Raw genomic sequence first — 421,831 nt, 5'->3', positions numbered from 1 at the left:
GGCCGCCGTATTGTCCTGCGCGTGAACGGCACCTACGCCGCCCAGGGCAAGAGCGATCAGAAAATATAAGCCCTTACGTTTCATCAGGTGTCTCCTTCTTTCTTTAATGAGTAGGGCAATCGTCCCGCCAAGCGAAATTCGCCTTGGTCACGCAATCCAGACTGCGGCCTAATTCCTTCGACGGCCCACACCCGGCGCGCCCGAGTTTAACAAATTCTAAACGACTTGCAAAATCTCCGGTAACAGACTGTCACACCCTAGTCTGCCTGCCTCATAAATACGCGGAACCCGGATCGGTTCTCACCCATCCGGGCTCTGCCCCTTTACGACCTGAGATTCTCTGCCCCGAACGTCATCACAGCGTGAAGAGGCTCAGGAAATCCTGTACCGGCATGGCATCGAGCGTGGCTGGGCTGGCCGTGGCGTCCAGGATAGCTTTTACTTTATGGGACGGCAGGTGGCCACGCATGGCCGCCTCGAACTTCTTGAGCAGCACCGGAATGCCCTCGGCGCGACGCTTGCGGTGACCGATCGGGTAATCGATGGAAACTTTCTCGGTGCTGGAACCATCCTGGAAGAAGACCTGCACCGCGTTGCCGATGTAGCGCTTCTCCGGATCGAAGTAGTCCTTGGTGAATTGCGGGTTTTCGGTGACAACCATCTTTTCGCGCAAGGCGTCGATGCGCGGATCGGCGGCCACATCGTCGTTGTAATCCTCGGCGGTGAGGCGGCCAAAGATCAGCGGCACCGCCACCATGTACTGGATGCAGTGATCGCGGTCGGCGTAGTTGGCCAACGGGCCGGTCTTGTCGATGATGCGGCAGCCGGCTTCCTGGGTTTCGATCACCACCTTGTCGATCTGGTCGAGCTTGCCGGCGACCTGTGCGTGCAGCTTCATGGCGCACTCCACCGCCGTCTGCGCGTGGAATTCCGCGGGGAAACTGATCTTGAACAGCACGTTCTCCATCACATAGCTGCCAAACGGGCGCTCGAATTCGAACGCCTTGCTCTTGAACGCCACGTCGTAATAGCCCCACGTCTTGGCGGTGAGCGCAGATGGATAACCCACCGCGCCACGGTAAACCGCGTTGATGGCATGCGTAACGGCGCGACGGCAGGCATCGCCCGCAGCCCAGCTCTTGCGCGGCCCGGTGTTCGGCGCATGGCGATACGTGCGCAGCGCGCCGTTGTCGATCCAGCTGTGCGAAACGGCGGTGATGATCTGCTCCTTGGTGCCACCTAGCATCGCCGTGGCCACGGCGGTGGAGGCCAGGCGGACCAGGATCACGTGATCCTGCCCCACGCGGTTGAAGCTGTTGAGCAGCGCGTAGCAGCCCTGAATTTCATGGGCCTTGATCGCATGGGTGAGCACATCGCGCACGCTCAGCGCCTTGCCGCCTTCACGCTCGGCCTTGCGGCTGAGGTAATCGGCGACCGCCAGGATCGCGCCCAGGTTATCGGAAGGATGGCCCCACTCTGCCGCCAGCCAGGTGTCGTTGAAATCCAGCCAGCGGATCTGCGTGCCGATCGCGAAGGCCGCCTGTACCGGATCCAGCTCATGGCTGGTACCCGGCACGCGCGCACCGCCCGGCAGCGTGGCACCCGGAACCACAGGCCCCAGGTGCTTCACGCATTCGGGGAATTTCATCGCCATCATCGCCGTGGCCAGCGAATCGAGCAGCATGTAACGCGCGGTGTCGTACGCCTCGGTGGAATCGATCCGGTAATCGGCCACGTAATTGGCAATGTCGACCATCGGCTGGTCGGGATCGGGACGCTTGGCAGAACGGATATCGTGCGCGCTCATGGGGAGTCTCGCGGTAAGGGAAAACGGAAATTGTAGCGGGGAACGGGATATCGGACATGCTGCAGGCGCGCGCGTCCCTTGACCGCCCCCTCTCCCACGCCGAAAATCCGGACAAACACCCCAAAGGGGAGTAGTTCCGGATGCGGTTCATCGCATCCGCGCGGCGATCGTCATCACGAGCGACACATCGCTCCGGGCGCCGCGGTGGCATCCGCCTGGAACGAGACTTTTGCGGTGATGACAGGTCCGCGCGCGCCTGTCGTCGCCGCATGAGTCCAGCGCGCCAAGGAACCCGGCATGACCTTCCCTACCCACTTGCTCTCCGACTTGCTGACCATCGTGCTGATGGATCTGGTGCTGGCCGGCGACAACGCCATCGTGATCGCGTTGGCTGCGCGCAATCTACCGCGCATTGTGCAGAAGAAGGCTGTGCTGTGGGGCACGTTCGGTGCGATCGTCGTGCGCATCGCACTCACCGTCGCGGTGGTGTATCTGCTGGAACTGCCAGGCCTGATGGTGATCGGCGGACTGCTCTTGCTGCCGATCGCGTGGAAACTGCTCAAGCCCGAACACGACGAACACCAAACCCTTGCTCCGGCCGCAAACTTCTGGGCTGCGCTGCGCACCATCGTGGTGGCGGATGTATTGATGGGTTTGGACAACGTACTGGCGATTGCCGGCGCTGCGAAAGGTCACATGGGACTCGTCATTGTGGGCCTTCTGATCAGCATTCCGCTGGTGGTATGGGGTTCGACATTGATCCTGAAAGTGATCGAACGCTTCCCGGCCATTGTTTATGCGGGGGCAGCGGCCATCGCCTGGACGGCCGGTCGCATGGTCAGTCACGAAGCGCTATGGCGCGCATGGTTCGACGCACACGGGTGGATGAAACACGTGCTGGAAGTGGGCTTGATCATCGTCATCTGCGGGGGACGCTACCTCTTCAATCGTCGAAGGATGACTTGAGACTATCCGCACAGCGCGCGACACTGCGCGGCTCATTACGTCCGATGGAGTTTTCATGAAGCTTTATTACCTGCCTGGCGCCTGCTCGATGGCCGATCACATCGTGCTCGAATGGATCGGCAAGCCTTACGAAGCACACCAGGTCCCGCGCGATGCCCTGCGCTCGGCGGAATACCTCAAGCTCAACCCGTCCGGACAAGTACCCGCCTTTGTAGACGATGATGGTTGGACGCTCACCCAGAACGTCGCGATCCTCAATTATTTGATGGATAAATTCCCGGAAGCAAAACTCGATGGCAACGGCACATCGCGCGAACGCGCCGAAGTGAATCGCTGGCTGTGCTACCTCAATGCCGACGTGCATGCGGCATTCAAGCCGCTGTTCGGCCCGCAGCGTTTCATCGCGGATGAATCGCAGCACACAGCCGTGCAGGCATTGGCCCGCCAGCAGCTGCGCGCCCACTACGAGCGCTTGAATGCGCAACTGGCCGATCGCGAGTGGCTTACCGGTCACCGCTCGGCGGCTGACGCGTATTTGTTTGTCACGCTACGTTGGGCGAAGGGCAAGCAGGTCGATCTCAACGGCCTGGATCACCTGGAAACCTTCGCCGCGCGTATGCACGCCGATGCCGGCGTAAAAGCCGCGATGCAGTCCGAAGGGTTTTGACGAACCGCCCGCCCGGGGCCGGCCTTTTCTTTTGCTTGCCGTCGGCTCCGGGGGTTCACTTAGAAACGTAAGCGCAGAAATACCGACGGGCCATTCATTCGCATCGCCAGCGTATCGTTGTAAGCGGGGTGCCCCTGATGCACGTCGATACGCGTGTAATCGTATTCCGCTGCGAAACCAAGATTCTGCCAGGGGAACCATTCCAGGCCGAGCGCGCCGTTATAGATGTGGCCGCCCAAGTGATTGCCGTTCTTCTTCACACCTGACGCATTGATATACATGCGCAGGTTGTTGCTGAACGCGTGCCGCCAACCGAGCTGCAGTTCCGGCGCCCAGGCGCTGGCGGTGGTGTGTGTAGCGGCATAAGCCGTCGATGAAAATCCCACCGTGGGGATACTCACTGAAGCTTGCCCACTGATGCCCGCGTACACGCGGTAGTACGCCGCCCCGATACCGACGCCGAACACGTCGTTGCTGTGACCGAACCACCACCGGTAGGCCGCATCTCCGAATTGGAAATTGACGCGTCCAGTCACGGAGGCGGCCGCATTGAACGTATCACCGTTAAAACCGATGGCCGTGTCCAGCGACTTGGTTCGCGCCTGGTCGATCCGATAATAGTCGAACGAAAAGCCCTGGCTCTCGCCGAGCAGAAAATCGAAACGCGCATGCGGCACGGTCTGGCTGGAAGGAAAGCCGAGATCGTGTTGAAGGTTGAGTTTCCCTTTGACGTCCGGATTGTTGAGCCCCGCGCTTACCGTGGTGCTAGTGTCGGCAGCGTACGCGCCAAGCCACAGACTCACGCGATCGAGCGCAGGAGAAACATTCATATCGGTGTTATCGGCGAACGCCGCGGTGCTCGTCAAGACAAGCGCGGCGAGCAAACATCGGCGGCAACCACGATGCAGGGCGGTATGGCGCATGGAGACAACTCCCTTGGCTTCTGGCACTAACGTGCCTGGAACGATAGGAGTGCCCGATACTAGATATCTGCAGTGTGCAAGGGTCGTGCAAAACGCGGGATTTTTTTGCGCACGCCGCACTAACGTGCGCATCGCATTCAGCGATGTGAGGCCCACTCACTCATGCCGCGCTCAAAACATCATCGGCATGCGCACGATGACCGTCGCATCCGGCGTGTCGCGCGTCACGCCCACGCCCAACGTAAAGTTCAAGGTGCGCTTGTCGTTGAAGCGATACGAGCCACCGATCAGCAACGAACCCAGCCATACCTTGGTCGAGCCCGGTAGCTTTTGTCCGGATTCAGACGTAGGCCCCAGATACGTCTGATCATAGCCGATGCTGAGGGATGCTTTGTCGTTCAACGCCATGCCCATGCCGATACTGATGTCGCCCTCATTGCCCATCTTCACATTGCCCAGATATTGCGTGCCGCCCAGCAAGATGTGCTCGTAAACATTGTGACGCTCGACGTTGTACAGATAACTGAAGTTGCCGAAGAAGACGACGGGATCCGATGGAAGCAACCACGTCATGCCCGGTTGCAAGGTATAGAAACCCGTACCCGTCGGCTGTTGGATGGGCAGGCCCGTACCGGTGAGATTCTCCACGCAGCGTGTTACGCAATCCGTCGTCACCTGGAACGGATCGGTGCCAGTGTGTGATTTGAATCGGAACCAGCCAATGTAATAGGCGTTGTCGGCGCCACCATTGTTAAGTTGGTAGCGGAGGGTTGCTTCGATGTCACCCAGCCCTTTGCCGCTGGAACCGAACACATTGTCCTCGGCCGAACCGGTGAGCACTTCGCGACTTACTGTATCGGTATGCGTATCCACATACGGCACGCGCACTTCCAATTCCATGCGATTGGTAAGGCCGTAGCGTGCAGTGAGAATCGCTGTCTGCGTGGTACTACGCACCTCGCGCACGTCGATCAGGCCGATCAGAATCGCAGGAATGATGGTGTAACCCACCAGCGCGACGCGGTCCGCGGTGGAATAGCCAAACTGATAGGTTGGCTCGACCACTATCTTATGCTTCGGGGTCAGCACACCCGGCTGCTGGAAAATCGGCGCCACTTCGGGAGGGCGTGAATTTTCCGCTGGCGCCTGTCCAACCGGCGTCGCTGGCGAAGACTGACTTTGCTGAGCGGCCTGCATGTCCGCGGACGGCATCGGCAATGCGTTAGCTCCTGCTCCGCCTGCCGCGATGTTACCGCCACGCTGTTGATTCAGCACATCCATACCCACGGCATGCCGCAGCGCTTTGTAATCGGCCTCCTGTTGCGTGAGCTGGCGCTGGAGTGCGTCGATCTGGCTGCGCATGGCCTCGATACGCTGCCCTTGCTCCAGCAAGCGCTGCTTGATCGCAGGTGATGATGCAGCGCTCGTGTCCGTAGCGGCCGCCGATGCATCCTGCGCGACAACGCCCCCGCAGGATGCCATCAGCCCCACGCATCCGGTCACCCACAGCCACGGTCTGCCTATCGCGTTACGCTTCCCGTACCGATCCATCTTCTTCATGGTGTTGTCCCCGTGAAGCATTGAGACCGAGGTCTCCGTATCAATGCGATAAAGCCTGCAACTGCTGAGCGTTCTGCAGGCTCTGCTGTAAAGCCTGGCTACGCATTGCGTTGAGCGCGCTGATCGCGACATTCAACGTGGTCAGGCTGCTGATGACCTGATTGTTGACCGTGTTTTGGATCACCGTCGCCGCACTCGCCTGCGACGCGGAAGCTGGCGTGATGGTGCTGCTGACGATGGGACTGGTCAGTGCGTTCTGCGCCACGCTTGCCGCATTCGCCTGCGTAGAGGGCGACATGACACCAGCGCTGGATGCACCATTGATGGCGCCACTCACTGCGCTTTGCACCGTCGAGTTCACGAAAGACGTCACGGACGATGGTGCGTACGTATTGCCCTTACCCACTTGCACATCCACCGTGCCGAGCGCTTCGGCCAGCGATGTCGCTTGTTGCGCAGTGATGTGCGCAAGATCGGGAATAGTTACATTGACGTATGCAACCAGGTTGCCATCAACGTACACCGCACGCTGGATTCCAAATGACACCTGCAACCCATTGCCAAGATCAAAGCCGCCGCGTACGGCATCCAATTTGTCCTTCGAAACGGGCACACCGAAGCCAGCGACCGGCCGCAACATCGAGAAGCGGTCCTGCGCGTGCGCCATCGAGACACAGCCCAGAGATCCGAACATTCCCATCACACATAGCGAAAGAGCGTAGCGTTTCATGGCTAACCTCATATGTCGCCGGGCCCATACTTGGGCATCGTGATCGTGTCCAGACCGCGCCGATCGATACCCACCCCCAGCGGCGCTATCGGCGCACTACGCCAGTCGCTATCGGCATTGAAGTGCGCCAGCTCGCGTCGGTTGTGAATAACGAACACCAGTCCGTTCTTCCACAACTGATCGAAACGGTCCAATGGAATCGCCCGCGTTCCACGTGCAGGGTCACCGACCAGGACACGCCCATAGCGCACGCCCTTGATCACCACGAAATGGTGATAGCCGCGATCCTGGATAAGCACGATGGCGGGGAGATTCGCCTGCTGCAATTGTGCAAGGCTGGCGTGGAAGCCATCCGCATCGAACCCGATGCTTTGCAGATAGAGCTTGATATCCAGCAGGGAAAAACCTTCTTTGTTGATCTTCTTGCGATCGCCATGGGCATACATCTGCTCAAACACGACTTGCTCGTTGACCGGATAGTCGTATTGATAGGTAAGCAGCGTTGCCACCGCCGCCGAGCCGCAACTGAAATCGTACTTTTGATGGATCGTGTTGCGGTATTTCACTTCCTTCAGCGTGGTGATGTGCAACGTATAGGTCTGCCCGGCGTTGTCGTTCAACGACATGGTCGACGCCTGCGCACCGTGCGCGGCCGTCGCACCGACCAAAAGCGTGAGCAACGCCGGCATGATGTGCTTCATGGTTTCAGCTGCACATTGACGATCACGCCGGTTTGAATAAGCACATTGTTGCCGGTGTTTTGCACCACCGACGGCAAGCCCGCCGCATTGGAAAATGCATCACCCGTGAGCGTATTGTCACCGGTGGTCACGTGGCTTGTGGTGTCGTTGCTTACCGTGCCGGTAATGTTCATGTTGTTCTGCACGAGGCCACCACCGCTGTAATGCTGCAGCGTGTTCGCGCTCACCGGCGAACCCAAGCCGTTCACCGCCACCGATGGCGTAGGCGACTGCTTGTCGCTGTGCCGGACGGCCACTGCGCTGTCGGGAGCGTTTGCTGCGAGCGCCCCTGCAGCCACGCAAAACAACGCCAGCCCTATGAGGGATTTCGAACGAGCCATGGCATCACTCCGATCGTATGGGGCGCATTGCATGCGAATCCGTCCCGGCTGGCGGCGTACGCCGCCAGCCGGTCCACGCAACCTGGCGGAGCGATGTGCACTCCGCCAGATCGATCAATCGCCCATCAATGGCCGCCCACGTTCAGATTGGCCTGGACTGTTACGCCTTGTTGGATCAACGCTGCCGCACCGCTGTTCTGCGCGATGGTGGTAATGCCGGCCGCTGCAGACGCCGCGCCATCCATCGTGTTGGACATATCGAACGAACCGGCGTCGGCCATCGTGGTACCACCGTTGCCGCCGCTGCCGCCAGATGCGCCGCTGCCAGCACCGCCTGAGCCTGAGCCACCATCACCGGCTGATCCACCGTTGCCGCCAGCACTGGCCACCATGCCGCTGGTGCCACCGGTTGACGTACTGTCGCCGCTGGTGGATGTGGCCGAACCTGAGGTTACGGTGCCACCCGTGGAGGTAGCGCTGCCGTTGGTGGCGGTACCACCCGTGCCATGCTTTCCTGCATTGGCTGATGCATCGCCGTTGCTACTCCATGCACCCGCACCCTTCGCACCGCTGCCCGACAACGCATCGCCGCTGCTCGCGCCGGAACCGCCAGCATGGCCGCTGTGTGCATAGGAGTCACCACCGGAACCGCCATCACCGCCGCTACCGCCGCGGCCGTTTCCGCCGTATCCGCCACCGCCCTTGCCGCCTCTTCCGCCATTGGCGTTGCCGTTATCCGTAGCGGTGTTGCCCAGACCTGATACACCAACATTGGAAACCGATCCGTCCAAGGTGGTGTTGGCAATGGCTTCGCTAGTGTTGAAGGCATCACTCACCGACGAATAGGCTGTTCCGCCATTGTTGGCGGCGGACGTCCCCATGCCGTCACTGTAGACATCGCCACTATTGCTGCGGTCGTCACCGCTGTTGGTGCTGGTGTGCGTATTCGTATGCGTACTGGAATTGGTGTGTGTACTGGAGTTGTTACCCTGGTTGGAGTTGTTGTTGTACGAGTTGTGGTTGTTCTGAGCCATAGCCGGGAGGGCAAGTCCCAAGCCGAGCGTCAATGCTGTAAAAAGAAGAGTCTTGCGCATAAGGATTCCTCCCGGAACGGATGCGGTAACCCCCTGTTTTTTTCGCTTCGACAGCTTCTAAATGTGGCAAACCGCGTGCCACCCCGAGACGGTTATAGCGAAGCTCATCACCCCTATAAAAATCAATCGATTACGCGCACCGCTCTTTGCACGCGCCCACGACGAATCGTTAGCAATTGCAACGCGCATGCAACAGTGTGGACTCAAGCATTCGCGCCTTACTACAGCGCAGCTCGTTATATATTGCAGAAACAGCGCGTTACATCCGGCGCTGCCGTGACGCGCACGTGTATCGCCGATGCAACATTTTTATGTCGCGCGAAGCACCATAAAAGCCAAGCACAAGCAATAAAAAAAGGGGCACGAGGCCCCTTTTTTATAGGTCATGACAGTCAAATCATCAGCGCTTTTCGATCGGCGCATAGGCGCGATCTTCCGGCCCCACGTAGTTCGCGCTCGGACGAATGATTTTTCCATCCTGGCGTTGTTCGATCACATGCGCACTCCAACCCGAGGTGCGTGCAATCACGAACAGGGGCGTGAACATCGCCGTCGGCACACCCATCATGTGATAAGCACTAGCCGAATACCAATCGAGATTCGGGAACATCTTCTTCAGTTCCCACATCAGCTTTTCGATACGTTCGGACACTTCGAACAAGGTGGGGTTGCCCCCGTCCGTGCACAGCTTGCGCGAGATCTCCTTGATGATCTCGTTGCGCGGATCGGACACCGTGTACACCGGATGGCCGAAGCCGATGATGATCTCTTTACGTTCCACACGCGCACGGATATCGGCTTCGGCATCGGCTGCACTGCGGTAACGCGCGATAATGTCCATCGCCACTTCATTCGCGCCACCGTGCTTGGGACCACGCAGCGCGCCAATGGCGCCGGTAATGGCCGAATACATGTCCGAACCTGTGCCGGCAATCACTCGCGCCGCGAACGTTGAAGCATTGAATTCATGCTCGGCGTACAGCACCAGCGAGCGATCGAGCGATTGCGCATGCAGATCGCTGGGCTTCTTGCCATGCAGCAGGTGCAGGAAGTGCGCAGCAATCGTTTCGTCTTCAGTTTCCGTTTCGATGCGTTTGCCGTTGTGGCTGAAGTGATACCAGTACAGCAGCATGGAGCCGAAGCTCGCCATCAGGCGATCTGCGATGTCGCATGCGCCGGTAAGGTTGTGATCGTCCTTTTCTGGCAGCACGGTACCAAGCACGGAACAGCCGGTGCGCATCACATCCATCGGATGCGTGGCCGCCGGCAGCAATTCGAGGGCACTTTTCACCGGGGCGGGAAGCCCGCGCAAGCGCTTGAGCTTTGCCTTGTATGCATTGAGTTCGGCCCAGTTCGGCAATACGCCATGCACCAGCAGGTAAGCCACTTCTTCGAAGCAGCCTTTCGCAGCCAGATCGTGGATGTCGTAACCACGGTAGTGCAGGTCATTGCCGCTGCGGCCAACCGTGCACAGCGCAGTGTTGCCCGCCGCCACGCCCGACAGGGCAACGGATTTCTTCGGCTTGGGGGCGGTTGGGGATTGCTCGCTCATTGGTAGTGCTCCAGGGTGCGATTCATCGATCGTGACCGTTGGGGAAACGGTCACGGGAAAAGTGTTATTTCTTGCTGGAAAACAGCGCGTCGAGTTTGTTCTCGAAATCGTGATAGCCAATGCGGTCGTAGAGTTCCTCGCGCGTCTGCATCATGTCCACAACGTTGCGCTGATGCCCATCACGGCGGATAGCCTCATAGACAGCCTCGGCGGCCTTGTTCATCGCGCGGAATGCGGAGAGCGGATACAACACGATACCCACACCAGTGGTACGCAGCTCATCGACGCTGAACAAGGGCGTCTTGCCAAATTCGGTGATGTTGGCGAGCACCGGCACTTTCACCGCGTCAACGAAACGACGATACGTAGGAAGATCGTTGGCCGCTTCGGCAAAGATACCGTCCGCGCCTGCTTCGACGCAGGCCAGTGCACGCTCGATGGCCGCATCGACGCCTTCCACGGCAATGGCATCGGTGCGCGCAATCAAAAAGAAGTTCGAATCGGTCTTGGCATCCGCCGCTGCTTTGACGCGATCGGCCATTTCGCCCGCTGAGACAATTTCCTTGCCGGGACGATGTCCACAGCGTTTGGCGCCCACTTGATCCTCGATGTGGCACGCCGCGGCGCCGAACTTGATCAGGCTTTTCACCGTTCGCGCAATATTGAACGCGCTGGGACCGAAGCCGGTATCGATATCCACCATCAGCGGCAGATCGCACACGTCGGTGATGCGGCGGACGTCGGTGAGTACGTCATCCAGCGTATTGATGCCCAAATCCGGCATGCCCAGCGAACCCGCTGCCACGCCGCCGCCGGAGAGATAGATCGCGCGATAACCGGCACGCTTGGCGAGCAAGGCGTGATTGGCATTGATGGCCCCGATCACCTGCAAGGGCTTTTCGGCGGCAAGCGCGGCGCGGAAACGGCCGCCGGCGGAATCGAGCTGAGTCATTGCGGTTCTCCGAAACGGAAAATTGTAAGCGATGTGTCAGTGCGGCCATGTCGCGGCGCAGTAAGCGCGAGCGCGCAACGCGTTAAAAAATCGCTAGCCATGCGAGCGATCACCACATACGCAATACAGGGACGAACACCCATGGGCACCACTCTGTCACGAAGAAATATATTGATCAATCTTGATTGAAAAGATCAATATATCGGCATGCAGACCGACTACCTTTGCGCCCAGGATGCCGCAACACGGCTAGGTGTGAGCCTCGCCACGCTCTATGCCTATGTCAGCCGCGGGCGTATCGATTCCCGCCCAGGACCGGACGGGCGCACGCGCGAATACAGCGCCAGCGATATCGAACAGCTTATCGAACGCCGTCAAGCTGGACGTGGCGCTGCGCAAGGCGCAGCGCACAGCCTGGCGTGGGGTCTGCCCGTGATGGAGACGCGCATCTCGCTGATTCGTCCGCACGGCCACTACTACCGCGGCGAGTCAGCCATCGCGTTGGCAAAAGCGGGCGCAACGCTGGAAGAAACGGCGCGGCTGTTATGGGATTGCGGCGAACACGATCCGTTTGTCGACGAACCGCAGCATTCATGGCCTCCGACGATCGCGCCATTGCTTCGGCCGGACTTGCCGCCACTAGAGCGAACCATCGCCGCATTGCCTTTATTGGCGCTCGATGCAACCCATGCACACAGCGCCGATCCCATGCACCGCCGCATTGAGGCAGCGCTGCTTTTACGACAAACCGCAGCATTGCTCTGCATCGCACCGCCAAGCACGCAACCCATCCACCATGTGATGGTGACGAGCTGGCGCAACGATGACGCGGGCCTGTCCGAACTCGTTCGTTGTGCGCTGGTGTTGTGCGCAGAGCACGAGCTCAACGCATCCGCGTTCGCCACGCGTGTCGCCGCATCGACCGGCGCCAGTCTGCATGCTGCTGTCTGCGCAGGCCTTGTAACGTTATCTGGCCCCCATCATGGCGGCGCAGCCGCGCGCGCGCATGCGTTCATCCAGGACATGCTGCGCGAACGCAAACCTGCCGATCGGGTGCGCGAGCGCATGCGTCGTGGTGACACCCTGCCCGGCTTCGGACATCCGCTGTATCCGGAAAGCGATCCGCGCGCCACGGTACTGTTGGACGCCTTACACGCCACGCGTCCGCGCCCTGCAAAACTTGCTTCGATCGAGCGGTTGATCGAAAACGTCCAGACGCAATGCGGCCGCCGCCCCAATCTGGATTTCGCCTTGGCCGCGATTGCCTCGGCGTATGAACTGAGCGCTGACGTTGCGCTGGCCATTTTTGCCGCCGGTCGCATGGCAGGCTGGTTGGCGCATGCGCTGGAGCAGCAGGAAAACGGAAGCCTGATTCGCCCGCGTGCCGGTTATGTGGGGCATATGCCGCGGTGATTGGGCTTGTGCGTTCACCCATGGCGCTGGGGAGTACGCGCCAAAAAAAACGCCCGTGTGGGCGCTTTTTATGGGTGGCGGGAGAGAGGCATCCATATCGTGCTGCAAGCTATTGATCTATAAATGTTTACGAGATATATAGAAAATTTATACCAACAAATGTACCAACGCGAGCCCATTCGACCATAAGCGCTCGCAGGCGTGAACCCCGGCGGCAGCCTAGGACGTAGCAAAGGAAGGCATCGCGTCACGGCCTAGAATTGCGGGGCATCGCACCGTCTACATCATCGACGCGATTGGCGTGCGCAGTCTGCCTGGCACGCACATTATCAGCCGACGCCAATGGGGGCTTGCGAATGGCTCTACTTCGATCCGTACGCTCGCTCCTGGGTCACGCTCGCGGGCCGCAAGCGGCGCTGTCGCCTCTCCAGCCCGCTTGCACCGAAGCCCATTAAAGTCTTCGGCAGGCAATCCCTTCCCCACGGTCGGCCTCCGAATGAGACGGCCCAGCACCACGAGCCTCTACCGAACGCGTATCCGCGCCCCTGGTCGGGTCGCCAGGACGCAGCCTTGAGCTGACCTGTGCCGAGCGCCGGTTTCCAGGCCGCGCGGGGTACGCTGCCCCACGCTGCCCTGAGCCTCGATGTCACAGCGCAGCACATATTCCCCCCAGGCTCACTAGGCGCGCATGCCCCCAATTTGAATGCACTCCCCTCGCCGCAATGCGCGGCGAGAAGACAGCGTTGCTTGAAAAGCGGATAACGTTAGTAGCTGTCCGAAAACTGAAGTTTAGATGCACACTGAACGCGAGCACGAACGTGATCTATTATCTTTTTGACTTACATGAACCCACGGAGTCAACGCGCATAATTAAAGGATTTATGTCCATCCCAATTACCACTCCATACAGCCCACCTTTCACGATTACACATTTCCCAATGTAAGGAGATAACGTCGTGTTCGACCTGAGCTGCACCACACTTTGATCTGTTAATGCGTCAAAGATCTCATTTGCGCTAACAGATATAGGCCTCTCTAATGTCAAAAAATATGCATCAAATTGCATGGACGGGTCGTCAAACTTGACGTGTCTAACGCTTAACTTACCTTCCAAAGTCGATATGCAAGGCGAAAAGCAATAGGGCGATTTTTTTGCTGCCTCAGTAAACGCCATGACTGAGGTGCTTAAGATTAGGAAACTAACAAGCCCCAGAATTATTTTCATTTTCATTTGCACCTACGGATTCGAAAATGGACCGCGCCCCATATCATGAATTGCAGAGGTCGGCGCTCTATATCCTTCTTCGGTTGCCACTGCATGAACTAGCCTAACGATTTCATCGCTATTCAACGACTGTATGGTGCGGGTCTCATCTATACCTGCCATGCGCGCAATATCAGATGCATATTTGCGGGATTATTATGGTCAGATGATGGCGCATATTGGGAGATCGCCCGAGAAATATCGAGATCTCCGTAGCCTTTTTGCAAGGTCTTTACGTCAGCTGCAAAGCCTACAGAAGGGCTCGAAAACATCGCAAAAGGTTGCCTTCGAGTGACTGTATCCGTCGCAGATGTCGGAGAATAATCCCAGCCAGATGCCATCGTTGTGCTTGAAGCCCTAGCACTCCCCAGCCTTAAGTTTCCTGGATTATTATCCCTGCCATTTCTTGCCCCCGTCTGAACTATAACTGTCCCATCGGCGTATACATAATAAGCTTGTGTTGAAACGTTTAGCGCCCTGACGACAGTCACCGACGCGATCCCCACGATCTGAGCGTTGTAAACCGAATCTCCATCTCCTGCTGGGTCCCCGGGAAACTTACCGGTTGGGTCGACATTGAGAAGAGGATTGTTATTCGCATAGCCATAGCGATTGAAATTAAATTCGTTGGCTGCAGCCGGCGCAATAGGATCGACGCTAAGAAACTGTCCCGTTACTGGATCGTAATACCGCGCCTGCATGTAGACGAGAATGGTCTCCGGATCATTCACATGTCCAGTATACCCAGGGCCATTCGGATCCGGCCCGGGGTTGGTCGTTCCGGTCGGCGCAAACGTCCCATATGGCGTGTACTCAAAGGTCGCCGTGATGTTTCCATGGGCATCGGTTTCCGCCAGCGGCGTGCCTTGCGGGTCGGTGTACACGTAGGTCACCGTGCCGACGCCCTGCGCCAGCGCATGCACGCTGACGAACAGCATCAGCGATGCCATCCATCGGAGCACGGTCCTCACCCCTTTCACCGGCGGCTGGGTTGCGTTGGCACTCATGGCGTCCTGCCCCTTCCTGTTTACCGTTGATATCTGCATATCAGTCCGCGCTTACCGTCGCATCAACCGCCCGGCACGATGCCGTTGGCCACTGGCACCTTACCGACAAATTCGAAGTTGATTGGATTTTATGACCGATGAAAGCGAATCAAATCTCGTTGAAACAAAGTCATGATACTCAGCTGAAATTTCGAAGCACTTTGCGGTAATGCCATACGATTTCCTAATTTCCGAAATAGAAAATGCGCGACCAAAAACCTCGTAAGGCTTAAGTGTCAGGTAGTCAGATGACGTCGGCAACTCCTCATTTGGTGCAGATTTAAATCCGACACCATGTCCATTCTCCAACACATTAAACCTAATCAGGCCAAAGGCAGGATTCTGCGTAAATTTTGTACTCACCTTGATATCTTGGGCGGAGAGATTTTCGATGGAAACAATCATGAAATTGTCGTGGTCATGCAAATCAAGACGGAAGTCTCCGGCTATGCAATGTACCGCAACGATCATGAGACCCAATCCAATAATTATTTTACGCATAGCTCAGATTCCATTAGGTGCAGGTTTATAGCCAATCCGCTCGAAAGGCAGATCGCCTATCGCACATTATTCAAAAGTGCGATCAGCGATAACCAACTCATCAGCGTGGCTTCGTAGCCACCGCCGAGTGCGATCATGGTGCTGCGTGGCCCAAACGCGCCGAAGCCGTAGGGCGTGAACCCGTTGCCGGCGCTATCCCAAATATCCAAATCCTACGCGCTACTGGTCGAGATCACGGAGACGCGGTTGTAAGGGGGTGTAGTAACTTATGAAGATCGGGTAATAGCCGCAGGTGACGCTGGCGGTGTTCGTTTCGACGTACTCCGTTGCGGATCGGCCAATCGCTGAATTGGCAGGTGCTTGAGTTGAACCAGAGCAGGTCCTGTCGCTTAACTACACCCCGTCTTGCGCGCATCGCGATACTAGGTAAGATTTTTCGGGGCTCTCTCAACAACCTGAGGTGCTTGCGATCAACTTTACTCTAGAAACCTTTTTTGATGACAGCGAGTCCACAAAATTAGCAATAGTCTCATAGTCAATATAACCACCACCACCCTCTTCCACCGTCCAATGCAACCCTTGCTTAGATAATAAATATCCATTTGGAATAATTTTTAAATGCATCTCATCGGAAGCGTCAACCATTAGCAATGCAGATTTTGTTCGGGCCGCCGAAAACAGGACAACATTGTACGTTTTTTCTCGATGAGTAGGGTTTATCAAGGCACCTTGATGAAACGATACGGACGCGACGCCATTCATGCTTAATCCAACGTACTTCAATACATGCGAACGAATGTAACCGTCACTAAGCAAACAATGTATTGAACGATACATCGGCGCTTTATCATCAGCGGCTCTTCCACACAAAGGGATGGCGACCATACACAAGAACAAGACCGCTCGGCACTTAAAATTATTTTCCATAAGTGAATATATATGTGTAAGGAGTGGGAGAAACGTAGGGACCGGACATCGTGTGCACAGCTTGCCCCCAGAATGGATGATTACCCGCGGACTGCTCTTGAGTGCGCATGTTATAGCCAATAGCACCGTCTGTAGGATCTACGTTATTTAAGGCCTCCCCAACAGCCTGTCTGACAGTAACGAGAACCTTGTCAAAGCCAGCGACGTGCCCAGGCCCTGGGCCAGCGCATGCACACTGACGAACAGCATCAGCGATGCCATCCATCGGAGCACGGTCCTCACGCCTTTCACCGGCGGCTGGGTTGCGCTGGCACTCATGGCGTCGTCTGCTTTTCGTCTACGCGAGCCATTCTTGCAATGTCCGCTGCATATATCGCCTATCGCACATTATTCAAAAGTGCGATCAGCGATAACCAACTCATGTGCACACGCCTTCAGCAGCAACCCGCACCCCGCGCATCACATTTTCGCACTGCCATCGAAGCCAAACTACGGCAAGCCAAGGCTCAACATCAACCAAAAGCGACCTGACTCCTGGTCGAATTTCACAGATTGATATCCGACACGAAGTTGCCGACGACGTAAACCCAGTCCGTGCAAGCTCAATGGACCGATGTAGTTAGCGCTTCTTTTTCGTTACATGAGCATTTATGGCTTTGGTTTGCTGGAGGACTTTCCGCCCTCCTTAAAGCATAAAGTCATGGAGTTTGAAGTGATTTTCTTATCGTATGCATTAAATTGCGAAGCGACTCCATCGTCGTACGATGCACTTATCGCATAACACCCAATTGTCATCCCATATAGAGCTTTAATAAACGAGATGTCGTATTCAGCACCCACCATTTGATACGGATATAGGGTGATATAAAGCCCTTCATTTGGCGCTTCGGTGCTTCCTTCCGCGCGCAGATCCAATACACTCCCATTGTGCTCCACCCTGAAGCGTATCGGTCCGATCAGTGAGCTTATCGAAAATAAATGACTTACTTTTACGTTATGGTCGCTAGAATTCTTGATAACCAGCATTAGGTTTGTTTTATCCTTTTGCAGTATCAAACTCACATCCTTCGCCAATGACGTGCGGGGCACCAATGAGCTCACGAGGACAACTATTAAAACACTTTTTAATGCTCTCATAATCCTCACCATGGCTTGTAGATACCGCTATCAACGTTTTTCTTGTTGGTTGGAGTGAGACCGTTATAGTAACGCATTAGATTACTTCTCTCTTGATCAATTTCACCCTGCGTTAATCCGTATGGCAAAAACCTCGCGATGTTGGACGGCTTAAGTTCGTATCTATACGCCTGAACCTCCCTCATCCAGCTTGGTTGATCTCTATAATCGACGGTATAGGCACCCTTAAGCTGCAAATCCCAGTGACCTTCCACTTCATGCGACAGGATTAGCCCGATACCGCCAAATGATCGGTTCGAAAATAAGTTAGGGCCAACGATCAGCTGAGCTTGCTGCAGTGTGTCAGCATTATCTTGAATGGCAGGGTTGTAAAATACGGTTAGTCCACTGTAGTCAATGTTGAAGAAGCTCATAGTTTGCATTGCCGCTATAGCTCTTGAACAATTTCTGCAAAAATATTTTTTCATCGATTTTGGCGTACCGTTAGGAGCATTATTATTTGCCTTGGTTACTGCCAAATTTCCCGTGCCGCTTACAGAGCCGCTTAGTTGTGCGTTGTAGGCTGAATCGCCGGCGTCACCCCCGGGATCTCCGGGGAACTTCCCGTTGGGATCAATGTTCGCGATTGGGTTATTGTCGCCGTAGTCGTATCGATTAAAGGAGAACTCGTTACCAACACCGGGCGTCACCGGGTCCACACTTAAAAAACGCCCCGTTACCGAATCGTAATACCTCGCCTGCATATAAACGAGATTGCTCTCCGGGTCATTCACGTGCCCGGTATAGCTCGGACCCGTCGGATCCGGCCCCGGGTTAGTCGTTCCCGTCGGCGCATAGGTCCCATACGGCGTGTACTCAAACGTCGCCGTGATGTTTCCATGGGCGTCGGTTTCCGCCAAGGGCGTACCCTGCGGGTCGGTGTACACATAGGTCACCGTGCCCAGGCCCTGGGCCAACGCATGCATACTGACGAACAGCATCAGCGATGCCATCCATCGGAGCACGGTCTTGATCCCTTTCATCTGCGGCCCGCTTGCGTTGGCACTCATGGCGTCCTGTCCTTTCCTGGTTACCGTTGATATCCGCCCATCCATCGATCTGCGCTCTGCGCTTTAACCGCCCGGCACGATGCCGTTGGCCATGGCTCCAATCACCTTCCACCCGGATGGAATCGAGAAGCTCGGGCAGGTGTAAGGCAACGGGGCCGGCGTGCTTTCGTAGCCGCTGCCGCCCATCGGCGGGCAGGCCTCGATTTGCGTGGCGCCGTGCTGGTAGATCACGCCGGTCATGTTGGTGCCGCGGCCTTCGATGAGAAAGCCGGCGGAACTCCACGGCAGGCGGTAGTTGTTGTCGAGCCACCACTCGGTGGTTTGCCAGAGCGTTTGTTGGCCGACGGCGTTGAAGCTGCGGTCCAGTTCGAGGCCGTACGCGGTGGCGTTGGAGCCGATGTAGATCAGACTCATCAGCGTGCCTTCGTAGCCACCGCCGAGTGCGACCATGGTGCTGCCTGGCCCAAACGCACCGAAGCCGTAGGGCGTGAACCCGTTGCCGGCGCTGTCCCAGATCTCCAGATCCTGCGCGCTGCTGGTCCAGATCACGGAAATGCGGTTGGAGGGTGTGTAGTAGCCGATGGAGATCGGGTAATAACCACAGGTGACGCTGGTGGTGTCGGTCTCGACGTGCACGCCGTTGCGCATCAGCCAATAGCTGAATTGGCAGGTCGTGGCGTTGAACCAGAGCAGGTCGTCCTGGCCATCACCATCGACATCGCCTGCGCCCACCAACAGCCAACCGGCGTCGTAGGTGCCGAGCGAGGAGGTGGTGAAGCCGCCGCTGCCGTTATTGGTCCACAGGACCAGGTCGTGGGCGCTGCTGGTCAGCACCATGTCCGCCAAGCCATCGCCGTTGAAATCGCCGATGGCGCCGACGAAGTAGCCGGGTGTCACGTTGAAGGTTTGTGAGCTCAGCTTGGTGACGGTGCCGTTCGCATCGTTGGTGTTCATCAGCCAATAGCCGACCTGGCTGGTGGCGGTGTCGAACAGGAAGATGTCCGACACGCCGTTGCCGTCGACGTCGCCGGGGACGTGCAGGCCTGAAGGTACAGGCGTGCTTACGCGAAGTGCAGGCAACGTACCGAAGGAAACATCCTGCGCGTTCAGGGATGTTGCACCAAAGACAAGCGCAAGCATGCTCATCACACTTAACCATCGTCTGCTACGCATACCTTTCTCTCCAAATGATGAGCATTACCAATGCCTGGCCTTATTTGGCGATCCGGCCATCCATAGCCTTCGCATCCTATTACCGCCCCTCATGGGACAAAGATGCCACTCCACTCGCTCCACGCGGAACATCCCGTGCTGTTGCAGGCTTGCACTTGGAAGTCATAGGTCACTTCGTTGTTGCCGATCTCTGAGAATGTCGTCGCACTGCCGGTGTAGACCGGCTCTGGACTTGTAACGGTGCCATTTTCTGCCGTTGACTTCATTTCAAGTTTGTAGCTGGTTGCATTGGCCATGGCTGACCACGACACGTGCATTGTGTATTTGCTGGTTGATCCCGTCAGAGTGATTGATGGCAATGGTGTGCCCGGGATAAGCGTCACGGTCTCGGTGACGACATTGCTCCACGGTCCGCAACCCCCGCCGTTACAGGCCTGCACGCGATACTGATACGTACCGTTGCCACGACCGCTCGTACTCCAGCTCGTCGCACCGCTCGACTGCACGGTGGCATATGCACCGCTATTGACGCTTTCCTGCAAGGTGTAACTGGTCGCCGTGGCCACCGCGCTCCAACTCACACCGTAGCTGCCCGTGTTGCTCGTACCGCCGCCACTCAAGGACGATGCACCGGGCGGCAATAAGACTGTGGTGGTGACGGTGTTGCTCCATCCGCTGCAACCGGCCACATTGCAAGCCTCCACGCGGTAGGCGTACGTCGCATCCGTTTGGCCCGTGGCGTCATAGGCCGTGCCGGTACTGGTCTGCACGGTGGTCCAGGCACCGCCGTTGACTTGCATCTGTACGGTGTAACTGGTGGCTTCGTTATTGCCCGACCAGTCGACGATGTAGATGCCGCTATTGCTGTTGACGGTTTGCACCGAGGCCGTTGGCGCAGGCGACGGCGGCAGCGTCACCACCATTGGTCCGCCCGCGACCCAACTCGTGCACGCATTGCCACCGCCAGCGGTGTTGCAGGCTTGCAGCTGATACACGTAGCTGCCCGCTGCCAAGCCCGTGACGTTCGCGCTGGTGGTCCCTGTGAGGGGCACCGTCGCCCAGGTGCTGCCGCCGTTGGCGCTTTGCTGCAGCGTGTAACTGGTGACCGGTGATGCGGCGGTCCAGCTGATCGTGGCACTGCCGCTATAGCTGGTGCCGGGCACGCTGAGCGTAGGCGTCGGGGTAGGTGTCACGCCATAGCTGGTGTTGACCGTCACCACCGGCGAGACCGCCCAGCCGGCCGTGCCCGTCACCTGCCGGTTATGTGCCTGCACGCGATAGGTGTAACTACCGGTCACGTTCCCCGGCTGCGCGATTGAATTGCTGGTGGTGCCGGTGGCAAGGGCCGTCCAGGTGGTGCCACCATCGGTGGAGACCCCCACGTCATAGGTGTCGGCGCCTGGCGGTGCGCTCCAGCTGACGGTGTAACCGCCGTTGTCCGTTCCGGTCGGCAACGGGCCGAAGGTCGGGATGCCCGGCCATACAGCCACCTGCACGGCTGCCCACCCACTGCAGCCGGCGCTGCTGCACGCATTCAACTGATACCACTGCGCGCCACCGGTGGTGAGCGTCTGCGTGGTCGAGGTGGCGCTGCCGTTGTACACCGTGGTGGTGCCGCTCAAGCCGTTGGTGGTTTGCAGCGTGTAGCTGGTCGCATCGGGCACGGCGTTCCAGCTCACCGTGAAGGGCGTGCCGGCGGTCGGATTGGCGGGGCTGGTCGTGACGCCGGTCGGTATCTCCACCTGTTGCATCACGTCTTTGGCGATCAGTTTGGTGCCCAGATAGACGTAGTTCGTGCCCGTGGCGGTGGCCGGATCGAACTCGTACATCAGCTGGCCGGCCTGGTCATACATGTAATACGCCGACACCGCGCCGCTGGTATTGGTCTTGGTGACACGGCGGCCGGCGGCATCGTAGAAATAGCTTTCCACACCCGACACATTCAGCAGCTGATTCTCGACATCGAAATTATACGTAGTGGTCGCACCACCGCTGCTGAGGCTGTTGCGGTTGCCCTGGTTGTCATAGCCGTAGACGGTGGTGGTCGTGGCGCCTTCGGACACGCTCGCCAATTGATTGCTGGCGTTGTAATTGAGCGTCAGCGTGTTGCCGCCGGTGACGCGGCTGCGCAGGTTGTTGAGTGCATCGTAGGTGTAGCTTTCCACGCCATAGAGGCCGCTGGCCGTCGCACTGGTGAGCCGGTTGAGGGCGTCATAGGTGAAGGTCTTGCCGCGCGTGCCGTTCGGCACGTCGTCGGCGACGTTGGTGATGTTGCCGTTGGCATCGTAGGTGTAGCCCTCGTTGATGGCTGCGCTGCCGCCCATGCCATCGCTGAAATTGCTCAGCAATTGGCGCGTGTTCTGCTGCGCGGTATAGCTGGCGCCACTGCCGTAGGTGAAGCCGGCCACCTGGTTGTTGGGGAAATAGCTGATGCCCGTGGCATAGCTGCTGACTTGGGTCGCACGACCCAGCGCATCCGGGCTGTACACCACCGTCTCGATCGCGTTGTTGTAGGACGGATAGGCAACGGCACTGGCGTGGCCATAGGCGTCATACGCATAGCCCATCGCCCAGGTGTAGCCCGCGCCTGGCAACCCCAGCGCCTCGGTGGTCAGCAGGTTGCGCGTGTCGTAGGTGAACGCCTGTTGCGTGCCGCCGGTACCGTTCGTCTGTGAGCTGACGAACACGATGTTGCCGACGGCGTCGTATTGGTAGTTGGTGACCTGCGTCCCAGCCGGCGGCTGGATGGTCAGCACCCGGTTCATGGGATCGTACGAGCGGGTCGTCGCATTGGCCGGCTGCGTACTGACACAGGCCGAGCCGGGCGGTTGACCTTGAATGCTCCAGGCCAGGTTGTTGGCAGGGTCATAGCCCATCAACGTGGTGCCGCTTTCCGGTTCGCTGATGGCGCACAGGCGATGGACGCTGTCATACGCCAGCGTCTTGGTGACGCTGTCGTTTTCGCTGCCGTAGGCGCCCGATTGCGTGATCGAGGTGGGGTTGCCGTAGATGTCGCGCGCGATCAGCTGAGTGACGCCGCCCGGCGCGCTGACGGAGACGGGGTCTTTGTAGTCCGGTTCGTCGAACACCTGGTAGTAGGTGGTGGTGACGTTGCCCTTCGGGTCGGTCACCTGCTTGCCGGCGCCGGAGAGATACGCGGTGGTGGTGGACAGCGAACCCAGCTCGCTGTCCTCTTGCGTGAGGGTTTCGCGCTCCAGCGCATCGTAGGTGTGATGGGTACCGGTGCTGAGGCCGGTGATGGCCGGCTGGCCGTACACCGGATAGGAGGCGAAGGTGGTGGCGCCGGTCCAGTCGTAGCTGGTGGCGGTGGTTATGTCCTGGCTGCCGTTGGAGGTATCGCTCAGGATCGGGCGCAGTTTGGTATCGAAGTACGTGGTGGTGACGGCGTTGCCGACCGTGGTCACGCGATCCCAATGGCCGGCCGCAATGCCTCGCTCGGCGCTGTTGACGAAGGTGTAGCTGAAGGTCTTCGGATACCACGACACCTTATCGTTGGTGGGATAGGTGATTTGCTGGATGCGCCCGATCGGATCGTAGCTGTATTGGGTGGTGTTGTTGTTCTGGTCGGTGATGGAGGTGATCTGGCGAAGATCATCAACGGTCAGCAATTCCGTGCCACCATCGGGATAATCGATTTCCTGCGGCACACCGAGCTTATAATTGCCTAACGCGGTGACGTTACTGTCACCATCCATGAACGTCAGCAATTGACCTGAATTGTCGTAGCTGTAGGTCATCATCAGCTCGCCGAAGCGGTAACGTTTAATCAGCAGATCGGTGCCCGTGTCGTACTTATTGAATAGCTCGGTTTCGCCGGTGGTGTTGTTCAGCACGCTCACGACCGGATCGAGCACCCACAGGTTCGGGTCGTCCAGGTAGGTGGTGGTTTCTTCGATCGGCTGTTGGCCGCCGATCGAATTGGAGCGCGTGACATCGATGGGATGGGCGTAGTTGTCGTACTTCGCCGCTGACCAGGTGTAGGTGTCGCCTTCTTCCTGGGTTTGACGTATCTGCAGCGGCGCCAATTCCGTGGTTTGCTGGATGTTATTGCGGTCTTGCAGGTCTTCGCCGTATTGCGTAGGCCAGGGGCCACCGGTCGGGTTGGCATAGGTATTGGTTTCGGTGCGCAGCACATTATTCCCAGCGGCGGCACCGCTGTAATAAGTGGTGCTCAGCAATTGTCCTTCGGTGTAACCCCACTTGTTACTGTAGCTGTAGACAACATCGTTGCCATTGGGATCGGTGACATCCGTCCAGACGGTCGATGCACACGTGCCACTCGCGGCACAGGCGTCAGCGGTAGAGCTCGCATTGGCTGCGGAATAGTTGTAGCTCCAGGTCTCGGCGGGAACGCCCGCACCGGAAAAACTTTTGCTGGTGATAGTGGGCTGATAATACTGCTCCGGATACTGGTAATACGGCGAATCCGTGCCGGACCCCGTTGGTCCCCAGCATATATGTTGGACATAGGATCGACCGTGCGGCAGCACTTGTAGCGTGAAGGTTCCGGTTAGCCCAGACGGGTGAGTGATGGTTCCTGTGACGGTGGCTTCGGCGACGGTGCCCAGGTTGTTGGCGCTGCAATCACCACTCGCTATCGTAGTCATGGGCGTCGTTTGAAAAGCGCCCAGGTTGTAGGACCACGCGCTCCCATCCGGCAAGCTCACGCTTGTAAGCGTGGGAAGATCCGGATTGCTCGTGTTGTACGCATACGTCCAGGTGCGCGGGGCAACATTGGTGCCGGAGGTGTTCGCCGTGATGGAAGTGATCAGGAAACCCGTGGAATCGTAATTGATCGTGACCGAGCGACCATCGCTGGCGGTGATGCTGGTGAGATTGCCGTTAGTGTTGTTGTAGCTGTACGTCAGCGAATTACCGAAACGGTCCACCACTTGCGTCACGTACATGAAGGCGTCGTTGCGCTGCAAGGGATTCAGACCGCCCACCCCCGTTCCTCCGGAGTCCAACGTCGTCATCGAGCGGAGCACTAGATGCGTAAAGGTGTATTGCGTGCCGTCGGGCGCCAGCGCGATAAAACCTTGACCGCCATCGTCCGCCGCATTGGACGCCGTACAGGCGATCATCCAGTTCTGCTTGGTAATGATGCTGTAGGTCGATGTACCTGCTGCGGGCGCCAATGCGTTGGCGGGCGCGCGTGTCATCAAGTCCTGACTGCCCTCACCGGGCACAATCAAGTGATAGCCATACCACCATTGATCCGGATACCACTCATCTCCGTTCTTGGTCGGCGACGGCTGCGCCGGTGGGCTGAAGTTGGAGCAACGACTGCCGATTGTCAGGCCACTGGTGATCCAACCTGTATTACCGCCTTGGATTTTGGCGACAACGACCGTCTCAATGCGAGGAATGTCGAGATCCCAGTCAGCAAAAGGCCGGTCTGCATCGAAGGAATAGCTCAGTGGATTGGTCGTGGACAACGAGCGCGCTATCACTATCGCGGGTCCATTACCGGCAAGACTCACATCTGTTTCCTCAAAGGAAAGCTCGCCGTTATACGGGCTGATGTTTTCGCCAAAGGGATTCGCGCCCAATGGCTGAATGTCTTGATTGACCTTGATCAGTTGCTGGTATTCCTGGTCGGGCGTAACGGTCGATTGCGACCTCGCCAGACCCGACGTCCCAAGTGCCCATGCCAAGCACAGGCACACTCCAATCCTGCCCCAATCCCGGGCTTCCCTATGCATCGACTTCCCCTTTTCCCTAAGCCTGCGCTACGTAGGCTCTGGCGGATTTAAATCAACGGTACGTGAAGACATTGTGAAGACGACTTCACGATGTCAAGCCACAGTCCTTCGCAAAATTTGCAGGACACAAGTAATTCGCATTTCGATTAAAAGGGATGACGCTTTCGTAATTTCTATCGGATGACCTACTACGGAAACGCGCGATATAAATGCGAAAGGGTCTCAGACGGCCAATTTCCACCACCGACAGATCGAATTAGCGATCTGCACTTCAGGCACTTCGATGATGCGGGACAGCGACCTCTACATCAGCGTCTTCCACCACGCGCCAATCTCGGTGCGCCTTGTGCCAGCGCTCAAGCGTTCCCGTGGTGATATAGCTTGTGACGCCCTCTCCCTCCACGGTCGGCGTGCCGCTAATTCGAGCAGCAGCCGGCGTGGGAAACGACGACGCGCCCGTGTCGAGCAGCATGTCTAATGGCTGGCCATCGACACGAATCGTGATGCGCACGAATCACGAGGCCTGGGTGCCGTCAGCGTCGCGCGGGAAGCCTAACGGAGTCCGCTGCGCCACCGCGTCAGGCTTCCACACGTCACTTTCGAACGTCAGGCGACGCTTGGGGTAATCAAAGGTCCAAGTGCGGCCCGTCAGATAGCCCGCACTGAGCTGCCCATCGTAGTTGCTGTCCGCCGGCTGGGGGAAAACCAGCAGCGCCGCGCCGCATGGTGCCTCACCCGGTGGTGGCAGGCCAAGCCCGACTTGGTAGTCGGGCAGGCGGACAACTGGTGGATGCCGACCATCTGCTGTGCATGCGATAGACTTCAGGTGCAATCGTTGCGCCGTGAACTTGCCGATCCAATACATGCCGCCACTACCACCGCCACCGGTATCGACCAGCAATTTCAGCCGCTGACCGGCGCGGTGCGGGTCTCTGGCACGGCGAAGAGGTGTCCTGCCTCATAGCCAGTCGGCACAACCTGCGGCTTTACAGCTCGCGTTGAGTCGCTGACAAGCCACAGAGCAGCGGAAATTACTACAACCATAGGTCAATACATCCCTGATATCACTGGTATCGACTTTTCATGCAGGCCGGAGCACATCACTCAACCCTGCCTTTCAGCATTGGCCGGGCCTTTTGACGTAACCCAGCCTGTAATTAAGTTGGCGCCGATAGCTGCGACAACACCAGGAAAAACGAACGCCCACACACCGGCAATGCTCTTGGCCCTGTCGTGCATCGTCTGGTCAATCTTTTTAGACTGCGCCAACAGGTCGAAAAGAGTCCCCATGTCGACAAAAAGACCGAACGCGAACGATGCAAGCAGAACAAGGGCGATACCGACCAATAAGTTGCCGTAGCGCCACGGTTCCTTGCCTTTTATAAACTTCAAAAGCACAACGCCAAGGATACAAAGTCCAAAGCCTATCCAGTTTTCAAAGGCCGTCATATTTCCCCCTGCGTCTTGAGTTTTAGGTCGATGACCAGCTTAAATCAATGACAGTTGTGAGTGCTATGCTTCGCTCATCTAAGCGCAATCGTCTAATTGCCCACCTACGCCAACCGCGTGGTGATCAGACTGCACGTGTAGCCGGAAGCGGCGCTGTTACTCGGGTCGATGTTGCACGGGCGCCGTTGACCGGCACACTTACGGATTAGGAACGCAGAGATGGAGGAGCTGCGACCACTACGCGTTCGTTATCGCTCAGCACGAAGAAGTATCTGCCGTGGCTGGAAAGATGCGCAGAGTGCGTGGGCTAAGCCTCGATTGATCGTCCATGGACACATCAGTGGAGAGCCCGCGCCCCTCGTCGGTGGAGCGAACGATTTTTGGGGGGCAGCGTCGGGCGCAGTATCGTCTGACACGTCCGCACGTATACCGTGACGGCCGGCGGCAAAGCCTCGAATACCTCCGACGGTTAAACTTATTGCAAATAGGATCCTCCTTCCATTTATCTATCTCCCTGTAGCGATTGCGCTGTACTAGCATGCATCCGGGCTCCACGGTGTTACCCAGGTTGGAGAAGGTCGATGCAAACTGCACAAAAGCTTGTAGGGATAATAGCCCTGGTAGCCTGGTTGATTATTTCAGCCTTCTCCATCTATGGCTTGGTGAATACAGAACATATATCTCAGGCTGCTGGGCCATTGGTGACCCGTCTCGGCTATGCGTGGGACGCCGACAGTTGGAAGGACCATTGGATGTTCCACAACTTATACACGCTTACCTGTGGTCTTCTCGGCTTTTTAGGGGCAGCACTGGTATTCCGAACGAAGCCTACCGGCTTTTTGATCGAGGCCGCGGCTGCATTACTGTGGTTTCTTCTCCCCTACAGCATGCAACTACTTGGCCTTCGCAGGTTTGGATACGAATTCGTAAGCTTAAGCAGCAATCTACAGTTACTAGCGTTCTTCTTTGTCTTCGTTGTCGGATACATTTTATTCAAACAGAAGGAACAGTCGCCGGGTACCTGATGATTCCCGTGTGAAGCTGATAAAAGAAGCGCTACACAGCGGTCATGTCCAGTAGATCAGGGCGGCGCTCGTCGTCATCAATGCATGCGGCCCCAATTTGACCATCGAGGAACAACTCTGGGCGTGAGAGTCGATATCGTTCCATGGCCGTCCAGAGTGTCGAAGGGTCGCGCCCAAGGCGCTCGGCAATCTCGGTCAAAGTCGCGATGCCGTTTTGCATCGCCTTCCACGTGATTAATGCCCTGGCCAATACGTGCTCCCGCCGTCGAGAGCGAGAAAGCACCAATCGAAGTGATACTCCCTGTCTTCGCACAACGCACGCGATGATGTCGTCGAGCACCATCTGTGGGCGCATGGGCCCGGTGTACCCCTTAGCCGCGGCGATAAATACATCATCGCCGACGGCGCGTGGTTCCTCCTTGCTTCCGTGTTCGAACAGCCACGCTATTTCTGGATCGTCCTCATCCGCGGTCCAATCGCGATATTTGATCGGCCCCGACCCACGCGCATGGGTAAGCATTTCCACCGTAACGTGCGTGGACAGCCATGGAATCCGTTCCTCGTGCAGGTAGCCGCGTTCTCCGCTCCATGCGTAATCACCCGGCGACGCAACTAAGCCGGCACGGACGGGCGCCCGATGGATATATCGAACCAGATGCAAGAGATAGGGCGAGCGCTGCACAAGCAATGCGTGGTGGTGATGCTCGAACAGGTGGCCGGTTCGCTTCTGCTTGCCATGCAGATACTTGGCGTATTGGCCGGCCAGGTGTTGCACGAAACGACCGATGCGCACATCCGTGATCTCGACCGCCAGGAGCGCTCGGTTTTCCAACCAGCAGAATGCATGCATGTGGCAGCGATTACGTCGTAACGACGTCGCTGCGCAAAGCCCTAACTCGCTGTAGTCTTCCACGTCGTTAACGATTGCGTTACCGCCATTACCCTTCAACGCAACGTAGTAGAGTCCGCGTGGAACGTGCAGTCTCGCCAGACGCGTCATTGCCTCTGACTCCCTAGATTCCTACACCCCTAGATCCCTTACATCCTCTGGCTCGTATACGCTGTCACCTCCGACATTTCTGACGCCTACGTCTCTCTTTTGAGGTTCTGCTTAGGCCGTCGGATCACGCCCCGGGCTGGATCGGTGATGTGATACGAGCCCGCGCTACTTCGGACCTCCCGTAATTGCAACTTTCCATGCTCGGACACGACGGCTCGCGGGCTACGGTCATGTCCTGTTTCCAATAATCCAATGTAAGACACCATACAGTCGCCGAGGCCTGCAAGCCAGCCATGCCGCCGGCTGCGGCCGATTCCGGTGATCGCTGAAAACTCCGATGAGCAGCACGTATTGACATGGCATCGCTAGCCCTCGTAGATGGACTCGCCAGACGATTGCGAAGCTGGCATTCATCCACCGAGCAACACGTCGCAAGACTGGAGGTAACACCATGAATGCGAACCATGAAGAACTACTGGAATTGGGCACCGTGTCCCAGGACACCCATGGCAGTACGACGCCGCCCAACAATGATGGCGGCGTTCTCTTCAAGCCTCAACCCGGAACGGCCGCCTGATCAAACTAGTCTCACGTCAGAACGGGTGTGCGGCGTTGCCGCACACCCCTGCGAAGGAGACCACTCCTGTGGCGCGCTACTCCTTATCCGCACACGCCTATGTCTGCACGATCGAGGATCATGCCATCGTCCTCGACCTTAATCGTGACACCTATTTTGCCGTCACGAACGCACAAGCAAGTGCGCTCGTTGGACTCGTCGAAGGCTGGCCGCGACCGGCTGGATGGCGTGTTCCATTGGGCACAGATGATCAAGAGATCCGTGAATCCGCGATTCGGGCGCTGAGCAAAAGGGGCGTGCTCGCTGTTGAGCCTTCGTCGGGCAAAAACGCGGCGCCGGTTCGGGTCCCGTCTCCCCAAGCCGCGTTGCTCGGCACGTCGTTACTTCACACGCTTCTAGATGACCCCGCCGTTCGCCCCCCTCGTGTGCGCCTTATGGATATCGCTATGTTTATTCTCGCCTATGTGCGCGCTTCCTATCGCCTGAGTCACACAAAGCTTACGGAGGTCGTTGAAAGAGTGCGGCTGCGTCGCGCTCTGATGATTGAGGCGCCCGACAATGATGTCCTGCGGAAGCTTGTGCACCGGTTTCGCCTGATCCGGCCCTTTGTCTACACTGCTTCGAACCGATGCCTCTTTGACTCTTTGGTACTCATCGAGTACCTCGCGTGCTACGGCATTTATCCCTTGTGGATATTCGGCGTCACAGCACGACCATTCTCGGCCCATTCCTGGGTACAGAACGGCCACGTTGTATTGAACGACACTCCGGAACACGTGGGGCGGTTCACGCCCATCATGGTTGCTTAGCCCCATGTTCCGATTCATCGCATTCGCCTGGGACGCGGCCGATCAAGAGCAAGCGACAGGAGCCCATCGGCTGTCTCGACAGGTTCGGGATCAGTACGGCTCAGGTAGCTACATCCTGAACTGCGACGGGCTCGTCGTTCATTGGGTGGATGCCCGAGAAAGGTCCAGCGAGCATTATCTGCTGGCTGATCACCGGGGAGTCGTGCTCGGAAAGCTCTTTAAGCGAGAGTCAGGAGGTGACTTCCAGTCGCCAGAATGCAGACTCAATGCCGCCGCAACTCAAAGCATCCTCGCCAACGGCGGCCGCGGCATCATCACCAACTACTGGGGTCGCTATGTTGCATTTCTAAGAGACTCCAGTGGGAACGTGGTGCAGGTAATTCGTGACCCCACGGGATCGCTCCCATGCTTCATGACCACCATCGCGGGGATCCGTGTGTTCTTTTCATACATCCACGATTGTGTGCGTCTCGGGGCTCAATTTACCGTGAATTGGGACTATGTGCGGGTACAACTGGCAGCGAACGTAAACGAGAGACTCAACGGCACGGGCCTCAATGAAGTGGTCCCCATCCACTGCGGCGAATGCGTGAAACTCGGACCCCACGGCCTCCAACGCCAGTTTTACTGGAACCCGTTTGACGTTGCCGGAACGCAACGGTGCACCGACCCGATGCAAGCGTCGGCTGAGCTACGTCAGGTCGTCCGCACATGCGTTCACGCCTGGGCTTCGTGCTACGACACAATCTTGCACCGCCTCTCAGGCGGCATCGATTCTTCGATCATCGCGATGTGTCTGGCGAGCGCACCCACACGCCCTCAGGTTACGTGCTTCACGCACTTTTCCCCGGGCCCCGATTCCGACGAGCGCGAATATGCGCGTCTCGTCGCCAGACGCGCAGGTTTCGAGCTCGTTGAACATCCTCGTCGGATTGAGACGTGCCTGGATCTACTCGCAGAGCTGGTGCCCCACCCTCATCCGTTTCACGCACGCTATGCCATTGACTATAGTCGTTATGAGTCGCACCTCGCGCGGGAGCGAAGCGCCACGGCGATATTGTCAGGCGAATGGGGGGATCCCCTATTTTATTCGGAGCCGGCCCACATGCTCGCCGCGATCGACTGCGCTCAGCAAAAAGGGATCGGTCGAGCGCTTATCCGTGCCTCGCTGGATACGGCACGGATCGAGGGCCTTTCGATGTGGCGCGTGCTTAGGCATGCCATTGCTGCCCGGTCAGACACACCCGCGGCATTCGATCCTCGGCAGCAGCTTCCTGCCGGGCACGGATGTTTGACCGAAGAGACCGCACTCGCCGCGGCTCGCGATGATCGCTTTGTGCATCCATGGCTCAGAACAGCCGCGCGTACAACACCAGGTAAGATGGCGCAGGTCTATGCGTCCACGATGGTTGACTTTCACCCGTTCTATGATCCTCTGGGGCGAGAGGACGATCCCGAGCAATTTGCGCCACTCAACTCCCAACCGATTGTCGAACTCTGTCTCAGAATACCAACCTTCGTTCTCATTGATGGCGGCTGGGACAGAGCGGTGGCGCGCCGGGCGTTCCTAAACGATCTGCCGCTGCAGGTCGCCACGCGACGCACGAAAGGGGGTGTCGAGGAGTACCAAAAGGCGTCGCTTACACACAACGCGGCCCTGGCGCGCGCATACCTACTTGACGGGGCGCTCGCTTCACGCGGCCTGCTGAACCGTACTGCCCTCGAAGAAATGCTTTCCGGTGAACCGACACGGACTCGCACACCTGTCGGGCTCCTTTACTGGTACTTGTGCACAGAAGCTTGGCTTTCGCAGTGGGACCACGCTTGATTCCCAGAGTGCCCGACAGCACCGCTTGAGTTGACTCCGGCTTCATACTGCCTGCGAAGCTCCTGCCAGCGCTCGTACTGTGCGGCCTTCGCCGGATCAGGATCGACCTCATTCTCTAGCCAAAAGGCGAACCAATCGACGTCACCTTGCTCAGACATATACCGATACAACGGGTGCACCAACTGGTGCGCCCCGAGAGGAAGGTGAATCATTTCCACGGGTCGCTGATGCCGCTTCAGCAATACATACATGTCCCAGAATTCGGGCACATGGGTTCCATTAAGCTCAAGGCGTAACGGCGTGCACACCTTGTCCAAATGAAATGCAGGGGATCGCTTGATCCACTTCTGGATTCCGTCGCCCCAAAGCTCAGCACCGATCATCTGTTGCTCGAAATCCGCCATCCCTGCCGGATACGGGATCCCGAAGTCAAGGACATAAGCGAAAGGCGTCGCTTGTACTGAATCCGCAATTGTAGCGGCAGCGATCGGGTATTTTGAGAAGGTGAGCGCATACTGGACATTCATCCCTGCCCTGCTGAACCCAATGAGACCCACGCGGGTACGGTCAATGAAGCCGCGGTCACTTAGCTCATCAATCGCGCCTTCCATTTTGGCGACGAACTTCGGATTCTCTGCGTCACGATCATAACGCCACGTCAGGTCTTTCGAGTCAGCCTGACTCGGCGAAAGTGTATGTGGCGGCATTTGCAGAACAACCATACCCTTGTTTGCCAGAGCACGCGCGGCATAGGCAGTTGGTATACCTCCCGGACCATCCACCAGGAATTCGTGCGGATAGAAGAATTCGGTTTGCAGCACCAACGGGTAATGGCGGCCCGGGCGGAAACCCGGCGGCAGGATCAAGGCACCGCGATACCGCCTACCCATTCGGTCTTGCCATTCGAAGATCTCGCCGTGGCCCAGTGTCAACCCTCGAAGCTGTGGGTTGAGGTCGGTAATGACGCCCTTTCGGCTAGTCTCCCGGTCCGACGCCATGATTTCAGGAGGCGTATTGAGGTCCTCTTCAATTTGCAGCGCCAACCGAGGCGGCGCCCAACGCACCAACGAAGCGGATATCTCCACCCACCGGTGCCCTCGTTCTCGATAGTACTTGACTTGCGGCGAAGCCGTAGCTTTGTCCAGCCACTCGATTCGTACATCGCCTCCCGCCAACCAACGCACGCTACTTATCGAGGACTCCCGATCGCCAATACGGGCATACGTGCCAGACGGGACGTCCACTTCTACCACCGCCGGCGCGGCCTTGCGCCGCGCGAGCTCGCTTCCTTTGGGTACATCCAGCGGTAGATATGATGTACCCAGGATCACCTCCTTACTGTCCGCAGACCACCGTATCTGGGTTCCCCACCCCAAGTCACCGGGCGCATTGAGGAGTGGTCTGATCGTGGCATGGGCCATATCAAGAAGGAGAAACTCTTTAGCCCAAAACGCACGCGGCGCTAACGCCGTCGTTGGCGCCAATGCGTCGAGTGCCGCGCGGAGCTGCTGGGTAGGTGGCCACGGCTCGGTTGCCATATGACACCAGTGGTCCTCGCTGCAAAGATTGTCCTGCACGAAGGTGTAGTTAGCCCACGACAATGGAATGGACCGCGCAGTTGCAAGCAGGATCGCCCAGCGGCCATCCGGCGAGATCGAGATTTCGTTGGGCAGAGGAAGTGTCCCAAATGCGGTCGCTACCCAATTAAGGCCGGTGTCGAGCCGCACAGGCACGCTGGAGTTGCTTTTCCTCAGGAAGAACGCGAGGTCGCGGATATCGCCGTTTCGCGGATTGGTGATCGTCAGATTCTTAATGGTCGTCGGGCCGACGACGTAGCCCCTGCGGTTTCTCTCCGTCCAGTCGGGAAAGACAGGTGCGGAATACACCAGCGCGCCTTGTCGGTCGAGATCAAAGGTGAACACTCCGGCGGGCGTATCCGTCAGTTTGTTCAATGCATGTGTGCGCAGATTCAACGAATAGAGCTGACCGGCTTCTTGCTTGCCGGTCCTTCCGATGAAGGCGAGTGTGGCATTACCCTGCCATCGGACGCTCTCGATCGGCGCCTTTCCCGAGGACGAGCGAAATACTGCCAGTATTTCGCCCGGGGGCCGCTTTTGGGGCCGCTTTGCATTTAAGAAGGTGAGGATGTCCTTCGTCTTGAAGAGCACGAGATCGTCTTCAACTTCGTCGGTGGCCAGATGGCCTCGGCGCAGGACCACCACAAACTTCTGGCCATCGGGAGACCGGTTGAATTCCTGCTGCCCCCCATCGGTGTAGGAGGGAGCCGGGTCCACGATTTTCGTCATGTCGATGGAATCGATCACGGTAAATGGCCGCTTGTGCGTGGATGCAGCTGCTACCCGACTACTTATCAGGCCCACCACGACAATGAACGCACTGGCGGCCGCCAATACCCGACCGACGCTTCCCCTGCTTGCGGTCTCGGCTCCCGGCTTGAAACACGCTGTGCTTGAAGCATTTAGCACGACCGCCACGATGGTCGTGAAAAGCCTGGGTAGCTCACGCATTACAGAAACTGCTTCCTGATAGTAATGCCCAAAAAGCGACCGACAGAGGAATAGTTCACAGAATCATACGGGGGAAGGTATGGAACCGTATTACGGATACCGTCAGGCGCCTTATTCAAGATATTCAGCGCGGACAGTCCAATGTCGAAGTCCCGAAAAAATCCGTCGCTTGCGGTCGAACGGATCTGTGCGACGGCATCGAACGTCACGAAAGAACCCACCCATTCGAGGGGCGCGTAGCGGTTATCCCACTCCCCGCCAATATAGTTAACAGTACCCGTCAGCGTCAGGTTGGATCGCTCCCATGTCGTGCTCGCCCGTGCGTGCCAGTGCGGCGGGTAGAAGATAAAGCCCGCCTCCTGCGCTATAGGCTGGCCGGCGCTAAGCTGGTGGTCGCTCTCCAAGTAGCTGGCAGAGCCTGCAAAGCTTAAGTGGCTCCTCGCACCGGCATCCATGTCGTAGTTCCCGGTTAGATCCACTCCCTGAGCATGACTGCTAGCGACGTTGCGCAGTGTGGAATCAATAATGGCGGAAACGTTGGATGGATCAAATGCCACCGTCGTCCCAGTTTCGTTGTCAAGACCGGCCGGAACTTTCGCGATGGTGTCGAGCACCTGCTGCGCCGTCGGATTGTAGATGATGAATTGGTTGAAAATCGGGTTGCCAAACCCCGAGTTGGCACTTACGGCGAAAGGAGTGTCAACTTGGTCAACGTACCGGACACCGAAATAGGTTGCTTCCAGACTCAGCCCTTCAACGGCGCGTGGGTGAAAGGCGAGGGAGGTCGTCCACGTCGTCGCGCGCTCCGGCTGAAGCGGGGTTAAGCTGTGGCCGCTAATGGAGAGTACCGGTCCACCGCCAGGCGGCGGAGGGTCGTAGTCTGTTGCTGGACTGAGCAGCGCAAGCAGTGCCTCATCGTCTTGGTAGAGCGTAGCGGCTTTGAATGACTTGCCCCATGTCGCCCGAACGGTGACATCGGTGGTCGGCGCGAAGATCAACCCGAGCTTCGGCGTGGCGACGCTCCATAACCCGCTGTATTTCTCATAACGAGCCGCCGCATTGAAGGTCAGAGAGTGGAGGAGGTGGAGATTCTCGTCGGGACTTACGAACGGGACCGACAGCTCTGTGTACCCGAAATAGACGTTTTGGGAGTCGGCAGCGTCCAACGGCGTGGTAGTGGTGCTAGCGATCGTCTCGACCTCAACTTGAGTAAGCCCGGGTGAACGATAGCCGCCGCCCACGGCAAGCCGTGCATCGCCTCCGGGCGCTGAGAACAGCGGGCCCTCCGCATCGAGTTCGGCAGAGTTCAACGTATTGTCATAGGTGATTAGGGCCCGAAGGTACTGGGCGCCTTGCACAAAAAACTGAGAGTTATACGTCATTTTGTTGCGCGCGTACGTCCCACTCAGCGAAGCCTCCCATCCACCAGGGAGTTGGTAACGCAGACTCGGCGTCACCTCATAGGACTCAACCCGCGGCTGACTGTATAGACCATAAAAAAATACATTGGCGGTGGTGCTAAAGGCACTTTGCTGTACTGAGGTGCGGTCATTGATGAAAGCATCGAGATCCAATTCAAGCCCGTCGGTCAGGTTCTGATGACCCGCCAGGACCACGCTGTGCTGCTCCTGTCCCGGCACGAGGGAATCCGTACCATTCAACATCTGAGTGTAGGACCGATCGCTCGCGTTGATGGCGGTATACCGGCTGTAATTCAACGCCACGATCATTCCCCCGGATGCCCATCTATCGCCGGTTGTCACGCCATATTGCTGTTGCTGATTGCCGCCATCGGTCGACCCGCCGTACTTCGCTGTCGCCTCGATCCCTTGAAAGTCTCGTCGCAGAATGACGTTCGCGACACCAGCAACGGCGTCCGATCCATAGACCGCTGAGGCCCCGTCGGTTACGACTTCGATCCGGTCGACGGCCGCTATCGGGATCGCTGAGATATCCACTCCTGAATCGATCGCATCGTAGGCGACTCGATGGCCGTTGATTAGCGTCAGGGTTGCGTCTGGCCCGAGACCTCTCAAATCCAGGGCCGAGGAATTATCCAAGTTGTTAAATCCGCCTTGGTCACCACCCCCCGAAACGCCGGGATTGTCACCGCCGCTGAAGTTTTGAGGGAGGCTTCTGATTGCATCACCGAGGTCAGCATAGCCGCCGCGTGCCATGTCCTCTTGAGTCAGAGTAGTCACCGGAGACGCCGGCGGTGCGCCGCGAATTCGTGATCCTGTGACCGATATTTCTTCGAGTTGAACAGACTTCTCACTTTGCTCTTTCAATTTCTGCGGCCCCTGCTGCGACTCTTCCGCAGCAGCATTTTGCGTCTGGTTACCACTCGACGTGCCCGCATCGGACGTCGGCGAACCGGGCTGACGAGCCGGATTGTCTTTCGTTCTACTGATGACCACGCGTGATCCAGTTACTGTGAACTCAAGACCAGACCCACGCAGGAGCGTTTTCAGCCCCTCGTCGATCGTGAAGGTTCCCTGGAGCGCAGGACTTGTCTTCCCGGCCACCAAGTCGGGGGAAAACAGCAGATCAACGCCACTGGCAAGCGAGAAATCGCGTAGCGCCTGATCCAACGGCTCCGGGGCGATTCGATACGCGTGCGTCGCCGATTGGGCTGTCGCAACGTCAACAAATAATATGCCGCTACATGCCAGGATCGCGGCAAAACGAATGATCAGCGAAATCGTGCGCTTCATCGGTTCTCCCCCACCGGCTCCATCGAGCCCGTGCTTGTGGTTCTGTCGAGAAGGAAGAACGCGTGTGGCGAAAAACACCCCCAGAGAAAAACCAAAAAATATATTTGCCGTGTCTACCGTTGTCCGTCGTCTGTCCGGCGCACCAGCCCCAGCCTCCCGTCGGCGTGCCTGACCGCCTGTACTGGGAAAGACGACTCCAGCGTCGCAACGAAGCTCGCCACGTTACCGGCGCGAACCACACCGCTCACGCGGATGTCCCGCACAGAGGGATCATCGATCGCGATGGGTGCGGGCAGGTATCGATTCGCCTCCTCGACCGCCACCGCGAGGGGCGTGGCATCGAAGATGAGTTGCCGATGGATCCAGGCGCTGGCGCGTGCGAGGTTCACCGGCTCGACACGATGCTCGCCCCCGACGGTATCCAGGGAAAAGCGTTCGCCTGCGGTGAGCAGCGTCGGCGCAGGCACTTTGCCGAGTAAAGGCGCAGAAGTGATCTGCACCTTTCCTTCAACGAGGGTGACGGCGATGTGCCGCTCGGCGACCCGCACATCGAATACCGTTCCTACGGCGCGTACTTGTGCGGAGTCCGCATCGACAATGAAAGGGCGCGTGGCATCTTTGGCGACCTGAAAGCGGGCTTCTCCGCGGGTCAAGCGGATCAAGCGTAGGTGCCGAGCCAGCTTCACCGTCACTTCGGAGCGCGTATTCAAGGTGATGATTGATCCGTCGGCCAGGCTCAGTGTTCTCAGCTGCCCCGACGATGTTGTGAATGTGCCAGTGCGGATGCCGTCCATATCGCTGACCAAGTAGGCACTCACGGTCAAGAGCACGAGGGCAGCGGCCAGACTCATGCGCCACCGGGTCCACAGACGCTTGTTCTTGCCCCATCGTCGCTCGCCGACCAGGGGGCGCGCTGTGATGTCCGGGCCGGCCGCGCGCCACGCTTTCTCGACGCGCGCGTACGCCTCGGCATGACGCGCATCCTGCTTCAGCCACTGCGCGAAACGATCCTCGTCAGCCAGCGTGCGCTGATCCGAATGGGTACGCACAAACCAGGCAATGGCCTCTTCGTTAGCTGTATAGGTCGGTTCCTGACTCATGGCCCCTATCCTTCGATCTCATCGAGATGTTGCACGAGGAATCGCAGCGCGGTGGACATGTGCTTTTCCACCGTGCCCATCGTGATGCCGAGGGCTTGGGCAATCTCCGTATAGGTCAGTCCATCGATCCGCTGCATGGTGAACACCTGCTTCGCCCGCGGTGTCAGCCGCTCCATCAGTTGCGAGACCCGCTGCACGCGTTCCTGGGCATCGCAGATGCGCTCCGCGGACGGCGCCTCCCTCGCCGCCTCATCCTCCTGGGGCTGATCGCCCCGCATCCGTATGCGGTTCCGGCGCAGTTGATCGAGCAGCACGCTTCGTGCGGTCAGGAAGATATAAGCGGGGCGAGTTTGGGGAATGAGCAGGCGCTGGCGGGCCAATCGCACCAGCACGTCCTGGGCCAGATCCTCTGCATCCGCGCGGCTGCGCAAGCGACGTTCAAAGAAGCGTCTGAGCGGTTCGCGGTAGCGCCCGACGAGCACGTCCGCTTCCGACTGGCCCGCTACCTCGATGACGGCCGAAACGTCTGCCGCCCCGTTCTTATTTCCCACTGCGCCCTCACGAACTGCCCGTGCGCCCGCCGCTCGCCCATCGGCCAGGGGCGGAACAACCGCTCATCGTTATAAACGACCCACGCCGGAATTTCCCCCAGAGAGATTGGGATGAAGGGCGATGATCGGGCGTCGGCCCCTTTGGCATCCTGGCGGGTGCCTCAGCCGCTGTCACTACCTACCGAGCTTACGCTTAGGCTCGGCCTAATGCCGCGCGAGCACCGCGCGCGATAGCACGATTTCGCCGTTTTGGCGCATGGCCCGCAGCGACCAGCCGTGTTCGAGGACCAAGACCAGCCCGTCCTGATCGCCGGTGCGGAAGGTGCCGCTGATCCGGATATTCGCCAGCGTCGGGTCTGCAAGGCGCACCGGCGTGGTCGAATAGCGATTCATTTCGGCAACCAGCCGCCCCAGCGGCCAGTCGCTCACCTGCAGACTGCCCTGAGTCCAGGCGCTCGCCGACGCCAGGTCCACAGGGGTGACCGACCATTCCTGCCCGGTGCGGTCAAAGCGCAATTGCTGCCCCGGCGATAGGGTGATGGGCGGATGCGGCTGCGTGGCGGCAGCGGCCCCCTGGACGATCACAGAGCCTTCCAGCAGCGTGACGGTCGCCATGGCGTCCTCTACCCTCACATCGAACTGTGTCCCCGTGGCGGTCACCGTACCGCCAGCGGCATGCACGATGAATGGCCGCTGCGCATCGTGCGCCACTCGGAATTGCGCCTGGCCCTGCGACAGGTCGATAAGCCGCCGCCGCGCGGCGAAGCGAGCCACCAGCTCGGTGTGGGTGTCGAGCACGACCACCGTCCCATCCGGCAGCGCGATACGCTCCCGCTCACCCACCCGGGTCTGATAGTGCATCGCCGGTGAAACCGGCGCCGATACCATCCGAAACGCCAGGAACACCAGGGCCGCGGCGCCCACCAGAAAGGAAAGGGCCCAGCGCCAGACCGGGCTGCCTCGCGATGCCTTGTCGCGCTCGGCCTCGTACAGCGCGGCGGCAATGTAAAGGTCGTCGCTCAGCTCGGCGCTGCGCTCCCAGATACTCTCTACCTCCCGGAACGCGGCCTCGTGCGCCGGATCGGCCGCGCGCCAGCGGGCGCAGGCTGCCCGTTCTTCGTCCGTGCAGTCCGGCTCCCGCAGCCGCACGAACCAGCGTTCGGCTTGGATGGCCATCTCGGGGACCTCGGGGTGACTCATGCCTCATCTTCCTGATACGTGCCCGGCGAGCCCGCTCCGAACCTGCGGCGAATGTGTACGAGCGCATTGGCCAGGTGCTTCTCGACCATCCGCACCGAGATCCCGCAATGCGTGGCCACTTGCCTGCTGGTCATACCGCGCAGGCGCGTCAGCAGATAGACCTGCCGGCACTTAGGGGGCAGCGCCAGGATTGCCTCGCGCAATAACACGCGCTGCTGTGCGGCCGCGGCCGCCTCTTCGGCGCTTGGCTCGTCGGATTCAATGCTTACATCATCCAGCGAAACGTGCTGCGGCACGCAGCGCGTGCGTGCCCTGCGTGATTGATCGTTCACCACGTTGATGGCGATGCGATACAGCATGGCTTTCCATGCCAACAGGGGATATGTGTCGCGATAGCGCGTCAAGCGCGTAAAGCTTTCCTGCGCTGCATCCTCCGCATCTTCATTCGTGCGGCTGCGTCGACGCAGGAAGCTCACCAGTGCATCGTACTGCGTGCGAAAGAACGCATCGTACGCATCGAGCCGACCGCCCCCCTCGACCGCGGTAACAACCGCCGGTTCAGGGGGCGCATCATGCAAAGCAGTGTCACGCCGGTTATCCATGAACTGTCTGCCCGCCCGCAGAAACTAAGCCGTGTCTGCATTCACGTGTGTCGTTTCAGACAGGTTACATGTTACTGCACGATCGCGCCGTCAGAGCAACCGAAACCTGCTGTCTTTTAGCGTTTCGTGAACAACCACGAAAGGAGGTTCGGTATGGGGCGAGCGCACGCGTATCAGGGGAGTTTGGGGATGGCCGCCAGCACACCCCAGAAGTTCTGGCCGCCCATTTCAAAACACACGTTCGGGTTTCGCCCATCAATAACGTAACAGGGAGATGACAACCGCGCTCATCCGGTGAACGACAGCAATCGCGCGGGTCCATGCCACGGGAGGGGAACCCAATGCACGCTAACGAAAACTATCAGAACCGAAATCAGAAGATCATCTCTTGTACGCGAACAATTCCCAAGACACTTCTGGCGAGCGCCATGTCTGGCGGTCTTCTCCTTCTGGTCCAACCGCTCATCGCCACGGCACAGGCAAGCCCTCAGCCATCTAGTTGGAACTTACCGGCAGGCCCGTTGGATCAGGCCCTGAACCGGCTCGCGGAACAAAGCAAACTGACGATTTCCTATTCGCCGGGTTTAGTAAAAGGCAAAACGACGCGCGGCTTGTCTGGCGCGCATACGCCGATCGAAGCGCTGCGCCTCCTCCTTACCGGCACTGGATTGACCTTCGATGCACTGAACGCCACAACGTTCGTGTTGCGCCCGGCACCTAGGCCGACACCGACTAATACCAAAGAGCAGACCTCTCAGGCTGAATCCGCCTCGCGACAGACCCCTGTTAACTTGGCGCAGGTAGCCGTCACGGGCACGCGGATCAGGGGCGCGCAGCCCTCGTCGCCGCTCGTGATGATCACCCAGGACGACATGCGGTTGGCGGGCGATAACGATCTCGGCGACGTGATCCGATCGCTGCCACAGAATTTCAGCGGCGGACAGAATCCCGGCGTACTTCCGGGCACCGGTGGAGATATAGCGAATCAGAACATCACGGGTGGCTCCAGCCTGAACCTCAGAGGGCTTGGGCCAGATGCGACACTGACTTTGCTCAATGGCGCACGGCTACCTTACGATGGCTTCAGCCAGGCCACGGACGTCGCGGTGATCCCCATCGCCGCGATCGACCGCATGGACGTGCTGCTAGACGGCGCGAGCGCAATTTACGGGTCAGACGCCGTGGGAGGCGTCGCTAACATTGTCCTGAAGCGCGATTATAACGGTGCGGAACTCACCGCCCGGACTGGCGGTGCGACCGATGGAGGCTATGGCCAAACCCAGGTCTCCCTAGTCGCAGGCAACACGTGGTCATCAGGCGGGCTACTCCTTGCGGCGGAAACAACCAGCGATGGTGCGGTGCGCGCGTCGCAGCGCGACTACCTCGGTTACATACCCAATTCTGATCAGCTGACGATCTATCCGAAGATGTCACAGAATGGAGTGCTGTTCAGCGGACACCAGGAGTTTGGTTCCAACGCCGAGTTTACACTCGATGCTTTCTTGACGAAGCGATCAATGACCGAGACCAGTTTGTACGCTGCTTCGGGCTTACAAAACTCCGATACGGACGGAACGATCTACGGCATCTCGCCATCGCTACGGATCACGTTACCGCACGACTGGTCAGTACGGATCAACGCCTTTGACGGCGAAGACAATACTGTATCGCAAGCCACCGGATTCTCGCTCACTACGGACACTCAGGCGTTTGTAACGAGCACAAGGTACAGCAATCAAACGCAATCCGCGGATGTGGACTTCGAGGGAGCACTCTTTGGCCTACCCGGAGGGGATGCGCGGATGTCAGTCGGCGGAGGTTGGCGCAAATCCGAATACAATCAGTTCGACCTTATCGAGCAGACTCCCTCGATCGAAGGATCACAGTCCGTCCGTTATGCTTACGATGAGGTTTATTTTCCGCTCATCACCGAGAGCCAGGAAATCCCTTTCGTCGATAGCCTCTCCTTCAACGCCGCAGCTCGCTATGACGATTACAACAGCTTCGGAGGCACCACCACACCCAAACTCGGCATGCTCTGGAGTCTCACGCCCAGTGTCGATGTCAGGGCAAGTTGGGGAAAGAGCTTCAAGGCCCCCACACTCACTCAGCTATATCAAGCGCAAAGCGCGACACTCTTTACCGCTTCCGCGGTCGGAGCATCCGGCGCTCCCAGCAACGCAACCGTATTGCTCAGGTCTGGCGGAAACCCAAATCTTGGCCCTGAGCGAGCTGATGTTGCGACCGCGGGAGTAGTGATTCGACCTTCATTCTTACCGGATGCCACGATCGATCTAGGGGCGTTCGACATCGACTACCGCCAACGTGTCGTTAATCCCTTTAGCTCATTCGTCCAGCTTGCTCAAGCGTTGAATGATCCTGCCTACACGACTTTCGTTACCCCCAATCCCACCCCAAACCAGCAGGCCGGAATCCTTCAGCCAGCGATCTTCACCAATGACACGGGGGCGGCTTACAACCCGAGAGACGTTATCGCCGTAATTGACGACCGCTATTTGAACGCTCAATCACAACACGTCAGGGGCTTGGATTTCGACGCGGATTATTCGCTCCAAGAACTAGACGCGTCATGGAACTTCAACATAAAAGGAAGTTTCATTACCAAGGGTGACCGTCAACTCATTGGCGTTCCGGCCACCGAAGACACTGTGGGGGTGGTGTCGTTTCCGCCAAAATTCAAAGGTCAACTTGCGGCGCGCTGGTCGCGCTCGGACTTCAGCGTGTCTAGCATCGTCAATTACCTGCGCGGCATACGCAACACGCTGCTGACACCCAGCCCGATGGGCAGCTCCATGACAACGGTTGATCTGGTATTTGACTATGCGGCCAGCCCAAACGTCCTTGACGGCTTCGGCTTCAACCTGTCGCTGACGAATGTGTTCAATCGACGTCCGCCGTTTCTAGCACCGATTGAACCTTATTACGTGAACTACGACTCGACAAACTACTCAGCATTAGGTCGCGTCGTCAGTTTCTCGATCACGAAGCACTTCTGAACGGCGAGCCCCGCACATGAGAACGATATTCCGCAAGAAGCGGGGGGCGCCGCGCTTCGAATACCAGCGCAGCGTGCATCATTTTATGTACACGCTCATCGTCGCTTCTTTTCTCAGCTGTGGCGCCGCGAATGTCGCAATGGCGACGGACAAGCAGCCGTTTACTGTCCGAGACGCTCTTCAGACGACTCGATTCATGGTTGCTGATCAACATGCCAAGAGTATTGCGCTCTCCCCTGACGACGAGCACTACGCTGCAATGCTGATACGAGGAAGCGTGGCTCGCGGCGGCGTTGAAGCCGAAATTATTGCGGGCGGCCTGGGCTCACTGGAGGCAGCCAAGCCGTACACCGTGGCTCGGCTGTTTACGCGCGGGCTAGGCGCAACAATCCTCGGGAATGGAGCGGCGCCCGATCTTCTGCTCCCTACGCTGAACTTTCCGGTGTGGATTGACAACGAACGCGTTGCCTTTCTTTGGGAAGACGACAAAGGCGTCCACCAGGTGGCCTATGCGAACATCAAAACGAAGAGATGGGGCTTTCTTACGGCATCAGACAATGATGTCACCTGGTTTGCCGCAGGTCCGCGATCCACTCTGGTCTACGAGACGAAGCGCAAATACTCGCTGGGCCGATCCAACCAGATGTTTCAACACGGCTTCACCGTTACGAACCAAGAGGCGTACTCGCTACTAATTGGCGCAGTAGACGGAGCAACCGCGCAGGAAATCGCATGGGGCGCTCGTGAATGGTTCGTACAACGCAGTGCTTCGACACCCTTCCACGCTACAGAAGTCAGTGCGGCCGATCGAGGCGTCAACTATTACCCGTATGCTTGGCTTGAACGACCAGTCGTATCACCCGATGGCCGCATGGCGGTCGTCTCGGGGACAGTGCGAGCGATCCCGCAGCCGTGGAATCGATATGAGGGAAGGTTGTTGAGACAGTACGTTCAAAGCTCAGCGCATAAAAGTATCTCTAGCGAGCCATCACCGATCCAGGAGTTTTTTCTCGTTTCGATCGACAAAGCAACAGCGCGCCCTCTGTGGAATGCGCCTTTGCCGTTCGGCACGGCGATCAGTTGGTCGCCGGACAGTCATTCGATCATCGCATGGCCTGTGTATTTGCCTCTTGATTCGCATGACAAGGATGGAATGGCGGGTAACGCTGTCGCGCAGATCGACGTTTCCACAGGCAAGTACCAGAAACTACCGATCCCTGGAGTGGATGCGAAAGAGATCGAGGGCGTGCTGTGGCCGGATGCCAATACTATCGAGATCGAGCTTGACGACGAACATGTCAAGCGGATGATGCTACAGAAGCACGCGGGGCAGTGGGTGCAAATAGATGGGGCCCACCTGGTTCACCCCGAAACGCGTATTCGCGTGGACCTGCACCAGGATGCGAACACCCCTCCCGCACTCTATGCGGTAGATGCTCGTACGGGCCAGGAAGAAATGGTATTCGATCCCAACCCTGATCTAAGAACGAACTTTACTCTAGGGAAGGTAAAGTTCATCCAGTGGAAAGACGATCTGGGATACACCCGAGAGGGGCGGCTTTTTCTACCCGTGCATTATCAACCCAATCATCGGTATCCGCTGGTCATTCAAAGCGCCAGTGGGGATCGGCACGAGGACTTTTCGCTGTACGGACGAGGCGCGCCAGGCGCAACGCTCGGTCCTGGTGGACCTGTATATTTGGCGCAGCCACTGGCAAACCAAGGCATTGTCGTCTTGGAGATCGGAACACCGCCGGCGGGATACCCGTCATCCGAGGCGGACGCACGGATGCGTGGATACACGTCGGCAATCAAGTATCTTTACTCTATTGGTCTGATCGACTGTGCCCGCGTCGGTATTGTGGGCTTTAGCCGTAACGGCTGGCACGTCGAATACGCCTTGGCCTTTTCAGGGTTCCCGTTTGCCGCCGCCATCGCCGATGACAACATTGACTCGGGGTACTTCGAGGCAGCCATGATGGGCTGGGCGGATAGAGAGCGACGTGATGGCTCGGAACCCTTTGGAGCAGGCTTAAAGGACTGGCTTGAGCACGCGCCGACCTTCAACGTCGAGCACATTCGTGCTCCGTTGCTCCTGATGGTGACAGACTCATTTGCAGGAAAGGCGGCACCGCTAGCGATGCAGTGGGAGATGTTCAGCCGCCTGAGACACTTGAATAAACCTGTCGAGCTTTACGTCATCCCGAATATCGAGCGAGGCGATCATCATCCGCAAAATCCTACCCAGCTCTTGGCGCTGCAGGAGCGTACGATGGACTGGTGGCTCTACTGGCTGAAAGATGAGCGCGACCCGGACAAGTTGAAGCGGCAGCAATATGCTGCATGGGACCGGTTACGCATCTTGAGAGACCAAGACGCAAAGCTCCCTGCGCCTCCGTACCTTCAATGGACCGCAGCGCCCAAGCGATGTACAGGTGGCAAGTCCTGCTAATTCACTATCAAGCCGCCGCGCTTGCCGCGCAGTTAGACCATTTGCGAACCCACAGCTCGATAGCCAAGTCGTGCAGGATTACTGGCAACTCCGCGGCGGCCTTTGTCGGCGTATTGGATAGCGCGCGTTCGATCGCAATGCGATCCAGGATACCCTCTCGGACAAGCACGCCGTCCAACAAAACACTGCGTAGGAATACGAGGTTCTTTGCGACGAGTTCTTCGTTAACGTTCGCCCCCCGATCCTTCCATTGACGTTGCAGGATTTCTTTCGGAACTTCCGCGGTGAACGCATTACGCGCCAGCCCGCGATCACGTCCGTTCAAGAAGTGCACATAAAGGGGAATGCGCAGGCAAAGCTCCACCACAGGCTGCGAATACAGGGGGTGCACAAGATTGGCTTGGTGTCCGCCCGACGCCGGAAATGGATCGTAAAACTCGGGCGCCGTCAGCAGCATTCCCAAGCGATATACGAGCCCCCAGGGCACGCCGGCTTCCTCTCGAAACCAAGGATGGGGATAGTGATCATAAGCAAGAGCTGTTCGTCGTGTGTCATAGGATGCCATTTGACCGAGCTTGTCAAACAGTCGCGCATTGTCTCGGAGACGGGTTCCGAAGGCGCGTCTTCGCAGTGCGTCAGCGAGTACGCGCAGAGTAGTCGTATCTCGGATGGCCGCAATTTGTGCGGCCAGTTGGATCGTACGGAAGATGAATCCATGGTTCCGAATCATTTCATCAATGGCCCTGCCAATCGATAAACTCCCGAAGCCGGGATCGCCCCCCTCGCCAGTGAGTATCGCGGTCACAGCACGATCACGCACTACTTCTCGCTCAATCCTGTTCGCCAGATAGTACGAGACAAGCGGTGCTGGCACGGGCGTCGGGGCAGCGTTAAGCAATGGCTCCAGCCCGACATGCCGAGCGTCCACCGGAACCTCAATGAGTTCCGTTCTGACGTGGTGCGCCGCCAACCGCGCCCAGCGGCGAGGATCAGCGCCCACGTTGCTACCGTAGTAGGCCAAGCAGGTCACTCTGCCACTTGCGACGGATCCTTGTCCGCCCAGGCAGCCGAGAACAATGGATGAGTCCAGGCCACCTGACAGTCGCACGAGAAGACTCTCGTAACAGCCAGCCCAGGTGCGCACACAATGCCGCACTGTACGTCGGAGCAATGTAGCCGCGACTCGTGTGTCCTCTAGAAGATGAGGCCCGAGCGCAAATGTAGACGGTTTCCAATAGAACTGCCGACGCGTCAACCGGTTTGATGTCGTATCGATCTCGATGCACTCGCCGCGCGTGACCTGGTCAAGCTCGTTTAACGAGCGGCTCTCGCCATTGGTCCACCCGCCGAGAACGTAGTCGGCAACGTAAGGCCAGTTGACCGTGAAACGTACGAGGTTAAATGCCAGGCAATCCTCAATGCATGAAAATATGACATGCACACCGTGATGTACTACACGCATACATGGCAACGATCCCGTAGGGTCCTTGAGAATCCATATTCGGCCGCGTGCTTCATCGATCAGAAAGGCGACATAATTCCCCCAATAAGCCTCTATCAGTCGTCGGCCTTGCGTTTTCACAATGCATCGAGACTCGACTTCATCAAAGCTCGCGTGGGTCGCGGCTCCATCCTCGCCGCTGTCGATGCACCGCTTAAACAGGGCGCCAAGGACAACGCCGCTTTCGCGTCCAAGTGAGTGCGCGTCCAGCGAACCATGCGATGTGTCTGCGCAGAATACGGACACTCCGTCGGATTGATGTATTTGCCGCCAGCTCTTGGGCGCCGTAGTCATTCGACCCGCCAGTGTTCGGGCTATGCCAACTTGCGCTTGGCTTCGGATATCCCAAACGAGTGCGAGATAGCGAAACATTCCGTTCACACCGCGAGAATCGGGGTAAAGTCGCAGACCTTTTCAGGCGTCGAATCGAGTACACGTTCCTGCATCTGGATCCAGCTATGAGCCCTCCACGGGCGAAGCCTCACGCCGATGATCCACGTCGGAAACACGCCGTACCGAGCCAAAAACCTGAGTAGGGCGAGCGAATGGGTCAGGCATTCCCCATTCGCTGTCATTGCAAGAGGCCGAAGGATTCGGAAAGCTGAGACTAGAGGCACTACGTCACTTTCGCTTGGCATTGACCCGGGACGCTCGGCCGAAGTCCGCGTCATCGTTACGGCGCGGGATATCGTGTCGAGCGAACTGTGGCGCACGTGGTTTCGTGCCCACCGATAGGCCCGGAAAAAAGTGACGACCTGCGCCACGCTCGGGCGGCCTATTCCGACGATCTCTTCGCCTATCGAAGACAGCGGCGTGGCGACCTGGGCTGAGGGCACACGTCGCAAGGGTTCAATCGCACACAGTAGACCGGAATTTAGGAGCGCAGCGATGTATCTGTTGACAGCGTTACCTGCCGTTTGACTATTGTGGGATATTGGGCTGCCAGCCGTAGCTGGCCAATTGGCAACAAAGATAGAAAGCGCTATCGACTCCGCACGACCCAGTCCGTAATAGCGGTTCTTCTGGAGATCCAGCAGAACGGCTCCTTCAAGCCTGGTGCAGACAACCACATGCTCCGGGAGCCAATATCTACGCGGGTGCTCCTCCGGATCGGCCGACGCACTGCTTCTTTGCGCGGCTATAACTTCGGAATGAAAGGATTGCGCCACGAATGCTGGTTTCGCGCTGCCTGGTATGTGGGCAGGAACTTCATAGCCTGATCGCCGCCGAGATGCGCGGCGGAAGCCGCGCATCTCGGACAGCTCTCCGGGACTTCTTAGAGTGCGTCCCTTCCCTGAACGATGGGATTGTCGTCGCCTCCGGTACCGACATCTCTCGTTTCGGTTGCGGCGTCGCCGAGGTCAACGAGTTGCAGGTCTTCTTCGCGTTCCATAATGAACTCCTTCTGCCGTGGATTTAGTGGACACTCTCACCGGTGACGTTGATACCGTGCGACGGCGTATAAACGTCGTCAAGGGCACAGATGCCGAGGAAATAGGAAAAACCTCAGTTTTCGAGCTCGTATCTGTGTCATCTCAGTTCGATTCATGCCAAGCGAAGCAAGCGTATACTTAAGCGGTGCCTGATGGTTGGGAACGATCTGGCGAGCATTATGGTCAGCGCAACGCGCCACTATCGCTTTGGGCTAACGGGGATACCGTTTTGCGGTGACAGACTTGAGACGTTCGCACGATGCGCATCAAAGATGCGAGGTTGCCGTTGGTTCGCGGTCACCACTCGCGTATTGTGTACTTGCACAGGGGTCGCAGTGTGCCGGGCAAGGCAATTCCGGATCATGCCGGGCATATCGGCAACGACCCAAATGAGGGCTGACGCTACAGCGGAGTACCGTGGGAAGGTTTGAGGGAAAGGAGGACTGAGATGTCGCGCATGGGTCGCGTACATATTCCTCAAAGTATTAATTTTGTTGTTCTTCAGGCCGAGACGGGACAGACCATCTACGCGAACGATGCCGAGTTCCGGCATTTGCTCCATCTCATTGGAAGAAGTGCGCAGCGCTCTCGTGCTCATGTCCACGCGTTCTGCTGTTGCCCGCAGCAAATCAGGCTGGCGATCGCCATTACCGATGTGCCCTTGGCACTGTGCATCCAGCGGATCGCAACCGGACAGTCTCGCTATGTGCATCGACAACGTGGCGAGTCGGGTCACCTTTTTCGCGAGCGTTATCGCGCCGTGGTACTGCGTTCGCGCGCATGGCTGCCTGCCCTCGTGCGCAGCATCCATCGCAGCCCCTGCGAGTGGGCACTGACGCAAGACTGGGCGACTTATCCCTGGAGCAGTCATCGCGCTTACGCGACCGGACGCCGGATGAACGGATTGCGGACCGGCGTCATGCTTCGGATGTTGTCGACCGTATGCTCCAAGCAGCGGGAGATGTACCGCCGTTTCACCGAAGTCGATGACGGCGACGCGGTCGTGCCCGAGAGACTGCGCTCGCCATTCGGCAGCAATGCCACCGCGGACCAGTGGCTCGCCGGATGCATCGCGCAGCAGGTTAAGCATCAACGCATGACCTTGGACGATGCGATCAAGGCTGTCGCGCAGGTGCTGGACATCAGTCGCGCGGTACTGCTCTCGCGCGCTCGAGCATCACGCCTGACGCTCGCCCGCGCCGTGGTCACACGCTATGCCATACGTACCGGCGTTGCGCCGCTTGCCGAGGTAGAGCGCGCGCTCGGACGCCGACGCTCTGCGCTATACCACGCGATTACGCGCTATGAACAAACCAACCCGAAGCTGTTCTGCAAAACGTTGGACGAAGTAAATGTCGCAGCCCTTGAGGAGGCGTGTCATCGCGACGTGCCGCCGTCGCAGCATGGCTGTCAGCGACCAACACGCCGCGAACGGCTGCGCCGTCGCGTGGCGTCCATCGGACGGGTTTGTTCTGCCACTAGCGCAAAGGCTTCGCTTCAGGGCGCTCCCCGTGGTCGAGCGACGCGATGATCCCTTTGGCGTGCGGGACGACTCGCACACGGGCGCGCCGAAGGCCACTGCTGGGCAGGTATTGCGCGAAACAGTGCAGTTGCTGCGGGAGATGGACGCGTATGCCAAGCGCCGGCTGTGTCTTGCTCTAGTCCTCGTGGGTGTGGCCGCTGTACTCAATGGCCTAGCGCCAGTCGTACTGAAAAGCGTCGTCGACGACCTAAATCCTTCGGCGCACGATGCCCCGCTGCCACTGTTCGCAGTGGTGGGGATCTACGCCCTTGCCACGTGGTTGACGCGGATTGCCTCCCAACTGCGCGAGTTCGTGTTCGGCGGTGCCCAGCGGCGCATGTACCGCAGCCTGAGCGAGCGGTTGTTCGCCCACGTCATCCGCCTGCCCATGCGGTTTCATCTGCAGATGAAGGTCGGCGCGGTGAGCGAAGCGCTCACGACAGGTCTGCAGGGCGTGGAATACATCCTGCAGTACACGCTGTACACGATCCTGCCGGTGCTGCTGGAGTTGGCTACCGTCATTGGGGTGCTGCTGCACCTGGGGCAGCCGGTGTTCACAGCGCTGTTCGTGCTGGCGCTCCTCGGCTACGCAGCGGTGTTCGCCTGGGGCGTTGTACGCATCGCGGGTCCTGCGCGCGCGGCGGCGGCGGCGCAGACCGAGGCCCACGGCGTGATGCTCGACTACGTGGCCAACTTTGAGTTGGTAAAGTATTTCGGCGCCGAGTCGATCGCCGGGAAACGGTTCGATGCCGTGCTTGCGCGTGGCGAAGCGCACTGGCGCACCTATTATGCACGCCGCCTGTCCAACGGCATGCTGGTCGGGACGATCTTCGCGGGCTTCCTGGGGCTCACCTTGGCGTATGCGTGCCGACAGGTACGGGCCGGGGCCATGACGCTTGGGGTTTTCGTGATGGTCAGCGCGTACCTGCTTCAACTGGTGCGGCCCGTGGAAATGTTGGGCGTGGCCTTGCAGCAGCTCGCGCGCGGCCTGGCCTTCGTCGAGCGCATGCTGGATTTGCAGCGGCAAGCGCCGGAGTCAGTGCAAGGCAGGGCAACACCGGCGGTCGATGGGTACGGCGAACTCGTGTTCGACCGTGTGCATCTCAGCTACGGCACGGGACAACCGGTGCTCCAAGACATAAGTTTTCGCGTGCGCGCCGGCCGGACCCTGGGGGTCGTGGGTGCCAGCGGTGCTGGCAAGTCCACCCTGCTGCGCCTCGCAGTCCGACTGGTCGAGCCTGATAGTGGCAGGATTCTGCTCGATGGCTGTCCGGTCTGCGACCTGGCGCTGGCATCGCTGCGCGCCGCGGTCGCCGTGGTCCCGCAGGATACCCTGTTGCTCAACGACACGATCGCCAACAACATTCGCCTGGGCAATCCCGAATGCACACGCGTGGAGATAGAGCAAGCGGCCCGCCTGGCACAGTTGCACGCCTTCATCATGCGACAGCCAGAAGGGTATGAGACGCGCGTAGGGGAGCATGGTCTTCGTCTATCCGGCGGCGAACGCCAGCGCGTGTCGATTGCCCGGGCGATGTTGCGCCGTCCGCGGTTGTTCTGGTTCGACGAAGCGACGTCCTCGCTGGATGCGTTGACCGAGCAGCATATCGTGCGCAATCTGCGCCAGATCGCCCAGCATCACACGACCGTAGTCGTCTCGCACCGACTCTCGTCCGTGGCCCACGCCGAGGAGATCATCGTGCTGCAGCAGGGACGCATCGCCGAACGCGGCACGCACGCGGCGTTGCTGGCATCCGATAGCCTTTACGCGCGCCTATGGCACCAGCAGCAATGTGCCGATACCGCCCCCTACGAGCGCGTGTATCCCTCGTAAGCCCAGGCCGCCCCCGTGACGCAGAGACGACATCCCCACGCAAAGGGGAGTATCTACGGCGTAACACTGACGACGAACGTGGGGCGTCCGTTGTTTCCGGAGCCGTCCTCCGATCAGCCGCTCTTTGAGGTCATGCTCGCCCAAGCGCTCGAACGCGCTCGGGCCCGGTTACACGCCTACGCCTGGCTGACGCAGCAGGCGCATCTGGTGATTCAGGTGCATGAGGTGCCGATTGGCCGCATCGTGCAGCAAGCGATGGGCCCCTACTCGCGTGCGGTCAGCCGCCGCTACCGCCGGCCGGGACATCACTTCGGCCGGGCGTACCGGGCCATCCTGCTCAAGCGAACCGAGCATCTGCCGGAGCTTGTCCGGTACATCCACCTGGCGCCGCTGATGGCCGGCAAGGTCGAAGACCTGCGCGACTACGTGGCGAATAGCCATCGCGCTTACCTCGGTTTGTGCGAGACGCGCTGGCTCACGACCTTACTCGTCTATACGCAACTGGCCCAGCGAGGCTTCGCCGGAACGGAGGGTTACGGCCGCTTCATGGCGCAGGGCGAGGCCCCGGCTATCGCCGAGGCGCGTTTGGGCGGTCGTGGGATGCCCCTCGCCGCCTTCTGCCGCTGGCTGCACCAAGTCGAATCGGGACGCCCCCCGCTGGAGCAGATCATTGAGGCCGTGTGCCAGCGCCTGGGTCTGGCGCCAGAGGACCTGCAGTCGTCAGGGAGGCCGGTCCTGCCCCTGGCCCGAGCCCTGATTGCCTGGCACGCGACGCAGGGCGGTGGCTTTTCGCTGGCGACTGTGGCCCGGCGTCTGGACCGCAGCCCCTCGACGCTGCATGCGGCGATGCGCCGCCATCGTGCGGTACGACCGCGATTCTTTCAGGTGCCGCTTGTACAGCTGATCGAAGACTCGCCGCACGGGGATACCGAGCGCGAAGAGTAAGGACGGCCGGCCGGGCCGCAACCGGCGCGGTCGTGTGCCCTGCGAGGAGAATGCCCTACTCTCAGCGGGACGCCACCGGTGCGCCATCGGCAAGCCGCGAGCCCTGTCGCTTTGACCGCCGGAACCCGCGATCGGCGGTCATGAACGCTTCCAGCATGAGCGGGATCAGCATCGCCGCATCGACCGCTTCGCCGTAGCTTTGTGCATGCATGGCGGCGTACCGATCAAGATCGGCTTTGAGCTGGGCCGGGCACGGAAACGTCAACTTGACTGTTCGCGTGTCGGGTAGCGGCCCGAGCCGCAGTTTTTTTGGGGACGCACTCATGGCATCGGCCCTCGCTGGATAAAGAGCGGCTGGTACGGCCGTAGCACCAGATCCTTGTTCACCATCACGTCCACCGGAAAGCCCGGCCGCACAGTCAGCGTCGGCTGGACGCTGAGGTTGCGACGGGTGATCTCCTGGCCGACCTGGTTGGCGGTGTCCTGCGCGCTGTCGCGCAACGCAAGCACAGTGTTGCCATTAATGTCACCTTCGTTGGAGACGGCCAGTTCGGAGCTGACGCCCAGCATCGTGGACAGGGCCGCCCCGGACAAGATGCGACCCCAATGCCAATCCACCCCATCTTCGACGCCGGCATAGCCGGCCGGGTCGATGCCGGGCAGCTTGTCCAGCGCGATCGACGAGGTATCCGGCAACACCAGCCGCAACCACACCAGCAGCACGCGCCGCTGCCCGAACGCGACCTGGCTGTCGTAGCGGCCAATCAGGCGCGAGCCCTGCGGGATGAGTAGGTATTGCCCCGTCGCGGTGTCGTACACCGGTTGTGTCACCTCGGCGATGATCTCTCCCGGTAGGTCGGAATTGATGCCCGTCACCAGAGCGGCCGGAATGATGGTGCCCGCCATCACCGTGTACGGCGAAGCCGGCGCCTGCAAGCCACCGGTGTTCCGAGTAGCCGCCTCAGCGCCATTGACCAAGAACGCTTCCTTCTGATCCTGCCGGTTCTGGATGGCGGTCGGATCATTGGGTTGCGCCGCCGAGGATGCCGGGCCGGCACCCATCGGGTTGAAGGATCCAGCGGCAGCGTTGGCCACCGGTGAGGTGTTCGCGCCCGTCGAAGCGGCATCGGGCTTTCCGTTGTTGGTGGTGGTACGGAAGAACACCGCCGACCGCGCGATTTCTTCGGCCCGACGCTGCCGATCGATGCTCTCGGCCGATGGTCCTGTCGTGGGATTGCCCGTCGGCAACGGCGTGACCGATGAAGCGCCCCAATCGCCCGGTAAGGGCGGTCCGAGCTGCGGCACACCGGCCGCCGGCGATGGTGCGGGCTCTGGCTTCGCCGGCAGCTTCGAGTAGTCAGCCGGCAACTGATCTAAGTCGTCAGCCTTGGCGATCCGATCGACGTTGTAGAGATTCGTTTGGCTGCCTGAACCCCGCCGGCCTTTCGATTGCAGTGCCCACATCGACGCGCCGGCAACGGCCACCGCCAGCAGCGTGGCGGAGACGGCCAGCGTACGGCGGTTGAGCCGCGTCACTGGACGCGGCGCGGCGCGCAACGCGACGCGCTCAGGTGGCACCTTCGGTGCGGGCGGCGCTCCGTGGTCAGTCGCGGCCATGACTGGCTCCCGCAGGAACGCCGTCGGTGCGCTCGATGCGTACCACGGCGGCTTTCTCCCCGCCCAAACGCAACTCGGCCGCGCCGAACAGGCGATCCACGATGTCGTAAGGGGCGTGGAACCGATAGTTCACCAGTTCGCCTTTACCGTCCGGGCCCACCACGAACAACGGTGGCAATTCGCCCTGCGCAATGCCGGACGGAAACTGGATGTAGACATGCTGCCCGTCGTCGAACGCCCGTACCGGCTTCCACGGCGGGCTATCCCCTGTGATCGCGTAACGGAAGTGCAATTGATCCAACGACAAGCCTGCGGCGACGGGCGCTGCGGCAGCCGCCGCCTTCGCCTGAGCCTGCAGCGCTAGCATCTGATCCTTCGGATACTCCCACGACACCGCCGCCATCCATGCCTGCGGGGTGGAAGTGAGTTCCAGCAGGTAGGTACGCCTGCTCGTCGTGATGACCAGGTTCGTCTTGATGCCCACGCGCACCGGCTTGACCATCACGTCCACACGCCGGCTCGCACCGCTTCCGCTTGCCGTATCACCCACGATCCATTGCACGGTGTCGCCGGCGGCCACCGTCACCAGTTCCTCACCCGGCTGCAAGGCGATGACCGTTACTCGGCCCGGACTCGTATAGACCTGATACAGCGCGCCGTCTGAGAACGGCCAGACCTGAATCGCATTGATGTAGCCGTCGCGCGCGGGCGCCACGCTCGCCTCGACATTGGCCTGCTCGACCCGCGCCTTCGCGTCCGCGGGTTCCGGCGCCGGCGTGGCATCCGTGCGACCCGGCAGTGGCTTCATCTGGTCCGGCAATGGGAGGGGCTTCGGGACTTCCACCACCGCAACGGGTTTCGGGGGCTCGAACAACGGTTCGGCCATCACGGATTCATCGAGCGAGATGGACGGCGGCGGCTTGCCGGTGGATGCGCAACCACTCGCGGCGGCGGCGAGCGTCAGCAGGCAGATAGTGCGGAGCGTGCGCGCATCCAGCGCAAGGCGTGACGAGAACAACGGCCATATCTGCCACAACTCTTCGCTGAGACGACGTTGATAAGCTTGCCGCGCAACGCGGTCGCGCGCGCCGCGACCGCGGCCGCTTTGTCGTGATGAAACGGGAAACGGCGATGTGCTCATGGTTTCGTTCCTTCCGATGCGTTGAGATCACGGCTCCACGACAGGCCGTTGATGTAGATGCCCAGTGGATTGCGGCGCACTTGCTGTTCGGTGCGCGGTGTCTGCATGACCAGCGTCAGGATCGCGGTCCAATGCTCAGTGCCGGTCGGCGTGCCATCGTTGAAGTGCTGTTCGGTCCAGCGCACCTGGAACGAGGCATCGCTGACGCGCACCACGCTGATCACCTCGACCGATGTGGAATCCTGACCGACATGGGCGAACGGATCGTGCGCGCGGGCGTAATCGTTCAACGTGGCCGCGCCCCGATCAGTGGTGTAGCCGTAGGCTTCGAGCCAGTTCTGCCGCACCACGATCGGGTCGATCGACAGTGAGCGCACGTCGGTAATAAAGCGCGCCAGGTGATAGGCGATCTGTGCGTCGGTCGGCGTATACGGCGTCACTGCCGCCCCTACGGCGCGGACCTGCCCTGCGTGATCGACTTCGACCACATAAGGCGTGACACGCGACTGGCTGGATTGCGATACCAGGCCGACCGCCATCAGCAGCGCGAGTCCCAGGCAGCTGAAAGCCATCAACCGCCAGTTCTTCGCCTGCACGCGGACGCTGCCAATGCGTTCATCCCAGACCTGCACGGCGGCTTGATAAGGCGTGGCCGGTATAGGGGACTCGCTGTAGCGCACACCGGGTCGTTTGAAGCGCATGACTTGCCTCCCCTACTCGTTCGAGGGATCGCGTAGCTCGGGCGCGGCCCCGCCACCGCCGTGATCGGCCGAGCGTGCAACGTGGGCGGCGGTTGAGGCGCCATGCACGACGCGCTGGCGGCGGTGCAGGCGCTGCGCCCAGCCGGGCGCTTTGTCGTCGATGGCGGGTGATGCGGCACCACTGGAGACCGCAGTGCCGGATGCTGCGCCTGCAGGCGCAGTGCCAACAGCCGACGCCGCGCGATCTCGCATGGCACGCGCACCGGCTGCGACCCGTGCCCCGGCCGCCTGCGCGCCGCTGCGCGCGACGTTGGCCATGCCGGCGCCGAAGGCGCGTGCGCCGGTCGTGCCCGATGCAGCGGCCCCGGCGCGATACGCTGTCGCAGCGCCGCTGGCTGCACGCGCAGTACCGATCGCGCCGCGCGCGGCGAGACGTGTGCCGGCGGCGATCGCCGCGCCGCCGCCCGCTGCGGCGGCTCCTCCGGCAAAGGCCAAGCCCGCCGCGCCGAGCGCCGTGCCGGCCGCGGCTCCGGCACCGAGCTGCGGCGCACCGGACACAAGGCCCGTGGCGATGCCCGGCCCAAAGAGGCCGAGTCCGAGCATCGTGAGCGAGGCGAGCATGATCGCGAGTGCGTGGTTGAGCGACGGATCGGCACCGGCCGGCGCCTGGAACTGCCCGAAGATCGTCGAGCCGATGCCGACGATCACGGCCAGCACCAGCACCTTGACGCCCGAGGACACCACATTGCCCAGCACCTTCTCGGCAAGGAACGCGGTCTTGTTCCACAGCGCGAAGGGCACCAGCACGAAACCGGCGAGCGTGGTCAGCTTGAATTCCACCAGCGTCACGAAAAGCTGCACGGCCAGAATGAAGAAGCTGAGGACCACCACGATCCAGGCCAGCAGCAGCACCACGATCATGTCGAGGTTGCTGAAGACCGTCGTGAAACCGTGCGACATCGTGCCGACCTGTTGCAGGATCGGCTGGCCAGCCGTGACACCCACCTGAGCCAGTCGCCCTGGTTGCAGGAAGCTGCCGATGCTCAGTGCCGAGCCCGTCGCGAGTAGGCCGAGGCCCGCAAAGGAGCGGAACACGATGCCCGCGAGGGTGTTGAAGTTGCCGATGATGTAAGCGAACGCGCCGACGTAGAGCGTCTTGCGGATCAGCTTCGCCAGCACTTCCTCGCCGCCCATCGCCCAGAACAAACCCGCGAGCGTCATGTCGATGACGATCAGCGTGGCGGAGAGATACGCGACTTCGCCGTGCAGCAGCCCGAACCCGGAGTCGATGTACTGCGAGAAGACAGCCAGGAATTGATCGATGACGGAAAGATCGTTCATGGCCGATCCTCTTGCGCCGCCTCGAAGCTCGCCGGGATCGGTGGCAACGATCGTAGCGTCTGGTATTCGCCGCCGTCGCCAAGCCCGAGGAAGAAACGCCGGCTGTACGCTTCGTCCGCGATACGGCACGCGGCGCGGCTCACCTGCGCGCGCGGCGTCACGCAACGAATCCGCAGCGCATACAGCCGTTGGGGATCGTGGGCCAAGGCGTCCACCGTCAACGGTGGGACGTGGCGGCTGCACGAAACCCACAACGCCATGATGGACAGGACGAGTGCGCGGCCCATCGCCGTCAATTCCCGTAGAAGCTCACCGGCTGCGGCGTGTATTGCGGGCCGCTACCGATGAAGCGCGAACGCACCTGTTCGGCTTGCGCTTCATCGGCCGCGGCGCGCGCTTCGTCCAGCGCTGTCGCGCGACTCTGCGACACGGTGAGCTGCTGTGCCTGGATGGCTTGGCGAGCGATCAACGCGAGCAGCTGGTTCGTCGCCTGGTTCGCCTGCAGGGCACCGACCGCACCCTGACTCTGCGTGACCAGATGGCTTAGCACACCTTGATCCGACAGCAGGTTTTGCGCCGCCTGCGACTGCATCTGCGTCGCGGTCTGCAAGGTCTGCACCGACATTTGCCAGCGCGTTTGCGCGTCCTGCACCATCTGCGCGTTCGATGTGCCGGCGCCGTAGGCACTGGGGTACAACCGATTAAAGGTCGCCTGCGACTGCGCGACGTTGAAGGTCAGTCCCTGCGCCTGCGTGATCAACTGGTTGGTGCTCGCCAGCGTGGTCAACAACTGCGACAGCGCGCTGTAGTTAAGGCTGGTGAGATTGCGACCCTGATTGGTCAGCATCTGCGCCTCGTTCTGCAACTGCTGAATCTGGTTGTCGATCTGTTGCAGCTCGCGTGCCGCCGTGAGCAGGTTCTGCGAGAAGTTCGCCGCGTCGAATACCGCCCACTGCGCGAAGCTCGCCGACGAATACGCGAACAACACGGCCGCGGTGGCGGCCAGCCCGATCTTCTTCATGGCCGAATCTCCGAGTGCGAGGAAAACGAGGGGATGAGGTCGGCTGCCCAATCAAGGCCGCCATGACGCAACCAGGCGTCGGTGAAGCCCGGCACACCGGCATCGAGCACTACACGGTCGATGTCACGCTGGTCCTGCGGCGTGGATGCACCGGCGAAGGCGAGCGCGATGGGACCCAAGTCCAAATCGAACAGGCGGTTGCCGAGCCGCGACTGGTAGTAGTAGTCGCGCTTGGGCTCGGCGGTGGCGATGATCTCGATCTGACGGCTGTTGAGGCCAAAACCTTCGTAGATCGTGCGAATCTGCGGCTCGGTGGCCTGCGGGTTCGGCAGGAAGATGCGGCTCGCGCAGCTTTCGATGATGGCGGGCGCGATGGTCGAGTCTTTGATGTCGGCGAGCGATTGCGTGGCAAAAATCACGCTGACGTTCTTCTTGCGCAGCACCTTGAGCCACTGACGGATGCGCGCGGCGAACACCGGGTCGTCGAGGAACAGCCAAGACTCATCGAGCATCAGCAAGGTCGGTGCGCCGTCGAACCGTTCGTTAAAGCGTGCGAACAGATACCCGAGCACCGCCTGGACAGCGGCGTGGCTCGCCATCAGCTCCTCCATCTCGAAGCCCTGCACGTCGGCCACACCGAGCCGATCGTGGTCGGCGTCGAGCAGGCGACCGTGGGCGCCGCCGAGCACATAGGGCGCGAGCGCCTGACGCAGTGCATTGGATTGAAGCAGCACGGACAGACCCGTCAGCGTGCGCTGTTCGACGGGTGCCCCGGCGAGACTGCCGAGCGCGGACCAGATGGCTGCCTTCTCGTCAGGACCCACCGCGACACCTTCGCGCGCCAGCCGGCTTTCGACCCATTCAGCTGCCCACGTGCGATAGCCGTGCCGGTCGATGCGCGCGAGCGGCTGGAACGCGATAGCACCATCGGTGCCGAGGTCGTAGTGCTCACCACCGAGGCCGAGGATGGTGGCGCGCATCGAGCGGCCCATGTCGAACGCGAAGATGCGTGAGCGTCGATAGCGCCGGAACTGCATCGCCAGCATTGCAAGCAGCACCGACTTGCCCATGCCCGTTGGGCCGACCACCAGCGTGTGTCCCACATCGCCGATATGCGTCACCAGTCGGAACGGCGTGGCGCCGTCGGTACGTGTGACGATCAGCGGCGGCCCGTCCAGATGCGCATTGCGCTCCTGACCCGCCCACAACGCCGACACCGGCATGATGTGCGCGAGATTGAGCGTGGAGATGATCGGCTGGCGCACGTTCGCGTAGGCATGACCTGGGATCGAGGACAGCCACGCTTCCACCGCGTTGAGGGTTTCGTGGATCGTGACAAAGCCGCGTCCTTGAATGGCGCGTTCGATCTGCCGCCGCTTTTCATCGGCCGCCGTCGCATCGACATCCATGACGGTCACCGCCGTCGTGACGTAGCCGAAGGCCACTTGGTCGCTACCCAGTTCCTGCAAGGCGGCGTCGGCATCGCTTGCCTTGTTGGCCGCATCGCTATCGACCAGGGGCGACTCCTGCTGGAAGATGGTTTCGCGCAGCAGCGCCACGACGTTCTTGCGCTTGGCAAACCATTGCCGACGCAGGCGCGTCAGTTCCTTCTCGGCCTCTGCCTTGTCCAGACAGAGAAAGCGCGTGGACCAGCGATAAGCAAAACCCAGGCGGTTGAGGTCATCGAGCAGTCCCGGCCAGGTCGACGTCGGAAAACCGCGCACCGTCACCACGCACACATGCTGGTCACCCAGCATCGGTGCTAAGCCGCCGACCAGCGGTACATCGGGCAACAGCGCGTCCAGGTGAAACGGCACTTCCGGCACGCCGATGCGATAACGCCGCGTGGAAATGCAACCGTGCAGATAGGTCAGCGTCTCGCTGTCATCCAGCCACGCGATCTCAGGCATAACACCATCGAGGAGATCGAACACCCGATCGGTTTCGGCGACGAACGCGGTGAGCCGTTCGCGCCAGTCCACGCCCGACGTCGGCGTGTTTTCATAGAGCAGCTTTGCTGCCCGCGCGCGCGATTCCTCCGGCGGCAGATACACCAGCGTCAGGTGGTAACCGCTCTCGTAATGGCTACCGGCTTCCTCGAAGGCGGCGCGCCGTTCCTCGTCCACCAGCCAGGACAGCGGGTCGGGGAACTCCGAGTGCGGATACCCTGCTGCGGCTCGCCGTTCCGCCTCGATAAAGAGCGCCCAGCCCGAGCCGAGTCGACGCAGCGCATTGTTGAGCCGGGCGGTCGTAGCGACCAGCTCGCTCTGTGTTGCGCTGTCCAAATCCGGCCCGCGAAACCGCGCCGTGCGCTGGAAGCTACCGTCCTTGTTGAGCACCACGCCACGCGCGACGAGTCCCGCCCACGGCAGCCAGTCGGCAAGTTGTGCGGGCCGCGGGCGGTATTCGGCGAGGTTCAGCATGGCCGCCTCACACGTCCAGCAGCGGTCGGTGCTTCAAGTGCCGCGCGAAAACCTGCATGAATTGCGGATCGACTTTCGCGCCCCACACGGCCAGCGAATGACCGATCAGCCACAACGCGATGCCGGGAATCCACAGTTGCAGACCCAGTCCCACCGCCGCGGCGAGCGTGCCGTTGGCGATTGCCACGGTGCGCGGCGCACCGCCCATCAGGATCGGTTCGGTCAGCGACCGATGCAGCGGCACTTCAAAACCCGCGACAAGGGTGGCGGTCTCGTTCATGTCACCACCGCGCCGCCGGAGAAACTGAAGAACGACAGGAAGAACGAGGACGCGGCGAAGGCGATGGAGAGCCCGAACACGATCTGGATCAGGCGACGGAAGCCGCCGCTGGTGTCACCGAAGGCGAGCGTGAGGCCCGTCACGATGATGATGATGACGGCGATGATCTTGGCGACCGGTCCCTGGATAGAATCGAGAATGGATTGCAGCGGCGCTTCCCACGGCATGTTCGAGCCGGCCGCGTGCGCCGCTGTCGCTGCCAGGCACATCAGCAACAGGAGCAGCCACGGCAACGCGTTACGGAAAAGCGGATCGTCGTAAAGGCGGGTTCGTGTCATGACGGAACTCCTGAAGTGACAGGCGAGAAAGACGACGGAGCAGGCACGGGATCGAGTCGATAGCCGCGTTCGTCGAAGCCGACGACGCGGGCGATGTCCTGGACGTGGCGGGCACGCCCGCGCCCGGCGATGAAGACGACGACGTTGACCGCCTCGGCAATCAGCGCGCGCGGCGGCGTCACGGCGACTTCGAGAATCAGTTGTTCCAAGCGCAGCAGCGCGCCGTGCGCGGAGCCGGCATGGATGGTGGCAATGCCGCCGGGATGACCCGTGCCCCAGACCTTGACCAGATCGAGTGCTTCGACACCGCGTACTTCGCCCACGATCACGCGGTCGGGACGCAACCGCATCGTGGCGCGCACGAGCTCGGTCATCGACACGACACCGGGTAACGTGCGCAACGGCACGTGGTCGCGTGCGACGCATTGCAATTCCACCGTGTCTTCGAGCACCAGCACGCGATCGCCGGTGTCGGCCACTTCGGCGAGCAAGGCGTTGGCGAGTGTGGTCTTGCCGCTGCTGGTGCCCCCGGCGATCAGGATGTTCTGAGGCTCGCGCACAGCCTGGCGCAAGAACGCCGCTTGCTCGGCGCTCAGGATGCCGTCCGCGATGTAGCGATCCAATCCGATGACGCCGACGGCGCGCTTGCGCAGCGCGAAGGCTGGGCCGGATACCGCCGGTGGCAATACGCCCTCGAAACGCTCGCCCGTCTCCGGCAGCTCCGCCGAGAGCAGCGGCTTGCCCGCATGGACTTCGGCGCGCACGTGTGCGGCGACCAGCCGGATGATGCGTTCGCCGTCAGCCGCCGACAGCGAGGCACCCATCGGCGCACGTCCCGAGGAAAGCCGGTCGATCCACAGCGTCCCGTCCGGGTTCAGCAGCACTTCCACTACATCGGGATCGTCCAGTGCCGCGGCGATCAGCGGCCCCATCGCGGTGCGCAACATGCGCACGCGGCGGTCGAGCGAGCGCGCCGCCGGACTCACGTCGTGCGGCTGCGCGCTCACGTCGCTTCTCCATCGGCCTGCCTCACCGACGCAGCGGCATCGGCCTCGCGCCGAACGGTGTCGGGCTGGATCTCTTCCACCAAGTCGCGCAACAAGCTATGGCCGCGTAGGAGATGTCGGCCGAGCTGTTCGACGAACTGTGTGAAACGCGCCTTGCCTTGCGCGCGTACAGCGTCCTGATGTGCTTCCGGTACGGGTGTCGTGACCGTCAGGTAATAGCGCACGTAGAGCGCGACGGTTTCGATCAGGATGGCCTGGTCGCGCTCCAGGCGCTCATACTGGCGCGTGAGCCGATCCAGTCGGCGCGCGATTGCGGCCTCGCGCTGGTCGCCCGCATCGGGCGAGAGCCACGAGGCGAGCGCCGCCGCGACGATGGACGACTTGGACACGCCCTTCTTCACGGCGAGCTCGTCGAGCCGCCGGGCGTGGTCGGGCGGGATGAACAGGTTGAGACGGTATTGGCTCATAGCGCCATCCCGTCACCGGGGTCGAGAGCGGCCAACCGCGCATTGCGTTGCAAGCGCGGATCGAGTTGCGCGGGCATCGGCAACAGCAGGTCGTCGTCATCGAGTAACGCTAGGTCGCTGGCTGGCGGTTCGCGTTCGGCGGCGTGATGGGAGACGTCGGCCAGTTCAGGCTGGCGGCGCGGGGCGCCATCGTCGGCTGTACTGCCATCAACAACGGTCGGCGCCATCACCCCTGCGCTGGGCACGGCGGGCATCGCCAGGCGGCTCCAGTCATCCGGCCGCGAGGGCGGCACATCGGCATAGCACCCGACGGATAACGCGGGCGGTGGCTGCACACGCCGGCGGAAATTGACGTCGGTGTAATAGCGCAGCTTCTTCGCCTTGATGGGCGGCAGGCTGGACACCATCACCACCGCCTCGTCGGACGGAAGCTGCATGACCTCACCGGGGGTGAGCAGCGGGCGCGCCGTTTCCTGGCGCGACACCATCAAGTGCCCAAGCCACGGCGCAAGCCGATGACCGGCGTAGTTACGCTGTGCGCGCAGTTCGGTTGCGGTGCCGAGTGTTTCCGAGATGCGCTTGGCCGTGCGTTCGTCATTGGTAGCGAACGTCACGCGCACATGGCAGTTGTCGAGGATCGAATGGTTCTGCCCGTAGGCTTTGTCAATCTGGTTGAGCGACTGCGCGATGAGGAAGCTGCGGATGCCGTAGCCCGCCATGAAAGCCAGTGCCGACTCGAAGAAGTCCAGGCGACCCAGCGCGGGAAACTCGTCGAGCATCAACAGCAGCGTGTGGCGACGTGCAATGCCATCGCTGCCATCGAGCGATTCGGTGAGGCGGCGGCCGATCTGGTTGAGGATCAGACGGATCAGCGGCTTGGTACGGCTGATGTCCGACGGCGGCACGACGAGGTACAGCGAGACGGGATGCTCAGACGCAATCAGGTCGGCGATGCGCCAATCGCAGCGCGACGTGACGTCGGCCACGGTGGGATCGCGGTACAGGCCGAGGAAGGACATGGCCGTGGACAGCACGCCCGACCGCTCGTTATCACTCTTGTTGAGGACTTCGCGGGCGGCGGAAGCGACGACGGGATGCGGGGCATCGCCCAGATGCTTCGTCGTCATCATCCGATGCAGCGTCAGCTCGAACGGGCACGCCGGATCGGACAGGAAGTTGGCGACGCCGCGCAGCGTCTTGTCCTCGCTCGCGTAGAGCACGTGCAGGATCGCGCCGACCAGGAGCGCGTGCGAGGTCTTCTCCCAATGGTTACGGCGTTCGAGCGCGCCTTCGGGATCGACCAGGATGTCGGCGATGTTCTGCACGTCGCGCACTTCCTGCGCGCCGCGCCGGACTTCGAGCAGCGGGTTGTACGCGGCCGACCTCGGATCGGTGGGATTGAACAGCAGGCAATGCGAGAAGCGCGCGCGCCAGCCGGCCGTGATCTGCCAGTTCTCGCCTTTGATGTCATGGATGACGGCCGAGCCAGACCACGTCAGCAAGGTGGGAATCACCAGGCCCACGCCCTTGCCCGAGCGCGTGGGCGCAAAGGTCAGGACGTGTTCCGGCCCGTCGTGACGCAGGTACTGGTAGTCATGAAGACCAAGGAATACGCCCGCGGGCTTAACGAGCCCCGCCTTTCGGACATCGCGGGCATCGGCCCAGCGCGCCGAACCGTAGGTCGTAATCAGACGCGACTGCCGCGCGCGCCATACCGACATGCTGATGGCAACGGCCGCAGCCATAACCCCACTGGCTGCGGCGATGGCACCGCCCTTGAGGAACAGGCGCGGCGCATAGGCGTCGTACCAGTACCACCATGGGAGCAATTGCCAAGGGTGATAGACCGGAATGCCAAGGCAATCGAACCAGGGCAAACCAAGGCGTAGCTGGTAGCCCAAGTGTGCGGCGGTCCATTGGGTAGCAGCCCAAACTCCCGCGACCACGATGCCGAACACCGTCAGCACCTGGCCGAACAGCACACTGGTCCCGTTCATGCCAGACTCCGATTTCCACGTCCGTTATGCAGCCCTTCCGCGCTGCATAGCCGTGAGAATCAGTGCCGCAATCAGTGCCGGTCAAAGACCGTTATGGCGATGGTGAAGATCGAAAACGCAACATTTCAAGCAGGAACAAAGCGCCGCGCATTGCAGCGCACTCGGGCGCGTGCAGACGTATCACGCAACAAATGACATCGCGCGTTGCTCGACTGACGATTCAGAACGTCGGTGGTTTTTTGGGCGGCGTGTACTGCGGGCCGTTGCCCATAAATAACCGATGGCGTGCTTCAGATGCCGCATTGCATTCCGCGGCACCCATCTTCGCGTAGTCGTCCGCACACCGCTTTTCGACCTCGCGCAAGTGATCGGGATGGGCTACCAACGAATCCACCGTATCGGTAGGCGGAGCCTTGCTGCACGCCACCAACAGCATGCAAGCCATCATGACGGAAGCGGACTTTTTCATGACCTTTCCTCCTGCAACAGCGCGCCCTTCGATGGGCGAAATCTCAAGGCTTGTCGCCTTGTGTCGTTTCCAGTTCGGGCTTGACTCGCTCGATGAAATGCCGCAACGGCTCTGACGGCTCACTGTCGAGCCGCAGCAAGTACGTCGTCAACATCACCGCACGACCCGCCAGCGGCCGCGTGACGACATCGGGGTGCCGAAAATCCTCGATCCGCGTCGCGTTGATCAGACCGATGCCATAGCCCGCCGCCACCAGCGCCAGCAGCATGTCGGGCGAACTCGCGTGGTCGGCCACGATCGGTTCCACGTCCACCTTCCGCAACACGCTTTCGATCTGGCGCGCACACCCCTCACACGCTTGCGGGTGGCATAGCACCAGCGGATAGCGCAGCACTTCTGCCAGCGGAACGCGCTTGTAGGTCAGCAGCGGATGACGCGCAGGTATCGCTGCCACCAGTGGATCGTGCCATACGGGTTCGGTAAGAAGGCCATCCCCCACATCCGCCGACTGGGCAAAGCCGACGTCATACAAATCACTGCGCAGCCCTTTAACCTGTTGCGCGAGGGGTATCTGGAACAAGCGGATTTCCACCTCCGGTTCCTCGGCGCGGCATTGCGCGAGCAACGCCGCGAGACGCGAGGGTACGATCCCGTCAGAAACGGCAATACGCAGCGTCCCGCGATAGCCGTTGGCCGCCGCCTTGACATTGACTTTGGCCTGATCGAGAGCTGCGAATATGCGTCGCGTGTCTTCCAGCAAGACTTGCCCGGCCCAGGTCAGCCGTGTGCTACGGGTGGTGCGTTCGAACAGCCGTACACCGAGACTTTCTTCCAATTCCTTGATCGCTCGCGAGAGGGGCGATTGCTCGATATGCAACCGCTCGGCCGCGCGCGCGAAGTGCAACTCTTCGGCAACGGCGAGGAAGCATCGAAGGTGGCGGATGTCCATCATCGTCCTCTCAGACGGCGCACTTATCCGTGAAATCCAAAAGGGTTAGCCGACTCGATTTGCAGGCGTTCAATCTCGATAGTGCAGGGCTTTCTGACACAGGGCGGTCGGCCGCCCGGCGCGATTACCGAGCGTTTAATCCATTACGTCTGCACATCCCTCGGCGGTGACTCGGTTGAAGAGGTCCATGCAGTCAACGTCCTCGCACCGGAGTTTTTCGCGAAGTGCTCGTCCGCGACGCAGGACATATCCTCTGGAACGGATCACTACCTCGCCAAGCTTAAGCAGCCTCGTCAACGCAGGCCCCTTGCCTTGATCATCGATCCGCGCGATACCTGCATCCCAATGGCGAGGCATTGGCAGCCGTCATCTTCGCGAGCCCAAGGCTGCAGCGAGGATCGCAGTGCGTGCAGCAGTGTGCGTTCGCGGCGTGCGGCAGGCGTACGTTGCTTCGAGGCGACAACCACCCCTGTGCCGACGGCATCGATCCTTCCCTTGAACGAGCCCGGCTTCATTGTTCTCATGCCGCGGGCGCGCGGCCGTGGCGAACCGGCTTCGGCTCTTCGACAAAAATGGCGGGAACACCAAGGCGATGACAGCACCGACCAGCGGGCAGTCCGACCCTCTTTCCATCCGCGATCCCGACTGGGGGGGCAACGTCAGAGGCAGGCATTGGAGTCACTATCCGGGCAACTCTATCACTGCTAGTTTTATCTATCGCCGATAGAAAATCAATTATGACGAAGATACGACGTGACCAAGTGGTCAGCGCCGCCCTCGAACTACTCGACGAGTTGGGGCTGGATGCGCTTTCGACCCGACGCTTGGCACAGAAACTGGGGATCGAATCGGCCTCGCTGTACTGGCATTTCCGAGACAAGGCGGCACTGCTGGCAGAAATGGCCACCACCATGCTGGCAGCGCATCAGGCACTGGTGGTTCCGGCAGATCCATCGCGCTGGTCGACTTGGTTTGCCGACAACGCGCGCAGCTTGCGTTGCGCTTTGCTGGCTCATCGGGACGGTGCACGCCTGCACGCCGGCGCCCCGGAGGGCTCCAAGGACCCCACGCGCAGTCGCCCCAAAATCGACTATCTGGTGCGTGCCGGCATGACGCCCGGCGAGGCTGGCATGGCTTTATTTGCCGCCCATCAATTTACGATCGGATGCGTCCTGGACGAGCAGGCCCATGACCAGAAGGCTGGTTCTGCCCCTAAGCGCGAATCGGCCACACCGAAGCACATCGACCGTCCTGGCGCGAGCGAACGGGTCGATCCCGAGGCCGCTTTCGAGTTCGGACTCGCGCTAATGGTCGATGGTCTGCGCCACTGGGTGGTGCTCCGCAGTCGGCGGTAAATTAAGCTAGCGCGAAGCCCGATGGTCGGTGCACGCTGGTAGTTATCGGCGCCAACACTGAGCCTTAAGACATTCACGCCATTGGTTTCTTTAGGGCTGAGCTCGCGGATCCTGGCTCTGGACTGATTGGCGGGCACTTCGATGCTTCGGCCATTCTTCAGTGACAACACATACAAGATATTGGTTGCATCAGAGCTTCTTTTGGGACTCCTGAGGTTCTCCTAGTTATAGGATTTGGCTACTTTGTAAAGTAACTATCAAATCTGTTCTTTTTCTCCTCTCCCAGTTTCATTGAATAGACAAATTGACACTTGTCAATTGCGATTTTGCAAGTAATTTTCTAAGTTTGGTCGTAATAGATGGCATCGAGCAATGCGGTACGGCAATGCCAAATTTTTCGCTCCAGCGGGTCCCTGGGCTCCTTTTTGAGATACCAAGGCGTAATGCGCACTTTCTCGATGATACGTTCCCAATAGTTTTTAAGCGTCATCGTTGAATACGGCGCACCCAGATAGCCACAGACGCCTTGTTTATTCTTTCGTGTGAGACAGACAAACTCATCGGGCCTCTTCATCGCAAGCAAACGCGTGGCAAGTCCTATCCATCCATCCGATGCTTGGGGAATCAACGAAAAGCAGGTCCAAAAATCGTCGTAGTGACTCCACTTCACGGGCTCATACAAAGGTATTTTGTCGAGTGCCATGGAAATGATATTGGTATGGTCATCGAGCACATCGTAAAATCCACCGTTGGCCGTCATCTGCCCGAACAGACCCCAGTCAATGTTCTTGGGTTTAGATGGAAAGATGATGCCCGTCACGCGTTTTCTTTCACCAAGTGTAAACTCCTGAAAGCTTCGCCCTGAGGCAAACCACTTGTGAATACGCCCCAGCATGTCCAAGCGCATATCAAACGCGCCGACTGTGTCATTCTTGACCTTGGTGACAAATTCCTTCCACCGCAAGTCTTGCGCGTGGGTGGTGGTGAAGGAATTCTTGGCACGCCTAGCGGGCGCGATTCGCGTGAACTTCTTCAATTCATCTTCGGCGTCCTTCACCCGTTTCTTGTTGGCTTTGTAAGCGGTGATGAAGTCGGCATCTAACACCGACGCTTCATCAAATCTCTCGTCGATGTAATTCAGAAATTGTTGGAGCTTTGAATGCGTCGATTCCGCGCGGATGAAAATCCCGCACTCGTGATTTTTCGACAGGCCCGCACCCGTGAGATTGGAGCTCCCAACGTAGACCTCCACTTCGGCTTCCAATTCGAACGCGTAGACCTTGGGATGAAATAGGACATCCTCACCTGGCGGGTAAATCTTGACCTGGTCTAACCCCAAGCACGCGTCCAGGACCTATGGAGATGTGATGTAGCGGTCAGTCCCGATAACCAGTCGCGCCATTTTGTGATGCTGGCTTAGCGCTTCTGTGATGACCTCATTGCTGGTCACCCAGGCCGATACCCAAGAATAGGTCTCACAATCAGCTAGGAGCTCCAGGAGACGCTTCTTGACCTTCCCTGGCTCTGTGACGACTTGAATCCGCATTTCCCCACCCCTGTGGCATAGCCCGCCGCACCATGTCGATCATGGCACTGTCGGCTTGGCCTCGACACTCTCGGGATGCAAACCCCAACGGGCTGGTGCGGCTTTTCCCAGAGATCGCATTCGCTTCGGCGTTGGTGTACTACGTCATCTATCGTGCCGAGTGTTCCAGCTTGCCGCGACTGGTCACCTCCCGCGCTGGGCTACTCAAGGAAGCAATCCCATAACGCAACCGCCGCGTTACATGGATGGCCCGCGTTGCCGCCCAATCTCCCACGATACACCGCTGCCGCGCACCGTCGCGGCGAGCTGCTGCCCCAGCCGCTGTTCGATCACGGGCTTCCACGGCACCAGACTGAACCCCATGCCATGATCGAGCACCGCGTAGCGCCCGCTGGCGAGCAGGACGGAACGCCGATAGATGCCGGCCACGCGCTGCCCGTCGGCCACGGGCCGATGTTCCAGGCCGGTTTCGGTCGCGATGTCTTGTCCGGCCTTCGCCAGCTCTCGCCCGCGCAACGTCGCCAGCAGGTTGCGTGCAAGGATGATGCGCTGCCCGCGATGCTCGGCTAGGCCCTGTTCGGCCAGGAAGTCGGTGCGTTGCCGTAACGCGTCCTTGACCTCGGCCCCAAAGCCCAGCTCGCCCAACCCCTTGCCGCCGCCGATCAACTGCTGGTCGAGCCAGGTGGCACCGATCACGCGGGCCTGCCGCTCGATGGGCAGGTGCGATTTCAGTTCCACCGCCACGCCACCGCCGAGACGCTGCGCATCATACTGACGCCCTCGTTCGGCCAAGTCGCCGGGGACACGCCAAACGCCATCGGCTTCGCGCTCCACGATGCCGGCGCGGCGCAGGGCTTCCAGCCGGCGCACATGGGCGGCTATTACCTCGTGCGGATCGCGGTCGGGCGTGGCTTGCCCCAGTGCGACGGCCAGATGATGATCGGTGCGGTACACGCCATCGACGGCCAGCGCGGCGACAGTCTTGTCGGCAGCGCGCGCGTCGGCCGAATCTTTTACCTCTACGATAGCGCCGGTCGGGAACTGCTCCAGTTCCGCATGCGGCGGCAGCGCAACGTAGTGCGCCTTGCCGTCCGTGCCATCGACGATCAGATAGCCTTTGTCGTACAGCTCGTCGGCCAATCCCTTGCCGGCCACGCGGCCCACGAAAGCGCGGCCGTCGTGGCCGGGCTGGAACACAGTCAGTTCGCGCTGCGTGCCGCTCATGACCCGCTGCATCGTGCGGATGATGTCGCCGCCCTCGCCCATCGCCCGCAGGGTCGCCTCGGTGTCGGCACGGACGGCCCACGCGCCGGGCTGCGGCTCGATCGCCAGACCCATGCGCTGCAAGCGTTGCAGGCGGCCGATCAACATGTGCCGCTGGCGTTGCAACCGGGGTTCGGCGAAGCGTTCGATGCGCACCAGGCCATCGTCGCCGGCCTCACGCTGCAAGGTGCGATCCAGGCCCGTCCACCGTTCTTGATCGACTTCGCGCTGCAAGGCGCGTTGCATTTCCCGTTCAGTGCGCGGCCCCAGCCATTCGGTCGCCAGTTCCGATGCCCGCCGACGCATCCCCTCGGCGATGTAGTCGCGGGCGATGATGAGGTCCTTGCCGGTGTCGTCCTTGCCGCGCAGAACGACGTGCGTGTGCGGGTTGTCGGTGTTCCAGTGATCGACCGCGACCCACTTAAGTCGCGTGCCCAGGTCCGCCTCCATGCGCGCCATCAAGTGCCGCGTATAGGTGCGCAGATCGTCGAGCTGTTCGGCATCTTCCGGCGAAACAATAAAGCGGAATTGGTGGCGGTCGTCGGCTCCGCGTTCCTTGAACGCTTCAAGGTCGGCGTCGTCGGTCGTTGGCCCGTAAGCGTGGCCCGGCCCGCCCTGGCGATCGACACCGTCACGCTCGATGTAGCGCAGGTGCGTCTCGGTCGAGCGTCGGCCGGCCTGTTTTAGGTTGACGAGCCGCGTTTTGATGGCGACACGCCGGGCATTCGGTCCGAGTCCCCGGCCCGCGAAACGTGCCGCGACATGACCGCGTCCCAGTCGGGCACCGGGACGCTGGCCGGTCGTGCGGAAGGTCTTGCTGGCCTTCGAGCCGGCCTTGCTGGTCTGCCGCAGCACCCGGTTGATGAAGGTGTCGCCGCGATGTTTGGGTACCCCGGGCCGGATGCGGAAACGGTCATCGTCGTGGCGGCTCATGCTGCGGCTCCCTCCAAGTCCAGCGCAGCCCGGCGCGCGAAGCACGGGATTTCGCGAGCGCCAATACGGCCTTGCGCACCTTCGCGACACGCGGCTACCCCCTGGTGCGTGCCGCGCCACCCCCACGTGCAGACGGCCTTTTCGCGCCACGCAGTGCCGCGACCTTTTATCTTGCCCTGCGCCTTTGACCTGCGCTGTCGCTCCGGTCTTCGGCGCACCGGCGGCGCAGCGCAACGCGCTGCACGACCGCCGGCGAGCGTCCGCCATGCCCTTGGCATGGCGCGCTCGGGACAAGCCGTCTGCACGGGGGAAGACACCGCCGGATGTCGCGGGCCGTGGGGTGCGAAGGCACCCGCACGATCCGCGCGACGACACGGCGGGAACCACCGCCACGACAGGTCGATGGATACGACGCAGCGCGGCGCGTCGGCGGCCATCATCGGCGTGTCTCCAGCCAGATCGGATGCGCGATGCCGAGCACGGCGGATACGCGTACCGGACCGAAGTAGCGGCTGTCGAACGACGCTGGATTCGTCGTACCGAGCAGGAACAGTTCGCCCGGACGCAGGCGCCGACAGTGCGGCCACGCATGCAACGGGCGTCCCCTACCATCGATGCGCAACACGGCGGCCACCGGCACGCCATCGATGCGCACGATACCGTCGGCCACGCACACGCGTTGCGGCGCGACGGCGGCCACCGGCTTGAGCAGTGGAATGCCCCGCGGCAGGTAGCCGCGCCACGCGGCCAGCTCCGCGGCGTAGGCTGGCAGCGGTACCAGCACAAGGCTACCGACGGGTGGCGCAGCCGCACCAAATTCGCGCGGATCAATGTGGTACCAGCCGACCGCCACGCTCTCGGACGGGTTGTAGATCAAGCGCGGCCTGGGCGACATGAAGGACGCCCAGGCCAGCGCAATGACGCCGCAGGCGGATAAGGCTGCCCACATGAAGCGCCGACGATGGGTCACGCGAGGACGCGGCACGGTGTCGGTGCGCGAAACAGTCCTCATGACAGTGCCCTCCCCGCCAACCACGCCGCGTGTCGTTCGGTCGTGTACAGCGGCAGGGGTCCCTGCACGGCGAGTCGGTTGCCCAGCGTGCGCCAGTACGCAGGCGACGTGTCGGCCGGCGCGATGTTCAGTGCATCGATGGCATCAATGCACGATAGCGTGGCCCGCACTTGCCGTTCGCCTTCGGCGTGCAGCAGCAGGCGCGCGCCCGGATGCACGCCAGGGATGCGCTGCGCGACATCCAGCGAGGTACATGCCTGCATGACCATGACTTGCCAACGCACGGTGCCGTAGTCGTTGGCTTCCCAGCGGATGCGGCAGAACATCGCCGCCGGTCGGAACGCCGCCATGCGTCGCCAGCGATCGTGTTGCACGTAATAGGCAGGCTCACCGAAACGCAGATAGAGGTTGAGACGATGCGCGACGTAAGCCAGCGAGACGCGCGTCAGTCCCTCGTGATCGACGAGCGATGCAAAGGGTGGCGGCGCCATCGCTGCCACGCGAGAAGACGTGTTCACGGCATGTCCTCCGGAAAGGCTTGTTCCAGCAATGCGCGCAGCAGCTCCGCCACCGTCACGCCTTGCGTGAACGCAGCGACCTTGATGCGCGCGCGCAGCGCGGGCGTGATGTCGAGGGTCAGGCGTGCGGTGTAGAGATCGCCTTTCTGGAGCACATCGCCGTCGCCCTGGCGAATCCATGCCTCGGCGTGCGGATTCGCCGGTGGACGCGCGCCGATGGCGATGCGCTTGGCACGTGCGTCGGTCATAGCGGCCACCGCAGCACTTCATCCGTCAGCGCCGCGATCTCACGCGCAGCAGCACTGTCCGGCACCGTTTCGCAGGCGAGCCGACCCGCGGCCACGCTGTCGGCGAAGATGATGCGTTGACGCACCTCCGCTCGCAGTGCCGGCAGTGGCTGTTCGGCGAGCGCACCGCGTGCTTCACGGCCGATGATCGTTGTGCTGACACGCCGGTTGATGACGAAGGCCGCGCGCAGCGCAGGCCGAAATACCTGTGCCTCGCGCACCAGCGCCACCATCTCGGCCGACGCCCACAGGTCGTAGGGGCTGGGTTGCACCGGGATCAGGACACGATCGGCTGCGAGGAGCGCCGAGCGCGCCAGCGCGGCGATGCGTGGTGGGCCATCAATGACGATGTGATCACTGCGCCGCGCGAGTTCGGGCGCCTCCCGATGCAGCGTCTCGCGCGCGAGGCCCACGGCACCGAATAAGCGTGGAAGACCCTGCTGACTTCGGCGCTGCGTCCAGTCCAGCGCGGAGCCTTGGGGATCGGCGTCCAGCAGAATGACCGATTGACCACGCATCGCCAGCTCGCCGGCGATGTGCGTGGCGAGCGTGGTCTTGCCCGCGCCGCCTTTCTGGTTGAGCAAGGCCACGATCATGGCGCGGCCTTCCCGACTGGAAAGCCGGCCTTTCTCTGACGCGCAAAACCACGTTGCCATTGCCTGTCGACAGTGGTTGTCCACCGCGACAGCGTGGCTCTACTAACAGTTACTGTTTTTACGTTAGAGAAGTTAGCGGGTGCGAAAACGCGCGCCGTTATAGGGATTGCGGCGGATGCGTACTCCTGATAGCACGAGTGGCGTACTCCCGATAGCACGATAGCGGATACGCCTGATAGCACGAGGCTATGCACCGCTTGTCCACGCGTTATCCCCGTGCCGCCTACGGCACGGGCCGGAACGTCAGCCACTCCGTGCCATCGTCCGGCACGCGTTCGATGCGCAGCACATAACCCGGCAGCGACTGCCGCGTCACCAGGGCGCGCAGGTCGTAGGCAAAATCCGAGTAGCGCGTCGCGCTGCCGGACTTGCGATACAGGTGCCGGAAGTCGAACCGCCAACCGGCGGACTGACGTCCGCCGTGCTTGCGTACCAGACGATAGAGCCAGCGTTCGAGGCCGCCGGTGAGCCGGAAATACGCCGGGTCGATGGTCAGCACCCACGCTGCATCGAGCACGCCTGCGTAGAACCAATCCGGGAGGATCAGTTCGATGCCCAGCGGTGTGCCGCGCGCATCGGCGCGTTCCTTCCACTCGTTGATCCAGGAGAAGCGATGCAGGCGTCGCCCGGTCATCTCCCGGATCGACGTCGCCACCGTGGTCGATTGCAGGCGATCCAGCGCCGCCTTTAGGCGCTGGTAGTCGTGCAGCGACGTACCGCGCCCGATGAAGCGCAGAATCTCGTACGGCGTGGCCTGCATCAGCCGCGAGGTCGGAATGCCCGCATCGCGGGCTTCGACGATTTGACTCGCGGCCCAAATCAAAATGTCCGCATCCCAAATGGTGGCGATGCCATGCTCGGCTGTCCCTTCCACACGGATCGTCACGCCACCGGTGCGAAAGTCGATCGGCGTCATGCGCCGTGACTTCGCCAGCGAGAAGAACGGGAACGCCATCAAGTCCTGGCTGTCGCGCGGCGCCATGTCGCCGGGCAGCGCGCGGAACAGCGCAAGCTGCTCGTCCGCGGGCGAGGATCGCTGCCCGGATGGCTGCGACGAACGGGACATGGTGAGGGCCGCCCGCGCACCGCCGCTCAGCGTGCACGGCTGTCCGCCGAGTGGTGCTCGGCGTACTCCGGATCGGACGTGGCCTCGAAACTGCGCTGATCGGCCCAGGCGTCCAGGTCGGCGGCCGCGTACATGACGCGGCGGCCGAACTTGCGAAAGCGTGGGCCGCCACCCAGCACGCGCTGCTTCTCCAGCGTGCGCGGCGACAGCCGCAGGTAGTGGGCGGCCTCGTCGTTGGTCAGGTAGCGTGGTGGTTGGGCGGTTACAGCAGGTTGTGGGGTAACGGTGTCGACGGCAGAGGGCCGTGCGGGAGCGGGTCGCATAGGGGGAATCTCCATCGGTTAAGAGCGCCGGCAGTGACAGCGCCGCCGGATGGAAGCAGTCTTGGGGAAGAACGGCGGCTTGCTCAGGGACGTTTTGCAGGGTCGTGGAAACGTCCCTGTGCGGCCCGCGCGTGCTGGAGCAGACGGCGATAGCCGCCACGCATCAGCACGGTGCCGCGTTGCGTTAGCCGGCGCACGCGGGCACGCAATGCGCTGTCGGCATGCCAGTCGGTCGCGACGATGGCCGGCCCCACCAGCGCCTCGGCGAGGTCGCGCAACGTAGCGCCCGCCAGCGTCGCGTCCAGCGCCTGCAGGGTGTGCACTTCCAGCCACGCCGCGCGACCGGGCCGCGTGCTGCTGCACGCCCACGCGGCCCGCGACGCCGCCTCTCGGGCCGGGGGCGGATACCTGGAATCGCCGTCGTGAACGGCGCGGACGTAGGGCATGCCGTGCGCCAGCGCTGGGGCGAGCGCAAAGCGCCGCCAGTGTCCCGGCCACCAAGCGCTGAACGCCAAATGCCGGCCGCCGTGGAATACGTGTTTGTGACCCGCAATGGCCCAAAGGTCGAACAGCGGGGTATCGTCGGTCGGCGCCAGATCGAGATGGAGCTGCACGACGCCCGCCGGCTCAAGGCGCCAGGCCGGATGCGCGTCGCGCGCATCCAGGCCCGGGTTCTCCAACCCGTACAAGCCCCATCGCTGCGCGACGGCGCGGGTACGAGCATGGTGGCGCAGCCAGTCGCGCCGGTAGTCAGGGTTACGGCGCAAGTATTCCCAAGCGAGCGCCGGCGCATCCAGGTGCAGCACGTAGAGATAGGCGGCGCTGGGACGCCAGGGGACATGGTAGGAAACGGTCATGACGCGAACTCCTGCGACAACACAGAGCATCGCTGTGTCCACGAACCGGCGCGGACGATCGCCAAAGCGTCACGGCGATCGGTGAAACGCCGCGAACATCAAGACCGTTTGGCTCCGGCCTCTTGCGTGAGGCGTCCGAGTGCGATTGTCGCGCGCACGGCTCTTCGCGCGGTACACGCTAGCGTGCAGACAGCCGACGAAGCGATCGTGGCGCTTTGGGTCTGGCCGCGCCGTCACCGTGCAGCAATCCTGATTGATGCCCAACCGGTCTCATATCAGACCCAAATAGACACAGTGCGACGGGCTTGCCGGTGGCCGGATGGGCCCATCCCGGGCAACGGTTAATCGAGGATCGAGCCATGGCGCTTCGCCAGTCGGGTGTATGCCGAAAGGGGCTGTATCGCCCGGAAATAGCGGTCACGCAGGACCGGCTGGTTCCGTGGGCCGACGATGGACGCCAGACCAGACAGCCGCACCGTATTCAATTCAGGCATGCCGATGCCCACATCACATAAACCCCAAGCCGTGTCGCCATCGATCGGATCGAGCGCGGCCAGCAGCCAGATGGCGTGCGCGTCCGGGGTGAACAGCTTGACGACCGGCATCGGATCGAAGTCCGGTGCGGTGGCGCGGGCGCGGCCGTTGGCGCGCAGTTGCGCACGCTCATCGTCAGTAATGACGAAAGGCATGGTCACGGCTTCCCCCCAGCAAGGATCGCTTCCCTGAGTATCCGCTTCGTCTGTGTCAATGCAGGTACGCACGCAATCGTCGACGCGTGCACGCGCGTCTGGACAAATACGCGCATCCATCCATCCGGCTTCGTGCGTTCGTGCAGAAATACGAATGCGCATCACCACACATCCAGCAAAACGTAAAAATGCCGATGCGGATGAGCTCATATCAGCCCTCTCACGATTACGCATGCACGCAAATTTTCAAACTGACAAAGGCGCGCCAGTCCGTTTCTACATGTCGCCACCGACCGGCGACGACCGAGGCCGCGCCGTCCAAGGCAACTCATACGGCCCATCCTCTCAATGAGAAAATAGGTCAATCTCGGCGCGAGCTTGTAACGCCAATCTGACTAACGATGGATGTCCGTCCTTATCGACCCGTTGCTGCCGATGACGAGAAGCCCGTATTGGGGCTAATCACCCGCGCCTAAGTTAGCCACCCTCAATAGGCCGTATCATCCTCATTTTCTGCAATGAAGTTCTCCACACTTGCAAGCGCATTGAGGCTGCTTGCAAGAAGATTGAAGTTGTCTCGGTGCGGAAAATTCGAAAAGGCGGAAGGGTTGCTCGTCAGATCAAGCGAATCGACGAAAGACAATAGCTCCGTCGCGCATGATCTATCTATGCAGCAATCGTTGTACTTGAAGATGACCTTCAAATTATTGATCTGTCTTGCCAAAAGTTTCATGCCCTTCAAAGAAGCAACATTTACGTTGAGCTGGCCATGTGACACGGCATCGAGCTGGCTCGAGAGGTGGAGATAGCTCTCGCAGAACTCTACTGTTTCCTCGATCAGACGCGGTCTCGAAGCAATTTTTTCAATCTTTTTCAGCCCTGAAACAATCTCGTTGTGCGGCGGTATGTCCAGGGAGAACGACTCTTGCGCTTCGGTTCTCCACGCAGGTCTCTCTAACTCGAGCACATCCTTAACATAGCGTTGAATCCATAAGAAATACGATTTTGCGCTACTTGAGGAAACATCCACTCGGAATAACATGAATGGAGTGGAGAACCGCTCTGCATAGAGCAGCGCGCCCTTGTCAAGTTGAAAACTGAAATTGCCATCCTTCTTCGGTTCGAGCGCTGACGCCGTCCCCTTTACTTGAGCGTGAAACACAGCGCCTGTTGAATCAAACACGTCATGGCCGTGCTTATTTGTCCCAATCTTTTCGAAGATTTCGACAATTAGGTCAATGCCGTAGTCACGCTCGGTGAGCTCACGGATCACCCAGTAGTCCGGGAGCAGACTTAGAACGTGTTTGATTGAACGGGTATCTATTACGTCCTGATAGGTGCGCATGGGTACCTGCAGGAGAAACCAACGCCGGAATTTGGCGGCGCCGAACGGCGTTCGCCTTGAATGAATTCTTAGGTTTTTCTAGTCCACCGTACTGAAGAGTATTTACGGCAGATCTCTTCTTCGCTTTTTCTTATCCCTAGATCTCTCACAACCATCATTAGTGGCTCAAAAAAACCGGAAGAATTAAAATTAAAGTTCTCAAAATACCACCCAAGGTCGTTATCAGCTACCAATTTTGCATCATCATCGAGCACACTGGTGCTGGCTCGATATATGACCTTAGTCGGTAACTTTGTATCCACATCCATGCCGAGAAAGACAGGGTTTGCAGAAAGTTCCCGGTTTAATGGAATGGATATAGCCGAATCTATCGGCTTGGATTGAACCTCAATCCAAGAATGGTCGAAATATGCTGGACCAATAACCGCCTCGCCTAAGACGAGAACATTGTCGACTCCTAGCTCTTGGAGGGCTATATGCGTAATTGCTGACGACGCATGACAAGCACCACACCAACCTGATTCATGAAGCATGCGGAGAACCACACTAAAAACCTTGTGTGAATTTCGAAACGCACGTTTGTGACCCGCAATATCCTGTGAGTTCTTGATCCATTCTTCCCGCATCGATAGAGGTTCCTTGAATAATCTAATTGCTGCATAGGCGGATCCAAAGGTCCGCCATATATCCCCGCTCTATCCGGACTGAGTCGACGAGCGAGTTCGGCGATCAGCAATTGGCTACCCAAAAAAGCGAGCGTATACGCACTTTAGCAAACACCAAGCGCAGCGAAGATGGACCATCACGGAACGAGGCATCTGCGGCTCTACAACCGAATACAAAGCAGTCGTAGAACGCAAGAGCAGCATCGTGACCGCCTGGCGGCAGCGGCTCCTCACCGGAAAGCGCCCCGCCACGAGGGCGGGGCGCGGTGGGCGATGGTTAGTCCGCCTGCGGCTTGCTGCGCGACCAGATCAGGTCATGCGTGCCATCGTCCTCGTTCTCGATCAAGCGGGCATACACCGTTGCCGGGAACGAAGGATCATCGAGGGTCACGGACACGTAGGGCCGATCGGCCTTGCTGATTTTCTTCCACGCTGCGCCGATGTCATGACCCGCCGCCTGCACGCGGAAGTCGGGGGCGTTCTCGCTGTCGCCTTTATCGTTGGGAACCAGCTTAAGCTTGACGTTGAGCGTCAGGGTGCGCAGCGTGCCGGTGAAGCCGTCTTTCTCTGCGGTGAAGGTGCCGATGTTAGCCATGATGCTTTCTCCTTTCGGTGAACCAAGGTCGCGCCAGTGCGTCCTTGTTGTGATCCGGCCGGCGGGGGATGGGCGGGATGCACCGCTTGCGGTCGTAACGCAGTGGAGAACCGGAAGGCGAAAAGAATTTGTCCCGCGAGGAAGCCGTGCAGCGGCGGGGAAATTGTTTTCGCCGCACGGTTGCAGCCATGAAGCCCAAGGCGCAGCCGCGCCCCCACCAGGATTCACAACAAACAAGGACGCACGGGCCGCCTGTCCCGAAAGGAGACATGACTAACTCGGCATCGCTGCGAGACGGCTGCACCGGCTTGCGTCCTGACGCGGGCAAGGTCAACACCCCAACGACAGGCGAGAACGCCCCTGCCGTAACCTGCGGTCTGCTGCTTGAGGCGTGGCGTGGAAGCTCCATAAGCAAGGCCGGGCGGCGTGTCGGTGAACCGTCCTTCGTGACGTGCGGGCGACGAATTGTCAGCGTCGAGGACGGCACGCTTTCGCACAACCTGTCGCAGCAAGCCGGGGCGTAGCCCCGCACAAGCCCCGCCCGTTGCGGCGAGGCGCCGTCGAAACCTTGCCCGCGCCAGCGGGCACCGATGGCCGTGTCGCAGGGCTGTTGCGCGCGCGCCCCATCGCCGCCTGGTCAAAGGCGGCGATGGGGCGATTTTGCTGCACGTTGAAACCGGGCGCGGCAGACCTGCCGTGCCCGGTTTGAGGAAAGCCCCGGCGCATATCGCGCCGGGGCCATGCTTCATCATCACGCGGCCAGCACGTGGGTTTCCGCCGCGTCGTCGTCGCTCGCCGCATCCTGTACGCCTTCTGGCTCCGTGTGGTGCTCGGTCTGGAACACGGCGGGCATCCAGCTCGTGCCCTCGACCAGCCGTTCGGCTTCGCTGGCAATGTCGGCCTTCTTGAGCTTGGACAGCCGGGCAACGTGCGAGGGCGCGAACTGCTCCACCGCCGCCAGAATCACCGCCTTCGAAACGTGGCGGAAATAACCTTCCGCTGTCGGTTTCCACCATGCGGCCATGTCCAGCCGCACGGCCTGCGCCAGTTCCGCGCCGGGCTGGTACGGCGCAGCGCGTGGCGTCACCACGTCCACCGTGGCCGCAACGCACACGGCCAGCAACCGCACCAGCGCGTCTTGCGATTTCGCCAGCAGCACGGCGAACAGTTCGGCGCTGTTATGCGGCAACGCTTCGCCCGCGACTTCCTGCAACGTGTGCAATGCCACGGCGGCAAGCGATTCCGGCCAGTCCGGTGCCATGACTTCCAGCCGATCTTGCACGTTCACTCGCACGCCGAGCGGCAGGCTGTCACCGCCATAGGTGTGGGGCTGCAAGACGGTCTGCACCATGCCATGCACCAATGCGGCCAGCGCGACGTGCGGATGCTGCGCCACTTCGATTTGCAGCGCCGCCGTGCGGTGGGCGCTCAACCGCTGCGCCAGCCGGTCGGAGACGTTCGCGGCCTTGGGCGTTTCGCCGGGATCGCCTTCGTCCTCGCTCGCGGTCCCGCCCTCTGCAAAACCCTGCCGCAGCCGGTGTAACGTGCGCAGCGCCTTGGCCTCGGCCTCGCGCAGCAGCCCGCGATGGATGACCGCTTCGCCTTCGCGGTCGAGCGTGACGATAGCACCAGCCACCGCGCGCACGTCCAGGGCATAATCTTGCAAGACGCCCTCGATGGCTTGCAGTTCCCTGGCCACCTGCTCGCGCCGTCCTTCCAGCGTGCCCACCTTGTCGGCATCCTCGGTGTCGTAGGCTGCTTCCAGCGTCCTGTCGATCTTGTCGAGACGGCCTTGCAGCGACGCGATGCGGCGCGCTTCGCGTGCGCTCGGCTCACGGCGCTGGCGCGGTGCGTTCTGGAACGTCTGCCGCTCGGCATGGCTCAGATGCGGTACGGCGTCCACCCATGCCCAACCTTCCGCGCGCACCTCCTCGGCCAGCACACCCAACTTGCCGCGCACCAGCGTTTCCAGCAGCGCGGAGTCGGTCAGGTACGTGCCGCTGTCATCCTCTGCGAACAGGTCGCGGCGCGTGCCACCGCCCGCCGCCGTATAGGCATCCAGTCCGACGAAGCGCACCAGCGCATGCGTGGCGTCGATGTCGCGCTCGGTCAGACGTTCGCGCAGCGCGGACGGGGTGCGCTGCCATTCCGGCGCACCGTAGTACACCGCCTCTTGCGCGGCATGGTCGTCGGTAACGGTCAGGGCCATCAACTGCTCCAACGTCACTGCCTCCGGATGGCCGCTGCGGAAGTCGGCCAGCAGGCGCGGCGATACGTTGGCGAGTTTGAGACGGCGCTGCACTACTAGTGGGGACACGCCAAAGTCGGCGGCAATGTCCTCGATGGGGCGGCCTTCCTTGACCAGCGCGGCAAACGCCACGAACTGCTCGCCAGGGTGCATCTGCTCGCGCTGCACGTTCTCGGCGAGGCTGACGGTACGCGCCGACGCATCGGCTACCCGCAGGCACGGCACCTCACAATCGGCGGCGATGCGCTTCCTTTTCGCCAGCAGCTTCAACGCGGTCAGGCGGCGGTCGCCGGCAACGACTTCGTACCGCTCGCCATCGGCGGCGAGGATGACGATAAGGTTTTGCAAAAGGCCGACGCGGGCAATGCTCGCGGCCAGCTCGTGGATGGACTGGCGCGGGCTCGTGCGCACGTTGCGTTTGGAACGGCGCGGCAACAACTGCGACAGCGGCACTAGGATGAGGTTCTTGGTCGGGTCGGCGACGTCCAGCGGCGCGGTGGTTTCGAGGGCATGGGTTTCGGTTTTGGTCACGGCATGCATGGTGATAACTCCAATCGGTTGAGGGATGCAGCAGCGAGAGAAGCGGCAAGGGCTGCTTGCCCGCCCCTGCCGTGTGGGGTTCAGGCTTTCAACTGGCGCAGGCCATCGGCGAGCAGCCACAAGGCACGATTGAGACGGATGCCGTTGTCGATGCCCTGCACGGCGCGCGTGGTCTGGCGGCGACCGTTGCTGGCGCGCGCAGACAGGCCCCCCTTGATGAGGTTTTCCTGCGTGCGGTTGAACACGCTCCACAGATCGCGTCCGCCGTCGTTGTGACGGCGCGGCATCAGAATTTGCGACTCGGTGATCGGTGCGGGTTTGTCCTCGTCGTACTTCAACGCGAGCGCGGCGCGCGCGAACACTTCCGATTCCCCGGCGTCCAGCGTGATCGCCTGCATGGCATCGCGGGATGCCTGCGCCCGCTCAAAGCCGTGCAAGACTTCGTACGCGCCCTCGATGACATGCCCGGCGACGTCGCCCTTGTGGGGTACGCGCACGTCCGTCACGGTGTCGCCACACACAAGGCCGTTCTGGCATACGAACCGGAACATGCCGGCCAACATCTGATAGCTGCTCGTACCGTCGTGCGAGTTCAGCAGAATGATTTCGTTGGCCTCGCGGCCGTTGATCTGGCTGGCATGGCGCAGCCGGATCATGTGCTTGGTGTACGCGCGGCGGTCGTCGTGACGCACGCGGGTCTGGCACACCATGAACGGCTCGAAACCTTCCCCGCGCAGTTCGTGCAGCACGGTGGCGGTGGGGATGTAGCTGTACCGCTCGGAACGGCTTTGATGCGGGGCGTCCGCGAAGATGGACGGGGCCACGGCGCGGATTTGGTCATCCGACAAGGGATGGTCCGAACGCAGCACCGGCGAACGGGAAGCGAAACGGGATGCGAGTTGCATAGTCGTTCTCCTGACAAGGGTTTGCTGGTGAACCCCACCGGATTCCTAGATTCGGAGCCCGCTTTGGACTTCCGGTGGGGTCGGCGCAGAGACCTGGGCTGGCCTCGTTGCCACCGTCTTTCCTGAGTTCATCGCCCGCGACGGTCAGGAGCGCGCGGACGGGTGCCGTCAAGGAGGAAAGCGCCGGGGTGGTGCGGCCCGCAGGCGCAGCCGAGGACACGGCCCGGCGCGCCTTGACGGCGCACGGCCGCGGGCTACAGTCGCGGACAAGGTGATGAAGTCAGGAAAGACGGATCACACGGCAACGGCCGCAGTGAACGCCGATCCCATGCAAGCGGAGCGCGCAGGCCCGGAGCGCAGAGCCGGGCCGAAGGCGTCAGCCGAGCGCAGCGAGGGAACGATGGAAGCCCGCATGGGGCGAGATGCCGCAGGCGGCTCGATGCGCAGCACGACAGCGCGCCCGGTCACGTCATCGTGACCGGGGACGCTCAAAGCGAGGCAGGATTTGTAGAAACGCCCCTGCCCCATGCAGGGACTCCCATGCTGGGCGACCCCTGTCTTCGCCAACACAGCGATACCGTTGTGCGCTAACCGTCGGCCATAGCTTGTGATCGGATGAGACAACGCGGCGGCCGTGCCTGGGTGCATCGCAGGGGTGGCCCATGAGCTGCCGTTTACCTAACAGCATCCAAAACCGCCGACGCACGCGACGTTGTGCTTCGCGTCGGCCCGAGGCAATATGCTACGCGGTAGATTGCGGTCAAACGTCGTAGCGATTTGCTTAGGGCCAACGCCCTGAGGCACGCCACTACCTATTTAGCTCCGCCTCTCGTTCCTGCCTCCGCCAACTCCAGAACAGCGGGCCACCAGGTGAGGAACATCAGGCCCCTCTTCCCGGGGCCTTTTTTTTCGGCTACTCGGGCTCTTCAGCGGCGGGTTTATCAAACTGTGATTTACCGCGAACTACCAGCGCTAACGATCAACCACGATTCGTGGGGACGCATCCAATGGCGCTGCCCTCGGCCGGGTTGCCTTGGCATGATGTATTCGACGGGCGAGGTACTGCTTACGGCGGGCGGCCCGATCGTGCATTGCTGTGACGTGTGCGGGCAAAAACTCGCCATCTGCGGCGCTGAATTCACCGCGGAACCTGACTGTGAATGACGCCATGCGTAGAGGCAGGGACGCCACGCGTGACGCGATGATGACAAGATGGCGGCTGACGCATTTGGCGTATCCATATACAACCCGACCCGCACGTGGGGCAGCGGATACGACGTCCGAATCGTGTGCGCTTGCGAGACCGGTTACACACTGAATTCACATTTCAGATTCAATCATTATGTGTATAAGCCGATATTAGGTGGGCTTGCTTTTTGGGGAACCATAACGCGACACCACGTTCAGCCTTTGGGGGATAGGGAGCATGGAGAAAGGAACACGGTTTCGAGGGCGTGACTGGATCATCCAGATCGCCGTCGCCTTCGGTTACGCACTGGCGTACTGTGCAATCCGACCTTTCTCTGATGCCCACTGGTCGCTGACGTCCGGTCTGCGCTTCGCTTGCCTGTTATTGATTCCCTATCGCTATTGGGCCGCCCTGGCGGTCGGTGAGGCCGCCCCTCTGGCCTATTCGGTATTCAAGTGCGTCGGCCTCTTTGGCGTCACGACCGCGACCATCTGGTCGATTCCGCCCATTGCGATTGCCATGCCCGTGGTGTGGTTCTGCCGCAGCCAGCTAAGGCTATTCCCTGCTAAGCGCGTGGTGGATATGAAGGCGCTCTTGATTGGGGCATTCGGGACGTCCTTAGCCTGGGCGATGGTGACTTATGCGGGCTACGTCACCGCCACGGACCCGACGATGCATGCCAGCCCGGTCATGCTTGCCGGCGTTTTCGTGGGGAGCTACATCGCCATCCTGACTGTGACGACGTGGCCGCTGTTCTTCAAATTGACCCGCAACGGGCGGGGGCTACGCCAACTGGCCATTGAGGCGTCGAGAAGCCCGCTGGCATTCGATACGGCGGTCGTGGCGCTACCGATCCTGGTTGCCATTGCCTTCATCAGCAGCTACATGGACGCCAGCACGGCGGCGGTCCTGCAGATGTCGCTGTTCGTGCCGGTGGCGTGGCTGACCATGAAATACGGATGGCGGGGCACCGCGGCGTCCGGTCCGCTTGCCGTTGCTTGCGTTTGCTTGCTGACCCTTTCCGTCCCTGACCCGGTGGTCATCCAGACGCAGTTCTTCGTCGCGTTCGCCGTGACCTTTCTGTTCGTTATGGGGGCTCGGATTGCTTCCCAGATCCACGCGCAGGAACAGGAGCGTCAGACGGTCGGTAAGGCGCTCAGCACCGCCCGGAAGCTGATGCACCAAAGCGACCTTCGCATGCGTCAGGCGTCAACCCAACTGGAGCTCGTCGGAGGATCGATGTCCTTGGCTAATGGACGCGTGCTTCAGAAGGCACTGCATTTCCTGACGCCAGACGAACGCGCGACGTTCCAGAGACACACGGTCGAGGCTAAACACCGAATCTATACTCTTGCCGAAGCATTTCACCCGACGGCATGGCGCGAGCGCGGCCTACCTGCCGCACTCAGGGAGACAATTGGTCGTGTGCTTGATGAAGCGGGGGTGGCTTATCGCTTCAATCTAGAGGGCCGCGGGGTATCTCAGCTTGCCCCGGCCGTGCATCAAGCGATCTATCGCGCTGCCTGCGAGGCTATCGCTCAGGTGTGTAGCCAGCTCACGTGCACCCAGGTGATCCTGACGCTCCGCGGTGGTGAGCTGTATGGCCGGCGTTTGGCTGTACTGCACGCTATCGGAGTTAATGACGAGAGGGACGTTAGCCACTTGGCCCGCCGCATCGCCATGTCGAGCAATATCCCGGCGAAGCTGGGTGTAACGCTGGATCAGGGACCGTCGCTCACTGCGCAAGCGGAGCTGTTTGATGGCATCGTCCACACGAAGCGGACGGCGCAGCAGGCAATGATTTCCGTGCTGCTGTATGACGCCCAGCCGAGGCGCGTAGACGAGCGAGTCGAAGCTCGCCATTTGCGCCTTTGGGTGCGTTGAGGTTATCGCAGCACCCACGGTCTTTCGGCCGACTTAACTGCCCCGGCCACCGCCACAGTTATAAGTGTTGCAATCAGCCGACACCGCATTGAAAGTCGTCGTCCCGTTGCTTTGCGGCGTTGCCGTGACCGTCGTCGTAGCATCGCTGTAAATGGTCTGCGCGGTGGACGAAGCGCTAGCCGCGGTGGTTTGGACGTTCTGCGAATCAACGCCTACCGGCAGCACGATGGTCGTGCCACCAGCCGTGGCAACAGCGGCATGCACCGTGCCATTCAGATCGTTGATCTGGACATACTCAATCCCGTTGAGCACGAACACATAAACGTGCCAGTTCGGGTTCGCACTGAGATCTGCCGCGTTCGGCCAGGATTGACCCAAACCCGAGGCTGGCGTGGCGGTCTGCGCGAAAGCAGCGGATGTGAGACCGATGGCCACAAGGCCGGCGAGTACAGCTTTGCGAACTCCTTGGAGGCGCTGCATCAGATTTCCCCTTAGCGAAGTCCGGTAGACCGCCTACCGGACGAATACGAAATCTATCAGCTAAATGTATATCTGAGGATGAAGGGAATACCGCTCTACCCACAGCAGGTGAAGGATTCGTCAATTTTGCCGGAGTACACAAGACACGACCGATCTTTCATCGTCAGGCCATCTCCGTAAGAGAATGGCATGCTCATCCTCCGGAGGGATCAAACCGGCTCCGTCAAAATCCACGTTTTCCGAAGCGGCGTTACCTTCGATTGGCACAGACAGTCGCCACCTTTGGTGGCGGACCGCACTAACCGCATGCGGTTGACCAGGGTGGCGAACAGCAAAAGAAGCGAGGCTGCGGCGCAGGGGCACGACAGCCTCGGAGGGGTCAAATTAGCCCGGAAGTTCTCGCACGTTCGACGCCAGCGAGGCGCCGGCGCGCGTGATCAACATATTTAGCATCAAGCTCAATTCCAAGGTAGTGGCGACCTGATAGAGCAGCGGCGACAAGCGTCGATCCGGAGCCTGCAAACGGATCGAGTGTAACGTCGCCAGCACACGAGAAGGACTGAATCACCGGTTTTAGTACGCTGACGGCCTTCTCTGTCGGATGCACGAGGTTGCCGCTGTATTCCCAAGGCTGAACGTCATCGATCGGATGCATGGGCTTTGCCGGCCGTCCCTTGGCAAGCACATAAGCCTGTTCGTGGCGTGCGTTTAGGAAACCGCGTCGCGATGTGTAGCCCTTGTACCAAACGATGTGACCGACGGCGCGGAAACCTGCTTGCTGCCAGGCGGCAAAGAACGCGGCGATGGAATTCCAGCCGTAGAACGAAATGCAGAAGGTGTCTGGTTTGAGGATGCGGTAAAGATCGTGAAATGCACCGAGGACGCTTCCAGGGTCATCGTCGTTCGCAATGGAGCGACCGCTTCGGTCTTTGTAGCGGACGAAATATGGAGGATCGGTTACGACGAGATCGATGCTCTCGCTCGGCAGCGTGGGAAGCACCTGGGTGCAGTCGCCATGTATGAGCTGATCGGTTTGCGTCAACATGATTTGTCTCTCCGAGTGGTTGTTCAAGACGCGGAGAGGCAAAGCCGTGCGATGAAGGCGAATTCGTCACCGTAGGCTACGGGCCACACGGGAGCGCAGCGAAGGAGCGGGCAGACCGTTGACGAATCGCCGCGCGCGGCTATCGAAGCGGAGAGGCTTGATCAATCCAAGAGGAGAGATGCGTCATTGGCGCTATCGAAGCGCATTGCTACGGCGAGCGTAGCGACACAAGTTTCAACACGAGCCCAGCGAAGGAGCGGCCGCGCCCTTATCGGGTCGGCACACGAGCCCATTGAAGCGCGGCGGTTACAACGATCTAACGGGAGAGACGCGGAGCATTGGCCCGGGTGCACACGTATGACGCCGATGCACACTACGGTGCCGCCATAGCGGGGTCGAGCACCGCGCATGTCGTCCGGATGAGGGCGAAGGTCTGTAGAGACGCTGGCAACAATCGCTTCCCCGGCGCACGTTCAGCCCGACGCTTGGAAATCTCTGATCCAAGAGCGCAACTACGCCCATGCTTGCTCCAGCATGTTTTGCACGTTCGCTATCTCAGGCAGTCTTAGGCTGTCTCCGGTTGAAGTCATCCGAGCGGAGGATCTTCGCTCTCCTGCATGACGGGACGGATCGAACCGTTCGACGAAGGTAACTGATATGAGTGACCGCAAGCACGATGGAAAGCCATGGCGCGAGGCCGAACGCGAAAATCATCGTGCGGTTCCGGCGCCTGCGTTCTACCGCATTCGCGATGTGCTGCGTATCACTGCCTTGACGCGCCCTACCCTCTATCGACGGATGGCCGCGGGGAGATTTCCCCTGCCCGTCCACCTAGGGGGGCGCGCTTGCGCTTGGGCAACGGATGCGCTCCAAGCATGGATCAGCGATCCGGAAGGCTATCGGGAATCACCCAAGGCTGACCCTCTGGTGCGGCGCCGGCCAGGTCGTCCCCGCAAATATATGGCCGACTGAGACAGCCTTACGCCGCTAGTTGCTGCGGACGTTGGCGTACGGTGTCCAAATGATCCGCCCACGCCTGCATCATGGTGGACCGTGGTTTGAGGTAGAGGGCATGATTGTAGGCTGCGCTCGTATCGTCCCGCTCCTGATGAGCGAGTTGTAGCTCGATATGCTCATGCGGCCAACCCTGTTCATGCAGCAGGGTCGAGGCCACGCCACGAAAGCCGTGCCCGGTCATGCGTCCCCGATAGCCCATGCGATACAAGGCATAAAGGAGGGTGTTGTTGCTCATCGGCTGGGTCGGTCGCACATCGCCTGGGAACACCAGCTCGTTCCCAAAGGAAATGGCCTTGAGCTTATTCAGGACCGCTTTGGCCTGCTGACTCAATGGCACGATATGCGGCGTCTTCATTTTCATCCGCTCGGCCGGAATGTCCCAGCGCGACGCCTGCAGGTCGAACTCCGACCAACGCGCACCGATCAGCTCGGAGGTACGGACGAAGGTCAACACCATCAATTGGAGCGCCAAGCACGTATGCTCACTGCCCACATAGGCGTCGATGTCCTGCAGAAGACCCGGCAACTCCTTGGCGCCCACGCGCGGATAGTTGCGTCGCTTGTGCGGCTTTAGCACATCGGCAGGTTTAACTTCAGCGACCGGATTGTGAGATGCCAAATCGTTGGCTACTGCATAGCGCATAATTTGGCCACAGGTTTGCAGCACGCGCTTGGCAATGTCCAATGCACCGCGGGCCTCGATCTTCTTGACCGCGCGACGAAACGCAGAGGTCGGGATTTCCGACAACGGCAACGCGCCGATCTCCGGGAAAACATCGGCCTCCAATCGGCTCAGTACGTAGTGCGCGTGTCGCTCATTCCGGTCTATTTTCCAGTGGGCGTGCCATTGACGCGCCACCATCTCGAAGGTCAGCGCGGAAGCCTGCTTCTTGGCCGAGGGATCGATGCCATCGGCCACTTGGCGCCTGGCTTCCTGATGACAAGCCCTCGCTTGTGCTAGCCGCACATCGGGATAAACCCCGAGCGCCAAGGTCTTTTGCTTTCCGGCAACGCGATAGTTGTAGCGCCAATAGCGGCCGCCCGTGGGGGTGACGAGCAAGTGCAAACCGCCACCGTCCGAGAGCTTCTGCGGTCGAGCGGAGGGCTTCACGCTACGCACGAAGGCATCGGTCAGCATTTTGTTGGTATCTCCTGCCAGCGGCAAGTCGATACCAGCAAATATACCAACAAATTATCGAGCCACCAAGAAAATGCCTGAGATAGCTTGAGGCATAAAAAATCCCGGAATCCTGCGGTAAATAAGGAATTCCAGGACCTTATGAGACTTGCTGGGACAGCTTGGAAAAACAAACTTGGCGGAGAGAGAGGGATTCGAACCCTCGATAAGGCTTTTGACCCTATACTCCCTTAGCAGGGGAGCCCCTTCGGCCTCTCGGGCATCTCTCCGAATTTTGTTCCCGCAGCATCAACACGAGGTCACGGGAGCCGGAAAGGATACCGGCCGCTGCCCGGAAGGTAAAGGGGGCATCAATGCCCGCCCGATTCCCCGGTGGCGCCGCCGTCGTTCTCGCTCTCGCCCTTGATGCGCTGGTAGATTTCTTCGCGGTGCACAGCAACGTTCTTGGGCGCATTGATGCCAATGCGAACCTGGTTGCCTTTTACGCCAAGAACGGTAACGGTCACCTCGTCGCCGATCATCAGGGTTTCACCGACCCTGCGGGTCAGAATCAACATAGCTGCTACTCCATTTATGCTTGTGGTCACAGGCCATCTGCATGCTGTTGCCTCACCCCTGAGCACAGCCACATGCAGTTCTGACGTTCGCGTCCGTCAAAGGCCTACCGCCTTCCCCGGCTCCAAACAACCAAGTTGCCCCGAAAGACAACTCGCCACTTACGACGCCGCCGCAACGGGCAACGCCAATATCTGACCGATACTAGCCGAGCCCCCGCGTAGGGTGCAATCTATACAAATTCTTGACACTTGGTCCATATGCAGCGCGTCAACTCGCCAACTGTTTACCGATCCAGGCCACTGTACCCGTCAAGACGTCAGACAATTGTGGTTTGTCCACACCACCGCCTTGCGCCATATCCGGTCGGCCACCGCCTTTTCCGTCGATCTGATTGGCAACGTGCGCAACCACGTCGCCCGCCTTGATACGTCCGCTCGCTTTGCCATTCACGCCAGCAACCAGCGAAACACGCCCATCGATGGCGCCCGCCAGCACCACCACGCAATCGGCGAGTTGTTGCTTGAGTTGATCCACGCCATCGCGAAGCGCTTTCGCATCGAGCCCTTCCAGGCGCGCGGCAACAACTTTGATGCCGCCAACGTCCTGCGCAGTTTGCGCGAGGTCGCCCGTCATGGAACCGGCCGCTTTGGCGCGCAGCGAATCGAGTTCGCGTTCGAGCTTCTTCTGACGATCAAGCAATTGCCGCAGTTTCTCGGCGACGTCGTCGCCGCTGGTGGAAAGCAGTTGTGACAACTCGCCTAGACGACGCTCTTCATTGGCGACATACGCTAGCGCACCCGCACCGGTAACCGCCTCGATACGACGCACGCCGGAAGCCACGCCTGCTTCGCTGACGATCTTGAACAGGCCGATGTCACCGGTACGACCGACGTGTGTGCCGCCGCACAGTTCGGTGGAGAAATCGCCCATTTTCAGCACGCGTACCTCATCGCCGTATTTTTCGCCGAACAAGGCCATGGCTCCGAACGCGATCGCGTCGTCGTATGCCATGTGGCGCACTTCGGCTTCGACGTTATGGCGCACTTCGTCATTCACCAATGTTTCGATCGTCGCCAGTTCCTCGCGCGTGACGGGCTTGAAGTGCGCGAAATCGAAGCGCAGGCGGTCGGGAGCCACCAGCGAGCCTTTCTGCGTAACGTGGGTACCGAGCACCTGGCGCAGTGCGGCGTGCAGCAGATGCGTGGCAGAGTGATTGAGCACAGTGGCCTGGCGGCGCGAGGTGTCCACATCACTATCCACGACGTCGCCCGTGCGCAGCGGCTGTGCGCCGTGCCAGCGGCCGGCATGACCAAAAAATACGCCGCCCATCTTGATGGTGTCGCTGACATCGAAACGACCGGCGCCGTTCAAAAGCACGCCAGTATCGCCTACCTGTCCGCCGGATTCGGCGTAGAACGGTGTGCGATCGAGCATGACCAGACCTTCCTCGCCTTCGGCGAGTTGATCGACTTGTTTGCCGGCGCGCACGATACCGACCACCTTGTTCGCGCGGCTGGACAAGGCTTCATAGCCCAGGAACGTCGTGGGCGCGAGCTGGCTGGCCAGCTCCGCCGGCATCTGGCCTTTGGCCGTAAAACGACTACCCTCGCGACTGCGCTCTTGCTGTTCTTTCATGGCCCGCTCGAAACCGGCCATGTCCACATTCAAACCACGTTCACGCGCGATATCCGCCGTGAGATCGACCGGGAAACCATACGTATCGTACAAACGAAATGCATCGTCGCCGGCGATCGTCTTGCCGGATTTGGCAGCGATCTCGTCGAACAGGCGCATGCCGTGCTCCAACGTTTCACCGAAGCGCTGTTCCTCGTTGCGCAGGGCTTCTTCCACGAAGGATTGCTTGGCAGCAAGTTCGGCGTAAGCCGCGCCCATTTCCTCCACCAGCGGGTGCACCATCTTCCAGAAGAAATCGCCGCGCACACCCAGCATCCAGCCATGACGCAAGGCCCGGCGGATGATCCGGCGCAGGACGTAGCCGCGGCCTTCGTTGGAAGGCAACACGCCGTCCACGATGAGGAAAGAACACGCACGAATGTGATCGGCGATCACCCGCAGCGACTGATTGGAGAGATCGGGCGTTTTCGTAAGCGCCGCAGCCACTTTGATCAAGTGCTGGAACAAATCGATCTCGTAGTTGGAATGCACGTGCTGCAACACGGCCGCGAGGCGTTCCAGGCCCATGCCGGTATCCACGCACGGCGCCGGTAGTGGCGAGAGCGTGCCGTCCGGCGCGCGATCGAACTGCATGAACACCAGGTTCCAGATCTCGATGTAGCGATCACCGTCTTCATCGGGCGAGCCGGGCGGCCCGCCCGCTACGCCAGGGCCGTGGTCGTAGAAGATTTCCGAACACGGACCGCACGGGCCGGTATCGGCCATCTGCCAGAAGTTGTCGGAGGCGTATGGCGCACCTTTGTTGTCGCCGATGCGTACGATACGCTCGGCCGGCACGCCCATTTCCTTGGACCAGATGCCGTAAGCCTCGTCATCCGTGTGATAGACGGTGACCCACAGCTTTTCTGCCGGCAGCTTGAAGACACCGGTGAGCAATTCCCACGCGTAACGAATCGCGTCGCGCTTGAAGTAATCGCCGAACGACCAATTGCCCAGCATCTCGAAGAAGGTGTGATGGCGTGCGGTGTAACCCACCGAATCCAGATCGTTGTGCTTGCCGCCGGCGCGCAGGCAACGCTGCACATCGGCGACGCGCACGTAGGGCAGCTTCTCGCTCCCGAGGAACACATTCTTGAATTGCACCATGCCCGAATTGGTGAACAGCAAGGTCGGGTCGTTGGCCGGCACCAGCGAGCTGGAGGGCACGATGGTGTGATCCTTGGAGCGGAAGTACTCGAGAAAAGCAGAACGGATGTCAGCGGTTTTCATTGAAGTCAGGGCATAGGGAAGGAGGACGCCAAACGGCGACGCGACCGCCCCTTGCACGGCCCGCAAAGGCCTCAGGGGTTATTCGTCGGTAGCGTCATCCACGTCGGCGTGGGTTACATCCCGTACTGTGGCGGCGGGGAAGCCTCGGCGCAAGAGGAATTGCGCCCGGCGCGCGCGTTCGGCTGGGTCTGCGCTGCCCGCAGCACCGTAGCGGCGGCGCAATTGGGTGGCGGCCAACTGCGCCCAATCGATGTCGGCGGCATCGAGCAGGCTGCGGATGCGCGCATCCGACAGTCCGTGGCTTTTCAGCTCCGCACGCAGGCGCATGGGGCCGTAGCCCTGGGAGGAACGATTGCGCATCAGGGTTTCGGCAAAGCGTTCGTCGTCCTGATAATGCTGTTCGCCGAGGCGGTCCAGCGCTTCGCTGGCTTCATCGCGAGCGTAGCCGCCGCGATCCAGTTTCTGGCGCAGCTCCTTGCGGGAATGTTCACGGCGCGCGAGCAGGCCCAGCGCCTTGTTGTAGGCACTGGCTTTGGGCTTGGCGTTGGGATCGTCGGGGCGTTTCTTCATCGCGGTGAGCGATCAGTTTTCACTTCCAAGGCGAGCACGCGAAAGCAACCTCAGAAAACCTTGTAGACCTGCCCGGTCTGCGCCCCTTCCACGCTACGACTGAACGCCAGCGCCGCACGCGCAGCGCTCACTGGCTCGAAACCGCGGAAGAACGGCGCATAGGCCGGCATCGCCTCGGTCAGCACGTTGGGGCTCACTACGTTGATGCGTAACCTACGCGGAAGCTCGATGGCCGCGGCGCGTACGAATGCCTCCACCGCACCGTTGACCAGGCTGGCGGAACTGCCCGCCACAATCGGCTGCTCGGACAGGATGCCGGTGGTGAGCGTGATCGAACCGCCGTCGCGCAGATGATCGCGTGCTGCCAGGGCAAGATTTACCTGCCCAAGCAGCTTGTCGGTGATCCCCAGCGTATGCAGTGATTCACCGAAGGCCGCGGGTTTGAAATCCGCCAGCGGCGCAAAGGTGACGTTGCCGGTGGCACCGACCACCGCATCGAGTTCACCGGCCTGTTTCAGCGCGCGCTGGATGCTCGCGACATCCGTGAGATCGATGCGGATGTTGCCGGAGTTGCGGCCGGCAGCAATGACGTCGTGGCGCTGGCTCAGCTCGGCTTCCACCGCCCGACCCAGCGTGCCCGATGCGCCAACGAGAAGAATCCGCAACCGCCGCTCGCTCATCGTCAGGCTTCTTCCACCGCCTCTTCGGAAGTGGCCCGCGCGCCGCCGGCACTCACCAGCAGGCGAGCACGCAATTCACGATCGATCTCATCGGCAATGGCGGGGTTGTCCCGGAGGAACTGACGCACGTTTTCCTTGCCCTGCCCAATGCGGTCGCCCTTGTAGCTGTACCACGCACCGGATTTCTCCACGAGGCTCTGCGCCACGCCCAGCTCGATGATTTCGCCTTCGCGCGAGGAACCCTCGCCGTAGAGGATCTCGAACTCGGCCTGACGGAACGGCGGCGCCACCTTGTTCTTTACTACCTTCACGCGGGTTTCCGAACCGATCACCTCCTCGCCCTTCTTCACCGCGCCGATGCGGCGGATGTCCAGGCGCACGGAAGCGTAGAACTTCAGGGCGTTACCGCCGGTGGTGGTTTCGGGGTTGCCGAACATCACGCCGATCTTCATGCGGATCTGGTTGATGAAGATCACCAGGCAGTTGGATTTCTTGATATTGGCAGTGAGCTTGCGCAGCGCCTGGCTCATCAGGCGGGCGTGCAGACCCACGTGGGAGTCGCCCATTTCGCCTTCGATTTCAGCCTTGGGCGTGAGCGCGGCGACGGAGTCGACCACCACCACGTCCACCGCGCCGGAACGCACCAGCATGTCGGCAATTTCCAGCGCCTGTTCGCCCGTATCGGGCTGCGAGACCAGCAGGTCTTCGATCTTCACACCCAGCTTCTGCGCATAGATGGGATCGAGCGCGTGCTCGGCATCGACGAAGGCTGCGGTGCCACCATTCTTCTGGCAATTGGCGATCACCTGCAGGGTGAGCGTGGTTTTACCGGACGATTCCGGACCGTAGATCTCGACCACCCGGCCGCGCGGCAGGCCGCCGACGCCCAGCGCGATATCCAGGCCCAGCGAACCGGTGGAAATGGTTTCGATGGTGTCGTCGGTGCGGTCGCCCATGCGCATCACCGCGCCCTTGCCGAATTGCTTTTCGATTTGGCCTAGGGCCGAAGCGAGCGCTTTGCGCTTGTTGTCATCCATCGTCTTAGGTTCCGCTGTTCGTTGTGGTCGTGGCGAGCATGATGCCGCGTGGTTGTCTCACGGGCTGGGATGCAGGGTTTTAAGTATCCCACACCGGTCAAGCTGGGGCTGTTGATTAATTTCTGATCAGTTCGTCAGCATTTCCAGTACGCCGTCGAGGGCCGCCGCCACGGTCTGCCGGCGGACGGCTTCACGGTCGCCGGGAAAATGGAACAACCTGGCGCGCGGCCGGTCGCCTCGCCGCTGCCAACCGATCCACACCGTGCCCACCGGTTTTTCCGGTGTCCCGCCCGTTGGCCCGGCGATGCCGGTGACCGCGACCGCGACGCCGGCCTGGAAGCGCTCCAGCGCGCCGGAGGCCATCTCCAGTGCGGTTTCCTCGCTTACTGCGCCGGTGCGCTCAAGCGTTTGCGGCTTCACGTCCAGCAATGCGATTTTGGCCGTGTTGCTGTAGCTCACGACACCCGCCTCGAACCAGGCGGAGCTGCCGGAAAGATCGGTCAGCGCTTTGGCAATCCAGCCGCCCGTGCAGGATTCAGCACAGACCAGCATCAGCCCGTGCTGCAGCATTGCCGTGGCAACGCGCTGGGCCCACGAGCCTAGCTCGGCATCAGTAGGAACCGGCGACAACTCCATGCGAAACTCCGCGTCTTGCAAATTCTCTGTTGTACTCGCTCCGCCCCATAACGCCAAGACGACCGCATGAATCAGGACGAACTCTCGCTGCACACCCCGCTGATGCGTCAATACCTCGCCGCCAAGGCCGCGCATCCGGACGTGCTGCTGTTCTTCCGCATGGGCGATTTCTATGAGCTGTTCTACGAAGACGCGCGCAAAGCGGCACGCTTGCTGGACATCACGCTCACGCAGCGCGGGCAATCGGCGGGACAGCCGATTCCGATGGCCGGCGTGCCCTATCACGCGGTCGAAAATTACTTGGCCAAGTTGGTGCGGTTGGGCGAGTCGGTGGCGATCTGCGAACAGATCGGTGACCCGGCACTTGCCAAAGGACCGGTGGAGCGCAAGGTGGTACGCATCGTCACGCCGGGAACGGTCACCGATGCCGCGCTGTTGGAAGAACGCCGCGACAATCTGTTGCTGGCGATCGCCGCCGGCCCGCACAACAGCTATGGCCTGGCATGGGCCGATCTGTCCAGTGGCCGCTTTTTGCTGAGCGAAGTACCGAATGCCGAAACGCTCGCCGCGGAACTGGCACGCCTACAACCGGCCGAAACCCTGGTTGGCGAAGACGTTGCGTGGCCGAAGCTGGTCAGCACCCTGCCCGGTGTGCGCAAGCGGCCGCCGTGGCATTTCGATGGCGATGCGGCGCGGCGCGAACTCAATCGCTTTTTCGGTACGCGCGACCTTTCAGGCTTCGGTGTCGACAACCTGCCACTGGCCATTGCCGCGGCGGGTTGTTTGCTCGGCTACGTAGAAGAGACGCAGAAAAGCGCGTTGCCGCACCTTTCGGGCATGGCGGTGGAAAGCGCGAGTGAAACGATTGCGCTCGATGCCGCCACCCGTCGCAATCTGGAATTGGATACCCATCCGAGCGGACGCATCGAGCACACATTGCTTGGCGTGCTCGATGAAACCGTTACGCCGATGGGCGCGCGCCTGATGCGTCGCTGGCTGAATCGTCCGCTGCGTTCACGCGACACATTGCGCCGCAGACACCAGGCAATCGGCGCACTGATCGAAACGCGCCGCTACGATACGTTGCGCGAGCAATTGCGTGGCATCGGCGATCTGGAACGCATTCTTGCGCGCGTCGCCTTGCGTTCGGCACGGCCACGCGATCTTTCCACGTTGAGAGATGGGCTTGCGGCCGCGCCACGTTTGCGCGAATCGATCGCCAGCATGGATAGTCCGCTGCTGCACGACCTGGTCAACGGCATCGGTGATCACGCGGTCACGGCCGCCTTGCTCAAGCAAGCCATCATCGAACAGCCGCCCGTGCTGTTACGCGATGGCGGCATCATGGCCGATGGCTACGACGCAGAACTCGATGAACTGCGCCGCCTGGCCACACACGCCGATCAATACCTCGTCGAGCTGGAAGAACGCGAGAAAGCCGCCAGTGGCATCTCCACGCTAAAAGTGGGTTACAACCGCGTGCACGGCTATTACATCGAGATCAGCAAAGCACAGTCGGAAAAGGCGCCCACGCACTACACCCGCAGGCAGACCACCAAGAATGCCGAACGCTATATCACCGAAGAACTGAAAGCCTTCGAAGATAAAGTGCTTTCCGCCAAGGAGCGCTCGCTGATGCGCGAGCGCGCTTTGTATGAAGCCTTGCTCGATACGCTTATCGAACAGTTGGAACCACTCAAGCATGCCGCCGCGTCCATGGCGGAACTCGATGTGCTGTGCACGCTCGCCGAGCGCGCCGAAGCGCTGGATTGGAACGCAGCGGAACTCACCGACGAGCCCGGCCTTCTGATCGAACGCGGCCGTCATCCTGTCGTAGAAAAAGTACGCGAGGAACCGTTCGAGCCGAACGATCTGATGCTGGACGAAAACCGTCGTATGCTGGTGATCACCGGCCCGAACATGGGCGGTAAATCGACCTACATGCGCCAGAACGCGCTGATCGTGCTCCTGGCGCATATCGGCAGCTACGTGCCGGCGTCGCGCGTCGTGATCGGCCCGATCGATCGCATCTTTACACGCATCGGCGCGGGCGACGATCTTTCGCGTGGCCAATCTACCTTCATGGTGGAAATGAGTGAAACGGCCAATATTTTGCACAACGCCACGCCGCACAGCCTGGTGTTGATGGATGAAGTGGGCCGCGGCACCAGCACCTACGATGGTCTTGCTCTGGCACGCGCAGCTGCGGTGCATCTGGCTGCAAGCAGCAAGGCGTATACGTTGTTTGCTACGCACTATTTCGAGCTGACAGAACTTGCCTCCGAATACACCAGTATCGCCAACGTGCATCTGGATGCCGTCGAATATGGCGACCAGCTCGTCTTCATGCATGCGGTGAAGGAAGGCCCTGCCAATCGCAGTTTCGGCCTGCAGGTGGCCGCGTTGGCCGGCTTGCCGAAATCGGTCATTACCGATGCACGCAAGACGCTGGCCGCGCTGGAAAACGGCATGTACACGCACGCGGCAAAGCCGCAACACGAGCCTTCACCGCAAATGGGCCTGTTCGTCTCGCCACCGTCGGTGGTGGAACGCGCATTGCAGGATATCGATCCGGATGCGCTTGCACCGCGCGAGGCGCTTGAAGCGCTCTATCGACTCAAAGCGTTGCTTTAAAGCGACGCTTTAATTTTCTTTTAATTGCGCATTGCCAATCCATCACCCCGTCGAAAGCTGGCGTCCGGCGACCCTGCTTGGCGCACGTGCGAAAGACACTGAGTTCGGACTTCGCCACTGCGACAGCCTCTTGATCCATAGCTCATACCTATGGAAAGGATCGAGACAATTCAATTCACGGCAGAAACATGCGGGCGTACATTGACCAGACGGCCAGCCGACGCCAGCCATTTGTTCCTCCGTTCCGAGAAGGAGTTCTGCCATGAGCCAAGACCTCAATACAGTGACACCCACTTCCGAGACACCCGGCTCCGACGCGCCAAGCGCGTCCAAGTGCCCCTTCAAGCACGCCACCAGCGGTACGACCAATCGCGATTGGTGGCCCAATCAGCTGAACCTGAAAATCCTGCACCAGCACTCCTCCCTGTCCGACCCCATGGACAAGGATTTCAACTACGCCGAGGCATTCAAGACCCTCGACCTCAACGCGCTCAAGCGGGACCTGCATGACCTGATGACCGACTCACAAGACTGGTGGCCGGCAGACTTCGGCCACTACGGCCCCTTGTTCATACGCATGGCATGGCATAGCGCAGGTACGTATCGCACAGGCGACGGTCGTGGAGGCGCGGGTGCCGGCCAGCAGCGCTTTGCACCCCTGAACAGTTGGCCGGATAACGGCAATCTGGATAAGGCGCGCCGGCTGCTCTGGCCGATCAAACAAAAATATGGGCGTGCGATTTCCTGGGCCGACTTGATGATTCTTGCCGGCAATGTCGCGCTGGAATCGATGGGCTTCAAGACCTTCGGCTTCGGCGGCGGACGCGAAGACGTGTGGGAGCCGGAAGAAGATGTTTCCTGGGGCGCGGAAACAACATGGCTGGCCGGCGACAAGCGCTATACCGGTCAGCGCGATCTCGCCAATCCACTCGCAGCCGTGCAGATGGGACTTATCTACGTGAATCCGGAAGGCCCGGAGGGCAAGCCTGACCCACTCGCTGCGGCCAACGATATCCGCGAGACGTTCGCACGCATGGCCATGAACGACGAGGAGACTGTCGCGCTTATCGCCGGCGGCCACACGTTCGGCAAAACCCATGGCGCCGGTCCCGCATCCCACGTCGGCCCCGAACCGGAAGGCGCGGGCATCGAGGAACAAGGCCTGGGTTGGCGAAGCAGCTTCGGCACCGGCAGAGGCGGCGATGCCATCACCAGCGGCCTGGAAGTGACATGGACCAGCACGCCGACGAAGTGGAGCAACAACTTCTTCTGGAACCTGTTCGGCTACGAGTGGGAGCTGACCAAGAGCCCGGCTGGCGCGCATCAATGGACACCTAAGGGCGGAGCCGGCGCCGGTACCGTGCCGGATGCACACGACCGCTCCAAGCGCCATGCGCCCTCGATGTTGACGACCGATCTTGCGTTGCGCGTCGATCCGGCCTACGAAAAAATTTCGCGTCACTTCTTCGAAAATCCCGACGCGTTCGCCAATGCATTTGCCCGCGCATGGTTCAAGTTGACACATCGCGACATGGGTCCGCGCGCACGCTACCTCGGCCCGGACGTGCCGACCGAAACGCTGATCTGGCAAGACCCTATTCCAGCAGTCGATCACACGCTCATCGATGCGCAGGACATCGCTTCACTAAAGAACACGATCCTGGCATCAGGCTTGCCCATCTCCGCATTGGTCTCGACCGCCTGGGCATCGGCATCCACCTTCCGTGGCTCAGACAAGCGTGGTGGTGCGAATGGTGCGCGCATCCGCCTCGCGCCGCAGAAAGATTGGGCGGTCAATCAGCCTGAGCAGCTGGCCAAGGTGCTCAAGACACTCCAACGCGTGCAAGAGGCATTCAACCATGCGCAGCCCGGCGGCAAGAGCGTTTCGCTTGCTGACCTGATCGTGCTCGGCGGCTGCGCCGGGGTCGACCAAGCCGCGAAGAACGCCGGCATCGACGTAACCGTGCCCTTCACGCCCGGCCGCACGGACGCCTCGCAGGAACAAACCGATGTGGAATCGTTCGACGTGCTCGAACCGGTTGCGGATGGCTTCCGTAATTACCTCAAAGGTGCGTTCAGCGTACCGGCCGAAGTCTTGCTGGTGGACAAGGCACAATTGCTGTCACTAACTGCGCCAGAGATGACCGTACTGATAGGGGGCTTGCGCGTTCTTGGCGCCAACGTCGGGCACAGTACGCAAGGCGTCTTCACCAAACGACCGGGCGTGTTGAGCAACGATTTCTTCGTCAACCTGCTCGACATGGGCACCGTGTGGAAAGCGGTTTCCAAAGCCGAAGATGTATTCGAAGGGCGCGATCGCAAAACGGGTGAAGTGACGTGGACCGGCACCCGTGTCGATCTGGTTTTTGGTTCCAACTCCCAGCTTCGCGCATTAGCGGAAGTCTATGGAAGTGCAGATGCGCAGGAGAAATTCGTCAATGACTTCGTCGCCGCGTGGAACAAGGTGATGAACCTGGACCGCTTCGACCTTGCGTAAACTCTGCGCAGAAGACAACAAAATAAACGCCGCAGTGCCCCCACACTGCGGCGTTTCCGTTTGAAGCCGTAACGCGTTCTGGAAAATGCGGATCAGGCAGCCATGCCGGAGAGCGTGCTGCGGATTTCCTCGTACGGTGTAACCACCACCTCAGGTGCAGCCACGACGGGTGCAGGCACACGCGCGGGCAAGCGTCCGGCCCGAACCAATTGATCGATCGCGCGCTGTACATCGCGTTGACCAAACGGCTTCTTGATGAAATCGTCCGCACCAAAACGTTGCACGTAAAATTGCTCGGTGGCCTGCTGGTTGCCGCTGATCATCACGATCGGAATGTGTTGGGTCAGCGGATCGTGGCGTAGCGTGCGTAGCACATGAAAGCCATTGACGCCCGGTAGCACGATGTCGAGAAAAATCAGCTCAGGCTGTTCGGCCTTGGCAAGCTCCAGCGCGCTTTCGCCATCGGCCGCCTTCTGCACCACATAGCCTTCCTGCCCGAGCATCTTGCCGAGCACAGCGCGAATGGTCGGGGAATCGTCGACCACCAGCGTTCGCATACTGGATGCCGCCTGCAGCAGGCGACCGTGTTGATCAGCGCCCGATGCAGGGCTGCCAAGCAGCCGTTTGAAGAAATCGATCCCGTTCATCCTCACCCCCGTGAATCCTGGTAAGCGGCAACCTCTTTCGGGTTGCCTGCTTTGGGAGAATAGTCACGCAGATATGCACGGATTTCTGAGATGTGCTGCTCAGGGAAAGTCTTTAAGCCGTCGCAATTCCCGACGTTCATGCTTGTTTGGACGGGTGGGCGGACGATTAAGCCCTGAGCCGCTCAACCGGCGCTGCTCACGCGCCTGCTCGCGGGCGAGCCGGCTCGACTCGGTTTCCCGATAAAGCGCCTGCGCCAGGCTCGCCGGCCCGCGCTGCTCGGAAAGTGCCAGGATTTCCAGTTCCAACCGCTCCTCGCCACGGGTCAGGCGCACCCTGTCACCGATGTGCACAGCCTTGGACGGTTTGCAGCCACCACCGTTCACATCCACCTTGCCACCATCGATGGCCTGCTTGGCGAGGCTGCGCGTTTTGTACATGCGCGCGGCCCATAGCCAGACATCGGCGCGTACTTCGGTGGGTGCTTCGTGAGGTGGATGTTTCATCGTGGCATGATCGGGCCAAACCCAAGGGGAAACAGTTTAGGTGGGAACGCTGGCTTGCTGACACAAGCCTGATCAGGATCGTCCAGGAGGAGTATCCATGCTGCTTTATTTATTGGATTTGATCGGGGTCGCCGTATTTGCCATCAGCGGCGTGCTGGTGGCCGCGAGCGCAGGCATGGATCTGCTCGGCGGCTTGGCGCTGGCAGCAGTGACCGCCATCGGCGGCGGAACGCTACGCGACGTGCTGCTCAATCGCCATCCCATCTTCTGGATACGCGATGCGCGTTATTTACTGGTGATCATTGTCGCCGCCGCGTTGACCATGCTCTATCTCGCATTCTTCCCACCGCCCGGCAACAGCTTGCTGATTGCCGACGCCCTGGGCCTCGCACTGTTTGCGATCAGCGGCGCGCAGATTGCCGAAGCCGCGGGCTTGTCTTGGTTGATCGTGGTGCTGATGGGAACGATGACCGGCACCGCCGGCGGCATGCTGCGCGATGTGATGAGTGCGCGCATACCGCTGATCTTGCGCCAGGATCTTTATGCGACAGCCGCGATGGTGGGCATCGTGGTGTATGTGGTGTTACAGAAGCTTGGTCTGCCGCGGAACGCAGCGGTGAGTGCAGGCGTGATGGCGGTACTTTTGATGCGTTTACTGGCAGTGGTGTGGGGCGTGCATCTGCCGCATCTTCGCTTTATTACCACCCAACCATAATGCCCCCCTCTCCCGCTGGAGAGAGGGGGTGGATCGTCATCAACCCAACAACACGCGGTTCAGGCGCTGAACGAATGCAGCCGGGTCCAGCAACGGCGCGCCAGCGGCGATTTCCGCCTGCTCGAGCAGCAAATTGGCGAGATCCCTGGACTTGGCCTCGTCGGTCTGCGCTTCCACGCGCTTGAGCAGCGCGTGCTGCGGGTTGATCTCCAGCGTGGGCTTGCTTGTGGGCATCTCATGGCCGGCTTCACGCATCAGGCGCGCGAGGTGCGGGGCCATCTCGTAATCGGATAGCGCCAGGCATGACGGTGAATCGGTCAGGCGCGCGGATACCTTCACATCGCTCACGCGATCGCCGAGCAAATCCTTGAGCTTTTTCAACAACGGCTCGGCCGCCTTGCTCGCTTCTTCCTGCTGCTTCTTGGCTTCCTCGTCCAGCGGGAACTCGCCTTTGGCGACGTTGCGCAGCTTCTTGCCTGCGTATTCGTTCAAGCTGCCGAGCATCCATTCGTCGATGCGATCGGACATCAGCAGCACTTCAATGCCCTTGGCTTTGAAAGCTTCCAATTGCGGACTGCCTGCGGCCGCCGCGTGGCTATCGGCCGTGATGTACCAGACGGTGTCCTGGCTTACCGGCATGCGGCTAATGTAATCGTCCAGCGACACGGCCTGCGCATTGCCCTCGCCCTTGGTGGAGGCGAAGCGCAGCAGCTTGGCGATGCGCTCACGGTTGGCGTGATCTTCCACGATGCCTTCCTTGAGCGTATTGCCGAAGGCCTTGTAGAAGGTCTGGAATTTCTCGGGCTCATCCTTGGCGAGCTTTTCGATCAGATCCAGCACGCGCTTGACGCACGCCGCGCGGATACGCTCAAGCTGGCGGTTCTGCTGCAGGATTTCACGGCTCACATTGAGCGGCAGATCGTCCGCATCCACCACGCCGCGCACGAAGCGCAGGTAGTTGGGCAACAGTTCCTCGGCCGCATCCATGATGAAGACGCGCTTGATGTAAAGCCTGAGCCCCTTGCGCTCGTCGCGCCCGCCCATCATCAACTCGAACGGCGGTTGCGCAGGAAGGTACAGCAGTGTGATGTAGCTTTGATTGCCTTCGACGCGATTGTGCGTCCAGGCAAGCGCATCGTTGAAATCGTGGCCGAGGGATTTGTAAAAGCTCTGGTATTCCTCGTCGCTGATTTCACTCTTGGGCTTGGTCCACAGCGCGGAGGCCGCGTTGACGGTTTCCCATTCGTCGGAGGGCTTGTCATCCTTCTCCACCGGCATGCGGATAGGAAAGGCGACATGATCGGAATAGCGTGTAATCAGTGAACGCAGCTCCCAACGCTTGAGGAAATCGCCCTCATCGGCTTTCAGGTGCAGCACGATCGCGGTGCCGCGCTCGGGAAGTTCCACCTGCTCAAGCGAGTATTCGCCCTTGCCATCGCTCTCCCACTTCACGCCCTCGCTGGCCGGCAGGCCCGCACGACGGCTGAATACAGTGACTTTGTCGGCAACCACGAAGGCGGAGTAGAAACCCACGCCGAACTGACCAATCAGCCGTGCATCGCTCTTCTGTTCGCTGCTCATCGCCTCCAGGAAACGGCGCGTACCGGAGCTGGCGATGGTGCCGATGTTGGCGACGACTTCATCGCGGCTCATGCCGACGCCGTTGTCGCGCACGGTGATGGTGCGCTGTTCGGTATTCCAGCTCACATCGATGTGCAGCTCGGCATCGCCGGCAAGCAGGTCAGGCTCGGCGATGGATTCGAAACGCAGCTTGTCGCACGCGTCCGATGCGTTGGAGATCAGTTCGCGCAGGAAGATTTCCTTGTGCGAATACAGGGAGTGCGTCACCAGGTGCAGCACCTGGGCGACTTCGGCTTCGAATTTGCGGGTTTCGGCGGTCGTGGTCATGGTGTCGTCGAAAAAAGTCCGTTGGATAGAAAAAACCAACCCCTCCCCGGCAGGAGAGGGGACATGTCAAAGCATCACACCTGCTTCTGCAGCGCGGCAATGCGCTCGTCCAGCGGCGGATGGCTCATGAAGAGGCGTTGCAGACCATTGGCCAGCGGGCCGGAAATGCCGAAGGCAGCCATGGCCTTGGGCAAGGTGCTTTCGCCATGGTTGAGCTGCAGGCGCTGCAGGGCGGAAATCATCGAACCGCGGCCGGCCAATTTTGCGCCCGCAGCGTCGGCGCGGAATTCACGCCAGCGCGAAAACGCCATCACGATCATCGACGCGAACAGGCCGAACACGAGCTGCAGCACCATCACCGATACGAAATACCCGATGCCGTAACCTTGACGATCGCGTCCGCCGGACAGCCAGCTATCCAGCAGACGGCCCACGATGCGCGCGGCGAGAATCACCAGCGTGTTGAGCACACCCTGGATCAACGTGAGCGTCACCATGTCGCCGTTGGCAACGTGGCCGATCTCGTGCCCGAGCACGGCGGCAACCTGCTCGCGATCCATCTGCTGCAGCAAACCCGTGCTCACGGCCACCATCGAGCTGTTTTTGGTCATGCCGGTGGCGAAGGCATTCATTTCCGGAGCGTCGTAGATCGCAACCTCCGGCATGCCGATGCCGGCGTTCTGCGCATGGCGGCGCACGGTATCCATCAGCCAGCGCTCGCCTTCGTTCGTCGGCTGCTCGATCACTCGCGCGCCGGTGGACATCTTGGCCATCCACTTGGACATGGCCAGCGAGATGAAGGCACCACCCATGCCGAAGACCGCCGCATAGACGAGCAGGCCGGTCATGCCGCCATAGCCGCGCATCGCCGCCCACTGGTCGATGCCGAACAGGTGGCACACGATGCTCAGCAGAAACAGGACGGCAATATTGGTGAGAAGAAAAAGGGCAATGCGGCGCATAGTCGTCCTTAGCTTGTGACTCCGAAAGAAAACAATGGTAATCGAGGAGGGAGATTCGGGTGAAATGCCCGTTTTTCAAGGGTTAAGCGCTGCCCTCTCCGCTATCGGCCAGCTTCCGTAAAATGGGCGCGATGAGCTATCGCGGACGCTTCGCCCCCTCCCCCACGGGCCTCCTTCACCCCGGTTCGCTGGTTGCCGCCGTGGGCAGCTGGCTGTGCGCACGGCACGCTGGTGGCCAATGGTTGCTACGGATGGAAGACATCGATCCGCCCCGTGAAGTGCCCGGCTCCGCCGCGGCCATTCTCGGCGCGTTGCCCGCCTTGGGCCTGATCGCAGACGAACCCGTGGTGCAGCAGTCATCACGCATCGCTGCCTACGACGCGGCCTTCGAACAGTTGCGGGACGCGGACCGGGTGTTCCCGTGCTGGTGTAGCCGCAGCGACTTGGTGGCGTCAGGCGGCATGCATCATGGCGGACAGTGCATCGCGCCGCGAGATGCGAGCCGCGAGCCTGCTTGGCGCATCCGGGTTCCCACTGAAACCATCGCCTTCGTGGATGAGCTTCAGGGACCCCAGCAGCAGGATTTGCGTGACGCTGTGGGTGATTTCGTCATCCGCCGCGTGGAAGGCTTCTACTCCTACCAGCTCGCCTGCGTGGTGGATGATGCCTGGCAAGGCATCACCCAGGTCGTGCGAGGCAGCGACCTGCTGGATTCCACCCCTCGGCAGATCTGGCTGCAGCGCTGCCTCGGTTTGCCGACGCCACGTTATCTACATCTGCCATTGGTGCTCGACAGCGAAGGCCGCAAATTATCGAAGTCCGAGGGCTCACGCGAGATAAATCCGCACGACCCGATGCCCAGCCTTCGCCACGCGCTGACGTTCCTCGGCATCACGCCGGATGAAATGGCCATCCATCCATCCGAGTTGCTCGACGCCGCCCTGGCCTCCTTCGATCCCCATCGTTTGACGCATTGCAGCGACACAGTACCGCTTAACCTTGTATAACGAACCGGTGCGCAGTCGTACCGTGATGCTCAGAACTGCTATGCCTTCATGATGTCTGCGTATAACCTCATCAAGCTCGCGTGCACCGCACGGGACTTACCACGTAGACAAGGAGACAGGCATGACACAGCGTACGGCATTGGTTACGGGCGGCACCGGTGGCATTGGTACTGCAATCGTGCGCTACCTGGCCAAGCAGGGACACAAAGTTGTCACAAATTATCGTGACGAGGCGAAGGCTGACGCATGGCGCAAGGCCATGGAACAGGACGGCCTCGCGATCACCCTGGTGCACGGAGATGTTGCCGACCCCACCTCCTGCCAAAACATGATTCACGCGGTCCATCAAAAAGTCGGTCCGGTGGATATCCTCGTCAACAACGCCGGCATCACTCGCGACACCACGTTCCACAAGATGACCTATCAGCAGTGGATGGATGTGGTGAACACCAACCTCAACGCCTGCTTCAATGTGACTCGTCCGGTGATCGAAGACATGCGTACCCGTAAGTGGGGCCGCATCGTGCAGATCAGCTCGATCAATGGCCAGAAGGGTCAGTACGGACAAGCCAACTACGCCGCGGCGAAGGCCGGCATGCATGGCTTCACCATTTCGCTGGCGCAGGAAAACGCGCGCTTCGGCATCACGGTGAACACCGTCTCGCCCGGCTATGTGGCCACCGACATGGTGATGGCCGTACCCGAGGAAGTGCGCGAGAAGATCGTCGCGCAGATCCCGGTGGGACGTCTGGGCAAGCCGGAGGAAATCGCGCACGCCGTTGCGTTCTTTACCACGGAAGATGCCAGCTGGATCACCGGCGCCAACCTGGCGATCAATGGCGGTCACTACATGGGTTGGTAAAGACAGGGGTTGGTTGGTAATGGCATGGGATGGTAACGGCCCGCGGGCGTTCTCTTTCTGCGTGGAGAGAACGCACGAGCGTTAGCGCTCCAGGAGTTTCTCCATCACCTTCCCCACCGCCGCAAACGCAAACGCACCGGTGACGTGCGTGGCGGCGCCCAAGCCGCCGCCGCAAGCAAGATTCAGCGAATCCCCGCCGGGCGGCCGCGTGCCACACACAGTGCCGTCCGGCTGCGGGTACTGCACGTTCTGCAGCGAATACACCGCCGAGACGCCAAAGTAGCGATCAGGGTTGCGCGGAAAACCGAAGTCCTGACGGAGCTTCTTGCGGATCAGACTAAACATCGCGTCGTGCTCGGTGCGCGACAGATCACGGACCCGCACCTGCGTGGGATCGGTGCGCCCACCCGCCGAGCCGACCGTCACCATCGGCAACTTGCGCCTGCGGCACCAGGCGATGGCCTCCAGCTTCACGCGAAAGGCATCGCAGGCATCCAGCACCACGTCGTAACCGCGGTCGAGCAGTTCGTCCAGCGTGGCCGGTGTGAGGAAACGCTCGACCGCCTCCAGGCGAATGGCGGGATTGATCGCATGCGCGCGCGCTGCGATGACACCTACCTTGGGCTTGCCGTATTCGCCATCCAATGCGTGCAGCTGCCGGTTGGTATTGGATACGCACACTTCATCGGCATCGATCAGCGTCAGTCGACCCACACCACTGCGTGCCAGCGCCTCGGCCGCCCAGGAGCCGACGCCGCCGATGCCGATCACGCAAACGTGTTTCTGTGCCAATTGCGCAACGCTACCGGCGCCGTACAGTCGTTCGACGCCCTCGAAGCGCTCGCTGGGATAGGCAATGCCGCTCATCGACGACCACCGGCCGTCTTGTCGGAGAGGTAAAGATTCACGCGAATACCTGACTTTAAGATGCTCCGCGTAATTTTACGCGGAGGCTACCCTGGCTGTCTGTCCAATGACCGCCGACAGGAGGCGGTCGGAACCTTCGTAATCGGCTTGCCAGACGCATTACGGTATGCTCGGCAGCCATCCCCCGAAGGAAAAGGTAGAGCAATGCGCGCGGCACTCCTGATCGTGTTGGGTCTGGCCATCGGCATCATCGGCACCGTGTTTGCCATGCGGGCGCTGAGCGAACGTAACCCGGTTCCGCAGGCCTTGATGGTCACCATGAGCTTTCATCGCCATCAATTACAGCAAGCGGTGAAAGGGCAGCATTGCGACGCCGCGGCCAATCTTGACCAGCTTCAGCATATGCAGATGATCGCGGCGGATATTCCGGCTGTATTTCGGGATGCGCCACAGCCCTTCAACGATTTGGCCACTCGTTTGCGTACGGAGCTTAAGACGGCAGCCCAGTCGGCACCGGTCGATTGCCCTGCGCTGACCGCTGCGCTCAAGCCTGTGGACCAGGTTTGTCAGCAATGCCACCAGCAATACCGCTGAACAGGAAAGCGAGCTGATCAGTTCGCCTCGGTTTCGTCGGCTTCATCCGGCGCAGGGAACATCAGGATGGTGATTTCCTTGCCCTGCGGAATCTCCACCACCGGCGTACCCAGTGCGCCGATGCGGTTTTTGAAGTCGGCCAGGTCTTCGCGCTGACCGAGTGCGGAACGTCCATTCACCGCCCATACCCGGCTACCCTGCCGCCATCGCGCCAGCGCCTCATCGAGCTGTGAGGTGACCATGGCCGAGGCCTCGATCGGCAACCCGTCTTTGGGTTGCAGCACCGACAACATGGTTGGCGCATTGGGGTCAGCAGTGAACACGGTGTCGCCCGGGCGCACCTTGGCGGCCAGCGTCGCCGCCGCCATGTCCCAGCGCGGCTTGGTTTCGATGCGATACACCGGCCCAAGGTTCACCACGCCAAGCACAAGCCACAGCGCAGCCACGGTAGCCAGCATCCGGCGCGGCAGCACATCCACGCCAAGCCCGGCCATGACAAAGAACGGCGCCGCACTCCACAATACGTAGCGCGGCAGCAACATCGACTTGAAAAGCGACATCACCAGCACGAGCAGCGGAAGAACCAGCACGCTCAACAGTAAAACGCGCCCTTCCAGTTTCCCACGCATGCGCAATAAACCCGACAGGGCTGCAAGCGCGATCAGCATGCTCAACAAGGGCACTGCGGTGTGCATCAAGTCGAACTTGACCACCGCCAACATGCGCATCAGGTAAACACTGCCAACCACCACCCACATATGCTGCCAGCTCAGCTCGGGAATCCAATCGAACTTCTGCAGCATGTGCCCGTCACTGGCGGCGATGATGGCGCAGTAGAAGGGAACCGTGCACGCCACTATCAGCGCTGCGCTCCATGTCCAATTACGCGCGAGCGCACCTTGTGTTTGAGGCACCGCGCGCAGGCTGCGCCAGATCAGCAGCAAGGACAGGTTGGATGCGATCAGCCACGGCACCGCGTCGCCCAGGACATCCAGCGCGGCGATGGTACCCAAGACGTAAGCGCCCCATCCCAACCGATCGGACTCGACACTGCGGATATCCATAGATGCGCGTGACGGATTACCCGCAAGCCTCAGCAAGCCCCACAAGGCCACGGCAATAAGCAACGTGACCAACGTGTAAGAACGCGCCTCCTGACCATACTGCACTTGCAAGGGCGAGAGCGCCATCAACAGACCGGCCACAATGCTCGCGGTACGGCTGCCGAGACGGCGCGCAATAATGAATACCATCCCTGCCGACATCGCGCCGAACAGCGCCGAAGGAATGCGCAACCACGCATCACCGGGCCCTAAAAACCGCGAGGCAAGACGCAACAGCAGAAAATACGTCGGCATGTGCCGATTGGTAAAACTATCGGCCATCAAGCCACCCAGGCCCATATGAATGCGCTTGAGCGTCAACGCTTCGTCAAGCCACAGTGGTTGGTGATCGATGCGGATCAACCGCGCCGCCAGGCTCAACGCGACGATCAACCACATCCACACGCTATCGCCCAGCGCGAATCGAACCTGCGCCGCAGCCCGTAGCTTTTCGCGCGCAAACGCAAGCGCACCAAGGGAAGCACCGTTATCCAGCGCATGACGGCGATACGAGGCATGCTTGCGTATCGCAGAGGTGACGAACTCATTCATGCGCTGACAATCCTGCAATCGATCTTGGCAGAGGCCAGGAATGTAACGCGCGCCTCATAGATCGGTTGTCTGATATTTATGACGGGTTAGTGCATATTCAGTCGAAAAAGTTTGCGTCCTGATATGTGACACAACGATTAAACAGGCTTACGCCAAACCTTCGATCAAATTTTCACTTTCCCGCGCCACACATCCCAATACATCACCCAATCGCCCATCAAACTATAGAGCGGATGACGAAACGTGGCCGGTCTATTTTTCTCGAACGCAAAATGGCCGATCCAGGCAAATCCATAGCCGACCACCGGGACCAGCCATAACCAGACCAGCCTGCCTGATGACAACGCCAGCAGCACGATGAGCAGCACCAGTGTGCTGCCAACGAAATGCAGGCGGCGACAACGGCGATCGCGGTGCTCGCTCAAATAGTACGGATAGAAATCGCGAAAGCTGGCAAAGGCGGACATGGCAGAAACTCTCCCGGCGCTACCTCAAGCAGCCTAGCGCTGGTGTTGCCGCGCTGCACGCTGCTGTGAAGCATCACGCCGGCAACGGAATGAACTCTTCTTCATCACCCGTCACTTTGCCGAAACGTTGTTCCGCCCAGTCCGCCTTGGCCCGCTCGATACGTTCGCGCGAACTGGACACGAAGTTCCACCACAAGTGGCGATCACCATCCAGCGGGGCGCCGCCGAATAACATCAGGCGGCAAGCTGTTTTCGCGCGCACGGGCGGCGCCGATGCGCCGGCCTGTACCGCCATCTGCGTTGATGCCAAGGAAAGATCGCCCCACTCAGCCTCGCCTTCAACAACATGCACACCGCGTTCGTCATGTTCTTCCGGAAGCGAAACCTCCGCACCGGCTCGCAGGTGCGCCTCGATAAAAAACATCGGCGCGAACACCTTGACCGGCGATGCGCTGCCATACGCCGTTCCGGCAATCAGAACCAATTCCGCGCCGGGCTTGCGGATACGCGGCAGGCTTTCGGCATCATGATGATGGAACTCCGGTGCCACCTCTTCATCGGCGCGCGGGAGCGCGACCCACACTTGGATGCCATGCATGCGCTGACCGGTGCGACGTGCGTCCGGTGGCGTGCGTTCCGAATGCGCAATACCGCGACCGGCCGTCATCCAGTTCACCGCGCCCGGCGTGATATCGGCCACGCTACCGACGCTGTCGCGATGACGAATACTGCCCTCGAACAACCACGTGACCGTGGCAAGACCGATATGCGGATGCGGCCGAACGTCCATGCCCTTGCCTGGCGCGAAGTCAGCCGGCCCCATGTGGTCGTAGAACACAAACGGGCCAACGTGGCGCGCCATGAGCACCGGCAGCATGCGCCGCACGACAAAACCATCGCCAAGATCGTGCAGACGGCTGTTTTCGATGAGAGTCGGATTCGATTGCATGCTCAACCCCATTACCAGGCTCGCTGATATTGCTCCGGTGCTGTAATCGTTGCACCCAATTCCTGTGCGGCCCTGCGCGGAAAATAAGGATCGCGCAGGCTGGCGCGCGCAATCAGCACCAGGTCCGCCGCACCGCCGGCAATGATGCCCTCCGCCTGCGCAGGTTCGGTGATCAGGCCAACCGCGCCAGTCGCCATCCCGGATTCCTGCCGGATACGGGCCGCAAAAGGTACCTGGTAGCCCGGCCCGACGGGGATTTTCACATGGGGTACCAGGCCGCCACTGGAAACATCCACCAGGTCCACACCCAGCCCGGAAAGCTGGCCTGCCAGACGCACGCTGTCATCGATCGTCCAGCCATGGTCAGCCCAATCGGTGGCCGAAATACGCAGCCATAGCGGCAGCTCTTGCGGCCATACCTCACGCACGGCGGCAAGTACTTCGCGCACCAGGCGCGTACGGTTTTCAAAACTGCCGCCGTAGTTGTCGTCGCGGCGATTGCTCAGCGGGGACATGAACTGATGCAGCAAGTAGCCATGCGCACCATGCACCTCGACCAGCTTGAAGCCGGCGTCCTTCGCGCGCCGCGCCGCCGCGCGGAAATCCGCCACGACCCTGCGTATGCCATCGATGTCCAATGCCTGCGGGACATGCCAGTCGGCATCGAATGCAATCGCCGAGGGCGCTACGGTTTGCCATGCACCCTGCTCTGCGGGTAGCGGGCCACCACCTTCCCACGGACGCCACACGCTGGCCTTGCGTCCCGCGTGGGCCAGTTGTACGCCAGGCACTGCGCCGTGTTCGGCGAGAAAGGCGGCGATGGGTCGCCATGCCTCACGCTGGGCATCGTTCCAGATGCCGGTGTCGTGTGCCGAAATACGGCCTTCGGGCGAAACCGCCGTGGCCTCCGCGATCACCGCGCCCGCCCCACCCACCGCGCGACTTCCAAGGTGCACCAGATGCCATTGGTCAGGTACGCCCGCTTGCGCGGAATACTGGCACATCGGTGATACCACGATGCGATTGCGCAAGGTCAGACTGCGCTGCGTGTAAGGCTCGAACAGTTTCATAGAGGCACCGCCAAGGCAAACGAACTCACACACATGGCGGCAATTGCGACCCGATCAAGTGTTCGCGCCAGCCATCCACGTCCCCAGCAACCTGGCAACGCCACCAGGCACTTTCATCCAACTGAAATGATCTGCACGCCGTCCATCCAGTTGATCGGGAGCGATGACCGCGGTGCGCCGCGGTGCCGCAGGCATTTTGTCCAGCAACCAGTTCAGCGAGGCCGGTGGTGCAAGCCAGTCGTCGCGAAGGGACAACGCCAATACCGGTACGTGTATCTGGGCCAGTCGTTGTTCGAAATCCACCGACAGACCACTCGCGCCATAACGTCCTGTACGTCCACTGCGCGACCAGTCGGCAATCAGGCCGCGGGCTTCATTGCCGCCAAACCCGATACGCCGCCCCGGTAAATAGCCCAGTAGACGCGACAAGGGGTTGACGAGCGCATAAGCGGCATAAATCCCCGCGCCATAGGCAAAGCATCGCCAGTAAGGTGATCCGCTCGCCACCAGCGCAAGTCCGGATACCTCATCGCGATGCATGCTTGCATAGAGGCATGCAAGCTGACCGCCAAGGCTATGTCCACCCAGCCACCATTCCGCGCCCGGCCAACGGGCTCTGGCTTGCGCAATACCGGCAGGTAGATCCCACTGAAGGCATTGGCGATAACCCCAGTCTTCGCGACGGCTCGCACGACGATCACTCGACCCAATACCGCGCCATTCGTGCAAAGCGACAGCGATGCCCTGCGCTGCGAATGCTTCGGCCAAAGGAAGGTAATGCTTTGCCGGTACACCCATGGCTGACAGCCAATACAACGCGCGTAGTGGCGGCACGCGAGGCTCGACGCAGATCAATTCGCTGCGCGCACCGTCTGCGGTCACAACGGACATAGTGACAGCACAGTTGGACGAGGTGCAGGACAATGGGAGCGATGTCGACATCGGCGCGGCTTACACGGTGACTGGAAAACGCGAAGGCCGGCGCATGCGCCGGCCTTCGCATCAGGGAAAACTAACCACTACGCCCTGCTGACTTTATCCGCCTGCAATCCTTTCTGCCCTTGCACTACCTCAAAGATGACTTTGTCGCCTTCCTTGAGGCTCTTGAAGCCGTTGCCCTCGATCGCGCGAAAATGCACGAACACATCCGGACCATTGGCGCGACTGATAAAGCCGAAGCCCTTAGCGTCATTGAACCATTTGACTGTGCCAGTTTCACGTTGTTCCGACATAACTTCACTCCATTTCGAACCGTCCCAAACCTAAAAGACCAGACGGCTCGCCCGAGCCGCCGGCTTACTGGTATGCCAAGATCGGGTGGATGTGCGGAATTGAACCCCACACTGTGAGCGCCTAATCGAGCAGACACAGTCAATACAGAATAATGACTTTCGTGAAATGAAATGTGATGGAAATTTCACGCAATGAAGCCGTATCGGCAGATTTTAAAATCAAAAAAGCCAGGCAGGGAACCTGGCTTTTTCAATCGATCCAGATGCGCAGGCATCAGACCGCATCTACCTCCTCAGCCTGCAAACCTTTCGGTCCTTGTTTCACCAGGAACGTGACCTTCTGGCCTTCCTTGAGCGAACGAAAACCATTGCCCCGGATTGATTTGAAATGCACGAACAGGTCACCGCCCTTGTCGCTGCTGATAAACCCGTATCCCTTGGCGTCATTGAACCATTTGACTGTGCCCGTTGCCCGTTCTTCCGACATGACTTACCCCATCCATTCAAGCGCTGACTTCAAATAAAACCGCAGACCCACCCGAGTCTGCGACTACTCGAGCATGCCGGTTTTTAGTGCGGTGTCGCGCTTGAAACCGCTGGCGAACGTGCACTCGCAGGCAGGCTAAGTGAAATAAAGGATAATGATTTTCGTGAATCGATATGTGATGGAAAATTCACATACTGAATCACATTTGATAATTGCAATTTATTACAAGAAAAAAGGCCGGGCATTTACGCCCGGCCTTTTTAAATCGATCTATCCAGCCGATTAAGCCGGAATAACCTCATCAGCCTGCAGGCCCTTCTGGCCTTGCACGACCTTGAAGCTGACCTTCTGGCCTTCCTGAAGGCTCTTGAAGCCATTGCCCTGGATCGCGCGGAAATGCACGAAGACATCCGGGCCATTGTCGCGGCTGATGAAGCCGAAACCCTTGGCATCGTTGAACCATTTGACGGTACCGATCTGACGATCAGACATGTAACTCACTCCAAACTTGGTGTTTCAAAAAGAGACTGGACCGCCGCCAACGGGCGGGGCCGGCTTACTGGTGTGCAAAGGAAAACCCAAGGGGTGAGCGATGAGGCAGACCGTAAACGGCTGCATCGGGCCACGTGACTCTGGTGACCTAAGGCAAACACAGTGCACATATCATACCCGTAAATGACAACCCAAAGGGAATATGCTTCCGTTCAGGAAGAAGGGTTTCATTAAGGCGATATGCTTGGGGCAGTTTAAGGCGAATGGCGATCCATGAAACAAGCTAACGAAGCAGGCTTTTTCTTTCCGTGGGCTTACGTTGCGAGGGGGGTGGTTCTGGTATCGAGCTTGTTTCTTTTCGGCTGCAACCATGCGACCCGCAAACCGTTACCGGCGGTCGTTGCTCCTACTTCCAGCGTGACCGGCATCGCGGCCTGCGACAGCTACCTGGATACTTACCTGGCGTGCCATCGCGCCGCCGGTACCTATCCGGCCGATGCATTGCAGACGCACTATCAATCCATGCGGGACACCTTGTTGCAGGAGGCAAGTGATCCGGGCGTACGCCCCTATCTCGCCAACCGCTGCCTCGGCCTTGCGCAGCAGTTACGCGATAGCCTGCATGGTCATTCGTGCGCACCGCCCACTAGCACCACGACGCCGCACTGACCTCAGCGCCAGTGCGTGCGCAGCGTTGCCGCGCACGGCGATGGCCTGCACCGACCGAGTCGAACGACCGGCGCACCATGCCAGGCGGCAAAGGCGGCAATCGCCTGAGCCACGTCCTTGAGCATGCGCGCCGTCGGCGTCACGTCCTCTTCGAAGAACAATGCCTTCACCTCGAAAACGCCTTCCGCGCGATGCGCCTTGGCATCCAGCCGGCCAACCAGGCGCCCGCGATGCAGAATGGGCAGCGCGTAGTACCCATATCGCCGTTTGACCGCCGGCAGGTAACACTCGATGGTGTAGTCGAAATCGAACATGCCGCGCGCACGCGCGCGATCCCAGACCAACGGATCAAAGGGCGAAAGCAAAGCGGTGTGCGTTGCGCGCAAATGTCCTGCACGCGCCTTTTCCAGCAGCTCGGCATGCTCGCGATGCACATAGGCCGGGTTTTCCCAATCGGAGACCTGGACCGCCAACAGCTCGCCCGATGCCAGTAGCGGCGCAAGCTCATGTTCGCTTACGGCCGGCTTCAAGCGGAAATAGTCGGCGATCCAGCGGGCCTGCGTAATACCGAGCGCACGCACACTATCGAGAATGAAACGCCGACGAAGTTCCTCGCAAGACCAGGCAGGAATCGGCGCTTCAAACGGCGGATCCAGCTTCGCGAGCACGCGATCGGCCAAGTCGTAGACGCGCTGAAAGCGCTCGCGCCGCGTGACCATCAACTCACCCGAGGCAAACCATGCTTCCAGCCAACGCTTCTCAGGCTTCCACTCCCACCAGCCCGATGCGCCGCGATCGACACGTTCGAAATCCGAAGCACGCACCGGCCCCGACATGCGGATGCGCTCGAGCAACGCATGCATTTGCTCAAGATTGGCATCACGCGCCCGCGCTGCATGTTGGTCCGCCCAATGGCTGCTTTGCGCTTGGGCACGCCACGCCCGATGCGAGGCGATGTCAGCAGCGGTAACAAAACAGGCTTCGTGCGCCCAGCATTCGGCGACACGCCCGGCTTCCAACGCATCGTCCAGCCATGCCTGCGGATAATCGCCAAGCCGTGCATACAACACTGAGTAAGGGCTTCGCGCGACGACATGGATGCTATCGATCTGCAGCAGGCGCATGCGCTGGATTGCCGCCACAAGATCATCACGTCGTGCACGCCGCCGAGGCGGTTGCAGCAATCCTTGTGCAGCCAGATGCAAAGCGCGGGCCTGAGAAGTGCTTAGAGCCTTCGCGCGATGTGAAAGTTCGCTCAACACGGGTACGCCTTCACGCAATGGTTACGCCACTATTCTGCTGCGATTTACGCCGACATTGCTAACGTAGGCACCGAGCTTGACGGGCCGAGGACGTGCAACGTCGGAAAGTAATTGCACGGCGGCGACCTACGAGCGCTGCATGGAGCTACTGCAATGAATAATCGCATTCCCACTCTTGCTTCTCTACTCGGCGCAGGCCTGCTCTTCGCAGGTGTTGCATTGGCTCAAACCCAAAACCAGCCGATGCAGCAGCAGCCGGCACCACAAACACAAAACACGTCACCATCGCAAAACATGGCTAGCCCGCAACAAGGCACCATGCAACAAGGCAGCACGGGTGCGTCACCGTCGCAAGGGTCCGATAGCGCGACGTACAACACATCGCGTGGCCAGGTGACCGTCAATTCCACCATGGGTTCGGCACCTTCCACCGCATCGCCACCATCGTTTGAGCAACTTGCGGGTGGCAAGAAATACATCACCAAGGACGATGCCAATGCATACCCACCGCTAGCCAACGACTTCCTGTACGTTGCCCATAATGGAAATCGTATCTCCAAAACTCAATACGAGCATTGGGTGCAAAACCTTAACTGAGTACCTCGCATCACATACGCCGGCCATCCTCCGATGGCCGGCGCTTTTTATGATTGTCTTGGCCGGCGCGCAAACAGCTCCTGCTGTGGGCTACGCCCATCGTACGAACAAGCCCTAAACTTGGCCGGTCGCGCCCGGGGTGGCGTGCAAGGGAGCTGCCATGAAACCCAGGTTCTTCAAGTTTTTTTCATTAGCCGTGGGCGCGAGCCTGGCGGTACCACCGCTACACGCCCAGAACATGGCTCCTGCCGACATCAAGGCGTGCACCGGCATCGAAAGTGATGCGCAGCGCCTTGCCTGCTATGACCGTGCCGCAGGGCGCACTCGCATGCCCGCTGCCGAAAAACGCAGCTCGGTGACCACGACACCTGCGTCCACAGTTTTTTCGCATGAGCCGGTAGCGACCGCTAGCTCCACACCGCTATCGCTGCTGGACAGTCGATGGGAACTGTCCTCTAACAGCAAGCTGGGCACGTTCAATTTGCGCGGTTACAAACCGATCTACGTATTGCCAGCGTTTGCCACGACCAACCAGAACAACCTTCCCTCCAGTCCCAATTCCGTCAATACCGTCCACACACCGCTGGGCATGCAAGATGTCGAGGCGAAGTTTCAGCTCAGCTTGAAAACCAAACTCTGGCAAGGCGTATTCGGCGACCAGGGGGATTTATGGGTCGCCTATACGCAGGATTCGTATTGGCAGGTATACAACGCCAAACTCTCGCGTCCATTCCGCGAGACGGATTACGAACCCGAATTCATGCTCGTGTTCAACACCGACTATCACATGCTTGGCTGGGATGGACGACTGCTTGGCATCAGCCTGGACCATCAGTCCAACGGACAGTCCGATCCATTATCGCGCAGCTGGAATCGCGTGATGGGGCAAATCGGTTTCGAGCGCGCCGATTGGACGATCGTGTTTCGTCCATGGTGGCGCATTCCGGAACCCGCGAACGACGACAACAACCCGGACATCAGCAACTACATGGGGCGCGCCGATGTGGAAATCATCCACGAATGGCATGGCCAGGAATTCAGCCTGATGCTGCGTGATTCGCTGCACGGCGGCAGCCAGCAACACGGCGCGGGACGCTTCACCTGGAGTTTTCCTGTAGCTGGCAACCTGCGCGGCTACATGGAATTGTTCAAGGGTTATGGCGAGAACATTCTCGATTACAACCACAACGCAACCTATCTGGGCGTAGGTATTTCGTTGCTCGATTGGTATTGAGCACCAGAAGAGCCTGCCGGCCACGCCGGCAGGCTCGTTCGTTCCTCAATGATGATGACCACCCTCACCATGCACATGTCCATGCGCGAGCTCTTCTTCACTGGCATCACGCACGTCGGTGACGTGGATGTCGAAATGCAGGGTCTGGCCGGCGAGCGGGTGATTTCCGTCGATGTGCACGGTCTGACCGTCGACCTTGGTGACGGTGACGTGCATGACGCCTTGCGGGCCGTGCGCCTGAAACTGCATGCCGGGCTGGATATCGTCCACGCCCTGGAACGCCTCGCGCGGCACTGCCTGCATGAGTTCCGGATGATGCACGCCATAGCCTTCGGCCGGCGCCACCTCCACCTTGAATTGATCGCCGATCGCGCGGCCGATCATGGCCTTTTCCAGCCCCGGCACGATCTGGCCGGTGCCATGCAGATAGGTGAGCGGCTCACGGCCCTCTGAACTGTCGATCACCTGACCGCTGTCGTCGGTGAGCGTGTAATGGAACGAAGCAACAGAGTTGTCGGCAATTTGCATGACGGTCTCGCTGTGAATGGATGTGCGCCGACGTACGCCGACGATGGACCTACAAGGGTACCACTTCGCACTGGCGGACCGCTGGAAACCTGCCAAAATGCGGCCTTATCGCTGCCGCCTCCGCCACCATGACGACGCTGCTTGACGCCTGGCGCCACCGCCCGACTCACCAACTCGTGTGGTCGCTGGCCGCGCCCATGATCCTTTCCAACCTCACCGTGCCACTGGTGTCATTGGTGGATAGCATCGTGGCCGGCCACTTGCCTCACACGCAGGATCTAGGCGCCGTTACGGTGGGTAGTGCAGTGTACGCGCTGCCGGTGTGGAGCCTGGGGTTTCTGCGCATGGGCACGACCGGCTTCGCCGCGCAAGCCAAGGGTGCGGGCGACGCGTCGGCGCTGCGCACGGTGCAGATACAGGCGTTGCTGCTTGCGATGGTGCTCGGCGTGCTGACCGGTTTGTTGATGATGCCGTTGCTACCTTGGCTGGTGGCGCAAATGCATTCCACGCCGCTGATGACCGGGCGCACACTGGATTATCTGCATGTGCGTCTGCTTGGCCTGCCGGCTGCCCTGCTCAATTATGCGCTCGCTGGATGGTTCATCGGCACGCAGCGCGCACGCATTACATTGACGCTGCTATTGACGACGAACCTGGTCAATATCGCCTTGAACCTGCTGTTCGTGCCGGCGTTCGGATGGGGCGTTCCCGGCATCGCACTGGCTTCCGTGATTGGCGAGTGGTGCGGAGCCCTGTACGGATTGTGGCGCGCGGCACAGGCGCTGCGTGAGCTCGGTGGTCACATCGATTGGCCGGCCCTGCATGGCTGGCGACACTGGATGCCGCTGCTACGCGTGAATCGCGATATTTTTCTGCGCACACTGGCGCTGGAGGGGGTGTTTTTCAGTCTCTCGCTGTTGGGCGCACGCCTAGGCGACGCTACCGTCGCTGCCAACGCACTGCTCATGAATGGGCTGTTGTTGACGGCGTTTGGCCTGGATGGCCTGGCCAACGCAGTGGAAGCGCTGTGCGGTCATGCCATCGGTGCCCGCGATCCTCACGCGTTGCGCCGCGCCTTGGTGGTTGCGGGCGGATGGTCGCTCATCGGAAGCATCGCTTGTGCATCGTTTTTCGGCAGCGCCGGGCATCTTTTTGTCGACCTGCAAACCAATCTGCCCGAGGTGCGCAATGCCGCCTATCGCTATCTGCCTTGGCTGACGGCGCTGCCGATCGTGGCGGTATGGAGTTATCTGCTCGATGGCCTGTTCATTGGCGCAACACGCGCGCGGGAGATGCGCGATGGCATGCTGGTTTCGGTGCTGCTTTACGCACTGCTGGCATGGATCACGCGCGGGTTGGGCAATCAAGGCCTGTGGCTGGCGTTTCTCGTGTTCATGGCCATGCGCGGATTGAGCTTGGGATGGCTGGGCTGGCGTATCCGCCAGCGTGAGGCGTGGACAGCGTGAACTATCGCGCGCGGCGCCGCATCGGCAATACTTGATGCCATGAGAAAACCTTTTCTATTGCGCTACTGGTTGCGAATCGGAGCAACGTGCGCGCTGCTGAGCGCCATTGCCGGCATGCCGGTCTGCGCCGATGAAACACCAGTCACCCCGACAACCACGCTGGCGCAACTGGCTACCGCCATCGACGCGCAGATCGAGCAGCCGCGTTTTGCCTCGGCCAGTTGGGGTATTGCCGTGGTATCGCTCGATACCGGCCGCACCCTGTACGCGCACGATGCCGATCGCCTGCTGCAGCCGGCCTCCACCGCCAAGCTCTATACCGCTGCAGTCGTGCTCGACACCATCGGCACCGACTATCGCATTCCCACGCAATTGCTTGCCACGCGACCGATCCTGCAGGGCCATCTGGAAGGATCACTCATCCTGCGCGGCATGGGCGATCCGACACTTGGTGCATCCGATACCAATGCGGACTGGGCCGATCAGCTCGCGATGCAATTGGTTGCCAGCGGCGTACATGATGTGCGTGGTGATCTGATCGCGGATGACACCTACTTCGGCGGCCCCTCGGCAGGCTCCGGCTGGGAAGCACGTGATCTGCAAAACTGGTTTGCCGTGCCCGCATCGGCCCTCAGCGTGCAAGAGAATGTGGTCGGACTTACCGTGATGCCATCCAAAATCGTTGGTTATCCGGCCGCGTTGAACTTCGATCCGCCAGACGCCATGACTCACGTGGTCAATAACCTGGTGACCGGCGCACACAGCGACATCAATCTCTATCGCGCACCGGGCGACAGCACGCTTTACGCTTTTGGAAGCATTGCCGCACACAGTGAGCCGCAAACGTTCAAACTCGCCATTGCCGACCCAGCATGGTACGCGGGTACTCGACTGCGCGAGGCGCTGGAGCGGCATGGCATACACATCCACGGCGCGTTGCGCGTGCAACATTGGCCGGAACAGGACACCACGGAAGTGGACAAGGCGGTTGTGCTGGCACAAGTGCTCTCACCGCCGCTGATGAACATTCTCCAGAGCGGACTCAAACGCTCGCAGAATTTGTACCTGCAAAATCTGCTGCAAATTGCCGGCGTAAAGGCACAAGCCAGTGCCGAGCAGGCAGGCGGCCCTTCGCCGGGCTTCCTGAGCAGCGAAGCCTGGGGTATTCGCGCGCTGCATCAGTTGCTCGAGCGCATCGGTATTGCGCCAGACACTGCACAGATCGAAGATGGCGCCGGTCTCTCGCGGCAGGACCTGTCCACCGCCAATGCGATGGTGCAACTGCTGCGTTATCTTTCCAGCCAACCTTACGGCGAGCAGTTACGCGACGCGCTGCCTGACGCAGGCCTGGACGGCACGCTCGAATGGCGCATGCGCAACACCGCTGCAGCAGACAACGTACATGCCAAGACCGGCAGCATGACGAACGTACGCTGCCTCGTCGGGTACGTGACCACGGCATCGGGCGAACGACTGGCGTTCGCCATCATGCTCAACAATTACCTGCGCGATGCGGATGATCCAACCCCGAGCCGCAATCTGGATGCGATTGCGGAATTGCTGGCGGCGTTCGGGGGGCATAGTTGATGGCTGTTCTAGCCTCAGCCCGAGGCAATCGGTGGAGCAAAGCCTGAGGGGACCTAACCTGACAAACGATTGCAGTGAGAATAATTCGCTCGCTCTCAGATTAGTGACGACCATGGTCGTACGTAGAGAGGGCTCAACGCTTGCTCAGCTCCTTCTCGATCTTCTCCGGCGTATCGTTGGGTGCAAATCGCTTGACCACGTTGCCCTCCGCGTCGACCAGGAACTTGGTGAAATTCCATTTAATCGACTCGCTCCCCAGCAAGCCCTTGGCTTGCTTCTTCATCCATTGATAAAGCGGATGCGTTTTCTCACCGTTGACGTCGATCTTGGCGAACATCGGAAAAGTCACGTCGTAGGTGGTAGAGCAAAACTGTTTGATCTGTGCCTCGTCCCCCGGTTCCTGGTGGCCAAATTGGTCGCAGGGAAAGCCGAGCACGGTCACTCCCGCGTCGCCATGCTTGCGCCACAGCGCCTCCAGCCCTTCGTATTGGGGCGTAAAACCGCACTTGGACGCCACGTTGACGATCAGCAGGGTCTTGCCGCGCCATTCGCCGAGCGAGCGCTCGTTGCCGTCAATATCGCGCGCGTTGAAGTCGTAAACGGTAGTCATGTCGTCGCTCCGGTCATATCGATATGGCAGTCTACTTCAAACGGGAAGACCGCCGACTGGCATAGAATGGCCGTTCCGACCACTGATCAGGGTTTGTCGTGATCCGCTTTATTGATGTCCACAAGTCCTATCGCGTCGAAGGAAAGGACGTCCCTGCCCTGGAGCCTTTCAGCCTGGAGATCGCCGATGGCGAGGTGTTCGGCATCATCGGCCATTCGGGCGCCGGCAAATCCACGCTCGTCCGACTGATCAATCTGCTGGAGCGCCCCACCGGGGGGCGCATCCTGGTGGGCGACACCGACATCACCGCGTTGTCCGATGCTCCGCTGCGCGCCGCACGCCAGCGCATCGGCATGATCTTTCAGCATTTCAACCTGCTGGCTTCGCAAACCGTGGTCGAAAACGTTGCCTTTCCGCTGCGTCTGGCCGGCGATAAGGATACGAAAGCCATCCGCGCCCGCGCGGATGAGCTCTTGCAGCACGTCGGCCTGAGCGTTCATGCAAATAAATATCCGTCGCAACTGTCCGGCGGTCAAAAACAGCGCGTAGGGATTGCGCGTGCACTGGCCAATCATCCTTCGATCCTGTTATGCGATGAAGCAACCAGCGCGCTGGATCCGCAAACTACCGCGTCAGTGCTCGATCTGCTTGCCCAGATCAACCGCGAGTTGAAGCTCACCATCGTGTTGATCACGCATGAAATGGATGTCGTGCGGCGCGTGTGCGATCGCGTTGCCGTGCTGGATACGGGCCGCATCGTGGAACACGGGGCTGTGGCCGACGTTTTTCTGCATCCAAAGCATCCAACCACGCGTCGCTTCGTGAATGAAGCGTTGCCCGAGGAAGCCGCGGGCGAGCGGCTGCCGTATGAGCATGTGCCTGGCCGCATCATGCGTCTGTCGTTCCGCGGTGAAGCCACCTGGTCGCCGACGCTTGGGCGCGTGACGCGCGAGACCGGTGTCGATTTCAACATCCTTGCCGGGCGTATCGACCGCATCAAGGACCTGCCCTACGGCCAGCTTACGCTGGCGATGCAGGGCGCGAATGTGGATGCCGCGTTGCGCGCACTGCGCGAGGCGGGCATCGAAGTGGAGGAGCTTGCACGATGATCACCGCCCATCTTCCCTTGCTCCAAACGCTGTTTCCCAATATCGATGACTGGGGCGAACTGGGTCAGGCGTGCGTCGACACCTTGCTGATGCTTGGCGCGTCCTTGCTGCTGACCGTACTTATCGGCCTGCCCCTGGGCGTGCTGTTGTTTCTCACCGGCAAAGGGCAGTTGCATGCGATGCCCAAGCTTTATGGCGCGCTGTCCCTAGTGGTGAATGTACTGCGTTCGATTCCCTTCATTATCCTGATGATCGTACTGATGCCGCTGACCTATGTGCTGGTTGGCACCAAGCTCGGCATACGCGGCGCCATTCCGCCGCTGGTGATTGGCGCGGCACCATTCTTTGCGCGCCTGGTGGAAACAGCGTTGCGCGAAGTGGAACAGGGTGTGATCGAGGCGTCGCAGGCGATGGGCGCCAGCACGTGGCAGATCGTGCGTTATGTATTGCTGCCTGAAGCGCGCGCCAGTCTTTGGGCGGGCGTCACGGTGACGGCCATCGCGCTGGTGAGCTACACCGCCATGGGCGGCGCGATCGGCGCTGGCGGCCTGGGCGACCTGGCCTATCGGTATGGCTACCTCAGCTATAAATCCGACTACATGGTAGTAACCGTACTGCTTCTGATCGCGCTGGTGCAGATCCTGCAGATGGCGGGCGACCGCATCGTGGCGCATTACAGCCGCCGTTGACCACCGCCGAGAGAGTTTTACATCCAGCCGTATGGACGGCTATTCTGACTCGCCTCACCAGGATTAGGACCCATGAAAAAGCTGATGTTTTTCCTCGCTGGCGCCCTGCTCCTGGCCGGCTGTTCGTCAGGCTCCGGCAATGCGGACAAGCAGACGCTGACGATCGCCGCCACGGCGGTTCCGCATGCGGAAATCCTCAAGGAAGTCAAGCCGATCCTGGCCAAGGAAGGGGTGAACCTGGATATCAAGATATTCGCTGATTACGTGCAGCCCAATGCCCAGGTCGCCGAAAAGGACATCGACCTGAACTATTTCCAGACCAAGCCCTTCCTGGATACGTTCAATCGCGAACACAACACACACCTGGTGACCATCGTTGGCGTGCATATCGAGCCATTTGGCGCCTATTCGCGTAAATACAAATCGATCGACCAACTCCCCGGCGGTGCAACGGTCACCCTGCCGAACGACCCTGCCAATGAAGGCCGCGCGCTATTGCTGCTGGCCAGGAACGGGATCATCACCCTGAAGGATCCCAACAACGAATTGGCTACGCCCAAGGACATTACCGTCAATCCCAAGAACCTGGTGTTCAAGCCACTGGAAGCGGCCATGCTGCCACGCACGCTGGATGAGGTGGATCTGGCGTTGATCAACACCAACTATGCATTGGCTGCCGGGCTCAATCCTCAGAAGGACGCGCTGCTCATTGAAAGCAAGGATTCGCCCTATGTGAACTATCTGGTGGGCCGTCCGGACAACCAGAACGATCCGCGCGTGCACAAGCTGGTGCAGGCGCTGACCAGTCCGCAGATCAAGGCCTTCATCGAGCAGAAATACCATGGAGCGGTGTTACCGGCGTTCTAATTCCTAGAACGCCCGACTGTTTGCGAACGTCATACCGGCGACACTTCCCCGGCATGACATGCGGGCGGAGCAGACACTAGGTAGGCGACCCCACTTCCACCAAGACCGGTATGTCGAACACCTGCCTTAAATACGCGATATAAGCATCGTCCTCACACATGTTCTTGCCCGGTGAATCGCTGAGCTTGGCCACCGGCTGCCCGTTACAGCGAACCATTTTGATCACGATGTTCAGCGGCACCGGCCCCACGTCATTGGTGAGATTGGTCCCCACCCCAAACGCCAGTTGGCAGCGGCCGTGAAAGTGGTGGAACAGTTTCATCACTTTAGGCACATCCAGACCGTCACTGAAGACGAGAATCTTGCTGCGTGGGTCTACCCGATTCGCCTGATAGTGGGCCAGTACGCGCTCACCCCAAGCAAACGGGTCGCCCGAGTCATGGCGTGTGCCGTCGAATAGCTTGCAGAAGTACATGTCGAAATCGCGCAAGAACGCCGTCAAGCCATAGACATCCGACAGCGCAATACCGAGGTCGCCGCGGTATTCCTTCGCCCAGGCTTCCAGCGCGGCTACTTGCGAGTCGCGCAAGCGCGGCCCCAGCGCTTGGTGTGCCTGCAAATATTCATGAGCGAGGGTGCCAAGCGGGCGCAATCCCAATTGCCGGGCCAGCCATACATTGCTGGTACCTGCCAGCTGCGTGCCCAGTCCGTCATGCAATGCCGCGACCACTTCGCGATGCCACTCGCGCGAGAAACGCCTGCGCGTGCCGTAATCGGCGATGCGGCACTCCCCGTATCCTGGGGTGTCGCGCAACAAGGCGATTTTTTCACGCAGGCGGCGACGCCCTTCGCTCAGGTCCAGGCCGGGGTGCGTGTTGCGGAAATACACTTCGTTGACGATCGCCAGCAACGGTACTTCAAACAGAATCGTGTGCAACCAGGGTCCGCGAATGCAAATGTCGATTTCGCCGTTATTCAATGGCGAGGGCGTGATCTGGACGTATTTCGTGTTGAGCTGAAACAGGCCAAGGAAATCGATGAAATCGCTCCTGATGAAACGCCAGCTGCGCAGATACTCGAGCTCATGCTCGGTAAAACGCAAACTGCACAAACCATCCAGTTCGTTACGAATTTCATCGATATATGGCACCAGGTTGACGCCCGGATTCCGGCATTTGAAGCGGTATTCCACCTGCGCGGCCGGATATTGATGCAGCACAACCTGCATCATGGAAAATTTGTAAAGATCGGTATCGAGCAACGAGCTGACGATCATGGAGCGCCCATGTCGGGGGAAGGAACGCCGCGTGCACAGCGACGCCGGCAATTATCCCGCCGAAGTCGTTGCCGTGAATAGTCGGTGCAGCATGCAAAAGATAAAACCCCGGCAGCCAGGGGAATAACTGCCGGGGTTTGTTAGGTCGCGTTCCGGGGGGAGGGTAAACTGGGAACCGACCCCTGGATGCCACGGCGAACCGCACCATCCTCTCGTCGCCTCACGGCGATACGACTACTTAGTGTGGCCGGTGCGGACGAAGTTCAAGGCGGTGCTCGAATCGGTTCAGCTTTCCGATAGTTAGTGCAAGCAATGATCAAATTCTCCGCAAAGGTTTGGTGGGACGGTTTCACCTGTATCGATCCCAAGTACTTGTCATTCAAAGGACTGAGCATGCTACGTCATTATCTTGCCCTGCTTGTGCTGTGTTTCACCTTGCCGCTGCACGCAGCCGATCTGACCATCGATACTGGCCACGGCGCGCGCGTGTGGACCTCTGCACAACTACTGGCGCGCGCCGATGCACAGCCAGTTACGATCCCGGACGACGTCGCATTCCATCGCACCATGCGCTACCGGGCCGTTCCGCTCGCTGCGCTGCTGCCAGGGCTTGCCCCCGACGATCGTTTGCAATTTGTTGCCAGCGATGGGTTCGCGGTGGATATTCCTGCCGCCGTCATCCTCGATCAAGGCCACGCACAAGCATGGCTTGCCGTGGAAGACCCGCAGCAGCCATGGCCCCTGCTCCCCGGCAACAAGGGCCATGCCGGCCCCTTCTACGTGGTGTGGACGCACCCGGCGGTAGCGAAGATCAGCAGCGAGCAATGGCCTTACCAATTGGCGCGGATCCAACGTACGCAGGCGATTGCCGAGCGCTTCCCGGCTACGGCACCGCAGGCCAGCGTTCCTGCGAACAGCCCCGTTCGTCACGGCTATATGGTGTTCCAGCGCACGTGCTTCGCCTGCCATACCCTCAACGGTGAAGGCGATGCGCAGATGGGCCCGGACCTCAATATTCCGCATAGTCCTACCGAATACTTGAGTGCGGCCATGCTGCGCGCCTTTATCCGCAATCCGCAGTCCCTGCACCGCTGGCCGCAAGCGAAGATGACCGGCTTTCCCACGCAAGCGTCATTGTCGGATGCGGATTTGGACACGTTGCTTGCCTATCTCACCTATATGTCGCAGCACAAAGTGCAGCACTAGTGTGATGTAACGGCTTCAAGCGCCTCCCTTCTCAGACAAGGCGCACAGGGCGTTTGTCCGTCCGACCTTGGGCTCCCTGGCCAGCGCGCGCACGCGATCGAAGAACTGCGGCCACTGCCCACCGGCTTGTTTGAAGATCGCCGCGAATGCCGGTATCCACTGATCGTAGAGGCCAAATGGCAGCAACGTCGCATTATTGATCGGCTGGGCAACCCAGGTATCGTAACGGTGATCATTAGGCCAGCTTGTATCGCGCCACGCAGCATAGCGCACGCGAAAATCGGCAATCTCACGCTGCTTGCCAAGCTCCATGGCATGTTCGTCGACGCCACTAGCGTAAAGCTTTTCCAGTCGATCACGCAGATCGAGCACCAGTTTGGTAAATCCATCATCCATTGCCTGATCGCGATCGTCGCCCACCGGCTCGCCACGCGCGCGGTGCCATTCACGCAAACCCTCGTTTTCCACGAACATGGCGTAGCTTTCGTTGAAGGCGGTGTCGCCTTTCACGTAGATCTTTTGATGCGCCAGTTCGTGAAAGATCGTGCCGACCAGCTCATCGTCATCCCAGCGCATCATGCTGCTGAGAATGGGATCGGAAAACCAGCCCAGCGTGGAATAGGCAGAAACGCCGCCGATATAGACATCATTACCTCGCGCACGCATCTGCGCGGCGCTCTCCCTCGCCTTTTTTTCATCGAACCAGCCGCGATACGCCACGCAGCCTGCGATGGGAAAGCACTGCGGTACCGCATCCACCGAAAAACGCGGTGTGGCATAGACGTTCCACACCACATACGGTCGATGCAGTTGAACGTAATAGGTATAACTGCGGTTGCGTGGCAGATCGAGGCGATCGGAGGCAAACTGCCGCGCCTGCTGGGAGAGCGTGAGACGTGCGGCAAGCTTGCGGTCGGTCGCGGGATTGGCAACCACCTTGTACACGGAGCGACGCTGCAGCAGCAACGCACCTTCACCATGCGTGACGTGCACGTAGTAGCGAAGATCGGCGCAGGCACCAAGCACGACGGTCAGTACCATGCAGCAAACAATCCGGATTGGCGAAAGCCGAATGCGAGGGCGAATCATCCCCGCATTCTGACGCAAGCCGGCGGTTTAGTGTCCGCTGAAGTGGCCGCCGCCTCCGCCATGGCCACCGCTGACGTGGCCACCGCCGTGGTAGCTACCGTGGTAGCCACCATGCCCGCCGTAGTAGTGGCCGCCGTAGTAGTGGCCACGACCATACCAGCCGCCGTAGCAACAACCGTAGTAGCCGCCGTAGTAGCCGGGCCAATAGCCGCCGTAGTAACCGTAATAACCAGGGTAGTACCCATACGCCGGAGCGGTTCCGTAATAGGCGTCACCCGCGTAACCGCTGCCTCGCACGTAGCTGTAACCTGGCGCGACATAACAACCGGAAAGCAGGCTGAGCAGGCCCGCCAGCGTCAGGCCGGCAAGCACGCGTTTGATTGAGTTATTCATGGCGGGGACTCCATGCGATTACGGTGCTACGTTAGTCCCGCTGCGTTAAATGCGCCCTGAGCGGAAAAGACAAGCGGCCACAGGCCATGCGCAGCCGCCTTGTCGGGCCTACAGCAGTCAGGTTTTGTTGCCCTTGGATTGATCACCACGCGCATGCGCAAAATGGTGCGATGGGCCGTTGGCGTGATGGTCGCCCGTGTGTTGCGTGCTTTCGCCGCCAGCTTGCGGGCCCGAATGGGCGCCCGGCCAGGTCGGTCCTTGCTTGATACGGTCCTGCTTGGCGCGCAATAACGCCTGGATGTGCTCAACGGCTTCCTGCGGGCTGATATGCGCGGGTGCGGGCGTGGCGCCAGGTGCTGTCTTTGGCGCCACCGGCGCACGTTCCTTCACGGCTACGGGTTTAGGTGGCGTCCGCGGTGCCGCAACGGGTGGCGCGGATGCCGCCGGGGAACGGGCGGCCTTGCCTGCTGGCGCTTTCTTCGCAACGGATACCTTATCGGCTACTGCACCCTGCTTTGCCGTCGATGACGCGGGCTTGCGCGCCAAGGGTTTTTTAGCCGCCTTATTCGCAGCATTCGCAGCCGTCTTCGCGACCGTTTTGCCGGGTGTCTTCGACACACTCACCTTCTTCGCCGCCTGCTTGCCCGCAACGGCTTTCTTCGCCGTTTTGGCACTGGCTGGGCGCGATGTGCCGACAGGCTTCTTCTTGCTCGAACCGGCTGCGGGGGCTGCCTTGCGTGCCGCGGGCTTCTTCGCGGCAGACTTGCGAGTCGTTGCCATGCGTACATACTCCGGCGGTGAGAACTACCTCCATCATCACCAAGTACACGTGATCGGCAAGTGCCGGAGGTTTGTATCTACGTCCCCGGCTGCGATAGAGCACCCAGGAAATGTGGCAGCACGCCAGGGTTGGCCAATATCGTAAACAAGACGCCGTAACCGGCGCCCCACAAATGGGCGCTGTGGTTGACGTTGCCCTGCCCGCGCTGGTCCATGTAGATGGAATAACCCACGTATAGCACGGCGTAGATGATCGCCGGTACGGGAATGACAAACACCAGGATGCGCGTCCATGGCGCATACATCACGAAGCCGAACAATACCGCCGATACCGCGCCCGATGAACCCAGGCTGCGGTAATTCATGTTGCGGCGATTCTTCAGATAAGTGGGAAGGATCGAGACAATCAAACCGCCCAGATAGAACAAACCAAAGCCAAACGGGCCGAGTGTCGCGTTATAGAGCGGCTCCATGACACGGCCGAAGAAATACAGCGTAATCATGTTGAACAGCAGATGCATGGGATCGGCATGCAGCAGCCCGTACGTCACCAGCCGGTAGTATTCGTGCTTGCGCTCGATCGCCGGTGGCCACAGGATCAGATCGTCGAACATGCGCCGGTTATTGAAGGCCATGAACGAAACGATGCAGGTGGCAGCGAGAATGATGAGGAGCGTAATCGGCATATGACGAATCTGACAATGATCAGGAATTTGCGCATCTTGACGTTCACGCGCCAAGTTGTCGACAGCTAAAATGCCCGTTCGCTCCCGTTTTGTGCTTACTGCCGTATGAAACCGATTCGCTATATGCACCTGGACGTTTTTGCCGCCCGTCCTGGTGGCGGCAACCACCTGGGTGTGGTCACGGATGCGCGTGACTGGAGTGACGCCGATATGCAGCGCTACGCGCGCTGGACCAATCTGGTGGAAACCACCTTCCTGCTTCCGCCCACGGATCCCAAAGCCAGCTATCGCGTGCGTATCTTTACGCCGCAAAAGGAAATTGCCTTCGCCGGCCACCCTAGCGTCGGCAGCGCGCATGCGGTGCTCGAATGCGGTCTGGCCGAACCGCAAGGCGGCCTGCTGTGGCAGGAGTGCGGCGCCGGTGTGCTGCCCATTCGGGTGGAGGGCAGCGGCAATGAGCGGATATTGATGCTGCAATCGCCCGACGCGCGCGTGGTGAAAACCGGCCTGCACGCTCATCCGCTGCTGGCGGCCACACTCGACGGCATCGAACTGGGCAGGCTGCCGCCAGCGCTGGTGGATGGTGGTCGACGCTGGTGGCTGACCGAATGCGTGGACGAAGCAAGCCTGCGTGCATGGAGCCCCGATCACAGCGCGATCGGCGCGCTCGCCGTGGCAAGCGGCAGCATGGGTCTATGCGCGTTCGCGCGCAGCCATCATCCGGACTACCAACTAGTAGTGCGCGCGTTCCCGTCCGGCGTGGGCATCGTGGAAGATCCCGCTTCCGGTGCCGCGAACGGCCTGATTGCCGCATACCTCACGCATGCCGAACCCACCGGCCCGCTGGCGGGCGGCTACTCGGTGAGCCAGGGGCGTGAGATGGGGCACGATGCCTTGCTCATCGCACATATCGTCGATGGCACCATTTGGATCGGTGGACGCACCAACACTGTGATCGATGGCCATCTGCACTGGAATACGGGCTAAGCGTAGGGTTTATTGATCACCACCACGCCGCTCCAGGTTGGCGCGCCGCGCGGATACCCTCGCCAACGCGGACAAATCCATGTCTTGGGCACCGTCTGCGATGGCCTCCAGCAAGGCGTCACGCAGCACGCCGGCCAGCGGCATGGGCACCTGCTCGCCGTGTGCAGCCTCTTGCGCGAGCATCACATCCTTCAACCCCAGCGGCAGGGCAAAGCCCGGCGGTGTGAAGCGCTTTTCGGCGATCGCGTTGCCGTAGCCCTGGTAGACCGGACACGCGAACAAGGTGCTGGTCATCAGCTCGATGAAATCGGATTCATTCACCCCGTAGGCGCGCGCCAGCACTGAAGCCTCGGACAGGCTTTCTATGGCCGACACAATCATGAAATTGCCGGCCAGCTTCACGACGTTGGCGCGCTCGGGATTCTCTCCCATCGGCCAGAGCCTGGCCGCCATCTGCTCGAGCAGCGGTCGCGCTTTTTCGATCGCTGCGTTCGGCCCCGCCACCAGCATATTGAGCTTGCCCGACGCGGCCACATCAGGGCGACCGAACACGGGGGCTGCCACATAGCTCAGGCCACGCTTGGCGTGCTCTTCGCTCAACTGCCTGGCTAGCGCGACGGAAATCGTCGCATGATTGACGTGCACGGTGCCCGGATCCATGGCATCGAGCAGACCGCCCTCGAGAAACACCTCGCGCACCGCTTGGTCGTTCGCCAGCATGCTGTGCAGCACATCACCTTGTGCGGCACGGTCCGGCGTTCGCACGAACTTGGCGCCCAGTGACACCAGCTTCTCTGCGGCAGCTTCCGAGCGATTCCACACGGTGAGGTGATGGCCGGCGGCAACGAGATTGCTGGCCATGCTGCTACCCATCGCACCCAGGCCGATAAAGCCGACTTTCATGGACTTTCTCCTATTTGCAAACCCGTCTAGTGGATCACGCTGGATGTTCAGCCGAAGCGAAACATCACGCGACCGTACCGGCCGCATGACCCGATGCCCATGCCCACTGAAAGTTGTAACCACCCAGCCAACCGGTCACGTCGACCACCTCGCCGATGAAATAAAGCCCCGGCACATGCTTAGATTGCATGCTGCTGGAGGAAAGCCCGTCGGTATCCACGCCACCCAGGGTCACTTCCGCCGTGCGATAACCTTCGGTACCGCTGGCGACGATCGGCCAATCGTGCAATCGCCCGCCGATGTCGCGCAATTCCGCATCGGGGAATTGACGCATGGGCTTGCTTTGCAGCCAACGCTCACACAAGCGCTGCGCGAGCCGCCGCGGCAGCTTGTCGCCGAGCACATTGCGCAATTCGGCCGCCGGCCGCTCTGTACGTTGGGCGATCAACCATTCGCCCAGGTTCTGCTCGGGGGACAGATCGAGATGCAGCTCATCGCCAGGCTGCCAGTACGAAGAAATCTGCAAGACTGCAGGCCCGCTGATACCGCGATGCGTAAACAACAGGCCCGCACGGAAGTTGCGCTTGCCCACGCGCGTCTGTGCAACCGGCAACGCGACGCCGGCCAGGTCCTGGTAATGCTCCAGATGCTTGCCGCTCAAGGTGAGTGGCACTAAACCCGCGCGCGTAGGCAGCACGTTGTGCCCGAATTGTCGCGCGAGCTCATAACCCAATCCCGTTGCGCCCATGCTGGGTATCGAAAGACCACCCGACGCCACCACCAGTGATTGAGCGTGTACTTCGCCACGCGCCGTGAGCACGGAAAAACCTTCTTCGGTTTTTCGCACCGCCTGCACGGCACAAGGGGTTTCGACGCGAGCGCCGGCTGCCGCACACTCATCCAATAGCATACGCACGATCAGCTTGGACGACTCATCGCAAAAGAGTTGTCCCAGTTCCTTCTCGTGATACGCAATACGGTGTTTTTCTACCAGTGCAATGAAATCGTAGGGTGTATAGCGCGCCAGGGCGGATTTGCAGAAATGCGGGTTGGCCGAAAGGAACTGCGCAGGCGTCACGCCCAGATTGGTGAAATTGCAGCGTCCCCCGCCGGACATGAGGATCTTTTTGCCGGGCCTGTTCGCATGATCGACCACCAGCACGTGCCGCCCGCGCTGGCCGGCGGTCATGGCGCACATCAGCCCCGCGGCCCCTGCACCGATGATCAGGACATCCACTTTCACGCGATCACCGCCATAGCCACTGCCAGCTTGAACATCCAGCCATTATCCAACACCTGCATGCCTTAAACTTGCCATCTGCCCTACTACGGACCCAGCCATGCCTTCCTTTGACGTGATTTCCGAAGTCGACAAGCACGAACTGACTAACGGGGTGGACCAGGCCAATCGGGAGCTTTCCAATCGCTTCGATTTCAAAGGCACCGACGCCAAGTTCGAACTGGACAAGCTCGTGATCACCCAAAGCGCGCCAAGCGAATTCCAACTGCAGCAGATGCTAGACATCCTGCGTGGCCGTCTCGCCGCACGCAAGATCGATCTTCGCGCGCTGGACGTGGCGGATCCGGAGGTGAGTCTGGGCGCTGCACGGCAGAAGATCACCGTGAAACAAGGCATCGAGCAACCCATCGCCAAGAAGCTGATCGCCACGCTGAAGGAAGCCAAGCTCAAGGTGGAAGCGCAAATCAACGGTGACAAACTGCGCGTGACCGGCAAGAAGCGTGATGACTTGCAACTGGCAATGGCGGTGTTGCGTAAGGCGGACGTCGAGCTGCCGTTGCAGTTCGATAATTTCCGGGATTGATGGCGGAAGGTTTGTTTGCGCCGAGGGCTCGGCCTGCCTCATCGTCATTCCGGCGCAGGTGTTCAGGCCGGAATGACGGCAATGCATTTATGGAGCATTCCCGAAGAAAGTGCACTTCGCGGCACCAACCTCCTAGGCAAGCCCTGCGGCAATGTTCACGCTAATGGCGATAATGAAGACGTTGAAGAAAAACGCCACCACGCTGTGTAACAACGCCGTGCGCCGCAGCACATGGCTGGTGATCTGCACGTCGGACACTTGAAAGCACATACCGATGACGAAGGCGAAATACACGAAATCCCAATAATCGGGTTGCTTTGTGCCGGGAAATTGCAAACCTTCATGCTGCGCACCGAAATCGCCGTAGTAGCCGTGCGCGTAATGCAATGCATACATCGTGTTCATGAATAGCCACGACAGCACGATGCTCAGCGCCGCCATGCCCATCGCTGAAGCGCCGCCGCTTTTGGCAGCGTGCATTTCCGTGGACAACGCCACAAGCACCACCACCGATAACATCACCGCGATCGACAATGTGGTGCGGCGCCCGGTGTCTTGCATACACGCATGACGCGCCATGTGCTTCGCGGTGGCACGGCCAAACATGCGCACAAGCATGCACAGATAAAGCAGCACGCCAGTATCGAAACCGAGCAACAGTGCGGAAGCAAGCTTTACCCCGGCAACGGCAAGCAGTACCGCGATCAGGATGAAGACCATGCCCGACACGATCAGCCACGGGCGGGCGCGCACGAAACGTACGGGTGCCCAACGTCGCCGCGACGAATGCACCGCCGACCGGTTGCCATACGATGCATCCATGCCCTTGTCGTCCTCATCGCGAGGCTGCTCTGGCGTACTCATGCGCGAAGATCGGCAAATTCCGGATGGCGTTCCATCCAAGCGCGCGCGTAGCTGCACGCCGGTATCACCTTCCATCCTTCGCGGCGCGCTGTTTCCAGCGCCGTACGCACTAGCTCGCTCGCAATACCGCGACCGCCCACTTCGTCAGGTACGCCCGTATGCGTCATGGTCATCACGCCCGCGTGCAGGCTGTAGTCGAGTTCGCAAAGAAACCCATCGACCGTGGTCTCGAAGCGATGCGCGGCGGCGAGGTGCCGGATGTCCAGAGCCATGAAGTTATTCCGCGTGAAGTGACTCCCTAAGCATAGAACGCCACTGACTCATGGTGGAGAGGCGAGGCCTCATGCCGCCGCCTGCTCCGCTGCACGCTCGCGCCGTACGCGTACGGCTTTGGCTAGGCGTTCCAGCACTTCGACGCTGGTGTCCCAGTCGATGCAGCCGTCGGTGATGCTTTGCCCGTAGACCAGCGCCTGCCCCGGTACGAGGTCCTGACGGCCCGCAACCAGATGGCTTTCCACCATCACGCCATGAATGCGCGTCTGGCCAGCCTCCAACTGTGCGGCAATATCGGCGACTACGCGTGGCTGGTTCTGCGGCTGTTTGGCGCTGTTGGCGTGGCTGGCGTCGATCATCAGACGCTCGGCCAGCTCGGCCTTGGCCAGTGCAGCGCAGGCACCCGCAACGCTGGCGGCGTCGTAGTTGGGCAATTTGCCACCGCGCAGAATCACATGACAGTCCTCATTGCCAAGCGTGGTCGCGATGGCCGTGCGCCCGTGTTTGGTCACGGCCATGAAGTGATGCGTTCGCGCCGCGGCGAGCACGGCATCGACGGCGATTTTCACGTTGCCGTCGGTGCCGTTTTTGAACCCCACCGGGCAGGACAGCCCAGAGGCGAGTTCGCGATGGGATTGGCTTTCGGTAGTGCGCGCTCCAATGGCGCCCCAGGCCACCAGATCGGCAATGTATTGCGGAGTGATCAGATCGAGGAATTCGCATCCGGCCGGCAGTCCCAGCGCATTGATGTCGCACAACAGACGGCGCGCCAGATGCAGGCCTTTGTCGATGTGGTAGCTCTCATCCAGATCGGGATCGTTGATGAGCCCCTTCCAACCCACCGTGGTGCGTGGTTTTTCAAAATACACGCGCATCACTATCTCCAGCGTGTCGGCATGTCGCTCGCGTTCGGCGACAAGCCGCCTGGCATAGTCCATGGCGGCGGAGGGATCGTGGATGGAGCAAGGCCCGATCACCACGGCGAGGCGGTCGTCCTCACCTTGCAGGATGCGATGCAAGGCCTGGCGCGAGGCGGCCACGGTGGCAATGGCCTGTTCAGTGGGTTGGCACGCCTGCATCACCTCGGCGGGCGTGGGTACTTCCTTGATCTGGCGGATGCGAAGATCGTCTGTTCGGCTGGTCATTTCAGGCACTCCTTGGATTCGATATCCCGACGGCCCAAGAAAAAAGCCGCCAGGGTGGCTGGCGGCTTTTTGAGAAAGTGGGTGATCGTTTTGCTAGTTAAGATCGCGCACCATGCTCCGCCGCCGGCATCGGATAGCCATAAAACCAAAAGTAATAGCGGCTGGAGGTGAGGATCATGGGGCAAGTGATACCACATCGCAGCCATGGTGCAAACTGAGAGAATGGACTATGGCCGTCCATCGCGACGCCCTACTGTCCCGCCCTTCATTCATTTTCGGAGCTTTCCCATGCCACGCCCGTTTGCCCTGTTTGCCTCTGTCCTGCTTATTGTAGGCGCCACCATGGCCGCACCGGCCCGGGCTGCCGACGTGCCCAGCATGGTGATCAAGGACGTGGTGGTGGGCACCGGCGACACGGCGCGCGATGACTCGCAGGTGCGCATCCAGTACACCGGCTGGCTCTACGACGCCAAGGCGCCGGATCACCACGGTGCCAAGTTCGACAGTTCCTACGACAGCGGCCAGCCGCTCGTCTTTACCGTAGGCGCCCAAGAAGTCATACCCGGCATGGACAGCGGCGTAAAAGGCATGAAGGTGGGCGGCAAGCGCACGCTCATCATTCCCTCGAACCTGGGCTACGGCCGGCACGGCGCCAGCCCGGACATTCCCCCCAACACGGCCCTGGTGTTCGACATCGAACTGCTCAAGGTGCAGTAAGGCAACAGGGGTCACGTGTCGCCATCGTTGGGCCTTTCACGCAACCATGCGCCTGGCTGCGTTAAGAGGCATAGTCAGGAAGCATTGACGTCGTATGTCCGCCCACCCGCGTTGGAGGATCGACCGATGAAACGAATAATGTGGTCACTGGTGACCCTTCTGCTGATGATCATTCCCGCCGCAGCTTTCGCGGTGGACGGCTACACCGTAGCGACCGTCAACATGTTTGCCGGCCCCGACCCGCAATATCCGCAACTACTCACCCTGGACCCGGGCACGCCCGTGGATGTGCAAGGGTGCACCGCAGGATGGGAATGGTGCGATGTGATTGCCGCGGGCAATCGCGGCTGGGTGGCCGGTCCGTATATCGAGTACATGTATGACAACCAGCCGGTCATCGTGACTGACTACGGCCCCCGCATCGGCATCCCGATCGTCACCTTTGCGATCGGCACCTACTGGGGTCGCTACTACGGCAACCGTCCGTTCTATCGCGATCGTGCGCGGTGGGTTGCACGGCCACTGCCCGTTCGGCCATTCCCCGGTCCACGGCCGCCCGTCCGGCCTTACCCACCGGGTGGTCAACGACCGCAGCCAGGGCCTGGGCCTCGCCCGATGCCTCCGGGTGGCAACCGGCCGCAGCCACCGGGGTACCGGCCACCGCCCAGCGAGGGAAATCGTCCGCCACCCCCTGCTGGAAACCGGCCGCAGCCACCTGCCGGCAATCGCCCGCAGCCACACGGCAATGAACAGCGCCCCGCGCCGAAGAAGCCCGCGCCGCGACCCCATCCTGAGCAAGGCAATAATCCGCCCAATAACGGCGGTGGCTGAACGCTTACCTCATCGCCGAGGTGCACGCCTCGGCGATGTCAGGAACTGCAGGAAAGCATGGAACAACCGGCGCGATATCTCGCCCACTCCGGTCTCTTCTGCATGAAATGTTCGCGTCCCGGCTGCTCGTCGTACGGATGCCGCAACACATCGAGCAAGGTGTGGATGGCTTCGTAGTCACCCTCGGTGGCGCGGTCGATCGCTTCCTGAGCCAGGTAATTGCGCAGCACGTAAAGGGGATTGGCAGCGTTCATCGCCTGCGTGCGCTGTTCAGACGACCACGGGTCTTGCCGCAGACGCGCTGCGTAATCGTCCAGCCAGCGCTGGAAATCCGCGTGCGCGGTTTCACGTTTGGCATCGTCGTAAAACGCGTGCAGCAGCGGCTCCATGGTCGGCGCGTGCGGATCCACGCGGCTCAACGCGCGGAAGAACAAGGTCATGTCCACCTCGGCCTGCTGCAGCAGTTGCTGCAAGGCTTCCATCCGCGGCGGGTCGTCGTCACGGCACTCGGACAGGCCAAGCTTGGCGGCTATATCAAGGCGCGTCTGCGCGGTGTACTGCGCTACATAACGGTCCAGTCCCGCTTGCAACGGTGCAATATCATCGAACAGCGGCGCAATGGCGGCGGCGAGCCGGCTGAGGTTCCACCAAGCAACGTTCGGCTGCTGGCCGAATCGATAGCGTCGGCGCGCGGCGTCGGTGGTGTTCGGTGTCCAGTCGAGATCGAAATTGTCGATCCAGCCGTATGGGCCGTAGTCGATGGTGAGACCGAGGATCGACATGTTGTCGGTATTCATCACGCCGTGCACGAAACCCACCCGCATCCAGTGGGCGATCATCGTTGCGGTACGTGCGCAAATGTCGGCAAACCAATCACCGTACCGGTGTTCGTCGCTGCCACCCCATGAAGAAAAATCGCGACGCAGCGTGAAGTCGACCAACTGGCTCAGCAAGGGCGTCTCACCGCGCGAGGCCGGCAGTTCGAAATGTCCGAAACGCATAAACGACGGTGACACACGGCAGACGATCGCGCCGGGCTCATCGTGTGGATGTCCGTCATAAAACATGTCGCGCTCGACCATCTCGCCCGTCACGACAAGGCTTAGTGCGCGTGTCGTGGGCACGCCCAGGTGATGCATGGCTTCGCTGCAAAGAAATTCGCGAATCGACGAGCGCAATACAGCGCGACCATCCGCTGTGCGCGAATACGGCGTAGCGCCTGCGCCCTTCAGCTGCAATTCCAGGCGCTCACCTTGTTCGGTGAGCGTTTCACCCAACGAAATGGCGCGCCCGTCGCCGAGTTGTCCGGCCCATACACCAAACTGATGTCCGCCGTAATTGGACGCCCACGGCTGCATGCCCTCCACCACGCCGTTTCCACCAAAGACCTGCGCAAAGATCGGGCTGCAAATGTCAGCTTCGCTTAAGCCAAGTTTCTGCGCCATCTCAAGCGACCAGGCAACCGTGCGCGGCGCTGCTACCGGCGTTGGATCCACGCGCGAATACATCGCGCCCTGCACGAGCCGCGCACCACGGCCGTGATCCGGATCGCCCGGTAATTCTCGGATGAACGCGTTATCGAAATGAAGTGAACTCAGAGGCATACCGAACACTATTTGGACACTGTTGAGTTGGCGCAAGGCAGCAAATTTGTGACAAGGTATACATGCTTCACGGCACCTATACATTCACGGTTAAAGCTTGGTACAGTTTGTCCGCGACTACGCAGGGGTAGTCGGTGGAGTAAAAAAACATGCACATGCTTCTCGCTCGTTCCGCCTTGGTGCGCGGAATGCAGTTGGTAGCAGGGATGCTCGCAATCACCCATACGCAGGATGCCGAAGTAGTCAAAGACTCTCTCTCAGAGTTGAAACTGGTTTCCTGGACGTCAAGCGCGCGCTCCCGCCGTGAAGACGAACTGGCACGATCCCACCAGGTACACGCCGAGCCCTGAGCATTTCCGATTCACACAACACCGGCGGCTCATCCCACGGCCGGCGTGAAGATGCGCGCGATCTCATCCGCATCAAGCATGCGCCACTGCCCCATCGGCAGATCATCCAATTGCAAACCTCCCATAGCGGCACGATGCAACGCATCGACACGATTGCTGGTGGCGGCGAACATTCTGCGCACTTGATGGTAGCGGCCTTCCGTGATGGACAGGCGCACGCTGCGTGGTGCAAGCACCTCCAACGTGGCCGGCAGCAGCGGCGTGGTTTCCGATTCCAGCATCAGCGTACCGCTGGCGAAGAGCGCCTGTTCGTCACCGCGCAGATCCTGCGCCAGCGTTGCTTCGTAGATCTTGGCGATGTTCGCGCGTGGCGAGATGATCCGATGCAGCAGCGCGCCATCGTCGGTCAGAAGCAACAGGCCGGATGTATCGCGATCCAACCGGCCGACGGTCGACAGCGCAGGATCACGCGAGCGATAGCGCGGCGGCAGCAAGTCGTAGACAACGCGCCCCTGATCCTTGCGCGAGCACGTCACACCCAGCGGCTTGTTCATCATCAGCACAATGCCAGTAGGCGGATCGAGCGGTTCGCCATCGATGCGTATCTGTGAGTGATCGACCTTGTCATCGGCGTATAGCACTTCGCCATCGGGGTCGGTGACGCGCCCTTCGCGAAACATCCATGCGACCTCTTTGCGGCTGCCGTAGCCAAGATTCGCAATCAACCTGACCAGCCTCATCCGCGTACACCTTTTGCTTCGATCACTTTGAAACCGTCCTGTGCAACCACTGTGCGTACGTGCTCGAAACGTTCGGCAAGCGTCGCTTCATAAGGCAGATGGCGATTGGCCACCAACCACAAGCAGCCTTGCGGCCTGAGCGCACCGGCCGCCTGTGCGATGAAAGCACGGCCAAGGTCGGGGAGATCTGCCCTGCCCTGGTGGAACGGCGGATTGCTGATAACCGCATCGTAGCGTCGCGCCACGCCGGTCGTGATGTCGTGCCAGTAAAACCCAGTCGCCACTTCGCGCGCATGCGTGCGTGCGGCCTGCTGCAGGTTGAGTCGTGCCGGTTCCAACGCGCGCGCTTCCGCTTCATACAGGTCGAGCGCGGTTACCTGCGGGCAGCGGGCGATGATTTGCGCCGCAAGATAACCATAACCCGCGCCGAAATCAGCGACTTCACCGTGCAGGTCGACGGGCAGATGCGCGGCGAGCAACGCGGACGCTGTATCAATGCGATCCCATGCGAACAGACCAGGCCGGCTCATATAGCCGGCGCCATTCATTTGCGGGCGATCGAGCGCCAGCCACGACTCGAACAAGCCCTGGTCGCGTGTCGATGCCTGCGAGACACCCCAGAATACGCGGCATTTGTGCTTGGAACGATGACTGACGGATCCGAGCAGCGCTGTCAGATCGTCCTGGGCGGATTTCGCGCCTTCCGCGTTGGGTACACACGCCATCACGACGCCGCCGTCCTCGGCATGTCGCGCGGCCCTGGCGAACCACGCGCGGGCTTCATCGCGCTGGCGCGGCGGCAGTAGTAGCACCCGTTTGAAGCGCGCGTGGGGATCGACGTCATCGGTCTTAAAACCGCTGCGTGATAACGCGTCGGCGAACGGTTTGAAACTCTGCTCGCATAGCCAGCCCGGTTGCGCGACTTCGCGCAGGCGAAACCCATCACGCGCACGCAAGAACAGCACGCTGCCATCGACAGGCAGGCGCAGCGCGTCGTCCGCTAAAGGCAGGAAGAGCGCATCCAATACCGCTTCGGGCGTAGATGTTTGGAAGCCGGCGGGAGGCAAACGGGGCATCCGTTAAAAAGGGGTGCTCATTTTACGCACGATCGGCCGCCCTACTGAGGGTGCGGAAACACCTGAGCCGTCGCCCCGGCGAAAGCGGGGCCTGGTGCCTTGGAGTCGCCGAGTCCCTTTCGCCGGAACGACGGGCCAAGGCAGCCCGCTGCACATCAAGCGCAGTGATCGGCCTCGCAAGGATCAGCTATTGCGGCCCATCCGCGCGATCCAGCGATACATCGCATAAGTCACCAGCACGAACGCAATGCTGCCGATCCACACCGAAGGCTGTTCGAAACTGTCACCCACCACTGCCAGCGGCGACGCCTTGCCGGAGAACACCACGATGGCCGCCACCACCACACCGATGATGCTCTCGCCCACGATCAAGCCCGAGGCGAGCAGCACGCCCAACTGCTTGATGGCCTCGGCTTTGGGCTGGCGCTCGGCGCGCTTGTCGAAATACCAGCCCACGATGGCGCCGGCCACGATCATCAACGTGGTCGACGTCGGCAGATAGATGCCCAAGCCAACGGCCAGCGGCGGCAGGCGCACGGACTTGGTCGTGGCCGCCAGGATCCCGTCCAGGATGATGATGCCAACGCCAACCGCCGCACCGATACCGATCAGGCTCCAGTCGATGTTGTGCTGGATGACACCTTGCGCCAGCGCGGAAATCAAACCGGCCTGCGGTGCCGGCAGCGCGTGCGCGGGGTTCACGCCCGGCGCGCCGAGAAAACCATAGGCCTTGTTGAGCAGACCGAGCACCGGCGGAATCACGATCGCGCCCGCGATCACACCGATCACTAGCGCAGCCTGCTGGCGCCACGGCGTGGCATCGACCAGCTGACCGGTTTTCAGGTCTTGCAGATTGTTGTTGGCGATGGCCGCCACGGCGAACACTATCGAGGTGATGAACAGCGCAAAGGCCACCAGCGCCTTGCCCGAATCGGCGGGCAGTTCGGACTTGACGCCAGCGACCAACAACAATGCGGCGATGATCACCACAAGGATGCCGATGCCCGATAGCGGACTGTTGGACGAACCGATCAGGCCCGCCATGTAACCGCATACCGTCGACACCAGGAAGCTGAGAATGAGCACAAAAATCACGCCACCCACCACCAGCAGCGTGGTATGCGAAGCCAGGCCGCTGACCACGCTGAAATGTCCCAGCAGGTAGGCGATCGGCAGCATGCAGATCAGCACGATCAGGCCGACGATGCCGATCGGCATGTCCTGCTCGGTGCGCGGCAGCGTGCTGCCCTTCCCGGCCTTGCGCACGCGCGAGGCCGCCATGGCGGAGGACAAGCCGCTCACCACCGGTTTCACCAGTTTGGCCAGCGTCCAGATCGCCGCCACGCCGATCGCACCTGCGCCGACAAAGCGCACGTAATGGCTCCACGCCGCTTGCGCCACGTCCGAGGGATCGCCCGCCGCCGGATGCAGCAGGGTGAAGTGCGGCACCGCCCAGCCCCAGCCGATGATCGCGCCGAACAGCATCGCGAGGCCCACCCACAAGCCGACCAGGTGCCCCACGGCGAACAGTGCAAAAGAGAGCGAGAAATCGTAGCCGCTCGCGGCGCCGCGATCGCCGATGCGGAAATACTGCGCCAGATCGCTGGCGAACAATTTGGTCTGCACGACAATGTAGAACAGCGCCGACACCACCGAGCCCACGAGCACCGCCTTGAGACCGGCGCTACCACCTTCCACGGCCGCCGAGTCGGACGCCTCCACCACTTCGCCCGAGCCCACTTTGAGCACTTCGGCGCAGGCCACGCCCTCCGGATAGGGTAAGTCCGAGTCGGTCACCAGCGCGCGGCGCAGCGGGATGGTGTACATCACGCCGAGAATGCCGCCGGCAGCGCAGATACCGAATGACACCCAGAACGGAAACCCGGTCCACCATCCCACGATGATCAGGCCCGGCAGCACGAAGATGATGGACGAGAGCGTACCGGCCGCCGAGGCGACCGTCTGTACGATGTTGTTCTCCTGGATCGTCGCGTTCTTCATCGCGCGCAGAATGGCCATGGAGATCACCGCCGCCGGAATCGATGTAGCGAAGGTCAGGCCGGCTTTGAGGCCGAAGAACACGTTGGCGGCCGTGAACAACAGCGTGATCACAATGCCTATGATCAGGCCGCGCAGGGTGAGTTCGGCGCGTGGCGCGTCGGGTCCAGGTACTGCATTCACGGGTGTGTCTCCCCAAACTGTCAAGCTAACAAGATAGCGTGGATCGCCGAAGGGGTATTGCCGCGCTGCAGTGTGCTACATCGAAGGTGCCGTGCTACGCCCCGTGTGAGCGAGACGGCAGATCCGCGTTTTGGCTCGATCTAACGGGAGGCGATGGTGCCGATATCGCCTCGCAGCTGACTGGCAATATCGCTGGAGCTGTCGGCCACGAGTTTTGACAGGGCCTGCGCATAGGCCTGGTCTTCCGTACTGCTTGCCACCGCGGTGGAAACCTGTGTCTTGTAATCATGGTTGGCGTCATAGCCGTGCGCCCAGATCGCACAGTGCAGCCCCAGATCCATCGCCACCGTGCTGGGCGATTTGTCCTGATCGACACGCAGGCTGATGGTCGGCGCGCCGCACGTTACCACCAGGTCCGGCACATAACTCGGTTGCAGCAATGAGCCAAGCTGCGACTGCACGGCAGCCGACAAATCCGGCGACGGTTGCAGCGTGAGCTTGTGATCCAGGCCGCGCACTTCGAGCTTGTCCGCACCGGTGGCCACGGTGAGCCACGGTGCCGTACCGGGTTTGACCAGATCGCCGAGCGACGCCGACTCATGCACGTTCTGCCCGCCGCACGCACAAAGCAGCGCCGTGGCGCCGATCACCAGAAAGCGTTTCATGACTTCATTCCCCTTGTTCCGACCGCCGAATTTAATGCAGCGCAGCAACTCCTTTCAACACCCATTGGCCCAAGTTGCGACATCGTTCCACCCAGCGACGCCCCGGCGTCTAGCCATGCGAGGCCGGATCCACGCCGGGATGGCGCTCGCGCCAGGCGGCCAGCGCATCGCGATAGTGCTGCCGCGCTTCCTCGTACAGATCGAAAATGCACGGGTCGCAACCGTTGCCGCAGCAATCGCCCGGATCAGGCTCCACCGGTGGGCGCGGCGGCGGATCGTCAGCTAAAACGTTATTGTGGGCGGATGCTTCGTTCATGCGCAGAAAAGGATCGGATACCCGCTACATGATATCCGGTCATATCGACATCAAGGTCGCCGTCCATCGTGCCGTATAGCACTGCGAGGCGCTTGAATCTTTTGCAAAGATCGCCGGGTCTACCAAGGGAGTGCAGTAATGCTTCGTCGTTTAAAGGTTTGTTCTGGCCGCGTGCTGGCCGCTTCAGTAATGCTGCTTGCGCTAAGCGATGCCAGTGCGGCTGCGGCATCGCCGTATCGCATCGTCGGCTATGCCACCGGATGGGTTCCCTCACAGACCAAGGATGTGGACAAGATCGACACGTTGATCTTCGCGTTCGCCCAGCTCAAGAACGGCAGCGTCGTGCTCGACGACAAAGGTGCGCAGCGCTTACAGACGCTGCTCGCGCTCAAAAAGATCAACCCAAAACTGAAAGTGGATGTTTCGGTGGGCGGCTGGACCGTGGGCGGTTTTTCCGAAGCCGCCAGCACGGCAACCGGGCGCCAGCAATTTGCCGATAGCGCGGCAAAACTCCTTTCCACGCAGCATGCCGATGGCCTGGATGTCGATTGGGAATATCCCGGGCATCATGAATCGGGCATTCACTCCAGCCCGCAGGATAAAACCAACTTCACGCTGCTGCTCAAAGCGATTCGCAGCAGCCTCGACCATGCCGGTGCAAAGGATGGCAAACATTACACGTTGAGCGCGGCGCTTGCCGATGGTCCGTTTGTCAGCGGCGTCGATATTGCGGCCGTCAGCCCGTTGCTGGATTGGTTCAACATGATGACGTACGACTTCGTCAACAGCGCGACGCCCACGACAGGTCACCACACCGGCTTGCATGCGTCCGCGCTGATAACCGGCGATGGCCGCACCACCGACCGCGCCGTGCAGCAATTTCTCGCCGCGGGCGTTCCACCGGATAAGCTGGTCATCGGCGCCGCCCTTTACGGGCGCGAGTTCGCCGATGTCAAACCTGATCACAAGGGTCTTTATCAGACCTACGGCCACTACCAAGGTGGACACAACTGGCCGGAGCTGAAACAGGATTACATCAACAAGCAAGGCTACGTGCGTTATTGGGACGATGCCGCGCAGGCGCCCTGGCTATGGAACGCGCAAACGCATCGCTTCATCACCTATGACGATCCGCAATCGATCGCCGCGAAAGACGCCTACATCAAGGCAAATCATCTGGGCGGCATCATGTATTGGGAGCAGACGTCCGATCCCACCGATGAATTGCTGGACGCCATGTGGCAAGGACTGCGCACCAAGTAAAACGCCGACGCCCTTCTCCCGTGCAGGGTGAAGGGCGTCGCATGTCGATCGAACTCAACCGGGCTTGCGGAACCGGTACATGAACTGATCCGTGTGGCCACGGATGGATTTATCGAACACCTTGTTGGTGTGCGGGTCATTCCGATTGCGCAGCACGTTGCTTTCGCCGTCGAAAACGAAACCCGCTGATTCCACCTGCTGTTTCACGATGGCCGGGTCGATGCGATGCAGCGTATCGGTATCGGCCATGCCCGACCCGGCCGGCGCCACGTGGTCGATCACCACGAACAGACCACCCGGCTTCAACGCCGCAAAGACTTGTTTGTCGAACGCAACCGGATCGACCTTGCCCATGAACTTGTCCGGATAATCGTGATAGTTCTGCGAGGTGAAGACGAGATCCACCGATTCGGGCACGCTCAATTGCGCTGCCGGCTGCTTAAGCACGCTGACATTCGCGTAATGCGGACTGGCGACCATCTTTTCGAAGGGTGCCACTTCATCACCATCCACCTTGACGTACTCGTCGGGCCATAGCGCGTAGACGTGTCCGCTCGAACCGACGATGTCGCTAAATACCTGCGTGAAGTAGCCGCTGCCTGGAATCAATTCCAGTACTTTCTGACCGGGCTTCACTTGGCTGAAAATCATGATGTCGGTGATTTTGCGGCGCGCGTCGTTAGTGGCGTTCTGGCCGCGCGCCGGATCCTTGACTGCGGCACTTACATACGAGGGCACGGTTTTTAAAGCGTGCATGTGATTGGGCTGCGATGTCTGCGCAACCAGGGTCGTCCCTGGAAGTGCCAATGCCGCAAGCAGAACGATGGATGTCGAACGCATGACGAACTCCTGGCTTGGGGAAACGGCTGGATTGTGCGCTTCTTGCCAGGGCACGCCTAGCTGACTTCCGGCCCATGCTTACGATTCGCCAGACAGCTTCCAGTTGCCCAATACCTGATAATTCCCCTTGCCCACTACGTTATGGATGAGCACAAACCGGTCGACCGGCCAGACGATCGGCGGTGCCACCGCAATGGCCTCAGCCAGCTCACACCGAGCATAGGCCAGCGTGACATGCGGCGTGAACTGGCGCTCTCTGCGCAGATGCAGGCCCGACTGCGTGAGCGATTCTTGCAGCGTGCGCCACAGCAATATCAGTGCCTCGGCCACCTGGGCACTACGCAGGACGCACGGCGGTTCGCGGCCGCGAAAGCTGGCGACGTAATCCAGCGTCCACGCAAACGGCGCCGCGCTGACATAGCCCGCGGCTGCCATCGCGTTTTCGACCAGCTCGTCAGGTACGGCCGGGTAATCACCGAGGAAAATCAACGTTGCGTGAAACCGTTCGGGTCTGACCCAGCGCGCACGCAACCCCGATTGTTGCTGTTGTACGTGTGTCGCGGCATGCTCCATCGCGCGGCGCGTATCCGTATCGGGCATCAGCGCGAAAAAAAGACGATGCGTTTCGGCAGGTGCCAAGAGCCGATGGCCGCAACGTTCGGCCTGAGCTGAAGTCGGGCGACTTGAGTTCATGCTGCAAGCGTACTGCAATCATCACGTCGGTATGCACTAGGCTTTGCCTTTCCTCTCGTTACAGCCGGACATGCCTGTCATGCCTAAGACTCCCGCCATCACCGCGTACGATCATCAACCCTTGCGCAAGCGCGTCGTGCTGATCACGGGCGGCGCCCAAGGTGTCGGCCGTGGCATTGCGCAAGCCGTGCTTGGTGCGGGTGGTTCGGTGATGATCGGCGATCTGGATGTGCAAGCGGGACATGCCTGCCTTGAGGAGTGGAAGGTCGGCGAGCGCGCTGCGTTTGGCCAGCTTGATGTCTCGCGCGAACCGAGCGTGCGTCGCTGGATCAAGGCAGCGCTCGATCAGTTCGGCGCCATCCATGGATTGGTCAACAATGCCGGCATCGCCGATCCCAACCGAGGTCCGCTGGAGGAACTCTCGCTGGAAAGCTGGAATCGCTATATCGGCACCAACCTCACGGGCGCCTTTCTGTGCAGCAAACACGCCATGCCGTCGCTGAAGGCATCGGGCGGCGCGGTCATCCATATCGCGTCTACCCGCGCCTTGCAGTCCGAGCCGGATACTGAGGCCTATGCGGCGAGCAAAGGTGGTCTCGTCGCGCTGACACACGCCATGGCCGTAAGCGCGGGTCCAGTCGTGCGCGTGAACGCCATCCTGCCCGGATGGATCAGCACAGATGCGTGGAAGAAACCGCAGGAACGTCACCAGCCCAAACTGAGTCGCAAAGACCATGCGCAACATCCCGCTGGACGCGTGGGCACACCCGACGATATCGGCTCGCTTGCGGTTTATCTGCTGAGCGATGCGTCCGGCTTCGTGACAGGCCAGCGTTTTGTCGTCGACGGCGGCATGACCATCAAGATGCAATACGCATAGGGTTCAACCGATCTCGCGCAGAAATACGGGCAGATCGGTCGTCGGCGGTGGCACCGACAAGCCGTACATCATCATTGCCACGTGCCCGCGATGATAGGTTGCATGATTGACCACGTGCAGCACGATGTCCCCGCGTCGCATCTCTCCAGCGCCGCCACCGATAAAGGTGAAGCGGATCGTTTCTTCGCAGCGCTCCTCGTTCAATGTTTCGGTGTAGTGGATGTACCACTCGTCGATCTCCGTTTGCGCTGTGTGCAACACGTCGAACGCAGGGCAGCCCTCCGGATTGCGCGAAGTGAACCCATGCGGCACACCTTGCAGATGAGCCTTCCATACCAGGTCCATGCAATAGGCATGATTGAGCGTGCGCAATAGATTGCCGAACACGATCGGCTGTGTGACCGCCAATGACGATGCCGGCAGGGGAGCCAATGACCGATAAAGCAACCGATCCGCCCATGCGCGGTAGCGCGTGAGCATTTGCAGATGGCGTAGCTGAGACATAGGGGGTCCTGTTGGGGGCAAGCCTGGAAAAACTTGACGGCAGTCACATGGAGTCGTGCATGAAGCAAATACTACCTTTCTCATTCACCTGCGATTTGGAAAGCCGAAAGACTTTGCCGCACAACGCGTTGCAGGCGGTATGCGGCAAGGCGCGCAGGTTGGCTGCTGAACCGTCGCAAACTTATGACGCGTCGTGAAGGCAACGTTACCCACTTTCCTGCGTTTTCTCTTGTACGGTGCAGGCCCCAGGAGGAAACACCATGAAAGCCATCAGCATGACCCACACACAAGATGTCTCCGGACGCACATGGCTGGTGCGTGCGCTGGCCGGCCTGCTTGGCGCAGCGGCCGTCCTGGCCGCCTTTCCGCAAAAAGCGGACGCAGGCGTATTCATTGGCGTCGGTGTTTCGGTCGGCGTTCCCCCGCCGCCGCTGCCGATCTACGCGCAGCCACCTATTCCCGGCGCGGGTTACATCTGGACGCCCGGCTACTGGGCGTGGGATGGCTATGAGTATTACTGGGTGCCGGGCACATGGGTCATGGCACCGTTCTATGGTGCACTGTGGACGCCCGGCTACTGGGGTTGGGATGGCGCAGTGTTCTTGTTCCATCGCGGTTACTGGGGCTACCACGTAGGCTTTTACGGCGGCGTCAACTATGGCTTCGGTTACACCGGTGTGGGCTATGCCGGCGGATACTGGGGCCACGGTGGCTTTTACTACAACCATGCTGTCAACCGCTTCGGTAATGTGCACATCGCCAACGTCTACAACCGGACGGTGATCAATAACGTCACGCGGGTGAGCTACAACGGTGGCCGGGGCGGCATGACGGCACGTGCAACCGCGCAGGACATGGCCTATGCACACCAGGCGCGCATGGGACCGATTGCAGCGCAACAGCAGCAAGCCGCGCTGGCCAGTCACAACCCCGCCATGCGCATGTCGGTCAATCATGGTGCTCCGACGATTGCCGCAACCGCGCGCCCTGGTGCGTTCACGGGCGCGGGCGTGGTGTCGGCACACGGGGCTGTTGCGGGTCGCTTCACAACGGCCGCTGCAAGCGTGCACAGTGCGAGCGTCGTGCACGCACCTGCCTCGATGCAGCACAGCAACACGGCGCTGCGCTCGGCAGGCTTTGCACCGCATACCGGTGCAGGTACGTATCATCCTGGTAGTGTCAACGGCGCCATGCATCCCACGAACGCCTATAGGCCTCCTTCAAATGCCTATCGTTCAAATGCCTATCGTGCGGCACCGGCGTATCGGGCGGCGCAACCGCAATCCCATGCTTATCACCCTGCCTCGGCGCCACGTTCGGGTGGTGCGCCACACGGTGGTGGCGGCGGCCACGAGCCGTCGCACCACGGATGATCGGCATGGATTGATAATAAAAAGGCCCGCCAGGAACGGCGGGCCTTTTTTTGCGCATCCGAATCGAGGGTCAATGCGCGACCTGACCACCCGCCAGCAATTGGCGAATCATGCGCAGTTTCGCCTTGAACTGCTGCTCATTGGCAGGCCCAAGACGCACCATCAGCTTTTGACCGTTTGACAGCGATTGGAGCTGCGGATCGACGAACACGTAATGCGGGCCGGACTTTGTCACCGCAACCGGGTCGTGGATATCGGGCGCAGCAAGCATGTCGTCGATCGCCACGATCAGGCGGTCATTGAAATAGCCGCGTGGATAGCCAAGTTCGCGATACGCCTGCTGGAACAATGGATAGTTGTGCTTGTACCAGGCAACCAGCGCATGCGGATCGACCACCGTAAGCACGGTCATGTAAGCACGATAACGCTCGGTATTGTCGGCGGCGATCGTCGTGATGCCATTGGCTTGTGCCGTCCGCATCGCGCCACGGGGCGTGCGCAGCGGAAGAATGTTGGTACTACCGAAACCCTGGCGTGGAAGCGCATCGATTGTCGCTACCGCACGCGAGATGATTTGATTCGTCACCAGCACGGAGTTGAGGTCGCTGCCGTCGGTCATGCCGGCCAGTGCGTCCCGTACGCCTGCATCGCTGTCGACCAGCGCGGGTAGCGCAGCGGTGGAAGCCGGCGCGGGCCCGGAGGATGCCTGGGTAATGGGATGCTGGATCGTCGAGGCGGCGCTGGCCGGTGCGCTGGCAGGCGCCGCCGGCGCGACCACAGTGGTCGACTGCGCAGCCGGATGCATGCCCCGCTGCACCAGATAGACACCTGCCGCCACCACGCCGATTACAACAATGATGGCGATGGCCCAGCCCACGACGGAGCTCTGATTGTTGCGGACTCTTCGATTCACGATACTGCCTGTTTCACGATGGATGAGTACCCATTGTGACAGGCACGCGCGTCATTTGTTCGATTCGCGACCGATTCCGTCAAGCCGGGCCAGGAGGCATTGCAACGTCATGCATTGCCGCCGGTACGCGTGCGCCTTCGATGACAGCTCAGGCGACGCGGATATGCCCCTCGACCGAAACCTCCACGAGCGCATCCGCTTCAATGGTCTCCACGCGCCGCTTGGCTGGCGCAGCGGCGGGGTAGCCGAAATTATCGTCGCGATCGAACGACAGACTGCCGGCGGCATAGAGATCCTCATAGGAGCTGAGTTTTTCCCGCAGCCAATCGCGCAACTGTGGACCAAACAGGCCCTCCGCCTTGCTCACTGACTGGTGCGGCAAACCAGTAAGCGCCGCCTGTTTCCAGGGCTCCGCTTCGACATCGGCAATGAACTGATGACAAGCCTGATCGAGCTCGGCTTCGACAGGCAGCTCCAGGAATTGACACAAACGCAGCCATTCTTCCGCCGGTTGGCGTACGAGGTCTTCCAGAAAAACGAAATGATGGTTGCGCATGCCGATGCGCGAACGATGGATTTCCATCGCACGGTTCCAGCGTCGCGACCACAGCAACAATCCGCCATTGAACGAATTATTGTTGTAGCGCAAATGCGCATCCATGATGGAGGCGAGCACATCCATGCCCGGACGGATCACATGGATAAAACGCGCATTGGGCGAATAGCGCTCGATCTCAGGCAGATAAAGCAGATGATGCGGCGTCTTCTCGACCCACATCGAACGCTGCGCGCGCTTGGCGAGGTTGTCGAGCATGCCGATGAAACGCGTAACGCAGGTATCCAGAAACCATGGTGCACGTGTCGATACTTCACCGAGCAGCGAACGCTGCAATTCAAGAAACTGCTTGCGGCCGTAACGGCGAGTCAAACCAAGACGACGAGCCAGATTGCGGCGACGCGGTTGAGCACCTTCGTCGCCAAAACGATGATCGAGCCCGCCAAGCAGACGCGGAAAAAAACCGGTTTCGGGAAGCGTGAAAATCTGAGGATGCCGGGCCAGCATGGCCTGCACGATGGTGGTACCCGAACGCGGGCACCCTACGACAAACGTTCGTTGCATGAGCAGCTAGCGCCCCCTGCTTTTCTTGACTACTTGGAGTTCCAAAACACGCCTGGCGCCGCTCCATAGCACTACGCCAACCTGACGTGTCAGGCTGGCGACAGTTGACACAAATTACACAGACGTGGGCATTGTGTCCATAAAAAGTTTTTGAGTTGCAAAGTGTTAACTCCGCCCAAGCCTGTGGTGCGCGGCCATTGGCTGGCTTTTCCTTGTTCAGCCTCCCAGCGACATGGATGGTAAGGGGCGCCAAGACAGGCGGCTGTGCGCGTGCCGGGTCAGGCCACAACCCAGCCCGCTGTAGAAAAGCCACCGGCACCTTATGCCGGTGGCCGCCTGCCACATCCCGTTGCGGGCCGGGCATGCCTCCCGACCCGCGACGGCCTACTCCCCTGTTCCCGGGTTGCTACTTGCCGATGTCTTTCAAGATTTCATTGGTGTAACCAAGCACACCCACGCTCGGGTACGAATTACACGTGGGCGACGAACTGCCCGCCGCGCAGGGCGTGTCGCGATCCAGCGACCAGAAGTGCACGCCCGCCAGTCCGTTTGCGGTGGCGTAGTTGGTGATGGTGTCGATATCGGCCAGCGTGGTGATTTCACCTTGCGTATCGTTCTGGCCGATCATCGGCGTCAGCTCGATGTGGCTGGCCGGGACGCCGTAGTACTGCTTCAGGTTCGCCACCGCTTGCACGGCGGACTGGCCCATTTCGCACGCACCGTTCACCACCACGCAGTTCGAACTGCCGGCACTGCCGTAGTCCATCACCATCAGGTTGATGGTGTAGTTCTTGATCGCCGGGCTCGACGCCTGGATCGCCTGTACCACCCACTGGCCCAGCTCGTTGATCGTGCCCGTGCCGCTGCTGGTACCACCCAGCGAGGCGACAGTAAAGGAGAAGCGCATATTCGGATATTCGGATTGCGCAGCGGCAACATCCGCTACGAGCTGCTGTACCTCCGCCTGTGTCTGGCCTCCTTCGATGTCGAAGTCCACGCCCACCATCTGTGCCGTGTAGTACTTGGCGATGAAGCTCTCGAACGCCGATGCCGATCCGCATGTGAACACACCATCGGCACCACCTGTAGAGATGATGTAATTCAGGCCCGCACTGGCCAGCGAATTGGCAGCGCCTGGTGTGATGTTGGCGGAAATGAATTCCGACGGCGTCACACCTGCCCAGCTTTCGCTACCGCACTCGCCGGTGGCGAACGCAATGGAAACCGCCGGCAATTGCGGTACCTGGGTTTCATACAAACCACCGCTACCTACGACAGGAATCAACGTACCGGTTACCTCCGTCGACATGGCGTAGGTATTCCAGTTCATGTTGATGCTCATGTCCTTGTAAGGACTGAAGACGAAGCCGCTGGGCGTGGGGGTGGGCGTTGGTGTCGGGGTGGGGGTGGGTGTTGGTGTCGGGGTGGGTGTCGGCGTTGGAGTGGGCGTGGGTGTCGGCGAGCCGCCGCTGCAGGCACCCTCCGAAGTCCACGGCGCACCGCTGCCCGCAGCACCGTTGTCGGTCGCTGGGTTATTGCCTTGAGTCCAGAAATTCGCCTCGTAGTTGACGCCGCTCTCGCTTACCAGCGCACCGCCGTTGTAAGCAGTCGATGCGTTCCAGGCCGGATCGCACCCAGTGGGCGTAGGTGTGGGAGTTGGCGTCGGCGAGCCGCCGCACGAACCTTGTGACGTCCATGGTTCGCCGCTGCCCGCACCGCCATTGCTGCTGGCGGGGTTATTGCCTTGCGTCCAGTAGTTTGCGATGTAGTTGACGCCGCTCTCGCTGACTTCATTGCCAGCGACGTAAACATTCGTCGACACCCATGCTGCCGCACAGGTGGACTGCGCGTGCACGGTCTGCACAGGCGCGACCGTGAGCACAGTGGTGGAAAGCGCCGCGCACACTGCAGTGCTCAGCGAACTCAATGTCAGGGTGGACCACTTCGTCGATCTCTTCACGTGCATGGGACTGTCTCCACAGTTTGGATGAAACCGCAACAGGTGAGGAATACGGCGTGACCATGGCTGCATTCCAGCAAGCCACGTGGGGTTGGACGCCGTCACGCATCCGTGCACCGATACTGCGTGTAGTGGTTTTTGCGAGACCTGCCACGCGACGCATCCGCCAATTGCACGCCGCGCTGTTGCGCCGTGGCGATCCGGCATAGGCCGGACCGCCACGGATTCCCCTGCATTCCTTGCTTGCTCGTGTTATTTGCCGAGGTCTTTCAAGATTTCATTGGTGTAGCCAAGCGCTCCCACGCTTGGATAGGAATTGCACGTGGACGACGCCGAACCCGCCGCGCACGGCGTATCGCGATCGAGCGACCAGAAATGCACGCCCGCCAGTCCGTTTGCGGTGGCGTAGTTGGTGATGGTGTCGATATCGGCCAGTGTGGTGATTTCACCCTGCGTATCGTTCTGGCCGATCATCGGCGTCAGTTCGATGTGGCCGGCAGAAACGCCGTAGGTGTGCTCCAGGTTCGTTACGGCCTGAATCGCCGACTGACCCATTTCGCACGCACCGCTCACTACCACACAGTTGGCGGCCACCGCATTGCCGTAGTCCATCACCATCAGATTGACGGTGTAATTCTTCAGCGCCGGGCTCGATGCCGCAATCGCCTGCATCACCCACTGCCCCAACTGATTGACGCCGCCGTAGCTGCCGTCCGATGCCGCCAGCGTGGCCAGGGTGAAGGAGAAGCGCAGGTTCGGATACTGCGATTGCGCCGCCGCGACATCGGCGACGAGTTGCTGGATTTCCGCCTGCGTCTGACCACCTTCGATGTCGAAGTCCACACCGATCATGTGAGAGGTGTAGTAATTGGCGATGAAGCTTTCGAACGCAGACGCCGATCCGCAGGTAAACACGCCATCCGCGCCGCCGGTGGATACGATGTAATTGAGGCCTGCGCTGTTGAGCGCATCGATGCTGCCGGAAATGAATCCCGATGCCGACACACCGCCCCAGTTTTCGCTACCGCAGGTACCCGTGGCGAAGGCCAGCGAAATGGCGGGCAGATTAGGTTCGGCGGTGGAATAGAAACTGCCGCTGCCCACGAGCGGAAGCACCGTTCCGGTAACCGCCGTCTGCATGCTGTTGGTGTTCCAGTTGAGATTGATCGTGATGTCCTTGTAAGGACTGAACACGAATCCGCTCGGTGCAGGCGTTGGCGTGGGTGTCGGGGTAGGCGTGGGTGTTGGAGTGGGTGTTGGAGTGGGTGTCGGCGTAGGAGTGGGTGTCGGCGTAGGAGTGGGTGTCGGCGTAGGAGTGGGCGTCGGTGTGGGGCTCGACGTGCACCCGCCCTGCGATGTCCATGGCTGTCCACTGCCCGGCCCGCCATTGTTAGTGGCCGGATCGTTGCCCTGAGTCCACCAATTGGCTTCGTAGTTGGTGCCGTTTTCGCTGGCCGTGTCACCCGCGGTATAGATCGCGCTTGCACTCCACGCTGGCGCACATGTGCTTTCTGCGTGCACGACTTGCACCGGTGCAACGGTAAGCAACGCCGTAGATAGCGCTGCACCAACCGCGGTGCTCAACGCGCTTGCCGTAAGGGCGGACCACTTCTTCGACTTCTTCTGCATGACTATCTCCAGGAGGATGAAAACGCAACGGTTAAAAAACAACGTTGGCGATTTCACGGCCGCATTCCGGACAGCCGAGGGGGAGATTCGCCAGCCGCTTCCTAGCGGCGCACCACTTGTCATGAAGCTGCAAAGTGGCGCGAGTATCGACGTGCTATGACAACGTTGTCCAGTCCGTTTGGCCGATTTGCCCACGCTGGAACGTGATTCAGATCGCAAAGGAAAAAATGTCATGTGCGAGCGACTTATGCATTCACATCGCATGCACATGCTTTAGCTCCAAACCACTGAATACGCAGGTTTTTACCGTTGCAACGCAGCATGCATAAAGTGCTGGCAGGCAATCCCTGGACAGTGCCACTCGATCCCCTGATGCGACGCACGCGGCGTATGCAGTGCGATATGCAGCACATCACTTCGCTCGCTTTGCTGGGCATGCAAAACCAGACATGTGTGACAACGATGGCCAGCATTTGGCTTCCCAATTGCCGCCCTTTCCTGCGGCAAGGCATGGCACTGTCGATCCGTCAGCGCCGCATTCGTCGTAAAGGTAAAAAGCGCTTTCAACGTGATTGGAGAACCCACCATGAGCAGCCGGTTCCAACGCATTACGCCTTTCTTGTGGTTTAACGACGAAGCAGAAGAAGCAGCGCATTTCTACGTATCGCTGTTCGAGCATTCGCGCGTACTGTCCATTGCCCGCTATGACAAGAGCACTGCCAAAGCCGCCAACCGTCCCGAAGGCACTGCCATGACCGTTGCGTTTGAATTGGACGGCCAGCATTTCACCGCCCTCAACGGTGGACCGGTGTTCACGTTCAATCCATCCATATCGCTGGTGGTCAATTGCCACACTCAAGAGGAGGTGGACCACTTTTGGAACGCGCTCTCCCAAGACGGTGATCCTTCGGCGCAGCAATGCGGCTGGCTGAAAGATCGCTATGGCCTGTCATGGCAGATCGTGCCGGTGCAGTTGATGGAACTGCTAGGCAGCGGCGACCCGGCCAAGGCGCAACGCGTCATGCAGGCGGTGTTATCGATGAAGAAGCTAGACCTCACCGCGCTGGAGAGTGCAGCGGCTTAGGTATGTGCGGATCGGCAGCGAGGCATTCGTGAACGTCCATCAGGTGCGGCGATGACGCGCCGCACCATAACACCGTATAATGGGAACACCATCCGGCTCTCCCCCGCCAGATCTCCTATTCCATGGCCGATGCCTCCCGCTCCATCGCGACCGAAGAAGGTCGCCAGTCCGGCGTGCTGCTGTCGATACTCAGCACTGTCGCGTTCACCTTCATCACCTACCTGACCATTGGCTTGTCGCTGGCCGTGTTGCCAACGTTTGTGGACGCCAATCTGGGCTTTGGCGCCTTGCTCGCGGGCCTGGCGATCAGCGTGCAGTACGTCGCAACGCTGCTCAGTCGCCCGCAAGCAGGGCGTATGGCTGATCACCAGGGCCCCAAGCACACGGTGATATCCGGCCTTGTGATGTGTGCGGCCAGCGGCGCGTTTCTGTTGATGGCGGCATGGACCGGTCACCGGGCATGGCTGAGCCTGGGCCTGATCTTCCTCGCGCGACTGGCGCTCGGCTGCGCGGAGAGCTGCGTGGGCACCGGCGCCATCACCTGGGGCATGGGCCAGGTCGGACATCGCCATACGGCGCGGGTCATCTCATGGAACGGCGTGGCGACTTACGGCGCACTGGCTGCCGGCGCGCCGCTGGGCGTGGTGATCAATCATCACTTTGGTTTCGCTTCCATCGGCATCGTCACGCTGTTGCTTGCGCTGTGCGCGCTTCCGCTGGCGCGGTTGAAGCGCGCCACCACGGTTGTTTCCGATGAACGCTCCCCGTTCCGCACCGTCGCCTCCCGCGTGGTGCCTTATGGCATAGGGCTCGCGCTCGGTTCGATCGGCTTTGGCTGCATTGCCACCTTCATCACCTTGTTCTATGCCTCACACGGCTGGCCGAACGCCGCACTTGCATTGACCGTATTTGGCACCGTCTTCGTGGGTGTGCGTTTCATCTTCGCGCGCAGCATTCCCGTGCTGGGTGGTTATCGCGTGGCGATGGCGTCGCTTTCCATCGAGGCCATCGGCCTGATCGTGTTGTGCCTGGCCAGCACCGCCACCATGGCGGGCATCGGCGCCGCCATTGCCGGCTTCGGTTTTTCACTGGTGTTCCCCGCACTGGGCGTAGAAGCCGTGCAGCGCGTACCGGCGCACAGCAGCGGTTCGGCGCTTGGCGTGTATTCCGTGTTCATGGATGTGGCCATGGCCCTTACCGGCCCGCTCGGTGGTTGGGTGGCCAGCGGCATGGGTTACAACGCGATCTATGGCTTCGCGGCGTTCGCCGCGGTGGCGGCGATTGTGCTCGCGGTGGTGTTGCATGCGCAGGCCATGCGAGAGAAAACGCAGCCTTGTGCGGCAACGGAAAGTGCGTAGGCGAACGGCAGTTGCCATTGTTCTCAGCAATCCGCAACATCTTTGTCAAATTATTGAAATACAACGATTTTTAGTTTCATCAACGCTCAAGTTGGAGGCCCTCTCGCCGAAAAGCAGGCATCCCCTTCCCCTGGTGCACCATGCTTGGCCTCCCGTTCGGCTTGTTCCGTATCACGCTCCGCCGCCTGCTTTTGCTTCGTCTCGCAGGCATCCTCCTCATACTTATCGCCATGGCGGTCCTATGCGCCCTGAGCCTGACCAAGGCGGACTGGCGGATTCAGTCCGTAGTTGGCGACACGCTGGCGCCGATTTCCGATGTCGGCCGCGTCCAGAGCGATTTCAATAACGATTTCCAGGCACTGTCCCATGCGGTGCTGATGCGCCTGCCCTCCGCCGCCGACGATGCAGCCACGGCGATCAAAAGCAACAAAGTGGACATCGACCGCTACTGGCAGCCGCTGAGCCACAGTGGGTTGGGCGTGCAGCAGAAGACGTTGCTTACGCTAGCGGCGCAACATCGCAAAGATGCCGAACAGGCCATGGACGACACGCTTGCGTTGCTGCAGGCCGGACAATTCGACATTGCACAATTGAAGCTCGCCACCGACGTGCAGCCGGCGCTGGTGCCACTGCAAAGCGATTTCACCAACTTGTTCGAAAATGCCTTGGCTGCCGGCAAGAACGAAGCACAAACCCAGCACACTGCCGACCGACAAGGCTTATTCGTGATGCTGGCCGCCTTCACCGGTGCGTTGCTGCTTGCCGCACTCAGTGATGGCGTTCTGATTCGAGCGCTCGGCGCACGACTTCGACTCGCTTGCGCAGTGGCCCAGCGTATCGCGCGCGGCGAACTAGGCCAAAAAGTCGAGTGGGGTCGTGATGATGAAATCGGCCAACTGTTGCGCGCGTTGGCCGCTATGGATAACCAGCTTGCCGATGTCGTGCGCCAAGTTCGCGCGGACGCCGCTCATGTTCGCGACGATGCGCAACGGCTGGAGCGGAACACACAGGCACTGAGCCAACGCACGCAATCCCAAGCCGCCAACCTGGAAGAGAGCTCCGCATCCATGGAACAGATTGCAGCGAGCATCGCCGAAGCAGCTGCTACGGCCAGTCAGGCAAATTGTGTAGCCGTAGCCTCGCGTCAGCTCGCCGAACAAGGGCACCGCATCGTTGGCGACACCGTGACAGCGATGGATGCCATCGAGCGCTCCGGCCAGCGCATCGCCGAGTTCGTCAGTCTGATCAATGAAGTAGCGTTCCAGACCAACCTGCTTGCGCTGAACGCTGCAGTGGAAGCGGCGCGCGCCGGCGAGCACGGCCGAGGTTTCGCCGTAGTAGCGGCGGAAGTGCGCCAGCTCGCGCAGCGTTGTTCGGCCGCGGCGCGTGAAGTGAAACGATCCATCGAGGAAAGCAGCGACGCCGTGCAAGATGGCCGCCGCTTCGCGCAACGCTCCGGTGAAGCCTTGACGAGCATCGTCGCAAGCGCTGCAGAAGTTTCGGAGAAAGTAGCTGTCATGGCGTCATCCAGTAACGAGCAGAAAACGGGGATCGATCAGGTGAACCTCGCGATCGCAAGCATGGATGCCTCCACTCAGGAGAATGCCTCTCTCGTCGAGCGCAACGCGAGCATGAGCCATGCCATGCACCGCAGCGCCGAGGCGTTGTTGCAGCAAATGGATTTCTTTCGCATCGAGGCATCCAGGCAAGCAGACACCACGCAAACCTTCCATGCCGATGCAATGCTCACCCATACACAAATAGCACCAGCGTGGGATAAGGCCGCCTGATTTCCATGGTTTTCTCACGCGACCACAGCCGCTTCCACTCACTGCTCGACCGTGCGCAGAACGGCCTTGCGGCGGTATTCCAGCCGCTGGTCCGGCTGGACACGATGGATGTGGTCGCACACGAAGGTTTGATCCGCGCCACCAAGCAACTTGGCAACATCAGCACGCCGGAGTTGCTTAACTTGGCACGCGCTGAAGGGCGCCTGGGCGAATTCGAACTCACTGCCGCACGCATCGTATGCAATGCGTTCGCGGCGCAGAACCCACGCGGGCGACTGCTGGTGAATCTCAGCGCACAAGCCTTCATGCAAGGATCGATCAAGCCCGACGAGCTGCTTGCCGCACTCGGCACCGGCGGCGTTGATCTAAGTCGCATCACGGTGGAACTGACAGAACGCGATATCGTCGAGGAACCCGCGCGCCTTGCCCATGCACTGGGTTATCTGCGCGCGCATGGCGTGCGTTTTGCGCTGGACGATTTCGGCAATGGCCATTCCAACTTCGAGATGTGGAACGAAATCCACCCCGAAGTGGTGAAGATCGATCGTTATCTCATTCATGGATTGGCCAAGAGTGCCGAGCGCATGGCCATTGTGCGCGCACTGTGCCAAGTGGCGGAAACGCTGGGTGCAGACCTGGTTGGCGAAGGTGTGGAGGACGCAGACGATCTGCACATGCTGCGTGAATTGGGTATTCCCTATGCGCAGGGTTTTCTGCTTGGTCACCCTTCACCGTGGACGGTCGATAAGATCGACGACACCGTGTGCACCGGACTGGACGCCACTGTCATCGCGGTACCCCCACACCCACGTGGACCGGTGACACAGCGACCGATGCATCTGGGACATCTGGTTATAGAAGCACCCGCACTCACCGCGCGCAACACCAACAGCGATGTCATCTCGATCTTCTTACAGTTAGCTGACTTGCACGCATTAGCCGTGGTGGAAGAAGGCAGACCCATCGGCCTGGTCAACCGACGCGTCTTCAGCGAGCGCATGGCGCAACCCTACACGCGCGAACTTTACGGACGAAAAAGCTGCACGACTTTTATGCACGAGGCACCGTTGCTGTGCGATGTGCGCCAATCGCTGGAAAGCATGGCCGATATTCTGCGCGGACAGGATCAGCGTTATCTCAGCGATGGTTTTGTAATCACCCGCGAAGGCCAATATCTGGGCCTGGGTACCGGCGAATCGCTGGTTAGGCGCGTTACCGAGTTACGTATCGAAGCGGCGCGCTACGCCAATCCACTGACGTTTCTGCCTGGCAACATTCCGGTCACCGAACATGTCGCGCGCCTGCTGCGCGCCGAGCTTCCCTTTAGCGTCGCTTACGTAGATCTGAACCACTTCAAACCATTCAACGATCAATATGGGTATTTCCGGGGCGATGAAATGATCCGGCTGCTGGCCGGCATTCTCACCGCGCAATCGAACCCTCGCAGCGATTTCGTCGGCCATATCGGCGGCGACGATTTTCTGCTGGTGCTGCAAAGTGATGATTGGGAGACGCGCTGTCGCCACATGGTAGAACTGTTCAACCAGCGCGCACGCGAATTGTTCAACGAGGAAGACATTGCACGGCATGGCATTGTCGGTGAGGACCGTCACGGCAACACGCAGTTCTTCCCGCTCACGACCGTGGCCATCGGCGCAGTGCGCGTGCTGCCGCCATTCCCCGGACATCCCGAAACACTGGCCACGTTGGCAGCACGGGCGAAGCGGCATGCCAAGCGGGCGCAAGTCGGTTTTTATCTGCTAGCGGGGGAGCCGGCGTAATCCATGCAAAGGGAGGGCGCTTCGCAGTGCCCCCTTTATCAACCCATGTGCAACCAGTGCACATAGACGCCGTTCTGCCTGTCCTCTTCGCGAAACCCTTCGCGACCTTCCGCCACCGTGGCCCACATCGTACGCATGCCGTCACCGTACAGGCGGTCTACGCGCACGTGCTCGCCCTGCGGGATCAGGAAGCGAGTTTCCAGCACCATCACGCGCTCGGCTTCCCACACCAGCGTAGCCTTGCGCGGCGTGCTGGCACCCCAGCCGATTTGTACGTGCACGTCTTGCGCGGGGAAGGCGCCGCGATTGTCGAGCTTCCACTCCTCGCTCTTGCGCAAGAGCGCCTGCAGACGGGGATCGCTCCAGTCGACCTGGTTGTTCGATACCTTGGACGTGGTCTTGAAGTGGCTCATACGGACCTTTTTGTTTTTTCTATTGAATCGTCCAGCCCCGCTTCGCACCCGCGAAACGGGCGCGCTTACCGGAAATACGGCGCCCTTGAGGGCAATTATCGACTGCCGAAATGATTTCTTTAGCGGGGTCAGGGCTGGTTGTTCGACACCTGCAACCAGTACACATGAATGCCCTTCTGGCGATCCCCCTCGCGGAAGCCCTCACGCCCTTCCACGACCACGCCCCACAGCGTGCGGATGCGATTACCCAGGTGCTTATCGACGCGCACCTGTTCACCTTGGGCAATCGGGAACGTGGTTTCCAGCACGAGGGCGTTATCCCGCTCCCATACCAGCGTCGCCGGCCGGCCGACGGAGCCGCTCCAGCCTAGATAGACGTGCACGTCTTGCGGCGAAAAACCGCTGCGATTGTCGATACTCCATTGCTCGCTTCGGCGCAGCAGAGAAACCAACTGCGGATCGTCCCAATTGACGCTGACGTTGCTGACGCCGCTATGCACATGGCGATTCATAAGAGATTCCCGTCCAAAGTTCTGCGCTTTGGTGTGGCATGCGTGATGTGAAAACACCGTAGAACGCGGATCACGGGCCATAGTGCTCGGCCCACCAGAAATCGGCCATGAACGCAGGCCAGGAGCCGATTATCCGCGAGCCTTCATCGCCCATTGACGCCAAAACATCGCTGCAACGCACAAAACAACCCCCGCAGAAACCGTTTTGCCGCAACAGAATAGCGCTGCGGCCCAATGCCGCGCTGCACGCTGATCTGGCGAAACGTCCGCGCTAAGGTCGATCCACGGTTCGTAAGCAACGTTCACAGCTCGGGGGAGTTGATGGCGAAGCACGGAACACATCGCATCGAACGGTTCGTTTTGGTGCATTGGCCCGCCGGCATATTGCTCGGCGCGAGCACTTACCTGGGCGTCTATTACGGGCGCGGTGCGCATAGCGCTGTTTACATGGTGCTCTACTGGATGGCCCTGATCGCTTGCGCGAGCTGCGCCGCTGCCACCTGCGTGGGACACCGCAAGCGCATGCGTCGCCTGGTCATTGGCGATGAGCTGGCGCAACTGCGTCACATGCATTGGCGCTCGTTCGAGGGACGCGTTGCCCAAGCATTTCGCTTTCGCGGTTATGCCGTAGAACACGTCACCCAGCTCGACGCCGATGAAGGCCTGGATCTGATTCTGCGCAAGCATGGCGTTACGACGCTGGTGCAATGCCGCCACTGGCAGCACCGCAATGTCGAAGTCAAAGACGTGCGCGAGATGCATAGCTTGATGAAACTGCATCACGCCTCTGCGGTAAAAATCGTCGCTTGCGGCGATTACACCGACGATGCCTGGCGGTTCGTGTCCGGCAAACCGTTCGAGCTGATCTATGGCGAAACACTGCTGGCGATGCTGAGCGATGCGCAATTGCCGATCGATGCTGGCGTGGTGCCGTTCCGCGCGCCCTCCTCGCCGCCACCGATGCACCACCGTCCGCGCACGGCGGCCCATCCTTGAAGATGCCCCGAAAACCGCGCGCCATGCGCGGTTTTTCTTTCACTTCGCGTCGTGAAAGATAATGCCCACGCTGTACCTGCGCCCCGCGCGGATACGGCTCACGCCGTGCCGCATCGTCACTCGATGAACGCCGCGCGCCCCCTGCATGGGGCGATCGTGCACGGCAAAGATCACGGCGTCGCCTTGTTGCAGCGGCACTACGTGCGCGCGCGATTGCATGCGTGGACGTTGCTCAGTCAACACGAACTCCCCGCCTTCAAAATCCTTTCCCGGTTGCGACAGCAGGATCGTCATCTGCAGTGGGAATACATGCTCGCCGTAAAGATCCTGATGCAGACAGTTGTAATCACCTTCGTCGTAGTGGAGCAGCAGGGGTGTAGGACGTCGCTGTCCCGCCGCATGGCATCGCTGAAGGTAGTGCGCATGGGTGTGTGGATAGCGCACCGCGATATCCATGGCCTGGTTCCAGCGATTGGCCATATCGGCCAGCGGTGCGTAGAACGCCGTGCGCAACGCTTGTACAACGGCCGGAAGTGGATAGGCAAAGTATTTGTACTCGCCCTGCCCGAATCCATGCCGAGCCATCACGACACGGCTTCTGAACAGGTGATCATCGGCGTACAGCGCAGCCAGCGAACGGCATGCATCAACGTCCAACAATCCGGGCAGCCGTGCCGCGCCGAATTGATCGAGATCATGGGCAAGAGTCGTCCAGTCGATGCTGGGCAATATTCCTTCGCAAGCGTTGTCATGGATGTGCTGCATAAGCCGGGAAACATTTCGACGAGGCCCATCACGCTACGTCGCTTACGCAGGCGACGCACTCCGTTTATTGCGCTGACGCGTCATGCACGCAACGGCTAAGCGCTTTTCACACACCCCCGCCATTACCGTCAGCCGTGCGAAAGCGTGAGGCCGCGGTTTTTCTTCGTCATCGACGATTTAATTTCCAGATTGAACAAGTGTGACAGGCGCTTGCATGTCAATGGAACGTTTATCCGCGCTTGTTCGCTTAATTGAAGGCGAATGACGTCGGCGTCCCTCAGTTTTTCATCGCATGGCATGCGCTAGCTTGCCCGCACGATCCGCTACCTGAGGAACACCATGAAACACCACGTCCTGATGCGAAAGGCCGCAACGCGCTGTTGCGCATGGACGCTGAGCGCGTCCTTGCTGTCAGCCGCAGGGTTTGCGTTTATGACTGCACCGGTGCAAGCGCAGGTTGACGTCGGTGTTTCGATCTCCGTCAATTCAGCACCACCACCGCTACCGATGTATGACCAACCGCCAATTCCAGGCGACGGCTATATGTGGGCGCCAGGTTATTGGGCCTGGGATGGCGCGGAATACTACTGGGTGCCTGGAACCTGGGTGCTCGCTCCCTACACGGGCGCGTTATGGACGCCGCCCTATTGGGGCTGGAGCAACGGCGTGTACATCTTCCATGAAGGCTACTGGGGTCCGCGAGTAGGGTTTTATGGCGGTATCAACTATGGCTATGGCTACACCGGTGATGGCTATGCGGGGGGCCACTGGGGAGCAGGCGGCTTCTATTACAACCGCTCGGTGAACAACATCAGCAACGTGCGCGTCACCAATGTTTATAACCGGACGGTGGTCAACAACGTAACGGTCAATCACGTGAGCTACAACGGCGGTACGGGTGGCGTTCGCGCACAACCCACCGCGCAGGAGTCGGCATACGCTCAGCAGCACCACACACCGCCCGTCGCGGCACAGCAACAACATATGCAGATGGCGCGCCAGAACCCGGCATTGCGCGCGACGGTCAATCACGGCGCCCCACCGATTGCCGCCACCGCAAGGCCCAGCGCGTTTACCGGCGCGGGCATCGTTGCCGCGCATGGCGCTTCGGCGCACCCAGGACTCGCACCCGGTGGCGCGGAGCATCCCGCGCCGACGCAACGGCCAGGCTTGCCTTCGTCGCATTTTGCACCGCATCCGAATGCCACAACGCCTCATGCTGCACCGCCGACGGCGACACATCCGATGAACCGGCCCGAAGGCGCAAGGGTTGCTCCACATGCGCCGCACGCGACCCCGACACCTTTGCATCATGAAGCGGCACCCACGCAGTACCATCCGACGCATGCCGCGCCAGCGCATCCTGTCGAACCACGTGCTGCCGAACCGCGTCCTGAAGCCCCACGTCCTGTCGCCCCGCATCTCACGCCGGGCGCTCACGCGGCGCCTGCGCATCCCGAGGCGAAGCCGCATCCCGCACCCAAACGCGAGGAACAACATCCCGGCGGCGGTTGAGGTTCGCAATAACGAAAAGCCCTGGCAGCGCACGCTCGCCAGGGCCATTTTTTCATGGTGCAGCTTTCGTGGGCGCAGCCAGTCGATTACATCGCTTCGCGCGGCTTGGCCCATAGCGCCAGCATCGTCAGCACAGCTGCCGCCGAGAGGTAATACCCCACATAAGCCAACCCGTAGGTCTTGGCCAGCCAGGTGGCAAGATACGGCGCCAGCGATGCGCCAAAGATCCCGGCCAAGTTGAACGCAAGCGACGCGCCCGTGTACCGCACCGCGGTGGGAAACATTTGGGCCAGCACCGTGCCCAGCGGGCCATAGGTGATACCGACGATGCACATGCCCACCACCATGAACAACATGCCGCTGTGCGCAAACAACGGCGCATAAGCGATGCCGAAAACAAAGATCAACACCGTGGCGACGATCATCGTGAAATGTCCGCCGCGCTTGTCCGCCAACCACGCCGAAGCGGGAATCAGCAACGCGAAGAACAACACGCCAACCATCTGCATGATCAAAAATGTTTCACGCGAGTAGTTCAATTTGGATGTGGCCCAACTCAGCGCGAACACAGTCATCAGATAGAAGATGACGAACGTCGCCAGCGCCGCGAAGGTGCCTGCAATCAGCGCGCGCGTATGCTGAGCGAACACGTTGAACATGGGCACCTTTACCCGTTCGTGCTTGGCCATGGCGCGCGCGAACGCCGGCGTTTCCGTAAGCCGCAGGCGCATCCACAGACCGATCAACACGAGCGCGGAACTCGCCAGGAACGGCACGCGCCATCCCCATGCAAAGAACGCGGCATCGCCCACCTTTTCTGTCAGCCACAGGAACAGGCTTGTTGCAGCGAGAAATCCCAACGGCGCACCGAGCTGCGGAAACATGCCGTACCAGGCGCGCTTGCCTGGCGGTGCGTTTTCGATCGCCAGCAACACCGCGCCTCCCCACTCACCGCCAAGGCCAAGACCTTGTCCCAAGCGGCACAGTGCCAGCAGCACCGGGGCGATCAGGCCGATCTGGTGATAAGTCGGCAGCAGGCCGATCACCACGGTGGAAATACCCATGGTGAGCAAGGCCGCCACCAGGGTCGCCTTGCGCCCGATGCGGTCGCCGAAGTGTCCGAACAATGCCGAGCCGATCGGCCGTGCGACAAAGGCCAATGCGAACGTTGCGAACGATTGCAGCGTTGCCGTAGCCGAATCGCTCGCGGGAAAAAACAACTTGGGAAACACCAGCACCGCCGCCGTGGCGTAAATATAGAAATCGAAAAACTCGATAGTGGTGCCGATCAGGCTGGCGAACAGAACCCGACTTGGCGAATGGGTCGGTGCGGCTACGGCATCACGCATAGACAGGCTACTTGAGGGGACGGGAGCCTCGATTCTGCCAGACAAGGGCGTATGCGTGCAGTCGGATCATTCCGCAAGCATGCTGCGTTGTCGCCGCTGCAAAAAGCGTCTCACCGCCGGGTCGCACGCAAGGCCTATCGCCATGTCATAGGCATGCAATGCTTCACGCCTATTGCCGGCACGCGCAAACAGCGACGCACGCGCCGCCCAATACGGTTGATAGTCCGCCAGTCGCTTGTCATCGGCCAGCGCCTGGAAGACGGCGATGGCCGCTGCGGGCCCTTCAAGCTCGGCCATCGCCAAGGCGCGATTGAGCGCGACCACGGGAGAACCGGTCAATGCATAGAGCGCATCGTAAAGCTGCACTTCCGGCGCGTAATCCGTACGCCCGCTACGGCGACGTTCGACGTGGGCCGATTGCAGCGCCGCTTCCAGTTGATAGCGGCCGATGCGGCCGAATGTGCACGCATGTCGCAACACGACTTCGGCCTGGTCGATCATGGTCGCATCCCACAAGTGCGTATCCTGCTCGGCCAGCGGCACATACTCGCCTTGTTGGTTGCGGCGCGCACGGCAGCGTGCCTGGGCATACAGCATGCCGGCAAGCAGCCCTAGCGTTTCCGGTTCCTGTGGCAGCAGTTCCGCCAACAGGCGCGCAAGGAAAATCGCCTCCTCGACCAGGTCGCGCCGGAGCAGGTCGGCGTCATCCATGTCGCTCCAGCCTAGCGAGTACGCGGCGTAGATGGCATCAAGCACGCCTTGCAATCGCTCGCTCCAGATGTCGCGCTCGGGGATGGTGAATGGAATACCCGCTTCGCGAATTTTCTGTTTCGCCCGGCCCAGCCGTTTGCACATGGCATCGGGTGAGACCAGAAAGGCCGATGCAATGGTTTTCGCATCCACGCCGAGCACGGTCTGCAGCATCAAGGGCGCGCGAATGGCCACCTCGATGGCCGGATGCGTGCATGCGAACAGCAACGCCAGTCGCCGATCGGGAATCGCCTCATCGTCGCCCGCTTCCCAGCATTCGGCCTCTGCGTCGGCCATTACTTTCAACTGATCGGCGACTGCTTCGCCGGTACGACGGCGACGTGTGCCATCAATCGCTTTGCGACGCGCCACCGTCATCAGCCATGCTTCGGGATTGTCCGGGCAGCCGTGCACCGACCAGTCTGCCAGCGCGGCGGCAAACGCTTCCGACAACGCATCCTCGGCTGCCGACACGTCACGCATGTCGGCAGCAAGGTACGCCAGCAGTTTGCCGTAGCTGCGACGCGCTACCGCGCTTATCGCCGCCTGTGTAGAGGCATCGTCACGCACGACGTGCTACTGCTCGGGGTAGGCCCATATCGGTCGCACCTCGATCGTGCCATGGCCCGCACCCGGACAGCGCGCGGCCCAGCCGAGCGCCGCGTCGAGGTCGGGGGCTTCGATCAGGTAATAGCCGCCGAGCTGCTCCTTGGAATCGACATACGGGCCGTCCAGCACCTGCGACTTGCCATCGACCAGCCGCACGGTGGTGGCGGTGCCCGTGTCTTGCAGTCGATTGACACCCACCAGGGCGCCAGCCTCTTTCAAGGCCTGCGTATAGGCGCGATAGGCCGCCACGCCCTGTTCCTGTTCCACACTGGACAAGCGCTGCCAGGCGGTCTCGTCTGAAAAGAGCATCAGCAGGTATTGCATCGGAATTCTCCTCGGTTCATGGCGGGCGATGGTGCCGCCTACCTTGATGACGCACGAACCCTCGCCCATCGGACATTCACCGGCGAGCATACCCAGTCCACTGCATGAAAAAACGCAATCAAATGGTTGCATGAAGGGCAGCACCGACCTAATATGCAACCAGGAGGTTGCCCATGAATAGCACTGATCGCATTGAACGACAGATCCACATCAAAGCCCCACGCTCGAAAGTGTGGCGCACCTTGGCAGATGCCGAAACCTTCGGCGACTGGTTTGGCGTGGCCTTGAAAGGAAAGCGTTTCGTCGCCGGCGAGCCGTGCGAGGGACCCATCACCTACCCCGGCTACGAGCACATTACGTGGAAAGTGGTGGTGGATCGTGTCGAACCCGAACACCTGTTGTCATTCCGCTGGCATCCGTATGCGATCGATCCCAACACAGACTATTCGCACGAGCCCACCACGCTGGTGACATTCGAACTGGAAGAGACGTCCGATGGCACCTTGCTGCGTCTGGTGGAATCGGGTTTCGATAAGATTCCCGCCCACCGCCGCGCGGAAGCGCTCCGCATGAACAGTGGCGGCTGGGATGCACAGATGACGAACATCGACACCTATGTTGCCTCGCACTAGCCCATCCGCACGCAATGCAGGTGCGAAATTCCCTGTGCTGCGAAAAGCCGTACCGGTTTTCGCAGCACTCGGCGATGAGACGCGCCTGCGCCTGATCGCATTGCTTTGCGCGGGCGGCGCCTTGTCCATTACGCAGCTTACGATCGGCACCGATATCACGCGGCAAGCCGTGACCAAGCATCTGCAGGTACTGGCCGATGCCGGATTAGTGCGCGATGTGCGGCAAGGGCGCGAACGCTTGTGGGAATTTGAACCTTCACGCCTGGACGAAGCGCGCCGTTCGCTGGATACGATCACCGAACAATGGGATCAGGCGCTACTGCGGTTGAAGGCATCGCTGGAAGCGTGACACCGCACTCGGCATCGCCGTGCTGCACCAATTCGACACCTCTACGCGGGCGATGCGCAGGCCGCGCCCCGGCATACCGGCCCACCACGGATGTCACCCACGCCTGGAACGCTGGCGACCCGAGCGCGCGCTGCTGCTGGATGTACATGCGGATATCCCGCATCACGCGCGGCTCGATATCCGCAGCGAACAATTGGCGATAGGCCCGCATGCGTTCCTCAGTGGAACGTCCCAGCGCTACATACCGTGCATGCGGCATGACAATCGCATCATCGATGCCAAGCCCATTGCAACCATAGCTTGACCATGGATAGCCGGAAGACTCGCCCGCTTTTCCGGCGCGCACCGGATTCAACTCGATATACCGCTGACAGGTCAGCAGATAATCCGCATCAACCAGGCAGGATTTGTAGCGTCCGTCCCACAACGCACCCATACGCTGGTATTTGGCATTGAAATAAGCGACATAGTTGCGACTGATCGCCTGCATCACGTTTCCCAGCGTACCAACGCGCGATGGCGTCACCAGTAGATGCACGTGATTTTCCATCAATACATAGGCATGCACGGCGCACTCCCAGCGCTGGGTGGCGTGCAATAAATGAGTGAGATAGCAACTGTAGTCGGCCGGCGCAAAAAAACATGCGCCGCCATGATGGCCGCGCTGAATCACATGCTGGGACACACACGCAAGATCGAACCGCGGAAACCGTGCCATGGCGTCTGCCTCCATGCGACGATGGTGATGCGGTCATAAACGATGCCGCTTGCTAATTCGAGACCGAACCACGCCCAACGTCGCGCAGTGTTCCGAATCTGCTGAGTGAAATCGACTTACCGGCGGTTCCGCCCGTACCCCATGGAACCCGCTATCACGAGACTTGCGCAAGGAAGCCTATCGCACATTTGGGCAAAATGTGTAACGAAAAATCAGGCGTCGTTCTCATATTAAAACGGGGATCGGTCAAGAAATAACGGGGACAGGTTGCGGATGCGCCAAAACGCTGAAAACCCGTATGCACCCCGCACATTTCTTTTGAACAATTATTTTCCATCAACGCTGATATCACTCCCAAACGTTATCGAACGTGATAGCGCTTCGACCTCTCTACACGAACGCAAAAGCCTCGCGCGATATGTGACAGCCCACGTGTCGACGTGTTGTGCGCCGCTCGATGGGCATCTTTCGTTGTCTAACAAGGGAGAGTGTTATGGACGATCGTGTCTTACCGCAAAAATCGCACCGCTCGGCCAAACCTAAACTAGCGCCCAGGCCGGGCGAACTGGATACCACTTTTGGCACCGACGGTTATCTCTATTTGGAGGAACCGGGAAACGCTGGCTACTATCCGCCGCTGTACGCATGCGCAACCGATATAAATAGCCAGATTTACGTGGTAATGGAAAACACCCCTTTTGATTGGGTGATCACGCGTTTAAACCGCGACGGGGAAGTCGACACGACGTTCGGCAACATGGACGGACACAAAGGGTACACAAGGTTGCCGAATCTCGATGATCCCCACTTCGCTTGCGCATGGTTTCGCATTGTTATTACCGGTGATGACAGTGTCATAGTGCTGGGAATACACCAGGCTTGGGAATACCCCGTTGCGTGCCGCGTGATGCGTGATGGCACAGTGGACCCTTCGTTCGGGAACTCGTCCGCGAATAAGGGCATTGGCTACTACCCGTTGCCATCGCCACCCTCTGGGCGTAGCGCGAAAGGATTCATGTCACATCCCAGTTCCGGCAAAAACGGGGCGCGTCACACGCAAGCGGCTCTGTCTGCCGACCCCATGCAAACATCAGTGTTGGCCGACGGCAGCTTGCTCTTTCTAGCCAGAATCCACGATTCGTCTTATCTGTTCAAGATCGATCGCCAAGGTCGTCTGGACCCTGCGTTCGCAGGTACCGGCTATGTGCTGGTGGGCGATTTCCTGCAACCGATATACACGTTTCAGGTGGAGAACACGCACAACGGCCATATCGTTGTTGCGGGCCAGCACGGTCCGAGCACAGGCATCGTGCGACGCTACGAGCCACGGGGTTACCTGGATGTCACCTTCGGTATCGGTGGAGGTGTGGAAATAACCGATCCGGCATGGAGTTGCACATGCCGCGACGTACGTACCACGGTCGATGGAAGGTTCATTGTTTTGGTAGCACTGTTTGGCGCAGGATTCCCCCTCCCCCATCAGGCGACCGGCCTCGTGGCACTGGATAGAAACGGAAGACGCGACCCCACCTTCAATGGCGGAAACCTGGCGGTTGTGGATCTGATGCAAGAGAGGTTCATCAGCACGGAATTGGCGGTCGATAGCGGCTCAAGAAGCTTGGTTGGCGGTAACGCACTGCGTCTTGAGGGCATCTCGTTACTGTTCTCCCCAATGATCGCGCGGTTCATGGGTAACGGCAGGCTGGACCCCTCCTTCGGGGACAATGGCATAAGCCGCGCAATAGGCGCCGACGACGGGACGGACCGGCTCAGTCACATTGCCGTTCAATATGATGAAGTCAGCACAATTCCACCCAGAGTGCTTGTCATGGTATCGGCGGAAATCAACTATCTCGCTCGGCTCTGGGCGTAAGCCGGCATGGCGGATGCATTGACCGGAGCTATTCCCAGCTTACTGGTGGCATGCATGTGAACGTCGCCCCGACTTGACCCGTTTCGCTGTTGAAATAGGTCTTGTCGGGGCGATGAAAAACATACGGGGCGAACCGCCAAACGGCCCGTGACGACTCGACTTCTTCGGCGTCGCACGACTCATCCATGGGCTGACCATGCGTCGTGAGCGCCCATGCCATCCTATTTGGCGCCCGTTGAATAAACCCCGTTATGATCTCCCTCCACGCAAGGAATGGACGAGGGTGATCATGCATAAGGCAATGGCCGCGGCACGGTCGTGTATCGGTTGGCTGACCGTGGCGCTATTCCTCCTGTCTGGGCCGCGCTGGCTGGAAGGCCTGCATAATCCGCTGCTGGCAGCGGTGCTGTTCGCCTGGTTGTTCATCGTCATTGTGTGGGTTGCCTTCGGCGTGGTGCACGAAGCGGAAATGCTGGCGGACATGCTGGGGGAACCGCTGGGCACGCTGGTGCTTACGCTATCGATCGTGGTGATCGAGGTCGTGTTGATTTCGGCCGTGATGCTGAGTTCGAACGGTAACGCTACGCTGGCACGCGACACCATGTATGCGGTATTGATGATCGTGCTCAACGGTGTGGTCGGGCTTGGCTTGCTGCTGGGTGGTTTCCGTCATCACGAGCAGGCGTACAACCTCAAAGGTGCGTCAGCGTATCTGTCGGTGATCATTCCGCTCACGATACTTGCGCTGATATTGCCTGACTTTACGACGTCTACCCCAGATGGTTCGCTCGCGCCGCCACAGGCGATCGCCTTTTCGCTGCTCACCATTGCGCTTTACGGGATTTTCCTCTGGTTGCAGACAGGCCGTCACCGCGGCTATTTCATCGCGGACGATGCGACACCGGCGGAGCCGAACGAAGTGCATCATCGCCCGCAACCCATCGACAAACGCAAACTGCTGCTGCATTTTGCGCTGCTGCTGGTGAACATCCTGCCCATCGTGATTCTTTCCAAGAGCATGGCAAAGATTCTCGACTATGGCATCGCAGCCACCGGCGCACCGGTGGCGCTTGGCGGCATCATCATCGCCCTGCTCGTGTTCGCGCCCGAAGGCATTTCCGCACTGATCGCCGCGCGCGCGGACAAGCTCACGCGCGCCATCAACCTGTGCCTGGGTGCGGTGACCTCCACCCTCGGGCTCACCGTGCCAGCCGTGCTTGCGATAAGCCTCTACACCGGGCACGCGGTGCTGCTTGGTTTGCCATCGTCAGGCATCGTGATGCTGGGCGCGACATTGGTATTGAGCTCGATCACGTTCTCCAACTCACGTACTACCATGCTGGAAGGTGCGGTGCATCTTTCGTTGTTCGTGGTGTTTATCGTGCTGGTGTTCAGCCCGTAAGTTCAGCCGCGAAAGAACGAATACACCGCGCTGTATGGCACGCGAATCTCCGCGCCCGCATGCTTTGCATCGCAACCGCTGGATGGCGCAAGGCCGCCTTCGGTGCGCGTACGCACGATGTACTGCACGCTCGTCATCACGCCCCTGCCCGAATGCGATGTAGCGCGCAGCACCAGCCACGCCACCGCGCCTGCGTCGGGTGACGGGGACGCATTCATCGACTCGCCCACCACTACGCTGCCATCGCTGGCCTGCCAGCTCGGCCCGGCGAAGTGTTTGCCGATGCGGTGGCCTTCGGCGTCACTCAGCGTGGCGTCCGGCGCCTTCAGCGACCACGCATAGTTGCCGCTGGATACTTTGCAGGCGTAGATCTGCACACCCTTGCCGAAGGCCTCGATCGCCTGAGGCCGCGAGGGTTGTTGTTGTGCGTGAACGGATCCGGCCAAAGCAGCCAGCGCGAAGAAAGCGTACGAAAGCGGTCGTTGCATGATGTTCTCCTTAGATTGAGAGCCGCTGTCACTGGCCCTGCTGTCACTGGCCTTGGATAAGCGGAAACCGCCGATCGCATCGACGCATTTGCCTTGCCTTCAGCTTCCGCCTCCTGCACATAGCATAAGCGCCTTTTGTTTTAGCTTTGCGTCACAAGATCGGCACGGCCTTGAATAAACCTGCACGGGATTTGTCATACACTCGGGCCTTAAGCAGTCCCTCGTGACGTGCCAGTACGACCGGTCATGGCGGATTTGTCCATCCTGCAGGCATTCGAAGCTGGCCCGATGCATGCGACCCACGCTGCACAGTGAGGAGGGTATGTTGATGACTCGCGCCTCTCGCGTTCCATTGCACCGGCAACTGGCCATGGCGATATTGGCCCTCGGAATGGTGGCTCCATCTCTACCGGCACAGGCCCAATACTATCGCCCCGGTTATCACCGGCCGCCGCCTCCGCACTACCGGCCTGCACCGCGTCGCGGTGGCGATGGTGGTGGCGCGCTCATTGCCGGCGCCCTGCTCGGTGTGGTCGCCGGTGCGGTGATCGCCAATTCCGCCGCCAATGCGGCCGCGCCGCCACCCGGCGCCGTGGTCTACACGCAGGCCCCGCCGCCCCCGCCACCACCCGGGGTGGTCTATTACGACAACGGCGCTCCGCCGCCTCCGCCCCCGCCGCCCGGCTACTGATGCCGGGCCTTCAGGCTGTCGTCGATCCGCACTCATGCATTGGAGTTTCCCGACATGAAAAACGCCTTTCGCAAGACCGCCGTACCGTTCGTGCTCTCCCTCGCCTTGGTGGCAGGCACCGCAGTTGCACAGAGCACTGCGCCTGCTTCGCCATCGTCCTCATCCAGCATGTCGTCCGCAGGAAAAACCCACGCGCAGCGTCGCGCCGATCGCGTGGAGGAGCAAATCAATGATCTGCACGAGAAACTGCAGATTACCGACGCGCAATCCAAACAGTGGAACGCCTACGCCGACGTGATGCGCGACAACGCACGCAAAGCATCCGATGCATTCCGGCAACGCGCACAAAAAATGTCCACGATGAGTGCGGACGAAGTGATGAAGTCCTACGCGCAGCTGGCGCAGATGCATGCCGATGACATGCAGCGGCTCTCCGCCGCCTTCAGCGATCTGTATTCGGCACTCTCGCCCGAGCAACGGCAGAGCGCCGACGCACTGTTCCAGAACAAGGCAGCGACAGCGCATCACGGCGCTGCGCACAAGAAGATGACCAGACCGGCCAGCGCTTCGTCAGCGGCATCGACACCCAGCACCTGATCGCCCGTGCTTGATCCCGGAGGCCAGCGGCATGCCCGCTGGCCTCTTTATTTTTCGGGCCATTGAATGGCCGGCTGTATAATGTCCTGATGCAAAACGAGCTCGATGCTAACCGTTCCATGCTGTTCGACGCCCTACGTCGTGACGGTTTCGCCTTCGTTACGGCAGACGTCATGCAGCCGCTGTTGCAGTCTTGCGGTGACTTGTCGGACTGGAAAGCATTTGCCGATAGCTGGAGCATGCTCGGCCCCGATCCGTATCTGGCCGCCACCGGACGCTTGCGTCGCCGCCGCCATGCCACCTACCGCGCGACGCCGCACGGGGATGTCCAGGCCGCGCCGCATCAGCCGCATTATCAGGCGCTGCGGTACAACACGTTGCAGGGTGATATCGAGCGCTGGTTCGAGCCGATCGATGCGGCCATCGCCAGCGGAACAAGCCTGCGAACCATCCTTGCGTTCTGTAACACGTTCTTCAGCTCGCTCGCGCCGGAGGTGCCGCAGTGGCATGTGGAAGTGCATCAGTTCCGCATCGAAGCCAGCATCGATGCAGCGGGCGAGCCAACGCCCGAAGGCAGCCATCGCGATGGCGTGGACTTCGTGCTGGTGCTGCTGATCGACCGGCACAACATTGCCAGCGGCACCACCACCATTCACACGCCGGGTGGAACACCACTCGGCGATTTCACGCTCACGCATCCGTTCGATGCGGCGTTGCTGCACGACCCGCGTGTTTTTCACGGCGTGACGGCGGTAACGCCACTGGTGCCCGGCGAGCCCGCGCACCGGGACGTCTTAGTGGTGACGTTTCGTGCAAATGCCGCTGGCGCCTAGCCGTCAGCGACGACTCGCCTTCCAGGCAGCCAGTCGTTCTTTGATGTAACGGTCGTAGTCGTAACCGGTTTCCAATTTGGGCGGCGAACGATGCGTGCCTTGCGCCGCATCGGGCACGGGCAGGCGCGAAACGAGGTCCGCATACACCTCCTGCAGGTGCGATGGCTTGTTGGCAGAAGGATTCGCACCGCTCGACGTTGGCACTGTCACACCTGCCAGCGGATCGTCGGTGCGTGGCGTAGCGAGGCTGAGCACTGCGCTCACGTCGGGGGCCGCCGCATCGCGCGCGGTGAGTGCGGGCACGTTCCAGCGCAACTGCACGGTCTTCAAGATCGACGTGTGATCGAAAGGCGTTGCGCCTGCTGTGCGAAATACGGTACCGGGCGGAATCAACGGCGATATCAGCAGCGTGGGAACGCGCGGACCGAAGCGTTTGAAATCGAAACCGTACTCGCCCGCTGAGTTGTCCGGCGGCACGGCATTGGTCGGCGGCGGCACGTGGTCGTAGCAGCCACCGTGTTCGTCGTAAGTGATGATCAACAGTGTCTGGCTCCAGGACGGACTGTTGCGCAGCGCGTAGTACACGTCATGGATGAATTGCTCGCCCAACGCAACATCGTAATTGGGGTGCTGACTGTTTCCCTTCGAACCCCAGCTCGGCTCGAGGAAGGTGTACGAAGGCAGGCTGCCGTTCGCCGCATCTGCCTGGAAATCGGCGAATTCGCCGAAATACGTATCGGCCAGATTGGTGATGTCGGTAAACGTCTGGCGCGTGAGTGGCTCGGCGTCGTAGCCGTAGATTTTCCAGCTAATGTTTTGGTTGCTGAGCGAGCTATAGATGGTTGGCGCGGTGAACGTCTTGGTCTTGTCGTCCATGTGCCCCTGCGACGTGGCGGCATGCAGGAAAGCGCGATTAGGCAAGGTTTCCGTGGGTGCCGAACCATACCAGTGATCGCACACCGCAAAGCCGCGCGCCAACGCGGACAGCACCGGCAATGTCTGCGGTGTGTGCATGCCCATGATGTCGTTGGCAACCGTACCGGCAACGATCGAATCGTTTTCTTTCGTTTCCCAACCCAGCGTATAGGCAAAATTACTCACGAAGCCCTGGTTGGCCGCCACCGGCGGCGTAGGCGCCGTATTGCTGGCGAACAATTGCGAGTTGGTGGCCGTGTAGCCCTCGCCAGGATCGGCGCCCGGCATGAAATACGTGCTGGTGGTCCCGGCCTGGATTTGAAATACGCTGACCGGCGCGCCACTGCTGCCCGGGTTTGATTCTTTGCCGGTCAAGCCTTCATAGGCCTGCCCTGCCGGGGAAACATTGTCCGCGTCGGCATACAGAAACCCGAGCATGTGATCGAACGAGCGATTCTCCAGCATCAGCACAACGATGTGGTTGATCGCGGACAACGCGTTGCCGGAAGTTGCCATGGCGTGCCGCCTCGTGCGTGAAGGAAATGTCGATGCGCGCACCACTGTTGTGCGAGCGCGATCCGCACTTTAGTCAATGGCGATGACAGTTTTCCACACCACCGAACAATGATTCATGCATGATCCAGATACGGCACGAGTACGCTCGTCAGCCATGCCATGAATACCTGCACGCGCGCCGAAATATTGCGTCGTTGCGCATAAAGCAACGAAACCGGCATCGGTTCGGCGTGGTATTGCGGCAGCACTTCCACCAGTTGCCCGGCCTTGATCAAGTGCAACACGCCAGCCCTCGGCGATTGAACGATGCCAAGGCCCGCCAGGCATCCGCTTTCGTACGCTTCGATGCTGTTGACGGTCAGCACGCCTTGCATGGTTACGTAACGGCAGGCCGAACCATCCATGTATTCAAACCCCGGAGGGCGCTGGCCGAGCGTAGAGACGTAATGGATCAAATGATGATGCGCGAGGTCTTCCAGTGTTTGCGGCACGCCATGTTGCTGCAGATAGGCAGGGCTGGCGCAATTGGCGATGCGGTAGTGCCCCAATGACCGCACGATCAGGCTTGAATCGGTGAGCGTGCCCACGCGCACCACGCAATCAAAACCCTCGGCAACCACATCCACGCGTCGATCCGTGCAACTGAGTTCCACCTGGATGTGCGGATGCTCGCGCAAAAAGTGCGGCAACTGCGCCAGGACGCGCCGGGCGACGCCGCTGTTCATGTCCACGCGCAAGCGGCCGCTCAGCGTTTGCGGTGCTTGCTGGAACATGCTGCCCAGCTCGTCCAGGTCCGCCAGCACATCCTTGCAGCGTTCGTAGTAACGCTGGCCGTCTTGCGTCAATTGCACTTTGCGTGTGGTTCGATGCAACAGTTGCGTACCCAGTTGCGCTTCCAGTTGCTGCACGGCGGTGGACGCGCTGGCCTTGGGCAGTCCCAGGCTGTCGGCGGCCTTGGTGAAACTGGTCAATTCCGCCACCCGCACGAAGGTGTGCATGGCTTCGATCCGGTTCATGCATGGCCTCGCAATTGTTCGAAAATTACGAACACAGCACTCATGATCGAACGATTTATGCGTCAAGTACAGATCAATATGCTGAGCGCCGTTGGTTCCCCTTCCTCTTCCAAGGAGACTCCCATGAGCACGACTTCCCCCATCGCCTTGATCACCGGCGGCAGCCGCGGACTGGGCCGCAGCATGGCGCTGAAGCTGGCTGAACACGGCACCGACGTGGTGTTGACCTATCGCTCAAACCAGGCGGAAGCCGAAGCGGCGGTGACGGCGATCACCCAGCTTGGCCGCCGCGCGGTCGCCCTGCCGCTGGACGTGGGCAAGGCCTCGACCTTTTCCACCTTCGCCGAGCAGCTCCGCGCCGCGCTCACGTCGCAATGGCAACGCGAGCAGTTCGATAACCTGGTGAACAACGCGGGCATCGGCGTCCATGCCAGCTTCGCCGAAACCACCGAAGCGCAGTTCGACGAACTGGTGAACGTCCATTTCAAAGGCACCTTTTTTCTCACGCAAACCTTGCTGCCGCTGATTGCCGACGGCGGTCGCATCCTGAACGTTTCCAGCGGACTGGCGCGCTTCGCCCTGCCCGGCTACTCGGCGTACGCATCGATGAAGGGTGCGATTGAAGTATTGACGCGTTATCTGGCCAAGGAACTTGGTGCGCGACGCATTGCCGTCAACACCTTGGCTCCGGGTGCGATCGAAACGGATTTCGGCGGTGGCGTGGTGCGTGACAACGCCGATGTCAATGCCTTCGTCGCCGCGCAGACAGCGTTGGGCCGTGTCGGCCTGCCTGATGACATTGGTGGTGCAGTAGCGATGCTGCTGGCCAAGGACAGTGGCTGGATCAATGCGCAACGTATTGAGGTATCGGGCGGGATGTTTGTGTGAGACATCGGCGGACGTCACTGCGCCCCGACCTTCGTCGGGGCGAGCAGTGATGAAAGATCGTCGCCAGCAAACATACGCTTACCGAACCCTCGCCCCGGCGAACGCGGGGGCTGGTGACGTTCACACGCAGACGCATGTCACCCCAATCGGTGTACCTTTCCCCTTCTGAGCATCCAGAGAGGGAAGCAGCCGTGGTCAGCTACAGTCCTCAGCATTCGGTTCCCAGCCGCGAACAGGCATTGCACGCGCTTTACGAAGCGGCAGAGCTGGAGCACTGCCTGATGTGCACGTATCTCTATGCGGCGTTCTCGCTGAAAACCTCGGTGGACGAAGGCTTGACCGCAGCGCAGGTCGAAATCGTAACGCGCTGGAAGCGCAGCATCCTGCAAGTGGCGATGGAAGAAATGGGCCACTTGATGTCGGTGTGGAACATCACCGTAGCGCTCGGTGGCGCACCGCGTGTAGGACGCGTGAATTTTCCGCTCGATCCGGGCTATTTACCGGCCGGTGTGGTGGTAAAACTCGCGCCATTCAACATGGCGACCTTGCAGCATTTCATCTATCTGGAGCGCCCTGCCGATTCCACCGAACCCGATGGCGAGGGCTTCGAGCCCGAGCGCCATTTCGTGCGCGGTGTGGGCGCACCACGCATCACGCCGATGGGCCTGGATTACGACACCGTCGGCGCGTTCTACCAGACGCTGGCCAATGGTCTGCGTCGCCTGGCGGAAATGCACGGCGAACAAGGCGCCATGTGTGGCAATCCCGCACTGCAATTGTCGAGCGAGGACGTGTCGCTGCCCGGCGCAAAGCGGGTGATCTGCCTGAAGACCGCACTGGCCGCGTTCGAAGCCATCATCACGCAAGGCGAAGGCGCGCAACACAACGCGGAGAATTCGCATTACCAGCGATTCTCGGCGATACGCACCGAATATCAGACGGTGCTCGCGGCGGATCCAACGTTCCGGCCTGCCTTTCCCGCAGCCACCAATCCCGTATTGCGCCGACCGCCACGGCCTGAAGGCCGCGTATGGTTGGAAGATCCCGATGCCATCGCCACGGTCGATCTAGCCAACAGCGCGTATGGGTTGATGCAACGCCTGTTGGCTTACACGTATTCGGTGCCGGCAAACGATCCGGACAAAATGCTCTCGCTCGATCTGGCCATCGGCCTGATGCGTGCCTTGACGCCGCTGGCCGAACGCGCGGCGCGATTGCCGGCCGGGCCGTCCAATCCAGAATGCCACGCGGGAGTGACGTTCATTACCTTGCGCGATCCGTCGCCCTTGCCGCCGGGCGCAAGCGCGCATCGCTTTTTCCGCGAACGCTTTCAGCAACTGGTGGAGGCGGCTGAACGCTTGTGCGTGTCGGGCGACCCGCGCACGGTGGTTGCCGCGTCGATTCTTTCCAAACTCTCGCAGAATGCCGAACAGGGCTTCGATCTTTCCACGCCGTGGCCGGGCACGTCGGCAAAGCCCGTTGCGCTGACGGTTGTGGCAACGCCCACTACGCCCGCGTCCGTGCAGGACGGCATCGAAACAGTGGAAGGCGAGAAGCTGACCCTGCTCTACGAAGCCAGGCGCTGCATCCACGCGCGCTTTTGCGTCACCGGCGCGCCCGATGTTTTTCTCGCCAATGTGCAGGGGCCATGGCTGTATCCGGATGCCATGGACGTGGAGCGATTGGTCGACATCGCACACGCGTGTCCGTCCGGCGCCATCCAATATCGTCGTCGTGATGGGCGTCCAGATGAGCCACCGCCACCGGTGAACCTCGCCGCCATGCGCGAGGCCGGGCCCTACGCATTTCGCGGCGATTTGCGCCTCAATGGCACGTCGATCGGGTTCCGCGCCACGCTGTGTCGTTGCGGCGCTTCGAAGAACAAGCCGTTCTGCGACGGCTCGCATCACGATGCGGGATTCACCGCCAGCGGCGAGCCGCCGACCGGCCCCTCCACCGAGGCACTGGCCGTACGCGACGGCCCGCTGCAGATCGATCCACAACGAGATGGACCGCTGCGCGTGCGCGGCAATCTCGAACTCATCAGCGGTACCGGCCGGATGGTGGCGCGCGTCACCAGCGCTTACTTGTGTCGTTGCGGCCAAAGCCAGAACAAGCCGTTTTGCGATGGCAGCCACGCCAAGGTGGGTTTCACTGCGGACGGTGCCTGATCACCGAGCCCCGGTCACCGCGGCGTTAGTCAATCCTCTTCTTTGCAGCGCTGGTTGTCTTCGCCGGTGTCGTTATATGCGTCCCCACTGGCGTTGGTATCTTCCAGCCGCTGCGGCGGCCCGCGCCTCTTGTGTGGGTCGTAGAGTTCGCCGGCTTCTTTAGGCGGGGCGCCGGTGGGTGGTTTGTGTTCGTCTGGGGTTGGCATGGCCGGACCTCGCGGTCGCTTGCGACGGGGCCACTATGCGTCACATGGCAGGAACGCCGGGTGCTCGGTGCGTTAAGAGAACGTGCCCTCCCTTGGGCTTTTCCCTGCGGGAGCGCATGGACCCCGGTGCCGTTTAGAATGGCGGCCTTATGTCTCACCGAGAGGGTTTTTCGTGGTCATCCATCCCAAGGTTCGCGGCTTCATCTGCATCACGGCGCATCCGGTCGGCTGCGAGAAAAATGTGGCCGAGCAGATCGGCATCACCAAGGCGCGAGTCACGCCGGTTGCCGGCCCCAAGCGGGTGCTGGTGATTGGTGCATCCACCGGCTATGGGCTGGCGTCGCGCGTCACGGCGGCTTTCGGCTACGGCGCGGCGACGCTGGGCGTGTTCTTCGAAAAACCCTCCAGCGAATCCAAGCCAGGCACAGCCGGTTGGTACAACTCGGCGGCGTTCGACAAGCTCGCCAAAGAGGCCGGGCTGTATTCGCGATCCATCAATGGCGATGCGTTCTCCAACGAAACGCGCGAGCGCGCCATCGAAGTGATCAAGAACGACATGGGCGGCCCGATTGATCTGGTGATCTATTCGCTGGCCTCGCCCCTGCGCAAGTTGCCTGATACCGGTGAGGTGGTGCGTTCATCGCTCAGGACCATCGGCAAGCCGTTCACGGCGTCGTCCGTGGATACCAACCGCGATACCGTGGTGCAAGTCACGGTGGAACCTGCGAGCGAAGAGGAAATCAAGGACACGGTTGCCGTGATGGGCGGCGACGACTGGGCGCTCTGGATCGACGCATTGAGCAAGGCCGGCGTGCTGGCCGAGCATGCCACCACCGTCGCCTACAGTTATGTCGGCACCGAAATCACCTGGCCCATCTATTGGCACGGCACCATCGGCCAGGCCAAGCAGCATCTGGATGACACCGCGCACCAGCTCAGCGCCCGCTACGCCGCGCAAGGTCTTCGCGCTTATGTGGGCGTGATGAAGTCCGTGGTGACGCAGGCCAGCTCCGCCATCCCGGTGATTCCGCTGTATGTCTCCATGGTGTTCCGCATCATGAAGGAGAAAGGCATACACGAAGGCACCATCGAGCAAGCCAACCGCTTGTTCAACGACGTGTTGTTCCGCGCCGATGGCGCCGCCCCGTCCACCGACGAGGAAGGCCGCCTGCGCCTGGACGACTGGGAATTGCGCGATGACGTGCAGCAGGCATGCAAGGCGTTGTGGCCGCAGGTCACCACGGAAAACGTGAGAGACGTCACGGACTACGCCGGCTACAAGCACGAATTCCTGCAGTTGTTCGGTTTCGATCGCAAGGACGTGGATTACGAGGCGGATGTGAATCCGGATGTGGGTTTTGATGTGATCCAGATGTGACGCCAGGAGTGCCTCATACACTCGCGTATCGCACGCACCTCAAGGCCGTCATTTCCGCTTTCGCGGGAATAACGACCTTGAGGATTTAAAGATCAAGCGCAGCATATGGAAAAGGCCGGCATTTTGCCGGCCTTTTTCTAATCAACGCATGATGCCCGTATGCCCCAGCGAATACCGCCCCGGCTGCGGCCATACCGCCAGACCATGCGGCTCCGCGCCGACCTTGATGATCTTTACCTTGCCAGTGGCGGTGTCGAACGCGTAGACCACGTCATCGAAACGGCCCGACAACCACAGCCACTTGCCATCGGCGGTGACGTTGCCCATGTCAGGGCTGCCGCCGCCCGGAATCGGCCAGTTGGCCACCACCTTGCGCGTGGCAAAATCGATCACCGATACGCTGCCCGGACCATTGCGAGGGCCGTGCACTTTGTTCGAACCGCGATTGGCGACATACAGCTTGGTACCATCGCGGCTCGGATACATGCCATGCGTACCGATGCCGGTCTTGAGGAAGCCGATCTGCTTGAAGCTGTCGCCATCGATCAGGTACACGCCATTGGCCATCATATCGGCCACGTAGAACACCTTGCCGTCAGGCGAAACGCGGATGTCCTGCGGCATGCCGTGTTTGCTCAGTTGCAGATAGCCCAACACCTTACGGTTGACCATGTCGACCTTCACCAGACGTCCGCCGAATTCGCAGGTGAAAATCGCGTACTTGCCGTCGATCGAAAAATCCGCGTGGTTGATGCCTTTGCACAGCGGCGCCTCCAGGCTCGACTTCAGCGCCATGGTGTGCGGATCGCGGAAATCCAGGCGCGCATGCGCTTCGGCCACGACGATGGCTTCTTTGCCATCCGGGGTGAAGTACATGTTGTACGGATCGTCCACCGGGATCGAACGGCCCGGCTTGCCAGTCTTCGGGTCGATCGGCGTGAGGCTGCCGTCCGAATGGCCTTCGGCGTTATTGGTGACCCATAGCGTTTTCAGATCCCACGACGGCACCACATGTTGCGGGCTGCGTCCGACCGGAAATTTGTACAGCACCTTGAAGGTGGACGGGTCGATCACATACACGTCATCCGAGCGCAGGTTAGGCACATAGATGCGCGGCAAGTCGCCAGCCACCGCCGGGCTGAACATGTTGTAGCCCGCGTCGCTGTACATGTCATGGGGATGGGTGACCGGCGGCATGCCGGGCACGGTCTGTACGGTCTGTGCCGCGGCGACGGCGGACACACACAATCCTGCCAGCACAACGCCGGCACGCAAGGCAAGACGCCCGAAACGATCAAATCTCACGGCAAATTCCCGTATTCGAAGAAAAAACGACGATCCATTCCATTACGACATCAACGCCCGGTGGTTTCCTTTCGAATGGCGTCGACAGTGCGCGAAACTATAGCATCCACACCCAGCTCGCCCAGTTCCGCCGTCGAACGCCGCGGATCGCCGCCATAGACCCCATCGGCGGCACCGGGCTTGGGCGCATTGCGCATCGCATTCACCCGCACCATCTGCGGGGCGACGGCCAGTTGCAGGGACGTGTCGGCCAGGCCTGCGTGTGTACCGATTTCGTCGTCGCGAAAACCGCGCTGACGCAAAAGCTGGTCATAACCGTCGGATGAAGTGTCGTAATAGGCCGGCGGGACAAACGCGCGGGCATTCGTGCTCGCCCAGGCTTTGTTCAGACGGGCGACCACTTGCTTGAGATCTTTCTGGTAGCCGCCGTGATCGCCAAGAAACACGACGTTGCGAAAACCGTGCACGGCGAAACTGTTGGCGGCCGATTCGAGCATTTTTTCGAATACGTCGTCCGGAATCGTAATGGTGCCGGGAAAGCGCATGTGCGACGTTGGTGGCGCATAACCGCCTTCCGGTACATACGCCACGACCGGCGCTACCAATGCATTACCGAGCTTCTGCGCGATTTTTTCCGCAAGGTATTGCGCGCGCACGTTGTGCTTGCCTACCGCGACGTACGGGCCGCTCTGCTCGGTGCCGCCAATCGGAATGATGACGGTGGTTTTACCAGCGCGAATCTGGTCGCGCAATTCCGTCCAGGTGAAATTTTGCAGCTGCACCGACTGCGGCGCCTGTGCGAACGCAGCCTGCACGACGAGAAGAAGAACCACAAACGCGACCAACCGTCGCAAGGAAGAATGCATCGTCATGACTCAACGCAATGGGGACGTGAAAAAGGCGGCGCCATATGGTTGCACGCCGCCTTGCAGCTTCGCATCCCCTCAGCATCCCTTCAGCGGAAATTGCCCGAGTTTTGCCTCATTCGCTCTCCTCGGGAATGGCCTTGCGGAACACCTCTTCCCAGTAGGCCATGCGCTCGGAATAGGCCTCGCGCACGGACTCCGGCTGGTCGTTCTGCAGGCTGCGCACGTGCGTAATCGGCAAGGTCGCCGATGCCATCTGCCGCCACGCGTCGGCGGCGGCTCTCAAATGGGAGTGGGACGACAGGAGCGCGGCGATGACCTGCTGATCCACCATCTGCTGCGCGCTCAGTGCCATCAATCCTTCCAGCGCCATGTCGGTACGCTCGGATAGGAACGCGATAGCCTCACCCCAGTTGTTGAAGCTGACTTCCATGGGCGCCTCCCTGGTTTGTGGGGACGACCAGCAGCCTAACACTAAGGCTCGCAGCGCACTGTCTTCGGAATGTTTACGCCAGGCAAAGCGCCGGGCCACATGTGGATGAGTTCGTTCACCGGCCTGTTCCAATGAGCGTGGAACACCCCGCTGCCTCTTGCCGTGAGGCATGCGATCGACGGACGGCGCCAGCAAAGGCATGGCGCGCGTCCGTACCGGCAAAAAGAATGGTGCCCGTTAAGCCACCGCCGCCTGGTCGAGCGGCTGCCACGTATGCCCGGGATAGTACTGGCGCATCAACGTATCCACATAAGCGATCAGATGGGATCTTGCGACGACGGCATCACGCAACGGTGTGTCGAAGAATGGCGTGAGGATGGACGCAAGCACACCCAACGCCATGGCATCCACCGCGCTGATCCGCTCGCCCATGAGATAGGGCTTGTCGCCCAGCAAGTTTGCGATGGCATCGATGGAGCGCACGCCCAGCGCGGCGATTTCCGCCGCCGAATGCCGCCCGATGCCGTGACCGCGCAGGTCCATGTCCTTGCGCGCCTGCATCTGCACGCGCAACGATTCGCGTTCTGCTTGCGGCGCGGAGTCCGCAAATCGTGCTGGCCCCTTGGCGAAATTCTCCGGGACGATCCAGCGAAACCACACCATGGCGAAATACAGATGATCTTCAAGCATGCGCTCGATCGCCCATGCTTGGGCACGTTGGTGCGCATCCAACCCTTCATCGAGATCGACACCATACCTGCGTTCGATGTGAGAACGAATGAAGGTGGAATCGCAGATCACTTCATCGCCATCCTTGAGATAAGGCAGCTTCCCTTTGGGTGCCTGCGGCGGAATGGCCGATTCCCTTGCATACGGCAACCCGGCGATCTTCAACTGTACTTCGGTTTTGATGACGAACGGGCTCGTATCCGGCATACCGAAACCGGGACGTGAAACGAAAAGCGTAATGGTCGACGTGGGCATATCCATAATTCCGCGCGGAGGGTACACATACAGTGCGTACCTGCTGCTGACAACGTCATGTCAGCAGCCGCGCTGGGCCGCGTACCACGCCTGCACGGCCGGCGCGAGCAACGCAGCAAGGTCCATGCCCACGGCGTTGCATGCATCCAAAGTATCGCCGAGCGCTTGCGCATAGCGCGGATCGCGCGCCTCGGGTAGCAGATTCGCGGCTTGCCACTCGATCATCGCCAGCATGCGCAGCGACCAGTCGTAGAGCGAGTCCGCGCGTTCCATGAAGCGTGCCCGCAACCACGCACTCAGTGGCGCATGCAGGGTGTAACCATAACGCTCAGTCGTACGGCGGACGAATGGCCCCACCTCCCCCGCGATGCCGCGAAACCATTCGGTGTGCCCGCCCGCCGCGTCCGAGACCAGCAAAGGCGGTGAAGCGCGATGCGCCGGCCAGCGCTCGATGAGCAGCCGCTCCAGCCGACGCGCCTCGCGCAATGGCCCGACCTCGGCCAGCATGCCCTGCTCCAGGTCGAACAGCGCGAAGAACCGGGGATGAAAGCTGCGAAATCGCTGAATGGGGTCTTGCGTGAACCCTACCTTGGTCAGGTCCTCGCTTAGGCTGGGCAGCACATAAACGAACGTTCGCCCGCGTGTGGACGTACGTGGCAAGTCCCAATCGGCCCCTTTTTCCCGTTCGCTCGAACTCATGTGTACTCCGCCATGACGGTGTAACTCGACGGCCATACGCCGGCACGCAATACTGCTACGACGCAGTAGGGGATCAAGAAGTGAATAAGACAACACCCAAAGGCCGTTTGGCCTGCGTCGGCATCGGTATAACGCTTGGATCGCACATCAGTCCGCTGGCACGCAGTCATATCGAAGAAGCCGACGTAGTGTTCGCCGGGATGTCCGATGGCATCGTCGAGCTCTGGCTCAAGGAGATGAACCAGGACGTGCGCAGCCTGCAGCCCTATTACCGGGAAGGCAAATCGCGGCTGAAAACCTATCGGGAGATGGTGGCCGCCATCATGGCCGAGGTGCGGGCCGGCAAGCGGGTGTGCGCCGTGTTCTATGGCCACCCGGGGGTGTTTGCCTGGGTTCCTCACAAGGCCATCGAAACCGCCCGCGGCGAGGGTTATTCCGCTCGTATGGAACCGGGCATTTCCTCTGAAGATTGCCTTTACGCCGACCTTGGCATCGACCCCGGTTCCCGTGGCTGCCAGCACTATGAGGCCAGCCAGTTCATGCTTTATCGGCGCTGTGTCGATCCAAGCGCCTGGCTGATCCTGTGGCAGATCGGTGTGGCGGGCGATAAATCGCTCAAGCGCTTTTCTACGGGAGAAGCACATCGGCAAATACTGGTGGATGTACTGGCCAGGCACTACCCCTTGAACCACGAAGTTGTCATTTATCGCGCCGCCACGCTGCCCATCCAATCCCCGCGCATTGAACGCCTGGTGCTTAAAACGCTGCCCCAAGCTGATATAGGCATGGCCGATACGCTGGCCATCCCGCCTGCCCGCCCGTTGGAGGCCGATCATGAGGTTCGCGCTCGCCTGGCGGCGTTGGCCTGATGACCGCGGTTCAATAAGCGGAACAGGCAATTTGAGGCCATTGACCGATTTTTCAGCTCGGCGGCGCGTCCGCGCTTTGCGCGATATGATGAGCCGCCTTCCGCGCCTGACGCCAAACACGAGGGCTCAGAAGGGGTACAACAAGCAGTTTATACAGGGGATTTTGATGTCGAATATCATTCGTTTCTTGGAAAGGATAGGTAGCCAAGCCCATTGGGGCGAGGCCTCGGAGGAAGAGATGGAACTGGCACTGGCGAATGCTGAAGTCGAAGGTCCGCTCCACTTAGCCGTCATGAATAAGGATGTTGCGCAGTTGCAGGTACTCCTGCAGCAGAAGCCGCTGGTCGGCTTCGTTATCCCAGGCGAAGAAGAGGAAGAAGAAGAAGGCGAAGAGGAGCCAGACGAAAAGGACGGGCCTAAGGACATGCAACGTGCATCTGTTCTTTCGGTAGCATCTCAACAGTAATGTCTATCCTCGGCCACAAGCAGCCGAAATATCGTGCAGTGATGTCTCTGCTCCTTGTGATGGTTGCGGGTGTGGCCATGGCCGCCACACCTGCGCCGGCATCCGGGGACATCCCACAACTCATGGCGCGTGCGGAAAGCCTGAAGACCTCCGATAACGCAGGCTTCGCCAAACTGCTTGAGACACTCGAAAGCCGCACGGCCGAGCTATCCGAGACGCAAAAATGGCACCTGCGCTTCATGGAAGGCTGGCAAGCCGATTACATCGGTCAAGACGAGAAAGCTAAGTCACTACTCGAAGAAGTGATTAAACAATCATCCGACAATAATTTGAGAACGCGTGCAACGGCCACGCTGATCAATGTTCTCGGCGCCGGTCATCATTACCAAGAAGCGTTCGAATACCTCGATCGCGGCTTGGACGATTTACCGCAAGTTACCGACAAACAGACGCGCTTCCCTCTCTTGGGTGAAGCCTCGCAGCTATTGGTCGAAGCCGGTCAATATGACCTCGCGAGCAAATACGCCAGCCAGATCGTCGAGGAATTTCCGACAGGCAGATATGGCTGTATCGGCCGCATGCTTAAATTGCACGCCGAACTTCATGACGAGCAGCCCAGAATATCCAACGAAACCTTTCAAAGCGCAATAAATCAGTGTCTGAATATCGGAGAAAGACTGGCGGCCGATACCATACGGCGCGACATGGTTTTTCTGGACATGCAGCAAAACAAGCTCGATGACGCGCTTTCCCTCTTGCAGGAAAACTATGGGGAGGTCAAGGGACTAGGTTATTCCGGGCTGACCGCGGAATACAACGTCCTGTTGGCGCAGGTCTACTGGAAAAAAAACAACATTCCCTTCGCCCAAAAATATGCAACAGCGGCGGTAGACATTGCATCCAAGAGCGATCTCACCGACCCCCTGCTCACCGCCTATCAATTGCTCTATGAAATTGAGCGGCAATACGGCGACCTACGCCAAGCGCTTGCTTACCACGAAAAATACGTGGCCGCCGACAAGGAACATCTGGACGACGTCCGCGAAAAAGCGCTCGCCTATCAAATCGTCAAGCAACAGGTCGAAGCCAAGAAGGTCGAGCTGGATACGGTAAACAAGCAAAACCAGATCCTTCAGTTGCAACAGGCGCTGGACCATAAAGCGGTGGAAACCGGTCGGCTCTATATTGCGCTGCTGCTTACGGTATTGGCTTCGATCGCCTTCTGGCTATTTCGTCTCAAGCGTTCCCAATTGCGTTTCATGCGTCTGGCGCGCCGAGACGGCCTCACCGGCATTTTCAACCGCCAGCATTTTATGGAAGAAGCGGAGCAGACATTGCGCTACGCAGCCAAGTCGCTACGTGGCGCCTGCCTTATTCTGATCGACCTCGATCACTTCAAGAACGTCAACGATACGTATGGGCATATTGTGGGCGACACCGTACTCAAGCGTGCCGTCACCACGTGCCAGAGGTACTTGCATTCCTGCGATGTGTTCGGCCGTATTGGCGGGGAGGAGTTTGGCATCCTTCTGCCCGAGTGCTCGTTGATCCAGGCGCTTGAGCGTGCCGAACAGATCCGCGCCGCCATCCAGGACGGGCGCGACGATGAATTTCAGCATGTCGCCATTTCCGCAAGCTTCGGCATTGCCTCCACCGCACACTATGGCTACGACTTTCGGCGCCTGCTTCTGGCGGCGGATGGCGCGTTGTATCGGGCCAAGCGCGATGGGCGCAATCGCGTGGTGGTCAGCATGAACGAGACCACGCCTGCGTCGAACACGCACAAACACGCCACCGGCCAAGGCAGCGCGCTCGACAGCACACCGTCCTGCGCCGAATAAGCGTTACGTTCATGCGGCACGCAGAAGCACCAGCCGCCGACGTGAATCGGTCCACAGGCATCGCCTCGGTCACGGCGGCATATCGCTTCCAAGCATCCGCCTGCAACCTCTGAAGACAGCGCGAACCGATCGCGAGATCGGTTCGCGCATGACTGATCACATCACTTGGTGGCTTCCTGGCCTTTGTTCAGATCAATCATGGGAATGGAGCCGGCACCCACGACCTGCGGAAGGATCCCGTTCCAATGCTGCAAACCATAGAAGCGCGTGTATTCGGGGTTGTTCTTGAGCGCGTCGCCGACGGTTTCGATGGCCTTGGCCTGCGCTTGCGCCTGCAATACCGTCGCCTGCGCTTCACCATTGGCGCGTTCCACAGCAGCGGTGGCCTCCGCGTGAGCGGTAACGGTTTTCTGCTCACCTTCGAAGCGTTTCTGCGCCACCGTGTTTTCAGCCTGCACCGCCAGGTTCTTCGCGCGCACGGCTTCTTCGATGGATTGATCGAAAACCGGCGAGTAATGAATCCCCACCAGCTGCACATCGATCACGTTGACGCCAAACAGGCGCTGCAATGCCTCGCTGATGTCCTTGCGCATCTGCGCCGTGATTTGCGCGCGCTGATCGGAAATGGTGAGCGTGTTGTATTGGGCGAACGCCGCCAGTGCACGATCGCGCACCACCGGCAGAATGGTGGACTCGACATCCACCGAGCCGGCGCGCCCCACGTGATAGAGCAGGTTCATCACCGCGGACGTGGGTATCTGATAGATCAGGCTGACGTCGATGGTGACCTTCTGGTTGTCGTTGGTATAGACATCCAGCCCGTTCAACGTATAAACCGACCGGCTCGTTTGCAGGCGATCGACCGTTTCGAAAAACGGCACCCTGAAGTGCACACCGGTGGTAAGCGGCGTAGAGGTCATCGGCGTGCCGCCCATCCATCGCGTGCCGGCCTCTTCGCTGGGCGATACGACAAAGATGCCGTTCAATAGAAAGATAACCACGATAAGCGCGATCAACAGCCCACCAAAACGAAAGTTGGCAAGAAACGCGCGCGGATCCTTAGGCGGCAGATTAAGCATGAACAACCCCCTTCCTGGTGAAGGCGGCATCTTGCCGCAACGCCGAACCGTTTACGAGTGCTGGGGCAACGCTGCGCACGTTGCGGAAAATTTACGCGCATGCGCGCTGACGCATATAGCCCCTTTACCCGGCCTGGCGCGAAGATGTGCCATCCGCGAAACGACGATATGGGTGCGTTACCGTGACTATCATGATCGTGCAGGGCCCTTGCGCTGAAGCCCCTTCGCTCAGCCGTGAACTGCTGGGCAGCCTGAAGCAGCTGGCCCTGGCGGCGGGGCGTACGGTGGAGATTTGCACATGCATGGGATTGCGTGAGTTTGTCGCGCGCGTGCGCACGGCGCGCGCACCCCGCACGGAGTTCATGTTGCTCGCCCCAGGCACGCTCGCACACCAATCACAGCTTCATCCGGAAGCGGGCCTCAACGATGCACTCGATGCATTGCATATGCCGTATATCGAAGTGCAAGATGGCGACGCCTCGATGGAAGCCGGCGGCGCGTCGCATCACGGGCCGCTGGCGACGGTTGTCATCAATGGGGATGTTCCCAGCAGCTATCGCATTGCGTTGGGTATTGCGCTCAAGCAACTCAGTGCCTGATCGCGCGTTGCGCCGAAGCGTGCCAGACTGGCCGCATGTTGCTCAGAGCCGCCGAACCCGAGGACGCCCTGGCCGTGGCGCGTGTGCACGTGCGCGCCTGGCAGGTGGGTTATCGCCATCTGCTTTCTGGCGAATATCTTGCGCAACTTCGCCCGGAAGAACGCGCCCTGCGCTACGACTTCGCGACCAACGATACGCGCCGCCCCATGACACTAGTGGCGGTGGAAAACGATGCCATTCGTGGGTTTGCCACCATCGCACCAGCGCGTGATAGCGATATCACTGATCACGGCGAACTGTGCGCACTCTACGTGGATCCCGATGCGTGGGGACGTGGCGTGGGTACAGCCTTGCTTGCCGCGGCACGTCAGCGTCTGGTCGAACTGGGTTTTCGACATGCCGTTTTATGGTTACTCAACGGCAATACCCGCGCCGCACGCCTGTATCGGGCCGATGGCTGGTCGCCCGATGGCCTTGCCCGAACGGATCGCATATGGGGCATCGATGTGGACGAAATTCGTTTTCGCCGGCCGCTTGCCGCATGAGCCCATCGCCGCGTTGTTACGCATTGCGTCAGGAGTGACGCTGGCAGTCACGTGACAACGTCGTCAAAGCCGCTCCCATGCGCAGCTTCAATCTCGAACGGAGTTTTAGGGCGCAAAGCAAAACAACCACTTCCGGGCACTATCGACATGCCTTCTCCGCTTGGGCCATCACGTCGCCTACACCTTCGCACGGGGGATTCGTTGGCTCAATTCCTGCTTTGGGTTCGATAGACCGCACCCGCGAGTCGTCTGGATCATTCCAATAAAAAGCAAGTGCTCGGGAGGGGGCGGTGGGAAGGCGCAAAGACAGCGGCATCGAAATGGTTTCCAAGCTGCCCTGGCAAGCCGGCATCGTCCTTGGCGCAACGGGCTACGTTGCCATGCGCTACGGCCTGGGCTGGTGCATGACCACCTTCGGTGGTCCGATCGGCCAGGCACTGGGAAACTCGCTGGACGACGGCGCTTACGCCCCTGTCGCCTGGCTGCTGTTGATCGCCTGCTGGCTCGCCGCGCTGGTTTCCTTTATGGATGGCCGCCGACGGCGACGCCTGCTGGCTTCCCAGACTGGGCTGCGCAGCCTGAGCGCCATGGACTGGCGCGAATTCGAAATGCTGGTGGGTGAAGCGTTTCGGCGCCAGGGTTACAAAGTGCGCGAGATTGGCTTGGGCGGCGCCGACGGCGGCGTCGACCTGATTCTGCATAGGGACGGCACCACCACGCTGGTGCAATGCAAACAATGGCGCACCAAGCTGGTCGATGTGCGGATCGTGCGCGAGATGTACGGCCTGCAGATGCATCATGGCGCCGATGCGGTAAAGATCGTCGCCATCGGCCACTTCACCGACGATGCGCAACGCTTCGTGCAAGGCAAGCAGATCGAGCTGGTCTCCGGGCCTACCTTGTTCAACATGGTGCGCGAGTGTCAGGCAATCACGCGCAAGTGATGCGCGTCCATCACGGCCTGTTGTCAGCGCTGTTGTAGTTACACCCATGGACTGCGACGGTTGATCGCACGCCCGGCCTGCGGCAGCCAATTAGCTCTTAGTCGGCCGCAATACCTGCGTTGCGCAACAGATCTTGCAGCGGCGCAAGCTCAGCGGCGTAGTGTTTCCAGCGACCAACAGCGCTTGCATTCACCGGTGAACGCACCTGCCACGCCAAAGGCGTATTGACCGGCGCGGCATTGCGTTCCGATTGCAGGCACGCATCGTTCCACGGCAACCCGCAGAAGGCGAGCAAACCGCGAACGGTCTCCTCTTGCGCGGTCACCAGTTTTTCGTACTGCACGTCGAAGATGCGGCCGGGAAACACGCGGCTCCAATGCGCCATCAGGCGTTCGAAACCGATGTAGTAGCGACCCGCATCCATGATGTCGAACGAATAGTCGTAATAAGAGGTTTCCTGCTCGAACAGATGCCGGAAATTGCCCAAGCAGGTATCCAGCGGATGGCGGCGCAGGCAGACGATTTTCGCGTTCGGCAGCGCGCTGGCGATAAAGCCCGCATAGAGAAAGTTATGCGGCATCTTGTCGATGAAATGCCGCGCATGCACGGCGTGCGGTTGGGTAACAGCGAGGTAATCCCCGCCCAGTTTGCGCCAGTCGAGCTGCGCTACGCGCGCAGGCAACTGCGGATCGAGCAACAACGGCGTGTTGCCGCCATAGACGCGTTGCAGCGTAGCGGGAAACTCAACCAGCTCGCCCGCCGAATACACGTCCGGATGACTTGAAAGAATGCGATCCAACAACGTGGTGCCCGTGCGCGGCATGCCGATGATAAAAATGGGTGCATCGCCCGGATCGCCCGACGCCACTGGCGCTTGCGAAAAACTGCTTATCAAGCGCTGAAAAATACCGTCATCACGCTCCATCGATCGAACGCGCCGCTCCTTGCCTACCGCCTTGCCACGGCGGAAATGTTCGAAGGCGGAGGCATATTGGCCAAGGTCGTCATACTCCTTGGCCAGCGCCATGTTCATATAGAGCTGCGCGCCGGGATGGTTCGCATAGCGAACGAGCAAGGCCTTCAGCCGCTCCACATGGTTGCGTTCCGCCGTCTGCTTGCGAAGTCCCGCCAGTTTCAAATGTGCCATGCCGTAGTTCGGATCGAGGCGAACGCATGCTTCCAGCTCCTTCTCGGCCGCATCCATGTCACCCATCGCGATCAGCGCAAACGCCAAGTAGAAATGCGCAGGCGGGTGATTGGGCACCATGGTGACCAGGCGGCGGAACATCTCCAGCGCACGGGCGTGCGCGTGTGACTGACTGAAAACGACACCCAGAATTTCGAACGTCATGGGATCGGCGGGCCCCAGCGCCAGCGCACGCTCCGCCGCCTGCTGCGCCTCCTGCATTTGCCGCGTGAGCGAAAGGGCCTTGGCATAGTTCGCGGCGAAATCGGCGCGGTTAGGTTCAAGCTGTGTGGCCGTGCGCAACATCGTTACCGCGTGCGGCAGTTGCCCAAGCTGCATGTGCGCCACGCCGGCCATGAATGGCGCCATGCTCTCCCGCGGCACCAAGAGCTGCACCTGTGCGGCCAATTGCAACACGCTCGGCCAATCGTTGCGGTTGAAGGCGTGGATCAATCTTGCTTGAAGATCAGGCAGGGAGCTCATGGTGACAGGCGTGGCACGTGAAGAGCCGATAGTAGCCAAAAATCCGTACCGGGCGCGATGTGGGAAGCGCCCTCGCCTGCTTGCTCAGTACCTGCGACGACCGGTCAAATGGCCTATACGCTGCCGCTACCGCTGCGCTTGGCCTCATACATCCGTTCGTCGGCAAGGATGCACAAATCATCCAGCGTCTGGGCATCGTCCGGAAACATGGCCAGCCCAATGCTCGCGCCAATCTGGATGTTCTGCCCCGACGCCGACAACGGCGTCTCCAGCAATTGCCTGAGCACACCAGCCACCCGCGTGGCCTCATGGCGCGTGATGGGCCCTTCGAGCACCACCGAGAACTCATCGCCACCCGTGCGGGCGAGCGTATCGATGCGTCGCAGGCGTGCGGTGAAAAGGCGCGCCACATGCCGCAGCACTTCATCGCCGGCATGGTGGCCCAAGGTATCGTTCACCTGTTTGAAGCCATCCAGATCGATGGCGAGCATCGCCATGCGCGCCTGTCGCTGGCGCGCACGCTCCAGCGCACCGTTGATGCGGTCCTGAAACAAGCGGCGATTAGGCAACCCCGTCAACGCATCATGATGCGCAAGGTGCTGGTTCCGTTTCAGCTGGCCTTCCAGCAGCAACAGGATCATGCCCACGGCAACCAGATACTTGGGCAGGTTCCATACCTCCGCACCCACTTGCACGGTCGGGAAAAACACATCGAACGTCAGGCCGAGCGGAAACACCAGCGACCATGCCAGCAAGCCCAGCAACGTCACCACGAAACCACCCGTCCGCCGCTGCTTCGAAAAGGCAAACTGCAGGCAGCAGGTGAAATAAACGACAAACAACGGCATGACCACCATCAGATCGGGGCCGTGCGCGGAAAACTGCCAGCGCAGCAACGCCGCCGCCAGCGCGACATTCAGCCCCACCGCAATCCACCGGCTTCCCGGCCGTTGCCTGTGCGGGGTTGCCATGACAATGGCAAGCGGCACACACGCAAAAAGGCTTGCCGCCATCACCATGACCCAGTGCGGCACGGACGTCAGCGACGCCAACGTGATGTACAGGGTATAGACCGCCGACATGGCCCAAAACAGCAGCCGGCTGCCCCAGCGCTGCGGCAGAGGGTCCATGGACCAACCGAACAGTTCCGCGCACCAGGTCAGCGCGGCCGTGCCGAAAATATCTGCGATCAGGCCACCGGTGCCGGACACGTCGAGAAACGAATAGGCCGCGAAATGCAGCTCAATACAAATCCAACCCGCCAACCATAAGCGAGTGGTCAAACCGCCAGCGGGCCGCGAAACCGACACAAACGCGTAGATCAGCAACCCTACGGCTAGCAGATCAGGGAACTCTTTCCAGGACATCGAATGGGACCACGCTCGCTGCCAACCCAAGATGGTTGATCGCAATTTATTGACGCAAGGGTTTACGCAACGTCCTTATTCGGCCGTGGGCGACCGTTTGCGAATCACACCGGCAAGCCATACGCCCCCTTCCTGGCTGCCCAGCGGCCTTTTGCTACCACTTTTTACATGCAAAGGCTGGACCAACGGTGCGCGAAAGATGCCCTCACGATGCCATCGCGGCCAACTATTTCGAATTTCCGGCTAAATCGGCCGGTGCAGGGATATCTTTAGGGCCTGGTGTGACAAACCAAATCGCATCGGTGGGCTGATTCCCGGACACCCACACCCTCGGCCGTGGCTACGGGGCCTGCCCACTACTGTTCACAATTGCCTGCGACGCCCCGGCTGATGGGCCTTCACATAGGCCACCGTGCAGGTCATGCCGTTGATGTCGACATTCACAGCGGAGCCCACGTTGACGCAAGCGCGATGAACGGCAGTCAGTGCGGCGGCACCCGATTTACATGCTCCGCGTAATACTCCACCGCATCCAAAACGCGGCTGAGCTGCACACTCAAATCGATAAAAAACTCGCCGATCAACACACGCGGCAACAGTAGAACGGCCTTGCTGTCACCCGGTGTCGATGCAGTACCCGCAAGCTGGCCCATAAGCTGAAGTTTGTCGCGGATCGTTTGCAGATCTTCATAGCCGTTCTGGGACAGCAGATAGCCTGGCGGGTTAATCAAGTCATGCACGTTATTCATGGGCTCACTCCATGTCGTTAAGTCACGCCACGTATTGCGCGTGGCGTGAAGGGCAATGCAGGAAAAACCCTGCACGTAAAAGCGGAAGGATCCGATTCCGTTTCTACGAAAGCCCTGAGTGGCCCGACGCCGCGCCGTAGGCGAGGCGGTGAAGCAGTACAAAAAACGGCGTGGCGGGGACACGCGACTGCGTGCGTACCGTATGATCGGGAATAACCATGATCAACTCTCTCTGTCTTTAGTTGGTTGTGGCCAGCGGATCGTTTGGGTGGCTGCCCAGGCGATCCGCGTTGCTTCACTCATGTCGGGTGTGCCGAACTCATCAAAGCCAGATGGGCACACCCGACACTAAGACCATCGCATAAAGACGAAGCGTTATCTGTCAGGGGACGCGGATTTTGTCGTGTCGGTAAAGCCGATGCGGATGATGGATTTGGTCGAACGCCCCCAGATCGACTACAAAACTACGCTATAGCCCTCGGAGCTGCGTAGTTATGCATTGATCATCGCAACGAATGCGTGGACTTCAAATTTCTTGTTTATCCCGGAGTCGTCACATTGAGTACCACACAGCCAACCCTAACCAATGAGCAACTACGTGGCGAAATCGAAGAGCTAAGGCGCCTACTTACGTTTGCTGGACTCAACCTTGAAGCTTGGCAGGCCCTGCAAACCACCCCGAATTGGAAAGTTCAGAACCGCTACGTTCCTTATTTTCAGACGGCCATTAGCGCCCACTTCACGTCGATGATCATCGCGTTTTACTGTCTGCACGAAACCAACCATGACAGCGTCAACATCCCCGGGGTTCTACGCCAGCTTCGATTGACGACGCGATTACCAAGTGAAAAGTTGGACGAGCTGGATAGGAAACGAGCTGAGATCAAGCATCTATGGGTGAAGGTAAGCGTGCTGCGCAATAAAGTCTTTGGTCATCGGGAACGTGGGATAACGTTCGGCGATGCATTCGCACAGGCGAACGTTCGACCCGCCGATTTCCAGGAATTATTCAATGGAACCGCTAGCGTCCTTAACGGGATGACCAAGGCGTTATTCAGAGAAACGCACGCCTTCAATCTAGGTGCCAAAGAAGCAGTACTGTCACTGCATGAAGATATCGAACGCGCATATCCAACCATCAAGGACAAGCACTAAAGTACCTCCGAAATCTCCAGATTCGCAAACCGCCTCTGCATTCCGGCATTGCGAGCGACCGCTCTTTTGACTCAGCGATCTCCCCCGAAATGGCGAAGGGACCATCGCCAGTACACCGTTTGCTTTAGGTACTCGCGGAATTTATAGGGCAGCGATAAGACCAGCGTCCTCGCACATGCGTCAAATAACCTTCTCAAACGCGAGATGCCATCAAAAAAAAGCCGAGGGATCCCTCCCCCGGCTCTTCTCAGCATCACGCAGCGAACTGCGTTAGCTTGGCTTAGTTGGACTCGGTGAACTTGATCGACGGGTTGGTGCCGCCCGAAGCAGTGCAGCTGCCGAGGTTCAAGTTGTTGCTTTCACCAGTGGTGCCCGAATCGGCCACGCAGGTCGGTGCAGCGGTGGAGCCATCGCTCACGGCCAGGTTCACGGTGATGGAGCTGCCGCTGTTGAATTCGGCTTCCGAACCGCCAGCATTGCCGACCACGTTGAACTCGCCGGTGTTCCACACCGACGCGATATCCAGCGTGCTGTCCTTCTGGCTGGTGCTGTAGGCTTCGCCGTCATAGGTGACGACAGCCGTGTCGTTACCACCGGTGGCGGCCGTACCGGTCAGCTTCAAGCTGGCCAGCGCGGTGGGCGAGATATCCGGCGGCAGCGCAGCGTTGCTGTTCTTGTAGCAATCGCCTTCGCCATCGCTACCGAAGCCGCTCGGGCAACGGCTGCTGCCGTAGCCGATCAGCCAGTCCTGCATGAAGATGGCGCCTTCGCCATTTTCTTCGTAGTCGGTCGCATACACCCACTGCTGCCACACGGTGCAACCGGAGTGGCCTTTGCATGCCGCACTGGTGGAGGTGAATTGCGTGTTGAGCTGCACGGAGTATTCGTTGGCGCCCAGGATGCCGCCATCGCCGTAGGCCGGCACGCCAACACTCTTTTCGGAGGTCACACCCGTGACCGTCGGGAACGTGCCGACAGCGCTGGTGATGTGATGCGAGCCGGTGTTGATGGTGTAGTCGTTGCCGTTACCGGCGGTCTGCGGTTCGGCGAAAAGATAATAACGGGGCATTGGGTGAAAAGCGGGATGCAGCGTCGAGCACCCGACCTGATGCCAAATGATGCTCGGATAGCTGGCATGGAAGCAGCCTTCCGAAGGCGTGGCGATCTGCGCCATGTTTTCGCGCCAAGCCGCGCGCGCGGCCTGCTCGATGGGACCGACCTGCTGAGCGGTGGACTGCCCGAAAACATCCGTGGACGGCGCTGCGAAAGCAGCAGGAACACACATGGCGCTGATAAGCGCGGCGGCGAGTGCGAACTTGAACGTTGCTTGCATTGATGTCTCCCCACTATGCAAATGGCTATCGGTTTAAAACTTCTGGACCATCCAGAAGCCTCGGTACTTCCAACAACAATTCGCCTCCGTGCAACAGCTCCCCCTGCCCACGAAGCTGAGGCTTCTTCACGCGCACATCACGTTTGCATGCGCGCAACGAGCAGCCATACCGATAAGACGCGATGCTGTAGCGCTTCCCTACCTGCAAAACATTGCGACACAAAAAAAGAGCCGAGGGATCGCTCCCTCGGCTCTTGCACGATTTCGAAACGCAGCGCGCTGCGATCCGATTTAGTTCGATTTAATTCGATTCGGTGAACTGGATCGACGGGTTCGAACCACCCGATGCCGTGCAGCTACCCAGGTTCAAGTTATTGCTCTCGCCGGTGGTGCCCGAATCGGCCACGCAGGTCGGGGCGCTGGTGGAACCATCGCTCACCGCCAGATTCACGGTGATGGACGAACCGCTGTTGAACTCGGCTTCCGAACCACCGGCATTGCCAACCACATTGAATTCACCGGTGTTCCACACCGACGCGATATCCAGCGTGCTGTCTGCCTGACTGGTGCTGTAGGCATCGCCGTCATACGTGACGACAGCGGTGTCATTGCCACCGGTGGCGGCCGTACCCGTCAGCTTCAGGCTGGCCAGCGCGGTAGGCGAGATATCCGGCGGGAGCGCGGCATTGCTGTTCTTGTAGCAATCGCCTTCGCCATCGCTACCAAACCCGCTCGGGCAACGGCTGCTGCCGTAGCCGATCAACCAATCCTGCATGAAGATGGCGCCTTCGCCATTTTCTTCGTAGTCGGTCGCATACACCCACTGCTGCCACACGGTGCAGCCGGAGTGGCTCTTGCACGCCGCCGTGGTGGAGGTGAACTGTGTATTGAGCTGCACCGAATATTCGTTGGAACCCAGGATGCCGCCGTCACCGTAGGCCGGCACGCCAACGCTCTGCTCGGACGTCACGCCCGTGACCGTCGGGAAGGTGCCGATCGCGCTGGTGATGTGATGCGAACCGGTATTGATGGTGTAGTCGTTACCGTTGCCGGCCGTCTGCGGTTCGCCGAAACGATAATAATGCGGCATCGGGTGCACGGCCGGACGCAGCGTCGAGCAGCCGATCTGATGCCAAATGATGCTCGGATAGCTGGCGTGGAAGCAGCCTTGCGACGGCGTGGCGACTTGCGTCATCGTCTCACGCCATGCCGCACGAGCAGCCTGCTCGATCGGCCCCACCTGCTGAGCGGCGGGTTGACCAAAAACATCGACCGACGGGGCGGCGAACGCAGCGGGAACGCATGCTGCGCTAATGAGACCAGCGAGTAACAGAAATTGCTTAGCTTGCATTGATAATCTCCCCAGGATGTTTCGATGAGAGCCCTTGGACCACCCAAGAGCCACCGTACTCACAACAGCGACTGCATCCATGCCACTCCCCTGTCACGTCTCTTTACCTAGAAACGCGATTCACAATTCATCGGCGTGAGCGCAGTCGCATCGAGCCATTCCCATCGACGCCACGGGACAAAACGACATCATCCGCCTGCGCAGACACGGTGTTTTTTCGCAAAGCCGAGCCCAGCACCGCGCCCGTCGGCGCAGTCTTTAATGAGCTGCTGGCTGGAGTGTTTTCCCCTGGAAAAACCTAAAGGCGCGTGACCATTGCGTCTCCTCACCACTTAATATCGAGCGTTTATATGTGCCGTTACTGCAATCGAATTGCTCGGTCGGCGAAATTCAGAATGGGGGCGATGGCGTGTAGAGAGTGTGATATGAATACGCATTCGGAGTGTTTGCTCGCATATAGATTGCGCACTACGTCACTATTTTTTTGCATGCAGTGCAACAGCAAAAAATAGCGGCGCGGTGACGCATTGCATCGCCCTATAAGTGAACCGCAAATGTCGTGAACCTTACTCAATCGTGAGCGGAACGATTCAGCGCCACACGCATGTCATCGCGCAGGACGCAGCGGAACGCATGGCCCGAAGCCGCACGCCATCACCTTCACAGGCTAGCGCACGGGCTGCTCCCGTACCGTTTGACGGCGGCGCCACGTGGCCGGCGCAATACCGTACTCACGATGAAATGCCCGGCTGAACGCCGTATCCGTCTGGTAGCCGACGTCCTCGGCAATGCGCGCAAGCGTGGCATTGCTCCGGCACAGCAAATTCGCAGCCAGCACCATGCGCCACTGTGTGAGGTATTGCATCGGCGTGCTTCCCACCAGGTGATGAAAGCGTTCGGCGAGTACGGAACGCGACGTGTTCGCCGTGCTTGCGAGTTCGTCCAACGTCCAGCCGTATGCCGGGCGTTGGTGCAGCGCATTGAGTGCCAGGCCCACCATGGGGTCGGCCAAGCCGGCAAGCCATCCGGTGTGGTCGTTGCATGGATCGTTCATGTGCAGACGCAACACCTCGATAAACAGCAATTCGGCCAACTTTGCCAACACGCCCGCACCACCGGGCCTGGGTGAGCGTGCTTCGTTCAGTGCGTAACGTACCGAAGCCTCCAACCATAGGCCGGCGTCGGATCCACGCACATTCACGCGCACAAGCGCTGGCAGTCCGCCGAGCAGCATATGCGCCAGGCGTGCATCACACGCCAGATAACCACAAACAATACGCGTGACCGGACCGCCGCCGCCATAGGCAAGCAGGCGCGGCCTGCGTGACAACACGTCCGTCAGGGGCGCACCTTTGCCGGGCACCAGGCCCGGCTGCGAACACATCAGGTGTGCGTCGCCATGCGGAAATATCACCACATCGCCGGCATGAAGGCAGGTCGGCGCACAACCCTCCAGCTCGACGAAACAGGTTCCCTCAGTAATCAAATGGAAAATAACGACGCGCTCGGCGCCCGGTTCCAGCAAATGCGCAACGGAGTCCGCGCGAGGCGATTGATAACACCAGGGTGCGGTGAATCTGGCCTGGATGAAGATGGCGCCCACCAAGCGCACGACGCGCAGGATTTCGGAGAAGGCATCCATCGCGGCCATCTCAATGCGCCGCCGTGTCGATCTGCATATGTACGCGAACCATGTTTTCCACCGCGCAGGAAATGGGCGAGCATCGACGGCTTCGCTCGACCAGATCGCACAGTCGCGCGGGCGACGCATCACGTGCATTGATGCGTACGCGCCATTGCATATCGCAAGGGCCCGCAAACACTTGTTCACCATCCTGGCCCTTCATGCCAAGAATGCCGCGTGCATCGGTACGGCTGGATACCGTGACTTCCAGCAAGGTCAGTTCCACGCCCTCGGCGGCCGCGTTCATTGCGATGGAGGTCGCAAGGCATGACGCCACGCCCGCTCTGAACAACCACCCCGGCGTAACCTGGTCGCCGCTCCCACCGAGTTCGCGGGGAATATCGGTCAGCACCTGCGTGCCATGGGCATCACCGGAGACGACGCGCGTGTCGTGCTGCCAATGCGAGATGGCGGGCATGTCATCGTGAAGCCCCCGCTGGGGATGATGTTGCAACACGTCTCTTGCACGCCGTACAGCTTCAGCAATGCGCTGCGCCATCGCAATGCCCTCTTCGCCCGTGCGTGTGAGGTTCATCGCCCGCAAGTGGCCGGACGATGGGACAGGTCGGGGCGACGCGCGGGTAGGACATCACCGGCCTGGCGACCCACAGTACTCCCATCTATTCAACCCGTCAGCGGCAGCCACCGGTTTCTTCACGTCCCGTCTTTCGATCGAGGTTTGGCCATACCGCTGGCACTGTCCGGGAGGGCTCGTCCATGATTCGCTTGCTGTGTTTTATTTATGGCTTAGTTTGCTATCTGGCTTTCTTCGCAACGTTCCTTTATCTGATCGGCTTCGTCGGTAACCTGCCCGTTCCCAAGACGATCGACGGCGGTACACCTGCATCTCTGGGCAAAACGATAAGCATCGACCTCGCCCTGGTTGCGCTGTTCGCCTTCCAACACAGCGTGATGGCGAGGCCGGGTTTCAAACGCTGGTGGACGCGTTTCATGCCGCAAGCCATCGAACGCAGCAGCTATGTGCTGCTGGCCAGCCTCATCCTGTGTTTGCTGTTCTGGCGCTGGGTGCCGATCACGCAAGAGGTGTGGCACCTGCATGCACCTTTCGTGACGACGGTGCTATGGGTGTTGTTTGCGCTGGGTTGGCTGGTGGTATTGACCAGCACGTATCTGATCAATCATTTCGACTTGTTCGGGCTGCGCCAGGTGTATTTGAACCTCAGAAACCGCAGCTACGCGCCGATTGGATTTCGCACACCCTTCCTTTATCGCATCGTGCGACATCCGCTCATGCTCGGCTTTCTGGTTTCGTTCTGGGCCGCACCGGTCATGACACGCGGACACCTGCTTTTTGCGGCCGCCATGACGATGTACGTCCTGATCGCGCTACAGCTGGAGGAACGCGACATGGCTACCTATTTCGGCGAGCCCTACCGCACCTATCGCCGTCGCGTTGCGATGCTTCTTCCTTGGCGTGTGCGGCGTGGGGTTTAAAAAACACACGACAGCGGACAGTCGTCCATCGCTGCCCGCTGTCCGCGTCCTGTCCGCATCACACGGACAACCGTCCGCGGACAGTTATCGATGCTTAGCGAAATACCGTGAAAACGGCTCTCCAATGCGGCTTTTCAGCACCCATGAGTGCTTGGCACGAGGCTTGCTCTATCTATCTCGAAAGCCTCACTCACCTCACTGGAGAACGATCATGAAATTCGAAACCCTGATGCTCAACAGCCTGTTCGCAGCCTGCCTGGTACTGTGCGTCAGCACGCTTGGCGCGATGCTGGTCTGATCGGTAGGAAAGCGTGATGTCGCTCGCTTTGTCACGCATCACTGCGCGATTCGCGTGTCATCCGCTATCCAGTTCGTTTCCCACGTTTTGCCTTCATCCGCGGAGAACGCTTGCTCGAAGTGGATGGCATCGGCACTGCGCGGGGTGATGACAAAGCGCACCACGATGGGTTTTCCATCCCAGGTCTCTTTGTCATAGAACACACCACGCCCATGGGCGAATCCACCTAAGGTGGGTGTACCGAGTGTGCCGCTGCGGCTGTTGACCACGTACAAACCCCACTGATGCGTGGCAGGGTTGTACAGCCTCAACGACGCCAGCATCAGATGGCTGGATGCGTTCTTCATATCCAGCTCCACCAGGTTGGCCACGCCATTCCATATTTTGTGATCTACGGTGATGCCGGTGTAGTCGACCCAGGTCTTGGAGCCCGTCAAGGGATGCGCCAGCATCGATACATGCGTGTTCCACTTTCCGAATTCGAAATCGAAATCGTGCTGTCCATCGCGGGGTGCCGGTGACACCGCATCAGCCGGCATCGGCGTTTTCGTGGACGATTGCGCGTTGCTATGCACGGTGCATAGCGCAGTGATTGCGCAAAAGCATAGACACAGACGCTTCGCAGTAGTCATGGCACGCACCTTGGGTCTATCGCATGGCTGTCGTTGCTTGCGTGGCGAGGCTGGAGTTATTGATCCAATTCACCTCCCAGGTCTTTCCCGCATCGCTTGAAAAAGCCTGCTCCTCGCTCGCCGCACCCTTCAATTGGGAGAAAATGAAACGGCAATCGATGGCATGACCGTTCAATTGGTCTTTGCTATAGAACTCGCCGCTGCCGTTCTTGAACACACCCACCATGGGTATGCCAAGTTCGCCGCCGCCGCGCTTGGCAAAATTCAAGCTCCATTGCTGCTTTTTTGGGTTGTACAAGCGTAACGAAAGAAACTGAAGATGGCCGGAAGGCCCTTGCGTGTCGATTACCGCCAGATTGGCGCGCCCACCCCACACCCTGTCCACCGCTACCGTTCCGTCCAACGGCGCCCACGTATGCGAGCCGGTCAACGGATCTTTCAGGCGCGACATGTGGATGCGCCATGTGCCTAACTGCCAGTCGAAATCGTGCTGCGCGGCCGGCTCAGCGCTGGCCGAAGACGCATCGTCTTGCGCAGCGCCGGGTGCTTTGCGGTTCAAATTCGCAATGAAGTGGGTTTCCCATGTCTTGCCGCCATCCGGCGAATAAGCCTCTTCGAAGTGGTAGGTGTTGGGCGTCGCCTCGGAATAGATGTCGCGAACCAGCACGGCACGGCCGTTGACGGTTTCCTTGTCGTAAAACGCACCGCGACCTTGCTTGAAGCTGCCGACCATGGCGTTACCCACGGTGCCGTCGTCACTATCGACCCAATACAGGCTCCACTGATGCGTCGCGGCGTTGTAGAGTCGCAGTGTCAATCCCTGGAAGTGACTGGCGCCGCTACCGGCCTCCAGTTCCTCCAGGTTTCCGCCGCCATCCCAGATCTTGCGAGTCTTCACCGTGCCGCTCAGTTCGGTCCAGTCGGTAGAACCGGTCAACGGATGGTTGAGCATCTTGATGTGCGTCGTGAAAGTGCCGATACCGAAATCGAAGTCGTGATCACCATCCGCCGGCTGCGCATGGAGCACCAGCGAGCTGACTCCAAGCATCAATCCAACCAGCACGTGGACGGAGCGTTTGCTGACCCCAGTCATGGATTTCTCCCAAGTCGCGCAGTAACACTGCATGGCAGAAACTAGACCTAAAAGTGGCTTGCAAAAATAGCCACTACGCTACAATTTCATATGACCACTTTGGATGTCTTGCCGCACTTAATGCTCGACGATGGCAGCGTCAAATGGAACGCGCCAGCGCGGCTCGATACGCGCATCCAGTGCGCGCCGCCCAACGGCAATGACCACCGGAATCACCGTGCCACGCGGTAGCTTCAATAGCCGCGCAAGCTTGCGTGCGCTGAAACCTTCCATCGGGCAACTGTCGAGGCCTTTGGCTGCTATCGCAAGCAAAAGCGTTTGCACCGCGTAGAGGCTATTGCGCGTCGCCCAGTGGCGCATACCCGATGGCCCCAATGGCACAAACATCAGTACAGGATCGATCCAGCTCGCCAAGGCCATTAAAGGTGTCCAAAGCGATATGCCCGCGATGCGGCCAAACAAGCGTTGAATCTTGAGTTGCTTGCGGTGATACGCCCGCGACGCCTCATCCAGCTCGGGACACACCTCCACCTGTTCGACCCAGCCGTCGAGCGTGCGCGCGCATAACGCGTTACTGACCGCTAAAACGATCAATGCCCAGGCCCCTGCAGCGGCGCGCTGATTGTGGCAGGCGGCAGCGCATTGAGCGCGCAGATGCGGGGCCCGTATCCAATGAAACTGATAGGGCTGAAGATTGTTGCTGGATGGCGCCAGCTGCGCTTCTGCCAGCACGGCACGCATATCCTCATCGGCCACCGCGCCGCCATCGAAGTCCCGCACTGCACGACGATGGGCGTTGATGGCACAAAACGCTGCCCATGTATCGGTCACGGGCTCGGCCATGACATCACGCTCGGCGGCAAGACAGGTATCCATGGCGAATATAATGTAAGCTAAAACTTGCTTTGCCAACTTGCATTGCAACCCATGCCAAAACCTCGGACACATCCGCGCAAACGCCCGCGGCAGGCCCGCTCCAACGCCACGGTGGAGGCCATCCTGCAAGCGGCTACTTACATTCTGGTCAAGGACGGTTGGGCTCGCTTCACCACCAACCGGATCGCCGAGCGCGCCGGCGTCAACATCGCCTCGCTCTACCAGTATTTTCCCAATAAGGAATCGATCGTTATCGAACTGCAGCGTCGGCATATGGAGAAGGCAACCCGCGCTGCGCCCGACGCCATCGCCACCTTGCAGGCCAAAGGCGATCTGCGTGCGTTGTTCAAGGCATTGGCGACGGCCAGCATGGAAGAACACCGCGCAGCACCGGCACTGCACCGCGTCTTTGCCGAAGAGCTGCCCCGCTCCGCGCGGCGCGCGAATCCCGCGCACGAGGCGCAGGTGCATGCGTTGCTGATGAGCCTGGTTCGCCCTCACGCGCGAAACGTGCCCGATCTGGACCTGGCCACCTTCATCGTACGTGCCGCAGGCCACGCGATTGTCCACGAAGCGGCCAACGAGCGTCCGGAATTACTGGAGCGGCCCGAATTCGCCGAGGAAATCGCCTTGCTGATGGAGCGCTACCTGTGTCGACCCGAGCCACCTGCGGCAAAACGCAGCAAGACACGCGCGCAAACAACGCGAAAATAACGCCGACGGTTTTACCAAGGAGAATTCATCGTGCCGCACTATTCCGGCCCCTTGCTCACACGATCCACTGCCCAAGCGCTGTCCGCCTCGCGCGATAGCGGCGCGAGCGAGTGGAACGGTTCGCTGGACTTGAACCGCACGAACGGCACGGCCTGCTTGCACGCCGATAGCTGGGAATGGAAAGGCCAGCACTACCCTTATCCGCCCAAAGTGAAAGAGCGCACCATCTATTACTGGGATGGCGAGGACTTCGCGCCGGTATCGCGCTTTTCCGGCTCGTTGATCAAATTGGTTCCCACTGAATGGGGCGCACCCACCTTCGAGATCGACGGCATCAAGATGCTGCCCACCGCGAAGGAATCGCCCCTCGACGATGCCCGCCGCAAAGTGGCGCTGGTCGAGCCGCGCGGCAAGGTACTGCTCGATACCTGCGGTGGGCTGGGTTATTTCGCCGCCTGTTGTCTGGAAGGCGGTGTGGCGCAGATCCATTCGTTCGAAAAGAATGCCGACGTACTGTGGTTGCGCACGCTCAATCCGTGGTCGCCCGATCCCCATGCTCCGGCCAGCGGTGACCGCTTGCGACTCACGCATGCCGACGTGTCGCATACCATCACGCACATTCCCGATGCGTCGATCGATGCGCTGCTGCATGATCCGCCCCGCTTCGGCATTGCCGGCGAGCTCTATTCGCAGGCGTTCTACGACCAGCTCGCCCGCGTGCTGCGCCGTGGCGGCCGGCTGTTCCACTACACCGGCAGCCCGAACAAACTCACCAGCGATCGCGATGTACCGCAAGAGGTTGCCAAGCGGCTGGACAAAGCGGGATTCAACGCACAACTCGCGCTGGACGGCGTCTTGGCGATACGGCGTTAGAGGGCATCCACTACCGCCATGAAGCGGCGATCACTTGCAGACCCGATCATCTGTAGCCGCCATAATCTCAAACATTTGGCGACGTCCACGGCGCCATCATTCCTTCGACCTGGATCACGACACCATGCCTACGCCCCGCACACGTGCCGCCACTGATTCCACAAGCGAGCCTTGGCCGATCCTCTTCGCCGCACCGCATCGCCTGTTGTTCTTCGGTGGCGCACTCGCGGTGATGACCAGCATGACGTGGTGGGCCTTGCAGTTGTCTGCGTGGCGCTTTGGCTGGCGCAACTGGCCCGCGCCGTCGATCCCGGCGGGTTGGGCGCACGCCGTGCTCACCCAGTACGGCATGCTTCCGCTCTTCATGTTCGGCTTTCTGCTGACGGTCTTCCCGCGCTGGCTGGAGCGACCGGCGTTGTCGCGCGCGCATTACGTCCCTGTTGCCGGCGCTATTTTTGCAGGGTATCTGCTGGCGCATCTGGGCCTACTCGGTTGGCGTTTGCTGCTATGCATTGGGTTGGAGCTGATGCTGCTGGGCTATGTCGCGGGCGTGAGGGTGCTGGCGGTGGCGCTAAAGGAATCGCGTAAACGCAATGCGCACGCGTGGTCCTGCCTTACCGCGCTGGTCGTTGGCACGGTAGGGCTTGGCTGCTTTCTTGCGTTCGTATTCGGCGCATCCACGACCACGGCATTGATTGCGATCAATCTGGGTACGTTCGGCCTGCTGCTGCCGGTCTACTTCACCGTATCGCACCGGATGATCCCCTTTTTCAGCGCAAACGTCGTGCCCGGTTATGCCAGTCGCCGCCCGGCGTGGAGCATACCTGTCGTGTGGATGTTGCTCGTCCTGCATATCGTGCTCAGCGCACTCCATCATGCGGCATGGCTGTGGATTCCCGACGCTGCATTGGCGGGCGTGTTTGCCTGGCACGCGCTGGCCTGGCAGCCGTGGAAAGCCATGCAGCCCGGTTTGCTGGCCGTGCTTCATCTTGCCTTCGCCTGGTTGCCGATTGCGTTTGTGCTCTACACCGTGCAGAGCGTGTGGCTGCTGCTCAACCATACGGCCATCCTTGGGCTTGCACCGCTGCATGTCATGACGATCGGTTATTTCGGATCGATGCTGGTTGCCATGGTCACTCGTGTGACGCATGGCCACTCCGGACGCCCGCTGCAGATGGGTTTCATTGCATGGACATGTTTCATTCTGCTGCAGGTCGTGGTGCTTCTACGCGTGCGCGCCGAACTGGGCGGCGATACGCTAACGTGGCTGGTGATTGCCGCATGTGGCTGGCTGGTAGCGTTCCTGCCGTGGGTGCTGCGCTCGTTGTGGATGTACCTGACACCGCGCGTTGATCAACGTCCGGGTTGAGGCGCATGAAGCCTGAAGATCTGCAGCGACTGGTCACTGTCACCATGCCCTACGGCAAATACCAAGACCGCCTGATCGCGGACTTGCCTGGCGCGTATCTGGCTTGGTTTGCTCGCAAAGGTTTTCCACCTGACGACCTGGGTAACTTGCTGGCACTGATGCTTGAGCTCGATCACAACGGACTGAAGCCTTTGCTGGAACCGCTACGGAAGCGCTGATGCGTTACGCGATCTCCCGTTGACCACGGTCGCTTCCGTTTTGTCTCGTAGCAATTAGGCAGCAAATGCCTAACACCTGTTTCACCCTGCAGGTGCAAGAGTGGCCGCCCGCATCGTACGCCGCCCCGCTGCGATTACATCGCTCGTTCTGGTTCTTCTCGAACCATCGCGGAGGGCATTGACATGAAATCCAAGAGCACCACGGTCGCTGTCATCGCTGCTGCTTCGTGTGCGGTCGTCGGAAGTATGGTCGGCATCGCGCTCGCACAGCAGGATAGAGACACGCTGAGCATACCCAATGGACTGGCCTTCTCCGACTTCAAAGGGTACGACACTTGGCAAGACGTCGCGGTGAGTGAAACCAAGACCAGCGTCAAAGCGATTCTCGCCAACGCGGTGATGATCGAAGCCTACAAGGAAGGTATACCCGGTAATGGCAAGCCTTTCCCTGAAGGCTCCAAGATCGTCAAGATCGAATGGCTGAAGAAGGTGAATACCAAGTCACCGTATTTTGTCGAGGTGCCGGACACTCTGAAGTCGCTCTCGTTTATCGAAAAAGACTCCACGCGGTTTCCGAAGACGCACGGCTGGGCCTATGCGCAATTTACCTACGACACCGCGTCACGGACCCTCAAGCCGTCGATGACTGGCGCCGAATGCGGTTATTCATGCCACACGCGCGTGGCCTCGCAAGATTATATTTTTACGGCTTATCCGCCGAGGTAAGCATCCATCAGGTGGGGTTGCTCGCGCCGCCCCCTTCCCTGGTGGACGAATACCCTCTTCCCTGGGGATAGCGTCAAGCGCTGATAGCTCCCCTGAAGAAGCACGGCAAACGTGCAGCAGATGTCGATTTTCTCGCCCCTCAATCGTCGTTTAAATGCAGAGACCTTGCCGGACGAGATGTACCGTGCGCCCGTAAGGGTTGACTGCGGCTTGAAGGCGCTCCGCGGAGGTGAAAAATCCGGGGCGTCAGGATTGAAACGTCGACATTTTCGCTGTTGAGTCACCCAGCTTTCGTTGACGCATAGGTCGCATGGTTACCTGCGACAACCTATCGAAGGCGGAGTGCTTAATGGCGCTTTGAATCATCGACACCACCACAAAAGTGGTGGGGTGCCGCCCTTCCTGGAAATCCGCCATGCACGGTACCGCTGTGCCGGTCACCGTGCTGAGGATTGCCGCCGGCATAGGGCCGGATGGCACCACGGCACCTGCGCACATGAACACCAACAACAACAGGAGTTAGCAGACATGTAATCACCCAGCGCAAGACGGGAGGATCTTTCATGAGCATGCGACATCAAACGATGGCCAATGCCATACGCATGGCATTAGCCCTAGGGAGCTGTGTGTTGACGACGGTAGCGGCGGGACAAACCGCAACCTCCGGACAACAATCCCCCACAGCAAACACCCAGACGGTTCCCCCAACCACTTCGACACCTTCGTCAAACGCGTCAACCCAACCGACGCAAGCGCAAACCGCGACCAACGCACCGTCCACCCAAAAAACGACCACCCTGCAAGGCATCACGGTTACCGGTTCGTTGATTCGCAGCGTTGACGTGGAAACGGCGCAACCAGTGACGGAACTGACGCACGAGGCACTGCAGCAACAGGGCTTTGTCAGTGTCGGTCAGATTCTGCAGAACGTTTCTTCGGTGGGCTCCTCCGGCACCAGCAATCAAAGTGCCTTGGGCAACATCGTCGGCCAGTACGTAAGCCTTCGCGGCCTGGGTGCGCCGCGCACCTTGGTGCTGGTCGATGGCCAGCGATGGACCACGGATATCTTCGGCGAAACCGACCTGAGCACGATACCGAGCTCGATCATCGATCACGTCGAAATTCTGCAGGATGGTGCATCGGCGATTTATGGCTCCGATGCCATTGCCGGCGTGGTCAACATCATTACCAAAAAGGATTTCGACGGTCTTCAGCTGGATACCTACAACAGCATGTATTCGCCAGGGAGCGACGGCAAAAACAGCCAATTCAGCCTCACTGGAGGTAAAAAGTTTTCCCGCGGCTCGTTCCTGATCAATGCAACCATCCAGAACACCGACGGGCTGATGGCAGATGATCGCGCTTACAGCAAGTATGGCTTTTTCAGCTTTGGGCCCAATTATCCCCAGAGCCAGACGGTGCCCTCGCCTTTCGGCACCATCACCGGCGCGCTCAATCCCGCAACAGGATTGCCGGTGAATCTGCCGCAACTGGCCAATGGCCCGCTCACCGTCAACATGGGTCAGAACGGGCTTGATATCGCGAACTATCACGTCAACACGTTTGGCTCGCAATACCCGTCGCCCTACTTCAACAACGACTATCAGAACTCGGCATTTCTTGAGAGCTTGATGCCCGACAATCGACAGCGGTCGTATTTAATGAAAGGTGATTACAAGCTGACGGATCACATCACGGCCAATGTCACCGGCACGTACAACACCAACAACTCCACCACGAGTATTGGCGGCTATCCGCTCAGTTCGCTGACGCCGGCCAACGGTGCGCATCTGGCCGAGGCGCTTGGCCTGCCCGCAAGCGCTTTCCCGGCGGTTTACTTTCCGTCGCTGTCGTCGCTGAGCTATTACAATCCGTTGCCGGGCAACAATCTCCAGTTCGAGTTGCCGCTGCAATATCCCAATCGCGTCGTTTACAACAAAATCAAACAATACGGCTGGCGCGCGGGCCTGGAAGGCGATTTCACGCTCGGCGAAAACGAGTTCGACTGGGACGCGGGCTACAGCGACTATCGCTATGAGCAATCGAGTTTCGGTCCGGGCAACCTCAATTTGGTTCACCTGGAACAGGCGGTCGGGCCATCCTTCATGGGTCCTGGCGGCGTCGTGGAATGCGGCACGCCCGGTCACGTGACCGCCGGTTGCGTACCGCTTAATCCGTTCTCCGGCTCAGGCGGCCTGACACCGGCCGAACTCAACTACCTCAACATCATTGCCGGCACGCGCTCGTTCAGCGAAATGAAAACCGTGTCCGCCAATCTGTCCGGTGACATGTTCACGCTTCCGCAATCCATGGGCAGCGGCGATGTGACCTTTGCCGTCGGCGCCGATCATCGCGACATTTCCGGTGGTGCCACGCCCGATACCTATACGCAGCTTGGCCTCAACACCAATCTGCAGCAGAACGCAGGCAGTGGTTCTTACGGGCTGAACGAGGCGTACGCCGAGGTGAACATTCCTGTTCTCAAGGAGCTGCCGGGTGCGCAACTGTTGGACATCGACCTCGCGCATCGTTTCTCGCGCTACACCAACTTCGGCAATACCAACAACAATCAGTTCAAATTGTCGTGGCAGCCGATTCAAGACCTGCTGGTTCGTGCCAGTTACGGCACGGGTTTCCGCGCACCGGCCATCGCCAATCTCTATGGCGGCACATTGCAAAGCTTCACGAACTACACCGATCCGTGCGACGTCAACTTCGGCCTGACAGGTAATGCCACCGTCAAGCAGCGCTGCTTGAACGGGTTTGCCGGATTGCCTGCAGTAGGCCCCGGTTATACGCAGCTCATTCCCAATGGCCAGCCGATCCCCGCACCGGATCAAACCAGCACGACGCCGTTTTTCACCGGGGCCAACGCCAGTCTGAAACCGGAAACCTCAAGGAGCTATACCGCGGGTTTCGTTTATAGCCCGCATTACCTCACCGGCTTTAATGCCACTATGGACTGGTACCGCATCCGCATCGCCAACGTCATCACGCTACCTACGGCGACCAGCATTCTCGACAATTGCTACCTGTTGGGAGAAACACAGCAATGCGGGCAATTTCAGCGTTCGGCCGTGGCAGGCCCGTTCCAGGGACAAGTGATCAACCTGCTGCAGGCGCTAGTGAACCAGGGTTTCGTGGAAGAGCGCGGCGAAGACCTGGACTTGAGCTACCTATTTCCTGATACACCGATTGGACGGTTCAAGTTCGACTCCACCAGCACCTATATCGATTCGGTGAAGGAGCAGACCACGCCGGGCGGCCCCGTCATTTCCAATACGCTTGGCGGTTACGATACGGTGCTGGGCCCGCTGTGGCGTTTTCGCTCCACGGTCAATCTGAATTGGAGTTACAAACAATTCGCAGCGACCTGGACGATCCGCTACTACTCCTCGCTGTCGGAGCCGTGCATAGCGCCCAACCCGGCGCTGAACGAATACTTCCCTTGCAACAATCCCACTAAGGACCTTGCCAACTCACCGAACGGTCTGAATCGGCAAGGAGGCCTTGCTTTCAATGATCTGCAAGTGAGTTGGGAGGCGCCGTGGAAGGGGCGCATTGCACTGGGCGCTACCGATCTCTTCAATCGCAAAGCGCCGCTCTCCTACTCTGGCGTTTATAGCGTGGCAGGCCCGCTCGGCCCGACGGGAACGGATGGTTACAGCAGTTATCCGTACAACCCGCAATACGATATTGGCCGTGTCATTTATCTCAAGTACGAGCAGAAGTTCTTCTAGCTGCATGCGTTGTTCTGCGCTGGCCGCTTGCCAGGGCGATATGCAAAAACAAAGGACGCGGTTCATCCGCGTCCTTTGTGGCCAGGGTAATGCAACAAGGTTTCTGTTCAGCCGGTCAAAGGATCACATGCGGTACAAAGCGGGATGTGTCGCGCGTAATAAGCGTGGCATCTTCGCGAATGCCCATGCCCGCCGGCGCATCCCCGACTACCCAGCTACCTATCAGCGGATAACCGCCGTCAAAACGCGGAAGTGGATAAAAAGCCTGGCGGATGACGGGGCATTGCGTATAACGGCCAGGCGACCTGATGTGCTCGCCATCAGGCAGTGCCATATGCACATTGGCGCCTTCGCGCGAAAACAGCGGCTTGCGAATCCATCCCGGCGACAACGTCGTGTCCACGCGATCCTCATAGAACGCGGGCAGGAGATTGGGATGACCGGGATAGCGTTCCCACAGCAATGGCAAGATACCTTTGTTGCTCAGCACCGCTTTCCATGGTGGCTCGATCAACTGAAGCTGCGCATGAGGAAGATAGGGTCCGTATTCATTCGTGAACATCATTTCGAGCGGATACAGCTTGAATAGCGAACCGAGCAACTTGTGCCGCAAATCCGTGAACTGGCCTTTGCTGGAAAGGCCAATATCCTCCAGTGCAATCACCTCGCTGGACACGCCCGCTTGCATGGCGCAGTCGCGCAGATACGCGATGGTGCCCTGGTCCTCGGCGCTATGGCGCACGGCGGTGAAATAAAAAGGCTTGCGCAGAGCCTTCGCCATCGCAGCGAAGGCGAGAATAAGCAATTCTTGAATCTGGTTGTATTGGTCGGCCGTTCGCGGGAGCGCACCGCGGTGCTGTTGCTCCTCCAGCCATATCCACTGGAAAAAGGCCGCCTCGTAGATCGAGGTGGGTGTGTCGTAATTGAGCTCGTATAACTTGGCAGGTCCCGCGCCGTCATAGGCCAGATCCATGCGTCCATATAGATGCGGCTGTCGTTGACGCCATGAATCGGCAATCCAGTCCCAGTAATGCACTGGAATCGCAAGCCGCCTCATCAATGCTTCGCTGCGAACAATATCGTCCATGAGGGAAAGCGCGAGCTGATGGATCTCACCGGTCGGCGCTTCGATATCGCGCTCTATCTGCTCGAGCGTAAACGCGTAGTACGCCGACTCATCCCAATAGGGCGCGCCATCGATGGTGTGAAACAGAAAACCGTAGCGTTCGGCGGTGGCCTGCCAATCGGGGCGAGGTGCAATGGCAATGCGTTTCACAAAACTCCCCTTCGCGCACCGACAGGCTTAGTTATTCCCCACCGCCTTCGCCACCCTCACCTTCACCGCCACCAAAACCGCCTCGGCTGACGGTATCGCCTTCGCCGGCCACCTCGTCGGAAGGAACATTATTCCATCCGCTGCTACCACCACTATAACCAGCGCCCGAGTTTCCACCCGAGCCTGAGCCCGAATGAACCGTGCCGTATTGCGGGGAATACTCTTTTGAATCGCGGTTGAGAAATACCGGACCCGCCGGAAAATACGATGTCCGGCTATCGCGAATTACACGTGCAATCAAAAACCCGTTCATGCTCGGGCGCCAATACACAACGCCGGAATTATCCGTCTGCTGCTCGCAGGTGTCGGCATCGTAGTTGGCACTGCATTGCGCATAGAGCGCGTAATGGGGCGCCTGTTTAGTTTCCTCAGCCTTCGCCTCGCTAAACGCGTTCTGGCAACTGGAGAGCGGCACCTTTGCCTGCGTACAAGCGTCTATCGAGGCAAATACGTGCTGACTCTTTTGAGTATCGTCGCAGGCGCTTATAAGCAGCGGTGTCAGGCCCATCAAAACGAGGGAGGCTTTTTTTGAACGTTTCATGCCGGCCCCTGACGACATTGCTGACGATGCTTCAAGCGCGCGCAGCACCAACACGGCGCGGCCATGTCGGCCGCGGCAAACAGGTTTTTCATTGCCCCCTGCTCCTTTCCTTAGAACTGGATTCCCCGGGCGATGCTATCACCGCCCGCCAGGGGCCGCAAAAATTTTCGCCCCAGCTCGACAAAGCGTCAGCGCGTACTCCGTTTCTTCGTCCTCTGGCTACGTTTTGCATCGGGTCTGATGGTTCCCAATAACTCCTGACACCCGTCTTTCAAAATCTCATCGGCGAGTGCGGAGTCAACCTCCAGGACAGCACGCGAAAGCATCAGCGCGCCGACCATCTGACTGAAAAGCGTGATGGCTTTTTTCCTTTTCTCTTGCGGATTCTCGCCATCGATCAGATTCGCGAGCTGATCGAAATTCCACGTGAGTCCACGCGCATAGGCCTGTCGCGCTTCCTTGCCGAGTCGCCGAATATCGCCGGCGTAGGCTGTCAACGGACAACCCGTTTCGATGTTGGCGCGATGATCGGCGGACAGGTACCACGCGATATACCGCTGCATGGGCGTGCTCGTATCTCCCTTCGCCGCGTTGACGCCGGCAACGAGCAGGGCCGCGCCATCTTCCATCGCCTTCTCCAGCACGGCGGCGACCAGGGCGTCCTTCGATTTGAAGTGGTTGTAAAAGCCGCCCTGGGTGAAGCCCGCGGCCTTGGTGAGCTCTGCCAGCCCCACGGCAGCCACCCCGCGCTCGCGGAAGAGCTTCTCCGCCGCCTCGACAATAGCTCTTTTGTTTTCAATGGCTTGCTGCTTCGAAACGCCCATTTGCCCACTCCCGATCATGCGACTGCCTACGGTTTCTTCAACAACACAATGGTGATCACCATTGACAATGGTCCGAGGGCAATTCATTCTACCCCATGTCGATGGTGATCACCATTGTGGCTCCAGGCCGGCATTAAACCGTTCGAAGAGGAAACGACCATGTCAACGACATCGCCCGAACAGAACAAGGCGCTTGTCCTCAAGGCATTCGACACGCTGTTCAACCAGCGCGACTACGAAGCTGCCGAGCGTTTCTGGTCCGACAGCTATATCCAGCACAGCGCGCACATCGAGCCGGGCCGCGATGGCCTGTTCAATCTGATCCGCAGCATCCCCAGCGGCTTGCATTATGAGCACGGGATGATTCTCGCCGAGGGCGATTACGTCATCGTGCACGGGCGCTTTACCGGCACCGGGCGTCCGTCCGCATGGATCGCCGCGGACGTTCTTCGCATCGAGAACGGCAAGCTCGCCGAGCACTGGGACGTACTGCAAGACGAAGCAACGCTAACCGAATCCAAGAGCGGATTGCCCATGTTCGGCAATCGCTTCCCCGCTTGAATCCATCCAAGGAGAACCCTCATGAAACTCACCGGCAACACTATCTTTATTACTGGCGGCGGCTCAGGCATTGGCCGCGGGCTTGCCGAATCGCTGCATAAGCTGGGCAACAAGGTCATCATTGCCGGACGGCGGCGCAGTCATCTCAACGCCGTTATCGCGGCCAATCCCGGCATGGAAGCGATTGAACTGGACATCGCCGATCCGCTCAGCATCGAGCATGTGGCGAAAACGTTGATCGCCAACTATCCAGAACTCAATGTTCTCATCAATAACGCCGGCATCATGCAAGCGGATACCGTTGCCGGAAAGGTCGACGATGCACTGTTGACGTCGACGATCACAACCAATCTCATCGGGCCGATCCGCATGACGTCGGCGCTGATCGAACACCTGAAAACCAGGAAAAATGCCGTCGTGGCATACACGAGTTCCGTGCTCGCCTTCGTGCCGCTGGCCGTTACCGGCATCTACTCATCGACCAAAGCGGCGCTGCATTCCTACGTCTTGTCGCAACGATTCATGCTGCGTAATACCGGCGTTCGTGTGCTTGAAATTGCGCCTCCGTGGGTGCGTACCGAACTGATGAACAGCCAGGAAGCCGAGCAAGCGATGCCGCTGGATCAGTTCATTGTCGAAACGATGAAAGTGCTTGGCACGGATGCGGATGAAATCCTGGTCGATGCAGCCAAGCAGTTTCGTTCCAATGTTGGGCCGAACGAGCATGGCTTCGTCAACGGTTTCAACGAGCAGGCGCTTGCGATCTTTGGCAGTGCTTGAAATCGCTCGTCGATATTGCGGGCTAAAAAAAGCGGAGTGCGTTCCCGTTAAAGGGCACTCCACCCCTGTTCGTCATTCCGGCGCACGAAGGCCGGAATGACGAACAGGGTCGGTATCAGAGCAACGCCTTGCTCGCCAAGCGGATATGCCGTGTCTTGCCCAACAAGCTATGAATAAGCAAGACCTCGTTTACCGCCCAAGTTATCGGCTCGATCTTCTCCAACGGCATCGTGGCTTTGCCATACGCCACGGTCATATGCGGCACATACGAACCATGCGTCCATTGACCTAAGGACGACGTGCGCAGATGCGTGGCCAGTTGCTTATGCAACGCATGCAGCCGTTCGTTACCATCGCTTGCAGCAAGCACCAACGGGCTTTTGGATTGGCGGTTACCGAAGCTGCCGATCTGATCGAAGCGAATGGTCAGCGATTCCGCCGTCAGGTGTGAAAGCGCCTCGCCAGCACTATCGACCAAGGCGGGCGGCAGGTCGGTGTAGTCGCCCAGATGAAACAGCGTAACGTGCAAGCGGCTAGTTTCTACTGCACCGGCTTCCAGATGATGGCTGGCGAGGTAGTCGTTGGCGATGGCGGCCAGTTGTGCAGCGTCGTGAGCGTTGGGAAAGGCCGCCAGGAACAGGCGATCAGTGGGAACCGCCGGTTCGAAGCCTGGCAAGGATGCTTGGCTGGGCATGATGGTTTTCTTCTGAGTTGCTTGCACTTGGGTCGGCTTATTTTACGACAAGCAGAGGCCGGACCCGATCGCACGTTGGCCTGCCCCCTCAGGTGTTACCCAATCCATATTTTTTAGCGCGCAGCAATACGGATATCGGGTTGTTCTGCAGGCTTTCCACATTATTCTTCAGATCGCTCCTGGTTTTTATCAAGCCGTAGACGCTTTCCGTTCCCAGTAGCACGCCAGCCAGCAAACTGGCGACCGCTAACGCAGTCACTTGCGGAAATACCAGCGATGCCAATCCTAGGCCCGCGCCTGCGCTTAGTGACAAACCGTGATTCGTCGTCTTGCGATGAAGCATCTGCAAGGACGAGGCGATCTTCAGCTCATGCTCCTGCAAGGCGTTGGCCACCTGTTGCTCGACATCGGCAGCGATCGTTTCCAGGTCATCCACCGAAGCGTGGCGAAGTTTGTCTTCGCTCACGGTGAAAAGCTTCCTCACGTCGCCAAAAAGAGGATCTTCCCTCAACATCATGCAATCACCAAGGGTCAAGCCCGACAGCCAAGGCATGTGATGCTGGAAGCTGCGGGCTACGACCTTGTCTTGCGTCAGCTCATGCAGACGGCTTTCACGCGCAAGCATCCGCTCCTTGATATGAAGCGCCGGTTGCAATGCTTGCGTGACAACGTCATCCGCACGCAGCAGGCTGCTGATGTATTGCCTCACCTCGGACATGTAGAGCTGCGTGCCGAAGAGGCTGAAGAGTTTGCTCAAATCCCCGCGTTTGAGGCCGTGTTCGGAAAGCCTTCGAAGCAGAGAGCTATTGATCCCGTTGGCCCGGGCGCGCGGCAGCGTCGCGCGCCCGAGCAACGGCTCGATCACGGGATGCAATTGCCGCAGAGAACCGTTCTTGTTGACCTTGGATACGTCGACACGTTGCAGGTAATCAAGAATCTGGTTTGGCGGTATATCGGAATCATCCAGCCTGAGCAGCTTAGGAAAGGCGTACGCGGCCAGCGTGCCCGCGGATCGCATAAGGCGGCCAACTTCTTCCGAGTTATCTTGCAAACCGAGACGCTGAGGGAAAAACAAAACCATCGGATGCCCCGGCGCGTCGGTTAGACCAGGCCTTATTGCATCGACGATGGAAAGCCATTTCAACGCTTCCACATCGTAGCCCGCAGGGAAATCCTTCGCGTCGGGATCAAGCGTATAGCTTCCCGCAAACGTATCCGGGATCAGCGCCACATCGAAATAAAGGCCCATGCGCGGGAGCAGCGCTTCAACGCCTGAGTCAGCCCACAGGCAAATCTTCGCCGCGTTGCCGGCGGTAAGCAAAGACTCCAGCGGCTGACACGCACCCGCCCAGAAATCACGGCAATCCCTCAGAAAATCTCTAAGCCTGCTGGTTCGTTCAACGGCGGAAAGCTCCTGCAAGACCGTGTCCGGCGTCTGCCTGGCCAATAACGCCTTGCGTTGCGCCTGATAGTGGCCATCCAGCATCTTCAGGTAGGACTGCTGGATCTTGATCACGTTTTGCCAATCCATCGGTCATCCCTTTAGCGCGTCTCACATCCAGACGGCGAGAGCAGAAAGAGCGGTACGCGGCGAAGCTTAATCTTTTTTGATCGAAGACAATCGTAACGGGAAAGGGAGCCGTTCTTCCGCCTTTATCACCCCGTTTTTGCAGTGCTCCAAGGGCGCGGCAACGTATAGTGCTGCTGGCGACTGAACACGATGGATGTTTCCACGCGCAGCACGACATCATGCTGGTTGAAGTGCTCTGAAATGATCATTTTCAAATGCTGCATATCACGCACGACGACATCGACAATCAGGTCAGAGCGGCCGGACACAAGAAATACACCCCGAACTTCCGCAATGGCGGCCGTTGTACTGACAAAGCTGTCGACCGCTTCGACTTCCAGTTTGCCAAGCTGCACGAACAACACGGCCTCCAGAGAAAACCCCACGGCCTGAAGATTCACTTCCGCATGCGCGCCCAGCAAGACGCCACGTGCCCGGAGCGATTTGATCCGCTCATGACAGCTCGACGGCGCAAGACCGACCGCTGCCGCGATCTGCTTATTGGATAACCAGGCGTCTTTCGCCAAAAGGCCAAGGATGGCGAAATCTATTCGGTCAAACTCGGCTTCGGCGGTCATGTTTCCGAAATCTATTCGATTGACGACGTTATAATCCTAATATCATTCTATATACATGACAAATAAACGAATATTACGCATCGCACTGACCAGCTTATTGCTATCGGGGACCGTCAACGCCGCACCACAGCCCCTTTGCGATGCCGCCGGCAGCACCGCCCCCACGTCCGCTACGGTGAACGACACCGTTGCACAACGACTGATTTCGGAAGAACGGGCCAGTTGGGATCTCGCCATCAAGCGGGATGCCGCCGCTTACAAGGCCTTTCATGCGCAGGACTTCATTACCGTTACCGGAAGCGGTGTGGTGGGAAAAGGATTGAGCGAAGCCTCTGCGATGGACGCCCATGTGCGCTTCGATCAATGCACGCTTTCCATGTTCGACGTTCGCTTTGTGGCGCAGAATGCCGCGCTCGTCACCTACCACGTAAAGGCGATGGGGCTCGATCATGACAAGCCCTTCCAGTTGGAGAGTTTTGCTTCATCCCTATGGGTGAAGCGCAGCGGCGCCTGGTTGAATGTGTTTTATCAGGCGACCCCTGCGTCGAATCACTAGCGTCCTGCTTCAAGCGTTTCCTTCGACTACCCAGCGCTTCCTGTGCCTATCGCTTCCCAGTGATAGGCCCTTCGGTGTTGATCGCCTCTACATCGCAGCCCCGCGCACATAGTCCAGACGGCCGCACGAGTACATGCGGTTGCGTCCAACGGGATACATCCCAAACGCACTCCACCCTCCTTTTTAATCCCCTCTTCCTGGCGCTAAACAAGCCATGGCACAGTCGTTGCGTATCTATGTGACGGTGATTTTTAGGCTCACCACTTAAGCCTCCCGTTTAAAGGGCGCCAATTCAATCTGAACACGCGTCAGGTTGGGTTATGCCCATTTACGGCAGTTTTACTACCTGCCTGAGAGTTAACTGACCAAAACGGCCTCCCCGACGATGCATCTGAACATCGATAACACCAACTAAAACGCCAGGACCCGGTTCACGTGCTGCTCTATGCCTAGTACCTATAACCCCGCGCTTGTCGTGGTTTCGCTGATGGTGGCCGTGCTGGCCTCCTATACAGCGCTCGACCTGACAAGTCGCATCTCCATGCTGAAAGCATCCGCCGTCCGCCATGCGTGGCTGGCCGGCGGGGCTGCGGCCATGGGGGTTGGAATATGGTCGATGCATTTTGTCGCCATGCTGGCGTTTTCACTACCGATTCCTCTCGGGTACGACCCGGCTATTACAGGCTATTCGCTACTTATCGCAATGTTCGTTTCGTGGTTTGCGCTTCATGTCGCAGCCAGAGAACACCTCAAGTTGCGTGGCATTGCGGTTGGTGGCGTCTTGATGGGTTTGGGCATTGCCGGCATGCATTACACAGGCATGGCCGCACTGCGCATGGAGCCGGGCATCGATTACAACCCGACACTTCTCGTCGCATCGATCACCATTGCCATCGTGGCATCCACGGCTGCGCTATGGATCGCGCGCACACTGAGCGATGTCCGCCAGCAGCACGTCATCATCAAGCGTGCGGGCGCCGCCCTGGTGATGGGCCTGGCCATCACCGGCATGCATTACACAGGCATGGCGGCCGCTGGCTTCATGCCGGGATCGATATGCGGCGCGGCCAACGATGTCGATGCACGATGGCTGGCGACGACCATTACGTTATTCACCTTTGCGATTCTGACCGTGACACTCATGCTGTCGCGTTTTGACGTAAGAACGGCCTTGCTTGCAGGCTCGGTCAACCATCTCAACGACCAGATCGTGCGCATGGTCAACCATGATGCGTTAACCGATCTGCCGAACCGCCGCGCGCTCGTCGAGCGCATCGAAACGGTCGTGCATAACGCGAAGCGTTCACAGGAAACCTTCGCGGTTCTATTCATGGACATCGATGGTTTCAAGACCATCAACGACTCATTGGGCCACTCAGCCGGCGATGAAGTGCTGAAGGCCTTCGCGCGACGGCTGCTGCATTGTGTGCGCGACGGTGACACGGTCGCGCGGCTGGGCGGTGACGAGTTCGTCGTATTGATGGAAGACCTCACGTCACCGGATGATGCTCAGGATATTGCGCAAAGCGTTCTCGACCGCATGGAGCGGGAACATTGGCGCGATGGTCAGCCGTTTCAGGCAGTGCCGAGCATAGGTATTGCGCTGTACCCACGCGACGGTGAAACCGCCGATACATTGTTGAAGAACGCAGACGCGGCGATGTATGAGGCCAAGCGCGCAGGCCGAGCGACGTGGCGGTTTTTCGAAGCAAGCATGAACGAAGCGGCCATGCGTACGTTGCACATCCAGAACGCGCTGCGCGCGGCGCTGGATCAAGGGCACTTTTCGCTACGCTTCCAACCCAAATACTGTGGCACCACCAATGAACTGGTGGGCGCCGAAGCGCTGCTGCGCCTGAACCATCCAGAGCTTGGCATGCTGACGCCCACGGAATTCATCCCCACTGCCGAGCGCTCGGGCCAGATCGTTCAAATTGGTCAGTGGGTCGTGCGCCAGACATGCCGGCAGATTCGGCATTGGCAGGCCATGGGGCTCCCGGCGATGCGCGTGGCCGTCAACCTTTCCCCGCGACAAATAGCCCAACCCGATCTCATCGACACCATGATCGACATCGTGCGCGCAGAGCGCGTCGATTGCGAACAGATCATCTTCGAGATCACCGAAGCCGTGGCGATGCATGACGCACCCAAGACGGTCGAAATGATCCAGGCGTTTCAACACGCCGGCTTCGAGATCGCCATCGATGACTTCGGCACCGGCTATTCCAGCCTGGCCTACCTTGAGCGCTTTCGCGTGAAGCAGTTGAAGATCGACCGCTTTTTCACCCATGGGCTGGATGGCGAGGATCGGGGAAGCCGCGCGATCGTTTCGGCCATCATCGCACTTGCCCATTCGCTCAATATGGAAGTTGTCGCTGAAGGCGTTGAAACCGCGTCGCAGCTTTCCGAACTCCAATTCATGGCGTGCGATCAGATGCAGGGTTACTTGCTCGGCAAACCGCTCACGGCCGATGCCTTCAGCGCACTGCTGGCGGAGCGGATGTCGGCAGGAGACGCCTGCCCTCAGGCAAGCTCATAAATATCTGCCCGCTGACCACAAGGTGCTAAAGCTGCCTGTGTGGCGGCACAGATCCCCGCAAGGCGCCCATCAGTAAGACAAAGACAATGAACTCATCCACGTCAAAGCCGGCGCCTGTTTCGGGCTTGGTATAGGGTTAACGGTGTAGCTGAGCTGATTGGAGAGATAAACGCCGCGCCCCAATCGGTAGACATAAGACAGCGCGTAGTTACGGCTGAAATCGACAGCGGTGTAGCCGCTTGCCTCTCGCATATGTTCGAAGGACCTGCTCAACTGATTGTATGTGTAGCCCAGCGCGAGCACATCGTACGGACGATCGAAAGGGCCTAACACGTAGAACGTTGCACCAATGTCGCCGGCAAAAACGTTTCGATCGGGCGGCGCATAGTCGGCCTTGGCGTTGATGTAAAACCCGCGGTACGGCTGTGTTGAATCGGTTTGAAACAACTGATAGTCACCGACCATGTAATAGGCATAGTTGCCATCCGCGTAGCCGCCGTTGAAACCAGTGAAGCGGCTTGCGTTGTAAATCACGCCCTGGCGCAGCCACATCATGTGCTGCTGAGGCTGCGCATCGAGCTGATAGCCAAGCTCATTGATATAGAGCGGCCCGGCGCCGGGAATATGCCATTTCAATCCCCAGAAATTATTGGCGTCCCAATCCGCTTGCGGCCCCTGCGGGTCCACGCTGCGAGTGACGCCGAAGCGGTCGTAAAAATGCGTGTCGTGCGAGGCCAGGCGCAGATTGATCTCTGGCGCGGACTTATTAAAGATGAACCCCACTTCGTAGGGAATGGAGCTACCCACACCCGCCGGCGATGTGGTCGAATTGGTGCCTAGCGAGAAGCCGTAGAACTGATTGCCCAGTTCGTCGAAACCGTATTGCACCTGCTCGCGCCCATCGTTGAAGCGCTGACTGATGTAAAGGCTGTTAATGGCGAAACCAGTGGGATTTTCCCCGGCGTACGAGAACGCCTGCACATTCGCGTTGAATACCAATTGCGATGCGCCGGCAAAACCGATTCGCGACAAATCATACGTGATGTAGACGTACGTGTTAGCGCGATAAGTAGGGTCCTGCCCGATATAGAGTTGAGGATGCGCGGCATGATTCAAAAGATCGAACGTGCCACCCAGGAACGTACCCCCTTCGATCCACCACCCATTGTCGGTCAAGCTTGCGCGAAACTTGCCAAGATCAGGCGACAGGGTTTCACAGGTGCTGATGGGTACGCTGGTTGTGCCCTGGGGCTGCAATCCATCATACCGATGACAGGCGGGCACATCGGCCGTGAGGTTTGCGTCGAGGGCATCCGTGGGAAGCATGAGCGTGGCATGCGCATTGTCGCAGATGGCCAATGAAGCCAACAGACAACTTGCAGCAAACGCGAGCGTGGCGCGGCACGTATTTTGAGGCATAAGAATCACCGGCACCTGCGTCATTGAACGGGTGCGAAAAGCACATGGCGTTGTGTGGGGAAAGCTGAGCCTCGCTTGCGACAGTAGCTATGCTCGCGCTGTATATACAGTGCCAGATGTCATACCTGGTTTAGTAAACAACCGCTGCCTTAGTTGCTGGCAGGAGGCGTTATCGTGGTTTATTCAAAAATGGCGGTGGTGCGCCAATCGGCTCCGAGTCGATAAAGCACTACCCTCTCAAGCCGTAAATCAGACGAATTCCAGCGATATATTCGGACGCGTCCTGTTGCTAAACGCTGATAACGTTATTTTCCAAAATGATGAGAACGTTAAAGCGTGCACACGGTATCGACTGCCAGATTTTTGAAACGCAAGCAAAGCAGGCAGCCATAAGACTCGCTGCGTCATAGGCAGCCGCTCGTGCACTGGCAAAAAAGTCCTGCACCTATACACAGACTCAGGATACGACACATGAAAATCCATTCAATCATTGGCTCAATTGCTGTCATGGCGCTTTACTCAGCGTCTTTTTCGGCAGCGGCACAAACTCGCTACTTTTCCTTCGTAACACCTGATGTGGGGCGCACGTCGCTGTCCCGTCATCCTGCCGAAGTCGGGCAAGTACTCAATGAGTTTGTGATTGCGGTCGACGACCCCGCCACGGTAAGGCATATTCTTGGCATTCTGGACGGCAGCTACATTGGCCGAGCCGTTCACATCAAGGGTCGCGTTGTCAAAGACCGCGCCGATTACAACAAAAACTGGTCTTACCACCTTGATCCGGCTTCCATCACACTCTTCGATTCGGAAGCCGAAGAATGTGATGCAACCGCATCCATGGTCGAACTGAATTTGGATCAGGTTGGCGGAAGTTTCTTACCCGCTGGCGTCTGGTGCCCCTGGAGCTCGAAATTAATGCGCGAACTTCCGATCGCACCCGATCAGGCTTGACGGTTCACGGGATGACTCGTTGCACGTCATTGCGGCAAAGGCCGGAATGACGTGCAAATCGCGGAAAAATCTTAGGCCCTGCTTGCTTTTTTTCCGAACGCAAACCAAGGTACGTTGCGGTAAGAATCTGCCACCACCCACGCGCTTGCCGTCAAGACCCAGGACACGACGCTTTCGCTCCGCTGATAAGCGGTGGCACCCACGATCAAAATGGGCACCCATACAAGTAGCGTGAACACCGCCATCTGCAATGTGCTGAGTGCAGCGGCCATGCGTGCATAAGCACCCACGAGCATCGCGATACCCGCAGCGATGTAGGCACAGCCTGTGAAACCTGCCCACGCTGCGTGCCACGGCAGCCACGCAGGCACGGCGTCGATGGTTCCTTTGAAATAGCGGAAATGCCCTATGCCGAAGTAAATCATCGCCAAGGCGTACAACACCCTGGCGATGCGAATGCCGCTGTCACCGGTAGCGAAGCGGAGAAAATGCGGCATGTTCCAGCCATTAGAAAACCACGCGAATAGCACCCACGCCGCCGCTACGTACACCGCGCACTCGGCGCTGCCATACCAAGGGTCCTGTGAGGCAGCAGAAAAAAAGTCCGGCGCCCTGTAGACCAGCAACCAGGCCAGAAAATACAGTAGCAAAACAAGCGCGGCTTCTACCCGCTGCCAAAGCAGGCCTATACCGCAACCTAATGTGATCAGTGCACACAGATAGGGCAGAAACGCACCGCTTGGAACGCTGAGGTCCAGCGGCTGCCAAAGTGAAGCGTAGTGTCCTGTGATCAAACACAGGACACCCAGAGCGATCATGGTTGCCGAGAAAACGGCATGACCCACGCTTGCGATGCGCATCGACCCGCCCTCCGATGATTTTGGTCAGTTTAGGGGTTTCAGTAAGGGACCGTCGGTAGCCAAATAATGGGGTTTGGGGAGGGCCAATTTGCGCGTGAACAATGCAGGGTGGTCTGAGGTTTTTCGGCTTTGCTTGTCATGCACTATTGCACGTATAGGCAAGAGCGCGGAAAAGCCCAAGCGGCAACCTTTTTAGCCACCTTCCCCTCAACCATGCCCCAACGCGTAATCCAACGCAGCACGCACTGCCGCGACCTGCGCCAGGATGCACTGCTCTGGCGTCGCACGCGGGCTATCGGGATAAACCTCCGTGGTGGTGGTGTAGCGGGCGCCGGTGATGCTGGCGCACAAACCCAGTTCCTTCAACGCATACTCGATCACGCCCGGCGCCACCAGCGGCGAGCCGATGATCTGGCCCTGTGCATCCGCCGGCGCGATATGCGTAACCTGCGACACCGCCGCCAGCACGGCCTGCTGAAACGCCGGCTGCGGATTCTGGGTATCGTCGACCAGATAGAAGCCATCGGGCACTTCACCCGGCTCGAACACTTTGCCATCGCGCGCAGCGAGCGCAGGGCGGAATTCGGATTCATCGCTATCGGTGGTTTCGTGCAGGTCGATATGCATCACGAAGCGGCCGCGTAACGGCGCAACCAGCCGCATCAACGCGGCCGACTCCCCCGATGGGCTGTTCTCGTAGAACGAACGGTTCGGATCGATGGCATCGGGATTCCAGCGCTGGATGCATTCGTAGGCCCACGGACTGACACATGGGGCGACAAGTAGGTTTGCCTGTCCGGCATAGTCGGCCAGATGCTGCTCGGCAAAACGAAGCGCGCCATGCACGCCACTGGTTTCGTAACCGTGCACGCCACCGGTGACCAGCATGACGGGAAGCTCACTCGCCCACTCCCGCGTACGCACGCAAAGCAGCGGAAAGCAGCCCTGGTCATAATCAAGCCGGCCATACTCCGACACGTCGAAGCGGGCGCGCAACCGATCAACCGCTTTGATCACATCCACGTCATAGCTGCGTTGACGAACCCGCTGCGAGAGCCACAGGTCTTTTTCTGCTTTACCCCAAGCGTTGCCCGCCTTACCAATGGGATAAGTCGCATGGATGTTGTTCATATATTCCGTCCTCTCAATGCGTCACAAAAAAGCCAAGTGTTTTAGATGGCGACAGGCACGCTATCGGTCTCTCTTTATGGTCAATCGCGACGATGGCGCCGCGGCGGCCCGATATGTCTGGAAATAAATAGTGCCGCTGCGTCCACCTTCGTCCGCCAAATATGCCGCATAGATAATGGGAATGTTAGCGTCTGCAGGAAGCATCCTCGCCCCATTCACATATAAATTGTTCCGTTGGCGTATGGCGTGCCTGGGCAGGACGTAGAAAGATCCCTCTCCCGACTTTGTCACCTTCAGATAGGTGATAGGCCCGCTTCTGCGGGGTCTCACCAATTCTTCTTCAACGACATAACCGGAATCCCTTAAAGCTTTTTCAGCGGCGTCGACCTTCGTGACGTTCCGCCTCGCCAAATTGGTAAGGCGATAGTGCATGGCAGCAGGGCCATCGATCTTCATCATCTTCAGTCGCGATAGCGACATCGGATCGCGCGCGCTTATCCTGAGGAGCGATATCTGGTCTGGGGCAATACTACGGTCCGCGCCCGCACCCGTGATGGAAGTGCCTCTCGTACCGGCGGTGGACGGCCCCGCTCCCGATGCGGATGATCCTCCTTGTGAAGATACGGCGGCCGAAGTACTTGGCTGTGATGGTGGGTCATCGGGCGCGCGCGCAGACGAACGGATGAACGCTTCCAGGTCCTGCACGGTGGTAGGCACGCCAGCAAGGCGGGTGAGTTCTTCGTCCATCGTGTCCGGCACTGCCGACGTAGCTGGCCGGGGCGGCGAGTAACGGGGAGACGAGGGCGGCGTCTGCGCCTCCGAGCTGATGAACGCTTCAAGGTCCTTCACGGTGGTGGGCACGCCGGTGAGGCGAGTGAGTTCTTCGTCCATCGTGCCCAACGCTGCCGACGTACCTGGCCGGGACGCTGAGTAACGGAAAGCCGAGGACGGCGTGTGCGCGGACGAGGCGATGAAATTCTCCAGGTCCTGCGATGTCGTAGGCACGCCGGTAAGGCGGGTCAGCTCCTCGTCGATGGTGGCGCGCGGATTGTGCTCAGGCGCGTGGTCAGCCGGATTCATGCCCCCTTTCGTTCCCACACGCTGCGCATCGGCATCGATATGCTTGCCCGTTCGCGTCAGATGGCCATCCGGGTCCCACGTGTACAGCTCGCGCGGGCGATTCGGATCGACCGTGCGATAGACATAGTAGGTCGCCGGATCATCAGGCAGCGTGATGCCCTCCATGCCATCGGGTGCCTGCGGGTGGTTAGCGGTGTCGTTCGGCAAGGACCTCTGCGAACGTGGCGCGGATGTCTCCGTACCTCCGTGTAGCTCGATGACCTTCAGCCCACCCATCAGGCCCAGTTGCATCATCCCATCGACGATCGAATCGGTACCTTCGGGCTTATGTCGGTCCTTCTGATCCATGCCGACGGCGATACTGGCCGCCCCTGTGCCCAGATTGGCTGCAGTGGCTATTTTTGCGAGTAGCCCCGCCCCCGTTCCCGCCAATGACAACGGCGTCAGCGCGGCCCCCAGCACGACACCGCCGATGCTCATCCACTTGAGCACATCCCGTTCCGTAACATCGCGGTCGGATGTCACCAGCGTTTGTGCATCAGCGTACGTGCGAGCCTTGACGTCTTCCGTCAACTGCTTGAAGGGGTCGCCGTGTTGAGGCGTCAGTCCAATATAGCGTTCGGGATCCCACTGCCCCTTGTGCAACAACAGGCTGGGCGGCGCGTAGGTATCAGGATAAACCGCGATACCGTTCAAGATGCCATGGACACCCGCCTTGCCAAAAACATTGTTGGAGCCATCGCGCTGATCGTAAACCTTGAAATGCCCCATCAAGGCTTCGCGCTTAACTGGGTCCTTCATCGCCTTGGCCAAACTGTTGCGCAAGTCGCTGAGCGAGTCGAAGCCCTGCAAAGGCGTTTTATCGCCCGGCGCATACAACAGGACGCGGCCGGTGCGCGTGTCCTGTGCGTACATCACATCGCTGGCGACATAATCACCCATATTAAGTCGGCCACTGTCGATACCTGCATTGCGCGGTTGCTGCAGCATGCATGCGGCCAAGGCACGATCTTCGGGTTTGAGATCGCCCGGCTCGTATGACGACGATGCGACCTTAGGAATGGCGGTATCGGCAGCAGCAAAGAAGGACACACGCGCTTGCTGCGCATAATTCCCTTCGTTCTCATTCCAGAACGTATCCAATTGGGACGTCACGACCTGGCTCGGGTCCTTGTCCCACACCATGGCACGAAAATCTTTCGGGTTGAGCGCGAGCTGGTTGGCGGCGCCGTAGTGCGCGCCGTCGCCTTCCTTGTAGATACCCTCGTAGGTGTAGGTGTAGTCGGCTTTTTCGTCGTGACCATGCGCCCAGTAGCGATAGGCCAGATCGGCCAATCCACCGGGAAGCTTGATCGGCAGCGTCGGTGTGACCTGGATGTTGGGACCACCGGGTCGGTAAGGCACCAGCGTATGGCCGGCAGCGCCGGTGTCAGCCTCTTGCGTGTTATGCAGGGCTGCATCGGTTAGCGACTCCCTGCGCACGACCTGACCTTGATACGGGCCTGGGCCCGGCTTGCCATCGGTGTTGTAGTTGAGGCTGACCAGGTAGGTATGGCTCGGATCGATGTCCTGACCGAGCCTGTCTTTGAGCGACTGATGCAACCAGTGCGAGAGTGTGGCGTGTGGCGTAGGAGGCGTAGGTGCATGACCCAGTACCTGCAGACGCTGCTGCACAGGGTCAGATACGGAAGGATGTGGGGGATCGGATGCATCCGCACACGTGTCATGCATCGTGGAGGACGCTGCCGGATTGCCAGGTTTTGGCGGCAAATCGCTTTTGTACACATGGGAGCGTTGCGAGTCGGTGCCGCGGGGTGTTGGGTTTGGGCTTACCAAAGGAACGATGCCTTTGGCGTTGTCCTTTGGCGCCGAGTGGGGAACAGCCGGATCAGTGGAAGGTTCGGCGCGGTTCGTATCGCGGGGAGGCTGCGTTTGAATACTCGTCATAGAGTGGCGTGGATAACTTCAACAGACGCGTAGTATGCGTGGGCGTCTCTTCGCAGCCGTGGTAATTAAATAGTGATGGCCTGGTTTGCCGAGGCCGCCATTGCGGTGGCTTTTAGATGGCTATATCGAATTCAAGTGCATCCGTCGACGAACGGATGGGCGCTGCGCTGGATTAAGTAAGAAGCGAAAAAAAGTATATGTGCTTCGCGCAGCGTATTTATACTGGACCCCGGCCTACGCCGGGTGACGTTGAGGTAGGAATGGACTTCATCGGTGACGACGGCGATCAATTTCGGCCGTTACCGTGATAAGACAACAACCTGTCAGTTAATTGCCCTTGTAGAGCAGAAAATTACCCTGGTGCTGTCTTTTTGGCTCCGTGACGATCGCGTTGGCCAGTTGCTTTGCCATGTCTTCCAACATGTCATCGGGCGAGGTGAAATGCGTTCTGGAATCTTCTTGATAGGTATAGGCCAATAACTCCAGCCCGTTGGATGTATTGAATACACGCACGGAGAGTCCTGCGCGATCCGAATGCAAGGCCACGTGCCCGGTGCGGTAATAATCCTGCACCTCGCCATTGATTACGTAGCGGTAGCCTTTTGCCTGGGCATAGGCGATCGCCGCATCGTCGGTGAGCGGCGCCTTGGGTCCAACGGGCCTTGGCAAGGAGACAGCGTGCAGGCCCGGCTTTTGCGAAAGTACGCGGACAACGGTGGCGCTGGCCTTCACCCCGGAACCGTCACAATCGGTCTGCTGGGCGATCGTGCAGTCCTCCAGCATCACCACGGCCACTGTGCTTCCATGTGGAAGGCGATGCTTCACCGTCATGTCGGGGTCGGAGGCACATCCTGCCAACAGCATCATCGTTGCCAACAGGGCGCATGTACGCATGGTCATGAGTGACTTTCTCCAACCTTAAAAATGTCATCGAAGCCGAAAGGATACCAAGCCGCCCTTTTGCAACGAAGCCTCGATAACGCCGCAAAACCGGATTATGACAATTTGGCTGACGCCTACCCTTCGGTAAGTTTCCCTGGCAAGCAAACCCGCTTTTTCAGCCGGGGCCACATCACTTGCGCGCTGGAAATATCCCGTGGTTTGCGCAAAACTCTACGAGCACAGGGGACAATTCGTTGCACGCCATTCTAGCTCCCATCGGGGGCGCATTCGCGCATGCCAGCGCTCCCCTATGTACGAAACCCTTGCGTCCAGGGCGCAAGAAAATATGGACATACACATAGCAGGGGACCCCATGAAGCGTTTTCTATTGATGGCACCGCTGAGTTTGGCTTTGACAGGCTGTGCAACAGTCACGGTCAACTATGCACCCAGCTCCACCATGACCCTTTCCGGCAGCGAGCAATTGGGCGCGTTCAAATATGCGCCTGGCGACACCGGCAAGGTAAAGGAAAACCAGATCCGTAACACGGCGATCGGAAATATCATGATCGACCGCAACGTGGGCGAATACTTCAAACAGGCGCTGTTTGACGAGTCGCGTTTCGTCGGCATAAAAATGGGCCAGGGCCCGGTCGTGCACGGCACCATCAACGACTTCCTCATTGACGATCTGGGCTACAGCGTGGATTGGACGCTCGATGTCACCTACGTGGTCGATTCAGTTGGCGGCGGCGCACCTTGTTACAACCAGCAAAAGGTTTTAAAGAAGCACACCGCCAAATTCGCCAATGCCTTCGGCACACTCAACGAGGTGGTGAAGGACAACATCGAAGAAGCCTTCAAAGACCCTGCGTTCGTAAGCTGCATTCAAACCACGCACGTGGCGGCAGCGACAGCACCCCCCGCCCCTGCCCCGGTCGCCGCGACGACCACCACCGCAACGCCGCCACCGCCGCAGCCTGAAAGCGAAGCCAAGCCAACCGCGGTAGCGTCATCGCCCGCGCCCGCCGCAGATCCTGCGCCGGTGCAGCAGGCGACCCCGGTAGCCACAGCCTCCACGCCCACCGTCGATGCAGATTTAGCGCTTGCCCAGACCGCTGCAAATCAGGTTGGCTGTGGTGCGGTTAAAGCCAATGGAAACTCGACCTACACCGCAGCGTGTGGCGACTACAGCGTATTGATCAGCTGCGATGGCGGTCAATGCCGACCGGAGCACACCATCAAGGGCAATAGCAACGATTAATCAGTCTGCACGGGCCTTGATTCCGGTCACCGTGCCTGTGCTTGATGCGATCGTCCTGGACGCTTCGGCGTTGTGAATAAGGCCGTGCGGCGTGCGCATCGCACGGCTTTTTCGTTTATATAAGGTGGCGTCCAAATACGATGCGGCTGCCCTCCGTTAGGGTAATCGCCATTCTTTAATACCGAGGCGTTCGCGTTGCCCACGCTCGCGGAGCGCCCCTTCGTTTTGAACCGACTAGCATGCACGCCCATCGCCCTTTTTGGCGGTCACCGCCGGGACTGCAGCCCAAAGAGCTTGCTATGCTCAACCCGCACGGCGCGGGGGCGCCGCACATCAGGGAAGTGACACTATGGCTATACGTTCCGTGGGGGCTTCGGCCGGCTTTGGCTGGCTGAGTCGTGGCATCAGCATGGGTTTTCGCCATCCCAAGCCACTGTTTGGTGGCGCAGTGATTGTGGCGCTGGCGGCGCTTATTCCCGTGCTCATCATGATGCCGATGCAATACCATCTGCTGCGTTCCGGTACACCACCGCCATCAACCGCGTTCGGTTGGATCATGGCGATACCGCTGTTGATCGGCCTGCTTCTCTTGCCGCTCTACGCAGGTTATCTGCAATTGGCCGATGCGGCAGAGCGTGGGCTCACCGCCCGCGCAGGCGATGTCATCAAACCCTACCGCGAGGGCAAGACACTGCGCCTGATCGGTTACGGCGTTGCGATGATGGTGATTTACGTCGCGATGCTCGCCATCGTCATCGCATTGGCAGGGGGCAGCACCATCGCCCATTGGTACATGCAAGTGCTCACCGCGCAGGCCAACCATCAACTGCCGCCCACCGCCCTGCCCGACGGTTTCGGGCTGACCATGCTGCTCCTCTCATTGGTCGCCATTTTCATGATGGGCTTCTATTCCATCGGTCTGGGCCAGGTGACACTGAGCAACCGCAGCGTATTTGGCGCCATCGGCGACGGTATCATCGGCACGCTGAAGAACGTACTGCCGCTGCTGATGCTTGTACTGGGCCTTATCCTTACCTGGATCGCCGTCGGCCTCTGCCTTGGGCTTGTGTTACTTGTGCTCGCCCTGATTGGCAAACTCATCGGCGTGCTGGTGTTCGTGCTGATCGTACCGCTCTATATCGCCTTGTTTCTCGTGGTGTATTCGGCGATGTTTGGCGTGATGTATCACTTGTGGCGTGATGTGTGCAGCGATGACAGCGAGACAGGAATGGCTGAAGCAATGGCCGCCTGAGAGATAAACAAACGGGCAGCTTCACCTACGCGTAAAATGTCGTGGAATAAGTGAAGCCGCCCGGTTCTCTGGCTTAACCAAAAAGCGTTTTGAGCCCCGTAACAGCAATCTGCAGCCCCACGCAAAAAATAAAAAACGCGATCAAGCGATTGAAAATCCGCTCCCCCTGGGAGCCGAGATAGCGTTCGATGCGCTGCGTATTGAGAAAAAACACGTACACCAGCACGCACATCACCACGATGGCCAGCAGGATCGCGGTCATGTTGTACACGGTCTTGCGCAGGTCGACATCCGCACCATGCGCGCTCAGCGTCAGCAATACCGAGATCGTTCCCGCGCCGGTGGTCAGCGGAAACGTCAATGGGTAAAACAACTGATCGTCGATGTTGCGCGCTTTTGCTTGACCGACATCATCGTTGCTGTCTGCAGTTGAATCTTTATCGGTCGTCAGGAATTCCCAGCCCATCCTGCAGATCATGATGCCGCCCGCGAGCTGCACCACGGGAATGGATAGCCCAAACAATTTCAATATCCATGCGCCGGCGATCAGGGTAACGGTGCAGACGCAAAACGCGTACAGCGTGATTTTGGCTACCGCCTGCTTTTTGCCGGCACTATCCAGGTGAGCGAAATACGGCATCACCACAAAGGCCGTACCGATGGGATTCACCACCGGGAACAACGCCACCACGCCGATAAAAAGCAGATGGATAAACTGTTGGAGTTCGGCTGCCATGTCCGCCACACCTTGGTTAGAGGAATGATCTGCCTGTATTGCCGGATGGATGATACGGCCTCCGGAACGGGTCGGGGGCCTGACTCGCCACGTTTTGCTCGTCATTCCGGCGAAGGCCGGAATGACGTCTCTCGGATGGAAGAATGGCCGCCGTAGGTGGGGGGGTGATTCCCACCCGCTTACCGCGTGATACGGCGGCAAAAAAAACGCCGCGGCACACCCCATCGTGGCGATCGAAAGACGACCGCTCCATTTCAAAGAGGCCAGCGTAAGCGTCGTTAAAAAGGAGAAAACGGAAGGGAGGCAGATAACCTCATTTAACCACTTCCGTCCCTGGAGCTTTCTTCGCGTAGGCGTTTGCCAACATGTCAAAGCACTCGCCACCGACAGATAACATGCCGCGCTTATGCGAAGGTTCGGTTGTCGGGCGTGCCCATCCTCTTTGATGACTGCGACACGCCTGACATGATGTGAAGTAACGCGGATCGCCCGAGTAGCAGCTCAGACGACCCGCTGGCCACCACCAACTAAGATGGAGTTAATGATGGTTACGCTCGATCATACGGCACCGGCACGTCTTCGTGCTCCCACCATGGTGCATTTCACCTACTTCACACCCGCGTCAGCGGCGCGACGTCGAGCCAAAGTGGGCATTCGTCAAAACGGAAGCAGCTGATTCCTACAAAACGAGCAGGATTTTTCCTGTAGCCCTTCACGCCGCGCGCAATACGCGGCGTGATCTAAACGTGTGGAGAACGCTCATGAAAGACACACCCGGCACCCGCATGGGGCCGCAACTGTACCTGTTATCCGAAGACAGTTATTTGGAGCTCAAAGAAATCCAAACGATGGTTCACCTCATGGCACGCATAGCCCGTGGAGATGCCGGTGATGCGCACGGCACTACCACCGTGACGATAAGCCGTGCCGAGCTCTATCGCGTTTTTATCCAGATCAGCGAGCAGATTGGCGAGGCGTTGGATCAACTGAGGAATGAAAATTGGTTTGCTGATCAACAGCGGGCGTGGCAGTGATGCGGCCAATGCGGAAGCTCAGTGCGCATCCTTTTCCCGTTCCTCACTTTCGCGTAGCGATGCTTCCGTCAGCACAACCTCGTATAGGTCGAGGCGGCTTTTGGTTCGAACCGCCCACCATGAAATTAGATAGGTGACCGTCAGCAGGGCCAGGAGAAAGCTGCTGAGCACGATCCAGCCTGGTGGTCACGGGTTCGTCATCGTCCTGCCTGTACTTGGCTACGCGCAACTCCAACCATTCAAAACTAAACGTCGCTGGCGCCGGCTCTACACTGGTTTCCAAAGCCGCGTCGGATATCGTGCTCGACATCTCTTCCATGACCGTCCCCCTGCGTTCTCTCACATCGTTTCAGCGTTAATTTGATAAGTCGTTTGATGGGCGAATTGAAGAAGGTCCGGCCACGATCCACCGCATTCGACGTTGACATACGTTGGTGTCGTCACAAAGCGCAGCAACATTCAACAGTCCGGACAAATCAGGAAAATTGCTCGCACTGGCGAACTTGCCACCTTTGCTCGTCGTTCCGGCGAAGGCCGGAATGACGAGCAAAACGTCGGGGAACCTCAGACTCTGATCCTCTTTAAATTATTCGACAGTAAACGAAGCAATCTTGGATTCATTGACGGACGCTGACGATTGCACATGTTCGGCAACGGTTATGCCGTAGTTTTCCAAATAGGCGAATTTCACGGTCGACTGAAGGACGTCGTTTTGATTGAAAAAATGGCAACTTATCGTCCACGCTTCGCCCGATAGTGTTGCGTTCAATTCCGAAGCCGGCTGTGCATCGCCACGCTCGCACGATGTGTGGCCATCGCGGTAGTTCATGATCTGCGCGGAGGTTCCGTACTTATATTTGTATTCGAGTCCGGACCTAAACGAAGAAATGGGGTCGAAGTGCTCGAAACTCTTCATTTCCATTTCCATGGGAGCGATGTTGGCCCCCAAATTCATCGATTGGCCTTTGATAGTGATCAGGTTTCGATAGCTGAGTTGGTAGTCTTGGGAGAACGGTACGCCATTGCGCGAATTCTCCGACATCACTTCGACGAGGCCATTACCGACATTGGTAAGCGTGTACGTTTCGCTTGTTTTGTAGGTTTTGTCTTTGTTTTCCACATCGTTGTCCCAGTTGAGCTGGTAGACGATACGCTTGAACTTCATCTGCCCGCTGTCAGCGTCAGTGATGGTTTTATACACCCCAGTCGATAAACTGCTCGGTGAAAAATGGCTAGCGAGAAAACCGGCCTTGTCTTGCTGGACGTCCTTGACTTGCACGTTGTTGATGCAGCCCGACAGAAGACTGGTGGCCGCAACACAAAGTGCGGCGCGCACGATCACTGGAAGCTTCATACCGATCCTTTACCGTTGGTCACGTCCCTGGGGGTAGCGCCATGCCGCCACGCTGGAACGTATCCAGTAAGGCATGCAATGTTCACTTCCCCGCCCCTGTAGCGCCTGGCGACGCTGACAAAATCATGCGTGATTCGGTGTTTGCTGAAAAGCCCTCGCTGCAGATGTCCGGGACGTTGTCCATCGCAGCGGGCGGCCGAATCGATTCGCATGTTTTTGCGATTGTTGCGTAGAGAAAGAGCCGGGTTACAGGACCCCAAATAAAAGGCCCGTCTATGGACGGCCCTGAACTGCCCCGAGATTAGGGCACTGGACGATACAACACTGATCCGTGGGTGATCACGCTGCTCGTGGCGTTAACCAATCAGGGCAGCCAGCACATGCTTTGGATCCCTCTCAATGGCACGCAGAAGCGCTCTAGCAGGACCCGTTGGATTGCGGCGCCCCTGCTCCCAGTGATGAATCTCGTTCATCTCGGTAACGCTTTGCATCAGCTCGTTGAATAGGTTCTTATCCATCATCACCTCCACTGCTCGATGATTTGCTTCAGCACTTTTTCTGTTCCGAAGTCAGGTCATCGACTTCATTTTTCGCATAGGCCAAAAAGCATTGCAATCTGCTCTCGGCCAGAAACAGGCGTTAAGGGTGCGGAGAAAAGCCGTACTCAATGATGCCGTAGTCGATACATGCCAGCGAACGTAATACCCATCCCACCACAGGCGTCGTTATCTGCCGCAACAAGGTAATCGCCCAAAAGTCGAATGGACACCTTACAGGGATCGGAATCGTCGTTCGACGTTACGACGCCATTTTTTGGTTTGCCCGTTATCGAGAAGTCTCCGTAAATTTCAACATCTCCTCCATCAGGACCTAAATCCCTAACCGCATGACCTTTGATATCGAGCTGACCATCAACCATAGATTGAACAGTTATTTTTGCCGTCTCGTTCTGCCATACACCAACCCATCGGACTACCGGCTGGGGTGAACTGTCAGTGCCATGCCATCGAGACGCCGGAATCCAGCCGAACATCGTCGCTAGCTTGCCCTTCTGAGGCACTCCGACGCAGACAGACGCGCCAACCTGGCGCACCTCCACGCCAGTGACTCCCCCGCGCGCAAAGCAAGGCGTTCCGCCACATTGCGGATCGGAGCTATCAAATGCCTCTCGTAACTGAGAGGGCATCCCTTCGGTGACTGCTCCTGCACTCCAAGTGGCAATACGCGTCGTCACCGCTGGGCCATTCCAATCTTCTGCACGGCAATAGCGGTCCTCTTCGGCTTGTGCGCACGTGATGGACGTGAGAAGAATGAATAGACAACTGACTCCTAGACGCGATAGGCCCATCGTGCATCCTCCCTGTTTTATCAGTCACTTTACTGATCTCGAATTGAAATTTTGCGTACCCAATCAAAAAAGCCGCCGCTCAGCGTCACCCAAGCTCACCAGGACTGGACCTATACATCTGCGTGGTCCCGCCTGAGGCGATACCGATATCGAAGCCGTAGGGGAGAGAAACGCTGACGACATCCTCCTGGGATAGATCGGGATCGTCTTCGGCCATGATGCGGGCAATGTTGCGGGCGTAATCAGGATCATCCGTAATAGGTGCATCTAAACGAATCGCCGCACCCAGGTAATGCACGGAGGCTCCGTTAGAGAAGAATGCCGAGCCACGATGGACCACGACCCGCATAACATGGGGCTTCGCTTTCACCGTTTGAGTCATCGGCGCGAGTCCAATGAGCAAACCCGTATTGTTGAAGTGCGTGATAGCCATCGGCGCACCCAGGGCGAGCATTGTGAACAGCGGTATGACTATCCAGTGTCCGCGCCATGGTCGCGGGAAATGGGCCTCGCTGCACTCGATTTCCACACGGATAACATACGACCCAACCACAAGATCGTGGAGGGATTGCCATGTGTTTCGGTTGAACACGTACAAGTAGATGGTGGCGAACCCGAGGCCAAAAACCGCCAGTACATGCAATGCGGGCGACAACGGTACAACTAGCGACAGAGGGTTTAGAAAATAAGGTGTGCCGAGTATTGCGCTTCGAGCCAAGGCTCGTCCCAAAGACAATGGTTCGCCCTGCGCATCTACCACGCAAATGCTGAGCAAGCGATTGCCTGGTGTTTGCCCTTCGCCGATGTGGCTATTGAAAACCCCGAAATATGCGAGCGCCACGGCAAAGCCGATAAGCCGTGCAGGCGCACCGACGTCCACGAGCGCATCGTAAAACAGCGTTCCAATCAGCTCTCCTATGATGAAGAGGATGAGCACATCGATGAGGAAAGCAAGGATGCGGCGCCAGAAACCTGCAATGACGAGTTTATCCTCGTTTTCGATAGGCATATCGACTCCACCGGTATGGGAGATATCTTGCAGGAAATTGGCGCGGGCTTACACCCAGGCAGGCGATTGCGCTCTGCTGTGGATGGGAGAGTTTGTAGCCAGATCGAGGATGGTGCTTCGAGTGAAGCTTTGCGCAGCAGGGCTTGGTTGTAGCGTTTTACGTTGCGGCTAACCTGAGCCTACGCCACCCCAGCCCTCCCCTGCCTGCTCAGGGGAGGGAGTGGTTATTGGCTTAAGCTGGGATCCGGCGCTGCATTGCCCTTCAACCCTCTCCCCGAAGGGAGAGGGAGTTTGGGTGGTGTGAGGTATGGGGTTGGGGGTTGTTTTACGTGTTGCAGAAAAGAGTTCAGCGTGCACCCTTTTCCGTTCCGGTTATACGTTGGCTTAAACGACCTGGGGAACCAACCGGCACCGCTTGCCTTCGGGCGCGGCACGCTTGCAATACACGTCAACGATGGCAACCGTGTTTTGGACGGAGTCGGTCAACAGAAACCGTTTCGCGACACCGGGCCCGTCCGAGTTGTCGATAGCCACAGTGACAAACGGCTGTGTGGCCATACCCTTCATCCGTAGGGCTTCGGACCCCTCAGCGGCCCGCGCCGCTTGTACGTACTGCCTGTGCGTGTTGCCAACAAAGGCCTGCAATCCGAAACCCATGGGCAGGGTGACGGCGTAGGTCTCGTATTGGGCCGCTGGCGCGGTGACCGAGAAATTTTGCAAATTGGTGGCTTGGGTCTGGTCTTGGGCGACACTGCTGCTGCCGACACAGGCAAGACCTAGCACGATGGTCGTGGCAATGATCGGGGGTTTCATAGTGGACTCCAAGCGGACGCCTATGTCCGCTGGAGAAGTGTCCGATGAAGCAGAGAAACAAAATGAGATAAAAGGCGAAACAAAACGGACGAACTTCGTTAAAGATATTTAAAAGATCTATCTCTCTTGCGAATTGTCGAAGTTTGTATGCGTCGTTCGTCGCACTTATATGCCATTCGTCATGGCGTTTTTTAAAGCGCTCGCCTCTATTCCGTTTTCGAGTTGTCGAATTTTGCACGCGTCATTCGTCGGGCTTATATGCCATTCGTCATGATACTTTTGAAGCGCCAATGATCCTTTTTTACAAGCGAACCCGACTCCGCTTTTGTCTGCTTTAAACCTGGGTTTCGGGCTCGCAGACTTTTATCGATTCAAACCTTGCGAAAAGGGGAACGTGATGCTGAGCTGGCAAATAGGCCGAGTGAAGGTCACTCGCATCGTTGAAATGGATTTGCCGGTACCGGTCAAATATCTACAGCAGGCCACGGCGGCCGAGCTGCGCAAGTTGACATGGCTCTATCCGCACTTCGTCAGCGAAGACGACAGTACGTTGAAGCTGAGCGTGCACGCGCTGCTAGTCGATGCGCCGGGGCTGAAGCTGGTTGTCGATACCTGCGTAGGCAACGACCGGCCGCGCGAGATCACCGGCGGCCTGCCGTTGGCGACGCCGTTTTTGCAGCATCTTGGCGAGGCCCGCTGGTCACGCGATGGCGTCGACGCCGTGGTATGCACACATCTGCACGTCGACCACGTCGGCTGGAACACGATGCTGGAGAACGGCAAATGGGTGCCGACCTTCCCGAAGGCGCGCTACCTCCTCGGTCGGCAGGAATACGAGTTCTGGCGCACCTATGATGACGAAGAGCAGCAGGCGATGCTTGGCGATAGCATCAAGCCGATCTTCGACGCCGGCCTCGTGCAACTGGTGGAGCTGGACCATGTGATCTCGCCGGAGATCCGACTCACACCTTCCATCGGCCACACGCCGGGCCACGTTAGCGTGATGATTGAATCGGAGGGGAAACGCGCGGTAATCACCGGCGACATGACCCACCACCCGAGCCAGCTAGCACACCTCCACTGGATGTTCGGCGACAGCGACCCCGAGGCCGCTACGCTCACCCGCAAGCGCCTCTTCGCCGAATGGGCCGATCAGCCGATTCTTGTTATCGGCACTCACTATGCCGCGCCTACTGCCGGCTACGTTGTTCGCGATGGTGCAGCGTTTAGATTCGTGGTGTAAAGGCGGTGGGAAAAGGGCTCTGATCCTGAGGTCTACCCGCCGTAGAGGGATGATCGTCGCCATCGCCACAATCAGCAAGGCAATTTACTTGCCACCGCCTACTTGTCGCCAGCCATCCCCCCACAAGTTCTATAGCACCATCGCTAATGTGAGCAAATGCACCGCTCTGCTAGCGTGAACCCCGCACGGGGGTTTCTATTCCTGCTCGCTAGCAAGGGAGGTTTACGATGTCGCGTGCTAATTCGCGATCTCGATTTACGCCTGCTCAACGTCTAGTTTCCGCATTTTTTCTTTTATTCGTCGCATTTGGAAATCTGCACGCATCGCCCTATTTGATGTGTATACCTTAGTACTGTAAGCAACATTGAGGAGGCGACTATGGCACGCTATCTGATACTGGTCCTTTTGCTTATCAGCGCTACTGCCTACGCAGAAAGCTCTCTACGCGTTGGCACCAAAGTGCTTACCATTGGTGACAGTGCAACAAGGGTGCAACAACTCATGGGGCAGCCCACTATCCGAACCTTTATAAGCACGCCATCCAGCAGTCTGCCGAACAATCAGCTAATGCCCGGTGAACAGTGGCAATATGCCCAAGACGGCAAGACAATTGTTATTACTATCGTTGACGGAAGAATTGTCAAATTCGAAACGCTTTACGAATAATGTAGCCAGCGAGAAATGGGCCAGAGGTAGTTAAAGAGATTTAATTACCCCCGGCCCCTTTATGAGAGTCTAGATATTTCTCCACGCACAGACCGAAAGGGAGCGAGCGCTAAGCTGCACCTAGCACCCCTGCAAGGACTTGAGATGCCTTTACGACATAATCCAATACATTATCCAGCTCATTTAGCTGATCAACGGCCTGCTGCGCTGCTTGAGTAACCTGATTCAACTGACCAGTCAAGCTGGCTATTTGTACGTCATTAACAGCGATCTGCTGCCTATGCAATTGGGTGAGCTTGTAGGTCAGATCGTCGGTATCATCCTTTAGTGCCTTCTGAGCAACAAGGTTTCCGGATTTCATTGCCGCAGTTTGTAAAGCGTATAGCGCATTAAGCGCGGCCTCTCCAGATGCGGTGCAATCGCTGATGCTCGCCATATATCGATTCTCCAATGCAATCGGTTGAGTTGCCTTTGGTTACTTCTTTACATGTGTCGCCGCAGTTGGCGCTTTTTTCGTCGGAGCAGGTGAGTTCTCTGCTGTCGTCGACGTAGTCGTCGATGCAGTCAGCCCACCGATAGCGGAATCGACCTGCTTAGCATCAGCGATAAATGCCTGCGCATCGCTTTCAACACTTTTCAAGTCCACGGCCGGGTTGGCCAAATCATCAGCCAAGTTTTGATGAAGCACAGCTAGCTTACTAACCAACGGACCAGGCGGAGTCGCTTGCGCAGCGTCTACAGCTTGAGTGAGTGATATGACCTTTGCTAGGTCCGAGGTGGACTTCGAACTGTTGTAACTAAACGTCGCGTCACCCAACTGGCGCATGTCGTCCTCAAGTACAGTCGAATACATATTCTGATCGTTCTGCTCGATGAGTGGTACCAACTTCTGTATTACAGGGTTTGCGTCTTTTGTAGCCGCGCGCAAAATGGCGAGCTGTTTCTTGTCTATGAAGAAGCAACCAAAAGTAGATGCGAGGCTTGCCAGTGGAGCGGCATCTCCTCCAATTAGTGGCTGCTTCGCTTCTTTAGCCATATCGCTAACGGATGAAGCTATGCTTGTGGCGTCTGATTGCAGAGCAGTGCATGTTTTGTCGGCCACTACCGACGACAGCAAGTTCGCATATTTCGTCAAACCACCCATGGACGAACTTTCCGTCGCCGGAGGGCTCTCCCCCTGGATTTGAGCGACGCAATCACCGGGTTTGTATGGACCGGGAACTCCATGGCACTTACTTAAGTCAACCACCACGCTCAGGCCGGCTGAATGCTGTATGTACTCGGCCAGTGCGACTTTCTGTTCTGCTGTGGCGAGCGTCTGTTCGCTCGCATTGGTTTGCGAGACGGCTTGGGAAAAGGAATTGATTCCTCCGGCATAATCGGCGGTGACGCACCCCGCAACTGCCAAAGACCCGCAAACCAAGAAACACAAACGGAGCAATTTGAATATCGAAACCATCAGTATTCACCTCCATTGACAATGGTCCAAGAAGTTACAGAATTGTCACTTACCTAGAGAATCACCAGCAATCCATAAATGACCACCTAGGGGGTATCACTCATGGTGGCGACAACCGAAGCGAGTTGGGCCCCACTTTTGCTGAGCTGAACAACTACGGTGCCAGATAGTGTTATTCAGCCAGGTTAAACGAACCTGCCCACGTCGGCGACATGTGTTCGCCGACCACTTATTACCGACTCTGCCTGACAAACTAAAAAGTGCGACGCTGGAACAAACACAAAGTAGAAATCGGCCATATTGGGGCGGAGTGAATCAGGAATCTGTATGCACTTGCGCTGGTCTTCGATGGTCACTCTCAGACTATCAACATCAAACCACGGCGCATCAACGTCCTAATTCAAGGAAAGTTGATAGCGAACCTCGCAGAACTTTTCTTCCACTGATCGTCAACTCCTGACTTCTCTCGACGCTCACCAACAATGCATGCCTATCCCCATGAACCGGAACAATCGAAAGCAAGTTGAAGGCAGCAGTAATCAAGCGCTCGTACACTCCCTCTGGATGATTAAGTACAACTATATTGGCCGCACAAACTGGAAATTTTTTCTCTCTCATTCCTTTCCCCTGTTATCCATGCAAGCACTCAGACTTAGCTATTGCGGTTTCCGATAAAACCCCTTGGCTCGCAGCTGCACCAAATCTACCTTCGTCTCTTACGATTATTTTGTAGCGAGAGTTAAAGCGGTCCGATTACATTGATGACCGTTAGCGATTGATCTTGTTGGTGGACGAATAAAGTTGACAGTCCTTTGAACGCCTTGATAGCGAAACCCATATTTACTAAGCGAGGCGAGATTGATATCGCGCCTAACAGGCATACTAGCCCACCAAGCAACGCAACTGACTTAAATAACCACGCTAGAATAGACATTACACCGATAGTGCCGAGCACCATGTACGCCACATTACAGGCATAGTATTCAATCATGGCCCACCTCCATCTTCCGCGCCATTTCCTTTTCCATTGCAAACTTGCTGTCTCAACATCATAAGTAAACCATGACCACGAAAGTGCCAGATTGGCTAACGCTGTTGGAGCGGCAGGTAGGTGCATCACACGTCGAACCAATGCGGCCGGGAGTGCTTCGCCAAAACAGTGGCGAATCATTAGTTCGAGCCAGAAATCGTCGTTCTTGTCGCCATTTTTCCAAAGCTCAAGAAATTCTTTGCGTGCCTGACTCCGACTACGCGTTAACGCAAAGAATCCCCGGATCGGTGCAGGCAGTGCGAACACAAGTAGGACGAGATAGGTCAACGGCCCACCCGTCTGAAGCATAGTTAGGGCGTCTTTCATATGCTCCGCCGCCAGCCGCTTAGGCAAGTTGCCGAATTAAGTCAGCCATCAATTTGCTATCGTCGTGGAAGCGCGGAACATCACGAATGCTCTGCTTACTTAGTTCGAAGAACGTAATGAGATCCCTCGAAGCTGTTACGCAGCCAATAGTTGGCGTGGCGGTTGCCGCCACGGCTAAAAACTTTGTCATTGTTTCCCCCTGCCCTTTTTTTAGATGCTTAATTCCCGCGGGAAATGCTAGCAAGGGTGCGGCGGGGGATTTGTAAAGGCAGCGTGATGAAAAGCGGCCACGTATTAACGGGCTTTGGAGGGATGGTGCTATTACAGGCGCTCGGTTAGGGCTCGATGCGCAAAATGTTGCGCTCCGAACAACCCCTCACCCAGCCCTCTCCCAAGGGGAGAAGGTTTTGCGTCGGCGCTTGTTACATATTGCGACGGTATTCACCGCCAACGTCGTACAGGGCATGGCTAATCTGCCCCAACGAGTTGTACTTCACCGCCTCCATCAACTGCTCGAATACATTCTTACGCTCACGCGCGGTGTTCTGTAGCGTCTTGAGGCTTTCCGGCGCCAGCTCGTTACGGGCTTTGCCGAACGCCTGCACGTTGTCGATCTGCTGGCCCTTCTCTTCTTCCGTGGAACGAATGAGTTCGATTTCGGTGGCGATTTCGCCGCCGTGGTCTTTGGGCAGGAAGGTGTTGACGCCGATGAGGGGCAGGCTGCCGTCGTGTTTTTTGTGCTCGTAGTACATGGATTCTTCTTGAATCTTGCCGCGCTGGTACATGGTGTCCATGGCGCCGAGCACGCCGCCGCGTTCGCTGATGGCTTCGAATTCTTTGTAGACCGCCTCTTCCACGATGTCGGTGAGGTCGTCGACGATGTGGCTGCCTTGCCACGGGTTTTCGTTGAAGTTGAGGCCGAGTTCTTTGTTGATGATCATCTGGATGGCGACGGCGCGGCGCACGCTTTCTTCCGTTGGCGTGGTGATGGCTTCGTCGTAGGCGTTGGTGTGCAGGCTGTTGCAGTTATCGAACAATGCGTACAGCGCTTGCAGGGTGGTGCGGATGTCGTTGAACTGGATTTCCTGCGCGTGCAGGGAGCGGCCGGAGGTTTGGATGTGGTACTTCATCATCTGGCTGCGTGCGCTGGCGCCGTAGCGCTCACGCATGGCGCGTGCCCAGATGCGGCGGGCGACGCGGCCGATAACGGTGTATTCCGGGTCCATGCCGTTGGAGAAGAAGAAGCTTAAGTTCGGCGCGAAGTCGTCGATGTTCATGCCGCGCGCGAGGTAGTACTCAACAATGGTGAAGCCGTTGCTGAGGGTGAAGGCGAGCTGGCTGATCGGGTTGGCGCCGGCTTCGGCGATGTGATAACCGGAGATGGAGACCGAATAGAAGTTGCGCACTTTGTGGTCGACGAAGTATTGCTGGATGTCGCCCATCATGCGCAGCGCGAATTCGGTGCTGAAGATGCAGGTGTTTTGCGCCTGGTCTTCTTTCAAGATGTCGGCCTGCACGGTGCCGCGCACGGTTTGCAGGGTTTCTTCTTTGATGCGGGCGTAGGTGTCGGCGTCGATGAGTTGATCGCCGGTGACGCCGAGCAGGCTCAGGCCCAAGCCTTCGTTGCCTTTGGGCAGGTCGCCGGAGTACGCGGGGCGCGTTTTGCTGGCGAAGAGTTGGTCCATGCGTTTTTGCGCGTCGGACCAGCGTGCAGGATCTTGCTTGAGGTATTTCTCCACGTTCTGATCGATCGCGGTGTTCATGAACATCGCGAGGATGATCGGCGCGGGGCCGTTGATGGTCATGGAGACGGAGCTGGTCGGCGCGCTGAGGTCGAAGCCGGAGTAGAGCTTCTTCATGTCGTCGAGCGTGGCGATGTTGACGCCGGAGTTGCCGATTTTGCCGTAGATGTCCGGGCGCGGCGCGGGGTCTTCACCGTATAGGGTGACGGAGTCGAACGCGGTGGACAGGCGCGTGGCGGCGCCGCCCTGGCTCAGGTAATGGAAGCGGCGGTTGGTGCGTTCGGGCGTGCCTTCGCCGGCGAACATGCGGGTGGGGTCTTCGCCGGTGCGGCGATAGGGGTACACGCCGCCGGTGTACGGGTAGTGGCCCGGCAGGTTTTCGCGCATGAGAAAGCGCAACTGGTCGCCCCAGTTTTTGGTTTTGGGCGGGGCGACTTTGGGGATTTTCTGGTGGCTGAGGGATTCGCGGTAGTTTTCTACGCGGATCACTTTGTCGCGCACTTTGTATTCGTTGACGTCGTCGGTGACGGATTTGTAGAGCTTGGGCCAGTCGCGCAGCAGGTGCAGGGCTTCGCTGCTGAGCTCGCGCAGGGCGGCGTTGTAGCGTTGGCGGAGCACGAGGAGGGAGCGCTCGGTTGCGGTGTCGTGCGTGGCGTCGTGATCGTAGCGTTCCAGCGGCTGCGGCAGCTTTTCATCGCCGAGTTCTTTCAGCGATTCGTAGTAGTGCTGGGCCTTGCTGGCGAATTCGGCTTCGCGTTCGATTTCGCTGTTGATGCCCCTGCCCTGCTCGGCGATTTCGGCGAGGTAGCGCACGCGTGCGCCAGGGATGAGGACGGTGGCGCGGGGTTCTTTGAGGGTGACGTCCAGCGTCGGCTGGAAATCGCAGTGGGTAGTTTCGATGGCGTGCTCGCCGCCCTTGGCGGTGAGCTTTTCGCGCAGCAGGCGGCACAGGTTGGTAAACATCCAGGTGACGCCTGGATCGTTGAACTGGCTGGCGATGGTGGGATACACCGGCACGTTTTCGTCTTTGAGCGTGAAGGCGTTGCGGTTGCGCTTCCACTGTTTGCGCACGTCGCGCAGGGCGTCTTCGGCGCCGCGCTTGTCGAATTTGTTGAGCACGACGAGTTCGGCGAAATCGATCATGTCGATTTTTTCGAGCTGGCTGGCGGCGCCGTAGTCGCTGGTCATCACGTAGACGGGGAAGTCGACGAGGTCGACGATTTCCGAATCGCTCTGGCCGATGCCGGCGGTTTCCACGATCACCAGGTCGTACGGCTGCGCTTTCAGGAAGTTGATGCAGTCGTGCAGCACTTCGTTGGTGGCGGCGTTCTGGCGACGCGTGGCCATGGAGCGCATGTAGACGCGATGGCTGCGCAGTGCATTCATGCGGATGCGATCGCCCAGCAGTGCGCCACCGCTGCGGCGGCGCGTGGGGTCCACGGCGAGCACGGCGATGCGCATGTGCGGGAAGGCGTGCAGGAAGCGCAGCAGCAGTTCATCCACCACGGAGGATTTACCCGCGCCGCCAGTGCCGGTCATGCCGAGCACGGGCGTGTGCTTGCCGGCAAGCGACCACTCTTTGCGCAGGCGCGCGAGTTCGGCGTCGCTCACCTTGCCTTCTTCGATGGCCGAGAGCATGTGGCCGATGCTGATTTCATCGTCGATGCTGATGGCAGGCGGGACGATGGCGTCACTCTGTTCGCGCTGGGCGGCGGCGCTGCCGGCGCGGTGCATGACGTCTTCGATCATTTCCACCAGGCCGAGCTTCATGCCGTCGTTGGGGTGGTAGATGCGCTCCACGCCGTAGGCTTGCAGCTCGCGGATTTCCTCCGGGGTGATGGTGCCGCCGCCGCCGCCGAATACGCGGACGTGGGCGGCGCCCTTCTCCTTGAGCATGTCCACCATGTACTTGAAGTACTCCACGTGGCCGCCCTGGTAGGAGGACAGCGCAATGGCGTCGGCGTCTTCTTGCAGTGCAGCACGCACGACGTCTTCCACTGAGCGGTTGTGGCCCAGGTGGATCACTTCCGCGCCCTGCGATTGAATGATGCGGCGCATGATATTGATGGCGGCATCGTGGCCATCGAACAGGCTGGCGGCGGTGACAAAACGCAGCGGACTGGTTTCGGCCTGCGCATCGGTGGCAGGAACGTGCTTGGCGGGGGAACTCATGGGGACTCCGAGAACGTATGTTCCAAACGCAACCATTCTAGTGGGGTTGCCTGTTAAACGGGTGATTGCAGGCTGGAAGCTGCGCCAGCGGGCGCTGTTTCCGCTGACCGGCGAGGATTACCATCGTTTTTGAACATGCGACAACGCTTCCCCTTCGGCTTGTTTCGGATGCAGCTTTCAGGAGGAACGTGTTATGCAGTCGACCGTGCTTGCGTCTTCCACACCGCGCCGCTTCCCGCGGCTGCCTATGTGGCAACAGATTCTACTCGCGATGATCCTTGGCCTTGCGGTGGGGCATTTTGTGGGCGAGCCCGCGAAAATGTTGGCACCGCTGGGCGACATGTTCATGTCACTGATTCGCATGTGCGTGATACCAGTGGTGTTTGTGTCGCTGGTGTGCGGCATTACATCGCTTTCGGATATGGCGACGATGCGGCGCATGGCGTGGAAGTCGCTGGTTATTTACGCGGTGACGATGGCGGTAATGGCAGCCATTGCGATGGGGCTGGCAATGGTGTTCAAGGTGGGCGCGGGCTTCGGGCTTAGCCTGAGCACCAGTCATGCACCTGCGGCGCCGACCGCCAGCATTAAAGATGCGCTGATCGGCGCCATTCCTTCCAACCCGTTCAAGGCGTTTGCGGAAGGTGCGTTGTTGCCGACGATTGTGTTTGCGATGTTCTTTGCGCTCTCGATTAATTTTGCCGGCGAAGCGGCCGCGCCGGTGCGCACGTTTTTCGAGAGCCTTGCCAGCGTGGTGTTCAAGCTGATTCACATCGTACTGGTGTTTGCGCCGATCGGTGTGTTTGGGTTGATGGCGTATGTCACGGCGGATCACGGCTTTACCGTGCTGGGGCATCTCGGCGCGCTGGTGGCGGTGACGTATGCGGCGTTGCTGATTTTTATGTTTGTGATCTGCAGCGTGTTGCTGATGCTGTTTCGGATCAATCCGCTGCCATTTTTGCGCAAGATGCTACCGGTGCAGTTGTTTGCGTATTCGTGTGCCAGTAGTGCGGCGACGTTACCGTTGAATCTGGAGAACACGCAGGATCGCATGGGTGTGGATACGCGCGTGGCGAGCTTTGTATTGCCGTTGGGCTGCACGGTGAATATGGCGGGGCTGGCGTGTTATCTGGGCACGGTGGCGATTTTTGCGAGCCATGCGTATGGGGTGCAGCTTTCCTTCGGCCAGTTGTTGACGGTGATGGTGATGATCACGCTGGCATCGATCGGCGCTGCGGGTATTCCCGGTGCGGCGCTGGTGGTGATGGGGCTGGTGCTGTCGTCGGTGGGTTTGCCGCTGGAGGTGATCGCGGTGATTGCGGCGGTGGATCGCTTGCTGGACATGTGCACGACGGCGGCGAATGTGACGGGGGATGCGGTGACGGCGGTGATAGTGGCGAAATCGGAGGGGGTGTTGGATTGGGAGAAGTATCGCGGCGAGTGAGTGGGCTGAAACTGTTCTTCGCCGCTTCGTTGTCGCCCGAACACGCCCCTCCCCCTGCTTGCAGGGGGAGGCTGGGAGGGGGTTGGGATACGTGCGTGAAACTATCCCGCAAGTGCTGCCTACACCACCCCAGCCCTCCCCTGCGCGCAGGGGAGGAAGCGGTTTTTGGCGATGATGAGATGACTTGCTACGCCAGCCCGAATGGCAAATTCGGCGATGCCACGACGCGATCACCCACACGTTCGCCGCGCGCAAACGCCAGCGTTGCATCGATCACTTCTGCCGCATCCAGAATGCGGTGATGGCCCAAGCCTTGCGTGGTGAGCAAGCGCGCACCCGGCCAGTAACGTGCGTAGCGCTCACCCTCTTCCCATGGCACTTCGCGATCATCCAGGTCGTGCACGATCAAGCCGGGCTGGCCGAGTGCGGGAACGTGACGATGTACATGCAGCTCGCGCGCATGCACGCCGGTGCGGCGTTCGTACCAGGAGAGGAACGGCTCGCGCAGATGTTGGCCGAGCCGCACGAAACGGATGAAACGATTGGCGGCGGCCTCGATGTCGGCGGCGGGGGCGATCAGCGCGAGACGTTGCGCATGCCAGTGTTCATCCTGCGCCAGCGCGAGTGCGGCACCGCCCATGGAGTGCCCAATCGCGAGCGCGGCCGTACCGAAATGCTTGCCCACGGCGCGGACGGTGGCGATGAAATCCGGCAAGGTGCACAGCTTGCCGGTGCTGGCACCGTGACCGGGTTGATCGAAGCTGACCACGGCCAGGCCCAGTGCGCGCAGTTTTGCCACCCACGGCAGATAACGCAGGCCGAAGCTGGACCAGCCATGCACCAGCAACGCATAAGGTTGCGTGGATGGATTGCCCCACACATAGGTCGCGATGGTTTCGCCGCCGATGTGGAGTTCGCCGCGCCGCATGGCCTCATCCGGCTGCGCGGCGCGTGCACGGCTGCGACTGCTGGCAAAAGGCGTGGCGAACAACCGCGCCGCGCGATCCACGGTGCGCGTGGGTGCAAGCCGGCTGCCCACGGCGAAACCCAGGCGCACCGCGCCAAGTTTCCATGTGTTGCGCGCGGTGTGATGACGCGAACCAGCGGATTGTTGGGTCATGGCGGCAACCTCCTACGGCTGATAACTGGCGAACAGGCGGTCGAGCGCCGCCCAGGTGTGGCGATGCGCATCGTCGAAACCGAACAGGCTGGCGTCGTGATGCAAGGCCAGCAGCAGCGCGTAGATTTCGAAGGCGAGCTGTTCGGCGTGGGTGTCGGCGCGCAGATCACCGACGTCGATCGACTGGCGCACGGCACGTATGAGCTCATCGCGCCAGCCCGATTGCTGCTGCTTTACGCGCGTGCGCAAGGCGCTGTTCTCGCGGCCGTCGTATTCCATGACCGCGCTGATCAATACGCAGCCGCTTTGATGGATACGCCCCCACTCGCACCACCGCTCCAGAATGGCGCGCAATCGCGTGAGCCCGCGCGGCAGCGTTACCGCGGGGCGCATGACGAAATCGACGAAGCGCCGGGTGGTGGCGTCCAGCAGCGCCAGTTGCAGTTCTTCGCGCGACCCGAAATGGGCGAACACACCGCTCTTGGACATGCCCACGCCGAGAGCCAGCGCACCGATGGAAAGACCTTCCAGGCCATCGTGCCGGGCCAGCTCGTAAGCGTGCTCGAGGATCAACTCGCGGGTGGTGGCGCCTTTGCCAGGGCTGGTGGAAGCGTTCATGCGACCAAAAATAGCACGACCGTTCGTTTTATTCCATAAGCCACGAAGCGCAATGGCCCATCCATGACCCATTGCCAAGCCGAAACATCTCCGCAAGATTGTCCCCTCACCCTAGCGGGTGGGGGACGGGTGGTTTCGCAAAATTCTGCTGCTAGCTGAACGACGCTGAGGCCGCACGTCAACACCAGCAAAGATGATCGCGTTCCCCGCACTGCCAGCCGCCTGTTGCGGCGGCCTAACTTTGGAGAGAGGACATCATGATGAGCATGACCCGCAAACTGGCGCTTGTTGCAGGCATTGCCCTCGCGTTTGCCAGCGTGAGCTATACCCCGCCTGCGTCTGCGCAGGTGAGTGTCGGCGTGGGTATCAACGTGGGTCCGCCGCCGCCGCGCTACGAAGCTGTTCCGCCGCCGCGTCGCGGCTATGTGTGGATGCCCGGTTACTGGCGCTGGGACCGCTACGCGCATCGCCATGTATGGGTGGGTGGCACGTGGGTGCGCGCGCGCCCGGGCTACTTCTGGCATCCCGGTGTATGGGAGCGCCGCGGTGGTGGCTGGTACTGGCGTGACGGTTATTGGGGCCGCCGCTGATCGCGCATCAGCGCAAATCCCTGCGCTCCATCGCCATGATGGAGCGCAGGTTCACGCAAGCAACACAGCCTAGACTCTTCGCACCTGACGGACCGGCAGCTTTCCGGTCCATTTTTGTGGGGAAATTTCATGTCATTGCGCTTTGCAGCCTTGCTTGCCCTTGCAGGTGTCACTGCTGTCACGGCCGGTTGCGTGGTGGAACCGGTACCGCCACCGCGTCCGCATCGAGTGGTGTATGTGGAACAACCCGCGCCGCCGCCGCCGGCTTATGTTGAAGTGGCGCCGCAGCCGCCGCCGGTCGAAGTGATCGAAGAGGTTCCGCCGCCGCGTCCGGGCTATATCTGGGCACGCGGTTACTGGCACTGGAATGGCGCCCGCTATGTCGCCGTGCGCGGTCATTGGGAAAGCGTTCGCCCGGGCTACCACTACGTGCATCCGCATTGGGAACGGGGCCCTGGCGGCTGGCATTTCCACGTGGGTGTGTGGGTGGCCGGTTAAGCCTATCGTTTGCAGAAACTCGAAAAATGCCCCGCTTCGGCGGGGCTTTTTTTGCTCGCGGGACACGTGCGTGAACGACCAGCGCCGGCTGCAGTGGCGCACACCCTTTGCTGCGGCGCGACAGGCCTTCTTCACGAGTCGTATTAAACTTACACGGCTAACTTTCGCCCCAGCCTTCTTGCTGGGGCTTTGAGTTTTCAGGCGTCAGGTCCTTGGCGGGGCCAACGCATTCCCTATCAGTGCCGTCCCCAGGCACCGTCATATGTGGAGTTCACGTTCCAATGATTTTCGAAACCATCGCTAAAACAGGCCACGAAGAAGTCGTCTTCTGCCACAACAAAGACGCGGGCCTGAAAGCCATCGTTGCGATCCATAACACGGTGCTGGGCCCGGCCCTGGGCGGCCTGCGCATGTGGCCGTACAAGACCGAGCAAGATGCAGTCAACGATGTGCTGCGCCTGTCGCGCGGCATGACCTACAAGAACGCCGTCGCCGGCCTCAACCTTGGCGGTGGCAAGGCGGTGATCATCGGCGATCCGTCGAAAGATAAGTCCGAAGCGCTGTTCCGCGCCTTCGGCCGTTTCGTCAACTCGCTCAACGGTCGCTACATCACGGCCGAGGACGTGGGTATCGACGTGAACGACATGGAATACGTGTTCCGCGAAACCGAATACGTCACCGGCGTGCATCAGGTGCATGGCGGTTCGGGCGATCCCTCCCCGTTTACCGCCTACGGCACGCTGCAGGGCCTGATGGCGGCGCTGAACTTCCGCCACGGCAATGAAGACGTGGGCAAGTACAGCTACGCCGTGCAGGGCGCGGGTCACGTGGGCAGCGAATTCATTAAGCTGCTGCGCGAACAGGGCGCCAAGGTGTTCGTCACCGACATCAACAAAGACGCCGTGCAGCGCTGCGTGGACGAACTGGGTTGCGAAGCCGTGGGCCTGGACGAAATCTACGACGTGGACGCCGACGTGTACTCGCCCTGCGCACTGGGCGGCACGGTGAACGAGCAGACCATCGATCGCATCAAGGCCAAGATCATCTGCGGCGCGGCCAACAATCAGCTCGCCAACGATGCCATCGGCGAAGAACTGCAGCGCCGCGGCGTGCTGTACGCGCCCGACTACGCCGTGAACGCCGGCGGCGTGATGAACGTCTCGCTGGAAATCGACGGCTACAACCGCGAACGCGCGATGCGCATGATGCGCACCATCTACTACAACCTGGGCCGCATCTTCGAAATCAGCAAGACGCAGAACGTGCCCACCTACAAGGCGGCCGACCGTCTGGCCGAAGAGCGCATCGAGGCCATTGGCAAGATCAAGCTGCCGCACATGGGCAACGGCGGCCAGCGCTTTGCCGGTCGCATGCGCGGGCAGTAAAAAACTGCACCATAGGGTACTGGGGACGCCGGTCGCATGACCGGCGTTTTCTTTTGCGTTCGACCCTGGCCCGGGCACGCTCGCACGGGGTAGTTCTGCTAGACTTTTTCGGCGCAAGAAAATGTGCGGTAAGGCATTGCCGGCATTGGGCAAAGTTTGAAATAAGGGGAACCCGCCCAGCGGGTTGGAAACAAACAATAGCTTTCACCGGCCAGGCCTTCGGCTGCGGCGCATTGGGCGCCTGCCGATAAAGGTACGGGGAAGGTCATGCAGGGTCGCAGAGCAGGTTGGGTTTATGAACGCAATGATGGAAACCGGGATCAGCGATGAAGACATCCTGCTCAGGCTCAAGGAGGTGCTGCATGACACCTTCGAGATCGACCCGTCGCGCGTGAACGCCCAAACCCACCTGTTCACCGACCTGGAACTGGACAGCATCGATGCCGTGGACCTGGCCATCCAGGTGCAGGACATGACCGGCATGCGCATCAAGCCCGAGGACTTCAAGAACGTGCGAACGGTCGGCGACGTGATCGCCACCGTGCGCGCGCTGCTGACCCGTTGAACGCAGGCGAGTGCGTCATGCCGCACGCTTTCCACCCCTGCGCGCTGATTCCCATCTACAACCATAAAGACACCATCGCCGCCACCGTCAAGGCGCTGCGCGCACATGGGCTGCCGGTGCTGATCGTCGATGACGGCAGCGATGAGGCTACGCGCGCCGTGCTCGCCACATTGGCGGCACCTGGCGTGCAGTTGTTGCGCCTGCCGCGAAACGGCGGCAAGGGGCGCGCCATCACCGCCGGCATGATTGCCGCGCGCGATACCGGTTACTCGCATGCGCTGCAGATCGATGCGGATGGTCAACACGATGTGACGGACGTGCCGCGCTTTCTTGCCGAAGGCCGTGCGCATCCTGCCACGCTGATCTGCGGCCAGCCGATCTACGACCACAGCGTACCGCGCGCGAGATTGTATGGGCGCTACGTGACGCATGTGTGCGTATGGCTGGAAACACTCTCGTTCATGCTGCGTGATTCGATGTGCGGCTACCGTCTGTATCCGCTGGATGTGACGTGTGCCGAGATCGATCGCGCGCCCTTGCCCGCGCGCATGGATTTCGATACCGAAGTGGCCGTGCGCCTGATGTGGCGCGGCGTGCCGGTACGCAACCTGCCCACCCGGGTGATTTATCCGCAAAACGGCCTGTCCCATTTCCATATGCTGCACGACAACCTGCGTATTTCCGCGATGCACACCCGGCTGCTGCTAGGCATGTTGCCGCGGGCGCCGATGTTGCTGTGGCGTAAGCACAAGAAGAGGGGTGCCGCATGGGCGGCATGAACGTTTCACGTGACTGCACTCCCGGCCGTCATTCCCGCGAAAGCGGAAATCCATTTTCACGCCTGCATCAGGGCAGGATGGATTCCCGCTTTCGCGGGAATGACGGCAGAAAACATACGGGGGGAGCCTGGTTTTTTGTACTGCTGTTCCTATGCGTCAGCGTGCATGCACAGGACACATCGTCCAACTTGCTTCATTCCATTCTGAGCGAGCTGAGCCAACACACGGCAGTGCGCGCCGGCTTCACGCAGCAACGCCAGAACCCCGCGCTCACCCAGCCGCAAACCAGCAGCGGCCAACTGCTGTTCGTCACCGGCCACGGCATGCTGTGGCAAGTGCAGCAGCCGTATCAGCAAACGCTGGCCCTTACTGGCACGCGCGGCGTAAGCATCGACAACAACGGCACCATGCATCCCGTGCGCAGCGAGCGCGGCGTCAGCCAGATTGCGCAGATGCTGCAAGGCATGCTGTCAGGCCGGCTCGATACTGTGACGCGCCAGTTCACGGTAAGTGTGGATGGCAGTGCCGCGCAGTGGACGCTCCACTTCACACCGAAACAGGCGCGCGTGGCGCAGGTGCTCAAAGGCATCGAGCTCGATGGCGGCGCGTTTCTACAACGTATTCGCATCACGATGCAGGACGGTACGCAAACCGATATCCGCATGACCGACACCCGCGATGCCGGCCCGCTAAGCGCGCTGGAAAAGCATGCGCTCGATCTGCCATGACAGAACGCAACCTGTGGCTGCGCGCGGGATGGTTTCTGGCGGCGATGCTGCTGGTCACCTTGCTCGGTGCATGGCTGCTGTTTGGACGGGGACGCTCGCCGATCCAGACCGATCTGCTGGCCATGCTGCCAGCCACCGAACGTAATCCGCTGGCTGAAATCGCCGCGCAGCGCCTGGCACATGCCAATGGCGATCGCGTGATCCTGCTGGTGCACAACGCCGATGACGATCACGCCAAAGCAGCCGCGCGCGAACTAGGCCGCATGCTTGGCAAGAACAATGTCTTTGCCTCGGTAACGGCCGAACTGCCGCCGTTTGATTTGCAGCAACTGGTCGCGCCCTATCTCGCGCATCGCTTCATGCTTTTAACCGATGCGGATCGGCGCGCGCTCGCCCAGCCCGGTTATAACCCGCAGCAGGCGCTTGCCCAACGCATCAACGAACCGTTCGTCACCGGGGTGGGCACGCGGCTGCAGGATGATCCGTTTGGCTGGCTGCAGCACTGGCTGGATCAACAGCCATGGAGTCGCTCGCCCCTGGTGCCGGAAGACAACCTGCTCACCGTACATCGCGACGATGGCAGCTATGTGATGGTCACCGCCACGCTCAAGGGCTCCTCCTACGACGATGTGGTTCAGCGCCGCGCGTTGGATGCGCTGGCGCAGGCCGAACAAGCGATCGAGCACGATGAACCCGGCACACAGGTGTTGCGCACGGGTGCGTTGTTCTACGCCGCTTCCGCGCGCGGGGGGGCGGAACGCGATGTGCATCGCGTTGGTTTGATTTCCACGCTCGGCATCGCGCTTTTATTGCTGGCCGTGTTCCGTTCGCCCGGACCGCTGCTGCTGGCGTTTCTTTCCACCGCCTTGGGCATCGTCGCGGCAACCGCGATAAGCGTGCTGGTGTTCGGGCAGATTTATCTGCTCACGCTGGTGTTTGGTGCGGCGTTGCTGGGCGAAGCGGTGGACTACTCCATCCAATACCTCACCGCGCGCGCCAATGCGGGTCAGGTGTGGGAGCCCCGCAAGGGCCTGCGTCAAGTTCGCCCTGCCCTGTTGCTGGCGCTGGGTACATCGCTGCTGGGTTATGCGTTGCTCGGGCTGGTACCGTTTTCCGCATTGCGGCAGATGGCGTGCTTCGCCATGACCGGCATGGCGGTGGCGTGCCTGAGCGTGTTTTGCCTGTTGCCTGCCCTGCTGCAACGCCCTGCCAAGCCGCTATCGACGCTTTCCGTGCGCAGCGCACTCGCGTTGCAGAGCGCATTCTCGCGCGTGACATCCGGGCGCCGCGGATGGGCGCTCGCCATCGTCGCGTTGCTGCTGGCGATACCCGGTTGGCGGCAGTTGCGCCATGACGATGACGTGCATCTGCTCATCTCGCCGCCCGCAACGTTGGTGACACAGGAAGCACGCATTCGGGATATCACCGGCCTTGGCAACAGCACGCAGTTCTATCTCGTGCAAGGTGCGAACGAGGAGCAGGTGCTGGAACGCGAAGAAGCGCTGGAGCAGCGGCTGCAAAGCATGGTGGATACCGGAACGCTGCAAGGCTGGCTGGGACTGGCGGGCATGGTGCCTTCCTTGCAGCGTCAGCGTGCCGATCACGCGCTGCTCGCCCCGCTCTTTGCGCAACCGGACCGCATGCGCCAGTGGCTGAGCACAGGGGGTTTTCGCGATGCCGACATCACGCGCTTTGTGGAAGCGTGGCCCGGCACGCCGCTCACCCTGCAAGCGTGGCTGCAAACTTCTCTCGCTGCGCCCTTCCACTATTTGTGGATGGGTGACGATACTCGCTACGGCGCAGCTTCACTGGTCGTGCCGCAAGGCGATGCGTCTAGCGCGCAGCTCGCGCAGGCCGCTGTGCATTTGCCCGGCGTCAGCCTGGTGGACAAGGCCGCTGGCGTCTCCGATCTGTTTGGTCGCTATCGTCGCTACGCCAGCGTCTGGCTGCTCGCCGCACTGTTGTTGATCGTGCCTGTATTCGCCTGGCGTTACGGCTTACGCCAAGTGCCGCGTGTGCTGGCGCCGCCGGTGTGGGGCATGGGCTTGACGCTGGCGTTGCTCGGTTACCTGCATCATCCACTTACGCTGTTTCATTGGATGGCCTTGATGCTGGTACTCGGCGTGGGCGCGAATTACGCCGTCTTTTTGCGCGAGGGCGAACCGCATATAACCCATCGCCCCGGCGCGATGTACGCGAGCGTGCTGCTTTCGGCTATCACTGCTTTATTGTCGTTCGGACTCTTGGCGTGGAGTTCGATGCCGGCGCTGCGCGACTTCGGGCTTACCCTGCTGTTGGGTATCGGTTTCACCGCCTTGTTGGTACCCATCAGCGTGGCACCACGGACACGTTCGCCATGACTTTCTTTTTCGCACGGAGCAGGACCCGATGAAGCGTGTCGTCATTACCGGCATGGGCGGCATCACACCACTGGGACACGACTGGACGACCATCCAGCCGCGTCTTCGGGTAGGACACAATGCCGTGCGCCGGATGCCGGAGTGGGATTTTTATGAATCGCTGAACAGCCGGCTCGGTTGCCCGGTCGATGATTTCCAGGTCCCCGACTGGCCGCGCAAACATCTGCGTTCGATGGGCCGCGTGGCGCAACTCGCCGTAGCCGCCAGCGAACGCGCGTTGCGCGATGCGGGTCTGCTCGATGACGCCTGCATCAGCGATGGACGCATGGGCGTGGCTTACGGTTCCTCCGGCGGCAGCATCGAACCGGTGCGCGTGATGGGACGCATGCTGGAAACCGGTTCTATGCAGGGCGTGACGGCGACCAGCTACGTACAGATGATGGCGCACACCACGGCGGTGAATGTCGGCATGTTTTTTGGTTTGAAAGGACGCATTCTGCCCACCTCGAGCGCTTGCACGTCGGGCAGCCAGGCGATCGGCTACGGCTACGAAACCATTCAACAAGGCAAGCAGGCGCTAATGGTGTGTGGTGGTGCGGAGGAACTCTCCGGCCCCGGCGTGGCGGTGTTCGACACCTTGTTCGCCACCAGCACGCGCAACGATGAAGCCACGCTCACGCCACGTCCCTTCGACCGCACGCGCGATGGCCTGGTGGTCGGCGAAGGCGCTGCCACGCTGGTACTGGAAGAGTACGAACACGCGCGTGCACGTGGCGCGCGCATCTATGCGGAAATCGTGGGCTTCGGTTGCAATTCCGATGGCAACCACATTACGCAGCCTACCAGCGAAACCATGGCAACCGCCATGCGACTCGCGCTCGATGATGCACAGGTTTCCCCCGAGGCGATCGCCTACGTCAGCGCGCACGGCACTGCGACCGACCGTGGCGATATCGCAGAAAGTCATGCCACCGCCCAAGTACTCGGCAAACGCATGGCAATCAGTTCGATGAAGAGCTTCGTGGGCCACACACTGGGCGCCTGCGGTGCACTGGAATCGTGGTGGGCGATACAGATGATGCGCGACGGCTGGTTCGCGCCCACGATCAATCTGGAGGAACCGGATCCGGCGTGCGCGGAGCTCGATTACATCGTGGGCGCAGGACGCGCGATGGGTGCGGAGTATGTAATGAACAACAACTTCGCGTTTGGCGGGATCAATACGTCGCTGATTTTCAAGGCGGTGGATTGATGCGTGCGACACTTTCCAGTCCCACGCACCGTCATTCCGACGAAGGCCGGAATAACGATGAGGTCATTTTGAGGGAACAGGTGGTCTGATGCAGTTTCGCATTGACCGACATTGTGCATGGGCTCCCACGCTCGACACCGATGCGTCCTGGCAAGCATGGACGCGTAAGCCTGTTACCGTGCCCGACAACAACGAGCAACCAAGCTGCGACTTCCTCCCCGCCATGCAGCGCCGCCGTCTCAGCCGCCTAGCGCGCATGACGATGCACGTTGCATGGCCCTTATGCAGCGAAGACGAACAACTGCCGTTTGTATTCGCCTCGCGCCACGGCGAAACACCGCGCACCTTTGCACTGCTGGGTGAAGTGGCCGAGGGGCAACCGCTTTCGCCCACGCAATTTGGATTATCGGTACACAACGCGATCGCCGGGCAATGGTCGATGCTGCGTGGTCAGCGCGGCGAATCGGTGGCGGTGGCGGGCGAAGCCGATACGTTCGAACATGCGATGGTGGAAGCCGCCGCGCTGCTCGGCGATGGCGCCAAAGCCGTATTGGTGGTGATCGCCGAGGAACGCCCACCCGTCGCCTATGACGACTGGATCGACGATGTGCCGTTTTCGTATGCTGTGGCACTGCGATTGAGAGGCATTGAACCGGAGCACGATGCGCAGACCGGCGAACGCTGGAAGCTGCGTCTGGAACCGAACCCGGGTACGTCCGCAACCGGAGCCTGGCCGCACGCTTTATCGTTTGTGCGCGCCTTGCATACGGGGGGCAGCACACTCGTACATGCGTGGAAGACACGTCGATGGATTTGGCAGCGAATCCCATAAGGCACTCCAGTGCCGGCAATCATCTGTGGCGCTTGTTCGCCACAGGGGCGAGCTTTGTGTTGTTCGGGGTGGGTGGACTCGCCCTACGCCTGATCGTGCTGCCCCTGCTCGGCTTGCTGCCCGGCGATACGCTTGTACGCCAGCGTCGCGCGCGCGCGGCGATCAGTAAAGCGTTCTATCTGCACGTGCAGTTCATGTATCGCAGCGGCGTGCTGGATTACGAATTCCAGGGCATCGACCGGCTTGGCCGTCCTGGCCAGATGATTATCGCCAACCATCCGTCGCTGATCGACGTGGTGTTTCTCATCGCGCACATCCGCGATGCCAACTGCATCGTCAAGCAAGGCTTGTGGCGCAATCCCTGCACGCGCGGCCCGGTTCAACGGGCGCGGTATATCAGTAACAACGGCAGCCCGGACATGCTCGAGCAAGCGGCCAGTGTCTTACGTGCGGGCGAAACGCTGATCGTCTTTCCCGAAGGCACGCGCACGACGCCAAACCAGGCGCCCGTATTCCACCGCGGTGCGTCCGCCATTGCGCTGCGCGGTGCCCGTGTGATCACGCCGGTATTCATCACCGTCGAGCCCACCACGCTCACCAAAGCCGAGCCCTGGTATCGCATCCCGGCGCGACGCGTGCGCGTCACGCTGCGCGTGGGCCACGACATTGCACCGGAAACCTTCAACGCCGCCGCGCCGCTGCCGATCGCATCGCGCCGGCTCAACGCCCATCTGCACACACTCTTTCTCAGGGAGCTTTTGCCATGAACGCGCTGCAGCAGGAAATTGCGCAACTGATCATCGACACCCTCAATCTGGAGGATGTCACCGTGGCGGATATTTCGCCGGACCTGCCGCTGTTCGGCGAAGGGCTCGGCCTGGACTCGGTGGATGCACTGGAACTGGCGCTGGCGCTGCAGAAGCGCTATGACATCCGCATCGCATCCGATTCGAAAGATGCCCGCCAGCATTTCACCACTGTGGCCAGTCTGGCCAGTTTCGTGCAGGCACAGCGGGACGCATGCGCAAACTGACCTCCATTCTGTTGCCATTGGCGGGGGTGCTCTACCCCTTCGTGGTGTATTTCGGCATGAATCGCGTGCCGCCGCCGATGTTCGCGTTGGTGCTCGGCGCGATCTGGCTGATCCGCGCGCCGAGTCTGCTGAAGGAACCGGGCGGTCGCTGGATGCTCATCGCCGCATTGACCTATTGCGCGTTACTGGCCTTGAGTGGCGAGGCGGTGTTGCTGCGCTGGTATCCCACGCTGATCAGCGCCCTGCTGTTGTGCGCGTTTGGCCTGAGCCTCCGGTTCGGGCCGCCGATCGTTGAACGCATCGCGCGCGTGCGCGAACCCGACCTGCCCGATGCGGCCATTCCCTACACACGCAAGGTCACGTGGGTGTGGGTAGGCTTTTTCGTCTTCAACGGCGTGATGTCCGCGGCACTGACGCTATGGGCGCCGCTGGCGTGGTGGACGCTCTATAACGGTCTGCTGGTGTATTTCATCATGGGCACGCTTTTCGTCGGCGAGTGGCTGTTGCGCCGCCGCCTGCGAGGTGTGGCGTGAACGCGAAGCCTCGCGATCCCGAAGTGCTGGCCGAGCATCAGCACGATGCCGTGTGGACGCTGGAACTTCGTGTCCCATCCGACCTGATCTATTTCGACGGTCATTTTCCAGTGGCGCCGGTGTTGCCCGGTGTCGTGCAGATTGGCTGGGCTCTCGCGCTCGCGTCGCCGCGATTGGGTATCTCCACGCGTTGCCAGGTGATGGATGCCTTGAAGTTCCAGCAATTGCTGCGACCTGGCGACCGTGTCGACCTGACGTTGCGTTATGACATCGAGCGCCGCACGCTGCATTTCGCCTATCGCTACGGTGAAAAAGCGTATTCTTCCGGCCGACTGGCATGGAGCGCCCAGACATGAACGAGCAGATCGCCCAGGAACGCCACTGGTCCGCGTATAAAGAGCGCGGCAGTCTGTTCTTGATGCGGCTGACCGCCTTCAGCGTGCGTGTGTTCGGACGCCGTTTACTGGCGCCGGTGCTGTACCTGATCGTGTTGTATTTCTTTGTGTCCGCGCGTAGCGCGCGGCGCAACATCGGGCAATATCAAACGTATCTGGCGGCATGGAGCGACCACGCGGCGTTGCGCCCTACGCCAGGCAGCGTGTTCGAGCAGTTCATGGCATTTGCCGACAACCTGCTCGACCGCCTGGATGTCTGGCGTGGCCGGCTGCGTTTCGAGCAAGTGCAATTGATCGACCCGACCGGCGTGCGTGCGCGACTCTTGCGCAGCCAGCACGGTGCGCGCGGTGAGATGCTGGTGGTGACGCATCTGGGTAATCCCGATGTCTGTCGCGCCATGGCTGAGCTCAGCGAACGCGTGCCGCTCAACGTGCTCGTGCACAATCGCCATGTTGCGCAATTCAATCGACTGCTGGGCGAAGCGGGGGACCGCAGCATGCGGCTGATCCAGGTGAGCGAACTGGATACGGCGATGATGATGGACCTGTCACAACGCATGGAGCGCGGCGAATGGCTGGCGATAGCCGGCGATCGCGTGCCGTTGCATGACGCGCGGCGCGTCACGGTCGATTTTCTCGGTCATCCGGCGGCGTTTCCGCAGGGTCCGTGGCTGATGGCGGGTCTGCTGCGCTGCCCGGTGAATCTGCTGTGCTGCCTGAAAGTGGAAGGCCACTATCGCATCTACCTGGACACGTTTCTCGCCAGCGCGCGATGGGAACGCGGCCAGCGCGACGAAGCCATCCGTGGCTGGGTGCAGCGCTACGCGGATCATCTGTCCGCGCAATGCTTGATCGCCCCACGGCAATGGTTCAACTTCTACGCCTACTGGCAACCGGTCGAGCCCCCTGCCAAAAAGGAGGCAACCCATGCGCACTAGCGGTGTTCTCCATAACGACGTGGACATTCTCGTGCCCTTCTACGACGTCGACTCCATGAACGTCGTCTGGCACGGGCATTACGTGAAGTATCTGGAAGTGGCGCGCTGCGCATTGCTCGACGACATCGGCTACAACTACGTGCAGATGAAGGAATCGGGCTATGCATGGCCCGTGATCGATCTGCAATTGCGTTATGTTCAAGCCGCACGCTTTGGACAACGGCTGCATGTACGCGCCGATCTGGTCGAATGGCAGAACCGTCTGTTGATCCATTATCTGATCAAGGACGCGGCCACCGGACAACGCCTCACGCGCGGGAGCAGTGTGCAGGTGGCCATAAACATCGCCAGCGGCGAGATGCAACTGGTGTCACCCAAGGTTCTCATCGATGCCGTTGAACGGCGACTCGCCAGCGGTTCGGCGCACTCCTCCTCTTCTGTCATGCCATGACTTACGCCAGCCCCCATTACGTCGAAGAAACCCGCATCGGGTTTCATTTCCTGAGCAGCTATACCTGGCAGCATCATGTGCTGCGCGTGGCGATCAACGATCTCAAGCGTCTGATCGGCGAACCGCCGCCGCAAGGCGGTACCTTGCTGGATGCGGGCTGCGGTCAAGGCAAATCGTTTCGGCTGTTGCGCGAGGCGTTTCAACCGACGCGTCTGCTGGGGCTGGACGCCGATCCGCACAGCCTCGCCCTTGCCGAAGCGGAAGGCGAACGGGAAGGCATTGTCATCGACCTGCACGCCGCGGACTGCGCGCAGATTCCGCTACCCGATGGCAGCGTCGACATTGTGTTCTGCCATCAGACCTTCCATCACCTGGTGGAGCAGGAACGCGCCCTGGATGAATTCTGGCGTGTGCTCAAGCCGGGCGGATGGCTGCTGTTTGCCGAATCGACCAAGGCGTATATCGACACGTGGGTGATCCGCTGGTTTTTCCGGCATCCGATGGATGTGCAAAAAAGCGCCGACGAATATCTGGAGATGCTGCGTCAGCGGGGCTTTGTCTTCGCCGCGTCGAATGTGTCTTTTCCGTATTTATGGTGGAGCCGCTCGAAGGACTTCGGCCTGCTCGAACGTTGGGGCCTATGCGCACCGCCACCGCCCGGGCAGCGTGAGGAAACCTTGGTGAACGTGGCGGCGAGGAAGCCGGTGGTATGACGCGGATCGTTGCATGCCTCACGTCTAGCCCCCTCCCCTGCAAGCAGGGGAGGGCCGGGGTGGGGTTGCGCGAACTTGACGTGCTATTGAAGTACACCGCGAGTTTGAGTGCCCCACCCCACCCCAACCCTCCCCTACTGCACGTAGGGGAGGGGGCCGTATATGGCGAGCTCGAAACACCAGGTTTCTGCGTATGAATATGTACCTCAACGCGCTTGGTGTCATCTGCAACCTCGGTGCAGGCAAAGCCGCCGTCGCTGAAGCGTTGTTCGCAGGCGACGACAGCGGGATTCGCAGCGAACACGGCTGGATTCCCCAACACGAACCACCGCTTGGCAGTGTAAAAGCCCAACTGCCGCCCATCCCGGCTACGCTGATCGAGCGCCGCAACAATCGCAACAATCGCCTGCTGCTTGCCGCCGCACTGGAAATCGAAGCCGATATCCGTGCTGCGATGGAACGCTATGGGCACGCACGCGTGGGCATCGTGCTTGGCACCAGCACCACGGGCATCGAAGAAGCCACGCACGGCATTGGCGCTTATCGCCGCGATGGCGCGTGGCCCGAGGACTATCGCTATGCGCATCAGGAGCTCGGTGCGCCGGCGGAATTTCTCGCCGAATGGCTGTCCGTCTCCGGCCCCTGTTACGGCATTTCCACTGCGTGCACTTCTGGTGCGCGCGCCTTGCTGAGTGCGCAACGCTTGCTGCGGCTTGGTGTATGTGATGCGGTGGTGTGTGGTGGCGTCGATACCTTGTGCAGGCTGGCGATCAATGGCTTTCATGCGCTGGAAGCCATCGACATGCAACGCTGCGATCCCTTTTCCAGGCATCGACGCGGCATCAACATTGGCGAGGCAGCCGCACTGTTCCTGATGACGCGCGAGCGAGGGCCGGTGCAATGGCTGGGTGGTGGCGCAAGTTCTGATGCGTATCACATGTCTTCGCCCGACCCCGAAGGCACGGGTGCGACGACCGCCATGCGCAACGCCTTGCAGAGCGCCGGCCTGGAGGCCACGCGCATCGATTACATCAATCTCCACGGTACCGCCACCGAACTCAACGACAGCATGGAAAGCCGCGCCGTGGCCGGTGTATTCGGCAGCGCGGTGCCCTGCTCGTCCACCAAATCACTCACCGGCCATACGCTGGCCGCGGCGGGCGCATTGGAAGCGGCCTTCTGCTGGCTCAGCCTCGCCGACAGCCGCAGCGAACGCCGTCTGCCACCGCACCTGTGGGATGGCGAAGCCGATTCGGCGTTGCCCGCCTTGAATTTCACGCACGTAGGCAGCCATCTGCCCACGGGGGGGCGGCGTTACATCATGAGCAATTCGTTCGCCTTCGGCGGCAACAATGCGTGCCTGATCTTTGGGGATCCTGCATGAGGGTATGCCCGATCGCCGATGTGCTTCCTCACGCAGGCGACATGATCCTGCTCGACGGTATCGAGCACGTGGAAGCCGAACGCATTGTTTGTACGCGCATCGTTCAACCGGGTGGTTTGTTCGTGGAAGTCGATGGCAGCCTGCCCTCCTGGGTGGGCGTGGAGCTGATGGCGCAGGCCATCGCCGCATGGGCCGGCTGTCGCGCGCATACGCGGCAGCGCGCTGTGCAGTTGGGTTTTCTGCTTGGCACACGCCACTACGAAGCCAATGTCGAGGCCTTCCCTGCCGGTACATGCTTGCGCATAGAGGCCATTCGCGCCTTTCATAATGAACAAGGCATGGGCGTGTTCCATTGCCGTATCGACGCCGAAGGCATCCACGCCGAGGCCCGCCTCAACGTATTCAGCCCACCCGATGCGGACGCATTTTTCAGAGCGCTCGGTGAAGGAAAATCCGCATGACTGAAACCATCCTGATCACCGGCTCCAGCCGCGGCATCGGCCGCGCTATTGCGTTGCGCCTCGCGCAGGCAGGCTACGACATTGCTTTGCATTGTCGCAGCAGGATTGATGAAGCAGAGCACGTTCGCACGGCCGTGCATGCGCTGGGACGCAACGCGCGCATCTTGCAATTCGACGTGGCCGAGCGCGCCGCGTGCGCCGCGGCGTTGCAGGCGGATGTCGATGCGCATGGTGCCTACTATGGCGTGGTGTGCAACGCCGGCCTCACTCGCGACGGCGCATTTCCCGCGCTGAGCGATGAGGACTGGGACCAAGTGCTTCGCACGAACCTCGATGGCTTCTACAACGTACTGCACCCGGTGATCATGCCGATGATCCGCCGCCGGCAAGCGGGACGCATTGTCTGCATCACGTCGGTTTCAGGCCTGATCGGTAATCGTGGGCAGGTGAACTACAGCGCCTCCAAAGCCGGTGTGATCGGTGCAGCCAAAGCACTTGCAGTGGAACTGGCCAAGCGCAAGATCACCGTGAACTGTGTGGCGCCAGGTTTGATCGATACCGATATGACCAGCGAGGACGCCCCGCTTGAGGACATCCTGAAAATGATTCCGATGCAGCGCACCGGCACGGCGGACGAAGTGGCCGCAGCGGTGCAATTTCTGATGAGTCCGGAGGCTGCCTACATCACGCGTCAGGTGCTGGCGGTGAATGGCGGGTTGTGCTGAAGACTGCGGCAAGAGCGTCCTTTGCCATTCTTCCCGCGAAGGCGCAGATGCTTTACAACAGCGAAGTAGGTCAATCCATCCTGTTCGCAATGAGAAGGGGCAGTGGATTCCCGCTTTCGCGGGAATGACGTCGTAAGGATGGGGAATGACGTCGTGGGAATAAGCGTTTGCGAAAGACCCGATACTCGATAAGGGAGCTCATGCGTATGAAAGCGAAGTCGCTATCCATTGTTGCGTTGTTGGCGATCGTGCCCGGCCTGGCGCTGGCGAAAGACAAGGTCGTCCATTTTCCGTTCGAAAATGCTGTCATTGCGGCCACCCAAAGCGGCAAGCTGGATGGCACCGTGAAGTTCTACCTGGCTGGCAGCACGCCGAGCGGCCACGTCGAGGTAGTGAGTGATTACCTCCTTGTCACGCGCAGGACCAACGCGTTTGGCAAGAACGATCAGAAAGCCTGCGATTGGGCGCTGCAATCGGCGCTGATCGCCATGCAGGAGGGCGCGAAAGAAGCAGGCGTCAACGCCCTGGTCGATATCGTCAGCGATTTTGGCAGTGAATACCGCGACAGCACGAATTACGAATGCCACGTAGGCACGTTAATGGCCGAGGTATCCCTCAAGATCAAACGCGCCAAGGTGCAACCCTGACTTTGCCAAGGCCCTGATGCGCCGCGTCAGGGTCTGAAAAACTGTCTGCGCTACAATTCCCCGGTCCAGCGCCCCTCCCCAGGAGTTTGTCATGCGTCCGTTTCCGCTCGGTGAAGAGATCGACCTGCTGCGCGACAGCGTTAACGCCTTCGCGGAAAAGGAGATCGCGCCGCGCGCCGCGCACATCGATCACGAAAACCTCTTTCCGCATGACTTGTGGCGAAAGATGGGTGAGATGGGGTTGCTCGGCATTACCGTGCCAGAGGAATACGGCGGCAGCGGCATGGGTTTTCTCGCGCACATGGTGGCGATGGAGGAGATTTCGCGCGCATCCGGTTCGGTGGGCCTTTCATACGGCGCGCACTCCAATTTGTGCGTGCAGAACATCTATCACAACGGCAACGAAGCCCAGCGCCGCAAATACCTTCCCAAATTGTGCACGGGTGAACACGTCGGCGCGCTGGCGATGAGCGAACCCGGTGCCGGTTCCGATGTGGTGGGCTCAATGATGTGTCACGCCGAACAGCACGGCGATGCGTGGGTCGCCAACGGTTCGAAAATGTGGATCACCAACGGCCCGGATGCGAACGTGCTGCTGGTCTACATGCGCACCGCCCCACGCAACACCGGCAGCCGCTGCATGACAGCCTTCATCGTTGAAAAAGGCATGAAGGGTTTTACGACCGCGCAGAAGCTGGACAAGCTCGGCATGCGCGGCTCCAACACCTGCGAGCTGGTGTTCGAAAACTGCGAGATTCCCGCCGAAAACATCGTGGGCGAGGTGAACGAAGGCGTACGCGTATTGATGAGCGGATTGGACACGGAGCGCCTGGTGCTCTCGGGTGGCCCGATCGGGCTGATGCAGGCCGCGCTGGATATCGCCCTGCCGTATGCGCGCGAACGCAAGCAGTTCAATGCACCGATCGGTACGTTTGGCGTGATGCAGGCGAAAATCGCCGACATGTACACCAAGCTGCAAAGCTCGCGTGGCTTTGCCTACATGGTAGCCACGCAATTTGACGCGGGCATCAAATCGCGCATCGATCCGGCCGCCTGCCTGCTCAATGCATCGGAAAGTGCGGTGCAAGTGGCGTTGGAAGCCATCCAGACGCTGGGCGGCAACGGCTACATCAACGAATACCCCACCGGCCGATTGCTGCGCGATGCCAAGCTTTATGAAATCGGTGCGGGCACGAATGAAATCCGTCGCATGCTGATTGGTCGTGAGTTATTCCACGGACGTGGATAACGCCGCGCCCTCTCCGAACGCTCCGAACTGGAGGCTCGCCGCAAAGCGTACCGGCGTTTGCCGGAATGACGGTAAGGCGAAATGAAGCCTTCCGAGTAATCGGGACATCCTTGAGTTCAGAGCTTTTCCCCTCTCTCTTGAGGAAAGAGGGAACCTGGGGTGATTAGAACCTCACGCTGTAATTGAACGTGCCCATCGTTGCATGCGCACGTTGCGCGTCGTACTCGTTGACACCCATCGATAGATCCGAGCGCGACGAGAACTGCCAATCCAGCGAAAGGCCGGCAACGCTGCCGTAGCGCGACAACCCGATACCGTCGACGGGCGTGAATGCTTGCAGCGCCGTGAAACTGGCATTCGGCAACACCCCACGCATCGCGAAGGCGTCTTGCCATAGCAGGCGCGCCTGCAGACTCAGACGCGTGCCGTTGGCCAACAGCCACTGCCGCGAGCTACGCAAGCCAAAGCCTGCCTGCCAGCGCTGGATGGACTGCGAGCCGGACATCAGGCCAAAGCCGTCGCCACCCAGTTCATCGAAACCGTCGCGCTCGACGTTGGCATATTCCAGGTTGGCGTACGGCGTGAATTTCCAATCACCCGCGTTGAAGCGATAACCGCTTTCACTGTACGCAACGTCGTAACGGCCGTTGCTGATGCTTCCCACGCCAGCATATTGACTGCCGAGCAGCAATTCGCGTCGCGTGTCCTGCCAATCGGTGCCGGCACCGAAACGACCCATGGCATACCAGTTTCCCTGCACGAAGCCGCCATAGATCATCGCCTCCACGGCGCGGCTGAAACCTTCATCGGCGGTCTGCTGCAAATTGCCCAAGCCTTGGCTCTGGCTGAGTGCATAACCCAGGATGCCGCCGTTGCCGAACATACGGTCGCCGCCCACCATCGCACCGTTGAGCTGGAAGCCAAGGCTGTCGTAACCGCTGCGCGCGAAGCTCCCCTGGTAGCCGAGATTTTGGCTCCAGCTATGGAATGTGTTGAGGCTCAATGTCTGTGGATGATCGAGCAAGGTGTCGAAGCGATCGGACAGTGCGAGCGTATCGGCATCGATCGCTTCGAATGTCATCGCCGCACTCGCCGCGTACATCTGGCCGGAGAGACTGTCCAGGCTCTGCTTCATGGCGGCGGCGGTCTGTGTCTGCTGAATGCTCGCGGCACCGCTGACGAAACTGCTCGGCAACGCCTGCGCCGTTGAGCTGCTGCCCATCACGCTATTGATGGTGTTGAAAGCGTTTTGCACGCGCTCGGCCGCCGCAACCGTCGCCGACGAATACGCTATGCCCGTGATGTTGGTCAGAGTGACTTGCGTAACGTTGAGATAAGCATCGTCGGCGTCGTAGCCGATCGACGCCGTCAGTGTGAGCGATGACGGCTTGCCTATCGTGGAATTGAATGTGCCGCTGAGCCCCTGTGTCGCCGACAGCACGATGGTATGTGAATTCATGACATACCCCGCATCGGCGCCGTATACGTACAGCTGCGGGCTGCTGGCGAGCGTGGCGCTTCCGGTCACTTGCAAGGCCGATCCCAGCGGCACCGCAAGACGCCCGCCGGTCTGTGTATAGTTGCCCGTCATGGTGAGATTGCTGCTGCCGACCACCAGTGCGCCTTGGCTGGTGACATTGCCGGTGATCAGCGGTTGGGATGCGCCGACCGAACTTCCGTTGATCGCAAGTGTTCCCGTCGACGCAATGCTGATGCTCGATGCCAGGGAGCCAGCATTTAACGTACCACCATTGACTGCAGTGTTGACCGACGTTATCGACGTCGCGTTCAACGTACCTGCGTTGACCGTGGTATCAGCCGACTGCAACGAAACGGCGTTCAACGTACCGCCGTTGACGGTCGTGTCGCCGGTATAAGTGGACGGCTGGGTCAAGTTGAGCGTACCGGGCCCATCCATGATCAAGCCACCCGCGCCCGAGATGGGATTGTTCCAGCTCGATGCACCATTGAATCCAACCTCGACATTGCCCCAGTTCAATTGCTCCGGACCATTCACCGCGGCACCGACGTTGAGCGCACCGTAACCAAACGTAGGATTGGGCTGCGAACCGCCCAATGGCGTTGCCGTACCCAGCAAGGTCTGCTGAACCAGGTAATTGGAAAAATAGGGATAGGCCTGCCAGACCAGCGCGGCGGCGCCCGATATCTGCGGCGCCGCAAACGAGGTGCCTTCCACCAGGTAATAGGTAGGATTGGTGGTGCTGGCAAGGGTGTCCTTGTCCAGCACAACGACGTCGCCCGGTGCCGCCAGGCAATAATTCATCGCGATGCCGCACTTGTTCGAATAGCTTTCAAGTTGCGTTGGATTGTTGCTGTTGAGCGCCACGGCAACCAGCCATCCGTGCTCAAGGCCTGGGTCGGTACTGCCGATCACGCTCGGCAGCGATGCGATCGTGCTCGGGTTGGCCGTCGAATCGTTGCCCGCGGCGAATACCACCAAGCCGTTGTGCTGTTCGACGAACGGCGAATAGGCGTTATCGAACGCTAGTGTGGTGGCGGTGTCGCTGCTGCTCCAGGTAATGCCGCCCCATGAGTTGTTCATGATCTGCACACCGGCGTTGATCAGTTGCAGCGTGACCTGCCCCAGTGGCGTGGCGTCAGAGGGGGCGACCGGGGTCGCCGGAGTTGAACCGTTATCGTCGGGCGCGTTGTCGTCAATAATGCGTGCAGAGACCAGACTGGCACCCGGTGCAATGCCGCCTGCAAAGCCGGCGTACGACACGCCCGCCGCAATCTGCGAGACCCAGGTACCGTGGCCGACGACGTCGGGAATGTTGACGTTGTTGGTCGACGGATCGACGTCGACGAATTCCTGAAGCACACGTCCGGCGACGGCGGGGTTGTTGGGCATGATGCCGCTGTCGACAATGCCGATGGTGACGCCCGCACCGGTAAACCCTGCGTTGTGCGCGGCGGCGGCGTTGGTCTCCGCTATTTGTGCCGTGTGCTGTTGTGGCGTAACGGTGACGCCGGATGATTGGCTGGGCGACGGCGAAGGGGACTGGACATTGCCGTTGCCGCCGCCTCCTCCGCAACCGGTCAATCCCAAAGCCAGGGAAATCAATACGGCTACTTCACGGCGGCGTTGCGCCTGCATCCCCATTGCCATAAACCTCACCCAGTGAGCATGTTTATCGAGCACCCGTTGAACGCCATCGCTCCCACAACAGCGTTCCGTCTTAGCTTATTCGCATGCTTTGTAGGATTGCGAGAAAATTCCGTCCCCACAAACACGTGATTTCTCACGAAAAGTGCCATTTGCTGCTTTGCACCGTGGGCTGCGATAATTCGCAAATTCCTTCCCTGGCGCCCAGCGCCATACAGCTTCCCCGGAGATCCCCATGTCGGACGTCAGTGTTGTCATTGCCGGTGCCAAGCGCACCGCCATCGGCTCCTTTCTCGGTCAGTTCACCGGCGTGCCCTCACCCACGCTGGGTGCGACCGCCATTCGCGCGGCACTGGAGCAATCGGGCGTGGCTGCCAAGGACGTCGGCGAAGTGATCATGGGCTGCGTGCTGCCGGCCAACCTCGGCCAGGCGCCTGCCCGCCAGGCTGCCCTGGGCGCCGGCCTGCCAGCGGGTACGGGCTGCACCACCATCAACAAAGTGTGCGGCTCGGGCATGAAAGCCATCATGCTCGGCCATGACCTGATCAAGGCCGGCTCGGCCGCCATCGTCGTAGCCGGTGGCATGGAATCGATGACCAACGCACCGCACATGGTCAATGCCCGCAGCGGCATTCGCTATGGCGAAGGCAAGCTCGTCGACCACATGGCCTGGGACGGCCTTACCAATCCGTATGACGGCAAGGCCATGGGGGTGTTCGGCGAACTGTGCGCCGACAAGTACCACTTCAGCCGCGAAGAACAGGACGCATTCGCCATCGAATCGGTGAGGCGCTCCCAGGCTGCGCAGGCTTCCGGTGCATTCGCCAGCGAAATCGTGCCGGTGACCGTGGCCGGCAAGAAGGGGGACGTGCAGGTCGATACCGACGAACAACCCGGTCGTTCCGACATCGGCAAGATCCCTTCGCTCAAGCCCGCCTTCCGCAAGGAGAACGGCACCATTACCGCGGCGAGTTCGTCGAGCATTTCCGACGGCGCGGCAGCGGTGATCCTGCTTTCGGCCGATGACGCCAAGGCACGTGGCATCGAGCCGCTGGCGCGCATCGTGGCGCATGCCACCCATTCGCAGGAGCCGGAGTGGTTCACCACCGCACCGGTCAGCGCCATCAGCAAGGTGCTGGACAAGGCCGGCTGGAAGGTGAGCGATGTGGACCTGTTCGAGGTCAACGAAGCCTTCGCCGTGGTGGCCATGGCACCGATGCGCGAGCTGGGCATCGCGCATGACAAGCTCAACGTCAACGGTGGCGCCTGCGCACTGGGCCACCCGATCGGCGCCAGTGGCGCGCGCTTGGTGGTAACCTTGCTCAATGCATTGAAAACCCGTGGGTTGCGTCGCGGTGTTGCGTCCCTTTGCATTGGTGGCGGCGAAGCGACCGCCATTGCAGTGGAACGTTTGGACTAAGCGTTTTTTTCTGCACTGCACGACCGGCCGGGTGTCAGCCATCCGGCCCGGTTTAATGCGGCTTAAAGTTGTTTGCTCGACCCGGTGGCGCAGTTAACGTGAAAGCGCTATTAATAATCTGCCAATTGGCATTCCACGGCTTAAGGAGATCCATCATGAAGTTCACGCGTACCCTTCTCGCCTCCGCGCTTGTCGCGCTGCTGGCGGCTTGCAGCAACGGCGCGCAGGATTCCGCGCAGGACGCGCAGAAGTCGGCTGATCAGGCCCAGCAGGCAGCTTCTCAGGCTGCTGACCAGGCTCAGAAGGCCGCTGCTGCTTCCACCGCTGCCACCCCGGCCGCTGCTGCTCCGGCTTCCACCGCTGCTGCCCCGGCTTCCACGGCTGCCGCTCCGGCTGCTACGTCCACCGCCGCTGGCGATGCGATGAAGAGTGCCGCTGCCGATGCGTCGCAGGCTGCCAGCAAGGCTGCCGATGCCGCCAAGTCGTCCGCTACCGCAGCGAAGGATGCTTCGAAGGGCAACTAATCCTTCGGTGCACTGCCTTGAAACCGGCCGCCCTCGGGCGGCCGGTTTTTTATGGGTGCGCATTGACCCACATGCCGGTGCAGTTGGATGGCGCGGCCCGCTATCATCCATGGTTTGCCACTACGGCCGCACGACACCATGAGCGTCCTTACCTCGCAGATCGATGCCCGTTCCCCTGAGTTCCACGCCAGCAGCACGCAATTGAGTGCCCTCGTGGACGACCTGCACCGCCAACTGGCCCACAGCGCCGAAGGTGGCGGCGCCAAGGCGCGCGAAAAACACACTAAACGCGGGAAGCTGCTACCGCGCGAGCGCATCCGCGCGCTGCTCGATCCCGGCTCGCCCTTCCTGGAACTGTCGCCGCTCGCCGCGCACGGCATGTACGACGATGCCGCGCCAGCTGCCGGCATCATCACCGGCATCGGCCGCGTGCACGGCATGGAAGTGGTGGTGGTTGCCAACGACGCCACGGTCAAAGGCGGCACCTATTTCCCGATGACGGTGAAGAAACACCTGCGCGCACAAGAAGTAGCGCTGGAAAACCGCCTGCCATGCATCTACCTGGTTGATTCGGGCGGCGCCTTCCTGCCGATGCAGGATGAGGTCTTTCCGGACAAGGAACACTTCGGCCGCATCTTCTACAACCAGGCGCGCATGTCCGGTCTTGGCATTCCGCAGATCGCCGTGGTAATGGGTTCATGCACAGCCGGCGGTGCCTATGTGCCGGCGATGAGCGATGAAACCATCATCGTGCGCGAACAAGGCACGATCTTTCTCGGCGGCCCGCCATTGGTGAAAGCGGCGACGGGCGAAGTCGTGGATGCCGAAGCACTCGGCGGTGCGGATGTGCACACCTCCACCTCCGGTGTGGCCGATCACTTTGCGGAAAACGATGCGCATGCGCTGTCGATCGCACGCGATATCGTCGCCAGCCTCAATCGCACCAAGCCCATGCCGTTGGCGATACGGGCACCGGTGGAACCGCGTTATGCGGCGCAGGAACTCTACGGCGTGATACCGCAGGATACGCGTCGCCCGTTCGATATCCGCGAAGTGATCGCGCGTATTGTCGACGGCTCGGAGTTCCACGAATTCAAAGCGCGCTACGGCAAAACGCTGGTATGCGGCTTCGCGCATATCCATGGCTACCCCGTGGGCATCATCGCCAACAACGGCATCTTGTTTTCCGAATCCGCACTCAAGGGTGCGCACTTCATCGAACTGTGCAACCAGCGCAACGTGCCGCTGGTATTCCTGCAAAACATCACCGGCTTCATGGTCGGCAAGAAATACGAGAACGCCGGCATCGCCAAAGACGGCGCGAAGATGGTCACCGCCGTGGCCTGCTCGCACGTACCCAAATTCACCGTGGTGATCGGCGGCAGTTTCGGCGCCGGCAATTACGCCATGTGCGGCCGCGCGTACGGCGCGCGCTTCCTGTGGATGTGGCCCAACGCGCGCATCAGCGTGATGGGCGGCGAGCAGGCCGCCAGCGTGCTGGCCACGGTAAAACGCGATGGCCTGGAGGCATCCGGGCAACCGTGGAGCGCCGAAGACGAAGAAGCCTTCAAGGCGCCGATCCGCGACCAATACGAACGCCAGGGGCATCCCTATTACGCCACCGCGCGCTTGTGGGACGATGGCATCATCGATCCAGCCGACACACGCCGCGTGCTGGGGTTGGCGATTTCAGCGTCCATGAATGCGCCGATCGAAGCGCAGAGGTACGGCGTGTTCCGCATGTAGCACATTTTGGCTGGATGGCCACGGATGCAGGACAGGGGGACAACTCATGATCGTCGGTATTGACCTGGGCACGACGCACTCGCTGATCGGCTACTTCGGCGACGAGGGCCCTCAACTGTTTCCCAACGCATTGGGCGATCTACTCACGCCATCGATCGTCAGCATGGATGACGAGGGCCACATGATCGTTGGCGAGGCCGCGCGGGATCGTCTGATCAGTCATCCCAAAACCACCGTCGCCACCTTCAAGCGCTGGATGGGTACGTCGCGTGAAACACAGCTGGGCCACCGCATGTTCCGCCCCGAGGAACTGTCGGCGCTAGTGTTGCGCTCATTGCTTGCCGACGCCGAAGCCGCACTCGGCGAAAAAATAGAAGAAGCGGTGATCAGCGTGCCCGCCTATTTTTCCGATGCGCAACGCAAGGCCACGCGTGCCGCTGGTGAATTGGCCGGCATCAAGGTGGAACGTTTGATCAACGAACCCACTGCTGCCGCGCTCGCCTATGGCTTGCAGGCAAAGCCCGAAGGCAGTCGTTTCCTGGTATTCGATCTGGGGGGCGGTACGTTCGACGTATCGGTATTGGAAACCTTCGAAGGTGTGGTCGAAGTACACGCCAGCGCTGGCGACAACTACCTGGGCGGCGAAGATTTTCTCGATGTACTGGAAAACGCCTGCCTATCCGATCTCAAGTTGCGCCCCGAAAGTCTTTCGCCAGTCGAACGCAGCCTATTGCGCCGGCGCCTTGAGGTGCTCAAGCGCGCCTTGAGTCAACAGCCCGAACAGCGCATCGATTGCCTGGTTGGGGAGCATACCATTCACTGGGCCATCGACCAGGACCGCTTCATCCAACTGGCTGAACCGCTGATGCAGCGCATGCGCGCGCCGCTCGAACGCGCCCTGCGTGATGCGCGGCTGCAGCCGGAGCAGCTCAACGAAATCGTGTTGGTGGGGGGCGCCAGCCGCATGCCACTGGTGTCGCGCATGATTGCGCGCATGTTTGGCCGCCTGCCCTTGCGCCATATCAATCCAGACGAAGCCATCGCCATGGGCGCATGCGTGGCATCCGGCCTCAAGCGGCGCAACGTCAAACTGGATGAAATCATTCTCACCGACGTTTGCCCCTATACGCTTGGTGTGGAGGTCGGACAACGAGATGAACGTGGCAACACGCAGAACGGCTTGTTTTCGGCCATCATCCAGCGCAACAGTGTTGTGCCGATCAGCCGCGAATCCAACTATTACCCGCTGACTGAACGGCAGAAAGTGTTGGTGCTTAAGGTTTATCAAGGCGAAAGCCCATTGGTGGCCAAGAACATCAGGCTCGGGCAACTGGAAGTGCCGCTCAACCCTACCCTGTCGATCGCCGACAACAGCGTCAAGGTGCGGTTTACCTACGACATCAATGGCGTGTTGCAGGTAGAAGCGACGCCCACATCCAGCGGCACGCGTTACGAACTGGTGTTGGAACAGAATCCAGGCATTCTTAGCGAGAGCGAAATCCGCGCGCGACTGGATTCGCTGGCCGAATTGAAAATACACCCGCGTTCCAAGCAGGAAAACATTGCAGTGCTGGCGCGCGCCGAGCGCCTGTTCGAAGAACACATAGTCGCGCGCGACCATCTGCGGGAATGGATCGGACGATTCAACCAATCACTTGAATCGCAAGACGAACGACTAATCAGCGAACATCGCACACGCTTTAGCCAAGCGATGGACGAACTGGAGCGCCAGCTTTGAACTGGGCTTACACGTTACTGGGCATACCCGTCGATGCTGATGCCGTTACGATCAAGCGTGCCTATGCGCGCTTGCTGCGCACCACGCGCCCGGACGATGACGCCGCCGCGTTCCAACGCTTGAACACCGCGTATCAGCTCACGCTGTCACAGGCAAACAATCGCCCAACGGCATCGGGGATAGCATCAGCCACCACTCTGCATTCCACACGCGACCACGCTCTGGCATCCGAACCCGCTGCAGAACCACGCTCGCTCCATGCACCGCTGGAACTGGCTGAAGTGCCCAAGCCATTGACGCCTCCAGCGTCCACGTCCATGGAAGTGCTAAAGCTTTCACCATCGCCCGCGCCTGCGCCGGGTGCGCACACGGTGGAAACCTTGCATCCACCCAGCGTAGCCAAACCCATCTCGACACCTGCACCACTGGAAGTGCTCAAGCCCTCAGCACCAGCTGCAACGTCGCCGCCACCCGCGCTGGAAACGCTGCGTCCACCGGAGACCATCAGGCCTCCATTGGTCCCCGCACCGTTGGAAGTCTTGAAGCCAGCATCACCCGCGCCCACGCCCGCTGCGCGTCCGGTCGAAATACTGCGTCCGCCGGCAGCGAAACCTACGCCAGCGGTCAACACCAAGGAGCTTGTCGAACGGGTGATTCGCGAAGCGAGCGGCACCGACGGTCCACATGCTTTCTCGCGCTGGCTCAATCACTACCCAGAGTTCTGGTCGTTCCAGGTCAAGCAAGTCGTCGGGCAACTCACGCTGCAGCATTTATTGCAAGCGCCGCAGCCCATGGCGACAGCCAACCTCGAAGTACTGCTGCGCTTCTTCGATCTCGATCACGTGTTGTCTGGCGTAAATCCCATCGCGCTGGAGCAGCTTAAGAACAAGCAGACGCTGTATTGGGAAATGCAGCACGATCACTCATCGCTAGCCCGGCGACTAGGCATCGCGACCAAACAAGGTCGCCCGCACACTATACGTGTACGCGATTGCATCAATGAGTTGAAGCAGCCACGCAGCTGGCGCCAGACCTTCGTCACCGCGTTGACGCGCCATAAACCGCTTCATCTCGCGCGTATCGTATACGCACTCTGCAACGGTCATGTCGAACATCTGCCGTTCGCGCTCGACCGTGAACACGCACGATTCTGGTTTCGTGCAGCAGGCGTCAGCGGTTTCCATTGGCAACGTTTGACGATAAATGCCATCCGCGCCGTCGTCTTCGCGCTGGTTTGTTCGTTGGCCATTGCCATCCCGATGATTGCGCTGTCGCTGCAAAACGGCGACGCCCCAGCAGAAAGATGGGGACGCACCATCGGCGTTTTTTTTGCCTCGTTCGGCGTGATACTGCTCATCTGGGCCGCCTTGATGGGGGCTGCCTGGATCGACCAGTGGCAAGGTCAGGCTGAGGCGACGGCTTCACGCAAACCCTGGTTGCGCAGAATGTTCATCCCATTGCTCAGCGCGCTGGGGCTTGGCGTGGACTATCTGGGCGGCGCCCCTGTCGCTGCATCCATCATCGTAGGGGGCACCATGATTTTGGCCGTGCGCCGCTTCACCTATCGCCGTCCCAAACGCCCCAGCAAGCCGGCATTCAAGATCGGTCCGCGGCCGGGCATATATGTGTTGCTAATGAGTGCATACGCCATCGGCAATGCGCTCCATCAAGCTCCAGGCGGCGCATTCGACGATGTCCCTTTGCTCGGTATCGTATCCGCTGCAACGCTCCTCGTATGGGGCATCGATCTGTGGCGCCATCGTGCCTATCTGCATCCGAAGCTTGCGCGTGGCTGATCGCACACATCCATATGCCGTTGTGCGCTAGATGCACATTACATTCCATTTCGGCCTTCGCCGGAATGACGTCAGGGCGCCATGGAGATACCGAAGCGTTGTGGCAGCAGGCAAACGGCCTCAATGCCGACGCGGACGAAACTCCAACGGCATCGCATCACCACGCGCATTCACGGGCGGCTTGGGACCGCATGCACCGCAAGTGCTGCATCCATCGCTGCAACTACCTGTGGCTTGCTTGGGCTGCAAACGACGACCGAATGCCTGCACCCACATAGCATGGCCCGATTTGCTCAAACGGATGGACGCCGCCGCCAGCCAGCGATTGGTGAGCTGCGGCGCGAGCTTGCGGAAGGTGTAGAGCGCACTGGCCAGCACGACCAGGCCGATAACGATGTATTGAACGAGCAAACCCGTACTCACGAGAACAACCTCGCCACCTGGAAGGTGATGAACGATGCCGCATACGCCACGGCAAACATGTAGCTGAAAGAAATCACCACATTGCGCCACGAATTGGTTTCGCGCCGAATGACCGCCAGCGTGGACATGCATTGCGGCGCAAACGCGAACCACACCAGCAGCGACAGCGCCGTGGCCAGCGGAAAATTGCCGGCAAGCGCATGCGCAAGGCCGCCGTTTTGGGCATCACCGCTTACCGCGTAAACGGTTGCCAGCGTAGCCACCGCCGTTTCGCGCGCGGCGAACGCGGGAATCAGTGAAAGGGTGATCTGCCAGTTGAAACCCAACGGCGCAAAGATATGTTGCAAGAACCGTCCCAGATAACCGGCAAAGCTGTAGTTGATCGCGGGGCCAATGGCTCCTGCCGGCGGCTTCGGGAAGGTGGAGATGCACCACATCAACACCGTCAACGCCAGGATCACACCTGTCAGGCGCTTGAGGAACACTGTGCCACGTTCCCACAAACCGATGGCGACGTCGCGCACGCGCGGCAGGCGATACGAAGGCAGCTCCATCAGCAATGCGTGTTCGCTCTTGTCGCGACGGATGCGCTTGATCACCCAACCCACCGCCATCGCACCGACGATGCCCGCCACGTACAACGCAAACAACACCACACCCTGCAGATTGAATAGGCCGAACACGCGCCGCGCGGGGATGAAGGCACCGATCAGCAAGGCATACACCGGCAGTCGCGCCGAGCATGTCATGAGCGGCGCAACGAGAATGGTCGCCAGGCGATCGCGTGGATCGGTGATACTGCGCGTACCCATGATGCCAGGAATGGCGCATGCAAAGCTCGAGAGCAGCGGAATGAACGAACGCCCGGTCAATCCCACCGATACCATCAGGCGATCGAGCAGGAACGCAGCGCGCGGCAGGTAGCCGGATTCTTCCAGCATGAGAATGAAGAAGAACAGCACCAGGATCACCGGCAGAAAGCCGAGCACGGTGCCCAGACCACCGAACAAACCATTGATCACCAGGTCGCGGATCGGCCCATCCGGCAATACGGTGGCGCAATAGCCGCCGAGCCATGCGAAGCCATTGCCGATCAGATCGCTCATCGGCTTGCCGGAGGCATACACGGCCTGGAACACCAGGAACATCACCACGGCGAGCGTCAGCAGGCCGACTATCGGATGCAGCATCCAGCGGTCGAGTGCGTCATCGATCCGCGCGGTGGCGCGCGGCATCGTTACCGTGGCGGCCATCAGCGCGCGTACCTCGTCATGCAGGCTGGCGCGGCTGGCCGGATCGTCCGGCAGTGCAGGCGATGCTTCCGGAAGCTCGCCATCCACGCGCGTCACCAGCGCCCCGACACCGCCGCGCTTCACCGCGATGGTTTCCACCACCGGTACGCCAAGGCGATGCTGCAGTTCGGGCACATCGATGACGATGCCGCGATGGCGCGCGGCATCCATCATGTTCAACGCGAGCACCACGGGGCGACCCAGGCGCTTCACTTCGAGCACGAAGCGCAGGTGCAGGCGCAGATTGGTGGCATCGGCCACGCAGATGATCAGATCCGGCGCGGCCTCGCCGGGATAGTTGCCTTCCAGTACGTCGCGGGTGATCTGCTCGTCGGGGCTGGCGGCATCGAAGCTGTACGTACCGGGCAGATCCAGCACCTGCATCACACGGCCGGAAGGCGCGGTGAACCGCCCTTCCTTGCGCTCCACCGTGACGCCGGCGTAGTTGGCCACCTTCTGGCGACCGCCGGTGAGCTGATTGAACAGCGCGGTTTTGCCGCTATTGGGGTTGCCGACCAGAGCGATACGCAGGCTGTCGGCGCTCATGCGACGTCCTCCTGTACCGTCACCCTCGCCGCCTCGGCACGCCGCAACGCAAACCGCGTGGAGCCGATCTGAATCAGCAGGGGATCGGCGCCCACCGGGCCGCGCGCCACGAGCCTCACCCGCTCGCCCGCTACAAACCCCAGATCGCGCAGGCGTTGCGCAATCAGGTCATTGGCATGGGCATCTTCGACTCGTTCAACCACGGCACAAGCACCTTTCGGCAAATCGGACAGGCGCACAGTTGTTACGCTTCTAAATAAGAATGGTTCGCATTGTATCCTCTTTTCGCACTCGGTGCAGGTGGCCAGCCACACCGTTTGCCTCGTCGTCCCGACGTTCGGCGGGCGACGAGGCCAAAACAAGCGGTGCTACGCTTAAAAAATCTCCCCTCCACGGACGTTTTCATGCCCGCCTCCATCCAGGTTGCCACCCACGCCGGTATCCGCGAGTTGCGCCTAAATCGGCCGGATGTGCACAACGCGTTCGACGACCGGCTCATCGCCGAGCTCACCACCGAACTGCATGAGGCCGGCCGTGATCCCGCTGTGCGGGTAGTCGTGTTGACGGGCGTGGGCGCCAGCTTTTCCGCGGGCGCCGACCTTCATTGGATGCGCGGCATGGCCCAGGCGAGCGAGGCCGACAATCGCGAGGATTCACTGCGCCTGGCCGCCCTGATGCGCACGCTGCAATTTCTGCCCAAGCCCACCATCGCCCGCGTCAACGGGGCCGCCTATGGCGGTGGCGTGGGGTTGGTGGCGTGCTGCGACATCGCCATTGGCGTGGAAACCGCCAAGTTCGGACTTACCGAGGTGAAGCTCGGTTTGGTACCGGCCGTAATTTCTCCCTATGTCATCGCCGCCATCGGCTTGCGCCAGGCACGGCGACTGTTCATGACCGGCGAGGTGTTCGATGCGCAAACCGCCGCTTCCATCGGCCTACTGCACGAGGTCGTCTCCGCCGACTATCTGGATGACACCGTACACGCCGTCCTCAAGCAACTGGCCAAGGCGGGTCCCGGCGCACAGCGCGAAGCCAAGCAGTTGGCATTCGGCATGCACGGATTGACCGAGGCGGCCGCCGAGCGCATCGACCGCGAGAACGCAGCGTTGATCGCGCGCTTGCGAGTGTCGGAGGAAGGTCAGGAAGGGTTGGGCGCCTTTCTCGACAAGCGCGCCCCGGCGTGGACTCAAAACGGCTGACACCACGCCGGCAGCAGGCGCGGTTTAACCTGCCCAGGCTGATCCATGCATCGCGAGGTTCGTCATGAAACGCATCGTCAACATTGCCGATATCGAGCTGCAACCGTTTCCGCCGGGCTTTGCTCCGGAGGGCGACACCGCACAGCGCTTCGAAGCACGCATAGGCCGCGTGTCCATGCAGCTTGGCGCTCAGAAACTCGGCTACAACATCACCGCCGTGCCGCCGGGCAAACGTGCGTTTCCGCTGCATAACCACCGCGTCAACGAAGAAATGTTCTTCATCCTGGAAGGCGAGGGAGAAATCCGTGTCGGTGCGGAGCGCTATGCCGTTCGCACCGGCGACATCATCGCCTGCCCGCCCGGCGGCCGGGAAAACGCGCACCAGATCGTCAATACTGGATCGGTTGAAATGCGTTATCTCGCCGTGAGCAGCAAGCTCTCGCCGGAAATCTGTGAATATCCCGATTCCAACAAGTACGGCATCCTCGGCGAGTTTGGCCCGGATGCGCACGGCCAGCCGCAAATGATCCGCATCGTGATGCGGCAGGACGATACGGCGGACTATTGGGAAGGCGAGTAGTTACGGTTCTGCTCCCTCTCCCCAAAGAGGGGCGGAAATTTGAGCGTGCTGCGCCGCGCCTCGGCCATGTCACGCAATTCTGCTAGTTTTATGGGCTTTGCAGCTTCGGCGAACCCAGCATGTTCGAGCGCGTACTGATTGCCAATCGCGGTGAAATAGCCTGCCGCGTAATCCGCACCTGCCGCCGGCTGGGCATCCGCACCATTGCGGTGTACTCGGAAGCAGACCGGGACGCACAACATGTGCGCCTTGCCGATGAAGCGTGGCCGATTGGCGGTTCGCGTCCGGCCGAGTCGTATCTGCGTGGCGATGTCATTCTGGATGTCGCAAAAAAATCCGGTGCCCAGGCCATCCATCCCGGCTACGGTTTTCTTTCAGAAAACACCGCCTTTGCACGCGCCTGTGCAGATGCCGGCGTCACCTTCATCGGTCCGCGCCCGGAAAGCATCGACGCCATGGGCTCCAAGGCCGCAGCCAAGGCGCTGATGGAACACCACCAGGTACCGCTCGTGCCGGGCTATCACGGCGACAATCAGGACACCGGCTTCCTCACCGAACAAGCGCGCAAGACCGGCTTTCCGCTGATGATCAAGGCCGCTGCCGGCGGTGGCGGCAAAGGTATGCGTATCGTGCGCACCGAAAAGGAATTCGCCGACGCGCTGGCGTCCGCGCAACGCGAAGCGGCCAGTTCGTTCGGTGATACACGCGTGATTCTGGAACGCTACGTCGAGCATCCACGCCATATCGAATTCCAGGTATTCGGCGATACCCACGGCAACCTCATCCACCTGAACGAGCGCGAGTGCTCGGCGCAGCGCCGCTATCAAAAAGTCCTGGAAGAAACGCCTTCACCCTTTCTCAATGAAACGCGCCGCAACGCCATGGGCGAGGCGGCGGTGGCAGCGGCCAAGGCGGTCGATTACGTGGGCGCGGGCACGGTGGAATTCATCGTTGCGCAGGACGGCACGTTCTACTTCATGGAAATGAACACGCGCCTGCAGGTGGAGCATCCGGTGACGGAAGAAACGCTGGGCCTGGACCTGGTCGAATGGCAATTGCGCGTGGCGGCCGGCGAATCGCTGCCGCTGCGGCAGGATGAGATCCACGCGCGCGGCCATGCGATCGAGGTGCGCCTGTACGCCGAAGATCCCGATCAGAACTTCCTGCCTGGCTCAGGCACCTTGCGCTGCTTGCGTCTGCCCCGGCCATCCGACCACGTGCGCCTGGATGGGGGCGTTGTCGAAGGCGACACCGTAACGATTTTTTACGATCCGATGATCGCCAAGCTGATCGTGCATGACACTGACCGCACGCAAGCGCTGCAACGCCTGCGCGAGGCGCTCGCTGAATGCGACATCGTCGGGCCGAAATCCAATATTGCGTTCCTCGAGCGGTTGTCACGCCATCCGGTCGTGGTCGAGGGGTGTATCGACACCGGTTATCTCGACCGGCACCTTGATGAATTTCTAACCGGTGATGCGGCACCCTCTGCAGATGTCCTGTTTGCCGCTGCTACCGCTGCACTACTGCGTGATGAACGTGCGGTGCTTGAAAGCACCGCGTGCGTCAGCGATCCGCATTCGCCCTGGTCGCGCGCCGATGCGTGGCGCATTGGGCACGCCGGCAAGCGCATCGTTGCGCTCTCCTTGCGCGAGCAGCGTTATGAGGTGCAAGCGTATGGTCACGATGGTGACTATCGCCTGCAACACGATGCATCGCATTGTCAGGTGCACGGGGCGCGTTATGAGGCCGACGTGCTCAGCGCGCGTTTCGACGACCGCAGCATGCGCTTGCGCGTGCATGCCGATCAGGAACGCATTGCGTTGCACGATACCGATGGCCAGCGTTACACCTTCTCGCGGGCGGCTGCGTTTGCGTGGGAATCAAAAGGCGGCGCCGGCGGACATCAAGTTATTGCGCCGATGCCGGGCCGCATTGTGCTGGTGAAAGCCAAGGCGGGCGACAACGTCGAAGAAGGTCAGGAGTTGCTGGTGATGGAAGCGATGAAAATGGAACTCGCCTTGAAGGCACCACGCGCCGGCACCATTGAAGTCATAAGCGCAATGCAGGGCGAATTCGTGGAAGCCGACGCCGTACTTGTTCGCTTCACGTCATCGTCATAAGCATTTCGCCGGTTGCAGGAGTCTGCATGAACAAGCGCCTGTTTTCATACGTCACGTGGCACGCATCGTCGCTGAGCAGCCAGCCGACAGCGCGTGACGCAACGTTATGCCGGCTCGCAGTCACTCAAGCACAATGGGGGGTGCTTGTATGAATACAAACTCAGAAGTTCGCATCGTCGAAGTAAGCCCGCGGGATGGCTTGCAGAACGAAAAAACGTTGCTGCCGCCGGACATCAAGGTCGCGCTGATCGACCGGCTTTCCGCCACCGGCTTGAAAACCATCGAAACCACCAGCTTCGTCAGTTCGCGCTGGGTACCGCAACTGGCCGATGCGGCGGAGGTGTTCAACCGTATTCGCAAGGTTCCCGGCGTGGGCTATCCCGTGCTGGTCCCCAACGAGCAGGGTTATCGGATAGCGCGCACCGCCGGCGCAACTGAGGTTTCTGTATTCACTGCCGCTTCGGAAGCATTCAATCGCGCCAACATCAACGCGTCCATCGAGGAATCGCTGCAGCGTTTCGAACCGGTGCTGGAAGAAGCCAAAGCCGAAGGCGTGAAAGTGCGCGGCTACGTATCCACCGCATTGGGTTGCCCGTATCAGGGCGAAGTGCCCATTGCAGATGTGGTCAATGTCGCCAAGCGGCTTTACGACATGGGCTGCTATGAGATTTCGGTGGCCGATACCATCGGTGTAGGCACACCCGCGAAAGCGCGTGCGATGTTGCATGCCGTATCGCAGGAAATTCCCATGCACGCCCTGGCCGTGCATTTCCACGACACGTACGGGCAGGCACTGGCCAACATCCTTGCCTGCCTGGAAGAAGGGGTGCGCGTGGTGGACAGTGCCGTTTCCGGTACCGGCGGTTGCCCTTACGCAAAAGGCGCGTCCGGCAATGTCGCCAGCGAAGACGTGGTGTACATGCTGCATGGGCTCGGACTGACGACCGGTATCGATCTTGATCTGCTGGTGGCCACCGGTGCGTGGCTGTCTGCGCAGCTCAACAAGCCGACCGCGAGCCGGGTGACGAAGGCGCGTATCACAGCGGTGTAAGCGAAATGCCACGGGGAAAAGCATCGATTCGCCACCCCAACTTGTGGCCGGTGCCCTTCCCCGCCGAGAGCTGCTAATTTCGTTGGCATGACCAACGTCCTCATCCGCCCCATCGAGCCGCGCGACAACGCCCATGTTGCCGCCATCATCCGTACCGTCATGCCCGAGTTCGGCGCCGACGGCCCTGGCTTTGCGATCCACGATACCGAAGTGGATGACATGCATGGCGCCTATGCGCGACCACGCAGTGCCTATTTCGTACTGGAACGCGATGGCATGGTGATTGGCGGCGGCGGCGTCGCTCCGCTCGAAGGCGGCGATGCGGATGTCTGCGAGCTGCGCAAAATGTATTTTCTGCCCGAGGCGCGCGGCATCGGCGCCGGCACATCAATGATGCAACGCTGCCTTGAAGCGGCGCGAGATTTCGGCTTCAAACGTTGCTATCTCGAAACCCTCACCGGCATGGATGCCGCACAGGCGCTGTATCAGAAACAGGGTTTCACACCGTTGTGCGCTCCGATGGGCGGCACCGGGCATTTCAGCTGCGATCGATTTTTTATCCGCGATCTTTAGGGGCACGCCATGGTCAGCCGCGATCCTCGCATCGATGCCTACATCGCCAATGCGCCTGACTTCGCCCGCCCCATCCTCCAACATCTGCGTGCCGTGGTACATGCGGCGTGTCCCGACGCGGAAGAAAGCATCAAATGGCGTTGCCCGCATTTCCTCTACCAAGGCAAGCTGATGTGCTCGATGGCAGCATTCAAGCAGCACTGCAGTTTTCACTTCTGGCACGGCAAGGATGTGGTGGGCGAAACGCATACGAAAGGCATGGGTCAGTTCGGCAAGATCACCTCCATCAAGGAACTGCCAGGCAAGCGCGAACTGACAAGCTACGTTCGCAAAGCCATCGCATTGAGGGAAGCAGGCGTAACGCGGCGTGCCTCGGCAGCACCTAAGCCACCACCCGAAATCCCCCCTGATTTCACCGCGCTGCTGAATAAGCACGCCACCGCGCGAAAAAACTATGCAGCATTCAGTCCCAGTGCCCAGCGCGAATACGTGGAATGGATCATTGAAGCCAAGACCGACGCCACGCGCCGCAAACGCATGACCACCGCCGTGGAATGGCTGACCCTAGGCAAGCACCGCAACTGGAAATACCAGACATGATTCGCATCGCCCGCGCTGAAGACGCACAGGCCATCCACGCCATCTATGCACCCGCTATCACCGATACGGCCATTACCTTTGAAACCGAGCTTCCCGGTACGGAGGCGATGCGCCAGCGCATTCTCACTCGCCTGCACCACTATCCATGGCTGGTGTGGGAAGAGCACGGCGAGGTGTTGGCGTACGCCTATGCCACACGCTTTCGCGAGCGCGCCGCCTATGACTGGATTGCAGAAACGTCTATCTACGTGCATGCCCAAGCGCGGCGGCGCGGCATTGCGCGCACGCTCTATGGGACGCTGCTGGATGTGATGCATCTGCAGGGCATCAACCAGGCCGTCGGCGTGATCACCATGCCCGGCGAAGTGAGCGTGGCGCTGCATGAGGCGATGGATTTCACGCCCGCCGGGGTCTGGCGCAAGGCGGGTCATAAGCTCGGACAATGGTGGGATGTAGGCGTGTGGCAGAAGGAGCTTGCGTCGCCCGCAAATCCGCCGGAGCCGGTACGCGCGTTTTCATCCGTGGCTTCATCGGAGGCGCTGCAAGCATTGCTTGGGCGTTGACTCCGGTTAAATGCTGGGCCGTTCTTGCCGCAGAGAATCCGCAGCGAAGCTTTCGTTAGATTGACGATTTATCTCATCACGCGCGTCGTTGCACGCGTGATGTCGCGTCGTCGTGCGCGGCCAAACACTTCGTTAGAATATTCCACATCACAAACATCATCGCGTCCGTAGTGATGCGAAACGTGGAACTTATTTTCCGCCGCATCGTCGCACCGTTTGTGCGGTGCGTTTTTCAGGAATGGAACATGAAAACGAACGTCAAAGCCGGTTCCGATGAACATAAGGCGCTTTTCTGCAAGCAGTTCATGGATACCTACCAGGACTACGATCCGCAGACACTGCCGTGGCCGCAGTTGAGCGATGCCGATCTGGAGCGTCTGCGAGGCGTGCCGTTCTGGCAGGAGGTGTATCACACCGAACGCCGCGCGGGCGCCATCGTGGATGCATTCACGCCGCATGTTGCCGATCCGGTCGTGCGTGAAGCGATCGCGCTACAGGGTCTGGAGGAACGTCGGCATGCGGACCTGATCCGCGTGATGATCGAGCGCTATGGCATTGACGCCACCGCTCAGCCCTTGGAGGCGATGCCGGACGACCTGGAAAAAGCATTCATCGATTTTGGCTTCGGCGAATGCCTCGATTCATTCCTGGGTTTCGGTGCATTCAAGACGGCGCGTCAATCGGAATTTTTGCCGGATGCGCTGTTCGACATCTTCGACATGCTCATGTTCGAAGAAACGCGGCACATCGTGTTTTTCATCAATTACATGGCGTGGCGCGAAAAGCAACGTGGCCTTGGGCCGGTGCGGCGAACGATGAAATCACTGCGCTTCTACGGACGCGCCGGTGGCCGGTTGATGGGCATGGTCAAGCGTGGACAGGAGCCCAATGACGGCAAGGATTTCGCCGTCACGCAGGCCAACATGTTCCTGGAAGGTTTTTCGTTCCGCCGTTTCGTCGAAGACTGCTATCGCGAAAATGCGCGCAGGATGAGCGCGTTCGATCCGGATCTGATGCAGCCGCGTTTGTTGCCGGCCATCGCCGGCTTGGCCTTGCGCGGCATGAAGGCGTGGGATGCAGCGCGATCGCCATGGCGCAAGTCCGCCCACATCGACCGAAAAGCCGCCTGAGACAAAAAAAGCCCCTCTGCCTGGCGGAGGGGCTTTCACCGATGCGGCTATCAGTGGTTGGCCGCGATGATGCTCATGATGGCACCGGTGGTGATCGCCGCTAAAAGAAAATCACCGTTATCGCTGCGGATGTACTGATAACCACGCGGCGGTGGCTTCAGGCGGTAACGCTGCCAATCTCTCGAACTCACCACGTATCGGCTGCCGCGATAGGTGGGCGGAATGTATCCACCCCGCTTATACCAGCCTTCATGCTTACCCTGGTCGTACATGCCGTGGTAGCGATTCGACTGCGACTGCGGTGGCGGGGGGCCAGGGCGGTAGGCCTGGGCCATTGCGAATGGCGATGAAACGAGCATCGCGCCGCAGAAGGCGACGATTCCCAGTTGCTTGTTCATGGCGTACTCCTCGTCAAAGTGGAACGGCACAGGAATCGCTTGGACTCCAACTCCCTGTGGACCGTCGCGGCGATAGGGTCTCGCGGCGCGGCGTCAAGATTGCGTCAGCCTCCCGAATGTTTCGTGAATCTCGCATCTGGCCGATGCGCGGCGTTCAGGCTCGCGAGGCGTGTGGGGCGCGGGACCGGCTCCTGGCGGGTGCGCTACCATTGCGGTTTTAGCCTTTACGGAACCTGCCATGCAGCTCAATCAAGTCAAGGCCGTCGTAACCGGCGGCGCCTCCGGCCTCGGATACGCGGTCGCCCAGCACCTGGTGGCCAACGGTGGACGTGTGGTCCTGTTCGACGTCAACGAGGAAAAAGGCCAGGAGGCGGCCAAGGCATTAGGCACGCGGTTCATGCGCACCGACGTCACCGCCGAAGACGGCGTGGCCGCAAATGTGGCCGCGGCACGCGATGCCATGGGTGGCCTGAACACGGTGGTGAACTGTGCCGGCATCCTCGGCGCCGGCCGCATGCTGGGCAAGGAAGGCCCGATGGCGCTCAACACCTTCGCCACCACCGTGATGGTGAACCTGGTAGGCAGCTTCAACGTGGCCAAGGCGGGCGCCTCGCTGATGCAGGGCAATGAGGCCGGCGAAGACGGCGAGCGCGGGGTGATCATCAACACCGCCAGCGTGGCCGCCTACGAGGGCCAGATCGGCCAAGCCGCCTATTCGGCCTCCAAGGGCGGCGTGGTGGCGATGACCTTGCCGATGGCGCGCGAGCTTTCCCGCTTCGGCATCCGCGTGGCGACGATTGCACCGGGCATCTTCTGGACGCCGATGGTGGATGGCATGCCGCCGCAAGTGCAGGAGTCGCTGTCGGCCTCGATCCCCTTCCCCTCCCGTCTGGGCAAGCCGGATGAATTCGCCGCAACGGTAGCCTTCATTCTTGGCAACCGCTACATCAACGGCGAGACGATCCGCCTGGATGGCGCAGTGCGCCTGCAGCCGAAGTAATCCATCCTATCCATCACTCGCCCATTTCTCATCCCATGAAAGCTTCCGACGTCAAGAAAGGCAACGTGGTCGAACACGAAGGCACCGTTTATCAGGTGCGCGACATCGATCGCAGCGCACCAACCGCACGTGGCGGCAATGTCACGTTCCGCTTCACGCTGTATTCGATTCCCGGCGGGCGCAAGTTCGATCTCAGCTTGCGTGCCGACGACGACCTGAAGGAAATGGAACTGGTTCGTCGCGCCGCCAATTTTTCGTATATGGACGGCGACGCCTATGTGTTCATGGACAACGAAGATTACACGCAATACATCCTCGGTCCCGAATTGATCGGCGACAACGCCGGTTACATCGTGGAAAGCGTGGAAGGCTATTACGTGCAGGTGATCGATGATGCGCCGGTGGGCCTGCAGGTGCCGACCAGCGTGCTGCTCACCGTGACCGATACGGCACCGGAACTCAAAGGCGCCAGCGCCACCAAACGCACCAAGCCGGCCAAACTGAACACAGGTATCGAGATCCAGGTGCCGGAGTACATCACTACCGATGAAAAAGTCTGGGTGAACACACTTACCGGTGAATTCGCCGGACGCGGCTCAGAAAAAACATTCTGATCGCGGCAGCATGGCATTACCGCAAGAAACGGCGCCCATCGTGGCGCCGTTTTTCATCACGCAGGCGACACGGCCACGGCGGTAAGGCAGAATCGTTGCGTTCCGGCAGCCTCCCCGCCATGTCTACCCGAGCCTACTCGCTACGCGCCAGCGTGTTGCAAAGCCTGACCGCGACCAAGCGTCCGGACGTGCCGCCATGGGTAGTGATACGCAATACCGCCGCAGTGGTATTACCGCTCGCCATCGGCATGCTGACCGGACACCAGGAAGCGGGCCTGGCGATTGGCGCCGGTGCGCTCGACACGATGTTTTCCGATCAACCCGGACCGTATCGCCAGCGCGTGTGGCAGCTTTCGCTGGCCGCGCTGGCCGCGGGTCTCGCTTCGCTGTGTGGTTTCCTGGTCGGCGGCGAGGTGCCGTTGATTCTGCTGGCCACGATGGCGTTCGGATTTTTCGGCGGCTTGCTGGTGGTATTCGGCACGGACATCGCACGCGTGGGCATGACCAGCATGATTCTGCTGGTCATTACCGCAGCAACACCCACCACGCTCGACCACGCCTGGATCGGCGCCGCCCTCATCTTCGCGGGCGGCTTGCTGCTGGCCTTGTTCTCCATCGCGGCATGGCCGCTGCAGCGCTATGGCCCGGAGCGCCGAGCGCTGGCCATCGTCTATCGCGGGCTGGATTCACTGGCCAGAGCCAACAAGCAAAACCAGGAAGAGGTGCCCGCACTCACCGATGCGATGACCACGCTGCAGCAAACCTTGCTTGGTCGCCACCACGCGCGCGGTCGCGCGATGGAGGCGTTCGCGGTATTGCTTGAACTGGCCGAGCGCATTCGCCTGGAACTCATTGCGATGGCCGAACTGCACGCCGCTGCGGATGTTCTGGCCATGTTTCGCACCGACGCGGCGCGTGTACTGGCCGCGATCGCCGATGCACTGGACAGTGGCGACTCGCCCGAACAAGCCGCGCGCGCACTGCAAACCATGCAGGCCAGCGAACGTGCCTTGCTGGATGCGCACGCGCGCAATGACAGTGTCGCCACGCACCTCCATGCGCTCTCCGGCCAGCTTGCCGCGGCGGTGCGCAATGCCAATTGGGCCGGCTCGCTCGGTGAGCGTCGCGCGGCAGTGGCAGAAACGAGGCTGCCCGGTGCGCTGCGTGGCAGTTCCGCCCTCGCGACGTTGCGCGCCAACATGTCCGTGCATTCGGTCGCATTCCGCCATGCGATGCGTTGCGCGGTGTGCCTGAGCCTTGCGCTGCTGGTCTCACGCCTGTGGCAATTGCCGCACGGCTATTGGCTGCCGATGACCGCGGCGATCGTGCTGCGTCCTGACTTTGCCGCGACCTTCAACTTCGGCCTGCTGCGCGTGGTGGGAACCCTGCTCGGCCTTTTGCTGACCACCGCGCTGCTGCTCGTCACGCCACATGATCCGTGGGCGCACCTCGCCTTGATGGCAGTCCTATGCATGGCCTTCCGCTACCTGGCGACCGCGCATTACGGCATCGCGGTGGCGACACTCACCGGTACGGTGGTGATCTTCTTGTCGTTCGAGGGTGTGAATTCGGGCACGGCAGTGATGGATCGCGTGCTCAACACCGTGCTCGGTAGTGGCATGGCCCTGCTTGCCTATGTGATATGGCCAACCTGGGAACGTGGTCGCGCGCGCGCCGCGCTATCGAACATGCTGGATGCCTATGCGCAATACTTGCATGCGTTGGCGCATCCGCAACAGCGGCACGCTCACCGCGAAACACGCACGGCAGCGCGCATGGCGCGCACCAACGCACAGGCATCGCTCGACCGCATGCAGGCGGAACCGGCCACGCCGCTCGCCTTGTTGGAACTGGCCAACGCGCTGTTCCTCAATGGCAACCGGTTGGCCCGTACGGCGATGACGCTGGAGGCGCTATTGCACGATTGCGACAGTTTGCCCGAGCAAACCGAAGTCACGCAGTTCGTGCAACGGTCGGCCTCCCATCTGCACGCATTGGCTGTTGCGCTGCGCAACAACCAAATGCCGCCTCCCACCCCGGAATTGCGCCAGTTGCAGCGCAGCCTGGGTACGCTGCTGGCCATGGCGGACGATCGGGTGCGCGCCGAACAGCTCGAGCGCATCGGCGACCGGCTGGTCGACAACGTCAACACGTTGGCCTATGTGGTCGGTCGCGCGCCGCAGGAGTCGGCTGCAGCGCACAACAACCGGCGGGTGCACCCTTAGAGCCTGCCCGATCACAGCCGATAGCGCCGCCAAGCGCTACACTTGGGGCATGCTCAAAATCGATACCCACGCCCACGTCCTTCCGCGTGACTGGCCCAATCTGGCCGTCAAATACGGCAACGACGCCTTTCCGGTGATGACGCATAGCGATGGCCGCCATCGCATCTACAAGGACGGAAAATTCTTTCGCGAAGTGTGGGACTCCTCGTTCGATCCGCAATACCGCATTGATGATTACGCCCGCTTCGGCGTAAACGTGCAGGTGATCTCCACCGTGCCGGTACTGTTTTCGTATTGGGCACCCGGTTATCAGGCGCTGGAGCTGCATCGCCATCTCAACGATCACATGGGCGGCATTTGCAGGGATTACCCCCGGCATTACGCCGGCATCGGTACGGTGCCGCTGCAGGCGCCGGAGCTGGCCATTCGCGAACTGGAGCGCTGCATCGATGAGCTGGGTCTGTGCGGCGTGCAGATCGGTTCGCATTGCAATGACTGGAATCTGGATGCGCCGGAGTTGTTTCCATTCTTCGAAGCGGCCGCCGACCTGGGCGCGGCGGTCATGGTGCATCCGTGGGACATGATGGGCGCAACCACCATGCCCAAATACTGGATGCCATGGCTGGTGGGCATGCCCGCCGAACAATCGCGTGCCGCCTGCTGCCTGGCCTTTGGTGGCGTGCTGGAGCGGCTGCCCAAGCTGCGCGTCATGCTGGCCCACGGCGGCGGCAGCTTTCCCTGGACGATCGGCCGCATCGAACACGGTTTTCGCATGCGCCCAGATCTGGTCGCCACGGACAACCCGCGCAATCCGCGCGAATACCTCAAGCGGCTGTATTTCGACTCCTGCGTGCATGATCCCCAGGCCTTACGCTATTTGCTGGATGTGACCGGTGTCGACCGCGTGATGCTCGGTACCGATTATCCTTTCCCGCTGGGGGAACAGCAGCCGGGCAGCGGCATCGAGTCGCTGACGTTGGACGAACCCGAACGCGCACGTCTGTTTCACGGCACCGCGCTGGAATGGCTTGGGTTGCCGCTTCACCGCTTCGTTCAAAACATTCATCAGGAGCACGCATGACTGTCAGGCGCCACATGGTGGTAACCGCCCTCCTTGCACTGGCCAGCATCGCTGTTGCCCATGCAGATGATGTCAGCATGGCATCGGGCAGCGTGCACTTCAGCACGCCATCGAGCTGGGTAGGCATCATGCAAGTGGACGGCGATCCCGAAGTGCGCGTGTTCCAGGTGCCCGATCCCTCGCCGAGCGCGGCCAACACGCTGGCGCGCGTCAGCGTGACCGTCAAACAGGTCGCAAGCGTGCAAGACTTCAACGACTACGTCAGCAGCACTCTCGGCAAAGCCAAGAATCTGAAGAACTACCAGCCCGCCGAACAGGCCATGGGGGACCAAAACACGTTCGCCTATACCGCCGAAGAAAGCGGTACGCCCTATACCTATGTCGAGCGCTACTGGTTCCGCAACGGCCACGCCATTCAACTGCGTTGTGCGCGTCCGTCAGCCAGCCAGGCCGGACAATCGTGGGCGGCGACCTTCGATAAGGGCTGCAAAGATGTCGCTGCTACCTTGAATACCTGACGTACCTACTTCGCCCCCTCAACACCCCGCTGTCATGCACGCGAAACGTGCAATGACGGTGGGGCAAGAAACAGTCGCTTGGATGCAGTGATGTCCCCAGTCTACGAAGCCACCACCGAATGGGCGCAGGCCCATGACGCTGCCGATCCGCTCGGCGCCTTTCGCAGTGAATTTCTGATTCCGCCGCACGAGGGCCGCGATGGCCACTATTTCTGTGGCAATTCGCTGGGCCTGCAACCGCGCGCAGCGCGTGCGGCAGTGAACGCGGAACTGGACTACTGGGGCGAGCTCGGTGTGGAAGGCCACTTCAAAGGTCGCCTGCCATGGATGGATTATCACGAATTCGTGCGCGACCATCTCGCCGAACTGGTTGGTGCGCAGCCCAATGAAGTCGTGGCGATGAACACGCTGGGCGTGAACCTGCACCTGATGATGGTGAGTTTCTATCGTCCCACGCCGGATCGACACGCCATCCTGATCGAAGCGGGCGCGTTTCCCACTGATCGTTACGCGGTTGAATCGCAAATCCGTTATCACGGTTTCAGCCCGGCGCTTTCGTTGATCGAACTGGAAAGCGACGAACCGAACGGCACGATCTCGATGGGCGCGATCGAACGGGTGCTCACCGAACATGGTTCGCGCATCGCGCTCGTGATGCTACCTGGCGTGCAATACCGCAGCGGCCAGGCCTTCGATCTGCAAGCCATCACCGAACTGGCGCACAAGCAAGGCTGCACGGTGGGTTTCGATCTGGCGCATGCGGTGGGCAATGTGCCGTTGCAGTTGCACGACAGCGGCGCCGATTTCGCCATCTGGTGCAGCTATAAATACCTCAATGGTGGCCCCGGTGCAGTGGGCGGCGCCTTCGTGCATGATCGCCACGCGCGCGCCACGCTGCCGCGCTTCGCCGGCTGGTGGGGCCACGACAAGAGCACGCGCTTCCAAATGGGCCCGGAATTCGTGCCCACACCTGGCGCGGATGGCTGGCAGCTTTCCAATCCGCCGATCCTTTCGCTGGCGCCGCTGCAGGTATCGCTGGAGATTTTCCATCGCGCCGGCATGCAGCGCTTGCGCGAGAAATCACTCAAGCTCACCGGTTATCTTGAATGGCTGGTGCAAAGCCAATTGCCCGATGCACTGGAAATCGTCACGCCGCGCGAAACCGAGCGACGTGGCGCGCAGCTTTCCATCCGCGTGCTCGGCGGCCGTTCGCGTGGCCGCGAGCTGTTCGAATACCTCATCAATCGCGGCATCATCGGCGATTGGCGTGAACCGGATGTCATCCGCATTTCGCCTGTGCCGCTGTATAACCAGTTTGCCGATTGCCTTGCGTTTGCCAGTGCAGTGCGTGATTGGCAAATGTAATCGAACTCGCGCTGAGCTCTATCACGCTCGGACACTGCCGCGTTCTCGCTTGCCTTGGCGTTCGGTAACCATCGAATGGATGGGACTTTCGATACGCATGAAGGAGCTCCTGCATAAAGGAAGAATGCAGGCATTTAATAACAATCTTGCGCGCAAGACGCAGTCCATAATGCCACGCGGGATGAAGCCACCGCCCACCGCGTCGGCACCGTCGCTGACGTATTGCCAGCGGCACCGGATGCTGCGGGATGCGAAGGCATGTCCGCATCACCGGATTTATTCCAGTTATTCATTCTCTGCGTACGCACGCGAATCAGACACCGCGCAATAACGACGACGCCACACAGTTATAACACCACATCCAGTGCGACGTGACTGATGCTGTGCCCGCGGCTCGCATTCGCCATGAGATGAGGAAATTTCCATGTTTTTACACGTGACCGAGCGTCTACCCATACACCCCGATGATGCTGTCCGCCCGTCAGCAATGGGACCAAACGAGCATGGCAGCAACTCGCCCCGCCCCGCGTCGGCAACGTCCTCGATAGGATTTCCCACCACACCGTCAACCGGCAGACCCAGCGGACTGTTAAGTACGCTGCACAACCCATCCTTCGAACCCAAGGCGGTAAGGCTGCCCGGAGACGCCACGACCTATTACGTCAAGAATCCATCGAACACGAAGACACCTCAATCGCTGTACACGCGTGATCCTGATACGGGGGTGCTTAAGCAGACGTCCAAGCAGATCGTGGACGATGGCAAAGATGGATGGCAAATCGTTGACGGCTTGAAGGGAGGGGGCGACAAGGAGGACAAGCAACTCTTGCTGGAAGATGAGTCAAGCGGCTCTGAAGATGCTGATATTGCCGCCAATACCGCTCTCCCACCTTTGCCATCGAGAAGGACGCCTTCGACTTCTCAGAGTTCTTCGCAGGCGTCAAATAGTGGAGCGAGCGGATTGGGACCTGTTCCAGACAGCCGTTATCTGCACGAATCAGGAGATGGACAGAGCCAGCATTGGTTCATTTCGGATGACCAGGGAGGGAACAAGCAGGCTGATTCTTCGATTGACAAGTTTGCATGGCCCGCACGCCGGATGGCACAGGGCGAGTTCAAAGGGAAGCGCCAATGGCGCGGCCCAGATGCTTCTGCTTATTCGGGCGGCCCTTCGAGCGAGAGGAGCTCCCCATTTTTGCCGCCGGGAGATTCGGCGCGACATGGACCGGCACCAGATCCGCGCTATCTGACCAAATCAGGGGACGGGAAGAGTCGGCACTGGGTTATCTCGAACAGACATGGGGGATACAAGCCTGCGGATTCCTCGATCGATAAATATGGAACTCCCCTGTCTGTGTTTTTGAACGGCAAGTTCCAAGGAAAGGGTTTATGGAAGGGTCCGAGTAGCAGCGTTAAGCCACCGGCCCCGTGACCGCCGTGTTCTTGTCGAAGGGTAGCGGAGGTCGCTGTCCTTTGACTGAAGTGCTTTGTCGTACCGGCGGTGCACGGCCATTGCACGCCAGCCACCGAGGATGCTGTTTTTCGAATACGGCGGCATGTCCGCATCACCGGATTTAAATCAAGTTATTCAGGTCTCGCGGATGCAAGCGGATCAGACACAGGGAAATAACGACACCTCACAGTTATAACGCCACGTCCAGTGCGAAGTGATCGATGCTATGCGCATTCGCCATGAGATGAGGAAATTTTATGCTTTTCCATGTGACCGAGCGTCTACCCATACATCCCGATGATGCGGTTCACCCGTCGGCAGCAGGACCAAACGAGCACGGCGGCAATTCGCCTCGTCCCGCATCCACAACGTCCTCGACGGAATTCCCCAGTACGTCGTCGAGCGGCAGACCAAGCGGACTGTTAAGTACGCTGCACAACCCAGCCATCGAACCCAAGGCGGTAAGGCTGCCCGGAGACGCCACGACCTATTACGTCAAGAACCCATCGAACACCAACACGCCTCAACCGCTCTACACGCGCGCCCCGGAAACAGGGGTGCTTAAGCAGACGTCCAAACAGGTAGTGAGCGATGGCGCAGGATGGCGGTTGGAGAAGGGACTGCCGGGAGGAAACGGGCCCACCTATCCATCCCGCGCAGATGAACTTCGCGAAGCTCAAACAGTATATGACCGGGCGAAAGTCAGAGATGATGCCGCTCAGGTAGAAAAAACACACGCCGAGAGCCAACTTACGGATGCGATTACGGTTGAAGGAGCAACCCGCCAAAACTTTTCAAACGCATGGGTTGAGTGGCATGAAACTATGCTGATAGCCAACGATTACACCCAACCAGCGGAAGCGAGAGCTGGCGCCTTAGAAAAGTTGCCTGGACTCGAACGCGTACGGGATGACACCCGAAGCGCATATACCTCAGCCATCACTGCACGACAGACAGCTGACACGGCCCTTGAACGAGCCCGTACTCACGCAGCAACGACCACCGTAGCATTGCGCCGAGCCGATCAGAGCGTGAAGCAAATGGAGCAAAGGCACTAATTACGGGCACTCTGTGGATGACGCACTTGGCCGTGGCCGCGCACAACAAATCGCTCGACGGTCAATGCCTCGGCGCCCATCGGCCCGTAGGCGTGCAAGCGCGTGGTGGAAATGCCGATCTCGGCGCCAAGCCCCAATTCACCGCCATCGGAAAAGCGGGAGGAAGCATTCACCGCTACCACGGCAGATCGAATGGCTTGCACAAAACGTCGCGCGACATTTTCATCACGTGTCGCGATGACCTCCGTATGATCGGAACCGAAGCGCTGAATATGACCGATCGCCATCCCCAGGTCGTCGACGACGCGGACGGCGATGATGAGGTCTAGAAATTCGGCCGCATAATCCTCCTCGGTTGCCGGGCGCATACCGTCGACCAATGCGCGCGAACGCTCGCATCCGCGCAGTTCCACACCGCACTCCTGCAATGCGTTCGCGGCCTTTGGCAGAAAGGATGCAGCGATATCGCGATGCACCAGCAATGTCTCCAAGGCATTGCAGACGCCAGGACGCGAGATTTTTCCGTCAATCAGCAGATTCATGGCAAGCGTTTCGTCCGCCGACGCATCGACATACAAGTGGCACACGCCTTTGTAATGCTTGATCACCGGAACGCGGGCGTGTTCGGCGACGAAGTGAATCAACCCTTCGCCGCCACGGGGAATCGCCAGGTCGACGATATCGGTAAGTTGCAGCACTTCCACCATCGTTTCGCGGCGGAGATCTTCGATCAGTGTTATTGCAGCAACGGGAATATCGTGTTTCTCCAACGCAGCATGCAAGGCCACTGCAATCGCCATATTGGAATGCAAGGCTTCCGAGCCGCCGCGCAGGATGACGGTATTGCCCGCCATCAGACATAGTGCCGCAGCATCGGCCGTCACATTGGGCCGCGCCTCGTAGATCATCGCGATCACGCCGAGCGGAATGCGCACTCGCTCCACTTCCAAGCCATTCGGGCGCGTTTCGCGCCGCGTAACCAGGCCGACGGGATCGGGTAGCGCGGCGATTTCACGCACTGCCACTGCCATGCCCGTCAAGCGCGATGCATCCAGGCGCAGGCGATCAAGCATGGCGCCTTGTAGACCTTTGGCAGCGGCTTGCTGCAGGTCACGCGCATTGGCCGTCAGAATAGTCTCGCGCTGTGCTTCCAGCGCGTCTGCCATATCGTGCAGCAGTTTGCGCTTGGTCTGAGTATCGAGCCCAAACATGATTTGCGCAGCATCCTTGCATGCCAAAGCCAATGTGCGTATCTCGCTCATGCTTCCTGTTCTCCCGTGTGCGAATCGATCAGTGTGGCCAGATCGTCCCGATGCACGATCTCAGCGCCGTAGCTGTACCCGAGTACGGTCGCGATGTCACGGCTGTGGCGGCCGGCCACGCGCCGCACTTCGGCAGCACCGTATTGGCAGAGCCCGCGTGCAACGGGCCGATCGCCCGCGTCGAGAATGTCGACCAAATCGCCACGGTGGAACTCGCCGGTCACCTCGAGAATGCCGCCGGGCAGCAAGGATGCACGGCCGCCTGCGAGCGCGCGCACGGCGCCTGCATCGATCGTTACCCGCCCGCTGCCGGATGGTGCGTGGCGCAACCAATATTTGCGCGCCTGCATCCGGTTGCCGGAAACATCGATGAGCGTGCCACGCAGGCAGTCCGCCTCGAGCCGTTTTACCGTATCGGCGTTGCGGCCGCTGAAGATCGCAGTGGGAATGCCTGCGGCCGCTGCTTTTTCAGCCGCCTGCAACTTGGTGCGCATGCCACCTGTGCCGACGTGGGTGCCACTGCCGCCCGCCATGGCAATGATCTGCGGGGTAAGCTGCGGTACATGACCGATCGGCTGCGCACTCGCGTCGCGCCGGGGATCGGCGTTGTAGAGCGCGTCCACATCCGATGCGATGAGTAGCAAATCCGCATCGACCAACGCCGCGACAATCGCCGCGAGGTTATCGTTGTCGCCCAACTTGAGTTCGTCCACCGCCACGGTGTCGTTTTCGTTGACGACCGGCAACACGCCAAGTGTCAGCAACTCGCGCAGTGTGGCTCGTGCATTGAGATAACGACGTCGATTGCGCAGGTCGTCGTGCGTCAAAAGCACCTGCGCCACCGGACGTTCCGACAAGCGCTGCCACAAAGCGATCATCGGCGCCTGCCCGAGCGCGGCCAGCGCCTGCCGAGCGGCCAGTTCAGGCCCGACGGCCGTGCGTTCGCGCAACAATGCACGACCGGCGGCGACAGCCCCGGAAGAAACCAGCACCACTTCGCGGTTTGCGGCATGACTGGCCGTGATGAATGCGGCCAATGCTTCCGCGTACTGAGGCGTAAGGCCGCCGCCGTCTGCGGCAAGCAAGTTGCTGCCGACTTTCAGGACGGCGCGTCGCCAGGACGGTAATGCATGTTCGGGTAGCATACGGTTCGTCATACGCCCGCGTTCTCCAGCGGTGCAGCCGTGCGGTCACCGTGGCTCTTGGGCGAAGATACGACCATGATGCGCACATCGTCCGTGCTGTCATTGCGCACCTGATGCGCGCTGCACGGCGGCACATGCAAACCTTCGCCATGGTGCAGGTGATGCGCGACGCCTTCCAGTTCTACGGTCAGCTCGCCTTGCAGCACATAAAAAAATTGCCGCGCGCGCGCGTGACGATGCCGCTGCTCGAAGCTGCCCGGCGGCAGCCGTTCTTCAATGACGCTCAGCTCGTCCAGCGCCAGCAGATGCCATCCGTCGCACGCCTGCCCCCAGTGATAGTGTTCCGCGTTGCCCGTGCTGACGATGGTCATATCGGTTCCTAGGACGACAAGCCGTCCAAACGATGCTGCAGCACGTCCAGCCGCAGATCATGGCCGGCACCGGCCGACGTGCGCGCAGCGAGGCTCGATTCGGGCGTACGCCCCTGCCCGGCCTGCGCCGCGGCTTGCGCAGCCGCCTTATACGCGTCGCGGAATGGCACGCCCGCCGCAGCCTGCTCGATCGCGACATCGGTGGCATACATGGCAGGCTCGATGGCGGCGCGCATGGCCGATTCATTCCACTGCATGCCCGCGAGCAGATCCGGTAGCAACTCCAGCGCAGCCAGGCCGTGGGTGACGCCGTGGAATAGCGAGCCTTTGGAAAATTGCAGATCGCGCTGGTAGCCCGACGGCAGCGACAGCAGCTGTTCGATCTCGCAGCGCGACGCGGCTACGGTGGCGTAGGAAGCACGCAGCAATTCCACGACATCCGGGTTACGTTTGTTGGGCATGATCGAACTGCCGGTGGTGTATTGCGCCGGCAACGAAACGAAATTGAATTCCGCCGTGGTGAATAGCGACAGATCCCATGCGAGGCGACGCGTATCGAGCAACGCGCTGCTCAAGGCTTCCAGCACCGCCATTTCGAACTTGCCGCGAGAAAGCTGGGCGTAGATGGGCGAAACCTGCATGCGGCCAAAGCCGAGCGCCTGCGTGGTATGAGCGCGGTCCAGCGGCAGATTCACGCCATAACCGGCGGCGGTGCCCAGCGGATTGGCGTCGATCAACGCCATGGTTTGCCGTGCGCGCAGGGCGTTGTCGATAAAGCCTTCCGCAAATCCCGCGAACCACATCGCTGTAGACGACACCACCGCGCGCTGCAGATGGGTGTAACCGGGCAGCGGCAACGCGGGTTGTGCCGCGCGCTGCAGACAGACATGGGCAATCGCGCGGCAATGCGTCTCCAGCGACGCCAGTTTTTCCTTCAACCACAGACGTGTGGCGACCAGGATTTGGTCGTTACGACTGCGGCCGGTATGCACACGGCGGCCAGCATCGCCCAGGCGCTCGGTTAGGCGCGCCTCGATGGCGGAATGGCCGTCTTCATACCGCTCATCCAGCACGAAGCTGCCCGCGCGAAAGTCTTCGGCAAGTGCATCCAACTCGCGTTTGAGATCGCCCATCTCCTTTGCACTGACCACTCCAATGTTGGCCAACCCTTCCACATGTGCCTTGCTGGCGGCGATGTCGTGCAGGAAAAATTCGCGGTCGAGCAGCACATCATCGCCAGCGAGAAACTTCATGATCTTGGCGTTGGTTTCAACGCCAGCTTTTTGCCAAAGGAGGTCGGTCATGACGTGGGGTCTCTGTTTCTCGGTCCGTTCACGTTTACTTTGACGTCATTCCCGTGCAAGTGAAAATGACGCTCGGATTGGCTGGGCGCTTACAGCGGAATGGATGTGTATTCGTCCAGCCCTATCGCGCGATTGATATTCTGCATCGCCTGCGTCGCTGCGCCTTTGAGCAGATTGTCCAACGTAGCCACCACAACCACTCGCTTGCCATCGGCAGACATCGCAAACCCGCCGATCTCCGCATAGTGCTTGCCGGCGATCCTGCTGACCCACGGTGCTTCATCCTGCACGCGAACCAGCTTTTCACCGTCATAAGCCTGCTGGAAACGCGCCAGCACGTCCTCGCGCTTCAGTGCGCGCGAAAGATAAAGATTGGTAGTGACCGTGAGGCCGCGAAAATGCGGCGCCACGTGCGGCATGAATTCCACCGGGACACCCAGATGCCGGCTGGCTTCCTTCTCGTGCGTGTGCCCAGTGAGCGAATACGGCATCAGGTTGTCGCGCAGCTTCTGGGGATCATTCTTGTCGGAGGGCGTAGTGCCGGCACCGGAATAACCGGATACACCAAAGCACACAGGTGGTGCAGCAAGCACGTCCTTGAGCGGCGCAACCGAAAGCTGCATGGCCGTGGCGTAGCAGCCCGGATTGCTGATGCGCTTTTCACCACGCCAGTGGTCGCGGGTAAGCTCAGGCAAGCCGTAATACCAGCTGTTATCGAAGCGGTAGTCGGCGGAAAGATCGACGATGACCGGGTCCTTGCCGGCCGCATCGAACGCCTCTACACATACCGATGCCTTGCCGTTGGGCAACGCCAGCACCACCACGTCGGCATCAAGCGTGGGCAGTTGCGCGTGCTCGGGCGAGCTGTAGCGCAGTTCACCTTGATATCCCTCGACATGATCCTGCACACGCTCGCCGTTCAACTCGCGCGAGGAAACGTAAGCGAGTTCCAGCGCAGGATGCGCCGCCACCAGGCGGATCAGTTCCGCACCCGTATGGCCGCGGGCGCCAACGATGCCGATTGTTTTTGACGTTGCCATGGTCGATCAATCCATCAAGGTAGGTTGGCGTACGGCGCAATGGTCGACGCAGCGCGCGATAGTGTCGAAATCGTCCAGGCCATACCAGAACACTTTCCAGCGTTCCTGTTTGTAGCAGCCGTCGGACTCGGCGTAGTAGAAAGGATTGATCGGGTTGCCATGGCGCGAACGCCAGAACAGCCGTGGATTTTCCTCACGCATCACCAGCCATACGGCACGACCCAGGCCTTCGCCTTGCGCGTCGTCCAAGACGGCGAATTTATCAAGGTAGATCAAACCATCCTGATGGGTGAGGATCATCGCGGCACGATAGTTTTCGCTTACGTAAATGCGATAAGGCTTCGTCCGCGTAAAATAATCCCCCACCAGCTTGCGACCGAAGCTGGATTCGATCAGCGTGCGCATGCGGTCTTGATCGACCCCATCCCAGCTTTCGAAGCGAAACACTTTCTCGCCCCGGCGCACTAGCGTGCCCGAACCTTTGTGCGTGAACAGCTCTTTCGCCAATTCCGACGGACGCGTAATGGATACGGATGACGTCAACGGCAAGCTCTGCAGCAAATCGGCGATCTGCTCGATCTTCACGCGCATGCCGCCATTGATCCATGGCTGCTGGATCAGATGATCGTACTCGGTACTCAGGTTGATCGAATCGATGACGCGGCCTTGATCGTCGAGCAGGCCACCCGTCCCAGTGAGGAAGATGATCTTGTACGGCTGCAGCACGCGCACCAGCTCATTCGCCGCGAAATCGGCATTGATGTTGAGGAACTGACCTTCGTCCGTTTCGCCCAGGCTGGCGATCACGGGAATGGAACCGGCGCGCAGGCTCGCCTCGATAGGCGCGAGATTGATACTGTCGACCTTGCCCACCATGCCGTAGACGTCCCTATCCAGATAGCTGGACATGAACACCCCGGACGGCACGGAGGTGGCGCGCGTATCCATCGCCTGCAGGGCTTCCACCAGGCGCAGGTTCTCCTGCTGGAACACGCGGCGCACGATGCCAAGGGCTTTGGGTGAGGTAACCCGCAACCCATTGACGGTTTGCTTGGTAATGCCCGCGGCTTGCAGTTCCACATCGAGTTGCGGGCCCGCGCCATGCAACACGATGGGCGTCAAACCCACTTGCTGCAGGAACGTGAGCGAGGACGTGAGATCGTTGAGTTCGTCACGCAGCACCGCTCCGCCGACTTTCACCACAGCGAAGCGCTTGGCGTCGAGCTGCGAAAAACGCTTGAGGTATTGCTGAATTTCCTTGGCGCTGCCCATGGCGGAGAGCAGGCGCACGATGGTCTGACGAGTGTTTTTATGCGCTTCCACGATTCACGATCTCATAGATGGTCGTTGCGTACGTTTGCAGTTGGTCCAGTGCGACCCATTCATCGGCGGTGTGTGCCTGCGCGATATCACCGGGCCCATAGACAAAGGCGATGTAGCCTGCCTGGGAAAACAGCGCCGCTTCGGTCCAGAAATTCACCGCATTGCCGACGGGGACACCGAGCTCGTCGGCGATGTCGCGTGCGGCAAGCCGGCGTGTTTCGGCGGTGGCGATATCGCCCGCAGGCAGCGACATGCCGCGAAACAATTCCTCGTAGTCCACCGGCGTGGGCTCAACCAGCGTGCGGAAAGTTTCCAGCAATTGATCCGGGTCCATGCTGGGTAGCGGACGAAAACCGAACCTTACATCGGCAGTTGGCGCGATCATGTTGGCCTTGATGCCACCTTCCACGCGACCGATGTTGAAGCGCAGGCCGGTGAGGCCGCCGAAACGTTCGTGCGAGAGGTTGTCCACATGATCCAACGCGGCGGTGCCCCAGCGCATCACTTGGTGCACGGCGCTGTCCGTGGGCTTGATTTCGCCGGAGGCGTGACCGGCCTGCCCCGCGAAGCGCATCTGTACCGAGTGAATGCCACGATGCGCAAGCACCGCGTGGCCACGCGTGGGCTCGGCAACGATCACCGCATCGTAGGCGGGCTTTTCTTGCAGGAACGCAGCGATGCAGCGCGGATCGTTGGCCTCCTCGTCAGTGGAAAACAGCAACGCCAGATCACCGCTGCTCGCGTTTGCGACGGCGACCAATGCGGCCGCCGCGCCTTTGATGTCACAGGCGCCAAGGCCGATCGCGCGGTCCTCTGCTACGTCCAGCACGTGTGGATCGCGAGTCCAGTGCGGGGAATCCGGCACGGTGTCCAGGTGCACGTTGAACAGATACTTTGGCTTGCCGCGCACGGCGTAAAGCGTCACCGCGCCGGCACCGTGATCGGTTACCGTCACGGCAAATCCGGGCAACCGCTCACGCAGGTAGTCGAAGATGCCGCCCGTGCCGATCGCGCGCGGCGGATTGCGCGTATCGAATGAAACGAGCGCGCGCAGATGCTCCAGCGTTGCATGCAGCAACGCCTGGCCTTGCACACCCGGGCTCGCCGAGCCGGCGCTGCTGCTCATCGATTGACCTCGGCCCACAACGTACTGCTCATGCCGAACAGCTTGATGAAGCCTTCCGCTTCGGCCACGCCCCAGTCCGCCGCCTGCGCGTAGGTAGCGCCCTTGGCATTGAGGATGTGCTTGGATTCGACGGCAACGGCGGTAACGATACCGCCACTGGTTTCAAGCGTGACATCGCCATTCACCGTCGACTGACTGGACGCGAGGAACGCTTCCAGATCGGTCTTCAGCGGATCGTGGAAGAAACCTTCATACACCAGCTCCACCCACTTGCGCGCCACATCCGGCTTGAAGCGGTTCTGCTGCTTGGTGAGCACGGCTTCTTCCAGCGCACGATGGGCGGCGAGCAACGCGGCAAGGCCCGGCGCTTCAAAAATGATGCGGCCCTTGAGGCCAATCGTCGTATCACCGGTGTAGATGCCACGACCCACCCCGTACTGCGCAAGCAAGCCATTGAGCTTGGCGAGCAACGTGTGGCCAGCGATCGTTTCGCCATCCAGCGCGACCGCCTCGCCATTGACGAAAGTGAGTTTAAAGCGCAGCGGTTTGGACGGCCATTCCGAACGCGGCTTGCACCAGCCAATGGCGCCCTCGCCAGGTACGTGCCAGCGATCGATTTCACCACCGGACATGGTCACGCCCAGCAGGTTCTCATTGATGGTGTATGCCTTCTGCTTGGCGCGCACGCCGAAGCCCTTCGCTTCAAGATACTTCTGCTCGTAGGCGCGTACTTCGGTGTGTTCTTTCTGGATTTCGCGAATCGGCGCCACGATCTCGTAGTCGCCCTGCGCCTTCACGGCAAGGTCGAAACGCACCTGATCGTTGCCCATGCCGGTGCAGCCGTGCGCGATCACCTTGGTGCCCAACTCGGCGCAACGCTTGAGCGCGGCATCCACGATCAGATAGCGGTCCGACACGAGCAAGGGATACTGCCCCTGATAACCCTCCCCTGCCCATACGAACGGCTTGACGAAGCCGTTCCAGATCGCCGGGCCGCCATCGATGGTGACGTGGCTGGCCGCCTTCAATTCCCTCGCCCGCGCTTCGATATAGGCGCGTTCCTCGGCGTCTACGCCGCCGGTATCGGCAAACACGGTGTGCACGGCCCAGCCGCGTTCTTGCAGATAGGGGATGCAGAAGCTGGTGTCGAGACCACCGGAGAAGGCCAGAACGATGTCTTTGCTCATGATGCGAAATCCAAAAAAAAGTTGTTTACACGGATTCGATGACAATGCGCGGTTCGCAGCGCACCGGGAAATTCACAGAGTTGGCAATAAAACAGGCGTGATGCGCGTCCTCATGCACACGCTTGGCGAGGTCGGGATCGCTTTGCTTGCCGATGGTGACGCACGGGCGCAGCACGGCTTCAATAAAGCGTCCATCGTTGCCGCGCTCGGACAGCACACCGACCGCTTCGTCGACATAGCCGGTCACCACCACACCGGCAACGGCCGCCAGATGGAGGTACCAGAGCATGTGGCAGCTCGACAGCGCCGCCACCAGCATGTCTTCTGGATTGTGCTTACTGCCGTCGCCACGAAAGGCGGCATCGGAGGAGCCGGCAATGGCGGGTTTGCCGGCGACACGTATCTCATGCTCGCGGCCATAACCTTGATAGGTTTTCGTGCCGCTACCGTGGTTGCCGGTCCATACCACTTCAACGGGGTAGTGGTGCTGCTTATCCGTCACGTCGACGCTCCTCGGCTTGTTGCATCAGTTGGGCCAGTTCGGCATCGCGCCGACCGTTGCGCTCAGCCAAGCCTTTCAACACGCCCGCACGATTGGCGTCGGGGTGGTTCTGGCTCAGCTTGAATTTCCCTTCGATGCGCTCGATCGCGATATCGATGCCCACGATCATGCGCAGCATGTTTTCGATGTGGTCTTCCGGCGCATCGCCGACGTGCCACGGCTTGGGTTGCGACGCTTCGTGACGGTCGGTCAGACGCTCCAGCAACTGGCGCAACCAGGCTTTATCCTGCACCACGCGCAAGCGGCCATGCACATGCACGACGGCATAATTCCATGTCGGCACCTCGCGGCCGGTTTCGTGCTTGCTTGGGTACCAGTTCGGACTGATGTAGCCGTCCGCACCGTGGAAGATCACCAGCACTTGTGCGCCATCGGCCTGGGTCAGTTCATTGCCGCTCGCCACGTGGCCATGCAGCGATGCATCGCCGGTCAGTTCCAGTGGAAGGTGATTCGCTGTCAATCCGTCTGCACCATGCGTGACGATGGTGGCGAACGGATAGTCGCGCATCAACGCCTGCAGCACGTCGATGCGCGTTTCATGGAAAGCCCTGGGCAGATACACGGCGCGCGACCTTCGCCGCTCAGCGTTGCGCGATCAACGAGGCCATCACCGCCTTTTGCACGTGCAGGCGGTTTTCGGCTTCGTCGATGGCGATGCAGGCGGGCGAATCCATCACCGCGTCGGTGGCCTTGATGTTACGGCGCAGCGGCAGGCAATGGCTGAAGACGCCGTTGTGGGTGAGCGCCATCTTCGCTTCGTCGACGATGAAATGCTTGTGCGCGTCGCGGATCGGTTTTTCCGCTTCCCAGCGACCAAAGAACGGCAGCGCGCCCCAGCTCTTGGCATACACCACATCGGCGCCGCGATAGGCTTCTTCGATGTTGTGGCTGATCGTGAGCGAGCCACCGTTTTCCTTCGCGTTCTGCTCGCCGTAGACCATGTAACGCTCGTCCAGCACGTAATCGGGCGTCGGACACAGCAGCGTCACATTCATGCCCATCTTGGTGGCGATCAGTAGCGCCGAGTTGGCGACCGCGGTGTTCAAGGGCTTGGGATGATAGGTCCAGGTGAGCACGTACTTGCGGCCGGTGAGATCGCCGAAGCGCTCCTTTAGCGCCAACGCATGCGCCAGCTCCTGGCAGGGATGCGTGATGGTTTCCATGTTGATCACCGGCACCGTCGCGTGCTGCGCGAACGCCTTGATCACCGCGTCCTCGCGATCCACCGACCAATCCTGGAATTTTGGAAATGCGCGTACCGCAATGAGATCCACATAGCGGCTCAACACGCGCGCCACTTCGGCGATGTGCTCTTCCGCCTCGCCGTCCATCACCACGTTAGGGCGAAACTCGATCGGCCATGCGTCTTTGCCGGGCGAAAGCACGATGGCATGGCCACCAAGATGGAAGGCACCCAACTCGAAACTCGTGCGCGTGCGCATCGAAGGGTTGAAGAACAGCAACGCCACCGATTTACCGGCAAGTTGTTGGCCGCGCGGCGAACGCTTGAAGGCGGCGGCGTGTTCGAGCAGCGCATCGATTTCGGCGCGGCTGTAATCCTGGGTGGTGAGGAAATGACGAAGCGACATCGTTGACTCCAGTCAGAAAGCAAAAAACCCGGCACAGGGGCCGGGTTTCGTCGTCGTATTACATATGCAACGTGGCGACAGCCTACCCGGCCGAATGTCGGTTCAGCGGTCGACGCGCACGCGAGGTCATGCCAGCGGCCATGCGGGCGCTGGTAAGCACGGTAGCGGTATAGACGGCTGAAGACATGAGGGTTCCGGGTGGTTGAATCTTAATCATGACGGGATTTTCGTTGCTATGCAACAGGGCCGGACGGTAAATCATCGGGTCCGATACAAGGACCCAGGCCTGAAAACAGAAAAGCCCGCATCGCTGCAGGCCTTTCATCACTCCTTGAACCGCTTGGCTTGGCATCAATCGGCCGGGGATACGCTCACCCGCACCCGCAGGCGCTCGCCCGGGTCGTAGCTCAGGCGCGACATATAGACATCGCCGTGATAGCGGTATTCCACGTCGTAGCCGATGATCTGGCGCTGCTCGCTGACCTGGGTCACCGGCTGGCAAACCGTTTGATTGGTGGTGTAGGTCTGTCCACCGCTGGCGACGGAGTTGCCGACTGCACCGCCGACCACCGCGCCACCCACCGTAGCCGCCGTATTGCCGCGACCATGCCCGATGGTGCTGCCCAGCACGCCGCCGACCACCGCACCCAGCACGGTGCCGATGCCTTTGTTGCTCGGCGTTTGCTGGACGACTTGCTGGTCGTAGCACTGCTGGCTCGGGGCGGCCGTGCGCGCCACGCCGTAGACCGGGTCCACGCGCAACACATCCGCCCAGGCGTAGTGGGCGTTATCCGGACCGGTGCCTGGAGCCGGAGCACCCGGCGGAGGCGGCGGGGGTGGATAGGCCCCTTGTTGCGCCATCACGCCCGTGGACACCACGGCCAGCGCCAACGCGGGGATCAACAGCATTTTTTTATTCATGGACAGCCTCCACGAGAGGGATGGGTGCGCCTCGCGCACATAGTCGAATTCCAGCAAATTCACGCTGAATCAACCCTTATAACTGCCGCAACTTAGTGCAACTTTACAAGGTGGTTTCCGATCCCTTTAGGATCGTTCCGAGCGGATTGCCCGCAAGACCTTGATAAGATGGCGGGCTTATTGACCTGACTGCGCCAGCCGCGGAAACGCCCACCATGCCGATTTCGCTCTACAACAGCCTCAGCCGCCGTATCGAGCCCTTTTCGCCGCTCGATCCGAACCGGGTGACGGTCTACCTGTGCGGGCCCACGGTCTATAACTTCGTGCACATCGGCAACGCCCGCGGGCCGGTGGTGTTCGACGTGCTGGTGAAGCTGCTGCGCCGCCACTACCCGCAGGTGGTCTATGCCCGCAACATCACCGACGTGGACGACAAGATCAACGCCGCCGCCCTGGAGCAAGGCGTGCCCATCGGCCAGATCACGAGTCGCTTCACCCAGGCTTACCGTGAGGACATGGCTGAACTGGGCATCGCACCACCGGATGTGGAGCCGCACGCCACCGCGCATATCGGCCAGATCATCGAGATGATCCAACGCCTGATCCATGGCGGCCATGCTTATGAGGCGAAAGGCCACGTGCTGTTCAACGTGGCCTCCTACGCTTCCTATGGCGAGCTGTCCGGGCGCGATACCGACGAGCTGATCGCAGGCGCGCGTGTCGAAGTCGCCCCTTATAAGAAGAATCCCGCCGATTTCGTGCTCTGGAAGCCTTCCACGCCGGAACTGCCCGGCTGGGACAGCCCATGGGGTCGAGGACGGCCGGGCTGGCACATCGAGTGCTCGGCCATGAGCGCCGCCCATTTGGGCGAGACCATCGACATTCATGCCGGTGGCGTGGATTTGCTGTTCCCCCATCACGAGAACGAAATCGCGCAATCGACCTGCGCGCACGGCGGCAAGGTGTTCGCGCGCTGGTGGCTGCATAACGGCATGCTCACCTTTGGCGGCACCAAGATGAGCAAGTCACTGGGCAATATAGAAAAAGTTCATGACTTACTGAAACATCACCCGGCCGAAGCACTTCGCTACGCGTTATTGAGCGCCCACTACCGTCAGCCGCTGGATTGGAGTGACGCCCTGGTCGAGCAATCCGTGCGTACGCTCGATCGCCTATACGGCACGTTGCGCGACATGGCCGACGTTGAAGCGCAGGCGAACGATGAGCACATCCCTGCCTCCATAACCGAAGCGTTGGCCGAGGACCTGGGCACGCCCAGGGCGCTCGCCGAACTTTCCGCCTATGCCGATTCCGCCTCTGTGTTGAACCATCAGAGGACATGGATAGCCAGACACCTTGAAATCGCCCAAAAGTACGACTCACTGACTAGAGCCGATGCATTGGCAAACGTCGGTCTCTTGGTCAAGGAACGTGCAATCACTCAGGCGCACCGCGAGCTGTTCGAGGCAAAAATTAGCAGACTCGAAGCACCGCAAATCGCGCAAGAGCTAAGAGCTTGCTTGATGGCATGGCAACCGGCCCAGTCTGACCTAGCGTATGTAAAATCCAGACTCCTCAGCGGGGGGCTCGCCCTGGGTTTACTTCAAATGGAGCCCGAGGCCTGGTTCAAACACGCAGGCGGCAGTGTGGTGGATGCCGAACGGGTCGAGGCACTCTTGGAAGACCGTCGCGCGGCTCGCGCAGCGCGTGATTTCGCGCGCGCCGACGCCATCCGCAACGAATTGAGCGACATGGGCGTCGTGATCGAGGATGGTGCACAGGGCACGCGCTGGAGCGTAGTCAAACGCTGATAGCCTCCGTTCGGATTCGATCCACCGAACCGGGCGATAATAGGCCCATGAATACTCTTGCCAACGTCACCGCCGCCCAGGCCCAACAGGACATTGCCGACGAATTCGCCTTCTTCGGCGACTGGACCGAGCGCTACCAATACCTGATTGACCTCGGCAAGCAGCTGCCATCGTTTCCCGAAGCGATGAAGAGCGAGGACTACCGCGTGCACGGTTGCCAATCGATGGTGTGGCTGGTGCCCAGCGGCGACGCCTCGAACATGCACTTCGATGCCACCAGCGATTCGGCCATCGTCTCAGGGCTGATTGCGCTCGTGCTGCGCGTGTATTCGGATCGCCCGGCGGCGGAGATCGTTGCTACCGAGCCGGCTTTCATCCAGCAGATCGGGCTGGCCAAGCATTTGTCGCCCACGCGTTCGAATGGATTGGCCGCCATGCTGGCGAAATTGAAGGCCTACGCGGCAGCCGAATTGGAAAAGGCGGCTTAGACCCCGCGCCGGCGCCATCCGTCGAAGGCTGGAATCACGGCCACGCAAGAATGGGCGCTATGCCACGTTTTGCCGGACCGCAATGCGTTTCTTTTTCGGGCATGACAGTCGCTCGAAAAAGTTACCCAACAAAAAAGCCCCGCCCAGGCGGGGCTTTCTTCGTTCCGACCTATTGGCTAATCAATCGCCCATCTGCTTCTGCAGATGCTCGCGACGCTCCTGCGCATCCAGCGACAGCGTGGCGATCGGACGGGCATCGAGCCGTTCCAGGCCGATCTCCTCATCGGTCTCCTCGCAGTAGCCATAACGGCCTTCCTCGATGCGGCGCAAGGCCTTATCGATCTTGGAGATCAGCTTGCGGTAGCGGTCGCGCGTGCGCAGCTCCAGCGAGTTTTCCGTCTCGCGGGTGGCGCGTTCGGCCTCGTCGCCCACGTCGCGCACTTCATCGCGCAAGTTTTCCATGGTCTGACGGGATTCTTCCACGAGCTGATCGCGCCAGTGGCGAAGCTTGTTGCGGAAGTAGGCCAACTGACGAGGACTCATGTACTCCTCATCGGACGACGGGCGATAGCCGGGAGGCAAGTCGATGTTGGTGGTAATGGGCAGTGCGTAACGACCGTCTTCGCGGGTTACACCATTATCGAGCGTTGTAGCGGAGCTATTCATTGAGGACTGCGTGGTTTTCTGCTTTTTGCTGGTGGAGTTTTGCGCAGTGGCATTCGCTACGCGCTGTGCCGGACCGACGGCGCTGGCTACCTTGCCCGTTAAGGGTCTGGTGGCCGGTGATGATACGGGGCGGGATGTTGCAATTTGTGTGACTGCCGTGGATTCCTTGTTCTTGTGGACCGCGTTCTTGTGAGCCGCCGTTGCCGCGGCAGGTGCCGGGGTTGGCCGCGTTGGCGCCTTGCCAGGGGCTTTTTCGACCGGCATCTTGGCGGGTGCCGGCTTGGTGGCGGGTGCGGCGTGCTTGGGCTCTGGCTTTTTCGCTGCCGGCTTGGCGACCACCTTCTTGGCCGGCTCGGGCTTCTTCGGCTGCGGCTTGGGGGCCGGTTTGGCGGCAACCTTCTGCGCGGGCGCCTTTTTGGCGGCCACTTTGGGCGGCGGCTTCTTCACCACGGCCTGCTTGGCGGGCGCGGCTTTCTTCGCCGGCTTGGCGGCAGCAACCTTGACCTTGCTGGCCTTGGCTTCGTTGCTCTTACCCGTCGCCTTCCCTTTTGCAGCTTTTTTGGCAGCGGTCGGATTACGCGTGGTTTTCGCCATTTACCTTCACCATTTTGGCCTTGGCGGCCGGGTGTTATAGCCCAATACCTTCACACCGGCAACCGTCCTTCTGGAATACTTGGGTGTCACAAGCTGTTGCCGGCGATGGGAATGCCGTGAGTCGATTGATTATTTTCCTGCTCAACCTCTACAAACGCTTCGTCAGCCCTCTCTTGGGTCAACGTTGCCGCTTTTACCCCAGTTGCTCCGATTATGCACGGGTTGCGGTCGCCCGCTTCGGCCCATGGCGTGGCGGGCTGCTGGCCTGGTGGCGGATCCTGCGCTGCCAGCCGCTGTGCTCGGGCGGCAACGATCCGGTTCCCAAGCACTTCCATCTGCCTCGTTGCCATGCATCGACACGGGATGCGGTAAACAAGGAACATTAGCACCCTGCGGTGCGCCTTTGCCGATTTCTTTTCGTCAGGAGTTTCACATGTCTCATGATTGGCTGATCAAGAACGCCGAACTGGTCAACGAAGGGCGCCGTTTCCACGCCGATCTGCGCGTGAAGCACGGTCATATCGATACCATCGGTGGCAGCCTGAGCCCCCACCCTGGCGAGCAGGTGATCGACGCCACGGGGCTGTGGCTGCTCCCCGGCATGATCGATGACCAGGTGCACTTTCGCGAACCGGGCCTTACCCACAAGGCCGATATCGCGCACGAGTCGCGCGCCTGCGCCGCGGGCGGCATCACCAGCTTCATGGAGATGCCCAACACCAAGCCGCCGGCGCTGGATCGTGACTCGCTGGAGGCTAAGTATGCGCGCGCGGCCGAAACCTCGGCCGTGAACTACGCCTTCTACCTGGGCGCCAGCAACGACAATCTCGAGGCGATCCGCAAACTGGATCCGAAAGCCGCGCCAGGCATCAAGGTGTTCATGGGCGCTTCCACCGGCAACATGCTGGTGGACAACCCCGAAACGCTGGACGGCATCTTCCGCGAAGCGCCCACGCCGATCATCACCCACTGCGAAGACACGCCGATGATCGACGCGCTCCACGCCAAGGCGCGTGAGAAATACGGTGAAAACATCCCCGCGCGCGAGCACCCGCTCATCCGTTCGCGCGAAGCCTGCATCAAGTCCACCAGACTGGCGATTTCGCTGGCTCAGAAACACGGCACGCGCCTGCATGTGCTGCATATTTCGACAGCGGACGAGCTGGCGCTATTCCAACCCGGGCCGATCAAAGGCAAGAAAATCACCGCCGAAACCTGCGTGCATTTCTTGCATTTCAGCGATGAGGATTACGAACGGCTGGGCTTTCTCATCAAGTGCAATCCCGCCATCAAGACGGCCGCCGATCGCGAGGCCATTATCAAGGCGCTGGCGGAAAGCCGCCTCGATGTATTGGCGACCGATCACGCACCGCATTTGCTGGAAGAAAAAGCGCAACTCTACGACAAGGCGCCGTCCGGACTGCCGCTTGTGCAATTTGCGCTGCAGGCTGCATTGCAGCGTGTCACCGAAGGTAAGCTGACGTTGGAGCGTGTAGTGGAAGCGGTGTGCCATGCGCCCGCCACGCTGTTCAATGTGCACGAACGTGGCTTTTTGCGCGAAGGCTATGCTGCCGATTTGGTGCTTGTGGACCCCCGCAAGCCACATACGGTACGGCGCGAAGAGGTGTTGTCGAAGTGTGGGTGGTCGCCCTTCGAGGGCTATACCTTCAGCAGCTCGATCGTGAGCACGTTCGTCAACGGTCAGCGCGTGTGGGATGGTTCGCGCGTGGACGATAGCGTGCGGGGTGAGCGCTTGACGTTCGATCGTTAGGCGAAAGTGCTTTCACGCCCAGCCTGAAACACTTCAGGCTTTAGCATGCGTCATTCCGGCGACGACGGCCGGAATGACGGAGGCAGGCGGCGGATCGCGCCAGTTTGCGGCAGCTAATGCATTTCGGAAATGGTCACCAATACCGGACCATCATTGCCCGAATTTCCCAGCACTCTGGTCTGTGTATCGCTGGTCGCCAGTGTGCGGTCGCCCTGCTTTATCTTCGCCGACACCGTGAAGTCCGTACCGTTGCCTAACGCATCTGGCTCGTAACTCAATACGAACGACACCGGCGATGCCCCCATGGGAGCAATGCGATCGCTCGCAACCACGCGCGGCGCATTCGGCTTGCTGATATCGGAGAGCGTCACTTCCAGATAAGCGTCGGGTGGGAGATCGTGCGCGAGTTGATAGTCGACCTCGCCACTCAACGATTTCATCAGCGTCTGCTGCGTGGGCGCCTTTTGATGATGATGGACGAAAGGCATCCAGCTACAGCCACCCAGCACGAGCGCGCCGGCCAAAAGCAGTCCGTGGCGAATTTTCATGGCAACTCCGAGTAATAAACGCGGGCATGATAGCAACCGCGGTCCGCCCCGGAGCGAAACGGATCAAGCGCGTCCGTCGCCGTAACCACCCGCAACACCCTTGCTGGCATACGCCACGGCATCGTGCGGATGCAGGCTTTCCTGGTGTTCCAGGCGCACGTGGAAATCAGCGATGCTGTCGTCCGCGTCCAATGCACGCTGGATGCGGCGTGCGGCATCTTCGCAGAACATCAGGTTGCCGCCGTTGGCCAGCGCGAAGGCTTGTTCGTCTTCACGCTTCACAGCGGTTTGCACCGGTGTGCCCAGCGCGTGTTCGACGCGGTCGAGCAGACCGATCAGATTCAAAGGGGCATCATCGGTGAAACGAACCAGTAGACGCGCCACGCTGCGCTGCGCGTGCGGTGTGGCAATAATGCCCTTCTCGCTCCCTAGCCATGCCATGACGGCCGCATGGTCGAGAGGTTCACTGGCCTCAAAATCCTTGGCGAATTGCTCCTGAATCAATTGCCTGGACAGTGCCGCCGAAGCGGGACAGGTCGAGGAGTAGACCACTTCCGTACCCAGCTCCACGCGAAAGCCTTCTTTGCACAAGCTGGCCTCGATCGATACCGGGTAAGCACGCCAGCCGCTGTTGCTGCTGCGTAGGGCGGCACGACGCACCAGCTGATCGAAGCGGATGCTGATGCGTGCACGATCAGCCAAATCCTTGTGCGATTCCAGAAACGCCTGCAGCAGTGATTGCAACATCGCCGCGTCCACCGCTTTGGAACTGAGGTGTTCGTCGATCAATAGATAAAGGCGCGACATGTGGATGCCGCGCTTGTCTGGCCGCACGAGGTTGACGAACGCGCCGACCTGGGCGCTGGAGCGCTGCACCGTGCCGTCGCCGGCATCGAACAACGCCGGCACCTCGATACCATCCATGCCGACCCAGTCCAGCGCGCCGGCCAGATGCGGCTGCGCCTGGGCGGCAACGTCGGGCATCAGGCGAACAGTGTTTTCGTGGGTATGCATGGTGTTCCTTTGACCCTCCCGACCAAGCCGGGAGCGGGTTGCACAGACTGCCGCAGCGCGGCCACGGGGCTAATGTTGGGGCAGCTCGCCGCGTCGCAACAGGCCCATTGAGGAAACACTGCGTTTAGCCAGCGATCCGCCGCTGCCAGTGCTGGGCTGCCCGCCAGGCCCGCAGCGTCGTCAGAAAGCCGCGGTCCGGCGTGCCTTTTTGCAGGGCTTTCAAAGGTTCACCGGCGTGCAGTGCCCGGCGCGCCAAGCGCTCACCCTGGGTGGCCTCAAGTGCCCGAAATACGCTGAGGGGGCCGACAAGCCGGCCGGCCTCCTTCCATGCTGTGTGCAGGTCGTCCAATTGCGCTCTGATGGCTTGGTCGCGGGACTCACTCTGCTCGCGCAGACCGGCACGGCTCAAACTGAAGCGGGCCAAACGCGCCATGGGGAGCGGCAGGCGATCCCGCTCGGCATCCTCCTGCAGACGACGCAAGGCGAACAGCAGGTGGCTCAGCGTGGCCACGCGCGTCGCGCGTTCGGACGACGCCTGTTCGCCGTACCACCATGCTGTTTCCAGCGCGGCCAAGGCGCCATGCAGTGCCGAGGCGGCGTTGAGCTGGGCCGTGAAATCCACGGCCGTACCTTCTTCCAGTTGCGCCATGCCGGCCAGCACGGGTGCCAGCCAGCGCTCCGGCGAGATGGTGCGCGCACGCTCGTCATCGAACAGCACGCGAGTGAGCGGATGCCGTCCGCCGCTTGCCGCCGCGCCAGCGAGTTCCTCCGCCCACCAGTTGAGCTTGGTGACAGCGACGTGGGGTTCGCGAATGCCATAGGCGGCCGAGAGCAGTTCCTGCTCCAGTGCGGCAAGCGCTATGTGGCCCGGATACTTGTTCGGATCCACGAAGACCAGCGCCGTGCGCTGCTGAGGTTGCAGGGCAAGCCATTTATCGACGTAGCTTTGCAGCGCGCCGTGACGAGCACCCTCATCGCTCACGCGGGAACCTTCAGCCCTAGCAGCTCGATGAACTCGCGCGGATGCCGCACCACAACGTCGGCATCCCAGGCATGCGGATCGCCGCCATCGAGATAACCCCATTCCACGGCAACGGTGTACAGCCCGGCCGCATGTCCGGCTTGCACGTCGCGGCGATCGTCACCCACAAACAAGCATCGTGTCGGATCGAGACCGCCGCGTTCGCACGCAAGCAATACCGGCGCCGGATCGGGCTTGCGCACGGGCAGTGTGTCGCCCGACACCACCGCGCAAACACGCTCGCCCCAACCGATCTGCCTCACCAGATCGTCGGTGAGATAGCCAGGCTTGTTGGTGACGATGCCCCATGCGATACCGTTGCTTTCGAGCGCATCGAGCAATGGCTCGATACCTTCGAAAGGACGCGTATGGCGCGCCATCATGCTGTGATAAAGCTCCAGGTAACGCGGCATGCGCTCAAGCAATGCTTCGTCGCCTTCATCGAACGCGCAACGCAGGATAGCGCGCGAGCCACGCGATACGACGGTACGCACCGCCGCATAGACAGGCACCGCGGCACCAACTTCTTCGCAATAAACGGCGAGTGCGGCGTGCAGATCTGGCGCACTGTCCAGCAGCGTTCCATCCAGATCGAACAAGACGCCTTGAGGCGATTTGAGCAACGGTTTCATGCAGGTTTACGTGCGCAAAGGAGGTAATTGATAGCGGTGAACCGACTCAACCAGGCCTTGCGGCTGAGCGGGTTGTAGCCCAGGCCACTGATGTCTTCCACTTCCAGCCCTTCGTGTCGAAGCAAACGCGCAAGCTCCGAGGGCTTGAGGAACTGCGCGTAGTGATGTGTGCCGCGCGGTAGCAGACGCGCAATGTATTCCGCGCCGATGATGGCCGCACCGAAAGCCGCCGGCGTGCGGTTGAGCGTGGACATGAAAAGGCGCGCGCCAGGTTTGAGCATGACCGCCAGATCGTGCACCAGCGCGGCGGGGTCGGGCACATGCTCGATCATCTCCATGCAGCACACCGCATCGAAACTCGCCGGTTCCGCAGCAGCCAGTTCGGTCGATGACTGCTTGCGGTAATCCACCTGCAGATGGGTTTCGTGCAGATGCAGCCGGGCGATCTCGATAACCTTCAGGCCCAGATCGATGCCGACGACGTCGGCCCCCGCGCGCGCCAGCGCCTCGCTGAGCAATCCACCACCGCACCCTACATCCGCTACGCGCGCACCACGCAATGGCACACGTGCAGACACGTAATCCAGACGCACGGGATTGAGATCATGCAACGGACGCGATTCGCCGTCCGGATCCCACCAGCGCGAGGCCAGTTTGTCGAAGCGTGCGATTTCCTTGTGACTGACGTTTTCCGTGGTTTGCATCATGAGGTACTCCGCAGAATGGCCCAACTTTAATGCGAGTTCCATTCGTAAACCGTGACATCCCAGCCGCCGCTGGTATGGGCCGGATCGCTATGGGCAATGTCCAGCGCTTCTTCCAGCGACTCGGCGCGCAGTAGGTAGGCGCCACCCGACTGGTCGGCGAACGCGCCGGACATTTCGTTGCGCCCCTGCTCACGCAGCGTGGCCAGAAATTGCTTATGCAGCGGTATAGCATCCGGATCGATCTGCGGCCTCCGCATCAGCATGACCAGAAAGCGCTTCATGCCGGATCCAGTGCCGCGATGCGTTCGCGCCAGGCATGCGTGCGCGCCATGACACCAGGCAGATCCATATCCACCAGCTCGCGCGCGGCCAGCTTGCGTTTGCCCGCCACCCACACGTCCGTGACCTGATGCCTTCCCGTGGCGTATACCAGTTGCGACACCACGTGGAACAAAGGCTGGGTTTCCAGATCGCTGAGCCGCACTGCCGCGAGGTCCGCCTGCTTGCCGACCTCGATCGAGCCGACCTCGCCATCCAGGCCCAACGCCTTCGCTGCCTGGATGGTGGCCGCGCGCAATGCAAACCCTGCATCGAAAGCCGCGGCATCCTCGGCAACGGCTTTGGCCAGCAGCGCAGCGGTGCGCATCTCGCCGAACATGTCCAGATCATTGTTGGAGGCAGCGCCGTCCGTTCCCAGCGCCACGTTCACGCCGGCTTTGCGCAACTTTTCGGCCGGGCAGAAACCGGAGGCGAGCTTCAAGTTGGATTCCGGGCAATGCACAACGGACACGCCCGCTTCGGCGCAGGCGGCGATTTCGCCTTCGGTGAGTTGCGTCATGTGCACGGCGATCAGGCGGTCGTTAATCAGCCCGAGCTTCTGCAAGCGCTGGAACGGACGCAATCCGCTTTTTTTGCGCTCCTCATCCACTTCATGCGTGGTTTCATGCAGGTGCAGATGCACGGGAATATCGAGCTGATCGGCCAGCACGCGAATGCGTTCGAACGATTCGTCGGACACGGTATACGGCGCGTGCGGCGCGAACGCGGTGCGGATCAGCGCATCGTTGCGGAACGCGTCGTGGGTTTCGCCGGCGCGCTCGAAATATTCGTCCTGCGTGCGTGCCCAACCGGTGGGAAACTCGATCACCGGCAAACCGACTACGGCACGGAAGCCGTGCTTGCGATACGTCGCGCCGATCGCATCCGGGAAAAAATAATTTTCGTTGGCACACGTGGTGCCACCGCGCAGCATCTCGGCGATGGCCAGTTCCACGCCATCGCGCACGAACTCGGGGCCGATCACTTTCGCCTCGACCGGCCAGATGTGCTGTTGCAGCCATACCATCAGCGGCAGATCGTCCGCGAGGCCGCGCATCAGCGTCATTGGGTTGTGCGTGTGGGTGTTGATGAGCCCGGGCATCAGGGCATGTTCGCCCAGTTCGACGCGCTCACGCGGTGCGTAGGCGGCGCGTGCTTCGGCAATCGGCAGGATCGCGACGATGCGATCGGCATCGATCGCCACCGCATGCTGTTCCAGCACCGCGCCGTGCGGTTCGACCGGCACGACCCAGCGGGCTTCGATTAAGAGATCCACAGGCTGCGGCGCGGTCTGGCTCGTCATGTTTTTTTCTTGGGGAGTGATATGAAACGGGGCGGCACATCTTACGATGCCCGCCCCTCAGGTCTGCTCAATGTCCAATGGCTTCGTGTGCTTCGCACGCGTATTCCGCTGGATCCCGGCCTTCACCGGGGTGACGCATCGGCAAGCCGCGCTGAAGCGCCGGCCGATGCATCACTTCACACGGCTGACGTATTCACCCGAGCGGGTATCGACCTTGACGATTTCTTCCTGGTTGACGAACAGCGGCACGCGCACCACGGCACCGGTTTCCAGCTTGGCCGGCTTGCCACCACCACCGGAGGTATCGCCACGCAGACCCGGATCGGTTTCCACGATCTTGAGCTCCACGAAGTTCGGCGGCTGCACGGAGATAGGACGGCCGTTCCACAGCGTGACCACGCACTCTTCCTCACCCTTCAACCACTTGGAGGCGTCGGACATGGCGGTGGCGTCAGCCTGGTGCTGTTCGAACGATTCCTGGTGCATGAAATGCCAGAATTCGCCATCGTTGTAGAGGAACTGCATGTCCGTATCGACCACGTCCGCGCCTTCATAGGAGTCGCTGGACTTGAGCGTCTTTTCGGTAGTGCGGCCGTTCAACAGGTTGCGGATCTTGATGCGGGTGAAGGCCTGACCTTTGCCCGGCTTGACGAATTCTGCGTCGGTGATGATCCACGGGTCACCGTCGACGATGATCTTCAAACCGTTCTTGACATCGTTAAGACCATAACTGGCCATGTACTTCACTCCGATGAGGAAACCGCCGCCATCCGCGGCTAAAATAAGAGGTTCAAGGGCAACCGTGCCCGATAGAGCCCTCTATGATAACCGGAAGCCCCGGCGCCCGCATTACACCGCCCAGCACCCAGGATGACTGGCGCCAGCTTTGGCGCCAGTCGATTACCGATGGCCGCGAGTTGCTTAGTCTCCTTGACCTTGATCATCTGGCCGACCGCCTGCCTGCCGCGGACGCCGGTTTTGCGCTGCGCATTCCGCGGGGATTCGCGGCGCGCATGCGTCGCGGGGATGCGCGCGACCCGCTGCTGCTGCAGGTGCTGCCCCAGCTTGCCGAACTGGAGCATGCCCCGGGTTTCGCCACCGACGCGGTGGGCGACCTTGCGGCACGCGAAGCCCGGGGATTGCTGCACAAGTACCAGGGTCGTGCCTTGCTGATCGCCAGCGGAAGCTGCGCGATCAATTGCCGTTACTGCTTTCGTCGACACTTCCCCTATGGCGAGGAGATGGCCGCGGCAGGTCAGTGGCAGCAGGCGCTGGAGCATATTGCTCAGGACGCGTCGGTTAACGAGCTCATCCTTTCCGGTGGCGATCCGCTGGCATTGGCCACCAGCAAACTGGAAGAGCTCACGCGCGGGCTTGGCGGTATAGCGCATGTGACGCGGCTGCGTATTCACACGCGACTGCCTGTGGTACTGCCCGAACGCATCGATGCGTCGCTGGTGGAATGGCTGCAAGCATTGCCCTTGCAGACGGTAGTGGTGGTGCATGCCAATCATCCCAATGAGTTCGACAGCAGCGTGGATGCAGCCTGCGCGCGCTTGCGCGATGCGGGCGTAACCCTGCTCAATCAATCCGTGCTGCTGCGCGCAGTCAATGACGATGCCGATGTGCTCACGGCATTGTCAGAGCGCATGTTCGCAGCGGGGGTGCTGCCGTATTACTTGCATCAGCTCGACCGTGTGCAGGGGGCGGCGCATTTCGAGGTCACGGACGCCCGCGCGTTATCCCTGATCGAGGCCATGCGCAATCGCCTGCCCGGCTACCTCGTGCCCAAGCTCGTGCGTGAAGTAGGTGGCGATCCGTCCAAGCGGCCAATTTGAGCTGCCCTCCCCCTTCGCCGGGCGGGCGCGGCCGCGCCATGGATCACCAATGCGTCAATTGCCGCTGGCGGCCCTGCAAGGAATCCGTTAAAACAACAGGGACGCTGGCTAGCCCTCGGACACCTTCCGCGCGAGCAGCCTTCTCCAAGGAAAGCACGACGCGCCCATGAAGACAGACTCCGTCATCAAGATCCTCTTTGTCGAAAATTCGGTCGAGGACGCGGAACAGATCATCACCTTATTGCGCAACGCAGGCATCGCCGTGCGACCCGCCCGTGCGGCCACAGCGGAGCAGTTCGAGGCAGCGCTGAAAGAACTCGGTCCGGACCTGGTGCTGTTCAGCCCCGCCGTGAGCACCGTGCCCCTGCGCACCGTGGCGCAGCTGATCGATGCCACGGCCCGCGATATCGCCCTGCTCGCCTGCGTGCCGAAAATTGATGATCAGGCGGTAGCAGAAATGTTTCAGGAAGGTGTGCAGGGCGTCGGCTCGCGCAGCCAGCCCAAGCAGCTCATCACCGTCATCAAGCGTGAGTTCGAATCGCTTCACACCCGCCGCCAGGTTCGACGGCTGGAAGCGGCGCTGCGCGAATCGGAGCGACGCTGCGATGCCTTGCTCGATTCCTCCAACGATCCCATCGCCTACGTGCATGAAGGCATGCACGTGCGTGCCAATCGCTCCTATCTGGACACCTTCGGCTATGCCGAATACGACGACCTGCTCGGGTTGCCGGTGCTGGACCTGATCGGCCCCGCTGACGCGGACGCCTTCAAAGGCCTGCTACGCGCGCTGTCGCGCGGCGAGAAAGCCGAGTACCGGCTCGAATTGCATGCACGCCGCGCTGACGGCAGCACCTTTGCCGCCACAGCCGAATTCGCGCACGCCACGTTTGAAGGTGAGCCCTGCCTGCAGATCGTGTTCCGCCGTCAGCAAATCGACCCGGCCTTGGTGGAGCAACTGCAGCGCGACGCGGTCACCGGCTTGTTCAACCGTGCCCGTACGCTGGAACACATCGACAACGCCGTAGCGGCCGCGAGCGAAGGCCGCAAGGGCCAGACCTTGCTGCTGATCGAGCCGGACAACTGGGCGTTGATCGTCAACAACGTTGGCCTGGGCAAGGCGGACGAACTGCTGGCCGCCTTTGCCCGCCGCGTGAGCATGCAACTGGGCTCGCAAGACATTGCCGGGCTGCTCGCCGAACACACCATCGGCGTGGTACTGCACACCGAAACCGATGAGGCGATCCGCAGCTGGATCGATAGCCTGCAACAAGCCATATCACGCGAAATTTTCGATCTTGGGACGCAATCGATCACGCTGACCGCCAGCACCGGTGGCAGCCTGCTGGGCGAAAAGAACGCCAATGCCGACATGCTGCTCAACCAGGCAAGCCAGGCCTTGCGCAGTGCGCAGAGCCAGGGCGGCAATCGCAACGAACTGCACGATCCGGCAGCGAGAGAGAAAGCCGACGCCGAGCGCGAGCGCAACTGGCTGAGCCTCTTGCGCCAGGCGCTTACGCAGAACGAATTCATGTTGTATCACCAGCAGACCATCAGCCTGCAGGATGCCGAGGGGGATTACTCGGAAATCCTGCTGCGCATGAATGGCCCGCAAGGCGAAGTGTCGCCTGGCTTCTTCATGCCGATTGCCGAAAAGTATGGCCTCAACGCCGAGATCGATCGCTGGGTATTGAACCAGGCCATCAATGCGTTGAAGGCGCGCGACCGGCAAGGCATCGCCACGACATTCTTTGTAAAGCTCACGCCCGAATCCATGCAGTCGCAGGCCAACCTGCTGCCTTGGCTGGAGCGCGCGCTCAAGCAGGCCAGCCTCAAGCAGGGGCGGCTGGTGCTGGAAATGACGGAAAGCAAAGTTGTAACCATGCTCCGCCCCGCGCAGGAATTCATCACGAGCTGGAAAAAACTCGGTGGTTTCTTCGCGCTGGAACAATTCGGCTCCGGCCTCAATTCCTTCCAGTTGCTCAATCACATCGATGCCGACTATTTGAAGATCGACCGCAGCTTCATGGCCGATCTGCCGCAGCATCCGGAAAATCAGAAGAAGGTCACCGAGATCTGCCAGCAGGCGCACGAGATGAAGCGCCTGACCGTGGCCGAATGGGTGGAAGATGCCGCCAGCACTTCGCTGCTGTTCGCCTGCGGCGTGGATTTCGTACAAGGCAACTTCTTGCAGGAGCCGCAGCCCTTGGTGGTGGGCTGACGATTCGTCATTTCCGCGAAGCGTTTGCACCCGGTTTGCCCAGTCGCCATTCCGGCGAAGGCCAGAATGATGCAGAAGCGAGGCGGAGCTCCCTGAACAGGAGCGAAGATCGCGGCGCTAACGCACGAGAGAATGACTTCTCTCGATAATTGAAGCCGCCCCACGAATCAATCACGCAAAAAAGCCCTGCGAATCGCTCCGCAGGGCTTTTCGTATGACGCTGCAGCCGAAAATCAGTCGGCGGAGGTCGAAGCGCCGATATCTTCCTTGATGCGCGCTGCCTTGCCTTCCAGATTACGCAGGTAGTACAGCTTGGCGCCGCGCACCTTGCCCTTGCGCTTCACCTGCACCGATTCGATGCTCGGGCTGTGCGCCTGGAACACGCGCTCCACGCCGGTGCCGTGCGAAATCTTGCGCACGGTAAAGGCCGAATGCAGGCCGCGGCTGCGCTTGGCGATGACAACACCCTCGAACGCCTGCACGCGCTCACGGTTGCCTTCCTTCACCTTGACGTTGACCACCACGGTGTCGCCAGGGCCGAACTCCGGCAGCTGGCGGGTGATCTGCTCGGCTTCGAACTGTTCGATGATCTTGTTCATGACAACACCTGTCTTTGTTCAATGCTTGCGGTCTTCATCGGCCGCATCGTTTTGCCGTTGCTGCGTTTGAGCATGCTCACGGCGGAATTCATCCAACAGCGCGCGGGATTCAGCATCGAGCGCGCGCTGCGCCAATAAGTCGGGACGCCTCAACCAGGTTCGTCCCAGTGCTTGCTTCAAGCGCCAGCGGCGGATGGCCGCGTGATCGCCGGAAAGCAGCACCTCCGGTACGTCGCCCAGCGCATCGTGCACCGGTTTTGCGTAGTGCGGGCAATCGAGCAAGCCGTTCGAAAACGAATCCTGCTCGGCGGATTGCGCGTCGTTCAACGCACCTTCCTGCAAGCGGCCCACCGCGTCGAGGATCACCGCAGCGCCCAGCTCGCCGCCGGACAGCACATAATCGCCGATGGACAGCTCCTCGTCGACCTCGTGCGCCAGCAAACGCTCGTCCACACCTTCGTAACGACCGCAGAGCAAAGCGATGCGCGGCAACTTGGCCAGCGCTTCCACCCTGCCCTGCGTCAGCCGCGCTCCTTGCGGACTGAGGTAAATCACATGCACCGGTTCGGGTGCCGCCTGGCGCACTGCCATAAGGGCTTTGCGCAAGGGCTCGATCAGCATCACCATGCCAGGACCACCGCCGCAGGTGCGGCCATCCACAGTACGGTAATTGTCGGTGGCGTAATCGCGCGGGTTCCAGGTTTCCACCTGCAACAGCTCACGCTGCTGCGCGCGTCCTACGACGCCGACGGCGGCGCACTGGCGCATGAAGTCTGGAAACAACGTGACGACATCGATGCGCATTGGACCCTCAGAACTCGGGATCCCAGTCCACCACCATGCGCCCGCCGGACAGATCCACCGAACGCACGTACACACCCTGGACGAAAGGAACCAGCCGCTCGCGCTCGCCGTCCCTTACGACCACCACGTCATTGGCGCCGGTCGCGAACACATGACTCACGCGTCCCAACACTACGCCTTCGGTGGTGACGACCTCGAGGCCTTCGAGATCAACCCAGTAATACTCATCCTTACCGGGTGGTGGCAGCAGTTCGCGGGCGACATAAATGTCCTGCCCTACCAGTGCTGCGGCACCATCCCGATCGTCCACCCCGGGCAGTTGAGCGATGAGACCCTTGCCCTGGGGTCGACCTTTGACACCGTCGATCTCCATGTCCTGGCCCGGCGCGGTGAGCTGCCAGGGCTGGTACTTGAAGATCTGCGTGCGCGGCTCGGTCCAGGATTCCACCTTTACCCAGCCCTGCACGCCGTACAATCCGACGATGCGTCCGACCAGGACGCGCCGACCGGTTGCGGTCATGCTCAGGCAGCCTGCTTGGCGGCTTCCTTCAACAGGGAGGCAACCTTGTCGCTCAACTGAGCGCCCTTGCCCACCCACTCCTGCACGCGCGCCACGTTCAGCTCAAGGCGCTTGTCCTTGCCCGCAGCGACGGGGTTGTAGAAACCCACGTTCTCGATACTGCGGCCATCACGCGCACTGCGCGAGTCGGTCACAACGACGTGGTAGAACGGACGGCCCTTGGCGCCGCCGCGCGAAAGACGAATCTTGACCATAGTTAAAAGCTCCAGAGTTGCCGGCAGGCCCGGCAAGCACGCCCTATGCTGGGCGCGGTAAACGCGACATTTTAATGAAATTCGTGGAAAAAGGAAGGGGTTACGTTCCCGGGCTTTCCCCCGTGAGGGTCTGCCGGGAATTCAGCGCCCCATCGGCGGAAACCCGCCACCCATCCCGCCGATGCCCTTCATGGCTCCGCGCATCTGCCGCAGCAGGCCCTTGGTGCCGCCCTTGGAGAGCTTGGACATCATCTTTTCCATCTGCATGTACTGCTTTAGCAGGCGGTTGACATCCGCCGGCTGCGTGCCGGAGCCGCGCGCCACGCGGGCGCGGCGGGAACCGTTGAGCAGGTCCGGGTGACGCCGCTCCTTTTTGGTCATCGAGCAGATGATCGCGATCATGCGCTTGATCTCGCCGTCGTCGACCTTGGATTTCACGTTATCAGGCAACGCGGAGACGCCCGGCAGCTTGTCCATGAGACCGGCCAGGCCGCCCATGTTGTTCATCTGCTCAAGCTGGTCGCGCATGTCGTTGAGATCGAAGCGCTTGCCCTTGATCACCTTCTGGGCCAGCTTCTGCGCCTTTTCCTGGTCGACCTTGCGCTCTACTTCCTCGACCAGCGAGAGCACGTCGCCCATGCCGAGGATGCGCTGCGCCAGGCGATCCGGATAGAACGGTTCGAGCGCGTCGGTTTTCTCGCCGGCACCTAGAAACTTGATCGGGCGACCGGTGATATAGCGCACCGAAAGCGCCGCACCGCCGCGGGCGTCGCCGTCGGTCTTGGTGAGCACCACACCGGTGAGCGGCAGCGCCTCGGCGAAGGCCTTGGCGGTGTTGGCCGCGTCCTGGCCGGTCATCGAGTCGACGACAAACAGGGTTTCGATCGGCGTGATCGCGGCGTGCAACGCCTTGATCTCGGCCATCATTGCCTCGTCGATATGCAGGCGGCCGGCAGTGTCCACCAGCAGCACGTCCATCACTTCCTTGCGCGCGGCAACCATCGCCGCCCTCGCGATATCAACCGGGTTCTGGCCGGCTTGCGAGGGAAAGAAATTCACACCCACCTGCTCGGCCAACGTGCGCAACTGCTCGATGGCGGCGGGACGGTAGACGTCACAGCTCACGACCATCACGCGCTTCTTCTTGCGCTCGCTCAGAAAGCGCGCCAGCTTGGCCACGGTGGTCGTCTTACCTGCGCCCTGCAGGCCAGCCATCAGCACCACGGCAGGAGGTTGCTGCGCGAGGTTCAACTCGGCATTGGCCGTGCCCATGAGCGCAGTAAGCTCGTCGCTCACTACCTTCACCAGCGCCTGGCCAGGCGAGAGGCTCTTGAGCACCTCCTGACCGACCGCACGCACCTTCACGCGCTCGATCAACGCCTGCACCACCGGGAGCGCCACGTCGGCTTCCAGCAGCGCAATGCGCACTTCGCGCAGGGATTCGCGGATGTTTTCCTCGGTCAACCGGCCACGGCCGCGCAAGCGGTTGACGGTGGTTGAGAGGCGTTGGCTGAGCGACTCGAACATGATGATGAGACAAGAAAAAGCAGACGGATTGGCAAATATACCAGACCCGCCTGCCTTCCTCAGAGGAAAACCGGTAGCCGGTTGATCTACTCGCCAGTATGCGGTGCACGCCCCGGCTTGGCATGCACGTGCGCTTGCCGCGACGGTTCCGCCAACCCGCTTAGGCAATTTTGCCGCGTTCACCCTATTCCGGCCCTGTGCGACACTTGCACGCCATGCTCGCCGCCCTCGCCATCTTTGCGATCGCTTGTTACCTGCTTGCCAGTGGGTTGCTGGCGCAACCTCTTTTCAGCGGACCGTCCATTACGCCGGCCAAATGGACGCGCCCGGCGCTGGTCATCGCAAGTATCGCGGTCATTGTGCATGCCGCATGGTTGCTGGCGGCGCACAGGGGTGCGCTAGACCTGCACTTTTTCGCTGCGCTCTCGTTGGTGGCATGCGTCGTGTCGGCGCTCACGCTTGTGGTGAACCTTACCCGTCCGGTGGCGGCACTGGGGGTCATCGTGTTTCCGCTCAGCGCGGTGCTGCTGCTCGTCGACAGCTTCTTTGCGCCGCCGACCATACCGATGCCGATGGACTGGCACATCAAACTGCATGTGACGGTGGCGCTGCTGGCCTTCAGCGTGCTGTCCATTGCGGCGGCCATGGCCATTCTGCTCGCGATCCAGGAACAGGCCCTGCGTCATCGCCAGATCAGCCCATGGCTGAGCGCACTGCCTCCGCTGACGCTGACCGAATCGCTGTTGTTTCGCTTGATCGGCGCCGGTTTCGCACTGCTTACCGTGGCGCTGCTTACCGGCATCCTCTTCGTCAACAACCTGTTTGGTCAGCACCTGGTGCACAAGACGGTGCTATCGATCATCGCGTGGCTGGTATTTGGCGCACTACTTTATGGGCGCTGGAAACACGGCTGGCGCGGACGTAGCGCCGTGAACCTCACTCTGATCGGCATGGCCACGCTGCTGCTGGCCTTCTTTGGTTCGAAGTTCGTGCTGGAAGTGGTGTTGCATCGCGCGGTGGATTAACCACCCTTACCGACACGCGTCGATGGCCTGAGCCAATCGCTCCACACCGATCACCTCCATCTCGCCGACTTTGCCTTTCTTCGGCGCGTTGGCCTTGGGCACGATGGCGCGTTGGAAGCCATGATGCGCTGCTTCCTTCAACCGTTCCTCACCGTTGGGTACGGGGCGGATTTCGCCCGAAAGCCCCACTTCGCCAAATGTGATGGTTTTTTCAGGCAACGGACGATCGCGCAAAGAGGACAACACGGCCAACAACACAGGCAGATCAGCGGCGGTTTCCTGCACGCGGATACCGCCGACCACATTGACGAACACGTCTTGATCGTAAGCGGCCACACCGCCATGCCGATGCAGTACGGCCAGCAGCATCGCAAGGCGGTTTTGCTCAAGACCGAGCGCAACGCGCCTGGGGTTTCCCAGCGATGATTGATCCACCAGCGCCTGCACCTCCACCAACAATGGACGAGTGCCTTCGCGTGTGACCATGACTGCGCTACCGGGCGTCGGGCCGCTGTGTGCAGAAAGAAAAATCGCGGATGGATTGGGTACTTCGCGCAGGCCTTTTTCGGACATCGCGAAGACACCCAGTTCGTTGACGGCGCCGAATCGATTCTTGAAAGCGCGCAATACGCGGAATCGGCTGCCTGACTCCCCTTCGAAATACAGCACAGCGTCGACCATATGTTCCAACACGCGCGGACCGGCGATACCGCCTTCCTTCGTGACATGGCCGACGAGAAAGACGGATGTACCGGTTTCTTTCGCAAACCGTGTGAGCTTGGCGGCAGATTCGCGTACTTGGCTTACGGAGCCCGGCGCGGCGGTAAGGAAATCAGTCCAGATGGTTTGGATGGAGTCGATCACCAGCACGCGCGGGCGTGTTAGGGCGACCTGATCGAGTATGCGCTCGATACCGGTTTCAGCCAGTGCATGCAGAGGTTGCAGCGGTAGATCGAGGCGTTGTGCGCGCGCCGCGACTTGAGCCAACGATTCCTCACCCGTGACGTACAGGCTGGGTAGTTTTTCGCCGAGCTTGCCAAGCATCTGCAGCAGCAAGGTCGACTTGCCAATACCCGGATCACCACCGATCAACACCACCGAACCTTCGACCAGGCCGCCACCAAGCACGCGATCCAGTTCGCTGATGCCGGTAAGCGTGCGCGACTCGGCCGTCAGCAGCACTTCTGTAAGCGGTGTGACGCGCGCAACGCCATTGGCGACACCTGCATAGCCGGCCTGCCTTGCCGCTGCGATGGATTTTTGTGCCGGCTGCACGACGAATTCGGAAAGCGTGTTCCACGCGCCGCATTCGATGCATTGCCCTTGCCACTTGGTGTGTTCGGCACCGCAATCGGCGCAGACGTAGGTGGTTTTGGCTTTGGCCATGGTGTCGACGGCGTGGGTTCGATGAGGACAGCTTAGCCTGCATGGGTCGCAGGCGGCGAGACGTGCCAGTTACTGATCGTCCTCGACAAACAGTACGCGACGTGTCATGCCGCACGTCAGGTCATAGCTGATGGTGCCTGCTTGAGCGGCGACGATTTCCGCCGGCAGTTCGCAGCCCCATAGCACGACGCGGTCGCCCACCTTGGCTTCAAGCGCGTGGCGCAAATCCAATGTGACCAGGTCCATCGAGACACGACCGATCAACGGCACTTGGCGATGGCCCACCACGACGGGCGTACCGGCCACGGCGCTGCGCGGATAGCCATCGCCATAGCCGACCGCCGCCACGCCCACCGGCATGTCCTGCGGACACTCCCACAAACCGTTGTAACCAATGCGTTCGCCACGCTTGATGGTATTGATGGCGATCAAACGCGTGGACAGCGTCATCGCCGGGCGGAAACCGAAATCGGCGCCCGTTTTGCCTTCGACGACAGACAGGCCATATAGCAGACCGCCAGTGCGCACCCATTCACCGCGTGCATCAGGCCATCCCAGCACGGCTGCAGAATTGGACAGCGAACGGGGACCGGCCAGACCGCGCGTGGCCGTTTGGAAACGTTCGATCTGCTGACGCGTGCGTTCGCCATCGAATACCTCGGACTCGGCGAAATGCGTCATCAGGCCGATATCAGGATCGATGCCCGCCATGGCCGCTAGTAGTTCACGCACCGTCGCCGCGCGCTCCGGTGCGAAGCCCAGGCGATGCATACCGGTGTCCACTTTCAACCACACGCGCAGGCGGCCGCGTGAGGGCGATGCTTCCGATAGCCATTGCAACTGGCTTTCATGATGAATGGCCGCATCCAGGCCCAGCCGCTGCATTTCCGCGATGTCGCCGGCCTGGTCGGGCCCCGACAGCACCACGATGCGCTGCCGGTGACCGGCCGCGCGCAGACGAAGCCCATCGCCGAGCGACGCCACTGCAAACGCTTCAGCTGCACCATCCAGCGCGCGCGCGACGCGCTCCAGGCCATGACCGTAGGCATCGGCCTTGACCACGGCCATCACGTTCGCTGGCGCGGCAAGCTCCTTGAGGCGCGCGAGGTTGTGGCGCAAGGCGCCCAGGTGGATGGTGGCGACGGTGGTGCGGCTCATGGTGCTCGTGAAGAATAAAAAGCGATGTTCGACAAGGTTCGCATATCCCGACAGACCTAGCTGCTATCCATGGTTCTTCCTGGAGGTGATGCAAATACTCGCCTTGTGCCCATCGCCACGGCGAAAGCCGGAGCCCAGTGTCCTCGACCCGCCAACAACACCACTGGATCCCAGTATTCGCCGGGATGACGAGCCTGGGGTTTCTTCACACGCGCAGCAGGAAAAGGCGCGGACCGCACATAAGGTAGCGAACTACGGGCCCACGATCAGGGCGAAAACATGACGATACGCGGGCAGCTACTACCTAGAAGTGGCCCGTATACGCGTCAGGGCTGTAGTTCTCGAACTTCGTGTAGTGACCCAGGAAGGTCAGCTTCACCGTATCGGTGGGACCGTTACGCTGCTTGCCGATAATGATTTCGGCCAAGCCTTTGTCCGGCGATTCCTTGTTGTAGTACTCGTCGCGGTAGATGAACATGATGACGTCGGCATCCTGCTCGATAGCGCCCGATTCGCGCAAATCCGACATCATCGGCCGTTTGTCCGCGCGCTGTTCCAGCGAACGGTTCAACTGCGACAAGGCAATCACCGGCACGTTGAGTTCCTTCGCCAATCCTTTCAGCGAACGCGAAATTTCGGAGATTTCCGTGGCGCGGTTTTCCTTGTTGCCCGGCACCTGCATGAGCTGCAAGTAGTCAATCACGATCAGGCCAAGGCCACCGTGCTCGCGCGCCAGGCGTCGTGAGCGCGAACGCATTTCCACCGGCGAGAGGCCGGGCGTGTCATCGATGAAGATCTTCGCTTCGGACAACAATGCGATGGCATTGGTGACGCGCGGCCAGTCTTCTTCGGCCAGGTCGCCATTGCGCAGATGTTGCTGATGGATGCGACCGACCGAGGAAATAAGACGGAAGGCAAGCTGCGAGGCGGACATTTCCATCGAGAAGACCGCGACGGGCTTTTTGGCGCGCAAGGCAGCGGCTTCGGCAATGTTCAAGGAAAAGGCGGTCTTGCCCATGGATGGGCGCGCCGCGACGATGATCAGGTCCGACGGCTGCAAGCCCGAGGTGAGGTTGTCCAGATCCGTAAAGCCGGTGGAAATGCCGGTGAGCTGGCCGCGATTCTGATAACGCTCGTGCAACAAGCGGAAGGCGTCTTTGACGGCTTCGCGCATGGAGACGGTGTCCTTCTTGCCGCGCGCGCCGGATTCGGCGATGCGAAACACGCGCTGCTCGGCGTTTTCCAGCACTTCGTGTACGGTTTTGCCTTCGGGACGATAACCATCTTCGGTGATGGCAGTGCCGGCATCGATGAGCTGACGCAACACCGATTTCTCGCGCACGATTTCGGCATAGGCGATGATGTTTGCCGCGCTCGGCGTGGCATTCGCCAGCTCGACGAGATAGCTCGCGCCACCGACCATTTCCGCCAGGTCGTTTGCCTCGAACCAGTCGCCGAGCGTGATCGCATCGCAAGGCATGCCTTTGTTGGCAAGCTCGGTGATCGCACGCCAGATCAGGCGATGATCCTTGCGGTAGAAGTCTTGCTCGCTGAGTTTGTCGGCAACGCGGTCCAGCGCATCGGCAGCGAGCATCAACCCGCCCAATACGGCCTGCTCGGCGTCGATGGAGTGTGGTGGTACGCGCAGCGCTTCGATGCCGCTAGGAGAGGATTTGCGTTCGGGCACGAAGGACATGGACATTCCCTGCGGCAAGGAGGGTGCTCAACGCCATGTAGGCGGGCACGAGTTATGAGCTTACGTGGTCTCATCGGATGAGACGAGTCAATAAGTCTGTGGATATCCTGTGGGCGGCTGGGGATAAAGCAGACCCCGGAGAAAACAAAAGGCATCCGCGTTGTCGCGAATGCCTTTCGTCATTGCTGGGAAGCCTACGCGCGCGTTAACGCACGTACGCTTGCCACCGATGGCAGTGTTTACTGCTTTTCGGGGACCACGATCACCTTGACGGTGCCCTGCACGTCCGCGTGCAGGCTGATCACCACTTCGAATTCGCCGGTGTGGCGGATCGGGCCTTCGCCCTGGATCACTTCACCCTTGTGGATGTCGTGACCGGCCGCTTGCAGCGCATCGGCGATTTCGCGCGGGCCGACGGAGCCGTACAGCTTGCCTTCGGGACTGGCGTTGGCGCTGATGGTCACCGTTACGTCGGTCAGCTTGTTCTGGCGCGCCTGCGCGTCGGACAGCAGGTTGTTGGCCTTGGCTTCGTACTCGGCACGACGTGCTTCGAACGCAGCGAGGTTTTCAGCATTGACGCGCACGGCCTTGCCCTGCGGCAGCAGGTAGTTGCGGCCGTAGCCCGGCTTCACATTGACCTTGTCGCCGAGGTTGCCGAGGTTGCGCACTTTCTCGAGAAGAATGAGTTCCATGGGAATTTCCTCAATTCGTTAGCACCGGAGTGGCCCGATGCAGCCGTGGACGGCTGTCCGAAGGGAACTGCCGCCGTCCTTCCGGACCGCGGCAGATAAAGCATTAAACGTCGTGGTTGTCCGTATACGGCAGCAGCGCCAGGAAGCGCGCGCGCTTGATGGCCGTGGCCAACTGACGCTGATAGCGTGCCTTGGTGCCGGTAATGCGGCTGGGCACGATCTTGCCGTTTTCGGTGACGTACTGACGCAGCGTGTTGAGATCCTTGTAGTCGATCTCTTTGACGTTTTCAGCCGTGAAGCGGCAGAACTTGCGGCGACGGAAGAACTTGGACATGGTTCTGGGCTCCTGGATCAGTCTTCGGTATCGGCGTCGTCGCTGTCGGCGCGACCTACACGGCGGTCATCGCCATCCGCATCGTCGTCACGGCGGCGGGAGGACTTGGCGTCGTCCTTTTCCTTGCTCTTGAGGATGAAGGACTGGTCGGAATCGGCGCCATCGCGCTTGATCACCAGGTGGCGCAGCACGGCATCGTTGAAGCGGAAGCCGGACTCAAGCTCGTTCAGCACGTTCTGACTCACTTCGATGTTGAGCAGTACGTAGTGCGCCTTGGCCAGGTTTACGATCGGATAGGCCAGCTGACGACGGCCCCAGTCTTCCAGGCGGTGGATCTTGCCACCGTCAGACGTGATGAGCGACTTGTAGCGCTCGATCATCGCCGGAACCTGCTCGCTCTGGTCAGGATGGACCAGGAATACAACTTCGTAATGACGCAAGGTCATTGGGAAACTCCTTATGGATGGGACCCTCACGGGCCTCTCAGCCTCCCGCGGCATGCGGTGAGGCAAGGGCTGCCACGCGCCTGTTTGGCAAGGGCAGAAGCGGAATTGTAAGCGGGATGAGCGAAACGACGCAAGCCGCTGAATTAGCTAGGTTGCGGATATGGCTTCCCGTTACCTGCCCCGCTCACACCCCATCCTCTCGCCCCCGCCGGACCCGTCACCCCAGCAGGAAAGCGCGGCGTTCAGCCGACGGTGAAGCTCTCGCCGCAGCCACACTCACCCGTGGCGTTGGGGTTGCGGAAGACGAAGGTGGCGTTGAGCCCCTGGCGCTGAAAGTCAATCTCGGTACCTTCCACCAGCGGCAGGCTCTTGGCGTCCACGATCACGGGCACACCGTCGATCTGGAAGGTCTGGTCGCCGTCGCCCACCGTTTCGGCGAGATCCACCACGTAGGAGAACCCCGAGCAACCCGTGCGTTTCACACCAAAACGGACACCCGCGGCCGACGGTGCCTGGGCCAGGAACTGATGCATGCGTTGCTGAGCGGAGGGGGTAATGGAAATGATCATAGGGAAACGGCTCTGAATCGGGCGCCTAGGTGCACAGGGCGTGTCGCACTGCGGCACGACTACATTATCATGCTCGCTTGCCCCGAGATGGGCGCCTTCCCCAGGAGTTTCAATTCATGACGGTGGTCAGCGTCAAACAGGCCCTTTCCGGCAAGCTCGAGGCCGGCAGCACGGTGACGGTGCGCGGTTGGGTGCGCACGCGCCGCGATTCCAAGGCGGGCCTGTCGTTCGTGAGTATCAGCGATGGCTCCTGTTTCGACCCAATTCAGGCGGTGGTGCCGGCCAGTCTGGACAACTACGAAAGCGAAGTGAAGCACCTGACCGCGGGCGCGGGGGTGATCGTCAGCGGTACATTGATGCCCTCCCAAGGCAAGGGCCAGGCGTTCGAGTTGCAGGCCCAGAGCCTGCAAGTCACCGGCCTCGTGGACGACCCGGAAACCTACCCGATCCAACCCAAGCAGCACTCGATGGAATTCCTGCGCGAAGTGGCGCACCTGCGCCCGCGCACCAACCTGTTCGGCGCCGTGACACGCGTGCGCCATACGATGATGACGGCGATCCATCGCCACCTCACGGAACAGGGTTTCTTCTGGATCAACACGCCCATCATCACCACGTCCGACGCCGAAGGCGCGGGCGACATGTTCCGCCTGTCCACGCTGGACCTGGCCAACCTGCCGCGCGATGAGCAGGGCAAGATCGATTTCCGTAAGGACTTCTTCGGTCGCGAGGCGTTCCTTACCGTCTCCGGCCAGCTCAACGTCGAGGCGTATGCGCTGGCGATGAGCAAGGTCTATACCTTCGGCCCCACGTTTCGCGCGGAAAATTCCAATACTCCCCGCCACCTGGCCGAGTTCTGGATGGTGGAGCCCGAAATCGCCTTCGCCGACCTGCACGACAATGCCGATTGCGCCGAAGCCTTTCTCAAGGCCATTTTCAAGGCCGTACTGGAGGAGCGCGGCGACGACATGGCGTTCTTCGCCGAGCGCGTGCAGCCCGATGCCATCACGCGCCTGGAAACCTTCATCGAGCAGCCGTTCGAGCGCATCGACTACACCGATGCCGTGGAGATTCTCAAGAAGTCCGGCCAGGCGTTTGAATTTCCAGTGGCTTGGGGCGTGGACCTGCAAACCGAGCACGAACGTTACCTGGCCGAGAAACATATCGGCCGTCCTGTTGTCGTAATGAACTACCCCGAACAGATCAAGGCGTTCTACATGCGCTTGAACGACGACGGGAAAACCGTCGCTGCCATGGACGTGCTCGCCCCCGGCATCGGCGAAATCATCGGCGGCAGCCAGCGCGAGGAACGCCTGGACTACCTGGACCGCCGCATGGTCAAGTTCGGTCTCGATCCTGCCACGTATGGTTGGTACCGTGACCTGCGCCGCTACGGCACCGTCCCGCACGCGGGCTTCGGCCTGGGCTTCGAACGCCTGCTGGTGTACGTGTGCGGACTCTCCAACATCCGTGACGCCATCCCCTACCCACGTGCGGCAGGGAGCGCCGAATTCTGATTGATTGATAGACATGCGTTTCAGACTGCTACTTACCCTCATCCCCCTCGTGCTGCTTGCCGCCTGCCATAGCGTCAAGCTGCCCAAGATTCCCACGCCTGTCGATCTGCTGCCGCAAAGTCAGCCGATCCGCCCCCTGGCGGACGCCAAAAAGGCGCTGATCGATGCCACGCCGTGCTGCACGACGTTTGCGGATTTTTCATACGACACGCGCTTGCCGTGGCGGCCGCAACGCTTCGAGCTCGGCCCCGGCAGCCCGGTGGTGGCGATCAATGGCTCGCGCAGCTACTTCTTGAGTTTCCTGCTGCCGGTCGACGCCAAAGTGCCGTATGAGATCGGCGTGAAATCGGAACTGGTCGGCCACTCCCTCACCAGCAGCAGCTATCTGTTCGCACCCACCATCGTGCAGCTCGACGATGCGTTCCAGCCGATCAACTCCGAGGACGTGAAGCTGTGCGAGTACATGGGCTGGAGCAACAGCGACAGCGGCGCGTTCGGCAGCATAAAAATCATCGACAAGCGGGCGCGCTACCTGGTGGTGTACAGCTCCGCCAAGCAGCAGTCGGACGACACGTACTGGGAGCAGTCAGGCAGCACCTTCTCCACCGCCAGCACCACCACGCCCACCACCACGACAACGGGTGGAAGCTATAAGATCCACCATGGCCCCGAAGGCGTGGTCTGGGTTGGGATGATGGACAGGAGCTACTCCGAAGCGGTGAACAAGGCCGTGTGCGCCAAGGCCCCGCAAGGCAATGGCGTGCTGAACACGTTGCGCCAGGACGTCACCAAACTGACCTGGAGCGGTACTTGATCCCGCTCGTGGTCTACATCAGCCTGCTGCTGATGGGGCTTATCTGCTTTATCGCGCACGCGGTGCTGCCGTTTCGCATCGCCAAGCATCTGCGCGAAGACTATCCGCAACACTGGAAAGTGATCGTCGATACCGGCGGGGCGCAGGTCGCACGTGGCCCGCAACTGTGGTTGCGCATGCAGCATGTGCTGCGTTCGCCAGCGATTGCCGCCATCGACGATGCTTCGATCACGCGCCTGTGGCGCACCTGGCGCTACAGTCAGTGGGTGGCATGGGGGTGCTGGGTGGCCGCACTCGCCTTGCAATGGCGCAGCCGCTCCTGACCATCGGGACCACTGGGGAACATCGGATGGATTTGAATCTCAAGGGACGTCACGCATTGGTGTGTGGCGCCTCACAAGGCATTGGACGGGCAACGGCGATCGAGCTCGCCGAGCTAGGTGCCGACGTCACGCTGCTGGCGCGCTCGGCCGAACCGCTTGCCACGCTCGCCGATAGTCTGCCGCGGCTGCATCCGGCGCAGCGGCATGGCTGGCGCAGTGCCGACATGGCCAATACCACCCAATTGAACGCCATCGCCACGGACATCGTCGCGGCCACGCCGGTGCACATCCTGATCAACAACTCCGGCGGCCCACCGGGAGGCGCGATCCATACCGCGGACCCCGCCGCCTTCGAAACGACCTTCCGCCAGCACGTGCTGGCCGCGCATACGCTGCTGCAAAGCGTGCTGCCCGGCATGCGCGACAGCCGTTACGGACGCGTGGTGAACGTGATCTCCACGTCCGTGAAGGAACCCATTGCCGGACTCGGCGTATCCAACACCGTGCGCGCCGCGATGGCGGCGTGGGCCAAGACGCTGGCGGGCGAAGTGGCCGCCGACGGCATCACCGTCAACAATGTGCTGCCAGGCTATACGCGCACCGCGCGCATGGATGGCCTGCTCGCGGTGCAGGCGGAAAAGAGCGGGCGCGATGAGCAGGAACTGGCCAAGGAAATGGCTGCCGCCGTGCCCGCCCGACGCTTTGGCGAACCGGGCGAAATCGCTGCCGTCATCGCCTTTCTCTGCACGCCCGCGGCCGCTTACGTCAACGGCGTGAGCATTGCAGTGGATGGCGGGCGAACCAAGTCGTTGAGCTGATCGCGCGTTGATGCGCAAGTCGCCACATACGGCGACGTCCGGTGCATTCCAGGGCCGCAAGCTCTAAGCTTGCAGGGATGCCACGCACACGCCTCGCCAATCTCATCGATGGTCGCCTGCAAGGCCCGCTCGACGATCACTGGATCGACGTCCACGAACCGGCCACAGGCGCCGTGTTCGCGCAGTGCCCCGATTCCACTGCCGCCGATGTCCACGCCGCCGTGTACGCTGCGCAACGCGCGGCGCCGGGCTGGGGTGCCACGTCCACTGACGAACGCGCCAGACTGATAAATCGACTCGCCGACCTGCTCGAAGCGCGATTGGACGAATTCGCCGCCTTGGAGTCACGCGATAGCGGCAAGCCGGTGGCGCTTGCAAGACGACTGGATATTCCGCGCGCGGTCTCCAACCTGCGCTTCTTCGCGGCAGCCATCGTGGCGTGGGAGAGCCAATCGCACGCCATGGAAGCCGGGGCGATCAATTACACATTGCGCCACCCGCTCGGCGTGGTGGGTTGCATCAGCCCGTGGAATCTGCCGCTGTATTTGTTTACCTGGAAAATCGCCCCCGCGCTGGCCACTGGCAATGCCGTAGTGGCCAAACCTTCGGAAATCACGCCCTGTACGGCGGCGCTGCTTGGCGAACTGAGCATTGAAGCGGGCTTTCCGCCGGGCGTATTGAACATCGTGCAAGGCCGAGGCCCCACCACCGGTCAGGCCATTGTCGAACATCCCGTCATCAAAGCGATTTCCTTTACCGGCAGCACGCGCACCGGTGCGAGCATCGCGGCAACCGCTGCACCTCAGTTCAAGAAAATATCACTGGAGTTGGGTGGCAAGAACCCCGCCATCGTGTTTGCCGATGCCGATCTCACGGATGAGCACATGAATACCATCGTGCGCTCGGGGTTTTCCAATCAAGGCGAGATCTGCCTGTGCGGTTCGCGTCTGCTCGTCCAGCGCTCCATCTACGAAAACTTCCGCGAGTGCTACCTGGCAAAAGTGCAAGCATTGCGCGTCGGCGACCCGCAGGATACATCCAGTGATCTTGGCGCAGTGGTTTCCCGCGAGCATTTCGACAAGGTGATGCGTTGCATCGCGCAGGCACGCGAAGAAGGCGGCCGCATCCTTTGCGGTGGCGATGCGATAAAACTGGGCGGCCGTTGTGCCGACGGCTGGTTCATCGCACCCACTGTCATCGAAGGTCTGGCCAATGACGCGCTCACCAATCAACAGGAAATTTTCGGGCCGGTTGTCACGCTAATCCCCTTCGATGACGACGCCGAGGCGATCGCACTCGCCAACGGCACCGGCTATGGACTTGCCGCGTCGCTTTGGACGCGCGATCTGTCGCGGGCGCATCGATTGGGCGCACAACTGGAATTTGGCATCGTGTGGATCAACTGCTGGCTGCTGCGCGATCTGCGCACACCTTTCGGTGGCAGCAAGCAATCGGGCGTCGGCCGCGAAGGCGGCGTGGAGGCGCTGCGCTTTTTCACCGAGCCGCGCAACATTTGCATTCATTACGGAGAACCCTGACTTTGAGCAGTCCACTGCAGGATTTGATCGACAGCAACCGTCGTTGGTCGGCGTCCGTGACGCAAGCCGATCCGCACTTTTTCGAACGCCTCGCCAAGCAGCAATCGCCCAAGTATCTATGGATCGGCTGCTCCGACTCGCGCGTGCCCGCCACGCAGATCGTGGATTTACCGCCCGGCGAAATCTTCGTGCAGCGCAATGTCGCCAACGTGGTGTCGCATACCGATCTCAATTGCCTGAGCACCATTCAATTCGCGGTGGATGCGCTGAAGGTGGAACACATCATCGTTGTCGGTCATTACGGCTGCGGCGGTGTGCAGGCCGTGCTGGACGACCGCCGGCTCGGCTTGGTGGACAACTGGCTGCGACACGTGGGCGATGTGGCATACAAGCATGCAGGCATGCTTGCCACGCTCGATTCAATGTCCCTGCGCAACGTTCGCTTGTGCGAACTCAACGCCATCGAGCAGGTCGTCAACGTCTGTCAGACCACCATGGTGAGAGATGCCTGGGAGCGCGGCCAGCCGCTTTCCGTGCACGCGTGGTGTTACAGCCTCTCCAACGGCCACATGCATGATTTAGGCATGCATGTGTCTTCTCCCGATTCCTTGCGTTCGGCGTATGAACAGGCCTTGCAGCAATTGATGCACCGCGCCGGAGAACCGCGATGAGCGATGAGGTCGTTCGCACCGATACGGCGCCAGCGCCCGTTGGTGCGTACCCCCATGCGCGCCGCGTAGGCCAATTGCTGTTTCTGTCGGGTGTTGGGCCACGCGAGCCCATCACCAACCGTATTCCCGGGAACGTCTATGACGCCGACAACCGGCTAATCAGCTACGACATCGAACAGCAATGCCGACAGGTGTTCGCCAACGTGCGTGCCGTGCTGAAAGCCAGCGGTGCACGCTGGGAAGATCTGGTCGACGTGACCGTGTTTCTCACCGACATGAAACACGATTTTCCGGTTTACAACCGGCTCTATGCCGAATACTTCCAAGGTGTGGAAGCGTGCCGCACCACGCTGGGCATTACCGCGCTACCGACACCCATTGCGATCGAGCTCAAGTGCGTTGCAGCGTTGCCCGCCGCACAGGCATAGCAGGCGTTCCCGCAAATAAAAACCCCGGATGGCGAGGCCACCCGGGGTTCTCGGTATACCGAACCGTACTGCAGTAACGATTACTTCCCGGCCGAGCCGCTGGAAGCCGGAGCACTGCTCTTCTTGGTGTGCGACGACTTATGGCTGGTGCTGCTCGACTTCTTGGTGGTGTGATGCTTGGCAGGAGCCGCGGTCGACGACGACGAAGTCTGAGCCGCTGCCGAGGAGTCCTGGGCGAACACCGAGCCGGACAGAGCCACGCCTGCAACGAGCAGAGCAGCGATCGCAAGTTTACGCATCATGATCATGAGCCTCGAGATTTGGTAGCCACGGACCCGGCCGGAACCCGGCTATCGCGGGTGGCGTGACGGCCTTAACAATGCATCTGCTTCGGCATACGGGAACTGAACGGCAGTAGCAAAAACAGGTGGAAAATTACATAAAAACCAGGATCGACCCGCCGCCCTGACAGCCTCCCGGGAGGTCTGATTGGCGTCGAACCTCGGCGTTGGAGAAAGCGGGAGCGCCGCGGCTTAAGCGCGCCTTGCAAAGCCCTGTGCTCCGGCTTTCGCCGGAGCACAGGTTCAAGGCATAACGAAATACTTCAGATGTACAGCCGGTCAGGCAACGCAACATCGCAATAACTGGAGGATCGTGGCCTGGACGATCGGTGCCTTGCTGCCATCCCACGTAAAACGCTCTTCGTCCATGTATTGGCATTGCGACAATTCGAGCTGCACCGCCTCTACCCCTTCGGCCGGCCGACCGTACTGGCGGGTGATGTAGCCGCCCTTGAAGCGTCCGTTGAGCACGAAGTCGTAGCGGGTCTGGGCCTCCATGACACCCGTCAGGCTCCACTGCAGATCCGGGCCGCAACTTGCGCCATCGGCGGTGCCAAGATTGAAATCCGGCAGGCGTCCCTCGAAAAGCATGGGTACATGGCTGCGGATGGAATGGCCATCCCACAACACCACCCGTCCGTGCTGCGCTTTCAGCCGCGCGATTTCCGCCACGAGTGCCTGGTGATAGGGCTGCCACCAGGTGGTGATGCGCTGGCCGATCTCTTCGGCGTCCGGCTCCTGCCCCTCGAGGTAAAGCGGCTCGCCATTGAAACCGATGGTGGGAACCAGGCCCGTCTCGCGACGCCCCGGGTAAAGCGCATGCCCATCGGCAGGTCGGTTGAGGTCGACCACGTAGCGCGATGCAATCGGCTTGATCACGCTCGCACCTAGCTCCTGCGCCAGAGGCTCGTACAGCCTGGCGACGTGCCAGTCGGTATCAGGCACCTGCCGCGCACGCGGATGCAATCGTTTGCTCACGTCATCAGGGATGTGCGTGCCGTTATGCGGCAGGCTGATCAGCAAGGGCACGTGACCACGCGTAAGGGTGAAGGTATCCATTCCGTCAGTTTGACCCTACCGTGCTCAATGCAGCAACAGCAATTCCTCTGCGGCGGTGGGATGAATGGCAATGGCCGCCTTCAAATCATGCCAATCCAGGCCTTTTTGCATCGCCATCGCAAAACCTTGCAGCAGCTCATCACTGCCGGGACCCAGTACGTGGATGCCCACCACCTTGCGTACCTCGCCGACACAGACCAGCTTTACCACGCTCTGTTCCGAACGACCGGCCACCATCCACAGCAAAGGCGTGTAGCGACCGGTATGCACGTTCACTGCGTCGCCATAGCGAGCGCGCGCCTGCTGCTCGGTGAGGCCGACCGCACCCAAGGGCGGTTCGGAAAACACCACGCTGGGAATGGCGCTGTCGTCGAATTTCGCGTCCGCCATACCGCCGATAAGTCGTTCGGCCAGTGCACGTCCTGCTGCAACGGCCACCGGCGTGAGCGCTTTGCGATCGGTCACATCGCCCACGGCATAGACGCCCGGTACATTCGTGTTCTGTAGCGCATCCACCAGGATATGGCCGCGCTCGCCGCATGCCACGCCAAGCTTTTCCAAACCAAGCCCGTCGCTGTTTGGAACACGCCCCACGGCCCATAGCACGGCGTCGTAAACACCATACTCAGCGCGATCGGTGGCTTCCAGCGTGATGGCGCCATGCTGGCCGCGCGCCGCTTTGATCTGCGTGTTGCGCACGATGCGGATGCCATGCGCCTGCATCTGTACGGCAAGCGCCTCGACCAGTTCGAGGTCGAAATCCGTCAGCATGTTTTCACGCACCAACACATCCACTTGGCATCCCAGCGCGCGCATGACGCACGCGAACTCCACGGCGATATAACCGCCACCGACGACGGCGATGTGCTGCGGTGGCGCATCGAGCACAAAAATGTGGTCGGAATTCATGCCGAGCTCAACGCCGGGGATATCAAGTCGGCGCGGCCGAGCGCCGGTAGAAATCACGATATGCGGCGCACTCGCCTGCATGCCCTTGGCCGTCTCCACCGTATGGTTGGAGATAAGTTGCGCGGCCTCCTCGATCACGCGAATGCCAGCCATGTCCAGCCGCGTCGCATAACGATGGCGGATGCCTGCGATGTACTGATCACGCAGGGTGCGAAAGCGTGCCCAATCGAGTCGCAGCGGCGCCGCGTCGAAACCGATTTCCTGTCCCAGCCGATGCATGTCGGCAATCTGCGCGGCGAACCACATGGCTTTTTTCGGCACGCATCCGCGATTCACGCACGTGCCGCCGAGCGCATCCGGGTCGAACAGCGCCACGCGTGCGCCCAAGCGCGCCGCACGCTGCGCGACACTCAAGCCACCCGAACCGGCCCCCAGAACGATCAGATCGAAGTGTTCGGCCATGCATCCTCCGGTGGTTGCCGGCATCAGAGATGAAAACGTGACGGCGCGTAAGGCGCCGGATCAATAGATGGCTTGGTGCCATGCAGTTGCGCTGCGACCAACTCGCCTGTCGCCGCCGACATGCTGACGCCAAGCATGCCATGCGCGGTCGCCATATGCAGATTGGACCAGCGCGTGCTTGGGCCGATGATCGGCACTTCATCCACGCTCATCGGCCGCCAGCCCCACCATGCTTCTTGCAATTGCGGGCCTTCCGGTTCGCGCAGCCCTTCCGCCGCGCCGCGGCGGAGCGCATCGATGCGGGTTTGATTGAGACCTTCGGCGTAACCGGAAAACTCCATGGTGCTGCCCAGCCGAAAACCGCTCTCCCACGTGGTGACGCACACTTTCGGTTCGCGCAATACCATCGCGTGGCGCGGCGCCTGCGCAGGCCGCGTATAGGTGATCGAATAGCCCTTGCCTGGCTGCATCGGCAGACGCAAACCCAACTGCCGGCCAAGTAAGGGTGACCAGGCGCCGAGCGCCATCACCACGGTATCGCCGCTAAAGTCGCCGAGCGAGGTGGTCACACCGACGATGCGCTGCCCGCTGGTCTCCAGGCGCTCGATCTTCGCACCGGTCTCGATCATGCCGCCGTGTTCATGCACGAGCCTCGCAAGCTCGGCGACGTAGCGATCCGGCCGCAGGCGCGCATCATCCGGATGGAACAGCCCGCTGTGCACGCCGGGTTTCAGTGCGGGCTCCATCGCCTCCACGTCTTCGCCGCGCAGGCGTTGCACGGAGATGTGCAGGCGATCGAGCAACTGGGCGTGATGATGCTCGTCGTCCATCATCTGAGCGGCGCTGCGATACACGTACAGCAAGCCGTCTTCCACGTATTCGCAATCCAGGTTCTCGCTGCGGATCAGCTCGGCCATCGCGTGATACGAGCGTTGCAGAATGGCCGCCCGTGCCTGGGCTGCGCGCTCGAAGTCCTGCCAGGTGCAGCGCCGCGCAAAGCCTAGCAACCAGCGCAGGCGCGCACTATCGAGCCGGGGGTTGAGATACAGCGGTGCGTCGGCGCGGAATATCGAGCGCATGGCGATGCCCAGCGTGCCGGGCATGGTCAACGGCGCGGCATGACTGGGTGTGATGGTGCCGCAATTGCCATGCGAGCTGCCGCAACCCGGCGTGCCCTGTTCCAGCACGCGCACGCGGGTACCGCCCTTGAGCAGATGCAGCGCACAAGAAAGGCCGATGACGCCGCCGCCAAGGATCAATACATCACTACGGGAAGCATTCATCAGACCATTGTAGCGGTAGCGAATTGGTACTTGCGCGGTTCGTAACATCGTCGCAGGCTTGACTGGCGACCACTCCATCGCCGCCCACATGCGCCTGAAGACTGTGATGTGCCTCATCTGCACGACCGTGCTGTTGGCATCCACCAGCGCGCATGGGCAACCGTCTGCGCCTTCCACGCAGGAACTGCTGAGCCGGTTCGGCAACGCCCCCAATGGACTGGCACGCTACGACTACCTCATCGCGGTGATGCCCCTACTCAAAGGCGACGACAAATCGCTCGCGCAGCAATTGCTGGCCACCGTGGAGAGCGAGCTGGGTCTGTACAACGAAGCGGTCATGACTTTTCCGTTCGACAATCGCGTTACGCCGCCACGATCCACGCCCTTGCCGCAACCGGATGGCTGGCAAAACGTGGATGCGGCAGACGCGGTCACCGAACTGGCCGCCAAGCGCAACATCGTGATGGTCAACGAGGCGCATCATGATGCGCACACCCGCGAGCTGACCTTGGCCTTGTTGCCACGCCTGCGCGCGCTAGGTTTCCGATACCTTGCCGTCGAAGCACTCAGCCAGAAGGACACCGAGCTGATGCATCGCGGTTATGTGACCGAAAACTCCGGCAGCGAGTACCTGCTCGAACCGCTGTACGGCGAAATCGTGCGCCAGGCGATACGTCTTGGCTACATCATCGTGCCCTACGATGTGGATAACGCGGGCGAGGAGGATCGCGATACGGATCAGGCGCGCACAATCTACGAAAAGGTGTTCGCCAAAGATCCGCACGCGAAATTATTCGTGCACGCCGGCTATTCGCACATCGACAAGGCCGCAGGCAATTTAGGGGACGGCATCAAGACCATGGCCATGCAGCTCAAGCAGCTCACCGGCGAAGATCCGCTGTGTGTGGACCAGGTGCAATTTCGCGACGTCGCCGTCGGCGGTCTGGATTTCGGCTTCTACAACAGCGTTGCCAGCAAGTTCACCTCCCCGGTGCCCTACGTGCTACGTGAACGCAGCAGCGGAGCGATCTGGAGTTCGGACCCGCAACGACACGATGTCACGGTCGTGCTGCCACCTGCGTCGGAACAGGACCTGGATATCAACGGGGTGATGAAAAGCGATGTGCTGAGGCGTGAAGTGGTGCTCCCACGCGCACCGTTCGATGTCAGCCAGCGCCCGTCGTGGCTGACGCTCAACGGCAAGCGCGTGCCGGTTCGCATCAGTACCGACCTCTGCGGCGGCCAGATTCCGTGCGTGGTGGAAGCCCACTACCCCACCGAGCCGGACGCCGCGACGCCTGCCGATCGCTACACCTTCCTGCACAACCATTCGCACAACGTGCTGTACCTCTTCCCGGGCCATTACCGCCTGCGCGCCTGGGATGCCTCCGGCAAGACGCTGCAACAGCAGGATATCGACGTCCCCGCGCACTGAAACCAGCCAGACCTTGGCTCGCTGCGGCGCTTGCGCGCTTCAAATTACAAGCGTAATCTCCATTCAAGACTACATTTGTAATCCAATGAGGCCATGCACGTGCCCGATCCCACCGTTCCCATCAGCGAAGCCGAAAGCCACGTCATGGACGTGTTGTGGCAGCGCGCTCCGCTCACGTCCGAACAGATTGTGGCGGCCGTGCAATCGCATAGCGACTGGCATGAGAAAACCATCCGCACGCTACTCAATCGCTTGCTCGGCAAAGGCGCGGTAAACGCGGCGCGCGACGGTCGACGCTACCTCTACAGTCCCACGTTGACGCGCGCGCAATGGCAATCGCAGGAAAGCCGCAGCCTGCTCGACCGCGTGTTTGGTGGCCGAATGGCGCCGCTGCTCACGCATTTCAGCCAGCACGAAAAGCTCTCCGCCAAGGACGTCGCCGAACTGCGCAGGCTGCTCGACGCCATCGAACAGAAGGAGCGCTGAGATGATCGCGATGCTGTTACGGATGCTGCTGTCCATCTCCCTGGGCCTTGTGCTGGCGTTGGCACTGCGCAAACCGCTGCGCCGTGCGTTCGGCGCCGGCCCTGCGTTTACGGTGTGGTGCATGCCGCTGTTGCTGGCGGCCGTACCCTCGTTGCCGATGCCGGCCACGACATCGGCATTGCATCCGATCATCACAGCACTGCCCGTGCAGGCGTTCGTCACTGCGGACGACGCACCCACCGGTGCTTATACGTGGCTGATCGCGCTGTGGCTTCTGGGCGTGGTGTATGGGGCGACGAATCTGGCGCTGCGCTATGCACGCATGGCGAGTGGCCGCGCAAACGTGCCTGCGGCCATGCGACAGCGGCTGTTGAGCGAACATCCCGCGCTGCCGATCCAGCGCGTGCGGCTGCATGATGCCGGTCCAGCGGTGATGTGGGCGCCGCGCCCATGGTTGCTGTTGCCGGAGGATTTCTTCGAGCGCCACGACACCGAAGCGCGCGAGATGGTACTGCGCCACGAATGCAGCCATCTGCATCGTGGCGACGCCTGGTGGAGCCTGCTTGGCGAATGCCTGCTGGTGTTGCTGTGGTTCCACCCACTGGCCTGGCTTGCGCTGCCGCGCTTCCAGCTCGATCAGGAACTCGCCTGTGATGAAACCGTACTGCGCGCGTCGCCCCAGCACGAACTGCCTTACGCCCGAACCCTGATGCACAGCACCGGCGTGGATGCGCAACCGGCCATGATCCCCTGGCTCGCCGAGCCACAACTCAAGGAGCGCCTCACCATGATCAGTCGTCCTCCACACAGTGCACGGCGGCGCCGCATTGGCTACGCGACACTGGCCGTACTGCTCGCCAGTGGCGCCACCCTGGCCCAAACCGGTACTGCGCCGCCGCCCACGACTCACGCCTCCTTGGATGTGCGTGACGAAACGCCGCCCCCGCCCTACCCACCCGATGCCCTGACGAATCGCGACCATGGTCTGGTGCTGTTGAAAGTGCTTGTGGGTACCGATGGCACTGCACATAAGATCGACGTCGATCCGAAAACCAACGCATCGCCTGAACTGACCAAGGTCGCCAGCGACGCCGCCATGAAGTGGCACTTCGATCCCGGCGTCAAGAACGGCAAACCGGTGGAGGAATGGGTGCAAGTACCGGTGATGTTCAGCCTCATACCGCTGCCGCCGCATCCTCCGGGCCCGCCGCCCGCAAACATGCCACCTCCGCCGCCACCGCCGCCGCCCCTCTTGCCGCCACCGCCCGCTGCCCAACCCAGCTCGTCCAATTCCTAAGAACTTCCCGGCAAGCCATTGATTTGCTGTAACCTCGGCACAGGCACCCGCCGAGGTTTTTCTTTTATGAGCCTGGCTAGGACAGGGGACACGGACAAACACCGATCACTTATGCGCCTGTTGTGCACAGGCGTAATGGCCGGCGTATTGCTGCTGCTGACGGCTTGCACCAGCGCCCCGCGGCGAGAAGCCACCTTCAAACCCTCGCATTCCGAACTTGCCGACGAACCCGCACGCGCGCCGGAAAATGCCGTGGGCACCGCCAACGATGTGCTCTTTCGCGCCATGGCCCTGGTCGGCACACCGTATCGCTGGGGCGGCAATACCCCCACCGGCGGCTTCGATTGCAGCGGCCTGGTCGATTACATCTACCGCAATGCCGCCAACATCATGCTGCCGCACAGTTCGCGCGGCATGGCCTCGATCGATGGCCTCAAGGTCAAGCACATGGATGATCTGGTGAGCGGCGATCTGGTATTTTTTTCCATTGGCGGCGACATCAGCCACGTGGGCGTCTACGTGGGCAAGGGCCGATTCGTGCATGCCCCAAACAGCGGCGGCACCGTGCGCCTCGATGACATCGACGGCCCGTACTGGCGCAACCACTTCGCCTACGGCAAGCGCTTGCTGGATTGAGGCTTGCCCTCGCCTGCGGCCGCCTTCACAAAATTTATATTGTGCACAATTAAATTATGTGCGATGCTGGCTCCTATGAAGAAGCCCCTGGACGCATCTCTGCACCTCGACGAACAGCTTTGCTTCGCGCTGTATGCCGCCTCACGCCGCATGACCGCCACGTATCGCCCGCTACTGGAGGCCCTGGACCTCACCTATCCACAGTACCTGGTGATGTTGGTGCTGTGGGAGCGGGACGGCCTCACCGTGCGCGAGCTTGGCGAACGCCTGCAGTTGGATTCGGGCACGTTGACGCCCCTGCTCAAACGGCTGGAGCAGGCCGGCCTGCTCGGTCGCCGCCGTCGCCAGAGCGACGAGCGCGAAGTTGAAATCACGCTGACCGATGCCGGCCATACGCTGCGCGAAGGCGCCGCCGACATTCCGCGCTGCATGGCCGAAAAACTGTGCATGTCCATCGACGCGTTCACGCGACTGCGCGATGAATTGAAGACCCTGGCGACACAGCTCGCTCCCCCCACCGACCCACGAGAGTAAAAACCATGAGCAATCCCACCAAAGTTCTGTATACCGCCACGGCCACGGCCAAGGGCGGCCGCGAAGGCCACATTCACAGCAGCGATGGCGTGCTGGATTTCGATTTGAAGGTACCCAAGGAACTCGGCGGTCCCGGTGGCGCCGGCAGCAACCCCGAGCAGCTTTTCGCGGCCGGTTATTCGGCCTGCTTCGAAGGCGCGGTGCGTTACGTGGCGCACGAAAAGAAGATCACGCTCAAAGATGCTTCCGTGACCGGCCACGTCGGCATTGGCCCGCGCGACCCCGCTGGTTTTGCGATCGCGGTAAAGCTTGAAGTAAGCCTGCCGGGTATTGATCGCGCGGTGGCGCAGGAACTGATTGACGTCGCGCACCGCGATATCTGCCCGTATTCGCACGCCACGCGTGGCAATGTGGATGTACAGATCAGCTTGGTCTGATGCGATGGCTTAAACGAAAAACGGCGCCGCATTGGCGCCGTTTTTTTCATTCCAGCGAAGGCCGGAATGACGGTAATGCAGCGTTATGCTCGGACAGCACCCAACTCAGTGGGCTTCCGTACCCGGCGGATGCGCGTGGCCGTGCTGAATTTCTTCTTCCGTCGCATCGCGCACTTCCTGGACCGCTACGTCGAAGTTCAGCGTCTTGCCGGCCATCGGATGATTGAGATCCACATCGATCGTCGTCATGCCGACTTTTTGCACGGTGACCGCGCGCTGACCGCCCTGCTTGAGCGACAGCACCGTCACCATGCCGGGCTTGAGGCGATTGCCTTCGTGGAAATATTTTTTCGGCACGCGCTGAATCTGGTCTTCCTGGCGCTCGCCGTAACCGTCGGCCGGGGGGATTTCCACCTGCAGCGTATCGCCGGCGGCGTGCTCTTGGAGCGCGTTTTCCAGGCCAGGAATGAGCTGGCCGTGACCAAGCAGAATCCACAATGGCTGCCCGCTGTCGTGCGAGCTTTCCACCTTCTCGCCGTCCACGGTAAGCGTGTAGTGGAGCGCGATGACCTTGTCCTTCCCAGCCTTCATTGCCTGTCTCTCGTAGAACCGAAAAAAGCGATTCTATCAGCTACCGAAGCGTGCGCCGCGGGCCTCTGGGCCTAGCCACACAAGCACGGCGAGCAACACGGCCACGGCAGCTATCCATGCCGACATGACCAACGGCAAGCCGGCGCCCTGCTCGGCCAGTCGCGATTGCGCCCAGGCCGTACCCGCGGCCAGCAGGTTGCCCATCTGGTAAGCAAAGCCCGGCAAGGTGCCGCGTACCGCATCGGGCGAGAGTTCGTTCAGGTGCGTCGGCACCACGCCCCAGGCACCCTGCACCATCACCTGAATCAGAAACGCGCCGATGCCCAGCAACAGCAACGAACCCCCATAAGTCCACAGCGGGATCACCGGAATCGCCAGCAGCGCCGCGATGATCATGGCGCGGCGACGGCCGATTTTTTCCGACCATGCGCCAAAGAAAATGCCGCCGACCAAGGCGCCAAGATTGAGCAGCGCCACCAGCACAAACGCCGCGCCCGATCCCGTCGGCAAATGCAGATTCACCTCTTCGAAGGTGTGATACATGTCCTGCGAGCCATGGCTGAACATGTTGAACGCGGCCATCAGGCACATGAGATAAATCGCGAGTTTCCAATGCCCGCGCATCGCTTCACTCAAGCGTTTTTTGCCATGCGTGGCGTGGGTTGCTTGCCACGCCGGCGATTCGGGCACCTTGCGTCGAATGTAGAGCACCAGCAGCGCTGGCACGGTCCCGACGATGAACAGGCCGCGCCATCCGATAGCGTCGATCAGGAGCCAGTTCACCAGCGCGCCCAGGAAAAAACCGCACGGATAACCGCTCTGCAGCAGACCGGAGACCAGTCCCCGCGATTTCGGCGGAATCGATTCCATGGCCAACGACGCACCGATGCCCCATTCACCGCCCATCGCCACGCCGAACAGAAAGCGCAACGCCAGCAGCATCGTTATCGATGTAGAAAATGCGGTGAGCAGCTCGAACACCGAAAACAGCACCACATCGACCATCAACACCGGACGGCGACCGAAACGATCGGCCAGGCGACCGAACAGCAAGGCGCCCACGGGACGCGCCGCCAGGGTCAAAAACACGCCTATGGTGACTTCGGTACGGTCGACGTGAAATTCGTTGGCGATACCCACGATCACAAACGTGTAGAGGAAATAGTCGAATGCATCGAGCGTCCACCCCAGGAAACTCGCCAGCACGGTGTGCCGTTGTTCATGATTCAACTCGCGAAGGGCAGACAGAACGGACATGTATGGCTCCGGATATGGCTGCGCGAGGCTAGCACGATGGACAGGCGGCCCGAACCGCCTTCATGTGTGTATAATGTCCGACGAATCACATCCCTCACGGATCGTGGATTCCACCTAAATTCCCATATACGGCAACGCGGTTCTGCAAGAAAAGCTCCGAGTTGCACAGGAGCATTTCATGTCTTTCGAATCGCTGGGCCTCGCCCCTGCGTTGCTGCGCGCGCTTGCCGAACAGGGCTACGCCGAACCCACACCCATCCAGGCCGGCGCCATTCCCGTGGTGCTGGAAGGCGGCGACCTGCTGGCCGCCGCGCAAACCGGCACCGGCAAGACGGCGGCGTTTTCGCTGCCGCTGCTGCATCGGTTATCCACCACCACATCTACCGCCAGGGCGCGTCCACGTGCGCTTGTGCTCACGCCTACGCGCGAGCTGGCGGCCCAAGTCCACGAGAACATTCGCACCTATGGAAAACACCTGCGCGTGAGTAGCGCGGTGATTTTCGGAGGTGTCGGCATGGGGCCGCAGGTGCAGGCACTGCGCCGCGGCGTGGATATTGTCATCGCCACGCCGGGCCGCCTGATCGATCACATGCAGCAGCGCACCGTCGACCTTTCCGGCGTCGAAGTGCTGGTGCTGGACGAAGCCGATCGCATGCTCGACATGGGTTTTCTGCCCGCGCTCAAACGCATCATCGGCGTACTGCCCAGGCAGCGCCAGACGTTGCTTTTCTCGGCAACGTTCGCGCCCGAGATCAAGGCGCTGGCGATCCAGTTCATGCACGCGCCCAGCGAGGTGTCCGTGACGCCGCCCAACAGCGTGGCGACCACGGTGAGCCACGAAGTGCATCCGGTTGACAATGCGCGCAAGCGGGATTTGCTACTGCACGTGCTCAGCAAAGACAGCCGCCGCCAGACGCTGGTCTTCACCCGCACCAAGCATGGTGCCGACAAGCTGGTGCGCCACCTGGAGCAATCGGGCCTGCGCGCGGCAGCCATTCACGGCAACAAGAGCCAGAACGCTCGCACGCGCGCACTGGGCGATTTCAAGAGCGGGCGCATTACCGTACTGGTCGCCACGGATATCGCCGCGCGTGGCATCGATATCGATCAATTGCCCATCGTGATCAACTTCGATCTGCCCATGGTGGCCGAGGATTACGTGCACCGCATCGGCCGTACCGGCCGCGCCGGCGCCAGCGGTTTGGCGCTATCGCTGGTGAGCCATGAAGAATCCGGCTTGCTGCGCGATATCCGCAGGCTCTTGAAGCAGGACATCGCGATCAACGAAGTACCCGGTTTTGAGCTGTCCGAGCCATTGCGCCTGGACGCGCATGCACCACGTCCCAAGCAGGCTCAGCGTCAGCCACGTCAAGGCGGCAATGCGCGCCGCCCGCACGGACATGCGCAGCAGAACAATTCAAGCGGTGACCATGCGATGGGCAATCGCAAGCGCAGGCGGCCGCATGGGCGCAAGCCTGCCGCCATTTGAGCTACTCCTGGCCGACGGCATCCTTCAATCCCGGCACCCCGACATTCGTCGGGGTGCCGGGATACTAAACACTGACGTTCAACCGTCCGGACCAATCAACGCCGTAAGCACGTGATCTTCCCAAACGCCTGCAATCTGCAGATAGCGCTTGGCATAACCTTCACGCTCAAAACCCAGCGAGGCCAGCAGTTTCCCGCTGCGTTCATTGCTCGGCATGTGATTGGCCATGATCCGATGCAGTCTCAGTTCGTCAAAGGCCCAGGCAATACCCGTTTCCAGCGCTTCGCGCATGAAGCCCTGTCCTTGCAGGCGTGCGGCAACGCCATAACCGAGGTGACAGGCCTGAAACGCGCCACGCACGATATTGGCGAAATTCAAGGTGGCGAGAATCGTTTGCTCGTCGCGGTCAAAAGCCATCAATGGATACCCGCGATCCTGCCTGGCATGGTTGCGTCCATCGCCAATGCTTCGGATGCAATGCTCCAGCGTGTAGTACTCCGTATCGCGCAAGGGTTCCCACGGCGCGAGGTGTGCGCGGTTGTCGACGCGATAACGCAATAGTTTGGACGCATCCGTCACGTCCGGAAGGCGAATGCGCGCGCGCGACGTTTCCAATACCGGCCATGCCGTCACGGCTTCAACGCTCCTGATCCGTCGGACGCATCAGCACTTCGTTGATGCACACGTAATCCGGGCGCGTCACGCAGAAGAGAATGGCCTCGGCGATATCTTCCGACTGCAGCTGGCGCATGCCGCTCGCCACACCGTTGAGCGCGGTGCGAACACCTTCATGGCCAATGTGATCGCGCAGTTCCGTATCCACCAGGCCAGGCTCGATCACGCTGACGCGGATGTTGTCCTTGTACACCTCGCGCCGCAGCGATTCGGAAAAAGCCACCACGCCGAACTTGGTGGCCGCATAGGCGCCTGAATTGGGATTGGCCACACGCCCGGCCACTGACGAAATGTTCACGATATGCCCATCACGCCGCGCGCGCATGCCATGCAACGCTGCCTGTGTGGAGGCGATCAGGCTGAGCACGTTCAACTCCAGCATGCGGCGCCAGCGGCCAAGATCGGCCTCTGCAACCGGCTCCAGATACATCACGCCGGCGTTGTTGACCAGGATGTCCAGGTGGCCGTAATGCGCTTCGGTTTCCTTCACAATGCGCTGAGCTTCGACTTCCGAGGCTAGATCCGCCACCAGCACCAGGGGCTCTGCGCCCAGGCCGGCCAGGGTATGGGCCAGTTGCTCAAGCCGATCCTTGCGCCGGGCGGCAATCGCCACCTTGGCGCCCTGCTCGGCCAGTGCCAACGCGGTGGCTTCACCGATGCCCGAGGACGCTCCCGTAACCAACGCGATGCGATCTTTCAGACGGTTTTTCATGTCGATACCCGATGACTACCCAAGCTGCCAAGAGTATGGCGAGCGTACGCTGTTACAATAGTGTCCTTCTCCTGCATGCCGCCGCGCATGCCACGTCGAGGTTTTCCCATGTCGTCCCCGTCTCCTGATTCCAATCCGGCCGCCGCCGGCTTCTCTGCGCTCGCGCTCACGCCGGAAGTCCTGCGTGCGCTGGCCGACGTGGGTTACGAATCACCTTCGCCGATCCAGGCCGCCACCATTCCATCTTTGCTCGAAGGGCGCGATGTGCTCGGTCAGGCGCAAACCGGCACCGGCAAAACGGCGGCGTTCGCATTGCCGATCCTATCGCGCATCGAAATGCGTCCCGGCAAGCCGCAGTCATTGGTGTTGGCGCCCACGCGCGAACTCGCCATTCAGGTGGCCGAAGCATTTCAGCGTTACGCGGCGCACATGCCGGGTTTCCAGGTGCTGCCTATTTATGGCGGACAAAGCTATGGCCCACAGTTGCACGCGCTGCGGCGTGGTGTGCACGTCGTGGTTGGCACACCGGGGCGCGTGATCGATCACCTTGATCGCGGCACGCTCGATCTTTCGGAACTGCGCTTCATTGTGCTCGATGAAGCGGATGAAATGTTGCGCATGGGCTTTATCGACGACGTCGAAAAAGTGCTGCAGGCCACGCCGCCCCAGCGACAGGTTGCGCTGTTTTCCGCCACGATGCCGCCGCCGATCCGCAAGATCGCCCAGCGGCATCTGAAAGATCCGGTGGAAGTCACCATCAAGGCGGCCACCACCACCGCAGCGAACATCCGCCAGCGTTATTGGTGGGTAAGCGGCATGCACAAGCTGGATGCGATGACGCGCATCCTCGAAGCCGAGCCGTTCGACGCCATGATCATCTTCGCACGCACCAAGCAGGCGACCGAAGAACTGGCTGAAAAACTGCAAGCTCGCGGGCTCGCTGCTGCCGCCATCAATGGCGATATCGCACAGCCGCAACGCGAGCGCGTCATTCAGCAGCTCAAAGAAGGCAAGCTCGATATTCTTGTCGCCACCGACGTGGCTGCGCGCGGGCTGGATGTGGAGCGCATCAGCCACGTGCTCAATTACGACATACCCTACGACACGGAAAGTTACGTACACCGCATTGGCCGCACCGGTCGCGCCGGTCGCAGCGGCGAGGCGATTCTGTTCGTAACGCCGCGCGAAAAAGGCATGCTGCGCGCTATCGAACGCGCCACGCGCCAGCCGATCGAGGAAATGAAACTGCCCACGGTAGAAGCCGTGAACGATCGCCGCATCGCGCGCTTCAAGCAAAGCATCAGCGATACGCTCGCCATCGGTGGTTTGGAACAATTCCAGCAACTGATCGAGCAGTACGAACAGGAACACGACATCCCGGCCATTGAAATTGCCGCCGCCTTGGCACGCATCGCACAGGGCGATCGCCCACTCCTGCTGGAAGCGGCGCCCAAGCGCGAACGCACGCATGAGCGTGAAGCACGCCCTGCCCGTGCACACGACGGCGAACCGCGCCGTGCGCAGCGCGAGCCGCGTCAGCACGACGGCAATCCGCGCGATTTCGCCCCGCGCCAGCTTCGCCCGCACGCCACTGAAAGCGGCAAGCGCACATATCGCATCGAGGTGGGACACGAACACGGCGTGAAGCCCGGCAACATCATCGGTGCGATTGCCAATGAAGCCGGCCTGGAGAGCCAGCACATTGGACGTTTAAGCATTCGCGGCGATTACAGCCTGATCGACCTGCCTGATGGCATGCCTGGCGAAGTTTTCCAACACTTGAAGAAGGTGTGGGTGAACCAGCAGCAGTTGCGCATCGCCGAGTGGGATGGCAATGAGGAGGAAGGCAGCACAGGCGGCGCGCGTGCACCGCGCAAACCGGCTTTCAAGCCGACGCATGCGCGCGGAAACACGGGAAAACCGGCGAAGCATGGGGCGGGCCACGGGAAGCCCAAGCGCCATAAGTAAGGCTTTGTGCGTCATGCTTGCTTTATCGTCATTGCAGCTAAGGTCGCAATGACGATGAGCTAGTTCGCCCCGATCGTTTCGCCAAGCACGACAATGCGTTTCCTTGCGGCTCCCCTGTAAGCGCGCCGATGCGCCCATACTTGCAGGACCATGAACACGCTTCCAAGCCTCTATATTTCACACGGCTCGCCAATGACCGCGTTGCATCCCGGTCAGATGGGCGAACGGTTGGCTGAGCTTGCCACCCGCCTGCCGCGCCCGAACGCCATCGTGATCGCCAGCGCGCATTGGCTGGCGCGCGAGCCGAGCGTAGGCACTGCGGCTCGGCCTGAAACCATTCACGACTTCTTCGGCTTCCCGCGCGAGCTGTATGAGATCCAATATCCCGCGCCGGGCGCACCGGACGTTGCCGCGCAGGTTGCGCATCTGCTTGAGCAGGCGGATCTCTCGCCCCGACGTGATCCCGCGCAAGGATTGGATCATGGTGCGTGGGTGCCTTTGCGCCTGCTTTACCCGCAGGCCGATATTCCCGTGATGCCGCTATCGATCCAGCCACATCTTGGACCGGCGCATCAATACGCCGTGGGTCGTGCGCTCGCACCCCTGCGCGAACAAGGTGTCCTGGTGATTGGATCGGGCAGCATCACCCACAACTTGCATGATCTTCGCGCTGGCTACAGCGATGCTAATGAAGCGCCGTATGTGCGTCCTTTCATTGGCTGGATCGAACAGAAGATCAAAGCCGGCGACATCGGCGCTTTGCTCGACTATCGCCGGCAAGCGCCCGGCGCCGAACGCGCGCATCCCACCGACGAACATCTGCTGCCGCTTTATGTGGCGCTTGGCGCCGCCGGCGAGCACATCGCCGGGCAGCGTATCGATGCAGGTATCGACCTGGGCTTTCTCGCCATGGACATCTATCGTTTCGACAGCGCGCCGGCAACCGTCACTGCACAATGATGGTCCCCACCATCATCGGGTGGATTGAGCAGTAATAGGTGTAAGTACCTGGCTTGGAAAATGTCACGGTGTAGCTGTCGCCGGAATCCAACGCCTTCGATGAGGGGAACGTCGCGCCGGCGCTGGTCACCACGTGAGGCTCCTCATCGCGATTGGTCCACACCACGCGCGTGCCGATCGGCACAGTGAGTGTCTTGGGCACGAATGCGAAGTTCTGGATGCCCACAGCATAGCTCGTGTCTTTGGCCGGTGCCGCACCGGCAGCTGGACATGCGAACACTGCGCAGTACAACGCCATCCACATCGCGCGCACTATCGATCGGCTCATGCCATCACCTCGTCGGTCACCGCCAGCGCACCACCGACATGTACGTGCCGCACGTCGCGGATTCCCAGATAACGATGCAGCGCATCTGGCTTCACGCTCTGCAACGGCCCTGGCGCGGGTGCTGCGCCTGGCGCCGGTTGCGGATAGGCGGTGGAACGCGCGGTGTAAAACGTGATGTGGCCTTCCACCTTTTGCTGGATCTGATGGATATGCCCGTTGAGTACGGTTACCGAGCCGAAACGCCGCAGGTACGTCATCGCTTGCGCGCTGTCGTCCGTCCCCCAGCCCCACTGCGGATAAAGAGGCCATAGCGGCATATGTGCAAACACGACGATGGGTGTCTCGGCGGATAAGCCGGCAAGATCGTTCTTCAGCCATGCCAACTGATCTGCGCCCAGCAAACCCAATCCACCGGCTTTGAGGTTAAGCACATTGATGAGACCTACGAAATGCACGCCACCCTGGTCGAAGCTGTACCAGCCACCCGCATGCTGCTTCTCGCCGAAACGGCGGAAGAATTCGGCACCGTTGTCGCCGATGACATCGTGTTCGCCAGGCACGTAAAAGCTGCGGCCGAGGCGGGCTTCCTGCATCAGTCCGGCCAAGGTATCGAACTGTTCGGGTTTGGATAAATGGGTGAGATCGCCCGTATGCAGCACAAAGGCGGGCTGCGATGTCTGCGCCCGGATCATCGCCAGCGAGCGCCGCAAGGTGCCCACCACGTCCGGGTTGGGCGCTCGGTGAAAGCCGATGTGCGAATCGCTGATCTGCACAAAACTGAAAGCCGAGCCCTGCGCGGCGCCGTTGTCGTTGTCGCCCAACGGCTGTGCTTGCAGTACACCGCTTTTCATCAGCCATAAGGTGCCAGCCCCGGCCCAGGCCATGCATTTGAGGAATTGCCGCCGACCCTGTTCGTTGTCCTGTTCCATCACACGCTCCGCCAGTAGGGCCGCCCAGCGCCGCCCTCACCTGCCTTTACCGGGTCGCCGACCGGCCTATTCCGTGTTTTCCCGCGCGGGAATAAAGTCGCCGCAATGCCGGTATGAGGTTTTATGCCCTCCGACTTTCGTCCTCCCGCATCAACACCCCGACGCACACATTTCGAGGTGTGCGTACTGCCGTATCTGGATGCCGCCTACAACCTTGCGCGATGGCTGACGCGCGACGATGCGGATGCGCAAGACGTCGTGCAGGAGGCGATGCTGCGTGCATTCCGTTATTTTGACAGTTTCCGGGGTGGCGATGCGCGCGTATGGCTGCTCGCCATCGTGCGCAACACGTTTTATTCGTTGCGTGCAAAAGGCGCATCGGACGATGCACATGAATCCTTCGACGACGATACACATGGGCTCATTGACGAGCAGCTGTCGCCGGAAGCGCGCGTGTTGCTGGCGGTAGACGTGCGTGCGCTACACGCCGCACTGGGCCAACTTCCACACCCTTTGCGCGAAGCCATCGTGCTGCGCGAACTGGAAGAGTGTTCCTACAAGGAGATCGCCTCCATCACCGGGCAGAAAATCGGCACGGTGATGTCGCGATTGGCTCGCGCACGCGAACGGCTGAAAACCGAACTCTCTCGCTCTTCCACGGAGGCATGCCGTCATGATGTGTGATGACGCAAGGCTGCTTCTGCACGCCTATCTCGATAACGAACTGGACGCTTCGCAAAGCGTAGCCATGGAACACCATCTGCGCCACTGCTCCGCCTGTGCGGCACAGCATGCCGATTTCCTGCAGCTTCGCGCTGCGTTTACGCAGGCGTCGCTTTACCGCCGAGCACCGGATGCGTTACGCGTGCAATGGTCTTTCCCGGAGCCCACATCGGCCGCCAACGCAGCGCCGGCCAGAACGCGTCGCGCGCCCATTGCGCTGTCGATGGCCGCAGGCTTCGCCGCCGCACTGTTGATCACGCTGCCCGCGTTCTATGCGCTGCATCGTCACGACAATGCAAATCTGACCGTCGAGGAAGCCATCTCCGGCCATATCCGCTCGATGCAGCCGCAACATCTCATGGACGTTATTTCCACCGACCAGCACACCGTGAAACCGTGGTTCGCCGGCAAGCTGGATTTCTCACCCCGCGTCAAAGATCTGGCAAACGCGGGCTTCCCGCTGGTGGGTGGGCGGCTCGACGCACTCGATGGACACGATGTCGCCGCACTCATCTACCGGCGGCGCCTGCATGTGATCAATCTGTATCAGTGGCCCGTATCATCGGAAACCGCTGCGGTGAGTGTTTCGCAACAACGCGGTTATACGGTCATCCAATGGACGGACGAACACATGCGATTCGTCGCCATCTCCGACGTCGAGGAGAGCCAATTGCAGCAGTTCGTGCAGCTTTTTCGAAACGACGCCGTCTCGCCGCTCATGCGCTAACCGACCTGTTGGCGCGTAGGCGCTCGGCTGACCGCCTCGATTGAGAAGGCGAGCAGATTCTTGAAAAAATCCAACCCAGCACCGCCAGGATCAGCAGCCCGCCCAGGCCCAGGCGTCCACCGCCAAACCCGCCGAATCATCCGCCAGCGCGACTGCGATCGACGTCGACATTCTGACTTTCTTCACCCTTTTTGCCCGCCCATACAGCCCCGACACGTACTTGTCAGTGTGCCCGTTGGCACCCCCACAGCCGCGCACCAACCCGCTACAGTGTCAGCACCTTTTTGCAACGAGGCCACCATGATCCAGAACCTGCCCGCCCTGGTTGTACTGCTGACCGTTCTGCTGCAATTTGGAACGATGTATGCAGTGGGAAAAGCGCGTGGGAAGTATCGGGTCGAGGCGCCGGCCACCACTGGACACCCCGCGTTCGAACGCGCCTATCGCGTGCAGATGAATACGCTGGAAAGCTCCGTCATGTTTCTGCCTGCACTGTGGCTTGCCGTGCACTATGGCTACGCGTTGTGGGCCGGTGTAGCAGGCCTGGTATGGGTCATTGGACGCGTCTGGTACGCGCTGGCGTATCTGCGCGATGCAGGCAAGCGCGGTCCGGGCTACATGGTCTGCATGGCGGGGTGGGCAGCGTTGGTCGTGATGGGTGTCATGGGGCTGGCCCGCGCCTGGATCGCCGGCTGATAGTCGATGACTGCATTACCGTCCACCCATCCGCCGGTGACGCCGCCGCGGCAACAGGCACCCGGCGTACTGCAGGCATTGGGCGTCATTCTGCTGTATTTCCTGCTACAGGTCGCCGCGGGCGTGCTGATGGGTTTAGCGGTAGGTGCGCTGGAGAAGGTGCGTCATCCGGAACTCTCACTCGCCGATGCACGCAAGCATGCCATGGCCGTGCTGCAGCAGCCGGACAGCAATGCCATGCTGGTGGTCATTGCGCTGCCATTGATTGCATTGCTGTTGTTCTGGCTGGTGCATCGCATGTGGCCGCCACTTTGGGCGCGAGGCGATCAACCCGGCTTCGGTTTCACTGCACCGACCGCGTTTCGCTGGTACGGCACCGCACTGCTGGTTGGCGTGGTAATGCCACCGTTAGGTGCGCTGATCACGCAACTGCTCGCACACGGGCATGAGGTCACGCAAAACGTGCAGGAACTGAGCCAGCATGCGTCCCCTTCCCTGCGCCTGCCGCTTTCGATCGTGGCGGTCACGGTTGGCCCGATGATCGAAGAACTGATGTTTCGCGGTGTGCTGCTGTCGGCGTTGTTGCGGCGTCTGTCGGTCACCACGTCGATCATCTGCTGCGCGGTACTGTTCGCCTGCGTGCATCTGGATGGTCTGCAGTTTCAGTGGTACGCGCTGCCCAATCTCACCTTGCTTGCCGCTGCGCTGTGCTGGCTGCGGTTGAAATCCGGTTCGCTGTGGCCGGCGATTCTCGCGCACGGCTTGTACAACCTGTTTGCATTGGTGGCGCTGTTTGCCGCCGCATGAGTGGGCGCTCAGGCCGCCACACTGAAAGACTGCAGCAAGCGCGCGGTTTCGAACAAAGGCAAACCCATCACGCCGGAATAGCTGCCTTCCAGATGTTCAATCAAAGTGGCGCCTTTGCCCTGGATGGCATAGGCGCCCGCCTTGCCGAACGGCTCGCCGCTCGCCACGTAGGCGGCAATGGTCGCCTCGCTCAGGTCCGCAAAGCGCACGCGCGAGATGCAGATATCACCACGCTCGTGTTCAGCGGACATCATCCACACCGCTGACATCACTTCATGCGTGCGCGCCGCAAGCGTGTGCAGCATTCGGCTGGCGTCCCCGGCATCTTTTGGTTTGCCGAAGATCCGGTTGTCCAGTACCACCTCCGTATCCGACGCGATCACCACTGCATCAGCTTTCAGCTGTGGTGCGAGCGATTGCCATCCGGCGCGCGCTTTGTCGCGTGCCACGCGCTGCACGTAATCGACCGGTGCTTCGTCAGGAAGCGGGATTTCCGCCACATCCACATCAAGAACGGAAAAGCTGACACCAAGCTGTCCAAGCAATTCGCGGCGGCGCGGCGACTGGGAGGCCAGATAAAGCATGCATGCTCCTTGCGTGTTCATGAGTAGCTAAAGGCCAAGACCATACTCGCAAAAGACCTGATCGCGCTTCCATCCCAACGATTCGTACAGCGATTGCGCAGGCGCATTGATTAACTCTGTGGTGAGCGAAAGACTGGCCGCCCCCAGTGCACGCGCGTGATCGGCCGATGCCCTCAGCAAGGCTTTTGCAACGCCAAGGCGGCGCGCATGGGGCGCTACAAAAAGATCGTTGAGCAAATAGGTGCGCACCATGCGTACGGACGAGAACAACGGATAGAGCTGGCAAAAACCCAAACCTGGGTTCTCCTCGTCACCGGCAAGCAGAATCAGCGATTCGTGGTGAGCAAAACGCTCGGCAAGAAAATGGCGTGCCTGCGCAGGATCGGCAGGCTGTCGGTAAAACTGCCGGTATCCGTCAAATAACGGCACCAGCGTATCCAGATCGTAAATGCTCGCCTGGCGAACCTGAAAGCGCATGACAACCCCCAAAATAAACGACCAGGCCCGGACACATCGCGCGGGCCGTAGGGTCGATCACGCGCGATGGTACGGATGCCCAGCCAACAAAGTGGTGGCGCGATAAAGCTGTTCGACCAACACCAACCGCACCAGCATATGCGGGAGCGTGAGCGGGCCCAATGACCACTTTTGATCGGCGCGCGCTAACACTTCGGGTGCGTGACCGTCGGGGCCCCCAATGAGAAAAGCGATATCGCGGCCAGCCATGCGCCATTTTGCGAGTTGTTCGGCAAGTTCTTCGCTGGACCACGCCTTGCCACGACCGTCGAGAGCAATCACCTGGATGTCGCGTGGCAACGCGGCAAGCATGGCAACGCCTTCATCGTGGATGGCGCGCACATCGTCGCGCCCCTTGCCGCGCGCGCCGGGCTTCAATTCGATCAATTCGAGGGGCAAATCGTGGGAGAGCCGTTTACGGTATTCGGCAAACCCTTCTGCAACCCACGCGGGCATGCGTTCGCCGATGGCGATCAGGCGCGCACGCATGCCGGATTTTTTATCAACCCGTGGCCAGGGCGGCTTCGCCGCCGGCGTCGCGATCGCCTACGGTCCACAGGCGTTCCAGGCCGTAGAACTCGCGAATGCGCGGCAGCATGACGTGCACGATGACATCGCCCAGATCCACCAGCACCCACTCGGCCTCTCGCTCGCCTTCGACACCAAGCGGCATCACGCCCGCCTGTTTGGCGAACCTGACCACTTCGTCGGCGATGGATTTGACGTGGCGTGCCGAGGTGCCGGAAGCAATCACGAGCAGGTCGGCGATGGAAGTTTTGCCGCGTACATCGATTTCTCGAATGTCCTTGGCCTTAAGGTCTTCAAGGGCGGCTATGACAGTCTTGCGCAGAGTGGCCGCATTGGCGGCCTTGGCATGGCGAATGGTGGTCAAGAGGTGGGGCCTCGCAGCGTATCGGCGGCGCGGGATCGCGCGGGTGCAGTATATCCGCCTTGTCGTAACGGCACGTCAAGCCTTGCCAGGCCCCTGCGGGGAGATTTATGGGTGGAACCAGGGGCAGGCCCTGCCCCGCAGCTGACCCTATCCCCGGCGGGGAGCGGAAACAAAAGCCCGTGACAACAATCGCCCACCCATGAGTGAGTTGGCGCCTATCACGATCGCGATGGCAAGCAGGTGCATCAGCAGATCCGACGCGGAGGCGTCGAAGTTGTGGAAGATCTCCAGGAGACTGGCCGAAGCCGCCGCGCTGGCGAGGCCCACCATGATCGCCGTCAGTGCCGGGTGCAACGGGCAGGCGCGCCGCAACAGCCAGATCATCAGAGCGGACAGCGGCACCGAAAAACTGATGATGAAGATCAGGCAATCGTCGGCGCCATGGATGTTCATCACCGGCATGCCAGGAATGTGCGCGCGCAAGCAGCCCATGCCACTGGCGGCAATCCACACCAGCGCACTGGGCACCGGCAGCCAGGCCCACTTGAGCGTGCGTCCGGGCACCGCGAGCACGAATGAGGTGAGCGCCGCAGTGATCGCCGTGATCACCGCGCCGGCCGCGGCAACGCCCAGATCGGGAGCCACCTCCCAACGATGCATCATGGTGGTTGCACCATGACGCACCAACAGCACCGCCGCCGTGACCACCACGACCAGCAGCCAGCCAAGCGCGCGCCGCCACGGCGGCGGCAGACGCCGCACCGGCGTCAGCTCGGCGCCGAGCGCGTCGATCAGGGCTTCGTGGTGTGCTGCTTCGGACATGACGGTTCAGGATTCTCCATGCAAGCGATCGCGCAACGTTTTCAGCGCACGATGCAGATTAACTTTGAGCGCACCGGTATTTCGCCCGGTGTGTTGGGCAGCCTCGGCCAGGGATTGCTCCTTGAGGCCCAGCTGCTCCACCGCCTCACGCTGGCCCGGCGGAAGGGTTCGGATAGCGTCGCGCAGCCGCCGCGCCTCTTGCGCACGCTCCGCGCCGACGCTGGCGTCGTCGCGATCCGGATGGGTGTCGAAGGCCCATTCGTCGTGTACTTCGCGGTGTTCGCGGCGGCCATGGCTGCGCAGCACGTCGATGGCGCGACGCGCAGCGATCGCCGACAGCCACGCATCGTAGGAACGCGTGGGATCGAAGGTATGCCGCACGCGATGCACGGTCAGCAGGGTTTCCTGCACCACATCATCGAGCGTGTCCACCGGCACACCCTGGCGCCTTGCCACACTGCGGATCAGTGCCACCGAAGCGGTCAGCAGGCGCGCGTAGGCACGCTGATCGCCCGCTTGCGCGGCCGCCATCCATGCAGCCCGTTGTCGGTCTGCCTGTTCGCTGGCACTGAGTGTTTCGGTTGACACGGCCTTGTCGCTATCCCGCCTCCGTGGCGGAGGCTGGCGTAGTAGTACCCATGGACCGTCAAAGGTCAAGGATGAAAAGGCACGCATGGCTCGCCAAGGGGTCGGTTTCCATGAACTGATTCGCCTTCGCCGATGGTTTGGTTACCCCGTCGTAGCGCAAAACCTTAACGTAACCATTCGTCCGGCACAGCGAATACCCTGTCGGAACACGACCTGCGAGTCAGCCATGCTTTTGCTCACCCTCGCCTTCCTCGGCGGCATCCTCACCATTCTCAGCCCGTGCATTTTGCCGGTGCTGCCCTTCGTGTTCGCACGCGCCGACCGACCGTTCGCGCGCAACGGCTTGCCAATGCTGATAGGCATGGCGCTTACCTTCGCGCTGGTCGCCACGCTGGCGGCGGTGGGCGGCGGATGGGCGGTGCGCGCCAATCAGTTCGGCCGCTATGCGGCATTGCTGGTATTGGCGGTACTGGGTCTTACGTTGCTCTCCACACACGTCGCCGAATGGATCAGCCGGCCTTTCGTGAAACTGGGCAACCGGCTGACCGAAAAAGCACAAGCGCAAGAGGATTCACCATGGTCCGCCGCGGGGCTGGGCGTGGCTACGGGTCTGCTATGGGCGCCCTGTGCAGGGCCGATCCTGGGCCTGCTGCTGACGGGCGCCGCCCTGCAAGGCGCCAGCGTGGAAACCACCCTGCTCTTGCTTACCTATGCCGGCGGCGCGGCCGTGTCGCTCGCGTTGGCGTTGCTGGTTGGCGGTCGCGTATTTGCGCTGATGAAGCGGTCGCTGGGTGCTGGCGAATGGGTGCGTCGTGGCCTGGGCGTTCTGGTGCTGTGTGGTGTAGCCGCCATTGCGCTAGGCGCAGACACCGGTTTGTTGACGCGCGTTTCCCTGGCAAGCACCAGCGGCATCGAGCAAACGCTGATCAACGCCATACAACCTGCGCCGGTTCAGGCCGCGCCCGTGCCAAAGCGTGATCAACCGCTGCCGGTTGAAGGTGAGCTGCCTTCACTGGCTGGCGCAACGCAATGGTTCAACAGCGCACCTCTGTCGCCTGCATCCTTGCGCGGCAAAGTGGTGCTTGTGGATTTCTGGACCTATTCCTGCATCAATTGCATCCGCTCGCTGCCTTACGTCAACGCGTGGGCGCAGAAGTATCGCGATCACGGCCTGGTGGTGATCGGCGTGCATTCCCCGGAATTCGCGTTCGAGAAGGATCCCAGCAACGTCGCCAAGGCGATCAAGGATTTCCACATCGATTATCCCGTGGCGATGGATAACGACTACGCCATCTGGAAAGGTTTCAACAACGAATACTGGCCCGCGCACTATTTCATCGACGCGCAGGGTCGAATCCGCGCGCATCACTACGGTGAAGGCGACTACGCCGGCAGCGAAGATGTCATTCGCCGGCTATTGAGCGAAGCGGGCTACAAAAACTTGCCGATGGGTTATGTGCAACCCGGCGCATCGGGCGCAGAAGCGGCAGGCTCGGGTGACATGGATCGCTCGCCCGAGACGTATGTGGGCTATGCACGCAGCGAAGGTTTTGCCGGCGGACAAATCGCCCACGACGAGAACTGGCATTACCACGCACCCGGCACGCTTGCAGCCAATCAATGGGCATTGGACGGCAACTGGACCATCGGCCCGCAAAACGCCACGCTCGACACACCGACCGGTCGCATCACCTACCGCTTCCGCGGCCGCGACTTGCATCTGGTGCTTGGCCCCGGCGATCGCGGCAAGCCCGTGCGATTCCGCATTACGCTCGATGGCAAGGCACCCGGCGATGATCACGGCGCCGATGTCGATGCCGAAGGCAACGGCATCATCAACACGCAACGCCTCTATCAATTGGTGCGCCAGGCCCATGGCACCGGCGAGCGCGTGTTCGAAATTACATTTCTTGATCCGGACGTGCACGTTTACGCCTTCACGTTCGGTTGAATCACTACGAGCAACGGGAGATGGACATGACATCGGCACTCGACATCAAGGCAATGGACCGTCGTCGCTTTCTGTTTACCGCGCTTGGCGGCGGTGCGGCCCTGGTACTGGCCGGTGCATCGCTCATGCGATGGCGTGGCGGTAAAGGCGCAGGCGCCATTGCAGCCGCCACGCCAACGACGGCATCACCGCCCCAGATGCTCTTGCTCGAATGCTTTGCCGATAACGACGGCCATGATCTTGGCCCGTGCGATGTGCACAAGTTGGTGCTGAGCGACGCGCAATGGCACGAACGACTTTCCGACGCGGCTTTCAACGTGATGCGTCGCGCAGGCACGGAAATGGCTTTCAGTGGCCCGCACGAAAAACCGAACAGCAAGGGGCTTTATCGTTGCGCGGGTTGCGCTACGGCGTTGTTCGATGCGTCCACGCAATTCGATTCAGGCACGGGATGGCCGAGCTTCTGGCGGTCGATTTCCAAACGCAATGTGATCGAAAGCCGTGATGCGAGTTACGGAATGATTCGCACTGCGGTAAGTTGCGCGGGCTGCGATAGCCATCTCGGCCATGTGTTTGACGATGGACCGGCGCCCACCGGCTTGCGCTATTGCATGAATTCGGTGGCGATGCGCTTTGTGGCGTACAGGGTTAGTTGACGATGCTCGCACTATCGCACCGACCATGGCAGACCTAGCCAGCCGCGTGGCGGCAACACGATGTTTTTCCTTTTGGATCGTGTAAGAAATCCCTGATAGACGTCTAGTGCAATTTTTCCCAGCATAGCGGCACAAATATCGCGCGCGGGCATTGAAGGAAAAATGGCAGTTCCGGCACATCTTTGGATCACCGATGAAACCGGCTCACCCATTCGCGGTGCAAGCAACGTAAAAGTCTGATGAATGGGGCCGTTAAACATGGCGCCATCCTATAACGTCGATACATGGACTGGGCAACTGCCCAATCTGCGGCAAGCTCCCGCAATGTGGAGCTTCCGCCTTAACGGCTCTTATGTATCTTATTTACAATGTCATCCAGTCGGGCGGATTCCAGCATTTTCCGGCAGCGGCAGCGCCAGAAACGATTTCAAGTCAACCAACAAGGAAGGTGTGGGGCCGCTGCCATTGGGCATTTATTACATTGTCGACAGACAGTCCGGTGGCAAGCTGGGATGGTTAAAGGATACGACCTATCCCGCGTATTCCGGTGTTGATCGAACAAAGTGGTTCGCGCTATGGAATAGCGTAAGTGGTGACAGCGTAACCATCAAGGGAGTGAAACGCCAAAACTTTAGGCTGCATCCGGCAGGATTTTGGGGCATCAGCGAAGGCTGCATCACCATTACAAACGGTTATGACTTCGAGCAAATTGAGAGATATTTACGCTCAAGATCACCAGACCTTCCGGTGCCCGGGCAGGCCATGTTGGCTTACGGCTTTATAGAAGTTACATTGTGATGTCATTTACCCCGTACGTCACATCCGTGATGCTGGCGATTATTGGGACCGTGCTATTTACGTCCACGATGTTAGATTATCTTGGCCCAGCACCAGCCACCCTTCTACCATTTGCGACCATTCTTTATGGTTTTGCGTCACTGACCATATCTTCAATCCTGGCCTTCTTTTTAATGGGGTATAGAACCACCAGCCCTCCCAATCACAGCCACCGTCGGGACATCAGTCGCTTATGCGTATTCATATTGAACGTAATTACAGTGGCTGCGATGACGTTTGCGATCTTTTCCGCAACGATGTTTCTTACGCATGACGGCCATTTTCTTAAGTTGCAGATATTTAAAATTCTCGGGCGCCATGGCTTGATCGATACGATCGACCAAGCGTATGACGTTCTCTTCAATCTTGCCTTGTTTGCATCTCTACTTGCCTCAAGCTCCCTGGCATGGCTTGGTAACCTGATTGGCAAGTGGTGGACAGTGATTTACACAAGCACGTCTCAAAGGCCTTGAGGGGTGTCCTATTAGCGTGCAATGCGTTCTGCGAAAAGAAGATCCAAAAGCGTTCGAGTGAGAAAGCCCCCGCGGGCCTTGTAAAGCAATACAACTCAACCCACCGGCCCCAACCGATACGGCGCCAGCAACGCCGGATCCTCGAACAATCCCGCCGGCAACAAATACCGCGGATCCCTTCCTGCGGCGAGCAAGTCGCGAATCCGCGTGGCAGATACTTCCAGCGGCGTCACCGCCAATTCGATCACACGGCCCGCAGGCTGCGTGCGAATGACCTGCGGATCATCCGTCCGTCGCGACGCTACCGCGCGCTCCAATTCCACCGGAATGCACGCTTCGATACCAGGACGGTTGATCACGCCAAGATGCGCAACGTTGAACAATTCGCGCCAGCGATGCCAGCTGCGTAACCCTGCAAAGGCGTCGGCGCCCAACAGCAACATCAACGAACGATCGGGAAACTCGCGGCGAAATTCATCAAGCGTGTCGACGGTGTAGGAAGGGCCGCCGCGCTCGAGTTCGCGCGTGTCGAGCGTAAGCCGTGACTGCCAGCGCAACGCAGCACGCAGCATGTCCACGCGTTGCGTCGCGCTGGCCGTGGGCGGCGGGCGATGCGGCGGCACGTTTGCCGGCATCAAACGCACTTCCGCATCGAGCAGTTCGGAAGCTTCCCAGGCGACGCTGAGATGACCGATATGAATGGGATCGAAGGTGCCGCCGAAGAGGGCTAGCGGTTTCATGAGGTATGTGTCTCGTTTACACCAGCGCCTGTGCGGCACGGGGCTCGGCGATGACCGCGATCAATCGTTGCGTTTCCAGCCACGCATCGCCGCTTTCGCGCCCTTTGGCGATGCGATCAATACGCGCGGCGCGCGCCAGGCATTGCATCCAGTGCTCGCGCGGTGCACGGCGTAGTGCCTTGCGAAAGAGCTGCTCGCGTGCTGGCCACAAACGCTCGGCGCGCGCCTGCGCGGCGAAGTCGTGGGCATTGGCCAAGCGCAAGGCAAGCTGCAACTGATTGACCAGCCAGCCCATCAGCGCGATGAGTTCATCACCCTCATCGCGCAGGCCATCGAGAACGCGCAGCGCACGCGCGCCATCGCCACCAAGTGCGGCATCGGTAAGCTTGAAAGCGTCATAACGCGCGCTGTCGGCCACCAAGTGTTCCATTTCGGCGGCATCGATCTTGCCTTGCCCGTGCAGCACGACAAGCTTGTCGATCTCCTGCGCCGCGGCCAGCAGATTGCCTTCCACGCGCTCGGCCAGCAGCGCCATGGCGTCGGGAGTAGCGGTGAGTCCGCGCGAAGCCAGGCGCGCGCCGATCCACGCGCCCCATTCGTTCGGGCGTGGCGCATTGAAGACCACCATGCAGCCGGCACCGTCGAGTTGCTTGGTCCACGCGCCCTCGTGCTTGCTGCTCCATTCCACGGCGGTGATCAGCAAGCTCACATCCGGGGGCGGATTGGCGCAAAACTCGACGATGGCCTTGGCGCCTTCCGTACCGGGCCTGCCTGTCGGCAGGCGTAGATCGAGTAGACGGCGAGTGGCAAACAGCGACATGCCGGCGGCCGAGCGCGCCAGGTCATCCCAATCGAAATGCGCGCCGACATCCAGCACCTGGCGCTCGCTGTAGCCGAGTTTGCGCGCCTGGGCGCGCAAGGCATCGGCGGCTTCCAGCACCAGCAGTTCTTCGCCGGCCAGCAGATAGACGGGTTTCAGGCTATCTGCGACCAGCCCCTTCTGCCACTGTGCGTGGTTGAGCGGCATGGGCGGTCAATCATCGATCTGCGGCGAATACTGCGGCGGTGCCTGCACCGTGCTGGCGTTGGCCGGCAGCGGGCCGACCGCGTTCGCAGCCGCCTTTTCGCCGTTCTTGGCAATGGCCTGCAAGCGGAACAGCACGGCCTGGATGGCATCGTCGATCAGGCTGCCCTGGATTTGCTCCATCTGCGATTGCGTGCCCACCGGCTGGCTGGCGTCGTAGCTGTACTCACGCTGCAGATCGATGGACTGGCTCGGCGCGATGAGCTTGCCCGAAGGATCAGTAGCGGTAAACACCACATGGAAGCGCACGGCGAATTCCGTGACTTGCGCAGCACCGTTCACGGTAAGCATCTGCACGGTGAAGTTCTGCGCCGGTACGTGCAGTTCGGCGATGCCGGGGCCGCTCTTGTCTTCCAGCGTCACGTTGGACGCGAGCAAGGCGCGCGCCAGCTTGCGTTGGAAATCGCCGCCGCCGCCCACTGTGAGGTGCACGCGCTGCATGCCCTGTGGCAGCGCCGCGCTGCCGCGCAGGTGGAAGCCGCAGGCCGCAAGGGCGAGCACGGACAGCAGCACGAACGGTTTCAGCATGCGATTCATGAAGTTGAGAGCCTGTTTAGGGTTTCGGCGTAGCCCGCGTTGTCACGGTGCGTTCGCCAAGTAGCAGAGCGTGGCGCAGCGCTTGCCTGGCTGGCAAGCCAAGCCGCGCGCTGTCGCATGGCGAACGCACCGTGACAACCCGAAGGGCCAGGACTGTTTGCCCGCCGAGCTGCGTCCTCACTCAGTTGTGTATCGACATACACGCCTTCGTTCCTCCTTGCCCATCAGGCAAACAGTCCCGGCGCGGGCCACGCCGAAACCCAAAACAGGCTCTTAGCCTGCGACGATGTTGACGATCTTGCCAGGCACCACGATCACCTTGCGCACGGTCTGCCCTTCCAGAAAGGCTGCCACATTGGGTTGCACGCGCGCCAGCGCTTCGGCTTCTTCTTTGGAAGCGTTGGCCGACACCTCGATGGTACCGCGCAGTTTGCCGTTCACCTGAACGGCCAGGGTAAGCGTGTCGCGCACCAGCGCCGCCTGATCCACCTGTGGCCATGGCTGGTCGTCCAGCACGGTCTGCTTGTGGCCCAACGCCTGCCATAGCGTGTGGCTGACATGGGGCACCACGGGATTGAGCAGCAATACCATGGTTTCCAGCGCCTCGTGGCGCACGGCGCGCCCCTGGTCGCTCTGGTCATTGAACTTGCCGAGCGCGTTGAGCAGCTCCATTAGCGCGGCAATAGCCGTATTGAAGGCGTGGCGGCGGCCGAAGTCGTCGCTCACCTTTTGAATGGTTTCGTGCAACTGGCGACGCAGGGTTTTCTGTCCATCATCAAGCGCGGCCAGGTTCACTTCCGGATGATCCGGCTGATTGACGTGCGTGATCACCTCGCGCCAGAAACGGCGCAGGAAGCGCGCCATGCCTTCGACCCCCGCCTCGTTCCACTCCAACGATTGTTCCGGCGGCGCGGCAAACATGGAGAACAGGCGCACGGTGTCGGCGCCGAATTTTTCCACCATCGCTTGCGGATCGACGCCGTTGTTCTTGGACTTGGACATCTTCTCGATGCCGCCGATCTGCACCGGCTTGCCGTCGGCTTTGAGCACTGCGCCGATGACACGTGCTTTGTCGTCGCGCTGAATTTCAACCTCGGCCGGATTGATCCAATCCTTCGAACCATCCGCGTTGTCGCGATAAAACGTTTCGGCAATCACCATGCCTTGGCACAGCAGATTGGTGGTCGGTTCGTTCGAACTCACCAAACCGGCATCGCGCATCAGCTTGTGATAGAAGCGGAAGTACAGCAGATGCAGGATCGCATGCTCGATGCCGCCGATGTATTGATCCACCGGCAGCCAGTAGTTCGCGCGCGCGTCCACCAAGCCGTTTGCACCGGGACTGGTGTAGCGCGCGTAGTACCAGCTCGATTCCATGAAGGTATCGAAGGTGTCGGTTTCGCGCTCGGCCGGCCCGGCGCACTGCGGGCAGGTGGCCTTGCGCCATTGGGGGTCGGCCTTGATTGGCGATTGCACGCCGGAAAACGCCACGTTTTCCGGCAACACCACCGGCAGTTGATCTTCCGGCACCGGCAATGCGCCGCACTTGGCGCAGTAGATCACCGGAATCGGGCAGCCCCAGTAGCGTTGGCGGCTGACGCCCCAATCGCGCAGGCGCCAGTTCACCCGACGCTTGCCCTTGCCCGCCGTTTCCAGCTTACCCGCGATAAAGTCGAAAGCCTCGCGATAATTCTTGCCGTCGAGATCGCCCGAATGGATCACGCGCATGTCGGCGCGCGTTTTATCCGAATACCACTCTTTCCAGTGCTGCGGATCGTATTGGGCATCGTCACCGCTGACGGCGATCACTTGTTTGATCGGCAAGTTGTACTTGTGCGCGAATTCGAAGTCGCGCTCGTCATGACCGGGCACGGCCATTACCGCGCCGGTGCCGTACCCCATCAGCACAAAGTTCGCCACCCACACCGGTACCTGTTCGCCGGTGATCGGATGGATGGCGTTAAGGCCGGTGGACATGCCGCGTTTTACCTGCGTTTCCAGCTCGGCTTCGGAAACGCCGCCATGACGCAACTCTTCAAGGAACGCAGCCAGCCCGGGGTTGCCTTGGGCCGCTTTCAGCGCCAGCGGATGTTCACCGGCGATCGACACGAACGTGACGCCCAGCAAGGTATCCGGACGCGTGGTGAACACCGTCAGCGGTTCGACCTCGCCTTCCACAGCGAAATGGATGTCCACGCCTTCACTGCGACCAATCCAGTTGCGCTGCATGGTTTTGACCGCATCCGGCCAGCCGGGCAGCGTATCCAAACCATCGAGCAGTTCCTGCGCGTAATCGGTGATCTTGAGGAACCACTGCGGAATCTCGCGCTTTTCCACCAGCGCGCCGGAGCGCCAGCCGCGACCGTCGATGACCTGCTCGTTGGCGAGCACGGTTTGGTCGACCGGATCCCAGTTCACCACCGCGTTCTTGCGATAGGCCAGGCCCTTTTTCATCAGCCGGGTGAACATGAGCTGTTCCCAGCGGTAGTAGTCCGGCCGGCAGGTGGCGAATTCACGCGACCAATCGATGGCGTAACCCAGCGACTTGAGCTGGTCGCGCATGTGGTCGATGTTCTTGTACGTCCACGTGGCCGGGGCGGTGTTGTTCTTGATCGCGGCGTTTTCCGCCGGCAGGCCGAACGCGTCCCAGCCCATCGGCTGCAGCACGTTCTTCCCATTCATGCGCTGGTAGCGGCTGATCACGTCGCCGATGGTGTAGTTGCGTACGTGGCCCATGTGCAGCGCACCGGAGGGGTACGGCAGCATGGCCAGGCAATAGAACTTCGGGCGGGAGGGATCCTCCTTCACCTCGTAGGCGCGCTGCGCAGTCCAATACTGCTGCGCGGCGGATTCCACCGTCTGGGGGGTGTAATCGTGGGGAGAGCCTGGGTCTGTGATGTCCTGCATGGTCCGGCGCCGTTATGCGTATGCGGCAGCGCGGGCTTCCGTCGCCAATGCGCTGCATGGAACGCGGCAGACTAGCAGAAATGGGGTGTTTCTTGGATCGGCCGGGTGCGCATACTCCCGCGCCCGGTGCAGTGGGGATGGTCGAGATGAAGCCAACCCCGTCGCAAGCTCGGGCCACCCCGCGCCGCCCCTCCCCTGCAAGCAGGGGACGGAGTGATTTACGGAGCCGGGCAAGTCGCCGGTACGCTTCCTTCGGCCATGGCCGGCGCCACGCTGGCGATCTGCCCGGCTAACGTGTAGAGCGCCTGCTGGTGTCCGGCGACCACGTCCCCATATCCCTGCCCCACGCTTTCGCTGATGCGGCTGGTGCAGGTGAGCACGGCCTGGCTGCGGAGCTCGCGCACCGTCCAAGTGGCGTCGATCAGCGCGTAGTTGCCGGGCGAGGAGTCGAATCGGCGCAGGTCGACTTTGATGCGCAACACCGGTTTGCCTGTGGCAGGCACCCCGCTGCTGATATCGGGCGCATGCATGCGCCGCGCCAGCTCGACCGCCAGCGCACCCCGCACCTCGTCCGCCAAGGGCGCCACCCAGCGCTGCCCATTGAGCAAGGCGACCGATTGCCCGCCCTGACGCACCACCAACTGCGGCACGTCATCCTGCGCGGGCACGCCCACCGGCATCAGCTCGAATTGGAAATTCGCCGGTGGCGCAGCGTTTTCGGTTTGCGTGCTGTCAGGTGCGGGGATCAGCGTGTAGTACTGCACGGGCGCCGACGCGCAGGCCGCCAGCGCTGCTGCGCCCAGTGTCGCGATCAGGTGTCGCATGTGGATCATGGATGGCTGCTCCCTTGCTGCGGCTGAGGCGCGGGCGGCGTTACGGTTTGCGGCGGCGCGTCCTTGGCGCGCCCGCGAATCAATGCGCTGGGCTGCGTATTCAAGTAATCGGTGAGCGTACGCAACGAACGGGCCATGCGCTGCAGTTCCTCCAGCGTGCCGGCAAGGTTCTGCTGCAATGGCGAATCGGGCGACAGCGCGTTGTTCGCCACACCGAAGGTCTGATTAGCACCTTTGAGCGTATTGCGAAGGTCCGGCAACACGTTGCCATTGAGTTGCTTGATAGTGCCGTCCAGATCCACCAGCGTGTGATTGAGGTTGTTGCCGATAGCGTCGAACGGAATCTTCTGTATCTTGTCGACGATCTGCATGATCTGTTCCTGCAGCTTGTCGAAGTTGCCCGGCACAGTGGGAATATCCAGCGGACGCGCATCCGGGTTGAACGCCACCTTCGGCGCGCTGGGTACGATATCCAGCGAAATGTACAGCTGCCCGGTGAGCAAGTTGCCCACCTTGGCCTCGGCACGCAGGCCCCGCGCCACCAATTCACCCACCAGGTGGGACATGTCTGCGTTGTCGCCCTTGGACTTGGCGATCGCTTCCAGTTTTTCGTGCGCGTGGCCGAGGCGATCCGGATACACAATGGCGCCCACGTAGAGCGGGAATTTGCCGGTCTTCTCGTCGTAATCCATATGGATGGATACGACATTGCCGAAGTTGATGCCGCGGAACTCCACCGCCGCACCCACCGTCAGGCCGCGTAACGGTTGATCGAAGCGCATGCGGATGTAATGACCCTCACCATCCGGCGGCGCCATGGCATTGGCTTGCGTGTCGAACAGCGTGAAGTTGGTCTCCTCCGCAGCAGGTTTTTCGTCTTGATGCGGACCTGGTGCATCGAGGAACGCCACGCCGCCCGCCAGCACGGTGGCAAGTGATTGCGTATTGAGCTTGAGGCCGTCGGCAGTCAGCGATACATCCACGCCACTGGCGTTCCAGAAGCGCGATTCGTTAGTCACGAATTTGTCGTAGGGGCTGTCGACGAACACCTGCACCGAGACACCCTTGCCGTCGTCGTTGAGCTTGTACGATGCAACGCGCCCGACCTGCAAACGACGGAAATACACTGGCGAGCCGATATCCAGCGAGCCCAGATCGCCAGCGTGCAAGGTGAAACTCTTGCCGCGCGAATCATGCGTGACCGAAGGCGGACTCTCCAGCCCGACGAAATCCGTCTGCGGCTGCGAAGATTTGCCCACGTCCACACCGATGAACGAGCCCGACAGCAACGTATCGATACCCGACACTCCGCCTAGCCCGATACGCGGACGCACCACCCAGAAGCGCGAGTCCGCCACGGCGATATCTTCGGCACTCTTCTCCAGGTCCACCCTCACGATCACCTTGCTATGATCCTGGCTCAGACGAATGTTGGTGACCTTGCCGATCACGACATCCTTGTACTTCACCACGGTCTTGCCCGATTCCAGGCCTTGCGCCGTCTGAAAACTGAGGGTGAGCGTGGGCCCGCGTTGTATCCACGCGCTGACCACCAGCGACAGGCCCACCAGCGCCGCTACCGCCGGCACCAGCCAGATCCATGAGGCGCTGACGCGGCGATGCCGCACCACCGGCTCGGGCAGGTCGCCGCCCAGGTTGGGGTTGTTCTGGTCAGTCATCGTCGTCCTGGCAATCCCAAATCAAACGGGGGTCGAAACTCATCGAGGCCAGCATGGTAAGCACCACCGTGAGGCCGAAATACACCACGCCCGGCAGCGGCTCCACCTGGCTGAAGAAACCGAACTGCACCAGCGCCGTCAGCAATGACACCACGAAAACATCCAGCATGGACCAATAACCGACGAATTCCACCAGTCGATAGAGCATGGCCCGCTGCCGACGCGCCCAACTGGTACCACGATGCGCGCTAAGCAAGAGCGTACCGATCACCAGGAATTTCGTCATCGGCACCAGGATACTGGCCGTGAAGACGATCACTGCCAGATCCGGCGAACCCTTCACCCATAGCTCGATCACGCCACTGAGGATCGTGTTGTCATCCACATCGCCCAGGCTGACCGTGCGCATGATCGGCAGCACATTGGCGGGAATGTAGAAGATGAACGCGGCGATCAACAGCGCCCATGTGCGCGCGCAACTGTAAGGCTTGCGCCGATGCAGCGCGCTGCCACAGCGCGGGCAGGCGGCATGCTCCACCTGCGTATCGCGACACACCTGGCCACACACATGGCAGCTGATCAGCCCCAACTCGTGTGCCCGCGGCAACGCGCTCATGCAGAGCCTGCGGGAATCTTGTCCCACAACTGGCGCACGTCGATGCCCGCAAAAACGGTAATCAGCACCGCCAGCGCGGCATATGCGAACACGCCTGCATCGGCTGACACATCGAAATACATGTGCGCCTTCACGATCGACACCAGCACACCAAGCACGAACACCTCGCTCATCGTCCACGGCCCGATGTAATGCAGCACCACCATCAACCGCGCGAAGCCCGGCGCGCGACGTCCCTTGCGGCCAAAGATCAACAGCCAGCCGAGTATTCCCATCTTGCACAACGGAAAGAAAAACAGCGTGGCCGCCGCCAGTACCGCCACCAGCTGCGAATGCTCCTTCCACATCATGATGATGATGGCCCACAGCGTGGCGTGAATCTGCTGGCCATTGAGCGCCAGCGTGATGATGGGCCACACATTCGCCTGCAAGAACACCACCATCACCGTCACCACCAACGCGAACATCGCATTGAGGCTGATCGGCTGGTGCCGCTCCAGCACCGCATGGCAACGGGCGCAGCGCGCGACATCACCCCGCCTGAGCGGGCGGCGCCGGTATACGGTGTCGCAATGCTCGCAAATGAGCAGCGCCGGCGTGGGTGCCTTCTGCGTGTACTCGATGGCGGCTGGCGGTGTGGTGCTCATACTTGCGATTCTCGCAAATCCTTAAGGCTCATGCGCGTCCTTGATATGCTGCCGAAAGCCCCGATCTGCTTGGGATAATCCTGATGGAGCCTACTGTGAACGCCGCTGTCTCCCCGCACATTTTTGAGGTCGACCAGGAGAATTTCGAGACCGACGTACTGCAGGCCTCGCTCACCACGCCCGTGCTGGTAGATTTCTGGGCCACCTGGTGCGGCCCGTGCAAGTCGTTGGGCCCGCTGCTGGAAAAGCTTGCCACCGAGTACAACGGCGCGTTCCGGCTAGGCAAGGTCGACGTCGATAAAAACCAGGAGCTGGCCGGCGTCTTCGGCATCCGCAGCATTCCCACCGTTATCCTGGTGAAAGACGGTCAAATTCTCGACGGGTTTGCCGGTGCCCTGCCGGAAGGGCAGCTACGTCAGTTCCTGTCCCGCCATATTCAGCCGCTGGAAGGCGATGTCGATGAACAACTCGAAGACGAGCTCCCCCCCGAATCGCCCGAGCAGGCCATCAATCGCCTGCAGCAAGACATTGCCGCCGAACCGGATCGCCTGGAATTGAAGCTCGATCTGGCCGTTGCACTGGCACAAGCCGGACACGCGGCCGCCGCCGAAGCCGAACTCAACGCCCTGCCCGCCAACCTGTCCACCGATTCACGCGCTGTGCGCCTGCGCAGCCAACTCGACCTCGCCCGCTCGCTCGAAGGCACGCCGGCCATGGACGTGCTGCAACAGCGCATTCACGCCAATGCGCACGATTGGGAAGCGCACGATCTGCTGGGCGTACGCCTGCTGCTCGGCGATGACCCCGCCGCAGGCCTGGAGCACTGGTTGCTCATTCTGGAAAAAGCGCGTGACTGGAACGACGGCCAGGCAAAGAAGCGCCTGCTGGCCGCCTTCAATACCCTGGACGATGCAGAGCTGGTGGGGCGCTATCGCCGCCGCATGGCGTCGTTGCTGTTTTAAGTTCGCGCAAGCGGTCGGCCCCACCGACTCGCACTGGGGAACACGCTCCTATACATCTGACCCGATCCCTCTCCCTTGCGAAGAGGGTTCGGGGAGGCCGCGGACCAATATCCATGGTCCGCACCCGATCAGCTGGCTCGAAGCCGCCTGCAATAGGCGATGCGCCAAACGCCTTTTTCGGTCAGTGCACGGTGGTTGATACAGGTCCGGCTTGCTGAGTTGGATCTGGTGCAACCTGCGCCGACGTATCGGCCGTCTTCACACCAAGGTTGGCGTCCAGGAATCCCAGAAGGTGCGAATAGAAGTCAACGCGATGATCGACTGTGCCAAGTCCATGCCCTTCGTTGTCGTAGCGTAGATACTCAGGCGCGTTGCCTGCACTGTTGAGCGCGCCTCGCATTTCTTCGGCGTGATAGATCGGGGCTCGAACGTCGTAAACACCGTGCGCCAACAGCACCGGCACCTTGATATCGGCGCCGTGCTTAGCCGGTGAGCGGCTATCCAACTGCGCTTTGTCGCTGCCAAGTACCCGATGCAGATAGTAGACGCCAAGGTCGCTGCGGTGCGTGTCTCCCCACGAGTACATCTTGGACAGGTCGTACACACCTGACAGGCCGGCTGCGCAGCGATACAGACTGGGCTCGCGGACAACGCCCATCAACGCCGCGTAACCGCCGTAACTGGCACCATAAATGCAGATGCGCTTGGGATCGGCGATGCCTTGGTCGATCGCCCAGTGCGTTGCATCGGTCACGTCGTCTTGCATGGCCGCGCCCCATTGCCTGTAGCCGCGTTCGGCGAACGGCAGGCCAAATCCAGCCGACCCGCGAAAGTTGACGCGCACGACGGCATAACCGTGCTGGGCCAGCAATTGCACTTCCGGGTCGAACCCCCACTCGTCGTCTATGTCATAGGGGCCGCCATGCACGATCACGACGGCGGGTGCTGCGGTTCTGGCGCCGGCCGGTCGCGTCACGAAACCATAGAGCGGGAGGCCGTCCCGGGCTTTCATCGCGAACGGTTCGGTAGGCAGCCCTTTCTTGGGATCGATGCTGGGGTACTTGCGCGCCAGCAGCGTTGCTTTGTGGTGTGCCACGTCGAGCAGATAAAAGGCACCCGGATCGCGGTCGTTTTCTGTGGATACGATGACCAGGCTACCGTCCGCGTCGGCGCTTGGCACGCCGCAGGTGGAGTCGGGAAAGGCTTTGTTGATGGCTATGCGCCAGCGGGCGTCAAGGCTTGCCGGATCCCAGAATCGCGCTTGTGGCCGCCCTGGACCGAAGAACGCTCCGATCGGTTCACGATGATCCATCGAATAAATAATGCTCAAGGGATCGGATACGGCATCGCGCAACAGCACGGTGCGTGTGCCGGTCGCGAAATCATACCGCTCGATGCTATCGGGGCCATCCGTATGCTCTACCTGCAAATAGGCCGAGCGATTATCGCGAGAGATTCCTACTGGGGCGATGTCGACGTTGCTGATGCTCTCATCATTGAGCAGCGTCCAATCCTTGCCGTTATTGGTGACGTAGAGCTTGGATTGATCCTGATCGTTCACGGCCCACGCAAAGCGGATAGCTCCAGCATGATCAGCCGTGAAGCTCGCGTCCTCGACCGGTGCCACGGCGATGGTCTTGCGACTGCCTTCGCGCAGGTCGTTGACGTCCATCACCGCGGCTTCGTAAATGCAGCCGTGATGGTCTTCATGCTTGCACGCGCATCCCTCGCCGCGACTCTCGCAGGAGCTGACAAGTATGTGCTGGTCGTCGTTATCGATCTTGCCGATGAAATTGGCAGGAAACGACACGCCATGTTTGCTGCTCATCGTGAACAGTAAAAACCATGGATCCCAGATCGACCCACCGAAATCATTGCGCTTGCGATTCATATCCACGATCAGCTTGTCCGAGCCGAGCCAATCGATACTTCCGACCTCCGCGCCCGGACCCAAATCGAGGCTTTTCACCAAGGTCTGATCGGCGGCACTCAAGATCAGTACAAAGCTTCCGCCTTGTTCGTGCCTGGCAACGGCGATGTATCTGCCGTTGGGAGACAACTGCATGTCTTGGTGTTCAGCGTCCCCGATCAACGCGCGGCTGTTTGCATCAAGTACAACCGTTGTTTGTGGCGCGGCAGATAACGCCACGGCCAGCAGCAAGCTCCCCAGCATGTTCGTCCCCTCTGTCCCTGTTCGAACGCGCCTATTTAGCCGTGATTCCAGGGGTGCTGTAAACAGGAACAGGGGCGGTGATGCCGATGGATAAGATCGGCGCGATTCTGAGCGCAAAATCCAACCCATACGCACAAGTATGGTAAGTTGAGGGCTCCTCCTGGAGCTCCCCATGCGCGCTTCCACATTTCGCCGACTGCTGAATCTGTGGCCGCCGTTCTTCTTTAGCGGCATCCGCCTGCTGAGTCTGGATAACGACTACACCCAAGCACGCGTCGTGCTTCGATTGCGTCCTTGGAACCGGAACTACGTACGCACCCAATTCGGTGGCAGCCTTTTCGCGATGGCCGATCCATTCTGGATGCTGCTGGTCCTGCATCACCTGGGCAACGATCATTACGTGTGGGACAAGGCCGGCACCATCGATTTTGTTGCCCCTGGCCGCGAAGACGTCTACGCCCACTTCAAACTCGAACAACACGTGCTCGATGACTTGCGCGCCGCCGCGGCGAATGGTGAAAAAGTGCTGCAATGGTTCGACGTGCCCATCCGCACGGCCAGCGGTGAATTGGTCGCCCTGGTACGCAAGCAACTCTATGTGCGTCTGAAGCCACGGCATCGCTGATTGCGCTTCATTCGTGCATGAAGCGGGCAATGTCCTCAAGCATGGATTCGGCGCGCTGCACGCTGGTACCCGCCCAGTTGTTCTCCAACCAGCGCCGCTGGCCGAAGTAACGGATCAACCCGTACGCCAATAAAACCAGGCCAAGCGATACGACGCCCGAAATCACGAGATACGAGCCCAGTTCGGACGTGACACTATCTGGATTCAAGCCGTTACGAACCAACTCGATCATGATGAGGGGCACCCATACGACCGCGCCCAAAACGGCCGAAGCGGGCCCTTCCACCCGCGCGCGCCAAGCGCGTAACTGCGCGATGCGGCGCTGGATGTCGAGAATCGGCGCGGAATAATCGATACGTTGGAGCAAATACAGATTCCGCGCGCCCGCCACGATCATAAAGATGCCCAAAACATGCACGAGTACGCCCCACAGCAAAAGCGGCGTCATGGTCACTCGTGAAACCCAGAACGAAGCGGCCATTACGCTTATCAACGCGCCAAAAACGATTTGCAGGACTTGCCCCCAAAAAAGCGGCCGCAAACCATGTCGTACCTTATCCAGACGGCTCTCCAGAAATAATTGCGTGCTCAGCGTTTGCTGTCGCTCCAACTGACGATTGAGGGCCTGCCAGGCAAGCTTCATGTCATCCAGTTCCATCGTCATGCTCCCGCGGGCTCGACGCCCGTCATCTGGCTGCGAAGTTTCTGCTTGATGCGACTGATCTTGGTCGCCACATTGGTTTCGCTGATACCGAGGATGTCGGCGATCTGGCGATAACTGCGGTCCTCCAAATAAAGCAGGATCAGCGCACGATTAAGGTGATCGAGCTGGTCGATGAAGCCATATAACGCCTCGATGCGCTCGTCATAATCGGGCACACCTTGCGTGTCGCCGATCGTGTCCAAATGATGCTGTTGCAAGGGTTCGATCCGAGCGCCCTGCGATGGCTGCCGGCGAACCTGCGAAATCGCGACATTGAGCGCCACCCGGTACATCCAGGTGGAAAATTGTGCGCGCTTTTCATCGAACCTGGGGAATGAACGCCACAGCTGCACGCAAATTTCCTGCATCAGATCATTGCGATCGTCCGGATGGCGCGCATACACAGACACGACCTTGAACACGATCCGCTGGTGCTCGCGCAGCAGCTTTTCGAAAACCTGTTGGCGCTCCTGTCCGTGCATGGTCGGTTCCCTATCGTTATCCCTGTTATTCGCCATACCACGAAAAAAATCACAGCCAGACTTTGGGGCTCCTACAATAAGCAACCCCTCACCCGCCTTCCGAGCCCCTCCATGCACCCGTTGCGCCTGAAACGCTATCTCATCACCGGCCTGCTTACCTTCATGCCGTTATGGGTGACCTGGCTGGTCTTCAAATTTATCGTAGGGTTCCTGGCCAGCCTGGGCGCGCCGTTGGTGGCGGCGTTCATGGGTGCGCTGGGCTGGGTTTCACCCCAGGCGGTGGAGCAACTCAGTCACGGCTGGGTGACTTATGTACTGGCCTTGTTGCTTACCCTGATCGCCCTTTACCTGCTTGGCTTCCTGGCCAATCGCATGATCGGTCAGCGTCTGCTACACGCGTTCGACAGCCTGCTGCAGCGCATTCCGCTGGTGCAAACCATTTATGGCGGCACCAAGAAGCTGATGACGGTGCTGCAAAACAAACCCGGCGGCGTGCAGCGCGTGGTGCTGGTGGATTTCCCGCGCAAGGGCATGAAAGTGGTCGGCTTTGTGACGCGCGTGATGACCGAAGAAGGTACCGGCCGCGAAATGGCTGCCGTTTTCATTCCCACCACACCCAACCCGACCGGAGGCTATCTGGAAGTGGTTCCGCTGGACGAACTGACGCCCACCGATTGGACGATGGATCAAGCCATGGCTTTCATCATATCCGGCGGCGCCGTGGCGCCTGATACCCTGCCGGCGTCGCCCGCTGCGCTACCCACCAAGGATCACGCATGATCATCCGCCGAGCATGGCTTGCCGTTTTTCTTGCGGCAATGGTCATGAATACGCACGCCACCGAGCGGCACGACCATGACTGGGCGACGCCTGCCGAAACATCGCAGTTTCGCACCACGCCCAGTTATGCAGCCACGCTGGCTTACCTGCAGCGATTGCAGCAAGCCGCGCCAGACAAGATCAAGCTGGAAACCTTCGGCATAACGCCGCAAGGGCGCCCGATGACGGTCGTGATTGCCACCAGCGACGGCACGTTTACACCCGAGGCTGCACGCGCCGCACATAAGCCCATCGTGCTGTTGCAAGCGGGCATTCACCCCGGCGAGATCGAGGGCAAAGACGCCGGCTTGATGCTGTTGCGCGATATCACCGTGACCGGCAAATATCTGCATCTGCTCGATCATGCCGTGCTTGTCTACATTCCCGTGTTCAGCGTGGATGGACATGAGCAAAGCTCACCGTACAACCGCATCAACCAGAATGGCCCGGAAAGCATGGGCTTCAGGGGACAGTCGCAATACCTCAATCTCAATCGCGACTACATCAAGGCCGATGCGCCGGAGATGCTGGCGTGGCTGAGGTTGTGGCAGAAGTGGGTGCCGGATTTCCTGATCGATGTACACACCACCGACGGTGCGGACTATCAATACGACCTCACCTGGTACACCGAAGATCCACACAAGCTCGACCCGGTCATTGCCCAGTGGCAACACACCCTCATGGTGGACCAGGCGATACCCGCATACGAGAAACTTGGCCATCTGGCATCCATCTACCTTGAGTTCAAGGATGGCCGCGATCCGCGCAAAGGCATCGAGAATTTCGGTTCCGGACCGCGATTTTCCACGGGCTACGCCGCGCTGCAAAATCGTCCTGCCCTGCTGATCGAAACGCACATGCTCAAGCCTTACGCGGTGCGCGTGCATGCGGTGTATGACCTGGTGCGCGTAGTGCTGCAGGATATCGATCACGATCCGGCGGCACTGCTCGCAGCCACACAAAAGGCCGATGCCGACACGATCGCGCGCGCCAGCGATTCCCATGCGCAGGTACCGTTGACGTTCAAACCCGATCCCACCGCGACGCCGTTCGAACTGAAAGGCTACGCGTTCACACAGACGCACAGCGACATCTCCAACGACCTTTGGATTCACTACGATCCGAGCAAGCCGGTTACCTATCGCATCGACAATTACAACGGTCTTTTGCCCGATCTATCCATTACGCCACCTGCGGCGTATGTCGTGCCCGCCGAGTGGACAACGATTATCGAGAAGCTGGATGCGCACGGCATTGCCTATCGACGCATCGGCCGTCCGATGAAGCAAATCGATGCCACGGCTTACCAGCTCGGCCAGCCCCAATGGGCCGCCGAACCGTTTGAGAGCCACCTGATGCTGAAGAGCTTTAGCGTGCATGCCGAACCGGTCGAAGTAACGCTTCCGGCCGGATCGGTCATCGTGCCTTTGAATCAGCGCACTGCAAATGTCGCCATCGAACTACTGGAACCGCAAGCGCCCGATTCACTATTGCGCTGGGGCTATCTCAACGCCATTTTTGAACAGAAGGAATATGGCGAGCCGCGCGTGCTGGAAAAATTGGCGCGTGACATGATGGCGAAGGATCCGAAGCTGAAGGCCGAGTTCGAGCAGAAACTGCATGACGATCCAAGCTTCGCGGCAAGCAGCCGTGCGCGGTTGAATTTCTTCTACGAACGCTCGCCCTGGTACACGGTGCAACGCGTGGGGCTCTATCCGGTATTGCGGGTGGATGCGGCGCAGTTGGGAAATATTGCGACCAAGTGATTGCTTTTCACCGCTCACACGGCGTGACCGTCATTCTGGTGAAGGCCGGAATGACGACTAGGCGGGAACCACCTCGAACGGCCGCATCATTTCATTCGCCTCATGCTCCAGCAGATGGCAATGCCACACGTAGCGGCCCACGTAACCGTCGAATCGCACGATGATGCGCGTAATCATGCCCGGCCACGCCTGCGCCACATCTTTCCAGCCAGCTTCGCCTGACACCGGCGGCTGCGCCGCGCCGGTATAACGAATGGTTTTCGACTCCAGCCATTGCCCCTGATCGAACGGTCGGCGATCCAGAATCTGAAAGCGCACCATATGCAGATGGATCGGGTGCGTGTCGTCCGTCAGGTTGATGAGGCTCCATATCTCCGTACTGCCCAGCACCGGCTTTTCCGTAACGGGCTCATGCCAACGCTTGCCATTGAGCAGCATCAGCATCGGTTCGGCGACGCAATCGTCATATTGATCCAGCGTCATCAGGCGCGTGCGGGTGGCTGACGATTCGGGCATGCGCGGCACGTCGCGCAGCACTGCCGGCACCATACTGGTATCGCGAACACTGCCGCTGCCGACACGGAACTGCATGATCGCCAGCGCATCGTTGACCAGCTCTACTTGCTGCCCGGCCATCGAAGAAAAATCGACGATGAGGTCGACGCGCTCCGCCGGTGCGATCAGCACGCTTTTCAGGGACACGGGTGCGGCAAGCAAACCCTGGTCGCTGCCGATCTGCTGGAAGGGCTGCTCACCGGACAACTTCAGATGGAAGAAACGCGCATTGGCGGCATTGAGCACGCGAAAACGATAACGGCGAGGTTGTACATCGAGATAGGGCAGGATCGCGCCATTCACCAACATGGCGTTGCCAAACACTTCCGACACCCACGGCGCTTCACTATTGCCGGAAACGGGGTAATACAACTGCGCGTCCTCGGTCAGCAGGCGATCGCTCAGCGTGAGTGGAATCTCCTGCTCGCCCTGCGGTAATCCCAGTGCCAGCTCATGCTCATCGCGCACAATCAGGTTGCCGAACATGCCCGCATAAATGTTCAGACGGTTGATACCCATCGCATGGTCGTGATACCAGAGCGTCGCCGCGTCTTGCTTGTTGGGATAAGTGTCGAGGCGTGACTGCCCCGGCACATACCAATCATCCGGATACCCATCGCTGGCGGTGGGCACGCAGGCGCCATGCACATGCACGATGGCGCGTACTTCCGGTTTGTCTTTTTCAGCGCCGTGAATGCGGTGATCGATCGGCAGAAAGTGTCTGGTGGGCAGCGTGTTGCGCCATTCGATGCGCGCTGGCGTGCCGCTTCGCGCCTCAATCGTAGGTCCTGGCATGCAACCGCCGTACGTCCACACCCGTGTCGGCGGCAGATCGCGATGCAGACGCTGCGCGGCTTCCTTCATATCGACGCGCAACAACGCACCCTGGTCGGCGCGCAGCACGGGCGGCAGTGGCAAGGGATCGACGAACGGCGTGAGTTTGGCCGGATCGAGCAGCAAAGGCACTTTGCCTTGATCGGCCACCATGTGCTTGCACAAAACGCCACCGCCCATTTTTCGCTTGGGCATCGAGGACATGTCGTGCGCCAGCGTGCGCAGAGGCCATGCGCTCGCTCCAAGACCCCACATGGACCATTTCAGAAAATCGCGACGCGAAGACGACACTGGGTTGGCTTCCGTTGAAAAACAAAAAAGCATCGCCCCATGGGAATGGGGCGATGCGCACTACCGAATCACGCCATCGTCAGGCGCACATGCTTATCAGTGCCCAGATTCCGGCTCGCCCGTGCTTTCATTCAAGAACAGGCGGTTGTTCATCGCAAACGGCGCATTGAAATCAAACATGCCATTGATCGGACCGGACAGCGTGTCGTACGAACCACCACCCAGGCGCTCAGCATTGAGCCAGTTGTCTTCGATGAAGCGTGTGATCGAGGTCTGATCCGTGAGCGTGTGATCGACATAGTTGTGGCGTGCCCACGGCGAAATCACCAGCATCGGCAGGCGCGGACCGAAGCCGCAGCGACCCTGCACGGGTTTGCCGTTGCTGTTGATGCCTGACAACGTACCGCGCGCTTCGCACTGGCCCGTGCCGGTCAACGAATCGTCGCTGGTCTGCGAGCCATTGACATGCGGCGAAGCCTGGTGGTCGTACCAGCCGTCGGAGTCGTCATAGGCAATCACCACCGCGGTGTCGCGCCATTCCGGCTGCTTCTGGAGGAAGTTGATTACCGTGGTGACGAAGGTCTGCTCATCGAGCGGATCGGAGTAACCGGCGTGGCCATCCTCATAGCCTGGCGCTTTTAGGAAGCTCACGGCCGGCATATTGTGCGCCTGGACGGCGGCGTAGAAATCATTGATGTCGTACTGATGGTTCGCCGCATCGCCCTGATGGCCGATCATTGCTACCGAGGTCGGGCGCGTGTGGTTGGGGTTGGCGGTGCTGGTGTAGTACTGGAACGGCTGATGGTGCGGGATGTAGTCAGCCTTCACCGTGTTGGTCACGGTGGACAGCGTGCTGCGTGCGCAGCCGGTGGTGCCATTGGCGTTGACCGTGCTCAGGTCGAAACCGCCCTCGAAGAAGCCCCAGGTGATGCCCTTGGCATTGAGCAGGTCACCGATATTCTTGCCACCCATATGCACGCGCGCACCGCTGCTGGTGGAGCACACGTCATCGGTGGGGTCCGCATCGCTTATCAGCGTGTAGCCGCCCTGGCCGTCGGCCACTTCCACGCCGCCGGCGGCGATCGAATCGACGACACCGTTGGTCTGGCCCGAAATCAGATTGATGGCACCTTGCGTGGACGCGCCGAAGGTCGAGCCGTAGCTGTTGTCGCTCATCGCGAAGTGCTGCGCATAGTTCCACATGGCGGTCACGGTATTGCCGTCGAAGTACGCCATCACCTGACCGTTGCTGTCCTGCGCCGCGCTGGCGCCAGGCAGGGTTTCACCCGAACCGGTGAATTCGGGGAACAGGTCCATCTTGCCGTTATCGAAGGCCTGCTGTTCAGGCTGGTAATCGTGATCCTGGTCGGCGGTAGCGGCCTGCGAGGGCGACAGGCGGAACGGGTTGATGGCACCGACGCCATTGCCGGCGTTGGACGCATTCGGGTTGTTGGCCAGCAACGCCGGTGTCAGGCCGTTGACCTTGGGCGTGAACGGCGCCGGATAGAACCTCGGCTCGCCCCGCAGATTCTGGGCATACGGATAGGTGCCGAAATAATGATCAAACGAAACGTTTTCCTGAAAGATCACGACCAGATGCTTGATCGGCGTGGCCGTGCGTGCGTGGTCGCCGCCACGGTTGAAATCGGCGGAATGGGGATCTTGAGCAGACGAAGCAACGGACAGGGTAAGCAGACAAGCGGCGAGGCAGACAGCAAGACGGGTGCGCATGGCAGTCTCCGGATGACGGTCAATGGGCACGCTCCCCTAAGCGTGATATCCCCGACCATACGCAGCCGGCATGACACCCTCATAACAGCGATACGACGACGCACTGGACCTGGCGCTCGGCCAAAAACTTCCACGGGCATTCCCGTACAAACGGCCCAGTCGGACCCCTACCCCACCCCTGACCTTTGACACTGTGTACACCATGACTCATGGCCTAGCTTGAAGGGTTGTGGTCGCGAACCGCCCGTGCCGTCAGGAAACGGGAACGACCCACACACACCGGGGCCCGCCTGCGGGCGATTCGCCACATTCCATATAGAGGGACATACATGACCTACAAGCACTTGAAGCCCCTGCTGCTCGCCGCCAGCGTGACCTTTGCCCTGGCCGCCTGCGGCAAGCAGGAACAGGCCGCCGCGCCAGCACCGGCCAAGTCGTCCAGCGCCCCGGCCGCCGCGGCCACCACCGCCAGCACGGCCAAATCGGCCAGCGTGTTCGACGCCGGCGAGCTCGACAGCAGCATCAATGCCTGCCAGGACTTCAACGGCTTCGTCAACGCTAAATGGATTGGCGCCAACCCGATCCCGCAGGATCGCACCAGCTGGGGTGCGTTCAACCAGCTTGCCGAAAAGAGCCTGGACACCCAGCACGACATCGCCGACGCCGCCGCGAAAAACGCCGCACAGGCCAAGCCGGGCTCGATCGAGCAGAAGATCGGCTACCTGTATCAGGCCGGCATGGATGAAGACGCCATCAACAAGCTCGGCGACGACCCGATCAAGCCGAAGCTTGAGAAGATCGACACGCTGAAGACGCCGTCCGACGTGGCCAAGTACATCACCGACAGCTACGCCCAAGGCGACAAGCAGGTGTTCGACTTCGGCTCGGGCGCCGACTTCAAGGACGCCAAGATCCAGATCGGCTTCGCCAACCAGTCGGGCCTGGGCCTGCCCACGCCGGACTATTACACCGACGCCAAATACGCCGACCTGCGCGATGCCTACAAGGCCTACATCGCCAAGTCGCTGGCGTTGACCGGCGTCTCCGACGCCGATGCCAAGAAGCAGGCCGACGAAGTACTGGCGTTCGAAACCAAGCTTGCCCAGTCCTCGCTCTCGCCGACGCAATTGCGCAACCTGGACAACGAATACCACTTCGTGACCGTGGCCCAGGCCGACAAGATCACGCCGCACTTCAACTGGAATGACTTCTTCAAGGCCCAGGGCCTGACCATCGACAAGGGCTTCTCGCTGTCGCAGCCGAAGTTCTTCGCTGAATTCGACAAGCTGCTGGCCACCGCGCCGATTTCGCAGTGGCAGGCGTACCTGCGCTTCCACACCATCGACGATGCGTCGCCGTACCTGAGCACCGCCTTCCAGGACAACCGCTTCGACTTCTACGGCAAAACACTTTCCGGTCAGCCGGAGCAGAAGGCGCGTTGGAAGCGCGTGCTGGGTGCCGTCAACGGCTCGATGGGCGAAGCGTTGGGTCAGCTCTACGTCGCCAAGGAATTCACCCCCGAAGCCAAGCAGCGCGCGCAGGAACTGGTTACCAACGTGCGCGAGGCGCTGAAGAATCGCATCGAGCATCTGGACTGGATGAGCGACGCCACCAAGCAGAAGGCGATCGACAAGTGGAACAAATTCCTGCCCAAGATCGGCTATCCGGATCACTGGCGTAGCTGGGACGGCCTGGATGTGAAGCAAGGCGACTACTACGGCGACGTGATGGCCGCCGCCAAGTTCAACTACGACTGGGATATCGGCCACATCGGCAAACCCACCGATCGCACCGAGTGGGGCATGACGCCACAAACCGTCAACGCCTACTACGACCCCAGCACCAACACCATCAACTTCCCGGCAGCGATCCTGCAGCCGCCGTTCTTCTATGCCAACGGCGACGACGCGATCAACTACGGCGGCATCGGTGCGGTGATCGGCCACGAATCCAGCCATGGCTTCGACGATCAAGGTTCGCAGTTCGACGGCGACGGCAACAAGGCCGACTGGTGGACGGCGCAGGACACGACACAGTTCAAGGCACGCACCGGCAAGCTGGTCGATCAGTTCAACGGCTATGCGCCGCTCAAGGACAAGCCGGATCTGCACGTGAATGGCCAGCTGACCCTGGGCGAAAACATCGCCGATCTGGGTGGCCTGAACGTGTCGTACGACGCGCTGCAGGATGCGTTGAAGAAGAACCCCGCCGAAGCGCAGCAGAAGATCGACGGCTACACGCAGGATCAGCGCTTCTTCCTGAGCTGGGCACGTGTGTGGCGCGAAAACATCCGCGAGAAGCAGGCGGAGCTGTATCTCAATATCGATCCGCACGCCCCCGCTTCGCTGCGCGCGATCGGCGCACCGTCCAACATGCCCGCGTTCGCTGAAGCGTTCCAGTGCAAAGCCGGCGATGCGATGGTTCGCGACGGCGATAAGCAAGTGAAGATCTGGTAAGTCGCCCGCTCAGTAATGAGTGAAAAACGAAAGGCCCCGCATTTATGCGGGGCCTTTTTATTTAGCTTGATGCCCGTCGCCCCGGCGAAAGCCGGGGGACGAAACACTGCGTCCCTTTTCCTGCTGGGCACGACCGCTTCACAACTCCGTAACGGCGTGTGATAATAAAAACGATTCGCATTTACGAAGCGCTCGTGTGAGGCAGCAAGCGGAAGTGAATGACGCGCCCAGGGCCGTGCTCTGGTGGCGCATTCAGCAAGCCAATCACGCATTCGGGCGTCCCTCTCACCTTGCCACCCGACGACCTATGCCTGCCAACTTCCGCGTTTCTCCCCTGCACGCTGCCTTGCTGGTTGCCCTTAGCCTTCCGGCCACCACGCATGCGCAAACCAATACCGGCGCCTCCGACAGCGCCGGCAGCCCGACAAGCAGCGCGTCGCAAGGCGACACCAATACCAGCAAACCCCAGACGCTGAGCTCTGTGCACGTGACCGGCAGCATCGTCGGCAACGACTACGATTCCGATGTCTCCACCGTCGGCGCCAAGGTGCCCACATCGCTGCGCGATATCCCGCAGACGGTGGTCGTGGTGAATCGAGACCTGCTCGATGCGCAAGGCGCCACCTCGCTGCAAGATGCGCTGCGCAACGTGCCGGGCATCACCATCGGTGGCGCGGAGGGTGGCCAGATCGGCAACAACATCAACCTGCGCGGTTTCACGGCGCGTACCGATATTTATCTCGATGGCTTCCGCGATCCCGGCCAGTATTACCGCGACATTTTTGACCTGGACGCAGTGGAAGTGCTCAAAGGCCCGTCGTCCATGCTGTTTGGACGCGGCTCCACCGGCGGCGTGATCAACCAGGTGACCAAGGAGCCGCAACTGAATCCGTTCGGCCAGATCACCGCCACCGCCGGCACCAGTGACCGTTACCGCATGACGGCCGATTTCAACCAGCCGCTGTCCAACACCGCCGCGATGCGCGTGAATGTTTACGGCCAGGACATGCACACCACGCGCGACGTGCAGAAAAACCAGGATGCCGGCATTGCCCCATCGCTGCGCTTTGGCATCGGCACGCCGACGCAAATCACGCTTTCGGCATTGGTCCAACGCAATCACGACATGCCCGATTACGGCCTCCCGCCCATCAACGGTCACCCTGCGGATGTCAATTACAAAAACTGGTACGGACTGACCGACGACCGCACCAACCAGAGCGTCAACGAATTCAACGCGCGCCTGGAACATGCGTTCTCCGATCAGGTGAAGCTGCGTACGCAGTTGATGTACAGCCAGTACGACACCGACGCACGCGAAACCGCGGCCAACAGCGTGGTGACGAACACGGGTGTCACGCTCAACAAAACGCTGGGCAATCCCACTGATTTGCCGCTGCAAGACCTCTACGTGCAGTTGGCCAGTCACGATCGCGTCATTCACGACACCATTCTCGACAGCCAGACCGACCTGACCACGCAGTTCGACACGGGCAGCTTGCAGCACACGCTGGTCAGTGGCGTGGAACTGGCGCGGGAGACGTACAACAACCAAGGCTATACGCGTAACGGCTTGCCGTTGCTTTCGCTGCTCGATCCGGTGCAGGAAGCCACGCCCTCGAACGTCACCACCACCGTCGGCAATTACGCGCAATCGGTCGGCAAAACCGCGGCGGTCTATGCCAACGATACGATCAGGCTCAACGACCAGTGGATGGTGGTGGCCGGCGTGCGTCGCGATGAATTCGACGCGCACATCAGCAATACCGTTTCGCTGCCTGCCTACGCGCAACAGACCGTGTACTTCACCAGCGTGCGCGGCGGGGTGATTTATCAGCCGGACGAAAAGCAGTCCTACTACGTGTCGTACGGCACCTCGTTCGATCCCTCGCTGGAACAGCTCACGCTCACCAGTGGCACGCAGGATCTGGCGCCGGAGAAAAATCGCTCCTACGAAATCGGCGGCAAGTGGAATCTGATCGACGATGTACTCGCCATCAACGCCGCGCTCTATAACCTGGAGCAGACCAACGCACGCAGCGAAACCTCATCGGGCGAATACACGCTCGATGGCAACATCCGCGTGCGTGGTGCGGAGTTCGGCATGGTCGGCCATCTCACCAAGAACTGGCAGGTCTTCTCCGGCTACAGCTACATGGACGGCAGGATCGTCAAGGCGGTCGATGGCACGCAAGGCAACGTGCCCGCCAACACGCCACGCAACACCTTCACCACGTGGACCACCTACCGCTTTGCCGAACACTGGGAAGCCGGCGGCGGCCCCACCTATATGTCGCAACGCTACGCTGCCAATACGGATACAGTGGGCGTCGGCGGCTATACGCGCTGGGATGCCACCATGGCGTACCATCAATCCAGTTACGACATTCGCCTCAACGTGCTCAACCTGGCCAACAAGCGCTACTTCGACGCCTTGATTCAGTCCGATGGTGGACGTTCGGTGCCCGGTATCGGTCGTACGGAAATGGTCACCTTTACCTACAAGTTCTAACCTTGCCTCACTGTCGCTCCGGCGAATGCCGGGGCCCAGCGGCTTCACGCCCCACCGCCGCGCCTTCAGAGGTTCCATCCATGCTGGTGCACATCGCCAACGTGCTCAACCCCGAACAACTTGCGCATTTTCGCCAGCAACTGAACGCCGATCATGCGCCATGGGTGGACGGCCGCGTCACCGCGGGCCACCAGGGCGCGCACGTCAAGCAAAACCAGCAGATCGCCGAAAACTCCGAACTGGCACGCGAACTGGGCACCATCGTGCTCGCCGCACTGGAGCGCCATCCGCTATTTATCAGCGCAGCATTGCCGCATCGCGTCTATCCCCCCATGTTCAACCGCTACCAGGGCGGCATGCATTTCGGCAACCACGTGGACGGCGCGGTGCGCCTGTTGCCTGGCAGCGGCGAAAAAATCCGCACGGACCTCTCCGCTACCCTGTTCCTGGCTCCGCCCGACAGCTACGACGGCGGTGAACTGCTGGTGGAAGACACCTATGGCACCCAGACGGTAAAGCTGCCTGCCGGCGACATGATCCTCTACCCCGCCAGCAGCCTCCATCGCGTCAACCCTGTCACGCGCGGTACGCGCCTGGCGTGTTTTTTCTGGGTGCAGAGCATGATTCGCGATGATGGCCAGCGCACCGTGTTGTTCGACCTGGACAATGCCGTTCAGCGACTCACGGCGACAAGCGCCGACGAAGCCTCGCGGGTAAAACTCACGGGCTGTTACCACAATTTGCTACGGATGTGGTCGGAGGTTTAACCGCCTCGCCGTCAAGCCATGGGCAGCGCGGTCCTCGCCAATTCTTGATGGCCGTCAATATTTCGACGACAAACGGCGATGTTCTGCCGACAGGCGGTAATGTAAATGGGGTTTTTCTTACAAGATAATTCCCATGTACTTATGCGCCTTAGGGTTGATCTGCCAGCCAGGCGTAGGGGGCAAGAGATACCGGCATACCGGTAGTGCTGTGCAATGCGGCTTCAACGCCGCACGGGGGGAACATGGACACGATGCGCAAGCATCGCAGGGCGACAGCCGGCTTTACGCTGATCGAAATGATGGTCGTGGTGATCATCATGGCGGTCATTCTGGCGTATGCCGTTCCCGGCTATAAAAGCCTGGTAACGCAATATCGGATGTCCGACGAGCTCAACCAGATCGCCGCTGACGTTGCGCTTGCGCGCTCAGAAGCCATCAAGGAGGGCATGGACGTCACCATCTGCCCGTCGGCAGACCCCACCGCAGCCGTAACCACGACCACGCCCGCATGCAGTGCATCGTCGGAGTGGAACACCGGCTGGATCATCTTCACCGACAGTGCAAACAATCAGACGTTCGGCGCGGGTGATGTGATGCTGCGCGTCCATAACGGATTTTCCGGGACGGATACGCTGGTTTCCACGGTCAACGGCGGTACCACGCCCGCCCTCAATGCGATGACGTTCAACCGGATGGGCGGCACCGGGAGCTTCGGCACCGACGCCACGCAAACCAACCAGGGCGACCTCACGCTCAATGACGCGACCAACGACACCAGCATGATCCGCTGTCTGGTCCTTTTGGAATCCGGTCTCATCCAGGTTCACTCGCCGCAAACCAACTCAACCTATCCGACTTCCAGTTGCCCATGATGCGATCACCCTGCAAACGCGCCCATGGTTACAGCCTCATCGAAGTGCTGGTGGCCCTGGTGATTATCTCGATCGGTGTGCTCGGCATCGCTGCCATCCAGGCGACATCCCTGGCTGGCACGCATACCTCCCAAACGGAATCGATCGCGGCGGTGCAGGCCAGAAGCCTGGCCGATGCCATGTTGGCCAATCCGGGCTATTGGAACAACTCAAGCCTCGTACCTACGACGGCCATCACCTTGGCGCCGGCATCCGGCTCATCCAGTGGCGGCGTAAGCATCGGCGGTGTGACCACGCTCGGCACAGCCACCACCTGCGGGCTGCCAACAAGCTCCGGTTGCGGCAACGCCACGGATATGGCGGCTTTTGATTTGCAGACCTGGGGTAGTGAGTTCTTTTCACTGGTACCCAATGCCACCGGTGCCTCGATCCAATGCAATGCCACGCAGCCGGTGATCTGCACGATCACGCTCACCTGGCAGGAAAAGGCCAGCACCGCGATCAATGCCGGCACGCAAAGCAATACCAACGGCACGACTGTCACTTACACCCTGCTCAATGAGTTCTAGAGCATGAACACTATCCGAACCCGCCAACGTGGCCTGAGTATTATTTCGCTGCTGATTGCGCTGACCATCGGCGTGTTTCTGCTGGCTGGCCTGTTCAGCCTTTGGCTGCAAACCCGCAACACGTTCAATGCGCAAGGCTCGTTGGCGCAACTGCAGGACAACGAGCGCATCGCAACGACAACCATGGCCAACGCGCTGCAGAGTGCGGGCTATTACCCGCTCATCGACAACTACTCCACCAGTCCGCCCAGCCCGTTGCTCACGTTGAGCGGGGCGCTCCCTGTCGCCGGCGACTTCACCGCCGCCGGGCAATTTATCTACGGCACCCATGGCACCAATGACACGCTCGAGGTTCGCTTCATGTCCGACGGCAACGGGCTGGACTGTCAGGGTCAGCAACAGGCCGATAAGACATTGGTCGTGAATGAATACTCGATTGACACGAATGGCAATCTTGTATGCACGGTGACCACATCAACGTACGGAAGCACCACTACCAGCACAAGCAGTGCCCAAACCATTGTACCGGGCGTTTCCAACCTGCTTGTCCAGTACGGCGTGGATCCTGGCAACACGCAATCGGTGACGCAATACATGACCGCCGATCAAGTCACCTCTGGCACTGATTGGTCGCTGGTGCGCTCGGTCAATTTGCAGCTCACCTTCACCAATCCGCTGGCGGGAAGCGCAGCAAACGGCGCCGGCCAGAACACAACGGTGCCTATGATCAGCCGCGTTGTGGTGCTGCCGCAGCAATCGCCACTTTAACCACGCACGAACTCCTTTACTGTCGAGAAGCTTATGCGCAAGACCCTTCCCAATCGAGCCAGGAAAGAACGTGGGTTCGTGCTGATCGCCGCCATGTTCATGCTGATCATTCTGACGTTCATGGCGGTGGGCCTGTACCACAACTTCACCATGCAACAGAACATGGCGGGCAATACCAAGGAAAAAGGTCGCGCTTTTCAGTTGGCGCAAAGCACACTGCAATATGGTGAATATGAACTGGCAGAGAACCTCTCGGCCCTGCAGGTGAGCCAAAGTTGCACAACCACCGCTCCGCCTTCTAATACGCTCCTGATGATTTGCCAGGGCTCGGTAGGGCCCAATATCGCGCTTCCGAGCGCGTCCAATTCGGCTCTCACCATGCCCAATGGATGGACATACAACCCTAGCTCGTGGGCGGATGTGACTGTCTCTACCACAGGCGGCAACAGCACGTACTACGCCAATCCGCTGCTTTTCATCCGCTACCTGGGCCTCAACAGCACTGGTAACGGCAAGATCTATCAGGTGACGGCGCTCGGCTATGGCGCCACCAGCAACGCGACGGCCGTCGTGCAAAGCACCTACCAAGTTTCGTACAACACCACCAACCTGGGGAATCCCTGATGAAAACGCTTCGGCTACTGTCGATTGCCGCCGTATTGGGTTGCCTGGTGCTGAGCGTTCCTGCGACACAGGCGCAGACCGTCTCGGAGAACTTTACCGGGTCCACCTCGAACAACCAGTGGTACTCGTTCAATGGTGCGTGCCTTACTGCGGGCTCCAACGCGGTTGGCTCTCTGTACATCCCATCCTGCACCAACAATTCGTCCTATTTCACCGGCGTCGGCGCATCAGCTCCTACCGCAGACGCCGCGAACAATGGCGCTTTGCTGCTGACGTCCGGCGCCAACAGCGAAAACGGCGGCATCATCTCCGTTACACCGTTCAGCTCCAGCCAGGGCGTGCAGATCACGTTCACCACTTATACCTTTGGCGGTAACAGCGGCGGCACTTTTAGCGACGGCGCTGACGGCATTGGTTTTTACCTGATCGATGGCAGTTACTCGTCGCAAATCCAGCAAACGTATAACGATTTAACGACGCACAATACCAATTGCGGTGGTTCCCAATGCACTATTACCAGCACACAGTTGCCCTGGTACTTCGGTGCCTGGGGCGGCAGCTTGGGTTACAGCTGCTCGAATACAAACAACCCGTACAACGGCATGACGGGGGCCTACCTCGGCCTGGGCATTGATGAATTCGGCAACTTCCTCAATGGCGGTGCATCCACCCTCAACAGCAGCGGCGACATCACCTCCAGCTACGACAACACGAACACGGGCGATGCAAGCAATGGCACCGATGGCGGCAGCGGAAACTATCAGCCGGGACGCATTGGCCTGCGCGGTTATGGCGACGTAAACATCGGCAGGTTGCTGGCCGACGGGGGTACCAGCGCCATGGCCGATAGCAATTCCGGCAATACGCCGAACACAACCGACGTGCAAGCGGTGTGCGAAAGCGGTGGTACGTACAAGTACAACACCCCGACGGTCTACAGCTACTCCTACACCTACACGACGGGAAGCGGCCACTCAGCCACCACCAACAGTTATACCGGAAGCCTCTACCAGCGTTCGGGGTCGTCCAGGAATGGTTACACCTATTCCGCGAAGGGTTCTACGGTATCCGGAACCACTACATCAACTAGCAATGGCTACACCGGTAGCGGCACCCCATATGGCGCTGTTCAAAGTGGATCGGGAAGCAATGCCACCACCACTTACTACGCCATCACCGCCACGCAAAACGTGGCAACGGCATCCACCGTGGCAACCGACACCATTCCGGATTACGCGGTCATTCCCAGCGCTTATCACATTCTCCCCAGCAACACGCCTATCGCCAACGAAAGCGCGACGTCACGAGTGGGCACCACCGTGGCAACCAGTGCGGTACCGATTTCCTACGCGCTTACCATCACCCAAAACGGTCTTTTGACGCTCAAGTACAGCTACAACAGCGGCAACTACGTCACCGTACTCAATCAGCAAAACATCACCTCGTCCAACGGCACGATACCCTCCACGTTCCTATTCGGCTTCGGCGGTTCGACCGGCGGCAGCAATAACTACCACGAGATCACCTGCTTCCAGGCCACACCCGCGAACATCGCCGCATCCTCGGCCGGCATCAACGTGCAGCAAACCGCGCAGGTGGAATCGGGAACTCAGATCTACCTGGCCTACTATCACAGCGATAACTGGTGGGGACAGCTTGAAGCTCTCACCTTGAACGCCAATTCGGATGGTTCTGTGTCCATCGCCAGCACCGCAAACTGGGACGCTTCGTGCGTGCTGACGGGTGGCGCGTGCACATCTACAGGCGCGACTACCGGTACCGCGCAATCCTCGCGACTGCTGCTTACCTCCAGCGGCTCGGGTCTCGGCGGCGGTATCAATTTCTCCAATTCATCATTTCCCAGTGGCGATGCTGCTGCATTCGGCACGCTGACCACTGCCGAACAAAATGCGCTCAACAGCGGCGACAATCTTGGCTCGCTGCGTCTGGCCTACCTCAGTGGTGACCGTACCAACGAATACGTCAACAGTAGCGGGGACTTCAGGGCACGCACCAGCGTGCTGGGCGACATCATGGATTCCAGCCCGACCTGGGTGGGAGCACCATCGACCGATTACCCGGACACCTGGAAGGACTTGCTGAACTCTGGCGATTCCCTGCCGGAAAACAGCGGAACGCAGGTCTATTCAGGATTCGAAAGCCAGCAAGCCAGTCGATTGGACGTCGTATATGAAGGTTCGAACGACGGCTTCATGCATGGCTTTGAAGCGGGCTCGTACAACTCTAGCGGCGTGTATAGCAGCACCAACAACGATGGCAAGGAAGTCATCGCCTATATGCCCGCAGCGGCCATGCTCAATATCCACAACACCTCCGAAAACGGGGTCATGGATTTTTCAAACACGAGCTACGCCCATAATTTCTTTGTGGACGCAACGCCAGGAACCGGCGACTTGTTCTACAACAACGTTTGGCATACTTGGCTTGCAAGCGGGCTGGGGGCGGGGGGCAATGCCATCTTCATCCTAGACATCACCAATCCCAGCAGCTTCTCCACCAACGGTACAAGCAGCGTTATCGGCGAGTGGAATGCAAGCAACATAACCTGTGCCAATGTCACCAACTGCGGTAACAACCTGGGGCAGACCTACGGCACCCCGCAGATCCGGCGCTTTCACAATGGCGAATGGGGTGTGATTTTCGGTAATGGCTTGAACAGCTCCACCGGTGATGCCGGTATCTATGTCATGTTGTTCAGCTATGGCTCCAGCGGTCTGTCTGTCGACAAAACCGTTTATCTCGATACGGGCGTAGGCAGCGCCAGCGGTGTGGGCCACAACACCGGACCCAACGGCATTGCCTATGTGACACCGGTCGATCTGGATGGCGACCACGTCACCGACTATGTGTATGCCGGCGATCTTTACGGAAACGTCTGGCGTTTCGATTTGACCAACGCGGACCCCACCAAATGGGGGATCACCACCTATCCCAACACCACCAATGGGGCTTTGTTCACCACACCGCAGACCAGCTACACCAGCGGCAGCACCACCGCATACGACGTGCAACCGATCAGCACCCAGGTATCCGTGTTGGCAGTGGCTTCGACGTCGGGCTCGACGCCGCGTGTCATGGTTGAATTCGGCACGGGTCTGGTGACGCCGCAAACGGCGAGCTCCGGCATCCAGTACGCAACCGGGCAGCAAGCACTCTATGGCATCTGGGATTGGAAACAAGGCGTCAGTGGAACCGCCGGCGCGGCCTACGCAGGCCTGGCAACCAGTGCAGCACCTTCTGCAGCGATCACTACATCCACCTTGCAGTCACAAACGCTCACCACGTTGAGCACAGCGGGATCAGGTGTCATTCAAGGCTATCGTACCGTCACCAATAACACGGTCTGCTTTGCCGGCACTACATGCAACGACGGCAGCAGCGGAACCCAGTTTGGCTGGTACGAAAATCTGCCGGGCTATCTCGGTGTAACCAGCGTCGGCGGCGCCAACCAGACTGAGCAGGTCATCTACAATCCGGTTGAACTGGATGGCGCTTTCCTCGTCGACACGACCATTCCCGCCAACAATTCGCCACTCACCTGTTCCGCACTGAGCGTGTCAGGCTGGACCCTGGCGCTCAATCCCGCCAATGGCGGCCTTTTCACCAATTCATTCTTTGACGAGCCCGCTGGCACCAGCACACCCATCGCCGGCGTCGCACTCGGTGCAACCGGTAGCGCCTCGATCGTCTCCGTGAACCAGCAGGCCAATCTGGTCGCGCAGACCGTCAACGGCACGGGTGCGGCGGTACCGGTCAATCCGCCACCACCGGCTAACGGTGTTCGCTTGAATTGGATCCAGTTGCATTGATGGAATGGCGACCATGCTTACAATGACTTTCACACAAGGGGCCATTTCAGGGGGCTCGAAAAATATGCAGATTGACAGGAACAAAGCCAGTGGCTTTACCTTGATCGAAATGATGATCGTGGTGGTTGTGATTGCCGTGCTTGCAGCGATCGCCATACCGGCTTATCAGAAGTACGTCATGGAGTCGCGCCGGACAGCGGCCAAGACGGCGCTGTTCGACCTCGCCAGCCGTGAAGAGAAGTATTACTCGACGAACAATCAGTACACGAACACATTGTCCGAGCTGGGCTACAACACGACTGCCGCAACCATCACTGTACCCAACGGCAATGCAGCAACGGATTACTACACGATTTCTGTAGCGTTGACCGGAGCCACCACGGCCAACACCAACTTCAAAGCAACCGCGACTACACTCAATACACAGACCAGTGACACGTATTGCGGCAACTACTCGCTTACCGACCTTGGCGCTCAAGCCAACACCGGGTCACAAACGACGGGCTGCTGGTAATTTGCCGTCGTTGAGCCCCATGTTCCGAACCTAGTGTCTAAATCAGGTCATCGCTTCGGGCGAGGGCCAACTCTGTCCAGCCATAGCCAGCCTGTCGCATTGCGCGGATAATCGACACCCCTCGCAACCACGCAACGGCAGGCAATGTTCGTACCCGGTCAACGCTGGATCTCCACCGCCGAGCCTGAGCTCGGCCTCGGTACTGTGCTTCGCGTCGAAGGGCGCGGCGTGCAGGTGTTGTTTGCCAAATCGGGGGTGTTGCGCCCCTATGCGGCCGATTCCGCGCCGCTGGTACGCGCCGAATTCCGCGCAGGCCAACGGGTGGCCGGCAAAGGCATCGCCTTCCTGGTGGAGCGCATCGAGGAACGTGAAGGCCTGCTGGTCTATCGCGGCGAAGGCCGCGAATTGCATGAAGGGCAGCTCGACGACGAACAAAGCGTCAGCCAGGCGGACGACCGGTTGATCGGTGGGCGCACCGATCCGGTGCAGCATTTCGAACTGCGACTGGAAGGCCTTGAGCGCCGCGCTCAGGCGCGCCGTTCGGCAAGCTGGGGGCTGAGCTCCGCACGCATCGGCCTGGTGCCGCACCAGCTACGTGTGGCGGGTATTGCCGCCTCGCGCCGTCCGCCACGCGTGCTGCTGGCCGATGAAGTGGGCCTGGGCAAGACCATCGAGGCCGGCATGATCATCGCCCGGCAGATCGCGACCGGCCGCGCGGAGCGCGTGCTGGTGCTGCTGCCCGATACCCTGGTTTACCAGTGGTTCGTGGAGTTGTTGCGCCGTTTCAACCTGAGCTTCGCCATTTACGACGAAGAACGCTGTGAAGCGCTCGAACAAGCCGGCAACGCCACCAATCCCTTTGAAGACGAACAACTGGTCATCGCCGATTTCAGCTTTCTGGAACACAACCCCAAGCGTGCTGCACAGCTATTGGAGGCGCCTTGGGACTTGCTGGTGGTGGACGAAGCCCACCATCTGGCATGGACACCGGAAAGCGCCAGCCCGCGCTACACCCTGGTCGAGCAATTGGCCGCGATCACGCCTGGCGTGATCTTGCTCACGGCCACGCCCGAGCAGCTCGGGCGCAGCGGGCATTTCGCGCGCCTGCGTTTGCTCGATCCGCAGCGTTATCACGAACTGCAGGCCTACCTGGGCGAGTCGGAGCACTTCCAGGCGCTTTCACGCATCGCAGACAAATTGCTTGAGCGTGCAGCGCTGGATCGTGCCGAGCTGGAAGACCTGCGCAACGCCTTCGCAGGGGATGACTCACTGCAGGCCTGCCTTGCCGACACCACCAAACCCGACAACAGCCGCCCCTTGCTCGCAGCGCTGATCGATCGCCATGGCACGGGTCGTTCGATGTTTCGCAATCGTCGTGCCAGCATCGGCGGCTTTCCCAAGCGCGCGCCCGAGTGGGAGCTGGTTGACGCCGAGCAGCTGGATGAAAACACGCGGCAGGCGCTGCTATTGGAATTCCATGCGGATATTCAGCAGCCCGTGCCTGCGCTGGAACTCGACTACACCAGCGATCCGCGCATCGATACATTGGTGGCCTTGCTCGATCGCCATCCGCAAGACAAATTCCTGCTGATCTGCCGCAGCCACGCCAAGGTACTGGCACTGGAAGAAGCGCTGCGCACGCGCACCGGCGTGGGCATTGCGCGCTTTCACGAAGGGCTTGGCATCGTGCAGCGCGATCGCAACGCGGCCTATTTCGCGCAAGCAGATGGCGCACGCTTGCTGATCTGCTCGGAAATCGGTTCGGAAGGCCGCAATTTCCAGTTCGCGCATCGCCTGGTGCTATGGGACCTGCCGCTCGATCCGGATCTACTCGAACAGCGCATTGGGCGCCTGGACCGCATTGGGCAGAAACACGACATCAGCATCCACATCATCGCCGCCGCGGGGAGCGCGCAACATGTGCTCGCGCGCTGGTATCACGAGGGTGTGGATGCCTTCCGCGTCAGTCCCGCCGATGGTCGCGAACTGCTTCGCCGCTTTGGCGAAACACTGGCTCGGCTCGCCGAAGAGCACGCGCGCGGCACCGACCAGCGTGATCAGGAGCTCGACGTATTGCTTGCCGAAACGCGCGCAGCGCACGAGCAAATGGCCGAACTGATTCGCGCGGGGCGCGATCATCTGCTTGAACTTGCCGCTAGCCGCGATCAGCACGCCGACGAGCTGGCGCAAGCGTTCCGCCACGAAGACAACGATCCTGCGCGCGACGCATTCCAGCAACGCTTGATCGAATCGTTTGGCATTCACGTGGAAGAACTTGCACGCGACGTGCTGTTACTGGATCCGCAATACCTTTCCACGGATGCACTGCCAGGCTTTGCCGAAGGTCCGATATCCATCACCTTCTCTCGCGATGTGGCGCTCGCTCGTGAGGAGCTGCCGCTGCTAAGGCTGGATCACCCCATGATCGCCAGTGCCATCGACCTGGCGCTTTCCAGCGAACGTGGGAACGCCGCTTTCATGGTAGACGATGCCTTGCCGCCGCGTACGGCACTGCTGCAAGCAGTCTATGTGCTTGAGTGCGTAGCCGAACGCAGCCTGGATGCCGAGCGCTTCCTGCCTACTCAGCCGATCATGGCCACCATCGATACCAAGCTCACCGAACGGCAGAGCTTTCAACCGAGCGAAGCGTCCGTACGTAAATCGGGGGAACGCACCATCGAAGTGTCGCGTTATCGCAAATTCCTCAACAAGCTCGTGCCGCCGATGCTGGAGAAGGCCGAAGCCGTGGCTGCGTTGCGGGCGCAAGGCAGCATCGCTGCCGCCACCACGCAAGCGCGGGAAACACTGGATGCCGATGTGGCACGCCTGCACGCGCTGCGTGCTGTGAACCCGTCCATCAGCGAAGCGGAGATCGCGCGTGCGGAAGAAGAGCGCGCTGCCCTGCTGCGGGCATTGCCTCAAGCACGTTTGCGGCTGGATGCGGTGCGCTTCGTGGTGAGCCCGGATTTCCTCGCATTGCGATAACGCGGCCTGATCAGGCCGCGTTCGCGTCGGCCGCAGCGAGCGTCATGCGGCGTCCGACACCGAATGCAAAATAGCCAAGCGTCAATAGCACCACCCACGCCGCGCCCACGTAGAGGGCCACGCGCGTATCGGGGTTGTAGCCAAGCATCACCACGACGAACAGGAAAAACGCCAGACAGATGGCGCTGCTCAGCGGCCAAAGTCGTAGCGCAAAGCCGGTCTTGCCATGACGACGCCGAAAACTGTAGTGCGCCACCAGCACCATCGACCACGTCCACACCGTGTTGAACGAGAGAATCGACATCATCATCTCGAAGATGCGCTGGGGCAGCAGATAGTTCAGCACCACGCCTATCACCAGACATGCCAGCGTGACCAGCACGCCGCGAATCGGCACGCCGTGCGCGCTCACCTTCGCCAATACAGCCGGCGCCTGCCCCTTGTTGGCCAGGCTGTAAAGCATGCGGCTGCCGCTGAAGGTGGTGCTGTTGAAGCCGGACAGCGCTGCGGTGATCACCACGAAGTTGATCACCCCCGCCGCCTGTGAGATGCCCAGCTTCGCGAAGGTGGTCACAAACGGGCTGCCTTGCAGGCCAAGCTCGTTCCACGGATAAATCGCCATGATCACGAACAAGGCGCCCACGTAGAAAATCAAGATGCGCCACAACACCGAATTGACCGCACGCGGAATGGTGCGCTCGGGCTGCGAGGCTTCACCGGCCGCCATGCCGACAGTTTCGATACCGCCAAAGGCAAACACCACCACCGGCAATGACAGCACCATGCCCATGACGCCTTTGGGAAACCACCCGCCGTGGCCCCAGAGATTGGAAAGGCCGATCGCTTTTCCGCCATTGCCCCAGCCCAGCCAGATCATGCCGGCGCCGCCAAGGATCATCAGTACCACGGTCACCACCTTGATCATGGTGAACCAGAATTCCATTTCGCCGTACACCTTTACCGCCATCAGGTTCAGCGAGCCGATCATCACCACACTGCCGAACACCCAGATCCATTGCGGCAGGTCGGGAAACCACTGCTTCATGTAGATGCCCACGCCCGTGCTTTCGGCCATGCCAACTCCAACCATCAGCAGCCAGTAATTCCAGCCGGTCACATAACCGGCGAACGGGCCCAGGTAACGGTGCGCATAACTGCTGAAGGAGCCGGCTACGGGGTCGTGCACGGCCATTTCGCCCAGCGCGCGCATGACGATAAAGATCATCAGGCCGCCGAACATGTAGGCGAACAATACGGACGGGCCCGCCAGGTTGATGGCGCTGGCCGACCCTAGAAACAGCCCCGTGCCGATCGCCATGCCCAGCGCCATGAAGGTGATGTGGCGTGGCGTCAGCCGGCGCTGCAGGTGTTGCGTCATGGTTCTCGCCTTCGGGTGGAAAGATGGTCAGCGCATCAGGCGGCGCCGGGGTTTGATGGGAAACTTCCCACGCCAGTATTGGATCATCAAAAAGCCACCCAGCATACCGCCAAGGTGGGCGAAATGGGCAACATCCGGCTGCCAGCCAGACACGCCCAGCACCAGCTCCACGGCGCCGTAGCCGATCACAAACAACCACGCCGGTATCGGAATCGGCAAAAAGAGCAGCATCAGCTTCACCTGCGGATAGAGCACGCCAAAAGCCAGCAGCACGCCAAAGATGGCACCCGATGCACCTAGCGTCGGCTCGAACCCGTGCGTGAAATACTTCACCACCAGCAACTGCGCCAGCGCAGCGGTCACCAGGCAGACGAAGTAATAGAGCGTAAAGTTACGCGCGCCGAAGGTGTCCTCGATGGTGCCGCCGAACATGTACAGGGCGAACATGTTGAAGAAGATATGCATGTAGCCGCCATGGAGAAAGGCATACGTGACGAGCTGCCACAGCCGGAAACCCACCGCAATCACGCTGCCATTCGATGCCTGCGCCAGTTGGTCCGGCCCCCAAGGCCATAGCGCGAAGTGAGCGATCAGTGCATCACCCAGTACGCGCTGCAGCAAAAAGACCGTGATGTTGATGATCAGCAGAGCGAGTGTGACGGGTGGTATGCGGGTGGGCATGAGAGGTCCCGAAGCAGCGGAAAGCTGGAGCGATTTTGACGTAGATGCTGCTTACATTGCTTCATTGCGGCAACTGTTCCTCAGCCTCATGCCTGCGAAGCCCTGAATCCGTGTTCTGCATTCGCGATGGATTGACCAGCTTCGCTGCAGTGACGCGCCTCGGCCTTCGCCGGAATGACGATGAGGCAAAACCGGCGTGCGGAAACCAATCTAGCATCGGCCACCTTCGACCCAACAAAAAAAGGCCACCAAAGGTGGCCTTTGACAATCGTCGTTGCTGCGTCATCAACCGTTATGGGTGCCTGCGTCGATCTGTGCCATGGCGTCCGGGCGGCGAGCGCCCGCGAAGCGCTTGGCCCAGTAGCTGTCGTCGAGGTTGTCGACGCGCACAGATTCGCCACGACGCGGCGAGTGGATGAAGCGACCCTCACTGAGATAGATGCCGACGTGCGAGACGCGGCCATGACCACGGCGGCCGGCGGTGCGGAAGAACACCAGGTCGCCGGGCTGCATGTCGCTGCGATGAACAATGTGACCGATCAGGTACTGCGATGCGGAGTTGCTGGGAAGCTGCAGGCCAAGCGCGCGTTCGAACACATAGCGGACGAAGCCGCTGCAATCAAAACCGGTAGAAGGATCGCGACCACCGCGTACGTAGCGCACATGGCGCAACTGCATGGCCAGGCCGATCAGCATGTCGCGCAGATCCTGGTTGGTCTTGGCGTCGCTGAACTGGATGGCGTCGGCATCCGCGTCGGCGGCGTCATGGGCGACGGCGGTCTTGGCGGGCGCCGCCAGCGCGGCAATCGGCAGTTGGGTCGGAAGTGTGGCCTGCGCCATGGAGGGCGCGGGCGTGAAGGCAGCCAGCGGACTCAACAGCGCGGACGAGAATTTGGCGGAAATCTGGGCGGGAACGATGCTGTGCGTATCTGCGGCAAAGGCATTGGCTGAAAGGCACATAGCCGTGGCAAGCGCGGCGAGTACGAGTCGCGTGTTTGGCATTCGGTGTCTCTCTGGGCGGATACGAGCCCGACCGTCGCCCCCTGCGGCGGTCGTGACGAAGTGGTGAAAGTAACAAAGTAACCCAGGTGACTTGTTCGGATGGAGTTAACTGAACCCTGTCGTTTGGAAAGTCGGATTTTCGGGCGCGGACCACGTAATACGCTGATTAAAAAGGTTATTTTCGAAAAACGCGCGTTTACCCGTGGGCGGCTGGCAAAAAAATATTCAAAACCTTTACGCGCGTCACAGAAGTGACCTACACCGAAGTCTGAGTGCGGCTACCAAAAATGGCCGTACCGATGCGCACTTCGGTGGCGCCCTCGGCGATAGCCAGCGGAAAATCGCCGCTCATGCCCATGGAAAGCCTCGGCAGGTCATGTCCCTCGGCGACGCACCGGTCGCGCCATTGGCGCAGGAGCCGGAAGCAGGCGCGTACCTCGGCAGCATCGTCGGACAAAGTCGCCAGCGTCATGAGGCCCCGCACACGCAGCGTGGGATAAGCGCGCAAACGGGTCAGGAATGCCGGCAGTTCATCAGCCGGCAGCCCGCTTTTGGTCTCCTCGCGCGCCGTCTTCACCTGCACCAGCACATCCAGACATCGGCCTTCGGCCTCCAGGCGGCGATGCAGCGCCTCGGCCAAGTCCGGCCGATCCAGCGATTGCACTTCGCTGGCCAGCCGCGCCACGTCCTTGGCTTTGTTGGTCTGCAGGTGGCCGATCACCACCCACTCGATCGCCGCGCCCGCGAGCACGCTGGCCTTGTCGCGGATCTCCTGCACTTTGTTCTCGCCGAAACGATGCAGGCCCAAGGCCAGCGCCGCGCGCACGACCTCAGGCCCGAACGTCTTGCTGACCGGCAGCACGTTGACCTCGGCGGGGTCACGCCCCGCCGCCTGGCATGCCTCGTCCACCCGCTGGCGGACAGCGGCCCAGTTCGCGGCCAGTTGCGCCTCGGTGACCAAGGCTCAGCCTCGTGCGTGTTGCTCGAAGTGGCGCGCCACCACATCGGCCACCACCATCGAGACCTTCTTGCCCGTGGGGATATGCAGGAACTCGTTCGGGCCATGTGCGTTGGAGTGCGGTCCCAGCACCCCGGTGATGAGGAACTGCGCCTGCGGGAACTTGGCCCCCAGCATGCCCATGAATGGGATGGACCCACCCTCGCCCATATATGCTGCGGGGGCGCCGAAGTAATGCTGCGAGGCATCGGCCACGGCTTTTTCCAGCCACGGCGAAAGCGGCGGGGCGTTCCAGCCGCTGCCGTCCTTTTCGAGCTTGAAGGTGACCTTGGCGCCGTAAGGCGGATCGTCCTCCAGCAACTGCTTGACGAATTCGCCCGCCTTGGCGCCATCGAGCGTGGGAGGCACGCGCAGGCTGAGCTTGACGGATGTCTTCGGACGCAGCACGTTGCCCGCGCTTTCCAGCGGCGGCAAGCCTTCTGCGCCGGTAACGGCCAATTGCGGACGCCAGGTGCGGTTGAGCACCAGTTCGGCGAGGTCTTCTGTCGCCGGGTGCATGCCTTCGACAAAGGGAAATTTCTGGTAGATGGCGTTGCCCAGCACGCCCGCCGCAGCCTTCGCCTGATCGATCCGCTGCTGCGGGATGTCCGCGTAGAGCTCCTTGGGCCTGATGTGTCCGGTTTCGGAATCTTCCAGACGCGAAATCAGCTCGCGCAGAATGCGGAAGCTGGAAGGCACGACACCGGATGCATCACCCGAGTGCACACCCTCTTCCAGCACCTGCACGGTAAGCTCGCCGCCGGTCATGCCACGCAGCGAGGTGGTCAGCCACAACTGATCGTAGTTGCCGCAGCCGGAATCCAGGCACACCACCAGCGAAGGACTGCCGATGCGCGGCGCCAGATGATCCACGTAATGCGGCAGATCGTAGCTACCCGATTCTTCGCACGCCTCGATCAGGATGACGCAGCGCGCATGCGCAATGGACTGCTCCCTGAGTGCAAGCAACGCAGCGAGCGAGCCGAAGATGGCGTAGCCGTCGTCTGCGCCACCGCGGCCGTAGAGCTTGTCGCCCTTGAGGACAGGCGTCCACGGACCCAGACCCTCGGACCAGCCGGTCATTTCCGGCTGCTTGTCCAGGTGGCCGTAGAGCACCACGGTGTCGTCGCTCTGCCCCGGCACTTCGATATAGATGAGCGGCGTGCGCCCCTCCAGACGCACCACCTCCAGGGTTGCACCGGGCAGCGACGGCAGTTTGCTGCGCGCCCAGGTTTCCATCAGCGTCACGGCAGCATCCATGTAGCCGTGCGCAGCCCAATCCTTGTCGAACATCGGCGATTTATTGGGAATACGGATGTATTCCACCAGTTGCGGAACGATTTCGGCGTCCCACAAATCGCTGACGTATCGCGTGATGCGCGCGGTATCCATACGGACTCCATCGAAAAGAGAAAAGACGATTGTAACAGTGCGGGTTTGTCGCGCCGTGATGCGAGTTCGCGCCGCTAATAAAGCCCGCGGAGCCTTCATGCCTGCACTTGAGTTCGCACACCATCAACCTCCCTCCGCTGACATGGAAACTCGCACAAGGCATGCGCGCCTGCACGCACTTCACCGACTGGGCCGCTATAACGATCACGGCCAAAGTGGCGTGCGGCGCATCGACGCCGCTTTCGTAACCCAGGGAGACATTGCATGTTGAAAAAGCTCGCCGCCATCGCCGGCCTGACACTGGCGCTCGCCTTGCCCGCGTTCGCCGCCACGCCGGTCAACGTCAACACGGCGGACGCCGAGACCATCGCCAAATCGCTCGATGGCATCGGCCTGGCCAAGGCAAAAGCCATCGTGGCGTTCCGCGACGAACACGGCCCCTTCAAAAGCGTGGACGACCTTGCGCAGGTAAAGGGCGTCGGCCCGGCCACATTGCAGCGCAATCACGATGCCATCCTGCTCACCGGCGAAGGCGCCAAAGCCGCCGACGTGCCGGCCAAGCCCAAGCACGCCAAGTCGTCCAAGGCGACCAAGCCGGCCAAGGCCGAGGGCGAACAGGACTGATTGACGCAGCGCGCCGGTGCGGTCCCAGGCGGGCCGCATCGGCGCGCTTGGCTTGCGCTACACTCCGCGGCGCGAACCATTCCGACTTCACCCATCGACCTTCATGATCCTGCCGCGCTACCGTATCGACCACTCCACGATCAGCGGTGCCGGCAAGGGGCTGTTTCTGGAGGAGGCGGTGGACGCCGGGCGGATCATCGCCGCTCCCGACGCCATCGAGCGAACCTACCGGCTGGGCGAACTGCTCGGGAAACCTGACCAGCTGTACGCCAGCGCCCGCTGGTTCGAAGATCGCTACACGCTGTCCCCGGAATGGCCGGACGAATGCTTCATCAACCATAGCTTCAATCCGACTGGCCTTTGGCACCTGGGCTTCGTATTTGCCCTACGCAGCCTGCCCACCGGCACTGAAATCACCGTCGATTACCGGCATCTGCTGCCCCCGGGCCATGCCGAGGACTTTATTGATACCGCTACCGGTGAGAAAATCGTGGGTCTGCCATGGGACGAGAGCCTGATGACCACTACCCGTGCCCTGGCTAGCGTGTTGGCTAGCAGCTGATCGGCAATGATCGACATTCCCACCCTCCAAACCGAGCGTCTTCGCCTTACGGCGCTGACCGAACGCCACTTCAACGACTATGCCGCGATGCTGGCCGACCCGGAAAGCACGCGCTGGATCGGCGATGGCCTGCCCCTGGATCGCACCAACGCCTGGCGCTCTCTGGCCATGCTGATCGGTCACTGGCAACTGCGCGGTTACGGCATGTGGGCGCTGGAACTGAAAGCCACCGGCGAATTCATTGGCCGCGCAGGGCTGCTCCATCCCGAAGGCTGGCCCGATGTCGAAATGGGCTGGATGCTCAAGCCCGATCACCGTCACCACGGCTATGCCACTGAAGCGGGCATTACGATTCTGGATTTCGCCTGGAACCAATTGCACCTGCAGCGCGTCATCAGCCTGGTGCGCGTAGGTAACGAAGCCTCTGACCGAGTCGCCGAACGCCTGGGCGGCGAGCACATCGAAGACATTGATTTCTTCGGCAGCGACAACCACGTATTCGCCTACTACCCGCCGCATCGCGAGTCACGCCGCGCTTTCGCGTGAGCTGAAAAGGGCGCCGCACATTCAACGATCCATCGCCCCGGCTCTCACCGGGGCGACGGGTGCTTTATGCACAACCGACCCTTACGCCTGCGCTACTTTCGCCAGCGCAAACAAGCGCGCCGTGCGCACCCAACCGATGACCAACACCACTATCTGACTCAGCAGCAAGGCTACGGCAAAGCCGAAGAAGCCAACTGCCGTGACGCGGATGCGCAGCATGCCGAACAGCAGCACCAGCACCAGCCCGATCACCGTCACGATCAGATAGAACAACAATGTGCGCACCGGCTTGCGGAACAATTGCTTGATGCCGCGCCCCAATGCGCGCGTCGCCGAACGCAATGACGTATCCGCGATGAAGGCCGCACGCGCAGACTCCACGATCGCCTGCGCCAGCACGAACACAATTCCCAACACCCAATGGGCGATGCTCGTGTAACGATCCGCCTGCGATTCGAGCACGGCATGTTCCGAATGCTTATCCGCCAGATGCCCACCCAGCAGGCCCACCGCGATCACGATGCCATAGGGAATCAGCGACCACAGCAATAAGCGGAACATGCGCCCGTATTCCACCAGGCCACTCTGCAGCAAGGCGCCAAAACCCAAGGTGCGCCCTGCCCGTCCGCTGCCGACGATCATGCCTGTGAGGAAGGGCGACAGCAGCAAGGTAACGGCCTGCGCGATGGCCATGTCGGTAAGCAGCCATTGCGAATGTTGCGAAAGGGTCATGATGACATCGCTGAACATCATGTCATTGAAATGCTGCGCCCACTCGGACACGTGCACCGAGGTATCCAGCAAGCCACCCAGCATGCTTCGCAACGGCAACGCCACCAGCGAGGCCGGAATCAGCATGATCAGCAACCAAAGCAGCAGCAAGCGCCATTGCGCGGCGATGCGCATGCTCGACAACAACGCCCCAAAATTTGCGGTACGAGACATGGTATCGGCCCTCACATGGTTGCCAGCATGGCGTAAAAGGTTTGCAATACCGCTGCAACGTCGGCCGTCCACCGTCGTGACGCAGCACCGTCGGGTTGGGTGGTGAGACTGTTGTTGAGGCGATCGCGATCGAGCAAGTTATGCTGATCCGGATCGAGCTCAGCCGACACCACCTTGCTGGGTCTGGTGAACTCAAAGCGCGCCCAGCGACGATCATCGTTCCATGTGATGTCTTCGTGCGTGCCGTCTTCGAAGGTCACGCGCAGCAGCTCCGGTGCCGATACCCCATCGCGCTGCACAGTGACGATGCTGTGCCATGGGAACGGACCGGGCGCACCAGGCCTGGCATTGGGATGTGCCTTGCCCCAGTCCTTGCGCTGCTGGTCTATCTGCTTGTCCAGATCCGACGCCACCACTTCGGTCTCTTTGCCATCCTTCCAGGTGACACCGGACTGCGGCAGCACTTCATAGCTGTCGATGTCGCCCACTTTGTCATCGATGAAGTCCGTGCCATAGACGTATTCGTTGAAAATCGCGTCCACATCCTTGGCATCACCGGAACTGTCGATCAGTGCTGCACGGAAATCGGCCACCGAAGGATGGCGAAAGCGCCAGCGCTGGAAGTAGAGGTGGAACGCCTTTTCCATCGCCGGTCGGCCGAGGCGCTCTTCCAGGTCATGCATGGCCGTGGCCGTGCGTGAATACACCGTGCCGTAGCTGGTGCTGGAAAGACGATCCCAACTGTTCTGTGCGGTGGGATCGGCCGGGTGATACAAGGTGGCAGTCAAGCGCTCAAACGGAAAACCGTTGATGGCCGGCGTGATACCGAGCCACTTGGTGAAAGGCGTGGCAAGCACCAGCGGCTGCTTGCGCTCACGCAGCATACGGTTATCCCAATA

The 421,831-nt window shown here is 60.4% G+C and carries 405 protein-coding genes, 1 tRNA gene and 1 pseudogene (1 of these 407 cut by a window edge); 173 read left to right on the top strand and 234 right to left on the bottom strand.

Translation table 11 applies throughout. The annotated features are described in order from the left end of the window. Positions 1–355: 355 nt before the first annotated feature. On the bottom strand, positions 356–1,807 hold the full coding sequence (locus DWU98_RS03890) for a bifunctional 2-methylcitrate dehydratase/aconitate hydratase (RefSeq protein ID WP_115494102.1): 1,452 nt from the start codon (positions 1,805–1,807) through the stop codon (positions 356–358). A gap of 297 nt (positions 1,808–2,104) precedes the next feature. Between DWU98_RS03890 and DWU98_RS03885 the strand changes: the two genes are divergently transcribed. Beyond that, positions 2,105–2,773 carry a TerC family protein gene (locus DWU98_RS03885; RefSeq protein WP_115494101.1) on the top strand — a complete coding sequence of 223 codons (669 nt, stop codon included), beginning with the start codon at positions 2,105–2,107 and terminating at the stop codon, positions 2,771–2,773. 55 nt (positions 2,774–2,828) lie between these two features. Next, complete coding sequence (locus DWU98_RS03880; protein WP_115494100.1) at positions 2,829–3,440, top strand: glutathione S-transferase N-terminal domain-containing protein; 612 nt, start codon at positions 2,829–2,831, stop codon at positions 3,438–3,440. Between the two features lie 59 nt (positions 3,441–3,499). Here the strand turns inward: DWU98_RS03880 and DWU98_RS03875 are convergent, their stop codons facing one another. From DWU98_RS03875 to prpB, 8 genes are all read right to left on the bottom strand, one after another. After that, positions 3,500–4,363 (bottom strand): hypothetical protein, encoded by an 864-nt coding sequence (locus DWU98_RS03875; RefSeq protein WP_230474647.1) that lies wholly within the window; start codon positions 4,361–4,363, stop codon positions 3,500–3,502. Positions 4,364–4,534: 171 nt separating this feature from the next. Beyond that, positions 4,535–5,923: an acetate kinase gene (locus DWU98_RS03870; RefSeq protein ID WP_196239460.1), complete on the bottom strand. Its 1,389-nt coding sequence runs from the start codon at positions 5,921–5,923 to the stop codon at positions 4,535–4,537. Between the two features lie 40 nt (positions 5,924–5,963). After that, entirely contained in the window at positions 5,964–6,653 is a 690-nt protein-coding gene (locus tag DWU98_RS03865) for a hypothetical protein (protein ID WP_147293200.1), read from the bottom strand. An 8-nt stretch (positions 6,654–6,661) separates the two neighbouring features. Further along, on the bottom strand, positions 6,662–7,354 hold the full coding sequence (locus tag DWU98_RS03860; RefSeq protein WP_230474646.1) for a C39 family peptidase: 693 nt from the start codon (positions 7,352–7,354) through the stop codon (positions 6,662–6,664). Continuing rightward, positions 7,351–7,734, bottom strand: a complete 384-nt coding sequence (locus DWU98_RS03855) for a hypothetical protein (RefSeq protein WP_115494098.1) — start codon at positions 7,732–7,734, stop codon at positions 7,351–7,353. The genes DWU98_RS03860 and DWU98_RS03855 overlap by 4 nt, the downstream gene beginning before the upstream one ends. A 125-nt stretch (positions 7,735–7,859) precedes the next feature. Beyond that, entirely contained in the window at positions 7,860–8,828 is a 969-nt protein-coding gene (locus tag DWU98_RS21605) for a hypothetical protein (RefSeq protein WP_147293199.1), read from the bottom strand. Positions 8,829–9,228: 400 nt separating this feature from the next. Then, the gene (gene prpC / locus DWU98_RS03845; RefSeq protein WP_115494096.1) at positions 9,229–10,380 is read right to left on the bottom strand and encodes a bifunctional 2-methylcitrate synthase/citrate synthase; all 1,152 of its coding nucleotides are present in this window, start codon (positions 10,378–10,380) and stop codon (positions 9,229–9,231) included. 64 nt (positions 10,381–10,444) lie between these two features. Then, positions 10,445–11,332, bottom strand: coding sequence for a methylisocitrate lyase (gene prpB, locus DWU98_RS03840; RefSeq protein WP_115494095.1), 888 nt, complete (start codon positions 11,330–11,332; stop codon positions 10,445–10,447). 207 nt (positions 11,333–11,539) lie between these two features. On the opposite strand from prpB, the gene DWU98_RS03835 reads away from it, so the two are divergent. Then, positions 11,540–12,745, top strand: a complete 1,206-nt coding sequence (locus DWU98_RS03835) for a citrate synthase family protein (protein WP_115494094.1) — start codon at positions 11,540–11,542, stop codon at positions 12,743–12,745. A 1,374-nt stretch (positions 12,746–14,119) separates the two neighbouring features. Here DWU98_RS03835 and DWU98_RS03830 read toward each other — a convergent pair. The 11 genes from DWU98_RS03830 to DWU98_RS03790 form a co-directional block, all read right to left on the bottom strand. Continuing rightward, complete coding sequence (locus DWU98_RS03830; protein ID WP_158544949.1) at positions 14,120–15,016, bottom strand: RHS repeat-associated core domain-containing protein; 897 nt, start codon at positions 15,014–15,016, stop codon at positions 14,120–14,122. A gap of 99 nt (positions 15,017–15,115) precedes the next feature. After that, a complete protein-coding gene (locus DWU98_RS03825; protein WP_147293198.1) occupies positions 15,116–15,526 on the bottom strand; it encodes a hypothetical protein in 411 nt (136 codons plus the stop codon). An 86-nt stretch (positions 15,527–15,612) separates the two neighbouring features. Beyond that, on the bottom strand, positions 15,613–15,765 hold the full coding sequence (locus DWU98_RS21880; protein ID WP_158544948.1) for a hypothetical protein: 153 nt from the start codon (positions 15,763–15,765) through the stop codon (positions 15,613–15,615). 238 nt (positions 15,766–16,003) lie between these two features. Beyond that, positions 16,004–16,318, bottom strand: a complete 315-nt coding sequence (locus DWU98_RS21600; RefSeq protein ID WP_147293197.1) for a hypothetical protein — start codon at positions 16,316–16,318, stop codon at positions 16,004–16,006. Between the two features lie 813 nt (positions 16,319–17,131). After that, positions 17,132–17,545, bottom strand: a complete 414-nt coding sequence (locus DWU98_RS03820; RefSeq protein ID WP_147293196.1) for a hypothetical protein — start codon at positions 17,543–17,545, stop codon at positions 17,132–17,134. An 80-nt stretch (positions 17,546–17,625) separates the two neighbouring features. Beyond that, a complete protein-coding gene (locus DWU98_RS03815) occupies positions 17,626–18,669 on the bottom strand; it encodes an RHS repeat domain-containing protein (protein WP_158544946.1) in 1,044 nt (347 codons plus the stop codon). Between the two features lie 63 nt (positions 18,670–18,732). Beyond that, positions 18,733–19,815 carry an FG-GAP repeat domain-containing protein gene (locus tag DWU98_RS03810; protein ID WP_158544945.1) on the bottom strand — a complete coding sequence of 361 codons (1,083 nt, stop codon included), beginning with the start codon at positions 19,813–19,815 and terminating at the stop codon, positions 18,733–18,735. A 116-nt stretch (positions 19,816–19,931) separates the two neighbouring features. Beyond that, entirely contained in the window at positions 19,932–25,520 is a 5,589-nt protein-coding gene (locus DWU98_RS03805) for a fibronectin type III domain-containing protein (protein WP_158544944.1), read from the bottom strand. Between the two features lie 319 nt (positions 25,521–25,839). Then, entirely contained in the window at positions 25,840–26,079 is a 240-nt protein-coding gene (locus tag DWU98_RS03800; protein WP_147293195.1) for a pepsin/retropepsin-like aspartic protease family protein, read from the bottom strand. Between the two features lie 3 nt (positions 26,080–26,082). Continuing rightward, positions 26,083–26,469, bottom strand: a complete 387-nt coding sequence (locus DWU98_RS03795; RefSeq protein ID WP_115494086.1) for a hypothetical protein — start codon at positions 26,467–26,469, stop codon at positions 26,083–26,085. 203 nt (positions 26,470–26,672) lie between these two features. Then, positions 26,673–27,017 carry a ZIP family transporter gene (locus DWU98_RS03790; RefSeq protein WP_115494085.1) on the bottom strand — a complete coding sequence of 115 codons (345 nt, stop codon included), beginning with the start codon at positions 27,015–27,017 and terminating at the stop codon, positions 26,673–26,675. A gap of 581 nt (positions 27,018–27,598) precedes the next feature. Between DWU98_RS03790 and DWU98_RS03785 the strand changes: the two genes are divergently transcribed. Next, positions 27,599–28,042, top strand: coding sequence for a hypothetical protein (locus DWU98_RS03785; protein WP_115494084.1), 444 nt, complete (start codon positions 27,599–27,601; stop codon positions 28,040–28,042). 31 nt (positions 28,043–28,073) lie between these two features. Here DWU98_RS03785 and DWU98_RS03780 read toward each other — a convergent pair whose 3' ends face one another. Continuing rightward, positions 28,074–29,042 carry a hypothetical protein gene (locus tag DWU98_RS03780; protein ID WP_115494083.1) on the bottom strand — a complete coding sequence of 323 codons (969 nt, stop codon included), beginning with the start codon at positions 29,040–29,042 and terminating at the stop codon, positions 28,074–28,076. A gap of 451 nt (positions 29,043–29,493) precedes the next feature. Between DWU98_RS03780 and DWU98_RS22405 the strand changes: the two genes are divergently transcribed. The 3 genes from DWU98_RS22405 (at position 29,494) to DWU98_RS03770 (ending at position 32,256) form a co-directional block, all read left to right on the top strand. Continuing rightward, positions 29,494–29,619 carry a hypothetical protein gene (locus DWU98_RS22405; RefSeq protein ID WP_268990228.1) on the top strand — a complete coding sequence of 42 codons (126 nt, stop codon included), beginning with the start codon at positions 29,494–29,496 and terminating at the stop codon, positions 29,617–29,619. Between the two features lie 68 nt (positions 29,620–29,687). Continuing rightward, positions 29,688–30,428, top strand: coding sequence for a lasso peptide biosynthesis B2 protein (locus DWU98_RS03775; RefSeq protein WP_147293194.1), 741 nt, complete (start codon positions 29,688–29,690; stop codon positions 30,426–30,428). 4 nt (positions 30,429–30,432) lie between these two features. After that, positions 30,433–32,256, top strand: a complete 1,824-nt coding sequence (locus DWU98_RS03770) for an asparagine synthase-related protein (RefSeq protein ID WP_115494081.1) — start codon at positions 30,433–30,435, stop codon at positions 32,254–32,256. Here DWU98_RS03770 and DWU98_RS03765 read toward each other — a convergent pair. The 6 genes from DWU98_RS03765 to DWU98_RS03740 all read right to left on the bottom strand — a co-directional run bounded on the left by DWU98_RS03765 (position 32,205) and on the right by DWU98_RS03740 (position 40,951). Continuing rightward, positions 32,205–34,784 carry a hypothetical protein gene (locus DWU98_RS03765; RefSeq protein ID WP_115494080.1) on the bottom strand — a complete coding sequence of 860 codons (2,580 nt, stop codon included), beginning with the start codon at positions 34,782–34,784 and terminating at the stop codon, positions 32,205–32,207. The two genes, DWU98_RS03770 and DWU98_RS03765, sit on opposite strands and share 52 nt — an antisense overlap. Continuing rightward, positions 34,784–37,498 carry a TonB-dependent receptor gene (locus DWU98_RS03760; protein ID WP_115494079.1) on the bottom strand — a complete coding sequence of 905 codons (2,715 nt, stop codon included), beginning with the start codon at positions 37,496–37,498 and terminating at the stop codon, positions 34,784–34,786. Before DWU98_RS03760 ends, DWU98_RS03765 begins: the two co-directional genes overlap by 1 nt. A 113-nt stretch (positions 37,499–37,611) precedes the next feature. Beyond that, positions 37,612–38,598 carry a FecR family protein gene (locus tag DWU98_RS03755; protein ID WP_115494078.1) on the bottom strand — a complete coding sequence of 329 codons (987 nt, stop codon included), beginning with the start codon at positions 38,596–38,598 and terminating at the stop codon, positions 37,612–37,614. A gap of 5 nt (positions 38,599–38,603) precedes the next feature. Next, positions 38,604–39,149 (bottom strand): RNA polymerase sigma factor, encoded by a 546-nt coding sequence (locus DWU98_RS03750; protein WP_158544943.1) that lies wholly within the window; start codon positions 39,147–39,149, stop codon positions 38,604–38,606. A 204-nt stretch (positions 39,150–39,353) separates the two neighbouring features. Then, positions 39,354–40,349, bottom strand: a complete 996-nt coding sequence (locus DWU98_RS03745; RefSeq protein ID WP_115494076.1) for a FecR family protein — start codon at positions 40,347–40,349, stop codon at positions 39,354–39,356. Then, complete coding sequence (locus tag DWU98_RS03740; protein WP_115494075.1) at positions 40,346–40,951, bottom strand: RNA polymerase sigma factor; 606 nt, start codon at positions 40,949–40,951, stop codon at positions 40,346–40,348. Before DWU98_RS03740 ends, DWU98_RS03745 begins: the two co-directional genes overlap by 4 nt. Positions 40,952–41,292: 341 nt before the next feature. On the opposite strand from DWU98_RS03740, the gene DWU98_RS03735 reads away from it, so the two are divergent. Beyond that, a complete protein-coding gene (locus DWU98_RS03735; RefSeq protein ID WP_158544942.1) occupies positions 41,293–43,968 on the top strand; it encodes a TonB-dependent receptor plug domain-containing protein in 2,676 nt (891 codons plus the stop codon). Positions 43,969–43,984: 16 nt separating this feature from the next. Continuing rightward, positions 43,985–46,420, top strand: coding sequence for an alpha/beta hydrolase family protein (locus tag DWU98_RS03730; protein WP_115494073.1), 2,436 nt, complete (start codon positions 43,985–43,987; stop codon positions 46,418–46,420). 7 nt (positions 46,421–46,427) lie between these two features. On the opposite strand, the gene DWU98_RS03725 is transcribed toward DWU98_RS03730, so the two are convergent. Together DWU98_RS03725 and DWU98_RS22535 are read right to left on the bottom strand one after the other, a co-directional pair. Then, on the bottom strand, positions 46,428–47,882 hold the full coding sequence (locus DWU98_RS03725) for an asparagine synthase-related protein (RefSeq protein WP_230474663.1): 1,455 nt from the start codon (positions 47,880–47,882) through the stop codon (positions 46,428–46,430). A gap of 416 nt (positions 47,883–48,298) precedes the next feature. Further along, a complete protein-coding gene (locus tag DWU98_RS22535) occupies positions 48,299–49,174 on the bottom strand; it encodes a lasso peptide biosynthesis B2 protein (RefSeq protein ID WP_115494071.1) in 876 nt (291 codons plus the stop codon). On the opposite strand from DWU98_RS22535, the gene DWU98_RS21875 reads away from it, so the two are divergent. The 4 genes from DWU98_RS21875 to DWU98_RS03710 all read left to right on the top strand — a co-directional run bounded on the left by DWU98_RS21875 (position 49,093) and on the right by DWU98_RS03710 (position 53,655). Continuing rightward, complete coding sequence (locus tag DWU98_RS21875) at positions 49,093–49,341, top strand: hypothetical protein (RefSeq protein ID WP_158544939.1); 249 nt, start codon at positions 49,093–49,095, stop codon at positions 49,339–49,341. The genes DWU98_RS22535 and DWU98_RS21875 overlap by 82 nt on opposite strands. 461 nt (positions 49,342–49,802) lie before the next feature. Continuing rightward, positions 49,803–50,885 (top strand): hypothetical protein, encoded by a 1,083-nt coding sequence (locus tag DWU98_RS21870; RefSeq protein WP_158544938.1) that lies wholly within the window; start codon positions 49,803–49,805, stop codon positions 50,883–50,885. After that, on the top strand, positions 50,866–52,710 hold the full coding sequence (locus tag DWU98_RS03715; RefSeq protein ID WP_158544937.1) for an ATP-binding cassette domain-containing protein: 1,845 nt from the start codon (positions 50,866–50,868) through the stop codon (positions 52,708–52,710). The genes DWU98_RS21870 and DWU98_RS03715 overlap by 20 nt, the downstream gene beginning before the upstream one ends. Before the next feature lie 90 nt (positions 52,711–52,800). Next, complete coding sequence (locus tag DWU98_RS03710; RefSeq protein WP_147293193.1) at positions 52,801–53,655, top strand: hypothetical protein; 855 nt, start codon at positions 52,801–52,803, stop codon at positions 53,653–53,655. Positions 53,656–53,716: 61 nt separating this feature from the next. On the opposite strand, the gene DWU98_RS03705 is transcribed toward DWU98_RS03710, so the two are convergent. The 15 genes from DWU98_RS03705 to DWU98_RS03635 form a co-directional block, all read right to left on the bottom strand. Next, positions 53,717–53,980 (bottom strand): DUF2274 domain-containing protein, encoded by a 264-nt coding sequence (locus DWU98_RS03705; protein ID WP_115494068.1) that lies wholly within the window; start codon positions 53,978–53,980, stop codon positions 53,717–53,719. Continuing rightward, positions 53,977–55,272 (bottom strand): TraB/TrbI/VirB10 family type IV secretion system protein, encoded by a 1,296-nt coding sequence (locus DWU98_RS03700; RefSeq protein WP_115494067.1) that lies wholly within the window; start codon positions 55,270–55,272, stop codon positions 53,977–53,979. Before DWU98_RS03700 ends, DWU98_RS03705 begins: the two co-directional genes overlap by 4 nt. Next, positions 55,259–56,413 (bottom strand): P-type conjugative transfer protein TrbG, encoded by a 1,155-nt coding sequence (trbG, locus tag DWU98_RS03695; protein WP_230474645.1) that lies wholly within the window; start codon positions 56,411–56,413, stop codon positions 55,259–55,261. The genes DWU98_RS03700 and trbG overlap by 14 nt, the downstream gene beginning before the upstream one ends. Beyond that, positions 56,410–57,114: a conjugal transfer protein TrbF gene (trbF, locus tag DWU98_RS03690; protein WP_115494066.1), complete on the bottom strand. Its 705-nt coding sequence runs from the start codon at positions 57,112–57,114 to the stop codon at positions 56,410–56,412. Before trbF ends, trbG begins: the two co-directional genes overlap by 4 nt. A gap of 12 nt (positions 57,115–57,126) precedes the next feature. Continuing rightward, complete coding sequence (gene trbL, locus DWU98_RS03685) at positions 57,127–58,455, bottom strand: P-type conjugative transfer protein TrbL (protein WP_115494065.1); 1,329 nt, start codon at positions 58,453–58,455, stop codon at positions 57,127–57,129. Continuing rightward, on the bottom strand, positions 58,452–58,742 hold the full coding sequence (locus DWU98_RS03680; protein ID WP_115494064.1) for a hypothetical protein: 291 nt from the start codon (positions 58,740–58,742) through the stop codon (positions 58,452–58,454). Before DWU98_RS03680 ends, trbL begins: the two co-directional genes overlap by 4 nt. A gap of 5 nt (positions 58,743–58,747) precedes the next feature. Then, the gene (trbJ, locus tag DWU98_RS03675; RefSeq protein WP_115494063.1) at positions 58,748–59,476 is read right to left on the bottom strand and encodes a P-type conjugative transfer protein TrbJ; all 729 of its coding nucleotides are present in this window, start codon (positions 59,474–59,476) and stop codon (positions 58,748–58,750) included. Continuing rightward, positions 59,473–61,899, bottom strand: a complete 2,427-nt coding sequence (gene trbE / locus DWU98_RS03670) for a conjugal transfer protein TrbE (RefSeq protein ID WP_115494062.1) — start codon at positions 61,897–61,899, stop codon at positions 59,473–59,475. Before trbE ends, trbJ begins: the two co-directional genes overlap by 4 nt. A gap of 7 nt (positions 61,900–61,906) precedes the next feature. Continuing rightward, complete coding sequence (locus DWU98_RS03665) at positions 61,907–62,179, bottom strand: VirB3 family type IV secretion system protein (RefSeq protein ID WP_115494061.1); 273 nt, start codon at positions 62,177–62,179, stop codon at positions 61,907–61,909. Then, positions 62,176–62,448, bottom strand: a complete 273-nt coding sequence (locus tag DWU98_RS03660) for a TrbC/VirB2 family type IV secretion system protein (protein WP_425480213.1) — start codon at positions 62,446–62,448, stop codon at positions 62,176–62,178. The genes DWU98_RS03665 and DWU98_RS03660 overlap by 4 nt, the downstream gene beginning before the upstream one ends. 65 nt (positions 62,449–62,513) lie before the next feature. Continuing rightward, positions 62,514–63,464, bottom strand: a complete 951-nt coding sequence (gene trbB / locus DWU98_RS03655) for a P-type conjugative transfer ATPase TrbB (protein WP_115494198.1) — start codon at positions 63,462–63,464, stop codon at positions 62,514–62,516. Positions 63,465–63,520: 56 nt separating this feature from the next. Beyond that, positions 63,521–63,991 carry a CopG family transcriptional regulator gene (locus DWU98_RS03650; RefSeq protein ID WP_115494059.1) on the bottom strand — a complete coding sequence of 157 codons (471 nt, stop codon included), beginning with the start codon at positions 63,989–63,991 and terminating at the stop codon, positions 63,521–63,523. Beyond that, positions 63,988–65,988, bottom strand: coding sequence for a conjugal transfer protein TraG (locus DWU98_RS03645; protein WP_115494058.1), 2,001 nt, complete (start codon positions 65,986–65,988; stop codon positions 63,988–63,990). The genes DWU98_RS03650 and DWU98_RS03645 overlap by 4 nt, the downstream gene beginning before the upstream one ends. A gap of 220 nt (positions 65,989–66,208) precedes the next feature. Next, positions 66,209–66,457 (bottom strand): EexN family lipoprotein, encoded by a 249-nt coding sequence (locus DWU98_RS03640; RefSeq protein WP_115494057.1) that lies wholly within the window; start codon positions 66,455–66,457, stop codon positions 66,209–66,211. A 43-nt stretch (positions 66,458–66,500) separates the two neighbouring features. Then, complete coding sequence (locus DWU98_RS03635) at positions 66,501–67,406, bottom strand: LysR family transcriptional regulator (protein WP_115494197.1); 906 nt, start codon at positions 67,404–67,406, stop codon at positions 66,501–66,503. Between the two features lie 761 nt (positions 67,407–68,167). Here DWU98_RS03635 and DWU98_RS03625 point away from each other — a divergent pair. Then, complete coding sequence (locus DWU98_RS03625) at positions 68,168–68,761, top strand: TetR/AcrR family transcriptional regulator C-terminal domain-containing protein (protein WP_230474644.1); 594 nt, start codon at positions 68,168–68,170, stop codon at positions 68,759–68,761. A 340-nt stretch (positions 68,762–69,101) separates the two neighbouring features. Here the strand turns inward: DWU98_RS03625 and DWU98_RS03620 are convergent, their stop codons facing one another. The 13 genes from DWU98_RS03620 to DWU98_RS03550 form a co-directional block, all read right to left on the bottom strand. Then, on the bottom strand, positions 69,102–70,100 hold the full coding sequence (locus tag DWU98_RS03620) for a phospholipase D-like domain-containing protein (RefSeq protein ID WP_158544936.1): 999 nt from the start codon (positions 70,098–70,100) through the stop codon (positions 69,102–69,104). 444 nt (positions 70,101–70,544) lie between these two features. Next, the gene (locus tag DWU98_RS03610) at positions 70,545–72,503 is read right to left on the bottom strand and encodes a relaxase/mobilization nuclease and DUF3363 domain-containing protein (protein WP_115494052.1); all 1,959 of its coding nucleotides are present in this window, start codon (positions 72,501–72,503) and stop codon (positions 70,545–70,547) included. Positions 72,504–72,939: 436 nt separating this feature from the next. After that, positions 72,940–73,515, bottom strand: coding sequence for a S26 family signal peptidase (locus DWU98_RS03600; RefSeq protein ID WP_115494050.1), 576 nt, complete (start codon positions 73,513–73,515; stop codon positions 72,940–72,942). Beyond that, a complete protein-coding gene (locus DWU98_RS03595; RefSeq protein ID WP_230474662.1) occupies positions 73,512–74,006 on the bottom strand; it encodes a DUF2840 domain-containing protein in 495 nt (164 codons plus the stop codon). Before DWU98_RS03595 ends, DWU98_RS03600 begins: the two co-directional genes overlap by 4 nt. A 23-nt stretch (positions 74,007–74,029) precedes the next feature. Then, the gene (locus DWU98_RS03590; protein WP_115494048.1) at positions 74,030–74,281 is read right to left on the bottom strand and encodes a chromosome partitioning protein ParB; all 252 of its coding nucleotides are present in this window, start codon (positions 74,279–74,281) and stop codon (positions 74,030–74,032) included. Beyond that, positions 74,278–74,916, bottom strand: a complete 639-nt coding sequence (parA, locus tag DWU98_RS03585; RefSeq protein WP_115494047.1) for a ParA family partition ATPase — start codon at positions 74,914–74,916, stop codon at positions 74,278–74,280. The genes DWU98_RS03590 and parA overlap by 4 nt, the downstream gene beginning before the upstream one ends. A gap of 283 nt (positions 74,917–75,199) precedes the next feature. After that, on the bottom strand, positions 75,200–76,042 hold the full coding sequence (locus DWU98_RS03575) for a replication initiator protein A (protein WP_115494046.1): 843 nt from the start codon (positions 76,040–76,042) through the stop codon (positions 75,200–75,202). 26 nt (positions 76,043–76,068) lie between these two features. After that, a complete protein-coding gene (locus DWU98_RS03570; RefSeq protein WP_115494045.1) occupies positions 76,069–76,365 on the bottom strand; it encodes a helix-turn-helix transcriptional regulator in 297 nt (98 codons plus the stop codon). 83 nt (positions 76,366–76,448) lie between these two features. Then, a complete protein-coding gene (locus tag DWU98_RS03565; RefSeq protein ID WP_115494044.1) occupies positions 76,449–77,222 on the bottom strand; it encodes a DUF2285 domain-containing protein in 774 nt (257 codons plus the stop codon). A 341-nt stretch (positions 77,223–77,563) separates the two neighbouring features. Further along, positions 77,564–78,121 carry a DUF2958 domain-containing protein gene (locus DWU98_RS22530; RefSeq protein ID WP_425480211.1) on the bottom strand — a complete coding sequence of 186 codons (558 nt, stop codon included), beginning with the start codon at positions 78,119–78,121 and terminating at the stop codon, positions 77,564–77,566. Between the two features lie 277 nt (positions 78,122–78,398). Next, positions 78,399–79,256: a DUF4365 domain-containing protein gene (locus tag DWU98_RS03555; RefSeq protein ID WP_115494043.1), complete on the bottom strand. Its 858-nt coding sequence runs from the start codon at positions 79,254–79,256 to the stop codon at positions 78,399–78,401. Positions 79,257–79,324: 68 nt separating this feature from the next. Further along, positions 79,325–79,882 (bottom strand): hypothetical protein, encoded by a 558-nt coding sequence (locus DWU98_RS21595; RefSeq protein ID WP_147293192.1) that lies wholly within the window; start codon positions 79,880–79,882, stop codon positions 79,325–79,327. Positions 79,883–80,198: 316 nt separating this feature from the next. After that, positions 80,199–80,516 (bottom strand): DUF736 domain-containing protein, encoded by a 318-nt coding sequence (locus tag DWU98_RS03550; protein WP_115494042.1) that lies wholly within the window; start codon positions 80,514–80,516, stop codon positions 80,199–80,201. A 269-nt stretch (positions 80,517–80,785) separates the two neighbouring features. Here DWU98_RS03550 and DWU98_RS22090 point away from each other — a divergent pair, with 269 nt between their 5' ends. After that, complete coding sequence (locus tag DWU98_RS22090) at positions 80,786–81,040, top strand: hypothetical protein (protein WP_196239458.1); 255 nt, start codon at positions 80,786–80,788, stop codon at positions 81,038–81,040. 227 nt (positions 81,041–81,267) lie between these two features. On the opposite strand, the gene DWU98_RS03540 is transcribed toward DWU98_RS22090, so the two are convergent. Further along, positions 81,268–83,304, bottom strand: coding sequence for a ParB/RepB/Spo0J family partition protein (locus DWU98_RS03540; RefSeq protein WP_115494041.1), 2,037 nt, complete (start codon positions 83,302–83,304; stop codon positions 81,268–81,270). A gap of 80 nt (positions 83,305–83,384) precedes the next feature. After that, positions 83,385–84,209, bottom strand: a complete 825-nt coding sequence (locus tag DWU98_RS03535) for a DUF932 domain-containing protein (RefSeq protein ID WP_115494040.1) — start codon at positions 84,207–84,209, stop codon at positions 83,385–83,387. Positions 84,210–84,483: 274 nt separating this feature from the next. Here DWU98_RS03535 and DWU98_RS21590 point away from each other — a divergent pair, with 274 nt between their 5' ends. Both DWU98_RS21590 and DWU98_RS03525 read left to right on the top strand, forming a co-directional pair. Then, on the top strand, positions 84,484–84,687 hold the full coding sequence (locus DWU98_RS21590) for a hypothetical protein (protein ID WP_147293191.1): 204 nt from the start codon (positions 84,484–84,486) through the stop codon (positions 84,685–84,687). 948 nt (positions 84,688–85,635) lie between these two features. Further along, the gene (locus DWU98_RS03525) at positions 85,636–87,282 is read left to right on the top strand and encodes a hypothetical protein (protein WP_115494038.1); all 1,647 of its coding nucleotides are present in this window, start codon (positions 85,636–85,638) and stop codon (positions 87,280–87,282) included. A gap of 33 nt (positions 87,283–87,315) precedes the next feature. Here DWU98_RS03525 and DWU98_RS03520 read toward each other — a convergent pair whose 3' ends face one another. Continuing rightward, complete coding sequence (locus tag DWU98_RS03520; RefSeq protein ID WP_115494037.1) at positions 87,316–87,762, bottom strand: hypothetical protein; 447 nt, start codon at positions 87,760–87,762, stop codon at positions 87,316–87,318. Between the two features lie 379 nt (positions 87,763–88,141). Beyond that, positions 88,142–88,807, bottom strand: a complete 666-nt coding sequence (locus DWU98_RS03515; protein ID WP_115494036.1) for a DNA methyltransferase — start codon at positions 88,805–88,807, stop codon at positions 88,142–88,144. 657 nt (positions 88,808–89,464) lie between these two features. Between DWU98_RS03515 and DWU98_RS22400 the strand changes: the two genes are divergently transcribed. After that, positions 89,465–89,779: a helix-turn-helix transcriptional regulator gene (locus DWU98_RS22400; protein WP_115494034.1), complete on the top strand. Its 315-nt coding sequence runs from the start codon at positions 89,465–89,467 to the stop codon at positions 89,777–89,779. 7 nt (positions 89,780–89,786) lie between these two features. On the opposite strand, the gene DWU98_RS03500 is transcribed toward DWU98_RS22400, so the two are convergent. The 8 genes from DWU98_RS03500 to DWU98_RS03465 form a co-directional block, all read right to left on the bottom strand. After that, the gene (locus DWU98_RS03500) at positions 89,787–90,962 is read right to left on the bottom strand and encodes a tyrosine-type recombinase/integrase (RefSeq protein ID WP_115494033.1); all 1,176 of its coding nucleotides are present in this window, start codon (positions 90,960–90,962) and stop codon (positions 89,787–89,789) included. A 176-nt stretch (positions 90,963–91,138) separates the two neighbouring features. After that, positions 91,139–91,231, bottom strand: a tRNA-Ser gene (locus DWU98_RS03495). A gap of 81 nt (positions 91,232–91,312) precedes the next feature. Then, complete coding sequence (csrA, locus tag DWU98_RS03490) at positions 91,313–91,519, bottom strand: carbon storage regulator CsrA (RefSeq protein WP_115494032.1); 207 nt, start codon at positions 91,517–91,519, stop codon at positions 91,313–91,315. A 268-nt stretch (positions 91,520–91,787) separates the two neighbouring features. Next, on the bottom strand, positions 91,788–94,424 hold the full coding sequence (gene alaS, locus DWU98_RS03485) for an alanine--tRNA ligase (RefSeq protein ID WP_115494031.1): 2,637 nt from the start codon (positions 94,422–94,424) through the stop codon (positions 91,788–91,790). 78 nt (positions 94,425–94,502) lie between these two features. Continuing rightward, positions 94,503–94,994 carry a regulatory protein RecX gene (locus tag DWU98_RS03480; RefSeq protein WP_115494030.1) on the bottom strand — a complete coding sequence of 164 codons (492 nt, stop codon included), beginning with the start codon at positions 94,992–94,994 and terminating at the stop codon, positions 94,503–94,505. A gap of 50 nt (positions 94,995–95,044) precedes the next feature. Beyond that, the gene (locus tag DWU98_RS03475; RefSeq protein ID WP_196239469.1) at positions 95,045–95,659 is read right to left on the bottom strand and encodes a short chain dehydrogenase; all 615 of its coding nucleotides are present in this window, start codon (positions 95,657–95,659) and stop codon (positions 95,045–95,047) included. Between the two features lie 17 nt (positions 95,660–95,676). After that, positions 95,677–96,711 carry a recombinase RecA gene (gene recA / locus DWU98_RS03470; RefSeq protein ID WP_115494028.1) on the bottom strand — a complete coding sequence of 345 codons (1,035 nt, stop codon included), beginning with the start codon at positions 96,709–96,711 and terminating at the stop codon, positions 95,677–95,679. Positions 96,712–96,837: 126 nt separating this feature from the next. Then, positions 96,838–97,347 carry a CinA family protein gene (locus tag DWU98_RS03465; protein ID WP_115494194.1) on the bottom strand — a complete coding sequence of 170 codons (510 nt, stop codon included), beginning with the start codon at positions 97,345–97,347 and terminating at the stop codon, positions 96,838–96,840. Between the two features lie 66 nt (positions 97,348–97,413). Here DWU98_RS03465 and mutS point away from each other — a divergent pair, with 66 nt between their 5' ends. Beyond that, positions 97,414–99,981 carry a DNA mismatch repair protein MutS gene (gene mutS / locus DWU98_RS03460; RefSeq protein WP_115494027.1) on the top strand — a complete coding sequence of 856 codons (2,568 nt, stop codon included), beginning with the start codon at positions 97,414–97,416 and terminating at the stop codon, positions 99,979–99,981. Positions 99,982–100,243: 262 nt separating this feature from the next. Beyond that, the gene (gene katG / locus DWU98_RS03455; protein WP_115494026.1) at positions 100,244–102,478 is read left to right on the top strand and encodes a catalase/peroxidase HPI; all 2,235 of its coding nucleotides are present in this window, start codon (positions 100,244–100,246) and stop codon (positions 102,476–102,478) included. 92 nt (positions 102,479–102,570) lie between these two features. Here katG and DWU98_RS03450 read toward each other — a convergent pair whose 3' ends face one another. Continuing rightward, the gene (locus tag DWU98_RS03450; protein ID WP_115494025.1) at positions 102,571–103,125 is read right to left on the bottom strand and encodes a response regulator; all 555 of its coding nucleotides are present in this window, start codon (positions 103,123–103,125) and stop codon (positions 102,571–102,573) included. A gap of 99 nt (positions 103,126–103,224) precedes the next feature. Continuing rightward, positions 103,225–103,629 carry an RNA-binding S4 domain-containing protein gene (locus tag DWU98_RS03445; protein ID WP_115494024.1) on the bottom strand — a complete coding sequence of 135 codons (405 nt, stop codon included), beginning with the start codon at positions 103,627–103,629 and terminating at the stop codon, positions 103,225–103,227. Positions 103,630–103,726: 97 nt separating this feature from the next. On the opposite strand from DWU98_RS03445, the gene DWU98_RS03440 reads away from it, so the two are divergent. Continuing rightward, positions 103,727–104,344 (top strand): trimeric intracellular cation channel family protein, encoded by a 618-nt coding sequence (locus tag DWU98_RS03440; RefSeq protein ID WP_115494023.1) that lies wholly within the window; start codon positions 103,727–103,729, stop codon positions 104,342–104,344. Between the two features lie 39 nt (positions 104,345–104,383). Here the strand turns inward: DWU98_RS03440 and htpG are convergent, their stop codons facing one another. Beyond that, entirely contained in the window at positions 104,384–106,252 is a 1,869-nt protein-coding gene (htpG, locus tag DWU98_RS03435) for a molecular chaperone HtpG (RefSeq protein WP_115494022.1), read from the bottom strand. A 74-nt stretch (positions 106,253–106,326) separates the two neighbouring features. After that, positions 106,327–107,214 carry a protease HtpX gene (gene htpX / locus DWU98_RS03430; RefSeq protein WP_115494021.1) on the bottom strand — a complete coding sequence of 296 codons (888 nt, stop codon included), beginning with the start codon at positions 107,212–107,214 and terminating at the stop codon, positions 106,327–106,329. Between the two features lie 131 nt (positions 107,215–107,345). Here htpX and gluQRS point away from each other — a divergent pair, with 131 nt between their 5' ends. Both gluQRS and phbB read left to right on the top strand, forming a co-directional pair. Beyond that, a complete protein-coding gene (gene gluQRS, locus DWU98_RS03425) occupies positions 107,346–108,221 on the top strand; it encodes a tRNA glutamyl-Q(34) synthetase GluQRS (protein ID WP_115494193.1) in 876 nt (291 codons plus the stop codon). Positions 108,222–108,342: 121 nt separating this feature from the next. After that, on the top strand, positions 108,343–109,083 hold the full coding sequence (gene phbB, locus DWU98_RS03420; RefSeq protein ID WP_115494020.1) for an acetoacetyl-CoA reductase: 741 nt from the start codon (positions 108,343–108,345) through the stop codon (positions 109,081–109,083). Between the two features lie 81 nt (positions 109,084–109,164). On the opposite strand, the gene DWU98_RS03415 is transcribed toward phbB, so the two are convergent. Next, positions 109,165–109,950: a tRNA threonylcarbamoyladenosine dehydratase gene (locus tag DWU98_RS03415; protein ID WP_115494019.1), complete on the bottom strand. Its 786-nt coding sequence runs from the start codon at positions 109,948–109,950 to the stop codon at positions 109,165–109,167. 204 nt (positions 109,951–110,154) lie between these two features. On the opposite strand from DWU98_RS03415, the gene DWU98_RS03410 reads away from it, so the two are divergent. Beyond that, the gene (locus DWU98_RS03410) at positions 110,155–110,544 is read left to right on the top strand and encodes a cytochrome c (protein ID WP_115494018.1); all 390 of its coding nucleotides are present in this window, start codon (positions 110,155–110,157) and stop codon (positions 110,542–110,544) included. 17 nt (positions 110,545–110,561) lie between these two features. On the opposite strand, the gene DWU98_RS03405 is transcribed toward DWU98_RS03410, so the two are convergent. The 8 genes from DWU98_RS03405 to DWU98_RS03370 form a co-directional block, all read right to left on the bottom strand. Further along, positions 110,562–112,199, bottom strand: a complete 1,638-nt coding sequence (locus tag DWU98_RS03405; RefSeq protein ID WP_115494017.1) for a glycosyltransferase family 39 protein — start codon at positions 112,197–112,199, stop codon at positions 110,562–110,564. 164 nt (positions 112,200–112,363) lie between these two features. Then, positions 112,364–112,666 (bottom strand): Mpo1-like protein, encoded by a 303-nt coding sequence (locus DWU98_RS03400; RefSeq protein WP_115494016.1) that lies wholly within the window; start codon positions 112,664–112,666, stop codon positions 112,364–112,366. Between the two features lie 73 nt (positions 112,667–112,739). Next, the gene (locus DWU98_RS03395) at positions 112,740–113,615 is read right to left on the bottom strand and encodes a pirin family protein (RefSeq protein ID WP_115494192.1); all 876 of its coding nucleotides are present in this window, start codon (positions 113,613–113,615) and stop codon (positions 112,740–112,742) included. Between the two features lie 11 nt (positions 113,616–113,626). After that, on the bottom strand, positions 113,627–114,685 hold the full coding sequence (locus tag DWU98_RS03390; protein WP_115494015.1) for an NADH:flavin oxidoreductase/NADH oxidase: 1,059 nt from the start codon (positions 114,683–114,685) through the stop codon (positions 113,627–113,629). Positions 114,686–114,739: 54 nt separating this feature from the next. Continuing rightward, positions 114,740–115,576 carry an alpha/beta hydrolase family protein gene (locus DWU98_RS03385; protein WP_115494014.1) on the bottom strand — a complete coding sequence of 279 codons (837 nt, stop codon included), beginning with the start codon at positions 115,574–115,576 and terminating at the stop codon, positions 114,740–114,742. A 128-nt stretch (positions 115,577–115,704) separates the two neighbouring features. Then, positions 115,705–115,917 (bottom strand): cold-shock protein, encoded by a 213-nt coding sequence (locus tag DWU98_RS03380; RefSeq protein WP_115494013.1) that lies wholly within the window; start codon positions 115,915–115,917, stop codon positions 115,705–115,707. 274 nt (positions 115,918–116,191) lie between these two features. Further along, positions 116,192–116,404, bottom strand: coding sequence for a cold-shock protein (locus DWU98_RS03375; protein WP_115494012.1), 213 nt, complete (start codon positions 116,402–116,404; stop codon positions 116,192–116,194). Positions 116,405–116,686: 282 nt separating this feature from the next. Further along, a complete protein-coding gene (locus DWU98_RS03370; protein WP_115479759.1) occupies positions 116,687–116,896 on the bottom strand; it encodes a cold-shock protein in 210 nt (69 codons plus the stop codon). Between the two features lie 273 nt (positions 116,897–117,169). On the opposite strand from DWU98_RS03370, the gene DWU98_RS03365 reads away from it, so the two are divergent. Then, positions 117,170–117,565, top strand: a complete 396-nt coding sequence (locus DWU98_RS03365; protein WP_147293190.1) for a hypothetical protein — start codon at positions 117,170–117,172, stop codon at positions 117,563–117,565. Positions 117,566–117,567: 2 nt separating this feature from the next. Here DWU98_RS03365 and DWU98_RS03360 read toward each other — a convergent pair whose 3' ends face one another. Then, positions 117,568–118,689, bottom strand: a complete 1,122-nt coding sequence (locus DWU98_RS03360; RefSeq protein ID WP_230474642.1) for a winged helix-turn-helix domain-containing protein — start codon at positions 118,687–118,689, stop codon at positions 117,568–117,570. A 291-nt stretch (positions 118,690–118,980) separates the two neighbouring features. Here DWU98_RS03360 and DWU98_RS03355 point away from each other — a divergent pair, with 291 nt between their 5' ends. Beyond that, positions 118,981–119,424: a hypothetical protein gene (locus DWU98_RS03355; RefSeq protein ID WP_147293189.1), complete on the top strand. Its 444-nt coding sequence runs from the start codon at positions 118,981–118,983 to the stop codon at positions 119,422–119,424. Positions 119,425–119,584: 160 nt separating this feature from the next. Further along, positions 119,585–120,658, top strand: coding sequence for a phospholipase A (locus tag DWU98_RS03350; RefSeq protein ID WP_115494008.1), 1,074 nt, complete (start codon positions 119,585–119,587; stop codon positions 120,656–120,658). A gap of 45 nt (positions 120,659–120,703) precedes the next feature. On the opposite strand, the gene DWU98_RS03345 is transcribed toward DWU98_RS03350, so the two are convergent. Beyond that, positions 120,704–121,186: an FKBP-type peptidyl-prolyl cis-trans isomerase gene (locus DWU98_RS03345; RefSeq protein WP_115494007.1), complete on the bottom strand. Its 483-nt coding sequence runs from the start codon at positions 121,184–121,186 to the stop codon at positions 120,704–120,706. A 128-nt stretch (positions 121,187–121,314) separates the two neighbouring features. Here DWU98_RS03345 and DWU98_RS03340 point away from each other — a divergent pair, with 128 nt between their 5' ends. Together DWU98_RS03340 and dacB are read left to right on the top strand one after the other, a co-directional pair. Beyond that, positions 121,315–122,652: an MATE family efflux transporter gene (locus DWU98_RS03340; RefSeq protein ID WP_115494191.1), complete on the top strand. Its 1,338-nt coding sequence runs from the start codon at positions 121,315–121,317 to the stop codon at positions 122,650–122,652. A gap of 39 nt (positions 122,653–122,691) precedes the next feature. Beyond that, on the top strand, positions 122,692–124,239 hold the full coding sequence (gene dacB, locus DWU98_RS03335; RefSeq protein ID WP_115494006.1) for a D-alanyl-D-alanine carboxypeptidase/D-alanyl-D-alanine endopeptidase: 1,548 nt from the start codon (positions 122,692–122,694) through the stop codon (positions 124,237–124,239). 133 nt (positions 124,240–124,372) lie between these two features. On the opposite strand, the gene DWU98_RS03330 is transcribed toward dacB, so the two are convergent. After that, positions 124,373–124,849, bottom strand: a complete 477-nt coding sequence (locus DWU98_RS03330; protein WP_115494005.1) for a glutathione peroxidase — start codon at positions 124,847–124,849, stop codon at positions 124,373–124,375. A 98-nt stretch (positions 124,850–124,947) separates the two neighbouring features. Between DWU98_RS03330 and DWU98_RS03325 the strand changes: the two genes are divergently transcribed. From DWU98_RS03325 to DWU98_RS03315, 3 genes are all read left to right on the top strand, one after another. Continuing rightward, the gene (locus DWU98_RS03325) at positions 124,948–125,958 is read left to right on the top strand and encodes a methionine ABC transporter ATP-binding protein (protein ID WP_115494004.1); all 1,011 of its coding nucleotides are present in this window, start codon (positions 124,948–124,950) and stop codon (positions 125,956–125,958) included. Then, a complete protein-coding gene (locus DWU98_RS03320) occupies positions 125,955–126,647 on the top strand; it encodes a methionine ABC transporter permease (protein WP_115494003.1) in 693 nt (230 codons plus the stop codon). Before DWU98_RS03325 ends, DWU98_RS03320 begins: the two co-directional genes overlap by 4 nt. A gap of 72 nt (positions 126,648–126,719) precedes the next feature. Further along, positions 126,720–127,514 (top strand): MetQ/NlpA family ABC transporter substrate-binding protein, encoded by a 795-nt coding sequence (locus DWU98_RS03315; protein ID WP_115494002.1) that lies wholly within the window; start codon positions 126,720–126,722, stop codon positions 127,512–127,514. A 76-nt stretch (positions 127,515–127,590) separates the two neighbouring features. On the opposite strand, the gene pncB is transcribed toward DWU98_RS03315, so the two are convergent. After that, positions 127,591–128,790 (bottom strand): nicotinate phosphoribosyltransferase, encoded by a 1,200-nt coding sequence (pncB, locus tag DWU98_RS03310; protein ID WP_115494001.1) that lies wholly within the window; start codon positions 128,788–128,790, stop codon positions 127,591–127,593. 393 nt (positions 128,791–129,183) lie between these two features. Between pncB and DWU98_RS03305 the strand changes: the two genes are divergently transcribed. Then, positions 129,184–129,996 (top strand): c-type cytochrome, encoded by an 813-nt coding sequence (locus DWU98_RS03305; protein ID WP_115494190.1) that lies wholly within the window; start codon positions 129,184–129,186, stop codon positions 129,994–129,996. 15 nt (positions 129,997–130,011) lie between these two features. On the opposite strand, the gene DWU98_RS03300 is transcribed toward DWU98_RS03305, so the two are convergent. From DWU98_RS03300 to DWU98_RS03285, 4 genes are all read right to left on the bottom strand, one after another. After that, the gene (locus DWU98_RS03300) at positions 130,012–131,037 is read right to left on the bottom strand and encodes an aminopeptidase (protein WP_115494000.1); all 1,026 of its coding nucleotides are present in this window, start codon (positions 131,035–131,037) and stop codon (positions 130,012–130,014) included. Between the two features lie 75 nt (positions 131,038–131,112). Further along, positions 131,113–131,478, bottom strand: coding sequence for a hypothetical protein (locus DWU98_RS03295; RefSeq protein WP_230474641.1), 366 nt, complete (start codon positions 131,476–131,478; stop codon positions 131,113–131,115). A 117-nt stretch (positions 131,479–131,595) separates the two neighbouring features. Next, positions 131,596–132,258, bottom strand: a complete 663-nt coding sequence (locus tag DWU98_RS03290; RefSeq protein ID WP_115493999.1) for a histone — start codon at positions 132,256–132,258, stop codon at positions 131,596–131,598. A 77-nt stretch (positions 132,259–132,335) separates the two neighbouring features. Then, positions 132,336–132,944 carry a rhomboid family intramembrane serine protease gene (locus tag DWU98_RS03285; protein WP_115493998.1) on the bottom strand — a complete coding sequence of 203 codons (609 nt, stop codon included), beginning with the start codon at positions 132,942–132,944 and terminating at the stop codon, positions 132,336–132,338. A 105-nt stretch (positions 132,945–133,049) separates the two neighbouring features. Here DWU98_RS03285 and DWU98_RS03280 point away from each other — a divergent pair, with 105 nt between their 5' ends. Further along, the gene (locus DWU98_RS03280) at positions 133,050–133,931 is read left to right on the top strand and encodes a PhzF family phenazine biosynthesis protein (protein ID WP_115493997.1); all 882 of its coding nucleotides are present in this window, start codon (positions 133,050–133,052) and stop codon (positions 133,929–133,931) included. A 9-nt stretch (positions 133,932–133,940) separates the two neighbouring features. On the opposite strand, the gene DWU98_RS03275 is transcribed toward DWU98_RS03280, so the two are convergent. Then, positions 133,941–134,921 (bottom strand): NAD(P)-dependent oxidoreductase, encoded by a 981-nt coding sequence (locus DWU98_RS03275; RefSeq protein ID WP_115493996.1) that lies wholly within the window; start codon positions 134,919–134,921, stop codon positions 133,941–133,943. Beyond that, positions 134,899–136,077, bottom strand: coding sequence for a BaiN/RdsA family NAD(P)/FAD-dependent oxidoreductase (locus DWU98_RS03270; protein ID WP_115493995.1), 1,179 nt, complete (start codon positions 136,075–136,077; stop codon positions 134,899–134,901). The genes DWU98_RS03275 and DWU98_RS03270 overlap by 23 nt, the downstream gene beginning before the upstream one ends. Positions 136,078–136,174: 97 nt before the next feature. On the opposite strand from DWU98_RS03270, the gene DWU98_RS03265 reads away from it, so the two are divergent. Beyond that, complete coding sequence (locus tag DWU98_RS03265; RefSeq protein ID WP_115493994.1) at positions 136,175–136,657, top strand: YajQ family cyclic di-GMP-binding protein; 483 nt, start codon at positions 136,175–136,177, stop codon at positions 136,655–136,657. Between the two features lie 132 nt (positions 136,658–136,789). Here the strand turns inward: DWU98_RS03265 and DWU98_RS03260 are convergent, their stop codons facing one another. From DWU98_RS03260 to DWU98_RS03250, 3 genes are all read right to left on the bottom strand, one after another. Further along, positions 136,790–137,521 (bottom strand): DUF1345 domain-containing protein, encoded by a 732-nt coding sequence (locus DWU98_RS03260; RefSeq protein ID WP_230474639.1) that lies wholly within the window; start codon positions 137,519–137,521, stop codon positions 136,790–136,792. After that, on the bottom strand, positions 137,518–137,793 hold the full coding sequence (locus DWU98_RS03255) for a GNAT family N-acetyltransferase (protein WP_115493993.1): 276 nt from the start codon (positions 137,791–137,793) through the stop codon (positions 137,518–137,520). Before DWU98_RS03255 ends, DWU98_RS03260 begins: the two co-directional genes overlap by 4 nt. 69 nt (positions 137,794–137,862) lie before the next feature. Next, positions 137,863–138,939: a 3-deoxy-7-phosphoheptulonate synthase gene (locus DWU98_RS03250; protein WP_115493992.1), complete on the bottom strand. Its 1,077-nt coding sequence runs from the start codon at positions 138,937–138,939 to the stop codon at positions 137,863–137,865. A 288-nt stretch (positions 138,940–139,227) separates the two neighbouring features. Here DWU98_RS03250 and DWU98_RS03240 point away from each other — a divergent pair, with 288 nt between their 5' ends. Both DWU98_RS03240 and DWU98_RS22395 read left to right on the top strand, forming a co-directional pair. After that, on the top strand, positions 139,228–139,656 hold the full coding sequence (locus DWU98_RS03240) for an FKBP-type peptidyl-prolyl cis-trans isomerase (RefSeq protein WP_115493990.1): 429 nt from the start codon (positions 139,228–139,230) through the stop codon (positions 139,654–139,656). 126 nt (positions 139,657–139,782) lie between these two features. Continuing rightward, positions 139,783–140,487, top strand: a complete 705-nt coding sequence (locus DWU98_RS22395; protein ID WP_115493989.1) for an SH3 domain-containing protein — start codon at positions 139,783–139,785, stop codon at positions 140,485–140,487. 38 nt (positions 140,488–140,525) lie between these two features. Here the strand turns inward: DWU98_RS22395 and DWU98_RS03230 are convergent, their stop codons facing one another. The 6 genes from DWU98_RS03230 to DWU98_RS03205 all read right to left on the bottom strand — a co-directional run bounded on the left by DWU98_RS03230 (position 140,526) and on the right by DWU98_RS03205 (position 147,419). Continuing rightward, positions 140,526–142,085, bottom strand: a complete 1,560-nt coding sequence (locus DWU98_RS03230) for a protein adenylyltransferase SelO (protein ID WP_115494187.1) — start codon at positions 142,083–142,085, stop codon at positions 140,526–140,528. Positions 142,086–142,470: 385 nt separating this feature from the next. Next, entirely contained in the window at positions 142,471–143,181 is a 711-nt protein-coding gene (locus tag DWU98_RS03225) for a pseudouridine synthase (RefSeq protein ID WP_115493988.1), read from the bottom strand. Then, positions 143,178–144,257 (bottom strand): class I SAM-dependent methyltransferase, encoded by a 1,080-nt coding sequence (locus tag DWU98_RS03220; protein ID WP_196239456.1) that lies wholly within the window; start codon positions 144,255–144,257, stop codon positions 143,178–143,180. Before DWU98_RS03220 ends, DWU98_RS03225 begins: the two co-directional genes overlap by 4 nt. Positions 144,258–144,440: 183 nt before the next feature. Continuing rightward, positions 144,441–146,438: an OPT family oligopeptide transporter gene (locus DWU98_RS03215; protein WP_115493987.1), complete on the bottom strand. Its 1,998-nt coding sequence runs from the start codon at positions 146,436–146,438 to the stop codon at positions 144,441–144,443. A 140-nt stretch (positions 146,439–146,578) separates the two neighbouring features. Next, positions 146,579–147,103 (bottom strand): hypothetical protein, encoded by a 525-nt coding sequence (locus DWU98_RS03210; protein WP_115493986.1) that lies wholly within the window; start codon positions 147,101–147,103, stop codon positions 146,579–146,581. A gap of 109 nt (positions 147,104–147,212) precedes the next feature. Then, positions 147,213–147,419: an oxidoreductase-like domain-containing protein gene (locus DWU98_RS03205; RefSeq protein ID WP_115493985.1), complete on the bottom strand. Its 207-nt coding sequence runs from the start codon at positions 147,417–147,419 to the stop codon at positions 147,213–147,215. A 138-nt stretch (positions 147,420–147,557) separates the two neighbouring features. On the opposite strand from DWU98_RS03205, the gene DWU98_RS03200 reads away from it, so the two are divergent. Then, positions 147,558–148,682 carry a glycoside hydrolase family 18 protein gene (locus DWU98_RS03200; RefSeq protein WP_115493984.1) on the top strand — a complete coding sequence of 375 codons (1,125 nt, stop codon included), beginning with the start codon at positions 147,558–147,560 and terminating at the stop codon, positions 148,680–148,682. Between the two features lie 54 nt (positions 148,683–148,736). On the opposite strand, the gene DWU98_RS03195 is transcribed toward DWU98_RS03200, so the two are convergent. Both DWU98_RS03195 and thpR (DWU98_RS03190) read right to left on the bottom strand, forming a co-directional pair. Beyond that, a complete protein-coding gene (locus tag DWU98_RS03195) occupies positions 148,737–149,522 on the bottom strand; it encodes a class I SAM-dependent methyltransferase (protein WP_115493983.1) in 786 nt (261 codons plus the stop codon). Positions 149,523–149,600: 78 nt separating this feature from the next. Beyond that, positions 149,601–150,215, bottom strand: a complete 615-nt coding sequence (thpR, locus tag DWU98_RS03190) for an RNA 2',3'-cyclic phosphodiesterase (protein WP_115493982.1) — start codon at positions 150,213–150,215, stop codon at positions 149,601–149,603. 79 nt (positions 150,216–150,294) lie between these two features. On the opposite strand from thpR (DWU98_RS03190), the gene DWU98_RS03185 reads away from it, so the two are divergent. Further along, entirely contained in the window at positions 150,295–151,095 is an 801-nt protein-coding gene (locus tag DWU98_RS03185) for a glucose 1-dehydrogenase (protein WP_115494185.1), read from the top strand. A 3-nt stretch (positions 151,096–151,098) separates the two neighbouring features. On the opposite strand, the gene DWU98_RS03180 is transcribed toward DWU98_RS03185, so the two are convergent. Next, on the bottom strand, positions 151,099–151,599 hold the full coding sequence (locus DWU98_RS03180; protein ID WP_115493981.1) for a DinB family protein: 501 nt from the start codon (positions 151,597–151,599) through the stop codon (positions 151,099–151,101). A gap of 260 nt (positions 151,600–151,859) precedes the next feature. On the opposite strand from DWU98_RS03180, the gene DWU98_RS03175 reads away from it, so the two are divergent. Then, positions 151,860–152,972 carry a YXWGXW repeat-containing protein gene (locus tag DWU98_RS03175; protein WP_230474637.1) on the top strand — a complete coding sequence of 371 codons (1,113 nt, stop codon included), beginning with the start codon at positions 151,860–151,862 and terminating at the stop codon, positions 152,970–152,972. 70 nt (positions 152,973–153,042) lie between these two features. Here DWU98_RS03175 and DWU98_RS03170 read toward each other — a convergent pair whose 3' ends face one another. The 3 genes from DWU98_RS03170 to DWU98_RS03160 form a co-directional block, all read right to left on the bottom strand. Then, positions 153,043–153,885 (bottom strand): DUF3014 domain-containing protein, encoded by an 843-nt coding sequence (locus tag DWU98_RS03170; RefSeq protein WP_230474636.1) that lies wholly within the window; start codon positions 153,883–153,885, stop codon positions 153,043–153,045. Between the two features lie 148 nt (positions 153,886–154,033). Beyond that, positions 154,034–155,005, bottom strand: a complete 972-nt coding sequence (locus DWU98_RS03165) for a sulfotransferase family protein (protein ID WP_115493980.1) — start codon at positions 155,003–155,005, stop codon at positions 154,034–154,036. Positions 155,006–155,411: 406 nt separating this feature from the next. After that, positions 155,412–156,971 carry a carbohydrate-binding protein gene (locus DWU98_RS03160; RefSeq protein WP_115493979.1) on the bottom strand — a complete coding sequence of 520 codons (1,560 nt, stop codon included), beginning with the start codon at positions 156,969–156,971 and terminating at the stop codon, positions 155,412–155,414. A gap of 50 nt (positions 156,972–157,021) precedes the next feature. Between DWU98_RS03160 and DWU98_RS21865 the strand changes: the two genes are divergently transcribed. Next, positions 157,022–157,174 (top strand): hypothetical protein, encoded by a 153-nt coding sequence (locus tag DWU98_RS21865; protein WP_158544935.1) that lies wholly within the window; start codon positions 157,022–157,024, stop codon positions 157,172–157,174. Between the two features lie 43 nt (positions 157,175–157,217). Here DWU98_RS21865 and DWU98_RS03150 read toward each other — a convergent pair whose 3' ends face one another. Continuing rightward, on the bottom strand, positions 157,218–158,594 hold the full coding sequence (locus tag DWU98_RS03150) for a carbohydrate-binding protein (protein WP_115493977.1): 1,377 nt from the start codon (positions 158,592–158,594) through the stop codon (positions 157,218–157,220). Positions 158,595–158,915: 321 nt separating this feature from the next. On the opposite strand from DWU98_RS03150, the gene DWU98_RS21860 reads away from it, so the two are divergent. From DWU98_RS21860 to DWU98_RS03130, 5 genes are all read left to right on the top strand, one after another. Continuing rightward, on the top strand, positions 158,916–159,224 hold the full coding sequence (locus tag DWU98_RS21860) for a hypothetical protein (protein ID WP_158544934.1): 309 nt from the start codon (positions 158,916–158,918) through the stop codon (positions 159,222–159,224). Next, positions 159,181–159,678 (top strand): VOC family protein, encoded by a 498-nt coding sequence (locus DWU98_RS03145; RefSeq protein WP_115493976.1) that lies wholly within the window; start codon positions 159,181–159,183, stop codon positions 159,676–159,678. Before DWU98_RS21860 ends, DWU98_RS03145 begins: the two co-directional genes overlap by 44 nt. Before the next feature lie 122 nt (positions 159,679–159,800). Continuing rightward, positions 159,801–161,036 carry an MFS transporter gene (locus DWU98_RS03140; RefSeq protein ID WP_115493975.1) on the top strand — a complete coding sequence of 412 codons (1,236 nt, stop codon included), beginning with the start codon at positions 159,801–159,803 and terminating at the stop codon, positions 161,034–161,036. A 140-nt stretch (positions 161,037–161,176) separates the two neighbouring features. Continuing rightward, positions 161,177–162,826, top strand: a complete 1,650-nt coding sequence (locus DWU98_RS03135; RefSeq protein WP_115493974.1) for a methyl-accepting chemotaxis protein — start codon at positions 161,177–161,179, stop codon at positions 162,824–162,826. A 5-nt stretch (positions 162,827–162,831) separates the two neighbouring features. Then, complete coding sequence (locus tag DWU98_RS03130; protein WP_115493973.1) at positions 162,832–164,607, top strand: GGDEF domain-containing protein; 1,776 nt, start codon at positions 162,832–162,834, stop codon at positions 164,605–164,607. Between the two features lie 38 nt (positions 164,608–164,645). Here the strand turns inward: DWU98_RS03130 and DWU98_RS03125 are convergent, their stop codons facing one another. Beyond that, entirely contained in the window at positions 164,646–165,020 is a 375-nt protein-coding gene (locus tag DWU98_RS03125) for a hypothetical protein (protein ID WP_115493972.1), read from the bottom strand. 128 nt (positions 165,021–165,148) lie between these two features. Continuing rightward, positions 165,149–165,532 carry a hypothetical protein gene (locus DWU98_RS03120; RefSeq protein WP_115493971.1) on the bottom strand — a complete coding sequence of 128 codons (384 nt, stop codon included), beginning with the start codon at positions 165,530–165,532 and terminating at the stop codon, positions 165,149–165,151. Between the two features lie 107 nt (positions 165,533–165,639). Here DWU98_RS03120 and DWU98_RS21855 point away from each other — a divergent pair, with 107 nt between their 5' ends. Beyond that, positions 165,640–165,807 carry a hypothetical protein gene (locus DWU98_RS21855; RefSeq protein WP_158544933.1) on the top strand — a complete coding sequence of 56 codons (168 nt, stop codon included), beginning with the start codon at positions 165,640–165,642 and terminating at the stop codon, positions 165,805–165,807. Positions 165,808–165,853: 46 nt separating this feature from the next. Next, positions 165,854–166,528 (top strand): restriction endonuclease, encoded by a 675-nt coding sequence (locus DWU98_RS03115; RefSeq protein WP_158544932.1) that lies wholly within the window; start codon positions 165,854–165,856, stop codon positions 166,526–166,528. Between the two features lie 39 nt (positions 166,529–166,567). On the opposite strand, the gene DWU98_RS03110 is transcribed toward DWU98_RS03115, so the two are convergent. Then, positions 166,568–167,293 (bottom strand): 2OG-Fe(II) oxygenase, encoded by a 726-nt coding sequence (locus DWU98_RS03110; RefSeq protein WP_115493969.1) that lies wholly within the window; start codon positions 167,291–167,293, stop codon positions 166,568–166,570. A gap of 339 nt (positions 167,294–167,632) precedes the next feature. Between DWU98_RS03110 and DWU98_RS03105 the strand changes: the two genes are divergently transcribed. Beyond that, positions 167,633–168,808, top strand: coding sequence for a YXWGXW repeat-containing protein (locus DWU98_RS03105; protein WP_115493968.1), 1,176 nt, complete (start codon positions 167,633–167,635; stop codon positions 168,806–168,808). Positions 168,809–168,894: 86 nt separating this feature from the next. Here the strand turns inward: DWU98_RS03105 and DWU98_RS03100 are convergent, their stop codons facing one another. From DWU98_RS03100 to DWU98_RS03090, 3 genes are all read right to left on the bottom strand, one after another. Further along, positions 168,895–170,157 carry an MFS transporter gene (locus tag DWU98_RS03100; protein ID WP_115493967.1) on the bottom strand — a complete coding sequence of 421 codons (1,263 nt, stop codon included), beginning with the start codon at positions 170,155–170,157 and terminating at the stop codon, positions 168,895–168,897. Positions 170,158–170,223: 66 nt separating this feature from the next. Beyond that, complete coding sequence (locus DWU98_RS03095; protein ID WP_230474635.1) at positions 170,224–171,477, bottom strand: RNA polymerase sigma factor; 1,254 nt, start codon at positions 171,475–171,477, stop codon at positions 170,224–170,226. A 6-nt stretch (positions 171,478–171,483) separates the two neighbouring features. Next, complete coding sequence (locus tag DWU98_RS03090; RefSeq protein WP_115494181.1) at positions 171,484–171,840, bottom strand: YciI family protein; 357 nt, start codon at positions 171,838–171,840, stop codon at positions 171,484–171,486. Between the two features lie 173 nt (positions 171,841–172,013). Here DWU98_RS03090 and DWU98_RS03085 point away from each other — a divergent pair, with 173 nt between their 5' ends. Both DWU98_RS03085 and DWU98_RS03080 read left to right on the top strand, forming a co-directional pair. Further along, positions 172,014–172,472: an SRPBCC family protein gene (locus DWU98_RS03085; RefSeq protein ID WP_115493966.1), complete on the top strand. Its 459-nt coding sequence runs from the start codon at positions 172,014–172,016 to the stop codon at positions 172,470–172,472. Between the two features lie 34 nt (positions 172,473–172,506). Continuing rightward, positions 172,507–172,821 carry an ArsR/SmtB family transcription factor gene (locus tag DWU98_RS03080; RefSeq protein WP_230474634.1) on the top strand — a complete coding sequence of 105 codons (315 nt, stop codon included), beginning with the start codon at positions 172,507–172,509 and terminating at the stop codon, positions 172,819–172,821. Here DWU98_RS03080 and DWU98_RS03075 read toward each other — a convergent pair. After that, positions 172,766–173,539, bottom strand: coding sequence for a transposase (locus DWU98_RS03075; RefSeq protein ID WP_115494180.1), 774 nt, complete (start codon positions 173,537–173,539; stop codon positions 172,766–172,768). The genes DWU98_RS03080 and DWU98_RS03075 overlap by 56 nt on opposite strands. Before the next feature lie 493 nt (positions 173,540–174,032). Between DWU98_RS03075 and DWU98_RS03070 the strand changes: the two genes are divergently transcribed. Further along, complete coding sequence (locus DWU98_RS03070) at positions 174,033–175,412, top strand: hypothetical protein (protein ID WP_158544931.1); 1,380 nt, start codon at positions 174,033–174,035, stop codon at positions 175,410–175,412. A 289-nt stretch (positions 175,413–175,701) separates the two neighbouring features. After that, the gene (locus DWU98_RS03060) at positions 175,702–176,814 is read left to right on the top strand and encodes a calcium:cation antiporter (protein ID WP_115493962.1); all 1,113 of its coding nucleotides are present in this window, start codon (positions 175,702–175,704) and stop codon (positions 176,812–176,814) included. 2 nt (positions 176,815–176,816) lie between these two features. Here DWU98_RS03060 and DWU98_RS03055 read toward each other — a convergent pair whose 3' ends face one another. Continuing rightward, positions 176,817–177,302 carry a DUF3455 domain-containing protein gene (locus DWU98_RS03055; protein WP_115493961.1) on the bottom strand — a complete coding sequence of 162 codons (486 nt, stop codon included), beginning with the start codon at positions 177,300–177,302 and terminating at the stop codon, positions 176,817–176,819. Positions 177,303–177,630: 328 nt separating this feature from the next. On the opposite strand from DWU98_RS03055, the gene DWU98_RS03050 reads away from it, so the two are divergent. From DWU98_RS03050 to DWU98_RS03040, 3 genes are all read left to right on the top strand, one after another. Then, positions 177,631–177,993 carry a hypothetical protein gene (locus tag DWU98_RS03050; RefSeq protein WP_147293187.1) on the top strand — a complete coding sequence of 121 codons (363 nt, stop codon included), beginning with the start codon at positions 177,631–177,633 and terminating at the stop codon, positions 177,991–177,993. Positions 177,994–178,047: 54 nt separating this feature from the next. Then, positions 178,048–178,590 (top strand): Spy/CpxP family protein refolding chaperone, encoded by a 543-nt coding sequence (locus tag DWU98_RS03045; RefSeq protein ID WP_115493959.1) that lies wholly within the window; start codon positions 178,048–178,050, stop codon positions 178,588–178,590. Positions 178,591–178,679: 89 nt separating this feature from the next. Further along, positions 178,680–179,423: a 2OG-Fe dioxygenase family protein gene (locus DWU98_RS03040; protein WP_196239455.1), complete on the top strand. Its 744-nt coding sequence runs from the start codon at positions 178,680–178,682 to the stop codon at positions 179,421–179,423. Positions 179,424–179,426: 3 nt separating this feature from the next. Here the strand turns inward: DWU98_RS03040 and DWU98_RS03035 are convergent, their stop codons facing one another. Both DWU98_RS03035 and DWU98_RS03030 read right to left on the bottom strand, forming a co-directional pair. Then, positions 179,427–180,854 (bottom strand): alkaline phosphatase family protein, encoded by a 1,428-nt coding sequence (locus DWU98_RS03035; RefSeq protein WP_115493958.1) that lies wholly within the window; start codon positions 180,852–180,854, stop codon positions 179,427–179,429. 113 nt (positions 180,855–180,967) lie between these two features. Then, positions 180,968–181,870: a LysR family transcriptional regulator gene (locus DWU98_RS03030; RefSeq protein ID WP_115493957.1), complete on the bottom strand. Its 903-nt coding sequence runs from the start codon at positions 181,868–181,870 to the stop codon at positions 180,968–180,970. A 123-nt stretch (positions 181,871–181,993) separates the two neighbouring features. On the opposite strand from DWU98_RS03030, the gene DWU98_RS03025 reads away from it, so the two are divergent. Beyond that, positions 181,994–182,758, top strand: a complete 765-nt coding sequence (locus DWU98_RS03025; RefSeq protein WP_230474633.1) for an SDR family NAD(P)-dependent oxidoreductase — start codon at positions 181,994–181,996, stop codon at positions 182,756–182,758. Between the two features lie 191 nt (positions 182,759–182,949). Further along, the gene (locus DWU98_RS03020; protein ID WP_158544930.1) at positions 182,950–184,929 is read left to right on the top strand and encodes a ferritin-like domain-containing protein; all 1,980 of its coding nucleotides are present in this window, start codon (positions 182,950–182,952) and stop codon (positions 184,927–184,929) included. 29 nt (positions 184,930–184,958) lie between these two features. On the opposite strand, the gene DWU98_RS21850 is transcribed toward DWU98_RS03020, so the two are convergent. Then, positions 184,959–185,135, bottom strand: coding sequence for a hypothetical protein (locus tag DWU98_RS21850; protein WP_158544929.1), 177 nt, complete (start codon positions 185,133–185,135; stop codon positions 184,959–184,961). A gap of 172 nt (positions 185,136–185,307) precedes the next feature. On the opposite strand from DWU98_RS21850, the gene fabV reads away from it, so the two are divergent. Then, positions 185,308–186,513 (top strand): enoyl-ACP reductase FabV, encoded by a 1,206-nt coding sequence (gene fabV / locus DWU98_RS03015; RefSeq protein ID WP_115493955.1) that lies wholly within the window; start codon positions 185,308–185,310, stop codon positions 186,511–186,513. Positions 186,514–186,654: 141 nt separating this feature from the next. Here fabV and DWU98_RS03010 read toward each other — a convergent pair whose 3' ends face one another. From DWU98_RS03010 to DWU98_RS02990, 5 genes are all read right to left on the bottom strand, one after another. Beyond that, positions 186,655–187,818, bottom strand: a complete 1,164-nt coding sequence (locus DWU98_RS03010; RefSeq protein ID WP_230474632.1) for a YncE family protein — start codon at positions 187,816–187,818, stop codon at positions 186,655–186,657. 50 nt (positions 187,819–187,868) lie between these two features. Beyond that, positions 187,869–188,690 carry a creatininase family protein gene (locus DWU98_RS03005; RefSeq protein WP_230474631.1) on the bottom strand — a complete coding sequence of 274 codons (822 nt, stop codon included), beginning with the start codon at positions 188,688–188,690 and terminating at the stop codon, positions 187,869–187,871. Positions 188,691–188,799: 109 nt separating this feature from the next. Continuing rightward, positions 188,800–189,117, bottom strand: coding sequence for a hypothetical protein (locus DWU98_RS03000; protein WP_115493954.1), 318 nt, complete (start codon positions 189,115–189,117; stop codon positions 188,800–188,802). Between the two features lie 237 nt (positions 189,118–189,354). Further along, positions 189,355–190,101 carry a glutathione S-transferase family protein gene (locus tag DWU98_RS02995; protein WP_115494175.1) on the bottom strand — a complete coding sequence of 249 codons (747 nt, stop codon included), beginning with the start codon at positions 190,099–190,101 and terminating at the stop codon, positions 189,355–189,357. A gap of 60 nt (positions 190,102–190,161) precedes the next feature. Further along, entirely contained in the window at positions 190,162–190,800 is a 639-nt protein-coding gene (locus DWU98_RS02990) for a GIY-YIG nuclease family protein (RefSeq protein WP_115493953.1), read from the bottom strand. An 80-nt stretch (positions 190,801–190,880) separates the two neighbouring features. On the opposite strand from DWU98_RS02990, the gene DWU98_RS02985 reads away from it, so the two are divergent. Genes DWU98_RS02985 through DWU98_RS02975 form a run of 3 tightly spaced genes read left to right on the top strand, consistent with a single transcriptional unit; the run spans position 190,881 to position 193,976 of the window. Continuing rightward, on the top strand, positions 190,881–191,669 hold the full coding sequence (locus DWU98_RS02985) for an SAM-dependent methyltransferase (RefSeq protein ID WP_196239454.1): 789 nt from the start codon (positions 190,881–190,883) through the stop codon (positions 191,667–191,669). Then, a complete protein-coding gene (locus DWU98_RS02980) occupies positions 191,635–192,135 on the top strand; it encodes a hypothetical protein (RefSeq protein WP_147293186.1) in 501 nt (166 codons plus the stop codon). Before DWU98_RS02985 ends, DWU98_RS02980 begins: the two co-directional genes overlap by 35 nt. A gap of 41 nt (positions 192,136–192,176) precedes the next feature. Further along, positions 192,177–193,976 (top strand): tetratricopeptide repeat-containing diguanylate cyclase, encoded by a 1,800-nt coding sequence (locus tag DWU98_RS02975; RefSeq protein ID WP_158544928.1) that lies wholly within the window; start codon positions 192,177–192,179, stop codon positions 193,974–193,976. Between the two features lie 161 nt (positions 193,977–194,137). Here DWU98_RS02975 and DWU98_RS02970 read toward each other — a convergent pair whose 3' ends face one another. Beyond that, a complete protein-coding gene (locus DWU98_RS02970; RefSeq protein WP_158544927.1) occupies positions 194,138–195,055 on the bottom strand; it encodes an SPFH domain-containing protein in 918 nt (305 codons plus the stop codon). Between the two features lie 182 nt (positions 195,056–195,237). On the opposite strand from DWU98_RS02970, the gene DWU98_RS02965 reads away from it, so the two are divergent. The 3 genes from DWU98_RS02965 to DWU98_RS02955 all read left to right on the top strand — a co-directional run bounded on the left by DWU98_RS02965 (position 195,238) and on the right by DWU98_RS02955 (position 197,143). Further along, positions 195,238–195,654: a hypothetical protein gene (locus DWU98_RS02965; protein ID WP_115493948.1), complete on the top strand. Its 417-nt coding sequence runs from the start codon at positions 195,238–195,240 to the stop codon at positions 195,652–195,654. A 35-nt stretch (positions 195,655–195,689) separates the two neighbouring features. Beyond that, complete coding sequence (locus DWU98_RS02960) at positions 195,690–196,199, top strand: GNAT family N-acetyltransferase (protein WP_115493947.1); 510 nt, start codon at positions 195,690–195,692, stop codon at positions 196,197–196,199. 290 nt (positions 196,200–196,489) lie between these two features. Continuing rightward, positions 196,490–197,143, top strand: coding sequence for a restriction endonuclease (locus tag DWU98_RS02955; protein ID WP_115493946.1), 654 nt, complete (start codon positions 196,490–196,492; stop codon positions 197,141–197,143). A 97-nt stretch (positions 197,144–197,240) separates the two neighbouring features. Here DWU98_RS02955 and DWU98_RS02950 read toward each other — a convergent pair whose 3' ends face one another. From DWU98_RS02950 to DWU98_RS02940, 3 genes are all read right to left on the bottom strand, one after another. After that, positions 197,241–198,812, bottom strand: a complete 1,572-nt coding sequence (locus tag DWU98_RS02950) for a tetratricopeptide repeat-containing sulfotransferase family protein (protein ID WP_115493945.1) — start codon at positions 198,810–198,812, stop codon at positions 197,241–197,243. 113 nt (positions 198,813–198,925) lie between these two features. Continuing rightward, on the bottom strand, positions 198,926–200,179 hold the full coding sequence (locus DWU98_RS02945; RefSeq protein WP_115493944.1) for a GGDEF domain-containing protein: 1,254 nt from the start codon (positions 200,177–200,179) through the stop codon (positions 198,926–198,928). 482 nt (positions 200,180–200,661) lie between these two features. Then, positions 200,662–200,928 (bottom strand): XAC0095 family protein, encoded by a 267-nt coding sequence (locus DWU98_RS02940; protein ID WP_115493943.1) that lies wholly within the window; start codon positions 200,926–200,928, stop codon positions 200,662–200,664. Positions 200,929–201,486: 558 nt separating this feature from the next. On the opposite strand from DWU98_RS02940, the gene DWU98_RS02935 reads away from it, so the two are divergent. Next, positions 201,487–202,083: an AbiU2 domain-containing protein gene (locus tag DWU98_RS02935; RefSeq protein WP_230474630.1), complete on the top strand. Its 597-nt coding sequence runs from the start codon at positions 201,487–201,489 to the stop codon at positions 202,081–202,083. Positions 202,084–202,363: 280 nt separating this feature from the next. On the opposite strand, the gene DWU98_RS02930 is transcribed toward DWU98_RS02935, so the two are convergent. The 4 genes from DWU98_RS02930 to DWU98_RS02915 all read right to left on the bottom strand — a co-directional run bounded on the left by DWU98_RS02930 (position 202,364) and on the right by DWU98_RS02915 (position 206,986). Next, positions 202,364–203,416: a hypothetical protein gene (locus DWU98_RS02930; protein WP_115493941.1), complete on the bottom strand. Its 1,053-nt coding sequence runs from the start codon at positions 203,414–203,416 to the stop codon at positions 202,364–202,366. A 301-nt stretch (positions 203,417–203,717) separates the two neighbouring features. Next, on the bottom strand, positions 203,718–204,767 hold the full coding sequence (locus DWU98_RS02925) for a hypothetical protein (RefSeq protein WP_115493940.1): 1,050 nt from the start codon (positions 204,765–204,767) through the stop codon (positions 203,718–203,720). A gap of 667 nt (positions 204,768–205,434) precedes the next feature. Further along, complete coding sequence (locus tag DWU98_RS02920; RefSeq protein ID WP_115494174.1) at positions 205,435–206,409, bottom strand: AraC family transcriptional regulator; 975 nt, start codon at positions 206,407–206,409, stop codon at positions 205,435–205,437. 10 nt (positions 206,410–206,419) lie between these two features. Further along, a complete protein-coding gene (locus DWU98_RS02915; protein WP_230474629.1) occupies positions 206,420–206,986 on the bottom strand; it encodes an OsmC family protein in 567 nt (188 codons plus the stop codon). 182 nt (positions 206,987–207,168) lie between these two features. Between DWU98_RS02915 and mddA the strand changes: the two genes are divergently transcribed. Further along, the gene (gene mddA / locus DWU98_RS02910) at positions 207,169–207,906 is read left to right on the top strand and encodes a methanethiol S-methyltransferase (RefSeq protein WP_115493939.1); all 738 of its coding nucleotides are present in this window, start codon (positions 207,169–207,171) and stop codon (positions 207,904–207,906) included. Between the two features lie 336 nt (positions 207,907–208,242). On the opposite strand, the gene DWU98_RS02905 is transcribed toward mddA, so the two are convergent. The 3 genes from DWU98_RS02905 to DWU98_RS02895 form a co-directional block, all read right to left on the bottom strand. Next, positions 208,243–208,836: a hypothetical protein gene (locus DWU98_RS02905; protein WP_230474628.1), complete on the bottom strand. Its 594-nt coding sequence runs from the start codon at positions 208,834–208,836 to the stop codon at positions 208,243–208,245. Positions 208,837–208,852: 16 nt separating this feature from the next. Continuing rightward, positions 208,853–209,929 carry a hypothetical protein gene (locus DWU98_RS22150; RefSeq protein ID WP_230474627.1) on the bottom strand — a complete coding sequence of 359 codons (1,077 nt, stop codon included), beginning with the start codon at positions 209,927–209,929 and terminating at the stop codon, positions 208,853–208,855. Between the two features lie 117 nt (positions 209,930–210,046). Beyond that, a complete protein-coding gene (locus tag DWU98_RS02895) occupies positions 210,047–210,805 on the bottom strand; it encodes a nitroreductase family protein (protein ID WP_230474626.1) in 759 nt (252 codons plus the stop codon). A 51-nt stretch (positions 210,806–210,856) separates the two neighbouring features. Here DWU98_RS02895 and DWU98_RS02890 point away from each other — a divergent pair, with 51 nt between their 5' ends. From DWU98_RS02890 to DWU98_RS02860, 6 genes are all read left to right on the top strand, one after another. Further along, on the top strand, positions 210,857–211,519 hold the full coding sequence (locus DWU98_RS02890; RefSeq protein WP_115493938.1) for a TetR/AcrR family transcriptional regulator: 663 nt from the start codon (positions 210,857–210,859) through the stop codon (positions 211,517–211,519). Positions 211,520–211,549: 30 nt separating this feature from the next. Beyond that, a complete protein-coding gene (locus DWU98_RS02885; protein ID WP_115493937.1) occupies positions 211,550–212,392 on the top strand; it encodes a class I SAM-dependent methyltransferase in 843 nt (280 codons plus the stop codon). A 124-nt stretch (positions 212,393–212,516) separates the two neighbouring features. Next, complete coding sequence (locus tag DWU98_RS02880; protein ID WP_115493936.1) at positions 212,517–213,761, top strand: NnrS family protein; 1,245 nt, start codon at positions 212,517–212,519, stop codon at positions 213,759–213,761. Positions 213,762–213,766: 5 nt separating this feature from the next. Then, positions 213,767–213,979, top strand: a complete 213-nt coding sequence (locus tag DWU98_RS02875) for a DUF3820 family protein (RefSeq protein WP_115493935.1) — start codon at positions 213,767–213,769, stop codon at positions 213,977–213,979. A 183-nt stretch (positions 213,980–214,162) separates the two neighbouring features. After that, positions 214,163–214,705 (top strand): cytochrome P460 family protein, encoded by a 543-nt coding sequence (locus DWU98_RS02870; protein ID WP_115493934.1) that lies wholly within the window; start codon positions 214,163–214,165, stop codon positions 214,703–214,705. Positions 214,706–215,268: 563 nt separating this feature from the next. Then, positions 215,269–218,445, top strand: coding sequence for a TonB-dependent receptor plug domain-containing protein (locus DWU98_RS02860; RefSeq protein WP_115493932.1), 3,177 nt, complete (start codon positions 215,269–215,271; stop codon positions 218,443–218,445). A 115-nt stretch (positions 218,446–218,560) separates the two neighbouring features. Here the strand turns inward: DWU98_RS02860 and DWU98_RS02855 are convergent, their stop codons facing one another. The 3 genes from DWU98_RS02855 to DWU98_RS02845 all read right to left on the bottom strand — a co-directional run bounded on the left by DWU98_RS02855 (position 218,561) and on the right by DWU98_RS02845 (position 221,146). After that, positions 218,561–219,721, bottom strand: a complete 1,161-nt coding sequence (locus DWU98_RS02855; RefSeq protein ID WP_115493931.1) for a glutathionylspermidine synthase family protein — start codon at positions 219,719–219,721, stop codon at positions 218,561–218,563. Between the two features lie 31 nt (positions 219,722–219,752). Further along, complete coding sequence (locus tag DWU98_RS02850) at positions 219,753–220,322, bottom strand: DUF1190 domain-containing protein (RefSeq protein ID WP_158544926.1); 570 nt, start codon at positions 220,320–220,322, stop codon at positions 219,753–219,755. 188 nt (positions 220,323–220,510) lie between these two features. Next, complete coding sequence (locus DWU98_RS02845; protein WP_115494169.1) at positions 220,511–221,146, bottom strand: TetR/AcrR family transcriptional regulator; 636 nt, start codon at positions 221,144–221,146, stop codon at positions 220,511–220,513. Between the two features lie 159 nt (positions 221,147–221,305). Here DWU98_RS02845 and DWU98_RS02840 point away from each other — a divergent pair, with 159 nt between their 5' ends. Beyond that, positions 221,306–221,707, top strand: a complete 402-nt coding sequence (locus tag DWU98_RS02840; protein ID WP_115494168.1) for a nuclear transport factor 2 family protein — start codon at positions 221,306–221,308, stop codon at positions 221,705–221,707. 21 nt (positions 221,708–221,728) lie between these two features. Then, positions 221,729–222,487, top strand: a complete 759-nt coding sequence (locus DWU98_RS02835; protein WP_115493929.1) for an SDR family oxidoreductase — start codon at positions 221,729–221,731, stop codon at positions 222,485–222,487. 115 nt (positions 222,488–222,602) lie between these two features. Here DWU98_RS02835 and thpR (DWU98_RS02830) read toward each other — a convergent pair whose 3' ends face one another. From thpR (DWU98_RS02830) to DWU98_RS02820, 3 genes are all read right to left on the bottom strand, one after another. After that, positions 222,603–223,181: an RNA 2',3'-cyclic phosphodiesterase gene (gene thpR, locus DWU98_RS02830; RefSeq protein ID WP_115493928.1), complete on the bottom strand. Its 579-nt coding sequence runs from the start codon at positions 223,179–223,181 to the stop codon at positions 222,603–222,605. 88 nt (positions 223,182–223,269) lie between these two features. Next, positions 223,270–224,712: a hypothetical protein gene (locus DWU98_RS02825; RefSeq protein ID WP_115493927.1), complete on the bottom strand. Its 1,443-nt coding sequence runs from the start codon at positions 224,710–224,712 to the stop codon at positions 223,270–223,272. Positions 224,713–224,837: 125 nt separating this feature from the next. Further along, on the bottom strand, positions 224,838–225,329 hold the full coding sequence (locus DWU98_RS02820) for an Lrp/AsnC family transcriptional regulator (RefSeq protein WP_115493926.1): 492 nt from the start codon (positions 225,327–225,329) through the stop codon (positions 224,838–224,840). A 55-nt stretch (positions 225,330–225,384) separates the two neighbouring features. On the opposite strand from DWU98_RS02820, the gene DWU98_RS02815 reads away from it, so the two are divergent. Then, positions 225,385–225,885 carry a nuclear transport factor 2 family protein gene (locus tag DWU98_RS02815; RefSeq protein ID WP_115493925.1) on the top strand — a complete coding sequence of 167 codons (501 nt, stop codon included), beginning with the start codon at positions 225,385–225,387 and terminating at the stop codon, positions 225,883–225,885. 445 nt (positions 225,886–226,330) lie between these two features. Further along, on the top strand, positions 226,331–228,424 hold the full coding sequence (locus DWU98_RS02810) for a putative bifunctional diguanylate cyclase/phosphodiesterase (protein ID WP_115493924.1): 2,094 nt from the start codon (positions 226,331–226,333) through the stop codon (positions 228,422–228,424). Positions 228,425–228,493: 69 nt separating this feature from the next. Here DWU98_RS02810 and DWU98_RS02805 read toward each other — a convergent pair whose 3' ends face one another. Beyond that, positions 228,494–229,843, bottom strand: a complete 1,350-nt coding sequence (locus tag DWU98_RS02805; RefSeq protein WP_147293184.1) for a carbohydrate porin — start codon at positions 229,841–229,843, stop codon at positions 228,494–228,496. A 471-nt stretch (positions 229,844–230,314) separates the two neighbouring features. On the opposite strand from DWU98_RS02805, the gene DWU98_RS02800 reads away from it, so the two are divergent. Further along, entirely contained in the window at positions 230,315–230,794 is a 480-nt protein-coding gene (locus DWU98_RS02800; RefSeq protein ID WP_147293183.1) for a BP74-related protein, read from the top strand. Between the two features lie 71 nt (positions 230,795–230,865). Here DWU98_RS02800 and DWU98_RS02795 read toward each other — a convergent pair whose 3' ends face one another. The 4 genes from DWU98_RS02795 to DWU98_RS02780 form a co-directional block, all read right to left on the bottom strand. Beyond that, positions 230,866–231,654 (bottom strand): DoxX family protein, encoded by a 789-nt coding sequence (locus DWU98_RS02795; protein WP_115493921.1) that lies wholly within the window; start codon positions 231,652–231,654, stop codon positions 230,866–230,868. A 207-nt stretch (positions 231,655–231,861) separates the two neighbouring features. Then, complete coding sequence (locus tag DWU98_RS02790) at positions 231,862–232,785, bottom strand: M14 family metallopeptidase (RefSeq protein WP_115493920.1); 924 nt, start codon at positions 232,783–232,785, stop codon at positions 231,862–231,864. A 60-nt stretch (positions 232,786–232,845) separates the two neighbouring features. After that, entirely contained in the window at positions 232,846–235,539 is a 2,694-nt protein-coding gene (locus tag DWU98_RS02785) for a dermonecrotic toxin domain-containing protein (RefSeq protein ID WP_115493919.1), read from the bottom strand. A gap of 600 nt (positions 235,540–236,139) precedes the next feature. Beyond that, positions 236,140–236,712 (bottom strand): hypothetical protein, encoded by a 573-nt coding sequence (locus tag DWU98_RS02780; RefSeq protein WP_115493918.1) that lies wholly within the window; start codon positions 236,710–236,712, stop codon positions 236,140–236,142. A 355-nt stretch (positions 236,713–237,067) separates the two neighbouring features. On the opposite strand from DWU98_RS02780, the gene DWU98_RS02775 reads away from it, so the two are divergent. Together DWU98_RS02775 and DWU98_RS02770 are read left to right on the top strand one after the other, a co-directional pair. Then, positions 237,068–237,958: a hypothetical protein gene (locus DWU98_RS02775; protein WP_147293182.1), complete on the top strand. Its 891-nt coding sequence runs from the start codon at positions 237,068–237,070 to the stop codon at positions 237,956–237,958. 349 nt (positions 237,959–238,307) lie between these two features. Then, positions 238,308–239,210: a hypothetical protein gene (locus DWU98_RS02770; protein ID WP_147293181.1), complete on the top strand. Its 903-nt coding sequence runs from the start codon at positions 238,308–238,310 to the stop codon at positions 239,208–239,210. Between the two features lie 73 nt (positions 239,211–239,283). Here DWU98_RS02770 and DWU98_RS02765 read toward each other — a convergent pair whose 3' ends face one another. Next, a complete protein-coding gene (locus DWU98_RS02765) occupies positions 239,284–240,204 on the bottom strand; it encodes a MarC family protein (protein ID WP_230474625.1) in 921 nt (306 codons plus the stop codon). Between the two features lie 503 nt (positions 240,205–240,707). On the opposite strand from DWU98_RS02765, the gene DWU98_RS02760 reads away from it, so the two are divergent. After that, complete coding sequence (locus DWU98_RS02760) at positions 240,708–240,980, top strand: XAC0095 family protein (RefSeq protein ID WP_115493914.1); 273 nt, start codon at positions 240,708–240,710, stop codon at positions 240,978–240,980. Between the two features lie 586 nt (positions 240,981–241,566). On the opposite strand, the gene DWU98_RS02755 is transcribed toward DWU98_RS02760, so the two are convergent. From DWU98_RS02755 to DWU98_RS02740, 5 genes are all read right to left on the bottom strand, one after another. Next, positions 241,567–242,322 (bottom strand): hypothetical protein, encoded by a 756-nt coding sequence (locus DWU98_RS02755; protein ID WP_147293180.1) that lies wholly within the window; start codon positions 242,320–242,322, stop codon positions 241,567–241,569. Positions 242,323–242,690: 368 nt separating this feature from the next. Further along, the gene (locus DWU98_RS22085) at positions 242,691–242,852 is read right to left on the bottom strand and encodes a helix-turn-helix domain-containing protein (protein ID WP_196239453.1); all 162 of its coding nucleotides are present in this window, start codon (positions 242,850–242,852) and stop codon (positions 242,691–242,693) included. Positions 242,853–242,998: 146 nt separating this feature from the next. Further along, on the bottom strand, positions 242,999–243,433 hold the full coding sequence (locus DWU98_RS21585) for a hypothetical protein (protein WP_147293179.1): 435 nt from the start codon (positions 243,431–243,433) through the stop codon (positions 242,999–243,001). A gap of 334 nt (positions 243,434–243,767) precedes the next feature. Continuing rightward, positions 243,768–244,691 carry an RDD family protein gene (locus tag DWU98_RS02745; protein ID WP_115493911.1) on the bottom strand — a complete coding sequence of 308 codons (924 nt, stop codon included), beginning with the start codon at positions 244,689–244,691 and terminating at the stop codon, positions 243,768–243,770. A 384-nt stretch (positions 244,692–245,075) separates the two neighbouring features. Then, positions 245,076–245,504, bottom strand: a complete 429-nt coding sequence (locus DWU98_RS02740) for a hypothetical protein (protein WP_115493910.1) — start codon at positions 245,502–245,504, stop codon at positions 245,076–245,078. A gap of 397 nt (positions 245,505–245,901) precedes the next feature. On the opposite strand from DWU98_RS02740, the gene DWU98_RS02735 reads away from it, so the two are divergent. Together DWU98_RS02735 and DWU98_RS02730 are read left to right on the top strand one after the other, a co-directional pair. Then, positions 245,902–246,747, top strand: a complete 846-nt coding sequence (locus DWU98_RS02735; protein ID WP_115493909.1) for an MBL fold metallo-hydrolase — start codon at positions 245,902–245,904, stop codon at positions 246,745–246,747. Between the two features lie 378 nt (positions 246,748–247,125). Continuing rightward, positions 247,126–247,413 (top strand): DUF2845 domain-containing protein, encoded by a 288-nt coding sequence (locus tag DWU98_RS02730; RefSeq protein WP_115493908.1) that lies wholly within the window; start codon positions 247,126–247,128, stop codon positions 247,411–247,413. A gap of 109 nt (positions 247,414–247,522) precedes the next feature. Here the strand turns inward: DWU98_RS02730 and DWU98_RS02725 are convergent, their stop codons facing one another. From DWU98_RS02725 to DWU98_RS02705, 6 genes and pseudogenes are all read right to left on the bottom strand, one after another. Continuing rightward, positions 247,523–247,849 carry a hypothetical protein gene (locus tag DWU98_RS02725; RefSeq protein ID WP_115493907.1) on the bottom strand — a complete coding sequence of 109 codons (327 nt, stop codon included), beginning with the start codon at positions 247,847–247,849 and terminating at the stop codon, positions 247,523–247,525. A 39-nt stretch (positions 247,850–247,888) separates the two neighbouring features. Then, positions 247,889–248,872 carry a hypothetical protein gene (locus DWU98_RS02720; RefSeq protein ID WP_115493906.1) on the bottom strand — a complete coding sequence of 328 codons (984 nt, stop codon included), beginning with the start codon at positions 248,870–248,872 and terminating at the stop codon, positions 247,889–247,891. 185 nt (positions 248,873–249,057) lie between these two features. Then, positions 249,058–249,255 (bottom strand): annotated as a pseudogene (locus tag DWU98_RS22525) (DUF4747 family protein); the annotation flags it as partial. A gap of 4 nt (positions 249,256–249,259) precedes the next feature. Beyond that, positions 249,260–249,490, bottom strand: a complete 231-nt coding sequence (locus tag DWU98_RS22635) for a DUF4747 family protein (protein WP_484488894.1) — start codon at positions 249,488–249,490, stop codon at positions 249,260–249,262. Positions 249,491–249,611: 121 nt separating this feature from the next. After that, the gene (locus DWU98_RS02710; RefSeq protein ID WP_115493904.1) at positions 249,612–250,229 is read right to left on the bottom strand and encodes a hypothetical protein; all 618 of its coding nucleotides are present in this window, start codon (positions 250,227–250,229) and stop codon (positions 249,612–249,614) included. 422 nt (positions 250,230–250,651) lie between these two features. Then, complete coding sequence (locus DWU98_RS02705; RefSeq protein ID WP_115493903.1) at positions 250,652–254,143, bottom strand: methylmalonyl-CoA mutase family protein; 3,492 nt, start codon at positions 254,141–254,143, stop codon at positions 250,652–250,654. Positions 254,144–254,336: 193 nt separating this feature from the next. Between DWU98_RS02705 and DWU98_RS02700 the strand changes: the two genes are divergently transcribed. Continuing rightward, complete coding sequence (locus DWU98_RS02700; RefSeq protein ID WP_115493902.1) at positions 254,337–255,587, top strand: dicarboxylate/amino acid:cation symporter; 1,251 nt, start codon at positions 254,337–254,339, stop codon at positions 255,585–255,587. Positions 255,588–255,774: 187 nt separating this feature from the next. Here DWU98_RS02700 and DWU98_RS02695 read toward each other — a convergent pair whose 3' ends face one another. Together DWU98_RS02695 and DWU98_RS02690 are read right to left on the bottom strand one after the other, a co-directional pair. Continuing rightward, positions 255,775–256,707 (bottom strand): alpha/beta hydrolase, encoded by a 933-nt coding sequence (locus DWU98_RS02695; protein WP_115493901.1) that lies wholly within the window; start codon positions 256,705–256,707, stop codon positions 255,775–255,777. A gap of 12 nt (positions 256,708–256,719) precedes the next feature. Beyond that, positions 256,720–257,325, bottom strand: a complete 606-nt coding sequence (locus DWU98_RS02690; RefSeq protein ID WP_115494167.1) for a TetR/AcrR family transcriptional regulator — start codon at positions 257,323–257,325, stop codon at positions 256,720–256,722. A 257-nt stretch (positions 257,326–257,582) separates the two neighbouring features. Here DWU98_RS02690 and DWU98_RS02685 point away from each other — a divergent pair, with 257 nt between their 5' ends. The 21 genes from DWU98_RS02685 (at position 257,583) to DWU98_RS02585 (ending at position 274,843) form a co-directional block, all read left to right on the top strand. Next, positions 257,583–257,915, top strand: coding sequence for a YXWGXW repeat-containing protein (locus DWU98_RS02685; protein ID WP_115493900.1), 333 nt, complete (start codon positions 257,583–257,585; stop codon positions 257,913–257,915). A gap of 129 nt (positions 257,916–258,044) precedes the next feature. Continuing rightward, entirely contained in the window at positions 258,045–258,413 is a 369-nt protein-coding gene (locus DWU98_RS02680; protein ID WP_115493899.1) for a YXWGXW repeat-containing protein, read from the top strand. A 281-nt stretch (positions 258,414–258,694) separates the two neighbouring features. Continuing rightward, positions 258,695–259,798, top strand: coding sequence for a Glu/Leu/Phe/Val dehydrogenase dimerization domain-containing protein (locus DWU98_RS02675; protein ID WP_115493898.1), 1,104 nt, complete (start codon positions 258,695–258,697; stop codon positions 259,796–259,798). A 307-nt stretch (positions 259,799–260,105) separates the two neighbouring features. Next, positions 260,106–260,363: an acyl carrier protein gene (locus DWU98_RS02670; protein WP_230474624.1), complete on the top strand. Its 258-nt coding sequence runs from the start codon at positions 260,106–260,108 to the stop codon at positions 260,361–260,363. 17 nt (positions 260,364–260,380) lie between these two features. Beyond that, on the top strand, positions 260,381–261,142 hold the full coding sequence (locus DWU98_RS02665; protein WP_115493897.1) for a glycosyltransferase family 2 protein: 762 nt from the start codon (positions 260,381–260,383) through the stop codon (positions 261,140–261,142). Positions 261,143–261,330: 188 nt separating this feature from the next. Next, positions 261,331–261,870, top strand: a complete 540-nt coding sequence (locus DWU98_RS02660) for a LolA family protein (protein WP_230474623.1) — start codon at positions 261,331–261,333, stop codon at positions 261,868–261,870. Beyond that, complete coding sequence (locus DWU98_RS02655; protein ID WP_115493895.1) at positions 261,867–264,230, top strand: MMPL family transporter; 2,364 nt, start codon at positions 261,867–261,869, stop codon at positions 264,228–264,230. The genes DWU98_RS02660 and DWU98_RS02655 overlap by 4 nt, the downstream gene beginning before the upstream one ends. 28 nt (positions 264,231–264,258) lie before the next feature. Then, the gene (locus DWU98_RS02650) at positions 264,259–265,482 is read left to right on the top strand and encodes a beta-ketoacyl-ACP synthase (protein WP_115493894.1); all 1,224 of its coding nucleotides are present in this window, start codon (positions 264,259–264,261) and stop codon (positions 265,480–265,482) included. An 88-nt stretch (positions 265,483–265,570) separates the two neighbouring features. Continuing rightward, complete coding sequence (locus DWU98_RS02645; protein WP_115493893.1) at positions 265,571–266,314, top strand: beta-ketoacyl synthase chain length factor; 744 nt, start codon at positions 265,571–265,573, stop codon at positions 266,312–266,314. Then, positions 266,290–267,081 carry a lysophospholipid acyltransferase family protein gene (locus DWU98_RS02640; protein WP_115493892.1) on the top strand — a complete coding sequence of 264 codons (792 nt, stop codon included), beginning with the start codon at positions 266,290–266,292 and terminating at the stop codon, positions 267,079–267,081. Before DWU98_RS02645 ends, DWU98_RS02640 begins: the two co-directional genes overlap by 25 nt. Beyond that, complete coding sequence (locus tag DWU98_RS02635; RefSeq protein WP_115493891.1) at positions 267,078–267,347, top strand: phosphopantetheine-binding protein; 270 nt, start codon at positions 267,078–267,080, stop codon at positions 267,345–267,347. Before DWU98_RS02640 ends, DWU98_RS02635 begins: the two co-directional genes overlap by 4 nt. After that, positions 267,335–267,880 carry a COG4648 family protein gene (locus DWU98_RS02630; RefSeq protein WP_115493890.1) on the top strand — a complete coding sequence of 182 codons (546 nt, stop codon included), beginning with the start codon at positions 267,335–267,337 and terminating at the stop codon, positions 267,878–267,880. The genes DWU98_RS02635 and DWU98_RS02630 overlap by 13 nt, the downstream gene beginning before the upstream one ends. Further along, positions 267,877–268,236 carry an ApeI family dehydratase gene (locus DWU98_RS02625; protein WP_115493889.1) on the top strand — a complete coding sequence of 120 codons (360 nt, stop codon included), beginning with the start codon at positions 267,877–267,879 and terminating at the stop codon, positions 268,234–268,236. Before DWU98_RS02630 ends, DWU98_RS02625 begins: the two co-directional genes overlap by 4 nt. After that, positions 268,233–269,213 (top strand): lysophospholipid acyltransferase family protein, encoded by a 981-nt coding sequence (locus DWU98_RS02620; RefSeq protein WP_115493888.1) that lies wholly within the window; start codon positions 268,233–268,235, stop codon positions 269,211–269,213. Before DWU98_RS02625 ends, DWU98_RS02620 begins: the two co-directional genes overlap by 4 nt. Beyond that, the gene (locus tag DWU98_RS02615; protein ID WP_115493887.1) at positions 269,203–269,664 is read left to right on the top strand and encodes an acyl-CoA thioesterase; all 462 of its coding nucleotides are present in this window, start codon (positions 269,203–269,205) and stop codon (positions 269,662–269,664) included. Before DWU98_RS02620 ends, DWU98_RS02615 begins: the two co-directional genes overlap by 11 nt. Beyond that, positions 269,661–270,377, top strand: coding sequence for a class I SAM-dependent methyltransferase (locus DWU98_RS02610; RefSeq protein ID WP_115493886.1), 717 nt, complete (start codon positions 269,661–269,663; stop codon positions 270,375–270,377). Before DWU98_RS02615 ends, DWU98_RS02610 begins: the two co-directional genes overlap by 4 nt. A 193-nt stretch (positions 270,378–270,570) precedes the next feature. Continuing rightward, entirely contained in the window at positions 270,571–271,761 is a 1,191-nt protein-coding gene (locus DWU98_RS02605; RefSeq protein WP_115493885.1) for a beta-ketoacyl-ACP synthase, read from the top strand. After that, the gene (locus DWU98_RS02600) at positions 271,758–272,222 is read left to right on the top strand and encodes a hotdog family protein (RefSeq protein WP_115493884.1); all 465 of its coding nucleotides are present in this window, start codon (positions 271,758–271,760) and stop codon (positions 272,220–272,222) included. Before DWU98_RS02605 ends, DWU98_RS02600 begins: the two co-directional genes overlap by 4 nt. Then, the gene (gene fabG / locus DWU98_RS02595) at positions 272,219–272,947 is read left to right on the top strand and encodes a 3-oxoacyl-ACP reductase FabG (RefSeq protein ID WP_115493883.1); all 729 of its coding nucleotides are present in this window, start codon (positions 272,219–272,221) and stop codon (positions 272,945–272,947) included. Before DWU98_RS02600 ends, fabG begins: the two co-directional genes overlap by 4 nt. Positions 272,948–273,153: 206 nt before the next feature. After that, a complete protein-coding gene (locus DWU98_RS02590; protein WP_196239452.1) occupies positions 273,154–273,594 on the top strand; it encodes an excinuclease in 441 nt (146 codons plus the stop codon). A 91-nt stretch (positions 273,595–273,685) separates the two neighbouring features. Further along, a complete protein-coding gene (locus DWU98_RS02585; protein ID WP_115493881.1) occupies positions 273,686–274,843 on the top strand; it encodes an isovaleryl-CoA dehydrogenase in 1,158 nt (385 codons plus the stop codon). A 163-nt stretch (positions 274,844–275,006) separates the two neighbouring features. On the opposite strand, the gene DWU98_RS02580 is transcribed toward DWU98_RS02585, so the two are convergent. Then, positions 275,007–277,973 carry a S8 family serine peptidase gene (locus DWU98_RS02580; protein WP_115493880.1) on the bottom strand — a complete coding sequence of 989 codons (2,967 nt, stop codon included), beginning with the start codon at positions 277,971–277,973 and terminating at the stop codon, positions 275,007–275,009. Between the two features lie 232 nt (positions 277,974–278,205). Between DWU98_RS02580 and DWU98_RS02575 the strand changes: the two genes are divergently transcribed. The 5 genes from DWU98_RS02575 (at position 278,206) to DWU98_RS02555 (ending at position 285,194) form a co-directional block, all read left to right on the top strand. Then, a complete protein-coding gene (locus tag DWU98_RS02575) occupies positions 278,206–279,390 on the top strand; it encodes a thiolase family protein (RefSeq protein ID WP_115493879.1) in 1,185 nt (394 codons plus the stop codon). Between the two features lie 155 nt (positions 279,391–279,545). Continuing rightward, entirely contained in the window at positions 279,546–279,914 is a 369-nt protein-coding gene (locus DWU98_RS02570; protein ID WP_115493878.1) for a hypothetical protein, read from the top strand. 138 nt (positions 279,915–280,052) lie between these two features. Further along, positions 280,053–281,660 carry a carboxyl transferase domain-containing protein gene (locus DWU98_RS02565; RefSeq protein WP_115494165.1) on the top strand — a complete coding sequence of 536 codons (1,608 nt, stop codon included), beginning with the start codon at positions 280,053–280,055 and terminating at the stop codon, positions 281,658–281,660. A 46-nt stretch (positions 281,661–281,706) separates the two neighbouring features. Then, entirely contained in the window at positions 281,707–283,398 is a 1,692-nt protein-coding gene (locus DWU98_RS02560) for a molecular chaperone HscC (protein WP_115493877.1), read from the top strand. Beyond that, positions 283,395–285,194: a J domain-containing protein gene (locus tag DWU98_RS02555; RefSeq protein ID WP_158544924.1), complete on the top strand. Its 1,800-nt coding sequence runs from the start codon at positions 283,395–283,397 to the stop codon at positions 285,192–285,194. Before DWU98_RS02560 ends, DWU98_RS02555 begins: the two co-directional genes overlap by 4 nt. Before the next feature lie 120 nt (positions 285,195–285,314). Here DWU98_RS02555 and DWU98_RS02550 read toward each other — a convergent pair whose 3' ends face one another. Genes DWU98_RS02550 through DWU98_RS02540 form a run of 3 tightly spaced genes read right to left on the bottom strand, consistent with a single transcriptional unit; the run spans position 285,315 to position 287,694 of the window. Then, positions 285,315–285,617 (bottom strand): DUF6587 family protein, encoded by a 303-nt coding sequence (locus tag DWU98_RS02550; RefSeq protein WP_115493876.1) that lies wholly within the window; start codon positions 285,615–285,617, stop codon positions 285,315–285,317. Then, a complete protein-coding gene (feoB, locus tag DWU98_RS02545) occupies positions 285,614–287,455 on the bottom strand; it encodes a ferrous iron transporter B (RefSeq protein WP_115493875.1) in 1,842 nt (613 codons plus the stop codon). The genes DWU98_RS02550 and feoB overlap by 4 nt, the downstream gene beginning before the upstream one ends. After that, the gene (locus DWU98_RS02540; protein ID WP_115493874.1) at positions 287,452–287,694 is read right to left on the bottom strand and encodes a FeoA family protein; all 243 of its coding nucleotides are present in this window, start codon (positions 287,692–287,694) and stop codon (positions 287,452–287,454) included. Before DWU98_RS02540 ends, feoB begins: the two co-directional genes overlap by 4 nt. A gap of 165 nt (positions 287,695–287,859) precedes the next feature. Here DWU98_RS02540 and DWU98_RS02535 point away from each other — a divergent pair, with 165 nt between their 5' ends. The 8 genes from DWU98_RS02535 (at position 287,860) to DWU98_RS02500 (ending at position 295,274) form a co-directional block, all read left to right on the top strand. Then, on the top strand, positions 287,860–288,654 hold the full coding sequence (locus tag DWU98_RS02535; RefSeq protein WP_115493873.1) for an enoyl-CoA hydratase-related protein: 795 nt from the start codon (positions 287,860–287,862) through the stop codon (positions 288,652–288,654). A 64-nt stretch (positions 288,655–288,718) separates the two neighbouring features. Beyond that, positions 288,719–289,234, top strand: a complete 516-nt coding sequence (locus DWU98_RS02530) for a cupin domain-containing protein (protein WP_115493872.1) — start codon at positions 288,719–288,721, stop codon at positions 289,232–289,234. Positions 289,235–289,353: 119 nt separating this feature from the next. Then, positions 289,354–291,357 (top strand): acetyl/propionyl/methylcrotonyl-CoA carboxylase subunit alpha, encoded by a 2,004-nt coding sequence (locus DWU98_RS02525; protein WP_115493871.1) that lies wholly within the window; start codon positions 289,354–289,356, stop codon positions 291,355–291,357. A 148-nt stretch (positions 291,358–291,505) separates the two neighbouring features. Further along, on the top strand, positions 291,506–292,408 hold the full coding sequence (locus DWU98_RS02520; RefSeq protein ID WP_115493870.1) for a hydroxymethylglutaryl-CoA lyase: 903 nt from the start codon (positions 291,506–291,508) through the stop codon (positions 292,406–292,408). Positions 292,409–292,495: 87 nt separating this feature from the next. Then, on the top strand, positions 292,496–292,981 hold the full coding sequence (locus DWU98_RS02515) for a GNAT family N-acetyltransferase (protein WP_115493869.1): 486 nt from the start codon (positions 292,496–292,498) through the stop codon (positions 292,979–292,981). A 9-nt stretch (positions 292,982–292,990) separates the two neighbouring features. Beyond that, positions 292,991–293,581 (top strand): YdeI/OmpD-associated family protein, encoded by a 591-nt coding sequence (locus tag DWU98_RS02510; protein WP_115493868.1) that lies wholly within the window; start codon positions 292,991–292,993, stop codon positions 293,579–293,581. After that, the gene (locus tag DWU98_RS02505; protein WP_115493867.1) at positions 293,578–294,144 is read left to right on the top strand and encodes a GNAT family N-acetyltransferase; all 567 of its coding nucleotides are present in this window, start codon (positions 293,578–293,580) and stop codon (positions 294,142–294,144) included. Before DWU98_RS02510 ends, DWU98_RS02505 begins: the two co-directional genes overlap by 4 nt. 245 nt (positions 294,145–294,389) lie before the next feature. Continuing rightward, positions 294,390–295,274, top strand: coding sequence for a ferritin-like domain-containing protein (locus DWU98_RS02500; RefSeq protein WP_115494163.1), 885 nt, complete (start codon positions 294,390–294,392; stop codon positions 295,272–295,274). Positions 295,275–295,324: 50 nt separating this feature from the next. On the opposite strand, the gene DWU98_RS02495 is transcribed toward DWU98_RS02500, so the two are convergent. Beyond that, entirely contained in the window at positions 295,325–295,672 is a 348-nt protein-coding gene (locus DWU98_RS02495; RefSeq protein ID WP_115493866.1) for an RcnB family protein, read from the bottom strand. Positions 295,673–295,910: 238 nt separating this feature from the next. Between DWU98_RS02495 and DWU98_RS02490 the strand changes: the two genes are divergently transcribed. From DWU98_RS02490 to DWU98_RS21580, 7 genes are all read left to right on the top strand, one after another. Continuing rightward, positions 295,911–296,672, top strand: coding sequence for an SDR family oxidoreductase (locus DWU98_RS02490; RefSeq protein ID WP_115493865.1), 762 nt, complete (start codon positions 295,911–295,913; stop codon positions 296,670–296,672). 35 nt (positions 296,673–296,707) lie between these two features. Next, positions 296,708–297,286, top strand: a complete 579-nt coding sequence (gene efpL, locus DWU98_RS02485; protein WP_115493864.1) for an elongation factor P-like protein EfpL — start codon at positions 296,708–296,710, stop codon at positions 297,284–297,286. A gap of 119 nt (positions 297,287–297,405) precedes the next feature. Further along, positions 297,406–299,511 (top strand): FUSC family protein, encoded by a 2,106-nt coding sequence (locus tag DWU98_RS02480; protein ID WP_115493863.1) that lies wholly within the window; start codon positions 297,406–297,408, stop codon positions 299,509–299,511. Between the two features lie 49 nt (positions 299,512–299,560). Beyond that, on the top strand, positions 299,561–300,592 hold the full coding sequence (locus DWU98_RS02475; RefSeq protein ID WP_115493862.1) for an amidohydrolase family protein: 1,032 nt from the start codon (positions 299,561–299,563) through the stop codon (positions 300,590–300,592). Then, entirely contained in the window at positions 300,589–301,110 is a 522-nt protein-coding gene (locus DWU98_RS02470) for a hypothetical protein (protein WP_115493861.1), read from the top strand. The genes DWU98_RS02475 and DWU98_RS02470 overlap by 4 nt, the downstream gene beginning before the upstream one ends. Positions 301,111–301,200: 90 nt before the next feature. Beyond that, positions 301,201–302,475, top strand: a complete 1,275-nt coding sequence (gene kynU / locus DWU98_RS02465; RefSeq protein WP_115493860.1) for a kynureninase — start codon at positions 301,201–301,203, stop codon at positions 302,473–302,475. A gap of 424 nt (positions 302,476–302,899) precedes the next feature. After that, positions 302,900–303,907 carry a hypothetical protein gene (locus tag DWU98_RS21580; protein ID WP_147293178.1) on the top strand — a complete coding sequence of 336 codons (1,008 nt, stop codon included), beginning with the start codon at positions 302,900–302,902 and terminating at the stop codon, positions 303,905–303,907. A 1,075-nt stretch (positions 303,908–304,982) separates the two neighbouring features. Here the strand turns inward: DWU98_RS21580 and DWU98_RS02455 are convergent. The 12 genes from DWU98_RS02455 to DWU98_RS02395 all read right to left on the bottom strand — a co-directional run bounded on the left by DWU98_RS02455 (position 304,983) and on the right by DWU98_RS02395 (position 316,816). After that, positions 304,983–306,248: a glutamate-5-semialdehyde dehydrogenase gene (locus DWU98_RS02455; protein WP_115493858.1), complete on the bottom strand. Its 1,266-nt coding sequence runs from the start codon at positions 306,246–306,248 to the stop codon at positions 304,983–304,985. Then, positions 306,245–307,405 (bottom strand): glutamate 5-kinase, encoded by a 1,161-nt coding sequence (gene proB, locus DWU98_RS02450; protein WP_115493857.1) that lies wholly within the window; start codon positions 307,403–307,405, stop codon positions 306,245–306,247. The genes DWU98_RS02455 and proB overlap by 4 nt, the downstream gene beginning before the upstream one ends. Continuing rightward, positions 307,402–307,764 carry a cupin domain-containing protein gene (locus tag DWU98_RS02445; RefSeq protein WP_115493856.1) on the bottom strand — a complete coding sequence of 121 codons (363 nt, stop codon included), beginning with the start codon at positions 307,762–307,764 and terminating at the stop codon, positions 307,402–307,404. Before DWU98_RS02445 ends, proB begins: the two co-directional genes overlap by 4 nt. An 8-nt stretch (positions 307,765–307,772) precedes the next feature. After that, positions 307,773–309,068, bottom strand: coding sequence for an argininosuccinate lyase (argH, locus tag DWU98_RS02440; RefSeq protein WP_115493855.1), 1,296 nt, complete (start codon positions 309,066–309,068; stop codon positions 307,773–307,775). Positions 309,069–309,157: 89 nt separating this feature from the next. After that, the gene (gene argC, locus DWU98_RS02435) at positions 309,158–310,108 is read right to left on the bottom strand and encodes an N-acetyl-gamma-glutamyl-phosphate reductase (RefSeq protein ID WP_115493854.1); all 951 of its coding nucleotides are present in this window, start codon (positions 310,106–310,108) and stop codon (positions 309,158–309,160) included. Between the two features lie 6 nt (positions 310,109–310,114). Beyond that, positions 310,115–311,380 (bottom strand): acetylglutamate kinase, encoded by a 1,266-nt coding sequence (locus DWU98_RS02430; protein WP_115494162.1) that lies wholly within the window; start codon positions 311,378–311,380, stop codon positions 310,115–310,117. Between the two features lie 37 nt (positions 311,381–311,417). Then, positions 311,418–312,557, bottom strand: coding sequence for an acetylornithine deacetylase (locus tag DWU98_RS02425; protein WP_115493853.1), 1,140 nt, complete (start codon positions 312,555–312,557; stop codon positions 311,418–311,420). Continuing rightward, positions 312,554–313,744: an argininosuccinate synthase gene (locus DWU98_RS02420; protein WP_196239450.1), complete on the bottom strand. Its 1,191-nt coding sequence runs from the start codon at positions 313,742–313,744 to the stop codon at positions 312,554–312,556. Before DWU98_RS02420 ends, DWU98_RS02425 begins: the two co-directional genes overlap by 4 nt. Before the next feature lie 25 nt (positions 313,745–313,769). After that, positions 313,770–314,246, bottom strand: a complete 477-nt coding sequence (locus tag DWU98_RS02415; RefSeq protein WP_115493852.1) for an OsmC family protein — start codon at positions 314,244–314,246, stop codon at positions 313,770–313,772. Then, positions 314,236–314,868 carry an FMN-binding negative transcriptional regulator gene (locus DWU98_RS02410; protein WP_115493851.1) on the bottom strand — a complete coding sequence of 211 codons (633 nt, stop codon included), beginning with the start codon at positions 314,866–314,868 and terminating at the stop codon, positions 314,236–314,238. Before DWU98_RS02410 ends, DWU98_RS02415 begins: the two co-directional genes overlap by 11 nt. 19 nt (positions 314,869–314,887) lie before the next feature. Beyond that, a complete protein-coding gene (locus DWU98_RS02405) occupies positions 314,888–315,895 on the bottom strand; it encodes an N-acetylornithine carbamoyltransferase (RefSeq protein WP_115493850.1) in 1,008 nt (335 codons plus the stop codon). Between the two features lie 351 nt (positions 315,896–316,246). Next, complete coding sequence (locus tag DWU98_RS02395; RefSeq protein ID WP_115493848.1) at positions 316,247–316,816, bottom strand: glycine zipper 2TM domain-containing protein; 570 nt, start codon at positions 316,814–316,816, stop codon at positions 316,247–316,249. Between the two features lie 215 nt (positions 316,817–317,031). Here DWU98_RS02395 and cysS point away from each other — a divergent pair, with 215 nt between their 5' ends. After that, a complete protein-coding gene (cysS, locus tag DWU98_RS02390) occupies positions 317,032–318,627 on the top strand; it encodes a cysteine--tRNA ligase (protein WP_230474622.1) in 1,596 nt (531 codons plus the stop codon). 47 nt (positions 318,628–318,674) lie between these two features. Further along, positions 318,675–319,115, top strand: coding sequence for a SufE family protein (locus DWU98_RS02380; RefSeq protein WP_115493847.1), 441 nt, complete (start codon positions 318,675–318,677; stop codon positions 319,113–319,115). A gap of 180 nt (positions 319,116–319,295) precedes the next feature. Here the strand turns inward: DWU98_RS02380 and dksA are convergent, their stop codons facing one another. Then, complete coding sequence (gene dksA, locus DWU98_RS22145; protein WP_230474621.1) at positions 319,296–320,375, bottom strand: RNA polymerase-binding protein DksA; 1,080 nt, start codon at positions 320,373–320,375, stop codon at positions 319,296–319,298. 116 nt (positions 320,376–320,491) lie between these two features. On the opposite strand from dksA, the gene yidD reads away from it, so the two are divergent. Both yidD and DWU98_RS02365 read left to right on the top strand, forming a co-directional pair. After that, complete coding sequence (yidD, locus tag DWU98_RS02370; RefSeq protein WP_115494159.1) at positions 320,492–320,761, top strand: membrane protein insertion efficiency factor YidD; 270 nt, start codon at positions 320,492–320,494, stop codon at positions 320,759–320,761. Positions 320,762–320,808: 47 nt separating this feature from the next. Further along, on the top strand, positions 320,809–322,146 hold the full coding sequence (locus DWU98_RS02365) for a dihydroorotase (protein WP_115493846.1): 1,338 nt from the start codon (positions 320,809–320,811) through the stop codon (positions 322,144–322,146). Between the two features lie 113 nt (positions 322,147–322,259). On the opposite strand, the gene DWU98_RS02360 is transcribed toward DWU98_RS02365, so the two are convergent. The 8 genes from DWU98_RS02360 to efp form a co-directional block, all read right to left on the bottom strand. Beyond that, on the bottom strand, positions 322,260–322,694 hold the full coding sequence (locus DWU98_RS02360) for a YbaY family lipoprotein (RefSeq protein WP_115493845.1): 435 nt from the start codon (positions 322,692–322,694) through the stop codon (positions 322,260–322,262). A gap of 63 nt (positions 322,695–322,757) precedes the next feature. Beyond that, a complete protein-coding gene (gene folE2 / locus DWU98_RS02355) occupies positions 322,758–323,708 on the bottom strand; it encodes a GTP cyclohydrolase FolE2 (RefSeq protein WP_115493844.1) in 951 nt (316 codons plus the stop codon). Positions 323,709–323,832: 124 nt separating this feature from the next. After that, complete coding sequence (locus DWU98_RS02350) at positions 323,833–324,690, bottom strand: squalene/phytoene synthase family protein (RefSeq protein WP_230474620.1); 858 nt, start codon at positions 324,688–324,690, stop codon at positions 323,833–323,835. Beyond that, a complete protein-coding gene (gene gph, locus DWU98_RS02345) occupies positions 324,687–325,361 on the bottom strand; it encodes a phosphoglycolate phosphatase (protein WP_115493843.1) in 675 nt (224 codons plus the stop codon). Before gph ends, DWU98_RS02350 begins: the two co-directional genes overlap by 4 nt. Next, positions 325,358–326,068 (bottom strand): bifunctional 2-polyprenyl-6-hydroxyphenol methylase/3-demethylubiquinol 3-O-methyltransferase UbiG, encoded by a 711-nt coding sequence (ubiG, locus tag DWU98_RS02340; protein ID WP_425480210.1) that lies wholly within the window; start codon positions 326,066–326,068, stop codon positions 325,358–325,360. The genes gph and ubiG overlap by 4 nt, the downstream gene beginning before the upstream one ends. A gap of 26 nt (positions 326,069–326,094) precedes the next feature. Then, the gene (locus DWU98_RS02335; RefSeq protein ID WP_115493842.1) at positions 326,095–326,349 is read right to left on the bottom strand and encodes a YciI family protein; all 255 of its coding nucleotides are present in this window, start codon (positions 326,347–326,349) and stop codon (positions 326,095–326,097) included. After that, complete coding sequence (locus tag DWU98_RS02330) at positions 326,346–327,689, bottom strand: TRZ/ATZ family hydrolase (RefSeq protein ID WP_115493841.1); 1,344 nt, start codon at positions 327,687–327,689, stop codon at positions 326,346–326,348. The genes DWU98_RS02335 and DWU98_RS02330 overlap by 4 nt, the downstream gene beginning before the upstream one ends. A gap of 171 nt (positions 327,690–327,860) precedes the next feature. Next, complete coding sequence (gene efp, locus DWU98_RS02325; RefSeq protein ID WP_115493840.1) at positions 327,861–328,427, bottom strand: elongation factor P; 567 nt, start codon at positions 328,425–328,427, stop codon at positions 327,861–327,863. A gap of 83 nt (positions 328,428–328,510) precedes the next feature. On the opposite strand from efp, the gene epmB reads away from it, so the two are divergent. Both epmB and DWU98_RS02315 read left to right on the top strand, forming a co-directional pair. Continuing rightward, positions 328,511–329,527, top strand: coding sequence for an EF-P beta-lysylation protein EpmB (gene epmB, locus DWU98_RS02320; RefSeq protein WP_115493839.1), 1,017 nt, complete (start codon positions 328,511–328,513; stop codon positions 329,525–329,527). Between the two features lie 166 nt (positions 329,528–329,693). Next, the gene (locus DWU98_RS02315) at positions 329,694–331,745 is read left to right on the top strand and encodes an EAL domain-containing response regulator (RefSeq protein ID WP_115493838.1); all 2,052 of its coding nucleotides are present in this window, start codon (positions 329,694–329,696) and stop codon (positions 331,743–331,745) included. Positions 331,746–331,978: 233 nt separating this feature from the next. On the opposite strand, the gene rplS is transcribed toward DWU98_RS02315, so the two are convergent. The 5 genes from rplS to ffh all read right to left on the bottom strand — a co-directional run bounded on the left by rplS (position 331,979) and on the right by ffh (position 335,449). Continuing rightward, a complete protein-coding gene (rplS, locus tag DWU98_RS02310; RefSeq protein WP_115493837.1) occupies positions 331,979–332,344 on the bottom strand; it encodes a 50S ribosomal protein L19 in 366 nt (121 codons plus the stop codon). Positions 332,345–332,362: 18 nt separating this feature from the next. After that, positions 332,363–333,148 carry a tRNA (guanosine(37)-N1)-methyltransferase TrmD gene (trmD, locus tag DWU98_RS02305; RefSeq protein ID WP_115493836.1) on the bottom strand — a complete coding sequence of 262 codons (786 nt, stop codon included), beginning with the start codon at positions 333,146–333,148 and terminating at the stop codon, positions 332,363–332,365. A 7-nt stretch (positions 333,149–333,155) separates the two neighbouring features. After that, the gene (gene rimM / locus DWU98_RS02300) at positions 333,156–333,668 is read right to left on the bottom strand and encodes a ribosome maturation factor RimM (RefSeq protein WP_115493835.1); all 513 of its coding nucleotides are present in this window, start codon (positions 333,666–333,668) and stop codon (positions 333,156–333,158) included. A gap of 2 nt (positions 333,669–333,670) precedes the next feature. Continuing rightward, on the bottom strand, positions 333,671–333,922 hold the full coding sequence (rpsP, locus tag DWU98_RS02295; protein ID WP_115493834.1) for a 30S ribosomal protein S16: 252 nt from the start codon (positions 333,920–333,922) through the stop codon (positions 333,671–333,673). A gap of 141 nt (positions 333,923–334,063) precedes the next feature. Continuing rightward, positions 334,064–335,449, bottom strand: a complete 1,386-nt coding sequence (gene ffh / locus DWU98_RS02290; protein ID WP_115493833.1) for a signal recognition particle protein — start codon at positions 335,447–335,449, stop codon at positions 334,064–334,066. Positions 335,450–335,664: 215 nt separating this feature from the next. On the opposite strand from ffh, the gene DWU98_RS02285 reads away from it, so the two are divergent. Next, positions 335,665–336,474, top strand: coding sequence for a cytochrome C assembly family protein (locus tag DWU98_RS02285; protein ID WP_115493832.1), 810 nt, complete (start codon positions 335,665–335,667; stop codon positions 336,472–336,474). 6 nt (positions 336,475–336,480) lie between these two features. Here the strand turns inward: DWU98_RS02285 and radA are convergent, their stop codons facing one another. From radA to DWU98_RS02250, 7 genes are all read right to left on the bottom strand, one after another. Continuing rightward, on the bottom strand, positions 336,481–337,860 hold the full coding sequence (gene radA, locus DWU98_RS02280; protein WP_115493831.1) for a DNA repair protein RadA: 1,380 nt from the start codon (positions 337,858–337,860) through the stop codon (positions 336,481–336,483). A 69-nt stretch (positions 337,861–337,929) separates the two neighbouring features. Beyond that, on the bottom strand, positions 337,930–339,018 hold the full coding sequence (alr, locus tag DWU98_RS02275) for an alanine racemase (protein ID WP_115493830.1): 1,089 nt from the start codon (positions 339,016–339,018) through the stop codon (positions 337,930–337,932). A gap of 304 nt (positions 339,019–339,322) precedes the next feature. After that, the gene (locus tag DWU98_RS02270; protein ID WP_115494156.1) at positions 339,323–340,714 is read right to left on the bottom strand and encodes a replicative DNA helicase; all 1,392 of its coding nucleotides are present in this window, start codon (positions 340,712–340,714) and stop codon (positions 339,323–339,325) included. Between the two features lie 239 nt (positions 340,715–340,953). Further along, positions 340,954–341,406, bottom strand: a complete 453-nt coding sequence (gene rplI, locus DWU98_RS02265; RefSeq protein WP_115493829.1) for a 50S ribosomal protein L9 — start codon at positions 341,404–341,406, stop codon at positions 340,954–340,956. Between the two features lie 103 nt (positions 341,407–341,509). Continuing rightward, positions 341,510–341,740 carry a 30S ribosomal protein S18 gene (rpsR, locus tag DWU98_RS02260; RefSeq protein ID WP_111983860.1) on the bottom strand — a complete coding sequence of 77 codons (231 nt, stop codon included), beginning with the start codon at positions 341,738–341,740 and terminating at the stop codon, positions 341,510–341,512. 17 nt (positions 341,741–341,757) lie between these two features. Beyond that, positions 341,758–342,186, bottom strand: coding sequence for a 30S ribosomal protein S6 (rpsF, locus tag DWU98_RS02255; protein WP_115493828.1), 429 nt, complete (start codon positions 342,184–342,186; stop codon positions 341,758–341,760). A gap of 242 nt (positions 342,187–342,428) precedes the next feature. Continuing rightward, positions 342,429–342,755 carry a HesB/IscA family protein gene (locus DWU98_RS02250; RefSeq protein WP_115493827.1) on the bottom strand — a complete coding sequence of 109 codons (327 nt, stop codon included), beginning with the start codon at positions 342,753–342,755 and terminating at the stop codon, positions 342,429–342,431. Between the two features lie 116 nt (positions 342,756–342,871). Here DWU98_RS02250 and asnS point away from each other — a divergent pair, with 116 nt between their 5' ends. From asnS to DWU98_RS02215, 7 genes are all read left to right on the top strand, one after another. Then, entirely contained in the window at positions 342,872–344,272 is a 1,401-nt protein-coding gene (gene asnS, locus DWU98_RS02245) for an asparagine--tRNA ligase (RefSeq protein WP_115493826.1), read from the top strand. A gap of 13 nt (positions 344,273–344,285) precedes the next feature. Next, on the top strand, positions 344,286–345,086 hold the full coding sequence (locus tag DWU98_RS02240; protein WP_115493825.1) for a hypothetical protein: 801 nt from the start codon (positions 344,286–344,288) through the stop codon (positions 345,084–345,086). Then, the gene (locus tag DWU98_RS02235) at positions 345,083–345,409 is read left to right on the top strand and encodes a hypothetical protein (protein ID WP_115493824.1); all 327 of its coding nucleotides are present in this window, start codon (positions 345,083–345,085) and stop codon (positions 345,407–345,409) included. The genes DWU98_RS02240 and DWU98_RS02235 overlap by 4 nt, the downstream gene beginning before the upstream one ends. 26 nt (positions 345,410–345,435) lie before the next feature. Next, positions 345,436–346,227 (top strand): SDR family oxidoreductase, encoded by a 792-nt coding sequence (locus DWU98_RS02230; RefSeq protein WP_115494155.1) that lies wholly within the window; start codon positions 345,436–345,438, stop codon positions 346,225–346,227. A 77-nt stretch (positions 346,228–346,304) separates the two neighbouring features. Further along, positions 346,305–347,765 carry an aldehyde dehydrogenase gene (locus tag DWU98_RS02225; RefSeq protein WP_115493823.1) on the top strand — a complete coding sequence of 487 codons (1,461 nt, stop codon included), beginning with the start codon at positions 346,305–346,307 and terminating at the stop codon, positions 347,763–347,765. A 2-nt stretch (positions 347,766–347,767) separates the two neighbouring features. After that, the gene (gene can / locus DWU98_RS02220) at positions 347,768–348,436 is read left to right on the top strand and encodes a carbonate dehydratase (RefSeq protein ID WP_115493822.1); all 669 of its coding nucleotides are present in this window, start codon (positions 347,768–347,770) and stop codon (positions 348,434–348,436) included. Beyond that, positions 348,433–348,864, top strand: coding sequence for a RidA family protein (locus tag DWU98_RS02215; protein ID WP_115493821.1), 432 nt, complete (start codon positions 348,433–348,435; stop codon positions 348,862–348,864). Before can ends, DWU98_RS02215 begins: the two co-directional genes overlap by 4 nt. Before the next feature lie 80 nt (positions 348,865–348,944). Here the strand turns inward: DWU98_RS02215 and DWU98_RS02210 are convergent, their stop codons facing one another. The 4 genes from DWU98_RS02210 to DWU98_RS02195 all read right to left on the bottom strand — a co-directional run bounded on the left by DWU98_RS02210 (position 348,945) and on the right by DWU98_RS02195 (position 352,918). Next, entirely contained in the window at positions 348,945–349,172 is a 228-nt protein-coding gene (locus DWU98_RS02210) for a hypothetical protein (RefSeq protein WP_115493820.1), read from the bottom strand. Between the two features lie 312 nt (positions 349,173–349,484). Then, on the bottom strand, positions 349,485–350,264 hold the full coding sequence (gene hutG / locus DWU98_RS02205) for an N-formylglutamate deformylase (protein ID WP_115493819.1): 780 nt from the start codon (positions 350,262–350,264) through the stop codon (positions 349,485–349,487). A gap of 24 nt (positions 350,265–350,288) precedes the next feature. Further along, positions 350,289–351,635: a glutathione-disulfide reductase gene (gorA, locus tag DWU98_RS02200; protein ID WP_115493818.1), complete on the bottom strand. Its 1,347-nt coding sequence runs from the start codon at positions 351,633–351,635 to the stop codon at positions 350,289–350,291. Between the two features lie 23 nt (positions 351,636–351,658). After that, positions 351,659–352,918: an NAD(P)/FAD-dependent oxidoreductase gene (locus DWU98_RS02195; RefSeq protein ID WP_115494154.1), complete on the bottom strand. Its 1,260-nt coding sequence runs from the start codon at positions 352,916–352,918 to the stop codon at positions 351,659–351,661. Between the two features lie 88 nt (positions 352,919–353,006). On the opposite strand from DWU98_RS02195, the gene DWU98_RS02190 reads away from it, so the two are divergent. From DWU98_RS02190 to DWU98_RS02165, 6 genes are all read left to right on the top strand, one after another. Next, positions 353,007–354,353 carry a hypothetical protein gene (locus DWU98_RS02190; protein ID WP_115493817.1) on the top strand — a complete coding sequence of 449 codons (1,347 nt, stop codon included), beginning with the start codon at positions 353,007–353,009 and terminating at the stop codon, positions 354,351–354,353. A 99-nt stretch (positions 354,354–354,452) separates the two neighbouring features. After that, a complete protein-coding gene (locus tag DWU98_RS02185; protein WP_115494153.1) occupies positions 354,453–354,839 on the top strand; it encodes a BlaI/MecI/CopY family transcriptional regulator in 387 nt (128 codons plus the stop codon). A 1-nt stretch (position 354,840) separates the two neighbouring features. After that, complete coding sequence (locus tag DWU98_RS22080) at positions 354,841–356,136, top strand: TonB family protein (RefSeq protein ID WP_115493816.1); 1,296 nt, start codon at positions 354,841–354,843, stop codon at positions 356,134–356,136. Positions 356,137–356,247: 111 nt separating this feature from the next. Continuing rightward, entirely contained in the window at positions 356,248–356,772 is a 525-nt protein-coding gene (locus DWU98_RS02175) for a C40 family peptidase (protein ID WP_230474619.1), read from the top strand. Positions 356,773–356,847: 75 nt separating this feature from the next. After that, positions 356,848–357,306: a MarR family winged helix-turn-helix transcriptional regulator gene (locus DWU98_RS02170; RefSeq protein ID WP_115493814.1), complete on the top strand. Its 459-nt coding sequence runs from the start codon at positions 356,848–356,850 to the stop codon at positions 357,304–357,306. A gap of 5 nt (positions 357,307–357,311) precedes the next feature. Then, complete coding sequence (locus DWU98_RS02165; protein WP_115493813.1) at positions 357,312–357,743, top strand: organic hydroperoxide resistance protein; 432 nt, start codon at positions 357,312–357,314, stop codon at positions 357,741–357,743. Positions 357,744–357,848: 105 nt separating this feature from the next. Here the strand turns inward: DWU98_RS02165 and DWU98_RS02160 are convergent, their stop codons facing one another. Continuing rightward, positions 357,849–358,334 carry an FKBP-type peptidyl-prolyl cis-trans isomerase gene (locus DWU98_RS02160; RefSeq protein WP_115493812.1) on the bottom strand — a complete coding sequence of 162 codons (486 nt, stop codon included), beginning with the start codon at positions 358,332–358,334 and terminating at the stop codon, positions 357,849–357,851. 36 nt (positions 358,335–358,370) lie between these two features. Then, on the bottom strand, positions 358,371–359,591 hold the full coding sequence (locus DWU98_RS02155) for an MFS transporter (RefSeq protein ID WP_115493811.1): 1,221 nt from the start codon (positions 359,589–359,591) through the stop codon (positions 358,371–358,373). 178 nt (positions 359,592–359,769) lie between these two features. Between DWU98_RS02155 and DWU98_RS02150 the strand changes: the two genes are divergently transcribed. After that, entirely contained in the window at positions 359,770–361,080 is a 1,311-nt protein-coding gene (locus DWU98_RS02150; protein ID WP_115493810.1) for a DEAD/DEAH box helicase, read from the top strand. A gap of 78 nt (positions 361,081–361,158) precedes the next feature. Here DWU98_RS02150 and DWU98_RS02145 read toward each other — a convergent pair whose 3' ends face one another. Together DWU98_RS02145 and DWU98_RS02140 are read right to left on the bottom strand one after the other, a co-directional pair. Beyond that, entirely contained in the window at positions 361,159–361,713 is a 555-nt protein-coding gene (locus tag DWU98_RS02145) for a GNAT family N-acetyltransferase (RefSeq protein WP_115493809.1), read from the bottom strand. A 4-nt stretch (positions 361,714–361,717) separates the two neighbouring features. Then, entirely contained in the window at positions 361,718–362,467 is a 750-nt protein-coding gene (locus DWU98_RS02140) for an SDR family NAD(P)-dependent oxidoreductase (RefSeq protein WP_115493808.1), read from the bottom strand. Positions 362,468–362,575: 108 nt separating this feature from the next. Here DWU98_RS02140 and DWU98_RS02135 point away from each other — a divergent pair, with 108 nt between their 5' ends. Then, positions 362,576–364,435, top strand: a complete 1,860-nt coding sequence (locus DWU98_RS02135; protein WP_115493807.1) for a DEAD/DEAH box helicase — start codon at positions 362,576–362,578, stop codon at positions 364,433–364,435. Positions 364,436–364,585: 150 nt separating this feature from the next. Then, positions 364,586–365,395, top strand: coding sequence for a dioxygenase family protein (locus DWU98_RS02130; RefSeq protein WP_115493806.1), 810 nt, complete (start codon positions 364,586–364,588; stop codon positions 365,393–365,395). Here DWU98_RS02130 and DWU98_RS02125 read toward each other — a convergent pair. Both DWU98_RS02125 and DWU98_RS02120 read right to left on the bottom strand, forming a co-directional pair. Next, positions 365,382–365,723, bottom strand: a complete 342-nt coding sequence (locus tag DWU98_RS02125; RefSeq protein WP_230474618.1) for a cupredoxin domain-containing protein — start codon at positions 365,721–365,723, stop codon at positions 365,382–365,384. The two genes, DWU98_RS02130 and DWU98_RS02125, sit on opposite strands and share 14 nt — an antisense overlap. Further along, positions 365,720–366,652 (bottom strand): metallophosphoesterase family protein, encoded by a 933-nt coding sequence (locus tag DWU98_RS02120; RefSeq protein ID WP_115493804.1) that lies wholly within the window; start codon positions 366,650–366,652, stop codon positions 365,720–365,722. The genes DWU98_RS02125 and DWU98_RS02120 overlap by 4 nt, the downstream gene beginning before the upstream one ends. A 123-nt stretch (positions 366,653–366,775) precedes the next feature. Here DWU98_RS02120 and DWU98_RS02115 point away from each other — a divergent pair, with 123 nt between their 5' ends. From DWU98_RS02115 to DWU98_RS02100, 4 genes are all read left to right on the top strand, one after another. After that, positions 366,776–367,336 (top strand): sigma-70 family RNA polymerase sigma factor, encoded by a 561-nt coding sequence (locus DWU98_RS02115; protein ID WP_115493803.1) that lies wholly within the window; start codon positions 366,776–366,778, stop codon positions 367,334–367,336. After that, entirely contained in the window at positions 367,326–368,102 is a 777-nt protein-coding gene (locus tag DWU98_RS02110) for an anti-sigma factor family protein (RefSeq protein WP_115493802.1), read from the top strand. The genes DWU98_RS02115 and DWU98_RS02110 overlap by 11 nt, the downstream gene beginning before the upstream one ends. Positions 368,103–368,405: 303 nt before the next feature. Then, positions 368,406–368,798: an MAPEG family protein gene (locus DWU98_RS02105; protein WP_115494152.1), complete on the top strand. Its 393-nt coding sequence runs from the start codon at positions 368,406–368,408 to the stop codon at positions 368,796–368,798. A 6-nt stretch (positions 368,799–368,804) separates the two neighbouring features. Beyond that, positions 368,805–369,605, top strand: a complete 801-nt coding sequence (locus tag DWU98_RS02100) for a CPBP family intramembrane glutamic endopeptidase (RefSeq protein ID WP_115493801.1) — start codon at positions 368,805–368,807, stop codon at positions 369,603–369,605. 8 nt (positions 369,606–369,613) lie between these two features. Here the strand turns inward: DWU98_RS02100 and DWU98_RS02095 are convergent, their stop codons facing one another. The 6 genes from DWU98_RS02095 to DWU98_RS02070 all read right to left on the bottom strand — a co-directional run bounded on the left by DWU98_RS02095 (position 369,614) and on the right by DWU98_RS02070 (position 372,950). Then, positions 369,614–370,189 (bottom strand): Maf family protein, encoded by a 576-nt coding sequence (locus DWU98_RS02095; RefSeq protein WP_115494151.1) that lies wholly within the window; start codon positions 370,187–370,189, stop codon positions 369,614–369,616. 27 nt (positions 370,190–370,216) lie between these two features. After that, positions 370,217–370,666 carry a GNAT family N-acetyltransferase gene (locus DWU98_RS02090; RefSeq protein WP_115493800.1) on the bottom strand — a complete coding sequence of 150 codons (450 nt, stop codon included), beginning with the start codon at positions 370,664–370,666 and terminating at the stop codon, positions 370,217–370,219. 57 nt (positions 370,667–370,723) lie between these two features. Next, the gene (gene rlmH / locus DWU98_RS02085; protein ID WP_115493799.1) at positions 370,724–371,194 is read right to left on the bottom strand and encodes a 23S rRNA (pseudouridine(1915)-N(3))-methyltransferase RlmH; all 471 of its coding nucleotides are present in this window, start codon (positions 371,192–371,194) and stop codon (positions 370,724–370,726) included. A gap of 13 nt (positions 371,195–371,207) precedes the next feature. Then, positions 371,208–371,597 carry a ribosome silencing factor gene (gene rsfS / locus DWU98_RS02080; RefSeq protein WP_115493798.1) on the bottom strand — a complete coding sequence of 130 codons (390 nt, stop codon included), beginning with the start codon at positions 371,595–371,597 and terminating at the stop codon, positions 371,208–371,210. A 147-nt stretch (positions 371,598–371,744) separates the two neighbouring features. Then, complete coding sequence (locus DWU98_RS02075) at positions 371,745–372,419, bottom strand: NrsF family protein (protein WP_115493797.1); 675 nt, start codon at positions 372,417–372,419, stop codon at positions 371,745–371,747. Positions 372,420–372,425: 6 nt separating this feature from the next. Beyond that, complete coding sequence (locus tag DWU98_RS02070) at positions 372,426–372,950, bottom strand: RNA polymerase sigma factor (protein WP_115493796.1); 525 nt, start codon at positions 372,948–372,950, stop codon at positions 372,426–372,428. 283 nt (positions 372,951–373,233) lie between these two features. Here DWU98_RS02070 and DWU98_RS02065 point away from each other — a divergent pair, with 283 nt between their 5' ends. The 4 genes from DWU98_RS02065 to DWU98_RS02050 all read left to right on the top strand — a co-directional run bounded on the left by DWU98_RS02065 (position 373,234) and on the right by DWU98_RS02050 (position 376,924). Beyond that, positions 373,234–374,958 carry a cytochrome c biogenesis protein DipZ gene (locus DWU98_RS02065; protein WP_115493795.1) on the top strand — a complete coding sequence of 575 codons (1,725 nt, stop codon included), beginning with the start codon at positions 373,234–373,236 and terminating at the stop codon, positions 374,956–374,958. 26 nt (positions 374,959–374,984) lie between these two features. Further along, positions 374,985–375,614: a peptide-methionine (R)-S-oxide reductase MsrB gene (gene msrB, locus DWU98_RS02060; RefSeq protein WP_115494150.1), complete on the top strand. Its 630-nt coding sequence runs from the start codon at positions 374,985–374,987 to the stop codon at positions 375,612–375,614. Between the two features lie 258 nt (positions 375,615–375,872). Continuing rightward, on the top strand, positions 375,873–376,412 hold the full coding sequence (locus tag DWU98_RS02055; protein WP_158544923.1) for a DUF2778 domain-containing protein: 540 nt from the start codon (positions 375,873–375,875) through the stop codon (positions 376,410–376,412). Then, positions 376,412–376,924, top strand: a complete 513-nt coding sequence (locus DWU98_RS02050) for a hypothetical protein (RefSeq protein ID WP_115493794.1) — start codon at positions 376,412–376,414, stop codon at positions 376,922–376,924. The genes DWU98_RS02055 and DWU98_RS02050 overlap by 1 nt, the downstream gene beginning before the upstream one ends. A 95-nt stretch (positions 376,925–377,019) precedes the next feature. On the opposite strand, the gene nadD is transcribed toward DWU98_RS02050, so the two are convergent. From nadD to DWU98_RS02010, 8 genes are all read right to left on the bottom strand, one after another. Then, positions 377,020–377,664 carry a nicotinate-nucleotide adenylyltransferase gene (nadD, locus tag DWU98_RS02045; RefSeq protein ID WP_115493793.1) on the bottom strand — a complete coding sequence of 215 codons (645 nt, stop codon included), beginning with the start codon at positions 377,662–377,664 and terminating at the stop codon, positions 377,020–377,022. Positions 377,665–377,680: 16 nt separating this feature from the next. Beyond that, positions 377,681–378,691 carry a DNA polymerase III subunit delta gene (gene holA, locus DWU98_RS02040; RefSeq protein ID WP_115493792.1) on the bottom strand — a complete coding sequence of 337 codons (1,011 nt, stop codon included), beginning with the start codon at positions 378,689–378,691 and terminating at the stop codon, positions 377,681–377,683. A gap of 6 nt (positions 378,692–378,697) precedes the next feature. Further along, positions 378,698–379,285, bottom strand: a complete 588-nt coding sequence (locus tag DWU98_RS02035) for an LPS-assembly lipoprotein LptE (RefSeq protein WP_115493791.1) — start codon at positions 379,283–379,285, stop codon at positions 378,698–378,700. Between the two features lie 273 nt (positions 379,286–379,558). Next, the gene (gene leuS, locus DWU98_RS02030; RefSeq protein ID WP_115493790.1) at positions 379,559–382,192 is read right to left on the bottom strand and encodes a leucine--tRNA ligase; all 2,634 of its coding nucleotides are present in this window, start codon (positions 382,190–382,192) and stop codon (positions 379,559–379,561) included. Between the two features lie 218 nt (positions 382,193–382,410). Then, entirely contained in the window at positions 382,411–383,025 is a 615-nt protein-coding gene (locus DWU98_RS02025; RefSeq protein ID WP_115493789.1) for a PqiC family protein, read from the bottom strand. Further along, complete coding sequence (locus tag DWU98_RS02020) at positions 383,022–384,704, bottom strand: PqiB family protein (protein ID WP_115493788.1); 1,683 nt, start codon at positions 384,702–384,704, stop codon at positions 383,022–383,024. The genes DWU98_RS02025 and DWU98_RS02020 overlap by 4 nt, the downstream gene beginning before the upstream one ends. After that, positions 384,697–385,320, bottom strand: a complete 624-nt coding sequence (locus tag DWU98_RS02015) for a paraquat-inducible protein A (protein WP_115493787.1) — start codon at positions 385,318–385,320, stop codon at positions 384,697–384,699. The genes DWU98_RS02020 and DWU98_RS02015 overlap by 8 nt, the downstream gene beginning before the upstream one ends. Next, the gene (locus DWU98_RS02010; RefSeq protein WP_115493786.1) at positions 385,317–385,967 is read right to left on the bottom strand and encodes a paraquat-inducible protein A; all 651 of its coding nucleotides are present in this window, start codon (positions 385,965–385,967) and stop codon (positions 385,317–385,319) included. Before DWU98_RS02010 ends, DWU98_RS02015 begins: the two co-directional genes overlap by 4 nt. A 95-nt stretch (positions 385,968–386,062) precedes the next feature. On the opposite strand from DWU98_RS02010, the gene trxA reads away from it, so the two are divergent. Then, positions 386,063–386,929 (top strand): thioredoxin, encoded by an 867-nt coding sequence (trxA, locus tag DWU98_RS02005; protein WP_425480209.1) that lies wholly within the window; start codon positions 386,063–386,065, stop codon positions 386,927–386,929. A 181-nt stretch (positions 386,930–387,110) separates the two neighbouring features. On the opposite strand, the gene DWU98_RS02000 is transcribed toward trxA, so the two are convergent. After that, on the bottom strand, positions 387,111–389,102 hold the full coding sequence (locus DWU98_RS02000) for an alpha/beta hydrolase family protein (protein ID WP_158544922.1): 1,992 nt from the start codon (positions 389,100–389,102) through the stop codon (positions 387,111–387,113). A 172-nt stretch (positions 389,103–389,274) separates the two neighbouring features. Here DWU98_RS02000 and DWU98_RS01995 point away from each other — a divergent pair, with 172 nt between their 5' ends. Continuing rightward, on the top strand, positions 389,275–389,727 hold the full coding sequence (locus DWU98_RS01995) for a DUF4442 domain-containing protein (protein ID WP_115494148.1): 453 nt from the start codon (positions 389,275–389,277) through the stop codon (positions 389,725–389,727). A gap of 7 nt (positions 389,728–389,734) precedes the next feature. Here the strand turns inward: DWU98_RS01995 and DWU98_RS01990 are convergent, their stop codons facing one another. Beyond that, positions 389,735–390,385: a hypothetical protein gene (locus tag DWU98_RS01990; RefSeq protein WP_115493783.1), complete on the bottom strand. Its 651-nt coding sequence runs from the start codon at positions 390,383–390,385 to the stop codon at positions 389,735–389,737. Positions 390,386–390,387: 2 nt separating this feature from the next. Beyond that, positions 390,388–390,912 (bottom strand): RNA polymerase sigma factor, encoded by a 525-nt coding sequence (locus tag DWU98_RS01985; protein WP_115493782.1) that lies wholly within the window; start codon positions 390,910–390,912, stop codon positions 390,388–390,390. Between the two features lie 111 nt (positions 390,913–391,023). On the opposite strand from DWU98_RS01985, the gene DWU98_RS01980 reads away from it, so the two are divergent. Both DWU98_RS01980 and DWU98_RS01975 read left to right on the top strand, forming a co-directional pair. Next, positions 391,024–391,692 (top strand): DUF502 domain-containing protein, encoded by a 669-nt coding sequence (locus DWU98_RS01980; protein WP_115493781.1) that lies wholly within the window; start codon positions 391,024–391,026, stop codon positions 391,690–391,692. A gap of 38 nt (positions 391,693–391,730) precedes the next feature. After that, positions 391,731–393,497, top strand: a complete 1,767-nt coding sequence (locus DWU98_RS01975; protein ID WP_115494147.1) for a M14 family metallopeptidase — start codon at positions 391,731–391,733, stop codon at positions 393,495–393,497. Between the two features lie 57 nt (positions 393,498–393,554). On the opposite strand, the gene DWU98_RS01970 is transcribed toward DWU98_RS01975, so the two are convergent. Further along, entirely contained in the window at positions 393,555–395,141 is a 1,587-nt protein-coding gene (locus tag DWU98_RS01970; protein WP_115494146.1) for a multicopper oxidase family protein, read from the bottom strand. 132 nt (positions 395,142–395,273) lie between these two features. Next, on the bottom strand, positions 395,274–396,908 hold the full coding sequence (locus tag DWU98_RS01965) for a phospholipase C (protein ID WP_115493780.1): 1,635 nt from the start codon (positions 396,906–396,908) through the stop codon (positions 395,274–395,276). 329 nt (positions 396,909–397,237) lie between these two features. Here DWU98_RS01965 and DWU98_RS01960 point away from each other — a divergent pair, with 329 nt between their 5' ends. The 10 genes from DWU98_RS01960 (at position 397,238) to rapA (ending at position 412,805) form a co-directional block, all read left to right on the top strand. Beyond that, positions 397,238–399,364, top strand: coding sequence for a M13 family metallopeptidase (locus DWU98_RS01960; RefSeq protein ID WP_115493779.1), 2,127 nt, complete (start codon positions 397,238–397,240; stop codon positions 399,362–399,364). A 307-nt stretch (positions 399,365–399,671) separates the two neighbouring features. Next, the gene (locus DWU98_RS01955) at positions 399,672–401,876 is read left to right on the top strand and encodes a TonB-dependent receptor (RefSeq protein WP_115493778.1); all 2,205 of its coding nucleotides are present in this window, start codon (positions 399,672–399,674) and stop codon (positions 401,874–401,876) included. An 80-nt stretch (positions 401,877–401,956) separates the two neighbouring features. After that, entirely contained in the window at positions 401,957–402,643 is a 687-nt protein-coding gene (locus DWU98_RS01950) for a Fe2+-dependent dioxygenase (RefSeq protein ID WP_115493777.1), read from the top strand. 242 nt (positions 402,644–402,885) lie between these two features. Next, positions 402,886–403,515: a GspH/FimT family pseudopilin gene (locus tag DWU98_RS01945; protein ID WP_115493776.1), complete on the top strand. Its 630-nt coding sequence runs from the start codon at positions 402,886–402,888 to the stop codon at positions 403,513–403,515. Then, a complete protein-coding gene (gene pilV / locus DWU98_RS01940) occupies positions 403,512–404,084 on the top strand; it encodes a type IV pilus modification protein PilV (RefSeq protein ID WP_115493775.1) in 573 nt (190 codons plus the stop codon). The genes DWU98_RS01945 and pilV overlap by 4 nt, the downstream gene beginning before the upstream one ends. Positions 404,085–404,087: 3 nt before the next feature. After that, entirely contained in the window at positions 404,088–404,852 is a 765-nt protein-coding gene (locus DWU98_RS01935) for a PilW family protein (RefSeq protein WP_115493774.1), read from the top strand. Between the two features lie 33 nt (positions 404,853–404,885). After that, positions 404,886–405,476 carry a pilus assembly PilX family protein gene (locus DWU98_RS01930; protein ID WP_115493773.1) on the top strand — a complete coding sequence of 197 codons (591 nt, stop codon included), beginning with the start codon at positions 404,886–404,888 and terminating at the stop codon, positions 405,474–405,476. Continuing rightward, positions 405,476–409,306, top strand: coding sequence for a PilC/PilY family type IV pilus protein (locus DWU98_RS01925; RefSeq protein WP_115493772.1), 3,831 nt, complete (start codon positions 405,476–405,478; stop codon positions 409,304–409,306). The genes DWU98_RS01930 and DWU98_RS01925 overlap by 1 nt, the downstream gene beginning before the upstream one ends. A gap of 64 nt (positions 409,307–409,370) precedes the next feature. Further along, positions 409,371–409,820, top strand: coding sequence for a type IV pilin protein (locus tag DWU98_RS01920; RefSeq protein ID WP_115493771.1), 450 nt, complete (start codon positions 409,371–409,373; stop codon positions 409,818–409,820). A 144-nt stretch (positions 409,821–409,964) separates the two neighbouring features. Continuing rightward, entirely contained in the window at positions 409,965–412,805 is a 2,841-nt protein-coding gene (gene rapA, locus DWU98_RS01915; protein ID WP_115493770.1) for an RNA polymerase-associated protein RapA, read from the top strand. 10 nt (positions 412,806–412,815) lie between these two features. Here rapA and DWU98_RS01910 read toward each other — a convergent pair whose 3' ends face one another. The 5 genes from DWU98_RS01910 to DWU98_RS01890 form a co-directional block, all read right to left on the bottom strand. Beyond that, complete coding sequence (locus DWU98_RS01910) at positions 412,816–414,183, bottom strand: amino acid permease (protein WP_115493769.1); 1,368 nt, start codon at positions 414,181–414,183, stop codon at positions 412,816–412,818. Between the two features lie 27 nt (positions 414,184–414,210). Next, complete coding sequence (locus DWU98_RS01905; protein WP_115493768.1) at positions 414,211–414,864, bottom strand: rhomboid family intramembrane serine protease; 654 nt, start codon at positions 414,862–414,864, stop codon at positions 414,211–414,213. A gap of 285 nt (positions 414,865–415,149) precedes the next feature. Continuing rightward, entirely contained in the window at positions 415,150–415,866 is a 717-nt protein-coding gene (locus DWU98_RS01900) for a C40 family peptidase (protein WP_115493767.1), read from the bottom strand. 256 nt (positions 415,867–416,122) lie between these two features. Then, on the bottom strand, positions 416,123–416,827 hold the full coding sequence (locus tag DWU98_RS01895) for a YggS family pyridoxal phosphate-dependent enzyme (protein ID WP_115493766.1): 705 nt from the start codon (positions 416,825–416,827) through the stop codon (positions 416,123–416,125). A 3-nt stretch (positions 416,828–416,830) separates the two neighbouring features. Further along, positions 416,831–418,255, bottom strand: coding sequence for a M20 family metallopeptidase (locus DWU98_RS01890; protein WP_115493765.1), 1,425 nt, complete (start codon positions 418,253–418,255; stop codon positions 416,831–416,833). Between the two features lie 264 nt (positions 418,256–418,519). Between DWU98_RS01890 and DWU98_RS01885 the strand changes: the two genes are divergently transcribed. From DWU98_RS01885 to DWU98_RS01875, 3 genes are all read left to right on the top strand, one after another. Beyond that, the gene (locus DWU98_RS01885; RefSeq protein WP_115493764.1) at positions 418,520–418,879 is read left to right on the top strand and encodes a ComEA family DNA-binding protein; all 360 of its coding nucleotides are present in this window, start codon (positions 418,520–418,522) and stop codon (positions 418,877–418,879) included. A gap of 103 nt (positions 418,880–418,982) precedes the next feature. After that, on the top strand, positions 418,983–419,441 hold the full coding sequence (locus DWU98_RS01880; protein ID WP_115493763.1) for an SET domain-containing protein: 459 nt from the start codon (positions 418,983–418,985) through the stop codon (positions 419,439–419,441). Positions 419,442–419,447: 6 nt separating this feature from the next. Next, the gene (locus tag DWU98_RS01875) at positions 419,448–419,987 is read left to right on the top strand and encodes a GNAT family N-acetyltransferase (protein ID WP_115493762.1); all 540 of its coding nucleotides are present in this window, start codon (positions 419,448–419,450) and stop codon (positions 419,985–419,987) included. Positions 419,988–420,068: 81 nt separating this feature from the next. Here the strand turns inward: DWU98_RS01875 and DWU98_RS01870 are convergent, their stop codons facing one another. Together DWU98_RS01870 and DWU98_RS01865 are read right to left on the bottom strand one after the other, a co-directional pair. Continuing rightward, on the bottom strand, positions 420,069–420,932 hold the full coding sequence (locus DWU98_RS01870; RefSeq protein ID WP_115493761.1) for a hypothetical protein: 864 nt from the start codon (positions 420,930–420,932) through the stop codon (positions 420,069–420,071). 11 nt (positions 420,933–420,943) lie between these two features. Further along, on the bottom strand, positions 420,944–421,831 hold the final stretch of the coding sequence (locus DWU98_RS01865; RefSeq protein ID WP_329955394.1) for a M1 family metallopeptidase. Its footprint extends 1,326 nt past the window's final position; the window shows 888 of its 2,214 coding nt (coding positions 1,327–2,214); its start codon lies off the right edge, out of view — the gene reads right to left on this strand; its stop codon occupies positions 420,944–420,946.

It is taken from the genome of Dyella monticola, from assembly GCF_003363155.1.
GTDB lineage: Bacteria > Pseudomonadota > Gammaproteobacteria > Xanthomonadales > Rhodanobacteraceae > Dyella_B > Dyella_B monticola.
The sequence above is the reverse complement of the archived record's forward strand: the minus strand, read 5'-3'. Positions and strand labels throughout refer to the sequence as shown.

Bases quoted from the DNA above. Each gene is read 5' to 3' on its own strand.
- DWU98_RS03890 (WP_115494102.1), bottom strand. From the start codon at position 1,807: ATGAGCGCGCACGATATCCGTTCTGCCAAGCGTCCCGATCCCGACCAG.
- DWU98_RS03885 (WP_115494101.1), top strand. From the start codon at position 2,105: ATGACCTTCCCTACCCACTTGCTCTCCGACTTGCTGACCATCGTGCTG.
- DWU98_RS03880 (WP_115494100.1), top strand. From the start codon at position 2,829: ATGAAGCTTTATTACCTGCCTGGCGCCTGCTCGATGGCCGATCACATC.
- DWU98_RS03875 (WP_230474647.1), bottom strand. From the start codon at position 4,363: ATGCGCCATACCGCCCTGCATCGTGGTTGCCGCCGATGTTTGCTCGCC.
- DWU98_RS03870 (WP_196239460.1), bottom strand. From the start codon at position 5,923: ATGAAGAAGATGGATCGGTACGGGAAGCGTAACGCGATAGGCAGACCG.
- DWU98_RS03865 (WP_147293200.1), bottom strand. From the start codon at position 6,653: ATGAAACGCTACGCTCTTTCGCTATGTGTGATGGGAATGTTCGGATCT.
- DWU98_RS03860 (WP_230474646.1), bottom strand. From the start codon at position 7,354: ATGAAGCACATCATGCCGGCGTTGCTCACGCTTTTGGTCGGTGCGACG.
- DWU98_RS03855 (WP_115494098.1), bottom strand. From the start codon at position 7,734: ATGGCTCGTTCGAAATCCCTCATAGGGCTGGCGTTGTTTTGCGTGGCT.
- DWU98_RS21605 (WP_147293199.1), bottom strand. From the start codon at position 8,828: ATGCGCAAGACTCTTCTTTTTACAGCATTGACGCTCGGCTTGGGACTT.
- prpC (WP_115494096.1), bottom strand. From the start codon at position 10,380: ATGAGCGAGCAATCCCCAACCGCCCCCAAGCCGAAGAAATCCGTTGCC.
- prpB (WP_115494095.1), bottom strand. From the start codon at position 11,332: ATGACTCAGCTCGATTCCGCCGGCGGCCGTTTCCGCGCCGCGCTTGCC.
- DWU98_RS03835 (WP_115494094.1), top strand. From the start codon at position 11,540: ATGCAGACCGACTACCTTTGCGCCCAGGATGCCGCAACACGGCTAGGT.
- DWU98_RS03830 (WP_158544949.1), bottom strand. From the start codon at position 15,016: ATGAGTGCCAACGCAACCCAGCCGCCGGTGAAAGGGGTGAGGACCGTG.
- DWU98_RS03825 (WP_147293198.1), bottom strand. From the start codon at position 15,526: ATGATCGTTGCGGTACATTGCATAGCCGGAGACTTCCGTCTTGATTTG.
- DWU98_RS21600 (WP_147293197.1), bottom strand. From the start codon at position 16,318: ATGAATGGCGTCGCGTCCGTATCGTTTCATCAAGGTGCCTTGATAAAC.
- DWU98_RS03815 (WP_158544946.1), bottom strand. From the start codon at position 18,669: ATGAGTGCCAACGCAAGCGGGCCGCAGATGAAAGGGATCAAGACCGTG.
- DWU98_RS03810 (WP_158544945.1), bottom strand. From the start codon at position 19,815: ATGAGCATGCTTGCGCTTGTCTTTGGTGCAACATCCCTGAACGCGCAG.
- DWU98_RS03790 (WP_115494085.1), bottom strand. From the start codon at position 27,017: ATGACGGCCTTTGAAAACTGGATAGGCTTTGGACTTTGTATCCTTGGC.
- DWU98_RS03785 (WP_115494084.1), top strand. From the start codon at position 27,599: ATGCAAACTGCACAAAAGCTTGTAGGGATAATAGCCCTGGTAGCCTGG.
- DWU98_RS03780 (WP_115494083.1), bottom strand. From the start codon at position 29,042: ATGACGCGTCTGGCGAGACTGCACGTTCCACGCGGACTCTACTACGTT.
- DWU98_RS22405 (WP_268990228.1), top strand. From the start codon at position 29,494: ATGAATGCGAACCATGAAGAACTACTGGAATTGGGCACCGTGTCCCAG.
- DWU98_RS03770 (WP_115494081.1), top strand. From the start codon at position 30,433: ATGTTCCGATTCATCGCATTCGCCTGGGACGCGGCCGATCAAGAGCAA.
- DWU98_RS03765 (WP_115494080.1), bottom strand. From the start codon at position 34,784: ATGCGTGAGCTACCCAGGCTTTTCACGACCATCGTGGCGGTCGTGCTA.
- DWU98_RS03760 (WP_115494079.1), bottom strand. From the start codon at position 37,498: ATGAAGCGCACGATTTCGCTGATCATTCGTTTTGCCGCGATCCTGGCA.
- DWU98_RS03755 (WP_115494078.1), bottom strand. From the start codon at position 38,598: ATGAGTCAGGAACCGACCTATACAGCTAACGAAGAGGCCATTGCCTGG.
- DWU98_RS03745 (WP_115494076.1), bottom strand. From the start codon at position 40,349: ATGAGTCACCCCGAGGTCCCCGAGATGGCCATCCAAGCCGAACGCTGG.
- DWU98_RS03740 (WP_115494075.1), bottom strand. From the start codon at position 40,951: ATGGATAACCGGCGTGACACTGCTTTGCATGATGCGCCCCCTGAACCG.
- DWU98_RS03735 (WP_158544942.1), top strand. From the start codon at position 41,293: ATGCACGCTAACGAAAACTATCAGAACCGAAATCAGAAGATCATCTCT.
- DWU98_RS03730 (WP_115494073.1), top strand. From the start codon at position 43,985: ATGAGAACGATATTCCGCAAGAAGCGGGGGGCGCCGCGCTTCGAATAC.
- DWU98_RS03725 (WP_230474663.1), bottom strand. From the start codon at position 47,882: ATGCGTGTAGTACATCACGGTGTGCATGTCATATTTTCATGCATTGAG.
- DWU98_RS21875 (WP_158544939.1), top strand. From the start codon at position 49,093: ATGCTGGTTTCGCGCTGCCTGGTATGTGGGCAGGAACTTCATAGCCTG.
- DWU98_RS22535 (WP_115494071.1), bottom strand. From the start codon at position 49,174: ATGCGCGGCTTCCGCCGCGCATCTCGGCGGCGATCAGGCTATGAAGTT.
- DWU98_RS21870 (WP_158544938.1), top strand. From the start codon at position 49,803: ATGTCGCGCATGGGTCGCGTACATATTCCTCAAAGTATTAATTTTGTT.
- DWU98_RS03705 (WP_115494068.1), bottom strand. From the start codon at position 53,980: ATGAGTGCGTCCCCAAAAAAACTGCGGCTCGGGCCGCTACCCGACACG.
- DWU98_RS03700 (WP_115494067.1), bottom strand. From the start codon at position 55,272: ATGGCCGCGACTGACCACGGAGCGCCGCCCGCACCGAAGGTGCCACCT.
- trbG (WP_230474645.1), bottom strand. From the start codon at position 56,413: ATGAGCACATCGCCGTTTCCCGTTTCATCACGACAAAGCGGCCGCGGT.
- trbF (WP_115494066.1), bottom strand. From the start codon at position 57,114: ATGCGCTTCAAACGACCCGGTGTGCGCTACAGCGAGTCCCCTATACCG.
- trbL (WP_115494065.1), bottom strand. From the start codon at position 58,455: ATGAACGATCTTTCCGTCATCGATCAATTCCTGGCTGTCTTCTCGCAG.
- DWU98_RS03680 (WP_115494064.1), bottom strand. From the start codon at position 58,742: ATGGGCCGCGCACTCGTCCTGTCCATCATGGCGTTGTGGGTTTCGTGC.
- trbJ (WP_115494063.1), bottom strand. From the start codon at position 59,476: ATGAAGAAGATCGGGCTGGCCGCCACCGCGGCCGTGTTGTTCGCGTAT.
- trbE (WP_115494062.1), bottom strand. From the start codon at position 61,899: ATGCTGAACCTCGCCGAATACCGCCCGCGGCCCGCACAACTTGCCGAC.
- DWU98_RS03665 (WP_115494061.1), bottom strand. From the start codon at position 62,179: ATGAACGAGACCGCCACCCTTGTCGCGGGTTTTGAAGTGCCGCTGCAT.
- DWU98_RS03660 (WP_425480213.1), bottom strand. From the start codon at position 62,448: ATGTGCCTGGCAGCGACAGCGGCGCACGCGGCCGGCTCGAACATGCCG.
- trbB (WP_115494198.1), bottom strand. From the start codon at position 63,464: ATGTTGCGCACCGCGATGGGGCCGCTGATCGCCGCGGCACTGGACGAT.
- DWU98_RS03650 (WP_115494059.1), bottom strand. From the start codon at position 63,991: ATGAGCCAATACCGTCTCAACCTGTTCATCCCGCCCGACCACGCCCGG.
- DWU98_RS03645 (WP_115494058.1), bottom strand. From the start codon at position 65,988: ATGAACGGGACCAGTGTGCTGTTCGGCCAGGTGCTGACGGTGTTCGGC.
- DWU98_RS03640 (WP_115494057.1), bottom strand. From the start codon at position 66,457: ATGAAAAAGTCCGCTTCCGTCATGATGGCTTGCATGCTGTTGGTGGCG.
- DWU98_RS03635 (WP_115494197.1), bottom strand. From the start codon at position 67,406: ATGGACATCCGCCACCTTCGATGCTTCCTCGCCGTTGCCGAAGAGTTG.
- DWU98_RS03610 (WP_115494052.1), bottom strand. From the start codon at position 72,503: ATGAGCCGCCACGACGATGACCGTTTCCGCATCCGGCCCGGGGTACCC.
- DWU98_RS03600 (WP_115494050.1), bottom strand. From the start codon at position 73,515: ATGAGGACTGTTTCGCGCACCGACACCGTGCCGCGTCCTCGCGTGACC.
- DWU98_RS03595 (WP_230474662.1), bottom strand. From the start codon at position 74,006: ATGGCGCCGCCACCCTTTGCATCGCTCGTCGATCACGAGGGACTGACG.
- DWU98_RS03590 (WP_115494048.1), bottom strand. From the start codon at position 74,281: ATGACCGACGCACGTGCCAAGCGCATCGCCATCGGCGCGCGTCCACCG.
- parA (WP_115494047.1), bottom strand. From the start codon at position 74,916: ATGATCGTGGCCTTGCTCAACCAGAAAGGCGGCGCGGGCAAGACCACG.
- DWU98_RS03575 (WP_115494046.1), bottom strand. From the start codon at position 76,042: ATGTCCCGTTCGTCGCAGCCATCCGGGCAGCGATCCTCGCCCGCGGAC.
- DWU98_RS03570 (WP_115494045.1), bottom strand. From the start codon at position 76,365: ATGCGACCCGCTCCCGCACGGCCCTCTGCCGTCGACACCGTTACCCCA.
- DWU98_RS03565 (WP_115494044.1), bottom strand. From the start codon at position 77,222: ATGACCGTTTCCTACCATGTCCCCTGGCGTCCCAGCGCCGCCTATCTC.
- DWU98_RS22530 (WP_425480211.1), bottom strand. From the start codon at position 78,121: ATGAGCTCATCCGCATCGGCATTTTTACGTTTTGCTGGATGTGTGGTG.
- DWU98_RS03555 (WP_115494043.1), bottom strand. From the start codon at position 79,256: ATGCGCACCTATCAGGACGTAATAGATACCCGTTCAATCAAACACGTT.
- DWU98_RS21595 (WP_147293192.1), bottom strand. From the start codon at position 79,882: ATGCGGGAAGAATGGATCAAGAACTCACAGGATATTGCGGGTCACAAA.
- DWU98_RS03550 (WP_115494042.1), bottom strand. From the start codon at position 80,516: ATGGCTAACATCGGCACCTTCACCGCAGAGAAAGACGGCTTCACCGGC.
- DWU98_RS22090 (WP_196239458.1), top strand. From the start codon at position 80,786: ATGACTAACTCGGCATCGCTGCGAGACGGCTGCACCGGCTTGCGTCCT.
- DWU98_RS03540 (WP_115494041.1), bottom strand. From the start codon at position 83,304: ATGCATGCCGTGACCAAAACCGAAACCCATGCCCTCGAAACCACCGCG.
- DWU98_RS03535 (WP_115494040.1), bottom strand. From the start codon at position 84,209: ATGCAACTCGCATCCCGTTTCGCTTCCCGTTCGCCGGTGCTGCGTTCG.
- DWU98_RS21590 (WP_147293191.1), top strand. From the start codon at position 84,484: ATGAAGTCAGGAAAGACGGATCACACGGCAACGGCCGCAGTGAACGCC.
- DWU98_RS03525 (WP_115494038.1), top strand. From the start codon at position 85,636: ATGGAGAAAGGAACACGGTTTCGAGGGCGTGACTGGATCATCCAGATC.
- DWU98_RS03520 (WP_115494037.1), bottom strand. From the start codon at position 87,762: ATGCAGCGCCTCCAAGGAGTTCGCAAAGCTGTACTCGCCGGCCTTGTG.
- DWU98_RS03515 (WP_115494036.1), bottom strand. From the start codon at position 88,807: ATGTTGACGCAAACCGATCAGCTCATACATGGCGACTGCACCCAGGTG.
- DWU98_RS22400 (WP_115494034.1), top strand. From the start codon at position 89,465: ATGAGTGACCGCAAGCACGATGGAAAGCCATGGCGCGAGGCCGAACGC.
- DWU98_RS03500 (WP_115494033.1), bottom strand. From the start codon at position 90,962: ATGCTGACCGATGCCTTCGTGCGTAGCGTGAAGCCCTCCGCTCGACCG.
- csrA (WP_115494032.1), bottom strand. From the start codon at position 91,519: ATGTTGATTCTGACCCGCAGGGTCGGTGAAACCCTGATGATCGGCGAC.
- alaS (WP_115494031.1), bottom strand. From the start codon at position 94,424: ATGAAAACCGCTGACATCCGTTCTGCTTTTCTCGAGTACTTCCGCTCC.
- DWU98_RS03480 (WP_115494030.1), bottom strand. From the start codon at position 94,994: ATGAAGAAACGCCCCGACGATCCCAACGCCAAGCCCAAAGCCAGTGCC.
- recA (WP_115494028.1), bottom strand. From the start codon at position 96,711: ATGGATGACAACAAGCGCAAAGCGCTCGCTTCGGCCCTAGGCCAAATC.
- DWU98_RS03465 (WP_115494194.1), bottom strand. From the start codon at position 97,347: ATGGAGTTGTCGCCGGTTCCTACTGATGCCGAGCTAGGCTCGTGGGCC.
- mutS (WP_115494027.1), top strand. From the start codon at position 97,414: ATGAATCAGGACGAACTCTCGCTGCACACCCCGCTGATGCGTCAATAC.
- katG (WP_115494026.1), top strand. From the start codon at position 100,244: ATGAGCCAAGACCTCAATACAGTGACACCCACTTCCGAGACACCCGGC.
- DWU98_RS03450 (WP_115494025.1), bottom strand. From the start codon at position 103,125: ATGAACGGGATCGATTTCTTCAAACGGCTGCTTGGCAGCCCTGCATCG.
- DWU98_RS03445 (WP_115494024.1), bottom strand. From the start codon at position 103,629: ATGAAACATCCACCTCACGAAGCACCCACCGAAGTACGCGCCGATGTC.
- DWU98_RS03440 (WP_115494023.1), top strand. From the start codon at position 103,727: ATGCTGCTTTATTTATTGGATTTGATCGGGGTCGCCGTATTTGCCATC.
- htpG (WP_115494022.1), bottom strand. From the start codon at position 106,252: ATGACCACGACCGCCGAAACCCGCAAATTCGAAGCCGAAGTCGCCCAG.
- htpX (WP_115494021.1), bottom strand. From the start codon at position 107,214: ATGCGCCGCATTGCCCTTTTTCTTCTCACCAATATTGCCGTCCTGTTT.
- gluQRS (WP_115494193.1), top strand. From the start codon at position 107,346: ATGAGCTATCGCGGACGCTTCGCCCCCTCCCCCACGGGCCTCCTTCAC.
- phbB (WP_115494020.1), top strand. From the start codon at position 108,343: ATGACACAGCGTACGGCATTGGTTACGGGCGGCACCGGTGGCATTGGT.
- DWU98_RS03415 (WP_115494019.1), bottom strand. From the start codon at position 109,950: ATGAGCGGCATTGCCTATCCCAGCGAGCGCTTCGAGGGCGTCGAACGA.
- DWU98_RS03410 (WP_115494018.1), top strand. From the start codon at position 110,155: ATGCGCGCGGCACTCCTGATCGTGTTGGGTCTGGCCATCGGCATCATC.
- DWU98_RS03405 (WP_115494017.1), bottom strand. From the start codon at position 112,199: ATGAATGAGTTCGTCACCTCTGCGATACGCAAGCATGCCTCGTATCGC.
- DWU98_RS03400 (WP_115494016.1), bottom strand. From the start codon at position 112,666: ATGTCCGCCTTTGCCAGCTTTCGCGATTTCTATCCGTACTATTTGAGC.
- DWU98_RS03395 (WP_115494192.1), bottom strand. From the start codon at position 113,615: ATGCAATCGAATCCGACTCTCATCGAAAACAGCCGTCTGCACGATCTT.
- DWU98_RS03390 (WP_115494015.1), bottom strand. From the start codon at position 114,685: ATGAAACTGTTCGAGCCTTACACGCAGCGCAGTCTGACCTTGCGCAAT.
- DWU98_RS03385 (WP_115494014.1), bottom strand. From the start codon at position 115,576: ATGTCCGTTGTGACCGCAGACGGTGCGCGCAGCGAATTGATCTGCGTC.
- DWU98_RS03380 (WP_115494013.1), bottom strand. From the start codon at position 115,917: ATGTCGGAACAACGTGAAACTGGCACAGTCAAATGGTTCAATGACGCT.
- DWU98_RS03375 (WP_115494012.1), bottom strand. From the start codon at position 116,404: ATGTCGGAAGAACGGGCAACGGGCACAGTCAAATGGTTCAATGACGCC.
- DWU98_RS03370 (WP_115479759.1), bottom strand. From the start codon at position 116,896: ATGTCTGATCGTCAGATCGGTACCGTCAAATGGTTCAACGATGCCAAG.
- DWU98_RS03365 (WP_147293190.1), top strand. From the start codon at position 117,170: ATGAAACAAGCTAACGAAGCAGGCTTTTTCTTTCCGTGGGCTTACGTT.
- DWU98_RS03360 (WP_230474642.1), bottom strand. From the start codon at position 118,689: ATGCGCCTGCTGCAGATCGATAGCATCCATGTCGTCGCGCGAAGCCCT.
- DWU98_RS03355 (WP_147293189.1), top strand. From the start codon at position 118,981: ATGAATAATCGCATTCCCACTCTTGCTTCTCTACTCGGCGCAGGCCTG.
- DWU98_RS03350 (WP_115494008.1), top strand. From the start codon at position 119,585: ATGAAACCCAGGTTCTTCAAGTTTTTTTCATTAGCCGTGGGCGCGAGC.
- DWU98_RS03345 (WP_115494007.1), bottom strand. From the start codon at position 121,186: ATGCAAATTGCCGACAACTCTGTTGCTTCGTTCCATTACACGCTCACC.
- DWU98_RS03340 (WP_115494191.1), top strand. From the start codon at position 121,315: ATGACGACGCTGCTTGACGCCTGGCGCCACCGCCCGACTCACCAACTC.
- dacB (WP_115494006.1), top strand. From the start codon at position 122,692: ATGAGAAAACCTTTTCTATTGCGCTACTGGTTGCGAATCGGAGCAACG.
- DWU98_RS03330 (WP_115494005.1), bottom strand. From the start codon at position 124,849: ATGACTACCGTTTACGACTTCAACGCGCGCGATATTGACGGCAACGAG.
- DWU98_RS03320 (WP_115494003.1), top strand. From the start codon at position 125,955: ATGATCACCGCCCATCTTCCCTTGCTCCAAACGCTGTTTCCCAATATC.
- DWU98_RS03315 (WP_115494002.1), top strand. From the start codon at position 126,720: ATGAAAAAGCTGATGTTTTTCCTCGCTGGCGCCCTGCTCCTGGCCGGC.
- pncB (WP_115494001.1), bottom strand. From the start codon at position 128,790: ATGATCGTCAGCTCGTTGCTCGATACCGATCTTTACAAATTTTCCATG.
- DWU98_RS03305 (WP_115494190.1), top strand. From the start codon at position 129,184: ATGCTACGTCATTATCTTGCCCTGCTTGTGCTGTGTTTCACCTTGCCG.
- DWU98_RS03300 (WP_115494000.1), bottom strand. From the start codon at position 131,037: ATGGTACTGACCGTCGTGCTTGGTGCCTGCGCCGATCTTCGCTACTAC.
- DWU98_RS03295 (WP_230474641.1), bottom strand. From the start codon at position 131,478: ATGAATAACTCAATCAAACGCGTGCTTGCCGGCCTGACGCTGGCGGGC.
- DWU98_RS03290 (WP_115493999.1), bottom strand. From the start codon at position 132,258: ATGGCAACGACTCGCAAGTCTGCCGCGAAGAAGCCCGCGGCACGCAAG.
- DWU98_RS03285 (WP_115493998.1), bottom strand. From the start codon at position 132,944: ATGCCGATTACGCTCCTCATCATTCTCGCTGCCACCTGCATCGTTTCG.
- DWU98_RS03280 (WP_115493997.1), top strand. From the start codon at position 133,050: ATGAAACCGATTCGCTATATGCACCTGGACGTTTTTGCCGCCCGTCCT.
- DWU98_RS03275 (WP_115493996.1), bottom strand. From the start codon at position 134,921: ATGCGGCCGGTACGGTCGCGTGATGTTTCGCTTCGGCTGAACATCCAG.
- DWU98_RS03265 (WP_115493994.1), top strand. From the start codon at position 136,175: ATGCCTTCCTTTGACGTGATTTCCGAAGTCGACAAGCACGAACTGACT.
- DWU98_RS03260 (WP_230474639.1), bottom strand. From the start codon at position 137,521: ATGAGTACGCCAGAGCAGCCTCGCGATGAGGACGACAAGGGCATGGAT.
- DWU98_RS03255 (WP_115493993.1), bottom strand. From the start codon at position 137,793: ATGGCTCTGGACATCCGGCACCTCGCCGCCGCGCATCGCTTCGAGACC.
- DWU98_RS03250 (WP_115493992.1), bottom strand. From the start codon at position 138,939: ATGACCAGCCGAACAGACGATCTTCGCATCCGCCAGATCAAGGAAGTA.
- DWU98_RS03240 (WP_115493990.1), top strand. From the start codon at position 139,228: ATGCCACGCCCGTTTGCCCTGTTTGCCTCTGTCCTGCTTATTGTAGGC.
- DWU98_RS22395 (WP_115493989.1), top strand. From the start codon at position 139,783: ATGAAACGAATAATGTGGTCACTGGTGACCCTTCTGCTGATGATCATT.
- DWU98_RS03225 (WP_115493988.1), bottom strand. From the start codon at position 143,181: ATGAGGCTGGTCAGGTTGATTGCGAATCTTGGCTACGGCAGCCGCAAA.
- DWU98_RS03220 (WP_196239456.1), bottom strand. From the start codon at position 144,257: ATGCCCCGTTTGCCTCCCGCCGGCTTCCAAACATCTACGCCCGAAGCG.
- DWU98_RS03210 (WP_115493986.1), bottom strand. From the start codon at position 147,103: ATGAAACGCTTTCTGGTGATCGGCGCCACGGCGCTGCTTTGTGCGTGC.
- DWU98_RS03205 (WP_115493985.1), bottom strand. From the start codon at position 147,419: ATGAACGAAGCATCCGCCCACAATAACGTTTTAGCTGACGATCCGCCG.
- DWU98_RS03200 (WP_115493984.1), top strand. From the start codon at position 147,558: ATGCTTCGTCGTTTAAAGGTTTGTTCTGGCCGCGTGCTGGCCGCTTCA.
- DWU98_RS03195 (WP_115493983.1), bottom strand. From the start codon at position 149,522: ATGCGTTCGACATCCATCGTTCTGCTTGCGGCATTGGCACTTCCAGGG.
- thpR (WP_115493982.1), bottom strand. From the start codon at position 150,215: ATGAACTCAAGTCGCCCGACTTCAGCTCAGGCCGAACGTTGCGGCCAT.
- DWU98_RS03185 (WP_115494185.1), top strand. From the start codon at position 150,295: ATGCCTAAGACTCCCGCCATCACCGCGTACGATCATCAACCCTTGCGC.
- DWU98_RS03180 (WP_115493981.1), bottom strand. From the start codon at position 151,599: ATGTCTCAGCTACGCCATCTGCAAATGCTCACGCGCTACCGCGCATGG.
- DWU98_RS03175 (WP_230474637.1), top strand. From the start codon at position 151,860: ATGAAAGCCATCAGCATGACCCACACACAAGATGTCTCCGGACGCACA.
- DWU98_RS03165 (WP_115493980.1), bottom strand. From the start codon at position 155,005: ATGCAACGAACGTTTGTCGTAGGGTGCCCGCGTTCGGGTACCACCATC.
- DWU98_RS03160 (WP_115493979.1), bottom strand. From the start codon at position 156,971: ATGCACGTGAAGAGATCGACGAAGTGGTCCACCCTGACATTGAGTTCG.
- DWU98_RS03150 (WP_115493977.1), bottom strand. From the start codon at position 158,594: ATGCAGAAGAAGTCGAAGAAGTGGTCCGCCCTTACGGCAAGCGCGTTG.
- DWU98_RS21860 (WP_158544934.1), top strand. From the start codon at position 158,916: ATGCATAAAGTGCTGGCAGGCAATCCCTGGACAGTGCCACTCGATCCC.
- DWU98_RS03145 (WP_115493976.1), top strand. From the start codon at position 159,181: ATGAGCAGCCGGTTCCAACGCATTACGCCTTTCTTGTGGTTTAACGAC.
- DWU98_RS03140 (WP_115493975.1), top strand. From the start codon at position 159,801: ATGGCCGATGCCTCCCGCTCCATCGCGACCGAAGAAGGTCGCCAGTCC.
- DWU98_RS03135 (WP_115493974.1), top strand. From the start codon at position 161,177: ATGCTTGGCCTCCCGTTCGGCTTGTTCCGTATCACGCTCCGCCGCCTG.
- DWU98_RS03130 (WP_115493973.1), top strand. From the start codon at position 162,832: ATGGTTTTCTCACGCGACCACAGCCGCTTCCACTCACTGCTCGACCGT.
- DWU98_RS03125 (WP_115493972.1), bottom strand. From the start codon at position 165,020: ATGAGCCACTTCAAGACCACGTCCAAGGTATCGAACAACCAGGTCGAC.
- DWU98_RS03120 (WP_115493971.1), bottom strand. From the start codon at position 165,532: ATGAATCGCCATGTGCATAGCGGCGTCAGCAACGTCAGCGTCAATTGG.
- DWU98_RS21855 (WP_158544933.1), top strand. From the start codon at position 165,640: ATGAACGCAGGCCAGGAGCCGATTATCCGCGAGCCTTCATCGCCCATT.
- DWU98_RS03115 (WP_158544932.1), top strand. From the start codon at position 165,854: ATGGCGAAGCACGGAACACATCGCATCGAACGGTTCGTTTTGGTGCAT.
- DWU98_RS03110 (WP_115493969.1), bottom strand. From the start codon at position 167,293: ATGCAGCACATCCATGACAACGCTTGCGAAGGAATATTGCCCAGCATC.
- DWU98_RS03105 (WP_115493968.1), top strand. From the start codon at position 167,633: ATGAAACACCACGTCCTGATGCGAAAGGCCGCAACGCGCTGTTGCGCA.
- DWU98_RS03100 (WP_115493967.1), bottom strand. From the start codon at position 170,157: ATGCGTGATGCCGTAGCCGCACCGACCCATTCGCCAAGTCGGGTTCTG.
- DWU98_RS03090 (WP_115494181.1), bottom strand. From the start codon at position 171,840: ATGCAATACCTGCTGATGCTCTTTTCAGACGAGACCGCCTGGCAGCGC.
- DWU98_RS03085 (WP_115493966.1), top strand. From the start codon at position 172,014: ATGAATAGCACTGATCGCATTGAACGACAGATCCACATCAAAGCCCCA.
- DWU98_RS03075 (WP_115494180.1), bottom strand. From the start codon at position 173,539: ATGGCACGGTTTCCGCGGTTCGATCTTGCGTGTGTGTCCCAGCATGTG.
- DWU98_RS03070 (WP_158544931.1), top strand. From the start codon at position 174,033: ATGGACGATCGTGTCTTACCGCAAAAATCGCACCGCTCGGCCAAACCT.
- DWU98_RS03060 (WP_115493962.1), top strand. From the start codon at position 175,702: ATGCATAAGGCAATGGCCGCGGCACGGTCGTGTATCGGTTGGCTGACC.
- DWU98_RS03055 (WP_115493961.1), bottom strand. From the start codon at position 177,302: ATGCAACGACCGCTTTCGTACGCTTTCTTCGCGCTGGCTGCTTTGGCC.
- DWU98_RS03050 (WP_147293187.1), top strand. From the start codon at position 177,631: ATGACTCGCGCCTCTCGCGTTCCATTGCACCGGCAACTGGCCATGGCG.
- DWU98_RS03045 (WP_115493959.1), top strand. From the start codon at position 178,048: ATGAAAAACGCCTTTCGCAAGACCGCCGTACCGTTCGTGCTCTCCCTC.
- DWU98_RS03040 (WP_196239455.1), top strand. From the start codon at position 178,680: ATGCAAAACGAGCTCGATGCTAACCGTTCCATGCTGTTCGACGCCCTA.
- DWU98_RS03035 (WP_115493958.1), bottom strand. From the start codon at position 180,854: ATGGCAACTTCCGGCAACGCGTTGTCCGCGATCAACCACATCGTTGTG.
- DWU98_RS03030 (WP_115493957.1), bottom strand. From the start codon at position 181,870: ATGAACCGGATCGAAGCCATGCACACCTTCGTGCGGGTGGCGGAATTG.
- DWU98_RS03025 (WP_230474633.1), top strand. From the start codon at position 181,994: ATGAGCACGACTTCCCCCATCGCCTTGATCACCGGCGGCAGCCGCGGA.
- DWU98_RS21850 (WP_158544929.1), bottom strand. From the start codon at position 185,135: ATGCCAACCCCAGACGAACACAAACCACCCACCGGCGCCCCGCCTAAA.
- DWU98_RS03005 (WP_230474631.1), bottom strand. From the start codon at position 188,690: ATGACGATGCATTCTTCCTTGCGACGGTTGGTCGCGTTTGTGGTTCTT.
- DWU98_RS03000 (WP_115493954.1), bottom strand. From the start codon at position 189,117: ATGGAAGTCAGCTTCAACAACTGGGGTGAGGCTATCGCGTTCCTATCC.
- DWU98_RS02995 (WP_115494175.1), bottom strand. From the start codon at position 190,101: ATGCCCACGTCGACCATTACGCTTTTCGTTTCACGTCCCGGTTTCGGT.
- DWU98_RS02990 (WP_115493953.1), bottom strand. From the start codon at position 190,800: ATGAGTTCGAGCGAACGGGAAAAAGGGGCCGATTGGGACTTGCCACGT.
- DWU98_RS02980 (WP_147293186.1), top strand. From the start codon at position 191,635: ATGAGGTTCGCGCTCGCCTGGCGGCGTTGGCCTGATGACCGCGGTTCA.
- DWU98_RS02975 (WP_158544928.1), top strand. From the start codon at position 192,177: ATGTCTCTGCTCCTTGTGATGGTTGCGGGTGTGGCCATGGCCGCCACA.
- DWU98_RS02970 (WP_158544927.1), bottom strand. From the start codon at position 195,055: ATGCTTAATCTGCCGCCTAAGGATCCGCGCGCGTTTCTTGCCAACTTT.
- DWU98_RS02960 (WP_115493947.1), top strand. From the start codon at position 195,690: ATGTTGCTCAGAGCCGCCGAACCCGAGGACGCCCTGGCCGTGGCGCGT.
- DWU98_RS02950 (WP_115493945.1), bottom strand. From the start codon at position 198,812: ATGAGCTCCCTGCCTGATCTTCAAGCAAGATTGATCCACGCCTTCAAC.
- DWU98_RS02945 (WP_115493944.1), bottom strand. From the start codon at position 200,179: ATGTCCTGGAAAGAGTTCCCTGATCTGCTAGCCGTAGGGTTGCTGATC.
- DWU98_RS02940 (WP_115493943.1), bottom strand. From the start codon at position 200,928: ATGAATAACGTGCATGACTTGATTAACCCGCCAGGCTATCTGCTGTCC.
- DWU98_RS02930 (WP_115493941.1), bottom strand. From the start codon at position 203,416: ATGCAAGCAACGTTCAAGTTCGCACTCGCCGCCGCGCTTATCAGCGCC.
- DWU98_RS02925 (WP_115493940.1), bottom strand. From the start codon at position 204,767: ATGCAAGCTAAGCAATTTCTGTTACTCGCTGGTCTCATTAGCGCAGCA.
- DWU98_RS02920 (WP_115494174.1), bottom strand. From the start codon at position 206,409: ATGGATGCCTTCTCCGAAATCCTGCGCGTCGTGCGCTTGGTGGGCGCC.
- DWU98_RS02915 (WP_230474629.1), bottom strand. From the start codon at position 206,986: ATGAACCTCACACGCACGGGCGAAGAGGGCATTGCGATGGCGCAGCGC.
- mddA (WP_115493939.1), top strand. From the start codon at position 207,169: ATGATTCGCTTGCTGTGTTTTATTTATGGCTTAGTTTGCTATCTGGCT.
- DWU98_RS02905 (WP_230474628.1), bottom strand. From the start codon at position 208,836: ATGACTACTGCGAAGCGTCTGTGTCTATGCTTTTGCGCAATCACTGCG.
- DWU98_RS22150 (WP_230474627.1), bottom strand. From the start codon at position 209,929: ATGACTGGGGTCAGCAAACGCTCCGTCCACGTGCTGGTTGGATTGATG.
- DWU98_RS02895 (WP_230474626.1), bottom strand. From the start codon at position 210,805: ATGGATACCTGTCTTGCCGCCGAGCGTGATGTCATGGCCGAGCCCGTG.
- DWU98_RS02890 (WP_115493938.1), top strand. From the start codon at position 210,857: ATGCCAAAACCTCGGACACATCCGCGCAAACGCCCGCGGCAGGCCCGC.
- DWU98_RS02880 (WP_115493936.1), top strand. From the start codon at position 212,517: ATGCCTACGCCCCGCACACGTGCCGCCACTGATTCCACAAGCGAGCCT.
- DWU98_RS02875 (WP_115493935.1), top strand. From the start codon at position 213,767: ATGAAGCCTGAAGATCTGCAGCGACTGGTCACTGTCACCATGCCCTAC.
- DWU98_RS02870 (WP_115493934.1), top strand. From the start codon at position 214,163: ATGAAATCCAAGAGCACCACGGTCGCTGTCATCGCTGCTGCTTCGTGT.
- DWU98_RS02860 (WP_115493932.1), top strand. From the start codon at position 215,269: ATGAGCATGCGACATCAAACGATGGCCAATGCCATACGCATGGCATTA.
- DWU98_RS02850 (WP_158544926.1), bottom strand. From the start codon at position 220,322: ATGAAACGTTCAAAAAAAGCCTCCCTCGTTTTGATGGGCCTGACACCG.
- DWU98_RS02845 (WP_115494169.1), bottom strand. From the start codon at position 221,146: ATGGGCGTTTCGAAGCAGCAAGCCATTGAAAACAAAAGAGCTATTGTC.
- DWU98_RS02840 (WP_115494168.1), top strand. From the start codon at position 221,306: ATGTCAACGACATCGCCCGAACAGAACAAGGCGCTTGTCCTCAAGGCA.
- DWU98_RS02835 (WP_115493929.1), top strand. From the start codon at position 221,729: ATGAAACTCACCGGCAACACTATCTTTATTACTGGCGGCGGCTCAGGC.
- thpR (WP_115493928.1), bottom strand. From the start codon at position 223,181: ATGCCCAGCCAAGCATCCTTGCCAGGCTTCGAACCGGCGGTTCCCACT.
- DWU98_RS02825 (WP_115493927.1), bottom strand. From the start codon at position 224,712: ATGGATTGGCAAAACGTGATCAAGATCCAGCAGTCCTACCTGAAGATG.
- DWU98_RS02820 (WP_115493926.1), bottom strand. From the start codon at position 225,329: ATGACCGCCGAAGCCGAGTTTGACCGAATAGATTTCGCCATCCTTGGC.
- DWU98_RS02815 (WP_115493925.1), top strand. From the start codon at position 225,385: ATGACAAATAAACGAATATTACGCATCGCACTGACCAGCTTATTGCTA.
- DWU98_RS02810 (WP_115493924.1), top strand. From the start codon at position 226,331: ATGCCTAGTACCTATAACCCCGCGCTTGTCGTGGTTTCGCTGATGGTG.
- DWU98_RS02805 (WP_147293184.1), bottom strand. From the start codon at position 229,843: ATGCCTCAAAATACGTGCCGCGCCACGCTCGCGTTTGCTGCAAGTTGT.
- DWU98_RS02800 (WP_147293183.1), top strand. From the start codon at position 230,315: ATGAAAATCCATTCAATCATTGGCTCAATTGCTGTCATGGCGCTTTAC.
- DWU98_RS02795 (WP_115493921.1), bottom strand. From the start codon at position 231,654: ATGCGCATCGCAAGCGTGGGTCATGCCGTTTTCTCGGCAACCATGATC.
- DWU98_RS02790 (WP_115493920.1), bottom strand. From the start codon at position 232,785: ATGAACAACATCCATGCGACTTATCCCATTGGTAAGGCGGGCAACGCT.
- DWU98_RS02780 (WP_115493918.1), bottom strand. From the start codon at position 236,712: ATGACCATGCGTACATGCGCCCTGTTGGCAACGATGATGCTGTTGGCA.
- DWU98_RS02775 (WP_147293182.1), top strand. From the start codon at position 237,068: ATGAAGCGTTTTCTATTGATGGCACCGCTGAGTTTGGCTTTGACAGGC.
- DWU98_RS02770 (WP_147293181.1), top strand. From the start codon at position 238,308: ATGGCTATACGTTCCGTGGGGGCTTCGGCCGGCTTTGGCTGGCTGAGT.
- DWU98_RS02760 (WP_115493914.1), top strand. From the start codon at position 240,708: ATGAAAGACACACCCGGCACCCGCATGGGGCCGCAACTGTACCTGTTA.
- DWU98_RS22085 (WP_196239453.1), bottom strand. From the start codon at position 242,852: ATGGATAAGAACCTATTCAACGAGCTGATGCAAAGCGTTACCGAGATG.
- DWU98_RS02745 (WP_115493911.1), bottom strand. From the start codon at position 244,691: ATGCCTATCGAAAACGAGGATAAACTCGTCATTGCAGGTTTCTGGCGC.
- DWU98_RS02740 (WP_115493910.1), bottom strand. From the start codon at position 245,504: ATGAAACCCCCGATCATTGCCACGACCATCGTGCTAGGTCTTGCCTGT.
- DWU98_RS02735 (WP_115493909.1), top strand. From the start codon at position 245,902: ATGCTGAGCTGGCAAATAGGCCGAGTGAAGGTCACTCGCATCGTTGAA.
- DWU98_RS02730 (WP_115493908.1), top strand. From the start codon at position 247,126: ATGGCACGCTATCTGATACTGGTCCTTTTGCTTATCAGCGCTACTGCC.
- DWU98_RS02725 (WP_115493907.1), bottom strand. From the start codon at position 247,849: ATGGCGAGCATCAGCGATTGCACCGCATCTGGAGAGGCCGCGCTTAAT.
- DWU98_RS02720 (WP_115493906.1), bottom strand. From the start codon at position 248,872: ATGGTTTCGATATTCAAATTGCTCCGTTTGTGTTTCTTGGTTTGCGGG.
- DWU98_RS22635 (WP_484488894.1), bottom strand. From the start codon at position 249,490: ATGAGAGAGAAAAAATTTCCAGTTTGTGCGGCCAATATAGTTGTACTT.
- DWU98_RS02710 (WP_115493904.1), bottom strand. From the start codon at position 250,229: ATGAAAGACGCCCTAACTATGCTTCAGACGGGTGGGCCGTTGACCTAT.
- DWU98_RS02705 (WP_115493903.1), bottom strand. From the start codon at position 254,143: ATGAGTTCCCCCGCCAAGCACGTTCCTGCCACCGATGCGCAGGCCGAA.
- DWU98_RS02700 (WP_115493902.1), top strand. From the start codon at position 254,337: ATGCAGTCGACCGTGCTTGCGTCTTCCACACCGCGCCGCTTCCCGCGG.
- DWU98_RS02695 (WP_115493901.1), bottom strand. From the start codon at position 256,707: ATGACCCAACAATCCGCTGGTTCGCGTCATCACACCGCGCGCAACACA.
- DWU98_RS02690 (WP_115494167.1), bottom strand. From the start codon at position 257,325: ATGAACGCTTCCACCAGCCCTGGCAAAGGCGCCACCACCCGCGAGTTG.
- DWU98_RS02685 (WP_115493900.1), top strand. From the start codon at position 257,583: ATGATGAGCATGACCCGCAAACTGGCGCTTGTTGCAGGCATTGCCCTC.
- DWU98_RS02680 (WP_115493899.1), top strand. From the start codon at position 258,045: ATGTCATTGCGCTTTGCAGCCTTGCTTGCCCTTGCAGGTGTCACTGCT.
- DWU98_RS02675 (WP_115493898.1), top strand. From the start codon at position 258,695: ATGATTTTCGAAACCATCGCTAAAACAGGCCACGAAGAAGTCGTCTTC.
- DWU98_RS02670 (WP_230474624.1), top strand. From the start codon at position 260,106: ATGGAAACCGGGATCAGCGATGAAGACATCCTGCTCAGGCTCAAGGAG.
- DWU98_RS02665 (WP_115493897.1), top strand. From the start codon at position 260,381: ATGCCGCACGCTTTCCACCCCTGCGCGCTGATTCCCATCTACAACCAT.
- DWU98_RS02655 (WP_115493895.1), top strand. From the start codon at position 261,867: ATGACAGAACGCAACCTGTGGCTGCGCGCGGGATGGTTTCTGGCGGCG.
- DWU98_RS02650 (WP_115493894.1), top strand. From the start codon at position 264,259: ATGAAGCGTGTCGTCATTACCGGCATGGGCGGCATCACACCACTGGGA.
- DWU98_RS02645 (WP_115493893.1), top strand. From the start codon at position 265,571: ATGCAGTTTCGCATTGACCGACATTGTGCATGGGCTCCCACGCTCGAC.
- DWU98_RS02640 (WP_115493892.1), top strand. From the start codon at position 266,290: ATGGATTTGGCAGCGAATCCCATAAGGCACTCCAGTGCCGGCAATCAT.
- DWU98_RS02635 (WP_115493891.1), top strand. From the start codon at position 267,078: ATGAACGCGCTGCAGCAGGAAATTGCGCAACTGATCATCGACACCCTC.
- DWU98_RS02630 (WP_115493890.1), top strand. From the start codon at position 267,335: ATGCGCAAACTGACCTCCATTCTGTTGCCATTGGCGGGGGTGCTCTAC.
- DWU98_RS02620 (WP_115493888.1), top strand. From the start codon at position 268,233: ATGAACGAGCAGATCGCCCAGGAACGCCACTGGTCCGCGTATAAAGAG.
- DWU98_RS02615 (WP_115493887.1), top strand. From the start codon at position 269,203: ATGCGCACTAGCGGTGTTCTCCATAACGACGTGGACATTCTCGTGCCC.
- DWU98_RS02610 (WP_115493886.1), top strand. From the start codon at position 269,661: ATGACTTACGCCAGCCCCCATTACGTCGAAGAAACCCGCATCGGGTTT.
- DWU98_RS02605 (WP_115493885.1), top strand. From the start codon at position 270,571: ATGAATATGTACCTCAACGCGCTTGGTGTCATCTGCAACCTCGGTGCA.
- DWU98_RS02600 (WP_115493884.1), top strand. From the start codon at position 271,758: ATGAGGGTATGCCCGATCGCCGATGTGCTTCCTCACGCAGGCGACATG.
- fabG (WP_115493883.1), top strand. From the start codon at position 272,219: ATGACTGAAACCATCCTGATCACCGGCTCCAGCCGCGGCATCGGCCGC.
- DWU98_RS02590 (WP_196239452.1), top strand. From the start codon at position 273,154: ATGAAAGCGAAGTCGCTATCCATTGTTGCGTTGTTGGCGATCGTGCCC.
- DWU98_RS02585 (WP_115493881.1), top strand. From the start codon at position 273,686: ATGCGTCCGTTTCCGCTCGGTGAAGAGATCGACCTGCTGCGCGACAGC.
- DWU98_RS02580 (WP_115493880.1), bottom strand. From the start codon at position 277,973: ATGGCAATGGGGATGCAGGCGCAACGCCGCCGTGAAGTAGCCGTATTG.
- DWU98_RS02575 (WP_115493879.1), top strand. From the start codon at position 278,206: ATGTCGGACGTCAGTGTTGTCATTGCCGGTGCCAAGCGCACCGCCATC.
- DWU98_RS02570 (WP_115493878.1), top strand. From the start codon at position 279,546: ATGAAGTTCACGCGTACCCTTCTCGCCTCCGCGCTTGTCGCGCTGCTG.
- DWU98_RS02565 (WP_115494165.1), top strand. From the start codon at position 280,053: ATGAGCGTCCTTACCTCGCAGATCGATGCCCGTTCCCCTGAGTTCCAC.
- DWU98_RS02560 (WP_115493877.1), top strand. From the start codon at position 281,707: ATGATCGTCGGTATTGACCTGGGCACGACGCACTCGCTGATCGGCTAC.
- feoB (WP_115493875.1), bottom strand. From the start codon at position 287,455: ATGAGCGCCGACAGCCTGCGTATCGCTCTGGTCGGCAACCCCAATAGC.
- DWU98_RS02535 (WP_115493873.1), top strand. From the start codon at position 287,860: ATGCCCGCCTCCATCCAGGTTGCCACCCACGCCGGTATCCGCGAGTTG.
- DWU98_RS02530 (WP_115493872.1), top strand. From the start codon at position 288,719: ATGAAACGCATCGTCAACATTGCCGATATCGAGCTGCAACCGTTTCCG.
- DWU98_RS02525 (WP_115493871.1), top strand. From the start codon at position 289,354: ATGTTCGAGCGCGTACTGATTGCCAATCGCGGTGAAATAGCCTGCCGC.
- DWU98_RS02520 (WP_115493870.1), top strand. From the start codon at position 291,506: ATGAATACAAACTCAGAAGTTCGCATCGTCGAAGTAAGCCCGCGGGAT.
- DWU98_RS02515 (WP_115493869.1), top strand. From the start codon at position 292,496: ATGACCAACGTCCTCATCCGCCCCATCGAGCCGCGCGACAACGCCCAT.
- DWU98_RS02510 (WP_115493868.1), top strand. From the start codon at position 292,991: ATGGTCAGCCGCGATCCTCGCATCGATGCCTACATCGCCAATGCGCCT.
- DWU98_RS02505 (WP_115493867.1), top strand. From the start codon at position 293,578: ATGATTCGCATCGCCCGCGCTGAAGACGCACAGGCCATCCACGCCATC.
- DWU98_RS02500 (WP_115494163.1), top strand. From the start codon at position 294,390: ATGAAAACGAACGTCAAAGCCGGTTCCGATGAACATAAGGCGCTTTTC.
- DWU98_RS02495 (WP_115493866.1), bottom strand. From the start codon at position 295,672: ATGAACAAGCAACTGGGAATCGTCGCCTTCTGCGGCGCGATGCTCGTT.
- DWU98_RS02490 (WP_115493865.1), top strand. From the start codon at position 295,911: ATGCAGCTCAATCAAGTCAAGGCCGTCGTAACCGGCGGCGCCTCCGGC.
- efpL (WP_115493864.1), top strand. From the start codon at position 296,708: ATGAAAGCTTCCGACGTCAAGAAAGGCAACGTGGTCGAACACGAAGGC.
- DWU98_RS02480 (WP_115493863.1), top strand. From the start codon at position 297,406: ATGTCTACCCGAGCCTACTCGCTACGCGCCAGCGTGTTGCAAAGCCTG.
- DWU98_RS02475 (WP_115493862.1), top strand. From the start codon at position 299,561: ATGCTCAAAATCGATACCCACGCCCACGTCCTTCCGCGTGACTGGCCC.
- DWU98_RS02470 (WP_115493861.1), top strand. From the start codon at position 300,589: ATGACTGTCAGGCGCCACATGGTGGTAACCGCCCTCCTTGCACTGGCC.
- kynU (WP_115493860.1), top strand. From the start codon at position 301,201: ATGTCCCCAGTCTACGAAGCCACCACCGAATGGGCGCAGGCCCATGAC.
- DWU98_RS21580 (WP_147293178.1), top strand. From the start codon at position 302,900: ATGTTTTTACACGTGACCGAGCGTCTACCCATACACCCCGATGATGCT.
- DWU98_RS02455 (WP_115493858.1), bottom strand. From the start codon at position 306,248: ATGAGCGAGATACGCACATTGGCTTTGGCATGCAAGGATGCTGCGCAA.
- proB (WP_115493857.1), bottom strand. From the start codon at position 307,405: ATGACGAACCGTATGCTACCCGAACATGCATTACCGTCCTGGCGACGC.
- DWU98_RS02445 (WP_115493856.1), bottom strand. From the start codon at position 307,764: ATGACCATCGTCAGCACGGGCAACGCGGAACACTATCACTGGGGGCAG.
- argH (WP_115493855.1), bottom strand. From the start codon at position 309,068: ATGACCGACCTCCTTTGGCAAAAAGCTGGCGTTGAAACCAACGCCAAG.
- argC (WP_115493854.1), bottom strand. From the start codon at position 310,108: ATGGCAACGTCAAAAACAATCGGCATCGTTGGCGCCCGCGGCCATACG.
- DWU98_RS02430 (WP_115494162.1), bottom strand. From the start codon at position 311,380: ATGGGCAGCGCCAAGGAAATTCAGCAATACCTCAAGCGTTTTTCGCAG.
- DWU98_RS02425 (WP_115493853.1), bottom strand. From the start codon at position 312,557: ATGAGCAGCAGCGCCGGCTCGGCGAGCCCGGGTGTGCAAGGCCAGGCG.
- DWU98_RS02420 (WP_196239450.1), bottom strand. From the start codon at position 313,744: ATGAGCAAAGACATCGTTCTGGCCTTCTCCGGTGGTCTCGACACCAGC.
- DWU98_RS02405 (WP_115493850.1), bottom strand. From the start codon at position 315,895: ATGTCGCTTCGTCATTTCCTCACCACCCAGGATTACAGCCGCGCCGAA.
- DWU98_RS02395 (WP_115493848.1), bottom strand. From the start codon at position 316,816: ATGAATAAAAAAATGCTGTTGATCCCCGCGTTGGCGCTGGCCGTGGTG.
- cysS (WP_230474622.1), top strand. From the start codon at position 317,032: ATGCCGATTTCGCTCTACAACAGCCTCAGCCGCCGTATCGAGCCCTTT.
- DWU98_RS02380 (WP_115493847.1), top strand. From the start codon at position 318,675: ATGAATACTCTTGCCAACGTCACCGCCGCCCAGGCCCAACAGGACATT.
- dksA (WP_230474621.1), bottom strand. From the start codon at position 320,375: ATGGCGAAAACCACGCGTAATCCGACCGCTGCCAAAAAAGCTGCAAAA.
- DWU98_RS02365 (WP_115493846.1), top strand. From the start codon at position 320,809: ATGTCTCATGATTGGCTGATCAAGAACGCCGAACTGGTCAACGAAGGG.
- DWU98_RS02360 (WP_115493845.1), bottom strand. From the start codon at position 322,694: ATGAAAATTCGCCACGGACTGCTTTTGGCCGGCGCGCTCGTGCTGGGT.
- folE2 (WP_115493844.1), bottom strand. From the start codon at position 323,708: ATGCATACCCACGAAAACACTGTTCGCCTGATGCCCGACGTTGCCGCC.
- gph (WP_115493843.1), bottom strand. From the start codon at position 325,361: ATGAAACCGTTGCTCAAATCGCCTCAAGGCGTCTTGTTCGATCTGGAT.
- ubiG (WP_425480210.1), bottom strand. From the start codon at position 326,068: ATGATGCAAACCACGGAAAACGTCAGTCACAAGGAAATCGCACGCTTC.
- DWU98_RS02335 (WP_115493842.1), bottom strand. From the start codon at position 326,349: ATGAAGCGCTTTCTGGTCATGCTGATGCGGAGGCCGCAGATCGATCCG.
- DWU98_RS02330 (WP_115493841.1), bottom strand. From the start codon at position 327,689: ATGACGAGCCAGACCGCGCCGCAGCCTGTGGATCTCTTAATCGAAGCC.
- efp (WP_115493840.1), bottom strand. From the start codon at position 328,427: ATGGCCAGTTATGGTCTTAACGATGTCAAGAACGGTTTGAAGATCATC.
- epmB (WP_115493839.1), top strand. From the start codon at position 328,511: ATGATAACCGGAAGCCCCGGCGCCCGCATTACACCGCCCAGCACCCAG.
- DWU98_RS02315 (WP_115493838.1), top strand. From the start codon at position 329,694: ATGAAGACAGACTCCGTCATCAAGATCCTCTTTGTCGAAAATTCGGTC.
- rplS (WP_115493837.1), bottom strand. From the start codon at position 332,344: ATGAACAAGATCATCGAACAGTTCGAAGCCGAGCAGATCACCCGCCAG.
- trmD (WP_115493836.1), bottom strand. From the start codon at position 333,148: ATGCGCATCGATGTCGTCACGTTGTTTCCAGACTTCATGCGCCAGTGC.
- rimM (WP_115493835.1), bottom strand. From the start codon at position 333,668: ATGACCGCAACCGGTCGGCGCGTCCTGGTCGGACGCATCGTCGGATTG.
- rpsP (WP_115493834.1), bottom strand. From the start codon at position 333,922: ATGGTCAAGATTCGTCTTTCGCGCGGCGGCGCCAAGGGCCGTCCGTTC.
- ffh (WP_115493833.1), bottom strand. From the start codon at position 335,449: ATGTTCGAGTCGCTCAGCCAACGCCTCTCAACCACCGTCAACCGCTTG.
- DWU98_RS02285 (WP_115493832.1), top strand. From the start codon at position 335,665: ATGCTCGCCGCCCTCGCCATCTTTGCGATCGCTTGTTACCTGCTTGCC.
- radA (WP_115493831.1), bottom strand. From the start codon at position 337,860: ATGGCCAAAGCCAAAACCACCTACGTCTGCGCCGATTGCGGTGCCGAA.
- alr (WP_115493830.1), bottom strand. From the start codon at position 339,018: ATGAGCCGCACCACCGTCGCCACCATCCACCTGGGCGCCTTGCGCCAC.
- DWU98_RS02270 (WP_115494156.1), bottom strand. From the start codon at position 340,714: ATGTCCTTCGTGCCCGAACGCAAATCCTCTCCTAGCGGCATCGAAGCG.
- rplI (WP_115493829.1), bottom strand. From the start codon at position 341,406: ATGGAACTCATTCTTCTCGAGAAAGTGCGCAACCTCGGCAACCTCGGC.
- rpsR (WP_111983860.1), bottom strand. From the start codon at position 341,740: ATGTCCAAGTTCTTCCGTCGCCGCAAGTTCTGCCGCTTCACGGCTGAA.
- rpsF (WP_115493828.1), bottom strand. From the start codon at position 342,186: ATGACCTTGCGTCATTACGAAGTTGTATTCCTGGTCCATCCTGACCAG.
- DWU98_RS02250 (WP_115493827.1), bottom strand. From the start codon at position 342,755: ATGATCATTTCCATTACCCCCTCCGCTCAGCAACGCATGCATCAGTTC.
- asnS (WP_115493826.1), top strand. From the start codon at position 342,872: ATGACGGTGGTCAGCGTCAAACAGGCCCTTTCCGGCAAGCTCGAGGCC.
- DWU98_RS02240 (WP_115493825.1), top strand. From the start codon at position 344,286: ATGCGTTTCAGACTGCTACTTACCCTCATCCCCCTCGTGCTGCTTGCC.
- DWU98_RS02230 (WP_115494155.1), top strand. From the start codon at position 345,436: ATGGATTTGAATCTCAAGGGACGTCACGCATTGGTGTGTGGCGCCTCA.
- DWU98_RS02225 (WP_115493823.1), top strand. From the start codon at position 346,305: ATGCCACGCACACGCCTCGCCAATCTCATCGATGGTCGCCTGCAAGGC.
- DWU98_RS02215 (WP_115493821.1), top strand. From the start codon at position 348,433: ATGAGCGATGAGGTCGTTCGCACCGATACGGCGCCAGCGCCCGTTGGT.
- DWU98_RS02210 (WP_115493820.1), bottom strand. From the start codon at position 349,172: ATGATCATGATGCGTAAACTTGCGATCGCTGCTCTGCTCGTTGCAGGC.
- hutG (WP_115493819.1), bottom strand. From the start codon at position 350,264: ATGGATACCTTCACCCTTACGCGTGGTCACGTGCCCTTGCTGATCAGC.
- gorA (WP_115493818.1), bottom strand. From the start codon at position 351,635: ATGGCCGAACACTTCGATCTGATCGTTCTGGGGGCCGGTTCGGGTGGC.
- DWU98_RS02195 (WP_115494154.1), bottom strand. From the start codon at position 352,918: ATGAATGCTTCCCGTAGTGATGTATTGATCCTTGGCGGCGGCGTCATC.
- DWU98_RS02190 (WP_115493817.1), top strand. From the start codon at position 353,007: ATGCGCCTGAAGACTGTGATGTGCCTCATCTGCACGACCGTGCTGTTG.
- DWU98_RS22080 (WP_115493816.1), top strand. From the start codon at position 354,841: ATGATCGCGATGCTGTTACGGATGCTGCTGTCCATCTCCCTGGGCCTT.
- DWU98_RS02175 (WP_230474619.1), top strand. From the start codon at position 356,248: ATGCGCCTGTTGTGCACAGGCGTAATGGCCGGCGTATTGCTGCTGCTG.
- DWU98_RS02170 (WP_115493814.1), top strand. From the start codon at position 356,848: ATGAAGAAGCCCCTGGACGCATCTCTGCACCTCGACGAACAGCTTTGC.
- DWU98_RS02165 (WP_115493813.1), top strand. From the start codon at position 357,312: ATGAGCAATCCCACCAAAGTTCTGTATACCGCCACGGCCACGGCCAAG.
- DWU98_RS02160 (WP_115493812.1), bottom strand. From the start codon at position 358,334: ATGAAGGCTGGGAAGGACAAGGTCATCGCGCTCCACTACACGCTTACC.
- DWU98_RS02155 (WP_115493811.1), bottom strand. From the start codon at position 359,591: ATGTCCGTTCTGTCTGCCCTTCGCGAGTTGAATCATGAACAACGGCAC.
- DWU98_RS02150 (WP_115493810.1), top strand. From the start codon at position 359,770: ATGTCTTTCGAATCGCTGGGCCTCGCCCCTGCGTTGCTGCGCGCGCTT.
- DWU98_RS02140 (WP_115493808.1), bottom strand. From the start codon at position 362,467: ATGAAAAACCGTCTGAAAGATCGCATCGCGTTGGTTACGGGAGCGTCC.
- DWU98_RS02135 (WP_115493807.1), top strand. From the start codon at position 362,576: ATGTCGTCCCCGTCTCCTGATTCCAATCCGGCCGCCGCCGGCTTCTCT.
- DWU98_RS02130 (WP_115493806.1), top strand. From the start codon at position 364,586: ATGAACACGCTTCCAAGCCTCTATATTTCACACGGCTCGCCAATGACC.
- DWU98_RS02125 (WP_230474618.1), bottom strand. From the start codon at position 365,723: ATGAGCCGATCGATAGTGCGCGCGATGTGGATGGCGTTGTACTGCGCA.
- DWU98_RS02120 (WP_115493804.1), bottom strand. From the start codon at position 366,652: ATGGAACAGGACAACGAACAGGGTCGGCGGCAATTCCTCAAATGCATG.
- DWU98_RS02115 (WP_115493803.1), top strand. From the start codon at position 366,776: ATGCCCTCCGACTTTCGTCCTCCCGCATCAACACCCCGACGCACACAT.
- DWU98_RS02110 (WP_115493802.1), top strand. From the start codon at position 367,326: ATGATGTGTGATGACGCAAGGCTGCTTCTGCACGCCTATCTCGATAAC.
- DWU98_RS02100 (WP_115493801.1), top strand. From the start codon at position 368,805: ATGACTGCATTACCGTCCACCCATCCGCCGGTGACGCCGCCGCGGCAA.
- DWU98_RS02095 (WP_115494151.1), bottom strand. From the start codon at position 370,189: ATGCTTTATCTGGCCTCCCAGTCGCCGCGCCGCCGCGAATTGCTTGGA.
- DWU98_RS02090 (WP_115493800.1), bottom strand. From the start codon at position 370,666: ATGCGCTTTCAGGTTCGCCAGGCGAGCATTTACGATCTGGATACGCTG.
- rlmH (WP_115493799.1), bottom strand. From the start codon at position 371,194: ATGCGTGCGCGCCTGATCGCCATCGGCGAACGCATGCCCGCGTGGGTT.
- DWU98_RS02075 (WP_115493797.1), bottom strand. From the start codon at position 372,419: ATGTCCGAAGCAGCACACCACGAAGCCCTGATCGACGCGCTCGGCGCC.
- DWU98_RS02070 (WP_115493796.1), bottom strand. From the start codon at position 372,950: ATGGCGGCCGCGCAAGCGGGCGATCAGCGTGCCTACGCGCGCCTGCTG.
- DWU98_RS02065 (WP_115493795.1), top strand. From the start codon at position 373,234: ATGCTTTTGCTCACCCTCGCCTTCCTCGGCGGCATCCTCACCATTCTC.
- msrB (WP_115494150.1), top strand. From the start codon at position 374,985: ATGACATCGGCACTCGACATCAAGGCAATGGACCGTCGTCGCTTTCTG.
- DWU98_RS02055 (WP_158544923.1), top strand. From the start codon at position 375,873: ATGGCGCCATCCTATAACGTCGATACATGGACTGGGCAACTGCCCAAT.
- DWU98_RS02050 (WP_115493794.1), top strand. From the start codon at position 376,412: ATGTCATTTACCCCGTACGTCACATCCGTGATGCTGGCGATTATTGGG.
- nadD (WP_115493793.1), bottom strand. From the start codon at position 377,664: ATGAAACCGCTAGCCCTCTTCGGCGGCACCTTCGATCCCATTCATATC.
- holA (WP_115493792.1), bottom strand. From the start codon at position 378,691: ATGCCGCTCAACCACGCACAGTGGCAGAAGGGGCTGGTCGCAGATAGC.
- DWU98_RS02035 (WP_115493791.1), bottom strand. From the start codon at position 379,285: ATGAATCGCATGCTGAAACCGTTCGTGCTGCTGTCCGTGCTCGCCCTT.
- leuS (WP_115493790.1), bottom strand. From the start codon at position 382,192: ATGCAGGACATCACAGACCCAGGCTCTCCCCACGATTACACCCCCCAG.
- DWU98_RS02025 (WP_115493789.1), bottom strand. From the start codon at position 383,025: ATGATCCACATGCGACACCTGATCGCGACACTGGGCGCAGCAGCGCTG.
- DWU98_RS02020 (WP_115493788.1), bottom strand. From the start codon at position 384,704: ATGACTGACCAGAACAACCCCAACCTGGGCGGCGACCTGCCCGAGCCG.
- DWU98_RS02015 (WP_115493787.1), bottom strand. From the start codon at position 385,320: ATGAGCGCGTTGCCGCGGGCACACGAGTTGGGGCTGATCAGCTGCCAT.
- DWU98_RS02010 (WP_115493786.1), bottom strand. From the start codon at position 385,967: ATGAGCACCACACCGCCAGCCGCCATCGAGTACACGCAGAAGGCACCC.
- DWU98_RS02000 (WP_158544922.1), bottom strand. From the start codon at position 389,102: ATGCTGGGGAGCTTGCTGCTGGCCGTGGCGTTATCTGCCGCGCCACAA.
- DWU98_RS01995 (WP_115494148.1), top strand. From the start codon at position 389,275: ATGCGCGCTTCCACATTTCGCCGACTGCTGAATCTGTGGCCGCCGTTC.
- DWU98_RS01990 (WP_115493783.1), bottom strand. From the start codon at position 390,385: ATGGAACTGGATGACATGAAGCTTGCCTGGCAGGCCCTCAATCGTCAG.
- DWU98_RS01985 (WP_115493782.1), bottom strand. From the start codon at position 390,912: ATGCACGGACAGGAGCGCCAACAGGTTTTCGAAAAGCTGCTGCGCGAG.
- DWU98_RS01980 (WP_115493781.1), top strand. From the start codon at position 391,024: ATGCACCCGTTGCGCCTGAAACGCTATCTCATCACCGGCCTGCTTACC.
- DWU98_RS01975 (WP_115494147.1), top strand. From the start codon at position 391,731: ATGGTCATGAATACGCACGCCACCGAGCGGCACGACCATGACTGGGCG.
- DWU98_RS01970 (WP_115494146.1), bottom strand. From the start codon at position 395,141: ATGTGGGGTCTTGGAGCGAGCGCATGGCCTCTGCGCACGCTGGCGCAC.
- DWU98_RS01965 (WP_115493780.1), bottom strand. From the start codon at position 396,908: ATGCGCACCCGTCTTGCTGTCTGCCTCGCCGCTTGTCTGCTTACCCTG.
- DWU98_RS01960 (WP_115493779.1), top strand. From the start codon at position 397,238: ATGACCTACAAGCACTTGAAGCCCCTGCTGCTCGCCGCCAGCGTGACC.
- DWU98_RS01955 (WP_115493778.1), top strand. From the start codon at position 399,672: ATGCCTGCCAACTTCCGCGTTTCTCCCCTGCACGCTGCCTTGCTGGTT.
- DWU98_RS01950 (WP_115493777.1), top strand. From the start codon at position 401,957: ATGCTGGTGCACATCGCCAACGTGCTCAACCCCGAACAACTTGCGCAT.
- DWU98_RS01945 (WP_115493776.1), top strand. From the start codon at position 402,886: ATGGACACGATGCGCAAGCATCGCAGGGCGACAGCCGGCTTTACGCTG.
- pilV (WP_115493775.1), top strand. From the start codon at position 403,512: ATGATGCGATCACCCTGCAAACGCGCCCATGGTTACAGCCTCATCGAA.
- DWU98_RS01935 (WP_115493774.1), top strand. From the start codon at position 404,088: ATGAACACTATCCGAACCCGCCAACGTGGCCTGAGTATTATTTCGCTG.
- DWU98_RS01930 (WP_115493773.1), top strand. From the start codon at position 404,886: ATGCGCAAGACCCTTCCCAATCGAGCCAGGAAAGAACGTGGGTTCGTG.
- DWU98_RS01925 (WP_115493772.1), top strand. From the start codon at position 405,476: ATGAAAACGCTTCGGCTACTGTCGATTGCCGCCGTATTGGGTTGCCTG.
- DWU98_RS01920 (WP_115493771.1), top strand. From the start codon at position 409,371: ATGCAGATTGACAGGAACAAAGCCAGTGGCTTTACCTTGATCGAAATG.
- rapA (WP_115493770.1), top strand. From the start codon at position 409,965: ATGTTCGTACCCGGTCAACGCTGGATCTCCACCGCCGAGCCTGAGCTC.
- DWU98_RS01910 (WP_115493769.1), bottom strand. From the start codon at position 414,183: ATGACGCAACACCTGCAGCGCCGGCTGACGCCACGCCACATCACCTTC.
- DWU98_RS01905 (WP_115493768.1), bottom strand. From the start codon at position 414,864: ATGCCCACCCGCATACCACCCGTCACACTCGCTCTGCTGATCATCAAC.
- DWU98_RS01900 (WP_115493767.1), bottom strand. From the start codon at position 415,866: ATGCCAAACACGCGACTCGTACTCGCCGCGCTTGCCACGGCTATGTGC.
- DWU98_RS01890 (WP_115493765.1), bottom strand. From the start codon at position 418,255: ATGGATACCGCGCGCATCACGCGATACGTCAGCGATTTGTGGGACGCC.
- DWU98_RS01885 (WP_115493764.1), top strand. From the start codon at position 418,520: ATGTTGAAAAAGCTCGCCGCCATCGCCGGCCTGACACTGGCGCTCGCC.
- DWU98_RS01880 (WP_115493763.1), top strand. From the start codon at position 418,983: ATGATCCTGCCGCGCTACCGTATCGACCACTCCACGATCAGCGGTGCC.
- DWU98_RS01875 (WP_115493762.1), top strand. From the start codon at position 419,448: ATGATCGACATTCCCACCCTCCAAACCGAGCGTCTTCGCCTTACGGCG.
- DWU98_RS01870 (WP_115493761.1), bottom strand. From the start codon at position 420,932: ATGTCTCGTACCGCAAATTTTGGGGCGTTGTTGTCGAGCATGCGCATC.